The organism is Paenibacillus sp. FSL K6-3182 (assembly GCF_037976325.1).
Classification (GTDB): domain Bacteria; phylum Bacillota; class Bacilli; order Paenibacillales; family Paenibacillaceae; genus Pristimantibacillus.
The window spans coordinates 200,001-661,373 of record NZ_CP150265.1; the positions used below are offsets into that span (position 1 = coordinate 200,001).

Here is a 461,373-nt window from a genome sequence, read left to right on the forward strand (position 1 = left end):
TAAGGGGAGCGGTTAGGGGTAACCCGAAGCTGTGAACCGAAGCCCCAGTAAACGGCGGCCGTAACTATAACGGTCCTAAGGTAGCGAAATTCCTTGTCAGGTAAATTCTGACCCGCACGAATGGCGTAACGACTTGGGCGCTGTCTCAACGAGAGATCCGGTGAAATTTTAATACCTGTGAAGATGCAGGTTACCCGCGACAAGACGGAAAGACCCCATGGAGCTTTACTGTAACTTGATATTGAACTTTGGTACGATCTGTACAGGATAGGTGGGAGCCTTTGAAGCATGAGCGCCAGCTTGTGTGGAGGCAACGTTGGGATACCACCCTGATCGTATCGGAGTTCTAACCTAGAACCGTGAAACCGGTTCGGGGACCGTGTCAGGTGGACAGTTTGACTGGGGCGGTCGCCTCCTAAAATGTAACGGAGGCGCCCAAAGGTTCCCTCAGAATGGTTGGAAATCATTCGAAGAGTGCAAAGGCATAAGGGAGCTTGACTGCGAGACCTACAAGTCGAGCAGGTACGAAAGTAGGGCTTAGTGATCCGGTGGTACCGAATGGAAGGGCCATCGCTCAACGGATAAAAGCTACCCTGGGGATAACAGGCTTATCTCCCCCAAGAGTCCACATCGACGGGGAGGTTTGGCACCTCGATGTCGGCTCATCGCATCCTGGGGCTGAAGTAGGTCCCAAGGGTTGGGCTGTTCGCCCATTAAAGCGGTACGCGAGCTGGGTTCAGAACGTCGTGAGACAGTTCGGTCCCTATCTGTCGCGGGCGCAGGAAATTTGAGAGGAGCTGTCCTTAGTACGAGAGGACCGGGATGGACGTACCGCTGGTGTACCAGTTGTTCCGCCAGGAGCACCGCTGGGTAGCCAAGTACGGACGGGATAAGCGCTGAAAGCATCTAAGCGTGAAGCCCCCCTCAAGATGAGATTTCCCAGTATGTAAGACCCCTTGAAGACGACGAGGTTGATAGGTTCGGGGTGGAAGCACAGCAATGTGTGTAGCTGACGAATACTAATCGGTCGAGGGCTTATCCTAAACACGTTTACTGTGACCCATACATCCAGTAGACAGCAGCATAAAAGGCTTCAGCAAGCCTAATCTTTCGTATCCAGTTTTCAGGGCGTAATGTTCTGACTTTGCAAGCGTCCCCGAACGCTGCAATCGACAACTATTCGGGGGACAAGCGTGGCGGTGTAGCTCAGCTGGCTAGAGCGTACGGTTCATACCCGTGAGGTCGGGGGTTCGATCCCCTTCGCCGCTACCATTACCTTTTTTATTGTAACATCTGGAGGATTAGCTCAGCTGGGAGAGCATCTGCCTTACAAGCAGAGGGTCGGCGGTTCGATCCCGTCATCCTCCACCATATGTACTTATTCGGTTTTATGACCGGATCCACTTGGAGCTGTGGTGTAGTGGCCCAACATGCCTGCCTGTCACGCAGGAGACCGCGGGTTCGAATCCCGTCAGCTCCGCCATTTTTCTTTAAAGTAAGGCTCGGTAGCTCAGTCGGTAGAGCAGAGGACTGAAAATCCTCGTGTCGGCGGTTCGATTCCGTCCCGAGCCACCACTTTATTTTTCGTTGCGACGAGAAATAAGTAATAGTATGGAGGATTAGTGAAGTGGCTAAACACGGCAGACTGTAAATCTGCTCTCTCTGAGTTCGGTGGTTCGAATCCATCATCCTCCACCATTTCTTTTACAGCAAGAGCCATTAGCTCAGTTGGTAGAGCACCTGACTTTTAATCAGGGTGTCGTAGGTTCGAATCCTACATGGCTCACCATTTTTTTCTAAACAAACCTATACAACCGTAGATCTTAGGATCTACGGTTTTTTTGTTTGATTATATTCGAAATAAAAAAGAGTTTGCCCATCATTAAGATGAGCAAACTCTTTTTTTGCATAGTTAAAACCAGATAATGAATGAATCTTAGTTTTTACTCCGTAGATTCAATTCATAAGCAAGCTCGTTTACCGTTTCGTTTAGACGAAGTTTAAGTTCATCATTTAATTCAAATACTGGAGCTTCATTTGGCTCTTGTGAACGCTCGATTTGGGAATCAACGGCGTACACTCCGCTTACATATAATTTCGCGCCCATGGATGCGAGTACCGGCTTGAGGGAATAGTCAATAGAGAGTAGATGAGCGATGGTGCCGCCGATAAACAGAGGAGCAATGATTTTACCATCAAGTCCTTTCTGCGGCAGTAGATCTAGAAACGTTTTTAGAACGCCAGTATAAGATGCTTTGTAAACTGGGCTTGCAATAATAACAGCATCTGCATTCTCGACAAGCTGATTGGCTTCTATAATAGCAGGGCTGCCAAAACGAGCGTGAATTAGATCTTCGGCTGGCAAAGAAACCACGGTTATGGTTTCAACCGAAAGACTTTTTGTTATCAATTGTTGTTCTACGTACTGTGTTATGCCATTTAATCGGGATGAAGCATTTGGACTGCCTGAAATAATTACAATCTTGGACATGGGTGCACTCCTCTTTGTCAAATAAATAGTAGGATAAGTAATTACATTAATCCGATAAGTAAACTTTGAATAGATAGTACCATGGCAGATGTTATTTGGTCAAACAGGTTTGATTTGTTTCTTGTATTTTATCGATATAAGGGAACAATGTATACATATAGGAATGAAATAGAAAAAGGGGTAGTTGCAATGGTATACGGATTAGCGGTTTTAATTAGCTTCGCGATCGTATTTGCAAGCGTACCACCGCTTCGTGTATTTGCGCTGCGACTTGGTTTTGTCGATCGTCCTAATCAGAGAAAAATACATAACAAGCCGATCCCTCTCATGGGTGGCGCGGCTATTTTTGTTGGCTGTATCGTTACGATGTTTATTTTTATCGGGTTCACTCCGCTCACTTGGACCATAGTTACGGGTGGAACAGTGCTCGTAATTATTGGACTTCTTGATGATGCGTCAAAGGCAAAAGGGAAAGATTTTCCGATATGGCCGCGTGTCATCCTCTATATGGGTGCTGCGTCAATCCCAAGCTTATTTCATATCAAAATTGCGGGTATTACCAATCCGTTTACACATTTGTTTATTTCATTTCCCGATTGGGTATCGTGGCTGACAACGATGCTATGGGTTTTCGCGCTAATCAATATGATCAACTTTATTGATGGCGTAGATGGGCTGGCTTCAGGGGTATGCACGCTGTCAGCACTTACGCTATTGACGGTGGCGCTCGTCAAAGGTCAGCCAAGCACCGCTATTCTTGCCATTATTGTAGCCGGAGCATGCTTTGGTTTTTTGGTTCATAATTTTTATCCAGCTAGAATTTTTATGGGTGACGCAGGAGCGACCTTCCTAGGCTTTACGCTTGCTGTAATAGCTGTTGATGGAGCGTTTAAGAAAGCAACATTTATTACCTTGCTAGTTCCATTACTGGCGCTTGGATTGCCTATATTTGACACGGCTTATGTCATGCTGCGCAGGCTTATAAGCGGTAAAGGCTTGCATCATGCGGACAAGCTGCATACGCATCATCTTTTGATGAAATGGGGACTGAGCCAGGTTCAAACGGTTTCGTTTCTATATTTAATTGCTGCGTTATTCGCGCTCTTGTCAATCATTCTTTTACTGGTAATAGGCTGAATTAAGCAAGCTCTTGTGGTACAATGACGGGAAAAAGCGTTATTCCACATAAAGGTGCGAATAAACTTTTTTTACTTATTAATCCGCTTATATGGAGCTGCTAATCGCAATAGGTGTCCTCCCATAGGAGGAAGCACGCAGCCGCAAATGCTTGTGGAGATTGGAGATAGAGAAATGAGCACGACAGACTGGTTGAAGCCGCTGAAGCACATTTTGAACTGTCCGGTACATGCTGTTTCGAAATCTATAGCGGAGTGGAACGATTTAATTAGCAATGCTGATGTGGTGTGGTTAGGCGATCATATAGGATCTTCTCCTATAGAAGGCCAACGCGTAGAAAAAGACGAAAAAACGTGGATTGTCATTTCATCTGCGGAATATGAAGTGGATTTATTAGAAATTGATTGTCCATCGCTTCAGGCAATAGAGAAGGAATTGATAAGCTGGACTTTGCAGCTTAACCGCGGACATTTAATGGAGAAAAAAAATGCGGCGCTCTCTGAATCAGAGAGGCAAGCGCTTAAGCTTGGAGATTGGATTCAGAAGCAGCTGGAATCGGATGAGCCCGCATATTCTTTACCTGATCATTTAACCGTTGGCAGTCGCTTATTTAATGAAATGATACCTTTCTTACTCGTTACAGAGCAGTCTGGCACGAAGCATGCAACCTATTCTGAATTAGAAAAGCTTCTGCGTTCATTTATGTCCGACGATGTCTTGCTTATTCCGCTCAAGAGCCAAGAATGGCTCATATGGGGTTCGATGTCCTTGCTAAGAGATGAGGATTCCGATGCTTTCGATGAGCAGGAGGAAGAGACGATTGAGGATAGTCTAGCTTCGATTGGGCTTGGATTACATGAGATGCTTGCCAGTGAGTGGATTGGTGAATGCCATATCGCAGTCGCTCATCCTTCATCACCTGCAAAAGGTATGATTGAGACAACGATGCTGCTGCGGGAGACGATTAATCTCGGCCGAAAATTCCATGTAGGAACGAATATTTATTTGCCGTGGATGCTTCAGTTGGAACGTTTGTTGAATGCTATTCCGGAGGTTCATCGTGCGAGATATTTGGAGCAGTCGTTAAAAAGAGCGGATCTATTCGTTGAATCAGAAATGCTGAGTACATTGGAAACATTTTTTACGCTTGATTGCAACGTTAGTGAGACAGCGAAGAAATTATACATTCATAGAAATACATTATTATATCGTTTAGACAAGCTTAAACAAGAGACTGGTTTAGATGTTCGTCAATTTAGGGATGCCGTACTAGTCAAAATTATATTACTATTGTACAAAGTTACGAAAAGAAATTAGTTTTTTTGTAAAGTATGTGCATAGTCACAAGCTCCCCAGTGGGATAAGATATAGGCATAACGAAATTTCTTTCTAGGGGGAAAATTATCATGGCAGGCGTACGTTTAGAAGGCATTTACAAAAAATACCCGGGTACTGACAAAGCATCGGTTACTGACGTTAACTTAGATATTAAAGACAAAGAGTTTCTCGTATTGGTCGGACCATCTGGTTGCGGTAAATCGACAACTCTTCGTATGATTGCAGGCCTTGAAGAAATTTCCGAAGGCAAATTGTTCATCGGCGACCGCCTTGTGAACGATGTAGCTCCTAAAGACCGCGACATCGCGATGGTATTCCAATCCTACGCGTTGTACCCACACATGAACGTTTACCAAAACATGGCTTTCGGCCTTAAACTTCGTAAATTCAAAAAAGCAGACATCGACAAACGTGTTCGTGAAGCTGCTAAAATTCTAGATATCGAGCATTTGCTTGACCGTAAACCAAAAGCACTTTCCGGTGGTCAACGTCAACGTGTCGCTCTAGGACGCGCAATCGTTCGTGAGCCACAAGTATTCTTGATGGATGAGCCGCTTTCCAACTTGGACGCGAAACTTCGTGGACAAATGCGCGCGGAAATCAGCAAGCTTACAAAACGTCTTGAAACAACAACTATCTATGTAACGCATGACCAAATCGAGGCAATGACAATGGGTGACCGTATCGTTGTTATGAAAGACGGTTTCATTCAACAAACAGCTTCACCAGAAGAACTGTATAACCACCCGGTTAACATCTTCGTAGCTGGCTTTATCGGCGCTCCATCGATGAACTTTATCAGCGGTTCGCTTACAGAGCAAGGCGGCGCACTTCGCTTCAAAGCAAGCGGCGTTGATGTAGTTGTTCCAGAAGGCAAAGCAGCATCGCTTCGCTCGAAAGGTTACATCGGCAAAGAAGTGATTCTTGGCATTCGTCCAGAGGATCTTCACGAAGAGCCAGTATTCTTGGAAGCATCCCCACAAACAATCGTGAACGCAAATGTTGAGGTTGCTGAGAACCTTGGTCACGAGATGTACTTGTACCTGAACGGTATCGGCACTGACACAGTTATCGCTCGTGTTGATGGCCGCTCTGGTCTACGTGATGGCACAACTGTTAAGCTTGCGCTTGACATGAACAAAGTACACTTGTTCGACAAAACGACAGAACTTAACATTTTCGAAGCTTAATAAATAGTATGGAAGAAGAACGGTCGGATTATCCGATCGTTCTTTTTTTTATTTAAAAATAGAGGGCGTTTTTGTCGAATTGACTGTTGCGATTAAATAAATAGGAGTCAAACAAAACCATTTCCATGCTTCGGCTGTCTAATACAAAACAGGAATAATGTATAAGAAATGAGAGGCAGCCTGGGCAGGAGGGAAGAGGCATGAATAAGGATGAGTGGGCTGAAGCGGCTATACGGGGCGATGAAACGGCGCTGCTGCAGCGTATTGATCTAGATAAGCATCAAATGTATGGGATTGCTTATTCATATATGCGAAATGAGTCGGATGCATTAGAGGCTATACAAGAAACGGTTTGCCGGATATGGACGAAAAAGCACACATTAAGGGAGCCAAAATTTTTTACAACGTGGGCCATTCGTATTTTGATCCGTGTGTGTATGGATGCTAAGAAGAAGCAAACGAGGGAGCGTCCTACCGATTCGATAGCCGAGCAATATGATTTGAGGGAAAAGACAGTAGAGTACGATGAGACAGCAGCACGTCTTGATATGGCTGCGCAGATTCAACTGCTTCCGGTTAACTATCGTATGGTGATAACACTCAAATATTATCGAGATATGACGATTACGGAAATTGCCGAGCTATTGGAGAAGCCTGATGGAACCATTCGAACATGGCTGAACAAAGCATTAAAAGGACTAAGAGCAGATATGGCACATATGAAGGAGGAGATACGAAATGAGCGAGGCCAAGGAGACGCCGTTCAGGCAAGCCAATCAGGCGCTGCGAAGTGACATTGACCATGTGAATCAGGAGCTTGTTGTGATGCCGGAGCTGGCGCTGGATGCAGCAATACGAAGTGGGATTGAGCAGGGGCGGAAGCGATCCATACGTAGAAACAGAAAAAGATGGAGTGTGAGCATGATTGCTGCAGGGCTAAGTGTAATCCTACTTCTAACCGCGTTCGTTCGCGTATCTCCTGTGTTTGCTTCTATTGTGAAGGAAATTCCGGGTTTCAGCGGGTTTGTTGAGTTGATTCAGGGAGATAAGTCCTTGATTACAGCAATGGAAAATGATTTCATACAGCCTATAAAGCTCTCGGACGAGAAAAACGGCTACATTTTTACGGTTGATGGTATTATAGCCGATGATCAGCGTATGGCTATTCTGTATACGGTAGAGGGACCAGGAATTAACGGCAATACAGGATTTCTGGAGTATAAATTAAAAACGAGTGATGGTAAGGATTTGGTCGCTTCCATTGGTTCATCGCATTATCCGAATGATGATACCGAGGATTCAAGCGTTCCTGTGCATCAATATTTAGATATACTAATGGGCGAAGGTTCTAAAATGCCGGAGAGCTTACAATTCAGCCTATTGCTTGGCGGTCAGTGGCTAAAGGTTGATTTTCCAATTGAGCATAAAAGATTCGAGGGGATGCGTGAAGAAATCTCGATCGAGCAAAAGGTTGAGGTCGGAGGACAACGTTTTACGGTGAAAAATGCTGTCATAACACCGCTTCAAATAGCAGTGACAATCGAAGCAGATGCAAATAATGACAAACACGCAAATGGTTTTATAAATATAGCGCTTGTTGATGAGAAAGGCAGGCGATATGAGTCGAATTCTGCATTTGGCGATTCTAATACATCAATTACCCTTCACTTTAAGAGCAGTTATTTCGTTAAGCCCAAAAAGTTAACTTTAATTGCGGACGGTTTGTACTTGTCGGAAAACAATTTAAGCATCACAGTGGATACGGATAAAATAGAAACTTTATCATCACCGAATAATAGGCTTCTATTAGCCAGCAAAGAGCTGCTAAATGGTGAGTATGAAGTGAAGTTTGATTTGCTAAGTCAGGATGAGATCGATAAGAAGCCGGGGTATACATTATTTCCGCACGGCGGCACCTTTAAGGACGGTGCTGGTGAATCTTACCCTATTTCAGATAATCGGGGGGTGCAGTGGAATTCAAATGAAGATAAAGTGACCTATGTTTATCGAATTCCAGCAGCAGATTACAAGCAGCCGTTAACATTCAGTATTGAGCAGTACCCTGGTTATGTATTAAAACCGATAAGTATACCGATAAAATAAGTCGAAGGCGCTGAGCAGCGGAGGAAACGTTGCGTTCAGCGCCTTTTTCCTTTACGATGAAGACATTGGAAAATATCATACATATACACAATAGCAGTTGTCATATGAGGGAGGCCCTACGATGCCGAAAAAAGTGAAAGTATCTGAGCTCGTTAAACAATTTCAGCTTGAGATTATTGCGGGCGAGGATGGAATGAAGCGCGCCATTACAGTAGATGATTTGTATCGGCCTGGACTCGAAATGGCTGGATATTTCCACTACCATCCAAGTGAGCGGGTACAGCTGCTTGGAAGAACGGAAATCTCGTTCCTAAATATGCTGGACGGTGAAGAGCGCAAGGATCGTATGGTTCGTTTATGCAACGAGGATACACCTTGCATTATTTTGACAAGAGGGCTGGAAGCGCCTCAAGAGCTTGTAGATCAATGTAATGAGAAACAAATTCCGCTGCTCAGAAGCAATGTGGCTACAACCATTTTGTCCAGCAGAATTACGGACTTTTTGGAGAGAAAGCTAGCTCCGACAGCAACGATTCATGGCGTTCTTGTTGACGTATACGGCGTTGGAATGCTTATTACTGGAGGAAGCGGCATCGGTAAAAGCGAGACGGCGCTAGAGCTTGTCAAACGCGGACACCGGCTTGTCGCTGATGATGCAGTAGAAATTATGCAAACCTCCGATGCGCAGCTGCACGGCAGTGCGCCAGAGCTTATTCGTCACCTGCTAGAGATTAGAGGGCTGGGTATTATTAATGTAATGACACTTTTTGGCGCAGGGGCAGTTCGGACGCAGAAGCGTATCGGCCTTGTCATTAAGCTGGAAAACTGGCAGCAGGACAAGCAATATGATCGCCTTGGATTGGATGAAGAAACGACCCGTATTATCGAGACGGACATTCCGCTCGTAACTGTGCCAGTAAGACCCGGTCGTAACTTAGCGGTCATCATCGAGGTGGCAGCAATGAATTTCCGCTTGAAACGAATGGGTTACAATGCGGCGCTGCAGTTTACGAATAAGCTTACGGAAACGATCGCTGACGATATGGACGAATACGATTGAACCTAAAGGGGATATAACTAAATGAAGACATTGATATTAAACCCAATTGCCTTCACATTAGGCTCTATTGAAGTGCATTGGTATGGCATTATTCTGGGAACGGCGGCATTAGTGGGGCTGCTTCTCGCAGTGCAAGAAGGTAAACGATTCGGAATTAAGCCGGATTTTTTCATGGATTTGCTGCTGCTGGGCGTCCCTTCCGCCATTATTGGAGCGCGAATTTATTATGTAGCGTTCAAATGGGAAGATTATAAAGGCAACTTTGTAGATGTGTTCAAAATATGGAATGGCGGTATCGCGATATATGGTGCGATAATCGGAGCTTTTATTTGCGGGTTCTTCTATTTCCGCTATAAAGGTTATAACTTCTGGCGTTTGGTAGACATTTGTGTACCTGGACTGCTTGCAGGTCAAATGATTGGTCGTTGGGGAAATTTCATGAACCAAGAGGCGTATGGCGGTGTGGTTAGCGAGTCTTTCCTTCGCAATACACTTCATTTACCATCGTTTATCGTGGATCAAATGCTTATTCAAGGTGAATACCGTCACCCGGCTTTCTTGTATGAATCCGTATGGAGCTTGGTCGGTATTGCTATATTGTTCATCCTTCGCCGCCAAAAGTTTTTGCGCGCAGGAGAGCTGATGGCCAGCTATTTTATCTGGTATTCAATCGGCCGTTTCTTTATTGAAGCGCTTCGTACGGACAGTCTTGCATTTAGAGGACCATCGTGGCTGGCATCGTTTATTAATGGCCTCTGGACTCCAATGGAGGTTTTGTTCAAACAAGGCTACTTGGATCCTGCGTACGGCAACATAAGGATTTCACAAGTACTGGCGCTGCTCTTAATCGTTGGTGCGGTTGTACTTATTATCGTACGACGTAAGACGGGACTTGCCTCTGCTCATTACCTTGATCCAATTACGACTAGCAAGCCAGAGCGTAATGTGGGATCAGATTCTGAGAAAAAGGGTAAAGACCAACCTGCTGGCACTAAAAAAGATGATGAGGTTGGCAAGCGTTAAATGTAATTTAGGGAGGTTTATCGATGACGGGCAATATCAAAACGATGCTGTTCGATTTGGACGGCACGATTATCGACACCAATGAGCTTATCATCCGCTCGTTCATAGAGTCTTTACAAGGCGTAGCACCAGAAGGATTCGGAAGAGAGCATATTATTCCAAGCATGGGGCAGCCGCTTACGGATCAAATGAAGCTATTCTCGGGATTGGATGAAGTAACACATCTTGTGGCAGCGTATCGCGAAGTTAATCTGCGTTTGCATGATGAATATGTAAAACCATTTGATTACGTCATAGAAGTTATTGAGCGGATGCATAAGCAAGGTATTCAAATTGGCGTCGTTACGACAAAAATGCGTCTGACAACGGAACGCGGCTTGAAATACGTTGGGCTGTTCGACTTCGTGGATACCATTGTAACGATTGATGATGTTGTTCATGCTAAGCCGCATCCAGAACCAGTGAGCAAAGCAATCAGACTGCTCGGCGCAGATCCGGCAACGACCATTATGGTTGGAGACAGCACAGTGGATATCGAGTCGGCGATTGCAGCAGGTGCGATAGCAGTTGGTGTCGCTTGGTCGCTAAAAGGCGAGCAAATCCTTAAGGATGCCGGAGCCCATCATGTCATTCACGACATGCGCGATCTCTATTCCTTTGTCGGAATGGAGCGGGAAACATTTGCGTAAAGTTGAACGATATCCGGTGGAAGGGCCAAACGCGCTGTGGCAAGTATATTCAACGGTCAGCCGATTCAAATCGGTTCGTAATTTCATTTGCATCCAGCTAGCGCGCTATTGTCCGATTCTTCCGTTAAAAAATTGGATTTACCGCCGTTTGCTCGGCATGAAGGTCGGAGAACATACCGCTTTTGCACTTATGGTCATGGTCGATGTCTTTTTTCCCGAGCGTATAACGGTAGGCAATAATACAATTATCGGATATAATACAACCATTCTAACTCATGAATATTTGATCAAGGAGTATCGTCTCGGCGACGTCGTGATAGGCTCTCATGTTATGATAGGAGCAAATACGACGATATTGCCAGGTGTAACAATCGGTGATCATGCCATTGTAGCTGCTGGATCAGTTGTCCATAAGGATGTGCCTGCTTATGCATTTGTAGGAGGCAATCCGATGCGGGAAATTAGACGAAGCGAAATGGTCGTGCCAAGCGAATTTGATGAGAATGTGCGCAACATTTTAAACTAATGGGCTATGGAAAGCTTCGTCCGTGCGAGTTCGTCTCGCAGCCGGTCGAGGCTTTCTTTTTTGGCGTAAAACGGATCGATTTCAACTTGACGAAAATAAGCTTTTCATGCTAATATTACGACTAAACTCTTTAATTTGTTAGCATGGTAACATGGTATCGCTTTAAACCACTAAAGTAAACGAAGGTGATATTGGATGTCTAAACCAAAAGTATTTGAGAAGCCGATAGGCGTTAAAGATTATTTGCCAAGTGCAGTGGCTAAGCTGCGTCATATTGAACGTCAGGTTCTTGCCTGCATGCAGGGCTGGGGCTACGAACAAATTATAACTCCAACAATGGAATATTACGATACAGTAGGTGTAGCCAGCTCTACATCCGATCAGAAGTTATTCAAGCTGCTTAACAATCGTGGAACAACGCTGGTGCTGCGCTCTGATATGACGTCGCCAATCGCTCGTGTGGTGTCATCCTTATTGAAGCAAGCGGATTTTCCGCAGCGTCTGTCGTATCACTCTAATGTGTTTCGGGCGATAGAGGAAGAGGCGGGCCGCGAGGCAGAATTTTTCCAAACGGGCGTAGAGCTAGTTGGTGATTCTTCTGCAGAAGCGGATGCAGAGGTTGTTGCTCTTGCAATCGCGTCGCTTAAAGCTGCCGGTGTTGAACGTTTCAAGATCGCTATTGGGCATGTTGGGTTCCTAAACGGCTTGCTGGAGCAATCCTTGCCAGGTCGTGCAGAAGCGCAGGAGCAGTTGAAGAGCTGCTTGTTAGGCCGCGATTTTGTAGGTTACCGCGAGCAGCTTCGTGGATTATCCGTGGATGAATCTGTTCAGCAAGAGCTGGAAGGCGTTTTGCGTCTACGCGGCGGGCAAGAGATTTGTAATCAAGCGCTGCAGCTGAATGTAGATGATAAAGCGCGGGCGTCCATTCAACATTTGTGCGAAATATGGGATGTGCTGAAGGCGTACGGGGTTTGTGAGCATGTGCTTATCGATCTGACGATGATAGGTGACTTCTCCTATTACACAGGGATGACTTTCGAAGGGTATGCAGCTGATCTAGGCTTCCCGGTTGTAAGTGGAGGCCGTTATGACAACCTGCTGGCTCAGTTCGGCAGACCGGCTCCTGCAACGGGTTTTGCACTCAAGACGACGCGTATTCTGGAGCTGCTTGGCGATGGCGCTGAGAGTGAAACGGAACGCACACTGGTTATCTATGATACAGCTGGACGCAATGAAGCGCTTGTTAAAGCACAGGAACTGCGCGGACAGGGTACGAGCGTTGTAACAGAGCGGGTAGATGCGAATAGCGCACTTCTTGATGAGATTAAAAATAAGGCACAGCAGCAATCGTTTACTTATAAAGGCGTAGCCTACACAGCATTGCTGACATTTGACGGAAATGGAATTAAAGGAGGCAGCGCCACATGAGCGGAGCGACAAAAGATATTTTGAAAGTGGCGATGCCGAAGGGCCGCATTTATAAGGTAGCTTCCAAGCTGTTCCGAGAAGCGGGGCTTCCGATTCCTAGCGACTTTGATGATACGCGCAAGCTGATTATTGAGCTTCCAGAGGTAGGGATGGAGTTCATTATGGCAAAGCCTGTTGACGTACCGACTTATGTGGAATACGGCGTAGCGGACATCGGGATCGTGGGCAAAGACGTGCTCATGGAAGAAAACAAAGATGTTTACGAGCTCCTAGATCTTGGCATTGCCAAATGCCGGATGTCTGTTATCGGCATGCCGGATTGGAAGCCAACTATGAATCCGCGTGTAGCGACTAAATACCCGAATGTGGCTTCGGCGTATTTTCGTGAACTCGGGCAGCAGGTAGAGGTTATTAAGCTGAATGGCTCCATCGAGCTTGCGCCAATGATCGGATTGGCTGACCGTATCGTAGATATGGTGGAAACTGGCCAAACTCTTCGTGAGAATGGGCTTGTCGAGATGGAATCGATCTTCGGTATTACGAGCCGCTTAATTGCGAATCGAGTAAGCTACCGGATGAAGAATGAAGCGATTCAAGGACTGTGTGATCGCTTGCAGGAAGCGTTGGCTAAGCGGGGGTAGAAGAGAGAGCGGAAAGTAAGAAGAAAGCATGATCGGATAAAGCGAGCCCAGCAAGAGCGGGAGATGCATGGCGAGTGTCAACGAAGCAGGAGCAAACGCCAAGTAGGGCCTGCAGCATTTCATGTATAGACGAGGCATGATAAGTGAAGTGCATGCTGGACTGGACGGATAATTAGCCTTGTGAGTATTGGAAGGAGTGGATGATATGCGTATTATGCGAGCGGAGCAATTTGGTTTGAAGCGTGAGGTGGAGTATGGGACACCTGAGCAAAATGAGTCTGCTTTGAAGATCGTCGCAGACGTAAAGTCTGAGGGGGATGCAGCGCTGCTGAGGTATACGGAGCAGCATGACCGCGTTAAGCTGGACGCTGCGTCGCTGCGTGTGACGCAGGAGGAAATTCAGGCGGCGTATGAGCATGTTGACGCCGACTTTCTCACGGCTATTCGCGAAGCAGCCGTGAACATTCGGGTATTCCACGAGAAGCAAATGCGTACCTCGTGGATGGATTTGCAGCAGGACGGAACGCTGCTCGGGCAAATTATGCGACCGCTCAAGCGGGTCGGCGTATACGTGCCCGGAGGCAAGGCGGCTTATCCGTCGTCCGTGCTGATGAATGTTATACCGGCGCAGGTAGCTGGCGTGCCGGAAATTGTTATGGTGACGCCGCCGGCAACTGGCGGCAAGGAAGGCATCGACCCGTATATTCTGGTTGCCGCCGCGGAATCGGGCGTCAAGGAGATGTACCGGGTCGGCGGCGCACAGGCCATAGCCGCGCTTGCGTACGGCACGGCCACGATTGCTCCGGTCGATAAAATATGCGGACCGGGTAATATTTATGTGGCGCTTGCGAAGCGCGCCGTATTCGGTGCCGTCGATATCGACAGTATCGCCGGGCCAAGTGAAATCGTCGTGCTTGCTGACGATTCAGCTGATCCTGCGTATGTAGCCGCGGATTTGCTGTCGCAGGCGGAGCACGATGAGATGTCATCGGCGATCCTTGTAACGCCATCGCAGCAGCTTGCGGAAGCTGTCGCAGCGGAGGTGGAGCGTCAGCTGTCCACCCTGCCGCGCCAAGACATTGCACGCAGCTCCATCGACAACTATGGCGCTGTGCTGCTGGTCGATTCGCTTGAAGCGGGTATCGACGTTATTAATCAGATCGCGCCTGAACACTTAGAGGTGCTGACGGTTGACCCGATGCGTTTGCTCGGCTACATTCAGAACGCTGGCGCTATTTTCCTTGGGCCATACAGCTCGGAGCCGGTTGGGGATTATTTTGCTGGGCCAAACCACATCATTCCGACAAACGGCACAGCACGGTTCTCATCGCCAGTTAACGTTGATGATTTCTTGAAGAAATCGAGCCTGATTTACTATAGTAAAGAAGCGTTGATGGCTAATGGCGATAAAATCATGACGCTGGCTCGCCACGAAGGACTTGAAGGGCACGCTCGTGCAATCGAGGTTCGTCTTGAGAAGGAACGCGGGTAAACATTTTAACGTAAATAGATAAATTTGTTAGGCAAACAATTAAGTATAGGAGAGTTATTACCTAGGTAATAACTCTTATGCTCTTTAGCGGCATCTGCTGGAATTCCCCTATGCGGCAGGGCATTTGAGCTGAAGAAAACAAACATAATCATATAGGAAGAAGGAATGAAAGTGTCGGAAAATCGCGTACGTGAAGCATCGGTGGCACGCAAGACGAATGAAACGGATATTAAGCTTACTTTTGCAGTAGATGGAACAGGTGAAGCAAAGATTGATACAGATGTCCCTTTCTTTAACCATATGCTGGATCTATTTATTAAGCACGGCCAGTTTAATCTGGAATTAGAAGCACGCGGCGACATCGACATCGATGATCACCATACGGTAGAGGATATCGGAATTTGCATCGGTCAAACGCTTCGTGAAGCACTTGGCGACAAACGCGGCATTAAGCGTTATGCTAGTGTATTTGTACCAATGGATGAGGCGCTGGCTCAGGTTATTATTGATGTGAGCAACCGCCCACACTTTGAATACCGTGCCGAATACCCATCTACACAAGTAGGCAGCTTCTCGACAGAGCTTGTTCATGAGTTTTTGTGGAAGCTTGCACTTGAATCACGCATCACGCTTCATGTAATTGTACATTACGGCAAAAACACGCACCACATGATTGAAGCGGTGTTCAAAGCGCTTGGACGAGCGCTTGATGAAGCAACAAGCATTGATCCTCGCGTACAAGGAGTGCCTTCAACGAAAGGAGTGCTCTAGGATGATCGCGATTATTGATTATGGGATGGGCAACCTCCACAGCGTAAGCAAAGCGGTTGAGCGTCTTGGATACGAGGCGGTTATAACAGACGATCCCGAGAAGATTGCAGCTTCAGACGGAGCGATTCTTCCTGGCGTTGGTGCGTTTGGCGATGCTATGCAAAACCTGCGGGAAACGAAGATGGATGAAGTGACTAAAGCGTATGCAGCTTCTGGTAAGCCGCTGCTCGGCATTTGCCTTGGCATGCAGCTTCTCTTCACCGAAAGTGACGAATATGGAACGAATGAGGGATTGAATCTTCTTCCCGGCAAAGTTAGCCGTTTTACAGGTGATTACAAGATTCCGCATATGGGCTGGAACAAGCTGAATTTCCTTCAAGAGAAATCGCCCCTATTTAATGGGTTGACCGAAGGGCATGTTTATTTCGTACACTCGTTCCATGCGAAGCCGGAGGTAAGTTCCGACCTGCTCGCAACAACAGACTATTATCAGCAGGTAACAGCAATTGTTGGTCGCGGAAACGTATATGGCATGCAATTTCACCCCGAAAAAAGCGGAGAGCTTGGCATGCAGCTGCTGGGCAACTTTCTTGCACTAACTAAAATTAACGAAGCATAAAAAGCATTAATAGATAATCAAGCAAGTTAATTACTTAAACAATTAAATCGTTTAAGACTCGCTGCTTGGTAAAGATGCTTCTTCCTTAATCCAAGCAGTTTTATCAAAGTGATTCCAAGTAATCCTAAGTAATGCCGAGTGTTACCGGGTAGACAATTAAGCTCGATTACGGGCATAAAGGAGAGTGCAATATGCTGGCGAAACGTATCATTCCTTGTCTTGACGTGAAGGATGGCCGCGTTGTGAAGGGTGTTAATTTTGTGAACCTGCGCGATGCGGGAGACCCAGTCGAGCTGGCGGCCACTTATGACCAAGAGGGCGCAGATGAGCTTGTATTTCTAGATATATCGGCTTCCGTTGAAGGGCGTGCGACGATGATTGAAGTCGTCAAGCGGACCGCTGGGGAAATTACGATTCCGTTTACGGTAGGCGGCGGCATTTCTCATGTCGATGATATGAAGCGGCTGCTGCGCGCTGGCGCGGACAAAATCGGCATAAATACAGCTGCGGTTTTAAACAAGGCACTTATTCAAGAAGGGTCACGCAAGTTCGGATCACAGTGCATCGTGGTGGCGATTGATGCGAAGTTTAATGCTGAGTGGGGCGAATGGGAAGTTTACACGCACGGCGGACGCAAAACGACTGGCATTAAGGCGCTCGAATGGGCACGTGAAGTGGAGAAGCTAGGCGCGGGTGAAATTTTGCTGACCAGCATGGATGCCGATGGCACCAAAGATGGCTTCGACATCAAGCTTACGCAGGCGGTGTCTGATTCGCTTGGCATTCCTGTCATTGCTTCGGGCGGAGCGGGTAGAGTCGAGCATTTTAACGATGTATTCCAAATGGCACATGCGGATGCGGCTCTAGCTGCAACGATTTTTCACTATAAAGAAATGACGATTCGTGAAGTGAAGGACGACTTGCGCTTGAAGGGAGTAGAGGTACGATGACGGAAAATAATCATAATGAACTTATCTCAAAAATTAAATGGGACGATGCGGGGCTAGTACCAGCTATTGTTCAAGATGTGCAAAGCAAAGAAGTGCTTATGATGGCTTATATGAATAAGGAATCACTTCAGCTATCCGTTGAATCCGGCGTGACTTGGTATTGGAGCCGCTCGCGTAATGAGCTTTGGAACAAAGGAGCGACAAGCGGCAATACGCAGCGCATCGTCTCTTTGGCTTATGATTGCGACGGTGATACATTGCTCGTTAAGGTGGAGCAAAAAGGTCCAGCTTGCCACACAGGGCGCTATAGCTGCTTCTTTAATTCGGTTGAAGTAGCCGGGAACACAGATGCTTCTTCAGAGGCTGGACAATCCGCTGCAGACCGCTTCGCTACGCTTGGACAGCTGGAGAGCGTGATTGCCGAGCGTTACGCAGAGCGTCCTGAGGGCTCTTACACCTCATACCTGTTCGATAAAGGTGTAGATAAGATTTTGAAAAAAGTTGGCGAAGAAGCATCCGAGGTGATCATAGCAGCGAAAAATAAAGATAACGACGAGCTTCGCAGCGAGGTTGGCGATCTTATTTTTCACCTGATGGTATTGCTTCGTGAACGCGGATTGCCGCTAGATGATGTAATCAGCGAAATTAACAATCGTCACGGTAAGCCAACAACAAATAAAATGAGATAATGGAAGCTGAATGATAAATGACAGCAGAAAGGCCGGTACGCACATGTTTATCGATTACCATACGCATCATGCTCGCTGTGGTCATGCCGTCGGAGAGCTAGAGGAATATGTAAAGAAGGGCATAGAGATCGGACTCGTGCAGCTCGGCCTTTCCGATCATATGCCTCTGCTCCACGTTGACCCTGCGACTTATTATCCGGAAATGGCTATGCCGATGGATGAGCTTCCGCGTTATGTGGAGGAATGCCTTGCGCTTAAGGAAAAGTATAAGGGACAAATCGACATACGTGTTGGGCTTGAAGGCGATTATATCGAGGGCTGCGAGGAGCAGATCGCTGCGATCGTGAGCGCGTACCCTTGGGACTATGTGATTGGCTCTGTTCATTTTCTTGAGGAGTGGGACATCACCGATTTCCGGCAAACGGGAGGCTGGGAAGGCCGCAATCGTATGGCTGTATACGAACAGTACTACGCAGCCGTGGGCAAAGCAGCCGCAAGCGGGTTCTATGACTACATTGGACATATTGATGTCATCAAGCGTTTTGGCTTTCAGCCGGAGGAAAATGTTACCCATTTGGAGAACGCTGCACTAGAGGCAGTCAAGAAGCATGGACTTGCGATTGAGCTCAACGCATCGGGCCTTCGCACACCTGCAGCAGAGATGTTTCCGAGCCGTAGAATGCTGGAATATGCACTGGAACTAGGCATTCCGCTGACGGTTGGTTCGGATGCTCACCAGCCTGAAAGACTAGGCCAATATTTGGATCAAGCGTACGATTTGCTCAAAGAAGTTGGCTTTAAGCAGCTTGCGACATTTAATTGTCGAAAATTAGTGATGATTGATTTTTGAAATATCGTAAATTCCATGTATAATATAGATGATCAAATAAGCTTTGTCGAATGATCCGGCAAAGACGAGTACTTGTTCCGTCAAATTAATTGGTTTTAACGCTCAGGAGGGTATCATGTTAAGCGACAAGGTGCGTATTTTTTCGGGTTCGTCTAATCCGGTATTGGCTCAGAAAATTAGTGCAGAGCTTGGTCTGACGCTAGGTGCGATCAAGATGTCCCGTTTTAAAAGCGGAGAGATTTACGTACATTACGAGGAAACGATTCGGAATTGCGATGTATTTCTCGTACAATCATTCTCACATCCAATCAACGAGCATTTTGTCGAATTGCTTGTTATGATTGATGCGGCGAAGCGTGCTTCCGCAAGAACGGTCAACATCATCATGCCTTATTACGGTTATGCGCGTCAGGAGCGCAAAGCAGCACCTCGGGAGCCGATTTCAGCGAAAATGCTGGCGGATGTGCTCACGACAGTAGGAGCGAACCGAGTGATTACAATCGACCTACATGCTCCAGCTATTCAAGGCTTCTTCAACATTCCAGTCGATCATATGACTGCGCTAGATTTAATCAGCGATTATTTGAAGTCGAAAAACATCAAGAACCCGGTTGTTGTATCGCCGGATGCAGGACGTGCTTCAACTGCTGAGAAGCTAGCGAACTACTTGGATACATCGTTTGCGATTATGATCAAGAAACGCCCTGCGCATAATGAATCAGTTATCACACATGTTATCGGTGATGTCGAAGGTCAAACTCCGATTATTATCGAGGATCTCATCGATACGGGATCTACGATTGTTAACGTTGTGGAAAGCTTGAAGGAGCGCGGCGCTGAGGATGTATTTGTATGCGCAACGCATCCGTTATTCTCCGGCTCTGCCATTGAGCGTTTGGATCATCCCAATATTAGAGAAGTCATCGTAACAGACTCAATCAGCTTGCCGGAATCGACTCCTGAACGCTTCAAGGTGCTTTCCGTTGCGCCGCTTCTTGCTGAAGCAACACGCATTATTTTGGAGGGCGGCTCCATTAGCACATTGTTCAAAAGCAATGGTGTCTAAACGTTCAAATGGAATGCAGAACTAACGAAATGAATAGTAATGCCGTGGGAAATCGCGGGTGGTGTATTTGCCATCCGCGATTTTCCCACATATTCTTTCATGTTCTCAGGGGTATTGCTATGGTATAATCGTATAAAATCGGAAGTAACGGGAGGTGCCTTGCGGGTGAAAGAAAAGAAACGAGTTGCCGTAGATCAACAGACGAAAGTCATACCGGTTCAATGGGACGCTACGTTTTTTTTCGAACGTGCGGTTCGATCGCTTGATCGGCTCCATTATGACAAGGCACTTAAATATTTTCGTCGCGCCGTCGAATACGAGCCGGAGAATCCGGTAAACCATTGTAATATGGCCGGCATTCTTTCTGAAATGGGCAACTATGAGGAATCGAATAAAATCCTCGGTTGGATTGTAGATGAGCTTGATCCGACGATGACGGAGTGCCATTTCTATATGGCGAACAATTTTGCTAATTTAGAACAATATGAAGCAGCCGAGGGCTCGCTTATTCGATATTTGGAAGAGGACTCCGAAGGACAGTTTCTGGATGAAGCGGAAGATATGATGGATCTACTGCATTTTGAACTGGAGCGTCCTACTCGTCTAACCAACATTAAGTCTCGTGAAGGCATGGTCGAGCATGATTTGGCGCGCACGCTGCTGGAGGAAGGTAAATTCACTGAGGCTGTGCGCATTTTGGAGAAAATTATCGAAGGACAGCCAGATTTTTTAGCTGCTCGAAATAATTTGGCATTGGCCTACTACTATATGGGCATGTTCGATAAAGCGATGGATACGATCCATGAAGTGCTTGATCTTGAAGCGGGCAACCTGCATGCGCTGTGCAACCTTGCTATTTTTTATCAGCACAAGAACGATGAAAAAAGCTTGAAGCCGCTTGTTGAGCTGCTTGCGAAGACGGTACCGTTCCATCAAGAGCATGTGTTTAAACTGGCAACAACAATGGGCATCTTAGGAGAGCATGGTGCTGCTTATAAGCATTTCACCAGACTTCTCAAAGACTCAGAGCTCACTCAGGATCCAAGCCTGTATCATTACGCGGCTGTTGCAGCTTGCAATATCGGACGTTTGCAGGAAGCAGAGCGCCTATGGAAGCAGACAATCAAGCTCGATCCAAAATCAAGCATTCCTCTTTATTATATGGAGCAGCTTGAGCTAGTACGAAGCGGGCAGCAGACGGCTGCCATCAGCTATCACTATCATTTGCCGTTCGAAGAGCAGTTTAAGCTATGGGAGAAATCCTCCGATGGCATTCCCGATCATCTGAAGCGTGATCCTTTAGTACGGTCGTCGTTCTTCTGGGCGCTGCGTCATGGTGATCAGGACACGAAGCTGCAGGTTATTCAGGCTCTAGGGATGATCGCCGACAGCGAAGTGAAGGATGTTCTTCAGACGTTTTTGCTCGAGAAGGAAGAGGATGATTATCTAAAACGGATTGCCATCTTTGTACTCCGGACAATGGGCGTACAAGAGCCTTTACATGTGGTGCTGGAAGGCAAAGAAACGGTCATTGAGCCGAACAGGGTCCCTTCAAGTCTGCCTGTATGGGAAGATAAATGGCAGGCTGTTGCAGATATCGCTCTTGATCGCATGAGCAAGCAGTATGATTTGGTTCAGCAGCATGATTTGATGACCTTATGGGTGGAATTTTTGACGCGAGTATATCCAGATGCTCCGAAGCTTACGAAGCCGGAGAGCTGGGCGGCCGCATTAGAATATTTGACTGCAAAAATGCATCGTCGTGCTATCTCCTATCACGAAGTTTCCACCAGATACGGTACATCTATTGCGACAGTCAGCAAGAACGTCAAGATTATTGATGAAGTTTGCGGCATCAAAGAAAAGATGAAGTCGATGAGTTCCGTCTTCTTTACGCAAGAATTACAGGACGAATAAACTTTTACGAGGTGAAGCTTATGTACAAATCAATTATTATCGGTACTGGTCCTGCGGGGCTTACAGCAGCTATTTATTTGGCTCGCGCTAACATGAGCCCACTCATTATTGAAGGTCCAGAACCGGGCGGTCAATTGACGACAACAACAGAGGTTGAGAATTTCCCTGGTTTCCCGGAAGGGATTATGGGTCCTGAGCTGATGGAAAACATGCGTAAGCAAGCGGAGCGCTTTGGCGCCAAGTTTATTACGGGTTGGGTTAATAGCGTGGATATGTCAGAGCGTCCATTCAAGCTTCAAGTGGAGGGCCATGGCGAGCTTGTTGGGGAGAGCATCATTATTTCTACTGGTGCATCGGCTAGATACCTCGGCATTCCAGGCGAGAAAGAAAACGTTGGCCGTGGCGTAAGCACTTGCGCAACTTGCGATGGCTTCTTCTTCCGCGGTAAAAAAATTATCGTAGTAGGCGGCGGCGACTCTGCGATGGAGGAAGCAAACTTCCTTACTCGTTTTGCTTCAAATGTAGAGCTTGTTAACCGTCGTGATGAGCTTCGCGCATCAAAAATCATGCAGGATCGCGCTCGTGAGAACGAGAAAATCAGCTGGAGCTTAAACCGTACACCGGTTGAGGTTGTAGCAACGGGCATGGGTGTTACTGGGCTTAAAGTTCGTGACAATGAGACAGGTGAAGAGGATGTTATCGATACAGACGGAATCTTTATCGCTATCGGCCATACGCCAAACACGAAATTCCTAGCAGGCCAAATCGATACAGACGATCATGGTTACATTGTTGTGAAACCAGGTACATCTGAAACGAACGTACCGGGCGTGTTCGCTTGTGGAGATGTTCAAGACAGCAAATATCGTCAAGCAATTACAGCAGCAGGCAGCGGTTGTATGGCTGCGCTGGATTGTGAAAGATATTTGGAGGGTGCAATTACGCACGACTGGAGCAAATCGCTTTAATACTTGACGAGTTGCAACATAAGATAAAGAAGGGGCTATACCAGCAGAGCGACATGCTTGAAGGTATAGCTTTTTCATTAAATGCTGAAGGCATTTTTTCCAAGCCCAGAATGGTTGATTTGCCAGTATTCCTCTATCTTGACCAGAGGATGAAGGTCGCTTATAGTGTTACAAGAGAAGATTAACATATTGATGAGGTGGACTAGTGATGTCTGAGAAGATTTACGTTGGAGTCGATGTCGGCGGAACTGCTATTAAAGTAGGTATTTGTAATTCGGATGGGCAATTGCTCCAGACGTACGAGGGGCCGACGGAGGCGAGTAAAGGAACGGACACTATCCTTCAAAATATTGCGAAATATGCACAACAAATCGTAGTGGAATCGGACTATGATTGGGAGCAAGTTGACGGGGTAGGCGTTGGTATTGCTGGTTTCTTAGATATTCCAAACGGAATTGTGAAATTTGCACCAAACTTAAAAATCGAGAACGTCAATCTTAAGGCTTATTTGGAGCAAGAGCTGAATAAGACAGTTAAAGTTAATAATGATGCGAATGTTGCTGCACTAGGCGAAGCTTGGGGCGGAGCGGGCAAAGGCATCGCGCACTGCGTATGCTACACACTCGGCACAGGCGTAGGCGGCGGCATAATTATAGATGGTAAAATCGTTGAAGGTTCTATGGGTATGGCTGGCGAGCTTGGTCATATGGCTATCGTGCCTGATCTTGAAGCTATTGTATGCGGCTGCGGCAAAATTGGCTGCTTGGAAACGGTATCCTCTGCAACAGGTATTATCCGTATGGCAAAGGATGCGGTTGAACGCGGCGATCGTACATCGCTTTCACTTGTTGAGGATATTATGGCGAAGGATGTTCTTGATGCGGCTAAAGCAGGAGACGAAGTAGCAACTCGCATCGTAAACCGTGCTGCTTATTATTTGGGTAAATCAATGGCGATGATCGCTATTGTATTGAATCCGCAATATTTCATCATTGGCGGCGGCGTTTCGAAGGCTGGAGAATTTTTATTCGAGCAAATTCGTGAAGTATTCGACAAGTATACACAGGATCAAGCGAAAGAAAATGTGCAAATCGTAGCGGCAACACTAGGCAACAACGCTGGCGTTGTAGGCGCAGCTGGCCTTATTCTAAGAGGTTAATTTCATAGTTGTAAATGACGAAGAGACTTTGCATCTGCAAAGTCTTAGCTTATCCATAGGAAGTAGGTTTGCCTTAGCAAACCTTAAGCGTATCCTTACGAAGTGACTTTGCATTCGCAAAGTCTTTAGGAGGTTTATTCATGGAAACGACAGCAGCAGTAGCAAAGCTTGTCATTATAACCGGGATGTCTGGCGCGGGCAAGACCATTGCTGTCCAAAGCCTGGAGGATCTCGGTTTCTTCTGCGTAGATAATCTGCCGCCCGTTCTTATTCCTAAATTTGCAGAGTTGATCGATCAGTCGAACGGTAAAATCGGCAACGTTGCGCTTGTTATCGATTTGCGCGGGCGTGAATTTTTCACGGCGCTTTCGGAGTCGTTGGCCTATATCAAGGAGCATTATACGATTAGCTGTGAAATCTTATTTTTGGATGCAACTGATTCTGTCTTGGTTCAGCGCTATAAGGAAAGCCGACGTCGTCATCCGCTGGCGCCTGAGGGCATGCCGCTTGAGGGCATTCGCAACGAACGTCGCCTGCTTGAGGATTTAAAGGGCTGGGCATCACAGGTTATTGATACGAGTATTTTGAAACCAGCACAATTGAAGGGACGTATTATTTCTCATTTTACACACCTAGAGCAAAACAGCTTGTCGATAAATGTAACTTCCTTTGGCTTTAAATATGGCATTCCTATCGATGCGGATTTGATCTATGATGTTCGTTTCTTGCCTAATCCGCATTATGTCGAGCATCTACGCCCAAATACCGGTCAAAATCCCGATGTATATGAATACGTTATGAAATGGCCTGAAACTCAGCAATTTCTAACGAAGCTGCTGGATATGTTGCAATTCCTTATTCCGCTTTATCGTAAGGAAGGGAAAAGTCAGGTTGTTATCGGTATTGGCTGTACTGGCGGTAAGCATCGTTCCGTTGCTATAGCAGAATATTTGGGACGCATGCTCGGCAGCAGTGATACGGAACGTGTGCGTGTCAGCCATCGCGATGCCGAACGTGACAAGCATTGACGAGGTGAGAGAATGCAAAGTAGACACAAGATAATGAGACGGCCTAAAATCGTCGTAATTGGCGGCGGTACAGGTCTCTCTGTTATGCTGCGAGGTCTTAAGGAGAAACCGCTCGATATTACCGCGATCGTTACGGTTGCCGATGATGGCGGGAGCTCAGGCATTTTACGCAATGAGCTGCAAATTCCGCCTCCGGGTGACATTCGGAACGTACTTATGGCATTAGCGGATGCTGAGCCGCTGCTGACTGAGGTTCTTCAGTATCGTTTCAAAACGGTACCGGGACTTGCAGGCCACAGCCTTGGTAATCTTATGCTGGCAGCAATGACCGATATATCCGGCGACTTTGTAACGGGGATTCGTGAGCTGAGCCGTGTGTTAGCGGTTCGAGGACGGGTTCTGCCCGCAGCGAATCAGGCTATCGTACTTAAAGCGGAAATGGCTGATGGCAGCATTGTCACAGGGGAATCCATGATTCCGAAAGCTGGCAAGGTCATTAAACGAGTATTTTTGGAACCAGCCGATGTCGAACCGCTGCGAGAGGCGGTCGAGGCCATCGAACAGGCCGATGCTATTTTGATTGGACCGGGCAGCTTATATACAAGTATTATTCCAAACTTGCTAGTTCCTAAACTGGCAACTGCGATCGTGGAATCAGAAGCCGTAAAATTATTTGTATGTAATGTTATGACCCAGCCTGGGGAAACTGATAACTATTCGGTAGGCGATCACCTTGATGCCATTCATGCTCATATCGGTCAACATCTATTCGATTATGTCATTGTAAATGACGGCGAAATTCCGCCGCAAATCGAAAGCAGATATGCTGAGCTTGGCGCAAAGGCCGTCCATTTGGATTTAGATGCAGTTACGCAAAAGGGTTATGAAGTCATTGCGGATCGGCTAGTATTGTTTCGCACTTTTCTGCGGCATGATGCTGAACGCTTAAGCCATCATATTTATAAGTTGGTAGAGAACTGGATGTTACGAAAGAGGTGATACACAATGTCATTTGCGGCCCAAACAAAGAAAGAGCTGACATTAATTGAAGCGGACAGCTGCTGTGAGATAGCGGAGCTATCTGCACTCATACGGATGAATGGTTCGGTTAGCGTATCTAGCCGCAAAGTCGTTTTGGACATCTCAACGGAAAATGCCGCGATTGCCAGAAGGATTTATTCCCTGCTCAAAAAACATTATGATGTGCATGTAGAACTGCTTGTCCGTAAAAAGATGAGATTGAAAAAAAACAACGTGTATATTGTCCGTATACCGGCTAGAGTTCAGGAAATATTAAGCGAGCTCAAAATTGTATCGGAAGGCTTTATGTTCAATTTAGGCATCGATAAGGAAATCATTCGCAAGCCTTGCTGCAAACGCTCCTATCTACGGGGTGCGTTTCTTGCTGGCGGATCGGTTAACAATCCAGAAGGTTCATCTTATCATTTGGAAATCTCTTCGATGTACCAAGAGCATTGTGAGTCTTTAGTTGACCTTGCGAACAAATTTGATCTTAACGCGAGATGCATTGAACGAAAAAAGGGATTTATCTTCTACATCAAAGAGGGCGAGAAAATAATCGAGCTCCTCAATATTGTTGGTGCGCACCAAGCTCTGTTCAAGTTTGAAGATGTTCGAATCATGCGCGACATGCGCAATTCAGTAAACCGGATCGTAAACTGCGAAACGGCCAATCTAAATAAAACGATCGGTGCAGCTGTTCGTCAGATCGAGAACATTAAGCTGCTTCAACGTGAAGTAGGACTGGATAGCTTGCCTGATAAGCTGAAGGAAGTAGCTGAGATAAGGCTTCAGCATCCGGATATGAATTTGACAGAGGTCGGCGAAATGCTCGGAGGAAAGGTCAGTAAGTCAGGCGTAAACCATCGTTTGCGCAAAATCGACGCACTTGCGGAAAAAATCCGTGGTGTCTGAACTTTTATCCTAGTGCATCAGCTGGTATAATGATATAATAATTTAAAATGACGCAATTTTTAAAGATAAGAATAAGCAGCATTGATACTTACACATCTTATCTTTGTCCGGAAACGAGCTTTTGCAGCCAGAAGACGGCAAACAGAGCCGTATAAGCTTTTGCCGCATGCTAATGATTGAGAAAAATATAGGGGGTATGGTTTCCATGACAAGGCTTCCGGTTGTTGTTCGTCTTAAGACTGGACTACATGCAAGACCAGCAGCATTATTCGTACAAGAAGCGAACAAATTTTCCTCCGAAGTATTTGTAGAGAAAGACGACAAAAAAGTAAATGCTAAATCCATAATGGGTATTATGAGTTTGGCTATCAGTTCTGGCACTGAAGTATCCATTAGTGCCGAGGGTTCGGACGCAGAACAGGCTGTAAACGCTTTAGTCGCTTTGGTAAGCAAAGAAGAGCTGGAGAACCAATAATGAAGAAGGAGAGAAGTCACGCAGGTTCATTATGAGCTTGCGGCGGCAGCTCTTTTTTTATATGGAATGTACAATAATCTTACGAATGTGTTTGCAATAAAAAAGAGCAGGCTCGGATGAATCCGAACTTGCTCTTTTTTGCGTTCAAACCTATTACCTAGCGGAATGAATTATGCGAGTTTCTCAATTACTTTATCAACCAAGCCATATTCTTTAGCTTCTGCTGCACTCATGAAGTAATCGCGGTCTGTATCTTTCTCGATACGTTCAAGCGATTGTCCACTGCGCTCTGCCAAAATACCGTTCAGCTTGTCGCGCATGCCGATAATGCGTTTCGCACGAATGGCGATATCGCTTGCTTGACCTTCTGCACCGCCAAGTGGCTGATGGATCATGACTTCGCTGTTCGGAAGCGCATAACGTTTGCCAATTGCACCTGCAGTAAGCAAGAAAGCACCCATAGAAGCAGCCATACCTACACAAATCGTAGATACATCAGGTTTAATATATTGCATCGTATCGTAAATAGCCATGCCTGCCGTAATTGAGCCGCCCGGGCTGTTAATATAAAGAGAAATGTCCTTCTCAGGGTCGTCTGCCGCCAGGAATAACAATTGAGCGATGATGGAGTTTGCCACCACGTCATTTACACCTGATCCTAGAAAAATAATGCGATCTTTCAGTAGGCGAGAGTAAATGTCATACGCACGCTCACCCCGATTGTTTTGCTCAATAACCATAGGAACGAAATTCATATCCAACGTAAGCCCCCTCCTAAAAAACAATGAATGGTTAAATCGTATTCTCATAATAACGGATGAAAAGTCAAAAGTCAAAGATAGTCAAACAGGTCTGCAATTCCCTTGCTGCGTATACGAAAAAAATGGGTTTGAAGTGGATTGGATGAAATAAACAAGCGCAATTTGGAGTGTTTTCCATGAGGCATAGGTTGGATGTTATAGCGGGAGATTAATTACTTGGCCGTTGCTTAAAATAAAAAAAACGTTCCAGCGTATAGGAACGGTTCGTGTGTATCAATATAGAGTTTGAACTTGCGATAATAAAAAGTAATGGCGCGCCCGCAAGGAATCGAACCTAGATCTCAGCCTTCGGAGGGCTGCGTCATATCCATTGGACCACGGGCGCATAAGGAAAAGCTGCTGTTGCTGCTATCTGCTTTTGTAAGAAAATAGTCGCAAAAATGATTATATGATATTAAAGATTTTAAAGCAAGCGATGTTCAAAAATTAAATTTGTTAAAAATGCGTCGGAAACCGTTTCCAATTGATAATCGGCTATTGCTACAATCGGTTATTTCCGATAAACTAAAGGTGGGACTTGAAATGATACCGCGGGACATATTGAGTCCAACGTATTTGAAGAAGCGAATACGCTATAGGCCGATGGAGTGAAGGATGAGAAATGCGTCAGATCATTGAACTGCAGCAGCAGCTTGTGCCTGATCTGCTAGAGGTCATGAAGAAACGATATTCGATTTTGCATCAAGTAATGGTATCGGATTTAATCGGACGTCGAACGTTGGCTTCTGTATTATCGATGACGGAGCGTATGCTTCGGGCAGAGACCGATTTCCTAAAGACGCAGGGGCTGCTCGAGATTCATTCGGGAGGCATGCGGATTAGCGATTCAGGCAAGCTTCTTTTAGAGCAGCTTGAGCCATTCTACAAGACAATGTTCGGACTATCCGAACTGGAGGAAACGATTCGCAGCCACTACGGCCTATCGCAGGTCATTATAGTTGCTGGCGATTCGGAAGTCTCTGCCCAAACAAAGCGAGAGCTTGGTCGTGCGGGATGTCAGGTGCTTATCAAGGTAATGCAGCCTAACGACGTTGTAGCTGTAACAGGCGGAACGACGATTGCACAGCTGTCGAATCAACTGATTAGTTCTTCTCAGCTGAATACGAACTTGTTCGTACCGGCTAGAGGTGGTCTAGGGGAGAGCTTGGATTACCAAGCGAATACGATTGCTTCCATGATGGCTAAGCGTACAGGAGCGCAGTATAGACTTTTGCATGTGCCGGATCATCTGGGAGAGGAAGCTTTTGCATCTATTATGCAAGAGCCGAACATTCGAGAAATTGTGGATGTCATCCGCAGTGCTCGCATCGTTGTACATGGTATCGGAGATGCTATGGTTATGGCAAGACGCAGGCGGCTAGAGCGTGAAGTTATTGATGCTATGGAAGCTGAGGGTGCTTTGGCGGAGTCATTCGGGTTTTATTTTGACCGAAAAGGCGCTGTCGTGCACAAAATGCAAACGGTGGGGTTACGGCTCGAGGATATTGTTAAAACTGAAGTTGTTATAGGTGTTGCCGGCGGCAAGAGCAAAGGCGAGGCTATAGCGGCAGTGATGCGCTTTGGACACAATGATGTACTCGTAACGGATGAAGCAGCTGCACTCGAAATCGTAGCTTTGATCGATCAAGAGAAGCACAGTCAAGAAGAAGGCAATAAGGAATCATGACGCTTTGCTAATTGCTGTTAAGGCATGCCTGCAAAATGTCTTGAAATATATTCATAAATCTTTTAAAAACGCTTAGGAGGAAACAAAAATGGTTAAAGTTGGTATTAATGGTTTTGGTCGCATCGGCCGTAACGTATTCCGCGCAGCACTGAACAACCCTGATGTTCAAATCGTGGCAGTAAATGATCTTACGGATACTGCAACACTGGCACATCTTCTGAAATACGATACAACACACGGTCAACTTGACGGTACTGTTGAAGCTAAAGAAGGCGCGCTTATCGTAAATGGCCGCGAAATCAAAGTATTCGCAGAGCGCAACCCTGCAGACCTTCCTTGGGGTTCAGTAGGCGTTGAAATCGTAGTTGAATCAACTGGTATTTTCACAGCGAAAGAAAAAGCTGAGCTTCACTTGCAAGGCGGCGCTAAAAAAGTTATCATCTCCGCACCTGCAACGAACGAAGATATTACAGTAGTTATCGGCGTTAACGAAGATAAATACGACGCTGCGGCACACACCATTATTTCCAACGCTTCTTGCACAACGAACTGCCTAGCACCTTTCGCAAAAGTATTGAACGACAAATTCGGAATCGTTAAAGGTATGATGACTACAATTCACTCATACACAAATGACCAATCCGTTCTTGACGTTCCTCACAAAGACTTGCGTCGTGCTCGCGCAGCTGCTGAGAACATCATTCCTTCTTCAACTGGCGCAGCAAAAGCTGTTGCACTTGTTCTTCCTGAGCTTAAAGGCAAACTAAACGGTATGGCAATGCGCGTTCCTACGCCTAACGTATCTGTAACTGACCTTGTAGCTGAGCTTAAAGTTAACGTTACTGTAGAAGAAGTTAACGCAGCATTGAAAGAAGCTGCTGACGGTCCTCTTAAAGGCATCTTGAACTACAACGAATTGCCGCTTGTATCAAGCGACTACAATAGCGACCCTGCTTCTTCCACAATCGATGGTCTTTCGACTATGGTTGTTGAAGGCAACATGGTTAAAGTTATCTCATGGTACGACAACGAGTGGGGCTACTCGAACCGCGTAGTTGATCTTGCTGCTTACATTGCTAGCAAAGGTCTGTAAGCAAAGAAGACGGACTAAAGACCGCAGCATTCCGCGCATGCGGAGCTAAGGTTTTTGATTTGCGGCTTCTAGAGTCGTAAGTCATGGGGGCGTTTCTTCTTTGAAGGAACGCCCTTCTTTTTTTTGTATTCTACCGCTATACCTTTCCATAACACATTTTCGGGAGGCTTCATAGATGAATAAGAAAAGTGTACGTGATGTTGCAGAACTAGCTGGTAAACGAGTATTTGTTCGCGTTGATTTTAACGTGCCGCTTGAAGATGGAAAAATTACGGATGACAAACGTATTCGTGAAACGCTTCCTACAATCAACTTTTTGATCGAAAAAGGCGCAAAAGTTATTCTTGCAAGTCATCTTGGACGTCCAAACGGTCAAGTAGTAGAAGAGCTTCGCCACACAGCTTCCGCAGCACGTCTATCTGAGCTGCTAGGCAAGCAAGTAACGAAAGCGAACGAAGCTATTGGTGAAGCTGTCGAAGCGCAAGTTGCTGCACTAAACAACGGTGATGTGCTATTGCTTGAAAACGTACGTTTCTATGAAGGCGAAGAGAAAAACGATCCAGAACTAGCGAAAGCTTTTGCAAAACTTGCTGACCTGTTCGTAAACGATGCATTTGGCGCTGCTCACCGCGCTCACGCTTCGACAGAAGGCATTGCACACATTTTGCCAGCTGTATCAGGCCTTCTTATGGAGAGAGAGCTTGAAGTACTAGGCAAAGCGCTTAACAACCCAGAGCGTCCTTTCACAGCAATCGTTGGCGGTTCGAAAGTTAAAGACAAAATCGCTGTAATCGATAAAATGCTTGAAATTGCTGACAATGTCATCATTGGCGGCGGCTTGTCTTATACATTCTTTAAAGCACAAGGCCACGAAATCGGCAAATCGCTTGTAGACAACAGCAAGCTTGATTTGGCTCTTGAGTTCATAGAAAAAGCGAAAAAACTAGGCAAAAACTTCTTGATCCCAGTTGATATCGTTGTAACTGACGATTTCAGCGCTAACGCTAACACACAAATCGTTGACGTTGACAGCATCCCTGCTGATTGGGAAGGTATCGACATCGGTCCTAAAACACGTGAGCTTTATGCTGATGTAATCAAAAACTCCAAGTTGGTTGTATGGAACGGACCTATGGGCGTATTCGAAATCGAGCCATTCTCCCATGGTACACAAGCCGTTGCTCGCGCTTGCGCAGAAACAGCTGGCTATACTGTAATTGGCGGCGGCGATTCCGCAGCAGCAGCTGAGAAATTCCACCTAGCTGACAAAATGGACTTCATCTCGACAGGCGGCGGCGCTTCCCTAGAGTTTATGGAAGGCAAAGTGCTTCCAGGCGTAGTTGCCCTTAACGATAAATAATACATTTACCCAACTATATAGATTTGAGGAGGATTACGCATGAGCAACAGAACACCGATTATTGCAGGTAACTGGAAAATGTTCAAAACGGTATCCGAGGCTGTAACATTTTTCTCCGAAATTAAAGGTAAAGCTGAAGTTGCAGGTGTAGAGAGCGTGATCTGCGCGCCATACACAACACTTCCGGCACTTGTTGAAGCTGCGAAAGGTACGTCGATTGCTATTGGAGCACAAAACGTACATTTTGAAGACAACGGTGCATTCACAGGTGAAATCAGCGGCGTTATGCTGAAGGATCTTGGTGTGAAATACGTAATTATCGGTCACTCCGAGCGCCGCGCTTATTTCGCGGAATCAGATGAGATCGTAAATAAGAAGGTTCATGCTTCCTTTAAAAATGGCTTGCTTCCTATCGTTTGTGTAGGCGAGAAGCTGGAAGAGCGCGAAGCTGGACAAACAAAAGAAGTATGCAAAGTGCAAACAGAAGCAGCTTTTGTAGGCCTATCTGCAGCACAAGCAGCTGAAGTTGTTATCGCTTATGAGCCAATCTGGGCTATCGGTACTGGCAAATCTTCTACTTCCGAGGATGCACAAGATGTTATCGGTTATATCCGCAGCGTTGTTGCTGGTCTTTACGATCAAGCGACTGCTGATGCGGTTCGCATTCAATACGGCGGCAGCGTGAAGCCTAATAACGTAGCTGAGTACATGGGTCAAGCTGATATTGACGGTGCACTTGTTGGGGGCGCGAGCTTGGAGCCTGCATCCTACATTGCACTGGTCGAGGGGGCCAAGTAATATGGCTGCTCCGAAACCTGTAGCGCTTATTATTCTCGACGGCTTCGGTTTGCGCGATGATGTAACGGGCAACGCGGTTGCACAAGCAAACAAACCAAACTATGACCGTTACTGGTCAACTTATCCGCATACGACATTGACGGCATGCGGCGAAGCGGTTGGACTTCCTGAAGGTCAAATGGGCAACTCCGAGGTTGGCCACTTGAACATCGGAGCAGGCCGCATCGTTTATCAGGATTTGACTCGTATTAGTAAATCGATCCGCGATGGTGAATTTTACGAAAATGAGACGATCCTTGGTGCTGTTCGCCATGTAAAAACAAATAGCAAAAAGCTTCATCTATACGGCTTGCTGTCGGATGGAGGCGTTCATAGCCACATTGAGCATTTGTTCGCATTGCTCGATCTAGCGAAGAAGGAAGAGCTTGAAGAAGTATACATTCATGCTTTCCTTGATGGCCGCGACGTGTCCCCGGACAGTGCAAAGGGCTATCTAGAGCGTCTTCAAGCCAAAATCGAAGAGGTTGGCGTAGGCCGCATTGCGACGGTTCAAGGCCGTTACTATGCAATGGACCGCGACAAGCGTTGGGAGCGTACAGAGAAATCCTACCGCGCTATGGTATATGGCGAGGGCCCTCAATATTTCGATCCGATTCAAGCGGTAGTTGAATCCTACGAGAAATCGGTTTATGATGAATTCGTTATGCCAACGGTTATTGTAGACGGTGAAAACAAGCCAGTTGGCCTTGTTGAATCCGAGGACGCAGTGATTTTCTTCAACTTCCGTCCTGACCGTGCGATTCAATTGTCGCAAGTATTCACGAACGAGGACTTCCGCGGCTTTGACCGTGGCGAGAAGCGCCCTGTTAATCTGTATTTCGTCTGCTTGACGCTATTCAGTGAAACCGTTGGCGGATTCGTTGCGTATTCACCAAAGAACCTTGATAATACGCTTGGCGAAGTGCTCGTGCAAAACAACAAGACTCAATTACGTACTGCAGAAACAGAAAAATATCCGCACGTTACGTTTTTCTTCAGCGGCGGACGCGATCATGAGCTTCCTGGCGAAACTCGTGTGCTTATTAATTCCCCTAAGGTCGCAACGTACGATCTCAAACCGGAAATGAGCGCATATGAGCTAGCTGAGTCCACGGTACGCGAGATTGAATCTGACAAGCATGACGCAATCATTCTGAATTTCGCCAACCCTGATATGGTAGGCCACTCCGGCATGCTGGAGCCTACGATCAAAGCGGTTGAAGCGACGGATGAATGCCTTGGCAAAGTAGTGGAAGCAGTACTAGCCAAAGGCGGCGTCTGCATCATCACGGCTGACCATGGTAATGCTGACATGGTGTTCGACGAGAATGGCCGTCCGTTTACGGCACATACAACGAACCCGGTTCCGCTTATCGTAACGAAAGCAGGCGAGACTCTTCGTGACGGCGGTATTCTTGCAGATATCGCACCAACGGTTCTTGATCTGCTTGAGCTTGCTAAGCCAGCTGAAATGACGGGCATTACATTAATCAACAAAAAATAAAACTTTAAAAGGAGTGTTTTCTCTCATGTCAATTATCGTTGATGTATACGCACGCGAAGTGCTTGATTCCCGCGGGAATCCAACTGTAGAAGTAGAGGTTTCTCTTGAGTCTGGCGGCAAAGGCCGTGCAATCGTTCCATCCGGCGCTTCTACTGGCGCATACGAAGCTGTTGAGCTTCGTGACGGCGACAAATCCCGTTACCTTGGTAAAGGCGTTTTGAAAGCTGTTGAAAATGTTAACACTGAAATCGCTCCTGAAATTATTGGCCTTGACGCTCTTGATCAAGTAGCTATCGACCGCAAAATGATCGAGCTTGATGGTACTCCAAACAAAGCTAAGCTAGGCGCTAACGCGATTCTAGCTGTATCGATGGCAGTAGCTCGCGCAGCTGCTGACGCTCTTGATGTACCTCTTTACACTTACCTTGGCGGATTCAACGCTAAGACGCTTCCAGTTCCGATGATGAACATCATCAACGGTGGCGAGCACGCTGACAACAACATCGACGTTCAAGAATTTATGGTTCTTCCTGTTGGTGCTGAAAGCTTCAAAGAAGCGCTTCGTATCGGCGCTGAAATTTTCCACAACCTAAAAGCAGTATTGCATGATAAAGGCCTTAACACAGCTGTTGGCGACGAAGGCGGCTTTGCTCCTAACCTTGGTTCAAACGAAGAAGCAATTACAACAATTATCTCGGCTATCGAGCGCGCAGGCTACAAGCCAGGCGTTGACGTATTCCTAGGTATGGACGTTGCTTCCACTGAGTTCTTCAAAGACGGCAAATACGTGCTTGCAGGCGAAGGCAAATCATTTACACCTGCTGAGTTCGTTGACCTACTTGCTTCATGGGCTGACAAATACCCAATCCTTACAATTGAAGACGGCTGTTCTGAAGACGATTGGGATGGTTGGAAATTGCTTACTGAGAAGCTTGGCAAAAAAGTTCAACTCGTTGGTGACGATCTGTTCGTTACGAACACTGAGCGTCTATCCGATGGTATCGACAAAGGCGTAGGTAACTCTATCCTTGTAAAAGTTAACCAAATCGGTACGCTTACTGAAACTTTTGATGCAATCGAAATGGCTAAACGCGCTGGTTACACAGCAGTTATCTCTCACCGTTCAGGCGAGAGCGAAGACAGCACAATCGCTGACATCGCTGTAGCTACAAACGCAGGCCAAATCAAAACAGGCGCTCCTTCCCGTACGGACCGCGTTGCGAAATACAACCAATTGCTTCGCATTGAGGACCAACTTGGTTCGACAGCTCAATACGCTGGCAAATCAGCTTTCTACAACTTGAAACACGTAAAATAAGACGCATTTAGCGGCTTATATAGAAGGGTATGCCTCATCAGGCATATCCTTCTTTTTTTTTCGCTCATGCAGGACATAATAAGAGGGTAAAGCATCAACGATTAGGCGGTGTGTTTGATTGGCGAAACCTGTTATAGGCATTCAAATGTATTCTCTTCGTGATCAAACGGAGATCGATTTTTTGTCCACGCTGGAGAAGGTAGCCAAAATCGGCTATAAAGCGGTAGAATTCACAGGGTATTTCAAAATGCCGGCCAAAGAGTTGAAAAGCAAGATGGATGGACTCGGATTAATTGCCCCCTCCGTTCATGTACCTTTGAATTTTAGCGATACCAAGCAAATGGAGTCTGATTTTGAAGGACAAATTGAATATGCCATGGAGCTTGATGTGACTTATATTATTACGCCTTGGTCGCCGCTTCCTGAACTTCCGACAAAGGATAATGTGCAATATTTAGTTGATGTTTTCACAAAATGCGCAAAGCAGGTGAAGGCAACAGGTATGCAATACGGCTACCATAATCATGATTTTGAATTTAAGCTGGTGGAGAAGAAGCCTATTATCGATCAAATTTTGTCGGATGTTCCAGAGGAGCTCTTGCAGATGGAGTTTGATCTGGGCTGGATTTATATTGCGGGTTATAAACCGGCTGATTATTTGAAGAAATATAAGGGACGCGTTCCTTGCGTGCATTTGAAAGACTTTTTGAAAGGGCGGAAGGATGCAGAAATCGGCAAAGGCGAGGTAGGTTATGATGAGCTGTTAAAAGGGCTTGAGCCTGCAGGCGTTAAGTATATGTTTGTGGAGCAGGAGCAATTTAGCTCAAGCTCCCTTGATAGCGCAGCAAATAATTTTAACTATTTGAAAGAGCATGGCTTTGCGTGAACAGCGAGAATAAGGCCTGTCCTATTGTAATTTGTGCCCATCTATGGTACACTCGATTTATGTGTTTCTACGGAGCTCCTATGCTGGAGGTGGAATGAATGGATATCATATTGAAAATCGTGCTTGTTATATTTTCTGTCGGCCTTATTGCTGTCGTATTGTTGCAAAAAGGTAAGAGTGCAGGCTTGTCCGGAGCGATTACGGGTGGCGCTGAGCACCTTTTCGGAAAACAGAAAGCGCGCGGTTTGGATTTGTTCTTGCAACGTTTGACAGTTGCTCTTGCAGCTGGTTTCTTCATATTGGCGCTTGTTGTATCTTACTTCGTAAAACAATAACGAACACACACGCAGAAAGCGAGGATATTCCTCGCTTTTTTTGTATTTTCATCATATTCACGGATGCTGAGCATCCATTTCGTGTATACTACAAGTTATATGATAATCTATCAACCTGCTGCAAATGGCGCTAGAGCAATATGGCAGGTTTATGAGGAGAAAAACTAATAATGATTAATTACGAGCAGGAACTGCTTGATTTTATGAGAGAGACGGCGTATAAGCCGATGACGTACCAAGAGCTTGAGAAACATTTTGGTATCGTAGATGCAGTGGAGTTTAAGGAGTTCCTTAAGCTGCTGAACAAATTAGAGGATGAAGGCAAAATCATTCGTACGCCAAATGATCATTACGGCGTGCCGGAACGAATGAACTTATTGCGCGGCAAGTTGCAATCGCATGCCAAGGGCTTCGGTTTTCTAATCCCGGATGAGAAGGATCATGGAGATGTGTATTTGCACGCCAATGATTTGAAGAGCGCAATGAATGGAGACATCATTCTGGTTCGTGTCACTTCGAGAAGTGAGCATGGAGGCCGGATGGAGGGCGAGGTCGTCCGTATTGTAGAACGTGCCGTTACGCAAATCGTAGGAACGTTCGAGGATCACGAGGTTTATGCTTTTGTCGTGCCGGATGATAAACGGATCAATCGGGATATCTTTATTCCAAAAGGCGGCTATCAAGGCGCTGTCTCCGGACAGAAGGTTGTCGTTAAAATTGTTACCTACCCAGAAGGGCGTTCTGCAGCTGAAGGGGAAATTGTCGAAATTTTGGGACATAAAAATGATCCCGGCGTCGACATCCTGTCGATTATTCGCAAGCATCAGCTTCCTGAGGGCTTTCCTGATGAAGTGATGAGAGAAGCGGAAGCGGCACCTGATTCCATTACAGACGATGAGATTGTGCAGCAAGGCAGGCGAGATTTGCGCGATGAGGTCATCGTGACGATAGATGGCGAGGACGCAAAGGATCTAGATGATGCGGTGCATGTGAAGCGTCTGGAGAACGGCAATTATTTGTTAGGTGTACATATTGCCGATGTCGGCTATTACGTAAAAGAAAATTCAGAGCTCGATCAAGAAGCATACCTTAGAGGCTGCAGCGTATATTTGGTGGATCGCGTTATTCCGATGCTGCCGCATCGTTTGTCGAATGGCATATGCTCGCTCAACCCGCAGGTTGATCGTCTGACGCTTTCATGTGAAATGGAATTTGATGCGGCGACGCTTAATCGTGTACGTCATGATGTGTTTACGAGTGTGATTCGCACGAAAGAGCGTATGACCTATACGAATGTGAAAAAAATATTGACTGCAACGGAAGAAGAGCCGCAAACCGAGCTGAAAGAGCGTTACGCCAGCTTGCTTGATATGTTCGGTTTGATGGAGGATCTAGCGATGCGTCTTCGTTCGAAACGAATGAAGCGCGGTGCGATTGACTTCGACTTCCAAGAGTCTAAGGTTATCGTGGATGAGAACGGCAAAGCGGTTGATATTGTGAAGCGCGAGCGTTCGGTAGCGGAGCAAATCATCGAGGAATTTATGCTCGTGGCGAATGAAACGGTGGCCGAGCATTTTCACTGGCTTCGTGTGCCGTTCCTGTACCGGATTCATGAAGATCCGTCACAAGAGAAATTGCTTAACTTCGTTCAGTTTGCAGCAAACTTCGGTTATGTCGTGAAGGGCAAAGGCAATTCCATTCATCCAAAAGCATTGCAAACGCTGCTTGAGGACATTCGCGGAACGAAGGAAGCGACCGTTATTTCCACAGTGATGCTTCGTTCGATGAAGCAGGCGAAATACGATGCGGAGAGCTTGGGGCATTTTGGGCTTGCAGCTGAGTTTTATTCACACTTTACATCCCCAATTCGCCGCTATCCTGACTTGGTCATTCACCGTATCATTCGCGAGGTGCTTGATGGCAAAGGCCAATTGACGGAAGCAAGACATGAGTCGCTAACGGCAAGGATGCCGGAAATTGCGCAGCATTCCTCAGAACGTGAGCGTGTAGCGGTTGATGCAGAGCGTGACACAGAGCAGTTGAAAAAATGTGAATTCATGCTTGATAAAGTGGGCGAAGAGTTCGAAGGCATTATTAGCAGCGTAACGAGCTTCGGCATGTTTATCGAATTGGACAATTCGGTCGAAGGTTTAATTCGTTTGAGCGACATGTCTGATGATTACTATAACTTCCATGAGCAGCATATGATATTGGTCGGCGAGCGTACGTCCAAAGTGTACCGAATTGGCGATGAAGTTAAAATTCGCGTTACTCGGGTGAGCATGACGGAGCATACGATTGATTTCGAGCTTGTAGATATGAAGCCGCGCAGCGGCTATAAAGGCATTCCAAGCAGTGGTTTTGGCGGCGGCGAACGCGGCGGAAAAAAACGCGGTGGTTTCGGTGATCGCAATCGCGGCGGCAAAGGTCAAGGCGGTGCAGGTGAGGGCAACCGCGGAAGAGGCGAGCGCGGAGCGAGCGGTGCTGGTAAGGGCCAAGGTGGCGCAAGCGAAGTTTACCGTGGCAAAAACGAGCGTGGTGCAAGCGCGGCTGGCAAAGGCCAAGGCGGTGCAGCCGAAGGTTATCGTGGTAAAACGGATCGCGGTGCAAACGCGGGAGGTAAAGGTCAAGGCGGTGCAGCCGAGGGCGGCCGCGGCAAAGGTCGCGGAGGCAAAGGCGGACGCGGCGGATTTGGCGGCGGCGTCGATCGCAGCGTGGTTGGCATTGTCGAGCAGGCCAATCCGTGGCGCATCGATGCACCTGATAGCGGGCGCGGCAGCAAGCGGCGCGGACGTGGCGGCGAAGGCGCAGCCGGAGCTGGCGTGAACGACGGTGGAAATCCGGCGGAGCGTGGGCCGGGGCAAGAGGCGGATTTGTCGCCGGGCAACGGTAGAGATTCATCGCGCGTGAACAATGCGCGTACGGATATGTGGGGCCTGCCCATCCGCAATAGCGGCGGGCCAGGCGGAAATGGTCGTGGAGCCGGGCAGCGGCGGAACGATGGAAGTGGCGGCGGCGCGAAGCGGCGGCATACGCCGCAGGGCGGCGTGGTCGGTAGTGAGCGAGGCGCGGAATTGCCGAGCGTGGAAGGCAGCGGCGGCGATGCGGTGAAGAGCAAGCGGAAGAAAAAAAGCGGAGGCGGCGGTAACGCCACAGCTGCTTTTGTCCGGAAAAATCGCAAATAAATAAGGGCGGCGACTTCCGTTCTATGGCATAATTGGAAGTCGCCGCGATCTGGGCAATTTGGGAAAATATATTTAAGCTCGTCACTTGCATTTTAATTCTGGGTATAGTACACTCAAATCAATCGATAATATGAACCTGAATTCACATATTGAAAAGGGTATCATTATAGTCATGAAACCCTTTCCAATGTGTGAATTTTTTGTTTAAAGACAAACCAGGCGCATATTAATATTATTTTTTTGGAGGTTTTTACACATGCAACAAGGTACAGTTAAATGGTTTAACGCAGAAAAAGGTTTCGGCTTTATCGAAGTTGAAGGCGGCAACGATGTATTCGTACATTTCTCCGCAATCACTGGCGAAGGCTTCAAAACTCTTGAAGAAGGACAACGCGTAGAATTTAACGTTGTTCAAGGCAACCGTGGACCACAAGCAGAAAACGTTGTAAAGCTGTAGTAGCTTACGAACGTTGATAAAACCGCCTTTGACCTTTTAGGTTGAGGGCGGTTTTTTTGTGCATAAAATGAGCTTCTGTTTTGTTGCTTTATTGGAATTCATTAAGTAATTGACGGGCATGACGAACGAGCATTCCATCGATAGGAGAATCTGTTCCACCGGTTCTAACACCAGTTCCGAGATGAACGGCTTGTGCTCCGGTAGATTTTATAAAGGCAGGCAATGAAGGAACCGATAGACCGCTTCCTGGGAGTATGGTAACAGTATGTCCAATACTTTGTTTAACCAACCTATTAATTTGATCTGTTGCTTCAAGAACGCTCGGTTTACCGCCTGAGGTAAGTATCCATTTGATTTGAGGGTATTTTAGGAGTGTGGTTAACGCCTCTTCTTGGTCAGGTACCTCATCAAATGCTCGGTGGAAGGTAACAGGACGATCACCAGCGGCTTCCAATAAACTTTCTAAAGCATCCGTATTAATAGTTCCATCAAGCTGAAGTGTGCCTAAGACGAACGCATGAACGCCTAATGTACGCATTCTGATCATTTGAGCAGTCATTTCACTAAGATCTGCCTTATCGTAAACAAAGGAATTGCTATGAGGCCTAACCATCGCATGTACGGGATATACTTTAGCTATAGGGGTATGATTAGCTTGCTCGAGCCGTTTAAGCGCCTCAAGCACCGATAACGTAACGTCCTCTTGTGGAGTTAGTCCACCTTCTTCAAAGGCGGATATAAGCTCTACACGGTCCGCACCGTGCACTACAGCTGTAACCGCTTCATCTGCAGTTGTAGCAATGATTTCAAGCAGCATGGGAAATCTCCTTTTTGGGCAGGGCGACAGAGCGGGATGCTCCGTAGCCGCCTTGATTTTCGTTGTTAAAGTTGTTACAATGAACACCAGTATACGTGCAACCATTATTTTAGCTTAATTAAGTCGAGGTGACTAGCATGGGTAAGAAGAGTGACGGCAAGCAGCTCGCCCAGAATAAGAAAGCTTCCCATGACTATTTCATTGAGGAAACTTTCGAAGCTGGCATGGTGCTTTTGGGTACAGAAATTAAATCGCTGCGAACGGGTCGTGCAAATATAAGTGATGCATTTGCTACCATTCGCAACGGCGAAATTTTCATACACAATATGCACATTAGTCCGTTCGAGCAAGGGAATATTCACAACCCTACCGATCCAACGCGTGCTCGCAAGCTGTTGATGCACAAGATGCAAATTCATAAGCTTCTAGGCTTATCCAAGCAAGAAGGTTATGCTATTGTACCCTTGAAGATTTATGTGCGCAATGGTTACGCGAAGTTATTGATTGGTCTCGGTAAAGGTAAGAAGCAATACGACAAGCGCGATAGTGCAGCTAAACGTGATGCTCAGCGTGACATTCAGCGTGTGCTGCGTGAGAAACAGAAGGTTTCTAACTAAGGTGTAGATTTCCATGGCAGCAAGCGACCATGATTGCCAATAACAATTGTGCACGGAAGCAGCTGATTCGTGGTATACTAAGACAGTAGCAACGGCAAGACAATCAATAAATGCAAGTGCATTCGTGCTAGACAATCGGAACAGCCTGCTTGGTCAGATGCTGATCCTTAATCCTAAAGCTTCAATTGAGCTAAACGTTAGTGTGGATCTACTCTTCGGAGTAGTGTTAATCTGCAGCTAGCCGTTTATGCAAAATTGGGGGCGTTTATGGATTCGACGGGGATTGTACGAGCGCGGGTTGCGGGTAGCGGGGAGTCGTCCGCTTCATCAACGCTAAAGCCTATTAAACGGCAAACAACAAACAAACTACGCTTTCGCAGCCTAAGAAACTGTGTGCGTGCTTCTACCCAGCATCGTCCATGTGACTGGATTAGGGGCTAACAAGTAGTGGAATACGCTGTCTCATCTCCGCCTGCGGTGAGCTGAAGAAGACAATCAGGCTGACCTTAGCGAAAGCCGGTTACGGGGCGTTTGCTTGGGTGACATCAAAACTGTGACTACACCCGTAGAAGCCTGTGTGGCGTGATCTTCGGACAGGGGTTCAAATCCCCTCGCCTCCACCAATACCATGAAGAAACCCGACCTCGTGAGGTCGGGTTTTTTGATTTTTTAGTCATGTTAAGAGCATGTCTTTTATTAAAATAACGGGCAGATTAGTGGAAAAGTATCGAATATATAAGTCATAGTAAAGCGATCAAAAAGGAGAATATAAGATTTTCTCGAATATTCTGAAATGCTGATATTTTAGGTGTGTATACACTATATTCAAATGGGGGATTCAAATGTCTATTACTTTATATATTATGAGACATGGTGAAACGGATTGGAATAAAGAAAAGAGGCTCATGGGTCACTTTGATGTACCCATTAATGAGTTAGGATTACAACAAGCACATATATTGGTTAAAAAACTTTATAAAACTAAATTAGATTCAATTTATAGCTCAGATCTTCGAAGAGCTTTACAGACATCAGAAGTTCTCGCTGATCAGTTAGGGATTAGCAAAATAAAAAGCGATTATCGATTGCGAGAAGCGCAAGGTGGAGTTTGCGAAGGATTAACTTGGGATGAAATGCATCAAGCACATCCTGAGTGGTGGGAGCGTGACCAGAAAGACTGGTATTCCACTCCTTATCCAGGCGGAGAAAGTTTGCTCGATGTGGCTAACCGTGTTGAAGATATGTTGAACGAACTCGCTAAAAACCACGTCGGAAAGCATATTGGTGTGGTGACACACTGGGGAGTCATATGCGCTGTATTAATTTCTGTACTCAAAATAGATCAAGAACATATGAAAAGAGTACATATCGATAATTGTGGGTTAACAGTAGTACATTGGGGAGAAGAAAAGTCTTTATTACGACTAAATGCTTGAGAATATAATACGCTAACGAAAGCGTTAGATCAATGTTTCAAGGAAAGCGCCATTCCACAAAGGATGGCTATAAAACTTGTCGTTACAGACAGTGCGGAGAACCGTACCACAGGGTTACAGGTCAAGTCATTACGCTAACGGGCAGGATAATGTAATTAATTGTAGAATAATATGGTAAAACCTCAGAATGGAAAGAGGATCTAGCTATGCAAAGTATGAACAATCAACATCTGCAGACCGCTAATAACGTATACATTGAAGGAATTCAGTACACAGAGATCCCTGTTTTCGATTTGGAAAAGGCAGTTGATTGGTATTGTGGAAAACTGGGTGCAAAACTAGGACTACTTAACGATGAGCTTGCTTTTGTAGATTTCTCTATGGGTCCTAGTTTATTTTTAGTCAAGACAAATGATGATACTACAGCCACATTCAAGGTAAATGGTCAAGACCATTACACAATCGGATTTCGTGTTAAGGACATTAAAGGATTTCATAATTTTCTATTACAACTCGATACGAAAGTAAGTCCTATCGTTATTGAAGGACATGGAAGTTTCTTTACGTTTTACGATCCTTTTGGAAATATGTTTGACGTTTTTCAACCGCCACAATAAATCCGTAAGCATCCCTAAGGTTCTTTCTTACCTTAAATTAACAGGAACCATTTGCTTTATTGAAGTAACGGGCAACGATAGTTCAACAAGAGCAGTTTGCTACGGCAGCTGCTCTTTTCTTCATTAAGCTAACGGGTAGGATAGAGGAACAGACGGTAAGGTTGTTCTCGAACAGAAGAACAAATTAATGATATGATGTTGTAAATGGAACAGGCTAGTCGAGCCTATTTTCTATTTTCGTGAGGGAGTCGATAAATGGATATGGGAAGTACGAATCAATGGGATGCGGAATGGGAAGTATCAGAAGAATTGGCTCATAAATTAATAAGCAGTCAGTTTCCGCAGTTAGCTTCACAAAGCGTACAAAAACTAGGATACGGCTGGGATAACACTGTTTTTCTTGTCGGGGTCGAATATGTATTTCGCTTTCCAAGAAGAGAAGTTGCAATTAATCGTTTAAGGATGGAAGGAAAGATACTACCTAAGCTTAAAGATTATTGTTCCATTGCATATTCGTTACCGCTATTTTTTGGGGAAGGGGATTATAATTATCCTGCACCTTTCCTAGGCTACCCCTATTTATCAGGAGAGTTTCCAATCGGATTAACTGACAAGCAACGTGCGGTATCAGCAACAACGCTCGCGCAATTTTTAAAAAGCTTACATGCATTCCCTGTGCAAATTGCCCAAGAAAATGGAGTTCAACATGACCATAGAAATTTGATTGATATTGCAATGCGTAAAGAAAAGTTGCATAAATTCATTTCCGACCTTGCCCTTCATTTTAGTGAAGAAGAGTATCGTGAATTATCGAACTATTTGGAACAGCTTGGAACTGAAAAAGTGAAACCCAAAAACGTATTCCTCCATGGAGACCTTCATTTTAAAAATATGCTGGTAGACGAGAATGGAATAATTTCAGGGATTATCGACTGGGGAGATATCAATATCGGACATCCTGCTTGCGACTTGAATGTCGCGTATAGCTTTTTGCCTCCGGATGCGCGTTCAGACTTTTTCAAAGAATATGGGGATGTCGATGAAGAAACGAAGATATTAGCTCGATTGATAGCCATATACATTCCCATTTTGATCATGATGCAGGCAATTGATTATAAAGATGAAAAGTTGGTTGCTGAAGCAAAAGCGATCATAAAACGTGCTCTCGCTGATTAAGAAAGGTCATTCCGCTAACGGGAAACGATAGTTCAATAATAATGCCCCTCATTGCGAAGGCCTTCGTATATGACTGGGAATAATATTGGGGGCGTGGAAGTGAGCGATGATCTAGTAAAAAACAGAGTAGTTCAGATCCTCAATGACATGCTTAATGGGAAGATAAATATTATACTTGGATGCCTTGAACTGGATGGGTTATGGCATCAAGGCCATACCTTTATTGGAATAGATTTTGGAGAGCATTATCACAATTTGGCTCATATACCCTTACCTGCGCAATATCATTTGTGGAATCAAGAAGCGTTAAAGGAACGCATAAAAGAACTAGATGCATACAAGCCAAATATCTTATATACAGCGAGATTATTGTTAGACGAAATGAATATAGAACGTCGTTAGGCTAACGGGGAACGATAGTTCAATAAACACACGGAAGCAGCCGACCACAATGATCGGCTGCTTCATTACGCTAACGGGCAGTTATGCGCAAAGGACTCCGGACAGTAAACATTCATCAAAAAACTTAAAACAAAAATCTGCATGAAAAAAGCCGCAACAATGCGGCTTCTTAAGCAAATATGTTCTTATCATCCGATAACGACATCAAGCCGTGTCAAGACTAGCTGTTAATATCGCATTTATTTAAAATGAACGAGATTTGATTTTCAAGACGATTGATATCATCTTGTGTTGCCTGTTCTGTTGTTTGGCGATTCCGAATTGAATCGAGCTCCTGCTTAAGCTTATGCAAGTCATCACCAGCATTGGCACAATCATAATTGCTTTCAAGGTTTTCGAGCATGTTATCTCCTCCAGTCGTTAATGAAGTGTACTAGACTATTATGGTGGATTTTACTTTTTATATGCATCCTCTACATGGTTGCCGATGAAACCTAAATCGGAGACCGATGACATGCAAAATAAAAAAAATTTCCGTTGAATAGTGGAAGTAAGTAATGACCAATATGAAAAGGTTCGTAATTAACACCAAATGGAGGGAATCACATGGCTAAACCCGATAACCGTGCAGATAATAAGATCCATCTGCAGCAGCATATTGAAAACACGCAAGCTAATTTGCAGGAAGCGGAAAGCTATTTGGATGAGCATGCAAATGAAATTAGTGCCGATGAAAAAGGAATCAACGAAGCCAAGAATCAGCGGCGCAAAGAAAGCATTCAAGAATTCCAAGCCGAGAAGCAGGATGAAGCCGACCAATAAAAGTTTACTATATGGTTTCTAGACTCCAAATAAAGGCATCCGAATCCATTCGGATGCCTCTTTCATCTTGAGGTTATGGTTCTAGGAAGTATTTTACATTCTCGCCTCCGATCTCATCTCCCTCTCAGTCCTCGCTCATTGCCGTGACGAAAGATCTTGCTTGAGTTACGACTTCGTCAAAAGAAGCCCCATGACCACTTGACCATAACTCCGTAAATTTAGCTTTCAAATCCGCCCAATTCTGCTTGTCCTTCAAGGTATGGTATCCAACCAAAGCACGATAGTTTTTACATATATAGCCGGAAAATGCAATTATGCATCTATAACAGACTTAAATGGAAAGCCGATCAATATTACACCAAGTTCCTTCTATCAGGTAGCGACCGTAAAATTGGACCAATAAAAAATTATCCAAAGAAGCCAACTCAGCCCACACCCACTAAGTCTTCGAAAAATGTCGGGTGACCAGAACATTATCTCATTCCCGACAGAATAAACTAAGTGACCGAAATTCCTTATTAGCGTGGGTCTGTCAATGATGTTTCGGAATCCTATTCCGCTAACGGGCAGGATAGTTCAATCGCTTCTCGAATACATTTCGGGATGGAGTATTTACGAACTTCGTGAATATCACGATAAAAGAAATCCCCGCAATGAAAATAATAAAAACCAAAGGAGAGCTGTACCTATGACGAATAAATATTTTTGGAAAATAATAGATAATTCAAAAAAGAACGGTGCAGAACAAGTAGAATGGTTAACCCAAGAATTAGTAAAGAAAAGAACAGAAGAGGTCATTGAATTCGAAATTGAGTTTAGAAATAAGTTGGAACAATCTTATACATCGTCATTATGGGGCGCAGCTTTTGTGATAATGGGAGGATGTTCAGACGATGGATTTGATTACTTCAGAGGCTGGCTTATTTCTCGAGGAGAAGAAGTTTTCAATCAGGGAGTAAATAATCCTGAATTTCTAGCAGAATATTTCACTGAAGATAATTTACAAGAAGATGGATTTGCGCCTCAGTTGGAAGAGATTTTATCAGCAGCTTCAGATGCGTACACATATCAAAAAACAGGATCGTTTGAATATAACGATGATATTTATACAGAATTTTTAAATGAATTAGAAGCACGAGGTTATAAATTTGAACCAATTGATATTGAATTTGATTGGGAGGAAGAAGACCTAGAGGAAAGATTCCCTTTATTATGGGATAAGTTTGGAGAAGACCCACTGACTTAGGAATTTTCGATAATTATTAGATAAAGAACCTGCAATTAACGAAACTAACAGCGACGGAAACGGATGTAATGAATTTTCACCTGAAAGAATTCCAGAACACTTAAGATAATAATTTTGTACAAGTTGCCTGACAAGTACCTTCTCTTGATGTAAGGGTAAGGTAACCAAACCAAACAATCTTACGCTAACGGGGAACGTTAGTTCAACAAAATAGCCGCTAGCCTGAACTTAATTTCAGGTTTGGGCTAGCGGTTAATGCAGCTTAATGATTCAATCGAGAGGCAGTTGGCAGTTGTTAATTCATCAGATTCTCTATCCGATCTGCACGGATCCAGCACATTTCCTTGATATCTATGGTCGCTTTGAAGTCGTCTATCAAGGTAAAACGATCTTGAAGACTGACCAACGACTCAATACGGAACATATCTCGCAGTCTATCAAGTCCACCCGAATCGATGTTGAATAACGCAAAAGCATCCACGTCAAGACTCATAATAAGTTTCTTTACTTTGTCTTCCTTACTATGTTCCATATAGAATTCCTCAAGTATTTTAACCCTAAAAGCGTCTGAATCAGGGTTCAGATAGAGTAATTCAATAGCTTCTTCTTCAGGAAACCGTTCTTGTACATAATTCTGTAATTCAATTTCATCTTCCTCATACGAATAATCGAATGCAGATACAACTCTGCTTTGATGAAGGATGGTGAAACCCCAGCCGTGGTCTTCGAAATTATAAAAGTATAATAGAGGTACGCCAGCAGTCATTTTTATAATATCCTCAGGATAGGTGTCACTAACTTCTGTACCTTCCGTAAAAAACAAGCTCCATTTATCATTAAGCGGTTTTATAAAAATGGGATTGAAGTCTTCGATAGCTTTCCTATGTTTATTCAATACAAGACTGCCTGAAGTAAATTCACTCATTTGTTTACCCCCGTAATGTCATATCATCAATTAAGATTAATATTTCGCTGGATACCAGCTAATCACCTTCATTTTCCAAGAGTATTGCTATCGGTTTGTTAAGCTAACGGGCAGATTTCTCCAACAAAAGTCGGTACAGGCAATAGATTTTTCAAGTTCTTGTCAAAAGATATTGGAGAAAACAGCACATTTTATATTTACAAATCTATAAAAATAGATATAATAATCTGTATGGAACCATTACAGATTTATAAAGCTTTGTCTAACGAGACGCGTAGTCAAATTATGCTATGGTTAAAGAATCCAGAGGAATTCTTTGATGAAAAACCTTATCTACAACAAAATCTCAATTTTCAAATTGGTGTATGCGTGGGAGATATTCAGGCTAAAGCAGGACTTGCACAGTCTGTTATTTCGAGTTATTTGTTGACGATGCAAAAAGCTGGTTTGTTGGAATCTGAGCGAATTGGGAAGTGGACGTACTATCGTCGAAACGAAAAGACAATACAGGAATTTTCAGAGTACATCCAAAAGAAACTATAGACTGAAAGGAGGTCTTTTTTTTGTAATATACATCTATGAATCTATATATGTAAATATAAAAGGAGACTTACATTTAAAATGAAACAGGTTAACCCCTTGCTTATCATTATTTTGGCTTTAGGCGTATTCGGTATTATTACAACGGAAATGGGGATTATAGGTGTTTTACCCCAGGTAACTCAAAAATTTAATATATCGACCTCACAGGCTGGATGGCTTGTAAGTATATTTGCTCTCGTCGTTGCTATCTCAGGTCCATTCCTGACATTACTCGTATCCGGTATTAATCGTAAAGTCATTCTATTAACCACTTTGCTTATTTTTGCAATTTCGAATATGGTTTATGCTTATACGACCCAGTTCGATGTGATGCTAGTTTTTCGTTTTATCCCTGCTATTTTTCATCCCGTCTTTTTTTCGGTTGCCCTTGTGACCGCAGCCAAGCTTGTCCCTCCGGAAAAAAGCAGTAAAGCGGTCACAAAGGTTTTCGCCGGAATCACGGTGGGGTTTGCTTTTGGCGTGCCTTTGACATCGTATCTCGCGGAGAAGATTTCGTTAGAAGTCGCTTTCCTGTTCGGAGCTGTTGTAAGCATGATTGCCTTTGTAGGGATACAAGTTTGGCTTCCTTCCATGCCTGTTAAGGAAAAAATGTCTTATGGCAAGCAGCTTGGCATATTACGTAAACCTCAATTGTGGTTAAATATCGTGACCGTTATTTTTATCTTTGCAGCTATGTTTTCTGTGTACAGCTACTTTGCTGAATATCTTGTGCAAGTAACACATATGAACGGGTCAGGAATCAGCATCATGTTGATGGTCTTTGGTATCATCATGATTTTTGGGAATTTTTTATTTGGGGGCTTTGTTCATAAAAGCATTACAAAGACCGTCATCATGTTTCCTCTGCTATATGCGGTAATTTACTTATTCGCTTATTGTCTGGGATCTTATCTCATTCCGATGGTTGTTATCGTAATCATTTGGGGGGTAGTGCATTCCGGCGGGCTTATTGTCAGTCAAGCATGGTTAACGACCGAGGCGAAAGAAGCTCCCGAATTCGGCAACAGCTTGTTTGTCTCATTTTCCAATCTTGGAATTACTGTAGGGGCTTCTATCGGTGGTTGGTTTATTTCTCACTTGGGAATACATCAACTCATCTGGAGCGGAATTATGTTTACATTGCTTGCTTTCGTATTGATTATGGTAAAAATAAAAATTTCCAAATCGAATGCAGAGGAAGTAAACGTGCGTTAAACTAATGGGAAACGATAGTTGAAGACTAAAAGGGCTGCCACGTGGCAGCCCTTCGTAGTTATGCTAACGGGCAGGATAATGGAATATGTGGTACTTAAATTAAACACCACAAAGGAGTGTGTTATGTCGCATAATTTGGGGCTGAAAATTGATTCTGAAAATCGCTTTGATAAATTCGTTAAGAAGATAATAGAAACCCAGCTTGTGTGGGGTTTGAAATCCGAGGACGGTTGGTGTGTATCACCTTCGAACGAATTTGAAGAAACAGATGTAATGCCTTTCTGGTCGGAACGAGCCTTAGCAAAACAATGTGCAATTGAAGAGTGGGTACATTACAGTCCACATACGATACCGCTTGATGATTTTGCGAATACTTGGATTCCTGGGCTTGATAACGATAATTTATTAATTGGTACGAATTGGAACGCACATCTTTTAGGAAAAGAAATAGAACCGTTAGAATTATTGGCATGCCTGGTTCAGAAAGAACTTTGAATCATTTCGCTAACGGAGAACATTAGTTCAGTGAGCTATGCAGCAGTACTATATTTCTAACACGAGAATGCACTGAGAAAAAATTCTGTATATAAAGGGGGGGGCGATCCCCCTCGCCTCCACCATGTAATTCCACAACCGCAAGAGGTTGTGGATTTTTGCTGTTTGTAGAGAAACGAAGAGTAAGCTGTCCCTGACGAATGTGGAGATACAGGCCATGACTTTTATGGGATTGAACTAAGAAGCGTTTATTCAAGGTATTGGTAAACAATTTCCCGGAATGAATATCACACACGATATGTTTTATGTGATGAAGCTGTTGATGAAGTACAGGTCCATTTTTTTGTAATGAGGATTAGATCGGCGATTACTATTTTCAAAGTCTCAATCCATTCTTATTCCAATATTCCCAGATTGCTCCCCCTGTTGCATTCGCTGAAAGGCTTGAAGGGTGTCTTGTAAAGGATACACACTATCAATGATAGGACGTATCGAGTGGAGTTCCATAAATTGAAGCATAGCAATAAACTCTTCACTGCTTCCCATTGAGGTGCCGATGATACTGATTTGTGGGTAAAATATGGATCGTACTGCTATTTCCATTCGATCTCCTGAGCTTGCTCCAAAAGTAACGATACGGCCATTTGGCTTAATGATATCAAAGTACTGTTGGAACGTCGCTGGCCCGATACTGTCAAGAATGAGATCTACTGTTTCTCCCTTCATACTTTCCTTCCAATCACTATGACTGTCAAAGGCATGATCTGCTCCATGTGCAAGAGCAGCTTTCCTTTTTGTTTCACTGCGTGATGTGACACTGACTCGTGCACCCGCCGCTGAAGCCATAAGCATGGCATAAGTCGCCACACCGCCACCAATACCTGGAATAAGGATATGTTCACCTTGCTGTAAGCGACCTCTGGTGAATAAAGCCCGATAGGCCGTCAAGGCAGACAAGGGCAACACCCCAGCTTCTTCCCAAGACAAGTAAGCTGGTTTGCTGACGGCATTTTGTGCAGGGATGATGATAAACTCGGCGAATGTACCATCCGAAGGACCGCCCACTATTGCTGGAACGCTCGGGACATTTTGGGTGATCTCCCATCCGATACATGGATTAATGATTACATCGGTACCTACTGTAAGGTTTGTTACGCCTTCACCTACCACTTCAATTCTACCCGCGCCGTCAGAACCTATAATTAGGGGAGCATCCTTATTTGTTCGATCCGCCATGAGAAATAAGTCTCGATGATTCAACCCAGCAGCTTTCAGCCTTACTTTTACTTCGCCGAAGCCCGGCTGTTTGTCAATAACGTCTTCATATGTTAAGCCCTTCAAGCCGTTCATCCCAGCATGTACGATTGCTTTCATCCTAACTCCTCCAGTAATTCGTATTTCGATGAATCTATTTTGAATTGTACAGAGAGGGAGTCATACAGTAAAATGAACAAAACCGAATGTGAGTATCATAAATGATCATACCAAGCAGGTGACATAGAAATGGAAAGCGGAGATTTAAGAATATTTCAAGCTGTAGCTCGAGAGGGGAGCATAACCAAGGCTGCGCAAATGTTGAACTATGTACAGTCTAATGTGACGACCAGAATTCAGTATCTTGAGGCTCAGTTGCAAATCCCCCTTTTTCGGCGATCCAATCGAGGGATGGCGCTAACTCCGGCTGGCGAGAATTTGCTGGGATATGCGGATAAAATACTGACTCTGATGGATGAGGCTGTGAATTCCACACAATACTCGGACCAACCTGCAGGGCTTCTTCGGATAGGTTCCATTGAAACGACTGCGGTCATTCATCTGACTCCTCTATTGGCCGAATATCAATCACGATATCCGGATGTTAATTTATCGCTCACTACGGGTGTGACACATGCTCTCTTACAAAAGGTGTTGGCTTACGAGCTTGATGGAGCGTTCGTCTATGGTCCTGTTGACGATCCAGATATAGAACATGTCGCGGCTTTTGAAGAGGAGTTGGTGCTGATCTCTGAGCCGGGAAAAAGCGACATGTATGAGTTGCTCACGAAGCCGATGTTGTTCTTTGACGTTGGATGTACGCATCGGGCAAAAGCGGAGAGTTTTCTGAGAGGAACTGGTCTGACCACATATCAGATTATGGAATTTGGTACATTAGCAGTTATTCTAGATGGGGTTTCTTCTGGGCTCGGTGTGTCTATGCTACCACGATCATCGATTGCTAAGGCGGAAGAAAAGGGCATAATTGGTTCCCATCGCTTGCCTGAAGAGTACCGAGATTTGCATGTATGGTTTGTGCATAGACATGACTCGATTTACTCAAGCGCGTTGACAAGGTTAATACAATTAGTTAAAGCTAAGCAATAATAGTTAACCCGCAACGATCGATAGGGTCGAGTGTTAGTGCTAGACCATGTCATTAAACAATCTAAGCAACACGCGGAGGCGAATTGTGGATTTGCTCATCCACGGTTCGCCTCCACCAATACCATGAAGAAACCCGACCTCGTGAGGTCGGGTTTACTGGCATGAGATTGTGCCCAGGCTAGCAGTCTCATCTCGATCCTGCTTCGGCTTGAATCTGAGTAGAAAGATGCTATGCCGAATACGTTAAAAAAAGCCGACCATCTCGTGGTCGACCTCTAACTATTCTATTGCGCGGTCAAGATTTGTGGACCTTCAGCCGTGATGGCAATCGTATGCTCGTATTGGGCGGCGAGCTTGCGGTCCAGCGTCCGTGCGGTCCAGTTGTCCGAATCGATTGTCATGTGGTAGGTGCCTTCGGTGATCATTGGCTCGATCGTGAACACCATGCCTTCCTTGATGCGGAGGCCTTTGCCGGGCTTGCCGACATGTATATAGTTCGGCTCCTCGTGCAGATCCCGGCCAATGCCATGTGCGAGAAGGTCGCGCACGACGCCGAAGCCGTTCGATTCGGCATGCCGCTGGATGGCGCTCGTCACGTCGCCCAGCCGATTGCCGGGCTGCGCCTGCGAGATGCCGATGTCAAGGCATTCCTTCGTGACACGCATCAGCTTCTCGGCCGTCGGCGATATGTTCCCGACTGCATAGCTCCAGGCCGAATCGCCGAGCCAGCCGTCGAGCTCTGCGACCGTGTCGATCGTCACGATATCGCCCTCCTCAAGAGGCTTATCGCTAGGGAAGCCATGCGCGATCACGTCGTTGACAGATGCACAGGTCGCATATTGATAACCCTTGTAGCCCTTTGTGTAGGGCTTGGCGCCATGCTTCAAGATAATGTCCTCGAAGATGCGCTCAATCTCGTTCGTTGTAATTCCCGGTTTGATGAGCGAGGCGATCGTGCGATGGCATTCTGCCACCACTTGGCATGCCTTGCGGATGGCCTCGATTTCATGTTTGCTTTTTAAAATGACCATGTTCGTATCAGGACTCCTTCGTAATAGCTTGCATCGCGAGCTTGGCGATTCGATCGACGTCCAGCTCGGAAGTGCCCGCATAGTAGTGCAGCCCACAGCAGCCGACCAGCACGGCAAGCATATGGTCGACGCTGTCGTCTTCGCGCTGGGCGATCGATTGGAGCGGAACATACAGCCGTTCCATGAATCGTCTCTTTGTGGGGTGCTGATCCTTCGCAGGCAAACCTGTATAATGTTCCGCCGCCATTTTGTAGACAAGATATGCGCGGGCGTCCGACTGCCACAGCCGGAGCAGTGCCTTGCAATAAGTCAACAGCTGCCTATTATCCGGGCTGTCGACACAGGTGTTTGCCCATTCTGTCAGGGCTTGCTCGCATCGCTCGAAGCCGCTGCCGAGCACATCTTCTATTAATAAATGCCGGTTGGGGTAATAATGGTATACCGTGCCGTAACCGAGCTCGGCTTCACGGGCGACGTCGCGAATATCAAAGCTGCCACCCGTGTGGAAGTAGGTGCGCGCGGCGGCGTCCAGGATCTGTTCCTTGCGCTGCATGCGGATGAGCTCATTTTGTTCTTTGGTACGAGGGCACATGGGTGCGTGAACCTCCTTGTATAGACCTGCAAATTTGTCGATATAAATATAGTAACGCAATGGGCACTTATCCGCAACATTTTTATATTCATAACGTCCATGTACTTATAGTTAAAAACATTCGAGTTTTTTAATTTTTTTAGTCATGTTAAGGGCACGTCTTTTATTAAACTTATGGAAAGGTTAGCGCAACAAAAGAGATTTACAAGCCGTATACTTAGTGAGTCAGCGAAATGAGATTAAGAGGAAAGAAAAAATATTTCACTAAAGAATTGTACGTGAAATGCAGATAAGAGGATATATGGAGTATTGTAAAAGGATAAGGTGTGATGCGGATGACTGATTTTGCAATGATTAAAAAGCTGTTTCATATTACGAAACGAAATGGGTTTAGTCATGGCGAGATACAAATTATTAAAAATAATTTTGGTGAATTGCCTCAGGTGTTAATTGATTATTATTTGGAACTCGGTAAAGACGAGCGGCTGAATCATACGCAAGATCACTTGATCAAACCCGAGCAACTCCAATATTTCAAACATAGCGAATATTTAATTTTTTATTGCGAGAATCAACGTGTCTGTGTTTGGGGAATTCATAAGAAGGATTTATCCAGGTCCAATCCCCCTGTTTATATGAGTTACGATGAAAAGGTATGGCAAAAGGATTTTGAAACACTGACCGATTTTTTTCATGCGATGGCCTATTTGCAAAGCGTATTCGCACTTGAATATGGCTGTGAATCGTTCTATTCTATTGAACAAACAGACTTGGATTTTATTCGTGAACATTTTAATAATAAAGGTATTTCCTTTCGGCATTGGATTGGCATCGAGTTTTATGGGAATGACAATGACAGCATAATAACAGTGTTGAAAAATAACGATAGTTTTGATTTGATCTATGCTTCAAGCGATAAAGAACATTTTGATGAAATGGATCAGGTTCTCTCAAAACTGGCAGTAGAAAAATAATTTGTTGGGATTGTGATGAGGATATGGTTAAAGCAGTGGATCAAACCTCCTAAAACGAAAAAAGTAATCATTTTAGGAGGTTATAATAAATGAAATTCAATCCGATTGTCATTGATAACTGGAGTAGAAAACCCTATTTTGAGCATTATTTAAACAATGTCAGATGCACTTTTAGCATGACGGCAAATATCGACATTTCTCGGCTGCTGAAAGAACTTAAGAGTCGGGGGATAAAGCTGTATCCAGCACTAATCCACATGATAACTACGGTGGTAAACCGCCACGATGAATTTCGCACATGTTTTAATGCAGATGGGACATTAGGTTATTGGGATTGTTTATCTCCTAGCTTTACAATTTTCCATGATGATGATAAGACCTTTTCAAGCATATGGACTTTGTACAGTGAAGATTTTAATGATTTCTACAGTCGATATCTTGATGATCTGAATAAGTATGGAAGTGTTAAACAGTTTGCCGCTAAAACAAATGAACCACCGGGCACTTTCCCCATTTCCAGCATTCCTTGGGTTAGCTTCACTGGATTTAACCTGAACATCTATAATGAGGGAACCTATTTACTACCCATCTTTACGGTGGGGAAATATTTTCAGTACGACGAGAAAATACTGTTGCCATTATCAGGACAATTCCACCATGCCGTTTGTGACGGTTACCATGCCGGGATGCTGTATAATGAGCTGCAATTACGTGCGGATGCTTGCACGGAATGGTTACCAAACTATACTGCATTCAGCTAACGGAGAACTATAGCTTATTTTTTTACTTGCATGTGATGGTGGAAATATTCTGTATAAGAGGTATCCATTCCCCTCTCCTCCACCATGTAAACCCCGATCGCAAGAGGTCGGGGTTTTTGCTATCTTAGATATGCTATCGACTGTTCTAAGCTTGATTGGTTTATATAAGTTGATTACAAGGACTCTAATGCGAGTGAATGAATAATTTCCTCTTGGGTAAAAGGTTTTTTCCTACCCAGTTGTCTGATCTTTACCATAAAGGGGTTTTTAGGATTTTTCATATGGTAGAAGCCAGGTATACGCATGACTCTTGATAGATTTGTTATCATGGGATCAGAACTGAATTTTTTGGCCAATGCTTTTTGTATAGGAACGAATTTGTTTACGGATCCGCTTTGAAGGACCCAATAGATGTGATATCCGTTTTTCGTTTCGATTATCATCGAATCTTTAATTTGACTCCTGAATTTTTTTATAAACGCATTCTTCAATTTTGCTACTCTCTGTTTTTTTCGAAGTGCCAATAAATGATATTGACCTTGCTTATTTCTTTTAACTGTAATAGATTGAAGCAGTTCTGCAGGGTCGGATTGAATGGATTTAATCATCTGCTTGACTTGTTCTTTTGTGTCTAAATGTACTGATATCTTGTTTAGATCTACATCGATGAACTGTGCTCTGACTTTTTTGAAATCACTAGCCCTTGTTTCTCGGTAATTGATCTCCATAAATACGGCATAGCCTCTTTTATTTTGGCTGAGTACATGTATGAGTTTATTTTTCTTGGAAAAGAGTGTAATTTGAGGAGTAAGCCTTTCAAGTAGATTTAGAGGTTTATGGAGTGTCATCGCTGGGTGATTAGATGAAGAACTGAATCTCTTGTTTTTATTTTTAGCGTCATGGACTAAAATAAAATGGAGTTGTTCGTTTTGCTTGCAGCCTAGTTTTTTAATGAAATGGCGTGTGTGACTGGAGTACCTTTTCGAATTTCTGGAATATCTCATTGAACCACATCTCCTTTAAAGCATGCGTTACATTTTCGGTTCTTTTCTAAACAATCATATTCTGGCAAGAGTACACAAGTGTAAGTGGCAGTACCCATTTTTCAACATTAGATATGCTAACAAAATTGTCTGGAGCGTTTGCTCGAGTGACATCAGAACTGTGACTACCCCCTTAGAAGCCTATGTGGCGTGATTTTCGGACAGGGGTTCAAATCCCCTCGCCTCCATACCCACCATGGAAAAGACCGACCTCATTAGGTCGGTTTTTTTGATTTTTAGTCATGTTATGAGCAAGTCTTTTATTAAACTAACGGGCAGATTAGATTAATGTTAAAATCATTACACGTCTAAAAGGATTATTAGTGGTAGTTAAATACTTTTGCTGATTTAATAAAAGAATGAGGAGTTGTTTTTCATTAGATGAAACAGATTACTCTGTGCCAATCCCAAAATTCCGATGTTGAGACAATTGCTAATCTACGGGCAATTGTACTACGGAATGATTTAACTAGGTTAGGAAGGTTTGATGAAGAGAAGGTACGTCAACGCTTTCGTAATGCATTCGACTGTATTCATACTTGGATCATTGAGGTAGATTCTTCTTTCGTTGGCTGCATAGCTTTTAAACCGACACTTGAAGGGTATTTACTGGAACATTTTTATATTCATCCCAATTACCAAGGTAGAGGGATCGGCAGTCAAGTATTAAAAAAACTGCTTGAACAAAATGATGTAAAAGGAAAACGTATAACATTAAATGTCTTACAAGGTAGTTCTGCTAGACATCTTTATGAACGGTTTGGTTTTAAAGTTGATAGTGAGGATCTCATAGACGTTTACATGTCTATGGAAGTGGAAGGGGATTCCAGGACAGATGAATAACTTCAATTAGTGGTCTGTAACTTTAGGTCCCTTATTTATCGCTCTCCCTTAAACTTACGGGTAACGATAGCTTAACAATCATCAGAACGAGGCTGCCGGCATGAATCGGCAGCCTCGTTGAGCTAACGGGGAACTATAGCTTATTTTTATACTTACATATGATGGAGGAAATATTCTGTATATAAGAGGTATCCATTCCCCTCGCCTCCACCAATACCATGAAGAAACCCGACCTCGTGAGGTCGGGTTTTTTGATTTTTTAGTCATGTTAAGAGCATGTCTTTTATTAAAATAACGGGCAGGATTAATTATAACAGTTCTTTACATCATCACGTTTTGGTGCAAATGTTATACTAATCAGGAAATCACCGTCATCATAGTATTCTTTTTTGATGATCATGAATAAGAGAGGCATATTAAGATGAAGAAAGGGAAAATCGTATTTCTAAATGGTGTAACTAGTGCTGGGAAAACATCTATAGTAGATGCTATACAGTTAAAATCAGATGAATTTTTTTATGTTGTTGCAAATGACCTTTTTGAGAATACAATAGGCGATAACTATCTCCGTGAAGATTATTGGAAATATTTAAGTGATGCGATTATTATGATGTATCATACTGCTAAACTATTTTCTGACCATGGTAAGAATGTACTAATAGACGGAATTTTGGTTGAAAGACCCGAATTAAAACCGCATTATGAAAAAGTTAAGGATATATTTGCGGGGTATCCTTTCTATATTGTCGAAGTTTTTTGTCCTTTAGACATTTGTCGCCAAAGAAATATTGAACGTGGAGATAGAACCGAAGACCAATCTGAGTGGCAAAATAATATTATGGCCAAAGATATACAATACAATTGTACTGTCAATACACACATAAATTCCTCAGTAGAATGTGCAGATTCAATTATAAAGTATTTATTTGATAGGTCCGAGGTTTAAGCTATCGGGGAACGTTTGTTTTATAAAAAAACGGAAGCAGCCGACCACAATGATTGGCTGCTTCATTACACTAACGGGCAGGATTGTTCAATAACTTCGCGAATACTTCAAAATTGATAGTTTTCGTTAAGTTCGTAAATACACTGTTAGCTGAAAGATACGCAAAAATAAAATTATGAAAGGCGCATTCAATTGAAGCCAGGGATTATAGTTCTTCTTTTGACAGGGGAAAATTGAGTGGAAAAATACTACTAGACGCTTCAAACTAATAAAGACTGGAATCAATTTAGGAAACAGGACTTCTGTATACGGATGATTACCACCTGATATTATCTTGCACGGAAAGTCAGGCGACATAAACTACCGGATGATATGCTTCTTACGAAAGGAGGGATTGCCGTGGATTGGCTAGAGCGAATGAATCGAGCTGTCAGCTATATCGAAGACAACTTAGAACAAGATATTGATTACGACCAAATCGCTAAAATCGCCTTATGTTCAGTTTACCAATTTCAACGCATGTTTTCATTTGTACTTGATGTCCCATTGTCCGAATATATCAGGCGCAGAAGGCTGACGCTTGCTGCATTTGATTTAAAGAACAGAAAAAACACTGTGATGGATATTGCCTTGAAGTACAGATATGAAACACCTGAATCATTCTCACGAGCATTTCAAAATCTACATGGAATGACGCCTACATTAGCGCGAAATGCTGAAAGTGAGTTAAGAGCCTTTCCTCGCATCTCCTTTCAAATCATATTAAAGGGAGTTGTTGGAATGAATTATCGGATTGAAAAACGGGATGCTTTTCAAGTTTATGGGCTGGAGGATATCTATCATTACGACACTATTGCCAATGAGGAGGGCATATCGATCCCCGATGTTTGGCAAACCATCAGCAGTAATGGTGAGTTGGACCGTTTATGCCAGTCGGTTAGCGGGGATTGGAGAGACGAAGGCAGTTTCAGCAAGGAACTTGGAGCTGTCTTTTCATTCGATTCCTATAAATTCACAAACAATACGACGTTCCCTTATCTGATTGGGTGTTACAAAGCGGTCGATAGCAAGGTGAATGGTTATACAGTTGTTGATGTTCCACCATCTACGTGGGCAGTATTTTCAACTTTACATGATGGGAATGGCAGCGGCAAGTATGATTTGCGGTCTTTGAAGAATCGGATTTTTTCGGAATGGCTGCAAACATCAACATTTACGATTTTAGATGGCGGCAACTTCGAGATGTATGGTACAAGCGTAGATGGCTACGAATATTGTGAACTATGGTATAGGGTCGAGGGATAGAATGGAAAAACGCGGCTGCCGACATGACCGGTCACTGCATGTTCTTAACTCGAAGATTGCACAAGGATCATTTCAGCATGGTTCATTAAACTAACGGGAAACGATAGTTGAAGACTAAAAGGGCTGCCACGTGGCAGCCCTTCGTAGTTACGCTAACGGGCAGGATAATGGAATATGTGGTACTTAAATTAAACACCACAAAGGAGTGTGTTATGTCGCATAATTTGGGGCTGAAAATTGATTCTGAAAATCGCTTTGATAAATTCGTTAAGAAGATAATAGAAACCCAGCTTGTGTGGGGTTTGAAATCCGAGGACGGTTGGTGTGTATCACCTTCGAACGGATTTGAAGAAACAGATGTAATGCCTTTCTGGTCGGAACGAGCCTTAGCAAAACAATGTGCAATTGAAGAGTGGGTACATTACAGTCCACAGACGATACCGCTTGATGATTTTGCGAATACTTGGATTCCTGGGCTTGATAACGATAATTTATTGATTGGTACGAATTGGAACGCACATCTTTTAGGAAAAGAAATAGAACCGTTAGAATTATTGGCATGCCTGGTTCAGAAAGAACTTTGAATCATTTCGCTAACGGAGAACATTAGTTCAGTGAGCTATGCAGCAGTACTATATTTCTAACACGAGAATGCACTGAGAAAAAATTCTGTATATAAAGGGGTTCAAATCCCCTCGCTTCCACCAAACCATGAACAAAGAGCGCCGTGTTAGGCAATGTCTTTAAGTTAATCTTAGTATTCTTCTGCCCTTGGCGAATGGGTCGAATCGTCAAAATGTCAGGCATGAAATCCATTACCGTTCATTTCTATATAAAGCGATGTGATCTTGCCGGTAGACTTTTGAATATTATGTTAGAATTAATGGAAAAATAGAATACAAATCATCCAAGGAGGTAGTGACTATTATTGCTTCCCTATTAGTCGGAATTGTAGCGCTTGAGCACATCTATATTCTCATACTAGAAATGTTTCTATGGACGACCCCGCGCGGGATGAAAACGTTCGGCACGACGAAGGAAGAGGCAGCAGTCACAAAATCACTGGCCGCTAACCAAGGACTATACAATGGCTTTCTGGCGGCCGGGATTATCTGGGGTTTGGTGCATCCCAATGCTCAAACAGGCGAGTCTATTGTAATCTTCTTCTTGATTTGCGTTCTAATTGCGGCATTGTACGGAGGAGCGACAGCGAAACGGTCTATTTGGTTGGTCCAAGGCCTACCTGCTTTGATTGCATTGATTAGCGTACTTCTATAATGCCAGATGAATGAGTCGGTTCGTGACAAGCTGGCATATGGGGCCGATCCGTGGACATCAGACAGAGCATGTCGCTTGTTCTAGCAGCGAGGGAAGGTCTAGCGTAGCCACCTTTATTATCGTCTGGCAATAGCTTTCATTCGGCAGAAGCGGCAGTCTTCTCGAGGGATGGGGGGGCTGTGTAGTACCAGCAGCCTTTCCGGTCAGTTTTGCGGTAGTGAAGCTCTTGTTTTTGTGGACTTTGTCGCTATTTTCTGATTTTGAGAACGGAATGCTGTTCTAGCCCGCTGATCTGCATTTTACCAATGTGAATGGCATGCTCAACCAAGTGCTCGCTTGGAGCGGCGCATTAAAATCGTTGCGGTAATCGTAACCGACTACAGCGGGCCAAAAGCTCATTAGGTGAAATTTACCTAGTGGGCTTTTTAGGGTTCGAATTTTTAATAATAAAAAATAGTGTTTTATGCAATTTTTTGCTGCGGCAATATATGTTTTTACAACTTCATCTGCTAACATAAGAGAAGCATAACGAGAGAGTACATAAAGCACGGGGGCTAACATCTATGAGCTACAATTTATATTTATCAGCATTGCTGATGGCGGCTACCTGCTGCTCGCTAATGCTGTGTTATCTCTCTTGGAAAAGAAGAGAGCTGCCTATTTCAATTAGTTATGGGCTAGGCATGTTGACGGGTTCATTGTACACTTTCGGATATGCTTTTGAAATTGTTAGCACCGATTTAGAGCATATACGCTTCTGGCTTCGAATTGAATATCTAGGCATCCCATTTGGCACTATTCTATGGATTATAATGGTGCTGCAATATACGGGAAGGCAAGCGCTCGTTCGAAAATGGGTAGTAGCGCTGCTAATGATTGTTCCTTCCATTACATTTGTAGCTCATTATACGAACGATTGGCATCATTTATTTTATAAAAGCATGACTTTGAATTACTCAGAGGGCTTTCCGCTGGTAACGACGGAGAAAGGGCCTTTATACAAGCTGCATGTCTACTATTCCTATTCCTTCTTTGTAGTAGGCATGGCATTAATGGTTGAAATGTTTCTAAAAGCGACATCTCGCATGAAGAAACAAATCGCTTTTATGATCATTGGATCATGGGGGCCTTTTGGATTTACGCTTATTTATTTAAGCAATGTCATTTATATGCCCATTGATATCTCCCCATTTGGATTTATTTTCTCAGGAATCTTCTACATGTGGGGGATTTATCAATTTAACATGCTTAGACTAGCGCCCTTAGCGCTGCAAAAGGTGTTTGCATCCATGCAGGATGCGGTAATTATATTTGATTTGGAAAATACGCTAACTAGCTTCAACCAATCCAGCAAGCAGGTTATTAAAGGGATAAATAATAAGTGGATCGGTTTGCCGGCTGCGCAAGTCTTTTCGCAATATCCATTGCTGTTGGAGAAAATCGTGCAAGGGCCTTCTTTGAGCAGCAAGGTTCAAATTTCGGGTCAAGCGGATGAACCCTATTATAATGTGCATATGTCCTTGATTAGTGATAAGAACCAGAAGCCTGCCGGCAAAATGTTTTTGTTAAGCGATGTTACGGAAATGGTGCGTTCAGAGGAGCGGCTGCTTGATAATGCCCGACAGCTAAGCGAACTAAACATGTTCAAGGATCGAATGTTTAGCGTAGTTGCTCATGATATTCGTGATCCGCTGGCTGTGCTCATCAATTTGATGGAGCTCATGGAGGACGAGCTGCAAGGCTACGGCGGAGAGCATGAGGAAATCATCCATGAAATGGGACAGCAAATTGAAAATACTTTTGCACTGGTAGAGAGCTTGCTTGAATGGTTCCGAAGCCAACGCGAAGGCATGGTATTTAACCCAGTGGAGAGAGACATATATCATACCGTACAGGTCTGCATCCGGTTATTGACGGTTCGCTGCGAGAGTAAAAAAATCCAATTGATATCGGAAATACCGAAGGATACGTTTGTTCTAGCTGACAAAGAAATGCTGGATTTGATCGTCCGAAATTTATTGTCCAATGCCGTTAAATTTACCAACATCGGCGGCACGATCCGGTTAAAAGCAGAACATCATGCCGATAAACTAATTATTTCTGTAAGTGATTCTGGAGATGGTATACCGCCGCAACAAGCCAGCTCACTGCTACTAGAAGGTTATCCGGTGTCATCAACAGGAACAGCAGGAGAACGGGGCGTCGGTTTGGGACTTACGTTATGCAGGGAATTTGTTCGTTTAAATGGTGGAGACATTTGGTTCGATAGTTCTGAGCAAGGAAGTACCTTCTACTTCTCCGTTCCTACGCCATCTGCACATGCATTCAGACGAAGCAGCTTGGAGGCGAGCGCAGGTTGAAGGTTATCCTTATTGATGACGAGAAGGCGATGCATTTAATTATGAAACGGATGCTTGCAAAGACATCTGTGGAAGTGGAAATTACAGGCAGCTTCACGGAGACAGAAACAGCATTTTCTTACCTGATGAATCATGATGTAGACTTGGTGTTTCTGGATATAAGCATGCCGAGGGAAACTGGGCTAGAGCTTGCCGAACGGTTAAGAGAGGTTGGAAGAGAAATAAAGATCGTGTTCCTGACCTCCCACAAAGAATATGCTTTGCCTGCCTTTGATGTTTATGCCTTCGACTATATCGTAAAGCCGGTTGTGCTGGAACGACTTCAAAAAACGCTGCAAAGAGCGTTTGCTGAGTTGCGTAAAGAGCACTTGCGGCAAGGGGAGTGGGCGGCGCCTTTAAATGAGACGAGGTTTAACTGCTTAGGTGTTATAGATATTCAAAGCACGCAGGGTATAAGGGCGAAATGGAAATCAAGCAAAAGCGCAGAACTGTTTGGCTATTTGCTTATGCATAAAGGAAGGCTGATATCCAGAGCAAGACTGATCGAAGAGCTGTTTGGCGACATGCCACAAAAGAATGCTGAGGTTTATTTGAATACGACCGTCTATCAGCTGCGAAAGGTATTAGATCCATTTGGCCTGAGAGAGAATTTGCATTCTGACAGTAACCACTACGCTCTTAGTCTGAGTGAGGTGAGTGTAGACCTTTTAAGCTTTGAAGAAGGCTGTAGAAAAATGACAGTCGTGGATGAGACGAATCTGGAAGAGGCGATTGAACTAGAGCAGTTGTACGCAGGTGACTTATTTGGGGATCATGCTTTTGCATGGGCTTGGAACGAGATTGAGCGTCTTTCGTTGCTTTATACCTCCTTTACCCAGCGATTATGCATGGCTTTGTTAAATAAAGGCGAGACGAATGCTGCCATTAGGCTGTTAATGAAGCTTGTGTCGCGCAATGAACTAGATGAACAATCCTTTATGCTGCTTATGAAAGCTTATGCTTTGCAAGAGAACAAGGAAGTGTTGACCCGGCAATATAGGCAATACGAAGATACGCTGCATAGAGAGATCGGTATAAAGCCCTCCCGCGAGGCTGCTGATTTATATTTCAGTCTGCTGTCCGAGCTGGATAAATAAGAATGAGTAGATATGAAAGGCTCCTAAAATATTAGGGGCTTTTTTTGCTTTTGTCGAAGTTTGTCATTTTGCCGTCATTGGGCTTGGATATAATGGATCTAACTATAGAGATAAGGAGATAAGTTAACATGAAACGATTTTCAATACGCAATTTATTTTTAGTTTCGGTTTTAATTCTGAGTCTGTTAAGTGGATGTGTGATCAAAACAAGCCAAGTCACCATTATCTTTGGCTCGGAAAGACTAAGTGAGGCAGAGCATGCATACATCAGATATTCGAATGGCGATGTCGTTCAGGCACCCAACCTATTGCCGAACCAAAACAGCGTTACTGTTGATACGAATAGCACGCAATCCATTGTAGGTGGATACGTAAGCGACGGTGTAGTGAGCTGGGTTCCAAACATGAGTTATGGATTAGGTCAAGTTACTGTCAGTAATATTTCGGCAAGTAAACCCACTCTTCCCGTAAGCTATGTCGAGTTAAAAGAAATGGTTCTGAGTCAACCCGGGTATATAAACGTAACCTTTGCTGTTTATGATACCAATGGCGAGTTTGTGGATGATCGAACTGAAATTTTTGCACATTCCGCAGATACCGCTTTAACCTTCTATAACATAGACCCAAACGACCAGGGTAATGGTAGTATGTATACGAGGACGAATACGGTAGACGAGGGTTACTCGTGGTACACCGTTAACGGATTTATCACTTTCCAAATTAAATCGGGCATTAGTGAAATTTATAATGTACCTCTTTCTTTATATTCAGGTTCTCAATTCATAACGAATGAACCTTTTAACAAAAAATTTACACCTGTGGCAGCAACCAATGTAGGAAGCGCAGGGGATGCTTCTTCCTTACTTATTGGCGATACTTTGGCTATGCGCGCGGATATATTGCCAGTAGACGCCTCTTACAAAATGGTAAAATGGTCAGTTGAGAACGGAACAGGCTCAGCAACAATCAGCACTAGCGGTGTGTTGACTGGTATTTCGGCAGGTACGGTTACCGTTAAAGCTACGGCTAATGACGGCAGCAACGTTTATGGAACAAAAACGATTAAAATCCATGAACCTGTCATACCTGTTCAAAACATATCCGTAACAGCGGAAGATGAGGTTTTTACAATCGAATCAGGTAAGACTCTTCAAATGTATGCTGTTGTAGCTCCTAGCGATGCAACATACCGACAGGTTGCTTGGTCTGTTATTGATGGGACGGGTACAGCTGTAATTGACGAAGAAACGGGAGAGCTTACTGCAGGCAATCCAGGTACAGTAACGGTCCAAGCAACAGCTTCCGATGAAAGTGAAGTTGTTGGCAGTACTATTGTTACGATAACAGCCGCCCAAGTCCCTGTATCCTCAATTACGTTAACAGGGGATTCCAGCTTGCTAGTTGGCCAGACGTTAACCGTTGACGCGACCGTTGCTCCTGCAAATGCAACGGACAAATCGATCGAGTGGTCTGTTGAAAACGAAACAGGCACTGCGACAATCAGTACAAACGGTGTATTGACCGGTACTTCAGCAGGTACGGTAACCGTTATAGCAGCGGCTATTGACGGCAGTACCGTTTATGGAACCAAAACGATCGAAATTAAGGAGCCCACCATACCTGTTCAAACGATTTCCGTATCGGCGGATGGTGAAGTTGCTACAATCGAATCAGGTAAGAAGCTGCAAATGAATGCTGTGGCAGCTCCTAGCAACGCAACAAACAAAGCGGTCGCTTGGTCCGTAATAGATGGAACAGGTACGGCTGTTATTGATAAAACAACTGGCGAGCTTACTGTCGGCAATCCAGGCACAGTAACGGTCCAAGCAACAGCTACCGATGAGAGCGGAGTTGTAGGCAGCACGATTCTTACGATTACGGCTGTCCAAGTCCCTGTAGCTTCGATTGCGTTAACAGGTGATTCCAGCGTGCTGGTTGGCCAGACGTTAACCGTTGACGCGACCGTTGCTCCTGCTAATGCAACGGACAAATCAATCGAGTGGTCTGTTGAAAACGGAACAGGTACAGCAACAATCAGCAAAAGCGGAGTATTGACGGGTGTTTCAGCAGGTACAGTTACCGTTAAAGCAACGGCTGCTGACGGCAGTGCCGTTTATGGAACAAAGGCAGTTGAGGTTAAAGTAAGCTCTGGCGGCGGTGGAGATCATAGCAATCCGACACCTACTCCAGCGCCAACAACAAAGCCTGAAAAAACACCTGAACCAAAACCGACAGCACCGCCTGAAGTGAAATTTGATCAAAATGTGATTCAAGTGGAAAAAGTGATCTCCAGCTTAAACAAGAAAGTAGAGGAAGCGAAAGCTAATCCTACTGATGTTGAGTTCAAAGATACAAAATCTCACTGGGCTGGGGCAACCGTTCATATTTTCGTAAAATTGGGGATTGTAAACGGATATGAGGATGGTTCCTTCCATCCTAACGCAAGTATAACCCGCGCCGAATTTGCTACTATTATTGCAAAGGTATTTGACCTTTCTGCAACGGGTGATAAAAATAAGCTAAGTGACGTTTCCGATCACTGGGCTTCAGCATCAATTGCTGCTTTAATTGAAAGCGGCATTATCTCAGGGTACGAAGATGGCACATTTAAACCAAACAAAGAAATCAGCCGTGCAGAAATCATTTCCATTATTTCTAAAATCATTGACCTTAAAGCTGTAAACACAGCTTCAGCGCCTGCTTTCACAGATATTGATGAGGCGTGGAACAAAGAGCAAATCAAGCAAGCAGCAGTGGCAGGAATTATTAACGGAGCGGGTAATAGACAATTTGCGCCAAACAAACCATCATCTCGCGCTGAGGCATTAACGATTATTTTACACACGCTTCAAACCAATGCGGACCTAAAAGCAATATTGGAAGCATTAAAATAATTAACGCATAGTGCTTTCATACAAAAAGCCTGCCATATGGCAGGCTAAGGCTGTCGAGAAAGTCTCGACAGCTCTTTTTATGTTGAGTTAGTTTAACACGACACCGTTTTCGTTAAGTTAGTGACTGAAAGAAGGGTACAGAATTGTTTTATCTTCACGGAAAATTATCCTCTTTTTCATTGGCTTTCCATAGCTGCAGATCCAATCATATTTACATCAATTAAATCACTTTGCGCAATTCTTTTGGCTAGTGAACGCATCAAGGACCCCTAAAATTTATAGGAACCTCATCAACTAGAAAAATTAACATTTGATGGGTTTTCTGTCGATAGAATAGGAGGGTATTATATAATAATTTGGAGGAATGTATCATGGATAAAAGTCCTAAATCATTTGTAGCTGCATTACTATTTTGTTTTTTCTTGGGAGGGTTTTCCATCCATCGGTTTTATGTCGGGAAAATAGGCACGGCTATTTTGCAAATTATTACTTTAGGTGGATTGGGAATTTGGTTGCTGATTGACCTAATTATGATTATTGTAGGAAAGTTTACGGATAGTGAAGGCAGAAGAATCTCGGCATAATTTAATTACATAACAAAACTAGAGGGCTCCACCTGTTAAGGTAGAGCCTTTTTTTTTCACTCAGTCGTTTGGGTGAAATTGAATTTAAGAGGTATCCATTCCCCTCGCCACCGCGATCATTAACACCATCCGCATGAGGATGGTGTTTTTGTTAATTTTGATATGAGCTTCGCAATACATAACTGCAAATTCTTTCTCCCTATACACTTTACTCAAATGCGATGCGGCCATAATATATGTATTGTAGTTTCAATTGCAAGCTAAGCGGGGATGCTAACGCTATTGAGATTATCGTAAAATAGTGGTTAGTGATACCATAGAAGTAGATTGGGAATAAAGAGGACACAATTATAATAGGGGTAAAGACAGGAGATGATCGATTGAACGCTTCTTATTGGTTAACGAATGTAAGATTAGAACAGGGTTATGATATGGAAGATGGACAGGTCTCTGGTACGAAAACGAAAATTTGTCATTTACGAATTGAAAACGGTATTATTGCTGAAATTATAGGGACAGAACGGGATATTCAAAGTGAAACTGTTAAATATGATTGTAAAGAGTTATTGATGCTGCCTTCGTTCGAAGAGGCTCATATTCATTTGGATAAAACGTATTTCGATGGACCTTGGAAAGCGGTAAAGCCTGTATCGAGTATCTTCGAGAGGATTGAGGAAGAGAAACTATTATTGCCTAAGCTCCTTCCAATGGCAAGACAACAAGCCGAAAGCATCTTAACTCTTATACAGGGATATGGGGCTACTCATGTTCGCACCCATTGTAATATCGAGCCTACCAGTGGACTTCAACGGTTAGAGGCGACTAAGCAGGCGCTAGATACATTCTCAGGTAAAATTTCATCAGAAATTGTCGCTTTCCCCCAGCATGGGCTTCTGCTATCGGATTCTGTTCAACTCGTAAAGCAATCTTTGGCAGAGGGGGCAACTCATGTTGGCGGAGTAGATCCATTCTCAGTGGATGGAAATATAGAGAAGTCACTGCAGACCATCGTAGAACTAGCGGTTTTGAATAATGCTGGTATCGATATTCACTTACATGATAGAAACGAAGCGGGCAAGCAAGCTCTGATGCGTTTAGTCGATCTGACCGAAGAGGCTGGTTTGCAAGGAAAAGTAACGGTTAGTCATGCGTTCTGGTTTGCAGGTGCGCAGCCACAAGAGGCGGAGGAAGTTGCTAAACGGATGGGATCGCTTGGCATGTCCGTTGCTTCGACGGTTCCGATTGGCAAGATGACGATGCCGCTCCCGATGTTAACTAAAAATGGAGTAGCGGTAAAATTGGCAACGGATAGCCTTACAGATCACTGGTCTCCCTTCGGGAGTGGAGATCAATTAGATAAAGCAGGGCGATTCGCAGAATTGTATGGGTATAACGATGAATTATCACTATCTCAAGCCATCAGTTTCATTACTGGGGGGATAACGCCACTTGATTCAAAAGGTCAGCAGGTGTGGCCTAAGATCGGAGACGACGCGAGCTTTGTACTGTTGCACGCAAGCTGCACGGCTGAAGCGGTAGCGCGAAGAGCGGCGCGTCAAGCGGTATGGTACCAAGGGCGGCTTGTGAGTGGATCGTTGTAGGCATATTGTAGAGATATACAACGGCGAATTGTGGTTTTGCATAACCACGGTTTACCTCCACCAAGCAAACTCACAACCGCAACAGGTTGTGGGTTTTTGCTTTTTCTCAGATCGCTATGTGTCTGTGCAACACAGCGCTCTCCCCACAAGGAAGGATAAACCTGTAAAACAGCGAATATTGATTCATACTTGTTGTGAGGTGGTGGAGGTGGACGGCAATCGCTCTATGAAGTCTACAAGTAGGAAAATAAGCATCGTGTCTATGCTGCGCAATCGGTTTGTTTTCACCTCTCTTCGCAAACGAATCATGGTGTTTCTGACCGTTGGATTTGTAGGATATGCCATCTTAATGGCGTCTGTTTCCTATAATGCGATCTACACGATGCAGCGCGATAAAATCAAGACCTCTATGGCTTTTGATCTATATCAGCAAACGACAAAGTTGAATCAGATGTACAGTAACTTGCTACAAGTTACACAGCAGATGACACCGGAAGGTACGGTTGGCAACCTGATGGAGACGTATATCTCCACCGCGGACACGTATAGTCAGCGTCTTCTCTCACGCGATATCGCCTACAACATTGGATTAATTACTTTTTCGAATCCGGCTATGGAGCTGGTGATGTATTATAATCCCGCGAGCGGAAATGCTTCTTATTCGAATTTGCCGCTGCGCGGTGACTTTACGCTGCAATCTTTGCCGAGTGTCGCCGGTACCGGTGAGCTGAAATACCAGTCCCCGCATAAATCCCTATGCCGATTCAGCGATGATCTGGTTATGTCGGTGACAAGGGAGGTTGAATTTTCAAATGGAACGAAATTAGTTGTTTATGTTGAAGCAAAGTCGGATATCTCCACCGTTATGAATTCGCTTACAGAAAGCTTGAGTATGCCCTATATGCTTGTTTTCACCGATACGGCGGGCTTGGTGACCTATAGCAGCAATTCAACTGCTTTTAGTGCTGGCCAGCGTCTCAGTCTAAGCGGGCAATCGGGAGTGACGGGTGGGTATGTATGGAACCGAATGACAGGTGACTATGGCTACGGCATCACGTTGCTGCTTCCTGTCTCCTTCTACAATCACGAGCTCTATACGTGGAAAAATCATATGTACTGGATTCTCGCTATTGCTCTTCTAATGATGTTTATGCTCACACTATTATTGCGGAGGATCATTAACAAGCCATTTCGACTAATCGAGAAGGAAATGAGGACGTTTGGCAAGGGATATATGGGTACCAGCCAATATCATACGGGGATCGATGAATTCGATCGGCTACTCGATCAATTCAATATTATGAAGCGACAAATTCAGCAGCTAATTATGGACGTGGAGCAAAAGGAAAAGCGCCGTCATCAGCTGGAGATAGAGAAGCTAGCCTATCAAATCAACCCGCATTTTCTGATGAATACGCTCAATTCGGTACGGTGGCTGGCGGTTATGCATAAGCAGGCGGAGATTGAGAAGTTTGTTTCCTCGTTAATTTTTTTGCTGAACTATAACTTGGGTAAATCAGAGGATACGGCTACCTTCAGATCGGAAATAGAGGTCATGCGAACCTATCTGGAGCTGCAGCAGATGAGGCATGATTTTGAGGTGAAGCTGGATATTGCGGAAGGGGTTTATCTCGATAGTCCTGTCGCGAGGTTCATTCTGCAGCCCATTGTGGAAAATGCCGTCTGTCATGGCCTTGACGATAACGGCAAGCTGGAGATCAACATCTCGGCTGATGAAAAGGCGCAGATGGTGCGCATTATAATCCGTGATGATGGCAAAGGACTGAGTCTTGAGACGCTTGCTTTGCTGCAGCGCGACACGCCGGATCAGCAGCAGACGGGTTGGGGAATTGGACTTCGTTATGTCAGGTCTATGCTGGAATCATCTTATGGCTATAAAGCTCGTATGAGTATAGAAAGCACTCCAAATCAAGGCACAACGGTTACTTTAACCCTTCCTTTTCTCCATCATAGAAAGGAGAGAGCGATTTGATTCGTGTATTAATTGTTGATGATGACAAGCTAGCACGCAAAGGTTTGATTTCGATTATGCCTTGGTCCAATCACGATATGGTTGTTGTTGGAGAAGCGGCGAACGGCGCGAAGGCGCTGGAGTTTATGGAAAGTTATGAGGTGGACCTCATATTCGTAGATCTCTCGATGCCTGTCATGTCAGGTATGGAGCTGCTTCAAGTCACACGGCAAAGATTTCCGGACCTGCGTTCCGTTATTTTATCTTTTCACGAAGAGTTTGAGATTGTGCAAACGGCTTATCGCATGGGTGTGCTCGATTATATTTCCAAGGTGCGCCTGGAATCAGAGGATGATGAGCAAATATTGAAACGAATTCAGCAGAAAATGACAGGAGAAATGATACCTCTTTCTGCCAAGACTCCTGCGCAATCAGCGCCTAAACATGGCCCTGAGCAAAACCTGGAGGAAGAAGAGTGGTGCAGGCTGGAGCAGGAGTGGCGCTCACACTACTGGCTTTATAATGAATCGGTTTTTCAGCGGTTATGTAAACAGACTATAGAAGCTAAGGTTTCTTTTCGCCGTCTGGAAGGGTTATTTATGCGTGTGCTGTCACAAATTGAGCCCGTTATTCTACTCGCTGCAGAGCTCCGGTCTGATGCCGATGACGTCCGGTCTGCGGTTGAATGGATGCGCGATTACAGGAAACGTGTTTATGCGCAGGTTGCTTCATCCTCCGATTTTACCAATACGACAACCAGCATCCTAAAGGCTGTGTTATTCATTTGCGAGAAGGCTTCAAATACACTGCATGCCGAGGACGTCGCTGATCATGTACATATGAGCCGAAGTTATTTTAGCCAATGCTTTAAGAAGCTGACGGGTTCAACGTTTAATGAATACTTAAGACAAGAGCGGATAAGAGCGGCAGAGCGTCTGCTGTGCGAAACCAATCAGTCGATCGCCTGGGTTGCTCATGCCGTAGGCTATAACGACTCCAAATATTTCTCCCAGCTGTTCCATGAACAGACCCGTCTTTTACCCTCCGAATTTCGGGCCCAGTTCCACAAGGGGGATGAATGACTACAACGGATCGAACAAATATCTACCTTGGCCTTGTGTCTGGTGCAAAACACGGCACATCTGTCTGACTTTTTTTCCTAACTTCCAATGTACAATGAGAAGGCAAGAAACTAAGCAGTTGCTTACGAAGTAAGAATTGCTTGGCCATTCTTTTGAGGAGGGATTAGATGAAAAAGAATATGGCATTGATGCTTTCCGTCGTATTACTTGCTCTAAGTTTGACAGCATGCTCTTCTTCCAACAATTCATCGAATAATTTGAAAGCGTCTTCAAATCCAGACTCAAACTCTGCAAGCCCAGCACTATCGGGAGATGACCTGGCCTTCTCCAAATTTCCGAACCCTGTTGATGTCCACATCGGCATGGTGGTGGATCCGACAGACAAAACGCTGCCGGAAGGCGACAGTGTAAGCAACAACCAGTACACGCGTTACCTTAAGGAAAAGTACAACATCAATGTGATTGTGGATTGGACTGCGGCCACCGGCAACGATTTTAAGCAGAAGGTCAGCTTGACGATCGCATCGGGTAAGCTGCCAGACGGTATGGTCGTCGACGACCGCTCCTTCATGACCAAAGCGGCGAGTTCGGGACTGTTGTATGATATCACCGACATCTTCCAGCAATATCAATCTTCACAGGTGAAGGATATCATGGCAAGCACCGAAGGCCGTGCATTGGAGAATGCCAGCTACAAGGGCAAGATGGTTTCGCTCCCGAACATTACGGTGGATACCGACGGCGTTCATGTCTTATGGATTCGCAAGGACTGGCTTGATAAACTGCAGCTGCCGGTGCCGAAGACGGTGTCCGATGTCGAAAAGACGGCGAAAGCGTTTGTTGATAGCAAGCTAGGCGGGGACAAAATGATTGGTATTGCCGGTCCTTCCAAAAATACGTTCCCTTATTCTACCTTCCTCGTCTCCTCTAACAATATGGGAGGATTCGATCCGATTTTTGGCGCGATGGATGCGTATCCGGGCTACTGGCTTGACAATGGTGATGGATCGGTAACATACGGAACGACGACGGACAATACGAAAAAAACGTTGGCTTTGCTGGCTGACTGGTACAAAAAAGGGCTTATTGATCCTGAAGTAGGTACCCGTGACAACGTAGGGGATCCGATTAATGCCAATCAGGCGGGGATTTTCTTCGGCCCATGGTGGAATGGCGGCTATGGCAACGGGGACTCCTTCAAAAACGATCCGACGGCTAACTGGCAGGCCTATCCGGTCTATTCTGACGATAACAAATGGAATGTGCATATGAAAACGACGGGCAGCACCTACACTGTTATTAGCAAAAATGCCAAACCGGATGTCGTCAAAGCCATTATGATTATGAATAATGCGCTTGTACGTGATGAAGCGACCTTTGATTTGTCGGTTAATGTGGCTTGGTATCCGCTTCGCAACGTTATGGCCGCGGCCAATGAGACGGAATATGAGTATGCCGAGCTTCTGAAAGTACTGAAAGGCGAGACCAATCCAGAGGATTATAATAAGCCGAACAGCTTGTACAAGCTGATGTATGCGGATGCGAAAAAGGTAAAAGACGTCATTAAGCCTCCGTACGATGATCTAAATGTCAGCAACTTCAGTACAGCTAACTTCGGAGACTTCCAGCGCTTGTACTCCATCATGATTGGTGATCGTCCGTTCACAACAATTCCAATTGATAAAAAGGTCTTTAGCGTAACCTATAACCAAACTTCAACGATGGAAACGAAATGGGCTAACCTGAAGAAGATGGAGGATGAGACCGTTATGAAAATCATCCTTGGCCAAGCGTCCATCGACTCTTTCGATAAATTCGTGAAGGACTGGAAGTCTCAAGGCGGAGATGAGATTACAGCGGAAGTCGCCGAGCTCTTGAAGAAGTAACCGAGCATACTCTTGCAGAAGGCGCTGGCGGTTTTAAGTGCCTTTTGCAAGCTTTGTTATCCTGATAGGGAGACGGGAGGCTAGCCTTAGTGAGAAAATTAGGCCATCAGAAACACTATTATTTGATGCTGTTGCCGGGTATGGTCTGGCTTGTGATGTTCAGTATTGTGCCTATGTTTGGAATTCTGATGGCCTTTCAGGATTTCAATCCGGGAGCGGGGCTGCTTAAATCCGAGTGGGTGGGGCTCGAAAACTTCAAGTATATGTTTCAGCTTAATGACAGCAAGACGGTTATCGTTAATACCTTTATCATCGCAATCGGCAAAATCGTGCTTAATCTGCTCATTCCGCTCATCTTTGCCATATTGCTAAACGAGCTTCGCAGCATGCGCTACAAAAAGCTTGTGCAGACTGTCGTTTACCTGCCGCATTTTCTATCGTGGGTTATTATGTCAACGATTGTAATCGGAATTTTTGGCTATTATGGCGTTGTTAATACGGTTTTTGGAATGTTCGGCTTTGATCCTAAACTATTTATGGCGGATGCGGGGATATTCCGGCAGCTCATCATCGGTACTGATGTGTGGAAGGAATTTGGTTTTAACGCAATTATATATCTTGCGGCGTTAACAGGCATTAATCTCAATCTATATGAGGCGGCCGCCATTGACGGTGCCAATCGCTGGCAGTTGATTAGGCACGTCACGCTGCCTGCACTGTCAACCACGGTTGTCTTGCTGGGCGTCTTAAGTCTAGGCAACGTGCTGAACGCCGGATTCGATCAAGTGTATAACCTTTATAACCCGCTTGTGTATTCAACTGGAGATATTTTGGATACATGGGTGTACCGACTGGGCTTGCAAAATCTTCAATTCTCGCTCGCGACGGCGGCAGGTTTGTTCAAGTCGGTCATTAGCTTTGTGCTGATATTCATATCCTATCGTCTGGCGTATCGCTATGCCGATTACACGGTATTCTGAGGGAGGGCGCTGCATTGGTCAGAAATACAACGCTAGGCTCGCGGACGTTTGAAATTGCCAATATCGTCGTCCTCGGCCTTTTGCTTATTAGCTGTATTTACCCGCTTTGGTACACCTTCTGTGTATCGATTTCTGAGAAATCCGCTGCTAATGCAGGCTTGGTTACGCTTTATCCCATTGGCTTCTCCTTGACGCCGTATAAGGAAATTATTAATGACGCCCTCTTCTTTAACGCGTTCTGGATTTCCATTCAGCGCACCGTGCTCGGTACAGGTTTTGCTTTGCTGATGACGGTATTAATGGCTTACCCACTGGCAAGACCTAAGAGGGATTTTAAAATGCGCAATACCTTTATGTGGATTCTTGTCTTTTGCATGCTGTTTAACGGAGGATTGATTCCGTGGTATCTCACTATTCAAAACTATCATTTAATCGATACGATTTGGGCGTTAGTACTTGGCGGAGGAGTGCCGGTATTCGACGTGATCCTGATCATGAACTTCTTCCGCAATTTGCCGAAGGAGCTGAATGAGGCGGCAGTAGTCGACGGTGCTGGTCCTTGGTCAGTGCTGTTTCGGGTATATATTCCATGCTCCTTTCCTGTTCTTGCTGCAGTAGCGTTGTTCCTTAGCGTTTATCATTGGAACGAGTTCTTCAACGGATTAGTGCTAATGAACACTGCGGCTAAATATCCGCTTCAAACCTATATCCAGCAGCTTGTCGTAAACATTCCGGTTGGCACCAATCTGACCCCTGAACAATATAAGAAGCTGTCCGAGCTGTCTAATCGAACGCTGAATGCGGCCAAGGTTTTCATAGCTATGGTGCCAATGCTGATCGTATATCCTTTCCTGCAAAAGTACTTTGTTTCCGGTATTATGCTGGGCGCGGTGAAAGAGTAAGGCTGTGCCTGTGAGGAAGACGTGCCACTGGTCATTCCATTCAACGAACAGTATAAGCAGCACACTTCGGCGAATTATGGCTTTGCGCAGCCATGGTTCGCCACCAATACCATGAAAAAATCCGACCTTGTGAGGTCGGATTTTTTGATTTTTCTGTTCATGCTAGTAGGGCAAATCTGTTTTTATAAGCTCTGCTTGCGAAGCTTGAGCACGTGAAATCCGACGACCAAAAGCCACCCAAGGTAGGATGCGATTAAGAATCGTCCGAATAAACCTGCAAGTACGTCAGGAGTGAACTGTCCATCTTGCGGAATTTGAATTATAAATAGCGCCATTAAAACAAACATAATTCCGCTGCTGATTAACAGTCGTCCGCGAATGGGCCTCCAAGCTTCATTGCGTACCAATGCAAAGCTGATCAAGAGGGCGGCGACAGGCGAATAGTCGAGCGTGGCGCCAATGGCATGCATTTTACCGCTGAACGTTGCAGCATCAGGACTCAACGATATAGGGTCGGTCACAAAAATGCCTGCTATTAAGATACCTGAGACACTTAGTCCAAGAATAACGAGCCCGATATATCCCAAGACGCTACGAATCTGTGAGAAGATTGCAACTCCGGCACTTATGAGACTTACAGCGAGCAATATAAATGCAAAATGCATCATCCAGCCGAAGTTGCCTAATGCGTATTCGCTGATAAAACGCCAAGTCGGATCGAATTCAGGCTCTAAGAGGTGTAGGCAACCCAGGATCAAGATGAAAAGTAATCCAGAGACGATATACAATCGTGCGGCATTAGATGATATCGCGGATATAGGTTTTGCAATCAATAGTGGTTTAGCTAATTTCGTATTCTCTAATGGCAATAATCTCGTCATTTTTCTTCTCGGACGATGTCATAATCGACAATCGTCTTCACTAGAATGCTCGGAGCCATCACGACTGCCGAATGATCCTGTCCGGGCAGCGTTTGGGATTCAACAAAAGGCAGTAGTTCGGTAAGTGCTTTGGCTGACTCGTGAAAGAGCGGTTCGCTGTTCTCGCCTGTCATAATTAACGTGGGAACATTTACTTTCCATCGGTCGGTTGGAAGCGGTTTGCCGGATTGCGTGTCACCCATAATCATGCCATCATAGGCGATTGTGTGGGAAATGCTTTCCATCGCCTGCCAAGAAGGATCGGCTTTCATGTAGCCAATATATTCTTCCGGAATACCGAGAGCCTCCGACATGAAGTATTCGACCGCTTCGCTGCGTCTGCCTGCTTGATTTAGCGTGTTCAAATGGTGAACATATTCTGTAGGCAAGGGTTTACGGCTGCCATTAATAATGAACGGTGGTTCGTAAAGATACAGCTTCGACACCTGGTCTCCTAATCGACTCGCTGCTTCAAGAGCTAACACAGCGCCGGATGAGCTTCCAAACAGGCAAGCACTGCCGCCGGCCTTCTGGATTAGAGCCTCAATATCCTCGATTTCACGTTGGACGGAATAAGGCGCGACATCAGAGCTTTGACCGCGGCCACGGCGATCATAGTTGTAAACGGTGTAATGAGTTCCGAGCAGCTGGGCAAGCTGGGCTGCATCGCTATGGTCGGCAACAGCCGATGATATTAGGATAACGGCAGGACCATTTCCTAGCTTTTCATATGCGATCTTTGTTCCATCCTTTGAAGTAACTGTATCCATAAGTCCTCCCGTCGACGTTTCTAAGTATTCTTCAAGTCGGTCAAATGCATCATTGAAGCCTTCAATCATACCCATTGCTTCGGCATTTTCCAATTCCTCGGCACTTGCGAATCGTGTGACGATACTAAGCTTTGTGCCATTTGTTGTTTGCTCGAATTGAACAGTCGTTAGCATCTCGCTGTTCTCTACGACATTCCAGTCTTTGTCGGTAAACGAGTCGGTATATACTAGTGTAAAGGGTTCAGTAACCTCTTGATAAACAGCTTTGCAGAAAGCCTCTTCCCCGATAATGTCATCTGATTTGAGACTATAACGCCAAATACCGCCGGGTCTTACATCCATTTCAAAGACGGTGGTTGTCCATAATTTAGGGCCCCACCAACGCGTAATATGTTCCGGTTTTGTCCAACCTTCCCAAGCAAGCTTGGGAGGCAATGCTAATATCCGTTCGATGGTAAGCTCACGAAGTTCCCGGTTTTTATGGATTTTTGTTTTTGATCGCATCTTCATTCATCCTTTTTAGATCATTTTCTAGTGCGTCAAATCTATTATTCCAAATGGCTTGGTGATTTCGAACATTGCTGCGATAACGCTTGAGATAAAAGGCTAGTATTAATCCTCCTTTTTTTTGTAGTCGAGCATATAATCCTCAAAATAATCGAGACGCTCTTCCCAAAGGATACTAAATGAGTCAAACCACGCATCCAGATCCTGAAAGGGCTTTGCTTCGAGGCTATATATTCGTTGTTGTGCCTTGTTGCGGGAGCTCACCAACCCAGCCTCGCTCAAAATACGTAGATGGCGAGACACTTGGGGTTGACCGATATTGAGCGCTTGGACGATCTCACTCACCGATCGTGGTGCTTTTTTTAATAACTCAACAATGTTAAAGCGGTTCGGCTCGGCGAGTGTAAGTAATGTTAATTGCATAGTGTTTGTGTTCATACATTCAATATACACTTAAGTGTATATACGTGTCAACGTATATAATAAATTAAAAAAACTCATGCACTGGTTGATAAGTCGTAATACATGTCGAATAATTCAATCTACCGTTACACTATTGGAGATTCATATTGGAGGAGATAGCATTTTAACTGGAAGGATATTGAAGCTGTCAAAGCGAATTATTTAACGGTGCATGTTTTGAATTACGGCTTAAAAACAACTTATATACTCGTGCTAGGAGATATGAGTTTGCACCGCCCCTCCCAACTGAGATTTTAAAATAGGAGGTCGTTTGAAATAGCGGGTAGGTTAGCGGAGCAAATCGTAGTGCATTATTTCGTGGTAATTGTTTAAAGTGAGGTGTCTAAACAATGGAACTGGTAAATAAAATTGAAGTCGTAACGATGAAGAGTGAGTATTGTAAAGTTGAACATCATACTATCGTTATTGATGGTACTCCTCTGGATTTATTACTTCAGAATAATCTAACTATCTGACGAAAATATAGAAAAAGAGATCGTTTCTAAGGGGATTAGTATGTGCGAACAGAAGAAATGACGGTCAAGAAACTAGTATTAGTGGTAGTTGTCCTTAACATAATCGTGGGCATACTGAGTGGATGTGGCGATAGGCCCAATCCCCCTGAGAATATACAGAAGGCAGGAAAGCAAGTGGATATTTACGTTGATGGGAATGAAATTCTTATTACTAACAAACCTTTTATAGAGGGACGAAGATTGTATCTTCCTCTTGATTCGGTACTTACTGCCATGGGTTGGACTTATAATCACGAAAAAGATGGATCATTAGCTATCTCTTACAAGACATTAAATGGAAGTGGTACGACCTATATGCATGATGAGTGGGAAGATACGCTTCGATTAGTTGATGGGCATATTTATATTCACTCCAAACGATTAAGTGGTTTAACAGATTCAGAAATCGTTTTTAATGCTGGAACAGGTAAAGTTATGATTACGACATCTCCAAACCCTGGCGAGGTCACAGATGAAGACAGGGAGGAATTGCTCGCATGGCAAGCGAAGCAAGAAACTGTAGCAGAGAATACAATGAGTGCAGAAGAAAGTGAGCAGATCAATTACGGAAAATATTCTGATCTGGATATATTCAGCGACCTGTACTCCTTAGATAAGGAACTTGAAGAAGAAGGACTATCGTTATGGGATGAGCTCGGCTTTTACGGAGGTTATTACCAAAGTGAGTATGGGAATACTCCTTGGGATATCATTTCGTTTGGGTGGACGGGTGGAGATGGCGAACACTACGGCTTCTTAACGGAATTCGGATCTGTTCCGGATTTAAATAATGCCCCTATTGTAAGAGTTTCCCCAATGGGTGGGGATGAAGCTGGAGAAGTCATTGCCAACAATATTAGGGAGTTTTTGAGCGTAATTGCTATTGACAGTACTTTTATATATATGTCGTTTGAAAGTGATGAGGCCTACCAAAACTACTTACAAGAGGAAGAGGAAGCGCAATATGAATGGGCACCAACCGAGGAAGATCAAGCAAATCGCCGTAAGGTCATGTCCAGACTGGTAGATGCGCTAAACCTACCAAAAATCGATCATCCATATACATACCTTGATCGAGTGAAAGCAGCGAGGGAGAAACGAATCGTTGTCGCTACTCCTGATGGACTAGGGGTAACCAATGTACATCCTGGAGATAAAGGTCAGCAACACGAAACACTTCTGGTGGATGATGATTTGGAAGCTGAAGAATTGCAGGGTTATTTAAAGCGGGCTACCTATGCTGGCAAACTAGCGTTGATACGTACATTTAACGCAAAAGGCTTTCATAGCGAGGAAGTCGAAAAAGTAATGGTAGAAGAAATGACCAGACTGGGACTAACCGATGAAATTGCCAGAATGAACGCATCAGCTTGGTAGATGTTAAAAATACAATGTTAAGAGAAAGAACTTAGCCTTTAAATGATTTTTTTATTACGAGGGTGGGCAACGTTAGTTGAATAGAACATATTAATGAGCAGGCGCTGCGGAACCTGCTCTCATTTTATATGAAGCTTACTAGCAGGCTAATTAAAAGAACTGAAATAAGTTACTACGAAATGGGTTGATTCCGATATACCAATTTGTTATGAGAGGTAAACAGGGTTGTTTTATACAAATCTCTTTAGATGAAGTATTCGGGTTTCCGAATATGATAAGCCCTTTTGGTGGTTATGATGTAAGGGGAATCGCAGAAATTAAGAGCGGAAGCTATTACGTAAAGGGTGAGTTATGGTTTACAACTGGTGAAGTATTTGAGTTCTATAATCAGATAGTTAAATGTTGGGCGGAGTTAAAGGGAGTGGCAACATTTTGTTCTACTGAAGCAAACCTAGAGCTCAAAGTTAAATTTATTAATAGAAGGCAAATCTCAATAATAGGTTATTTCAAGGAATTTGCACATCAAGATAATGAGATGAAATTTGAAATCGAAAGTGAGCAAAGTTTTTTTGGAGAGACGGTCGAAGGACTAGAAGAAATAGTGAATCATCATGGTGGTTTAAAAGGGATACATCGTGAATGTTGAACCGAGTGGCAATAATGATTAAGTATGAAATATGATGACGTATTGATAAATCAACCAAAACAAAAGCTTAAAATTGTATTCGTTCGTAACATATCACTTACATTTTCGTCTAAAGGTTATACTGAATAGGGGTGAAAATGTTGAAAAAGTTAGTATTAGGAGTAGCCTTAGCAATTTTCGTATGTGGATTAGCTGGTTGCAGTTCCTCATCAGACGACAAAAAGGGGAATTACATTATTGCAAAAGAAGAGCAAAAAATTTTAGTAGCGAAGGATATCTCTTGGAAAGATGCAGAAAGTATGGACTTTGAAACATTTAAAAAGAATGATATTGAATTAATAAATTATATTGTTGAGGATACTCTGCTCTACAACGAGCTGGCGATAGGTGAATCAGTTAATGTAACTCCCAAAACGAATGATAAAGGTGAATATGTTGTAATGCAATCTTATCCCCCACAAATTATAGCTGGTAAAATAGAAAGGCAGAAGCACTAGGCAGGTTATAGGTCATTAAGTTTTTGCTATCTGTAGGATAAAATACGGGTAGAAATCTTTTATAATTATTTAGTAAATTGAAAATAGGCATTCTCGTTGGTAATATAGACAAATAAGCATGCGATAGGAGTGAATGGTGTCATGATTATTGTTGTTCTTAATCAGTTGAAAAAATAACTGAATATATGAGGTGTGGCTTAATTGGAGGTGATCGCAGTTATGATCTGCATACCTGCTATTTGGCTAAACTCGTACATTAAGAACAATAGCAATATCATACGCCCTTACTCTAACGCGACTTATGTGCGCGGTAATTGTATTCTTATATCAGGTATAATGAAATTCATTCCTGTGAATAGGGATCACTTAGGAGATTAGAGGCTGCAGATGAAGCTACGTTCATCTGTAGTCTTTTTGTCGTTCTCGGACGTCTTGTAGAGAGGTATCAAACGGTAGTAATTCGTGTTTTCATTCTATTATTTTGTGAATTTACAAGGAGGTATGGAGTATGCAATTAAACAATTGGTCTATGGATACCATTACTTATGATTTGTCGAAGGAATATTCTATTCGGATGGCGGAGCCAGAAGAATGGGGATTGTATTGTTCTGTATATTATAATATGCAATATAATGGTTTTTTTAGAGAAGAAAGCTATGCAGCATCGCGAAGAAATTCATATTGGATTTATGAGGGAGAGAATAAAATCGGTGGCGTAAGAATGGCGCCCAACGTAATCTACCATTTATTTTTTATTCCTCCTTTTAATGATGCATTCAAGATATTGAAGCTGCTTAAAAAAATAGTAATACATTGGTCTGACAGATCGCAGCCAATTAAGACTTTTGAGGTTCTTCCTGATCAAGTTCAATTATTTGCGAGGGCAGGCTTCTGGGCGGATGAATTCAGATGCCGTTGGATGCAGCGTCCTACAGATCATTTCGAAGTTATCTGGGATGATAATCTAATTATTGAAAGTCCCCAAATTGAAGAAAACGAGACGGGAGCTAAGCGATTCATCAATGAAGATGACATTGCTCATTGTGACTATGAAAGCTTTAAAGGCGGATTTGAAGCAGTAAGGAGAAAAAAGTTTTCTTTAGAAGATTTTATGCCAAATGAAGATCCTAATTATTCGAATGACATATTAGTTCAGGCCTCAACACTAATCTATGATAAGAACTCTGGTCAGCTCATTGCCAATTGTCGTCTTTGTCTACAAGATAACATGGCAGCAGTATATAGTATCGGTGTAATACCTGCTCATAGAGGAAGAGGGCTGGCTACACTTATGCTGCAAAGAGCGCTGAGTATGCTGAAAAATAAATATTCAATTCTACGATTGTATGTGATGGAAGGTAACGATGCAGAATCTGTTTATTTTAATCTCGGGTTCGTGCCCGGAGTACAGGAGATACAAAATATGTATATACCTGCGCAACCATAGCGGGGTGACCGTTTGATTGTTTCGATTTTTCTGATTTTTTAAAGTAAATACTTGAAATGTATGGTATGGTATTTTGTGGTGAATGTCATACCATAGGGGCTGTGTAAGAATGATAGGGGATACGACGGAAAAAGAGCGGACGATATTTGATCATGCTGGAAATACAATTAAGACAGAAGATCGAGAGATTCGTATTCTTGCCAAGTATGAGGAGCCATTGGTTGTCGTACTAGGAAATGTGCTTAGCGATGAGGAATGCGATGAGCTAATTAGACATTCTAGGGAACAATTGCAACGTTCAAAAATAAGTGGAGATCGTGCAGAGAACCAAATTAGAACGAGCAGTGGAGTATTTTGTGAGGAGAATGAGACGATTACAAAAATCGAAAAAAGATTCTCTCAAATTATGAATATTCCCATTGAGCATGGCGACGGCTTGCAAGTTTTGCTGTATACCCCTGGCCAAGAGTATCAGCCACATTATGATTTTTTCGCAGAAACAAATCGAGCAAGTGCTAACAATCGAATTAGTACGCTTATAATGTATTTGAATGATGTGGAGGAAGGCGGAGAAACGGCGTTCCCTCTGCTTAATATTTCAGTTTTTCCTAACAAAGGTATGGCTGTTTACTTTGAATATTTTTATAACAATAATGAAATAAATGATTTCACCTTGCATGCAGGTACACCGGTGATTAAAGGTGAAAAGTGGGTCGCGACGATGTGGATGAGAAGACAGGCGCTGCGCATTTCATAAAGAGTGATTTGGAAGCAATGAATATAAGGAATCATACTAATCCCAGCAATCAAATCATTGCGCTGAGGCCAATTGTCGTTGTACTTTGGCGCAGTTCGCTTCCACAATGTGAATCCCCGACCATAAGAGGTTGGGGTTTTTGCTTTTTCACTTATTAGGCAGCTGTTTTATTATTTAATTAATAGGTTGATTGCATCGTTTACTCCTCGTAAGTCCTCGTAAAGTACTTAAACAGACAGGTATTACAGCTTCAGCTTTCTAATGCCTCTAGGCAGCAGATCATTGCCTTCCCCTACTTATAAATCCAATAAAAAAGAGACCCTCAGGCGTCTCTTTTTTTCCATTTATAAATTCAAACGGATAAATTAGTAAGATTTAGGAGCTTGTTCGGTTATTCTCTGATAAAATTAAGCATAAGGAGTGTAATATCTACATTTTAACGATATAGCTGTGTTGATAACGATGCTTCTTAAAAAGTTGAATTGGAGTAAGTTACTGTAATAGCAGGGGGAAGTGTGAACGTTGGATAACGGGAGATTTTTGAAGCTGTTTGGGCTTATTGGCGGAGTTGCGATCCTGAATATTGTCGTGTTGTCACCTGGGCTTCTAGGTGTGGAAATAGGAGGTGAAAGTGTACTTGAAACGGCTTCAGGCGTAACGTTATTGGTTGTAAGCCTGCTTGTTATGTTATATGGGAGTTATAGTTTGCTTTTTAAACCGCCAGTTGCGCTGCCTGTAAAAAACATTTCAACGCGTGAGGATTATATCGCAGCGCTTCAACCGTATCGACATGCAAAAGATCTTAAAAATGATATTGCTCTTGCTTTGGATCAGCTGGAACGCATAGAAAAGAAGAAGACCGCCTTGACCGAGGTTCTTAGTCAGCGATTTGATCAGACGGAGTTAAGCTATAAGAAGTTCGATTCGGTTATTTATGAGGTTGAGAAGCTGTTCTATCTTAATATTAGAGGTATTCTCAATAAGCTTAGTGTATTCAATGCCTCTGGATACTCCAACTTTACAGGCCAACAGCAACCCGCGGGGCTATCTAACAAGCTAGTACAGGAAAAAACAAATTTATACAAGGAGTACTTATCCTACGTGACGGGTTATCTTCGTGCGAATGAGGAAATTTTGCTTAAGCTAGATAAATTATTATTGGAAATATCGCTTTTAAACAGTACCGACTACAGAGATGTTGAGGAAATGTCATGCATGAAGGAAATCGATATATTAATCAAGCAGACTAAATTATATAAGCATGGAGAGGGAGACGGATATGGCAGGTAAGGGGAAAGCTTTTGTAGTGATAGGAGCTATTGCAGTGTCTGTTTTTTTGCTTGTTTATTTAGGCATTAGCTTAACTTCAAATTTAGGTAAAACAAAGACGCAGATCACGACGGAAGATGCAGCGAAAAAGCTTGATAAATTATATAAAGATGTGTCTGTGAAAACGATACAGCCAATTAAGGGTCAAATCGATCTCGATCCCGCGTCAATCGGGGATTCCTTACCTGATATTTCGAAGTTTCCGGTTTCAGTAACAAATACAACCGATAGCTTTGTAGAGATTTTCTCTTCCACAGAGAAATCAGGAACGGGTGTTGATGGCTGGTTAAACGAGGTGGCTGAAGAATTCAATAAATCCAATACGACGGTAAATGGAAAGCCGGTTTCGGTCATGATCCGTAATATTGCTTCGGGAACTGCTGCCGATTATATCAGATCAGGCAAATATATACCGGATGCTTTTACTCCTTCCAACGAGCTGTGGGGAGAAATGGTGAAAGCGGATGGCATCCAAGCTGAGCTGGTCTCTAAGCGTCTTGTTGGTAATGTTACTGGCATTGTAGCAACCAAGGCGAAATATGATGAGCTTGTCGATAAATACGGTTCTCTGAATTTGAAAACAGTAACCGACGCTATCGCGGATAATGAGTTGGCTATGGGGTATACAGATCCATTTGCCAGTTCTACAGGGCTAAACTTTCTGGTGACTGCCCTCGGAACCTTTGACAGCTCCAATCTGCTTGGGGAGAAAGCGGTTCAAGGCTTTGAGAAGTTCCAGGCCAATGTACCTTTTATTGCTTCTACCACGTTGCAAATGCGTGAGGCAGCCAAGACGGGTATGCTTGATGCTTTTGTTCTTGAGTATCAAACCTTTGTGAACGCAACAGATTTCAAAGCAGGTTACGTGTTCACCCCTTTCGGTGTCAGACATGACAGCCCGCTTTATGCTTTAGGTGATTTGCCAAAGGATAAGCTCGACATTATTCAGAAGTTTGCCGATTTTGTGGAACAAGAAAAATATCAGAAATTAGCGGAGCAAAAGGGTTTTAATGGCCTGAATGACTATAAGTCAGAGCTTGAAGCGGTGGATGGCAGTATTTTGTCTGCTGCGCAGAAGCTGTGGAAGGAAAAGAAGAACGGGAGTAAACCGATTGCGGCTGTGTTTGTAGCAGACGTATCAGGGAGCATGGGCGGTGAACCCTTAAACCGATTGAAGGAATCGCTGCTGAAAGGACAAAAGTTTTTGGGACGGGACAACAGTATTGGATTCGTTTCTTACTCCAGTGATGTGGCCATTAATCTTCCTATAGGGAAGTATGACACGAATCAGCAGTCGATGTTCGTTGGGGCCATAGACAGCCTTCAGGCCAGTGGAGGAACAGCTACTTTTGACGGTATTGTGGTGGCGATGAAAATGCTTCAGGATGAGATGGCCTTAAATCCGGATGTGAAGCCGCTGATCTTTGTGCTCAGCGACGGGGAAACGAATGAAGGGCATTCACTTAAGGATATTAGAGGACTGATTGAGACGTACAAAATCCCGATCTACACGATAGGTTACAATGCGAATATCAAGGCGCTTCAAAGTATTTCGAGCATCAATGAGGCGGCCAGCATTAACGCAGATACAGAGGATGTTGTTTATAAAATCAGCAATTTGCTCAACGTTCAAATGTAAGGATTATCAATGAGGAGGGGCTTCAATGTCATTTTCTATGGAAGTGATTAGTGAGGAAAAATTGAAATCAGCAATGGAGGAGCAGGTTAAGCCCGAGCCAGAGGAATTAACGCAGCTGAAGGAGCTGGCTTTAAATAATGTTTCTACGATTTTGGCATTGGATATCGAGTCATTGGAGAAACGGAGGGCGGTCTTGCAATCCATCGATAGCTTTGGGATGAGCTCCATGCGGTCATCCTCGGAGAAAAATGCTCTTTTGCAGGTTTCTGTAGGGAACTTATCCAAAACAGGGGATGAAGGCGGGCAGGTAGCCAAGGGCTTGGCGGAGCTGCATCTTCAGTTAAAAGATCTAGATCCCAGCGTCATAGATTTTGCGAAAAGCGGGGTTTTAGGCATGTTGTTTAACCCTTTGCGGCGTTATTTTGTAAAGTACCAAAAAGCAGATGCTGTCATTTCGGACATCATAATATCTTTGGATAAGGGAAAAACGGTATTGAAAAATGATAATACAACCTTGGAAATTGAGCAGCATGCTCTCAGGGAGCTCACTAAAAAGCTTCAAAAGGAAATCCAACTGGGTGTGTTAATGGATTCGGAAATTGAATCGCAGATCGAAGCAGCTAAACTGCGTCAAGAATCTGAAGACAAAATCCTGTTCATTACAGAGGAAGTTTTGTTTCCTTTGCGCCAGCGTCTCATGGATTTGCAGCAAATGCTGGTCGTTAATCAACAGGGGATTATGGCAATTGAAGTTGTGATGAGAAATAATAAGGAGCTTATGAGAGGGGTAGACAGAGCAAGGAACGTTACCGTTTCTGCCTTGAAAATTTCAGTCACAGTAGCCAGCGCACTCTACAATCAAAGGATTGTACTAAAAAAGATTGAGCTTCTCAATCAAACCACGGACACTCTCATCAGCGGCACTTCAAAAATGCTGAAAGATCAAGGCGCAGCGATCCATAAGCAATCACTTGAAACAAATATTTCAGTCGACACGATGAAACAGGCTTTTGTTGATGTGCTGTCGGCGTTAGATTCAATTAGCACCTATAAGCAGGAGGCGCTTCCTCGCATGCGTGAAACCATTAGTCAGTTCAGAGAACTGGCAAATGAGGGAGAGAGCAGAATTTTGCGGCTGGAGAAGGGGCAAAAGTTAGGCTTGTAGATTGCACGATGAGGAGGGGTAAAGCCCCGCTAAAAAGAGTTAATATTCTAGTAAATGCATCAATTAATTTGCAAATACGTACAAACACCCCTGGCGATAACCGCCGGGGGTGTTTAACTATTTATTCTATTCAAAACTGACAGCAACGACTCCGCCGATTTGTTTCATTTCGGCTACGATTTCCTTCGGCTCCATGGTTCTTGGAACGACGATATCAAGCTTTACTTCCCAGCATAAAGGCATATCTAGCGATGGACGTATCCGCTGCAGCATCATTTTTTGCGTCATAATCGAGCGGCTGGCAAGCCTCTGGGTGACGATGTCCAGCAGCTCCTCTTCTGTCTCCGCCTGAATGGTAAGCTTTCTAACCTTCTTGCTCTTCAGAAAACGGTGCTCCACTTTATTGAAAACCCATAATGTTATGAACACAAGAATCGTTCCTGCCGCTGCGCTAAAATAAAAGCCAGCACCGATCTGCAGCCCAATGGCTGCGACGACCCATAAGGAAGCGGCTGTGGTCAGCCCTGTAATGGACTTGCCTGTGAATAAAATCGTGCCGGCTCCGAGAAAGCCGACGCCGGTAATGACAGCCGTTGCTAACCGCGCCGGGTCAATACGTACGTTGGGCTCTCCCGCAAATTCAGCGAAGCCGTAAATGGACAGCAGCATGATCATCGAAGAGCCGAGGCAAACCAGAATATGCGTGCGAAGCCCAGCCGGATGATTTTGCTGCTCCCGTTCGAAGCCGATGAGACCGCCAAGAAATACGGCCAGAGACAACCGGATTAGGATGGTGGCATGGTCAATAACCCACGGGTTATCCAAGGCGATCACCGACTAATTGGAACCATCAACCGTTCGCGTTTGCGGAATATGGCCCATTCTCGATACCCAATTTCATATAAATGGCTGCCGATGGCCGAGAAATGCTCGCCTACGCGTTCGGGTTGGTGCGCATCGGAGCCGAAGGTCACCTTAACCCCATAATGGAGCGCGCGTTCTAGGAAATAGCCATCCGGCACCCAATTGTTGTCGGAAGAATTGATTTCAATGACGACGTCACTAGCAGCGATTGCTTTCAACGTGACGTCGGCAGCTTCTGTGCGGAGCTCTGGATAACCGTAGAAGTAGCGGTTCAATGAATCTACATGACCTAAAATATCATATAATCCACATTTGGCGGACTGAGCGATATAATCATAAAATAAATTTTTTACTTCCAGTTTACGTGCTGCAGTCAAGCCTTCCCAATACTCTGAATCGTATATGCCGATACCGGCGAATTCATGCACGGAGCCAATGACATAGTCAAAAGGATAAGAAGCGATAACCGAGCGGTATAAATCCAGATGATCCGGTAAAAAATCAGCTTCGATGCCGAGCAGCACCTCTATTTTTTCTTCATAGTCTTTCTTTAGCTCCAAGACCTCTTTAATATAAGCTGGAAACTCGCTTTTTGCCATGCTGCCAGTTAAGGAAGGACGATCCTCAGCAATTGCGAAAAATGGTGTATGATCCGAGATGCCGATAATATCTAATCCCTGTGTTATTGCTGCTTCGATATATTCCTTGACGGAACCAACTGCGTGTCCGCAGCGTTCATGATGCGTATGATAGTCAAACTTCATGTAGTACCTCCGATGAATGCGTAATGAATACTAAATAATAAATTTAGCCTTTAGAGCCGGATACAACGATTCCTTGAATGAAATACTTTTGAGCAAAAAAGAAAATGAACAGCAGCGGCAAAATCGCGACCAGCGAAGCTGCCATCAACAGATGCCACGGTGTTGCTCCGTATGCAGCTGTAAAATTAGCGAGCCCGAGTGAAATCGGGTATTTCGTCATATCGTTCAAATAAATGAGCGGTCCGAATAGATCATTCCATCTCGATATCAGCTCCAAAATAGCCGCAGTTGCGAACGCAGGCATGGAGAGGGGAATCAGGATTCGGAAATACATCGTGAAATGGCTTCCTCCGTCGATTTTGACGGCTTCATCCAATTCTTTGGTAATGCCCAAATAAAATTGGCGCATTAGAAAAATGGTGAAGGAGCTTGCTGTAAAAGCTGGAATCACGAGCGGCAAATACGTGCCTGTCCAGTGCAGCTTTGTAAACAGCAAATATTGCGGAATCAAGGTGACTTGGGACGGAATCATCATCGTACTGAGGACAAGCCCGAATAAAAGCATACTTCCGCGCGCCCGCAATCTCGCAAAAGCGAAGGCGGCCATCGACGAGGAGAATACAACTGCACCTACCGTCACGGCTGAGTACCATACCGAGTTCCATAGGAAACGAGCCATAGGGGCATCGATGAAAATCTGCTTAAAGTTGATCCACTGCAAATGGGCTGGAAACCATGTCATCGGAACGCGATGAATTTCGCCGATGGTCTTAAGCGAAGTGGAGAGCATCCAAAACAGCGGAAATGCGAATAATAGAACGCCTCCGTATAGAAGGATGTAGATGATTGTTTTGTCCATCAGACGCAGATCGCCGTGATTGTACGATTTTTTTCGCTTCATAATAAAGGAACCTCCTTTACTTCGAGTCATATTCATAGTGGACGAATTTTTTGGAGCCCCACAGCGATACGAGAGTCAGCGCGAAAATAAGCAGGAATAATATCCATGCCTGAGCGGAGGCATACCCCATCCGGAACTGCTTGAATGCAGTATCAAATAAATAATACACGTAGAAATAGGAGTTCCAGTCCGGCCCTCCCTTCGTGATAACGTAGGCTTCCGTAAAGATTTGCAGTGATCCGATCATGCTAATGATGGTATTGAATAAAATGACAGGTGAAATAAGCGGAATCGTAATTTTACGGAACTTCGCGAAACCGCTCGCCCCTTCCATAGATGCGGCTTCAAACAGATCTGCCGGCAGCGATTGCAGCGCGGCAAGAAAGATCACCATCGTGCTGCCTGATGCCGTCAATTGCATGAGTACCATGGATGGAACGACCGTACCCGGGCTCGTAAACCAACCTGGTCCTTGAATGCCGAACCAATCATAAAGGACTGAGTTCACGACACCGAACTGCGGGTTAAGCAGCCATGACCACAAAAAGGAGACAGCTACACCAGATATGATGCTTGGTGCGTAATACAGCGTGCGTAGGAGCGATTGCCCCTTGATTTTTTGATTAAGCAGAACGGCAACAATCAAAGATGTCAGTATCGTAAACGGTACGGCCATAACGCTGTAATAGAGAGTCACGGACAATGACTTGTAAAACAGCCGGTCTCCGAACAGCGTGCTGTAATTGCTTGTTCCTGCAAATGTCGGGGACGAGATGACATTGTAATCAGTGAAGCTGAGCAGCAGCGAGACGAGAATCGGTCCCCCGGTGAAGCATATAAAACCGATAAACCAAGGGGCTATGAAAAACCAAAACGACCGTTCCTCGCGCTTCATGGCCAGCGAAAGCTTTCTCATGGGCTACCTCCGTTGGGCCGGCGGATGCCTTCTGATGAAGGGCATCCGCTCGGCTGAAATTTACTTAAAGCTCTGGCTGCTATTAATTCAAATTCAAGGATAGGAGGTTATCATTCAACACTTTCAAACCGTCGGCTATGTTCTTCTTGCCTCCCCATACCAGATAGAGCGATTGGTTCATCGTTTCTAGAACCGTATTGAATTTGACGATCAAATGGTTTTCAGCTTCCCGGCCATACTTGATCGAGCCTTCGTGAACCTGTTTGAATGCCTCAGGATCCATGCCGATTTCTGCACCCATTTTGTCATACCAAAGCTTAAATAAGCTCGCGTCTGCCGGCGTTCTCCCTACTTCATTCATGTAACGGTAGGCGCCGCCGCCTTCAGCTGGATTAGCTAAATGCCGGACAAATTCCCATGCCTCGTCGGGATGCTTGCTTGTTGCCGAGATGCTCCAAGGATCAACATAAAGGGTAACCTTGCGTCCTTCATGATAGGGAACAGCCGCAACGCCCCATTTGAAATCCGCTTGCTTGTAGGAGCCGAGTCCCCAGCCGCCGGAAATGTACATACCGACTTTGCCGGTAAGGAAAGGATCGCCCAGCTGCGCGGATGCGGCTACTGTCTCTGCGTCCGGTGCTACTTTGTATTTATTGATCAAATCCACATTGAACTGCAGTGCTTCGACGTTAATCGGCTTCATTAGATCAGGCTCACCCATTACGCCAGATGTATAAGCTTCGGGCTTGAATAGATCTCCTCCGAATAGCCATGTCATTGCATTTGCGCTTAATGCGCTGGAGAAGCCAAAAACCTGCTTGCGAGCGTCACCTACGTCATGAGACAACTTTTGTGCGGTTTCGAGCATCGCATCGAAATTCCAAGACTTATCATCCCAGTCGGTCGTCGGGTAAGAAAGGCCAGCAGCATCGAATAAGTCCTTGTTGTAATAAAGATAAGTAGCGTTGCTTACGAGCGGAACGCCGTAATTTTTACCGTTGATTTTATAAATATCGAGCAGGTTAGGGTCCATTGTATCGAGCTCGGGAGCCCCTTTCTCAATATAAGGAGTAAGGTCCTTCAATGCGCCCATCTTCATATAAGTAGCAAATCCGCTATCCGCCTGATTGGGATTCCAAACATCCGGTGCATTGCCGCTGGCAATCAAGGTAGTCAGCTTTTGATCGAATTGATCGTACGGGATATTCTCAAGCCGCACTTTAACATTCGGATGGCTTTCTTCGAAGGTCGAAACCATTGCGTCCTGCCATGCCTTTTTGTCCGGGTCTGCTGCCATTACCCAAACGATCTCAACCTTATCCTTGCCGTTGTTCTTTACCCCTTCGTTGCTGTTATTTTTTGACCCGGCTTCACCGCCGCAAGCAGACAACGTGGTAGAAAGGGAAAACAAAAGAAGTGCACTCATCACTAAACGATTTTTCGTTATTAGATTTTTCATGACAACCCCCGTATTCGTTTTTTTGAACCCACTTTTACAAAATGTTAATAAAACTAACTCGAATTATTGTTATTTCATTCCAAAAGCATGTTCTACTATGCATCACCCACTGTTGTTATGCCTTATTGCTAACCAATATAGCATATGATAATATGAATTATAAGCACATATCTTATCTAATTTATCATTTTTCTACGTATATTACTTTGAATATAAACTCATTACTTTACATGGTGGTGTAATGTTTATGGAGTCGAATTTTTATGAAGCTGCAAAGTTTGATATTAGTCGTGAGAGAAAAACTGACACAAGCATGCCATCACGTCATTATCATAATGGCTATGAAATCTTCTATCTCGTCTCTGGTGATATCAGCTACTTTATCGAAGATAAAAGCTATCAGGTGGTTGGCGGCGCGTTATTGATCATCAATGTGAATGAGATTCATAAGCTGGTCAATTCAAGCAGAGAATCTTTTGAGCGGATTACGCTGTTGTTTCAAGAGGAATTCCTTGAGGATATGTTTCCTTACAATGACAGCTTTCATGTGCTATCCAGCTTTTCAAGCGGCAAAAATTTCATGCCCTTAAACGGCCAAGAACAAAGCATGATCGAGAAGCTTTTCGATAAAATGATTGCGGAATTTATTAAGCAGCCTCCCGGCTATGAATATTATTTAAAAACACTGCTGTTCGAGCTGCTTATTTTCCTTTACCGCAAGACGTCAACGCTGCCTGCAGCTGAACATGACGGAAGCAATCCGATCAATAAAAAGATTTTTGAAATCGTTGATTATTTGAACCAGCATTATCATGAAAACCAAACGATTCAGGGCATATCCAGCAGGTTTTTCATCAGCTCCTCTTACTTTTGCAAAATGTTTCGGGAGAACACAGGCTTCACCTTCACAGAGTATTTGAACAATGTTCGAATCAAGGAGGCACGCCAGCTCTTAACGGGGAGCACCTTGAAAATAGCTGATATTGCTGAAAAGGTCGGCTTTGAGAGCATGACGCATTTTGGACGTATTTTCAAAGATATTACCGGCCATTCACCACTTAAATACCGTCAAGCTTATAAGTTCGAATTGAATTAACCAAATAAAAAAGCCAACTCCGACGCAAATCATGCGCGGTTGTTGGCTTTTTTAGATTAAGCTATTTATAGTTCAACCTTATTTCTGCGACTGCTCTACCTGTGCGATTAAGGCATCTACCGCTTCATCCACGAGGTCAGGTCCATAATTCCATTTATTACGGGATATGTTTAAGACACGATTATTTTTTACTGCGGGAATGGCTTTATAGAGAGGCTCTTGGAATAGTTTTGTCATCTCTTCCAGCTCATCATCCTTCATTTGTGTGAAGAAATAGTCGGCAGGCCGATCAGCCAACGATTCCATCGACAATGCAGCGCCGCCGTCCGCAAATTTCTCAAACTGCTCTGGCATTTGGAAGCCTAAATCCTCATAGATCAGCTTGCCCAAAGTACCGCCTTTGCCTCCCAATAGAACCTCGCCCTTATAAAGAATGAACGTGATGGCGGTTGTACCTTCTTTAATATTAATATTGATCTCATCTCGGATACGCTCAAGCTTCTCCTCGAATTTAGAAATCCATGCTTCCGCCTCTGGCTTCCGGTTCATGACATCGCCCATCGCTCGGAGCGTATTGATGACGTCTGGATCGCCGCCCCATGCTACAGCAACCGTTGGAGCTATTTTCTGATAAGTTTCGTAGATTTCAGCGCTATGATAGTCTGGCAGTATAATGATGTCTGGTTGTAGGGCAGATATAGCCTCTGCATTGCCAAGTCCATCACCGATGCTATCGGCCTCTGTCATGGTGTCTGGATATTGCTCAAGTGTACCTTGATCGACCCCAACTGGCTCTAGTCCTAGCGGCAGCAAATAACCACCGTATGTAATGACGACAGCCTTGCTCGGCTTAACGGGGATAGTCACTTCTCGCCCTAATGCATCCTTATAAACCCTAGTCTCTGCCGGCAATGTATCTGTACTTTCACTATGCTGCTTATTATTGCCCTCCGTAGACTGCTGCACATTTGAATCTGAACCACCACAAGCAGCAAGCAGCAACGATAGGCTAAACAATAGCGTTACAGCAATAGAAGGCTTAAAACCAAAACTCATTTCATCCACTCTCCAAGTATCTTGTTGATAATGATTATCACTGTTAACAATATAACCTTCTTCTAGGGAGGGAGCAATGAACGATTCGGGCATAAAATTTGTGCGAACTGAACTTTTTAAACCGAGGTTATGCATTTTAAACTGAGCTGGTGTCTCGCCAGTTTGCTTTTTGAAAAGGCGGCTAAAATAATACATATCTGCATATCCGACACTGTAGGCGATATCATGAATGGTCACCTCTGTTTCATTTAGCAAAAACTTAGCTTGATTCATACGTGTCTGAACGAGATACTCCATAGGGCTGCATCCATATTTTCGTTTAAACACTCTGGAGAGGTAGTGTGTACTGTAATGAAATATATTCGCGATCATCTCCATGGAGATCGTTTCGTGATAATGCGCATGAATATAATTAGCGATCTGTACAGCCAGATCTGGCGGGGCAGCTTCAGTATCAGCGATACGCAGCTGGCGGAACTGCTCATGCACGAATTGGTAGAAAAGGCCTGTCACCTGCAGTCGGTCCAGCTCTTCACTCAGCTTCCAATGCTGCTGCATAGACTCTAGCAGAGCAAGCAGAGATAAGGGGTGTTTTGCTTTAAAAGTATATTGCTGCCCAAATGGAGCATGCTGTTCAGCTTGTCTTTGCGTAGATTGAGTAGATAAGCCGCGCATAGGTTTATATAAAATAAGATAGTAGTCAAAAGGACGGCTCAGACAGCTGATATTCAACGTAGCGCCTTTGCCGCCGTGCAGCAGCAGGGAATTAGAAGATTCGACAGTCATTCCATCAAGACATATTTTAGCCTCACCTTGGTTAGTGAAGATAAAAGCATTTGCTGGAAGGCGGTAAGCTTGCAATTCCTCACCTGTCTTCATTGCCAAATGCCGAATATCAAGCACTTTAACCGGCGTTTGGCTCCATATTGTGATAGTCTCATGCCATTCCATAACCACACCCCGTGACGGATTACATAGAATTATTTTACTAGTGAGAATACATATCATTTATAATATATAATCATATCGTACCCCATTAAGCGCGTATAGAGAAAGCAGGTTTCTGAAAATGGAATTGCATGATCATTTGGTGTCATGGAATCATGCTTTTTGCACCATTTTTGATGTCCGTCACATCAATATGAAAGCCGAAGAATCGTTATCTGCCTACTCCGTACCTGCCAGCATATTTGTGATGTCTATTCAAGGAAGTGCGCAAGTTTGTCTGGATGGTGTGGATCACTATGCCAAACGATTCAAAATATTTCATACTGGCAAAGGATCGGTATTGAATATTCGCGCTGGTGCCGAGGGGTTTGAATATTATGTGATTTATTATAAAGCACGTATTCCATTGCCTGTTAGGCAGGAAATGATCGATCTGGTAGAACGCGCCCAACCTTTTCATGCCCAATACGGCTTTGTGCCTGCTTTTCCGGTAGCATTATATCGCAGCATGACAGACATGCATAAGGAATGGGGAAGAGCAGAACCGCTGGGGAGATTGCGTGTGAGGGCTTTGCTCCATCAATTTGTATATGATTTATTAAATCAAATGCAGGTACAGGGTGTGCGACCGGCAAAACGCGATTTGGCAGCTCAAATCATTTCGATTATTCATGAACGTTATGCAGAGTCCATTACTTTGGAATCCTTATCTGAAACTTTGAATTACAGTGTTCCCCATTTGTCTACTTATTTCAAAAGCCGGACAGGCCTCAGTCCGATCGATTATTTGATCAAGGTACGCATCGATAAGGCAGCAGAGCTGCTGCTCAGTACCGATGCCACGCTAAGAGAAATCGCTGTCGGTATTGGTTATCAGGACCCTTATTATTTAGGCAGAATGTTCAAAAAAAATAAAGGCTTGTCACCGACACAATATAAATTGAAGTACTCATCCAAGCACAAGGTAGAAGATTATCCTTCCATAAGCATGAGATCGTCCATTGTCTCCCCCAATCTACTCGGCTATACTGATTTAAATGATAATCATTATCAACGAAGTGGAGAGGGAGAAATACCAATGATTAAACCATTCAAACCGTCCATGGTGGCGGGATTGCTATTAAGTTTTATTTTATTATTGAGTGCCTGTGGGGTAGAAAGTGCAGTGGAGACGACTAATCCATCAACAGCGACAGCGTCGCCCCCTGCCGAGGAATCCCAGACCAAAACCATCTCTACGATTGCTGGTGATATAGAAGTTCCCGCGCATCCGAAACGAATCGTAGCTGGTGAATATTTAGGAAGCCTCATTGCGCTTGGTGTTGTCCCTATCGGTACTTCTAACCATCACATTAAAAACCCTTATTTCGGTGATGCTTTAAAGGGCGTTGAAGATATAGGAGACGGGAATGGCAATATCGAGAAAATTTTGGAGATGGAACCTGATCTTATAATTATGGATGATACCTACGCTGAAATGAATGAACAGCTGCCAAAAATCGCACCTACGGTTATCATACCTTATGCATCGTTAAAAACCGTTCATGAGGAAATTACCTATTTCGGCAAGCTGCTCGGTAAGGAACAGGAAGCAGAGAAGTGGCTCAATGATTATGATCGAAGAATAGCCGAAGCCAAGCAAAAAGTATTGCAGGTCGTTCCGGCTGACAGTACCTTCTCCATTCTAGAAATAATGGATAAAAACATTTCCGCGGTAGGCGCAAACTTTGGCAAGGGTGGGCAAGCCGTTTACGGAGGATTTGGCTTCAAGCCGCCAGCTGCCGTTGTTGATGAAATGAAAGATCCGGGCTGGGCATCGATATCCAATGAGGTATTACCGAAATATGTAGGGGACTATATAATACTGACTTCCGATTCGCATACCCTTGCTGATCTCAAGGCTGATCCGATTTGGAATACGCTTGATGCGGTCAAGAACGATAGGGTGTACATATGGGGAAGCGACCGGTCATGGTACTGGGACCCCATAGCGATCCTAATTCAAACTGAAGAAATAGCAGAATGGTTAGTTGGTAAGTGATTGTAGTTAATGTGAGTTGCCTGTGGAATAGGGTACAGCAATAATGAGTTATTCAAAAACGAAGATAACAGTGGATATGCAGCTGTTGTCTTCGTTTTTTTGATTTCGTTTGATTTAAACTCATGAGCTAAAAGTGCAGCCTGGCTAAAAAGCTATTGCATTCCTTCAAACGATAAGTTATGATCAATTCAGTTAGTGATTGATCAATTACTAACAAGTGAGCACTTAAAGGTGGAAGATACGATGGAAAAAAATACAGCAGCGTCCGTTAATCGCCGTACAGATATTATTGCTGCTGCGATTGAAGTATTCGCTGAAATTGGATATTATCGCGCGACAACCGCAAAGGTTGCTGAACGTGCTCAAATATCACAGCCGTATGTTTTTCGTTTTTTTGCAACGAAGGAAATTCTGTTGAAGGAAGCTTTGGAGGTTTCATGGACACGCATCGTAGTTGCATTTCGCAGCGTGATCGAGACAGCGGGACCTGATCAGCTTGAGAAGGAGCTTGTTGAAGCTTATATAGAAGTCATGAAATCGTATCAGAATGAAACGCTGCTGCTAATGCAGGCTCAGACGATAAAAGACGAAGCGATTGTCGAGGTTATGCGAAATGGATACCGTGAAGTGCAGCAGTTAGTATTAAACGCATTCCAGCAAGCTGGGCTTGAGAATCCGAAGGATAAAACGGTTATATTTTTGGCTAGAGGCATGCTGTGTAATGTCTCGATGGCGCTATCCTTGCCGGAGTTAATGTATTAGAGCTGAATTTTGGCTCTTTAACCTATTGATGTAATTGATCAATCAATAAATATTCTAGATCAATAAAATTACATTTAAAATACTTGGCATATTAGGGGCTACCGTGGCTATCTAGATACAGACAGTGATAGAAGCTTCCCAAAGTAATTGATTTGTTATTTGTTTTTGAAGTCAATGCATTGCCCGTACGCCAACATGTTAGTGATTGATCAATCACAAATTTGAGGAGTGAATAATAATGAAAAAAGCTATTGTATTAGGTGCTACCGGAGGTACTGGTGCTCCCATTGTTGAGGAACTTCTAAACAGAGGAATCGAGACTACAGCATTCGGGCGGTCTCATCAAAAGCTGAAACAGCTTGCAATGGATTTAGGTAATCCTAAGCATTTATCGCTTAAAGTCGGAGATGTTTTTAATACCAAAGAGCTGATATCAGCTTGCGAAGGTCATGAGGTTATTTTTAGCTGCGCGAATGTGCCGTACAATGACATGCATACGAAGCTGATCCCTATGGGAGAGGCAGTTATGGAGGCCGCTAATCAGCTTGGTGCAAAAATCGTCGTTGTGGATGGCATTTATCCTTATGGGAGAAAAACGACTAATCAGGCAACTGAGGATCACCCTAAAAATCCGCACACTAAAAAAGGAAAGGTTCGACTGCAGTACGAGCAAATGGTGTTTAGCCCACGGTGGATTAAGGCGCATAAAATGATTGTACGTTTACCAGACTATTATGGCCCATCTGCAAACCAAGCATCCTATTTGGGATCCACTTTAGAGGGAATTGCGGCCGGCAAACCTTCCGTATTTATTGGAACGATGAAGGTTGCCCGTGAGTTTGTTTATTTGCCGGATGCGGCAATTATGATCGTAGAGCTGGCCATTAGGGAGGATGCTTACGAGCAGAACTGGCATATTCCAGCGTCAGGTGTCATCTCTGGCCGCGATTTTGTAAAGATAGCCCAGAGGGCAGCAGGTACGTCAAAACCAGTCATACCGCTTGGCAAAATGGGCTTATCGCTGCTCGGTTTATTTTCCCCAGTTATGAAAGAAGTCGTTGAGATGCTGTATTTAACTGAGGAACCATTCGTAATAAGCGGTGAAAAATATAAGCGGCTTGTCGGACCGATCCCTGCCACTCCATACGAGATAGGGATTAAGGCTACAATTAATACACTTATGAAACGGAATGAAGTAAAAGAGGCAATATCGCGTTGAGGCTAAAAAAGTACGGATTGAAATACGGCGAATTGTGGTTTTATACAACCACAGTTCGCGGCATTTAGTTAAAAAACAGAAGGGATAGTGGGTTTGATTTAAAAAAGAGGGAAGATTAGTGGTAAATGAGGCGTGTTGCCATTTTGTAAGCTTTGACTACAGGCATATAAAAGGTGATGTATTGCTGAGGTTTATTACGGGATTTAACAGGAGTTGAAGTGAAAGCTACAGCTCTAAGGCTTCCTTTGTAATCTTTTGAATATCGACAGGACAATTGGAGCTTTCTTTCACGATGTCTGGTAAAATGTGCTCTAAAAAATAATCTACACAATGCAGCTTTATTTTTTTGATTTTGACGAGCGCTTCACGGTACATAACGACAAATTCCTTTTCGGTGTTGCCTCTTTGCAATTCCGTAAGCGCTTCGTAAACTTGATCAAGCTTATCGGCTACTTCAAGAATAAGGCCTTCGACGGATTCATCCTTGCCCTCGCGCAGTTGTCTGCGGAAAATAGGCTTAAATTCCTCAGGAATATTTTCCTCGATAAAAAGAGCGATCATGCCTTCCTCAACCTTTTGCAGCATGCCACGCAGTTCTAAGGAGTAATGTTTAACTGGTGTTTTAATGTCTCCAATAAATATTTCACCATAATCATGGCTGCTTGTAATTTCGTAAAGCTTCTTCCAGTCTATTGTGACGCCGTTCGTTTCTTCAATATCTGCTAATGTTTTGGCGTATTGAACAACCTTCCAAGAATGAGCGGATACACTGTGCTCTTCAAACTTAAATTTACCTGGGCAACGAATGATACGTTCGAGATCGTTAAGTGATTGAAAGTACGTATGAATTCCCATAGCATGCAATTCCTTTCTTTTTCCCAAAGATGATGTACAATGCGAGGCATTAGAGTTAGTATAAAGCTCATTTGTTAATGGACGATAAAATGAATCAGGTAATATATGTAATAACTAATAGGGCAAGCATTGATTTATTCTCTTGTCAGTATGACGTAATCCTGCTATTATCATAATGACTTATTAAAGATCTTTAATAAGTAGGCGTGAACCTTCTTAAACAAATGGATGACGAACACCAAGGAGATCAGATAACGATGGCAACGTTCTTTTTAATTATTATTTATTTAGCTTTTATTAGTTTAGGTTTGCCGGATTCCTTGCTCGGATCGGCATGGCCAGTGATGAGAATGGATTTGAATGCGTCATTAGGAACGGCTGGGAGCATCTCCATGGTTATTGCAGCAAGCACGATCGTTTCGAGCTTGATAAGTGGTACCGTACTGCACCGTTTTGGCACGGGGAAGGTAACGCTTGTGAGCTGCATCCTGACAGCAGGAGCTTTACTTGGTTTTGCATGGTCTCCTTCAATTATATGGTTAATTATTTTTGCGATTCCGTTAGGTATTGGCGCGGGCAGTGTAGATGCTGGATTAAACAACTATGTGGCTACCCATTACAAAGCTCATCATATGAGCTGGCTGCACTGTTTTTGGGGAGTAGGAGCTACGTTAGGTCCAATTATTATGGCTTCGTCTATCTCAGGTCAAAACCTTTGGAGAGATGGTTATCTCACGGTTGCAGCGATTCAGTTTATTTTAGTCGTCATTTTATTTATTTCTCTTCCTTTATGGGATAAAGTTGCAAAAAGCAGTCATGTTATAAATGCTGAAGCTCAAAATGAGCTGCATGATCAGAAGTTGGAGCAGGCCGCTGAAAATAAGAAGCCATGGCAAATAAAAGGGGTCAAATTAGCGATGCTAACCTTTTTATTTTACTGCGGCATTGAAGCGAGCATGGGATTATGGGGAAGCAGCTTTCTTGTAAATATTAAAGATTTGCCTGCTGCGACAGCAGCGCAATGGGTATCATGGTTCTTTGTCGGAATTACAGTTGGTCGAATGATTACTGGTTTTATAACATTTAAAATGAGCAGTCGCATGCTGATTAGGTATGGCCAGCTGATTGCATTAATCGGAACAGTAGTGCTAGTGCTGCCGTTTCCATCTATCGTCTCGCTTGTCGGATTTATGATTGTAGGGCTTGGATTAGCTCCGATATTTCCGTGTATGCTGCATGAAACACCTGCGCGATTCGGGAAAAAGAACGCACAGTCTATTATGGGTTTTCAGATGGCTGCTGCCTATACAGGCAGTACGCTAGTGCCCCCTTTTCTAGGATTGCTTGCAACCAATACAACGATTAGTATTTTCCCATGGTTTATTATTATATTTGCGATTGCTATGCTCTTGTGTACGGAAAAATTAAACAACTTTTTGAAAAGATTGCATGTAGGAATAGCAGCGAAATAAGTCCCTGCATTAGGTGAGGCTTAAAGGAAGAAAAGAATGAATAAATAAGAGAATAAACTTAGAAACCACAACCGTACCTTGTTGTGGTTTTTTTGGCATTTTGCGATATCAGCCAGCATTTTTCTATTATTATCGTTCTGCAACCGATTGTATTTAATGAAGCCATACTGTAATATCTTTATTAATTATATGGATTTTTATTACAATAATATGAGGCTATCATTTTAAATTATTGTTAGAACGGGCTAAAGGCGGGAGAAAATGAAGAGATTCATTCCGAATAAAATGTATATTCCGTTTACGTACAAAATGATGATTCCGTATCTTATTCTTGTTCTGCTGACTGACGCTGTGATCGGATACATCTCCTATACGATGCTCATTGAGTCGAGAACAGAGATGGCAGAAACGAATATTCGGACGGCTATGAAGCAGACGAGAAGCAATATTGAATATCAGCTGGATGAGATCCAGCGAATGTCCAGTACACTTTTCAGCAGCATTACTTTTCAGAACGCTCTTCAGTTTGAAGGGGACCAGCTCGATATGATGCTAAAAATGAGGGATGATATTATTCCGCAAATGAAGGCGCCTCTCCTGCTGTATGGAAACAATATTAGACTGGCGCTCTATACGGTAAACGAAAATATGCTTGAAGTTTCGGGCGATGATATGGCCACCCCGATTGGCAGGCGTGACTATTATGTGCTTTCTCATCACAGTATAGAGAATACGGATTGGTTTAAATCCATTTCCTCTACATTCCAGGACCATCTATGGATTCAGGTCGATTCGGACCAGAAACTAAACAACATCTCTCATTTCCGTAGATTAGTCACATCCAGCGGCATTTCGTCTACGATCGGTTATTTGCGCGTTACGGCTCGCTTCGATGAATTGTTAGGCAATTTCGATACATTCCCAATCGAAGAGGGCATCAGCCTGCGATTAATAGACATGGCTTCTGGGCTTAATCTGTATGAACGAGGAAGCATAGATGAGAAGGCTAGCATGAAATCATATTTGAGTGTGAGGGAAGAGATTCCAGGAACAAATTTTGTGATCGAGACGTTGGTTCCTCATTCCTATCTAAATAAAGATGCGACCAGAATGAAAAAAGCGATAAGTACCGTTTGCTTCATCAGTTTCTTGGTTATGGCGTTTATCGGAGTGATAGTTGCCCGTCTGTCAGGGAAAAAGATGAAACGTATTGTAACGCTCGTGCAATCGTTTCAAGAAGGGAATTTTTATAAGCGAATTGGTTTTACAGGAAATGATGAATTTGTTCATATTGCAGATTCTTTTAATCAGATGGCAACCAGCATTCAGGACCTCATCAAAAATGTATATGTGCAGGGCATTCAGAAAAAACAGGCAGAGCTTGATGTGCTCCAAGCGCAAATTAGCCCTCATTTTTTATACAACACACTCTCGACGATCGGAAGTCTGGCTAACTTAGGGGAAGTAGATAAAGTAACAAAGATGGTGCAGGCGCTGTCCAAGTTTTATCGGCTTACGCTAAACGGAGGCAATGTTTATATCACGCTTGAGAAAGAGCTTGAACAGGTGGAATCCTATCTAGACATTCAAAGAGTGAAGTATGCAGATACCTTCAAGGTGTATTTCGATATTGAGCCTGAAATTGCACATATCCCGGTAATTAAGCTGATTCTCCAGCCTTTTGTCGAAAATATTTTCAAACATGCTTGGTTTGGAGAGACGATTGCTATTCGTATTACAGGGAAACGTCTCGGGGGTCATATAGAGCTGAAAATTATTGATAACGGGATCGGTATGAGACCGGAAACGTTGAAAAGAATGCTGGCAAGCACGATCCACTCGGACCGATACGGTCTGAAAAATGTGGAGGAACGTATCAAGCTAAGATACGGTAAGGACTTTGGCATTCATATCGGCAGCATATATGGAGCAGGAACGACGGTGCAAATTATTCTTCCGATCGATGAAGAAATCATTGAAGATTTGGAACCGCTGTCATAATGATGCGCCAGAGGAGGAGAGTACCGACATGGATATCAGCATCCTATTGGTAGACGATGAAGCAATAGATTTGGAGTGGTTAAGGCGCCGGGTAGCGGGCAATGAACAGCTATCCCTCCAAGATGTAGGAACGGCAATCAGTGGATTTGCAGCTTTGAAGATAATGGAACAGAAGCGCATCGATCTTATTTTGTCCGACATTCGAATGCCGATCATGTCTGGAATGGAGTTTGCTCGCAAGGCAAAGGAAATTAATCCTCAGGTTCATATTATTTTTATAAGCGGACATCAGGATTTCAGTTATGCCAAAGAGGCCATTCAACTGAATGCCAGCGGTTATTTGCTTAAGCCTGTAGATGATAGTGAGCTCAATGACATGCTCATTCTCATTTGCTCTAAGATCGAGAACGAACGACAGCAGAATATGGCCTTGTCTGAAACCTTATCGCTAGTAAATCAGGAGCTGCTGCTTCGGTGGTTTAATGAAGCAACGCCAGGTCAGGTTGAAGCACATATTCATACGATTTTATCGCCTCTCCTGCAGCAGGGAGCTTCTGTCTCAATTATTGAGATTGATGATCTTGCATGGAGGCTTAAGGAGAAAAGTGAGGAAGAGCGGCGATTGTTTATGAATCAGATCACCCTCTTTATTCGCAATTTTGCCTTGGACAACAACTTGGGCAGTATGATGACAAGCTATGATTACCATTATGTTCTGCTGGCTGCTGTTCAAGAGGAATACATGACGGCGCTGCTGGAACAACTCGTTCGGCAATTTAATGAGACGTTCTCTTGCTCCATTACGATTGGAATGGGCATGTACACGAATGATATTGCTAAGCTTCATGACTCCTATCGGCAGGCGAAAGCAGGATTAAGCATCAAATGGATCATGGGCAAAAATCGAATCATTCAAGGCGCTTTCCAGTGGAGCCCCAAACAATCAGCCGCATCAAATTTTGAAGAGGTTGTTGATGTTATGCTTCGAGCGATGCTGGAGTATGACCTGACGACCATTGACGACTGTTTGCTTCAGCTCTTAAACGGTGAAAAACCGTTGACCCAGAAAAACGATATTTATGAACTCATTATTCGTATTACCTCCAAGCTTCATGCTGATTTGCAGCAAATGAATGAACATATGTACGAAATGCTGAAATGGGAATCTCATCATCCGATTATTTTATTTGAATTTGAAACGGTGCATGATATCCTCTCTTGGCTGAGGAGACGGTTCTTTGAACTATCTGAACTGCTGTATTTAAAGAAGCAGCGGCAGAAGCGCAAGCTGATTGATCAAATTACAGCCTATATCGAGCAGCGATTGGATCAGAAAATAACGCTCAATGAGGTTGCTGCCCACTTTGACTTCACACCAAATTATTTGGGACAGCTATTTAAAACAGAGACGAACATACTATTCAGCGATTATCTCAATCAATTGCGAATGGAGCGGGTGTGCGAGCTATTAAAGGACCCGGCAAAGAAGGTTTATGAAATTGCCGAGCAGGTCGGCTATAAAAATATTATTTATTTCAATAGACAATTCAAACAAGCGATGGGGCTGTCACCTGGAGAATATCGAAAAAAGCATAAAATCTAAAAAAAGTAGTGAAAGGCTCAAGTCGATAGCAGGCGTTGGGCTATTTTTTTTTGCAAAAGATATTCAAATCGTTGATTTAGTATTGGTTTTAGTTGTTTCACATAATTAATTTATTTACCGCTGCTTTTTATAATATGTGTACATAGAGAAGAGAGGGGCAGTGTTGATGATTCGACATCGATTTTGGAATGATCTGAACAAGTATAAAGTAATCCTTTTCATGCTGGCGCCTGCCGTTCTATTTTATCTCCTGTTTGCCTACATTCCGATGGTCGGCATCATTCTTGCTTTTAAGCATTATGATTATGCGGGCGGTGTGTTTGGAAGTCCGTGGAATGGCCTCGACAACATTCGCTTTTTCTTCGAATCGGGCGATGCTTGGCGGGTGACAAGAAACACGGCGTTGTACAACATAGCTTTTATAGTCGTAAACAACTTACTGCAAATGTTCGCGGCCATATTTTTGTTTGAGGTTGGCGGCAAATGGTTCCGTAAAATTACGCAAACGGTTATTTTTCTCCCATACTTCATCTCTTGGGTCGTAGTTGGAGCGATTGCCTACAATTTATTGAATAGTGACATTGGTACGGTGAACGTCCTGCTGAAGAGCTTTGGGATGGAGCCGGTCGACATTTATAATACACCTGAATATTGGCCGTTTATACTTGTATTTGTCTCCGCTTGGAAGATGCTTGGTTATGGAACAGTAATGTATTTGGCTGCCATTACGAGCATTGACACGGAAATGTATGAAGCTGCTGAAATTGATGGCGCTAATATTTTCCAAAGAATGATGCGAGTCACGATTCCGAACCTGTATCCGACCATTATTATTTTAGTCTTATTGGCAGTCGGCAACATTTTCCGCGGTGATTTCGGCATGTTCTACAACATGGTTGGCAATAACGGGGTGTTGTTCTCCTCCACAGATGTCATCGATACCTTCGTATTTAGGTCACTTATCACAACCAACGAGATCGGAATGTCAGCGGCGGCAGGCGTGTATCAGTCTATACTTGGCTTCACGACAATCATGCTAGTCAACTATGCTGTTCGTAAATATGATAAGGATCGCGCTTTATTCTGAATGGGGGTCAAGACATGAATGCATCCGGCTTGAGTTTAAATAAGAAAGCAGTCAAGGCTGCTAAAATAAAAAAAGTGGATCAACGGTTGTTTTATGCGATTGGCTATACCGCGCTAGTGATGCTGGCCTTGTTATGTATCGTTCCATTTATTTTGATTTTATCGTCATCCCTAACGGATGAGAGCAAAATTGTTGTGGACGGGTTTCAGCTATTCCCAAGCGAATTTTCATTGGAAGCTTACAAAATACTTTTCAAATACCCGGATCAAATGATTAATGCCTACATCGTAACAATAGCTGTTACCGCGATTGGCACGATAGCTGGTTTGTTTCTAACGTCGATGACTGCTTATTGTCTAAGTAGAAAGGATTTTAAATGGCGTAATCACTTTTCGTTTTATTTCTTCTTCACCACGTTGTTCAGCGGCGGACTTGTTCCTTGGTATCTGCTCATCGTCAACTATCTCCATATGAAGGATACCGCACTAGCTTTAATAGTCCCGCTGTTGTTCAATGTTTTCTACATTATCGTGATGAAGTCATTCATGAGCGGTATACCGGAAGCGATTACGGAGTCAGCAAAAATAGATGGCGCAGGCGATTTTCTAATCTTTATGCGACTTATTCTTCCACTGTCCAAGCCAGCTTTGGCTACAATAGGTTTGTTCTTGGCACTCGGATACTGGAATGATTGGTATAATGCGCTGTTATTTATTTCGAATGAGAAATTAATGCCGCTTCAGTACTATTTGTACAAAATGTTAGGGAATATGGACGGCATGCGCAAGGCGATGATGGGATCAGGCGCGGTTGTTACGACAAGCCTTCCGACAGAGGGTTTAAAGATGGCGATGACGATCGTAGCAAGCGGACCCATTCTAATCGCTTATCCATTCGTTCAAAAATATTTTGTTAGAGGATTAACGATTGGCGCTGTAAAAGGATAGTTCCAGGCAATCCTGGTTTATCAATATATGAATTGGGGGTCTCCAGCATGTTTAAGAAAAAATCGCTTTGGCTGGCATTTGTACTAACATTCGTTTTCATTTTAAGTGCATGCTCAGGCAACAGCAACAAAGAAGCCACATCTCCGAAACCAGCGAACGAAGGAACCGAGACCGCTACGGAACAGCCTGCTACTGAGCAGCCTGCCGCTGCAGAAGAGGGGATCGATACTTCCAAGGAAGTTAAGCTTAAAATGATTTTTGTAGGTCCGAAGCCGGTAGATTATGATACGGTGTTTGCTGAAATTAATAAGAAGCTGAAGGAAAAAATTAATGCGACAATTGATGGCGAATTTCTAGATTGGTCCGATTGGGCTCAAAAGTATCCATTGAAACTAGCAGCCAATGAAGAATTTGACTTAATTTATTCCGCGAACTGGGCTGGATATAATGATCAGGCGTTGAAGGGCGGATTTTTAGAGCTGACGGAAGAGATGTTGTCTAAATACATGCCGGAAACATGGGAAATCATGCCGAAATCCAACTGGGATCAAGCAAAGGTTGACGGCAAGCTATACATGGTACCACAGAACAGCGGAGAGTCCGTTGAGAAGCTCATCTTGTACCGTGAAGATTTGCGTGTGAAATATAATCTTCCTGCGATCGACAGTCCTGAAGCTTACGCGAATTACTTAAAGGCGGTTTCTGAAAATGAGAAGGGAATTGTACCCTTTACTCCAGAAACAGGGGATTGGAAGCTCCACAATTTAGATCGTATTTTGCTTAAGCAGCAAAGTGAGTGGAATATGCTTGATTTCGATCTTCCGATCGGATTTAAGCTGACAGATGAGACGGGCAAAATCTTTAATGTGTATGAAACAGAAGAGTTCAAGCAGCTGCTCTACTACTATAAGGATCTTGCAGATCATAATGCTTGGTCAAAAAACGTATTGAACAACAAAAACGATCACCAGCAGGATTTTAAAGAAGGCAAAACGGCTTCGATTACTCATAATATGGGTACGCTCGGTTCCTTGAAGGCGGCGATGGAAAGAGAAAACTCTCCATATAAAGCTGCGCTTGCTGATATTACGCCTGCTAAGAAAAAGTCTCAAGCCGTTGCTACGCAAAATGGAACATCGGTTCATGCGACTTCGAAAAATCCAGAACGTGCGCTCATGTTCATTAACTTGATGCAAAATGATAAAGAACTTCATAATCTCATGATGTACGGTATTGATGGCGTGAACTATGTAGCTGATGGCGACGATAAACTTAAGTCGACAGACAAGACTGCCAATTATACGGGCTTCTCCAACTGGAGCTTTAACTCGCCGCTCAATCGTACGGATGCAGCATTCCCAGAAGAGGCATCTGCCATGAGCAAAACATGGGAAGCAACGGTATATCATTACCCTCTTGAAACCTTTGTATTCGACAACAGCAAAGTGAAAACAGAAGTGGCTAATGTGAGCAACGTCATGCTTCGTTATGCGATTCCGCTCGAATACGGTGCGATTAAAGATGTAGATAAAGGCTTGGAAGATTTGCAGAAAAAAATTAAGGCTGCTGGAATTGATAAGATCATTGCAGAGGTACAAAGCCAAGTTGATGCATTCCTTGCAGCGCGGAAATAAGAAATTGAATTTTAAAAAAAGAAGCCGCCAGATCCCACTGGCGGCTTCTTTTATCATTTTGTTTTGGTTAATTTAACGTTACGGAACGTTTCTCGCGAAATAACATAAAAAATAGCATAGATGCCGTGACATAGAGTGCTCCAGTTATGCTGAACGTGATGGCGTATCCCCAGTAGTAGCCATAGGTAGCAATGAGATGAGAATGAATGGGTCCCATCGTAGCCCATCCAAGCATAAAAGCTGTCTGCATACAGGAGTTGGCTAGGCTTTGCTTTTTTGCAGAAACCCGGTCGATCAAAATAGCCGATTGCAGCGGATTGGCCGCATTCATAAGCGCTTGTCTGAATAGAAAGCTTATAGAAGCGACGAGTAACAGGTTCGTAAAACCTGTTAATAGCAGGAATGGCAGCGATAAGGTTTGAAAAATAACGATCGCTTTCACTTGTCCAACTCGATTGGCGAGCGACGGGCCAATGAGCATAGAGATAATGGTCATGACTTGACCTAATGAAAGCAATAAGCTCATCGCACTAAGTGATATCGAGAACCGATTGGTGAAATACAAATTCAAATAAGGAACAACAAGACCCGATCCGATACCAATCAAAAGCTGTATGGAGGCGAACTTCATAATAAATGACATTTCTTTATTAGGATGAGCTGTTTGGTTCGAAGCAGGCTGCTCGTTAGTTGCTTCAACACTTTCCTTCTGGCTGCGCGCAGATTCCCTAATGGCTTGCAAAGGTAGAAATGCTGCAATTGTCGCTATACTGCCTGCAAGTAAAACGATCTTGAAAGAGAGCAGCTTACTTAGTCCTGCCGCCTGCATAATATCTGCAATGACGCCTCCGCCAAGGCTGCCGCCGACCTGCGAGGCGAGTACAAATGCTGAAAAAATACTGAAAATGCGCAGTCGATCTGCTTTAGCTACGTTTGTGGCAAGAAAGGGAATGGCAAGCACCTGAAAGATGGCAGCAAATAAGCCGGTCAGAACGGCCATTGTAAGTAAGCTGCTTTCTGTTTCAAATAATGAGCGTCCAGCGAGTACCACACCGCTGCAAAGAGCGCCAATGACGAGTAATCGCTTGCGGCTGGCGCGATCGCCGAATAAGCCAATGGGAATGAAACATAACGCGGTTGCGAGTGATTGCATACTGACGATTTTTCCGCTCATGGCATCGGGGTAACCGAGCTCGTGAATGTACAAATTGTAGAGTACCGAGAACATGCCCGTACCGATTTGATATAACATGTTTGCTAGAAAAAATAAACGAATATTGCGGGACCAGCCCTGCCACTCTGTGGCGGTAGATTGAAAGAATTTCACGTAGATGCCTCCTGATGCTATACCAAACTACATTACTCCTCTGGCAACAGTAAATCAATCGGAAATTATTATGTAAGGAAAAATAAATAGAGTACTGTTGTCTAATAGGTTGAAACCTAGGAGAGCAATTCCCTCCCTCGATCAATCATGATATGCTAAATGTACGACTTGAAAGATGAGGTGGGAGTTTTCTATGCAAACATTTGTAATGCTCGGCAGTATTTTGATGGTGCTGGCGGTTGCTATTGGTGCGTTCGGCGCACACGCGCTGAAAAGCAAAATAACAGCAGATAAGCTAAAGGTATATGAAGTAGGCGTGCAGTACCATATTGCGCATGCATTAGGCTTGATATTAATTGGTCTGCTGGTAGGACAGTATCCGGATGTTCAGCTTATCGTTACCGGAGGCTGGTTTTTGGTAGCGGGCATTATTTTGTTCTCGGGAAGCTTATATGTGCTGAGTGTTGCCAAAGCCCGGTTTCTTGGTCCAATTACACCGCTAGGCGGACTTTCATTTATGATTGGCTGGGTGCTTGTCGTAGTGGGTGTTCTTTAGGAGCATTTCAAACGAAATTGGATTTTGAATGAGTAAAGAGAGAATATCAGAAGAGTTAGGATCAAAAAATGACACCAGCCCATTAGAGGGAAGGTGTCATTTTTTTATTTCTAAAACTAATTGCGAGAAGCAAGATAGGGGATTAATCCGTTTGCGATCACTTGATGACCACGATCATTGGGATGGATAGGCAGAGTACCGCTCAATGCATCTTCTAATCTGCCATTACGATAGCCATAAATTAGTGAGGCTTGTTTTCCTTCAAACCATCTATGAGCGGGAGCGATTTGTGCATGATAGCTTTGGGCAACCTCAATCGTCGTGTAATTTAATTGGTCGATAGCAGCAGCTGCTAGAGAACTATTCGGAAACGGATTATATTGCGTGCAGCAAATAATACGGGCGTCGCTTACGCTTTTTATATGAGCGAGAATGGCTCGTAAATTTTGCCTGTAGGGAGTTAAGATCGGTTTTATAGCTATTTGCTGTTGGTTCTTAATCGAAGATAATGCAGCGTTTGCTAAATCTACCCCTCCAATCCAAACAGAAACAACATCGGATTTGCTTATAGCAGCGGAACCCTTCCAGATGACTGCGTTTAATAGATCATGACTGGTCCAGCCCGGACGAGCTAATACATATCCAGCTGCCCTGCGGGAACGGGAGCGTGAATTTAAAGCGGCAACGGCTAGTTGGGGATACGCTTTTGCGAGTGAGGAGGCATTCTCCCCATAGGTAATAGAATCTCCAAGAGCTGTATAGAGCATAACGATATCACCCACCCTATTCTTAATCATATAGACAATGCAAATAGGCTAGTAAAGGTTTGACATTGACAATCAACAGTCGTTTATTCTTCTATTTCACTAGTGCATCTCTATAGTTATAGTATTGCAATGCTATGCTGTTTGCGTGGACATTTGTTCAGCAGCATGCAAATTGGATAAATTCATTAATAATTATTGACTTCATTTCAAATGATTTGTACGCTGTGCTGAGGAGCAAAGTCTATCAACATAGGAGTCGACAGAATGAAGCTTATAGAGGGTAACCGAATAATTAATCGTAAAAGCTTTCTGAAGTATCCATCATTTTATCGCAAAATGATTGTTTTTACGTTATTATCATCAATCATTCCTATCATTATCCTTGGGATCACCAGCTATATTTTAACTTCCAAAACGGCTAAAGATAATGCCAGCCAAGACATTACCCAGGTCTTAAGCTACGCTTCAGAGACCATCGATAATGGGCTTGAAAGAGTAGAGAATAACTTAATTCAGCTGGAGCTGAGCTCGTTCTTCACTTCAGACTTGAAGGAAATGAAACGTACCAATTATTCTGGTTTTTATTCGAGTATCTATCAGAACATGTTGGCTTTTATGAACGGAAACCCACTTGTTAAGGATATTTCGCTATATACATTGGACGAGAATTACTTGATTTCGTCTACTTACGGTGGCAAGAAAATGGAGTCAGCAGTGGAACGGGAAAAGTATGAGAAGCTGCTGGAAAACAATCAGCAATTAGTTTGGCAGGCTGGTTATTCCCAAGGCGGTCAAGTGTACGATTCTGGTATTACCTTAACGAGTACAATTCCTTTACATACAAAAGATCCGATCGGTATTATTCAAGTCATTATTGATAATAAAGCGTTTGAATCTCTAACTAAAAAATTTTTGAAATACAAGAACCAGCATATGTTTGTAATCGATGAAGGTGGCCAGCTCGTATTCCATATGAATGGATCTGAAGTGCCTAAAGATTTGTTTGAGTTGATAACGGTGGCACATGAGGGCAAGCAAGAGTTTTTATATCAATGGCAGGGCCGAGAGTACTTAGTTACTTCTATGGTATCTCCAATCAAGAAGCTGCTGTTTGTGGATATGATTCCAACAGCGGAGCTTTACAGCAGCGCAAGGAAGATTGCGGGTATAACGATTGGCATCGTGCTTGTTGTTCTTGCTGCGGGAATTGCGCTCGCGATGATCGGCACGAAAAGGGTATATAGTCCGATTCGGAAGCTGGTCTCTCATATTAGTGATAATCAACAAGCGGATATGGGAACAGACGAATTTAATTATGTGCAGCAGCGGTGGAAGGAAATTAACAGTAAGGCGAGTCAGCTGGAAGGCCAAATCAATCAGCAGTTTCCACTTATTCGGGAGTTGTTTGCTTTAAGGCTATTGGAAGGGCAATTTAGTCATGAACGACGTGAACATTTGCATGAGCTTCTGCGCAGATATGCTATTCCAGAGAAACAATGCGCAGCTGTCTTTATTATTTCATATGATCACCTATCGGACGCAGGCAAGTTTCAAGAGTCGGATAAGGATTTAATTTTGTTTATTATAAAAAATATGACGACAGAATTGCTGGAGCAGCAGCAGCTAGAAGGCATGGTCATTAATGGATTAAATGATCAAGTAGTGGTTTGGTTGTGGACAGAAAATGAAAAAATGAATGCATGGTCAAACAATCTGAAGTCTGGCATTGAAAAAATACGACAGCAGATCACTCATTTTCTGCAATCTCCAGCAACGATTGGGTTAAGCCGTGCAGCCTCGCAGGTAGAGGAACTGCCCGATTTATATCGTGAAGCGCAGCTTGCTATTTATTCGCGGATGATTAATGGCGGCAATCAGATTATTGAGAGCAAAGGGCTTGCGGTTTCAATGATGTATCGTTATCCAGCAGAGATCGAGAACCATCTTATCGATTCATTACAGGTCGGTGATCTCGCTGAAACGAAGCGTTTGCTTGATGCTTTTTCCGATAAAGTGCAATCTGCTGTGCATAATCCCGAGCTTATTAGGATGTCGTATGATCAATTGTTGTCTACGACTTTACGAACCGTATATTTAATGAACATGAGTCCAGAGCAGCTATTTGGAAGAACCGCTAGTGAGCTCAATTTTGATATGAGATCATGTGCAACGATTCATTCCATTAATGAGTGGCTGATAGATCGTATATTTGAACCGATTATGATGTCCGTGAGCGGCAAGCGGAATCAAGAGTATGAGCAGCTTATCGAAAAAGTTACAGACTACATTGCGGCAAATTATAATCTTGATATTTCTTTGGATCAGTGTGCACAGATTTGCAATCTAACTCCTCAATATTTAAGCAAGCTGTTTAAGCGAACGATGGACATCTCCTTTATTGAGTATCTCACACAAGTTCGTGTAGAGAAGGCTAAGGAGCTGCTGGAAGCAACAGATTTGATGGTGAATGAAATAGCAGAGCAGGTAGGCTACAACCCTAAAAATTTCATTCGTGTATTTAAGAAGCAGGTTGGATTGCCTCCGGGACAATATCGAGAAATGCATCGTAAGTAAATTGCCAAACAAAATTGAATAGGCTTATTTCAAAAAGGCTTTGCTAAGAGTGAGAGAATTGTAACCTCTCCATCTTGCAAGCTTTTTTTTGATTTTATGGGGTGCGAATTTATAATCTGGCAAGGGTTAAAGAGATTAATTAATGAGACTCGAAGCTTCCACAAACCCAGTAGCAGCAAGGGATTCTCAATTATTGCTCAGTTGTTCTGAGCGAATAAGAATTGGTCATTGCCCGGCGGAAGCTTCGGCTTGTAAGATGCAGACATGAAACCATATGAGCAGCCAAGTTTAAACAAAATTGTTGGAGGTGGTGAAACCCTTGCCGCAATCTAATCCTGAATTAGCGAACGCAAGTTTATCACAAGGACATGAACCTAAGTGGCAAAAAACGAGAGATTCAAAGTGGTCTCAATTTAAAGTCATTTTAGGCAGAGAAAAATATTTGTACGTTTTAGCACTTCCGGGTATTCTCTTCTTTCTTATTTTCAAGTACTTGCCCATATGGGGGCTGGCGTTAGCCTTTAAAAACTACTCCCCCTATTTAGGCTTTTGGCAAAGCGAGTGGGTCGGATTTAAATATTTTAATGAGTTTTTCTCGAATCCAGACTTCCTGCTTTTATTTAGAAATACGATGGCGATTAGTTTGCTGAACATCGTTTTCTTTTTCCCGATCCCCATCGTTCTCGCTATTCTCATTAATGAGGTTCACAATCGGGCTTTTAAGAAAACGATTCAAACGATTATTTATTTACCGCACTTTTTGTCTTGGGTCATTATTGCAGGGATTTGCTTTATAATCCTCGGACAAAGCGATGGTATTATTAACAAGATTATTGTCGAATTAGGCGGCAAGCCGATCGGTTTCTTGACGGAGCCGAATTACTTCTGGGGTTTGTTGACTGCACAGAGCATTTGGAAAGAAGCAGGCTGGGGCACAATTATTTTCCTCGCTGCCATTGCGGGCATTAATCAAGACTTGTATGAGGCGGCGCAAATTGATGGTGCAAACCGTTGGAAGCAAATTGTGAATGTTACGCTGCCATGCATAAAGAGCACAATTATTGTATTGCTCATTTTGCGGCTTGGACAAGTAATGGAGGTAGGGTTCGAACAAATTTACTTGATGATGAGTTCTCCCGTTTCACATGTGGCTGATGTATTTGATACGTATGTATACCGAACAGGCATTCAAAATGGTCGTTTCAGTTATGCGACGGTCGTGGGCATATTTAAATCGGTGGTTGGTCTTATCCTAGTCGTTACAGCCAATCGTTTAGCTAAAAAATTCGGTGAGGAGGGTCTTTACTAATGCATAAGTCCCTCGGTTATAAAGTGACAAACGGCTTTATTTATACGGCGCTTGGTCTAATTGGACTCATCACGCTGCTGCCTTTCCTGTATGTCATTGTTGTTTCCTTTACAGATCCTTCGGAGTATTTGAGAAAGTCGTTAATTATAATTCCAGAGAAGTGGAGCCTTTCCTCCTATAAGTACATTTTATCGACTCCGATGTTTATGCGTTCATTAGGGGTCAGCGGCTTCTTGGCTGTTGTGGGTTCGGCAATCGGTATTATCGTTACAAGCGCTTTAGCTTATGCCTTGTCGCGGAGACGGTTTTTCGGTAAAAAGTTTTTCCTCGTTGCGATTCTAATGACGATGCTGTTTAACCCGGGTATGATTCCGAACTTCCTTTTGGTTGAAAGCTTGGGGCTTATCGATACCGTGTGGTCGTTGATTTTGCCGGCTATTACGAGCGCTTGGTACGTATTTTTGATGAGAAATTTCTATCAGGAATTGCCGGAGGAGCTGGAGGAAGCAGCGAAGATTGATGGATGCAATGATATTGGGGTTTTCTTTCGAATTATGTTTCCAATCTCGATGCCAGCAGTCGCTGCGTTTGGGTTATTCTTTGCAGTAGGCTTCTGGAATACGTACTTCAACGGCGTATTGTACATTAACTCGGATGAACTTCGTCCGATGCAGGTTGTGCTGCAGATGATGCTGATTCAAGCTTCAACCAATATAGCTGACCCATCCGTAGCGGCAATGCTGCAGAGTGAGCAAATGCTCCCTCCAGAGACGATCAAGATGGCGGCAGTAGTCGTTGCGTCTCTGCCTATCATTATGGTTTATCCGTTCCTGCAGAAGTATTTTGTAAAAGGTATGCTGGTTGGTTCCGTAAAGGGTTAACGGACAAACGACCATTATATAGGGGTTTACTACAAATAAGGGAGGGTTTTAAAAATGAAAAAAAGAAACTTTGGCATGACGCTTTTGACACTCGTTCTTACGACAAGTTTAATTGGCTGTTCGAATGGTGGCGAAGCTAAATCGGCCGGCAATAAAGAGGGTAAACAAAAGCCGGTTGATATTAATATCGGCACGATGACTTATGGTGAATCTCCTAGCAGTGATCTCGAAAGTGTTCAGCAGCTCAATGAAAAACTAAATGTAAAGCTGAGCATCGATTTTTATCCGATTAATAGCTATAAAGAGAAGCTGAATGCTTTGCTTGCTTCCAAGAGCTTGCCTGATGTCATTCTTATCGAGGATATCAATGATCCTGCATTCTCAACCGCGATTGAGCAGGGTGCATTCTGGGATTTGACTCCGTTCTTGCAGGATTATCCGAACCTAGCAGGTTATCCGGAGAATGCCATTGAGAACATTAATTTCAAGGGCAAATCCTACGGTATTCCGCGTGTTCGCCCATTGGATGGACATGAATCTCTCATTATTCGTCAAGATTGGCTTGATAAAGTGGGATTGAATGCACCAACGACGATGGATGAGCTCTACAAAGTGTTAGAAGCTTTTACAAAAAATGATCCAGACGGCAACGGCAAAAACGATACCTTTGGTATGGTGCAAGCGAGTGTCAGCCCTTATATGATGACGATGTTTGGCGCAGGCACAGCGTGGAAGGAAACGGCTGAAGGCGGTCTTGAGCCTTATTGGCTGACGGCTGAAGCAAGAGAAGCGCTTGAATTCTGGAGCAAGGCGTATGGCGATGGTCTTATTACGCCGGACTTGCCAGTAATGAAGCCAAGCCAAGTAAAAGAAATGATGATTCAAGGCAAAGCGGGCATCTCTTTCGGCAATATTAACGAAGCGTTTATTTTCGGACAAGAGCTGCAAAAAATTAAGCCTGAAGCAGAATTGAAGGCGTATGAAATTCCAGCTGCCAAAGACGGCAAAAAGTACAATGAACAAGCATATGGCTACTATGGATTATTCCTAGTCAGCAAAAAGGTTAGCGAAGACAAGCTGAAGAAAATTCTTGAGGTTTATAACGAAACGGCGACTGAAGAAGGCTACAATCTCGTTACCTATGGTATTAAAGACAAGGATTATACCGTATCGGAAGATGGTTCAATCTTTCAAACCGATGAAGGCAAGAAAAAAGCTTATGGTACAGCGACGACTGCACAATGGATTTCCGGTTATTTCAACAAATACCAACGTGCTGAAGGACCTGGCATGCCAGCAGAAGTTAGAGATTACAACCGCCAGCTGGTAGATACCATCTCAGCATCTTCAATTAAAAATCCTGCTGCAGGGCTGCCAACGACTGAAGTATGGATGGAAAAAGGCGGCGATTGGCAGAAGAAGTTTGTTGATATGTACACAAACGTTGTCATCCGCAAAGCAAGCATGGAGGACTGGGACAAGTTTATTGGCGGGCTTAAAGCCGACGCCAGCTTCCAGCAGCATCTGAAAGAAACAAGTGATTCTTATAAATCGTTAGCAAGCAAGTAAGTAAATAAGCCCGGTAAGTTCGAATAGGTCAGTCGAGTTTACCGGGCTTATCTTTTTTATTAGATCATGTAGGGGGAATATGAAGTGGAAAAGTTAAATGGAGCTTTGCAGCTGGAAACGAGATGTATCAGTTCATTAATCAAAGTATTCGCCGATGAAGAACTGCTTACAGCTGCGGTAACTAGAGGCTCGGCACTGCTTGGTGAATCCTATTCGTTCCAGGTTGCATATCGGGCAGATGTACTTATGCGGCAGCTGCAGGTTCGGGTGGAGTCCGAGCTTGAGCAAGCATTGACCGTACGAACGGTAGAGCTGGTACCCGCCAATATGGTGAGCTATCATGATGCGGATGAAGATGTGCTGAGAAGCACGCCCGGCTTGTATCCAGATGCGTTAATCCCATTTGATGCAAACCGCGGTTTAACCGGTTATCCAAGCCAATGGCGTTCTCTATGGATAACTGTCGAGGTTCCGATAGATGCGAAAGCAGGTTTATTTGATATTCGTATATATCTCATCAATGATAGCGGCGAGCAAGTAGGTGAGGAAACATTTACGCTGGAGGTAATTGCGGCAGCACTGCCGGAGCAGTCGCTTATCCATACCGAATGGTTCCATGTTGACTGCTTGGCTACCTACTATAAGACGGACGTATTTAGCGAGTACCATTGGCATTTGATTGAGCAATACATCCAAACCGCTGTGAAACATGGAATGAATATGATTTTGACCCCTTTGTTTACCCCTCCGTTAGACACGGAAATTGGAGGAGACCGCCCAACCGTGCAGCTCGTTCAAGTTGAACGCGTGGGGGATGATTACAGATTTACTTTTGAAAAATTAAAGCGCTGGATTGCATTATGTGACCGCAGCGGCGTGAAATATTTTGAGTTCTCTCATCTCTTTACACAATGGGGTGCCAAGCATGCACCGAAGGTAGTCGCCACAGTTGATGGTCAGGAGAAGCAGCTGTTTGGCTGGGATACGGATTCCACGGATTCGGAGTACACCAAATTTCTTACGTTATTTTTGCACGAGTTAGTGTCATTTATAAAAGAAAACGGTTTAGAGAAGCGGGTTTATTTCCATCTGTCGGATGAGCCAAACCTTGCGGACATGGACACCTATCGCGCAGCGAGTGAGCTTATTGGACCGATTTTGGAAGGATTTCCGATCATTGATGCACTCTCAGAGTATGAATTTTATGAAAGTGGTCTAATTAAGCACCCCATTCCGGCTAGCAATGCGATTCAGCCGTTTCTTGAACACGGGGTAGAGGGATTATGGTCGTATTATTGCTGCGCCCAATACAAGCTTGTGTCTAATCGCTTTCTCCATATGCCGTCTTCGCGCAATCGTGTATTAGGCATGCAGCTGTATAAGATGAAGCTTGCAGGTTTCTTGCATTGGGGCTACAACTTCTGGTATGCGCAGTTCTCGAAGTATCCGATTAATCCGTTTCAAGTGACGGATGCAGGCGGCGGTTTTCCAGCGGGGGATGCATTTCTCGTATATCCAGGTGCTGAAGGGCCAATTGAGTCTATTAGGCTGGAGGTGCTTACAGAAGCTCTGCAGGATCTGCGAGCGCTTGAGCTTCTAGAGCGGAGTACCTCACGGGATGCGGTAATTGCTTTGCTCGAAGATGGCTTAGCGCAGGAACTATCCTTTGAAGCATATCCGCGTGAGGTGGAATGGTATATCCGCAAGCGTGAGGAAATTAACCGTCTAATTGGCGAGCATGCAAATTCGAAGTAGATATGGCAAGTCAAATACATCAAGTTCATGAGCAGAGGAGTAAATGACATGGCATCATTCAGAGTGCAAGGTAATCAATTTCTTTATGAGGATAAACCGATAACGATTTTGTCGGGGGCGATTCATTATTTCCGTGTTATTCCGGGGTATTGGAAGGATCGATTGCTTAAGCTAAAAGCTTGCGGTTTTAATACAGTTGAAACGTATGTCGCATGGAATATGCACGAGCCGCAGGAGGGTAAGTTCTGTTTCACGGGAATGGCGGATATTGTAGCGTTTATCGAGATAGCAGCAGAGCTGGAATTGCATGTCATTGTACGTCCAAGCCCTTACATTTGTGCGGAGTGGGAGTTCGGTGGCATGCCAGCTTGGCTGCTTGCTGAGGATGGAATGCGCTTACGCTGCTATGATGAGTTATTTTTATCAAAAGTAGATGCTTATTATGATGTGCTGCTGCCGATGCTAAAGCCTTTGTTATGTACAAACGGCGGTCCAATTATTGCAATGCAAATTGAGAATGAGTACGGCAGCTATGGCAATGATCTAAAATATCTTGAGCATATCAAGGAAAGCATGATTTCGCGCGGAATGGACGTTCTGCTGTTTACCTCAGATGGCCCGGAAGATTTTATGCTGCAGGGCGGGATGATTCCGGGTGTTCTTGAAACCGTAAACTTTGGTTCGAGAACAGAGGAAGCTTTTAACAGCTTAAAGCAAGTCCAGCCGGACAAGCCGCTCATGTGCATGGAGTATTGGAATGGTTGGTTCGATCACTGGAACAAGCCGCATCATACGCGAGATGCACAGGAAGCGGTGCAAGTGTTTGAGGATATGCTGAATGCTGGCGGATCGGTTAACTTCTATATGTTCCATGGAGGTACGAATTTCGGATTCTATAATGGAGCCAACAACCATGGGAAATATGAGCCGACGGTAACGAGCTACGACTATGATAGTCCACTAACCGAGTGGGGGGATATTACGGAGAAATACGTCCTGTTAAGAGAGCTAATCGCAAAACATTTTGGCACGGCGTTATTGCCGCTTCCGGAGCCTGTTCGCAAAATGGGATATGGCCATGTTCAAATGAAGCCGATTGCGCCGCTGTTCGATGTGCTGCCGCTGCTGTCGACACCCGTGCAGCGCACCTGCCCTGAACCGATGGAGAAGCTCGGACAAGATTATGGATTTATTTTATATACAACAAAGGTTTCGGGCCCAAGACTAAATTGTTCACTTGTTTTGCAGGAGGTTCACGATCGCGCGCTCGTATTTTTAGATGGTGAGTATAAGGGTGTTATCGAGCGCTGGGACCCACAGCCAATCGAGTTCGATGTGCCAGAGGGCGGAGCAGAGCTTCGTATTCTAGTCGAGAATATGGGCAGAACCAACTATGGGCCGTATTTGCGAGATTATAAAGGGATTACTGAAGGGGTGAGATTAGGTTTCCAATTTCTATTTGATTGGACGATTCATTCGCTGCCGCTTCATAATCTTGCTCAACTTGAGCAAGCGCCTGCTGCTGAAGAGCGAGTACAAGACATAAGTGGACCAACCTTCTACCAAGGCTCCCTCCACATTGAGCAGGAGTCGGATATTGCAGATACCTTCCTGGCACTTGAAGGCTGGACCAAAGGAATTGTGTTCGTAAATGGTTTCAACCTCGGACGTTACTGGGAAGCAGGGCCGCAGAAGACACTTTATGTTCCAGGTCCGCTGCTTCGTACCGGTGCAAATGAAATTGTAGTGTTCGAGCTGCATGGAGCGAAGACGCTGCAAGTGACGCTTCAAGATACACCTGATTTGGGGTAGTGCAAAGTATTGCAAAGTAATACCATCATGAACTGAAGATAGGAGAGGGTTCATTCATGAATATCAGGAAGAGGTCTATTTCAATTGTAGTGGTATGCTGTATGGCAGTTCAGTTTGTGTTTGCGGGGCTGCCTATACTCGGCGGTCAAGAGGTTGCGAGTGCAAATACAATGGTTAATTTGATTGCTAATGGCAGCTTTGAAGAAGGCAACTTAATCCCGGATAAAGGTTGGCAGGATGGAGGAAGACCAGCGGGCTGGGGTGTATGGCGAGCAATGGAAGGCAATCAGAATGTATCCGTTACGGAGGCTGTCTATCACACAGGAACACGATCGGTGCAAGTAAAGCACGATAAGCTTGCTAGAACAGACATCGTTCCTGATCCGCTCGTTCCGATTACACCAGGGCAGACCTATAAGCTGCAGGCTTGGATAATGACGGATCAAGTGCTGCCGGAAAATGTGAGTAAAGGCGTATATATTCGTACACAGTATTGCGGTGCTGATGGGAAAAAGATTGAAGACGGTCCTTATCTTCCTTATGTAAGAGGGACAACGGATTGGACCTCTTATGAACTGCTGCTGCAGGTTCCGGATAAGCCGCAAATTGCTAGCTTTAAAGTTGAAATATTTTTTGAAACGGGTACAGGGACTTTATGGATTGACGATGTAACGCTCATTCCATTCAAAGACATTACGTCCATCGCGCTTAGTCCACAAAACGTGAACATGGATAAGGAGCAAAAAGTCCAGCTGATTCCTACTGTGGCACCTGCGAATGCACCGATGGATGACCTGATTTGGAGCTCCTCCAATTCGCTAGTAGCAACGGTTCAAAATGGTGAAGTAACGGCTCATGATTACGGCACGGCGGTGATTACTGCTGCGACGAGCGATCGTAGAGTATCCGCACAAAGCTTCGTTACGGTAGAATCGGACGCACAGAAAAAAGCGTATGAAACGCTTCGCAAAAAATGGGCGGCAAAGCTGGTTGGCGGAGAAGGGATCGATATGAATGATCCTGAGCTTGCTGCAAATGTTGAAGCGTTAGTAAACCGAATGACGAATAAAGAAGGTACCGGAAGATGGGACAAGCTGAATAAAGCTGCTGATGCGGATGCATTATGGGAAGACGTCATCATCAAAACTCAAAATGATTCGTGGCGAATTTCCTGGGCGTACGGCATTATTCGAGATCTCTCGTTGGCTTATTCAATGAAAGGCTCCTCTCTTTTTCAAAATGAAGACTTAAAAAACGATATTATTCAGGCGATGGAATGGATGCTGAAGTATCAATACAATTCCAGCAAGAAGATTACAGGAAACTGGTGGGATTGGGAGATCGGAACACCGCAGGAAATTATGAATATCCTGTCGCTCATGTATGATGCAATGCCGCCAGATTTGATTGCGAAATATATTGAAGCGATTGATAAGTTCGTACCCGACCCCAAAAAACGTGTAGCGAACTCAGCGACGATTGAGACAGGAGCCAACCTGCTTGATAAAGCACTCGTTGTGACGCTGCGTGGCATTGTAGGTCAACATGCCGCTAAAGTCATGCAGGGACGCGATTCGATTGCGAATGAGTTCTTGTATGTGAAGAAGGGGGATGGACTTTATGAGGATGGTTCCCTCGTTCAACATACAAGCATCGCGTATACCGGCGGTTATGGTGCGGTATTGCTCGGACGTATGGCTGATTTATTTTATATTTTTGCAGATTCGGAGTGGGCGATTTCAGACCCGAGTGCAAGCAATGTTTATAACTGGGTAAAAGATTCTTTTGAACCGCTTTTATATAAAGGTGCGATTCTGGACTCGGTGAAAGGCCGCAGCATTTCTCGTGCTGCCGATTCTGATCATATTACAGGGCGCTCCATTATAATGACGCTTTTGCGACTGGCTCAGTCTGCCCCGCCAGCCATAGCAGAGGAAACCAAAAGTATGGTGAAGGAATGGGTGCGTTCTGACACGACATTTGAAAATTATTACGAGGGATTGCCATTATATGAACTTCATTTATTGAAGCAATTAATGCAGGATGACAGCGTTGCTCCTCGTGGAGAGCTGGTTCATACGCAAATGTTTGCGGGTATGGATCGGGCTGTTCAGCTTCGTCCAGACTTCGGTCTTTCTATCAGTATGTTCTCTGATCGCATTGCAGCATTTGAATATGGCAATGGTGAGAATAAAAAAGGCTGGTACACAGGAATCGGAATGACGAATGTATACAACAGCGACTTGAAGCAGTTTAGTGACCATTATTGGCCAACCATTGATAGCTACAGGTTGCCAGGAACAACGACAGACCATTCCTATAAAGACCCTGCAGAATGGGGCAGTTATATGAACGGCAAGGATTGGGTTGGCGGCTCAGTGATCGATGATTACTATGGAGCTGTGGGTATGGAGTTCTCGCTTGCAGGCAGTACAGGAAGTTCTTTGCAAGGGAAAAAATCATGGTTCTTGTTCGATGATGAAATGGTTGCAGTAGGTTCTGATATTGCTAACAACACGGCGAACATGACAGAAACGATCGTTGAGAATCGTCAGCTAACACAAGCGGGAGCCAATAAGCTTATTGTGAATGGTCATCAAATGCCAACGAGTTTAGGCTGGCAGGAACAAATGACGGATGTGAAATGGGCTCATATGGAGGGCAATGCTGTCGGTTCTGATATCGGATACGTATTCCCTTCGGGAGAAAAAGTGACAGGCAAACGTGAAGCGCGCGAGGGAGCATGGAGCGAAATTAATAAGGGTGGCCCAGCGGATGTAGTGAAGCGCAATTATTTAAGCCTTGCCATTGAGCATGGCATATTGCCGACAGATGGGACTTATGAATATGTGCTGCTTCCAGGCAAGACGCCGGAGCAAACTGCTGCATATGAAGTGAATCCCGACATTCAAGTACTGGCTAAAACGGAGAAGGTTCATGCTGTAAAAGAAACGAAGCAGCAGATTACAGGTTTGAATTTCTGGGAGGCGTCTGCTTTCCAGTATGTGAAGACCGATAAACCTATTTCCATGATGATGAAGGAGAAAGGCAGTGAGCTTACCCTTGCGATTGCTGAGCCTACACAGAAGCAGGGCATGGTAACGGTTGACCTCGGTAAAATAGGATTGCAGATCATTGCACAAGATCCAAGCATTCAGGTCGTACAAACTTTCCCGTATACTCGCTTGGCAATCCATACGCAAGGATCAGCAGGAAAAGTCCATACGATTACGTTGAAGGTTGATCCGAGCCAAACAATCGATATGGAAGCCATGCAGCCGGAAGAAGGTAAAACTTTTAAAGTTCCGGTGATGGAGGATACCTTCGTCCGTAGTGGAGCAAATCATGCCAATGTGAATAATGGCTCCAAAGATTATGTTGAAGTGCGTGAATATGGCGAGGGATATACACAACGATCCTTTATGAAGTTTGACCTCAGCAGCATCTCTGGTGATATGGAGTCTGTAAAGCTGAAGGTCTACGGAAAAATAAATGATGGCGATGCCAAATACGATTCTAATTTGATCGGTATTCACCGCGTTGAGGACGATTCTTGGAAAGAGACCGAGATGGTGTGGGGCAATCAACCGGCTTATGGTGATGCCATCTCCACAATTGCTTTCCAAAAGGTTGATAAATGGCGTGAATACGAGCTGGTAGACACCGTAAAAGTGGAATTGCTGCGTGATCAGCGTTTAAGTTTAGCATTGATCGAGCAGCCAGGCGTGAAAGGCTTGAATACACAGATCAAGAGTAAAGAAAACGCTGCGTTTGCGCCATATTTGGAAGTGAAGATGAAGGCATTTGAGGGGGCAAAGGTGACGGAAATTACCGTCACACCACCAGAAGCAACGCTAAAGCAGGGTAAGCAAGTGAAGCTTGAAGCGGCTGTGAAACCAGATCATGCCAAAAACAAACAAATCGTTTGGACGATGAGCGATGAGCATCGTGCCCTAGCAACGCTGCAAGTTAATAATGGACAAGCCGTTGTTACAGGCTTGCTGCCCGGCAAGGTGGAAATTATTGCAGCTTCTGTCGATGGAGGGTATCAAGCGACAGCGACTGTTGTAATTGAGGCGGCGGAAGTAAAACCAGATCCGGAGCCAACGCCAAAGCCTGATCCGACACCAACACCGACTCCTGATCCAACGCCGAGCCCGGCACCTGGAGGTTCAGGTTCAAATGAGATAACGATAAAAGAACGGGTTCAAGTCATACTTGGCGGCGAATTAAAAATGGTCAGTACAGACGAGCAATTGGCGGCTGGGCAGATTTTAATTTTAATACCGAATGGAGCCCAAAGCGTTCAGCTCTCATACGCTGCCATTTCGAAGCTGCTGGAGTGGAACCGCGAAGCTATGCTAATTTTGAGCGGGCCCAATATGTTTATTACTCTTCCACTAAAGCAGATGGATAATGTTGAAGTGGCCAATGGCTTGCGAATCGGAATGAAGCCTATTGCTGAAGACGCAGTTACAACGATTACAGACCATGCCAAAAAATTAGGTGCTTCACTCGTTCATATCGCTGACCAAGTTGTAGTGGAGGCGGGCTCCTTGCAGCGAATGTACGGCAGCTTGATTAATGCTGGAAAGCTAGAAATGAAATGGACGATAGAAACGAAAGCAAATCCGGCTCATTTGGCGGGGCTGCGTTATGACAAGGAGCGCAAAGCGCTTGTTCCAGTTCCAATGAAGCTAAAAGCGGCTGGGAGCGGTGTAGAAGCAACCTTTGACGGCCTGCCAGGAGAAACCTACCTGTTGGTTGAAGCAAACAAGACATTTGCCGATCTTGGGAAGCACTGGGTCAAGGATGATGCACAATACTTGGCATCTAAGTTTATTATGCAAGGAAGAAATGCAGATACTTTCGCACCTCAGGCGGAAATTACTCGCGCAGAGATGGCTGCTATAATCGCTCGTATGATGGATCTTGGTGTGAAAGGCTCAAATCTAACGTACACCGATGCAAGCGACATACAGGGCAGTTGGTATGAGAATGATATTATTCGAGTGCATGAGGCTGGACTGATGAACGGTTATGCAGACGGCTCGTTTAAGCCAGAGCAAACCATTACGCGCCAAGAATTGGCGGTGCTGATTGCTCGCGTCATGAGTAAGATTCAACCAGACTGGATGACCGGGGCAGATACTGCTCAACTTCATATTTTTACGGATTCCCAAAAAATTGCACCATGGAGTGTAAAGGAAGCAGCAGCAGCGGTAAATAATAGACTGCTGCAAGGGGACAAGCAGCAAAGATTTAACCCTGCGGCTTTAGCGACTCGTGCGGAAGCAGCCGCTATCGTGAAGAGAATGCTGGATCAGATAAATCGGTAGCTGAGAGGATGGAAGGACATGTGGAAATCGGCAATTGAAGATGCAATGGAGAAGACGAAAAAGAACATCCAGCGTTTTGGGGTTCGCTTCCCGCATGTCAGTGTCAACGACAAGTATAAACTCAATGACAATGAAGATTGGACAAACGGATTTTGGAGTGGAATGCTGTGGTTATGCTACGAATATTCCGGAGATGAAGCTTACCGTGATGCTGCTCGGCTCACGGTAAAGAGCTTCAAGCATCGTATGGAAGAGCATATTGTGCTTGATCATCATGACATCGGTTTCTTATACACCTTATCCTCGAAAGCACAGTGGATTTTGGAGCGGGATGAGGAAGCAAGAGAGCTGACATTACAGGCGGCAGATGTGCTTTTGCGCCGCTTTAGAGAAAAAGGGCAATACATTCAAGCTTGGGGACTGGCTGGAGACGAGAAGCATGGCGGGCGCATGATTATTGATTGCCTCTTAAATCTTCCATTGTTATTCTGGGCTTATCAACAAACGGGCGATGAGCGTTATTATAAGGTTGCCATTAAGCAGGCAGATCAAAGCCGCCGCTACCTTGTGCGAGGTGACGACAGCTCCTATCATACCTTCGTTTTTAATGAAGAAACCGGTGAGGCGCTAGGCGGCGCAACACATCAAGGGTACACCAACGGATCGACATGGGCTCGCGGCCAAGCATGGGGTATTTATGGCTTTGCACTTGCCTATCGCTACACCGGGAATAAGGCGTATTTAGATACAGCGAAACGGATGGCAGCCTATTTCCTTTCAAAGCTGCCAGAAGATAATGTAGCTTACTGGGACTTTGATGTTCAGGTCGAGAAAGGGACGTACCGTGACAGCTCTGCCTCTGCGATTACAGCCGCGGGCTTGCTGGAATTAATGAGCCATCTGGACGATAACGATCCAGATCGCGCTGAATTTGAACGGAAGCTGAATTTGTCGATGACCTCACTTGTTCGTCATTACTCCACGATGGGAGAAGAGGCAGAAGGGTTATTAAAGCATGGCTCTTATTATGTAAGAGGCAATACAGCGCCGGATGATTTTATGATCTGGGGAGACTACTTTTACCTTGAGGCACTTATGCGGATGGAAAAAGGAATAAAAGGTTACTGGTACGAGTAAATGGAGTAAGAGAGCAGGCTTTATTTTAATCGTCTTTAGTACGCTGCTCGGTAGTATAGTCCTGAAAGAGCAGCAGGGGAAAATGCGAATTGTGATGTCGATTGCGATTACCGCAGGAATTATTATCATAGGCAATCTTAGATTTTACAGAATTATAGGATATGGAAGGTGAATAACTATGAATAAAGGAAAAATTTCCGTTAAGCTGGAGCAAAATAACAGCTATTTTCCGATTGCGGTTGAAGAAGAGTACGACTGGCTTGCGATTCGCTTTACGTATGAGAAGGAAAACTCGTGGGGAAGATTGCATTTATTCGATGCAGAGAATAATATTCGATTCTGCTTCCTAGATGGTGGAAACGAGCGGCTGATCGTCGTTCATAAGCAGGTAGAATTTACGAGTCCCATAGCGATGCCGGGTCCCATCGTTCAAGGCATGTGGACGCTTGAGGTTTCAAATGAAGAGGGCAGAATGTTCGAAGCAGAATGGGAGTTTGGACATGGCGCTCTGCCGGCGGAATATGAATCGACTCAGCTGCAGGGCGAGCGCGAATATTGGAGCACTGGCAATTTGAATGCTGGCGTCACGATGGACAACTACGACTGGGCGAAGGTGTGGAAGACGGGGGGCCGCTACTACAAAGGTGATTTCCACACACATACCATATTGTCCGATGGCAAAATGACACAGCTTATGAACCGTGAGCAAGCGGTGAAGCAGGATCTGGATTTCTTTGTAGCGACGGATCACAATGTACTGTCTACATCATGGGCGAAAGGAGAGGCACTTGTTATTCCCGGCGTAGAAGTCACAGCTGGTGACGGGCACTGGAATGCACTTGGTCTAAGGAAATGGATCGATTGGAGAGCGACTGCACAAGACGGTGGCTTGACGACGCAGCGGGGAATGGACCGATTGATAAAGGAAGCAGCGGAGCTTGGAGCGGTCTGCTCCATAAATCATCCAATGCTGGCACCTTGGGCATGGCTATATGGGGAGACGCAGCTAAAGGGATTACACGCCATGGAAATATGGAATGATCCGACCTTTTCTCCGAACACTGTCGCTACGGAGAAGGCATTGCAGCTATGGACGGCAAGCTGGAATGAAGGTTATCGTATTACGGGAATTGGCGGTTCTGACTCTCACATGCTGCCTACAGATAAATATGAAGATAGCCCCATTCCTTCTTTAATTGGCGACCCTTCCACGTATGTATGGTGTGATGATTTGAGTGCAGACAACGTATTAGAAGGCGTGAAAAATGGGCATGTTTATGTGTCGCGCGGACCCGTGCTTGAAGCGTCGATTCAAGTCAGCGGCCACGATTACCGATTTGGCTGTGATTTGTCTGATGCGTTTAGTTCGGGGAAAAGCGAGGCTGCATCCCATGAAGTGAACTGCACATTAAGTGTAGCGAGTGATGTGTTCGCTCGAGTAACCTTCATTCACAACGGTATTGCTGAATCAGTGAAGGAAGTTACTGCGGCGGATGCGGAAGAAACGCCAGCGGCGCTGGAATGGAATATACCTTGGGAAGAAGGCGCGTATAACTGGTATCGCTTTGATATTCGCGATGAAGCGGGAATGCTGCTCGCCTTTACGAACCCATTCTATTACGGTTCTAAGGAGCCGCAGATTACAACTTACAATGAGCTCTTGGCAAGCGCTAATCTGACACAAGAGGATTAGGGCAGGCTTTCGTATACGCTGGAGCTTATACATTTCATAATAAACAAGCCCGTGACGGCGATGTTTGTGTAGTCATCATCCGTTCACGGGCTTTTAGTCTAATTATTCATTCAGTTCACTTAAAAAGGGTTCAAGACATGGAAGAAGACATTTGGCGATGCCATCCGATAATAATAGCTGCACCAGCCTACTCCTTTGTGGTTGAAGCGGTTTACTGTGCTGTACACCAACCGTTCCTGTTCAAGCTCTTCGATCCTCGCAATTCGTCCCTCCACATAGTCCATAATCCTAACGGACGCAGTATCCAAGCGACTAATAACTCCGCCATAACGAATGTCGATGACTTCCCAACCAAATGGTTTGAACATGCGCAGCCACTGCGAGCGATGTGCTATTCGAAGCTCACGTACTGCCTCTGCAATAGCTGTCAGCTCATTCATGGCTAGGTGCCTCAGTTTATCATCATCCTTTGAATCATAGGCTTGCTTAAGCGTAATCCCGATTTCGCTCTTTAGCTTCAATACGGTGCACAGCTTCTCAGGCATCTCGAATAAATAATCAAGCGCAGCATTCTTATCGCGTTTATTATGAATTTGCAGCTCTAAGTTGGCATAGTGACTGTCCAGATCCAGCCCTTCAATTTGCTTGTCGAACATCCCGAGCAGCACATCTTGGTATAGTAGAAACTTCGAAGGGTTGCTTTGCTTGCTGTTGTTTGGCTCCGACCCTGGAATTTCGTCGAGATCCTTCAACTGCATGAAAGCTTCTGCTTCTATTCCAGTACAAAACTTAACCCGTTCCGCCAGCTGTTCTTGCGTTGGTTTTTGTTCGGAGTAAGCATGCTCCGCATAAAGCTGCAGACCAAGCAACGCTGCGAAAGGATTTCCCTCATTGCCGTCGTCGCCCCACATGGTTGCATATACTTCGCGGATGCCTTGCTGTTTGCATACTTGCAGCGCAACATCTGAAGCGTTCAGCGATAAGCCGTAATTCACGCCGAATGTGTTGAAAATCCAAACGGCTCCTGCGAATACTAAATTACAGCCGAGCGGCCGATGATTAGCGATAACCCTCTCGTAATCCTCAGCTTCCAAATGTACATAATCCCAATACACCATATCGACATCTTTGGGAATGCGGCTTGCCATCTCCTCAGGAATGGAGGTATCTTTATCGTAATATTCATCGCCATTCCCGGAAGCGAGCTTGAGGAACATATCACTCCACATCATCGGTTTCAAACCGCGGCTGCGAGCGACCTCGAGTACTTTCTCCAAATGTGAAGTCATAATATTAAAGCGGCTTTCGTAGCCATTCAAGTCCAAATATTTGCCGCGGCCAAGTTCCTCTGCTTCGTCCATTCCGATATGAAGCTTGCGGCTGCGGAACGGCGAGCTGGCAGCATCAATCATTTTTTCGATTAGCTTATCTGTCCGTTCGTCACCGACGAGCAAGGCGCCTTTCGTATCGCGGTAATGCTTGATCGGCTCCCATTTTAGAAATTCCTCCAGATGCGCGAGTGTTTGTATGCTTGGGAAGGCTTCGATGCCGAATAGGTCGGCATAATCGTCAATTTCCTTCAGCTCCGCTTGCGTATAGCGGCCCCGCATGTAACCAAAATACGGTTCGCCTTCAATTTCGTATGTATCCTCCATGTACAGCATGACCGTGCTCATTCCCATTAAAGCCATCTTATTCAGCATGGATTTAAAGCCGTCTAAAGTAAGCACCGCGTTGCGGGAAAGATCAAACATAGGTCCAATTTGATCGAACTGCTGCTTCTCACGAATATGGAATGTGCTGCTCTTGCGGCTATGTTGAATGAGCAAGCCAAGTCCGCGGAAAAATTGATGTTTTTGTCCATAACGAATATAAGCCTTGTCCTGTTCAAGGCCAACTTCCAGTTCACCTTCGGATGCTTCGATGTGAACGGGCAGCCCGTCCTCTTGCAAGTCAATTCCCAGCTCCTTTATGAGCAGCTTTACACCAGGCATTAGCTCCGCATAATGCCCCTCGAAACGTAACTTCATATGATCTTCCTCCAGCATTTCGGATTTTGTGAAGATGATAACCACAAATAATTTAATGCTATTCCAACCATTTGATGAAAGCAATAAGGACTTCATTCGCACATTTGAGGTGCATCACGCTTTTATATGTTATGAACGATCTTTTAGAAGCAAGCCGTTTAACACGAGGGAAAGACTCTGCAAAGCCTTACTCAAGCCGTCCTCGGCGTTTTCGGCGTTTGCCAGCCAAAAAGCAGTATTAATTAGCGCTCCATTTAATAACCGCGCTAAAGCTTCGTGATCTGTCGTCTTTATAACTTGATCTATCATTAAACGATGAAGCATATCAGCCATCGTTGCGAGACATTGGGACTGAGATGATTGCGAATAAGCATTTCCGAGAGCAGAGGGTGCATCTCTAAGTACGATTCGCTGAATTTCCGGTTCAAGCGCCATGGCAAGATATGCGTGGCATCGACCAACGAACCCTTCCCAATTTCCTTCGGCTGTATCTGAAATTTCGGCTAATCTGCTATCCATTTCAGCATCTATTTCGTTGACAACTGCTTCTAATAACCCTTTTTTGTCGCCAAAATGATGATATAACGCACCGCGCGTTAACCCCGCGGAAGCTGTAAGCTCATCCATCGATGTGTTTGCATACCCAATCGTGCCAAATGCTTCTCTAGCGGCACTCACTAGTTTGATTCGTGTTTCTGCAATCATTTCTGATCTCGTTTTGCGAACCATGTTTCCTCCTGCTTGCATTCTTTTTTTAATCATTGACATACGCGCCGTATGTATTTATATTATTCACATACACGGCGTATGTCAATTCATATTTCGACGCCCAAATCAAACAGAGTCTAAATAAAAAGTTTTTCATATGAGGGGAGAAAAGGAATGAACAGTGTAGTACGAATCGTTTACTGCTTGGAGGTGCATCATGGCTAATTCGTACCGCGAGATATTCAAAGCTGCCGGAGCAAAAGGGTTTTCAGCTGCAGGTTTTGTTGCTCGTATGCCTATATCGATGATGGGCATTGGCATCGTGACCATGTTGTCGCAGCTGCGCGGCGAATACTGGCTAGCAGGTGCTGTAGCAGCTACCTTTGCTTTATCAACGGCTTTAATGGCTCCACAAATTTCCCGTATGGTAGATCGGTTGGGGCAATCCCGTATTCTGCTCCCATTTACAGGGATTAGTGTAGTATCTATCGTTTTCTTGCTGCTATGCACAAGATATGAAGCGCCGGATTGGACGCTATTCCTGTTTGCCTTAATTGCAGGCTGCATGCCTAGTATGCCGGCAATGGTTCGTGCGCGCTGGGCTGAGCTGTACCGGGGCTCCCCGAAGCTGCAAACGGCGTTTGCCTTTGAATCTGTAATGGATGAGCTTTGCTTTATCATTGGCCCAATCATTTCGGTCGGTTTAAGCGTTATGCTGTTTCCCGAAGCGGGTCCGCTTCTAGCCATCGTTTTTTTAGCCATAGGGGTCATCCTGTTTACGATGCAAAAGAGTACAGAACCTGCTGTGCGTCCCCTTCATTCAGATCATAAAGGTTCGGTTATTAAGATTGGCTCATTGCGGGTGTTGGTGTTTGCGCTCATTGCGTTAGGCACTATTTTTGGCACCGTGGATATTGTTAGTGTAGCTTTTGCAGAAAATCAAGGAAATACTGCAGCTGCCAGCATTGTGCTTTCCGTTTATGCTTTAGGTTCGTGCTTAGCTGGCTTGGTTTATGGTGCACTTAGGCTCAGAACTCCGCTTTATCGCCAGTTTTTGTGGGCTGCCGCGGTCACCATGGCAACGATGCTTCCGCTATTATTTGTAGATAATATAACGAAGCTAGCAGTAGCTGTATTTTTCGCTGGGATATCGGTAGCTCCTACTATTATTGTTACGATGGGCTTGGTGGAGAAAATTGTGCCCGAATCTAAAGTGACGGAAGGAATGACTTGGGCTATTACAGGCATGGGAATCGGGGTTGCTTTAGGATCATCCGCAGCTGGCTGGGTCGTGGATCACTTTGGTGCGCGAACGGGATTCGCGGTAGCAATAGCAGCAGGAATTCTCGCTCTGATTATTGTGGCTCTTGGTTATAAATCGCTGATGACAGCATATAATTACGCAATAAGGAGCTCTGAGCAGTAAGTATTAATATGCTAAGAGCTATAGTATGAATACTAACCCACGACCAAATAAGGTTGTGGGTTTTTGTTTGTACTGTAATAAAGACAGCCCGGCAGTAATAAACAGTTATAGTTATTTTCCATCTTTACCCATATAAAAATATGTGAGTAAATAGGTTGGTAACGAAAGGGGGAAGAATATGACCTTTATTAATAAGCTTCCTAAGGCGATAGAAGCACAACTTAGAGAGAAAACGCTGTTTCATGCCGTATCAGATTTAATGAATGATGGTCAGTTTGGGGAAGAATGGCTGGTACTGACTGAAAAGGAAGTATCGGTGTGGAGTTCGGATGGGATGTTGGTGACTAAACTCACATTTTCGGATATTACAGATGCCCGGGCTGTTGGCGGAGTAGGCGGCGGCTCATTGCTAGCGGATACCAAGAACGGTCCGATTATCCTTATACGCTACACAGCATCGCTTACTTCTATATTTGGATATGCATCTAAATTAATGGGTGCAGTGGCAAAAGGCGAAGAGCGGCCAACGGTTTCTGAGAAAGAATTCCCGAGAAATTGTCCAAAATGCCGCAATCCGCTGCCGGACGATTCTCAAGCTTGTCCCGTTTGTAAAAACAACGGCAAGGTTCTGTTTCGAATGCTGAGCTATGCGAAACCTTACAAGCTGCAAATGGTTGCGGCAGCGATTATGTTGATTTTCACAACATTGGTTGAGCTTATCCCGCCATTTTTGACCAAAATGATTGTGGATGATGTGCTGACTCCGAAGGATATGGGCTCCACGCTTTTGTGGATTGTTATCGGCCTTGCAGCGACCTCGCTGGTAGTCACCCTCATGCAGACCGTGCGCGGTATTATTGGCGTGTGGATCGGTTCCAAATTAATGGGCGATCTTCGGCACGATGTCTATAATGCCTTGATGAGATTGTCGTTATCCTTCTTTGACCGAAGGCAATCCTCGCAGTTCATTGGACGGGTAAACAATGATTCAGAGGCGATGCGGCAATTCATGACCGATGGTGTCATCTGGGTCTCGGGTGAGTCACTTCGTGTCATTGCGATTTTCATCATTATGTTTAGCTTTGATTGGAAATTAACGCTGCTCGCCATGCTGCCTATGCCGCTTATGATTATTTTGTCCAGTGTATTATGGCCGATGATCGGTCGGCGGTGGTATCAGCAGTGGAGGTCTATTTTCAGATTAAATGCTTTAGTTGGCGATTCTTTGCAAGGAATTCGTGTGGTTAAAGCGTTTGGTCAGGAAAAGACGGAAATGTCACGTTATACGGCAGCGAATAAGGAGCTCGTTCGGCATAATATTCGAATTGAAGGTTTGTGGCAGGGCATGTTCCCCGTCTTCGCTTTAGTCGCTGGAGCGGGTACTTTATTGATTTGGTATTTTGGCGGCAAAACCGTGCTTCAGGGCAATCTATCTATCGGTACCTTGATCGCTCTAGTTACCTATTTGGGCATGCTTCTTGGACCATTGCAGTGGGTAAGCCAAATGATCAACTGGGCAACGCATGCGATTTCGGCAGCTGACCGCGTATTTGAAATTATGGATACCCCGTCTGATGTGCCCGATACCGTAAACCCAGCACAGATTGGCCGTGTAAAAGGCGAGGTTGAATTCAAAAAGGTGACTTATGGATACGAAAAGCATCACCCTGTGCTCAAAAGTGTAGACTTAAAGGTAGCTGCAGGCGAGATGATTGGATTAGTCGGACATTCCGGTGCGGGAAAATCGACGTTTATTAACATGATTTGCCGATTTTATGATTCGGATGAGGGTACGATTACGATCGACGGCACGAACATCCGCAATATTAGCCAGAACGACCTGCGTAAGCAGATTGGCGTTGTACTGCAGGAGACGTTTCTGTTTGACGGGACGATAGCAGAAAATATTGCTTACTCTAAACCGGACGCTACAGAGCTGGAAATTATGCGCGCAGCCAAAATCGCTAATGCACATGATTTCATCGTTCAGCTGCCGGATGGCTACGACACGAGAGTAGGTGAACGTGGTCATAAGCTGTCTGGTGGAGAAAAGCAGCGGGTATCTATTGCTCGCGCCATTATTCATGATCCGCGAATTCTAATTCTGGACGAAGCAACGGCCTCCGTAGATACGGTGACGGAGCGTCAAATTCAAGAAGCAATATCGCGTCTGGTTAAAGGAAGAACAACGTTTGCGATTGCCCATCGATTGTCAACTTTGCGTAATGCAGACCGGCTTGTTGTGCTGGATCACGGCAAAATTGTTGAAGTAGGAACACATGAGGAGCTGCTGGCTTCCGAAGGTGCATACTACAAGCTGGTTGAGGCGCAAAAGGAAATGTCCAAGATCAAGGGGGTTGAAAATGCATGATTGATTCCAATGACATTAGTGTTGAAATAAACACGAAGGACCCTTTTGAGATTAATCTATTGGAACCAAACGCGGTCTCATTTTCCCGCAGCCAAGGCGGCGTTTTTCAAGGCGTTGTAGCAGGAAAGGCCTATGAAGAAATCATACTCTTTCGTATATTTCCTTTCCAATACACGACCCAGTATATTTCCGTCCGCGATGCAAAGGGTGAAGAGATCGGCGTTATTCAGGATATTGAGCAGCTGGATAAAGAAAGCCGATCCGAAATGGATAAAGAGCTGAAGCTTCGGTATTTCCTTCCGCTTGTAACTCATATTGATTCCATTAAGCAAAAAGCCGACATGTGGATTTGGGAGTTGCAAACCAATTTGGGACCGACCCGCATCGTCATGCGGAACTTGCATGAGCATATGCAATACCCGAGTGATAATCGAATTATTCTGACCGACATCAACGGCAAAAGATGTGAAGTTCGTGATTGGAAGAAGTTAGACGGCCACAGTCGCGGTCAGTTGAAGGATGTCTTATAAGGCAACGAATATCGTGCTGTCCCTCTTTTTCTAAATAAAAAGAGAGGGCGGCACTTTTGTATTGTCTTATGATGCTCGTGTAGAAAAAAAGTAGATTGCATGTGAAAATCATCGTAAGATAGATTGATATCCACTTTCAACCAGCATCCCAATGATCAATGGAAGGATCATGTGTAAATGAACAAAATAGTTAAAATAACGACAGGCACAATTATTATTGCGGCGTTCAGCTTGATGGTCTATCTTGGGTATAGCTATCTCAACAAACTCAAAACCGAATTATCGAGCATCGCCTTGTCGGAGCTCAGTACAGGGGAAGAAGTGGCGGTTGATTTTGCGGAGAAACCAACGGTTTTATCCATCTTTACTTCGTGGTGCCCTTACTGTAATGAGGATGCCCCAAAAATGGTCGCTTTGCATGAAAAGTATAAGGATAAAATTAATGTATACGGTATAAATGTTACGAATCGTGATGAATTATCAGAGGTAAAAAACTATGTGGAGCAGCATCAAATTACATACCCGGTCCTCCTGGATAAAACGGGGGATGTATACAAGTACTACGGCGGGGATGGCTTCCCAGCTCTGTGCTTTGTGAATACGGACGGGGAAATCATTGATTACATTATCGGATCGCTTGACCAAGATGAAATAGAAGCTTCGTTTAAGAAGCTTCTCGGCGAGACCTAAAGGAGAGATACTTTTGATTCAATACAAAAATGAACAGGTAACCGTGTTCCAAAGTGAGTTATATCAAACGACAGCGACGGTCATTCAGACGGAGGAAATGGTACTCATCGTAGATCCGAACTGGCTTGCGGGAGAAGTTGAGGCGATTAAAGAGTATGTAAATGAGATCAAAGGTGATCGAGCTTTGTATCTATTATTTACTCACGGAGATTTCGATCATATTATTGGTTATCAAGCGTTCCCTGATGCCACAACCATCGGCAGCATCGGGCTGCATCAGCATCCGCAAAAAGAAGAGAAGCTTGAAATGATTCGAGAGTTTGATCGTAAAAACTATATTGCAAGAAATTATCCTATCGCATTCCCAAGCCTTGATATCATAATTAAAGAGGATGGACAGCAGCTGCACGTAGGAGATACGACAATGACTTTCTATCTTGCGCCGGGTCATACGGAGGATGGATTAATAACGATCGTGGAGCCGTTAGGAATCATGATTGCAGGAGACTATTTATCCGATTTCGAGCTGCCTTTTATTTATCAAAGTGCGAAGGCGTATAATCATACCCTTGAGAAGGCTGGCCATATTTTTGCAACGCATTCCGTTCACTTGCTTATACCGGGTCACGGAAAAGCGACAGCCGACTCGTCAGAGATGAAGAGACGCGTGGCCATGGCATCGGATTACCTAAACCGCCTTTGTGAGGCAGTTGTGGCAAATAACGAGACTGCTCTTGCTGCGCTCTACCGTGAGCATGCCTTCTTATCCACCTTTACGGAATATTGCCACAAGGAAAATGTATCGATTATACAACGTGAATATCAGTAATATTATGATCAACGAACATTAAAACACCCTAACGAGGAGCCGCTTGCGTGCTGCGCGATAGGGTGTTTTTGGTTTATTTACGTTTAAACTTCCTTTTTCATAGTATATTATGGAAGTGACTGATGTTTACTATTCTATCAACTAATGGAGAACGCATATGAACTATGATTGCTTAATTGTGGATGACGAGACGGTTCTTGCAGAAACGACGAGTGAATATTTTAATATGTTTGAGGTCAAATCAGCATACGTGACAAGTGCGGAGGAATGTGAGCTCTTTTTACGGGAAAATGAAGCGTCGCTTATCCTGCTCGATATTAATCTTGGTCATACTTCCGGGTTTGATTTGTGCAAGAAGCTCAGACAAACGACACAAATTCCGATTCTGTTTATTAGCGCTCGGTCCAGTGATGACGATATTCTTATAGCCCTTAACATAGGCGGCGACGATTATATCCAGAAGCCTTATACGCTGAGTGTGCTGCTTGCGAAAGTGAAGGCTGTTCTCAAAAGATACGGGAATCAAAGCCCAACCGAAATGCTGGAGTTTGGAGAAGTGAAAATTGATTGCAATCTTTGCCGCGTTCGTGTGAACGGTGTAGATATGAAGCTCAAAACGATGGAATATAAATTGCTCTGTTACTTGGCGAAAAATAAAAACAGAGTCATTTCAAAAGAAGAGCTGTTTAACAAGGTGTGGGGTGACTCCTTTGCCGGAGATGGAACTCTTAATGTACATATTCGGCACTTGCGCGAGAAAGTCGAACCGAATCCCAACCAGCCGCAATATATTAAAACGGTATGGGGGACGGGATACGTCCTGGAAGATCACAAGTTATGAGAATAAAGTGGCTGTTCATCACTATCCTCTTTGTATTTGCAACAGGCAGTGCAGCTTCTTGGCTCGTTATGAATAGCAAGACGGATACCGAAGTGGATATGGTAGCTATAAATGAGGTGTTAAAAAAGCTTGAGAGCCACTGGGGTCAAATCGATCAAGCGAATTTCAGCACGATAAAGCAGTCATTCAGCGTTATCGATACTAATGGCCAAGTACGCTTTCAAACATTCGAGGGGCAATCTCCTACCATTAATGATGCAATTAAAAACAGAGATACGATAACAGATGTCGTGGTAGAGGGTACTTTAGTTGGCAAGCTTATTGTGCTAAACGATGATAAAAAAGTAATTCAGCAAATGAAACGGCAGCTTATTATCGTGCTCTTTATCACTTTTACTATGTTTGCGCTGCTAAGTATCATCTATGTTTTATTTTTAAATTATAAGGTTTTTAAACCATTTCATAAGCTGCAAAGCTTTGCAGTTAACGTGGCGAGAGGGAATCTGGATATTCCTTTGAAAATGGGTCAAAACAACCCGTTTGGCGCTTTTACAGAAAGCTTCGACATTATGCGCGAGGAACTGGCTCTAGCCAGGCAAAGTGAATATGAGGCAAACCGCAGCAAGAAGGAGCTTGTAGCCAGCTTAAGCCATGACATTAAGACACCAGTCGCCTCGATTAAAGCGGTGAGCGAATTGATGCTGCTTCGAGCTGACGATGAGAAAGTAACGAAGCAATTAACGACGATTTATTCAAAGGCAGAGCAGATTAACCTATTGGTGAGTGATATGTTTACGGCGACTTTAGAGGAGCTTAATGAGTTGAAAGTAACGGTGACGGAGGAAGAAAGCAGCGTTTTAAACGGTATTATCGCTAACGTGAATTATGATGATCAAATCAGCTTTGCGCCTGTTCCTGCATGTCTAATCTTAACGGATGTATCGCGTTTACAGCAGGTATTTGATAATATTTTGAGCAATTCTTATAAGTATGCGGGCACCTCAGTTACCATTTTATCCGCAATAAAACACACCTATTTAGAAATAAGCATTATGGATTATGGAAAAGGTATTCATCCGGACGAGTTGCCGCTCTTGTTCAATAAATTTTATCGAGGAAATAATGCAGAGGGACACAGTGGCTCAGGCCTTGGGCTATACATATCCGAGTACTTGATGCAAAGCATGCAGGGCGATATAACATGCCATAACCGTGAAGATGGTTTTAGCGTGACGTTAAAAATTAAGTTAGCTTAAAGAATTAAGAATTGGCTAAGGATTGAACAAAGCTTAACTAAGAATTGGTTTTGTATGATAGGACTGTAAGCTACATTACAGTCTTTTTTGCTTAGGGCTAGAGCGAAGCTATCATACAACTGCAGTATAAAGGAGATTTAATTTATGCCAAGCCAAATGTTAAGAACCGAAAAATTGTGCAAAACGTTCTCAAGCGGGGGAAATCAGCAGCATGTGCTAAAAAACCTCGACATTAGTTTAATGGAGGGTGACTTTACCGTTATTATGGGAAGCTCAGGATCGGGCAAATCGACCCTGCTTTATGCGCTTTCTGGAATGGATAAACCGACATTAGGCGAAATTTATTTTGAGGAGAAAAAGATTTCGAAGCTAAATAACGATCAGCTGGCGATTTTCCGAAGGAACAATTGCGGCTTTGTATTCCAAAAGGTTTATTTGCTCGACAATATGAGCGTGCTGGATAATGCGCTGGCAAGCGGTCTGCTCGTTAGCAAAAACAAGCGGGCTATCGTAGCCAAAGCAAAAAAACTGCTTGCCCAAGTGGGATTAAATGAAACCTCATGGGGCAAATTTCCGGAGCAGCTCTCCGGAGGAGAGGCGCAGCGTGCTGGCATCGTGCGCGCGTTGATCAATGATCCCAAAATTGTGTTTGCAGATGAACCAACCGGCGCGCTTAATTCCGCTGCTAGCGACAGTGTGTTGGATGTCATGACGGAGGTTAATAAGAGCGGACAAAGCATTGTTATGGTTACACATGATATGAAAACCGCATTAAGAGGGAATAGAATACTTTACCTGCGTGATGGCGTTATTTTTGGGGATTTGCAGCTTAGTCCGTTCCATGTGGAAAATAACCATAAACGGCATGAGCAGCTAAAAGCATTTTTGGCTGAAATGGGGTGGTGAGATGAACATCGTCAACCTAGCCTGGGCCAACATCAGAAAAGGCAAAAGCGCGGCATTTTCCCTTTTTATTTTGATATTTATCGCAGCGCTGCTGCTTAATGTGGGAATGACGGTTATTTTCAAAATTAATACGTTTTTTGATGATAAGGTGGCGGAACTACATGATCCCCACTTGAACATCATTATGGACAGTGCAAGCTATACGAATGCCAAGGGCGACTTTTTGAAAAACTATTCTGATGTGAGTGAGTTTGAGCTCGAAAACATGGTGTTGATGAGTTCAGCCAAATTTCGTTATGGGGATAGTGACATGAGCCATGCCGCTGTTATCCTTAATGCGGATACTGCTCGCACGATTGCACCATTAAAACTAATTGAGCAGATAGCCTTGAGCTCTGAGCCGGATATATACCTCCCTTACAGCTTTAAAGTAAGCGGCGGGTATAAGCTGGCTGACAGCTTCGTCTTTACCTATCAGGACAAGGAATATCGTTACCGGATTGCAGGTTTTTTTGAGACAACGATGCTTGGCACCACCAACATAACGTTGATGAAATATTTTTTGCCGGATACGGAATATGAGCAGCTGCTCGGCCAGCTCAGCCCCAAAGAGGAAGGCACCTTCATATCTGCCAAGTTGAAAAACAGCGAGCAGTCGATCCAACTGCTTAAAGATTACGAAGAGCAATTTCCCTTTTCCCATAATGAGGCTAGCTCTTTTTATTCTTCATTAGACGTCATGACGATGAAGGGCATAAGTACGATGACGATCAATCTGGTCGCTATGATTATGGTTGCTTTTGCAGCGGTTATTGTTGTGGTGTCATTGCTTGTTATTAAGTTCCGTGTCACTAATAGTATTGAGGATGGCCTTGTTAATATTGGTGTTCTGAAAGCAGTGGGCTATACGAGCCAGCAAATTATTTTATCTATTATGATGCAGTTTATGATCATTACCTTATTGGCAAGTATTATGGGGGTGGCGGTCACTTACACCGTTATGCCTGTATTCGGAGGCATTATTTCTACGCTGTCTGGACTGCTATGGAATCAAAGCTTTAATGCTGTAATTAATTTAGCCAGTATTCTAATTGTAGTTGTTCTGGTCGTAACCGTAACCCTTCTCGCTTCAATTCGTATTAGAAAGCTGCATCCAATAGCGGCGCTGCGGGGAGGCATTGTGACACATAACTTTAAGAAAAATCGCTTCCCCCTAGATCAAGCCAAGGGTGGATTAAGCTTTGTGCTTGCTTGCAAAACCATCGTGATGAACATCAGGCAGAACATTATGATCACTTTTATCGTTGCCGCCGTTACCTTTGCCTCTGTTTTTGCTATCGTTCTTTATTACAATATAGCAACAGATAAAACAGCCTTTATTCACCTCGTTGGTGCAGAAACCTCGAATGTCAATGTTCAGGCTAAAGAGGACGTAGATAGTGAGGCGCTGTTTGAATCCATTAAGCAAATGGATGGTGTTGAAAAAACGGTATTGCTGGACTATTTAATAGCGAAAGTTGACGATAAACCGTTTGCTATGACGATTTCGGATGATTACAGCGGGTTGGAAAACCAAATGGTGTATGAGGGACGATATCCGCAATATGATAATGAAATTGTCGTTTCGTGGGCAGTATCGCAGCTGCTTGAAAAAAAAATTGGCGATACGGTCAAAGTAGATATAGGGGAAGCCAGTCATTCTTTTTTAATTACCGGTCTGAGTCAGTCTATTAGCAATATGGGGCAAATATCATCTGTCACTTTGGAAGGTGTTCGGCACCTCATTCCAGATTATACGGGCAAGATGCTCAACGTTTACTTAAATGGTATCGATAATGCGAGCTTTATCAAAAATAGTAAAGTACAATACGGAAGCTCAGTAGAGGAATTTGTTGATGTAGATGAGACGATAAACAGCCAAAGCAGCGTCTATATTTCCGCGGTGTTTGCTGTTATGGCGCTTGTTCTCGCGATTACTATATTGGTGGTCGTTCTCATTCTTTATCTTGTTATTAAAACGATGATTCTCAAGCGCAAGAGGGAGCTCGGAATATTTAAAGCAACAGGATATACGACGAGCCAGCTAATGACGCAAATCATGCTAAGCTTTGTGCCAATTGTCATTATAGGGGTTGTTATTGGTGGCGTACTGGGCAGCCTGTATACCAATTCCATGCTGACCTTGCTGCTCTCTGGAGCGGGAATTCACAACGTTCAGTTCATTATTAAATTGCCTCTTGTTATTGCGCTTTGTTTCGGAATTGTTATGTTGTCTTACGTTGTTTCTATTCTTGTGTCGCGGCGGATCAAAGGAATTTCCGCTTATGAATTAATTACAGAGTGAGAATAAAGATATTGCTTTAATCAAAGCTTACGCAGGCGGCCTTTCGAGGTCGCTTTTTTGTGTTGTAATCATAACCGAATAAATGCAGTATCAGCTTTTACTTTCGTTATTTTTTTTGTTGTTGCAGGTGTCATTCGTATGCTACCATACGCTAAACGCCTACTTTAATAAATCGATTATATTTGAGAGGAATGAGTGTAAATGCCGTTAGTTGACATGCCGCTTGAGAAGTTAAAAGAGTACCAAGGAATTAATCCTCGTCCTGCTGATTTTGATGCTTATTGGGATCGTGCGATCGCTGAGATGCGTGCTGTAGATCCACAAATTAAGCTCGTACCAAGCTCATTTCAGACTCCGAACGCGGAATGCTTCGATCTCTACTTTACGGGCGTTCGCGGGGCTCGTATCCATGCAAAATATGTTCGGCCAAAACATATTGCAGAGCCGCATCCGGCAGTCGTATTATTCCATGGCTATACGGGAAATGCAGGCGATTGGAGTGACAAGCTGGCTTATGCCGCATTAGGCTTCTCCGTTCTAGCTATGGATTGCCGTGGTCAAGGCGGGGAGTCTGAGGATTCCGGCAATGTGAAGGGAAATACACATCAGGGTCATATTATTCGGGGATTAGATGACCATCCGGACAATCTGTTGTTCCGTCATATCTATTTGGATACTGCACAATTGGCGGGCATCGCACTGGACTTGCCTGAGGTTGATCCAGAACGTGTTTATGCAGCTGGCGGTTCGCAGGGCGGAGCGCTTACGATTGCTTGTGCGGCGCTTGAACCGAGAGTAAAGAAGCTTGCTCCTGTGTTCCCATTCCTTTGCGATTATAAACGCACGTGGGAGATGGATTTGGCGAAGGACGCGTATCAGGAGCTTCGCACCTTCTTCCGTTATTTTGATCCGCTGCATGAGCGCGAGGATGAAATTTTTGAGAAGCTGGGTTATATCGATCTTCAATTTCTTGCAAACCGCATTCGCGGCGAAGTATTGATGTTTGTTGGCCTCATGGATACCATTTGTCCGCCTTCCACACAGTTTGCAGCTTATAACAAAATAACTGCTCCTAAGCAGTTAGTCATCTATCCGGACTTTGGGCATGAGCATTTGCCTGGTTCATCGGATCGTACGATTCAATTTTTCTTGAACTAATATGAATGAAATAGAATTAAAAACTCTGACCTTATGGTCAGAGTTTTTTTTGGTTCCACTTTTAACAAAAGCCACGTATATTTTAAATCTAATCCTCGTTTTCGTCCTCCGCTAACTGCGATTTGGCCGGCAGTTTATTATAATCGCGGATAAGTGAGAAGTAGTGGTCAGCCCGTACAGCTTGATATTCAGGTCCGAGCGATTCTGTTATCGCCACAACATCAGAAGGTGTCATGCTCCATGCGAGCAGCCCGAGTGATACGAATAATGGTGATTTGCCATCCCATTTTGCTTTGGCTGCTGCCAAAATGTTTTTCCCGTCTTGTGCGGTACTTATGCCTTGAATCGTGGATACCGGCAGTGTACCGTTTATAATTTCGACACCATAATGATCTTCCCAGCTTAGGAATAGTCCTTTTGCCTTGTAAAACTTCTCATAGGCAGCTGCCTTTGATGCGCTGAGCGGAACATTCTCGCTGTTCACACGATTCAGCACATATGGAACGGTCATTCCTGTTTGCTTCATATACGTATAAGACTGCTTAAGGAAATCAGAGAATGTGGCTTCCGGCCATGCTTCCGGGTAGAAGTATCCTGACCCAGAAGGACCAGCAATGATGAGGTCATTCTCTGTTGCTGTCTTTTGAAAATAGTTCAAAATAGCGGGTGCGCCGTCATAAAGAAGCGGGCTTGATGTCCAGTTGATCGGTACTTTTCCGCGAGCAGGATCATCCCATAGGATACGCATTCTATGCTGGTTGTACTGGAAGTTGTCGCCCTCGCTGAAGGTATACGTGACGTAAATTTTATTTGCAAGCTTAGGTGCCTTAGGCGTTTTGGCTTTGACTGCCTTTGCCTTTGTACCCGAGAAAACCGTTAAGTTGCTGAACCAGTCGGCCGCAAGCACGTAGACACTGTAATTGGATGTAATTTCTACGGAGCTGAATTCGCCTTCAACGTCATTATTGAACCAGCCTAAGTAAGGGGTGCCTGGCTTGACGCCTGATAAGATTTTTTCGAAAAGTGCTTTCTGTTCCGGCACGTTGGAATCAAGCCAGAACACCATCGCTTTATTCGCAACTGCATAATCACGGAGGTAGCCGTAAGGCTCCTTCTGATCTGAGGTTGGCGGCTGGATATTGCCTGCCGATACCTTAAATTGATTCCACATAAGGACGGAGGCAGTTAACTGCTTTGTACCTGCAGGCGGCGTAAACTTATAGACAAAGTATCGGCCATTGTCTGCGAATCGGTGTCCGCCTTGACCTGTCGATACTTGAGAGCTTTGACGGTCGTACAGAAACGCCTCTTCCTCAGGCGTACCTGGAATGAACTGTGCGATTGTTTGCCCGTCTGCCTTCACGGTTACTTCATGAACGGCGGATCCCCAGCCATCCTGAGGGAAAGCGTCCTCGAAGCGAAGAAATACGGATTCTTTGCCCAAATTGCTCGTCAAATCCAGCTCATACGTATTTTTATTTTTGCCATCGCGCTCCTGCGTGGTGTCTTCTGCAATGGTCTTAAACGATTCAGGGAGTCCGGGAGGTATTCTTACGGATGTGTCAGGGCTTAATCCGACTAACATCCGATGTGTCGATTTGGCCCATAGATTCTCATATTGCCATGTGTAAGCATCCAAACGGTCTTTGAATTTGCCTTGTAGATCATCGAGCACTTTTAGATTAAATGGTGCTGCTTTCAACTGCGCGGCGAGAGCAGGGCTAGCGACAACGGCATCTTTTAACCCAGCAAGAGTAGTCGCTACATTGATAGTATCAGCAACCTTCGGATCGTAAACAATGATGCCTTTTACTTCTTTTTTATATTTTTTGACGATATCCCAGTAATCTGCATGCACATTGTAGGGAACCTTCAAATCTTTTAGCCAGGTCAGTTTGCCTTCTTCTTGGTTTTCCAGCAGATAGATGCGAGGCTCCTCACGGTTAACGATACCCTGCAGCGTTGCAAGCAGAAGCTTAATGTCCCCTGGCGCATCATAAATATCAGCTACATCTAGTTTTTTGGGGGTTGCAAAGGATGGAAGCGCTTGCTTGTTTGGCCAGCTAATAGAGCTTTTGCCGGATTTGGATTCCGCAGTTGCTGCAGCTGGTGCTGAAGCGCCAAGCGTTAAAGACAGCGTACATACGATAGCCAGACATGTGACAGTAAGTTTTCGAATCACGATCTTACACCTCGTCTCATCTGATTGGGTAATACCATCGTCATAGCGCCTTTTCCATTCCCTCCTTCTTAGGCGGCTTCGCTAATGCGCATACGGCAGTACCTAAACTATATATTAAATATATTTATGTTTAATACAATCGTTTCGACAAAGGTTCCAACAGAAGACAACTCGAGACCTAAAGTATAATAGCACAAAAGAGATAGACAGTAGTCCCTTTTACATAGCCAAATCATGAGTATTGCATACAGTAATTGTATATATTAAATATATATAATTGACGGAAAATAGGCATGCAGCATATACTTCACATAGTGGTCCCTTTATATCCAAAGGAATCGTATTGCAGGTATTTCATTCGAGTAGGTATAATATAAATTATGGAAATTCAATATTTAATTTGTAGAAAGCGGTGTTGAAATGGATCGTTCATTTTATGTGTTTGTCATTGCAATTGCTGCTCTCGTGCTGTGGAGACGAACAAGGAGCTTTTACCGCCCCATTCGAGGAGACGGCAAAAGGCTGTTGTACCCTATTCTATTTATGCTGCCGGGTCTACTATTGATATTTAATTCCAATGTCCATGCGCCGTTTTACGAATTTTTGATTGCTGCGGCTATAGGTATTATCCTCTCGATTCCTCTAATATGGACTACAAACTATGAAATTCGTGATGATCATCTTATATACGCTAAGAAGAACTGGGGATTCATCGTCGCTTTTCTCGTTGTCATTGCCATTCGTTTCGAGCTTCACCATTACATGTCCACAATCGAACCTCAAACGCTGGCTGCCTTGTTTATGATTTTAGCGTTCTTCTACGTCATTCCATGGCGAGTCGTTTCTTATATTAAATTTCGGAGACTATTGCAGCTTCAAACGGTACGAAAAGTATAATCGCTATTTTGGCATCCAAGGAGCCCTTTTAAAGGAGCTCTTTTTTTCTGTTTTCATGACACCTCATTAAAATACTATTTTTCTGAAATTTATACCATATTTTGTGGAATTGGCATTTTATAATCAACGTATAGGAATGAAACCATGGAGATGAGGGGGATTTGAAAATGAGGATGACCATGCTGGAAGTAATGGTTCATTCGTAGCTTCTATCTTTTTTGTATAAATGTAAGCGTTTGCTGTAATGTGCATTTTTCGAAAAGGAGTATGGATATGACATCGAAAGGAATGCGTCTCTTTATTTGGGGATTTGTGCTCTTGTGGGTCGCAGTCATGATCGTTTTTAGTTTTGCTGATTTGAGCTTGTCCAAAGCGCTATATAACGAGGAACACTCCTTGTTTGGACAGTTTTTTGAAAACTTCGGCGAGCATCCTGCATTTATTGTCCTATTTATCGCGGGCAGCATTCTCTTTAGTACGGCTAGGCATGAGAATCCTAATGCTGTATTCAGAGCTTAAGGCGTCTAAACATAGGTGTAATGAGAATCATAATAGAGGAGGATTTTAAATGAAAATTGATATTCAAGCGCTTATTGACCAAATGACTTTAGAAGAAAAAGCAGGTATGTGCTCGGGGCTCGATTTCTGGCATTTAAAGGGTGTTGAACGACTTCATATTCCTTCTGTAATGGTAACGGATGGACCTCATGGGCTGCGTAAGCAAAAAGGTTCTTCTGACCATGTAGGTATTTTTGATAGCGTTCCTGCTACCTGCTTTCCATCAGCGGCGGGGCTTGCCGGCTCTTGGGACCGTGAATTAGTTGGAAAGGTAGGCGTGGCTCTTGGCGAGGAATGCCAAGCGGAGGATGTGGCTGTTTTACTTGGGCCAGGCGCCAACATCAAGCGGACGCCGCTATGCGGACGGAATTTTGAATACTTTTCTGAAGATCCGTTCCTATCCTCGGAAATGGCGGCAAGCCATATTCAAGGGGTACAAAGCCAAGGTGTGGGCACTTCACTCAAGCATTTTGCACTCAACAATCAAGAACATCGCCGAATGTCAGTCGATGCGATTGTTGACGAGCGGACGATGCGTGAAATTTATTTGGCAAGCTTCGAGGGTGCGGTGAAAAAAGGGAAGCCATGGACGGTCATGAGCGCCTACAACAAAGTAAACGGAACGTATGCTTCGGAAAACGAATTTTTGTTAACGGATATTTTAAAGGAAGAATGGGGCCATGAAGGTTTTGTTGTCTCCGACTGGGGTGCGGTAGATGAGCGAGTAGATGCTCTTGCAGCGGGGCTTGAGCTAGAAATGCCTTCCAGCAATGGCAGTGGCGACAAAAAAATAATAGAGGCCGTTCAAAGCGGCAAGCTATCCGTGGAATTGCTCGATCAAGCTGTTGCAAGACTGCTTCGGATTATATTTATGAGTGTTGATCAGAAAAAAGAGAACGCCTCCTACAATGTGGGAGAGCATCATCAGCTAGCTCGCACGGTTGCTAGTGAATGTATGGTGCTTTTGAAAAATGAACAACAGCTGCTGCCGCTTAGCAAAGGAAAAAAAGTGGCGGTCATTGGCGCATTCGCTCAAAAACCTAGGTTTCAAGGCGGCGGCAGCTCGCATATCGTGCCGACTGCGCTCGATAATCCACTGCAGGAAATGAAGCAGCTGGCTGGAGACTCGTCATTCATTGTTTATGCTGAGGGTTACTCGCTAGATAACGATAATATTGATGATGCACTAGTGGAAGAAGCGAAGAAGGCCGCTAGCGAGGCCGATGTGGCCGTTGTATTTGCGGGTCTTCCCGACCGTTATGAATCTGAGGGGTACGATAGAAAACATCTAAATATGCCGGGTAATCAGAATCAATTGATTAAGGCTGTAGCGAGCGTGCAAAGCAACGTCGTTGTTGTCCTTATGAATGGTTCGGCTATCGAGATGCCTTGGGCTGACGAGGTGGGAGCCATTTTGGAGGCTTACTTAGGGGGGCAAGCGGTTGGTGGTGCTATTGCTGATCTGCTGTTCGGAGAAGCGAATCCATCCGGGAAGCTGGCAGAGACATTTCCTGCTAAGCTAAGCGACAATCCTTCATTTCTATTTTATCCAGGCGAGGCAGATTATGCGGAATATCGGGAAGGCATTTTTGTCGGATATCGCTACTATGACTCGAAGAGCGTTAAGCCGATGTTCCCGTTTGGGCATGGTCTGAGCTATACTACATTCGAGTACACAAACTTGTTGATAGACAGCAAGGAAATAAATGATACGGAAACGGTAAGCGTTCACGTCACGGTTAAGAACACAGGAACACGCACCGGCAAAGAAATCGTTCAGCTGTACGTTCAAGATGTCGAGAGCACCGTGATCCGGCCGGAGAAAGAGCTGAAAGGATTTGCCAAGGTGGAGCTGCAGCCTGGAGAGCAAAAGAAGATAACGTTTACGCTGGATAAACGATCTTTCGCTTATTACAATGTCGCTCTAAAAGACTGGCATGTCGAGAGCGGAGACTTTGCTGTTCTTATTGGGCGTTCATCGGAGGATATAGTCCTAGGCGAGACGCTGCGCGTTCAATCCACTGTCCCTCTGAAAGTTGTGTATCATCGCAATAGCCTTCTCGGTGACTTAATAAGCGATACGGAGAAGGGTCCAATCGTGCAAAGCATTATGCAGCAGGTTCAAGCAGGAATGGGAATCTTGATGTCTGAGGATAACGAAATGGCAGACATGATGGCCGCGATGATGAAGTTTATGCCTCTTCGCAGCTTGGTGTCCTTCAGCCAAGGGGCGTTTACAGACGAAATGTTAAACGGTTTGCTTCACCAATTAAACCATTCATAGTCGGAGCAAAATAGATTTTACAAAAGGACTGTCCTTCCACGTGACGGTTCTTTTTTTCTATTCAATTAATGCAAATCTTTTATATACCGATCCACAATTGAGCAGGGATGCGAGGTGCCTTTTACGGTCATAACCAGAATATAGACCTGTCAATGGAATAAAACATAAATTTACTCTAATAAAGTCTCAACTTATGTGAAATCTAGTGGTAAATGTGGTATGTTTATGTAAATTGCGTTTAACAGGAGCGGTTCATCAATGAAGGTTAGTATATTCGATGTTGCCAAGAAGTCAGGATTGTCGGTTGTAACGGTATCCCGAGTTCTTAATAAGTCGACATCCGTGCGCCAGAAAAATAAAGAAAAAGTGTTGCAGGCGATGAAGGACCTGGACTATCATCCGAACGCCTCAGCCCGCAGTCTTGCAAGCGGCAAAACCGGTATTATTGGTCTAACTTTGACGACATTGCATGATACTGTTCTTGACGCTGTAGTCAAAGAAATTAATGATAGCTTGGCAGAGCAGGGTTATTTTCTGGCACTCTCCATCTCGCAGGGGGACGAGGATTCATTCGATCGTTCGATGTTTCAAGAGGACCGTGTAGATGGAGTTATTTTGCTCTCGCCAATTAATGCAGATATATATGTGATGGAGCTGAAGAAGCGGAAAATTCCTTTTGTCATCCTTGATAACCAGCAGCGCAATCCGACGGTTCCTTCTGTTATTGTTAATAATTTCAAAGGCGGATATGATGCAACCAAACATCTCATCGACCTTGGACATACCGAAATCGCTCATATTAGCGGGCCAGATCCGTTTCTGAGCAGCCGTGAGCGTGAGAGAGGGTTTCTGTTCGCGCTCGAAGAAGCAGGTTTGCAGCCTTTTGAAGTGGAGCAAGGATCGTTTGATATTCCTTCAGGCTACGCCATTGCCAAGCGCTGGATCGATGCAGGCAAGCTGCCTACGGCGGTATTCGCAGCAGATGACTTTATGGCCTTAGGCGTAATGGACGCGTTCAAAAACGAAGGGGTTCGCATTCCTCAAGATGTATCCGTCGTAGGTTTCGATGATCAGATCTATGCGGAAGAATTCCATCCTGCGCTGACAACCATCCGTTTGCCATTTGAAAAAATTGGGCGGCAGGGTGTTGATATTTTGCTGAAGCTAATCAAGGATTCTCCAAAAAGAAATACGATTATGGAGTTTGATCCGGAGTTAATGGTGAGGAAATCGACGGGAGCGCCAAGAGGGCGTTAAGTTTAAGAATAACTAGCAAAAGAGCCAGCGCAATTACTATTTCTATAGTGATTGCGCTGGCTTTTTCTTTTTATCTTGGCTGAGTCGCTATTAATTCTAGTAGCAAGCCTGCTCAAGTGATTGAAGCGCGGTTATTAACTCCTGCTTTAATTGGGAATCGGTAATCATGCCTTCTTTATTTAGCTTCAAAGTAATATGCGGAATAATTAATGTCCCGCCCTCAACAATATCAGCATTAATCATTTTAAGGGTAAGCAAAAGTGAAGCATGAGCTTTGTCCCCGCCCATTGGAGTAGGTGAGGCACTAATTACCGCTGTAGGTTTATTCATAAACGCCGTTGTGGATACAAGCCAGTCCAACGCGTTTTTTAAAACGCCAGGCACACCGTTTCCATATTCGGGTGTACATATAAGCACGCCATCCGTTTCCTCAAGAAGTGCTCTCAGCTCTCTGACAGGCACCGGTCCTTCATCTATATCCATGTCAGGGTTGAAATGCGGAAGGTCGCCTAACCCGCCATAGATAGTAAATTCCATGTTTGCGGGGGCTAATCCGATGACAGCCTTCATTAGCGATGTATTTGAGGAGTTTTGACGAAGACTCCCCGAAATAGCCAAGATTTTAATTTCCTTATTCATCCCACTTCATCTCTTTTCTTCTATGATATTAAGCCCTCGATATGGAGTTGCCGTGTATTATGATAAACAGTCGCATTCATATTTATTATCTCATTTAAGCACGAGTTTTTAAATAACTTCTGTCTATATTAAAATAAAACCCGATAATTGAATAGCGCTTTCACATAATAAAGTTTAAACGTTTAAACAAAATATACGACAAAATTTACGTTTGATACTTATAAGAGACAAGTAAAGACAATAACAGAAACCGTACGTTTTTGTACTAAGTCAAGGGAATTTATAATCCATAATAAACAAAAAAAATATTAATTGACATATTTTGAATGTCGGTATAAACTCATGTTGAATATTAAAGCGGTTTAACTTTCGTGAATGAAAAGCAATAACAGAGAGAAAAAGAGGTGATTTGAAAAGCGATTTCGAAGAAATGCAGAAGCAAAGTAATGGTGGAAAAAAGGGGACATACAAGAGAGCGATTAAGAGTTTTTTAAATTTGCTTCTTTTAAGGCCAAAAGGAATAGGAAACCAAATGGAAGGGGGCGGTTTTACTGAAGAACAGCAAATTTCAGAGACGGGAAAACAAACACTTTTATTTATTTATTTCGCCATGGATTATTGGTTTTCTCATATTTGCTTTATATCCAGTAGGCGCATCATTGTACTACAGCTTCACAGACTACGATATTATTAACCCGCCTGTTTTCGTGGGATTAAACAATTTCAAAGAGCTCTTTCAGGATGAACAGTTTTATAATTCGATAATGGTTACGCTCAAGTACACGCTTATTAGTGTTCCTATTACGTTGTTTTTATCACTTATGTTTGCAATCTTGATTAATCAGAAAATTCCTTTTAACGGTTTTTTCCGAACAGCGATGTATTTTCCAAGTATGATTTCAGGCGTATCCATGGCCTTGTTATGGTTTTGGGTGTTTAATCCACAGGCGGGATTGTTCAACTATGGATTATCTTTTTTCGGAATTGACCCCATTCACTGGTTCCTGGATGAGAATTATGCTTTGTGGGCGCTCATCATTATGTCGTTCTGGGGACTCGGCGCAGGTATGCTTATTTTCCTAGCAGGGCTCCAAGGTGTGCCGGCTCATCTGCTGGAGGCAGCAAGGCTCGACGGTGCTGGCCGGTGGAAAACATTTTGGAACGTAACCTTTCCAATGATTTCGCCCGTTTTTCTGTTCCAGCTTATCATCGGTGTCATTGAATCCTTCCAAGTGTTTACACAGGCCTATACCATCACGCGTGGTGGACCGAACTACTCTACATGGTTTTACGTGTACAACATTTACATCAATGCGTTCAAAAATTTCCGCTACGGATACGCGTCTACCATGGCCTGGATCCTTCTCGTTGCAGTACTCGTTGTCACCTACTTTATCATGAGGACGTCGAAACGTTACGTTTACTACGAAGGAGGGGGCAGTAAATGAGTGAAGTGACCCATGACGCGAGCTCAAAGCGGATTATTGTCAAAAGAAAGCTAAAGCTTTCGCAAATTGTCGGATTTCTTATTTTATTAGCGGTAACAATTACGATGCTGTCACCGGTTTGGTTTATGCTCTCGACATCCCTGAAGACGACGAAAGAAATGCTTATGTTTCCCCCAACAATTATTCCAAAAGTGTTTGCGTGGGAAAATTTCCGTGAATTGTTTACCAATACCGAAATTAAATTCGGACAGCAATATAAGAACAGCTTGATTGTTGGCATATTCACAGTTATTGGAACGGTGCTTTCTTCATCATTCGTTGCCTTTGGATTTGCTAGATATAAGGGAAAAGGCAGCGGGCTTATGTTCATGCTAGTGCTCAGCACATTGATGCTTCCTTATCCAGCGATCATGATTCCGCAGTTCCTATTATTTATGAATCTTGGACTGCATGATTCGTTACTGCCGCTTATTCTGCCCGCTTTCTTTGGGTCAGCTTATATGATTTTTTTATTGCGTCAATTTTTCTCTACGCTGCCTGACGAGCTTTATAACGCCGGCCGGATTGACGGCTGCAGTGAGTTCAGACTGTACTGGAATATTACGCTGCCTTTAGCAGGACCAGCGCTCGCTACGGTTGCTATATTTTCATTCATTTGGAGTTGGAATGACCTGCTCACCCCTGTACTTTACTTAGACTCGCAGGAGAACTTCACGCTTCCAGTAGGGATGGCCGCTATGCTGTCATCGAAGTTTCGTTTAGCGCCTTGGAATTTACTGATGGCCGCTTCGATTCTTTCCGTACTGCCAATTATCGTGTTGTTTGCGGTAGCACAGAAGAGATTCGTTGAGGGAATCGTACTTACAGGCATTAAATAGATTTTTAAGCGTTTTAGCTTGCTTGTATGAAATCTAATAAAACCTAGGGGGAAATTAGAATGAAGAACAAGAAATGGTTATCCATTACCGCTATTCTCGCATTATCGATGTTTGCAACCGCTTGCTCAAACGGCGGAAACGAGGGTTCCGGTAAAGAAAAACAGGTAACGATCACGCATTATACGATTGACTCGCCGGACAGAACGTTTGTAGAGAAGCTGATTCCAGAGTTTGAAGCGAAACATCCGAACATCAAAGTAAAAGTGACTAAAGCACCTTATGAACAGTTTGATTCTAAGCTGCAATCGTCCATTGCTGCGAAAAATGCGCCGGACGTAACCTCTCACTGGGGCTATGGCGGTTTTATGGAATATTACAACAAAGATATGCTGATGGATATGACCCCTTATTTTGAAGACTTCAAAGCAGCGGACTACAATATTCCGGAAGATGTAATGAACATCTACAAGGTTGACGGTAAAACCTATGGTATTCCGTTAAATAGCTACGTGACCGTCATGCTGTACAACAAGGATCTTTTTGATAAAGCGGGACTTCCATACCCTCCAACTGATTACGAGGATAAAAGCTGGACATTCGACAAAATGGTCGAATATGCGAAGAAGCTGACCGTAGACTCTGAAAATTTGGAGGAAGCTCAATATGGCGTCGACTTTGGATTTGGTGAGCGCGACCAGCGTCCTCAATACTTCGGTGCGAATGTTTATTCCGATGATACATGGACAAATGGCGGCAAACCTACAGAGATCAATCTGACTAAGCCTGATGTAATTGATGCCTACAAAACACTTTATGGTCTCATTCATGATTTAAAAGTGTCGCCAACGCCAGCATTCTCCCAATCCGTATCCGGGCAATTCGGTGATCCGTTCCTATCGGGTAAAATCGCGATGTCTGTAGTTGGTTCATGGAGCCTTGCTGCCGCTGCAGATTTCAACTTTAAAGTAGGTGTTGCTGCGGTTCCAGTAAGTCCAAAAGGCGATGTACGAAGCGTGCTTTACGTGGATCCATTATTTGTACTTAAGGATTCGAAACATCCGAAGGAAGCTGCGGAGTGGATTAAGTTCTTGGTTACAACTGAAATTCAAGAGAAATCGATCGAGCTTAGCGGAGGCAATCCTCCGGTCAACCAAGCAGCTGCAGAAAAGTATTACAGCAACTTTGAAGGCATCGATCCAGCAGGCATTAAGCAAGTATTCGAAGGTGCTTATAAATATGGCTTCGAATCGTACAATCATCTGATTTCCAATTACTCTCAAATCAATGAGCTGTTCATCAATGAACTTTCTGGTGTAGAGAACGGAAAGCAGAAGGTTGAGGATGTGCTGCCAGTCATTGAACAGAAGCTGAAGGATCTTTTGGCAAGAGTGAATAAATAATGGGTCAAGGGGAGGGGCGATTTAGGCTGCTCCCCTCCATTTTATACAAAGCATGATTACTACTAGTCTGAGGAAGGCGTTCTTATGAAGGTAAGCATTGTGGACGTTGCCAAAAAATCAGGATTATCCATTGTGACGGTATCAAGGGTATTAAACAATTTGCCAAGTGTCAGAAAGAGCAACCGGGAGCGGGTTCTTCAGGCTATGAAGGAGCTTGATTATCACCCTAATGCGTCTGCAAGGAGTCTTGCAAGAGGAAAAACAGGCATAATCGGACTAGCGTTAACAACTTTACATGACTCGTTTCTCGATGCGGTCGTGAAGGAGGTTAATGATCGGCTTGCGGAAAACGGCTATTTTCTTGCATTATCGATTTCAACAGAAGAGGATGATCACATCCATCGATCATTGTTTCAGGAAGGCCGTGTCGATGGCGTCATCTTATTGTCGCCCATACGTGAGGATGAGTACGTACTAGAGCTTAAGAGAAACCGAATTCCATTTGTCATGCTCGATAATCAGCAGATGAATTCGCCAGCAACCTCTGTCATCGTAGACAACTTTTATGGTGGATATGAAGCAACCAAACATTTAATCGATTTGGGGCATAGGGATATCGCGCATATTAGTGGTCCAGAGCTGTTTCTGAGCAGTCGAGAGCGTGAACGAGGATACCATGCCGCATTGGAAGAAGCGGGCATAACACCCTTCTGTGTGGAGCGCGGAGATTTTGAAATATCTACGGGTTATCGAATTGCTCGAAGCTGGATGGACGCTGGCAGACTGCCGACTGCGGTATTTGCGTCCGATGATAATATGGCGCTCGGCGCTATGAATGCTTTTATAATTGAAGGAATTCGGATACCTCAGCAAATTTCGATCATTGGATTTGATGATCAGATTCTTGCCACGGAGTTTCACCCGAAGCTGACGACGATGCGCCAGCCGGCCGCGCAAATTGGAAGGATGGGGGTTGAACTGCTGCTGAAGAGCATAAGCGGTGCAGCCAAAAGAAATGTCACTGTTCAATTGAGCCCTGAGCTGGTTATTCGGGAGACAACTTCTTTGAGGCAATAACAAACATGAAATCAAGGGAGTGTATCCGTTGAAATATTACTTGGGTGTAGATGGCGGCGGCAGCAAGACGTACACGCTGATTACAGATGAGTCGGGCAGAATTGTAGGAAAAGGGAATAGCGGGAACGGCAATCATCAGGTTGATTATGAGGCGGCCAAACGCAACATACGCGAATCGGTTGAGATGGCATTACTCGAAGCTAATGTAGTCCACAGTGACATTCAGTTCGCTTATTTTGGATTGGCTGGTGCTGACAGGGAAGCGGATTATGAAATATTGAGACCTATGATCGCAGAACTGGGATTTGCAAATCATGAAGTGAATTGCGATACAGCGATAGCTCTTCGAGCGGGAACGGATCAGCCGTATGGCGTTGTACTGATTTGTGGTGCCGGAACGAACAGCGCGGGCGTTAACTCTCGGAATGAGTTTTATCAGTGCGGAGGCTTCTCTTATGCTTTCGGAGATTTCGGCGGTGGCAGCGATTTAGGCATTGAAGTTTTCCGCTCGGTTATCCGGGCTTGGGATGGGCGCGAGCGGCCGACTATATTGACGAACCTTCTGCTGCAGGACCAAGGCTACGACAGTGTGGAGAGCATGTTCAATGATTATTTGAATCACGATAAAACACCCCCGCTTAGAACAGTGAAGCTGCTGTTTCAAGCAGCAGAACAGGGAGATGAGGTTGCATTAACGATTTTGCGAGTGCAGGGGGAGGAGCTGGGCAAGTCGGCGCGGGCTGTCATTCAACGTCTGAGGATGGAGGCGGACAAGTTCGATGTTGTCCTTGCTGGCAGCGTACTTACTAGGGGAGAGGCAAGTTTTATTCACCCGTATATCGAACAAGCTGTCAAAAGCTGTGCTCCAGATGCATCATTAGTTAAGCTCGAGATTGAACCGGTTGTCGGAGCGGTGTGGCTTGCTTTTGAAGCTGAAGGGAATACGCTGCCGCGGGAAGTATACGATTGTTTAAGATCCGTGTCGGAATATAGTTATTAATTTTTTTGGAGGGCACCGTTGATGGTGCTCTTTTTTTATTTGGCCTTTTAAAACAAATGTTATGAACGTGGGATATGAAGATGCTATTCAAATCGACTAGATTGTTTAATATCGTCTCATGGTGACGTATAGGTAAGTCGAGTTATGCTGGAGTTAGCTAATCATTTGGTTAAGTTTATAAAATATAGGCTGGAGAGCGAGGAATAGATGAACATGATAAAAAATGAAGGTATTCCAGTAGAACGTGGACCTGTGAAGTTAACATCTCAAAATCCGATAATAACTACAATATATACGGCTGACCCTTCTGCTCATGTTTGGGAGGACGGCAAGGTTTATATTTATGCTTCACATGATATGGATCCGGCAAGAGGCTGTGATTTAATGGATCGATACCATGTGTACTCCTCTTCCGATATGGTGAATTGGTTGGATGAGGGTGAAATTCTTCGTTCAGACGATGTAGCATGGGGCAGGCCGGAAGGCGGCTTCATGTGGGCGCCCGATTGTGCCTACAAGAACGGAACCTATTATTTCTATTACCCGCATCCCAGCGGGTCAAATTGGAATGATACATGGAAAATCGGTGTGGCGACGAGTCAAAAACCGGGAAGCGGTTTTAAGGATCAAGGTTATATCTCGGGACTGGGCGGATTTGCACTCATTGATCCATGCGTGCTCGTTGATGATGATGGACGTGCTTATATGTATTATGGCGGGGGCAGCAGATGCGAGGGCGGCGAGCTGAACGACGATATGATGTCCATTAACGGCGAGATGCGCGAGATGGAAGGACTGGAGGATTTTCATGAGGCGGCTTGGGTTTTCAAAAGGGCAGACCTCTACTATCTGACCTACGCCGATAATTTAGATGGAAACAACCGCATGAGATATGCTACCAGCAAGCATCCGCTTGGACCATGGACATATAGAGGTATTTTTCTAGAGCCGACTGGATGCTCGACTACTCACGGTTCTGTGGCGGAGTTTAAGGGGCAGTGGTATTTGTTTTATCACAATCAGGAAATTTCGGGCCAAGGCAATTTAAGAAGCATGTGTATTGATTATTTGTATTTTAATGAAGATGGAACGATCCAGACCGTCGTTCAAACCAAAGAAGGCGTCAAGCCTGTAGGGGATGCTCCGGCTCCTAACACAAATCAGAAAACCTACTCTGCCAGCCGTGTGGACGGAGGAGCGGTTGTTGAAACAAACGAGCAAGGAGAAAGTGTCGTTAATCGTTTGGATATTGAGGGCTCTTATTGTGAGTTTCAAGCTATCAACGGAGAAAAAGGCGGAAGAGCGGCCATTTATATTCGTTATGCAACGGCAGAGCGACTCGCCAAACTAAACCTGACCGTGAATGGTCATGATTATTCCTTGCTTAATGCACTGTCGACAGGAAGTCTGCTGGACTATAGCGGCCTTGCCAGCATTACCGTTCAGCTAGAGCCAGGTGATGACAATATCATTAGGCTCACAGGCGGCAATGGCGAGATTAGTGTCAAAAGCATAACGGTTAGCCCGTTTCTGGATTGAGGGAATATGCAGCAGCCCCCGCGATAACAAATGGGTGCTGCTGCTTTTATTTTGAAGAAATAAACTTAACAGAAACAGTCCGGTGCTGAGGAAGATTGGTCTGCTTCCTTGCGTGATCGGTTGTCATCGTCTTCTTCAAATGAGATTAAGGCATGGGTCGCATGGCTGAGAATGGCGCCTGCTCTTGTGGATGCTGCAACCAAAACGGCCTCTAATATTTCCTCCCGCGTGCCTCCTAGCCCCTTGCATTTCTTCACATGCACATCAATGCAATAGGGGCATCCGGTCACATGAGCAACGGCTACAGCAATGAGCTCTTTCATTTTTGTCGGATTGTAAGATTCTAAGAAAGAGGGTTTGTTTTACATGACTATTGAAATTTCCCCAAAGATTATTATTAGTGGAAACGCAGTTGAAGAATTGAAGTCGGAATTGGAGATATCTAATATAATATATTAATAAATTCATTTAGTAACTTTTAATTACGGAGGAAATGATAATGGACAAACTAAGAGAGGGTTACTGGTCGATTGCAACACAAAAACACTAGAAAAACTATAAGCCAGATAGCCCCCATTTAGATGAATTCGATTCATTAAATGTAGCTGGGAAAGCTGAACGTTTACTAGGTGTCATTAGAGGAAACTCTGTTATTGCAAATGTTAAAAAGTTAAAAAAATGGTTTTATCCGTTGGTATTGGCAAGCAGGAACTACACAGAACTATTTTGCCAGAAATAGAGAGAGCTTCTTACCAACAAATTGAATTTAAAAAAATGCAGCTGGAGATTTTATAAGACTTGAAGAATATGTTCTAGCAAATAATCAAGTTCTTGGTATTACAGGTCAAGTGTATGAAAATTTAAATCCATCAGACATAGAACGAATTGCAGTTGAAACATTAGACCAAACAAAGAAAATTCCACTTCTGCAAAGTGAACTAACTAATTTGCTTGCGAGTCAAACGTTTTCAGAGGAAGATATTCAGTTAGCATGTTCTCTTCAAGAACAGTTTCGATTAATACAAAAGCTCAATAAGACTAAGGGCAAGGAACCTATTTATAGTAATGAATATGTTTGGGGACCGAAACATGAAAATATTGTAATGACTGTTTCTTCTTTGGCGCGACTACTCATGCCGCAGAGGCTCCAAGTCAAATCGTTCTATCATCGGAGCAAAATTCTGCTTACCCACGTAATAGAGCGAAGAGCCTTAAGTTTATTACACCTATTAAAATTATAAAAAGTAATAATAGATCGCAAAATAAAAAGCCTAGAATACACTAGACTTATTGACTTGATACTATTGTTAAACTGTATTTTTTTTGTTGTTATAAATAATAAAATACGCTCCACAACCTACTACTAATACGATATGAATGTAGTAAGGTAAGTATTGGAGTTGCTTGTTAGGAAGATGTAGGACTTGATCAATTATTAAGTAACTCCAAATCAAGTGATAAATTAAATTGATCACTAAAAAAGCAACATGAAGATTACTCCAGTCCTTAGAGCATAAAGCAATACCAATAAAAACACAAACGAAACTCCATACTAAGCTAACTGAGAGGTCGCTCATAGTTGAATCACTATTCCAAAGCCATTTCAATACACTAGGAATATAGAGTAAACCTGTCAAACATGTAAGGATTCCAATTATCCTTTTATAGTGACCAACTTTGATATGACTCACCACCTTACCCCTGTTTGTTTAGTATATATTATACCACATTTACAAAAATTATTAAGCCTGAAGACAAGTCTCCAGGCTTAAGATTATTATTTACTATTTTCTAGCTTCCAATATAATCCCATTGGAATTGTACCTTTAGCAACTTCAACTGAATACACATTCGAATCATCTACCAATTTTTCTAAAACTTCTTTACTTGCCACACCTTGTAATTGTATATAGCCTTTAAATTCATAACTTGTATCACTTTCTATTGCATCAAACACTGAATCAGACAGTAGTACTTGACCAATAGTTACACGTTCACTATTTGAGTTAATACCTCTTCCATACAATAATACACTCGAAATATCATCTAAATATTCTTTGACTTCTTCACTTGATAAAGGTCTGTTAAAAGTAATAATAAACTCTGAAAGTTCATTACCCTTAAGTTCTCTTATATTGTCATTCACCTCAGCTGCGAATTCATCCAATTGTATCTTGTTTTCGATAGCTGTATACTCTGGATTCTCTATCAAAGTTTTACTCTCAATTTGAGTTGTGTTCGTTTGAATTGAGTCAGTAGCTAAGGTAGTCGTTGTTGCTGTCCAACTTCCACTTGTAATGTCTGATGGGATATGAAAACCAGCTAATGAATCAAATGTATTACTTACTGTATTTAGTTCACATTGCCCAATCAAACATTCTGCAGTTGTAGGTTCTCTACTTTGAGATGAGTATGCTATTAAATATGGTTCTGTAGAAACATTATAAGAGCTAATATATTGCCATTCAGTACTTAATTGATATTCTGTTCCAGCTACAATATCATTTGGAGTCTTAGAAGCTGCCTCAATTTCACAAATGGCTGAAAATGTACTATATGAACAATTATCTGTATCTAGTTTAGCATCTGGCATAGTGGTACTATAATAAAGTCCTTGTAATTTAGGGTTTCCACTATCTAATTTTATCTCTACTGTTGGGTAATAATTAGTGTTTAACATATTTGTTTTTTGAGTGCTGTTGTATTTAAATTTGACATCAGCATGAACGTAATTTTTATTGGATGTTGTGTACTTATACGCATTGTAAGTGCCGGTGTATGGCTTATCCCAATTTGTATAAGTTGAGTTTGAAAAAGTTTTAGACTCTGCAAATACGAGTAGTGGCAAACTAAAGAGCATAGCCAAAGTTAGTATAACCATTAGAAATTTCCTTTTCATTTTACCTATCATTCCATTCAACACTCCCATATCATATTTTTTATAATACCAAAAATTATAATATATGTAATAAATATTTAAATTAGGGATTTTGGGCCTTAGTGTTTGCTGAAGAAGAAAAAAAGTCCTAAGTTCTAGTTTAGGTTTATACGAAAAATGTCGAAAATAGCATGACTTAGATGAAAAATAAACCATATCAAGCCGATACTATAAAAGAAGGTTCAGGTATGGCATCAGAAGCAAGATAAACGTCTTTTTCAAAAGCTAAAAAGGAACCTGCAGCCTGTGGAACGAGCTTAATCAACTCTGGAATCCGGCTTAAATTCGAACGATCGTAATAATGGGTCATCCTGTACCCTCCCGTTAAATAGGATTGATTCCTTATTAATTGTAGGGAAGAGCGATTCAAATCTCAGTGACATTGTCACAAATGCTGTTTTATTATACGGTTTAAGATGCCGCGATCCAATATGATGATTTTTCCTCTGCTTAATTCAATCGCTCCTTGCTCCGCAAAGCTTTTTAAAATGCGGGTAATGACCTCGCGTGATGTCCCAATTTCTATAGCTAGCTGTTCATGAGTAAGCCGCAAGCAATCACCCTTCACAAATTCTGAAATTAAATAGTCCGCAATGCGATAAGGGAGAGGCTGAAAAGCGATATTATCCAACAGCTTTGTCACATTCGTCATTCGATCAATAAATTGTTTATAAATATATTGCCGAATGGGTTTGATCGTGTTCATCCAGTCTCGAAATACGGAAACAGGCAGCAGCAACACGTCCGTCTCCTCCTCTATGGCAACCGATGCTTCATATTCAGTCTCACCTAGTATGCTTGCCATTATAAGGACGCAGCACTGACCGCTATGCACCCGGTATAAAGTGATCTCTCTGCCTGTTTGACTCAGCTTAAACACTCGAATTTGACCGCTGACAATAAACATTGCATGCTGTAAAATATGGCCTTCGCGAATGGAATGCGAGGTAGCCGGATTAATGGATAATAGCTGTGCAGCTTCCCAGCTCTCAGCAGGAAGATGGGCGAATGAGGGAAACATATGCTGAATTTGCTGTATTTTTTTGCGAGAAAGATGATTCATACACAAGCTCCTTAAGTGACGGATTGTGTACTATTTCTCTGTCTTTTTTGTTTTTCCTTTTATTAGAAGATTTACCCAACCTAAAAAAAGAAGTGCACTGGCCATCTCAGGCTCGCACACTTCAATTTTTTGATAATGGCTATCTTTTTTATTGCTTTCCTTCGCTTCTTGCAAGCTCCTTGCGTACAATGGGGGCGACCTTGGTGCCAAGCAGTTCAATGGCTCGCAGTACCTCGCGGTGCGGCATCGTACCTACATTCACATGCAGGAAGAATCGAGTGACGCCTAGATTTTTGCGTAGCAAAAGAATCTTCTCTGCAACATATTCAGAATCACCCACATATAGAGCGCCTCGAAGGCTGCGGGCAGAGTCATAAGCTGCACGGCTGTAATGCTGCCCCCAGCCGCGTTCACGTCCAATGACATTCATCTGTGCCTGAGTCGGCGGGAAAAATAAATCGGCTGCCTGCTCCGTTGTTTCGCCAACAAAACCGTGCGAATGTGTGGCGATTTGCAGCTTGCTAGGATCATGGCCAGCTTTTGCAGCTGCTTCCTTGTAAAGATCGACCAGCGGTGCGAAATTTTCAGGCATCCCGCCAATAATAGCGAAGGCGATAGGAAGGCCGAGCAAGCCTGCGCGAATCGCAGATTGTGCGTTGCCGCCGCTTGCGATCCAAACGGGAAGCGGGCTCTGAACTGGCCGCGGGTATACAGGTAGATTATGAATAGCAGGACGATGTCCACCGCGCCAATTGACCTTTTCGGAATCTCTGATAGCAAGAAGCAGCTCTAGCTTCTCTTCAAACAATTCATCATAATCTTCTAAGCTGTACCCAAATAGCGGGAAGGATTCAATAAATGATCCCCGCCCTGCCATAATCTCGGCTCTGCCGTTCGAGAGGCCATCGAGTGTGGAAAACTGTTGAAATACACGAACCGGGTCGTCTGAGGACAGAACGGTAACGGCGCTAGTGAGTCTAATATTTTTGGTCATAGGAGCTGCTGCTGCCAGTACAACCGCAGGCGCAGTGCCAGCGTAATCAGCACGGTGATGCTCTCCAATACCATAAACATCTAGTCCAACTTGATCTGCGAGCACAATCTCCTCAACCGCGTTGCGCAGACGTTCAGCATGGCTCATGATTACTCCTGTCACCGGGTCCGGTGTCGTTTCCAAAAAAGTACTAATTCCAATTTCCATGTTTGCTGCCAAATCGGCCATAAGCATACGCCTCCTTTATTACCTATAGTTTACTCAATTTTTTATGGTTTCTCAAATTTAGTAAGCAGATAATTTCGGTTGATTACTTCTCTAACGAATCGTAATATGCTTATTAGGCAGAAAACGGCATCTTTTAAATTTTAACGAACCTGATTAACGTTATGGCATGCTGTATGAGGGGTTAGGAGCTGTTTTTCTCAAAATAGCGACGCTGGAGTTCGTTACATATTTAATCCATTACGAATCGATTAAATAAGAGCTGCTAGGTTCGTTAGCGATAAATCCAATACAAATTCCGGGCAAAGGAGCACATAGTTAACAGCGATTCACTCAGGCATGCGTTTTGTCTAAGCCTCCATAAACATAACAAGGGCTGTTCCAAATGTAGATTTCTACTTTTGGGACAGCCCTTTCTGCTATATAGCAGAACGTTATTACTCGAATTAGACGTTACCCATATAGCTGCGTGTTAGATTTGGCATGATAAGCACATCGTTTTTGCTGTATTTTGCATACAGCTCGGAGAGGGATTGAATAAACGGTTCATATTGTTCATCAGTCTCTTTTGGCGCATAGGAACCGGATAAATTTCGTCCAATAAAACGGTCTAAATCAAACTCCAAATGGTATTCAAACACTTTGAATTCATGGCTCCCGTTCCGGAAAAACTGCTCATACACGTCAGGAGTCTTATCGATACCGCCGCTAAATCCTTTAAATGCAGGGCAATACTTTTGGCAGATCGCTGCGTTTTCAATAACGAGCTCGCTTGAAGCATCTCTGCTATTCCACACTAAGGCAACGTTAGCATCTGGTTTTAGTATTCTTTGGCACTCCAGCTTAAACTGCTCCTTGTCAAACCAATGAAAGGCTTGGGCAACCGTAATTAAATCAATGCTTTGGCCTTGCAGCGGCGTATGCTCAGCAGCACCATTTATGGAGGTAAACTTAGCATAATGATTTAATTCTTTTTCTGCGGTGGATCTCATATCCTCATTAGGCTCAATGGCAATGACCTTTAAATCTTGATCCAGCAGCTGCTTCGTAAGTATTCCAGTGCCGGAACCAATATCAGCTACAGTATGATCCGGTGATAGGTTATTGCTCTGAATAAGGTAGTTCATATAAGCCATTGGATAATTGGAACGGTATTCGGAGTAAATCGTGGCTTTGCCCGTAAAGTTATCTTTTGTCCCCAAAATAAATAGCCTCCCGTAAATGATTTATTTTGAATACAATAATTTTACTGATTTTCTTTAATTGTAGCGCTTGTCTTGCCATTAGTCGATGCAGGAAGATATGATGAAATAAATAACAAGTCTACGAACAGCGAGGGGTAGATAAAATGGTAGTTGACCACAAGCAATGGAAACCTGAAGTATTGGCGTATCTTGAACGAATAGGTTATAACGGCCCGATCGACAACAGTTTGGCAACACTCACGGAGCTCCAGAACTGCCATGTACATACCGTACCTTACGAAAACTTAGATATTATAAATCGGGTTCCGCTATCATTGGAAATTCCCGATCTGTTCAATAAAATCGTTACAAGGCATCGCGGCGGCTATTGCTTTGAGTTGAATGCACTGTTTGGTTGGTTGTTAGCCGAGCTCGGCTTTAACGTGACGAACTATTTTGCCCGGTTCTGGCGTGATGAGACACAGACGCCGCCAAAACGCAGGCATCATATTTTACAGGTATTAGCTGAAGGAAAGCCGTATCTATGCGATGTGGGAGTAGGCGGTATTGCACCACGAAACCCGATTCTTTTGGCTGAAAATGTCATCCATGAGCAAAAGGATGAAGCGTATCAGCTGGAGCGGGATGCCTTTTTTGGCTGGGTGCTGCTGGAGAGGAAGAAGGGGGAATGGAGCCGCCTTTATACCTTTACCGAGGAACCGCAGCTGCCGCAGGATTTCATTATGACTTCCTACTGGTGTGAGCATGCACAAGATTCGATATTTGTGAGCACGCCGATGGCGGCCATTCGGACAGCTGAAGGAAGAAATACGATCGCAGGCGAAGAGTTTCGTATATTTACGGCAGAGGGCGTTCAGGTAGTTACACCTTCTACACAAGAGGAATATGCGGAAGCATTACGTAAATATTTTGGAATTGTCATATCCGTATAGCATGCTAAGCAATCGGATCATCTTTTATATTTCTATCATACTAATGGGCTATCTCAAAAGTAGATTAATCTACTTTTGAGATAGCCCATTTTTTACGTATATGCTGACCGATTGTTGTCATATGACAAAAAAATGACAACTCTCACTATATAAAAGGGAGAATTTGGATTATACTGTTTATAGGTAATTAGTATCATGTAAATGATAGAAATGCTAAAGGTAAATAGATAATAGGAATTATTTTTGAGGTGAAAACAATGGCTGAGTATATCATGTTTCGAGAGATTTGGACGCCTTTCCGATTGGTAGGCATTCGACTATTCAAGGATGAACATACTAAATATTGGTATAAAATTGGGAGCAATCATCGAAAACGAATGTTTAAGTGAATGTAACGAGCAGACTTTCCATCGGATGGTCTGTTTTTTTATTCCAAGCACGAACGCGGTATTCATAGTAGATGAGCCAATGCTATAATGAAGTTAAATTTCTTCTGGGCTTCCTTTAATTGATTACCTATATTTAAATAATGAATTCTTTCCATATCTAGCAACTGGGGAGTGCGGCTTCTTGATTGAGATATCAGGTTATCAAATGATCGATGAAATAGGCAGTTATGATGATATAAACCTATATAGAATGATTCGCCAAGCGGATAACATTGCGGTTATCGCCAAAACCACATGTGACATCTATACAGGACCGAACGTGGTTGCTGCATTTCAGCATGAGTATGAGTTGCTCGTTAAGCTCGGCGGACGAGGAACGTTAGAAGCATACAGTCTGGAAATGTTAGCTGACAGACCTGTTCTGATTTTGCAGGATATCGGAGGCAGTACACTAGATCGGGTATTGCGCACGCGCGATAACCCTTTTATGCATGAAGCGTTGCTGGCTATCGCAGTATCGGCAGCAGATAGCCTGATGCAAATACATCGTGAAAAAATAATACTCAATGAAATAACCCCCTTTCATCTCATCGCAAATCCCGATACTTATGAAGTGAAGTTTATTGATATTCGAATGTGTTCAACTGAACTTAACAAGAGTCAGCTTCCCTTAACAACAGGCAGGCCTGACTTCATTTTGTCCTATATCTCTCCAGAACAGACGGGCAGAACGGGAATGATCCCCGATTACCGCTCTGATTTCTATTCGCTCGGCGTCACCTTATACGAATGGATGTCGGGAAGCCTTCCTTTTGAATCACAAGATGTAATGGATGTTATATATCGGCATATTGCCAGCACGCCTGAACCTCTGCATAAGAGGTATCCCTCTATACCCGAGATGGTATCTGCTATTGTAAGCAAGTGTATGGAGAAGATGCCTGATGCGAGGTATATCAGTGCATTCGGGTTGAAGTCGGACTTGGAAGAATGTCTGAATCAATTCCAGTTATCAGGAGAAGTAGAAGCCTTTGCACTGGCAAGCCGTGATATTTCCGATCTTTGGAGGACTTCAAGCCATTATTACGGCAGACGCTCCGAGCAGCAATGCTTGCAAGATGCACTGCAGCGAGCGTCGTTAAGCGCTGCGGAGGTTATCTGGGTTAGCGGCAACGGAGGAATAGGGAAAACGTCCTTTGTGAATGAAACGCTTAGAAAGTCGATGCCGCTTGAAGTTTATTTTGTTACGGGCAAATTCAATCCGCAACAAACGGCAAAACCTTACGACGTATGGATTCAAGCCATTGATGAACTGGTTAGCCTGATGCTCATGGAGAGCAAGCTGCAGGCAGAGGTTTGGAAGCTGCGCATTATAGATGCCCTAAATGGGTATGGACAGCTGTTGATTGAATTGGTTCCAAAGCTGGAGCTGCTGATTGGAGAGCAGCCAGCGGTACTTTCATTGCCGCCAGTGGAAGCACAGCGCCGTTTCCACCTTATTTTGAGCCGTTTTATTCATCTATTCCTTCACCGGGACTGCCCGTTGGTTTTGTTCTTTGATGATCTTCAATGGGCGGATGAAGAATCGCTTCAATATCTCGCTTATCTGCTAGAGGATAGGGACATCAATCATTTACTAGTCATCTTAGCTTATCGGGATGGAGAAATTACGCCGCTGCATCCGCTGAGCCGTTTGGAGAATCAATTTGAAGAGCACAACACAAAGAACAGCCGTATTCATCTGGAGGCTTTGGAAGCCGCTGATTTAACCAGCCTTCTAAGCGACACCATGGGCTGCGAAGCTGCTGAAACCGATGAGCTGGCTGCTATATTGCTCCATAAGACGGAAGGCAATCCTTTTTTTCTAAAGCAATTTATTCAGGATTTGGTTGATGATGAGCAAGTTATGTTTGATGAATCGAGCAGGCGCTGGCAGTGGGATTTGCAGCTAATTGCTGAAAGGAACGTTCCGGCCAATACGGCTGATTATATATCGGATAAGATGAAGCTTTTCCCAGATCAGATGGTTTATGTGCTTGGGCGGGCAGCTGTTCTTGGCACCAGCTTTGATGTAGATATGCTTGTTCCCATTACGAATCTACCCTTGCAGGAGCTTGAAGAAGTGCTGGAGAAAGCCGAGCGTGAACAATTATTGCAGCCAGTTAAGCTCGGGAACGGAAAAATTTATCAATTTCAGCATGATCGCATTCAGCAGGCTGCCTATCATCTTGTATCCGAGGATGAGCTTCCCGCATTGCATTGGAGAATCGGATCGCTGCTTGTGGACCGTGTAGCATTCACTGAAGATGCAAATGTATTCGAAGCCGTCAATCATTTCAATCAGGCATGGAAACAAATAGAACGTCTAGAGCAGAAGCTGGAACTCGCCGAGCTGAACTTAAAGGCGGCCTTGAAGGCCAAACAATCGACCGCATATGAGACATCACTAGGCTATTTGCGTCATGCTGCTGCCCTTATCGAAGAGGAATGTTGGAAAAACAGCTACTCGCTTGCCTTCCGAATATTCAGAGAACGCGCCGAGGCGGAATATTTATGCGGTCATTTTGCGAAAGCAGATGGTTTATTTAATTTGTTGATCAGCAAAGCGGAGACTAATTTAGATAAAGCGCTCGTTTGGACCATGAAAATTCAATTAGAGGCAACGAATGACAATTACGACGAGGTCCTTTCTTTGGGCCATCAAACGTTGGAGCTATTGGATATTTACCCTCGTTTTGAGCCAAGCACATTCGAATTGACTGTGCAGTGGTTAAAGCTCAGAAGGAAAATTAAGAAACATTCGATAGCATCGCTGCAGCAACTACCGCCAATGACAGATGAAGTACGGAAAGCGGCTATGACCGCGATGGTCTATACGAGTAATGCCAGTTTTTTTGTAAATCAAAAAGGCTGGCTTGCTACTACGTTTACCATGGTCGAAATGACACTGGATTACGGCATGGCCCCGGAGTCTTCAATCGGTTTTGTCGGTTATGCCATGTTCCTGAATTTTCAGTTTCGGCATTATAAAGAGGCATTCGAATGGGGTATGCTCGCCTGTGAATTATCGAAGCCGTACCCTATACTGCATGTTAAGACGCTTACTTCATTCACCCTTTGTTACGACAGCTGGCGCAAATTTGATCCGATGATGCTGAAGACCTTTACCGAGCATGCTGGGAAAGTTGGACTGGAATCGGGAGATCTGTGGCACAGCAATCAAAGTGTATTAATTAATTGTGCAACTCTACTGCAATATGGTCATCCGCTTAGTGATATTTATAACCGGTTAATTGCGCATTCAGGCGATTTTTTGCGCCATAATAATACGCTTCATTGGAAGCAAGCCGTTTTGCTTGCTAATCTCCTTGTCCGTTTAACGGGATATCGCGCGCCGAATGATCCATTTATGGAAACGGATATCTTTAGAGAGGATTTTGCCGGATCGGTGCACGGAGATCAATTTAATACGATTCAAGAGCTGGTTTGCACGCTTCATTATTTGCCTGGCTATTTTTTTGGTCAGTATCAGGAAGCAAATGAGGCTTTGAAGAGAGCAGCCGCAATTATTTCTTTGCGGAATGATAACTATGAGAGCACCGTACAATATTTTTATGAATCGTTAGTGCTGGCACAGCTTTATGAGGATGCTTCCGTACAGGAGCAAAAAGAATTTTTGACAACTATTAAGAAACATATGAAAAGAATGAAAGTGCTCACTTCGCGTTGTCCAGAAAACTATAAGCATAAATATTTGCTCATTAAAGCTGAAATGGCGCGGATTACACGAAAGAGCCGTCAAGCGGAGGAGCTGTTTGAGCAGTCGATTGAGGCAGCGCGTGCTTATGGATATATACATGATCTTGCAATAGCAGCGGAATGCCTTGCAAAATTTGCCCTTCGTCAAGGCAGGCAGCAGCTCGCGAAAATCTATATGACGGAAGCGTATGAAGCTTATATTGAATGGGGGGCGGCTGCAAAAGCGGCTGATCTGGAACAAAAATATGGGCATCTGCTCCACATTAGACGGGAGTCGGGCCTTGAAAGTGTGGATTATCTCTCAGCAGTCATGTCCGCGCAAGCATTATCGGGCGAAATGGAAATGAATCGTTTGCTCGATACGCTGATGCGTATCATGCTTCATAATGCTGGCGCGGAATATGGCGTACTTATTTTTGGTCACGAAGACAATTGGGTTGTTGAGGCGTATGGAACAGCAGAGGAGCTTCACATTGAAACCGTGCCCCTTGCGGAGGAATCGGAAATCGCCTCAGCGGCGATTATTGGCTATGCAGCACGAACAAAAGAGGAAGTTGTCCTGCATGATGCAGCCCATGAAGGGATGTTCGTCCGAAATCCGTATGTTAAAAATAATGGATTAAAGTCGGTTTTATGTCTGCCTATCATGCATCAGAATAAGCTGATTTGCTTGCTTTATATGGAGAATAAGCTATCGACGAGCGTCTTCACACCGCAGCGGCTTGATGTTCTGAAGCTGCTCGGCTCCCAGTGCGCCATTTCCATAGAAAACGCTAAGCTATATTCGGGGATACAATATCTTAAAAACAACTTAGAGGCACAAGTCGTCGAGCGGACCCGCAGTCTTGAGAGATCGATGCAAGAGACGTCTGCTGCGCTTGCCGAAGCTTCTGTTTATGAGGAACGGAGCCGCATTGCCCATGATATTCATGATATTGTCGGTCATTCACTTACCTCGACGATCCTTCAGATTGAAGCTGGGAAGCGTCTGCTGCACAAGGACATGGAGGGCGGCATGCAGCGGCTGAAAGAAGCACAGGATCTAGCAAGGCATAGCTTGAATGAGATCCGCGGCTCTGTCCATATGTTGAAGGAGGACAAGTTCGCTGACCTCGGACAAATGCTGAATCGGCTCATTCAGGATACAGAGCGCAATATGGAAGTAGAAGTTCATGCAGTGATTCAGCCTTTGCCGAAGCTGTCGACAGCGCATAAGAAGGCGATCTATCATGCGCTGCAAGAAGGCTTAACCAATGGCATCCGGCATGGGGGGAGCAAGGAATTCCGCTTTAGTTTGCAAACCGTCGGCACCTATTTGCAGTTCAGGCTTGAAGATTGCGGAATTGGAGCCCCCGAGATTGCGCTTGGATTTGGGTTAAAGGCGATGAAAGAGCGAGTGGAACAGCTGGGCGGAAGCCTCTCTATTGAATCATGGCCAAATCAAGGCTGTCTGTTAAAAATCGATTTGCCCTACAAGTTACGTTTGAATGGAGAGAGGGAATGAATAAGATAACGATAGTAATTGCCGATGATCAGATGCTGACACGGGAAGGACTTCGAACCATATTGGACTTGGAAGATGATTTCGAGATCGTTGGCGTAGCTAAAAATGGGGAAGAGGCGTGTGAAATGGCAGAGACGCTTCAGCCAGACCTTATGCTGCTGGACATTCAAATGCCGATTATGGATGGAATCACCGCTTTAAAACGAATTAAGCAGAGCTCGCCCAACATTTTTATTTTGTTTTTAACGACATTCATAGACGCGGATTATATTGTAGAGGGCATGGCGCATGGGGCAAGCGGCTATATGCTGAAGGATATGGACATCGATAAAATGATTGCCGCGATTCGTGATACGATATCCGGGCAGTTTATTCTTCCAGCCGCGGTTGCAGCCAAACTGGCTGAGAGGATGAACAGGTTTACAGAAGATCACGAGCAATGGCAAAATCCGAGCCAGCGCCACATCCAACTGACAGATCGCGAGAAAAAGTTGGCACAGCTTATTATACGCGGACTGAACAATCGAGAAATTGCTGATGCGTTGTTCATAGCCGAAGGTACAGCACGCAACTACATCAGCAATCTCTATAGCAAACTGGAAGTTGTTGATCGCGCACAGGCGATTATTCGCCTGCAAGGCTTGATTTGATTCATGGCTTTAAGTGATGCCTGTATCCGCTGGGACAAGACGTTTTTGCATGCGCTGCTCATTTAGCAGCTCCATCATCCATGTTTCAATTTCTTTCGTATGCTGCGTGGCATAGGCTGGATTCGCAAGATTGCGATTTTCTAGAGGATCTTCGGTTAAGTTGTACAGCTCAAATTCCTCAGGAGCCGGCTCCGTTTTCACTTGTGTCACCCACAGCGGGAACTGTTCACCTTTCGCAGCATCAGCTTGCAAAAAGGTTACATCTTGTACGCCTGGTTGGCTCCAAAATTGCACGTTGTCATAGTAACGGGAGTATTTCCACAAATGTTTCTTGCCATCGGTAATGATCGTCATGAGGACAGACTCAATGTGATTAGGCTGAACAACGGATGCATAGGTTTCCCCGAGTGGATTTACTTGGTGCTGGCCGCGTGTCACGTCGTCATCTGTCATGAAATATACAGGACTATCGCCGGTTACCGCCGGTTTTTGTTCCAAAATGATAGGAGTGAGGTCGCGCCCAACAAAAGGGCGGGCTTCGCTGAATCTCTTTTGCAAGCAGCATTGAATGGTATGGATGTCCACATTCGCAAGTCCAAGCATAGTAGGCAGCAAATCAACATGGCTTGTAAGGGTATCCACATTTTTATTATGCGGAAAAAGATGCTTATTATGAATAAGGAATGGCACATGCAGAAACTCTTCATAGGCACAGTACCATTTTTGATGAAGATTTCCGTGAGATCCGAGCAAATCTCCATGGTCTGAGGTGAAAATAACGATCGTATTGTCATAAAATGATGAGCGAGCAAGCGACTCGTATACTTTTAACATTTGCTGATCGGCATTTTTTTGCAGCTGGTAATAAAGCTGACGGTAAAATGGATTGTCGATGATCGGCTGCAGCGCCTTAGGGTAAGTATCGCGATAGCTTGCTTGGCAGCTTGGTTTCGTAAGCAGCGACTCGTTCATCGTTGGCGCCGGGGAAACCGATGGTACCGTAGGCTCCACTTCGAAACGGAAGGCGGGCAGATGCGCGGTGAGCGCACCGTACAAAACAATATCATGCGGGTTAACAAAGGAAGCAATGACTAACCATGGCTTGGCATTTTTATCGTTGCTTTTTTGACGATCAAGGTTTTCAAGCAGCATCACGGTTTCCTCACCATAAACCACATCGCGTCCGCTGATTCCAAAACCTGCAGAGGAGGCGGAATTACGCGGATTTTTTCCATTTGGCTCCGGACCAATCCAGTCAGAGAAGCCGAAGTCATCTAAGCGATTAGCTTGGTAATATAAGTCGGTTCGCTCTCTGTCAGGTATGCCTGTCAAAGGATCAAAGCTTGGTATGCTGTTGTGGGTGCCAGGGACGATAATATCTGCATTGGTTATATGCCATTTCCCTTTGTAGTGCGTCTGATAGCCTGCTTCGCGGAAATAGTCGCCCATCGTAGGAACGGTGTTTTTATCCAGCCAATGCACATCGGAATCGAAAGACTCTTTGGCGATTCCAACCGTTTGGCTGACGCCGTGGAGCGACGGGTAATGTCCGGTAAACAAGGTTGCCCGGCTTGGGCAGCATGCGGAGCTCCCGATGTAGTGCCTATGGAACTCCATAGAGTTTTCTTTCAACAGCTCCTGTGCGATTAGATTTTTTTTGCGCCATTTTTTTATTTCGGCGTTCTCATATACAGGGGGATAACGTTCCTCATCCACCAAAATTACAAGGAAATTAGGCTTATCGAGCTTTCGGGAAGCTTGCTGATTACGTTTCATGGCATACACACATCCTTGGCTAAGACTTCACTTTAAATTATGCTGTAAAGCTTAGAAACAGTAATTTTCTACCGTTAGATGCTTAAGCAAATGCGAAAAAGGAAACAAGCTCACCTCATGAAGGAGGTGAGCTTGTTTCTTTTTTTATAGGTTTTACTTCTCTGCTTTCCATTCAGCGATTTGCTGTTTGTATTGTACAAGAAGCTCGCTCAGTGATTGCTTAATAGCAGCAGCATCTTCAGCTTGAACCGCTTGTGCCAGCTTAATCTCTGCTCTAATAAACGCCATGTCAGCGCTGTCCGCTTCGCTAATAGTCGCTTCAGTCATTTGCACTGCCGTTCCTGTATTCTTATCAAGCTGAACGACATCAGCTGGTGCAATATTTAGTTTATTGGAATCTGAGATTTTCACTGCAGCAGTGCTCATTGATAAAGTTCCGACATTCTCCGATTTAGAAATAGAGATCGTTTCCTTGCCAGCTGAAATTGCTGGTATTGCTTCAACAGATGAAATGAGGTTTTTCATCGTGCTGCCGATCGTTTTCTCATATTGATCTAATGTACCCTGCCAGTCCGCTAGTGTGTCAGGTGCATACTTTTTGGCTAAGTCGAGCGGATTAGTAAAGCTGTTGACCACAGCTACACCAGTCGTTGCATCTGCGGAGATAGATGCGCTTGTTGTTACTTTTTGCAGCATTGAAAATTTTTCTGGTTCTGGCGATTTAGAAGCTGCATTGGAGATGGCAGGGCCTGCAACAGCGGACATTAATAAAGCAGATGAAAGGACAACTCTGGAAATAATCAACTTGTGGTTCATGGTTTCACGCTCCTAATGGGTTTGTCTTACTCGTCTTACTCTACAAGAAGGCTGTGTCAGAACATTGGTGTATTTGTGGAAAAACGATGGCACGACCCCATTGCGATTGTGGGCTTGGTATACTTATAGAAGAAATGTTCAGGGGGTTAGTGAAGGTGAACAGCAATTATCGCATCGCCGTTGTGGATGATGACTTTCATATACGTAATTTAGTCGAGATTTATTTGCAGAAGGAAAATTACCAGACAATCGGTTTGGAAAATGCAGAGGACGCATGGGAGCTGTGGCAAACCAATCCTCCGGATCTGTGGGTGCTCGATATTATGCTGCCGGGAATGGATGGCTATGAGCTATGCAGGCGAATTCGGAATGAGGCAGAAGTTCCCATTATTATGATTTCAGCCAAAGATACAGAGGTTGATAAAATATTAGGCTTGGAGCTTGGGAGCGACGATTATTTAGTTAAGCCGTTTAGTCCTCGCGAGCTGATGGCGCGCATAAAGCGGCAGCTCCAACGCTGGTATAAAATTAACCAAGCCGAAGAAAACACGGCGAATGCTGCAACGCCATTGTCACGGCTGGAGCTCGGTGAGCTTCAATTGATGCTGGAGGAAAGACGTGTATTCTGGCAAGGCGAGGAAGTGGACATGACGAGCAAGGAATTCACGATGCTCAAGGTGTTTATTGAGCAGCCGAATCGTGCTTTTGCTAGAGCTGATCTGCTCACACTCGTCTGGGGCGACGATTATTTCGGCAGCGATCGTGCAGTCGATCATCTTATTAAACGAATACGAAAAAAAATAGAGCATTTACCTATAGAGTCGGTATGGGGTCATGGCTATCGAATGAGAACGGATCGGGGTGTGTATTAATATGAAGCTCGTTCATCAAATTAATCTCGCATTTGGCATCGCGCTTGTGCTTGTTTTATCAATCACTGCGCTATTAATTCATTATGTATTATTAGATCATTTTATGGTTGCGCAGAAGGAAGAATTGAAGATGGCAAGCGCAACGCTGTCCGCTACTATGAAGACGGATATGGTGACCCAATCAGCGAAGGATAGCCGGGTGACTCTTTCTGCCAGTGCATTATCAATTAACTCATCCATTGAAGCCGTCGTGACGGATGCCCAAGGAAATATTATGCAAGAGGTATTGCCGATACAAACCTTGCAGGCCGGCAAAGCGTCGAGCACGGAGACAGCAGCCATTGCGAGCGTTGGTAAGGTAGTGAACGGTACGGATAAAGGGTTTCTTGTTGAAGTGAACGCCATTCCGCAGGGTACGCTGACGGTCTTTACGCCAGTTAGCAAAGTTAAAGAAATAGAGCAGGCGCTGCTGAAACGTTTGCTTCTTGTATTTGGTGTAGGCGGAATGCTCATGCTGGTGCTTAGCCATTTGATCACAAGGAAGCTAATCAAGCCGCTCATGAAATTGAAGGAAGAATTGACAAAGGTGAAGAGCCGCCAGTTTTCCAAGGTGAAACGCGTAAAGGCAGGGGGGGAGATTGGTTCTGTTGCACAGGTCGTTTTTGAAATGGCTGACGAGCTTAATCGATTTAACCGTGCGCAAAAGCAGTTTTTCCAAAATGCTTCGCATGAGCTGAAATCACCTTTAATGTCCATTGCGGGTTATGCGGAAGGCATTAGAGACGGAGTGTTTGAAGGTGAAGGTGTTTATAAAGGCTTGGACATTATTTTGAGTGAAAGTGACAGGCTAAAAAATCTGGTGACCGAAATGACGTTGTTAGCGAAGCTCGACAGCGAGGAGGATATTTATCAGCCCTCGTTGGTGTGTTTAAAGGATTTGCTCGCGGAGACGATTGAACGTGTAAACCCTATGCTCGTCAAAAAAGAAATTACACTGCATCCAAGCTATGATGAACATGAACAGCTGATTGTACGAGCAGACCAAGACAAGCTTCTTCAGGCGATGCTTAATGTTGTGACAAACGCGATTCGACATGCGGACAAAAATATTTATATTCATGCTTCGGCTAAGAAAGGCCGCATAGAAATATCGGTGTCCGATGATGGCGGCGGCATTCCGGATGAGCTGCTTCCTTATTTATTTCATCGTTTTGTGAAAGGCAAGGACGGGGAGTCTGGCCTCGGCCTAGCTATATCGCGAGCGATTGTGGAACGATGCGGGGGCCTCATTACAGCAGGCAACCGCAAGGGCGGTGGTGCTATATTTTCTCTTGGATTTCCAATTGCCGCATGAGTAAGAGTAAGCTATAAGGGAGAAGCTTTCAAAACCACAATAGGAGTGGGATTGAAGGCTTCTTTTTATATCCAGTAAGACACGCGGAGTATCTTTTAGTCGCTTTTTGTCGATCCTTGGAATGAATATTTTAAATCCATAGACAGAAACGAGATAGGATGATTCCTTTTGTTTTCGTACATGAAGTTTTTTAGAGGAAACCGAAAATCAAAATATCGGATACCGACTAATAGTGCCTCATCTCTTCAAGATCCTCCCATTAGCAAAAATATGTCAACTAATATTGTTTACCTCAAACAGCTGTTCACGTTAACACCAGATTTGATTATCAGACAAATCCAAACGGATCAGGAAGGTAACTCTACGACACTTGTATATCTGGAGGGATTAGTAAATAAGGAATATATACATAACAATATTTTGCATGAGTTAATTAATGGTTCTCCTGAACAATATAATCGCTTACCCGAAGTAAGTGTAGGAAAGATTCGTATCGGATGGTCTTGGGATGAAATAGAAAATGCTATTTTGCAAGGGAATAGTGTGCTTTTTGTCGAAGGACAGGCCAAGGTCTACATTTATGATACGAAAGGCTGGCCGCAAAGAGCGGTTGAAGACTCTCGTATTGAAGCGTCACTTCGTGGAGCACACCAAAGCTTCGTAGAAACAGGTAGTCAAAATATTGCTTTGATTCGCAGATATATTCCTAATCGTGAACTGAAGATCAAGGAGCTGATTGTAGGACAACGCGGGAAATTAAAGCTCTCCATTATATACTTGGCTGATGTGGCTAATCCGGAGCTACTCAAAGAGCTTGAAAAGCGAATCAATCTTATTGATATTGATGCCATTATGAATACAGGAGAGTTAGCTGAATTCATTGAGGATAATCCGTTTTCGCCGTTCCCGCAGGTTATTTTGACGGAGAAACCAGATACGACCGCATCACATATTCTCCAAGGAAGATTTGCCGTTATCGTGGATCGATCGCCCACTGTGTTGATTGCTCCCGTAAATTTTATTACCTTCTTTCAAAGCGTTGATGATTACAATAGCCGCTGGTTGAGTGCTTCCTTTATTCGGCTTCTTCGTTTCTTTGCTTTATTTATTGCATTGTTTTTACCCTCTGCTTATATAGCGTTCATTTCATTTAATTACGAGGTCATTCCGGTACAGCTCATTCTATCAATTGCGGAGACCAGATCACGGGTGCCATTTCCACCTATTATAGAAGCTATTTTGATGGAAATCGTACTTGAAATGATGAGAGAAGCAGGAATTCGTCTGCCTGCAATGATCGGTCAAACGATTGGTATTGTTGGAGGCATCATTATTGGGCAGGCGGCTGTTCAGGCAGGAATTGTAAGCAATTTTATGGTCATCGTCGTATCCTCTACTGCAATAGCCTCGTTTATCATTCCGAACTATGATATGGGGGCTTCAATAAGGCTGCTAAGGTTCCCGATGATGATACTGGCCTCGATGTTTGGCATAGTGGGAATTGTCACCGGAGCGATTGTTTTAGTTGCTCATTTCGTTTCTTTGGAATCGCTGGGAACTCCCTACGGAAGCCCGTTAGCTCCTTGGAGATATGCTGAAATGAAGGATGTTTTTGTTCGTTTTCCTTTATGGTCTATGCTCAAGCGACCCAAAAGCACGATGCCCTTACAATCCATCAGACAGAAAAATCATCGGGAGGATGAGGGTTCTTGAAGAAACATGGACTAAACCAAATTACATTCATGCAGTTTATTTTTATCATCCAAGGGTGTCAGGTGGGAACTGGGGTGTTTTCTCTCCCCAGAGAGCTTGCTTTGAAAGCAGGGACCGACGGATGGATAACACTCATCTTGGGATATTTCTTAAATCTGATTGCAAGTATTATTATCGTAAAGGTTTTAGAGAAATACCCGGATGACACCATTTTTGATTTGTTGATCCGTCTTTTTGGCAAGTTTGTGGGGAAGGCAATGGCCCTTCCTATTATTTTGTATTTCGCTTTTTTCACTTGGACGATACTGTCATTAACGATGTTATTTATCAAGCATTGGTTTTTGCAAATAACCCCGGATTATATTGTAGTTTGTTTAATCATTGCTCCTGGATTTCTTATTGTTGGAAAAGGTCTGCATGTTTTGGGAAGATACTCTGAGCTTGTTTTTTATATGACGATTTGGATGTTTTTTCTCTTACTGTTTTCACTGAAAGACGCTCGATGGATTCATCTCCTTCCGATCATCAAGGAAGGTTGGAAACCTATTTTTGATGGGGTAGAGTCATCAGTTTTCTCATTTCTCGGTTTTGAGATTGTGTTGGTGTTATATCCTTTTTTGAAAACAAAGCATTTGGCTGTTCGCGGAATCGTCATAGCTAATTCGATTACTTTCTTTGTTTATCTAGGAGTTACCTTGATTTGCTTCGCCTACTTTAGTCCAGACGGGATTACAGACTATAATCAGCCACTATTTAATTTATTGAAGATGATTGAATTTCATTTTTTAGAGCGTTTTGATATGATTTTTTTGGCACTCTATTTGTTTGTTATTTCAACGGCGTGGCTTCCTTACATGTTCGGAGCAGCCTTTGGCGCTAATTTCCTATTTGGTACAAAAAATGCAGCTCCGTTCGGAACTGTCCTTCTATTGTCGTTCGTTGTGCTCACTGTTTTTCTTCATCCTTCATGGAATGAGACGGGTCAATGGACGGAATTCATTAGTAAAGTAGGAATATGGTTCGTATATGTGTGTCCTATCTTCCTTTACCTATATATCCGTATATATAATCGATTTCAACGGAGTGATAGCTAATGAGAGTCATTTACTTATTTGGTCTTCTGTTATCACTGTCCGTTCTTTCGGGATGTGCGGATCGGATCGACATTGAAGATATTTCACTCGGTCTGATGATTGGAATCGATCTAGATGAGGATGGAAATCTTGTTATTTCTTCATCTAGCCCGGTGTTTAATAAAGAAGCGAAGGACAAGGAAGAGAACATGACCGTTAAGGCCATTACGATTAGAGAATCGATAGAACAATTGGATGCTACAATCACTGCATTGTCAAGAAGAGGTAAGGTTCAAGTGATTCTCATTGGTAAACGTGTTGTTCAGCATAAACACTGGTTCAGAGTTATGGATACAATGTACAGGGATGGAAAGAACACAACCGTGTCTCGGGTCGTCTTGGTAGATGGAGCCGTTTCAGAAATCGCCATGTCTACGCCTAAAGATAAGCCCCGTCTTCCTCTGTATTTATTGAAATTGATAGATACCGCATACCAACGCAATATTACAGTTAAAACGACAGTTCAAGAGCTTCATCGTCAATTCACAGAAAAAGGGACAACTCCTTTTATGACAGAGATGAAAAAAGATGGTCAAATAACAGTAACGGGTACGGCACTTTTGGATCATTCGGGTAAATATAAACTAACCTTGGATATTAACGAAACAAAATTATTAAAAATATTGCAAGGTGAAAAGGGTGGCGTATTTTCATTTTCACTCAAGCTTCCTCAGCAGCCGGACGAGGGCTTGTCTCAAGAGAATAAAGCCAGTTTTTACCCTACATTTATTCAAGTGAAGACAAAAGCTGGTTTTATCGATAATCATTTCAAATTTAATATTGGGGTGAAGATGGGCATTGTTATGACAGAACGTCTTTTTGATTTTGATGTCGAGAAGAATGCCCCCGAGTTAGAAAAACAAATAGAAGAAGAGTTTCATAAACAAGTGCGAAACATAATTAAGAAGACGCAAAAGGCCAAAATCGATCCATTTGGATTAGGTTTACATGCAAGAGCTTATGAATACAAGCATTGGAAGGAGGTAAAGGAGAACTGGGGCGAAGCATTTTCTCGGGCGGAAATAAATGTTAAAATAAAAATAAAAATCCAAGCAATGGGCTCGAACAGATGATGAAAGGTGGGGATTTGGATGCCGCTAGCACCAGTCTTCGCCTAATATGCTCACAACGGAAATAGGTTGTGGGCTTTTTTTGTTGATTAGAAAACCGAGTCAATGTAGAGTTGGATATCTGTATTTGCAAAAGAGTAAAATACCTAAATTCTGTATTCAGCATATAGTTAGGGTCATGTATAATAGTTAAGTTAAATGAAGAATATGGCTTTTAAACTATAGATAAGCTAGGTGATCATGTGTCGGTTCTTACCATTAATGAGTTAGAGAGATATACCGAAAACGTACTCGTATTTCCTGCCTTTCATATCGAAATTGCATGTCATGAAGTGGTCGCGCTTTATTCGAGCATGAATGTCCGAAATGCGTTATTAGCGATGCTGACAGGAAAACTGCCGATTTCCAGTGGGGAAATTAAAGTGAATGAGCTGTCATTTGCAAACAACAGGAAGGGTTTTCTTAGTAGGATAGGTCTTCTGCTGTTGCAAGATGGCTCTTATGAACGGCTGACGGTCAAAGAAAACTTTAGTTTCTTTAAACAGCTATACGGTTCAAGCCTATCCATCGATGAAGCTGTCCGCATCGTCAAGCTCGATCTGAAAGCCAATAAGCGCCTAACGAAGCTGAGCCTGTCAGAGAAAAGGCGGGTTCAGTTTGCACGCTTATTATTTCAAGATCCTGCCCTTTACATTTTTGAGGAGCCGGATCAGAATGTCGACCTCGAAACGAAGCTTGTTTTTCATAAAATGGTGCATACACTCGGGGAGAGCGGCAAAGCGATTCTCGTGCTCACGGGGAATATGGAAACAGCGCTTAGTGTGACAAGCCGTGTCTATCGTCTGGATGAGAAGGGACTCAAAGCTTTTGATGTTCAAGATACAGAAGAGGAACCGAAATTAGTATCTCCAGAAGATGCGGATAAAAAGGAAGAACCTGTGCTATCTAATACAGATAGTGTTGAGGAGCTTGAAAATGATGAGCCTATCGTTCAGCACGTCAGATTTGAGAAAATTCCGACACGAATGAATGACAAAATTATATTGTTTAATCCTCCGGAAATTGATTATATCGAAAGCAGTGAAGGACAAACGAATCTCTATATTAAAGGGGAGATGTATCCAACATCCTTCAAAATTAATGAGCTGGAAGAAAGACTGCAGACGTATGGTTTCTTTCGTTGTCATCGTTCTTACATCGTTAATTTGCAAAAGGTAAGAGAAGTCATTACCTTCACACGCAATAGCTATAGCTTGGTGCTTGATGATCATTTAAAGACTAACGTACCGCTGTCAAAAACAAAAATGGCTGAGTTAAAGGAAATGATCGGGCTTAAATAAGCGCCACTCACCGAAACCGCTGCTCCAAACCACGTGATTATTGCGCTATTCAGCCCGTAATAAGCATCATTCACCCCTTAGTATGCTCCATTCAATGCGATTATAATGCGTCTCTCCCTGCTCTCGCCTAAGATGAAGGTAGATCGGATAATACAACGGAGGTTGAGAGCGGCATGCAAAATATAATTGAAGTGACTTCATTAGAGAAATCATTTTCGAATTCCAGGGCGTTAAAGAATGTTTCCTTTAACGTAAGGAAGGGTGAGATTTTCGGATTTCTAGGACCAAGCGGATCGGGCAAAACAACAACCATCAAAATATTAACAGCACAGTCGAAGCCGACCTCGGGGAGTGCCTATGTATTTGGAGTTCCCACGAGTAAATTGCGAGAAGAGAAGTATCGCAAAAAAATTGGAATCATTACAGACAATACGTCTTTGTATGCTCGCTTGTCTGTTTACGATAATTTGAAGTTTTTTTGTGATTTATACGATGTGCCCGAAGACCGGATTCATGTCGTGCTGCAGATGGTGAATTTGGAGCAAGAGAGCAAGAAGATGGTATCTAAATTATCCAAGGGCATGCTTCAACGGGTCATTCTCGCTCGGGCTTTCCTGCATGAACCAGAGCTCTTGTTTCTGGATGAGCCCACATCAGCGCTTGACCCTGTAAATACGAAGCATATTTATGAAGGCTTGTTGCAATTGAAAGCAAAGGGTACAACCATTTTTTTAACGACACATGATATGAATGAAGCCGAAACTTTATGTGACCGCGTTGCTTTCCTAAACAATGGAACGATTCAATTGCTCGATGAACCAAAGAAGCTGCGTGAGCAGCATAGCGATGCAACCATTACAGTGGAGCTAATTGATGGGTCAACGGTTATTGTACCAAAGGGATCTGAAGGGGCGCAGAAGGTATTTGACTATATGAGCAAAAACCAAGTAGCATCCATTCAATCGAACTTTCCAACATTAGGCGATATTTTTGTAGAAGTGACTGGGAGGAAACTATCATGACATTTTCAATGAAGCGAGTAAGGGCCATTTTGCAAAAAGACTATAAAGACGTATCTCGAAACATGTATATAACCACGACATTGATCCTTCCTTTAATCCTTGCTGCTTTTTTTGGGCGCATTGGCGGGAATACCATTGATGTACATTATTTGATCATCAATATGGCCTTAATTTTAGTAGCTACTTATGTGCAGTCGGCCTTGGTAGCTGAAGAGAAAGAAAAAAACACATTGCGCGGACTCATGCTGTCACCGGCGAGTATTTTCGAAATTTTTTGCGGCAAAAGCTTGCTAAGCTTTATTGCGAGCACGGTTATTATTATACTCTCTGCTTTACTTACCGATTATCATCCGAAAAACCTATTGGTCATTATCATCGCAATATTTTTATCTTCCGTTTTTTACTTGGGCTTAGGCACGTTCATCGGTTTGCTAACCAAATCGGTGATGGAAGCCTCCGTTGCGATCATGCCGGCTTTTGTCATTTTTGCTTTTGGGTCATTGATTACACCGTTGATGGATCAGTATCCAATCCTGACCATTGCCAATTACATGCCAAACCTGCAGCTGATTGAGCTAGCGAAGCAAGTAGAGGCAGGTGCAGGGCTGGCAGACGTATTGTCCCATTTAGCTATTATTTTTGTGTGGATTATTGCGATGTATGCTGTATGCTTGTACGTATACAAAAAACGTATGGTGGACGAATAAAGAAAAGTAGTATATGAAATGGTGGACGGAGCAGCATGATTTTGCTGCCGCTTAAGCCAAGAGAACCCGAGCCGCTTGCGGCCGGGTTTTTCGACATTTTCCTGAATCAAAGAATTGTAAGCTGGTGTATTCTCATGCATAATTGGAGTATATTGTTACGGCTCGTATATTGGCATTTACAGACTGGAGAGGCTTCGATGTATAAAGTAATTATTGTCGATGATGAAGCGGTTGTCCGAATCGGATTAAAAAATACAATCAATTGGAATGAGCATGGCTTCGAATTGATTGGTGATTACGCTAACGGTCGAGAAGCGTGGGATGCCGTAGAATTGGATAGGCCGGAGCTCGTTATTTCAGACATCAGTATGCCGTTTATGGACGGATTAGAGCTTGCTGGTTTAATTTCCGCTCAATTCCCGTATATAAAAATGATTATATTAACAGGCTATGACGAATTTGAGTATGCGCAGCAGGCGATTCGGCTTAAAATTTCTGATTTCATTCTGAAACCGATTACAGCGCAAGAGATACGCCAGCTCCTGGATCGAATTAAAGCAGAGATGGATGAAGAGAAGCAACGTCGTGAAGATCTGGGCAGGCTAAACAACCAGCTGGAGCACAGTCTTCCGCTGCTTAAAGAGCGATTTCTAGAGCGTTTAGTTGCGGTTGGTTTAGGAAAAGGGGAAATCGCAGAACGTTTTGCTTATTTCAATCTGCCGCCGATATCACCGCTATATTTGGTCATGGTCGTAGATATCGACGATTTTGGCGACCGGGAACTGTCCTCCTATGAGCATGATGTCGAATTTTTACGATTCGCTGCTTATGATATTTTTAATGAAACGCTGGACCGAGAGCATGTGCTGACCTTCCGAACCCGTGAGGAGCGAATGGTTGCCATCATTTTTGGACATGACAGTGAAAGCCTCTTGTATGAACAAGGATTTTCGCTTGCTGAGGAGGTCCGCTATCATATTGAGAAATATTTGAAGTTTACAGTGACGATAGGAATCGGACGAACATGTACGCTTGCTGAACAGCTGCCGTTATCTTACAAGAGTGCGTTGTCGGTGCTGGACTATCGTTTTCTGCTAGGTAAGAATAGAGTGCTAAGCATTATTGATATAGAAGGAAAACCTTCCGGATACATGCCGCTGAGTCATGACCTCGACCGCAAGCTGGCTGCTGCTGTTAAGACAGGCGCCATTCAAGAAGCCTACCAATTAATTGAACAAGGGGTAGCGGAGCTGAAAACATCTCTTGTTCCAGTAGAAGCCTGTATGCTGCAAATGCAAAAGGTTGTTCTCTCGCTGATGAACTCTGTACAGGAGCTAGCTGTTCGAGAGCAGGAATCACCGTTCGAGCAGCAAATGAAGCTGATGAATGTGTTCAAATTCAAGACGCTGGATGAGGTTGAGATTTGGCTAAAGGACATGGTAAGCTCCGTTATTTCTACTATAGCGGATAACCGTAATTATTTGACCAACATGCAAATTCATCGCGCGGTGGAGTATATCGATACAAACTATGCCAATGAAAAGATGTCGTTGCAGGACTTATGCCGTCATGTGCTCATGAGCTCAAGCTACTTCAGTCTCGTGTTCAAACAGCATACAGGAGAGACGTTTATTGAGTATTTGACCGGTGTAAGGGTGGCCAAGGCGAAGGAACTGCTTCACAATTCGGCGATGAAGCTGTATGAAATTGCGGAGCAGGTGGGCTACAAGGACCCGAATTATTTTAGCATTTTATTTAAGAAGCACACAGGTATAACGCCAAAGGATTACAGAGAGAAACAAATAAAGGGGAGCGGAGCCTAACATGCTCAAAGATCGGTTCTTTCCTTTATTTCCGCTAAAAAGCATTCAATCCAATATATCTTTAGCTTTTTCTATGTTGATTTTGGCTGCTATCGTATTAACAAGTCTAGTAAGCTATCAAGTTTCCGTAGCGGCGGTTGAGCGAAATTCGAAAGGCTACATTGAGGAAATTATTAAGCAGGTCAACCTAAATATTCAATCGTATGTCGACAATATGGAAAATATTTCACTGCTCGCCTTAACGAATAAAGACGTCAAGTATTACATATCAGACAATAACTTCATCAGCGCAGAGAACCGCCGCACGTACGAGAAGCAAATTTCCGACTTGTTCCAGGCGATCTTGTATACTCGCAAGGACATTGCATCCATTATGGTGTTTGGATACAATGGACGATTTGTTTCTGACCGCCGAATTACTACCTTAAATCCAAATACAAAGACAGAGGATCAAGAGTGGTATCAGCTGGCAAAAGCGGCAGGCGGCAGGTCCGTCGTTTCTGCTCCTCATGTACAAAGCTTAATTGAAAACGAATACCGCTGGGTTGTTTCTCTGAGTCGAGAGCTTAAGAGCACAGATGGAATTAAGGCGGATGGCGTACTTCTCGTTGATCTAAACTTAAGTGTCATTAATGACATTTGCGAAAATATTAACCTCGGCAAAAAAGGTTATCTCTTCATCGTGGATAACGAAGGTCATATCGTCTATCATCCGCAGCAGCAGCTCATCGATAGCAAATTGCGTACAGAGCGTATTGAAGAAGTTTTGCAGGCTCCAAGTGGTCAATCCTTCGTCGTGAACGAGGGTGGAGACAAACGTATTTACTCCGTGCAGGACACAAACTTTGGTTGGAGAATTGCAGGGGTGGCTTATTCAGATGATTTAATTGCAAACAAAGAGGGTCTGCGTAATTCCATTATTTTTTATTCCTTATGCGGCTTAGCCATTACGCTGTTGATTTCTATAGGATTGTCACATCGCTTATCCAAGCCTATTAAAGTATTGCAATCCGACATGAAGCAAGTAGAGAAGGGCAACTTCAATATTCAGACGGAAATTGGTCAAATGAATGAAATTGGACAGCTGGGACGATCTTTTAACTTAATGGTCAGCCGAACCAAGTTTCTAATGGAGGAAACGATTTTAAATCAGGAAAATAAGCGAAAGAGCGAGCTGCTGCTGCTTCAATCGCAAATCAATCCTCATTTTTTATACAACACTCTCGATTCGATTGTGTGGATGGCTGAGCAGAAGCAGCATGAGGAGGTCGTTCTGATGACATCCGCTTTAGCTAAGCTGTTCCGCGCAAGCATTACGAAGGAAAAAGAGCTGGTTCCGATTCGAGTGGAAATTGAGCATATTACGAACTACTTGCTTATACAGAAAATGCGCTATAACGATGAGCTTAATTATGTCATTGATATGGATGAATCGATTCTTGATTATAAAACGTTAAAAATATTGCTACAGCCTTTTGTAGAAAATGCGATCTATCATGGCATCCGGAACATGTATGGCATGGATGATGGATTAATTACGATACGCGGAAGGCAGGCAGGCGATCAAATTATTTTTGAGGTAGAGGATAACGGCCAAGGGATGTCAGCGGAACAGCTAGGGAAGCTTCTCTACAGCAATTTGGAGGAAAATGCCAACCAGGGCATCGGGATACGCAATGTAAACGAGCGAATCAAGCTTTATTTTGGGCATGAGTATGGCATTCAAATTCGCAGCGAAATTGAAGAGGGCACCTGTATTACGATCGTAATACCGAAGCTTGATTAAGGGGGAAGCAAAATAATGCGAAAGCATCGATTTACGCTGCTGCTAGTCGTGGCAATTGCGATGATTGCCATCTATTTTGTATTCAACTTTAATCTGCTTTTTGGTGTTAACCATGAAGAGAAAAATGTTACGGTCATTTTGAAATCCTTAAATATTCGACTTGATTTCTGGCAGGCAGTCAATCAAGGTGCGGAAGCAGCAGCTAAGGAAACAGGGCTGAACCTGAGTGTAGAAGGCCCGCTTATTGAAGGCGATTCCAATGCTCAAATTCAAATTCTGGAGGATGCGATCGCACGGAAGCCGCAGGCGATTGTCATTGATATGGTAATGGATAATCGAATGCCAGCTATTCTTGCCAAGGCGCGCGCTGCAGGAATCAAGCTGGTCATTATTAATCATTCTCCGAGTATGAAGCCTTCTCCTATTGTTGTTTCAAGCAACCATAAAGAAGCAGGGCAACTAGCAGGACAAACCTCCATTCAGGAAACGGACGGTGATCCGAATATTGCCGTTATAAGTGATTACGCGAGCTCGATTATTTCGCAAGAGAGGCTGGAGGGAATGCGCCTTGCATTGAAGGGCTACAAAGCGAGTGCAATGGAAACCTATTATGCAGATGATTCCGAGGATCAAGCCTATGAAATTGCCAAGCGGCTGCTTCGAAGTGATTCCGGCATTAATACATTTATTACGCTCAATCAATCCGCGTCACAGGGGGTTGCAAGGCTGTTGAAGGAGTATAACGAGACAGGTGCTATTAATCTTATTGGATTTGATAGCACCAGTGATGAGGTTCAATTGCTGGAGTCGGGCATTATGACAGCTTCTATTGTACAAAAGCCATTTAATATGGGTTATCTTGGCGTGAAAGCGGCGCTAAAGCTAATTGATGGAGAAAAAACCGAGCCTATCACCTATATCGAATCCAATGTCATCACGAAAGAAAATATGTATACAACGGAAAATCAGAAGCTGCTATTCCCATTTATAACGAGTAAGTAGATTCCTATTTGGAAGGATAATATAACCCTATGCAGCGAAAACGTTATGGAACTAAGCCTCTTATGGTTGCTATCAGCCTTTTGTTAATTACAGTAGTTTCCTCATCGTGCATGAACGAGAACCCAGAGCCAGTTGCAGCTCCGAAGGAGGAGCGGGCGTTGATTCGGTTTGTCGCCTCTGAATACAGTACGGAAACGAAGCCGCTGCTTGAGAAGCTGGTAAAAGAGTTTGAGAGGAAAAACCCTCTCATTGATGTAGAGCTGCAAGTAGCCAACTGGGATATACTCGATGGAATCTATACGACAATGATTAGCAAAAACCAGCCTCCCGATCTTCTGAATACGAATGTGTATGCCCATTACGCCAAGGATGGCTTGTTGAATAATATGGACGATATTATATCGCCTGAACTAGCGAATCGGCTGTATCCGAACTTAGTAGATATGGATCAGATAGATGGGGTGCAATACGCAATTCCATACGTAGCCACTACACGGAATTTATACTACAACAAGGAGCTGTTCCGCAAAGCGGGCATTGCCGCCCCTCCGACAACATGGTCGGAGCTGGAGCAGGCCGCAATGAAAATTAAAGCGCTTGGCGCAGCAGACGGCTTCGGAATTGACCTGTCGGACAATGAGACTCAGGCGACTTTGTCTTATATATTTTTTGGCTCGGGCGGAGATTGGATTAAGAATGGGAAATGGGCCATTAATTCACCGACCAATGTGGAAGGATTGTCTTTTTTTAAAGAGCTGTTTGATAAAGGCTTGACTGAGCCAGAGCCAAACATAACGACTCGCGACGAGAAGCAGCGAATTATGGGCGGAGGCAATCTTGCTATGATGATATCCGGCAATTATTTCTCGGCAGTCGTCCCCAAAGAGTTTCCGGAGCTGGAATGGGGAAAGGGTCCGATTCCAGTAAAGGATGGTACATCGCCAATTACGTTTGGTGTACATGATCTGCTCGTTTCCTTCAAAACTGATCATACCAACAAAGAAGCGTTGTCCAAGTTTCTTGACTTCCTCTATGAAGACCGAGCTTATGAAGAAATGATTAAACGCGAAGGGTTTCTTCCCGTTACAACGACGGTGGGCGCCAAGCTGTCGGAGAAGAGCGAAGTGATTAAAAGCGATTTGGAAGCGTTAAGCAAAGCGAGGTTTTATCCGGCGAAGGAGCCTGCTTGGCAAGCGGTGCTTGATTATACCCGTAAGCTCGGTGAAGCTGTTCTATATGAGCAAATGACGCCAAAAGCGGCATTAGATGAATTGCAGTCTTTTGCAGAAAACAAGAGCAATCAGCAAAAATAAGCGCTATCTTAGCGAAATTACTCGAAAAATAGCTTTATATGCACGGAAGAGAAGATAATAAAGAATATATGGAAGATATTCAATAGAGATTATAGCCCTCCCAATTTATGATGAAATTACACGATGGAGCAGCAAGATGAGCCCCTAAGTACAGTGTAAAAAACATCATTTTTGGGAGGGTTTGCTTTAATGATTATGAAGAAAAAGATTGCAGCGCTTGGTATCGCCGTTATTTTGGCTGCCGTATCGTTAGTTGGATGTGGCTCGAATAGCAATAATGGTGGAGCAGCTACTAATGCACCTACAAAGGAGCCGGCTGCTGAAGCGACGGACGCACCTGCTGCTACCGACACGACGGTTAAGCTAACAGGCGATTTCGAAATTCAATATTTTGTGGGCGGGTATGGCGATAAATGGTGGAAAAAAGTTATTGCTGATTTCCAAGCTGCAAATCCGGAGCTTAACATTAAAGAATCCGCAGGACCTAAAATTAACGATCAAAATAGACCGCGCTGGATCGGCGGCAACCCGCCAGATTTCGTATACATCGATGGTCCGGTATTGAACGATCGCCAAATGGTTGAAGACGGCCAGTTGGAAGATTTGACGGATTGGCTGAAAGATGCCAAAAACGTTGACGGTGATCTAATCAGCGACATTTTAGCTCAACCTGCTCAACAATTTGACGGTAAAGTATACAACATTCCACTCGTATTGAACTCATGGGGTGTTTTCTGGAACAAAGCGCTCTTCAAGGAAAAAGGCTGGGCTGAGCCAACTGACTTCCCATCGTTCCTTGCTGTAAGCGAAAAAATCAAAGCAGACGGCATTACGCCGTTCATTCACACAGGTAAATACCCGTACTATATCAATGGCTCGTTCCTGTATCCGGCTATCGTATCAGCAAACAACAATGATTTCTCTATTCTTCAAGATATGGCTGCTAACAAAGTAGAAGCTTTTGAAAGCCCTGCTGTTCTAGCTGCATTGAATAAAATCGTAGAAATGCGCGATAAGGATTACATCGACAAAGCTTCCATCCAAATCAATCACACTGATTCACAAATGCTGTTCCTGCAAAATAAAGATGCTTTCATTGTGAATGGCCTTTGGCTGCCTAATGAAATGGCTAAAGACGTTCCTGCTGGCTTTGACTTTGGTTTCATTCCTTCCATTACGCAAGAAGCAGGCGGTAAAGTGGTTGCGAATACATCCACAGCTACTGTTGCCATCGCGAAAAAAGCGAAAAATAAAGAAGCAGCTAAAGCGTTCTTGCAATTCATTTTCTCGAAAGATCAAGCTTCACAATGGGCTGAGCTAAGCGGCGCTCCTTCCAACATTAAAGGCGACATCAGCAGCTCCAATGCGCCAAGCCATGTTAAAGATGCTGCTAAATATTTGACAGATCCTAACACGGTTGTTATCCCAACAATCACTTACAACGCAGACGTTGATAAAGCGATGATGGATGCAACAGATGCACTGACGATTAGCAAAATTACGCCTGAAGAGTGGGTTAAGCGGGTAACTGACGTGGTGAAAAAGGTTAGCAAATAATAAGCCTTCAAAAGATTGACGGCAGAGATTGATCGAGGCACAACGCCTCGATCACTTTCTGTGAATTTACTCGGAGGGATGGAAGGTATGAACTCAGGGACAGTAAAATGGCAGAGAAATATATTTATCGCATCATTCATCATCCCAACTCTTTTATTTTTCGGCGTATTTACAATCTATCCGGTAGTGCAAAGCTTGTATTATTCATTTTTTGACTGGTCCGGCATGTCGGAGACAAAAACGTTTGTTGGTTTTGATAATTTCAAAGAGATGTTCCATGATCCCATTGTGTGGAGAGCGATCGGCAACGACTATTTTCTTGTTGCTGGCAAAGTAATCGGAATTATGCTTCTCGCGACGTTTTTTGCAGTAGCACTCACTAGGTTTGGCTTTAAGCTGGCTGGATTTTTTCGGTCGATTTTCTTCATTCCGAATGTAATTTCCGTCGTTGTTATTGGCGTATTGTGGAATTTCATATATAATCCGCAAATTGGCTTCTTGAATGCATTTTTGTCATTATTCACGAGTGAAAAAGTATCGATAACGTGGCTAGGTTTTTCAGATCATACGATTTGGATGCTTCTGCCTCCGGCTATTTGGGCGGGTATCGGCTTTTATATGATTCTTCTCATTGCAGCTATTCAAAGCATTCCTGCTTCCTATTTTGAAGCGGCAAGTATTGAGGGCGCAGGGGAATGGAAACAGTTTTGGAGCATCACGCTTCCGCTCGTTTGGGAGCAGATGAAAGTGTCCATTCTTAACATCATGATGACTACGCTTAACGGTTCCTTCGTAATCGTATGGATTATGACAGAAGGCGGACCGGATAACAGTACACAGGTTATGGGCTCCTACTTGTATCAAATGGCATTCCGGCAATTCCACTTTGGGTATGGTGCTTCGATAGGGTTTATCATCCTGGTCCTGTCCTTAATTACGACAATCGTACTTCAACGGCTTATGCGTCATGATCCCGTTGAGATGAGCTAAGGGGGATAAAGAGATGAATATACAGATTAAAAATCCGATCGCCAAGCTAATCATCTATGCCATTTTGATCCTATGGGGCATATCGGTGTTGTACCCGCTCATTTGGACCTTGCTTGATTCTCTAAAAAATAATGAACAATTTTTCTTAAATGCACCGTGGGCTTTGCCGGAGATTCCGCTTATTTGGTCCAACTTCTCGTATGTGTGGAGCAAATACCACTTTGATACTTATTTCGTGAATTCCCTTGTCATTACGACGGGATCGACGATATTGGCGCTGCTGCTATCCGCAACGACAGCGTATGTGCTGGCGAGATATAAATTTAGAGGAAGCAATGCGTTGTTTCTGCTTTATATTTCCTCAATGATGGTACCGTTTGTACTAGCACTCATTCCGTTGTTTTTCTTAATGAATTCACTCGGCCTAATTAATACGAAGCTCGGATTGATATTTGTTTATACGTCCAGCTTGCTGGCCTTCGGCATCTTTGTGCTCGTCGGTTTTTTCAAGTCGCTGCCGAAGGAGCTCGAGGAAGCAGCGATCGTGGATGGCGCTTCTTATTACGGGACATTTTTCCGAGTTATGCTTCCGCTGGCGCAGCCAGGCTTGATCACGGTTGGCATCGTCAATATCTTGAACATCTGGAACGAATATATCGTGGGTACGATACTTATTAATGATCCGACCCAGTATACGCTGCCGGTGGAAATTGGCGTTATGCAAGCCGAGATGCAGTATCGTACAGAGTGGGGTCCGTTGTTCGCAGCGCTGTTGATCACCATTATTCCCGTTCTAATTATTTATATTATTTTTCAAAGGCAAATCGCAAGCGGGATTACAGCTGGTGCGGTTAAATAAGCTAATATTTGAATAATCCAATAGCAGCTGGCAGCTCTTTTCTCTTCCGAGGAAGGAGCTGTTCGTTTAGGGAATACGTGCTCGAGTGCGGGCATTCCTATTTTTCAAACAAATATCATATGAGCATGCATTCATTTGTTTTTATTTATGATATGATGACTTTTGAGTTGAACCCTGTGCTTGGAGTTGATCATATTGTACATTTATTTGTTTGAAACGCTGCTTTATTTGTCCTTTGCTTTGACCGGTGGTTATCTATTGATTCAATTCATTCCAGAGAAGTCCAAGCCACAATTAAAGAATATCACTGATTTATTTCAATATGCTTTATTGGCAATCCCGCTTTTTTCATTTATGTCGATTCTTCGATCAGCGCTCGTTTTACGCGATTTTGCGCAGGACATGCCCTTCATTCAAGTTTTATTAATTGTTGTAAAAGATTATTCGTACGGCAATGCTTGGGTTTGGAATCTCATTATATGTACCGTGATGTACATGATCACACAGTTTAAAGGCTTGCAGGGTAAAATGACCAAATGGGTTCTAGCAACCTTATGGTGTGCCAGTATTCTAGCTCATGGCTGGGCCAGCCATCCGGCAGGCTTCTCGCCTTTCTGGGGCGTGCTTTCACAATCCGTTCATGTCGCTGCAGTTTCTCTTTGGCTCGGCACGCTTCTTATTGTTGCTTGGTTTACAAATGGGGAATGGAACTGGAAGGCGTTTGTACGATGGTTTACGCCAATGTCGATCAGCAGCATCGTCCTAATTGTAGCGGCTGGTATAATGATGATGTTTCTCCTAGTCGATGGTTATGTCAACTCATGGGGAATCAATTATGGACAAGCGCTTCTACTTAAGCATCTTGTTTTCTTGCCGCTTGTTCTTCTAGGCTTTATGAATGGGTTTCTATCAAAGATTACAGATAATGGTCGACATAAAAGTAGATTGCAATGGTGGCTTCGAGCGGAAACGTTTATTGCACTTGTCATTCTCATCACAACCGCCTACATGGGTGTACAGGAGCCGCCTCATGAAGGGGAGTTCGAGCAGCCTTCTCCATCTCCGTTATTTACTTTTTTGCATGGCGATTTGCAAGACTTGTCACTGCAGTGGAACTGGAGTTTGGTATATATCAGTATGATTGTTATTGGAATTGCAGCACTGGCCTTATTATTTCCCAGCTATAAAAAAGAGAAACGCAGCATGTTTGCTGCCTTTGCCTGCATAGCTGTCTTATTCCCGTTTTTTGGCATACTCTTATCTGTTCAATAGTGCAGATAGAAGGAAACTCGTTTTTGCTTTTTAAGCAGGACGAGTTTTTTTTGTAAGACAGTAGGATTGTATTAGATAAGGAGAGGAGAGTATTGGAACATTTTTTTATTCTCAACTATAATACAGGAAACTAACGAGAGAATAGGGGTTGCCTTATGACAATTGAAGCGTTTTGGAAGGGAAATAACGACCAGCCGATATGTGCATTTACGTTTGATGACGGGCCTTCACATCTATCACTTGAACTTTGGCTTTCTGTTCTAGAGGAAGAAGAAGCGATTGGCACCTTCTTTTTTACGGGCGAGTGGATAGATAGATATCCAGATAAAGCTAGAGAAATACTTTCACGCGGTCATGTGCTTGCTCCGCATACGTACCATCATCGCCGAATGGCAGAGGTGCCTAAGGCTGTATTTTTGGAGCAGCTTAAGCTGACCGAGCTGGCTTATCAGGATGCGACAGGCCTTGCTTGCCCAACTTTTATGCGTTTTCCTTATTGTTCTTTCCGTGAGGAAAACTTGGATTGGCTCGATGAATGGGGCGGCTACCGGGACATTGAAGGCGTCGATTCAGGAGATTGGAGGGGCGTTTCTTCGGAAGATATAATTGCAAAGGTCGAACCCGTTCTAGATAAAGGGACGATTGTCGTCATGCATAGCAATGATATTGCGACAGGCACTCCGGAGGCTTTAAGAGCACTTATCCAAACCGCTAAGCAAAGAGGATTACGATGCGTTGGTATTCCCGAAATGCTGGAGTCAGCAGGGTTAGAAGTAGGCTACAAGCCTTGGAAAATAACGGTTGAGGTTCCGTCTGAGCTGGATTATCCTTCGGAGGGCTGGGCTCCCTTGGCAAATAAAGAGGAGCTGTCTGCGCTAGCTGCTCAGACCATAGCATGGAACGTTTCACAATACACGCTTCAATTCAATTCTGAGCTGGAATGGCTTGAGCATTTGGAGAATCCAATTCATGAATTCGGCGTTATAGAGAATCGTGAGCTGTTCCACATATGGCAGTTTGAAGGCTCCTATTGGGGTTTCGTACGCGCTGGTGTCGTAGAAGATACGCTTGTACTACTCGACTTTGCGGCTAAGGAAGCGCAAGCGGATACGCTCGTGTATTTGCTTCGATGGGCTGCTAAGCATGCAATGGAATTAGGGTTAACCCGCATTGAAGCAAGACGGGATATTCGCAATATGCATGAGATGTGCAGGCAGCTCGACTGGCAATCGGAGATTAAGGAAGAGCTGTAGAGAGAAGGTACGTACCCGGTGAAGTCATTAGCAACCTATTATTTTTTATGGTATCTAGCCATTTCTGTCGTTATGCCTTACACCAGTCTATATTTCAGTGATCGCGGCTTTAGCCATACAACGGTTGGTCTCATCCTGTCTTTATGGGCTCTGGTCAGCGTCATTGCCCAGCCCGTGATGGGCATGATTAATGACCGAATCAACAATCCGCGCAAAATTATCATGATCTGCGTCATCATTGCTCCGATCCTCGGGCTTGGATTTCAGCTTATGGAGGGACTTCCGGGGATTCTTTTCTTGTCTATTTTCTTTGCATGGTTTCAATCCTCTGGCGGACCGATAGGCGACGCGATGTCAGTAGAAATTGCCAGCAAAAAAGGTTTTTCCTTTGGCAGCGTCAGGTTATGGGGAGCTTTAAGTTATGCGATAGGTACCTTTGCTACAGGCATTTTATACGAAAAATACGGCTACAACGATATCTTTATTTATTATCTTATTGTGAGTATAACCGTCTGCTTGGCGCTCATGCTGCTTCCAGCAACGAAGGTTACTCGTAGAAATGTGACGTTATTCGGCCAAATGGGCGAGGTTGTTCGCAATAAGCCGTTTATGATCTTTGTCGCTACAAGCATGCTGATGATGATGTCTGCATCGATTAATATGAATTTTTTGCCATTATACTTTAAGGAAATGGGTTTTGATAAGAGCTGGATCGGCAGTGCATTTGCGATAGCCGCTATTATTGAGGTGCCGATGTTCTGGGTGGCGACGAAGCTAAGCAAGCGAATAGGCAGATACCAGCTGCTGTGCGTCGCGGCTTTGATCTATGGCATCCAATATTTCGCGATGTTTTTCTTCGACAACGTTTCATTGACGCTGGCGGTTCAACTGTTAAATGGGATCGCGTTCGCTTTTGTCGCGGGCACAGCTGTTGAAATCGTACAAAGCTATGCGACTGAGGGCACGAAAGCAACTCTGCAAACGGTATATGCGGCTGTAACCTGGGGACTTGGCGGCATTGTCGGTAATGCGATGGGCGGCGCGGTGGTCGATTACTTTGGAGCGCCATTTCTTTATTTGATTCTGTTTTGTTTATGTCTGACGGCTTCAGTGCTGTTCTTCGCAAACAAGCATCATGAGCGCGGAAGCCAAACGAACTCTATTGTTTAATGGTTGCTCGCTGAAATACATCTAGAAAATAGTCTTATTATCATCGGATGAGCTCATTTTGCTGAAATAGAACTAGAAAGTAGTCTTATTTTTGCCGAGAAGCGACCGGATGGCGCAGTATGCGTGGTTCAGGTGAAAATAGCACTAGAAACTAGTCTTATTATCATCGGATGAGCTCATTTTGCTGAAATAGACCTAGAAAGTAGTCTTATTTTTGCTGAGAAGCGACCGGATGGCGCAGTATCGTGTTTTAAGTGAAAATAAAACTAGAAAATAGTCTTATTATCTTCAAATGAGCTCATTTTGCTGAAATAGATCTAGAAAGTAGTCTTATTTTTGCTGAGAGGCTGCCGAATGGCACTTTAAACTTACATTTACTAAAAAAGGGGCAGTCCCTCATGGTCTGAAATGACCGGAGGGACTGCCCTTTTCCTATGTTTAGAGCGCAATTAACCGAGAATCGGCGGCTCGTGATCTGTCATATATTTTTCAGTCAGTATGGACAGCAACTGAATGCCGACCTCATTGTGTCCGCCTTCGGGAATGATTAGATCGGCATATTTTTTGGATGGCTCGATAAAAGCCTCGTGCATCGGCTTGACCGTCTTCAAGTACTGGTCATGAACGGACTGGATCGTCCGGCCGCGCTCCTCAATATCCCGAAGCACACGACGGAGAATACGTACATCGGGATCCGTATCGACGAATACTTTGATGTCGAGCAGCTTCCGAATGCTCTCTTCCGCGAGCACATGAAGTCCTTCCAATATTACGATATTGTTCGGCTTAAGCTCTACCGTTTCTGTTGTGGATGGAGCATAAGCGGCAAAGTCATAGACTGGCGCGTAAACGGTTTTCCCTTCTTTTAGAAGCAGCAGATCTTGAGCGAGCAGCTCGATATCAAAAGAGAGAGGGTGATCATAATTGATCAATTCACGTTCAGCCATGCTGAGATGCGAATAGGTTTTATAGTAGTTATCCTGAGATATGAAAGTTACTTTTTCTGATCCAAGACGTTCAATGACAGAGCGTGCAACCGTAGTTTTTCCCGAGCCGGTGCCGCCAGCGATACCAATAATAAGCATGGTGATTCAGTAAACCTCCCTAATAAAATTGCCATAGCAATTTCAGTATTGTAGCACAGAATACGGGAGCATGCTATTTCTTACTCATGGTTTAAAATGTTAAAATGAAAAGGACAGGCTACATCATTTAGAAGGAGTGTTGATCTTGAAGTATAGAAGACTCGGAAGCACAGAACTAAATGTGTCGGTAATCGGCATCGGAACCTGGCAGTTTGGAGGAGAATGGGGCCAGGAGTATTCGCAGAACGAAGTCGATTTGATTCTCGATAAAGGGCGTGAGCTTGGCATCAATCTGATTGATACCGCAGAATGTTACGGTGATCACCTCTCAGAGTCACTCATTGGAGATTATATCAGCCGCCGCAACCGCGAGGATTGGATCATAGCAACAAAGTTTGGCCATCATTTCCACGAGCGCTTCACGCGTACCGACGTATTTGACGCCGAAGGTGTTGTAGCTCAGCTTGATGCTTCACTGAAGGCGCTACAGACGGACTATATTGACCTGTACCAGTTCCACTCAGGACCAGACCAAGCATTTGATAATGATGTGCTGTGGACCACTCTGGATAAGCAAATTGCAGCCGGTAAAATCCGTTTTCTTGGGACGTCTATCGGCAGCAATGACAATCTGCATCAGACAGAAGCATCCACAAAGGTGAATTCTCGCGTCATTCAGGTCGTATATAATCGACTCGACCGTCAGCCGGAGGAAAGAGTATTTCCAGCATGCGAGCAGCAGGATTTGGGCGTGCTTGCACGTGTTCCACTGGCGAGTGGCTATTTGAGCGGCAAATATAAGCCGGGGGCCGTGTTCGGTGATACCGATGTACGCCACAGGCATGATAAAGAGAACACGCGGCTTAAGCTGCTGGAAGTAGAACACATTCAGCGTGAAGAGGTGCCGCAAGGTGTCGATATGGCGAGCTGGGCGCTTGCTTGGTGCTTGAAGCACCCAGCCGTAACGGCTGTCATTCCGGGCTGCAAGGACCCGGCTCAGGTTGAAGCGAACGCAAAGGCGGCAATGCTTGCAGTCGAGCCTCACCCGCAGGATCGCAGCAATTAGTCTGTCAATATCTACGAGCAGGTGCTGTCTCATAAAGGATCGCAGTGATAAAAGAGTATAGAATAGCTAAGTCGGCTGGTGAGTGATCATCAGTCTTTTTTATGTCAATTCAATAACTGATTTCGGCAGGCTTGACATACAGGTTGCGAGTGGTTTACAACCATATACAGAGGCAAGAGGAAATTACTATATGCATTTGGAAAATGAAGTAAGCGCAGGAGGAGCAAGCTTGACGACCTTATATCAATTAAATACGATTTTTATTAGCATGGTGATGGAAGCTATTCCGTTTGTCTTAGTCGGTGTTCTTATATCCGGATTGATTCAAACTTTTGTGAAGGAAGGATGGCTCACACGCATCATGCCGCGCAACCGTTATCTGGCTACCGTATTTGGTTGCGGAATCGGTATCTTTTTTCCTTCCTGTGAATGCGGGATTGTCCCCATTACGCGAAGATTAATAAACAAGGGCATGCCGCTGCATGCCGGAATTGCATTTATGCTTACTGGACCAATTATTAATCCCATTGTTTTATTCTCCACCTATATCGCTTTTGGTAATGACTGGGAGATGGTTGGCGTTCGGGCTGGGCTTGCTATCGCGGTAGCGTTCTCTGTATCGATTATCCTGTCGTTTATGTTCAAGCAGCTTCCGTTCCGCATTCAAGACGAACAAGCTGCCGCGGCCATGGAGCCTGGCTTGGAAATACCTGCTGCTTCCCGCGTTTCATCCGGTAAGAAACTTTATGAGGTAGTCGTGCACGCGATTGAAGAGTTTTTCTCCGTCGGCAAATATTTAGTGCTTGGTGCATTTATCGCTGCATGCATGCAGACATTTGTACCGACCTCTTATTTACTTCATTTAGGCAGCAATCCGGTCACTTCTTCATTAGTGATGATTGCTCTAGCTTTCCTTATTTCACTTTGTTCGGAGGCGGATGCCTTCATCGCAGCTTCCTTCAGAAGTACATTTACGGTAGGCTCACTATCGGCTTTTCTTGTTTTTGGACCGATGATCGATATTAAAAACACGCTCATGCTTCTCGGAACATACCGCAGTAAATTTGTCGTTGTTTTAATTGTACTTGTAACGTTGTTTACGCTGGTAGGATCGTTGCTTGTAGGGAGGTTTTTCGGGTGATTCGTTTCGTTATATTGTTCGGATTTTCTTTTATGTTTTTTATGCTGCATTATACGGGAGATATTAATAAATATATCAATATGAAATATGCTTACCTATCTATCAGTGCCGTCGTTATTATGGGTCTGTTAAGCATCTTTGAATTTGTTCGCGTCTCACGCCAGCAGATTGCCGAGGAAAAAAAGGAGGCGGCGCTTGCCGCAGGGGGACATGCAGAAGAGTTGGAATGCCGTCATGAAGCACATGATGATCACACTCATCATCATGATCATGGCCACACCCATGGCAACGATACGAGGCTAAAACGATTTATCAGCTACTTCATTTTATTTGTGCCAATCTTTACAGGGCTGTTCCTGCCTGCTTATGCGCTTGATTCAAGCTTCGTAAAGGCAAAAGGCTTTTCCTTCCCGAGCTTTGACGAAAACATCCAAAACAATCCTGGCGCCCACCAGTTCCTGAAGCCGGATTCTAGCGTTTTTTACGCCAAGGACGATTATGTTAATGTCAAAAATAAAGAACTAGAGCAATTTATAAATCGGGATGAAGTCATTTTGACGGACGCAGATTATTTGAAAGGCATGGAAGTCATCTACAATACCCCAGAGGCATTTATGGGCAAATCAATCGGGTTCGATGGGTTCGCCTACAAAGGACAACAGGTGGACGGCAACCATTATTTTGTTTTCCGGTTTGGCTTCATTCATTGTGTGGCGGATTCAGGCGTTTTTGGCATGCTTGTCGAATTTCCGAAAAACACGCAAATTAAAGATGATGATTGGGTGCATGTAAACGGGAAACTGACGTGGGAGCTTTATCAGCCCTTTAAGCAAACGATTCCTGTTCTAAAGGTGACCGACTGGAAGCCAATCGAGACTCCCAAAGATCCATATGTCTATCGTTCCACTTAACGGGGAAGCAGTAAGAAGCCGATACGTTCAGAAGAGCATTAAAAAAGTCGTTGTCTTGTTGCATTTAGCGACAAAACGACGACTTTTTCAGTATTAGCTCAAAAGGTTTTTAATTAACCTTTTAAACAACTATTATAGCTTAAAGCACCGTTACTTCATTTCGGTACCTTTCAAAATCAGATACCCGGCATTCCAGCTTCATTCGTGTGCCTTCTGCTTCGTAGTCCGTTGCATGCACATGCGCATGCTCGTTAAAGTAAGCAACCAAGCGCCCTTGGTTGAACGGAATCAACAGCTCGCATTCCATATAGTCGTCGAAGACATGATCGCGAATAAGCTGAATAAGCTCATTTAGTCCAATATTCTTTTTGGCGGATAGGTAGACGTTGTTATCACGTACTTCCGGATAATGATGCTCCGTCAGATCACATTTATTGTAAGCATAAATCGTTGGGAGATTGTAAGCCCCCAGCTCCTTTAACGTTTCATTCGTAACCGCAACAAGCTGCTCATAATCGTCATGGGCGTAGTCGACGACATGTACGAGCAAATCAGCTTCAGTTACTTCCTCTAAAGTTGAGCGGAAGGCCTTCACCAGGTGATGGGGAAGCTGGCTTACGAAGCCGACCGTATCTGTGAGCAAAAATGATTTGTTGTCAGGCAAATCAATACTGCGAACCGAGGTCTCCAGCGTTGCAAAAAGCATATCCTTGGCAAATACCTGCTTGGTTGTCTCTGGATTGTATTTCTCAAGCAAAGCATTCATCAAGCTGGATTTCCCCGTATTCGTATAACCGACGAGACAGACGACAGGCACCTCGTTCTTCTGCCGCTGCTTCCGCTGAATTTGACGCCGGGCTACCAGCTTCTCAAGCTCGGCTTGCAAAGCAGTGATCCGCTCTTCGATACGTCTGCGATCCAGCTCCAGCTTCGTTTCACCGGCGCCTCTGTTCTTGAGACCAGCTCCGCCGCCTTGCCGCCCCAAGGATGCGCGAAGTCCGACAAGCCTAGGAAGCATATATTGAAGCCGAGCAACTTCGACTTGCAGCTGGGCTTCTCTTGTTTTGGCGCGCTCCGCAAAAATATCCAGAATGAGAATCGTTCGGTCAATGACCGTCCGCTCCAAAGCGGCTTCCAAATTACGAATTTGAGAGTGGGAGAGCTCATCATTGAAAATAACGACATGCGCGTCATGCGCTTCGAGCAGGGCAAGCAGCTCTTGAATCTTTCCAGTCCCAATATAGTGAGACGGGTTAATGCGTGCTGCCTTTTGGCTTAGCTCATCAACGACCTCGATATAACAAGCGGAAGCTAGATTGCGAAGCTCCTCCATGGAGTATTCAAAGTCGGTTTGATTTTGAAGCTGAACTCCGACGATAATCGCCTTTTGTTTTGGTTGTTCCATTATTCATCATCCTTTTAACGGTTATTTAAAAAATAAAAAACACAGGCAGCTCTGCCTGTGTTCACCGTTATAGGTAAGCGGGTATCAGTAAAAATATCCATAAGGAATCCAATATCCCTTATCAATATGGATTGATGGTCTTCCATATACGCTGAAATAAACGTATGGAAATTCCGCTCTAAAGGCGAATACGCGAGTCGGGATGCTCCCTACAATAGTCGACGTATTCTGTTTATATGGGTTACCTTCAAAATGGGCAGACCTATCCTGAGTCCCCTGCACACAGGCAGAGCTTTGGCGCTATTCAATTAGCAGCTGCGCAAAGACCTAACTCGGATATAGTCTATCACACGTAACCCTCCGTTCATTTAAATTAGCATCAGTGTAGCACAAAGGGCTATTTCACGGCAAGTCAAAAGGAAAAGAGTCCCTTATGAATCGCTCCAATCCTGACGCAAAGTGAAGAGCTCCTTCAGCTCATCGGTTGATAGCTCCGTGATCCAGCCCTCAGAGCTGGAGATGACATTTTCACTGAGCTGCTGCTTATTTTCGAGCATCTCATCGATGCGTTCCTCTAGCGTGCCAAGCGAGATAAATTTATGAACCTGAACGTCGCGCGTTTGCCCCATTCGGTACGCCCGATCGGTTGCTTGATTCTCCACAGCAGGATTCCACCAACGGTCAAAATGAAATACATGGTTAGCAGCGGTCAGGTTAAGCCCAACTCCGCCAGCCTTAATCGACAGAATGAACACATTAGGCTGCTCTTCCGGCGGCAATTGTTGCGACTGGAACCGCTCAATCATGCGGTCACGCGCCAGCTTGGAGGTGCTGCCATTCAAATATAATATCGGCTCCTGCAGCTCCTGCTGCAGCACGCTTTGAAGCATTTCCCCCATACCGAGGTATTGCGTGAAAATAAGGCAGCGTTCGCCTTCATCTCGCAGTTCTCTCACCATGGCGAGCAGCCGCTCAAGCTTAGCCGATCGGCTTATAATCCGCTCTGTATCCATTTGCTCGCCAGCGGGCGCAGAGCTGTCCACCAAAGGTTCTTTCGTTAGCAGCATCGGATGATCGCATAGCTGCTTCAACTGCATAATGGACGATAAAATGGCGCCTTTACGTTCGATGCCTTCAAGCTTTTGCATGCGATCCATAAGCTGATTAACGGTTTGATTATAAAGCGCGCCTTGCTCGGCTGTGAGATGGATATACGTTTTCATTTCATTTTTGTCTGGCAAATCAAGCTGGATCGCAGGGTCCTTTTTCTTGCGCCGCAGCATGAATGGCTTAACGAGCTTCTGCAAATCTGCGGTGCGCTGAACATTGCGTTCCTTCTCAATGGGATTGCTGAAGCGCTGCTGGAAACCATGTGCACTCCCCAGAAACCCCGGATTCATGAAATCATAGATGGACCACAGCTCCGATAAACGATTCTCGATCGGCGTGCCCGTCAAAGCGATACGATGCTTCGCAGTAAAGCTACGAACGGCTGCGGATTGTTTCGTTTGAGCGTTCTTTATATTTTGTGCCTCATCCAAGCAAATCGCTGTAAAAGTAATGTCCTTCAGCATGTCCTGATCAAGAGTAGCGGTTGCGAATGAAGTTAGTATGACATCGGCGCTTCGAATCTCCTCAAGGAAATATTCTCCTCCGAGGCGTCTGCTTCCGTAATGAAGCATGACGCGCAGCGAGGGTGCAAAGCGGCTAATCTCCTTCTGCCAATTGCCCAGTACAGAGGTTGGGCAGATGATGAGCGATGGCATGTGTTGCTCCGACTCTGCTGTGCTCTCCTTGAGATTGAGCAAATAGGCGATAAGCTGAACCGTTTTGCCAAGACCCATGTCGTCAGCCAAGCATGCGCCAAGTCCGAATCGACGTAAGAAGGACAACCAAGCGTAACCTTCCTGCTGATAAGGTCGAAGCTCGGCACGCAGCCCGGCAGGGACAGCAAGCATAGGCCATTCGGTTCGTTGATTTAGCTGGCTGACCAGCGTCATCAAATGCTCGTTCAGTTCAACTTCCAGCTGAATACGATGCTCTTGCTCTGCTTCGTTTTCTTGCTCAGGCTGATCATCCCCTTGCTCGTTGCCGCTTCCCAAAAGATGCAGCTGAAGAACATCTTGAAACGATAAACCTTCGGCGCGGTCAATGCCCGACATCGCTTTGCGAATTTGCGCGAGCAAGGCGGGATCAAGCGATACCCACTGTCCTCGGAAGCGAACGAGCCGCTCATTCCGGGCAACAAGCTCATTAAACTCGGATTCAGTCAGGTCGGTGTCTCCAATGGCAATGCGCCAATCGAATTCGATTAGTGTATCCAGTCCAAATAAAGATTCACCGGAGCCCTCTTCTCGTTTACTTGTGCTGATCTTAGCGCGAAGGCGTGGTTTCTTACGGCTGGCGGTCTCCCACCAAGCGGGAAGCAGTACCTGCCAGCCCGCGTCTAATAAACGGGGGCTATCTACGGCAAGGAACCGCCACGCGGCATCATTTTTCAAGGGGACGTTTAAAATATCGTCACGCTTGCCCGCAAGCAGGTTTGTCGGCAGGCAAGCACGCAGACGCTCCAACCAGCCTGAGGAACGCTCACGAATAGAGGGAGACCAAGAAGCAGGCCATGAGCCGTAAGCTTCGCCTGTAGCAGACAATTTAACAGGTACAATAACCGCTTGATCGAGCTTGTCCTGCAAAATAAGCTTAAGCTGCCACGGGTCATCCACATCAACGGGCTCGATAAGCTGAAGCATTGGCCGAAATGGAGCTTGATCGGCTTTCCAGCCAATGGCGATCAGCCATGCCTGAGCATCAAGTCCGGCGGTTATGCCATCCTTGGCAAAGAGGAGCGGGTATTCCCTGCGCAAATCAGCAGCAGTCGTTTCTGTGCCATAATAAGCGTCAAATACAGCAGCAGAAAAAGCAGCAAGCAATCCCGTCTTAAAGCTATCGTCTGTTTGAGTTTTTCTGATCATGCTCTGAATTTGTTCGTTTATTGCAGCACTATCCCAGCTCCATTGGAGCTTTCCTGTACGGAAGGCTGAGAAGCTTGGTATAAAGCGATGTGCAGTTATTTCAGCTGCTAACAAGGGGGCGAGCGCAACAAGCATTCCAGCTTGCTCTTCCCATATCCATTCCACGTGCTCAAGGACCGTGTTTTCCGCAAAAAAAGGAATAACCTGCTCGGCTGGAAGCAATACAAGCTCTAGTCCTTCAACCTGCTGTACTTCGAGTTCTGTGCCGTAAAAGGAAAGCATATGCCAGGCGAACAAGCTGTGCTTCAAGCTGACGCCGGGCAGGAAGTCGCTCATGCCGCTCATTCCGTATAGGAGAGCATCGCCATGTGTCGTTAAACTAGCGTATACCGTAATTGTTTTTGTAAACTTGCTCATGGTATAAGTTTTCCCCTCCGAAGCTCTTCCTGAAGCGCACGAAGGCGGCTATGGCTAGAAGCGAACGCTGCAATAAACGTTTCCCAGCGCTCCTCGTCTTTCCTTTTCTTGTACAGCTTAGCCAGCCGTTTGAGCAGCTTCACAGCAGTTTTGTAGCCAGGTCTATTTTTGAGCAGCACATATCTTTCTACAGCCTGATGATAAAAGGGCAGCAGCAGCTCCGGCGCATGTTTCTCAATAGGGGCGAACACCCCAACGCGATAGTCAAGCGGCTCGGTTCCCGTGCTGAGCTGATAATCGATCCATTGCTGCCATTTGGCATGACGGAGCAGTTTTCCTTCGTAAATAGAACTAGCATAGGGAAGCGATTGAATGAGAGGCGCCCACATCAGCTGCTCCGCATCTGGAATATGTTCAATTACCCCGTCCCAGTAGCTATAAAAGATTTCCAAGGCGTTAATTCGGCTTTTCTCTACATACGGCTTCGTTTCCACTAACCAATTCGATAACCGCTGCCACTGCTCTTTTTCAGACATCGTGGTTAAGACATGAAATAAGTCACCTGGACGAAGCTCGTTACCGCTGCTTATTTCATTTAGTTTGCTCCACGCCTCTTCGTCGCGTTGTAAGAAGAAGTTCATCCACACCTCGGCAAGCAGCAAAGGGTAGCGGGAGAGCGCTGAGCCGGGCTTTAAAGATGCGGCATTCAATTGCTGCAGCTCTTCTAGACATAGGCTCATATCGTTCTGGTTAGGGATAATCCAGTATTGCCATAACCAAAAATAAGGATCGGAGAAATACGTCTTTGATCCTGATTCCGCCAGCATGAGCCTGCGCAAGAAGGTTAATGTTTCTTCTAGGCACTGCCTATAGTCGGGCCCATCGGTAGGATTGGATTTTTTTTGCATGAGCTCAGCAATAGCAAGCTGTACATCAGAAATAGCAGCATGTGTATGGAAGCCGATAAAGGAGCCGGAATGTCCCTTTTGATCGGGAATAAGATTAAGCAGCAGCATCAGAATATGAAGATGAGCATGCAGCTCGAATAGATTATTTTGTGCAGAAGAAAGCTTAGGCTTTATCTGATTAATAGCTGTAATTGCACTGCGTACATATGCGGCATTTCGAGTAAGGTCAGACAGAGACTCGGTACGAGATTTAAACAGTGCGTGCCACTCTGCGACGTTCATTTGTTCAATTGGTTTCATGACGAAGTGGTCTCCCTAACGAATAAAATCATTTTACGAATCAGCTAATTATACCATTTATTTCGCTTATGGCTTGGAGTATAAAATGCATGTACGCTTCAGTTTGTCTTTCCTAAAGCACCAAAACATTTTACAATATAAATACGGCAACAAATGAACGACTGTCTTTATCGGCAGAAAGGAAAGATGACAGATGGCAATTCAAGAAATCCAAGAAGAAGACTGGCTAAAGCTTAATCGGATAGGGAATGGTAAGGATGCGCTGCTTTTTTCATCACCGTTTTGCGGAACCTGTAAGGTCGCCGAACGAATGCTGGAAATTGTGGAAGCCGCGGAGGTTCCAACGACCTTGTATAAAATAAATATAAATTACGCCCCCCAGCTGCGAAATGCTTGGAAAATTACGAGTGTGCCTTGCCTTGTTTTATTGAAGAACGGAGAACCTTATCAGTTTGAATATGCGATGCGTTCGGTTGATTATTTGTATAAACTTATGAAGAACATGGATTAACGGGGATGATTTCTCCGTAGAACCGCCGAAATATATTTTTATTTACTATAAAATTTTTATCAGGTGAAGATTATAGTGCTGTTCGTGTTATAATTGAGAGGTGCAGTCAATAAAGACCATTGACTATGATAAAGGAGTCGGAAATATGCAGGTAGTATTTGAAGACTGGGATCAAAAAGTAAAAAAAACATTTAACGCAACGAGCAAGCAGGTTGTATTAACCGTTACCGAGGCCGGTGACCTGTTAGGCCTGACTAAGGACCAGATGAAGGTTTATGTGCTTAAGCATAACCTCACTAAGGTTGCGATTAATCGCAGCGTACACAGATATCTATTACTGAAAAGCGAAATAGATGAGATCCTAGGTAAAGCCTAATAATTGCGATAAACCACAGCCAAATATGGGCTGTGGTTTTTTGTTGTGATTATATCGCATCTGAGGAGATGTGGACGTTATATGGAGGATATGGCAGGATGTTTTCGAATGACTGCTGCTCGTTTCCGCTCAGTCCGCCTTAGTCAGCATTATTAGAAATAACGCCACTGGTTGCTGTTTTTCAATAGGAGTCGTATTCGTTATACTTAAAACGACCGATTGGAAAACATTATCTGGAGGGTGATTTTACTTGACTTATATGGACATGTTAGGACGTCGGAGCATCATTTTGAAGCGGAATATCGGCAATTTAATTATTAAAGACAACAAGCAGGGACTCAGCACGCAGGAAAGTCATTTTTACCAAAGCATGCTCAAGGAATGGCATCAAAATGCCAATGAATTGAATTCAGCTAGAAAACATTCTTAGTTGATCGGTAATTATTGAAATTACATTACTTGCAAAAAAAGCCGGGTGTCATTCTGACATTCGGTTTGCTGTGAGTAATTTTTTCATATAGCTATAAATGAAATTCTTTTAGGAATGATGAGTAAATGAACAGGAATGCTTATGGTATACTACATAGATGATAAAGGTTGGCAGCAATAATTAAACGGGGGTTTCTTGCTATGTTGGCGGTTGAAAAAGCGGTGTGCCTCACGATAGATGAAGGTCCTGCTGAAGATTTTATGCAAAAGGTCAATTTTCTAAACGCAAAAGAGATTCGGGCGATTTGGTTTTGTATGGGCGAAGCATTGGAAAGCTGTTCTGAGGAAGCGATAGCTGCGATTAAAGCAGGCCATATCATTGGGAATCGCGGTTATGATCATGCAGATTTCTCTGTTATCGGATTACAAGACGTAAAAAGGCAGATCGAGCGAACCGACCGTATTATAGATGAGCTGTACGATAAAGCAGAAACGATAAGGCCTTCTAAGCTGTTTCGTTTTCCATTTATGCAGCATTTGTTAGATGAAATGAATGATGACCATTTCGAAGGTATTCAACGTGTACTGGATGAGCTGGGCTATCAGCAGCCATTCTTCGAGAATGGCAGCCCAAAAACCGGATTGCATGTGGATTGTACTTGGGATACGTTCGATTTTGAGCCGGCGGACGTTCTGGACCAACATCATGATTTACAAGCAACAAGCGGACAAATTATAATGATTCACGACTGGATCTCGGTTACTCCTTTTCAAGCATTAATGGAAAAGCTGCTTGCAAAAAATGTAGTTTTTCAGCTCCCTAAGGAAACGACTCTTCAAACCGCATCCATTTAGCAAGCAATCGCATGATCAAAAAGGAGTACAGCTCGTCTCTATGGTTTCATAGCAGCGGCGAACGGTACTCCTTTTTTTTGCTGCAAGCAGTTATTGCTGAATACATGCTGAACAAACAAGAATGAACGAAACAAAGTAAGCGCTTCATGCGTTTAAGTAAAAAAGAACATTTATACAAGAGGGGGCGATGGTTGATGCACTGGATTCCCGCTAACAGAAGCGGCAGGTGGTGGCTACTAGCTGGAGCATCCTCCTTGCTTGTTAGTCTGTTATTATGGTTGATTCGTTTTGTTATATTGGGCCAGCCTTTCACAGGCATGCACGCTTTCCGATTTATGCTGCTCGCAGCCATATTATCTTTTTTATTCGGTTTTATCGGCTGGCTTGGAGCGAGAAAGCTATGGCTGTTCTCCAATCTTGGGATGCTAATAGGTCTTATACTGATGGCTATGTATTCCAAAGGTTTGACTGGATGGGAGGACCTAATTAGTTTCCTCGTATTTTTAGAAGCAGTAGCAGGAGGTTTTATGGCAGGGCTGATTGTTGAGGGTGTTTATTTCTTTAGACGGATATCGAAGAAATAATAGGCTGCCATAAAAATGTTGCAACTGGCTGTTGCTTTTTCCCGTCATACAGAGTGAAATGGAATAATGAGGTAAAAATTATTCTAATTTGTTTGGTGACGGAGCTGATCTTATGTGCCAAGAGGCAATGATAAGTTTGGAAATAGAAGAAAAAATGAAGTTGAATGGTGTTCCGGGATTAGGAATTGCCGTTCTTCAGCATGGACAAATGGTGTGGCAAGGAAGCTATGGCGTACTTGAAGCGAGCATGCAGCAGAAGGTGACAGAGGAAACTTTGTTTCCTGCTTGCTCCATCAGCAAGATGGTAACAGCTATTGGTGTGCTTCGTTTAGTCCAAGAGGGCGTACTTAGCTTGGAGGAGGATGTTAATCGTTACTTAGTTTCCTGGCAGGTGCCCGAAAACCAGTTCACTCAGCAAAGGAAAGTAACGCTGCGCAGTTTACTGGCACATCAATCGGGAATTGTGGATGCACGGGGGAGCTATGAACCTTATCAGAAGCAAGACCCTTTCCCTACGCCAAAAGAGCTTCTCTTAGGAGCAACGAAATATCATTCCAAACTAGTTGAAGTTGCTCACCTGCCAGAGAGTCGATTCTCTTACTCGGATGCAGGTTATTCTGTTTTGGAGCAAATCCTTGAGGATGTATCAGGAGAAGCCTTTTCGGCTGCTATGGAGCGGCTTGTTATGAAGCCGCTTGGCTTAAAACAAACTATTTTCTGGGATGGTATCGCAAACGTGGCAGTGAACACATCCATGGGTCATGATAAACGGGGACAGGTGGTTGAGGGGAAGAGAGCGCACTATCCCAATTTATCCGGAGCAGGCTTGTGGACAACGCCTTCTGAATTGCTAGTATTGGCACGCGAGGTCGTGAAAGCTTGGAATGGCGATCCTAATGGTATTTTGCGGCCAGCGATGGCTAGAATAATGCTTACGGGTTATGCGAGCGATAAAGGTGCAGGCTTAGGCGTATTTCTTCCTGATGCTGGAGAACAGCTCTGCTTCGTTTCTCAAGGCTGGGGAGTTGGTTCTCAATGCAAGCTGGTTGGATACCCGCGCCAAGAAAGCGGTATAGCAGTGATGATGAATGCAGAGCCAGGTAAACCTCAAAACGAGTCGTTGATCGGTGAGGTCATTCGGGAGTTGTGCAAACATTATGAACTGCCGATAGTGTAGGCTGCTTATTCGAGAATCATATATCAAATTTTATAATTTGATTGAAAGGTGAATATGGAGAATATTTCAGGTCATATCATACACGTCTTTTTACATTTTGTTGTAGGCGCCAGCTTTGCCTATTTATTTTGCGGGAAAGCGGCTGCATCCACTGTGAATCGCAAGGTTCTCTTCATTTTCGGCGGTGCAGCTGCTATTTCTCCTGATATTTCGAAGCTTTACGGAGACCTGCTTGGTCACTCCATTTGGCTCGTACCTGTGATTGGTTTGTTTTTTGCTGCATGTTATCATGCATTCCAGAAGAAAATTTCGTTTAAGAAGGCTTGGCTGATATTATCTATCTGTGTTTTTAGCCATTTATTTATAGATTTCATCGGCAATGGCGTAGCTCCCTTTTATCCTTTTATTAAAACGGAGTCTGATTTCTTTATTGTAAATAGAAACGACACTGTTCTTTTAATTACGCTGACCACTGCTCTCATTATCGGGGCATCTACTCGGAGAAGAAGGCGTATTTTTTTATCAGGACTAATCCTTGTTGCTTTGTATCTTGGAGGGTTGTCGTTCTCGAAGCTGCAATTGCAGCATGCATTAGAAAAAAAGTATAAGAACGAAAACATCTATGTCATGCTCACCTTTCCAAGAGAGGGCTTTAAGTGGTCATTCATGGTGAGGACGGATGAAACAAGTGTAGACGGCTATTCGCCTATAGCAGGCTTGGACATACATATTGAACAAGAAATGAACAAATCAGGAGAGTGGATCAATGTTGATAAACAGTGAAGAGGATATTATACAGCTTGTGTATAGAGATGAGTGGATGATGAACATCTTACGAGAGGTTAGCACGCTCCAGCTTCCAGATTGGTGGGTATGTGCAGGTTTCGTTCGCAGCAAAATTTGGGATACCCTTCACGGATTTACGGAAAGAACGCCGCTGGCCGATGTTGATGTCGTTTATTTCGATCCTTCCAACCTAGACGAGAAGATAGAGAAACAGCTGGAAAACACATTAAATCAGATGAACCCTCACGTATCTTGGTCCGTTAAGAACCAATCTCGAATGCATGTAATCAATAACAATCCTCCGTATTCCAGCTCCACAGATGCCATTTCCAAATTTCCAGAGACCGTAACCGCTCTAGGCTTGAAAATAGATCAGCATGACAAACTCGTGTTAACTGCTCCTTGTGGAATAGAAGATGTTCTAGAAATGATTGTTAGACCATCACCTTTTTACTTGGAATACGAGGATCGAATCGCCATTTATGAGAAACGGCTTGAGCAAAAGAGGTTTCAAGAGCGCTGGCCTAAAGTACGCCAATGAAAGCACGGTATTATTTGCAAAGAGGAGGGTACTCCATCAAAAGCAGCTCTACCTAAATGTTAGGAGGAGAACGCTGTGAAACCGTCAAAAAGATGGGTATTGATCATCGTAATCATGTTATGGCTTGCGGTTGGCTGCGAGAATAGTGTGCAGCAAGCAAATGAACCAAAGCCTATTCTCCCTATTCTCGATCAGGTTCAATCGGTTACCGTTACAAGTATCAATGGTTTGTCAGAAGGGCTTTCTCTGCTTGAACAACAGGCGGATATAGCCCTTTTGCTGCAGGGCTTGATGGATGCCCATCCGTCTTATATTGATGATCCGGAACCATCTGGTCTGATGTATGAGGTGGAAATGAAGAGTGACAAGCAAGCTCAAACCTATACCGTCAATGATCTGCGCACAACTGACTCGCTTGATACGGGTGTGAAAATCTATACAAAGGACAACGACGGTCAAAGCCATGCATGGACCCTTCCGAGTGAATGGATTCGGTTGCTGTTCGGTATAAATGCTGTTGATCTTGAGGAGCCGATCCTGTCCATCAGTGCGAATGAGGACAGCAGCAGCGTTATTGTGTTATCGAATCGCAATATGAAACGTGAAACCGTCCGCGATGCGATTGCAAATACGCTTGCATTCAGCGGGATGGCAGCGAATGAGCAGCCGAAGTATGACATATATTGGAGTGACTCTCAACGATTTGTTGTCCGGTTTACGAACCTAACAGCAAAGAGTGCTGTGCAATTTCAGCTAGATGCTGTGCAAGCGGAGACGGGGGAGTCGTTTGTAAATAAGACTCAGAAAAACCGGAATCATGCGACTTTGAAGGGTAGATGATGATGCTAAGGACTTCGATAACGCAAGAAGAAAGTTGTCTCTGACATAATGAAAAGCTTTTGTCCGTTTATCCTATTGCCTGTTTGGGTAAGCATAAAATAGCAGTGCTGGGATTGAAAGCAGGCAATAGTGGAATGGTAATGGTAAATAAAATGTTGCGGGGGAGAAAATGGAGCCTAAAGCAGAACGTCAGAGTTTTATGCAGCTTATAAAGAAAGGGAATAAATCTTCCGCTGTAGCGATGATCGGCAATGCGTTCATCGCCGCCATAAAAGGGTTCGCAGCGGCCTTCAGCGGCAGCGGCGCGATGTTTGCTTCCGCCATGCATTCATTGGCAGATGCGATAAACCAAGGGTTTGTTTTTGCGGGAAGCATTCTTGCCGAGAAAAAACCGACGCCGAGGTTTCCGACCGGCTTTGGGCGTGTCATCAATATTTTTTGTATGATTGCCGTCATCGTCGTTACTATTATGGCTTATGAAACGATTCGTGAAGGCTGGCATCTCATTTTGCATCCAGTTGCAAGTGAAGGTTTTTGGCTAAACATTGGGGTTCTGGTTGTTAATTTAGTTATTGACGGGCTTATATTAGTCAAAGCAATGAAGGAAATTATACACGAAGCGGGAGCGGAGGGGAAAGGTCTCGGTATTTTCTCCGCTGCCTTCAAAAATGTAGGGCGTTCCGCTCCTGCTACACGATTAGTTTTCTATGAGGATCTTGTCGCCGTTTCGGGAGCTGCCTTGGCGATGATCGCGGTCATCATTGCTGCATTTACCTCGTTTAAAACGGTTGATGGTGTTGCAACCCTGTTGATTGGTCTGTTAATGGTTGGTGTTGCTTATCGTGTCGGCTACGACAATATGATCGGACTCATTGGTGTTTCTGCCCCTAAGGAAGTAGCAGACAAGGTGTCCCGTATTATTTTTTCCGAACAGAGCGTAACCGATATTTATCAAATGCGCATTCTACAAGAAGGCCGCTATTACCACGTTGAGGGGTACTTGGAGCTGCAGCCTGGTTTAACGCTTGCGGTAGCCGATGATATTAAGTTTCTCGTTCGCGCCAAGCTGCTTGAGGACAAGGATATTGCAGATGTGACATTAGGGATTTTAGAGGATGACGGCAAAAGAAGCTGGAATCCAATTGAATCCAAATAGAAAAACTGCACCTCCAATGTTAGATGGTGTCTAACAAAGGGGGTGCAGTTCATAGGAGCTGGCTTTTGCTATTTACGTGCATTGCAGCTGCCCTACAACAACGATCCGTTCACGGAGTATATCAAGGTATTTCCTCTTATTGACTCAGCATGGGAAACAACTGCTTCAGCTCCGTATCACTCGGTCTTCTGCCATAATCTGCAATCTCGAATGGCTCTGCATACTTTGTTTTTTCTGACTTCCCTTCTTCGTATAGTCGATCCAGCGTCGGAAGCATCTCCGATGAAACCTCAATAAAGCTGCTCCAATATTGCAAAATATAATCCTTCCTTGCATCCCACGTCTGTGGAACCTGATCTAGCAGATTACGCTGCCATGGCGCAAACTCATAGAATTGGGAAGCGTGCGCATCACAGCCAAGCAGCTTCTTCTCAATAACAGAACCAATATCGACGACCAGATCGGGTGAGTAAGCATGCCTCTTTCCGTAGTCCGGCATAAGCAAGAAAAGAGGGGATTGCTCTAAATATGGGGCATCTGGCACAGAATTAGGTACCTTCGCTATAAAATCCGCAGCATCTCTCACAATTCTTCCTGCATTGCGATTATCTACATGTCCTGCACCTTCAGGATGGAAGGTAATGACGACATCAGCCTTCCAATTTCGAATTTGGCGAATAACTTCTTCTCTCACTTCAAAGCTATTCGTCAGACGGCCATCAGATATATTCAATATGCTATAGTCAAGAACACCCAATCGTCTAGCAGCCTCATATGCCTCCTGCGTTCTTCTATCCACGAGCTCTTGTCCGCTAATTGAGTAGTGTCCGCAATCTCCATTGGTTAAGGAAACGAATTTAACTCGGTGTCCCATTTCTGCGAATAAAGCAGAGGTTCCTCCCGCATAAATTTCCGGTTCATCCGGATGTGCAGCAATGACAATTATATTTTTTTGTTGTTGTGTAGACATCTTTTTTCTCTCCTCCTGTATGGTAACCCAAAACCATTATCCCTTTACTGCACCTGCTGTCAGCCCTTTAATAACCGTTTCTTGTGAGAACATGTACAAAACAAGTAGTGGTACGATTGAAATCGTGATGGCTGCCATCATAGCGCCATAATCTGTACCATACGCATTCGATACGAGCGACAAGAGGACAGATATAGGCTGCATCTCTCTTATTGGCAGGTAGACGAGTGGTAACAAAAGCTCGTTGTATGACCAAAGAAAGACCATAATAGACACCGTTGCAAAAATAGGGAAGCAAAGTGGCAGCGTTATTTTATAATATATTTTCCAAATGGTTGCCCCATCCATGACCGCCGCTTCCTCTAGTTCTCCAGGCAAAGAAGCCATGAAGCCTGTTATCATTAGAATAGCAAAGCTCAAATTGCCAGCTACTTGTGGGAGAATAACGGATAAATAGGTTCCATTCAAACCCAGCTTCTCGATGATAACGAAATTCGGAATAATAACAGCGAACTGCGGCAGCAGCATACAGATAACAAATATAGACGTGAAATACCCTTTAAATGAAAATTGAAATCTCGCTAGTACAAAAGAAGCCAACCCGCCAAAAAGGGAAACACCTAATACAACGGATCCCGAAATGATCATACTGTTCATAAAGCCTTTAACGACGTTAATGTTGCCATATTCGTTCAACTTCAAAAAGTTAAATAAAGAGTAGCTTTGTGGTAGAGCGAATGATTGCGTTAAAATTTCTTCGGACGTTTTGAAGCTATTGAGCAGCACCCATAATAGCGGGACGATCGTTGTGCATGCCCATAAAATCAGGAGTGCATATACGCCGAACTTGACCGCACCAGGCTTTACTAGTCTGTTAACCATCTAAAATATCACCTTCTCAATTGGGCTGTTTGTTGTCTATCATCAGTAGCTGACAGCCTCTTTTTTAACTAATTTATTTAACACAACGGTTATGACAATACCGAGTATCATCATCGCAATGACGATTGTGCTGGCATAACCTGCGTTTTGCCCATTGAATGCCTTCGTGTACATGTAAGTACTGAGCAGCTCACTGGAATTCAATGGACCACCCTTGGTCACGATATATACGACATCAAATACCTTCAATGCTCCAGCCGTGGCGAGCGTAAGACAAGAAGCAATGACATCTCGTAATAATGGAAGTGTAATATAGATGGATTTTCTTATTCCTGTAATACCGTCCAGCATAGCTGATTCATAAATATCCTCTGGAATCTTTGACATCCCGGTCAGGAATATAACAAAATAAAATCCAACATACTGCCATAGAATCGGTATGAGTACCAAATAGATCGCGCTTTTCTCCGTTAGCCATATTTGCTCAGACAGACCGAGACCTCTCATAATGGCATTTAAGAGTCCATAGTCGTAGTTGTAAATGAGCGAGAACATGAGGCCAATCGCCGTACCTGAGATAACAATCGGAAAGAAAAAGACCGTTCTAAAAAATTTAAATCCTCGTTTGATGCTGTCGGTTAGCAGCGCAAGGACCAAACCTCCTCCAGCCTGCAGGAATACGGCACCGATCACCAATATAAACGTGTTTTTTAGCGCTATCCAAACAACAGGGTCATGAATGAGCTGGTTGTAATTGCCGAATCCTATGAACGTCTTCGTATTTGAGAAGTTATACCATTCGGTGAAGCTATAATAAACGGATTGTACGAGTGGATATAAAAGAAAGGTGAATAATAATAGCATCGTTGGCGCCAGGAAAAGCACAATGTATCTCTTGTCCCTGAATATCACAACTGAACGCCTCCTCTTCATAAGCAATAGCTTGGATTCCATACTGCCATTTGCCCGGGAGCCGGCAATCCGATATCCCGGGGCTTGTTGAAAAAAACTACTTGTTTCTGTTGTTTAATTTTGTGGCTTCATCTAGAATTTCCTCGGCTGTTTTTCTTCCTGCTGACACATAAGCAATACCTTTTAAGAACTCGGTATACGATTCCCTAGATACGTAAGAATCGATTGGCATAACGAAATCCTTTGCCTCACTCACCATCTTGTTGCCGTCAATCAGGAGCTGTGCGGTGCTGCTGGATTGTTGTGTATCGACTGCATAAGTTCCGCCTATTGCTGCAAATTTGCCAGCCGTTTCAGGAGATGTCATGAATTTCACAAAAGCTAGAGCTGCATCATATTTAGCTTGATCGGTATTTTTCTTCATATACCAACCAGAACCAAATCCAGATACAATCATATTCTCGCCTTTACCGCCCGGTACGAGCGGGAATGGTGTAATTTGAAAAGCAGGATTTGTACTCAGACCAGCAGCTGTCCATGAACCGTTGAACATCATTCCCGCTTTCCCGCCTGCAAATAAAGATTGCGCTTTCTCATCATCCAGCGTGAGTGCATCTTTAGGAAACGCTTTCTTATCGTTCAACTCTTTGAAGATCGCAAGAGCTGGTGCCCATGATGGATCATAAGCCTTTTGTTGTCCCTCTGGCCCAACCTGTGAAAGAACCAAAGCCTCTTGCAGATATGGAGTTGTGAGCGATGTAGCGAATGGTACAATATTATTAGCTGCAAACGTATCTATCGCTTTTATAAAAGCATCGTAGGTTGTTGGAGCTTCGAGTTGATACTGGTCGAATAACTCTTTATTCCAGAACAAGCCTTCATAGAAGCCGATATATGGAAGAGAATAGAGTTTGCCTTCATACTTGACCTTCTCGATGATCCCGCTATTGAATTGCTTCGCCCAATCTGGATCTTTAGCAAATTCATCTTCCCAGGAAACAATTTCTTTCGATTCGGTTAGAATAGCTGTCTCGCTGCCATTGAAATAAAACATTACATCGGCTAGATTGCCAGTTGCTGCATCCGCTTTCACTTTCGTACGCAATGCTTCTTGATTGACCGGCGTTGACTCATCTGTAATTTTGATGCCCTTGTTTTCTTCTTGGAACTGTTTAATAGCTTCCGTCCAAGCTGGAACCCATGGATCAGAACCAGCGAATGATGTCGCTACCCGAAGTGTTATCTCTTTTGTTTTGCTCTCGGATGCTCCATTCTCTTCTTGTTTGGATCCCCCGCATGCTGCCATCAGTGCTGCAAATACTACGAAGATAAGTACTAGTGCAGTTGTCTTGCTTGCCACCTTTTTCCTCATTACTCAACTCTCCTTTTAAAATGAATTCATATATTGAAACTTGAACGCGTTCATTTATAACGTCCAAGGAACAATCTAATTTATCATTGATTAATAAACTTAATTAACTAATTGAAGGGATAGGAGGCTTTAAGCCTCCTGCTCCTCCAGCAGTTCACTGAACATAGTCTCCAATCCAATGGCAATCCCGCCAATCAAAACAGCTTTCGTCTTGAGCGCCGTATCCACGATAGCCGTATTTCCTAACCCTAAACGCCTAACTTCATCCCGTATTGTATCGGTGTAAGCCGAACCGAGGGTGACGAACCCACCACCCAATATAACGGTGTCCAAATCAAGTAAAAATAGCATGTTTGCTACGAAGGCAGCCATAATCTTTGCACAGCGCTTCACATGCTTAATGCTAAGGGCATCTCCTTCTAATGTCGCCTTTATAATGTCATTAAAATCGACCTTAGCAATGTCGCCATTCACAGCTTTAAGCAGTCTGCTTTCGCCCCCAGCCTCCAGCTCTGCTCTAACCGATCTGACCAAAGCTTCTATTGTAACCAAATCGCGCAACCGAGAGCTCTCAAATAAACCATCCTGTCGTTCCGTATTCTCTGATTCTACGTTCACGATGTAATGTTCTATTTCACCTGCCAGATGAAATTTCCCCGGATACAACGATCCTCCAAGCACGATACCAAGACCCACACCCACGTCAACGCTTACAAACACAGCATTTGCGTGTCCCTGTGCAGCTCCAAATTTTATTTCACCTAGAACAGCAGAATTGATATCCTTTTGTACCAGTACTCGAACACCGAATTTATTTAGAAGCGGTTCTCTGAAATTCACAGTGCCGAGTCGCTCCAGATACGATCCGCACTTTACGATACCTAAATCATTATCCACTTGACCTGGTATAGAGATAGATATAGCAAGCAATTGATTTACTAATACATTGCTTTTAACAAGAAGTTCATCAATCTTGCTTATTATTAGCTCCATTAACTGGTTAATGTCATATTGTTCAATATCGAATTTCACTTCTTGAATAATGATTGGATTGAGATTCGAAATGCCAACCGTAATACAAGGATTGCTTAGATCAACGGAGATGATATAGCCAAAGTTATCATTCAACCGCAAACGGCTTGCTTTTCTTCCCACACCTGTGAAGCCATCCTCTGTTTCCCTTAGAATGCCTAACCTAACCAATTGATCTGCGTTCGTGCAAACGCTAGGTACACTCAGCTTCAACAGCTTTGACAGCTCACTTCTTGTAGCGCTTTCATCTCTTCTAATCGCATCTATGATTAAATTTTGATTCATGATTCTTACATGTTTCTGCTTTGCTGATACTTTGGACAAACGACAACCTCTCTTCTAAAATTGATTAATAAATAAACTTAATTAAATAATATGATTTGCCATTATGATTGTCAATAACTATTATTTACATATTCACAAACACGATGGCGAGCAAGCCAATGCCTATTCCGATGATGCCGCCACGAGACATTTTCTCTTTAAATAAAACAGCGGAGAGGATCGTTAGAAGCACAATCATACTTCCATTGACGAGCGGAAACAAATGAAGACCTGACATTCGTCCTGACAAATACGTTATTATCGCATTACCAATACCGGTTGATCCTGCTATGGCTACAATGTACAGGGTTAAAATACGAAGCTGTCGTACGGTAGGAATTGGCTTGCTTTGTCTTTGGAAACCCCCAGTGAAAAGAATACCGCTAAGTGAAAATAAGAGCGCCGAACCAAATCCTACACACATAAAGGGAATCAGCTCATGCCCCTCAAGTAACGTCTGCTGCCATTTCATGATGATTGGCAAGGTACCATTTAAAATAAAGGCAAGAAGACAATAAACTAACCATTTCATTCCTGCTGCTTCATGCCCTTTGCTTCCAAACACATTGATGAAATAGAAGGATAGGATAAAAAGAGCAATACCCATAAATTTCATGCCGGTCATCGGTTCATTCCAAAGTACAACACTTGCAACAACAGGCAGAAGCAGGCTTGCTGAGAAATAAAAAGCAGAGTAAGATAACGGTCCCGTATTCATAGCGCAGGAATAAAACAAAACAGTAAGTACAAAAACAAGCCCATAAAACACTCCAAGCACAAGCGTAGCGGTATGGATGCCATTCAAATCTGACATGAGCCATGATACAAAAAAGCCAATAGCAATTATCGCCGTATAAGCCGAACTTCGTTTGAAAAAGGAGGATAATCCCTCACTTTTATTCGTGCTTCTCATTTGTTTCAAAGCTAGCGTCTGAATAATGAACATCAGAACAGCGCAAAAGGCCAACAATATATTCAATAGATTCCATCCTTTTTATTCATCTACCATAAACAATCTCCAGCTTATGGCTGCCTTCTTCACTATCAAACAGTCACAGCCCACGTATGGGCATTTCATCATATTTATTAATAAAAACCTCAATAATCTCAGGAATGTATGAGGAACCGCCTCCAATAACCGCTATTTTCAACCCTTTTTTTCTGCTCCGTCATGGTTTGGACTCCCTAAATGGTTGTAACACTAAAACATACACATCACTAATCTATATCTGTTTTTTGGTTCACACTCCTATTCAAATCAAAAAGATATTGGCAAGCGCATGATCTTCATCCCGCTTAGCCTTACTTCTATTGTAAAATAAAAAAAATCGTTCTTCTTATGATAAAGAACGATTTTATAATACTATCTTACTGTATGTAGTCCATAGGGAAGGTTCCAACCGTTAGGACAAACAATGCGCGAAATCGAGATGGACTCTCTTAATATAACTATTAATTTTCCAATTATGGTAATATAAATTTGAAAGGCAATTTAGCTTTTTTGGAGGGATCATTCATGACCGTTCACGAAATTGAATTGGCGCAAGGCTCCCTAATTGGCTCGTTTACAACAGAAGTGACTCCGCTGCTTACGATCGAATCAGGTGATTCCATTCGTTTTCAAACGCTGGATGCAGGCTGGGGTACGGGTACAAGCAATCAAGATAGATATAAACCTTTTTCAAGAAGACAGGATATCGATAGTGGTCATGCTTTAATTGGCCCCTTATTTATCAAAGAAGCAAAAAAAGGAATGACCCTTGAGATTAGATTTAATGATATCATTCCAGGATCATACGGCTTTACAGCAGCAGGCCAATATCCAAATTGGCAAAATCAAAAGCTAAAGCTAACCGAATATAAAGAGATTTCCCTCGATTGGAAACTAGACAAGGAATGGATGAGGGGAACCTGTCTCATTAATGACAAATCGTTTACGGTAGAGCTACAACCCTTTATGGGCGTGATTGGGATGCCCCCTGATAGGCTAGGTATTCATTCCACTTTTCCTCCTCGCTCCTGCGGAGGGAATATAGATTGCAAGGAGCTAGTTAAAGGAAGCACATTATATTTGCCGATTTCTGTAGACGGAGGTTATTTATCCATAGGAGATGGCCACGCTCGCCAAGGCGATGGGGAGATTAGTTGTCAGGCGATTGAGTCTCCAATGGATTTGGTTGACGTAACGATAACGGTGAAGGAAGACATCGTTTTGACGAATCCTAGAGCGAATACGCCTTCAGGCTGGATTACGTTTGGCTTTCATGAAGATTTAAATGAAGCCACCGTAGCGGCGCTGGATGGGATGCTAGATCTTATGGGTGAGTTATATGGTTTAAACCGAGTGGAAGCGATCGCACTAGGAAGCTCGGTTGTTGACTTAAAGATTACTCAAATTGTGAATGGCATTAAAGGCGTTCACGCTTGCTTGCCGCATGGCGTGTTCAAGTCATCGATATAGCTGAGATCAAAAAACAGTCTGGAACATGTAGCTATGTTTCAGACTGTTTTTTTGCTTATGAACGGCAAGTTATTTGCAAAGCTGCTGCTCCATCACTATTGCTCCCCCAAAAGTTAACGTTGACGTTAACTGTCACTAAGAGTATGCTTATTGTAGAAAATTCGGAGGTGCTCGACATTGGATTTGCTAAAAATTGAAGAAGTAGCTAAGCGTACTGGATTAACGAAACGCGCCATTCGGTATTATGAGGATTTTGGCTTAATCTCTGCACCGGAGCGGACGCAAGGCGGTATTCGGTTATATTCAGAGGAAAATATAGAGAAAATCAACAAAATACTGCTCGTAAAAGAGGTGCTCGGCTTCTCTCTTGCAGAGCTTCAGCAGTATATGGAGTTTCAATCGCTCATTGAGCAGCAGAAAAGTGAATATCGTACGAGTGAGGATCGCGAAGCGCGAAAATTGAAGCTTTTCGAAATATCACAGGTGCTCCATAAGGAAAAAACGATGATCGACATGAAAATTAAACGTATGGAGCAGTTTAAAGAAGAACTTACCGAAACAGAGAAGCGTGTACAGAAGGCTTTAGATCAATTACAGGAATAGGAGCATGAATGTGGATACCTCGCAAAAAGCAGCTTCGTCATTTTGGACCATTATGATTGCCGTTTTTTTCGGTAACTTCATGGCCTCTTTGAGTACAACTACGATAAATGTGGCATTGCCTATCTTTATGGATGATTTTCATGCCAGTTTAAACACGGTGCAATGGATGTTATCCGGTTTTATGATGGCAACAGGTATTATTGCTCCGATTATCGGTTTTATGGGTGATAAATGGAGCTACAAAAAATTATATGTAATTGCACTAGCCGGTTTTACTTTAACGTCTGCGCTTTGTACCTTCGCTTGGAGTATTGAATCTCTTATTGCGTTTCGGATTTTGCAAGGATTCTTCAGCGGAATTATTATGCCCACAACGATGACAATCATTTACCAGACCATTGAGAAATCAAAACAGGCTGTAGCTGTCAGCTTCTGGAGCGTATCAGCGATGCTTGCTCCTGCGCTTGGGCCGACGATAGGCGGATGGCTTGCTGAAATTTACGGATGGAAATCATTATTTCTAATGAACATTCCGATTGGCATTATTGCTGTGCTTATAGCCGCCAAGTACATTCCTAATTACCGATTAAGCACCGGGATTAAGCTGGATTGGATTGGGTTTGGCGCAGTTCTCATCGGAACAAGCGCGTTGCTGGTCGCATTTAGCGAGGCGCATAATTGGGGCTGGGCGGGCTGGCAAACACTTGGAATGATTGCTGCTGGTTTAGTCGTGCTTGCTTATTTTGTGGTGCGGACACTGCGAGTCAGCAATCCTTTATTAAATTTGCGAGTACTGAAAATACCGAGGTTTACTTACGGAGTCATACTAAACTGCTGTATAACGATTTCCTTATATGCAGGCACGTTACTCGTTCCGATCTTCATGCAAAATATTAAAGGGGAGTCGAGCTTTACTACCGGCATGGTTATGCTTCCAGGTACACTTGCGATGGTATTAATCTCGCTTGCAGTAGGCAGGCTTTATGGCAAAATAGGACCATCGAGGCTAATCTTCATCGGTTTGCTGCTAATGGGATTAGCCACATGGGAGCTTAGCCATGCAAATGTGGCGACAAGCGCGGCATTTATTACGGTATGGGTGGCTATTCGTTATATGGGGATTGGCTTCAGCAACATGCCCGTGACGAACGCTGCGATGTCTGCTGTACCAAGCGTGAATTCAGGTCATGCCTCTGCGGTGATGAATTGGATCAGGCAGGGGACATCAGCGCTATCGATTAGTTTGTTCAGCACGATCCTCTCAGCACAGACGATTGCTCATTTGGAGGACGGAGTATCGTCCAAAACCATTGCGCTGTCGCTTAGCGTTCAGGATGTTTTCCATCTGGGGACGATTATTATTATTTGTTCTATCCCACTTACACTATTGCTGCGGAAACGAAAGGCAGCTGCAGTACAATAAGAAAGAGCGCCGATTGCGGCGCTCTTTCTTATTTCATGTAAGTTAAAATACATGTGCGCCTTCCAAGGCGACCTTAATTTTGCCGTTTGTCTCCAGCACCTTCACCTTTACTTTACGGCCAGGCTGATACTGAGGAATATTAACCATATAAATGGCGGTTTTAATGATGGCGCGATAGGGATCTGCATGCTCTCTTGGAATCGTTAATCCGATAAAAACCTCAGGATGACCGTTAATCTCCGTATTGGTTTTTTGAATGGAGCTCACAGTCGCGTCAAAGGATTCGCCATGTTTCAAAATAAATTTAGTTTCCCGAGTATCCTTAAACGATTGCCGAATGACGATGAAGGCAAGCAGGAAAAGCGGCACGGAAATGAGGGTAATGACAACTAAGGTGATACTTTCATTTGTACTCACGAATCACCAACTTTCATGGATCATGAACGGTATAGCTTCATGCTGACTCTAAGCTTTTATAATCCTAGAAGAAGCATAACACAACCAATTCAACATGAAAATATTTCCAAAGCCTTATTAAGGAATAGGTACTTTAGCAGCTGTCAAAGTCGTAAACAGTTTATTTTGTACGATAAAAAAAGGCTGTTTCATGAGGTCATTTGACCCGAAACAGCCTTTCTGCTCCTATTCTAGTAATATTTCTATAGGAATGGCGTCTTTTTTACAAAGCTTTGTGCGAGATGGTCAGCATGTAGATCTTTGTCGTTTTTCTTATAGTTTTCAAGAACGTCGATCAAATAATCGTCTTCTGGGTTGTTGGAGCGGAAAATAAACTGCTCTTCATTCTCGATATGTACATCATGTCCGCATTGTTTCAGGACTTCTTGATAATCTTGAACAGTTGGTTTTGTGTTTTCTTCTAGGTACATGAGTCCGGTTAGCGTCTTGGTTGCCGAGCCATGCATAATTTTGAAATGAACGGTATGTTCTTTTTTCATACCCATTCCCTCCTAAGTGTAGAAACGATGTGTTGTTATTATTATAATATGCTCCAAAAGGCATAGGAAAGCATGTCATTTGTGAAAGCTTCATGAAAGTATCGTTATGTTGAGTCGTTCGGGCTGCATTTATATGAGTAAAAAGCTGCATCGTCCTCGGACGGCGCAGCTTTTTGATATCATGCCATTTTTGGCGAAATAATTACTTATACTTGTGCTACTTTGATAAGATTGGTTGCCCCTGCTTGGCCGATTGGCACGCCAGCGGAAAGCACGATAATATCGCCTGTATCAATAAGCCCAGTCAGCTTGGCATTGCGGATAGCGGACTCGAACATTTCGTCTGTTGTTGTTACTGCATCGCCTTTAACCGGAATAACGCCGGAGAGCAAGCAAATTTTTGGAAGCACATGATCATGCTGCGTAATCGCGATAATTGGTGACATCGGACGGTACTTGGATACCATGCGAGCAGTAAAGCCGCTTTCCGTTGAAGTAAGGATTGCTTTGGCGCTCAGCTCAAGCGAGGAGCTAACGACACCTTGGCTAATTACCTCCGTAATGTTCGTGCTTTGCTGCGATCTCTTTTTATCGAATTGCTCTTTATAATCGATCATGGATTCCGCTTTTCTTGCGATGGAAGCCATTGTCCGTACGGATGGGATGGGGTATTTTCCAGCAGCTGTCTCGCCGGAGAGCATCACGACGTCAGCGCCTTGAATAACCGCATTGGCTACGTCGCTTACTTCAGCCCGAGTTGGACGCGGGTTAACCTGCATCGATTCGAGCATATGTGTAGCAACAATAACCGGCTTGCCTACAAGATTACATTTGTTGATCATCTCACGCTGCATCATCGGCACGTCTTCGATCGGTACCTCAACGCCTAGATCACCACGAGCGACCATAATGCCATCGGATGCTTCGATAATTGCATCAAGGTTTTGCATGCCCTCAGCGTTCTCAATTTTGGAAATGATTTGTACATGGCTTGCATTTGCTTCTTCAAGAATGTTGCGGATTTCCAAGATGTCCTCTGCTTTTCTTACGAAGGAAGCAGCAATGATCTCAACATTATGTTTGATGCCAAAGTGAATATGCACCACATCGCGCTCCGTTACGCCTGGCAGCGTCGTTTTGATGCCTGGCAGGTTAACGCCTTTGCGAGGTTTCAATATGCCGCCGCTCACGATTTTGCAACGAATATCGTTACCTTCCACCGACAGTACCGTCAGATCAACAAGTCCATCATCAATGAGAATCTGGTCGCCTGTTTTTACGACAAGCGGAAGCTCGGAATAGTTTACAGGAAGACGAGTCGCATCGCCGAGTACATCCTCCGTCGTGAGAATCAATTCTTCACCGATAACCAGCTCGCAAGACGCTTCCTTCAGCTTGCCGATCCGCACCTCAGGACCTTTAATATCCATCATAATGGGAACAAAAGTGTTCAGCTCGCGTGCAGCCTGCCGTATATTGTTCATTCGCATAACGTGATCTTCTAATTCGCCGTGAGCCATATTCAGTCTACCAACGGTCATCCCTGCTTGGATCATTTCTTTAATCGTCGAAACGGAGTCGCAAGCGGGCCCCATTGTACAAATAATTTTTGTTTTTAGCATGTTGTAGGCCTCCTTATTTTTTTCATTGTAACGTGAAAAGTCGAAAGGAGATAAGAACTATAGTACAATGAATGTACAATAGTACGGTTCTAAGGAGCGTTCATTATGCTGGCAATTATGGATGTGCATCAGGACAACGGGGCGGATTGGTACGAGGAAGGTGAGGGGCGCATGTTATCCTTTCATCTCTCGTTAGTGACTTATGGGAAATGTGTATATTGGGTGAACGAGGAGAAGGTGATTTTGGAAAAAGGAGATTTGCTCCTTATACCGGGGCATATTCCATACTATGGTAAAAGCGTTCCAACGGTCGTCCACACGAAGTATGTGGTCAATTTTTGCAAAATCGCTTCCGAGTGCAGCCTTCCTCTGCTTCAGCTGGAAGAGCCGTTAAAGCAACGGCTCGGGCGCTTTGAAGTTATACAAGAGAGGCTGCGGGGAGTTTGGACACAATACAAAGAGAAACCGCCTTACTATGAACTCATGGCAGAGGCGCTGCTTACGGAAGCACTGGTCTATCTCAATCAAGAGAAGGATCGCGGAATGATTTCCTCGGACAAGCATCGGCGTGTTGACAGCATGAAGCAATATATTTCGACGCATTATCGCGAGAGGGTGACGAAGGAGGAGCTGGGGGATGTCATTAATACGACACCGAATTATGCGGCTACTTTGTTTAAGGCGGTTACGAACCAGACGATCAGCGAATATGTACACAATCAGCGAATGAAGACGGCGATCTACATGCTGACCGAATCGCAGCTGATGATTAGTGAAATCGCCGACTATTTAGGATATAACGATGTTTCGTATTTTTACCGTATATTCAAGCGCATTGTTGGCAGCTCGCCATCTGATTTCCTGCATGAGCGCTCTTCAACCGTTTAATTGATTTTTATCAAATTTAAAAAACTTCACTGACGGAGGATGTCAGTGAAGTTTTTTTATAATAGGGGTATTCAGATATTACAAAAGGAGTGTTTATTATGCAGACAAAAAAAGTATATCTTTATGTTTTTGATACGATGGCAGATTGGGAAGTAGGTTATTTAACTGCTGAACTTAACTCGGGGAGGTATTTTAAAAAAGAGGTAGCACCTTTAGAAGTTATTACAGTCGGCGTGGATAAAAATCCTGCTACTACAATGGGCGGATTGAAAATATTGCCTGCTATTTCTATTGAAGAGTGTAGTTTGGAAAGTACGGATGTACTCGTTCTTCCAGGCGGAGATACTTGGATGGAAGCCATTCACGAGCCTATTTTGAAAAAAGCATCAAAAGCATTAGAAGGAGGAACAGTAGTTGCAGCGATTTGTGGCGCTACAATGGGACTTGCAAAGATGGGAGCGCTCGACTCAAGAAGACATACAAGTAACGATCTCGATTATTTGAAAATGATTTGTCCTAATTATACGGGAGAAAAATATTATGAAACGGAGCCTGCAGTAACAGATGGAAACTTAATTACTGCATCAGGTATAGCCCCGCTGGAATTTACGATGCATGTACTGCAGCTGTTGGATGTTTTTGCGCCAAAAACATTACAGGCTTGGTTCAAGCTTTATCAGACTCATGAATCAAAATATTTCTTCGAATTAATGGATTCTGTATCGTAATGAATCCCGGCGCCGCCGGTTCAGGAATACCAAAGACAACGCAATGAGCGTGAGGATAATTCCAAGCACGTGAAATCCCTCGAAGCTGAACGTATCGCCCATAACGATACCTATCAGCAATGAGGAGAGGATGGTTCCAAAGTATCTGGATGTATTAAATAATCCGGATGCTACACCGATTATTTCTTTTGGAGAGCTTTGGAACAAGGATGCTTGCATCCCAACATTGTTCAGCCCGTTGCTAATGCCGAATGCAGCCAAAGCGAGACATACGCTGATAACCGGTGAATTTTGATTCAATGTGACGAGCCACACTGACCCAAGTGTCATGAGAATGGCAGATACCAGCAATGCTGGTCTTGGTCCTGATTTATCGATCCATCGTCCTGCGATTGGAGAAGTAACTAGCGAGCATAAGCCTAAGCTTAGCATGAGAATCCCGGTTTGGAACTCACTGACATGGCGCACCATTTGCAAGTAGGATGGTAGCCCGAAAAAGAGCGAGTAGTATAGTACGTTAACGAGCATGAATTCTACATTAACCCAAGTCATCGCAGGATATTTGGCGAATGTGCGCAGTGGAATAAAAGGTGACGCCGCTTTTAACTCATGTCGTACGAATGCCCCCAGCGCAGCAAGGCCGATCAGCAAGAAAATACCATTTCCGAATGAGAGATGTCCAGATGATTTGGCTGAGAGCAATGAAGCGAGCAGGGCAACCAGACCTACTGTAAAGAGCAAGATTCCTGACGCATCTATCAAATCCAACCACATACGAAAAGACATGTTCTTGGCAACGTGCACTCGCGGTTCATCCTTAGGGATAGTTCTCCAAGCTAATAGAAAGCTAGCCACCGCAAATGGAATATTGACGAAAAAGATAGCCGTCCAATCCCACGAATGAGTCAAGATCCCCCCAATAAAGGGGCCTATGGCTGCCGCTCCCGATAGAAAGATGGACAAAACAGACAGCGCAGTCGCTTGTTTCTCCGTAATATGAATGCGTACAATAGCCATTCCAACGGCAACCATCATGCTTGTTCCAATGGCTTGCACAACGCGGAACACTATGAGCCATCCGAAGTTTGGTGATAGCGGAGCTAGTAATGATGCAACGAAGGCTACAACAAGGCCGGCAAGGAAGATTTTCCTGCGCCCGAATAAATCGCTGGCCTTTCCCATAATAGGCTGAGCGATGCTGCTTGCAATGTAAAAGGAAAAAATAATCCAAGAAACACTTGTAAAATCAAGTTGGAATACATGCTGCAGACGTGGAATAGCAACTGAAACCATCGAAGAATTTAATGGGTTCAATAGTATCCCTAGACCAACGGAGATCATTAACCACCTGCTGCGAACACTCATTTTTGAATCGCCCCCAAATCGTATTAATGTCATCGTACTTGAAATCATTTATTCATTCCAACGCATTTGATGCTATAATCTCATTGACTTGAGGGAATGAATGGGGGCGCAAAATGGAACTTCTTCAACTGCAATATTTTCTTACGGTAGCTCGTTTGGAGCATATGACCGAAGCTGCACGCAATCTGCACGTTACTCAGTCTTCACTAAGCAAAACGATTGGGCGCTTGGAGGAGGATTTAGGGGTTCCCTTATTCGATCGAATAGGGAGAAATTTGCGATTGAATGAGTATGGCAGCCTATTCCTCCGCCGTGCAGAAAGGGCTTTGTTTGAATTGGAGCAGGGGAAGCAGGAGCTTAGCGATTTATCCAGCCTGGAACATAGCACGCTCAAATTAGCAGTGACCACTGCAAGCAAATTGCCCAATATCCTTCGTGAGTTTCGGAAAAAACGTCCTGATATTCAATTTCATGTGCAAATGCTCGCCACACAGGAAATGGTTACGCTTCTTGATAGAGGAGAAGTGGATTTTTGCTTGTCCTCGCCTCCTATAGAAGGGGATGATATCGAATGTCAAATCGTGTTTATCGACCCGATCCTTGTAGCTGTTCCAAAGGGGCATCGGCTGGCAGATCGAAGCAGCGTATCTTTGGCAGAGCTAAGGGATGAATGGTTTGTCGGAGTGAAAAGAGGTTACGGTACGCGCGATTTAGTTGACTCTTTATGCGAATCGATTGGATTTGTACCAAAATATGTGTATGAGGGGGATGAACCTGCAAGGCTTAGCATGCTTGTAGAGGCCGATATAGGTATAGCCTTCTTACCCAGCACGGCAAGGAATTCGCGGGAACAAATCCATTATCTCCAAATAGAGAATCGCGAATTAGTACGGGAGATAGCACTATTATGGCATAGGAATCGGTACATTTCGCGAGCTGCTCTGGAATTTCGTGAGGTCGTTGTAGCGTATTTTGAAGCGTTATCCAAACAAAGCATTTAATCGTGCTTCTCCACTAATTCATCATAAAAGGCTGCCGGCGACGGCAGCCTTCTTGTTTGCATGATCTGGCTTTTCCAAGCTAATCAGAAATATTTCGGGTATAGTATTCGATGATATCTTTACGGCGAATAATACCAAGAAAGACGCGATCGGTGTCTACGACGGGAACGAAGTTCTGATCGGCCGCCAGCGCCAGCATATCGTCCAAATCGGCGTTGATCGCGACACATTCGACTTTCATCCGTTTTTTGATAGAGACGACAGGAATTTCGTGCATCGTATCGAAGGTGAGGCCGGGTGTGGCTTTCAACTTCCATAATAAATCCCCTTCGGAAAGTGTTCCGAAATATAAGCCATTGTCGTCCAAGATCGGAATGGCTGTATAGTGGCTAGCCTCTAATTTATCTATGGCTTCTTTCATATTAGAGGATGTCATGAGGTATGAGACCTCGTTTTTTGGAAATAAAAACGATTTGATGTCCATTGAATCACGCTCCTTTGGTATATTAAAGCATATTTTGTCCGATGGTGCATGTGGAAGTGACTGGGCACGTCTAAAATGATCGAATAAAAATGCTAAAAATTATGCTTATTTCCATGAATACTTGGCTGCAGTTGACTTATTAGAACATTCGAATTACAATTTAGCCATAAATAGGCATTGACCAAAGACAAGATTACCTTATACGAGCTGTCCAGAGAGAGAGGCTAAGGCTGAGAGCTTCTCCAGCAACCGAATGTGTAATTACCCCTTTGCAGCCGTGTTATTGAACCCGCTGTTTGCATAAAGCGATTGTAAATAACACCGATTCATCCTCGTTACCGGGTGCTCAATAAGGATCTTGCTGTAACTTTAAGTCTGGCGGATAGCCAGTCATATAAAGCAGCAGATCGAATGAGGGTGGAACCACGAGCTGAACGCACTCGTCCCTTGGTGGGAGAGATGTGTTTTTTTTGCGTTCAACTACATTCGATCGGAGGCTGCATGATGAGTATTGCAATTACATTACCGAATGGAACAGTTAAGGAGTATCCACAGGGGACAACCGCCGCGCAATTGGCGGAATCAATCAGTACTGGCCTTGGCAAAAATGCAGTCGCGGGAAAAGTCGATGGCAGGCTCGTCGATCTGAACGAGCCCATCCAAGCAAGCAGCAGCGTTGAAATTATTACGCTCGATGGTGCTGATGGTTTAGCGATTTACCGTCACAGTACAGCACATGTTATGGCACAAGCTATAAAACGTATTTACGGGGAAAAGGCAGTGAAGCTCGGGATTGGTCCTGTTATTGAGGATGGTTTCTACTATGACATTGATATCGAGAAGCCGTTGTCTACAGATGATCTTGCTGCGATAGAAGCGGAGATGAGCAAGGTTATTCAAGAAAACCTGCCTATTACGCGTCGTGAAGTGAGTCGCGAGGAAGCGACAGCTTTATTCGCACAGGAGGAAGAACCGCTCAAACTGGAGTTAATTCGTGATTTGCCGGACGATTCCATTATTTCGCTGTATGAGCAAGGCGAGTTTGTTGACCTTTGCCGCGGTCCGCATTTACCTTCCACAGGACGCATCAAGGCGTTCAAGCTGCTAAGTGTAGCAGGCGCTTACTGGCGTGGCAATTCGGACAACAAAATGCTGCAGCGGATATATGGCACGTCCTTCCCGAAAAAGGCTCAGCTTGATGAGCATTTGCACCTGCTGGAGGAAGCGAAGAAGCGTGATCACCGCAAGCTTGGCAAGGAATTGGAGCTGTTCATGTTCTCAGAAGAGGCGCCGGGCATGCCGTTCTACCTTCCGAACGGCATGACAATTCGTACGGAGCTGGAGAGCCTGATTCGCGAGAAGCAGCGGCAGCGGGATTATGAGGAAGTACGCACGCCATTTATGATGAACCAGCGGATGTGGGAGCAATCGGGTCACTGGGATCATTATAAGGACAATATGTATTTTACAAATGTGGATGACACGGCTTATGCGCTAAAACCGATGAACTGCCCGGGGCATATGTTGATTTTCAAAAACAGTCTGCATTCGTATAGAGAGCTTCCGATTCGGATGTCGGAATTTGGCCAGGTTCATCGCCATGAGTACTCGGGGGCTCTGAACGGCATGATGCGGGTGCGTACGTTTTGCCAGGATGATGCACATATATTCGTGCGGCCTGATCAGATTGAAGCAGAGATTAGCCATGCAATCGCATTGATCGACCATATCTACGGCGTATTCGGTTTTGATTTCAAAATTGAGCTGTCGACTAGACCAGAGGACTCAATGGGTTCCGAGGAGCTATGGGATCAAGCGGAGCAATCGCTGCGCAGCGTACTGGACAGCCGCAATATTCAATATCGCGTAAATGAGGGCGACGGTGCATTTTATGGGCCGAAAATCGACTTTCATATCCTCGATGCTTTGAAGCGGAGCTGGCAATGCGGCACGATTCAGCTTGATTTCCAAATGCCTGAGAAATTTGATTTATCCTATATTGGCGAAGACAACCAGAAGCATCGCCCTGTCGTTATTCATCGTGCGGTATATGGATCGATTGATCGTTTTATCGGTATATTGACAGAGCATTATTCAGGAGCATTCCCATTATGGCTCGCACCTGTTCAGGTTAAGCTGCTGCCTGTCTCGGAGAAATATATCGATTATGCCTTGCAGGTGAAGGAAGCACTCGCTGAAGCGGGCATTCGCACTAAAGTGGATACTCGGAATGAGAAGCTGGGTTATAAAATTCGCGAGGCTGGCCTTGAAAAGGTGCCTTACACATTTGTACTCGGTGAGAGTGAGAAAAATGCGGGCAGCGTTGCTATTAGAAAAAGAGGCGAAGGTGATCTCGGATCACTAGCGATTGCTGAGGTTGTACAGCGGATTAAGGATGAGGTGCTGGCTAAATCGTAAGATGGCTAACGCGGCTGCAGCATGGTGCAATAAAGGAGCGACAGCTGTTCCACGTTGGAATTGGTCATCCATGGAAGAGCTAGCGCTTGAATGACAAATAAAATCGTTGACAGAAGCAATATATATAATCTATAGTAAGCTCATCGGAATTATAAGGAATTGAGCTGATTAGACGACTAAAAGCTCTTATTTCACGGAACGGCGCAAACAGCCGGCATCGTGGAATAAGAGCTTTTCTGTTTTTCTAGACATGTAATCAGCTTGAAAAACAAATAGGAAGCAGGGGAGATCATATGAAACAAAAGCTCGTATTGATTATGCTGACACTGGTATTAACCGCTGTGCTTGCCGCGTGCGGCAACAAATCAGAATCCAAAGGTGCAGAGGGAGAAGGAGAGAAAGCAAAGCTTAAGGTAGGCATTTCGGCAGGCGTTGAGGAAGAGATTTGGAAGCAGGTGCAGGAAGTTGCGGCTAAGGATAACCTTGATATTGAGCTTGTTGTATTCAATGACTATGTACAGCCGAATAAAGTGCTGGCGGAAGGCGAGCTTGATGCGAATGCATTCCAGCATGAGCCGTATCTCGATCAATTCAAGAAGGATAACAACCTTGATTTGGTGAAGATCGCGAACACGCTTAATTTTCCAATCGGCTTCTACTCCAAAAAAATCAAAGACGTTTCTGAAATAAAGGAAGGCGATGTTATCGGCCTGCCTAATGATCCGACGAATGGCGCACGCGCGTTGATCCTATTTGAAAATGCTGGACTGATCAAATTAAAAGAAGGCGTTGGCATTAAAGCGACTGTTCGTGACATCGCAGAAAACAAGCTCAAATTGAAATTTGAGGAGCTGGATGCAGCATTCATTCCGAAAGCGCTTGGCGATCTGACGGCGGCAGTAATCAACACCAACTATGCGGTAGAAGCGGGTTTTGTGCCAACGAAGGATGCCATTTTTATTGAGCCAAAGGATTCTCCTTGGGTAAATATTATTGCAGTAAGAACCGAGGACAAGGATAAGCCGGTATTCCAAAGATTGATTAAGGCTTATCATTCCGACCAAGTCAAGAAATTCGTAGAAGAAAAATACGGCACGTACATTGTCGCTTCTTGGTAGCTCGAAAATAGACCTTGGTCTCTTCTTAGATGAAGAGACCTTTTTAACATTTTAGCAGAGGCGGGGTTGTACAGTGATCTGGATCGAAAATGTCAGCAAAACGTATCAACAGGGCAAACAGAACATCCATGCAATTAAGGACGCGAATCTGCATATTCGTAAAGGGGAAATTTTCGGCATTATCGGCTACAGCGGAGCAGGCAAAAGTACGCTTCTGCGCTGCATCAACTATTTGGAGCGGCCGACTGCTGGCAGTATACGTATAAACAACACGGATCTGGCATCGCTTAGCGAGCAGGAACTGCGCATTATGCGGCGGAAAATCGGGATGATTTTTCAAAACTTCAACTTGCTTATGTCGAGTACCGTCTATGAGAATATAGCCGCTCCGCTCGTGCTTGCAGGTGCCCCCAAAAAACAAATTGAAGCAAGGGTAAACGAATTGCTGAAGCTTGTGGATCTTGCGGATAAAAGTGACAGCTACCCCGCTCAATTGTCTGGAGGGCAGAAGCAGCGTGTGGCGATCGCAAGGGCACTTGCCAACGAGCCGGAAATCTTGTTATGCGATGAAGCGACATCAGCACTTGATCCGCAGACGACCGATTCAATCCTGCATTTGCTGCTCGACATTCATCGTTCCTATGGAATTACGATTGTGTTGATTACCCATGAGATGTATGTATTGAAAAAGATATGCGATCGAGCAGCCGTTATGGAGAACGGCATCATTGTAGAGCAGGGCTCTATTTTGGAGCTGTTTACGAAACCGCAAACGGATACGACCAAAAAATTTACGAAAAGCGTGTTTGATGCGGATTTGCCGCAGGAGCTGCTTTACAAAGCCAACCACCCTGCAGAGCCAAAACATCTGCTTCGCATCTCCTTCATTGGCGATACGGTAAGCGAGCCTATACTCGCAGATTTGACGCTGCGCTATCAGCTTCGGCCAAGCATTTTGTACGGAAATATAACGAAAATTAAAGATACCGTATTTGGTTTTCTCTTAATTAGTCTGCCGGGCGAATCGACTGCCATAGAAGAAGGAATTGCATACATGGTACAAAACGGAATGCAGGTGGAGGTGCTTAAGCATGCTGGATAGCTTCTTCAGAAGCCTCGCCGAGAACCATGATCTATACACAGAAGCGCTAGGGGAAACGGCGGCGATGGTTGTCTATTCCTTGTTTTTCTCCACTATTATTGGCTTGTTTCTGGGCATTTGCCTAGTCGTGCTGCGCCCAAATCATATTTATGAGAACAAGGTGCTCTATCATCTGTTAAACGCAGTCATCAATGTGCTGCGGTCTGTCCCGTTCATCATTATTTTAATAGCGATCATTCCCATTACGAAATGGATTGTGCATACGACAATCGGGGTGAGAGGAGCAATCGTTCCGCTTGTCTTTTATACTGCGCCTTATATTGCGAGGCTTATCGAATCGGCTTTGCTGGAGGTAAATCCCGGTGTGATTGAAGCATTTCAAGCGATGGGAGCTTCGCGCCGGCAAATCATTTGGCGGGTTATTTTGAAGGAAGCAAGACCTGGAATCGTGCTTGGTTTAACCATCGCAACGATTGGATTAATCGGCGCAACAGCGATGGCGGGTGTACTTGGCGCAGGCGGTTTAGGGGATGTGGCGATTAGGTACGGCTACCAGCGCTGGGAGCCCGACGTGATGTACGTTTGCGTCATTATTCTTATTTTGCTCGTGCAGCTGATGCAGTCAGCGGGAAATCGCATATCGAAGAAGCTGCGCAAGCATTAGTTGAGACGTTTTAGCGGCCTGCCCACATTCTGCGAATGAACTCCTGAAATAATCGGGAGTTTTTTTTTCGTTTATCCATCCTGCGATTGCAAACCATTTCGCAGCTTTAACGGCTTTTTTATAAGCTGCTTGTATGGTACTATCGATGGGCAATAAAAGAAAGCGCTTCATTATAGCTTGCGTTAAAATAGAAATGAGGACAACTGGGGAACGAGGGGATACGGTGTTCAGATCGCTTGATAAGAAAATGAAAATTATTTTGCTATCGGTCATTGTTTTATATGTAATCTTGTCCAGCATGCTCGTATTTCGGACCATGGAGAACAGAAGCTCGGAAATGCAGCGTCAGCTTTCCCTTCAATATACAGGCCAGCAGCACAAAAACGCCCAGCTGTTTATGAAATGGATGGAGGAAATGGCTAGTTTGGTGACAAACAATACAGCCGTTCATGCTTCCCTCTCAAGCAGCGAATATGACAATACCATTCCGCCGATATTGGACGGCATGATTTCATCCAACCTCTATATTTTAGATATGGTGATGTACGGGAATAGCGGCAGCGTGTACGCATCAAGCAATGTATCGGCGATACGCTCGTTCCAGGAGACCCAGAAGCTTCCCGAATATACGAAGTTTTTAAGCTCAGATTTAACGTCCGAATGGATTGTACAAGCTTCGAGCTCGCTCGTGTACAAGAACACAGATCCACGCAGAAAGCTGGTTTATGTGGCCAAAATCATCGATACAAACGAGAAGATAACGGGTCTGCTTCTCATGAATGTGGATTTGAAAAAGATGAGCAGCTTCTATCATGCCGACGATCCTGAATTGTATGGCCGTCATCCTACCTATATTATTACGCATGATCATGCGATTTTGAATGCAAATGGCTTGCAGGAAGAGCCTAACGATGTGATTTGGGAAACGCTGCAGGAGGATACACAAGAAGAAGCGAATGAGGAAATGACGATCAATCAGACGGCAGAGGGCATTGTTTTGTTATATCGCTTGTATCATTCCGATGATCGAATCGCGATTCTAATCTCAGGCGAGCCGATCAAAAGCGAACTCCGACTGCTAAGAAATACGCTGATCGGAGTTGGCGCTTTTATTTTGGCACTATTTTTTATACTGATTAAGCGGCTGTCTCGCAGCATTCTAGATCCATTAAAGGATTTGTACAAAAAAATGCGCAGACATCATGAGATTTGATCTAAGCTGAGGCGAATCCGAATAAGGGCAGTCGTTCCTTTTCCGGGTTCGCTCGTTATCGTGAGTCCCGATTCCTTGCCGTATTCGAGCTTAATCCTCTCGTCAACGTTTCTCAGGCCGTAACCGCTTTGAAACAACACATTTTTGTCGGTGCTTTGAATGTTGGATTTGCTTTTAAACCCTACCCCGTCGTCCTTAATTTCAAAATAAAGATAGGTCTCGTCTCGCCAGCTTTTAACCTCGACTAATCCTTTTCCTTGTTTCTCACTCATGCCATGTTTAATGGCGTTCTCCACTAATGGCTGAAGAATAAGCTTCAAGATGCGAATTTTCCGAAGCGGCTCCGGGATATCGTAGGTGACATCATATTTGTCTGGAAAACGCATCAGCTCAACGGTTACAAAGCTTTTTACCAGCCGAATCTCTTCCTCAACGGGAATATGCTTGTCCCCTTTATGCAGGCTGATTCGGAAGAAGGTTGCTAACGCAGAAATCATTCTCTCGATTTCAGGTTGTTTTTTCAGCCTGGCCGTCCAAGTGATCGCATCGAGCGTATTGTACAAAAAATGCGGATTGATTTGCGATTGCAAAGCGGTTAGCTCCATCACTCGCTGCTTTTCCTTTTCCTCATTGTTCTCGTGAATGAGGTTGTTAATTCGGTCGATCATCGTGTAATAGCTGTTTTCAAGCTCACTAATTTCATCGCTCGGTTTATTTCGATCATTCATGAGCTGCAGCCCGGACTTTCCTATCGCACCCAGCTTCTTTGTCAAATTGAAGACAGGCTCGGTAATTTTGGACGCCAAATAAAAAGACAGAGCTAAGAGACCAACAAAAACGAGCAAAGCGAAAAACAGCGCATTTCGGTTTCCTTCCGTAATCGCGGCAAACAATTGTGGCCGCGATACAACGGAAACAAGCTTCCAGCTGACGCCGAATCGGTTCAGGCGGTCGCTCAGCGGATATGTGCTCAAAACATAGTTTTCATGCCCCGATGATACGTTGCGATAACCTGCCGTTTCGCCGGGATGGAACGAATCCGATTCCAGAAGAGTATTGCCGACCACCCGTTTATCGGGATGTGAAATCACTTCATTAGTGACCGAGGCAATATAGGAATAGCCTAGCCCCTCAAACGCTGGCTTATAAAGATTAAACAGCGAAGATTCCTTCACATAGACGAGAATGGTTCCGATGTTTTGGCCTGTATTGAAATTGCGATATTTTTGTCCGAAAACGATATAGGCGTCACCTTTAGCGTTATGCTTCACCTTACCGATAACAGGTAAAATAGATTCCTCGATTTTGGATAGCAGCAGGTCATCCGGATCTTCAAAAATTTCCGTATCGGCGACATATCGGTAACGGGTGCCTTCCTTTGTAATGATCACCACGTCGCCGATCAGCTCGTTCTTGGCGACGATGCCTTCCATCAGCGAACGAATACGCGTTTTTTTCTCATCCTCTGCAATGGACGAGTCGCCGATCAGGCGGTAAATGTCCGTATTGACGAGGAAACGGAGTGAAAGCATTTGGATATCATCGACGATCAGCTCTAAGCTGAGTCCAATCTCTTTTTGAATATTGCCAATGTGATTGTACAAATTGTTTTTGAGATACGTGTGCGCGTAAATGTTGAACACACCCAGCATCAAAGTGAGATGCAGCGTCAATCCGGCGATGATGACAAAGACGATTCGGGTTCTAATGTTCATTTTACGCAAAATAGAGGACGACTTGTCGCTGCGATCCTGCTTATTGTTGATATTTGGCATATTCGCTAGGAGACATCCCGGTCATTTTGCGGAAAATTTGGCTGAAATATTTGGAATCGCCGAAGCCAACATGCAGACCGACCTCATAAACCCGGTAGGAGGAGTAGCGCAGCAAACGCTTAGCCTCATCGATGCGATATTCCGTCAGGCATTCATAAAACGTTTTGTTCAGATCCTTCCTAAACAAATGCATCAGATGAGTTGGGCTGACATGAACCTTCTCGGCAACCATGTCGGCTGTAATGTTATCTGCATAATGAAGTCTAATATAGGCGAGTGCGTCCCGAACCTCGCGTCTTGAGCCTGAACGTTCATTTTCTGATTCGAATAAAACGCCGCCTAATCCAGAGATGGATTTGCGTGCCGCCTCGCGTGCTTTCACAAACGCAGTGTGTATGCCCGCATAGCGGTCAGCTGCTTCAGTGAAGCCAACCGTCAGTTGGAAGCCGGCGGAGTCTTTTATTTCATTAATGACAGCGTAACCAAAAGTGTACATGGTGGAAGCAAAATCGGTGATTGGCAGGCTCGAAGCTGCGATGACTGTCCATTCTGTCGGTGCACTTTGCAAAACAGCTATAGTGCTCACTGAATGGTTGTTTAAGATCTGGCGAATTTGCTGTTCAATTGCTGACCATTTGGATTGATCAACAAAATCTATCGCTGTAACGGTGTCTGGAATGATAGAGATGACAGCAGCAATCAGCTTATTCTCAGGCGCAATCGCGATACTCAGCCAATCATATTTCTCCTGAATCAAATTGGTGTCAGAGAGTCGCCCGTAAAATAAATCAAGCCAAAATTGCGAGGAGATGGCGCTCTCTTCTTTTTTATATTTTTGAAATTGCATCCGATTTGCTCGTTTTTCAATCGTTTGCCGCCCAATTTGCTGGACCGTTTCTGCCAGCTCATCGATATTTACCGGCTTAAGCAGATAACTGGCTGCGCCATGGCGAAGCGCCTCCTGGGCATACTGAAACTCATCGTATCCACTGAGCACAATAACGCCGCAATGCAGATTATGCTCTTTTATTTTCTCCAAAAACTCCAGCCCGTTCATATAAGGCATACGCACATCAGTCACAATGACATCCGGCTGATGAAGCAGTGCGAGCTCCAGCCCTTCCACGCCATTGCTTGCATCTCCAATAATCTCTACCCCATATTCGGCCCAATCGATGGTCTCGCGGATTCCTGTGCGAACTAAATATTCGTCGTCGACGATAAGCGCTTTCAACATGGTGTCCGACTCCCCCATAACCCATTGTTGTCGATCCATTTTATTATAATATATCGTCCTTATTTCGTCAGTGCCATGGAAGGTTCCGACAGAATAATCCACCCTTTCGCAGGATAACAACCTACTGGCAAATCTTTTTACTGTGCTACCATGAGCTAAAGCAGCGATTGTCATGAAGAAGGGAGAACAACGTTAGCAGCAATCGGCGCTTATATTTCACACCATGTCAAACCATTTCGCAGGGTTGAAGGATGTCGCTCTTCGCAAGGAAGCGTTATCATTTTAATTAAATACATCATTTAGGAAAGGAAGCCAACATGAGCGTAAACGCCGGTACACCCACGTATACTCCTAAGCAGAAAAAATCGACTTTTTTTATGTATTGGATGAAGGAATGGTCCTCGTGGCTTTTAATTATTCCTACGCTGCTTTTTTTCTTTTTCTTTTCATGGCAGCCGTTATTGTCAGGCATTTGGTTATCCTTTTTTAAGACAAAGGGATTTAAAGCGGAGTCATTTGTCGGGCTGCAAAATTATATCGATGTCATTACCAATTCGGTATTCCAGCAAACCTTGATCAATACGTTTATGTACGTTTTTTGGTCTCTTGTTATTGGATTCGTCATTCCGATCGTCGTTGCTGTCATGATTAATGAAATGCGGCATTGGAGCTCTTTTTTCCGGTTTTCGGCTTTTTTCCCAAGCATGATTCCGGGAATTGCAGCATCGATGCTGTGGATGTTCCTCTTTGAGCCAAGCGAGAACGGTTTGGTCAATAAAATAATAGGCATGTTCGGTATTCACCCGCAGGGGTGGCTGCAGGACCCAAGCTTGACGATTATTACAATTGTGCTCACGATCACATGGAGAAGCTTCGGGGCAACAACGCTTCTATTTCTAGCCAGTTTACAGGGTGTGAATAGTGAGTTGTATGAGGCGGCTTCAATTGATGGAGCCGGCATATGGCGAAAATTTTGGAACATTACGCTACCGCAAATTTCACCTTTAATCGGTTTAACGCTGATTTTGCAAATTAGCGGCGTATTCCAAATTTTCAATGAGCCTCTCGTTTTGACAGAGGGCGGCCCTAATAATGCGTCTATGACTTTGCAGCTGCAAAGCTACTTCTATGCCTTCCGTTATTTCGAGGCGGGTCATTCGGTGGCACTGGGCGTCATTACCTTTATGATTTTGATGGTTATGACCGTCTACTATTTCAAATTGCAGAAAAAATGGGACAAGGAGTAAGGAGTGAGTAAATGAAAACGGCTAAATCATCAGGAATTATTGGGGATCTGGAATACAAAATACCTAAGGTTAAAATTATGTATTGGCTATTTTTTGCGATCATGTTGATCATTTCACTCGTATGCCTTCTGCCTCCTGTCTGGGTTATTTTGTCCAGCTTCAAGGATGTGAAGGAGTTTTACGAAATTCCGCCTACCATTATTCCGCGGTCGTTTCACATCGAGAAGCTTTGGGACACATGGAATGAGTTCAAGTTTATGCGTTATTATTTGAATACGTCCTATGTGACAATCGGAACGCTTGTATTTACGGTGTTGTTTAATGGATTGGCAGGTTACTTTTTCTCTAAGCTGAAGCCAAAAGGAAGCGCCTTTTTCTTTTTGCTCATTCTTTGGACAGTGCTACTGCCGAGTACAGTCGGAATTGTTCCTTTGTTCGGCAATATTGTCGATTTTCCACTGTTTCATATTAACTTTACGAATACGTATTGGCCTTTATGGTTTTTGGCGGCGGTCAATCCCGTTGTCATTCTTATTTTCAAAAACTTTTTCGATACGATTCCAGCTTCCTTGGTCGAATCAGCTCATATTGACGGTGCTTCCAAGCTAAGCATTTTTTTGCGAATTATTTTGCCTTTGAGTGGACCCGTGCTCATCACGATCTCGATTTTAACGATCAACGGCGTATGGAATGAATTTTTCTGGCCGTATATGATTCTGAAAGACCAGTCGCAGTGGACGGTCATCGTCGCTATTTTCAACTTAAAAGCTACGCTGCCTGCAGATATCCAGTTCCTTGGATTAACGTTTGCCATCGTCCCGCCGGTTCTACTATTTCTAGTCTTCCAGCGCTATATTATGCAGGGCTATTCGATTGCCGGAAGCATCAAAGGTTAAGGAAGCGCGCAGAATATTAAACTGTTTCGCAGATTTGTGCCCTACTGAATGCGATAATGAGTATGATAGCATTTAGTTGCCGGCAAATAAGAAAGCGCTTCAAAAGTTCGTAATGTCATCATTCCAAATAGAAGGCTGGGGGATTACAAATGAATTTGAAAAAAAGAAACACTTGGCAGCTTACGTTTATTATGTTGTGCGTGTTTGTTCTCGTTATCGCAGGCTGCGGCAAAAATAGCGGCAATAATGCTGTGGAGCCGACGGCAAGCAGCAATAGCGGCGAAAATAATCCAGCAACGGAAGCGCCTTCCGAAGCGAAGCCTATAACGATCAAGGTCAGCAACTGGCCGAAGCCGAATGAGGAAGCTCAGGTCAAAATTTACGCCGATTATGTTGCCAAAATGAAAGAGAAATATCCGCTTATTACAGTGGATAAGGATGAATGGGGCTATGATGTAAGCTCGTTCCTTCCGAAAGCAGCAAGCGGTGAGCTTCCTACCGTGTATGAAACCTTTTTTACTGAAGCAGACAAAATTATCAAGGCTAATTATGCCGCTGATATTACGGATATTATGACTAAAAATGAGTTCGACAAAGCGCTTAATCCAGATTTGCTTAAGCTGGTGCAAAAAGACGGCAAATATTACGGCATTCCAAAAGACGGATACGTGATGGGCCTTATGTACAACGTAAACCTGTTCAAGCAAGCAGGTCTTGTAGATGACAAAGGGGTGCCAAATTTCCCGAAAACCTATGAGGAGCTTGCGCAAACCGCTAAAACGATCAAAGAGAAAACAGGAAAGTCCGGCTTTTTCTTCCCAACCAAAAACAATCAAGGCGGCTGGATGTTCATGAATATCGCATGGGCATATGGCGCTGACTTTGAACAGCAGGTAGATGGCAAATGGAAAGCTGTATTTAATTCCCCAGAGGCTGCTGAAGCGCTTCAATACGTAAAGGATTTAAAATGGAAATATGACGTGCTTCCTGCAAACAACCTAGTCGATGTAGGTACTGATTTATTCCAAATGTTCGGAACAGAGCAAGTGGCGATGAGCTTTGGCATATCCGATTGGGGTAATGCAATCGTTCAAAATATGAAAATGCCAAAGGATAATCTGGCTATGTCTGCACTGCCGACAGGACCCAAAGGAAATGCGACGCTTCTAGGAGGCGGACTATACATGTTTGCGCCGGATGCGACACCTGAGCAATTAGATTCAGCCTTCAAATGGCTGGATGTAAAAGGCTTCTCGCCGCAAACGAGTGAAGAATCGCTGCTTGGACTTGAAACGCAATCCAAAACAGCTAACGAGCAAGGTTTAATCGTGGGCCCGCACGGACTTCGCGTATGGGTGAACGAGGATCGTATTAAAGCAGAGCAAGCTATTCTTGATAAATACACCAATGTAAATATGGATATGTTCAATGATTACATGACGAATGGTTCGGCTGGTCTTCGCCCTGAGGTGCCAGTCAATGCGCAAGAGCTTTACAAAACGCTTGATGTGGCCATCCAAGCTGTATTAACGAACAAGAATGCAGATCCGAAAGCACTGCTTGAGAAAGCAGCTGCCGATTTCCAAAAGGACTATCTCGATAAAGTGCAATAAGCATCGAAAGTTTTCGGTGAACTCTAAATCCCCAAGGGCAGTCAGCCTTGGGGATTTACAATCAATAGGGCAGCGGCGGAGCCTCTGCGAATGGCAAAGGACAACAGGTGGTTGGAAGGAGAATGGATGTCGTGAGGAAGCAGAAGGATCAAACGATAAAGGGGCTGCGTGCGAAACAAAAGCAGTTTTTCATTTTATTTTTATTGATAACGCTTACAGCGGTTTTCTTCTTGGTCGGCGCTTCGCAAAAACGATCGAGCATTGCATCCGAACCCTTAATCGTTAACGGCCATGCAGCTTCAGCAGAACAATTCGGAATGTATTTAGGGTTGAAAAAAGCACTCGTAGCTGATTATTTCAAGCAAACCTATGGAGCTGAATATATGGATCAGTTCTGGACGACTTCCTACTCCGGCGAAATGCCTTTGCAGAGGTTAATTGAGGAAGCTAAAGCGGAGCTGACGAAAACGATAGCTTTGCAGCAGCTGGCGAAGAAAAGTGGGATTGCTGTGGATGGCAGCTATGAATCGTTTCTTAGCGGGATGGAAGCTGAGAATAGCAGGCGCAGCAAGGCTGAAGCAGACGGTGAAATCGTATATGGACCCACTTCCTTCGAAATCGAAGCTTATTACAGTTATTACATGAGCAATTTGGAAAGCGCGACACTTGAAGCACTGCAAAAAAGCGGCAAGCTCTCTGTTTCGGATGACAAAGTAAAACAGGCATATGAAACGGATAAGCAGACGAAGTATTCGCTCCCGGGGCATGTAAAGCTTAAATGGGCGGTGCTGCCTTATGGAGATGGAGCCTCTTTAATTAATAAGAACGAGGCTCTCCACGTTATGGAACAGTTGAAAAAAGCAGCCGTAGACCAAGCAAGCTTCATCGATTCTGCCAAGCAGCTTGGGATAGAGGTAATGGATGCAAGCTTAACGAGTGCAACTCGTCGTACCGCGGCTCTAGAGAGTCCAATAGCGGTGCAGCAAGCAGAGCGTATCCAGGCAGATCAATTGAGCGGTATTTTCGAAGAGAACGGGGAGCTGCATCTACTGTATTGCATTTCTAAAGGCGAACCAATTCTCCAATCCTATGAGAAAGTGAAAGACGCGATCGCAAGCCAGTTGTTGTCTGAACAATTTCGCGAAGTCGCTCAGCAGGAAACAAGTCTAGCGATGGTTGAATGGGATAGCGAGCGTGCAGCACGCCTTGCACGAAGCTGGTTAGGCATAACGAAATTATAGCTTTTCACTAATAAATGAATTTCTATTATTTTTTAAGAAGGAGCCATGAAAAATGTTGAAGAAGTGGATGAATGCGATGCTGATCCTCACGCTGCTCAGCATGCTGGCATTGCCAGCGGCGAGCGTATCTGCGCATGATGCAGTATCGATTGAAGATGCGTTAACGGATAACTCCAAGATGTTTGCGAGTTCGCCAAACTGGACATTTGACAATACGAATCCGCATTTTTTTGGAGGCGATGAATCTAGGGCGGTTAGAACGTCAACGACGACGGAGTATGCTGTATATAAGCTGGATGGCATTCAGTCCTTTGCCTTGCAAGCTTATTATTTCTCCGGATCAACTGCGGTCGTTACGTTTTATGGCTCAGCGGACGGTTTGGCTTGGACAGAAATTCCTTCTCAATATTCAGATCCTGTAGGAAAAGGCTCCGGCTGGTATGGAACGGAATACAGCTCCTCGGGAGCACTGCCAAGCGGAATCGATTATTTGAAAATTGAACTGAGCGGAGATATCGATACTTGGCTCATGCAGCTTGGATCGATTACGGTTTCCAATCTGTCAACGGCACCTCAGACGATTGACGATAAGCTTGATGACATTTCCAAGCTTGCTTCGTTTACGGCTAATTGGTCAATAGACAACACGAATCCAGCTTTTTTTGGCGGGGATGCTTCTAGAATTGTGAGAACGGCCGTATCGGATGAGTCAGTCGTTTATCATCTGCATGGCATTAAGCATTTTGCGGCAAGACTTCACTCCTTCGCAGGTTCAACGGGTGTTATTACGTTTTATGGCTCGCCGGATGGCGCGGTGTGGACAGAGCTTGCTGCTGTACATGATACGCCTGAATCGACCGGGGACGGGGCTTGGTCAGGGGCTACATATACGCCGGCTGATCCGCTCCCCGCAGACATTAATTATTTGAAAGTAGAATTATCTGGCGATCTGGCGAATTGGCTCATGCAGCTGGGCTCTGTAACGCTTGCGAATGTGGTGCCTGGAAACGGCGGCGGCACAGGAGGCGATGGCGATTATTTCGTAGATGCCGAGGCTGGCAGCGACAGCAATGACGGCAAATCGCAAAGCACGGCATGGAAATCGTTTGCCAACGTCAATAACACGACTTTTGCAGCGGGTGACCGCATTTTGCTCAAAAAAGGCAGCGTATGGAACGAGCGGCTGTATCCCAAGGGTAGCGGGACAGCGGAAGCGCCGATAACAATTACGTCTTACGGCAGTGGCAGCAAACCAATCATTAACGGCGGCGGCATGGCCGGGGGCGCTGTATATCTTCGCAATTCTTCTAACGTTGTTATCCAAAATTTGGAGGTAACCAACTACGCCGCTGAACGCGGAACGACGTACCGAGAGGGCATTCTTGTTGAAAATGCAAACGCGGGTACGCTGACAAACATTCAGATTTTGGATAACTATGTGCATGACGTATCAAGCAGCTTCAGATATCCGACTGAAACAGGAGCAGAGGGCGGACCACATGCCTTTGGGGGCATTTCCGTATATGTAGGCGGCACCACCGTAACGGATAAGTTCGATCAAGTGCTCATTCAAGGAAATACGGTGGAGCGTATTGGACGAACGGGCATTGTCGTATGGGATCAGCGCTGGAATGGGCAGGATTTTGCTTCAACTGGTGTGAAAATCCGTCAAAACTATGTGAAGCAAGCCGATAGCGACGGCATTCTTACTTTCGGCGTAGATGGTGCGTTAATTGAACATAATGTGGCAGAAGGCGGCGGCAATTACTCTGAGGTTGGTGAGTTTAACGGTTCAGCTGCAATTTGGCCGACTCGAGGCAAAAACAATGTGGTGCAGTTTAATGAATCCTTTAATACGAATAAGCCAGAAGGTGACGGTCAAGGCTTCAATTTGGATATTGATACGAACAACAGCGTCGTTCAATACAACTACAGCCACGACAATAAAGGCGGCTTTATTCTCTTTGTGGATGCGCGCTTAACACCGGGCGTACTGATCGGCTCTTCAAACAATGTGGTTAGATACAACATCAGCCAAAACGATCTGACTCATACGTTTAACTTTGCGGGCGGAGTTTCGCCTAATACGCAAATTTACAACAACAGCATTTATATCGGAACGGGTCAAAATACAAAAATTATGGATCATGAGTGGAATGAAGCAGGGGATCTGCAGGCGGCTTTTTCATTCAAAAACAATCTTATCTATAATCTTGGAACAGGCGATTATCATGTGCCGGGCATGAATGGCGTTTTTGACCATAACTTGTTTTACGGCAACCATCCGATAAACGAGCCTGCTGACCCGAATAAAGTTACGGCTAACCCGATGCTCGTTTATCAAGGCGGCGGCAGCAAAGGCTGGAATACGGTTGATGGTTACAAGCTAAGAGCTGGCTCTCCTGCTTTGGGTGCGGGTACGCTCATTGCCGACAATGGCGGTCTTGATTATTGGGGGAATTCGGTATCGGGCACGGAAGCTCCGAATATTGGCGCTTATAATGGAGCAGGCCTAGATCCGGCGACGCTGCCGGAGCCGCCTGTCGATGATTTGAGACTGTATTTCCAAGGCTTGAAGGTCATACCTAGTATTACCGACGATGATAGCGGCAGCAAGTCGCTCCGTCTTCAGTTCGTAAACAGCTCTGAAAAAGACAGCTTAACGGTTGGAAAGATCGCTTGGGAGGTCGGCAAAGGTTCGGGTCTTGGCACAATCAGCGGCACGGATACGAAAGTCCCTGTCGTCGCGCCAAGCGGGCAATCGACGTATGTTATTCCTTTGCCAGGCTTGGCTGAAGGGGTTAAATATCCGCTTGATTTGAAGGTTGAAATTGCCGGATATGAGAACATTCATATGACAAGAGAGATTGATTTTAACCGCATATTGCATGAAACGGACAGCCGCCAGCCTATAACGATTGATTTGGCGAATGGCAGCAATGTGATCACAGGTTTTCAAGGCGACGATGACTTAAGCGGTACAGCCAAGCTGCGCTGGGATGAAGGTTTTTTCTACCTCTCAGCAAGCATTAAAGATGATGTGTTTAACCATGCAGCCTCAGGCAGCTCGATTTGGCAAAACGATGGTATTCAGTTCAGCGTAGCGCCTGGTGTTCCCGGCGAGAGCCAGTCCTGGTATGAATACGGCATTTCGCAGACGCCGGACGGGCCGCAAATTTATCGCTGGCTTACGATGCAAGGCAAAGCAACAGGTTCAGTAACGAACGGAACGCTTAACGTAACGCGAAATGAAGAGACGAAGATAACTTCCTATGAGCTGAAGCTTCCTTGGAGCGAGCTTTATCCGATCCAAGCCGCTGCGAATCAAGCATTAAGCTTCTCGATGCTGGTCAACGATAATGATGGTGCAGGCCGCAAAGGATATATCGAGTGGGGCTCGGGAATTGGCGGAGTGAAGGACCCGGCGCTATTCCGTACCTTCCAGCTGCTGGCTAAAGCAACGGTCACTCCACCGACACCAGGGGGAAGCACCGGCGGCAACGGCAACAATGACAGCTTGAACACGATTGACAAGGGCATTATTACAGCAAAAGGAGCTAGTATCGACAAGGGGATTGCTCAAATCAATATTTCCAACGAGGAGCTTAACAAAGCACTCGAAGGGGCGAAAGACGGACAACTGGTCATTTATGTGGTACCGTCTGGAGCAGATGCGAAGGGTGCTGCCATTCACATTTCCGCAGCAGCGCTAAAGGATGGGAACGATAAAGCGAAAACCATAATCGTCACCGCAAATGGTGCATCGCTTTCCATTCCAGTAGAAGCTCTCTTAGGTAGCCTTCCAGCTGGCTCGAAGCAGTTGGAGATCTTAATTGTCCAGCAAGGAGATGCCTCGCTTCCGCAAAGCTTACAGCAAAAATGGAAAGGCAATCCGATTTACGATTTCTTCGTTAAGGCTGATGGAGCAGCGGTTGGCAAGTTTGATTCGAAGTCGCCTATGACGGCGACAATGAAATACGAGCTGAAGCCAGAAGAGCAGGCTCATCAGGTTGTTGTATATACGATTCTAGAAGATGGCCATGTAGAAGCGGTGAAACAAGTAAAATACGATTCCGTTAGGGGGACGGTAACTTTCCAGACTAATCTTTCTAGCCGTTACGCAGCAGCCTATGCGAATGTACATTTTACAGACGTCAACGCTGTATCGCGGACGATTATTGAAGCTTTAGCAGCTCGTGAAATTGTAAAAGGTGTGGGGGAGAGCAGGTTTGAGCCTAACCGTTCCATTACCCGCGGCGAGTTTGTTCAGCTTCTCGTCAATGCCCTCGATTTGGCACCTGCTGCTGCGGGATCTAGCAGCTTTACGGATGTCCGTAAGGAAGCATGGTATTATGCTGCGGTTTCCACGGCTCAGGCGCTGGGTATTGTAAACGGAAAAGGGGACGGCTCGTTTGGCGTATCGGATGTCATTACCCGTGAGGAAATGGCTGTCATTGCTTTCCGCGCAATAGAGGCGGTTGTGAAGCTGCCAAAAGCAGCTGGTGAATCGGATATTTTTAAGGACCAGAGCCAAATAAGCGGTTACGCTTTGGAGGGAATTATTGCTTTGCAGCAGGCGGGATTCATCAAAGGGTACGAGGATGGATCATACAAACCAAAAGGCTTGTCTACCCGCGCGGAAGCAGCAGCAGTTATTTACCGTTTAATGGGGTTATAGGTTTGTTGAAAGGACTGCACTCTTGTTGAAAAACAGGAGGGCGGTCCTTTTTTCTATTTTATAATCGGCTGGTTGCTGGTAATTTGCAAGGAGCACAAGGATTTTGTAGGAAATTAAGCAAAAAAGGAAGCCTACTAAACCATTTCGCAGGGTTGTCGGATGTCATCCTACGATATAAAGCGCTATCATAAGATGAAAATGGCAGGCCAAATCAACATTAGCCAACTACTCGGAGGTCGTTTCCATGAACTATTTGTCTTATGTTAATCCGCTGCAAGGAACGGATTCTGTGTATACGTTCTCGAACGGAAATACGCTCCCGCTCGTTTCAAGACCTTGGGGTACTGCTTCATGGAGTCCGCAATCCCATGAGGACGGAGCGGGGTGGTTTTACCATCTCTCCCACCGCAGATTTCAAGGCCTGCGGCTAACGCATCAGCCTAGCCCGTGGATAATGGATTACGGGCATCTTGTTCTCATGCCGCAGAGCGGACCTATTTATTTAGATGCGGATTCCCGTGCTTCCTCCTATAGATCAGATGAAATGGTCGTGCAGCCGCATTATTTTCGAATTCGGCTACCTCGTTACGAAGCATCGCTGGAGCTGGTTCCGGGAATGAGGAGTGCGCGCCTTAAATTTACTTTCGACAGGAAAGAGGACTGCAGAGTTATCGTGTCTCCTTTTGAAGGGGAGTCCTCGATTTCAATTGATAGCGCCAATCGCCGCGTGACGGGCTTTACTCGTGCTCATCACGGGGAAGTACATGAGAATTTTGCGATGTACTTTGTTATGGACTTTGATTGCGGTTTGCAGGAAGAGCAAAGCGGTACATTTAATGGGGATTTTACTGCGCGCGAGCAGCTGGCAGGAGCGGGAGAACGAGTAGGCGCATTCGCTGGACTTGCTGTCCCTGCGTCTGGAATCGTCAATGTTCGCTTGGGCACTTCCTTCATCAGCCATGAGCAGGCGCTTTGGAATATGCAGCAGGAGCTGGGCGATTTAAGCTTTGCGCAATTGCAGGAACAAGCTGCACAGGATTGGGAACAACGACTGAGCACAATAAAGGTGGAAAGTGAAAATAAGGATGAGATGAGCACCTTCTATACATGCTTATATCGCACCTGTCTATTTCCTCGTACATGGCATGAATACAGCCCTGCTGGGGAACAAGTGCATTTTAGTGCTTATGATGGTAACGTTCATAAAGGCCCTATGTATATGGATATTGGTTTTTGGGATATCTATCGTACGAGCCTTCCGCTGTACAGCCTTTTATTCCCCTCCTTGCTTGGTGAAATGACAGAAGCATGGGTTCATATTTATAAGGAAAGCGGCTGGATGCCCAAGTGGATTTCGCCTGCGGAACGAAGTGCCATGCCGGGTACATTAATCGATGCTGCAATAGCGGATGCTTATGTGAAGGGCATTCAAGGGTTTGATGTGCAAGCGGCTTACGAGGGACTGCGCAAGCATGCCACACTCGCATCAAGTGATGGAAAGCATGGACGAAAAGGTCTGGCAGCTTATATGGAATATGGCTATCTGCCGGATAATCTTTTCCACGAAAGCGTGAGCAACGCCTTGGATTATTATTACGGTGACTTCTGCATTGCTCAGATGGCGAAAGGCCTCGGCAAAGAGGAGGATTATCGTTTCTTTATGGAGAGAGCGGCGAACTATAACAAGCTGTTTGATGCTGACGAGGGTTTCATGAAAGGCCGCAATGAGCAAGGGCAGTGGCAGGAGCACTTCGATCCTTTGCAATGGGGCAACCCGTTTTGCGAAGGCGGGGCTTGGCAGTGCAGCTGGTCCGTACCGCATGATATAGCTGGGTTAGCAAGGCTGATGGGCGGAAATGATGCTTTTGCGAAAAAGCTCGATGAACTGATGACGATGCCTCCTCTGTTCAAAACGGGCACGTACGGCACGGAAATTCATGAAATGTCGGAAATGGCTGCGATAGATTTCGGCCAGTTTGCCATTAGCAATCAGCCTAGCTTCCATATTCCCTATATTTATACCGTAATCGGCAAGCCGTCTCGAACGCAATATTGGGTGAGAAAAGCGATGAAGGAGCTATTCAGCAGCAGGCCTGATGGACTGCCTGGCGATGAGGATAATGGGAGCTTGAGCTCGTGGTATATATGGGGTGCGCTTGGGATGTATCCATTCTGTCCCGGAACTCCGGAATATGTCATGGGCAGCCCCTTGTTCCGTAAAGTGACCATTCAATTGGAGAACGGCAAGGAGCTTGTCATTGAAGCGGTGAACAACGGCGCTGAAAATGTATATTGGGATAAACTGAGTGTAAACGGCGAACCGTGGCATAAATTGTCGATCAATCATGATCAGCTGGCGGCTGGAGCGGAGCTTCAATTTCATATGGTGGACGCGCCTTCTGGGTCGGTAACACTAAGTAATTCTTTGCCATACTCAATGAAAAATGAGGCTGCTTATGAGCTCAAATAATTTGATTTTTGCTCCTGGTCGTTATGTACCTATTAGCCCGTTTACTAGTCTTGACGGTACCTCGTCGTTCGCAGATATAAAGGTGAACCCGAAGCTTTTAGCAGCTCTTACGGAAAGCGAAGCAACGATTAAAGCGGCTCGTTATACGAATAAAAAGGTTGATTATTTGGAAGTAGAGCAGGTGGATATGGATTGCGGGGTAGTTCGCATACCATCAGTGACAGCGGGTAGTTATACCATTGTCACAGAAAAGCTGTATAATGATTTTCCGATTGTGACGAATTGGAATGCCGTATTAAATGGCGGCAGAGGCGCTCCACAGGCAGGCGGTACCGATGGAATCGGCGTTCTTCGACTGCATGAGGAAACGGGCGAACGTGAAGTCGAACTTCCGCTGCAGGACAATGATATCGCTAGTCCTTATTATTACCGGACGGATGCTTATGCTTTGTTCGCAGGGGAAAGGGACGGCGAGCATCAAAGGACGCCAGCCTTTGAACGCTATATTGGCGAGACGTATAGCGTGGTTCGTGTGACGGATGAAGTAGCTTTGAAGCTATCGGATGAAGTGATGAACCTTACGGGTTATCCTGTCATTTTCCGCAATCCGGGTACAGCGCTTAACAAATTAGAGGGAGTGCCTGCCTTTCAGCTTGTGCATGGACGTATTGCAGGTCAAGGCGAGCATCGCAGTATGGTTAGCTACATCCTTCCTCCGGAGTGGTCTAGTACACCTGAAGTACGGTATCCTGCTTTATTCAGCGGGTTTTATGATCAGAATGAAAATGTGTTTGCAAACGTTGGGCCAGCTCTTCTAAACGTGCTTGGCCAGACGTTATTGGACACAGGGAAAGGTGCAGTCGGAATCATATGGAACGGCGGAGGTTCGTTCGGTACAAGAACGATGCATGGCTCCGTGTATGAGAACTTGGACGATCTGTTCCTGACCGCTATCGAGCAGTTCGCCGTGGATGGGAATGCTGTTGTGACGGTTGGCGGCTCACGCGGAGGCATAACAAGCTTAATTGTGGCGGGTAATCCGAATAGCAGTGTGTACTCCGTTCGTTATGCCATCTGCTATAATGTGCCGCTCGCTTTTGGAGAACCTTTTAAGGAAATGCTTAATCCTACCTGTCCGGTATGCTGGCGCGCGGTTTGTGAGGATACGGGTTATAAATACGCGTGGCAGCCTGGATGGCAGGATGCGGACGGCCGCAGCGCAGTTGATCTATTCTTCACAACGCTGCTTGGTACTGATGATATGGAGCTTATTGCGAGTGAGCGAAGCCCTGCGTCGAATCAAATCATACATGCCTTGAAGTCCAAAGGGACTAAGGTTTGGCTGACACACGGAACGCATGACGCGTATACCTCAAGCTGGCTGTCCTTTGAGTGGGCTGATCGCGCCCGCAAGCATGGCGTGGACGTTAGGCATGAAATCGGCTACCGCTACGGACATAACAATTGTACAGATCCATTCCAAAGCGCAAAAACCTGCTTAACAGCTCTTCTAAATCAAGTGGATTTGCCGATAGATGGGACATGGCATTATCGCAGGGCTAGCGAAGTGCAGGAAGAGTGGGAGCGATCGGAGCTATTCGAGCCGACACATCAGCCTGTATTTGTGGAAGCGCCCAAAATTGCTGTTGTGGGACTGCCTATTCTACTTATCGTCTATGGCGAGCCGGGCATGGAATACGAATTGATTTTGCATCCTTCGAGCGAGGTGGAACGGGCGGAGCCTGTTGTTCTCATGGCAGGTACGATGAGCCAATTGGAAGGCTATCGCATGACATTTTCCTTTGAGAAAACCGTTCAAATCGTGTCAGAGCAGATGAAGCCGGGGTTGTATGAATACCGTTTGCTTTTTAGAAGAAATGGCTCGGAGCAGTGGGAGAACACGGCTGTACATTGCCCGCATCCCGGCTTTGAAGGACAGTCGACGCTTACGGTAACAAAGGACATTCCAAACTTCGCAAGCAATGAGTGGCTTGAACAGACGACAAAACATGCAATCGGGTGGGGACTGAGCGATGCTTAATGATAAGGGGATGCTCCTTAAGTAGACTTTTCTACTTGAGGAGCATCCCTTTTTTATAGGCTTGAATAACGCCTAAAAGTAGGCATACGGGACATAAACACAAAGAGAAGCAGCTTCATATGATGAAGAGTATAGCCCGAGTAAAGGATGCGCGTAGGAGGAAATAGGAGTCGTGGGAGGGATTGCAAATGGCGTTGTATCACAATATCCACGCACTAATTGGCAATACGCCGCTAGTTGAGCTTACAGGTTTTGCGCTGCCGGAAGGTGTAACGCTTTATGCGAAGCTTGAGTATAAAAATCCGGGAGGAAGCGTCAAGGATCGGCTTGGCGTCGAGCTGTTGAATGCCGCATTCGCAAACGGACAGCTGAAGCCCGGAGGAACCGTTATCGAAGCGACAGCAGGCAATACGGGAATAGGTCTGGCATTGGCGGCGATCGGACGGGGAGTATCGACGATCTTTGTTGTCCCCCACAAATTCAGCATAGAGAAGCAGCAATTGATGAGGGCGCTTGGCGCACAAGTTGTAAATACGCCAACAGAGCTTGGCATAGCAGGTGCGGTGCAGAAGGCGGAAGAGCTGATGAAGGAAATACCCGGTTTCTATTCGCCAAGGCAATTTTCTAATGCAGCAAATCCGTTAACCTATTACAAAACGTTAGGCCCCGAGCTATGGCATGATTTGAATGGTGCGGTTGATGTTTTTGTTGCCGGAGCGGGAACAGGGGGCACCTTCATGGGAACAGCGCAGTATTTGAAGGAGCAGAGCCCAAAGGTGAAGACGGTTATTGTTGAGCCGGAAGGCTCCATACTTGGCGGCGGAGCACTAGGGCCGCACAGGATAGAGGGAATTGGTGTGGAGAAGCTGGCTCCATTTATGGATAGCAGCTATTTCGATGCCATTCATACGATAAAGGATGAGGATGCTTTTACAAGGGTGAAGGAGCTGGCGCAGCTCGAAGGAATGCTTGTCGGCAGCTCATCGGGCGCCGCTCTGCATGCTGCGCTGCTTGAAGCGGAAGCAGCTGCGCCCGGCAGCCGAATCGTTACTATTTTTCCAGATGGCAGTGAGCGGTACTTAAGCAAACAAATTTACAACGGAGGTGCTTAAGCTGAGGCGAAAAACAAAGCTCATTCATGGAGGAAGCCCTTTTGACCCTTTTACAGGTGCGGTCAGCGTTCCCATTTACCAAGTGAGCACCTATAAACAGGACGACATCGGCGTTCATAAAGGCTATGAATACTCACGTACGGGCAATCCAACGCGTCATGCACTGGAGCAGTATATTGCTGATTTAGAGGAAGGTGCAAGAGGTTTTGCTTTTAGCTCAGGCATGGCAGCAATTAACGCTGTGTTTTCGCTACTGAGCGCTGGCGATCATATTATTTTGACGGATGATGTGTACGGGGGAACGTATCGCATTGTGACGAAGGTGCTGAGCCGACTGGGGATTGAAGCGACCTTTGCGGATACGACGAGCCTAGAAGATATGGAGAAGGCGCTTCAGCTGAATACAAAAGCATTGTTTGTGGAAACACCGACGAATCCGCTGCTTAAAGTAACGGACATTGCAGGTGTAGCCGCTTGGGCCAAAGCAAGGCAGCTGCTTTTCATTGTGGACAATACGTTTAGCACGCCATATTGGCAAACCCCGATAACACTAGGCGCTGATATCGTGCTTCATTCTGCTACCAAATATATTGGCGGGCATAGCGACGTTGTCGCTGGTCTTGCTGTTGTGAGCAACGATAAGCTGGGGGAAGAGCTGCATTTTGTGCAAAATGCGACGGGAGGCGTGCTTGGTCCTCAGGATTCGTGGCTGCTCATCCGCGGGTTGAAGACACTTGGCCTGCGCATGGAAGCTCATGAAGAGAATGCTGAGGCAATTGTCGCTTATTTATCGCGTTTGGAAACCATTCAAAACATCTATTACCCGGGGCTGCCGAGCCATCCGCAGCATGAGCTTGCGAAGAGGCAGGCACGCGGCTTTGGCGGCATTATATCATTTGACGTAGGCAGCGCGGAGAAAGCGTCTGCGATGATCAAAAAGTTGAAATATTTTACGCTTGCCGAGAGCTTAGGTGCTGTAGAGAGTCTTATTTCCGTTCCCGCGAGAATGACGCATGCATCTATACCAAGCGAGCGGCGGAAGCAGCTTGGCATTACGGATGGTTTAGTGCGAATATCAGTTGGGATTGAAGATAGCGAGGATTTGCTTGAAGATCTGGAGCAGAGTCTTAAGTCATAAAAAAATTAGCCATATGCAACTTATATTCATCTTTGTTCGTTAGTTTGGGTACGCACCAAAAGACTAACAACAAAGGATGGTAGACAAATGGCCTTTAAACAATTGTTAAATAAAAACCTCATGATAGCATCTCTTTCGTCCGCTTTATTTCTTAGTGCAGCAGCTAGCGGAGCAACCGCTTATGGCGCTTCAGCCGTTTCACCTGCTCCTCTTCAATTTCAAATAGGAAGCACCAAATCGATTGATTACCGCGGAGAGCATAAGCTTGCGGTGGCGCCTTATTTACAGAACGGCATTGCGATGGTCCCTGTCAGAGCGCTGGCTGAGGGATTGCAAGCAAACATTCAATTGGATGCGGCAGCGAAACAAATTATTTTAACCCGTGCTGGACTTGCAGTGACTCTCACTCAGAATAGTGATGCGGTAGTTGGGAGCTTCATTAAGAACGTGAAGCTGCCTGCCAAAGTTGTTGTTATTAAAGGCACGACCTTCATACCAGCAAAAATGGTAGCACAGCTGTTAGGAGCAAAAACGAGCTGGGACGCGAAGCAGAAAAAAGTTACCGTGCAAACGAGTGAGGCTGCGCTATCGCTTCATTATAACTTTGACCAAGGCGAGGAAGGCTGGAAGGGAGCTTTTGCCGATCTGCCCGTAGACTACAATCCGGATATTTATGAGCTGCAATATGCTAGAGAACTACTTCCTCTTGCGAATAACAAGACCAATTACGCACTGAAGCTTAAAGGGATGAATCGCAGCGATGATTTGTTCATGTTCGCGACGAAGAAGATCGATGGGCTGAAGCCAAATACGGTATATCAAGCATCATTATCCTTTAAGCTGTATACGGATCAATCGGGCGGTATGATGGGGGTTGGCGGAGCTCCTGGAGAGGCTGTCAGCATTAAAGCAGGCTTTGTAAGCAAGGAGCCTCAAGCTGTCAAGGTTGATAGCGGTGGCGATCATTACTATCGAATGAATTTGGATAAAGGCAATCAGAAGACCGAAGGTAAAGATATGAAGATCGTTGGAAACATGGTGCAGCCGGATGATTCGCTGAAAGGCTTTCAGCCAGTCGCCATGGATTATACGGCAACATTGCAAACCAACGAGAAGGGTGAGCTTTATGTCATTGTGGGCAGCGACTCCGGCTATGAGGGTCTGACAACTTTGTACCTCGACGACATGAAAATTGAGCTTTCGCCAAAGGGCTAATCATAACATTGCATAACATTGAAAAAAAGCGATTTCTTAATGGTTTTTAACTATTAAGCATCGCTTTTTTTTATTTTAGGATTGATTTGGTGCAAATTTCGAACGAAGGAATGTCGTTTTTTGGGGTCTCGACGCTGATTTTGGAGATTATTGTAGATAATAAGTGATTTTTAATGAATTTGGGAAGGAATATGCCAGGTTAAACTAGAATATTGGATAATGTCCAACAAAATGGAAGCTAGCTGTCCTGGAAAGGTTAATTGGTATACCATATGATAAATAACGATTTAATCATAGAATCACATCGAAAATGCGAGCGGTATGGACTTAATCGTGATGAACTGCCTATATTTACCCAGCGGTTTACGGATGCGGAGCTTAAAGCTCAGCAGGGCCATTATAAAGAAACGATTGAAGTTATCAGCGTGTTTGTTGAAAAATTTTTATCGACCGTTGCAGATGACCCTTTTTTCCTTGCCATATCAGACAATGAGGGGTATATCCTTGAGTTCAGAGGCAATGCTTCTATTATTAATCAGGTGCGCCAGCTAGGTATTGTTGAAGGCGTGCGATACTGTGAAGAGATCGGTACGAGCTCGGTTGATCTATGTTTGCGTGAACAGCTGCCTATTCAGCTCGTAGGCGAAGATCATTATCAGAAAGTACTGCATCAGTTAGCTTGTTATACAGCTCCTTTTTTTATGGAGGACAGCGGTCAGCTGCTTGGTTCGATTTCGATCATGACGGAAATTCAGTTTGCCCATCCTCATTTGCTTGCACTTTTATGCACAATCGTTGATTCTATCGAGCGAGAGCTGCTGCTCCGTAAACACAATACACAGCTTCAAATCTTAAATCAGGTTCTTCTGGAAACGGATTATTATGGTGTCATTATTGCCGATGCGCAGGGTGCAATTGTAGAAATAAACAAATACTGCGCTGCGATATTGAACAATTCGGATCATGAAACAAATGGCTGCTTAGGCACAAGTGTATTTGAAGTCGGCATCATTGGTACTTATTTTGAACGAGTTATGAAACGCAGTGAGTCCTGTGTAGGAATCGAGCTATCTATTCTGGTTGAAGAGAAGCTGCGCTACTACATGCTGGATGTGGTTCCTATCTACGACAGCGAGCGCCAGCTTACGCGGGTTGTCGGCAGCTTGCGGGATATTACGGAAATGAAGATCGCGGAAGAACTGCTTCGCAATAGTGAGAAGCTTGTGTTTGCAGGCCAGCTGGCTGTCAGCATCGCACATGAGATTCGCAATCCTATGACTACAGTAAAAGGCATGCTTCAATTGTCCAGCAAAACGACGAACCCCCATCATTACAACTTGATGATGTCAGAGCTGGAGCGGATGAATGCGATTGTGGGCGAATATTTAATATTGGGAAGGCCGCAAGCGATTCAGTATAAAGAAGAAGATTGTGATGTTATTTTGCAAGAGGTCATATCGGTGTTCGAGCTTCAATTTGAGATGAACGGCATTCAAATACGGAGCGCAAAAGTAGGCGAGACAAAAATTCTATGCGACCGTGACCAAGTCAAACAGGTATTTTTAAATATTTTAAAAAATTGTATGGAAGCTCTGCCCTTCGGCGGAGAAGTTAACATTAAGCTCGATGTGGTGGACAATTATCAACGCATTCAATTTATCGATAACGGCGTAGGTATGACTGATGAAGTGATGCGGCGTATTGGACAACCGTTCCATACGACAAGACGGGACGGGAACGGCTTAGGCATGATGATTGTAGATAAAATAGTATCGTCGCATGGGGGACGATTATCGTTGTCCAGCGAGCTTGGTGTAGGTACTATTGTTGAGGTATGGCTCCCTACTGTATAAAGATGACGAATCATAGATGGAAGCGCGTTTCGGATGCCGAGACGCGCTTTTTTGCTGTGCTGTACTTACTTGATAGCTGCTATTTGCGCGTCGACTTTAGCTATAATGCTCATCGTCTGCTGCTCATAGTTGTATGTTTTTTGTTTCTGCTCGTTAATTTGCTTTGTGTAAGCGAGCATGCGAGTAAAAGAGCTTGACGTTGCTGTTGAATCGCCTTTTTTCAACACTTGATTCAAAATGGATGTCTCCGTCGTGAACTGTTTCTTTATACTGCTGATGGTGCTCTTGGATGCTTTAATTTTCACCTTAAGCGGGTCGATGCCGCTCAGCAGCTCTCGCAAATCTTTAATCGTTTTGGCGGTGCTCGCTTTGGCTGTTCTAAGCGCCGTTTCTTTGCTGCGTATATCCAGCTTGGCGAGCTGAACGGCAGCTTTAGTCGTTTCGACCTGCGGCTTCAGCGCATTCGTAAGCCATTTATCTTTGAACGATTTGGCGAGGCTCAGCTGTTGATTCAAGGAATCATAAAGATTGAATAGGGCTTCGTACTTTTTTTTGGTTTGCACGACAGCTGCCTCTAGCTGAACCAGCTTCTCCGCACCAACTTCCTTAATCCGCTTGCGAGTAGCGAGAACGGTCTCCGCGTTTTGGTAATGGAGCTTGTCTATCCGCACATCCCAATCAAGGGTCAGCTTCTGAATTTCTTGCAATTCCGTGTATTGAGACGTTAACTTGGCAGAGGTACCTTTATCCGCAGTTCCTTTCATTTTGTCAAAAGCTGTTTTGGCAGTAACGCTGAATTCAAACGGTGCGGCAGCAATAGTAGCTGGACTGAGAAACGCAAGCAAGAGCGCAAACAAAACTACGGTTAATTTGGAAGCAGATGGCATGATCGATAAAACCTCCTTTGGTTTTGGGCAAACAACGCAAAAAAAGCACCTGCAAGATAGGCGGTATACGCCTGCTCTTACGGGTGCTTCCATCGTAAGCCGTGCTTATTTTATTGATTTTTATAAATATACAGGATCATTCAAGCCTCAGTCAAATTGGCTAAGCAGCAGGCAAACTACAAAGCTTGTCGCTTTGCATATTCATCAGGCGTTTTCCCAATAATGGATTTAAAGTCCTTAATAAAATGTGATTGATCATAATAGCCAAGCTCGGCTGAGAGCTTAAGTGAATCATAATGAGTGCTCTTATCGATCGCTTCTGCCGCATTTTGCAGCCGGTACAGCTTAATCACCCACTTTGGCGTTATTCCGACATATTGACTGAAGAGGCGCTGCAGCTTCCTTTTGTTAATATCGAAGGTTTCGCATAGCTGCTCTACCTTGGTCATCTCTTGATCCTCGTGTATTCGTGAAATGATTTGATTGACGAGTGTAATCGACTCATCCGGCTGCGGGAGTTGACCTAGAAGTAAGGCCTCGGTAAGTGCGATCATGCCGGCAGGATCTGCTGCCAACCTTAGCTGCTGCTCGTACACGCTAGCTTCCGTCCCAAAAACAGCTTGAATCGACAACGCTTGATCCGTAAGCTCTGCTAAAGGCGAGTTTAGAAAAGGATAAAAACCGCCAGGCTGAAACTTAATGCCGAATACTCGTCCTTTGCCTTCAATTTTTTTCGTATACATTTGACTGGCAACGCCATAAATGCCGCTTTGGTGGTCTTCGATAACGAGATTGACGCAGGGATTCGGGACGACATCCTGAAAATAAGGAGCATGGCCTTCTAAATCCCAGTTTATTATCCAGTAATGCTTAATGAATGGAAGGAGAGGTTCGGAAGGAGCGTAACGGGAAAGCTGAAATTTTTTCTCGCTCTCACTCCGCTGTAAAATACCCAAACTGCGTTTTTGGTCGATAGTGTTCATTACTATATCACTCCTATTGATCAATTTGTCGCGTTTTTACAATACGATCCTAGCAGATAGTTTTATACTACGAGTAGAAAACGTCAACCATTTTAAATAGAAAAAGGAGTGCAACACATGGACTTTAAATATGAGTTTTATATTGGTGCAGTGCCCGAGAAGGTATGGGATGCATTCGTATCGCCTGAGGGAACGCGTCAAACGTTTTTTGGCTGTATTATTGAATCAACTTTCGAAGTAGGCTCATCGCTTAAATATGTTGGGCCAGGTACGGAAGGTGATGAAACCGTTCATATCTATGGTACTATTTTAGCATATGAGCCAAGCAAAATACTTAGCTTTTTGGAGCATCCAGGTCCTTCTTATCGATCAAATCATGCAGAGCTGGAGTCAAGGATCACTTTTACGCTAGAAGAGGTTGGAGCTACGACGAAGCTAACTTTGGTTAATGACCAATTTACTGAAGACCATCCTTCGATTCCAACGACGGATAGTCAGTGGTGGATGATTCTAAGCAATTTGAAAACCTTTGTTGAGACGGGCAAGGGACTGGATTATGGTTGGTAACGATATTAAAAATTTAGTAGCATCAGCACCCGCTGGTGCTATTTTTTTGTTGAATTCGTTAAACGCTTGTCGAAACTCTTAACAACAATAAGGTCAACGGACATGAGATGCGTTATTTTGCGGAATTCCCCTCTAATTGCTTAGCTTACGGACATACAGGCCCTTATTTGGGTTAAAAAGCGCATTTAACACCCCAATCTGCCCGTTTAGCGTATCGTATGTCCGTTACCCCACCACTTTTACCTATATTTCATGAAATAGCGAAACCTATGTCCGTTAGATGATAAGTGCCATGCTGCATGCTGCGCGCTGTGAGGCAAGGCTTTTAATGGCGGGTAGAGCTTGCAAAATAAGGCGAAAGATTTCTTTTCATGGCTTAATTCTTTATACTGTATAAAAAGGACAGGCGTCATACGTCTGCGACTACGGATAGGAGAGAACAGAGAATGGGGTATAAAATCGTTTTTTTTGATATCGATGGCACGCTGATTAATGAGCATAAGGAAATTCCGGCAGATACGATCAAGGCTATTGCGGAGCTGAAGGAAAGTGGAGTGGAGCCGGTTATTGCAACAGGCAGAGCGCCTTACTTTATAAAGCCGCTTGCTGAGCAGCTCGGCATCGAGTCATTCGTATGTCTAAACGGCGGATACGTTGTGTACAAAGGAACTCCGCTATATAGACGAGAGATCGAAAAAGGCCGTTTGGAGCGACTTGTAAAGGTTGCAGCTGAGCATAATCATGGACTCGTATTTGAAGGGGAGCATAACTTTTTTGCGGACAAAGAGGATCATCCCTTTATTATAGATTCGGTAAATTCATTAAAGGTAGATCTGCCAGGCTATAATCCGGAATTTTGGAAAACGGACGATATCTTCCAAGTGTTTTTACACTGTGAGAGCCACGACGAGCATCTGTATGATGGATTGCATGACGAGCTGAAGCTTATTCGCTGGCACCCTCAAGCGATTGATGTTCTTCCCGCAGGCGGCTCCAAGGCTCAAGGGATTGAGGCATTGCTCGAGAAACTCGGCTATACGACTGCCGATGCGGTCGCTTTTGGCGATGGCTTGAATGATGTTGAAATGCTGGAAACAGTAGGCCTAGGCATCGCAATGGGCAACTCGCATCCAGACCTGCTGCCATTCGCAGATTATGTGACAACGCATGTGGATGATCAGGGGATTCGCAACGGATTAATCAAGGCTGGTTTGTTAAAGGGATAAGACTGGATTTGTGTGATTATATGCAAAAATAGCAGTAAACAAAAAAAGCTGGCGCGTACTTATAGCGTTAGCTTTTTCTTATTAGTAGCCGCTTGAATCTACATCCTCAGATAGAAACGGTGGAATCCTTTCGCTTCCTTTTTAGCCCCTTACCCGTTATAACCTTTAAAAAACGCTTTCTGTGCTAAGCGGCTATAACTGTTCTTTACCTTGCCACCAGTCCTCTCCTCATTTTAAGATAAATATGAAATATATGGATGGTGTGTTTGGAGGCAATAGAAAATGAATATCCCCATTAAACAATATTGGAGACTGTTAAGCACTTATTTAAAGCATGAGCGGCACAAGCTCGTTCTGCTCTCTATACTGCTGCTTGCCAGCATTGGTTTGCAGCTTTGGAATCCGCAAATCATACGGCATTTTATTGATAGCGCGCTGCAGCCTGGCATTCAGATTAATGAACTTATCGGCAGCGCTTTGCTGTTCATTACAGTTGCGCTACTGCATCAGCTCGCTAGCGTTTCCTCAGGCTATATTGGAGAACAAGTCGGCTGGACAGCAACGAATGAGCTAAGAGGTGATTTGGCGAAGCATTGCTTGCACCTCGACCAGAGCTTTCATAAGGAGAGAACGAGCGGTGAATTAATTCAGCGGATCGATGGCGACGTGAATGAGCTGTCGCATTTTTTCTCCAATTTCATATTTGTGCTGGTTGCGAATCTGCTGCTCATAGCAGGTGTACTCGTGTTAATGTTTCGCGAGGATTGGCGCTTAGGGGCAGGCATGACGGTGTTCGTTGTATTGACGATATTCGTGCTTCAACGAATACGAACGGCTTTTTCGCCATTTTGGGTGAAATCAAGCGAAGTGCAAGCGGAGTTTTATGGGTTTGTTGGCGAGCATTTGGCGGGAACAGAGGATACACGCGCAAATGGAGCAAGCGAATTTGTGATGAGGCGATTTCATGGACTGCTCCGCAAAATATTTCCGATTACGCTGAAAGCAAGCATAGGCGGATATTCGATGTGGGTATCCACTATTTTTGTATTTACGCTTGGCCGATCACTTGCGTTATTATATTGCGCATATTTGTGGACAACGGATTCGATGAGCCTCGGCACGATTTATTTGGTCTTTACGTATACCGAGCTGCTCAATCATCCGCTTGAGCAAATCCGTACACAAATTCAAGATTTACAACGGGCGGATGCTAGTATTGTAAGGGTTAGCGGGCTATTCGCTACGGAATCGAAGCTAAAAGAGAAAGAGATAGCGGCTGATATGCCTGAAGGCGCGCTTTCAGTAAACTTTTCGAATGTCGCATTCGCTTACACAGGTGAGGACGGGGATGGGGAGCGAGTGCTCCACGATGTCGATTTTAATCTTCAGCCCGGTCGAGTGCTCGGTTTGCTTGGTCGAACGGGGAGCGGTAAAAGTACGTTGGCCAGACTGCTTGTTCGCTTCTACGATGTGAAAGCAGGGTCTATTGAGCTGGGCGGTACAGATATTAGGGATTATACGCTAGCTGACCTGAGAGGCCGAATCGCGATGGTATCTCAAAATATTCAGTTGTTTCAAGCGACCGTGCGAGATAATCTCACGCTTTACGATCCAACAATTTCGGATGAGCGGTTGCATGATGTATTAGAAGATTTAGGGCTGGGCGCCTGGTTAGCTTCGCTTGGCGAAGGGCTTGATACTCAGCTGGCCTCAGGAGGAAGCGGTTTGTCGGCAGGAGAAGCGCAGCTGCTTGCATTTGCCCGTGCTTTTCTCTCTAATCCGGGTCTCGTCATTCTTGATGAGGCGACTTCAAGGCTCGATCCTGCTACGGAAGCGCATATTGAGAGAGCGATCGATAAGCTCCTTGAAGGGCGCACTGCCATTATTATTGCCCACCGGCTTGCAACAATTAAACGAGCGGATGACATCCTTATTTTAGATGCTGGAACGCCTGTGGAATCCGGCAATAGATCGCAATTAGCGGCTGATCCAAGCTCAAGGCTATACCAATTACTGCAAACCGGCGCTGTGGAGGTGCTTGTATGAACAGCAAAGAAATGACAACGGTGCAAGCCATGTGGCGGCTTATTTGCTATCGCCCGGTTCTCTATTCTGCCAATGCTATCCTTTGGGCGACCATTCATCTATTCCCATTGCTGCCCGGCTTAATCATTCAGCAATTTTTTGATTCGCTCACAGGTCATGCCAGCTGGTCGCTTAGCGCATCAAATCTAGCCATCTTGTTAATGGCTGTAGCTGTCGCGAGAATCGTTACGATTTATGCGGGTGCTTTGACAGATACGATCCACCGCTTTAGTATGGGCTCTTTGCTTCGGTGGAACATGCTGCGCTGGATTTTGCGTCAGCCGGCAGCGGCGGCCATTCCAATCTCGCCAGGCGAGGCCGTTACACAATTTCGCGACGATGCCAATCAAGCAGAGGATGCCATCAGCTGGACGCTTGATTTCATTGGCAAATTGTTATTTGCGGCAGCGGCAATTTTCATTTTACTGCGGGTTAACGTCAGCATTACTTGTTATGTATTTCTGCCGCTTATACTCGTTGTATCAGTCACCCAGCTTGCTTCCAAGCGCCTGCAGGCCTACCGTGCCACCAGCCGCGATGCTACGGGCAAAGTTACGGGTATGGTCGGTGAAATGTTCAGCTCGGTGCAGGCCATTCAACTTGCTGGCGCGGAGAAACGGTTTATCGACAGACTTCGCTTATTGAATGGGCAGCGCAGGCAGGCTGCGCTTAAGGATCGATTATTCACCTCTATACTTGATTCGGTATTTTCTAATATCGTGAATATAGGAACAGGATTTATTTTGCTGCTGGGCGCTTCTGCTATGCAGCGCTCGGAGCTGAGCGTTGGTGACTTTGCATTATTCGTCTATTATTTAACGTTTGTGACCGATTTCACTGCGTTTTTTGGCAGATTTTTAGCTACTCTGCAGCAAACAGGCATTTCGTTTAAGCGAATGGTGCAGCTGCTGCAAGGCGCATCAACCGAAAAGCTTACCGAGCATACCCAATTGCAGCTGGGCGGTGCATTTCCTGAAAACCATCGCGCTTCAAAGGAGCAGGAGGAGGCTCCATTTCGTACGCTTTCAGTACGGGGACTCAGCTATCGGTATAAGGATTCCGGCAGAGGAATTGAAGATATAAGCATGGAGCTGACAAGAGGCAGCTTCACCGTTGTAACGGGGCGGATAGGTTCTGGTAAAACAACGCTGCTCCGCTCTGTACTTGGGCTGCTGCCTCCTCAGGCGGGAGAAATTTGGTGGAATGACGAGCGCGTAGCAGATCCGGATTCATTTTTTGTTCCGCCGCGCAGCGCCTATACCTCGCAGGTTCCTAATTTGTTTAGCGAAACGCTTGAAACGAATATTTTGCTTGGTATGCCAGATATACCAAGCCGCACGCAGAAAGCCATTCACACCGCTGTGCTGGACAAAGATATTCTGCAGCTTGAGCATGGACTCGAAACGATGATTGGACAACGCGGCGTGAAGCTGTCTGGCGGTCAAGCACAACGTACAGCGGCTGCACGCATGTTCGTTCGTGAGCCGGAGCTGCTCGTATTTGACGACTTATCGAGTGCGCTGGATGTGACGACAGAGAAGCTGCTTTGGGAACGAGTGGAACAGACGCCGCATGCGGCATGCCTGATTGTTTCCCACCGCAAAGCCGCTTTGCAACGTGCCGATCATATTATCGTCATGAAAAATGGGAAAGTAGAAGCGCAAGGCAGTCTACAGCATTTGCTTGCGGTTTCAGCGGAAATGAGATTGTTATGGGAAGAAGAAAATATGGAAGCAGCAGAAGAGTAAGGGGATGATCGAATTGCGTGAAGACATGCAAATAAGAGCGATGGAAAGTAATGATGTCAATGTCATTTTTCATGCGATTGAACATCAAGATATTAGTAAGCGATTAGATTATATTGCAAGATGCTGGGAAGAAAATAAAACGGGACAGCGCGTCACCCTTGTCGCTTTCTACAAGGGTCAGTTCGCTGGATGGCTGCATCTGCTGTCACAATCGTATTATCCCTATTTTCAGCAAAACAACATTCCTGAAATAAACAATTTTGATGTGATCCCAGCCTTGCGGCGCAAGGGGATTGGAAATGCTTTGATGGATGGCATTGAGCAGATCGCATTTGAAAAATACGGAATTGTCGGCATCGGAGTAGGGCTCTACTCTAGCTATGGCAGTGCACAGCGCATTTACGCTCGCAGAGGCTATATTCCTGACGGTAGAGGGATTTCGTACGAGAATGTTATTGTGAAGCCCGGCAGCATGGTTCGTGTCGACGATGAACTAGTGTTATACATGGTGAAGGAAGCGCCTAATTCCTCTTCGGAAAATAGTTAATAGATTGCCCATACGATTCATTGTTCCTCTATCGGGGTAAGAAGTAGTAGACCGATAGCTTGACCATAAGAAGCTATAACTAACAGCTTTCTAGGAGGTGCAGGCAACAATGGATACAGATAGAGACTTGTATGGCGAAGTAGAAGAGGAAATATTGGCACAAAAGCAAGGCAACAGCTACGTTCTGACAACAACCAAAGGAACGATCGGTAAGATCACTTACACGATGGTCGACGTAGACACCTGGGTCATTGACCACACGTATGTGGATGGCGACTATCGCGGCCAGCATTTGGGGCGGCAGCTGCTTGATTTTGTAGTAGAAGAGGCTAGGGAGAAGGGGAGACGGATTATTCCTTCTTGCTCCTATGCGTTAGCCGAGTTCAAGCGGAATCCAGCATATGAGGATGTATGGGATAAAACAAACACGGAATATTCCGATTCGTACAGCTCCAGCGGAGCGGGTGCAGCAAGCGGCGGATTGTCCAACTAATAAGCAACAAAAAAAGAGCTGTCTACCTACAAAGGTAGATGGCTCTTTTGCTGCCTATAACGATTACTTCGCAGTAGTTACTCTAGCTTGTTCATTCAGCTTAAGCAGGTTTGAAAATTGAAGAGGTTTGCGGTCGGTTTTATTGTTTGCATTTATTCTTGGTGGATACATGTAAAGACCTCCTTTAATAATAGAATATATTCACAGTAACATATGGAATAAAGTGGCGTCAATTGTCATTTTTTGTTCGATTTAAGTAGTGAAGAAGTTGGTTGAAATCAGTGGAATAGGCATTTTCTATTTCATGGTACCCATCTCTTTGTCCTACTATAGTCGCAAATTTGGAATAAAGTCTGTTCAGATAGGCATGGCTTGCAAGCGCGTGAAATTCAAATGTCCTGACCTTCGGATTCTCAGCGGCGATATGGTTTGCTAGAAAACGAAAGCCGTTAATGAACAATCGGCCGCTTCGATAGGCGTCGTTTATAATGACGGAATCTACGAAAGCAATTTCCCCTTCGCGAACAGGCTCATATTCCGTAGACAAATATCTATAATGCGCCCATCCAATCGTGTCGCCCTCCAGGCTTAGGATTAGCATTACTTTGGATTGCTGTAGAGACTGTAAAATATGATATAAGGTATCCGGAAGCGAAAACTTGCTGCTGAAATCGGTGCGATGCCTGATGAAATATAGGGCATACTGTGCTAAGTCAGCATCATTCTTACAAACGCGGTACTGCGCAAGCATCGATAAGCAACCTCCTTCTATTTTCGTTCCTTCAGCGTTTGCCTGACTCGGTTATTGATTTCAGGATGTTTAGATAACACGTAATGAAGCCCTTTCCGCTGCAAGGTAAGGAACACGCAAGGCGTAATGGCTGTGATATCGGCTGTACGCGGCACATTGTTAAGCAAAGCAATTTCACCAAAATGGTCTCCGTCCTCTAATATGGCAAGTCGAAGCTTTCCATCAATCGCATTTGCGTCCTTGCGTGATACTTCAACCCGGCCGCGTGCAATTAAGTAAAATTTCTCACCCTGATCTCCGGCATGAATGACAGGTTGGCCTGCGCTAAATGTCTCTGTGTTGAACAGGCTTCGAATTTCTTTCAGTACCTCGTTATCAATACCTTGAAAGAAAGGAAGCTTTGCAAGCCTTTCCTCATCAATATCAGCTTCCTGCCCGCTATTTGAAATCAGCATACCATTCTGCTTTTCCCATAATTCTTTATAATAGCCTTCGCGTGCAAGCATTTCCTCGTGAGTCCCAATGTCGACCAGCTCACCCTTATCAAACACAAAAATGCAATCTGCACCTGTTATAGAAGATAAACGATGCGTAACGGTTATTACGGTTCGATTGCGTGACAAATCCCTAAATGTACGGTTAATAGATGCCTCAGCTATCGGGTCTAGCGCAGAGGTAGCTTCATCCAACAATAATAGTTGGGGATCTTTTAATATCGCGCGAGCAATGGCGAGCCGCTGCCGCTGCCCTCCAGACAAATTAGACCCATCATCCAGCACCAGCGTATCGTAACCATTTGGCAGCGTCATGATGAACACATGAATTTCAGCTTGTTTGGCAGCTTCTATGATTTCTTCCTTCGTTGCCGTTGGTTTGCTGATGCGAATATTGTCCATAATGGAACCTCGAAAGAGAAAGTTATCTTGAAATACAACGCCGAGCTGATCTCGGTAAGAGCTTCGACTTAGTTCCTGCATGGGAATACTATTGATTTCGAGTTGACCTGCACTTGGGTCATAGAAGCCCAGCACCAGCTGTACGAGCGTGCTCTTGCCAGAGCCGCTAGAGCCTACGAATGCAGCTGTGGTTCCAGCTTTAATATGTAAATTTATCTTTTTAAGTGCTTCCTGCTCCTCGTTATAGCGAAAGGAAACGTCTGAAAAACGAATATCCGGCAAATGATTTAGGGGGCTCGTCATAAGTGCTTTACCTGTTGTTTCCTTAGGCGCTTGCAACAGCTTGTTCATTCGCTCAATGCTGACGGAAGCATCCGTAAAGACTGGAATCGTTGCGGTTAAATTAAAAACGGAATTCCCCATTGAAGTATACATCGTAAAAAAGGCAACCAAAGCCCCGATCGTAATATGCCCGTGAAGTGCGAGATAAGAGCCAAGCCCAATAATGGATAAATTGATCAGGAGTAAGCTGATCAGCGGAATTCGCTCCAGCTGAGCGTTAATCACATTTTTTCGATAGTGAATGAGATACATCGTTTGCAGTCTGCCCACAAATTTATGTGTCATCGCCTGCTGGAGATTAAAACCTTTGACTACTTTTTGCGCTCTAATGTTTTCCTGTATGTCGCCTGTTAAATGATCGAGTTGCTCCTTATGAGCGACGTTGATGGCCTGTGCGCGAGCGCCCAGCAAGTAAGGACCGGCAAAAATAAGGGCTGCCCCAAACAATATGGCTAGTGCCATACTCCACTGCAAATAAAACAAAACGGCGGTGCTAATGACTACAACGGAAAAAGATTGTATTCCTACCGTCAGAATTGCATTCATTGCTCGCTCAATGGCAGGAAGATCGACTGTGAAATAGGAGAGCAGCTCACTTGAGCGCGTCTTCTGGAAGAAAGCGAGGTTCACTTGCTGCATATGCTCAAATAATTGCTTGCGCAAATCCTGCTGCACCCTTGCACTCAGCTTGGCAAGAGCATAATCGCTGAAAACGCCAGCGCTGAGGCAGAAGATGCCGCTAGCCGCCAGAATGATGATGATAAGAGAAAAGGCATGCAGGTCCTTAGGAAGGATGGCTTTGTCGATTAGAAATTGAAAGCTCAATGGTGCTAATGAAATGAAGATGAGATCCAAAAATAGCGTAACGAAAAAAAATATAGCCAGAGGCTTGTAGGCACGCATATAGCCTGCTAAGTGCTTAAGAACAATAAATACCATGACGGATTGTGCTCCTTCTGAGCTTAAAAATAAATTTCATGAGGGTATTTCATTACATCATCGTGCCATTGGGTGAAATCCATAACATACTCTTCAATAACGCCATGATCCGTATCCTGAACCGCCACTTTCCTGGCTGATTTCGCGCAAAGGCGCTGAAGCTTCGGCTTTGCGGGTATCCAGAACCGAAGCTCTGTAACAGGCTGTTTCAACTGGGCTAAGTATTGAGCGAGAAACTGTGAAGCCTGGAGAAACAATCGGGTGCTTCGATAGCTTTCCTTAATAAAAACCGTCTGAATCTGAACGATATGCTCATTTTCATAGTTTTGATCTCCGGTGCCGTGTATGTACCCTATTGCGCCTATGATTTCATCATCGGGATTGCGAAATAGAATAGATTCTTTCTCCATAAACAGAGGGCTTGAAAGGTAGCTGAGAGAGACAGGAAAGGAATAGGGCAGGTTTAGCTGCACGAAATGTTCCAGCAAAAAAGTGATGTAGGCCTCTTGATACTTGGCAGTAGAGCAAATGTTGAAATAATAGCTCATAGGCTAAATTACCTTCTTTCAAGATAATGACCAAATTATACCATGATCTGACAATGAACAGAAGATTGATTGTGTATTCGACAACATTTGCAGCGTCCCTATTCCGCATCCATACTCACATTTTTTTAATTTACACGTACAATAACCTAATCGATTTGGAATGAAATGGAGGAAAACTAAGGTGATACTTGTTGCGGGTAGTCCTACGTTTTCGATTAATCCTTTGACGTTATCGGAGATTGAACGAAAAATACTGCAGGAGAAGCAGAAAAGCCAGGTTGTCTATCGCTATCCATCGGTTGATGCGCTCGAATTTGAGCTGAAAACGCGCATGCATACGGTTGAAGCAGCCAAAGCGCTTTATGCCAGTGGAGTGAGCTTTGCGACCTTCGCAGGGTCAAAATGCAATGAGCAATACTGGACGCGTACAGAAAACGGCGGCTTTCAGCTAAAGGGAGGCGTACTGCCTTCGGTTGGCATTAACGATATTTTTGAAAATGGACATTTGTACGGTTTTGAATGTGCAGGCGCCATTATTATTATCTTTTATAAGGCAGTGCTTGATACGGTTGGCGATGCCGTGTTCAACGCTTATTTTAAAAACCTGTTTTTAAGAGACTGGCAATACGACCGTGATTTAAGCTTAATAACTACCTATGATAAAAATGAAGCCTATCCCGGCGACGCGCTCTACTTCAAGAACCCTCACCATGATCCGGATACACCGGAATGGCAAGGTGAGAATGTCATCATGCTGGATGATGATTTGTATTTCGGCCATGGCATCGGTATTGAATCCGGCCAAGACATCATTAATGCGCTGAATCGCATGCGCTATGAGAATGCCTCTATATCTGCGTACTTGCAGGATATTGTGGTCCATCCCGATTATGAATATTTGCGAGGCTTAAACGTTAGGGACGTTTGGTGGGATGGGGGAAGCGGTTCCGAACAGCTCGGCATTGCGGCAAGAATAGGCACGGGCTCGGCTAGATATTAAAATGATTCGTATCCTTGAAATTTATGAAAAGGCACCTGTAGGAGATGCGTTTGCTGCTCTCGAATACAGGTGTTTTCGCTTGGCGTGCATGAAGGAGTATAATGAAAACAGCAATGATAAATATGATCATTTGTAGGGAGCAAGCCAATGAGAATGCATGTGTTAATTGTAGATGATGATCCTTCTATTCGGGAGCTTTTACGTTTTGTTTTGGGAAAAGACGGCTATGTCGTTCTTGAAGCGGAAAATGGACAAGCAGCGTCCATCCTGCTTGAGAACGAGCAGGTACATCTTGCTGTCGTCGATATTATGATGCCCGGTAAAAATGGGTACGAGCTATGCCGCGAAATCAGAGAGCATTATGACATTCCTGTTATGATGCTGACTGCAAGAGCGGAGATGGAGGACAAGGAGCAAGGGTTTGACTCCGGGACGGACGATTATTTAGTTAAGCCGTTTGAGCCAAAGGAGCTTTTGTTTCGTATAAAAGCGCTGCTGCGCCGCTATCGCCTTGTATCCTCTGAGGTTATCAAGCTCGGGAACGTCTCCATTGATCGAAGAGGCTATGAAATTAAAATAGGCGATGAAGTTATAACTCTGCCGCTGCGGGAATTCGAGCTGCTGTCACAGCTTGCAAGCCACCCGGGCCGCATTTATACACGGGAACAGCTTATTCAGCTCATCTGGAGCGCTGATTTTAAAGGAGACAGCCGCACGGTTGATGTTCATATCAAACGGCTGCGCGAGCGCTTCACGGATTGTCAGGACGATTTCACGATAACAACGATCAGGGGTCTCGGCTATAAGCTGGAGGTGCATGAGGGATGAAGTCGCTGTATGTTCGAATTGTGTTCACGTTTGTGATGGTCGCTATGATTAGCCTCATTCTAGGCTTGCTATTTACGGGGCTTTACTACCAGAATAATCAGCAATCCAGCAATGAGCATAAAATGATCGCAATCGCACAAAACATCAGCACCCAATATGAGCAAAATCCGCAAATGGATCTGGATAGCTATCTGACACATATTGCAGCACTTGGCTTTCAAATTTATTTGGTTCATGACAATTTGCAAGGACAAGCCTACGGCTCGCCGTTTAAGCATGGAACGCTAAGCGAGCAGCAAATGCATTCGGTGCTTGACGGAGCTATTTATCGGGGGCTGGAGGAGCAGAAGGGACGGCTGGAGCTGTTCTCTTATTTCAAAAATAGTGTTTTGAACACAGCAGGTATGAGAGTTCAGACGCAGGATGGGTATGCAGCGCTGTTTATCCGCCCTGACTTGCAGCAGCAAATTGGCGAGATACGTATTATTGCAGCGATATTGATCGGTGCTACCTTCGTCATCAGCTTGCTGTTAATTGTGTTCTTATCGCGCCTTATTGTGAAACCGGTCAACGAGCTTACGAGAGCAACGAAAAAGATTGTTGCAGGTGATTTTGAAGCAGGGCTGCAGCTCTCGCGCAAGGATGAGATCGGCGAGCTGGCACGCAACTTCTCGGTGATGTCGGTGGCGATTAAGCAGCTGGACCAGATGCGGCAAGAATTTGTGGCGAATGTCTCGCATGAATTTCAGACGCCGCTTACGTCCATGCAGGGATTGGCTCGGGCAGTGCTCGATAAGGAAACGACGCCGGAGCAGACGGACAGCTATATGGCCATTATAGAAAAAGAAAGCAAGCGTCTATCCCGTATGAGCAAGCAGCTTCTAACACTTGCTGCGCTCGACAAGGATAATAAGCCGCTCCATAAGACAAGCTTTCGCTTAGACGAACAGCTGCGCCAGCTGTTAATTACACTCGAGTGGCAATGGTCGGAGAAAAATTTGCATTTGGAGCTTGAACTGCCGGATACGACGATCCATGCTGATCAAGAATTGCTCTATGAGGTGTGGTTAAACCTGATTGCCAATAGCATTAAGTTTTCGGATGCAGGCAAGCCGATCAGCATTAAAATAGTGGAGAGCGACGTCATTACTGTTGTCATCGAAGATCAGGGAACAGGCATATCAGAGGATGATCTCCCATTCATTTTTGACCGTTTCTATAAGGCGGACAAAGCTCGCAATGATGCTACTTCAGGCAGCGGGCTTGGACTCTCTATCGTGCAGAAATTGGTGGCTTTGCATCAAGGCAGTATCGAGATTCAAAGCAAGCGTGCAGTTGGAACAACGGTTACCGTTACCCTTCCACGAGCATAAGTTTTTATGTAATTATCGTTGTCAATATAGAAAATGCCTCATTCCTTTAAAAATAAGGGGAATGAGGTATTTTTATTTTGTAAATATGTATCTTTTATGTGAGGTTATTCGGTTGCAAATCTTGTAACATGAATAAAAAAAGGTTTTTAATTGTTTAATCTTATGTTAGTTTTATGTCATTTACATGCTTTGTGAAGCTCATTTTCATGCCGAGGAGTGGTTTTTATGACAGAGTTGTTAAATATGGATATTCCGAAAGAAAAGCTCATATTGGCTAAGCATTATCCCATTCAAGTATTGGAAACGATAGGCGTCAATGCGACCTATCAGAAGCTTCATTGGCATGATGTGCTTGAAATCAATTTAATTAAATCAGGAACCGGCTATTACATCATTAACGGGCAAACGTTTGAGTTTCAAGAGGGTGATATCTTGCTTATTAACTCGAATGATTTGCACTGCGCTTACGAAACCAAGGATTTGGTCATGCAAGTGATCTGCTTTGATGCTTCTTGGCTGCTAAATATTGTCCGTTATGATTCAGAAATTTTGCATCCCTATAAGGAAATGGGGGTCCATTTCACTAATTTGCTGGACCGCAATGAGCCTCATATGAACGAGCTTAGAAGCCTGCTTCTTGAAATTCAGGATGAACATGATCAGGAGCAAACCTCTTACGGTTCTTTGGTTTATTCAAATTTAATCCGCTTTCATGCATGCGTAAATCGTTACTTCCGCAGAGAGGGGTTAAATCGGGGAAAGGATAGCATCGGTGCAAGGCAGCTGGACAAAATGCGCAAGGTCATTTACGACATGCAAAAAAACTTTGCATATCCATGGACGCTTGAGGAACTCGCAGGACTTGTTTACTTAAGCCCCTCCCGTTTTAGCGATATTTTCCGGCGTACAGTAGGGACGCCTCCGCTGCTTTATTTGATTCATATTCGCTTAGAGCATGCCGTCATGCTGCTCGAAACCAGCGATATGAAAATTACAGAAATCGCACTGGAATGCGGTTTTCGCAGCTTATCTAATTTCAACCGTTTATTTAAGAAGCACATTGGCTCCTGCCCGAAAATCGCAAGAGGCTAAATCATTTGGAAACAGTAAGATAGTGTTAGTTATCAATCGTTTAAGAGGAGAATCAACACAGCGGAAAAGATAAAATAAACACATGACGAATGGATAACGCATTTATGTTACTTTAACTAACATTAGAAAAAAAGGGGGGGAGCATGCTGCAAACAGATCTACAAACCAAACAGCATGTGTACAAGCAGCCCGGGCAGACGAAACGCTTTATCAAACAATGGGATATTCAGCTCATGGTTATACCAGCGTTGCTCTTCATTTTTGTCTTTAACTACATTCCCATGTATGGGGTGCTGATGTCTTTTCAGGATTACAGCATTTTCAAAGGGTTCATGCACAGTCCGTGGGTAGGGTTTAAACATTTTGAAATGTTTTTTAATGCTCCCGAGTTTTGGGTGGTTATGCGAAATACACTCGTCATCAGTTTGCTGAAGCTGGGCATTGGATTTCCAGCGCCAATCGTATTGGCACTGATGCTGAATGAGATTAATAACCGTACGTTTAAACGAATTATTCAGACGGTTAGCTATTTGCCTCATTTCTTGTCATGGGTTATCGTATCGGGCTTCGTTATATCGATGTTATCCACCGATAACGGAAGCTTAAATATGCTGCTGGAATCCGTGAATCTCATTAAAGAGCCAATCAATTTCTTATCCTTGCCGGAGTATTTCTGGGCGATCCTTGTCACAACCGGTGTTTGGAAGGAAATTGGCTTTGCTTCTATCGTTTATTTAGCTGCTATTGCAGGCATTAACCCGCACTTGTATGAAGCGGCTTCAATTGATGGAGCCAGCAGAGTGAGACAAATAGTTACGATTACGATTCCATCGATTATGCCCGTTGTTGTTGTGTTCTCGATATTAGCAATTGGCAACCTGTTGAATGCCGGATTTGAAGATATTTTGCTGCTAGCTGGGAACCCTGTGCTGCGCGATGTAAGTGATGTTATCGACACTTATGTGTATAGGCTGGGTATTCAAAATTCCCGTTTCTCTTATGCAACGGCTGCCGGTCTATTCAAAGCGATTATTAGCGTCGGTTTATTAGCAGGAGCAAACTATTTGGCTCGCCGGTCAGGCAACAGCTTGTGGTAAAGAGAGAAAGGGCGGCGAAACGATGAAATTATCCTTTGGCGACAAAACATTTATGGCAGTCAACTATTTTCTATTGTTTGTGTTAGGCTTCACAGCCTTCTATCCATTCTGGAATGCTGCAGTGATTTCCTTTAATGCGGGAACCGATACGATGCTCGGTGGAATTACATTTTGGCCGCGCGTCTTCTCGCTAGACAATTATGAGGTCGTTTTCAAGGACAAACGACTTATAGATGGATTTATTATTTCTATTCTTCGTACGGTCATAGGTACGCTCCTATCCATTGCAGCAACAGCGATTTTTGCTTACGGAATGAGTAAGCGAAATTTAGTTGGACGAAAGTATTACATGATCTTTTGCGTGTTGACCATGTACTTTAGCGGCGGATTAATTCCGAGCTACCTGCTCATACGTGAGCTTCATTTGATGAATTCGTTCTGGGTTATGATCATACCGGGAATTATCAGCGTATGGAACATGATCATTTTCCGAACCTTCTTTCTTGGCATACCGAATGGACTCGAGGAATCGGCACAAATTGACGGCTCCAGCAACTGGGGTATTTTATTTCGCATTGTTCTTCCTCTATCGGGGCCTGTCATTGCAACGCTTTCGTTGTTCACGGCGGTGTATCACTGGAATGATTGGTTTTCACCGAGTCTTTATATTTCAGATATTAACCTATTGCCGATTCAAACGAAGCTGCAGCAAATATTGAACTCCAATATTATGCTGGAGCAAATGTCCCAAATGGATTCAGCGGCACAAGGCCGAATGAGTGCAATGAAGGCGGTAACTTCAAAGTCGTTATCCATGGCAACCATGATGGTGGCGACTGTTCCGATTTTATGTGTGTATCCTTTTGTACAAAAGTATTTCGTGAAGGGCGTTCTCGTTGGTTCTTTGAAGGAATAACCAAGGGTTTAAAGCGTCAGCTTTAACCATAGATAGACAAGCAGAAGGGAGTTTAAGCGATGGCTAAATTCAGTAAAGCTTTTCATGCAGCATTGTCAATCACACTTGTCGTTGTACTTGCACTAACAGGATGTTCAAGCAATAATGGGGCGAATTCCGGGGTAAAGGAAGGAACCGACAACAAGCCGGATTCAAGCAAAGCTGCGTTTGTGCTGGGGGATCAACCGCTCGAGTTTTCTTTTTACGGCCATTATGATTGGTATACGATGCCTCCTTGGGGCGACGATTTATCGACGAAATGGATTAAGGAGAATAAGAAAGTAAATGTGGTGCCAATCAGCTCAGGAGGCAATGCGAAACAAAAGTTCAACACGATGATTGTAGCGGGAGAACTGCCTGATGTGATCTGGATGGAGCGCAACGCAGACGTAGAGAAGCTGCGCTCGGAAGGAATGCTCGTTGCTTTTGACGATTACTTAGATAAATATCCGAATTTAAAGAAATGGGCTGGTGAGGCTACGCTTGATATGCTTCGCTCATCCGACGGCAAGCTGTATCAGTTTCCAAACTGGTATACGACGCAGCCTAATGGCAATGCAGGTTATTTGGTAAACAAGAAGATCCATGATGAGCTTGGCAAGCCGAGCTTGGAAACAACGGACGATCTTTATGCTTACTTGAAGCTGGTGAAAGAGAAATATCCGGATGTAGTCCCTCTGGAAGTAGGACAAAGCGCTTCGGGTATCGATATTATGGCATCCGCTTTTGCTGAAAATCGTCCTTATACGTACAATGCAATGATGGCTGTACCGTCAGGCGATAAACTGGTATCGATCTTTACAGATCCTGTCTACCGGGAATCGATTCAATACGCAAGCAGATTATACCGTGAAAGACTGATTTCGCAGGATAGCTTTACGCAAAAGGCAGAGCAGGTCGAGCAGAAGATTGTAACGGGGAAAATAGCGGTTTACGCGGCTTCCAGCCCGACGGAGTATGGTGCGAAGGGGAATGCGCTATTAGCGGCAAAGGACCCAAGTGCGGGGTATTTCATCACATGGCCGGTTCATAAAGCGGGACTTGATAAAAACAAAATATTCCCTGGCGATTACAAGCAGCTAGGCTGGAACGTCAGTGTCATTACGAAAGCGGCCAAAAACCCAGAAGCGATCTTCGCATTTTTGGATTGGTTCACGGGTCCAGAAGGACAGCGCCTTAGTATGTGGGGACCGGAGGGGATTTATTGGGATGGAGTGGATGCTGATGAAGCGCCATTGTTCACCGATAAGTTTGTAAATGACGTGGAAGAGCGCGAGGCATTAATGGCTTCAATCGTTAACTTTCAATGGGTAGGAAATACGGTATATGTAGACAACTCGAAGATGAAGTTTGAATCCACGCTGCCTGTGGAGAAACGGAGCTGGGAAACGTACTGGCAATCGGAAATTACGTGGAAAACGCAGCTCGATACGACAGAGTTCGTTAACTTGGACCCTGCTGGAGATACAGATGAGGGCATCGTTGGTTCAAGCGTATTCTCAATCTATGAGAAGTCGAGAGCGAAAGCGATTATGAATGCATCCTCCGATGCAGAAGTTAATCAAATTTTGGATAAGGCTGAAGCCGATGCACAGCAAGCTGGTTATGAGAAGCTTTTGAAATACAAGACAGAGAAGTGGCAAGAAAACGTAAGCAAATTAAAAAAATAGTGGTTTTAATTACAGGCTAGCTGGCTACAACTGCAGCAGTGGGATTGGAGGCTATATTCTCTATTGTTCATGCTTAAGCGATTAGTTTGCATGCATGGCGAGAAGAGAATAGCCTTCAAAACCAAGTATTCACATGGGAGAGAATATAATTGACATATTATTTGGGTGTGGATGGTGGAGGCAGTAAAACGATCGCTGTTGTATGTGACGGAATGGGGAGGGTTGTGGGCGCTAGTGAGAGCGGCTGCGGCAATCATCAATTAGGAGTAGAGCTTGCTAGAAGCAATATTCAGGCAGCTGTTATCCATGCCATGATGCATGCAAAGGTAACACAGGAGCAAATTGCGTACGCGGTATTTGGTTTGGCGGGAGCAGATCGCGAGGCTGACTTTCAAATATTAAGGCCGATGATCGCGAAGCTTGGGTTTGAAAACTACGAGATCGTTTGCGATACGGTAATCGGTCTGAGAGCCGGTACGAAGCAGCCGGATGGGGTTGTTGTCATATGCGGCAGCGGGACAAACAGCTTTGGCGTTAATCGCCATGGCGAGAGCTTGCAATGCGGCGGATTCGGTTATGCTTTCGGTGATTTTGGCGGAGGAAGCTTGCTGGCAGTGGAAGTTTTTCGTTCAGTTATACGCTCATGGGAGGGGAGAGGGCAAACTACCTTGCTTACGGATCTGACCCTTGAACAACTAGGCTACGACACCGTTGAAAATATGTTCCACGACTACTTGAATCAGGGCAGGATGATTCCTCACCAGCTTGCGAAGCTGCTGTTTGAAGCGGCGGAGCAAAAGGATGAGGTAGCTTGCAGCATTCTGCAGAGGCAGGGTGAGGAGCTTGGCATGACGGCGAGTGCTGTCATTTCGAAGCTGAATATGAATCATGATGTATTTGATCTCGTTATGGTTGGCAGTGTGCTAACCCGCGGCGACAGCCGCTACGTTGCGCCTTATTTGGAGGAGCATGTGAAACGGGCAGCTCCAAATTGCAGCTTGACCGTGTTGACGATGGAGCCTGTGGCAGGCGCGATTTTATTAGCTATGGATAAAACGACTTCTTCTATTGAAGAGTCTGTATATGCTTGTTTACAACAATGTTTATCAGTGAAGGAGGCGCAAGCAGAATGGGTGATCGATTAAAGGTAGTCGTTATTGGCGGAGGATCTTCTTATACGCCAGAGTTGATTGAAGGTTTTATATTAAATTATGCGACCTTTCCTGTGACGGAAATTGTGCTGGTAGACATACCGGAGGGACGGAATAAGCTGGCTATTGTCGGTCAGCTTGCCAAACGCATGATTGAGAAATCAGGCTTGCCTATTAAGCTGGATTTGACGCTGGATCGACGCTCGGTGCTGGCGGATGCTGACTTTGTAACGACGCAAATGCGTGTCGGCCGATTGGAAGCGCGCGGCTGGGATGAGTCTATCCCGCTCAAATACAATATGATTGGGCAGGAGACGACGGGTGCAGGCGGGATGATGAAGGCTTTGCGCACCATTCCTGTTCTTCTTGAAATCTGCAAGGATATGGAGGAGCTTTGCCCAGATGCATGGCTGCTTAATTTCACGAACCCGGCCGGCATGGTTACAGAGGCTATCCATAAGCATTCACGCATCAAATCGATTGGGCTATGCAACTCTCCAATAGCAGCATATAAATGGCTGTCATCATTGTACCAAGTACCGGTAGAGCAAATCCAATGTGAATTCGCTGGGCTTAATCACCTGCACTGGATTAGCTCCATTACAGTTAATGGTGAATCCAAGCTGGATGAGCTGCTGAATGACCAAGACGGGTATTCCGCCAAAAACGTACCTCAATACGCTTGGAATGGCAGTCTGCTTCGTTCATTGCGAGCAATCCCGTCCTATTATTTAAAATATTTTTATTTGCAGCGCGAAATCTTGGCCGAGCAGCAAACAGCGGCTGCCAAAGGTGAAACGCGGGCGGAGACGGTTCAGCGGCTTGAGGATGAGCTGTTCGAAATTTACAAGGATCCGAATCTGTCGGAGAAACCAAAGCAGCTTGAACAGCGTGGCGGTGCTTATTATTCGGAGGCGGCTGTAAAGCTGATGAACTCGCTGTATAACGACAGCGGTGATATTCAAACGTTAAACGTGCCAAATCAAGGGATGCTGGACTTTCTGCCGGATGATGCTTGTATTGAAGTAAACTGTCTCGTTACGAAGGAAGGTCCAATTCCGCAGCCTGTAGCTATTGTGCCAGCGGCAGCGAAAGGACTCATTCATGCTGTGAAAGTGTATGAGCAGCTGGCTATTGAGGCTGCTGTATCCGGCAATAGGGATACGGCATTGCTGGCACTCGCGCATCACCCGCTCGTTGATTCAACGAATGACGCGCAGCGTATGCTGGATGAAATGCTGGAGCAGAACAAAGCGTATTTGCCGCAGTTTTTTGCAGAGTAAGCAGAATATGAATGAACGAAGACGTCTTCGCCGAATAGGGTGAGAGACGTCTTTTTTTGCGCTTAGTAAGCTCAGTCGCAATCGCCCGCAATAACTGTTACATTAGAATTAAATATGAGTTAGGCATAGGTTCCGTATAATTTCAGCTTGTTTATAAGCCTATATAATGGAGGGTTGCGTATATGTCATCTTTTAAAGCGCTTGTGATTAACAAAGTAGAAAATGAGATTATCGCAAACACGCAGCAGTTGGACTTAAACGATTTGCCGCAGGGTGAATTGCTTATTAAGGTTGCGTATTCCAGTGTGAATTACAAAGATGCGTTAGCTTGTTTGCCTAATGGCGGTATTGTAAAAAGCTATCCTTTTGTACCGGGCATTGATTTGGCGGGCACGGTTGTATCAAGTGAAGATGAGAGATTCCAAGAGGGCGACGAAATTGTGGTCACGGGATATGGGCTCGGTGTCAATCATTTCGGCGGTTTTAGTGAATATGCCCGTGTGCCTGCGGAATGGGCAATCAAGCTGCCGCAAGGTTTGTCGATGAAGGAAGCCATGATACTGGGGACGGCAGGTTTTACTGCGGCATTGTCCGTATATGAGCTTGTGCAAAATGGCATTCGGCCTGAGGATGGTCCTATTCTCGTTACTGGTGCAACTGGAGGAGTAGGCAGTATTGCTGCTGCAATTGCGGCTAAGCTTGGGTATGAGGTGGCAGCGAGCACGGGGAAACTGGATAAGCAGCAGTATTTGCTTGATTTAGGCGTGAAGCGAATTCTGCCTAGAGAAGAGCTTCTATCTGGTTCCAAGCAGCCTCTGGACAAGCAGATATGGGCAGGAGCTATTGATTGTGTGGGCGGGGAGACATTAACCGCGGTGCTGTCTCAATTAAAATATGGCGGCACCGTAGCGGCGAGCGGTTTGACAGGCGGAGCGGGCCTTTCGATGACCGTATACCCATTCATCATAAGAGGAGTACGGCTGATCGGTATTGATTCTGTCATGGCAGGGATGGAGATTCGCAGCAAAATATGGGCGCTATTGGCTGATGCCTATAAGCCAAGTATGCTGGGCGAACTATTCTCGGAAATTAGTCTGGAACAGGTGAGCGACCAGGTAGCTACTCTCTTGAATGGGCAAGCCAAAGGCAGAACCATTGTAAAGCTATAACGATACAAAAGAGCAATTGCCCTCATGCGGGCAATTGCTCTTTTGTGTCAAAACTAACCTCGCTTTAATCGCCGTGCGCGGAATTGCTTGTATTGAAAATAGATTGTGCAGCCGATGCAAAAGCCAAGAATGGCGGCTAGCGCAGCAGCTCCCATCATTCCAGCAAATATATAACCAGCTGCAGACCAGCCGAGCATAAAGCTAAGCAGCGAGAAGGTGAGGAAACCTACACCTAGGGAGTTGTTGAAGCGCTGCAGCTCAGCTGCTTCTGTTTGTGCGGAAGAAATTCGACCGTTTAGGAAAGGGCGAGCCGCAATAATGAATAAATTAGCTTTGGGACCGAAAATAAGTCCAATTATTTGAATAATCCATAGTGCTGCAATAAGCCAAGGCAACTGCAGGCCTATCGCAAGAAGAAGTACGGAAACGATACCGACTTGGTTACTTCGAACAAATGGAATGGGAATCTCCTTCATTATAAAAACCAACTTTCCTTATTGGATTTATATAATTTAATAGTAGATAATTTAAGCTCTTTTGGCAATAACCAAATGATTAATCGATCAAAAATATTATTAAATGACAACTTTCGATAACTACCAATTTTTTTCAATATTCATATATAATAGATTAATAATACTAAAGAACTAATTTCTTTGATAAGAGGTAGATAGATTAGTGAAGCTCACAGGTATCGATATGTTTAAAGGGCTCTCTAATGTAGAGCTTGCGAAGCTGCTGGGGATGCTTGATAAACAACAGATTCCTGCGGGAACGAGGTTGTTCCATCAAGGCGAGCATGGCGATCAAATGTTCATCATAGAAAGCGGCACGATTGAGCTATTCTCAAAAACGGATGACAGCGTTCGGCGTTCGCTTGCCGTGCTTGGGCCAGGCGAGGTTTTTGGTGAAATGGCTCTGCTTACTGGGGAAGCGCGGTCTGCTGAGGCCGTAGCTGCGGAGGATGCTGTACTGCATATCATTGACAGCAGGATGTTTGATCGCCTTGTTGCTGAGAATGCAATTTTCTCATCCTATTTCATCAAGCTGCTTTCGCAACGATTGATCGCAACGAATGCGAAGCTTCAAGCATCTAAGAAAACGGAATCCGAGCGAATTGCGTATGAGCTTGGACAATTGCGCGAGCTATCGGCTCGGTTTCTGCAGTGGTGCGCACATGTTCCTCTTATTAGCAGAGGGCTTGTGGAGCATACCTATGGCATGACAATGCAAAGGGAGCTTTCAGACAATCTCTTCCTTCGGGAGTGCTTTCAAGATGATCCATTAACATCGGAATGGTTAACTCTTGCAAGCGGTATTAAGCCGGTTCTTAATGATATAAGCAAGGAACGTTATGGGTACGAGGAGATGGCTGGTTGGCTGGAAAAAGCGACCTCGTGGTATGTTTCTCAAGGCAACTGGGTGGCATTCATCATGATCCAAGCGGATAAAGGGAACTGGCCAGCAGCGCTAGACACGTATGCTCGCATAGAAGGAGAGGTTACGGATCATCAGCGCGCAGAACTTTTTCGTACCATTAGCCGCTGTCCTAGAGATATACTCGCAGGAAATTACACGGTGCTGCAAACCTATCTTCCTTACTGTGAGGAAAATGCGCCGGAAATTGGGCTTGCTGTTATAGAAGCCTCTTTAAATCAGCCTAACAAATTTCAATCGCATGAGCTTTTGTTTTTGTACGAGTGCGGAACGGAGCTTAGCAGACGTGTTGGCAGAAACAATCAAGCGTTGGATTACTTGAAGCTGGCGGATGCATTAGCAAGCACTTTATCCTTCAATAAAGTTGAATTGCCGGATGCTGATCGGGCGTATGGATTAGCCAAACAAAAGCTGGCTAGAAAACGCAGCGAGGTGCTCGTGAAAGGCGCCGGACGTTTGTTGAAGGGGAATCGTGCTGCAGAAGCAGGGGCTGTCATGGCGGCGCTGCTCTGCATCATACTTTCTTTCCTATTAGATCCTATTGGCGGTTTATCTGAGGCGGGCATGCGGTTTATCGGAATTGCGCTAGCCGCAGTCATTATGTGGATTGTTCCGATTATGCCGGATTACATTGTGGCGCTTGGCATGATTATGCTGTGGGTGCTGGGGGGCGTTGCCTCTCCGGAAACGGCACTCTCGGGATTTGCGTCAAGCTCGTGGCTCTTCATGATTTCTATTATGGCGATAAGTGCGGTAATAACAAAATCAGGAATTTCTTATCGCTTTGCGCTCCATGCTTTAAAAAGATTTCCTGCCCATTACCGCGGACAGCTTTGGGGCATTATTGCAGGCGGGGTCCTGCTTAATCCGCTGCTTCCTTCATCCTCTGCCAAGGTATCGCTTGGCGTTCCGATGGCACAGACGCTCGCGGAATCGCTCGGCTTTGAAGAGAGGAGCAAGGGAGCCGCTGGCCTTGGGCTGATTGCTATGATTTTCTTTGGCTTTACCGCGCCTTTTGTTATGACAGGCTCATATACCAATATTATGGCTTATGGCCTTGCTTCTACAGAGCAATCGGTATCGTGGCTGCAATGGTTATTGTATGCGCTGCCGGGGTTTGTTATTTTTGGCACTGTGTTGATTATCGTATTGCTCTTTATGTTCCGTAAGATCGAGCCTGCCAAAGTTGTCACAAGCGAAGTGCTGAGTGAACAGCTAAAGCTTCTTGGCCCGCTAACAAAGGATGAGCGAGTATCGGTCTGGACGATTATATGCTGCATTGGGCTTATGGTGCTTCAACCGCTTCACGGGATTGAGAGTACATGGATTATGTTGATGGGTTTTGCGGTTTTGGTTATTAGCGGCGTGCTCGATAAACAGACGATTTCTACCGGAATAGATTGGACTTTTTTATTGTTTCTAGGGGCTGCATTTAGCTTTGCGGGCGTCGCCGAGCAGCTAGGAATTGCTGAGCTGTTATCCTCCTTTCTTGGAGAGCATATGTCTGTTTTTGTCAGCACGCCTGCCTTATTCCTTGTTGCAGTCATTCTCGTTTCCTTTATCGTTACGCTAGTCATTCGAGATGATCCAGCTGTTATTTTACTTATAACCGCTATTGTTCCTTTAGGAGAAACAGTAGGCATTCATCCTTGGGTGCTCGTGTTTGTCATATTGCTTGCAACAGATCCGTTTTTCTTTGCCTATCAGTCCCCTACCTATTTAACTGCCTATTACAGCTCGGAGGGGAAAGCGTTTACCCATCGTCAAGCCGGGAAGCTTGCACTCGGTTATGCGTTTGCAGTGCTGCTTATAGCTGTGCTCTGTGTTCCATATTGGAAGTGGCTTCATCTCATTTGACGGAAAAGAAGGGAAAGGAGGATATTATGAAAATAAAGCTTATACATATTATGGGCCTGCTTGCTGTGCTGGCTATTTTCTTCCTGTATAGAGGAACATTTGATCGAATGGACTATTTTTTCCAAGATCGTTTTATGCAAAAGGAAAGCCCTGTCGAAACTCAAATTGCCATTATCGCTATTGACGATGAAAGTGTGAGTGAATTTGGGAGCTGGCCTTGGAATCGAAATGTTCATGCTCAATTGGTCGATATGCTCTCCGAAGGAAAACCGGCAGTTATTGCGTTTGACGTCACTTTTCCTGCACCGTCGGCAGATGATCCATCATCGGATGAAGCGCTAATCAGCGCAGTGAAAAATGCGGGCAATGTCGTTTTTCCCGTATATGGAACATTTGAAGCTTCAGCCAAGCAGGGCGCAATTGATGCACTTGAAATATCCGAGCCGTTTCCGGCACTTAAGGAAGCGGCAGCGGCGGTTGGACATATCAACACGATACCGGACCGCGACCACGTTGTACGCAACTCTTTATATCGTTTTATGTATGAAGGCGAGCAGGTTGAAAGCTTTTCTTGGACAATTTATAAAATGTACATGGAGCGCCAAGGCAAAAGTGTAAGTGCGGATATGCTTCCGCTTGATGCATTTGGACAGTTTCATATTCCCTATACGGAGCGGCCGGGGCAATATGAAGCGATTCCTTACGCTGCTGTACTGAATGGGGATGTACCTGCGGAGTATTTTCAGGATCGCATTGTGCTTATTGGACCGTATGCCACGGGCTTTAAGGATGAGTACCTGACGCCATTGCAGGTGAAAAAAATGATGTACGGGGTGGAAATACACGCAAACATTATACAGGCTCTGCTCGAAAATGATCTTAAGCATGAGCTTAATTGGAAATGGAATGCGTTGATTTTGCTCCTTGCGGCTTCGCTTGCCTACTTTTTATTCCGGAAGTGGAATATGCTTATCTCGTTTTTGGCGGTTGCGGTTATTCTTGTTGCGTTTGTAGTAGGAAGCAGCTACTTGTACGGTCAGGGAATCATCATATCAATCGGCTATGTGGTGCCGCTGCTGATTATTAGTTGCATCATTGTCGTTGGGTTCCATTACGTAGAGGAATTGCTGGAGCGGCGCAGAGTGACGGATATATTCGGCAGATACGTGGCGCCTGAGGTCGTTAACCAGATTTTAAAAAATGGTGAAGAGGGCCTAAAGCTGGGCGGAACGCGCCGTGAGTTAACTGTGCTTTTTGTCGATATTCGCGGCTTTACGCCTCTCTCAGAGAAGGCGGAGCCGGAGGAAATCGTTGAAATATTAAATGAATACTTGGATCTTGCCGCTAACTGCATCTTTAAATTCGAAGGTACGCTGGATAAGTTTATCGGCGATGCAGCCATGGCAATTTTCAATGCGCCGCTGCTTCTTGAAGACCATCCAATGCGAGCGGTGGAAGCGGCGTGGGCAATGAAAGAGGGCTCAGCCGCATTGGAGCGCAAGTTAATTGAACGATTTGGCTTTGGTGTGAAGTTTGGTCTTGGCATTCATACGGGGCCAGCCGTCTTCGGCAACATAGGTTCCAAGAGCAGGATGGACTACACCGCTATTGGAGACACGGTTAATACGACAGCTAGGCTGGAGAGCAATGCAAAGCCCGGACAAATAATTATGAGCGATGCGGTCTATCAGGTGGTTAAAGATCGTGTTATTGCGAACGCTCTTGGCGAGATCAAGGTAAAAGGAAAAGAACAGGGCATCTCAATCTATGAATTGGAGGGACTAAAATGAAGACGTTAAAGCTAGTTTTTGTGACTTTGCTAGTCATGGCCATTATTATGCCGACATCTGTTTTTGCGAAGGATACGGAAAAGGCGGGGAAAATAACGACCATTTCAGGCAAAGCGGAAGTGAAAAAGAGCGGCGGGTCCAAGAAATTTAATGCTTTTAAAGGAATGGCTATAACAAAAGGCGATACGATACTAACCGGCAGTGATGGGAAAGTAACGATGGACCTGGACAGCGATAAAGAAGTCACGATTGGCACGGATACCACGCTTGTTGTGAGTGAGCTGGTCAAAAGCGCAAAGGCACTGGGCGGCAAAACTAGCCTAAGCCTGCTAAAGGGAAAGGTTCTTGTCACGATTAAGAAGAAGCTTGACGGCGATTCTAGGTTTGAGATCGAGACACCAACTGCCATTATGGGCGTTATGGGGACGCAGTTTACCGTTACGTATGAGAATAACGAGAGCTACTTGGGTGTATTTGAAGGCGCAGTAAAAACGAAGCATGGTCCAGGGCTAACGGATGAGACGACGGTTAATCCGAATGAACAGCTGCCACTGAATAAAGATGGGGCAGGAGTAAAGGAAAAGCTGAATTATCTCGATCTTCCGTTGGTCGGCCTGGAGCATTATCTTCTGCTGCTTCAAAAGGACGCCAAAGCGGATAAGGCATTAATTGAGCAAGTTAAAGCACTAATTGAAAAGAAAAAACAAGAGGCGGCGGCAGCTGCAGGCGGTAGTGGAGGTTCACAATCCAACTCTACTATTGTATATGAGGACAATGCGGGAACAGGCGGCAGCAGCGGTGGAGGCGGCAACCCAGTCGTGACGCCAACGCCAACGGCGTCACCAACGCCAACGGCGTCACCAACGCCAACGCCAACGCCAACGGCATCACCGACGCCAACGCCAACACCAACGCCAGAACCTGTGCCGCCAACGCTAGATTTAACGATGTTTTATAATCATTTAGAATTGTATATGAAAAATGATAAAACGTTTATTTTGCCATTTACGACAGCACTTGCTCTTAATGATTCTAGTGCAAATATCGTCAAATTTGAGGTGCGTCAGGATGACGCTGGTGAATTTGAAAGTCTAGATATCGTTGAGACGGTTGATATACATCCATCTGAACCTAATCAGCTGGTGATTAAATTAAAAGAAGCTGTGCAATACGGCTCTATAATTCGTATAACGGTCTATGAAAATAAATTAAAAAATTCGGAAACCAATGATGTGCAGACGAATGAACAAGTTACAGCAAGAGGAGAAATGGAACAAGGGTTTCAATTTATAAATAACAGTGAATACCCGCCAATTGAATTTATTTTAGGGAAAACCGATTACAACACAACTATATCCTTTAGAACTTTTGGTTATGGAATGCCTGAATGGCCTTCTGAGGGGAACTCCCCGTACATCAGAATAACTAGAGTTTGCCCAATTGAAGAAACGGAGGAGTGTTACCCGTTTTTTGAATATAACCTTAGCGGTGCCTTACTATTTAGCATGACTGGTCCTGATACGGCAATGGTTATGTTAAAAGGAAATTATTTTGCCAAAGGCAATTTACGGCCTGGAGCATATCGCTTAAGTATTTCTTTAATGAATGGCAGTAATGGTCAGGTTGAAAACTTTCTAGAGCTTGATATTACAGTACGGGTAGCTAATCCTCCGGAGGCTTTAACCTATGCGGCATTTATGGAGGATGAGTATACGTTAGTGCTTCCATTTACTACGGGCCTTGCTTTTGGGAATTATTTTCCAAAAGATGGTTTGATAATTTATAAATGCGACGCGGTAGAGCTTCCAGAGGGTAGAACATGTAGAAATGCGGAGCTGCCCCTCCTCAACATAACGGATATTGAGAGTGTTGCTGTTGACCAAGATAATCAAACGCAGCTCATTGTAAAGCTTAAAGATCCCATTGCATACAACTCAAATATTGATGTGTATGTAAAACCGAATGCTTGGAAGAACCCAGTTAATGGTGATTTTCAAGAAAACGAGCAGCATTTCTCTTTAGATAGCAAAGTAACTGCCTCTCCTAGATTCGTAGATTTTGAGAACAGACCCGCTATAGTGAAGGATAAGGAGCTTTTCATCTACACACACGGTTATGAACTGGGAGAGATAATAATTAATGGATATTTTTGTGCGGAAGAGCCATCTTGCTTTGGGTTTGAAAATATGCCGCTAGATAGCGATGCATATGAGCTCGAGAATGATGGTGAGTATACAAAACTCATACTTAAAGGATCCTATTTCAGTATGGAACTAGCAAGAGGCGAGGGAAATATTACAATACCCATTATGAAAAAAGAGGAACAAATTGATGAGATAATTATACCCTTCCATATTATAAGGCCAATAACTATAGATTAAATATCGAAAGGAGCAATTCTATGAAAAGCAATATTAAATGGCTAGCAGCAAGCACGGCGCTTGCGACGATGCTAGTTTCGTTTCATGCAACAGCATTCGCGGCGAATGAACAGCCAGTAGAAATAAGAGAGACGGAGAACGTCGCTAAAGTTGCCAATGTCATCGAGAAAGCAAGCCAACCTTGGGGGCTGGCTTCTGCCCCTGACGGCAGCATCATTGTTGTAGGCTCGGGCAGCAATCAGATTAGCAAATGGCAAAATGAGAAGCTTACTCCTGTTACGACAAAGACGGAAGCGGGCTATTTCGATGGGACGATTGCCAATTCAACGTTCAATCAACCGTCTTCTACTGTAGTGAACAGCAAGGGTGTCATTTATGTAAGTGACACCGACAATCACGTTGTGCGCAGAATTGTAAACGATCGAGTATACACGGCTGCGGGAAATGGCAAGCCAGGAAATAAAGACGGCAAATTTGGCGATGCGCAGTTTAACTCCCCAACGGGATTAGCGATAGACAGCAAAGACAATGTTTATGTAGCAGACTCCCTAAACCATGTCATTCGTGTCATCACTCCCGAAGGCGTAACATCTACCTTTGCTGGAGTTGCTGGCGAAACAGGCGGTTACAAGGACGGAAGCGCAGCGCAAGCTTTATTTAATGAACCGATGGGGCTTGTATTCGATGATAAGGGCGGTTTATATGTAGCTGACAGCGGCAATCATCTTATTCGTTATATTTATGATGGAAAGGTCAAGACGGTAGCTGGAAAACCGACAGCTGTCGATGCGCTTACCGGTTATATGGCAGGCGGCTATGGGAATGGCATAAGCGCTGAAGCGCGGTTTAATCGGCCGCGCGGGCTGGCATTTGCCGATGGGGTTTTGTTTGTTGCAGACAGCTTGAATAACCGAATTCGTGCTCTGCAAGCGGATGGAAAAGTCATTTCAATTGCAGGCCAAGGCGCGCCTGGCGATAAAGTTGGAGAGGTTGAACAAGCGCAGTTCAATCAACCGTCTTCCTTGCTGTATTTGAGCGGAAAACTGTACGTAGCCGACACGTTAAACAATAGCGTTAAGGTGCTGGCGGTGAACCCTAAGGCTCTCAATCCTATTCGTACGAAAGAAGAACTGATTGCAGGTACGGAGCTGCTGCCAGCGAGCAAAGATATTCAAGTATGGCTGGATAATAAGCAAGTGAAGTTCACTGCTTTGCAAAAGCCTTTTAAGAGCGGAGAAAAAACATATCTTCCTGTGAGAGCTGTCTTTGGTGCATGGGGGGCGAACATAAAGTGGAATGCTGCGGCCAAGGAAGTGCAGCTGACCAAAAACAACTGGAAGCTTTCACTAAAAGTAAATGCGAAGCATACGGTTATTGTTGAAAAAGGCACTTTATACGTAGATGCACAATATTTAGCTGATGCCGCTTCATTTTTGTTTGCTTTTGATAGTGAATACAATGCTATTATTATGAGTAGTGAGTAATAAGTAGCAAAATTCCCTATCGCTGGAATGGAGGCTGTACAATGACTTTGGAAAACCGCTCGCAAAATAATGTAGACCGTTTCTCAGGCTTTCAAAACGATTACGACCAGCATCGTCCGAAAGCTCCTGCCGCAGTTGTAAATATTTTGACAAGTTATTTGGGAAGAGTGCCAAGCGTTGTGGCGGATGTTGGATGCGGAACGGGGCTGTCCTCCTTTATATGGCTCGGGAATGCGGAGCGAATTGTAGGTTTTGAGCCAAATGACGATATGAGAAGCAAAGCGCTGGCTCATTTGTCTAAGCTCCCCGAGGACCAATCAATTTCCTTCATCAAAGGGTATTCTGACCAGCTTAATTTAGATGCGGACAGTGTTGATATTGTAACCTGCTCGCAGTCATTTCATTGGATGGAGCCCGTCAGCACGCTCTCTGAATTTGCCCGCGTTCTGAAGCCGGAAGGTGTGTTTGCCGCCTATGATTGCGATTGGCCTCCAACGCTGCACTGGGCTGTCGAATTAGAATATAAGCAGCTTATGGATCGTTCTGAGGAGATTATTGCTGCTCATATCCCAGAGAAGGATCAAGCGAGCAAACGAGATAAGGAACAGCATTTAACACAAATTCATAACAGTGGTCTCTTCCGTTTCTCCAAAGAAATCGTGTTCCATAACATGGAGCGCTGCGACGCAGAGCGTTATATTGGTCTGGCTATTAGCCAAGGCGGCATTCAAGCGGTCTTCAAGCTTGGCTCGAAGGCGCTGGAAGAGCAATTGCAAAGCTATCGCAGCAGTGTCGAGCGTTATTTTGCGGGAAGAACACTTGATATCATGTTCAGCTACCGCATGCGGATAGGTGTAAAATAGAGCATTATTAGCGTTTAAATGGTGCAGAAGACAGTCTTGTCGTGAGGACAAGGTTGTCTTCTTTTTTATTGCTAAAATGACCGCAAAACGTATTTGCATGTATAATGCAGGTTAAGTGTGATTTATTGTAAGGAGGACTTAGCTTGTCACCTAGAAATGTAGAAAAAGATAAAATGATGCGTGAAAAAAAGATGCAGCATATTCTCGACTGTGCGCTGAAGGTTATGGCGATTAATGGTTTTCAATTAACGAGCATTCAAGATATAGCGAAAGAAGCAAAGGTTAGTGTGGGTAATGTCTATCACTACTATGCTTCGAAAGAAGAGATATTCAGCGAGGTGCTGCGCTCGGGGCAGACGAATTATGGGAAGTATGTAACCGATTTAGCGGCCATGGATATGGAACCGATCGCTAAGCTTAGGGTAATGCTTGCCTCTTGGCTCTCATTGGAGACAAACTGGGCGTTCACGATTCTCATGCATACGGCAAGGTTATCCGAGTCTACTCCGCCAGACATTAAGAAGGCGATCACGGACCGTTTTACAGTAAACCTAGGCCCTGTCGCTGATATTATGAGTGACGGCATACGTAGGGGAATCATCATTGATGAAGATCCCTTGCAGCTTGCTTTTTATTTTGTAAGCCTTATACAAGGCCTGACACTCCAGCGTCCGCCCGATTATGAGGTGAAGGTGGAGATGAATGTTGAGGCGATTATTCGATTATTTGAGATCAAAAAATAGCTTTTTTAGGCATGCGAAAAAAAAGTTGACAAAGTTGAAATGATAACGCAAAATAAGCAACATAACAAACCGAATGAACATTCAAATTGTAGATTGGTTTGACATATGGGCGAATCGACCAGACCACTGGAGATTTAACGTTAGTTATTATACGCGTTAAGTCTTTTTATTTTACCATAATACCAAGTAATCGGGTGTTAATAATGAAATATCGAATAGGAGGGGCAGCTTATGGCGGCGGAGATGCTCGTAGTACATGAACTTAATAAGACATTTGCAACACCCTCGGGAGATGTCATTGCGCTTGATCGCATTGGGCTTCAGGTGAAACAAGGGGAATTTATTACGATTATTGGACCGAGCGGCTGCGGCAAAAGCACATTGCTCAAAATTGTAGCAGGGCTCGATACCGGTTATGAAGGAACGGTATTGCTGAATGGAAAACCGATTGAAGGACCGAGCATAGAAAAAGGATTTATTTTTCAAGAACCGAGGCTGTTCCCTTGGTTGACGGTGGAGAAAAATATAGCCGCAAATTTATCGCTTCGCAAGCCGGAGGTTCGTAAGCGAGTAGATGAGCTCATCGAGCTTGTAAGGCTGAAGGGCTTCGAACAGTCTTATCCTCGCGAGTTATCTGGAGGCATGGCGCAGCGTGTAGCTATTGCAAGAGCGCTGCTTCGCAGTCCTGATATATTGCTGCTGGATGAGCCGTTTGGCGCATTGGATGCTTTTACTCGGTCGCATATGCAAGAGGTGCTGCTTGATATTTGGCAGAAAAACAAAACGACGATGTTGTTTGTGACACATGATTTGGATGAGGCGGTTTTTCTGGGCGAGCGAGTCGTCATTATGAATCCGCGTCCGGGTCATATTCGAAAAATATTGCCGATTGATTTGCTGTATCCTCGGAAACGAGCAGGCCATGCTTTTCAAGAGATGCGGCACAAGGTGCTGGGTGAGTTTGAGAAGGTTGAGGGACCGGAAATCGATCAAGGCGCGGATATTTAATTAACTATTTTTCACCAAAAATAAAGATCGTCGGGGAGAGAATGAAGATGAACAGATTACGCCTTCTTACGGCAGCAATTATTGTATTAGCGGTATTTATTAGCGGCTGCGCGGCTTCTGGCAATGGAAATTCAGACAAGAAAGAAACGGGCAACGCGGGCAACAAAGCAGCAAAGAGCTATGACGGAGTTACTGTAAAGATCGGATATCAGGGCAGCGGCGGCTTAATGGGCAAAGCGATTGAGGAGAAATGGTTTGAAGATGAATTTGGCAAGCTTGGCGTGAAAGTGGAGTACGCGGAATTTCAGAGCGGCCCTCCAATGACAGAGGCAATTGCTTCTAACCGTCTTGATTTCGCTGGACTTGGCAATATGCCGATCATTGCAGCACAAGCTGCGGACATTAAATTTACTGTCATTTCTCAGGCGCTCGAAGGCAAAAACAATGTCGCGATCATCGTGCCTAAAGATAGCCCGTTTCAAACGGTTGCTGACTTAAAAGGCAAGAAGGTAGCTGTTGCCAAGGGGAGCAACGCATTTAACTTCCTTTACCGCGGCCTTGAAGGTGCGGGGCTTAAAGCATCGGATTTGGAAATTATTCAACTGCAGCCGGATGAAGCGCAACCTGCTTTTGAGACGGGGAAGGTTGATGCATGGGCGACATGGGAGCCGAATATTACGCTGAACACACTGCAGGATAAAGCGAAGGTGCTTGCGGACGGCGAACAGCTGGGCGTGCTTTCTCCTTCCTTCAACATTGTTAGAAAACAATTTGCTGATGATTATCCTGAGCTCGTTACCCTGTATCTGAAAGTATGGAACAAAGCGCTTGCTTGGGAAAATGATAATCGTGCCGAATCCACCGAGCGTTATGCGGCAGAGCGTAAAGTGCCTGCGGCATTAATTGAAGCAATCTTCAATCGCTCCAGGACGATTAATATCCCTGTATCGGACGAAATTATTGCAGAGCAGCAAAAGACGGCGGACTTCCAGTTCGACATTAAAGTCATTCGCAAGAAAATCGACGTGTCCACCGTATTTGATAACAAATTTATTGAAGAAGCGTTGAAATAATACACTGAACAAGAGGAATGGGGCGTTTCTTATGGTTGGAGCTGGCTCAGAAAGCGCATTGCATAAGCCCATCAAAGTAATGAAGAGGCGGCAGAGGAGCCGTCTCTCTATTCAAACGGTTAATCTGCTGCTCAGTTTGCTGCTTCCAGTCGGCTTATTGGCCATCTGGCAAATTGCTGGAATGATGGGGAAGCTCAATCCAACGCTGCTGCCAACACCAGGCTTAATTGTGGAGGAATTCGTTCATTTAACTTTATCTGGTGAGCTGGTTTATCATCTCGGTATTTCAGCTCGTCGTGCGCTGCTTGGATTTTTGCTGGGCGGAGGATTAGGTTTAGTTGTGGGATTATGGGTAGGGTTCTCCTATAAGACGGAAAGGCTCATTGATCCTTCCTTGCAAATGCTTCGTACTTTGCCCCATTTGGCAGTAGCTCCGTTGTTTATTTTGTGGTTTGGCTTTGATGAGACATCTAAAGTGTTATTGATTGCAAAAGGTGCTTTTTTCCCACTGTACGTCAATACCTTTCTTGGTATTCGTTCCGTAGATGGCAAATTGTTTGACGTTGCTCGTGTGCTGCAGTTTAGCCGCTGGCAAATGATTGCGAAGCTTGTTCTTCCAGCATCGCTTCCTAATATCTTTCTTGGCGTGCGACTTTCTATCGGCGTGGCATGGCTTGGGCTTGTTGTGGCGGAAATGATGGGTTCGAGCTCAGGAATTGGTTTTCTGATTAATGATGCGCGTTATCTCATGATTACTTCGGTTGTATTTGTAGGCATTATTATTTTTGCTGCAGTCGGTAAGCTGACGGATTCGCTTGTTAAGCTGCTTGAGAAGAGGCTGCTAAATTGGCAGGACAGCTACAAAGGAGGCAGCAAGTAATGAGCGAACGAACCGCTTCGCGTGAAATGGGCGTTAAGGCAGCTGGTCGGGACTGGTTAAGCGTTATTCCGAAGCCGCTTCATGGCTGGATTGTTCCGGCTTTAATTGTGATTGTCTGGCAGGCGGTCAGCGGGCTTGGTTTGTTGTCTGAAACACTGCTGCCGGCCCCGTCAAATATTGTGAAGAGCTTTGTGTCATTGTGTGAATCGGGAGAGATGGGGAAGCATCTCGGTATTAGCATGTACCGCGCTGGTTTTGGGTTTCTTCTTGGCGGAGCGCTCGGGCTGCTGCTTGGTTTATCTGCGGGTCTTGGCAAAGTGATGGAGAGGACGCTTGATCCTTCGCTGCAAATGCTGAGAACGGTGCCGCTGCTTTCCGTTATTCCGTTGTTTATTTTGTGGTTCGGGATCGGAGAATTTTCAAAGGTGCTGCTTATTGGACTTGGCGCTTTTTTCCCGGTTTATGTAAACACATTTCTTGGTATTCGAAATACGGATGTGAAGCTGTATGAGGTTTCGCGTATTTTCCAATACACGAAGCTTCAGCAGGTAACAAAGCTTATTATACCAGCGGCCTTGCCGAATATTTTATTGGGCGTACGGCTATCGCTTGGCGCTTCGTGGCTGCTGCTTGTTGTTGCAGAAATGATGGGGACGAGTGCAGGTATCGGTTATATGATTCAGGATGCAAGAGCATACTCGCAAACGGAAATTGTTTTTGTAGGCATTATTTTGTTCGCTGTATTTGGCAAGTTGTCGGATTCGGCCATTCGGCTGCTGGAAACCAAATGGCTTCGCTGGCGAGATACGTATAAAGGATGACAAAATGAATCGTTTGGAGAGGCGGTTAACGGATTATGGGGAAACGGCAGGAGCAGCTCCATCTCGGAGCATTTATTTATTATACAGGCCATCATCATGCAGGCTGGCGTCATCCGGAGTCGGGTGTTGAAGGAATGTTTGATGTGAAATTTTATCAGAAGCTTGCGCAAACCGCGGAGCGCGGCAAGTTCGACATGCTCTTCTTCGCGGATCTGCTGTATGCCACTAATGTGGGGCAAGCGGTAGCAGGCATGCTGGAGCCTCTTACGCTATTGTCCGCATTATCGGCTGTTACGGAGAAGATCGGGCTGACTGCAACCGTCTCAACCACATACAACACCCCTTTTAATGTCGCGCGAAAGTTTTCTTCGCTTGATCATATTAGCGGCGGGCGGGCAGGCTGGAATATTGTAACCTCGCAGCTTGATCTGGAAGCTCATAATTACGGGCAGCCCAAACATCCCGAGCACGGCCTGCGTTATAAGATGGCTCGTGAATTTGTGGATGCCACAACCCGCTTATGGGATAGCTGGGAGGATGGCGCGCTTGTGCTTGACCGGGTGTCGGGTCAGTTTGCCGATGAGTCTAAAGTAAGGCCAGTTGATTACAGCGGAGAATGGTACTCCACGAAAGGACCGCTGAATGTGCCGAGATCTCCTCAAGGTTATCCGGTGCTAATTCAGGCAGGCTCATCAGGTCCAGGTCAAGACTTTGCGGCCAGCATTGGCGAAGTTATATTTACGGCGCAGCAATCGCTGGAAGCGGCAAAAATCTTTTATGAGAGTGTGAACAGCAAGCTTGGAGATTATGGAAGGGAACGCGGCAGTCTAAAAATCATGCCAGGCCTCTCCCCGATTCTTGGTGCGACGGAAGAGGAAGCGAAGCGGCGTTATCAAGAGCTGCAGGAGCTCATTCCTGCCGCCCATATTGTCGGCTTCTTATCAGGATTCCTCGGCGTAGATCTAAGCAGCTATTCGCTTGATGATCAGCTGCCGGATATTCCTGATCCTGTTGAAGCATCCAACGGCATGAAGAGCCGTGTTCAGCTTATTATGGATATGGCGCGCAAAGATAAGCTGTCGATGCGGGAGCTTGGAAGCAGAATGCTTGGAGCGAGGGGACATTTGCAGTTTGTTGGTACGCCCGTACAGCTGGCTGACCTTATCGAGCTGTGGTTTGAGGACTATGGCTGCGATGGCTTCAATATCATGGCTCCGGTTCTTCCTGGAGGGCTCGACGACTTCGTTCATTATGTCGTGCCGATTTTGCAGCAGCGTGGACTGTTTCGTGAAGATTACACGGGAGATACCCTTCGTGACCATCTTGGACTTGAACGCCCAAGCGAAGGGCATTTCCGCAACAAACGTCCTGTGGTACAAGAACAAGCGTAACAAGAGCTGAGCGGCAATAGTGAAAAAAACGCAAAGAAGCAAGCAGCTGGCGCTATGATTAGGCGACGGCTGCTTGCTTCTTTGCCGTTGTTGCAGAGAAGGGGGGACTAAGGTTTTGTGAATATTCCGCTCTTTAATAAACACCATCGATTATAAGTAAAATATTTCATGGCAAACCTCCACCTTAAAAATAAGTGATAACGGTTCCAAGACAGCAGCCTCTATTTTATGAAAAATGAATAGGTGACATAGCCGATAGCGATAGCTACCAAACCAAATGCTGCCGTGGAGGAAAGGATACGGAAAAATATTTCCCACTTATCTCTTTTTGTGTTTCGAATGTCCTTGTCCTCATTCCCCTGCGTCTCATGATGTTCTAGATTATCTTGACGAGGCTTAATGATGGGATCACCCGCTTTCTTTATTCCTTCTCTTTGCTTTGCTTATAAACGACAAGTATAGTGCTGCGCTGATAAGTGTTGCCTGAAGTGGCTGTTTTGATCATGGAGCCGTAGCAAATATTAATGACTTGATCGTCGCTCAGTTCTGCCAAAAACTCATTTGCTCTTTTTTCAGCAAAAACAGAATCCGTATCAATAAATTCTTTTACTTGAATCATATTCGTTGTGTCCTCCCTTACCAAATAAATATACAGATAGGCACCCCGCGTCGATAGCAGAATGCCTTCTGACGTCCACCATAGCATTGCGTACTATAAGTGTCAACAGGGAGATTTAATGATCCATTTTAGACAAAAAAAATAGGGGCAGCTTCGCTAAAATAACGAAGCTGCCCCTATTCGGCTGCATTGGTTGTTTAGCTTTTTTTCCAGACGCCTCCATTTAAATATCTGCTTGCCGCTCTTCAGCGTGACCTTGCTCCAGCGTGTGCTGGATTGTTCGAATAGCTCTTTGTAAGAAACTGTTTTATAGAATCCTTTTTTATACTGAGCATTAATCTAGTAATCTCGTTAATTCATGTAAATAAAACTAACATATGTTTTCTTTAATTTAGTAAGGATATAAGCATGAATGAGTGAAAAATAGAGTTAAAGCTCGATGGTTACGCTTTTTTATCCACTTTAATGATTTGTTAACTTATATAACATGAAATAGACTGATGTAGAAGAAAGAGAGAATTATATCGCATAGGAGGAGTTAAACATGACACAAGTTGTAAAGAGCGAGATAGCGAAAAAGATTTTAATTCCACTGCTTGTACTTTCATTGCTTGCAGCGATGGTAGGGGTACTGACAAAAACGGATTTTGTACGCGCGGAGGAAGCGCCGCAGCTGCCGACATTTGATATTCCGGCCCTATCAGCTGAACATCAAGCTTCAAGTCTTCCTAATGTTATTGTTGTTGCAACAGGAGGAACGATTGCGGGTAAGGCAAGCAATAATGATCCTACTAACTTCCAGAGCTATGCGGCTGGTACTTATAAAATGGCAGATATGGTTGCTCAGCTGCCTGGGAAAAATAAAATAGCTGATGTCTCTACCTATCAATTCGGCAACAAGGGTTCGAGTGGCTATAGTATTAGAGATCTTTATGATCTATCGCTTGCGGTAGACGAAGCTCTTAAGATTTATGATAGTGCAGTTGTAACGACGGGTACGGATACGATGGAAGAAATCGCGTATTTCCTCGATCTAACCGTTCGCAGTGAAAAACCGGTTGTTGTTACAGGCTCTATGCGTCCATGGGATGTTATTGGAACGGATGCGCCTGCCAATCTCTATCAAGCTATTAAACTAGCTGGGAGCGGTAAAACAAAATGGTTTGGCACAGTGGTCATGTTGAATGATGTCATTTATGCGGCACGTGAAGTTACGAAGTCAAATTCACACCGTACCGATACTTTTGATGCTCCGATGTTTGGTGCACTAGGTTATGTGGATGACCCGGCTGTTCGTATTTACCGTGCTCCTGCTAGAGCGGCAAAAGCAGGCACACCAGCATGGGCTTCACCATTCGATTTGAAAACCATCTCCAAAGATAGTCTTCCGATAGTAGAAATCGTATACAGCTATCAAGAAGCAGGCGGCGGCGCTATTCGCGGCTTGGTGGAAGATGGCGCGAAGGGAATTGTAACCGCAGGAACAGGCGCTGGCGGTATTTCGTCGAAGCTAAGTGCTGCGCGTTCCGCGGCCATTAAGGATAAAGGTGTCGTATTTGTATCGACAACAAGAACAGGCTCAGGCTCTATCTATGATAGCGGCAGCGGAAGTGTTATTGGCGGAGACAACTTGAACGCGGCGCATGCTCGTATGATGTTGTTGCTGTCCCTAGCATTTACAAACGATGTAAACAAGATTAGAAACTGGTTCACGACTTTTGGCACACAGGATGTAGAAATTTCAGTTGATGAAAATACGGTACTAAGCACGACAGTTGAAGAACCAATCGAAGAGCCTGTTGTGACGGAACCGGTCGTAGTTGTTCCTACACCGGAAGCAGAAGTTCCTGCTGCTTCAGAAGTGCCAGTTCAGCCCACTGCAACAGAAACAACGCCTGAAACAGCACCAGTGACGCCATAATTAGGGGGAGGAGTACGGTTATGACCATAAGAAGTGAATCATCTACAGCAAAGAAAGTTTTCATTCCCCTCCTCATTATGGCTCTCCTCAGTACGATACTGACTGGTTATGCCAGCTCAGTTCGTGCCGAGACTGCAGCACCTCAGCTGCCTACCTTTGATATTCCGGCATTGTCCGAGGAGCATAAAGCTTCTCCATTGCCAAATGTCATTGTAGTGGCGACTGGCGGGACGATTGCTGGTAAAGCGAGTAATAATGATCCTACTAATTTCCAAAGCTATGCTGCAGGAACGTATAAAATGGCGGATATGGTAGCTCAGCTGCCTGGGAAAAATAAAATAGCGGATGTCTCTACTTATCAATTCGGCAACAAGGGCTCGAGCGGCTACAGTATGAAGGACCTGTATGATCTCTCCCTTGCGGTGGATGCTGCGCTTGAAATTTATGATAGTGCAGTTGTTACGACAGGTACGGACACGATGGAGGAAATTGCTTATTTTCTCGATCTAACTGTTCAAAGCGAGAAGCCGGTAGTTGTTACGGGTTCAATGCGGCCTTGGGATGTCATTGGAACGGATGCTCCAGCCAACCTGTATCAAGCAATTAAGGTGGCGGGGAGCGGCAAAACAAAGTGGTTCGGCACGGTCGTTATGCTTAACGATGTCATTCATGCGGCACGCGAAGTAACAAAGAGCAATTCGCACCGGACGGATACGTTTGAGACACCGATGTTCGGCGTGCTTGGTTACGTTGATGATGCAGCGGTACGTATGTATCGTCTGAATGCTAGGGCGCTCAAAGCTGGACAAGCGGATTGGAAAACGCCGTTTGCATTGAAAAATATTTCGAAGGACAATTTGCCTATCGTTGAAATCGTTTATAGCTACCAAGAAGCCGGCGGCGGTGCCATTCGTGCTTTAGTAGCTGATGGAGCCAAAGGGATTGTAACAGCCGGCACTGGGGCGGCTGGTATTTCGTCGAAGATGAGTGCGGCGCGGTCCGCAGCAATTAAGGATCATGGCGTTACATTCGTATCGACGACTAGAACGGGTTCTGGAACGATCACTGGCGGCGGAAACGGCATTATTGCTGGAGATAATTTAAACCCGCAGCATGCACGCATCATGCTTATGCTTTCGCTGGCATTCTCGAATGATTTTGCTACAGTGAAGAACTTGTTTGAAACAGTAGGGACACAAGATATTAAGATTGATGTGCCTGAAACGCCTGTAACTCCCACACCTACACCGACTCCAACTCCAACTCCAACTCCTCCAGTAGAAGGCGGTACGGGTGGATCGGGTGGGAATGTATCAAATAAAGGACAGGTTTCGATTGGTGCAGGCAGCGCAGGTACGCTTGGCTTGGATGATAGCGTTACTGTATCTATTCCAGCAGGTGCGACGAAGGAGCAAATGCTGCTTTCTATTGAGAAACTGACTGAAACGGGCGGCATTGTTGAGCCATCGAGCAAGCGAGTGTCTTCTATTTTTGAAATACTCAAGTCGATATCAGCTGATTTCTTTGTTCCAGTCACGCTGACCTTTAAGCTTGATGCCTCTTTGATCAAGAGTGGTCAGACGGCGTCCGTATTCTATTACGATGAGGTGAAGAAGCAATGGGTAGAGATGGGTGGTACGGTAAAGGATAACTTTATTACTGTACAATCTGATCATTTTACTAAGTTTGCTGTATTCGCTGTAGACAAGAAAGTTGAAGAAGTGCCTTCTTTTACAGATATATCAAGGCACTGGGCAGAGGCTGCTATTAAAGAGGCGGTCGCATCCGGTATTGTGAAGGGATATGAAGACGGTACTTTTAAACCGAATAAAACCGTAACACGTGCGGAATTTTCCGTTATGCTGATGGGTGCGTTGAAAGCGGATGGTGCAGGCTCGGTGCTTGCCTTTGCTGATAATGACAAAATTGCAGCTTGGGCAAAGGAAGCTGTTGCACAAGCGGTCAAAGCGGACATTATTAGCGGCTATCCAGATGGAACCTTCCGTCCGGGCGCAAACATTTTGCGTATGGAAATGGTATCAATGATTGCAAGCGGTGCTGGATTAACGTTAGATCCGAATGCGACAACCAGCTTTGCTGATAACAAGGATATCCCGGCATGGGCGAAGGGTGCGGTTAGAGCAGTTAGTGATAAAGGCATCATTCAGGGGCGTACGGGCAATATCTTTGCGCCAAAAGCTACGGCAACGCGGGCAGACGCGATTACGGTTATTATGAATATGCTTAAGAGCAAGTAGTGGTTTGGACGGAAAAAAGGGCGTTTTTTAAAGGTCGAATAGGACCTTTAAGAGCCGCCTTTTTTTCATACCATGCAACTTTAAACTAGAGCCCCGCTTGAAATAATAGGCGCGCTGTTTCAGATGGATGAGAAAGGGGGAAGTGGTGACCGCGTGCTAGAAGCTGAGTGGGAACTGCGCTGTAAGTTTTCGGTATCGTATACACACGGTCCTGTGAGCCCCAAATGATACTGACCCGTTTCTCACCCCATTGTTCGGGTTGTTGTCGGAAATGCTCATCCTTCGTTAACTGGGCGAGTGTGTCAGCCAGAGTGGCTCTAACGCGCGGGGAGCTGAGCTCGTTCAAAACATATTCCAAATAGTCCTTAGGGATTTGACCGATCCTCTCGAAGCATCCCTGCAATACAAGCTCCTTGCGCAAGGTTGCTAAGGATATATGGGGCAAAAGCATACGATTGACGATTCTACTCCTATATCTGCTGTTCGCATGGTGGAGCGCTGGCTGCAATAAATGCACGGCTTGGATACGCTCTGGCATACGCTCCATGACCTTGGCTGCGAGCAATGCTCCATAGGAATGACCGATTAAAGTAACGGTTTCCGGTTGTGATGTAATAGCGGACATAATAGCCTCGACATGCCCATTTACTACGTTTACCGGATGATGGTGATAGGGTGATCGCCCGAAGCCTGGTAAATCAGCAATCCATATCTGACGATGCCGCAGTTCTGAAGCTAGCGGTATAAGACAGTCTGCACCGCTGAAGGTACCGGGCAGCAAAATAATCGGGTTGCCGCTTCCAGTTTTTTCTAGCGTGGCAAGTGGACCGCGTTTGCTGCGTACGAAATTAGGATGACTTGTCGGCCTATGGGATAAACGATAATCCAAATCGGCAATCACATGCGGGAGAACCGATAAATCTACAGTGGCAGGAAGCGAATATTTTTGCTGAATATGCTGTGTAGATTGTAGAGGGAATGCTTGATTGACAATAAAGCTGAGCGATTCTTGGGGAATGCCTAGTTTGCTTCCCATACGGGAGCTTAAAATCTTGCTCAAAAGGGATACAGGGATAAAACCGATTGGAGACGGGACTCTAAGTTCCTTATTTATGAGTGTTATTAGCTGGCTCATGTTAAGGCTTGCTGCTTGTTCTTCAAGTAAATAATAGGTGTTGCTTAGAGGTTGTTGCTCGTTCGCAAGGGCAGCAATGAAAGCTGCCGTATGATCGAGATGGACGAGCGGGAGCCAGTGTTTTTTGCCTCCTGGAACAGTGCCCATAAGTTTTTTTCTCGCCGCTGCTATCAAAATGCCTAACCCTCCGGTTTGCTCCGTGTTGCCGGTAGTAGAATCACCGATGACTACGCTTGGGTTAACGACGGAAAGAGGATAGCCAGTTTGTTTAGCATGCTGGCGGATATGAACGTCTGCGTTTATTTTCATTCGCTCATAAGGAGCTTCGTGCTCCAAAAGCTGCATAATGGCTGTTGCATCGTTTAAGTTCGAATCGGTCACAGGACTTTTGAAACCAACGACATGAATGAAATGCAGGGGATTTCCATTCTCGTAAAGCTCAGCAGCAAGTGAAGTTAAATGGTTAGCTGCATCAAGGAAAACCCTCTTTGCTTGTTGTTCAGTTAAAAGAATATCCATTGGTCCGCCAGCGTGTATAATGACATCCACGTTTTGTATCGCAAGGCGATCGCTTGAAGATAAGCCCAGTCCTTGCTTTGTCAAATCTCCGATTACGGCTGATAGGAGACCGGACTCCTCGTGGTTTGTTTGCTCAATAAGTTCCGCTATTCGGCTATGTGAACGCGCTAAAGCAGTAATGCGATGACCGTCGGCAGCTAGCCGTTTAATAATTTGGGAGCCGACAAAACCTGTTCCGCCCGTCATGAATACATGTGCCATTAGTAAACACTCCTCTGAAATCATTTATAGTACTAATCAGTACTAAAGTTTTTAAAAAAATTACTTTAGCATAGAAGCTAAAGCATGAAGCGATTGCTGTAGTATGGTTGGGTCTTGCTGAGCATGCTGCAGGAACAATCCGCCCTCGATCGTGGACAAAATTAAGGAGGCCATTGGTTGAGGGGGCAGTTTGCTGTTCATTTCATTTCTAGCAATGCCCTCTGTAATAAGCTGCTCGAGGATCGTTAATTGTTTTTTGAAAAATGCGCTTATCTGTTCCCGAATGGCAGTTGCCTCCATTGGTGTTTGCGTGTATAGCGTTAAAAAAGGACACCCTCCGAGGCAGTCGATATCCTGCAGAGTGAGCGTCTGCATAAGTTTCGTCAGCCTTTCCATAACAGGCAGCTCGGTTTGATTGGCAATATGAGCTATAAGTGCTTCATATTGATCAGTCATCCGCTCAATGATCGTGGACAATATCTCCTCTTTACTCTTGAAATAGTAATAAATATTAGTTTTGGATACTTTGCTCGCTGCAACAATATCATCCATGCTTGTGACGAGATAACCTTTGCTCAAAAACAAGTTGGACGCTGTCTGTAGCGCAATTTCGCGATTAGATGTTTTGGAGGTCGTTTTCATAATTAGTACTATACAGTACTAATTATGGGATTGTCAATTAAGCAAATTTGCGAGACGAGCTTATCATCTGACAAGTTGCTTAGCACATAAAGATCCAAATAAAGATTAACTCCACAGAATGCCATCTTTATCATAAAACAAATTTGGATCGACTACGTTTGGATGCACTGCCGCGTCGTACAACGTTCCATCCTCGCTCAAATCATTCCACATGCCCGATTTGAGAATCATGCCCTTATTTTTATAAGGCCCTTCAACTTGATCGGCAACCGCATAACCAAGCACCGACCGAGGAGAGTCTCCTTTGCACATGCTGTAATACATATAAAATTTGCCGTCCGGCAATTGGATGACATCGCCTGCCCAGAACGTATCAGTCTCGGCCCGAGCTAGCTCCTCGCTCATCTCTGTCAGTACATCCGGTATGATGGGATTCTCTTCATAGACACTGGAGTTCAGCTGCTCCCAGGCCATGAGATCCTTCGACTTCGCCGCAGCGAGATGCGAGCCGAAAATATAGAAGGTATCACGAACTTTGAAAATCGACGGATCATGAACGGAGGTGTTAGTGAATAGAGGCTCCTCCGCTGTAACCGCTTCCGTTTTTAGCTGGTTTGATGCGCCATTAGCTGAGGATGGCTGATTGCTCTCCGCTGGTGGAACTGTATTTCCGGCGTTATTTCTGCTGCAAGCGCTCATAAATGTCATTATGCATACCGTTAACAAAATGATGGTTTGTTTTCTCAAGCAGAAATCCTCCTAGGTTAACATTGGGTCATTACTGTAAATATTAATTGATTAATGAATGTATTATATCCTAGGCAATAAAAAAAGAGAAGGGCTCAGCCCTTCTCTTATTTCGTCTTAACTGGTTCTTCGAACGTCATGCCAAGCGTATCTACAGTTACTTTTTTCATCGAAATTGGCGTTTCCGGCTTATCGCCTGGGCCGACCTTCTGATTGGCAACCTCATCGACCGCCTCGATGCCTTCGGTTACTTTTCCGAAAGCTGCGTATTCATTATCGAGAGATGGGTAATCAGCATGCATGATGAAAAATTGCGAGCCCCCAGAATCTGGATCATTCGTACGAGCCATGGAGATAACACCGCGACTATGCTTCAGCTTGTTCTCGAAACCATTGCTGTTAAATTCGCCTGGAATGCTGTATCCAGGGCCACCGGTGCCAGTACCTTCTGGATCTCCGCCTTGAATCATAAACCCTGGAATTACGCGGTGGAAAATAACGCCATCATAGAAGCCTTTATTAATAAGAGAAATAAAGTTGTTTACGGTATTAGGTGCAACCTCTGGGTAAAGCTCAAGCTTAATGATTTTGTCATTGCTAAGTTCAATCGTTACAACAGGATGCTTGTCCGAGCCGAGAAGCTCAGGACCTTCCTCAGCAGGTGCTTCAGTAGGGGGAGTTGTGCTTGTGTTGCCACTGCCTGATCCTGTTTTCTCATTACTCCCGTTTGCGCCGCAGCCTGATGCTACAATGAGCAGGGTCAGTGCAAGAAGAAGCATGATCCCAAGACGTTTGTTCTTAAACAGCATTTCAATATCCTCCTTAAATTTGCGAATGCAAATGACCTTGAGACGATCAGGTTTGCGCAGCATTCACCTTTTATATCCAACTTGTATAATATCATATTGCGTGATTTAAATGCGAATTCATCGCTTTATCATTGTATTGAATGTCTCTAATAAGTTAAGGTCTTGCGCGACAAGCGCTGATTCGCTATAATCACATTAATTCAGTCGAAGGGATTGGGTCTTATGTACACATTCCAATTGAATCAGCTTCATCATTTCACCAAGCGTTAGCACCCCTGATCAACATTCAGGGTGGGCTAGCGCTTCTCGCGTTGGCCTCCCTGCAGCATACGATGCGCGCAGGACCAAGAGGTCCTGCGCGTTTTTTTTATTCCAATAATGCAGTGAGAGGAATGATCGTGATGCAAAATGTAAAGGGAACCTATGATTATTACGGCAGGGAGCAAGCGCTTAGAAGAAAGATTCAGGAGACTCTGCGGGAAAAGTTTGAGCTATATGACTTTGATGAGATGGTGTCTACCGAGCTGACTGATCTTGCTTTCTTGACATCCAAATATGCAGGCGGCGATGAGATTGTTAAGGAAATGTACCAGCTTACAGATCAGCGAAAACGACGATTAGGCTTGCGCTATGATTTGACGATCCCTTTTGCCAAGGTGATGGCATTAAATCCGAGTATTGAATTGCCTTTCAAGCGATATGAAATGGGGAAGGTGTTCCGTGACGGTCCCGTTAAACGCGGGCGGCTGCGAGAATTTTTGCAATGTGATGTGGATGTTGTTGGGGTGAAGGGGCCGGAAGCTGAGGTGGAATTGATGCAGCTGGCTGTCGATGTGTTTCGCACCCTGGAGCTGGATATCCAATTAAAATGGAATAATAGGCGGTTTCTTGGCGAAATGCTTGCAGCAATTGGCGTCAAGGGGGCTGATTCGTTGTCGGTTATGCTGACTTTGGATAAGCTCGCAAAAATCGGAATAGACAGTGTGAAGGCGGAGCTTGCTGAGAAGGGTTTGGCTGGCGGGGTCATTGCTGCGATTTTAGAGTTGATTGAGCTGGAGGAGCCTACACTAGAGACGTTGATAGATAAATATGACCTGCAATATAGTGCTGGGGCGCAGGAAGTAATCGAGGTTCGTGATATTTTGCGCAAGCTTGGATTAGAGTCTGTTTGTGTGTTTGACCCTTTTCTCTCACGCGGGTTATCTTTCTACACAGGTACGGTTTATGAAATATTTGATGCTTCGAACGGCTTCGCATCGAGCCTTGGCGGCGGCGGTCGGTATGATGCCATTATTGGACAGCTTATAGGCAGGGATGATGCTGAGTACGCAGCGGTCGGCTTGTCGTTTGGAATGGAATCAATTATGGCTTTGCTTGAAGAACGTTACGCAGCTGCAGCGAAGGCGTCGGTTAACGTAGTGCTCATTCCCGTAAGCGTAACGGCGGCAGAACTGCTGCAAACCGCAGCGGATTTGCGTGCGAGCGGCATTCGAGTGAAGCTCGATTCTAGCGGACGAAAGCTGAAAAATATACTTGCATCGGTAGCGAACAGCGGCATACGTTACGCTCTTCTGGTGGGAGAGGCGGAATGGAAGGCGGGCTTAGTGCGCTTGAAGGATATGGAGGAGCGGGTCGAAAGGGAAATGAGTGTCGACGAAGCTATTTATATTTTAGAAAAGGTAAGTGGATAAGGATCAATAAGATAAAAATTTTATATTGGAGCAGCCAAGTTGTACTCGTCTTCTTTAACTTGGCTGCCCGTCATGAGACATTACGAGAGCTAGAGGATTAGTCGTTATAGGAAAGGGAATAGGATGCTGATCAGCTTGCGTCGTTTGGTGCGATCCTTTGCTGGGAGCGATGCGGCGGCGATATGCTGCTCGGGGTATTGCAGTGCGTCCATGCTTGCGGTTAGCTGAGTCAGAACGAGCCTAAGCTCATCGAGCTCCTGCCGGTGGCTCAGCAGCTGGTAAGTGACGACTTCATCCGCTTTCTGGGATAGGGAAGCTTCCAAACGGCTCAGTCGATGGAGCAGTTCCTCGTGATCCTCGTATACAGGTGCGGATGCCTGCAGATCTTGCGGAACGGGAGAAAGATTAATGTCTTGCAGGCTGACCCCTTCCTCCAATTCTTGCTTAATCAGCTGCAGGTTGTGAAGAGCCGTCTCATCAAAGGTATAGTGACCGAGCGTATCCTTGCCGAAAGAAGAGGGGAACTGGGATATCCAACGTCTGACTGTTGTTTCACTGACAGCAAGAAGCTGAGCGGCTTCTTTGGTTTTTAACAACGCCATTGTCATCACCTCGCTTATTAATTACTAGAGTTATTCGTGCCGAAAACATGCTCTCCTGCACGGATGACAAAGGTAGTGGTTAATCGCTAAAAGAAGTGATCATCCGATTGTTTTTTCATGCTCGCAGCAGTAACGCGAATATTGCGGCAATTAAAAAAGAAGCTTTCTTATCCACGCTCTGAGTGGGGAAGAAGGCTTCTTTATTTGCGGGATATATTAACTGAAGCGGTTAAGACCTAAACAGAACTTTACAGCAGCTTCTGTACATATCGTTCGATTTTCTCAGGCGTATCCTTTGATCCGAAGCGCTTTAATACCTTGCCGTTCTGGTCGACAAGAAATTTGGTGAAATTCCATTTGATCGACCTTGTGCCGAGGAAGCCGCGTGCTTCATTCGTCAGGTGCTGGAATAAAGGGTGCGCAGTGCTGCCGTTTACATCCACTTTGGAGAATAAAGGGAACGATACTCCGAAATTGATTTCGCACGCTTCTGCAACCTTGCTGTCGTCGCTAAGCTCTTGATTGGCGAATTGCGATGAGGGGAAGCCTAGTACAGAAAAGCCTTGTTTATTGTAGGTGTCATGAAGTTTTTGAAGACCTTTGAATTGCGGGGCGAAGCCGCATTTGGTAGCTGTATTCACGATGAGCATGACCTTGCCTTTATAAGGGGCTAAAGTCTGATTTTCGCCTCTAATGGTCTTTACTTCAATATTGTATAAGGACATAGGAACAACCTCCATCAACCGTTTTATATTTTTTATAATTTAATTGTACTCAATCTATATAGAGGTGTCAAATGAAATAAATAGAGGTGAGTTAGCTTGTGGCCAGAGGCTGTTTTTATTGGTCTGTAAATGAATAAGAGGCCGCCCCTATTTGCTAGGGACAGCCTCTGGCTTGCTTTTAATAAAGAACTTTATATGCACCCGACTGAAGTAGCGAGGCTCCTGCTGCGGCTTCGTTATCAGTGTCAGCCACTAGCAAGTAGTAGCCTTGATCGATAGCTTCTTTGCACGGTTCGATGAATTTGTCTTCTATGCCAATATCATGGAGCACGTCTTTAGTATCAGGCTCATTATCAAGCTTCACGGCGCCTGCGGCTATGCCGGTAGGGCCGCCGTTTAGGCCAGTGCTTCCGACGGTATAACCTGAACCTGCTGCAAATGGTGCGGCACTAAGCGGAGTAATTGTTCCGGCTTGGTTCACCTCTTGCGCTTCTCGAATTTCATAAACTTCCTCAATAGGGATGCTTGAATCGGAAACAAGAAGCGGAGCCGATTCCTTGTTCTTCAGAACGATTCTAAGATTATGTCTATTTGTTCTCGCTGCTTGAAAACGTTTGATCGCTTCCAAGACACCTTCTTCTTTGTCAAATACTCCAATGGCTGTCGTCATAGGGGAGTTCTCCTCTCGTATCTAAGCTAGAATGAGGTTACATCTACTTATACCCTGCATTCCTTGCTTTGAATCGAGAGGCTGGATTAGCGAGCTGCAAGTGCTGAAGCTTCACTAATTTCGTTAATTTCATCTATTGTCAGCTTAAAACGCATAGCTTTCACGTTTTGCTCGGCGTGGTGAATTTTTGATGCTCTGGGAATTGCGAATACAGTATCTCCATGAGCATGGATGAGCCAATTTAATGCGATTTGTGTTGCGGTAGCCTCATAACGAGCAGCTACCTGCTCAAGCGATTCAATAAGCGGCTTAGAGCGTTTTAGGCCGTTTGTTTGAAAAGCGGAGCTCCATTTGCGCGGGCCGCTAATGGCTTTGATCAGAGAAGGATCATGATGAAACTTCCCGCTTAATATACCCTGTTCAAGCGGAGAATAAGCAATGATTGCACATCCGAGTTCTTGCGCCGTCTCGAGAATACCATTTTTCTCGATGCGGCGGTCAAGCAGGCTGTATTTTACTTGGTTGGAGGCGAGCTGCAAGCCATGCTCTCGCAGAACGCGATCGGCCTCGCGCATTTGTTTAGCGGAGAAATTGCTTACACCTATATTTTTGATTTTTCCGGCAGCGGCCAGCTTCGCCATTTCCTTCATCTCACTACTCACTGAAGAGAAGGAGAAGGGCTGATGCACCTGATAGAGGTCGATTGTACGCCCCTCAAGCAGTTTAATTCTTACATCAATTGTACGGTCAATGTTGCTGGCGGTACGCATTGCCGGCCACCACTTGGTCGCAATATAGACCTTATCTTCTGCTGGCAGGGCTTCACGCAAAGCGCTGGCGAGCAGTTGCTCGGATTGGCCGTTTCCGTAAATTTCAGCGGTGTCAAACCAGTTAATGCCGCCTTCGTAGCTTGTTTTTACGATATCATTAATGATTTCGCCACTCAGAGCGGGCCAAAACTTTCCGACGATCCCTTTGCCATTGCTGAATTGCCAGCAGCCAAGGCCAAGCGGAGATAACTGCAAACTCGTTTGGCCAAATGGCCTAACCGTAGATGATGTCATGGCTTGCTCCCTTCAGAACTTCAGAATAAGTAATGGGCAGCTGTCTTTTTCCGTTATGCTCTAGCTGATCCTTGCTGTATTCGGTCTAGGAACTGATGCATTTGTTCCAGCAATGCAGCACCTTCTTCAGGTGTGCCGTCAAGCTTGCATGCGAGCTGATGAGGAATATCGACGGCTTGTTCCTTTAATGCTCGGCCTTGCGCTGTGAGTTCCACGAGTACGCTGCGTTCATCGTTGCGGTCACGCGTACGCGTAATATGTCCTGCAGCTTCCAGCTTCTTAAGAAGCGGGGTCAACGTGCCTGAGTCCAGATAAAGCTTATTGCCAAGCGCGGTTACCGTGACATGGTCCTGCTCCCATAGGGCGAGCATTGTAACGTATTGCGTGTAGGTAAGGTCGATCTTCTCGAGCATTGGGCGATAAAGCTTAGTAATCTCGCGAGAGCAGGCATAAAAAGCGAAGCATATTTGATTGTCCAGTTTTAAAATTTCGTTGCTGTCCATGTTGTTGTCCTCCGTGGGAAGGTGAATTTGTTTGTTTAAAAGGCAATGAGCTAAAGTTCTAAGTTTAACAAAATTAAATTGTGATAAATATAATATAGAGGAATGGACAATACACTGTCAATGCGCACAGCTGCTCCTTATATTGTAGTGGGAGGACGAAGTGTGCTATAGTTACAGCGTTTATTTAATGAAGGAGTGATAGCGATGTCTTATACTGCTAATGAGGTTGCAGAATGGATGCTGAACGAATTGAAGGAAAAAGGGATTTTGCATCAAAGCGCCGCAGTTGAGCATATAAAAAGCCATTTTGGCGAATCGTTTATATATGTGAATGAGCACGGCAACGCTTCAATCGACAAAGAAGTGAAAAAAGTGTTCCGTAAGCTCCATAAGGGAAAGGCCGCTTGGGAGAGAGACGGTTTCTTCTGGGGCTGGAGCTAAACCGCATATTATTGTAGTGGGAAGCTGGGCGTTAAAGCCAAAACGTCCATTTCTCATGAACAACTTGACAAAGGTAACTGTAATTATTAAACTTACAGTATGGAAGTCACCAATAGGACGTAGCTTAATCATAAAAGAAGCGTCTACTTTTTTAAAGCAAGTGTACCAAAAAAAGTTACAGTTAACGAGGTATTCTTACTATTAGGGATAGGTGGTGTTTGGAGATGAAATTCAACATAAGCGATTGGGTACAAGGTAAAACAAAAGATGGCGAGCTCATTCATGGTTTTGTCGAAACCATCGATATTTTGCAAGGATTTGTAACCGTGAGCGTTGTAAAGTCGGATAACGTAGAGGTTATAGGGAAAACCGTAGCCGTTCGTTCATCATGGCTCAAAAACGTATCCGAAATTACTATAAATGATGCGCAGGTTTTTCAAAATGCAATTGACTTAGCTTTAGATACATGGGATGAGGCTTGGTTTATGGAGCTGACCAATGCGAAGAAAGCTAGCGAAGAAGCGGCTGAGGCTGGAGAACGTTCGAAGGTATATTCATTTCCAGTCAATCGACTTGGTCAATCTGCTTAATCGGAGCAGGTTTGCCTCCTATCACATCATAGCACCAACGAAAAAAAGGATGATGCCATGCGTGCCGCTGGTGTCATCCTTTTTTTGTATACCCGAGAAGCGGCATATAGCCATTTTTCCACTGGGAGCATTACTTAAGCTGTAGTCCGATTCCAAACGCTTGCGCTCGCTGGACGAAATAATCGGCTATCGCCATATCAAACACAGCCATGCCCATCGGACAAAATAATATGGGCTCCGAATCGGAGGTGCTGGCAAGCGCTTCGCGGCATATCACATCGGTTAGGGAGGTGGTTTGTGCTTCTGTTAAGCCGCTCTCAAGATGCAGCAGCTCAATGTCAGTATTTTCGCGGCAAACCTCATTCCAATCGTCGACGATAATCGCGTTAATGCCGCTTATAGCTGCTGCTGTATAATCCCGTAAAGAAACATCGAGCAGAAGAGTGCCTTCAGCGGGAGGAGTATCGATATAACGCTGAGAGCTTACTGTGCAATTAATAATGAGATTGCATTCGTTATATAACTGCTGCCAGCTGCTGGCGAGACGCGTACGGTGGCGCAGTGCAGCGTCCACAGCAGCAAGGTCAGGGTTATCCAGCTCGCATCCGCGTATATCATACACTTGTATATCCTCTAAATGCTCTCCGAATAAGCGGCAGCACATATCGTAATGAAGCCGGCCTACAGGCCCGAAGCCGATGATTCCAACCTTTAAGCTTTTTGATGCGGTGCGTGTTTTTAGATAATGGCGGATGAATAAACCGCTGACTGCAGCTGTCCGGGCAGCACTCGGCAGCGGGGTGCCCAGCATGGCGTAAGGAATGCCTGTTTCTGCGTTGTTGAGCAGTGTGACGCTGTGTGCCCTTGGCAAACCGGCGTCGATATTGCCTGGGAAGCTAGCGATCCACTTCATACCGGCAGTCTTTACCGATCCGCCGATGTATGCAGGCATAGCTATGATGCGATTAGCTGGATTGCGATAACGCAGGTAGGGCTTTATCGGCTGTGCATAATCGCCGGAATCGATAATTTGCACCGCAACCTCTATGCTGTCAACAAGCTCTTCCCAGTGCAATCCGATAGTGCGAATATGTTCATCGCCGAGATATAGCACGGTCATGTTCCTCTCGTTTTTGGATTAGGGAGTGTGCTAAATTTCGGAGCGAATTCAGCCGAACTGCTGCTTTACCCACTCATCGTTGAATACGGTATCCATGTATCTCTCTCCGCGATCATGTATAATAACGACGCATATGGCATCATCGGGGAGTTCGTGCTCGATCGATTTTAAGGCATGGATAATCGCGCCAGAGGAAGGTCCTGCCAAAATCGATTCCTGCGCAACGAGCAGTCTGCAGCCATCGACCATATCTTTATCGGCTACCATTATAGCTTGATCCATAAACCTCGTCTGGGCAAAGGGCGGTATGATACCTGTTCCAAGTCCCGGGAAGCGGCGGTTGCCGTTCACTCCTCCGAAAATAACGCTGCCTGCCGCATCGACAGCTACCACTTTCGTGGATAGCTTATGCTCGCGCACATATTGCGAGCAGCCTAACATGGTGCCGCAGGTGCTGACTCCGCCGACAATAAAATCGACGTGGCCCAGCTCTTCAACAATTTCGTGCATCGTACCCTCATAGTGAGACAAATAGTTGTTTTTATTCGAATATTGATTCGGCCAGAAGCTATTGGGAATGCGCTCTAATAATTGCTGTACTCGATTTAATCTTGCGGGCAGAAACTCACCTGTCTCAATGTCAGGCTCTTCAACCAGTTCGATCTCTGCGCCATAAGCACGCATGATGCGGATATTTTGCTGCGTCGCCTTCGGATCAATGACGCTTACGAATTTCATGCCGAGATAGGAGCTGATGGCAGCGAGACTAATTGCCATATTCCCTGAGCTGGACTCAATGATGACGGAGCCGGGCCCGATCAAGCCTTCATCCCATGCTTTATTAATAATACGGGCGGCGGAGCGGTCTTTCGCGCTGCCTCCCGGGTTTAGCAATTCAAGCTTTGCGAATACCTTAATGCCGCGATCGTTCGCAAACAGCTTCGAGAGCTGGACGAGCGGCGTATTCCCGATGATGGACAACAAATTTCTCTCCAAAGGCTAACACCCCTTAAAAATAAATTTTTTTGGATTTCACCGTCCCGCGTTCAAGTTGTTCATTTTCCGCTGCGCGTGTTACCGAAATGCCCTCAAGCATGCGATTTTGAATCATTTGTCCAATGTCCCCAATTTTATGCTCGATAGCATGCTTGATATGGACAAGCATTTCATCTTTCAGCGATTTGCTTTGAATATGAACAAGCAGCTTATTCTCATGGAGTCTTACTCGAAGCTGTGCGTCATGGATGTATTGGTGTACGACACTTTCGATATCGTATAGGCTGATTTTTTCCCCATGCTTCAAATCCGTGCCGATTCGTTTGGAGATACAGCTGAAGCATTGCCGCTGCTTGCCGTCGATGCAAATGGTTTGAAAATCACGCGCGACGTCGTAGGTGACATACCTCATGGCTGGGAACAATGAACGTACAAAAGAGGTCAATACGAGAACGGCTTCGTTCTCTTTCAGTGGTTCAAAGCTGTCGTCGATTTGCTCCGCCGGTATTGCCTCGGCATAAATGCCATCAGCGATGACATATAGCCCAAGCTCATGTGAATAGGAGGCGATCGCTCCAACTTCAATCGAGCCATACGTGTCTAAAATATGCTGCGGCTCGATTCCGAACCGTTCGGCCATGTTGTGCTGCCACTGGAGCGGGGCGATTTCGCCGACTAATATTATTTTTTTGATGCCAAATTGCTTTGGTTCCTCTGCGTGAGAGACGATAGCATCCAAAATCGACGGCATCGTATAAAGAAGCTCTGGACGATAGGATTCCAGCCTCGCAATATGCTCTTCAATCGGGAGCGAGAACGACAGGGAGTCTGCTTCCAAGCCAAGCCGGTCAAAGATGGTCAGCGCAGTATTTGCTGCATGCCCTGTACCCATGTCGGCAAATGCTCTGCGAATAGGGACGGGAGGCTCAGCGGCAGTGCTGGCGGTCATCCAATCCTGAAAGCAGGCTGTTTTTGCATCGATATAATTCTCGTCATCTTCCTTTGAATAATAAATCGCCTTGCGAACGCCTGATGAAGTGCCTGAGGTTTTGTAAACGGACAAACCTTCCTCTTCTCGAGCTCTCCCCGTAAAATAATGCTGCTCCAAAATGTCCGACGTGATGAGCGGAAGATCAGACAACTGGCAAGCTTGCGGATCTATTCCATCCTGTTGAAGAAGGGTGTTGTACCAGGGGTGATGCTGGACGATTCGCTTGATATGCGGATGAAGCAGAGCTAATGGTGACATTTGGTGTTGAGCCTCCTGTAGGACAAATATCTCGAATGAATGCGTTAATTAAGCATATGTCGTTTGCGCCTCTAGGTTCTGATTATGGGGACAAACGCCTACATCCATTTCGTTCAAGCTTCGTATGCTAATAAGAGTGAATCATGAGGCAGTAGTATATTGTGAGAGAGAGGGTGACTGCTATATCGTTTATGAAGAAACATCGTCGTACGGTTGCGGATAAGTGGGCCAAATCGGAAGTGATGAGACGTGACTCGGTGTTAAAGAATCATTTGCCGGAAGCGGAGATGATGACAAGGAAGAGCCTGCGTAAAATGTTGAAACAGTGGGGGATGGTGTATGTAAAGCCGATCAGAGGTGGACAGGGGAGAGGTGTGATGAGGGTAGAGCTTGACGAGGAGGGCTTTCGGCCCTATTCGTACCAGCTTGGAGAAAAAAAGTTGGCTTTTTTCACCTATAAAGCGGCTTATCGGTCTATTTTGAGAGATTCGAAAAGGAAGGCTTACCTAGTGCAAAAAGGGATTCGCTTGCTGCGGCATAAGGGGCGTCCGTTTGATATAAGGCTCGTGGTGCAGCAGTCGCCGCATGGGGTTTGGGAGGCGACGGGAACTTTGGGCAGAGTAGCTCATCCTCGAAAAATTGTAACGAATGGCAGTCAGGGAGGAACGATTTATCCAACAGGGTATTTGCTGAGGCGTTATATGAGTGCGCCAGTGAGGCGGCGTATGTTGAATGGGATGGATAAGCTTGGCGTTCTCACCGCAATGAAGCTCCACCAGACGTATCCCGGCATTAAGGAATTAGGTGTTGATCTTGCGCTTGATCGCGAGCTTAAGCCATGGATACTTGAAGTTAATACGCTGCCTGATCCATGCCCGTTCTTACTGCTTGATGACCAATCGATGCTTCGTAAAATCGTACGCTACGGCAAGGCATACGGAAAAACCTACAAGCTGAACTGTAAAAAGGCGAAGCGCGGGGTTAGGTAGAGCGGAGCGGGTGGGCAAGCTCGACTAACCGCTTTAAGAGTGCAGATGCTCAACCAGCGCCAAAGAGTTAGCACCTAATAAGCACATATATATGCTTATTAGGTGCAATTGGCATATGAGCCAGCTCGAAATTTTGCTGGTAAACACAAATATGCCCTTGCAGCGTGGAAAGTAATGCTAGTCGAGTGCTCAAGTCTGCACTTAGTCTGTCATGAACATCAACTGCATCGAAAATGCGGTACGGAAGCGAAGGCTCTCCACGGGATCTCGCAAATCGCGGCCGGTGAGCCTTTCGCATTTTTCGAGGCGATAGGTGACGGTGTTGCGATGCACGAACAGCTGCTTTGCCGTTTCGGCAAGCTGACAATGCGTATCGTAGAAGGTGCTGAGCGTCTTCATTAAATCGCTGCGCTCCTTGCCTTCAATGCTTAATAAATCCTTGAACGTCTCCTCGTAATATTCCTTGAGCTCCTCCTTTGGGATCATCCGCAGCAAGTTGCTGAAATCTTTGGCGCGGTAAGGTTGGACAAACTGCTTCTTTCGCGCGTCGTAGCCTGTTTGCAGCGCTTCGATTGCTTCCTTATAGGATAAAGGGACTTGTGTAAGCTGTGATACCGGATTCCCGATGCCAATCGAGATGGGGATGCCGTGCTGCTCGCTTAGGCAAAGCACCATTTGCTTCAGCTGCCCTAAAAACTTATCTTCGGTGCCTTTGGCAGCATCTTGATTTGCCTTAAGCGCGATAAGGAAGCAGAAGTATTCGTTTTTTGTAAAAAGTACAAAACGCAAATCAAGCTTCGAAAACTCGCTTTTCAGCACATTGTAATGGCGGTCGCGCTCGGATATAAAGCGGCCATCAGATTCGAGTGCGCTTGGCGGACGAAAAGAATCAAAAGAGGTGTCGCGCTTAGCGACAATGCTGACGTAAACGGGATGATTCAACAAATCATAGTTTTTGCTGCGATGAATAAGCTCTTGCTCAGAGGTGATGAGGCCATCAACAAAGCCGGAGAAAAACTCATTTTTATAACGCCGCGACCGCTCTTTGACCGCTTGCTTCTTGATAAGCTCGAGTCCGATGACGTTGGCGGCTTGTTCCATTGCATGTTTCGTTAAGTTGCTGAAGTGTTTGCTGCTGTCGCTCGTCAAAGCGACCAACAATCCTTCTAGCTGAAAGGTAACAATCGGGTACAGCTCAACAGCTGTAAAAGGTGCGCCAATGAAAGTTGGAGAAGTGAATGGAATGCTGTAAGAGCTGTGCAGCGAGGGTGAGATCAGCTCTGCTTGAAGATCGGACGACAATGCAAGATACAAATCCGTTGTCATAGCGTTTGAACGATGTAGAAGTCCGCCTTGTGGATTGATCAGCATAACCGGGGAGTCGATGAGAAGCGACAATGCTTCAATGACGTCGATTGTGCTTTTGCCCTGCATGATCATTTGTGAAAACTGTTTATGTGTCGTCAAAGCATAATGCAGCTCATCCGTGCGCTTCTCCAAAATATGGCTAAGCGAGTCGTTGCATATATCACCCAGCGAATGCGCCAGAGACAGCTCGATAATCGGAAAATGCAGCTTTTCCGCACACTGAAGCACATCGCTTGGCACCTCCTGCAAAAAACGTTTGGTCTTAATCGCTAGACCGGCACATCCGAATTCAGCCATACTTTTGACGAGTGAGAGCAGAGCCTCTGGTTGATCCTTCATCGCATAACCGGTCGTGAGAAGCAATTCCTGCGGTTTCAAATAGTTAATAATATCTGGAGCGTCCATGATGTTGACCGATTGGACGCTATTTGTCATGCCGTCATGTCCGGCAAGTATTTTTGCATTCGCATATACCGGGAGAGATAAGAGTTCTTTTAGGAGCATAACCACACCGCCAATGCTTTTTATGTTAGATTATATGACACAATATATCATCTATGCAGCGGGGTGTAAATATATGATTGTGCGGATTATGCAAGGAATATGGGATATTTTTAGCTACTATGCACAATGACAATGACATGGATTCGGATTATGATGTAGCTACAAAACAATTTTGTGTTATATAACCTGACAACAACAAGGGATTGGGGTTGGTACAAATGAAATTAGTGGTGAATCAGGTTGGGAAAAGCTTTGGAAGCAGAACGATTTTGAAAAATGTAGATCTTACAGTTAACTCGCATGAGTTTATTTGCATACTTGGCCATAGCGGATGCGGCAAATCGACGCTGTTAAATATGATTGCGGGTTACCTTCTGCCTGATGATGGTGCGATTACCGTAGATGGAGAAGAAATTAAGGGTCCTTCCAAGTCAAGAGGAATGGTATTTCAGGATCATGCCTTATTCCCTTGGATGACCATAAAGGACAACATTGCCTTCGGTCCAGAAGTGCAGAAGATGCCAAAAGCACAGGCGAAGGAAACCGCAATGGAGTTTCTGAAGCTGGTAGGGCTGGAACAATACGCCGGACATTATCCTGGTGAATTGTCGGGGGGCATGAAACAGCGGGTAGGCATTGCAAGGGCGCTTGCGAGCAAGCCGGACATTTTGCTAATGGATGAGCCGTTTGGCGCACTGGACGTACTGACGCGTGAGACGATGCGAGTAGAGCTGCAAAAGATTTGCAGTCAGCTCAAACCAACAATCCTGTTCGTGACACACAGCATAAGCGAAGCGGTTTATCTCGCGGATCGTGTTGTCGTGATGAAGCATGGTGAAATTGCAGAAATTTTTGAGGTCGGAATTAAACATCCGCGATCTTCCCATTCTGCTGGTTTTGGCGAAATGATGAGCCGCATTGAACGGGTTCTTATGGATGAGGAGCATCTGGAGCTAGCGCAAGCAAAGGTGGGGTCATAATGAACGGAGCCAAATTATCTACCGTGAAGGACACAGGAAGCATGCAGGCTTCACGGACGGGGACGACAGTAATAAGCAAGCAGGCGCGTGGCAAACGGCCATCGGCAATAAATCAGTTTTTTCAGAAATATAACATTCTCCCATCCATAATGTTTTTCGTTTTTTGGGAGCTGTTCTCTAGAGTGAATGAAACGGCAAAGTTTTTTAATCCTAACTTTCTTCCTGCACCGACCGTGCTGCTATCGGAGGGCTGGGAGCTCGCGAAGACTGGGATTATTACAGACAGCTTGATCTCTAGTACGATTCGAATTGCGCTTGGGTTTGTTATCGGAAGTGCGGTGGCGGTAGGGGTTGGCGTCATCATGAGCAAGTTCAAAACGGTTGAACGATGGTTTTCGCCCATTCTCAACTTAGTTGGCCCGATTCCGACCTTGGCGCTGCTGCCCTTGTTTATTATCTGGTTCGGGATCGGTGAGTTTCCGAAGGTGCTGCTTATTGCGTGGACGACGTTTATCCCGGTGCTGGTGTACACGCTGGACGGCTTTAAGTCGGTGCCTTCCACGCTGATCCGATCTGCGCTCAGCTTGGGTGCGACGGAGCGGCAAATTTTCACGAGAGTGATGCTGCCGTCGGCTATTCCGAATTTTCTTGTTGGCGCGCAGGTGAGTCTAGGCTTATCCTTCTCGGCGCTCATCGTCTCCGAGATGATGGGGGCCAAATCAGGGCTTGGCTACATCATCGTAGATGCGAGAAATTATTTTAAAATATCGAATATGTTCATTGCCATCATTCTGATTGGCTTGGAATATAGTTTGTTCTCTTACCTGCTGAAGCTGGTTGAGAAGAGGGTAATGGCTTGGCGTAAAGGCGGACTTCGAGATGCCATCGAGAAGTAACGCTACATACGAAGCTGAAGCAGTACAACTAAAAAGAGATAAGTGGAGGGAATACCAATGAAAAAATCGGGAAAATGGTTTAAATCTGCAATTGTCCTTACGTCGTTAACTTTTGTGCTTGCTGCGTGCGGCGGCAACGAGAAGGCGCCAGCAAATGCAAATGCAAATGCAAATGCACCGGCATCCACAGAGCTTGAGATGAAAGACCTAACGCTAGTTGGTGTTCGTGATGCACAAATCTCATCGCAGCAAATTATTGCCGACAAGCTTGGTTACTTCAAGGAAGAAGGACTTAATGTAACGAGTCAACTGATCGAGAGCGGACCGGATATCGGACCGATGGTTGCCGGCGGCAGCGCACCTGTAAGTATTCAAACGAACTTTATGGATATTATTTTGAAATCAACAGACATTCCGGTCAAAATCATTGCGCCGCTCGCACAAATTGCTGGCACGCAAGCGGTTGTAGGTTCAAGCAAGCTTGAGCTGAAGAGCGCGAAGGATCTTGAAGGCAAAACGATTGGTATTCCAAGCGGAGCTGACGTTACGATTGCAATCAATAACATGGCTAAAGAGCTTGGTGTAGACGCAAGCAAAATCAAATATGTAAATCTTGCACCGAGCGACGCGGTTGTCGCTTTGGAGAAGGGTGACATCGATGCGCTGGCTGCTTGGGAGCCGTTCATTACGAAGGCGATCCAAGGCGGCGGCAAGTTCCTCTTCAGCGGTACGAAGAGCGAGCTTCCTGACAAGCAAGGTGATGTGAATTGGATGAGCGTGCACACGACGATCCAAGTTTCAGATGATTTCCTTAAGAAAAACCCGAACACTTTAAAAGCTGTCCTGCGTGCTTTGAAGAAAGCGACGGATTATATCAATGACAACCGTGAGGAAGCGATTAAAACATTAGCGCCTGAGCTGCACCTTAGTGAGGAAGAGCTGACTCAAATTATGTCACGGAATGTGTATTCGATGGAAGTTGGCGATACCTACGTGAATGGAAGCAACGGACCTGCTGTCGGCGAGTATCTGAAATCAGTTGGCAACATCAAATCGATTCCTGCTCCAGCTTCCTATCATGATCTGAGCCTGCTGAAAGAGGTAGATGCAAGCTTGATAGTTACGGAACTGAAATAGAAATAGAGCTGAAATAGTAATAGAGTGCGGCTAAAACATGCTCATCTCCTGAAGATGATTAGTTTTACACAAATAGGTAGTTAATAGGGCCGCGGACCTCGTTGTCCGCGGCCCTATTTCATTAGCAGCGCAGCTGCTACGCGATTTGGCAGATTCGGCTCATAAACGGCATAAAAGTGACTGAGCAATGAAAGGCGGAGGGTGAGATGGTCGGTCGAGAGAAACTGGATATATTGATCAAAAACGGCAGCGTCGTATTGAAGGATGAAGTGCGAATGCTGGGCATAGGAATCAAAGCGGGACGTATTGTTGTGCTTGGCGAGAATCTCGATGATATAGAGGCGAATTCGGTAGTGGATGCGGCGGGCTTAACGATTATGGCTGGCATGATTGATGTACACGTCCATTTGAATGAGCCGGGATTGGGAGGGTGGGAAGGGTTTGAGACGGGGTCCGCTGCTCTCGCGGCTGGCGGCTGTACCACCTATATTGATATGCCGCTAAATGGCATTCCACCTACAGTCACTGTGGATGCTATGCACCAAAAGCTGGCGGCTGCAGATGGGCGGTCTTATGTGGATTATGCCATCTGGGGCGGTTTGGTGCCAGGCAAGCTGCATGAGCTTGCGCCTTTGGATGAAGCCGGAGTGGTTGGTTTTAAAGCATTCATGTCATCGACGGGTGATCCGAGTGAGGATGCGTTTCGAGAGGTAGATGATTATACGCTGCTCGAAGGCATGAAGATCATCGCGGGTCTAGGCAAGGTACTAGCTCTTCATGCCGAAAGCGAGCCGATTGTTGCTAAGCTTGGTCAAGCGATGCGGGCGGAAGGACGATTGACGCCTGCTGACTATGTGGCATCGCGGCCTATTATTGCTGAGCTGGAGGCTATCAATCGGGCACTATTTTATGCGGAGCAAACGGGCTGTGCGCTTCACTTTGTTCATATTAGCAGCGAGGCGGGCATTAATTTGATTACGGCTGCGCGTGAGCGCGGAATGAACGTTACGGTTGAAACCTGTCCGCATTATTTAGCTTTAACAGCGGCTGATTTGGACCGTAAGGGAGCGGTGGCGAAATGCTCTCCGCCGCTGCGAGATGCCAAGGAGCGGGCGAAGCTGTGGAATGCCGTTGCCGAAGGGCAAGTGGATATGATTTCGTCGGATCATTCGCCTTGTCCAGCCTCGATGAAGGAGGCGGACAACTTTTTTGATGCTTGGGGCGGTATCGCCGGAGCGCAAAGCTCGGTAGAGCTCATTGTAGGAGAAGGCCATGTGAAGCGGGGGCTGCCGCTCACGCTGATCAGCAAGCTGCTGGCAAGCGGGCCGGCAAGACGATTTGGACTGCAAGATTCGAAGGGTGAAATACGCATCGGTGCAGACGCTGACCTTGTGCTGATTGACTTGAACAAGTCTTATACGCTGGAAGCGGAGCAGCTGTATCAACGTCATAAGCATAGCCCATATGTCGGTGAAGAGCTTCATTGCAAAATAAAGGCTACCTACGTAAGGGGTCGCCTTGTCTATGAAGAATCGGAAGGGTTAAGCGAGAGTATGCAAGGCGAGTGGGTTAGGCACTAGGTTTAAGTTAAGGAAGGAGGAGCAGCTATGATGCGAAGTGTACTTTCCCATCCGAGAGAGAAGGAACGGCTATTATCGTATTTCGAGACGCAGGTTATGCAAGTATTAAATTGGCTGGCAACATATAGCCCGGATGAAGAAGGCGGCATAACGCGGCTGCTTTATACCGAGGGATGGCTGGAGACGCAGCAAGCGCTTGCGCTCAAAATGGAGAGCTGCGGTCTAACGACGGAGTTTGATAACGTTGGCAACTTATTCGGAAAATTACAAGGCGATGATCGAGACGCGCCTTCTATTATAACAGGCTCACATATTGATACGGTTATTCAAGGCGGGCATTATGACGGAGCCTACGGCATTGCGGCGGGTTTGCTGGCGCTTGATTATTTGCAAAAGCAATTCGGCAAGCCGAAGCGAACGCTGGAGCTTGTATCCCTATGCGAAGAGGAAGGCAGCCGATTTCCGATGGCTTACTGGGGATCGGGCAGCATCGCCGGCAAACGAAACTTTGAGCAAATTGTCCATTTGCAGGATGCTCAAGATGTATTTTTTGCGGATGCGATGCAGCAATGCGGCTTTGGCGAAGGAACGGGCAGGGATAGCCGCCGACATGATATTGGCGCGTTTATTGAGATCCATATCGAGCAAGGGGCGGTGCTGGAGCAGGATGGCGTCGCTATCGGTGTAGTGGAAACAATTGCTGGCCAGCGTAGACTGAAGTTTGAAGTCATTGGCGAATCGAATCATGCGGGAACAACTCCGATGCATATGCGCAAGGATGCGCTTGAAGGGGTTAGTGCGATGATTGGGGCGCTGCGTCAAGAGGCTATGCGGCTTGGATCGCCATTAGTGGCGACTGCTGGCAGGCTGCAGGTGTTTCCGAATGTACCGAATGTCGTTCCGGGAAAGGTTGTATTTACTGTAGATGCGCGTCATGCCAATGAACAGGCTCTCGATAGCTTTTGCCGCTGGGTCGTACAGCGATTTACAGCATTGGCCGGTGAGAGGCAACTGCAGATTCAAGGGACGGAGTGGTTTAGGGAAGAACCGGTTCCGATGAATGAGGTGCTTAAACGGCATATGGATCATATTTGTGGTGAAATGGGCATTTCTTCGAAACGAATGGTTAGCGGAGCGGGGCATGATGCACAAATGTTTGAGCATATTTGTCCGACTGCGATGTTATTTGTTCCAAGTAGACGAGGCATATCGCATTCACCGGAGGAGTATACAGAGCCGCGGGAGCTTGCGGTTGGTGTACTCGTGCTGACAGAGCTGCTGTATCGACTAGGCTATGAGGGGGAAGAGTTATGAAGCTATACAAAGATTTGGCGCCATCACCGCGTACGATTATGACACCAGGTCCAGTCGAGGTGGATCCACGGGTGCTGCGGGCGATGTCGTATCCGATATTGGGACAATTTGACCCAGAATTTACGGCATTAATGAATGAAACAATGGAGATGCTGCGCCAATTATTTAAGACCGATAATGAATGGGCATTCCCTGTGGATGGGACGTCGAGGTCGGGGATAGAGGCTGTTCTTGTAGGCTTGATCGAGCCTGGCGATAAGGTGCTTGTGCCGATTTATGGACGCTTCGGCCATTTGCTGACCGAGATTGCGAAGCGCTGCGGTGCTGAGGTTGTAACGCTGGAGAAAGATTGGGGCAGTGTATTTTTAACGGAGGAAATAGTTAATGCCATAAAGGAGCATCAGCCTGATGTCGTAGCTCTTGTGCATGGCGAGACATCAACGGGAAGAATGCAGCCGCTCGAAGGCATTGGGCAAGCGTGCAGGGAAGTGAATGCGCTCTTCGTTGTGGACGCTGTTGCGACAATTGGCGGTATTGAGGTAGCGACTGATCGGCTGCTCATCGATGCGGTAATTGGCGGCACGCAGAAGTGTTTATCCGTACCGGCAGGCATGGCGCCGATTACGTACAATAAACGTGCAGAGATGAAGCTGCTCAGCCGCAAAAAGGTTGAAAGAGGGCTGCTTCTTGCTGACGACGAGGATGACCCGCTGCTGCGTCCGATTCAAAGCAACTACTTGGATTTGAGTCAGCTGCAGGATTATTGGAGTTCGGCTCGGCTCAATCATCATACGGAAGCGACGTCCATGCTTTATGCGCTTCGTGAAGGGCTGCGGCTCGTGCTGGAAGAGGGGCTGGAGGCGCGTTTTGCACGGCATCGTGAGCATGAAGGGGCATTGATTGCTGGTTTGGAGGCAATGGGCTTGCGTCTCTACGGCGACCCCGCCTGCAAAATGACCGTCGTTACTTGTATTGAAATTCCGGCTGGCATAGACGGAGAATCTGTACGTTCGATGCTGCTTGATCATTACGGCATCGAGATCGCCAGCTCCTTCGGTCCCTTGAAGGGGAAAATATGGCGCATCGGCACGATGGGCTACAGCTGCAGCAAGCGCAACGTGTTGCTTACGCTCGGCGCGCTGGAAGCCGTTCTGCTGCGACATGGTCATCAGTTGGAAGCAGGCCTGGCACTGCAGGCGGCTATGGATGTTTATGGGATGTAGATCAAACGGCTTGCTCCCTTGTATAAGGTGAGAGCGGGCTGTTTGTTTTGGATCAAAAGCAATATGATTTGTAGCTTTAATTTTAGTTGGGTGGGCTTTAGGTTTTGGCACTTTGGTCTTTAGGTTTTGATGTCTTTGCTCGTTAGGGAGCCGGCTGGCACTGCAGGCAGCTATGGATTTATATAAGATGTAGATTAATTAGCATGCTTCTTTATTGAAGGTGAGTACGAGCTGCTAGATTTGAACTAAAAAGGAATGATTTATAGATTTTTATTGGGTGAGTTTATGCTTTTGGACTTTGGTCCTTAGTTTTAAATGAATTTTCTCACTATCCCGTACCGTGATTGTTGCTCAAAGTTGCTGACGGTTGATGACTATAGTCTATTTGGCTAACTAGTTGTATTGATGCGGCTATCCTGCACATTTGCAGTAACTTACACTAATTTAGAAGTAAAACCTCTCTATCCTGTATTTCTGCAGGAACTAGCTCGTAATTCGGTATTGCAAGCTTGTAAATGAGATGCTATATGGTATAAATACAACATAGATGCTCCGAATTGAGCTAATCCAGCCGCTATCCTGCATTTCTACAGGATAGCTTAATTCACAAGGGTGATTAAATAGCACGATCACTAGCGCGATGTACTGTTGCAGTTAACTAGCATAATTAACTAGCGCAATCACTAACATAATTCACAATTCTGATTAGCTGTTTACTAGTGAAATGCAATGCTGATCATGATTCCCTCACTACGCTATATTAGAATAAGAGCTCAAGAGTGTCTTTTTTTAGCTCATAATATCTGATGGTTCTACCTTTGGATACGGATTGGAGCCAACCTTTGTCAGCTAGTCCAGCAAGGAGCTTGCGGGCTGTGCGGAAGTTGAGCTTCCACGCGTTGCAAACATCAATTGGACGAATAGGGCGACCGAGCTGCCATGCGAGTAGGAGCAAATCTTTTTCAATTTTTGAAACAGGATTTATATTTACTTTATGCAATAAATAAGGTCCGATAACGAGCTGAAGTAAGGAGCGGCATATTTCTGGTCGATCTTTAATATCGTCAAAAGAAAAATGGATCATTTTCCAGCCTAATGCAGTTAAGAAAGTGTCACGATTAAGTGAGTAGCTGAATTTCTCGCGATCCATATCTTTGACATGAGACTGAAACCCGTCGCATTCTATATCAAAACGCCCAAAAGGCGGGAGAAATGCAAAATCAAGAAAATATGATTTGCGGTTCCGATCATAGACTTCATATTCTGGGTGCAGGTAATCAAAATTGCCGAATACCGGCCACCATACATTTTGAAGAAGGAGCTTCTCGCCATAGCTGTGTCCTCTTAATAATCTCGCTTTGCGCTCACCGCTTCTGTTTTCTACATGTTTTTCAATAAAAAGCGTGTGCATATGTTCAAAAGTGTGCATGTTGTGTTCCCTCCTTATATTTGGACAAAAAAAGAACGTCCCTTTGCCATGAGCAGAAGGACGTTCTTCGTCTTTTTTCGTATCGTATGAAATTGGCCTCTTAACTAGTTATTGATATAACGCTCAAAAATAGCGCCAAAATCCTTGATGCGATATTGCTTATGCGTATTTACAAGCCAGTTGAACGCGGATTTGTTCAGTCCGTCGAACTGTTCGACGACATTGAAGTCGCCTTTATGGATTTGCTGCAACGTTGTGGACGCGAGATCCAGACTGCGTCTTGCATATTCAAGCGAGATTTCATTCTCGCGTGTAATTTCTGAGATTTTGATAAGTGCTTTATAAAGGTCTTTCAGCTCTTCGATATGCTTCTTATTTACATCAATTGAAAAGGGGATTGAGCCAATCGAGAACTTGATTTCAACGTCAAGGTCGACCGTGCCTGCCGTTTCCAATGCAACCTGTGAAATTTGGTTCGCGCTATAGGAGTAACGCTTCAATGTCCGTTTTTTGCTTAGTGCACTTTTGCCGTCCAAATGAATGAGTGCAAGGTTTGTGAAGCAATACTCGTCGGTTTTTGACTTAATGAGAAAATAAATTTTCTCGTTATCCTCATGCATGACGTAATCGTCAGAATCGGCTTTACTGAAATCTGCGGGCTTGATGATCGCGCCAATATCACTTATTCCAAGGGCATCTGCTGCTAATTTACCAAACATTTTACCATTCCTCTCATCATTGCGTGGAATTCACACCTACTCATTATATATTAAAAAATGGAAATTATGATAGTCCATTTGTCGTATTTTAGCGTTGTGTGATACTGGATAATTATCTATTTTATTAGCGGCTTATTCACAAACTTTTGCTGCTTTTATATAGAGAGGCTTATCTTACTATTTTTCAATCAATTGTTTTACTAAACTTTTTATCGGATGGATAAAATACGGAGAATTCAACAAACTGATGAGATGGAAAGGAGGAACATGATGATGAGTGAGCAACGAGAGGATTCGAACACGCTGCGCAGAGGTTTGAAGGCTCGGCATATGACCATGATATCGCTTGGAGGTTCTATTGGTACGGGTTTGTTTCTTGCGAGTGGCGGTGCCATTCACTCTGCTGGGCCGGGAGGAGCGGTGCTTGCTTATACGCTGATTGGCATAATGGTATATTTTCTGATGACAAGCTTAGGGGAAATGGCTACCTATATGCCTGTGTCTGGAACGTTCAGCACCTATGCAGCACGTTTTGTTGATCCTTCGCTTGGTTTTGCACTTGGCTGGAACTATTGGTACAACTGGGCGATAACGATTGCGGCGGAGTTGTCTGCAGCCACGCTTATTATGAAGTTTTGGTTTCCGAACAGTCCGTCTATTTTGTGGAGCGGTCTATTTCTATTGTTAATGCTTAGCCTTAACCTTCTGTCTGTTAAGGGTTACGGCGAATCGGAATACTGGTTTGCCATGATCAAAATTGTAACGGTAATCGTGTTTATCGCTATCGGCTTGATGATGGTGATTGGCATTTGGAATGGGAAAGCAGTTGGCATAAGCAATCTGACGGACAATCCGTTTCCTGCTGGTTTTTTAGCTACGTTAGGCGTGTTTATGGCTGCGGGCTTCTCTTTTCAAGGAACGGAGCTAATTGGAGTAACGGCTGGAGAAAGTGAGAATCCTCGCGAGAATATCCCGCGTGCCATCCGTTCTATTTTTTGGAGAATCCTCTTGTTCTACATATTGGCGATATTGCTAATTGGCATGTTGATCCCTTATTCAAACGCGCAGCTCGCGAGCGGGGACATTTCAACGAGTCCATTTACGATCATTTTCGAGAGAGCAGGTCTTGCCGTAGCGGCTTCAATTATGAATGCGGTCATTTTGACCTCGGTATTGTCAGCAGGCAATTCCGGTATGTATGCCTCTACGCGGATGCTTTGGGTGCTGGCGAAGGAGGGGAAAGCCCCTCGTTTTCTGGCTAAGCTGAACGTGCGCGGGGTTCCTGTAGCGGCGCTCCTTGCGACGGGGGCTCTTGGCATGCTCGCTTTCTTAGCTTCCTTCTTCGGTGACGGCGTCGTCTACGTGTGGCTGCTGAATGCTTCGGGGATGTCTGGCTTTATCGTTTGGCTTGGCATTGCAATTAGCCATTATCGCTTTCGCAGAGCTTATGTATCACAAGGCCACAAGCTTGAGGATCTGGCCTATTTGGCGAAATGGTTTCCGATTGGTCCGATCCTAGCTATGCTGCTCTGTATTGTTGTGATTGGCGGTCAGTTTATCGGCGCGCTCAAGGATGGCCGTATTGATTGGGCTTATATCTTCGCCTCCTACATCGGCATTCCCCTTTTCCTTGCCATCTTTATCGGACACAAATGGAAGTATCGTACTCGAATGCTGACGCTGGCAGAATGTAAGTTAGATCCGGAGGATTAGTATGAAAAAAAGCTCCCAACCGTTATGCGCTGAGGCATTAGGCTGGAAGCTTTTTTTAATAAAATTTATAAAAAAATTAGTCGAGTACAGCTGTAATATGAGCTTTAGTAATCGACCAGTGGGACGTCGTCCACACTTTTTCTTTTTTCTCGATAAAAATAATTTGCGGGGACTCATGCTTAACGGAAGTATCTTCAGCGATTTGGTTGGAAACCGGACGCGATTCGATAACTTTTACAAGCACGTATTCCACATCTTCTCTTGGTTTCCCATCAAGATATTGATTGAACTCTTGGTAAGCGTTAGCGCTGACCGGGCAAGTTGTGCTGTGCTTGAATATAACGAGTGGACGAGTAGCTGAAGCTTCATAGACGTTATTCCATTCTTCAATGGACGTGATTTCTTTGTATGACATAAGGGGAACACTCCTTTTAATCTGCTGTGCAGAAATTAATTAAAACCGTACATATAGTATAGCGCTTTTTGACGAGTAAAGTCATTTTTTTGTCGTTATGCCCTGAGCCATATTGCTATTGTATGAATCGGGTATTGCAATCGGAATTGGAGCGTGCTATGATAACGGAAGTCGAAATGACCATTTTAGTTTTTTGGTCAGTTTTTAAAGTGATAAAGGATTGAAATGCTCGGAGGTGAAGGAATGGCCATTGATCGACGACAGCAGATTGTGAATGCTGCGGGGAAGTCGTTCGCGTTGTTTGGGTATAAGGCGACGACCATGGATCAGGTAGCGAAAATTGCGAATGTGGGCAAAGGGACGATCTACACGTTCTTTACGAATAAAGAAGAGTTGTTCCACGAAATTATGAAGAAGCTTATTATTGAAATGAAGCAGGTTGCAGAAAAGGTTGTTGATCCTAATCAATTATTCTTCGATAATTTGAACGCTGCGCTCGAGCAGCTGCTCGATTTTCGCGAGGAACATGAGCTTGCACTTAAGCTATCGCATGAGGTACGCGAGATTGGTACGCCCATGGCGCTGGAGGGTATACAGCAAATAGAGAAAGCAGTCGTTGGTTATATTCAACATCAAATCCAGCTGGCGATCGATAAGGGCGAGATTAAGCCTTGTGATCCAGAAATGACTGCGTTTGTTATGCTCCGCTTGTATATGGCGCTTACGGTAGAATGGAAAAAAACGCATGAACCGCTGGACAAACAGCAAGTAGCGGAAAAATTGCGATTCTATATGCAAGTAGGATTGGCTCCGGAATAACCTGGATGCCTTTTTTTACACAAAGAAATGACCGAATGAGAGAAATGGTCAATCAGTAACTGGGAGAGTGGACGATTTGAAGTTCAAAGGTTTAAAGCAGTTTGGTAAAGAATTGTCCGGAATCGGCCGCAACAAAATGTTGTTGATATCGGTAATTGGCGTGCTGATGATTCCCGTTATGTACTCATCGATGTTTCTAGGGGCGTTTTGGGACCCGTACGGAAATTTGGATAAGATGCCGGTAGCTGTCGTTAATGCGGATAAAGGGTATGAATTTAACGGCGAGATGATGCATATTGGCGATGATTTTGAGGCAGAGCTAAAGGAAAATGAAAAATTTGAATGGCATTTCGTAAGTAAAGGGGAAGCCGAGGCGGGAATGGAAGATCATAGCTACTATTTGGCCATTGAGATTCCTTCTGATTTCTCGGAGAAAACAACCACTTTAACTTCAGATAAGCCAACGCCGGCTAAGCTTACGTATTTAGCTAATGAGAGCTATAACTTTTTAGCTTCTCAGATTGGCAGCAAAGCAGTCGACACCATGAAAATGGAGCTTAACAAAGAAGTGACGTCGGCTTATACGCGCACTGTGTTTGAGCAAATGGAGGAGCTCGTGGACGGCATAAGCAAAGCGAGCGACGGTGCAGGTGAAATTGCTGATGGGACGACGAAGGCGAAGGACGGAGCTGTACTCATCGAGAAAAACTTAGCGAAGCTGGTCAGCGGATCGCTTACGCTCAAAGAGGGAGTTGCTAAGCTGAACGATGGCGGCAAGGCGCTTGGCAAAGGCAGTGCCGAGCTTAGCACGGGCACGAATGACTTGGCTAGCGGCCTGGCGCAGCTGCTGGCAGCGCAGAAGGAGCTTGGCGCGGGAGCGGCATCGCTTGGTGAAGGCGCTGGCTCGCTCGGAGCCGGAGCGGTGAAGCTTAGCGACGGCTTGTCGCAATTAGCCGGAGCGAGCGGACAGCTGGCGGGAGGCGCGTCGGACGCGCAGCAGGCTGCGGGGCAGCTGGCGGGCGGTCTTAAGGAATCAGCTGAAGGCGAGGAGCAGCTGAAGGCAGGAGCGTCGCAGCTGGCGAATGGGCTGGCGCAGCTGGGCCAGGCGAATCCCGAGCTGGCGGAGAGCGAAAGCTTTGCGTCTTTGCTCAAAGCGAGCCGAGAGCTTGCGGCGGGTCTGGAGAAGTCTTCAGAAGGACAGAAGCAGCTAAGAGACGGGGCGTCTAAGCTGAGCGACGGCCTAGTCAAAGTATCTGATGGACTTGGAACCTTCGATAAGAAGGTCGAGGAAGCTGCGGCCGGCGGCAAGCAGCTTGGTGCAGGGGCAGAGCAAGTAGTCGCTGGTGCGAAGAAATTTTCAACCGGCATGAATCAGTTTGGCTCGAAGCTTGCTGAAGCAAGTGCCGGCGGATCAAAACTTGCAGCAGGTGCCAAACAGCTGAACAGCGGGGCAGCAACGCTTACGTCTGGACTTTCACAGTTGTCCTCAAGCATTACGCCATTCGTTAATGGTTCGGTAGAGCTGGAGGATGGTGCGCAGCAAGTAGCTTCAGGTTTGTTGAAATTGGAGGATGGCACTCAGGAGTTGTCTGGCAAGCTGAATGAAGCGTCGGATAAGACGTCTGATCTAAAGCTGACCGATACGATGGTGGATATGTTCTCCGATCCAGTGAAGCTTGATGTAGAGAAAGTAACGAAGGTAGATAACTACGGTACGGGTCTTGCGCCGTATTTCCTATCGCTTGGATTATATGTCGGAGCTATGTTATTAACGATTGTATATTCGGTTCGTGAACCGGCTGTTCGTCCAGTTAACGGCTGGAGCTGGTTTTTGAGTAAAGCACTCACTTTAGCGCTAATCGGTACCATTCAGGCATTGATTGCGGATGCTGCTCTTATTTATGTGCTGAAGCTGGAAGTGCAAAGCATGGGCTTGTTCGTCATGTACTCCATACTAACCAGCATTACGTTTATGATGATTATTCAATTCCTAGTTGCTTCAATGGGCAATCCGGGACGATTTATCGCAGTTATTTTGCTTATCTTCCAATTAACGAGCTCTGCGGGCACATTCCCTATCGAGCTTGTACCTGGATGGTTGCAAAAAGTATCGCCGTTCCTGCCAATGACTTACTCGGTTAAAGGCTTTAGAGATATTATCTCAAGCGGAGATTTCAGCTCGATGGCTGGATATGTTGCAATTATGGCGGGCATTGCTATTCTGTTCGCAGTGCTTTCTTATCTGTACTTTACTTTGTCCCATCGGAAAACGAAGGACGATCAGTTGGAACCAGCAGTTCCGGCATCTGTTTAATTTAAAAAAAGGGCTAGTCTCGGATAATCCGTGGTACAGCCTAATATGCAAAGACGCTCTCAAACGCGATGAAAAGTGGATGAGAGCGTCTTTTTCTGTATGCAAATGTAGCGCAAGGAAGTGAGGTGAGCCGGACTAACTCCGCACAGTCATATACAAAAACGGCTGACCATTTTGGAAGGGATCATTTAAGATGATCTCTGCTCATTCGGCCAGCCGTTAATTATCTACTATTCGTGAATTTCAGTGAGCAATTGACCAAGCGTCTCGAGCGCTTGCTCTTCCTGTTCGCCGTCAATTTCCAAAGTCACTTCTTCATTCATCGCGATACCAAGTGTCAGCATGCTAAGCGAGCTTTTGCCGTTTACTTTTTTGCCTTTGGCAATGACGCTGATTTTACAAGGAAAGGTGTTTGCTGTTTGGACGAAGGTTTTAGTTGGGCGTACATGAAAGCCCGTCGGATTGATGATAGTGTAAGTTTTGCTAATCATGATGAATCACTCCGTTTCTTGTGCGTTCTACGAATTGTGTAATTTCCTGAGTGCTCCGCATAGTCAGTGCTTGATTGGCATGAACTGACCATTCGGACTGGTCGAGCTGTCCAATCAGCTCTCTTGCTTGCAGAATCGAACCTGCGCTCATGCTGAATTCATGCAGGCCAAGGCCAAGCAGTAAAGGGATTGCCGTATGATCGCCTGCCATCTCGCCGCACATGCCCACCCATTTGCCTTCCTTCTCTGCCGCTTGAATGACGAAGCTGATGAGGCGAAGCAAGGATGGATGCCATGGCTGGTACAGGTACGATACTGTTTCGTTCATACGGTCTGCCGCCATTGTATATTGAATCAAATCATTAGTGCCGATGCTGAAGAAATCAACTTCAGGAGCAAAAAGATCGGCAGCGACTGCCGCGGCTGGAATTTCGACCATCATGCCAATTTCGATATGCTCGGCAAGCTGTACACCTTCGGCGATTAGCTTCTGCTTTTCTTCCTCAAGCAGTTTCTTTGCCTCGAGGAGCTCCTCTAATACGGCAATCATCGGGAACATGATTTTCAAATTGCCGTAGCGGCTGGCGCGGAGAAGCGCTCGCAGTTGCGTACGGAACAAGTCTTGTCTATCGAGACATAGGCGCAGCGCGCGCTGTCCTAAGAATGGGTTGCTTTCCTTTGGCAGCTCCATGTAGGGGAGCTCCTTGTCTCCACCTATATCAAGCGTCCTGATGACGACTGGCTTAGAGTTCATTTTCTCAAGTGCATATTTGTAGCTGGTGAACTGCTCCTCCTCCGTTGGGAGGGAGCTGCGCCCCATATATAGGAATTCGGTACGAAAAAGTCCAATTCCTTCGGCGCCGTTGTCGATTGCCCGCTGAATATCTTCCAAGCTGCCGATGTTGGCTGCCAGCTCTACTTGCTTGCCATCCTTGGATAAAGTGAGCTTATCCTTCAGCTTGCTTAATTCCGCTCTGCGCAGATCATCCTTTTGTTTCTTTTCTTGATAGGCTGCCAGCTCTTCTTCCGTAGGCTCAATTAGGACAATGCCTTCAGCCGCATCAACGATAATAACGGCTTGCTCTTTCATATCGTGAACCGCTTGGCCGATCCCTACGATTGCTGGTATTTCCAATGACCGCGCCATAATGGCAGAATGCGAGGTGCGGCTGCCTATTTCTGTGACAAAACCGCGTACGAAGTTCAAATTAAGCTGAGCAGTATCTGAAGGCGTCAGATTGCGCGCAACGATAATACACTCCTCCGACAGATTGGCTAGGTCAGTATGCGGAACGCCGCGCAAATGACTCATGATGCGTCCGGATACGTCCTCAATATCAACGGCGCGTCCTCTTAGCAGTTCATCAGCCATCGATTGCAGAAGGTCGATAAAATGTTTAGATATCTCATGGAGCGCAAATTGAGCATCTATGGATTCTTCGGCTATTTTTTGCTCAATCGCTTCAATGAAATCAGGATCTTCCAAAATCATCAGATGACCTTCGAATATTTCGGCCTTGTCTGCTCCGAGGCGCTCCTCTGTTTTTGCACGAATCGCTTCAACCTCTTCACGGGTGCTTGCAACAGCACGGCGGAACGTTTCTATTTCCTGCACACTGTCTTGCACAGATTGCTCAGTCGGTATGAAACGCTCGGATGCGAGATGGAAGACCGGGGCAATGGCGATACCCGGTGATGCTGCTATCCCTTTAAGTGTTAATGTCATTAACTTCAGACTCCTTTCGCCGCAGATTGAAGTGATTGCTCCAGCTTGCGGTAATGCTCTGCCGCTTGTATATGAAGCGGATGCTGCTCATCTAAACCTGTATATTTTGTTATCGTAGAATGAAGGCCTATTTCCTTAATGGAAGCTTGCAGCTCGGCAGCCTCGGGATCATCTGCAGCATTAAAATGTAAAGCCGCTGCCATAGCCGTGGTCAAATGAATGGCAGGCATGCCAAATTTATAAGCTAATGAGGCCGGTCTAACTAGACGGTCATTAGGAGAAATCTTGCGAATAGGCGAGCGGCCGATTCGAACAACCTCGTCTACCAAGTAAGGATTAACAAAGCGCTCCAAAATTTGCTCAACATAAAGCGCATGCTCTTTTTCATCGAATTGATACGTTTTGATAAGCGCAGCTCCTGATTCCTGCAATGCGCCTCGTACCTCTGCCAATACCTCTTTGTTGTTCATCGCTTCTTGAATCGTCTCGCAGCCTTTAAGGAAACCGTGATACGCTGCAACGCAATGCCCTGTATTAACAGTGAACAGCTTGCGCTCGATATACGGCTCCAGTTGATCAACGTAGTGTACTCCGTCAATTTCCTTAAGCGAATTAAGCAATGGGGAACGCTCTACAGTCCACTCATAGAAAGGCTCGACCATAACTTCAAGTGGGTCTTCATTTTGCTGCAGCGGAACGATACGGTCAACGGCGGCGTCAGGGAAAACGATATGCTGATCGGCCTTCGCCTGTACATCCTCAGATAGATGGCCATATACGAACTGCTTCAAAATCGTGCTGCCGCCAAGGGCATTCTCGCACGCTATAACCGGAAGAGCGGCTTTGCCGCTCTCGATTCTAAGCTCAATTCCTTTAGCAACCGCAGCGGCAATATGCTTCAGTACCGATACGCCAACAGCGGTTGTGACGATATCCGCTTCTGCGATAGTCTTAGCGACTAAATCTATATTTTTACCGTCAATAGCAGTTATATGGTCAACAAGATACGTGTCGCCTTGCTCGTTTGCAATCTTAACCGCATATTGCCCTTTTTCCTGCAGCTGCAAGACAAGCGTATCATTTACATCAACAAAACATACCTCGTAGCCCGCGTTATGCAGCAGCAAACCGATAAAACCTCTGCCTATGTTGCCTGCGCCGAAGTGAACGGCCTTCATGATTCCATCCCCGATTCAAAGATAGAAATCAATTCTTGCTCCGATGAAGCGTTCAAGATGCGCTGCATATCTTCTTCCTCAGACACGAGCACAGCAACATTGGTCAAAATATCAAGGTGATCGTCGCCGACAGCCGCTAGGCCGATAATTAATTGTGCAGGCTCTTCGCCGCCGAAGTCTACGCCTGCCGGTACGGTAATGATGGCCATGCCTGTGGATTTAATAAGTGCTTTCGATTCGTTCGTGCCATGAGGCATAGCAAGCCCTCCGCCAATATAGGTGGATAGAGACTCCTCGCGCTCAATCATTTTGTCGATATACGACTGCGGAGCATGCCCTGCGTCAACAAGCATTTGTCCAACCATGCGGATCGCTTCGTATTTGTCCTTAAGGTTAACGTTTAATTTTACTTTCTCTGTAGATAGAATGGTCATGATTATTCTCTCCAATCCAATTTGGTTTTTATATATTGTTCCAGCTTCTTTGAAATAAACAACTTAATGCTTGCCGCATCACCATGCGCTAATAAAGCAAGCAGATCCGGCAGCAGCAGCATTGCGCTAATTTCGCTTAACAGCTCAAGGCTATAGGAATCAAGCTTGAGAGGGCCGAGCATCATCAACAGGTGCTTGGCCTGCGCATCTTCATCCTCGCCCAGCTGCAATGTTCGATCATAACGATATAAAGCAAGCAGCGGCTCTTTAATCCATTCACTGCGTGTATGAAGCAGGGCAAGCTCGGTATCTGGTATGACCAGGCTTCCCTGCAGCTCTCTTGCGAGCAGCTGATCGGCTATATTTTCGCGATTTGCATCGATATATGGCTTTCCAATTAAGGAAAGCATGTTCGGCAGCTGGTGATCCAATCGATTTTGATCTGGCAACAGCGTAAGATCATGCACATGGAAGCCGTCAAGCAGCTGAAGAACGATGCCGGAATACAGCTGAAGCTGCAGCAAACGATCCAGAGGAGACTGGCCTGCCGTATCTTCGTTTGCTGATAGGGAGGGTGTCGCCTTCTTTAAGGTTGTGCCCTCTATATAGCTGCGAAGCTTATTGGTTTCTTCGGGCGTGAGCAGGGGACTCAGCTTAATATAGCGGTCGGGCTCTAACGGCAAATCAACTGTTGAAATGATCAAATCATAGCGGCTCGGCGGAAGCCTTGTCGCTTCATACCATGAATAATGACCGATCAGGTCGATTTGCGGCAGTACGTTAGCAATTTTGACAGCTAAAAGCTTGGATGAACCGATGCCGCTCGTGCAAACGAGAACAGCTCTTATTTTTCTTGGAAAAGGCTTTAACCGCTCAAGGGAAGCACCAAAATGCATAACGATATAACCGATCTCCTCGTCAGGCACTTGTAGAAGCGGATAAACCTGTTGTACAGCGCTTTGAACAATGGAAAACAATATAGCGTAATCTTTTTTGATCGGCACTAACATCGGATTGCGGATAGCGATGCCATCCTTAATGCGCTGAAAGGCTGGTTTTATATGCTGAATAAGTCCTTCTTCCAGCGACCGATCCTCCATGAGCGACATGTTTAGCTGATCCTCTACATAAAGGATGAGCAGCCTGACGCCTTCAATGGTCGGCATATCTTCATGATGAATCAACAGGCCGTTATCTAGAAAAGCTTCGCTATTTAGCAGTTGTGAAAGATACGTTTTTTCTTCTATTGGGAGCTGTAGATTGAGCACACCCAGCAAGCTTCGCAGCAATGGAATGATTTCATCAGAATGACGATATTCGCTTGCTGTGACAAAGCAGTTGTTCGCTATTCGGGTTAACGCAACCGACAGCTTAATAAGCAATCTTGTATAGTTAGATTCGGACAACGTGTGTGGCCATTCGTCATTTAGTTCCCATAGCGCATGCTCGAGCCGCTTAAAGTTTTCTTTGCCGATCATGTCGAGCAGCTGAGCTGTAATCGGGTTTGAGACTGTAAGGTTCTTGAATTGACCGAATAGATCGGAATCGTCGAGATGATTTATGGCAAGCAAACTAATGGAATGACGCTTATCTTCTTCAGATCCAATAATTTCAACGCCATACCCTCTTCTGCGAACAAGGGTCATCCCGTGTTTATTGATCAATTCCTCCAGCTCATCGAGATCATGGCTGATGGTCGGCATCGTTACGCGCAGCTCATGCGCGAGTGCAAACAGCTTTATCGGCTCGTCATGCTCAAGCAACCTGCAGAGAATAACGATTTTTCGTTCTTCAGCCGAATATTCAAAGTAATCAGACGGCTCAAACGATTGTTTGAATCGCTCAAGAGTATCGGTGTCTGCTTCTACTTGAATACCAAGCCCTGCTATTTTGTGAAGAACAATGCCGTTTGCGGCAAGTAACGATTCGATATCGACAAGCTCGCGATGGATCGTCCTTGTGCTCGTACCGACAATGGACGCGATATCGGCTGCGGTAATTTCTTGTTTTTGACTCAGCAGCAGTTCGATAATTCGACGTTGCCTAGTTGAGGCTTTGATAGGCTATCCTCCTTAGCAGAAGAATGGACTTAACGCCGACAGTAAACTGTCAGCGTTAAGTATGAATTCATGAACTTAGTCTTTGTACGAGCAAGTCATACTCTGGACTTTTAAGGAAATTATCAATGGAAATATGCTCTGCGTTAGGCGCCTTTAGGCGTGCGCGGTCAGTCAATGTTTTATGGGTGATAACGATGTCGGCATCGCCTGGAATATCGTTGATCGCCGTGTTGATAACAGTAATCGGCAGCTCAGCTGCATTTATTTTTTTGCGCAATATGGAAGCGCCCATCGCGCTTGAGCCCATACCCGCATCGCAAGAAAATACAATTTTGTTCACTTGCTCTTTCGTTAGCTTTACTTGTTCTGCGGAAGGAGAAGCGGCATTGCCTTTGGACTCAGCTTTCATTTGCTGAACTTTTTGTGCGGCGAGCTCAAGCTCGTTGTCGTTATCTCCTGCCTGCTTGCTTGTTTTAAGAAGAACAGCAGACACAAGGAATGAAACGATTGTTGCGACGACTACACCGCTTAGCATTGCTAGTAGTCCGCCTTTTGGCGTCATGGTGATATAGGCGATAATGCTGCCCGGTGATGGCGCGGCAACAAGACCAGCTCCGAAGATGGAGAAGGTGAATGTACCGGCGACACCCCCAGCGATAGCTGCGATAATCAAACGCGGATTCATTAGAATATACGGGAAGTAAATCTCGTGAATACCGCCGAAGAAATGAATGACAACAGCGCCTGGCGCCGATTGCTTAACCATTCCTTTTCCGAATACCCAATAAGCAAGCAGAATGCCAAGACCAGGTCCTGGGTTGGATTCCAGCATGTAAATGATGGATTTGCCGGCTTGTGATGCTTGATCCAGCGCGAGCGGACCTAGTATGCCGTGGTTAATCGCGTTGTTGAGAAACAGTACTTTAGCTGGCTCGATCAAAATGTTCGCAAGCGGCAGGAAACCTGTGTTGATCAGCCACTCTACACCTGAAGCAAGTACTTTGCTTAATGCGGCTACGACAGGTCCGATTCCTTTGAAGGCAATCAGTGCAAGACCGCCGCCAATAATGCCGGACGAGAAATTGTTGATGAGCATTTCAAAGCCCGAAGGAATCTTTCCTTCAATAGATTGATCGAATTTCTTCAGCACCCATGCGGCTAGCGGGCCAACGATCATGGCTCCGAGGAACATTGGAATGTCCGCCCCTGCAATAACGCCGAGTGTGACGATTGCGCCGACTACGCCTCCGCGTACGCCGTGAATCATTTGACCACCGGTATAGCCGATGAGTATAGGGAGCAAGTAGGTAATCATCGGTCCAACAAGTGTTGCTAGGCTTTCGTTCGGAAACCAGCCTGTTGGAATAAATAGTGCCGTAATGAGTCCCCATGCAATAAAAGCGCCAATATTCGGCATGACCATGCCGCTTAGGAAACGACCAAATCGTTGTACGGAAACTTTAACTCCACCGGATACCGGTTGCTCGGATGTCAGTTTACTCATGCTTAAACCTCCAATTTATAATAATGTTCACTAACTGAACCTGAATTAATCGTAATGTATAGCGCTTTCATATTCAATGAATTGAAAAACAGGTTGCGTCATGAGCATTGTTGACATCATTTTTCCTTTTAGTATTGCTGATTTTCGGGGATGCTGTATAATCACTATTGTTTCTTCTAAAACTGCAAAGGGGAATGCGATATGCAAGACCAAACGATTATTCGTTTTGAACATGTGACGAAACAATATGCTCATAATGCTGCTGCTGTCCTCAAAGATGTCAGCTTTACAATAGAGCGAGGCAAATTTTATACGCTGCTTGGTCCGTCCGGCTGCGGCAAGACGACGGTGCTCCGGCTAATAGCTGGCTTCACTGAGCCCTCAGAGGGTCAAATCTATTTCCATAATAAAGTGATAAACCGGGTTCCTGCGAATGAACGTCAAGTGAATACGGTTTTCCAGGATTACGCTCTTTTTCCTCATCTTAATGTGTTCGAGAATGTTGCCTTTGGCCTGCGAATCAAGAAGATGAAAAATGCGGACGTGACGAATAAAGTGAAGGATGCGCTTCGTTTCGTCAACTTGGACGGTTACGAATCACGGGAGATTTCGGAGATGTCCGGCGGTCAGCGGCAGCGTGTTGCCATTGCGCGGGCAATCGTGAACGAACCGGAAATTATTTTGCTGGACGAGCCGTTATCCGCACTTGACCTTAAACTTCGTACGGAAATGCAGTACGAGCTGCGCGAGCTGCAGCGCCGACTTGGCATCACATTTATATTTGTTACGCATGACCAAGAGGAAGCGCTCGCGATGTCTGATGAAATATTTGTTATTAATGAAGGAAAAATTCAACAAAGCGGAACGCCAACAGATATTTACGATGAGCCGATCAATCGCTTTGTTGCGGATTTTATTGGTGAATCCAATATTGTGCCCGGCCGAATGGCACGCGACTTCGAGGTGGAGTTCGCTGGTCGTTCATTTGAATGCGTCGATCAAGGGCTCACGCCAAATGAGGCTGTTGATATTGTAATCAGGCCAGAGGATTTGGAAATAACTTCTTCAGAGAACGGTAAGCTGCAAGTACGAGTAGATTCACAATTGTTCCGCGGCGTACATTACGAGATTTGCTGTTACGATGAATCAGGAAATGAGTGGCTTGTCCATTCCACTCGCAAAGCTACAGTAGGGGAGCAGATCGGATTAACCTTTGACCCAGAAGCCATCCATGTTATGAGACTAGGTGAAACGGAAGAAGAATTCGATAAGCGTCTTGAAGCATACAGCGAGGCCGCAGATGTCGAATAAATCACGTAGTTTTTATCTCATACCGTATATGGCTTGGATTGTGTTATTTGTTATAGCGCCGATCGTGTTAATTGCCTATTACTCCTTCTTTGATGTAGAGGGCAACTTCACACTGGACAATTATGTGAAGTTCTTTACGCCGGTTTACATGAAAATGACGCTTAGCTCCTTCTGGTATGCGTTTCTTATAACCGCAATATCATTGCTTGTCGCGTATCCGGCTGCTTATTTATTGACAAAAACTAAGCATAAACAGCTCTGGCTGCTGCTTATTATACTGCCTAGCTGGATCAATTTGCTGCTAAAGGCTTATGCGTTTATTGGCTTGTTCGGTACATACGGCTTTGCAAATTCCGTACTGGAAGCGATCGGCATTCCGAAACAGCAAATTTTGTTTACGGACTTTAGCTTTATCTTTGTATCTGTTTATATCTTTATTCCTTTTATGATTTTGCCGATCTTCAATGCATTGGAGGAAATGAACCCGACGCTTGTGTATGCGGCGCGTGATCTTGGCGCATCCGCATGGACGACGTTCCGGCGTGTTATTTTTCCGCTAACGATCAGTGGAGTGAAGTCCGGCTGTATGGCTGTATTTATTCCTGCATTATCTTTGTTCATGATTACGAGGCTTATTGCCGGCAATCGGGTTATTACGCTAGGTACAGCAATCGAGCAGCATTTTCTCGTGACGCAGGACTGGGGTATGGGTTCGACGATTGCTGTGTTCTTGATTCTAGCAATGGCGGCGATGATGCTGTTAACTGGCAATCGAAAGCGAGGTGCGGCAGATGCGCGGAAAAAATAAATGGTCGAACATCTATCTCGTACTCGTGTTTGCAGTACTCTATGCGCCTATTTTCTATTTAATGTTTTATTCGTTCAATAGCGGCGGCTCGATGCGTAATTTCGAGAGCTTCACGCTTGATTATTACAAAGAGGTTTTCGCGGATACGCGTTTGCTCATCATTGTCCTGAACACGTTCGTTATTGCGCTGCTGTCCGCTGCAATTTCGACGATTCTTGGTGTTATTGGTGCGATAGCTATTCATCACATTCGCAGCAATCGACCGAAACAATCGCTTTTGACGCTCAATAATGTATTGATCGTAAGTCCCGATGTTATTATCGGTGCGTCCTTTCTGATCCTATTTACGATGATTGGAATCAAGCTGGGCTTTGTGTCCGTCTTGCTGTCGCATATTGCGTTCAGTGTACCGATTGTCGTTATTATGGTGCTGCCGAAGCTGCAGGAAATGAGCTCAACGTTGATTGATGCGGCGCATGATCTTGGTGCCAGCTCGTGGCAGGTGCTGACGCGCGTCGTGCTTCCATTCATCAGACCGGGCATATTCGCAGGGTTCTTCATGGCGCTGACGTATTCGCTAGATGACTTTGCGGTAACGTTTTTTGTAACCGGCAACGGCTTCTCGACGCTGTCTGTTGAGATCTACTCACGGGCGCGCCAAGGTGTGTCGCTATCGATCAATGCGTTGTCTACACTTATTTTCTTATTTACGATCATTCTGGTCGTTGGTTATTACTTCATTAATCAACGAAATATGAAGCCGTCAAGCAAGGAGGGGCACTAATGACACAGCTGGTGCGTATGTTCGTTATCGTGTTTGTTGTTTCATTTGGCCTCATCTACCTGACTTCGTATTTGAATGATAGTGAAGGCTACAGCGGAAGCAATACACTGACGATTTACAACTGGGGCGATTATGTTGATCCCGAGCTGCTTGACCGCTTTGAAGATGAGACAGGCATTAAGGTCATTTACCAAACCTTCGATTCGAATGAAGCGATGATGACTAAGATTGGACAAGGCGGTACGACGTTTGATGTGAGCATTCCCTCTGAGTATGCGATTAGCAAGATGAAAGAGGATGGTTTGCTCTTAAAACTCGATCATTCGAAACTTCCAAATTTAAAATATATCGATCCGCGTTTCATGAATTTATCATTTGATCAAGGCAACGCGTATTCCATTCCTTATTTTTGGGGGACTGTCGGAATTGTGTTCAATCCAGAGCTAGTCGGGGACCTGACCTTCTCCAGTTGGAATGATCTATGGGATAAAAGTCTGCGCAACCAGATCCTGCTGCTGGACGGTGCTCGCGAGGTTATGGGCATGGGGCTTAACTCTTTAGGTTATTCGCTGAATGATACGGAAGAGGTTCATTTGCAGGAGGCGAAAGCGAAGCTGCTCCAAATGACGCCTAACGTGAAGGCGATCGTCGGTGACGAAATCAAGATGCTGCTTGCAAATGAAGAAGCGGCAGTCGGTCTTGTTTGGTCGGGTGATGCATCGGAAATTATGGATGAGAACGATAAGCTTGATTATATCGTGCCAGAGGAAGGCTCAAATCTTTGGTTTGATAATATGGTTATTCCGAAGACGGCCAAAAATATCGAAGGTGCGCATCAATTTATCAACTTCATGCTGGACCCTGAAGTGGCTGCTCAGAACGCGGAATATGTTGGTTACTCGACTCCGAATGAAGCGGCGCTGGCGCTGCTGCCTGAGGAGATTGCGACCGATGAGCGTTTTTACCCGGATGAAGAGCTGACCGAAAGGCTTGAGGTTTACGACAACCTCGGCAAAAGAATGCTGGCTCACTATAACGAGTTGTTCCTCGAGTTTAAAATGCATAAGAAATAAACCAAAGAGATAGCATTTTTCTAATGATTCCCATGTTATGCTGGATGAGATATTTCCAGATGAGGCGGCAAATGTGAATAGATGGGGCGGAGAGCATGAATAGCAGATGGATGAATTACGGCGGTCTTATACTAATCGCTGTTGTGTGGGGAGCGAACTTCGGCATATCGCGATTAGCTATGGAGTCGTTTAATCCCATCGTTTTCTCGTTTTTGAGATTTGGATTGGCTATTCCGTTTTTCTTTCTCATTCTTAAGCTAAAAGAGGGCAGTGTGGGCATCCCGTGGCGAATCGTACCGAAGCTTGCTCTCATTGGGTTGGTTGGCATTACGCTGCTCGAAATTACGGTGATGTACTCGATTAAATATACGACCTTAGCCAATGCGTCGCTGCTGAACGTAGCGCCGTGGCCGATCTTCGCTGCATTGTTTGCTCCTTTATTCATGCGCGAAACCATCACGAAGAGACTCATTGTTGGCGGAGCGATATCCATCGTTGGAGTATGTTTCGTCATACTGGGCGGCGGTGAAAGCTTCAGTCTCTCATCTGATAATATGATCGGCAACTTGATGGCGCTTGGAGTCAGCATTGTCGGTCCGTTATTTAATCTAAGCTCCATGTCGCTTATGAAGCAATACTCTGCTCTGCGTGTAAGCACATGGACGATAGCATTTGGGTCGTTGTTTATGCTGCCGCTCACCTTTGGGGCTTGGGGGCAAACGGACTGGTCGGCTCTTCAGGCGGGGCATTATTTATCCATTGGCTATAATGTATTGATTTGCACCGTTGTCGCTTTTGTTGTTTGGAATGCATGTATGTTCAAGGTTGGCGCAACGCGCTCTAACTTTTTCCGTTATGCAGTTCCGGCGGCGGCTGTTGTAGCTGGGTATGTGATGTTCGATGAGAAGATCGCGCTGCTGCAAATGTGCGGCGCGGGCTGTATGGCCGCAGGACTGATATGGATCAGCATTGAGAGCAAACCGCGGAGCAAATCGTCAGTGAAGACGGTAGAGACGAATGGTTAATTTTTGTGATTCATAATTGTGGTTGCTAGTTTATGAGATCGAATTCTAATTGTATAAAAATGTATCATGTGAGGGTTTCGTACTAAGTTAGACTAACTTAGTGCGAAACCCTTTTATTTTTTACATAAAAAGGATTATTAAAGAACAGTGTGTGTTATGGTAACTCCCATCATGTGAAACCTAACATGACAATGGATAAAAATGTAGAATTTTTGCACTAAATAACGAAATTTTTCTTTTAAAATAGTGATGAAAAAGGTAAAATCAAAAAAGCGGCTAATCCATGGAATGGGAGTCGGACTCTACGAAGAAGGACTGAACTTAAAATGACAGTGAGTATAGTAGAAGAAACGTTAAATCCGTACCAAATCGCACAACAGCAAATCGATACTGCAGCGGCCCATCTACAATTGCCTAAGCATGTTACAGACATCTTGAAGCAGCCGAAGCGCGTGCTGTCGGTTAACTTCCCAGTTCGTATGGATGATGGCTCAATTCGAGTGTTCGAAGGTTACCGTTCCCAACATAATGACGCGATTGGACCGACTAAGGGCGGCATTCGCTTTCACCCCGATGTAACGCTAGATGAAGTAAAAGCACTTTCCATGTGGATGAGCTTTAAATGCGGCGTTGTTGGCCTTCCATACGGCGGCGGCAAGGGCGGAGTTATTTGTGATCCACATCTTCTTAGCAAAGGCGAGCTAGAGCGTGTTAGCCGTGCTTTCATGGAAGCTATCGCTGATTTTGTAGGTCCTGACAAAGATATCCCTGCACCGGACGTATACACGACTCCACAAATCATGGGTTGGATGATGGATACGTACAGCAGACTAAAAGGCGTTAACTCACCTGGCGTTATTACAGGTAAACCGCTTATTCTAGGCGGATCCCAAGGCCGTAATGAAGCAACAGCACAAGGCTGTGTGTACACAATCTTGGCAGCACTTCAAGATAAGAATATTCCTATTGAAAATGCTACTGCAGCGATTCAAGGTTACGGCAACGCTGGTCGCATTGCTGCTCGTTTGCTTAGCGAAGCAGGCATTAAAGTTGTAGCAGTTAGCGACTCCAGAGGCGGAATTTACGATCCGAATGGATTGGATATCGAACAGATCTCCATACTAAAGGATACGACTTCCATCCGTGAGTATGGCGAGAAGTACTATATTTCTAATGAAGATTTGCTTGAGCTTGATGTTGATGTTTTGGTGCCAGCTGCTCTAGAAAACGTAATTACAGCTAAAAATGCAGATCGCATTAAAGCAAAAATCGTTGCAGAAGCTGCAAACGGACCAACAACACCAGAAGCGGATCGCGTACTTTGGAGCCACGGCATCACAGTTATTCCGGACGTACTTGCAAATGCAGGCGGCGTTACGGTTTCGTACTTCGAGTGGGTACAAAACTTGGCTAACTACTACTGGAGCGAAGCAGAGGTTCTTGAGAAGCTTGAGACGAATATGATTCTTTCTTACGTAGCTGTTCGTGATCTTGCTAAGGAACATGACACTGACCTTCGTACAGCTGCTTATATGATTTCGATCAAACGGATCGCAGCAGCAATGGAAGCTAGAGGCTGGATCTAATACTTTTATAAAACAAGAAGAGGTGGCGGCGTCATGACAGAACAGATTCGCATCGGTATTGTTGGTTACGGCAATCTTGGACGCGGCGTAGAGCTTGCAATTAGACAAAGTGCGGATATGAGATTGGATGCGATATTTACTCGCAGAGACCCAGCATCTATTCCGTCTGAAACAAAAGCATATAAAATTGAAGATGCTGAGCGCTTTGTCGATGATATCGACGTTATGATTCTTTGCGGCGGTTCAGCAACGGATTTGCCAGAGCAGGTTCCTGCTTTTGCCCGCTTGTTCCATACGGTTGACAGCTTCGATACGCATGCGCGTATTCCTGAATTTTTTGATCAGGTAGATGCAGTTGCCAAAACGAGCAATAAAGTAAGTGTAATATCCACAGGCTGGGACCCAGGCTTGTTCTCATTGAATCGTTTGCTTGCTGAGGCAATATTGCCAGAAGGCAAGGAATATACATTCTGGGGCAAAGGTGTAAGCCAAGGCCATTCAGATGCCATTCGCCGCGTGAAAGGTGTGAAGAACGGCGTTCAATACACCATTCCTAGTGAAGAGGCGGTAGCGCGAGTTCGTAACGGTGAAAATCCAGAGCTTACAACGCGTGAGAAGCACGTCCGCGACTGCTACATCGTAGCAGAAGAGGGTGCTGATCAAGACGCAATTGCTGAGGAAATCCGTACGATGCCGAACTATTTCTCTGATTATAATACGACTGTTCATTTCATTGATGAAGCAACATTGAAAGCCGAACATTCCACAATGCCTCACGGTGGTATGGTGCTTCGCAGTGGCAAAACAGGCGAGAACAGCACTCAAATTATCGAGTTCGGTTTGAAGCTTGACAGCAACCCTGAATTCACGGCTAGCGTGCTTGTTGCTTATGCTAGAGCAGCTTATAAATTTGCTCGTGAAGGACAGTCTGGAGCCAAAACCGTATTCGACATTCCATACGGCTACCTTTCACCAAAATCCGCAGCAGAACTGCGTAAAGAGCTTCTATAGCTCTGAAACTTTTCTGAACATTCCCCTCCATTTTACATTTTTTTACTTACACTTTTGGAAATAGTAGGATATAATGAAAAAGTGAGAGTAATTACTGTCGAATTATAGGGAGAAGTGCTGAAAGATCCATTTTCCTATGGTAGAATAGGTTCAAACCTACCTAACAGGTAATTTCTACTAGGAAGTGAACTCAGCATGATAGACATCCATACGCATATTTTACCTGGATTGGATGATGGTGCGGCAAGTTTCGATGATACTCTGAATATGGCCCGGGCAGCTGTTTCAGAGGGAATTACAACAATCATCGCCACTCCGCACCATGCCAATGGAACCTATACCAATACAGCAATCGACGTAGCTAAGCACACTCTCTCTATTAACGATCAGTTAATAGCTGCGGGTGTGCCTATTGCTATACATACAGGTCAAGAAATTCGCGTTCATGATGATCTGCTCGATGCTTGGTATAGAAAAGAATTGCTTCCCTTAGCCGGCTCTAGTTATGTATTGATTGAGATGCCATCCTCCCGTATTCCGAAGGCGATGATTGAGCTCGTGCATGAGCTTAATGTATTGAAGTTGAAACCGATTATCGCTCACCCAGAAAGAAATGCAGAAGTTGTGAAGCACCCCGATCGATTAGCTGAGCTTATTGAAGCAGGCGCATTCGCACAGGTTACGACCCACTCACTGCTTGGGGGATTTGGTAAGCGCATTGAACAGTCCGCATGGTCATTATTGAAGGCGGGCCATATTCATTTTGTATCTTCCGATGCTCATCATATTGAGCGCCGTGGTTTTCGTCTGGGCGAAGCCTACGCGTCCATTGAGAGGCGGATGGGAGAACAGTGGGTTACCTATTTGCAATCCAACGCTCAGTCTGTGTTAGACGACAAACCTATACATAACCAGCCTATTACTATAGTTTCTTCAGACGGGGTTTTGCGTCGTTTTATTTCCTATTTCTACAAAAAATAGTGCGCGCTAGAATGATTGGAAGTTGAAGAAAGCGCATACTAAAAATGATTTTATTGGCGTTATTAGTCATTCATCTATTAGATGAGTGCAACTATTATCATATAATTAGGAGTGAAGAAAGTGACATTAAGAAAAAAATTAGCAGTTTCTACAATTGCGGCAAGCGTAGCCCTTACGGCTTTCGCTGGCATTCCGCTAAGTAGCAAAGGTTTGGCAGAGAAGCTTGGAGTAAATGGGGTTGTTTATGCATCTTCGTCATTGGCGGATTCCGCTCTTGTTATTGAAGCGAAGAAACTAGATGCCGCACTTAAAGCGACAAACGGTTGGGCTAATGTAAGAGCGCTGCAAGATGCACTTAGTTCTTTAGATATTCATAAGCAAGGCGATATCGTAAATCCGATCGTAAATAAAATTATTGTATCGGATGAAGAAGAAACAGAATTGGAACAACTTTTCTTGGATGCAATAGATTGGTCTTACGGTCCAACGGTAGCAGGACTTGAGGAATTGCATACAAAGTATAGCACGCTGCTTCAAACCTTTGCTGATCGTGGAAAGGTGTCCGATCTTTCAATCGATGACATTGCGCTGTACTTCTTCGATATTCAGAAAGAATTGGTTAAGCAAGTAGGTGCCAAGGACTTTGATGGTTTGCTCGCTCTTTTGACTGATAAAGACAGTGTTAAGCAATTAATGCAAAGCGTTCTGAACGAATTGTCGACTAAACAATATAAAGCACAAGTGTTGCTTACAAATTTTGGCATCACTAAAGATGATGTAATTGGCGTGTTGTCACGTGCAAGAGAGGCTGTAGACAAAGATGCTACATTCGTTGCTGCGGCAGGATCTTTGTTCAAAGCTTATCAATATTTGAATCCGACTACACCTCCAATCACTCCTGGTGGTCCAGGCGGCACAGTAACACCAGCTATACCGCTTCCTGAATCAACGGATAAACTGCTTAACGATTTGAAAGCAGCGCTTGATAAAGCAACTGATGCTGAGAAAGCTGCTATTATTACTAAATTTGTTGCTGATGCAAAAGCAGAAATTGCTAAGCTAGCAGCAATCAGCGCAGCTTCAAGTGTTACTACAGTAAATGGACAAGCTGTTCTTCAATTGGATGAGAAGAGTGTATTGTCAGCAGTTGCTGGTATTAACACGGTTGCATCCAAGGTGAAAGAACTAGCACCAGCTTCCGCACTTGCGAAGACTGCTTTGCAAATCACTCTTGGTGAAGTAGCACAAAAGGATGTAGTTCTAAACCTTTCCGATGCAGTGGTTAAAGCTGCGGCAGCTGGAAATGTATCTGGTGCAACATTCACGATCGGCAAATTTGAAGTAACTGTTCCTGTAGGCGGTTCATTCTCTTCTGCAATTGGTCTTACTATTAAGAAGAGCGATGTATCTGCTGACGTTGTAGGCACACTGAAATCAGTGTCTGAAGTTTATGACTTCAACCTAACGGTTGGCGGTACTGCAAAAACTTCATTCGATCAACCGATCGTAATCAGCATTCCACTGGGCGATACAACTGGTCTTGATAAAGAGCTTCTTTCCGTAGCGAAAATCGTTGATGGCAAGCTAGTATTCCACGGTGGACGTGTATCGGGCAACTCTATTATCGAATCTCGTGATTCGTTCTCCTCTTATGTTGTTGTAGAAAACAAAGTTTCGTTCAAAGACATTGCTTCTGTAGAAGCATGGGCTGGCCGCGAAATTAGCGTTGTAGCTGCAAAAGGCGCAATCGAAGGTAAATCAGAAGGTCAATTTGCACCGAAGGACAAAGTAACTCGCGCTGAATTCGCGAAAATGCTTATCCGTGCTCTTGATCTTGAGAATGGCTCAGCTACAGAAGGTTTTGCTGATGTCGATTCAGCTGCTTGGTACGCACCATACGTGGCTGCTGCAGCACAACTCAAAATCATTAACGGCCGTTCAGATACTAAATTTGATCCAAATGCAACGATTACTCGTGCTGAGATGGCAACGATGATCGTTCGCGCATTGAAAGTATCGCAAGGCGCTTCTAACGTAGCTGATGTAAATGCTGCACTAAAAGACTTTGCGGACGCTGGAAAAATTAATGCGTCATTAAAAGATGGCGTTGCATTTGCGGCAACTCACAAAATCGTAGTTGGAAATGCAGGCAAGTTCTTGCCAAATAACAATGCGACTCGTGCAGAGGCAGCAGTAATTATTTACCGTGCACTAAACTTCGACAATTAAGTAAAAATATATACAAAATCTTCCTCTCATGTGGATGAGAGGAAGATTTTTTTCGGGAATGTATAAGATAATGTAAGATTATAGATTATTATGTAGTAAGGTATAGTTCTTGAGGATTATATTCTCATTCTAAATAACTATATCCCATGGAGGAATATGCATGTCTAACGAACTAGACTTACGACAGTATATGGCAATCATAAAGAAGAGATTGGCGCTAATATTAGTATTTGTTTTCCTCTGTACAGCAGCTGCGGCCGTTATAAGTATGTTTTTTAAAGACCCGGTCTATGAGGCATCTACTAAAATAATCGTAAATCAAACGACGACACAAATGGCAACCGGCCAGCTTGATCTTAATCAAATCAACTCCAATATTAAAATGATCGATACGTACAAAGAGATTATTAAAACACCAGCTATATTGGATAAAGTGGCTGAGCAATATCCACAGCTTGGGTTAACTGCGACTGAGCTATCACGTAAAATCCAGGTTAGCTCTGTAAATAATACACAGGTCATGACATTAGTTGTGCAAGATGTGGATTATAAGCAAGCAGCACAGGTTGTCAATGCGGTGTCGAATGTTTTCCGCGAAGAAATCCAGCATATTTTTAAAGTAGAGAATGTATCGATTCTGAATGAAGCTGTTGTCGATGCGCAGCCAAGTCCGGTTTCACCAAACGTTCCTCTTAATGTCGCGATCGCGTTTATCGTATCTTTAATGATTGCTGTAGGTATTACATTCTTACTTGAGTATATGGATGACACGATTAAAACCGAAGCAGATGTGCTGCAGTTTTTGGGTCAGCCCACGCTTGCTATGATCTCAAGAATGAATACGGAGGATGCTAATTCTAGCCAAACCAGCAAAACAACTCAAACTTACAAGGCAGGTGAATTAGAGGGTGTCTCGATTGAAAAATAAGCGTCAGATCATTACGCTAACGAATCCTCGTTCTCCCATATCAGAATCCTATCGCGCTCTGAGGACGAACATAGAGTTCTCATCAATAGATGAGAAATTACAGGTGCTAATGGTCTCTTCAGCAGGCCCTGGTGAGGGGAAGTCAACAACGATAACGAATCTGGCTGTCACTTTCGCGCAATCCGAGAAGAAAGTTGTTCTTATTGATGCCGATCTTCGTAAGCCTACTGCCCATCATACATTCTCTATCTCTAATCGTTACGGGTTGTCGTCGATTATTTCACAGCAGTGCTCGCTCGAGGAAGGAATACAAGTTACAGACATTCCTAATCTAGATGTGATTACATCAGGCGCCATACCGCCAAACCCGGCAGAGATGATGGGTTCAAAGCGGATGACGGCAACAATTGAGCAGCTTAGACAAATGTATGACATTGTGCTCATTGATACGCCGCCGCTGCTTGCAGTAACCGATGCACAGATTGTATCTACGAAAAGTGATGGTGTAATTCTTGTCGTTGATCAAGGAAAAGTAAAGCGGGATATTGCCAGCAAAGCTGTAAAAAACCTTGAGAGTGTAAATGCACGCATCTTGGGAGTAGTGCTGAATAATGTGAAGCGTAAGGCAAATGAAGAGGCTTACTACTATTATTATGGTGTTCAAGAGAAATGAAAAAATACAAGTAGATGTCTTTTGGCGGAGGGATGAGTTAGTTGAGTAATAGAAATAGAATGCTGGTCATACTTGTGGTAGATATTTGTATTATATGGATAGCGATTGGGGTATCCTATCTCTTTCGTTTTAACGGAAACATCCCTCCCATCTACGTGAGACAAATGCTTGAATTCGCATGTTTAACCACCATTATATGCGGCAGCAGCTTAGCCTTTTTTCGAATGTATAGACGAATGTGGCAATATGCCAGTATTGGTGAAATTATTGAGCTAGCCAAAGCCATAGTGATTGGACTTGTTTTATCGTACGGAGCAACCTATGCATTAAATGGGGAACGAGTCCCTATCTCCATTAGCTCTCGAACACTTGAACTCATGCTGCTATTAATGGGAGGCTCGCGGTTCCTCTGGCGCTTAATCCGAGTAAACAGAACCAAAAAGACCGCTTTGACAAACAATGTACTTGTTGTTGGCGCTGGAGATTGTGGGGCGTTAATTGCAAAGGAAATCATGACAAGCAACAGCTTTTTAGGAAATCGTATAGTAGGGTTTATTGATGATGATCCACATAAACGCAATATGCAGGTAGTCGGTTTATCAGTTCTGGGAACTAGGGTGAACATTGAAGAGATCGTACATAAACATCACATCCATGACATTATTATCGCGATGCCTTCTGCAAAGCGAGTGCATATAACGGAAATTATTAATATTTGCAAGCTGACCGGAGCAAAGGTCAAGATTATCCCTTCTATTAATGATTTTATCAAAGGGCGTCTCGCGGTAAAGGCTTTACGCAATGTTGAAGTAGAAGATTTGCTAGGTAGAGAACCTGTTATGACAGATTTAGAGGGTATAGCCAATTATGTATCGGATAAAGTTGTTCTAGTAACAGGTGCTGGAGGATCGATTGGTTCAGAGCTATGCAGGCAGATTTCTTCATTTAGACCTAAGACCTTGCTTCTGCTTGGACACGGTGAGAATAGTATCTATACGATTGAGATGGAGCTTAAGACGAAGTTCCCAAATGTGCATTTGGAAACGGTAATAGCGGACATTCAAGATCGAAGCCGTTTAGATGATGTATTTCGCAGGTTTAGGCCGCAGGTTGTATTCCATGCAGCAGCCCATAAGCATGTGCCGCTTATGGAACGAAATCCATCGGAGGCAGTTAAGAACAATGTATTCGGTACGAGGAACGTGGCTGATTGTGCGGATAAATATAAAGCAGAACGGTTCGTAATGATCTCCTCCGACAAAGCCGTTAATCCTTCCAGCATTATGGGAGCGACCAAGAGAATTGCAGAGATGTACATACAAAGTATTAATACAATAAGCGAGACCCAGTTCGTGGCAGTACGTTTCGGTAATGTACTAGGAAGCCGTGGAAGCGTTATTCCAAGGTTCAAGCAGCAAATTGCTGCAGGCGGTCCGGTTACTGTTACACATCCCGACATGGTCAGATATTTCATGACGATTCCTGAAGCAGTGCAGCTCGTTATTCAAGCGGGATCATTTGCCAAAGGTGGAGAGATATTTGTTCTAGATATGGGAGAACCGGTTCGTATTCTTGATCTAGCGCAGGATCTGATTCGGTTATCAGGTTATGAACCAAATATAGATATCGAAATAAACTTTAGCGGTATGCGCGAAGGCGAGAAGCTGTTCGAGGAGCTGCTAACGGATGAAGAAGCAGTGTCATCCACACAACATGAGCGAATTTACATAGGCAAGCCAACACAAATCAATAGAGTAGAACTCGAGCTTCAATTCAAACGAATCGAGAAAGCTATTGGAGATAATCAAACGACAATTAAAGATGTTATCGAGCATCTTGTTCCTTTTTATTCACATGTATCTTAGCAGACAAACTAACATAACGGAGGAGATTGAACATGCGTAAGAAAAAGTGGAAGAAGATTTTAATTTGGGTCGCATCAATCATTGTCATACTAGGAGTAGGGGGCTTATTTGCAGCTAATTATGCTGTGGATAAGCTTATTTCTACGTTGGCTGCTGACCTTGAGGGTGATTTGTTGAATGAAGTGACAACTCCCGAGACGAAGACAGATGAGAATGGTACGGATACGACGGGGAAAGATGATCCATCTTCAACAGTTGATAATGATGAAACGACAGATAGTTCAAATGGAACCAAAGATAAGCCAACGACAGATAATACAAAGAATAGCGGATCTAATGATTCAAACGTATCTAAAGAAGAAGATAAGCCTAAAAACGGTTATAGCGGTGAGGTTTCTATAGACAAAGCTAAAGATCTTCAGGAAAAAATAACGGTATCTGAGAAGGCACAAGTTTCAACTGTATTGCTCAAAGAGCTTAGTATGTCTGATATAAAAGAACTGCAGGCACTAGCAAGTGGCGGAATGAATTTGGAAGAGAAAAAGAAGGCACGCAGTATTATTCTCGGTAAGTTATCGCCAGAGCAATACGATGAGCTTATTCAGATTGCTAAGAAGTATGGGATGAGTCAGGGTAAGTCATATATTGAAGTTAATAAAGATAAATAAATTTAGATCTTTTTAGACCTGCATGATATTTATTCTTCTAATGAGATAACTAGATGCAAAATAATAAGTTTAAAAATGAAAACTCTAGCTTAGGATGTGAAAGTATGCTTTACATAAGCTTTGGTAAAAGATCTCTTGATTTAACACTATCGTTAATTGGTTTATTACTTCTTTCGCCTTTGATGATCATTATTATTATTTTTATTAAGTTAGATTCTAAAGGGCCTATTGTTTTTAAACAACGTAGAATAGGTGTGAATAAGAAGGAATTTGAAATTTTAAAATTCCGTACGATGAAAATTGAAACGCCTACAAATACCCCAACTCATTTACTGAAAAATACTGATTACTATATCACAAATGTTGGTCGCATATTACGCAAATCAAGTCTTGATGAACTACCACAGATTGTGAATATCTTAAAAGGAGATATGAGTATTGTTGGACCGCGACCTGCACTCTGGAATCAAAGTGATTTAATAGAAGAAAGAGATAAAGTTGGAGCTAATGATATACTTCCAGGTTTGACAGGGTGGGCACAAATAAATGGAAGAGATGAATTACCGATCAATATAAAATCGAAATTAGATGGTAATTACTCAAAAAACATTAGATTTTCATTCGATATCAAGATTATTTTTCTGACTCTCTTTAAAGTGTTAAAATCTGATGGTGTTCGTGAAGGAGTTTCAAATGCTAAATAGTATTTGAAAGAAGATTTTACAGTTGTTCATAATTATAGTATAGGGCGAGGAAACCATGAACAAGAAAGTCAGTGTAATAATACCTACATATAGACGTCAAGCCTCACTTAGCAAAGCAATAACTTCGTTGCTCAACCAATCTTATGGCAATTTAGAAATAATAGTAATTGATGATAACGGCTTTAACGATTATAATCTATCGGTTTATGATTTAATAACTAACTTGCAAAAAAACAATGATAATATTGTTTATATTAAGAATGAGATTAATAAAGGTTCTGCAGAAAGTAGAAATATCGGTATCAGGGCTGCTACAGGTGACTTTATCACGTTCTTGGATGATGATGATATTTATAAACCTGATAAAGTGAAATTACAATTGGAGTATATGTTATTACATAATTTAGATGTTTGCTTTACAGATCTAATATTAAAAAATGAGAATGATCAAATTGTTGATATTAGGACCAGAGAAAATATTAGCTCTTTTGATAAGGTATCTTTGATTAAGTATCACTTAATGTTCCATATTACTGGAACAGATACATTAATGTATAGACAAGAAATTTTGAAGGGAATAGGTGGTTTCGACCCTATAGATGTAGGGGATGAATTTTATCTAATGATGAAAACCATACAGAGTGGCGCGAAAATAGGCTATTTACCAGGCAGCGAAGTAATTGCATATGTTCACAATAATCAAGGTGGTTTGTCGACCGGAGAAACTAAGATAATCGGAGAGAACGCATTATTCAGTTTTAAAAAAAAATATTTTGATACATTATCAGCGAAAGAAATTAGATATATTAAATATAGGCATTATGCAGTATTGGCGTTTGCTAACTATAAAAGAAAAAAATATTTATTAATATTTGTGTATAGTGCTATCTCTTTTATAATCTCTCCTCTGTCTTTGATGAGGAACGTAAAAGATGTTTGCAAATTATTTTTACGTAGAAATGAAAAAAGGTGATAAGTTTGACTATAGAAGTATTGGTATCAACAATGAATCAAAAGAATTTAGATTTTGTGACTAGTATGAATATAAAAACAAATGCAACAATAATAAATCAATGTGACAATTATAATTATATTGAGTCAGAACAAAAAGAAAGTATATTGAAAATGTTCTCATTTAATGAGAGAGGTGTAGGTAGAAGTAGAAATAACGCTCTAATGAGAGCGAATGCTGATATCTGTTTACTTTCTGATGATGACGTTATATATAATGACGATTATATTAATTTAATTGAAAATGCATTTGTGGAATATCCTCAAGCAGATGTTATCGTGTTTAATGTTCCTAGTACGAATCTTAATAGACCGACAGCTAATATTTTGAAGAATAAAAGAATTAATTATTTTAGTTTTATGAGGTATGGTGCTGTAAACATAGCTTTTAGAAGAGAAAAGATACAAAAGGCAAATATATATTTCTCACTATTATTTGGTGGTGGGGCTCGCTATAGCGCTGGAGAAGATAGTATGTTTTTATATGATTGTCTTAAAAAAGGTCTTTGTATTTATTCAAACACATCAATTATAGCTTATGTAAATCAAGATGATTCAACATGGTTTAACGGATATAATGAGAAGTACTTTTTTGATAAAGGAGTATTCTTTTCAGCACTATCGAGAAAAGCATCTTCTCTATTAGTAATTCAATTTGCGATTAGAAAATATAAAGCATATAGAAAAGATATATCATTTTTTAATGCTTGTAAATTTATGCTCCAAGGAATAAAGCACTTTAATGAAAAATAATAAGGAGAATAAGTCATGAAATTATTAAGAAAAGCTTCGAAAATTCATATAACTGACCTACTTTCCTTGTTTATATTATTGTTAGCATATCCAATTGGTAAAATAATAAAATTAGTTTATAATGATGTTTGGTTAATATCAGAGAGACCTAATGATGCGAGAGACAATGGATATCATTTATTTAAATACTTACGTGAAAATCACTCGAATAGAAAAGTTTATTATGCCATTAATACAATGTCTAGTGACTATGAAAAAGTTAAATCATATAAGAATATAATTGAGTTTAGTAGCTTTAAACATTACATATATTATTTTGCAGCAAGCAAAAATATTAGCACTCAAATAGGATCAGGCGAGCCGAATGATAAACTATGTTTAAACTTAGAAATATTGGGAATTGTGAGGAATAAAAAAATTTTTTTGCAGCATGGTATTATTAAAGATGTAATTAACTTTGCACTGTACAAAAATTGTAAAGTGCAACTTTTCATCTGTGGTGCAAAGCCAGAATTCGATTTTGTTTCGGAAAATTTCGGATATCCAGAAGGATCAGTGAAATATTTAGGGCTCTGCAGATTCGATAGCTTACAAAGTTTCAAAAATAATAAAAGGCAAATATTATTAATGCCAACATGGAGGCAATGGCTGAATAATATTGATGAAAAGTTTATAGAATCAAATTTTTTTGAAAAATATAGTGAACTTATTAATAACAGAGCTCTTATTAAATTTCTTGCTGAGCATGAAATTACATTATTTTTTTATTTACACGATAACTTACAAAAATATTCTTCTTTATTTCAATCAACTAGCGAATATATAAAAATAGCTCATAAAGCAAACTATGATATTCAGACTCTAATAAAAGAATCTGCATTATTAGTTACAGATTATTCAAGTGTGTTCTTTGATTTTGCCTATATGAGGAAACCAACAATATATTATCAATTTGATATTGCAGAATATAGAAAAGGTCATTACAAAGAAGGATATTTTGTATATGAGAAAGATTCATTCGGACCTATTTGTTATGATTGTGATCAATTTGTTATAGAATTGACCAAGTTATATGAAAATAAATTTAATTTAAGTGAAATATACTTACAAAAAATTGATTTATATTTCCCTTTGTATGATAGCGAAAATTGCAAGAGAACATTTGAGGCGATAGATAAGTTATAGATTTTAATGAATGGAGATTATTAATGAGTTTTAAAACAAAAGTATTTACGCTGTTGATTTGCTTGATGCCGATATTACATGCGTATGCCACTCCTATTCCAAATGTTACTTTAGGGGAGATTGGTCTATTATTTTTATTACCGATTGGTATTATTGACTATTTTCGTTTAAATGATAAGTTAAGAATAACACCCTATTTTTTATTTATATTTGTAATGACTATAACATCGTTAGTTACAATGATACTACAATCTTCATATGATTATATGGCAGTTGCAAAATTATTTGGAAGATTATATTTTTATTTTTGTATAATATGTATACTAGGGAAGGTTTATTTTAATTTTCCATATGCAATTAAAATATATAAGATTTTGTGCATATTTGTATCATTATATTTAGTAACTCAAACAATTTGTTATTATGCATTTCAATTAATACTTCCGGCAACTGTAGAGGGAATCCCTCTTTATAATAATGAAACATATTATGCAATTGATTTTCAGGCAGTATATGCAAGGCTCTTCAGGCCCCAATCTATATTTTTAGAACCAGGTGTATTTGCTCAATATCTCTTACCATGTTTATTATTATGTCTATTTAAAGTTAACAAATTCGAAAATAATGTTAATATTAAACTGGCCTTATTTATAAGTGGGTCATTAATACTGTCATTGTCAGCGCAAGCAATAATTTTGACTGCAATTATATGGGTTATATGGTTTGGGATATCGCTTAAAAAAATGAATGCAACTAAGAAAATAATACTTTTCTATATGGGTACTTTAGGAGTGTGTTTGTTTTTTGTCGCAGTAACATTGATTGAACCTTTAAGAGAGGCTATTATTGGAAGATTTATTGAGGGCACTTCATACGATTCTACTAATGTTAGGATTGTTAGGGGATTTCAAGTGTATGAACAACTAGGGTTGATTTTTCAATTTGTTGGTGTTGGTTTTGGGAATATAACAACCTTTGTTATAACTCATGGTATTACTACTGAAAATGATCTTTATGGTTCAAACATAAACGGCGTGATCCAACACAATTATGAATATATGAATGCTATAGCTTATGTTCTTGTTACTGGTGGTTTTATCAGTTTTTTATTTTTCTTTAATTTATTTTATAGTTTGTTTAAGGTTTCAAGAGGTTTTTCGAGAATGTGCGTAGTTATTTTGTTGTTACTTTCTTTAGTGGGTGGGACTCTGATATCGACTACTTGGATAGTGTTTATGTTATTTATTTATAAGGGTATTGAAAATTATGAAGTTAAAGACCTGCATAAAGTGAGAAAGTGAATTAATACTTGCTTGAATATTTGAGGTGGCAATATGCGAACATCATATTCTATTAAAAACTTATCTATAACTTTGATTGGTCAGATTGTGGCTATGGGGATTGCTTTTCCTGCCAGATTCGTATTTGTAAAATTTCTTGGAACTGAATACCTTGGAATTAATGGTCTTTTCACTAATATTGTTTCAGTGTTATCTTTTGTGGAATTAGGTATTGGAAGTGCAATTATTTTCAGTTTATATAAACCTATTGCAGAAAATAATAGTTACCAAATAAAAGCATTAATGAATTTTTACAAAATGGCATACCAAGTAATTGGTATTGTTGTTTTAGTACTCGGATTGTTATTATTGCCATTTCTAGATTTAATAGTCCAGGATTCAGCATTACAGTATAACCTATACATTATCTACTTACTATTTCTTCTTAATTCGGTTATCTCTTATTTTTATGCATATAAGCGTTCTATTATTATCGCAAATCAAAAAAACTACATCGTTAATAGCATACGTTATATATCCTTAATTTCTCTTAATGTTATTCAAATGGTAATACTTATAACAACTAAAAATTTCATTCTATTTTTAATTGTACAAATTTGTCTTACGATTATTGAGAATCTAATTGTATCTAGAGTAGCTAATAAGTTGTATCCTTTTCTTAAACATTCTTGTAACACGAAATTAGATGTTAATGATAAAAAAGGAATTTATAAAAATGTTCGTGCATTAATGTATCATAAATTTGGAAGCACTGTAAAGCTAAGTACTGATAGCATTGTTATATCTACATTTATCGGTATTAATTGGGTTGGTTTGTATTCAAATTATTATTTAATTACTAATGCAATAAATTCAATATTAAATCAAGTGTTTAATTCAATCACTGCAAGCGTCGGCAATCTAATAGTTAGTGAAAATGAAAATAATAAGTATAGAGTTTTTGAAAATATTTACTTTGCAAATTTCTGGATAGGTGGTATTTCAGCAATTTGTATATTTCAGCTTTTGAATCCCTTCGTTACACTATGGTTAGGAAAAAATTATCTATTGTCCGAGAATATAGTATTGTTAATTTCAATCACTTTTTTTGTTACTGTAATGAGGAATTCTGTACTAACTTTTAAAAATGCAGGTGGTCTATTTACACAAGATAAATTCAAACCAATTATTGAAGCAATCTTGAATCTGGTGTTGTCAATATATTTAGCAGGGAAGTTTGGGATCTCCGGTGTATTGATGGGTTCTCTTTTAAGCACCGTATTTACAAGTTTTTGGATTGAACCATATATTGTATATAAATATATATTCAAAAAGACTGTAACAGCATATTTCATCAAATATATTAAATATGTTGGAATATTAATTATTTCAACTATGGTTTCAGTCAGGTTTTCAAATTTAAATATACAATCGGAGCTCTATCTATTTTTGTATAAATTATTTATATCTTTAATTATTCCGAATTTAATCTTTTATTTTTTATTTAAAAGAACAATAGAATATATATATTTTTCAAAATTAATATCGTCCTTTATTAATAAATTTAAAAAGGTGATTAAGAAATGAAAAAATTAGTTTTTTTAGTTAAAAATATTTACAACCAAGCTGGAGATACAAGAGCAGTACTGCTAGTAGCTAATCAGTTAATGAAAACAGGGTTATACAAGATTGATATATTATCATTATTCAAAACAAATGAAATTCCTTTATTTTCTATTGATAATAAAATTACAGTACACAACTTATTCGATAGTCCATTCAACTTGAAAAAAAACTATTTTAAAGTTCTGCGCGCATTTGATGGGTTTATTAAGAAAAATGAAATTGATATAGTTTTTATTGAAGCGATTGGATTTAATTGTTTTACATTTCCCATTCTTAAAAAATATAAAGAAATAAAAACAATAGCTGTAGAACATGCAAGTTACTTTGACGGTGGGAAAATATTAGGTATGGCATGGTTCGGCAGAATTATAGCATGCAAATTTACTGACTGTGTCGTGGTTTTAACTAAAAAAGACAAGCTAGATTATTGTAATAATATGGGCAAGATTAAAAGGATTGAACAGATATACAATCCTTTAGATCCAGAATTAAAAAAAATGGAATACAGTGAAACTTCAAAAAAAATAATATCTTGTGGTCGCCTTGTGGAAGTGAAAGGTTATGATCTTTTACTTGAAGTAGCAAGTAAGGTCTTTAAAAAACATCCAACATGGCAATGGCACATTTATGGTGATGGTCCAGAAAGAAAAAGGCTTGAAAATAGAATAGCAGAACTAAATTTAGAAGAAAATGTAACTTTAAAAGGGGAAGTAAATAATATTTATGATCTTTATAATGATTATTCGATTTATGGCTTAACTTCGCGGTCAGAGTCTTTTGGTTTGGTGCTTTTAGAAGCACTAAAGGTAGGTATACCAGTTGTTAGTTTTAATTGTAATAATGGGCCAAGTGAAATTATTAAAGATAAAGAGAATGGATACTTAATACCTTTTAATGACCTAGATGCTATGTCTCAAAAAATTTGTTACTTAATAGAAAACGCTTCCTTAAGAAAAGAATTTTCGAATAATACTGAAAAGTATCTTAATGAATTTAATATAAGAAATGTTACTGATCAATGGGAGAATATAATAAATACAATATGAAAATCAATGTTTTTAATATCAAGAAGCTCATATTAAAGGAATCAAAATATAATTTTTCGAAACATTATGTATTTTATGAAAGGGGATCAAAAAATGAAGGTAAGGAAGGCTGTTATTCCTGCTGCAGGTCTAGGTACCAGATTCTTACCTGCTACTAAGGCCCAACCAAAAGAGATGCTCCCTATTGTAGATAAACCTACGCTGCAGTACATAATTGAAGAGGCAGTAGAGTCGGGCATAGAAGAAGTTTTAATTATTACAGGTAGAAATAAAAAGTCGATTGAAGACCATTTTGATAAATCAATTGAATTAGAGTTAGAGTTGGAAGCAAAAGGTAAAAAAATGTTGTTGGAAGAAATAAGGGAAATCTCGGATATGATAAACATTCATTATATTCGTCAAAAAGAACCAAAAGGGCTAGGACATGCAATATATTGTGCAAAGAGTTTTATTGGTAATGAACCCTTTGCAGTACTGCTAGGGGACGATATTGTATACTCTAAACAGCCTTGTTTAAGGCAATTAATTGACATTTATGATGTTTATAGAACTTCGGTATTAGGTGTGCAAGAAGTAGCTATTTCTGATGTTAGTAAATACGGTATCGTAAAAGGACTGCACATAGAAAATGGTGTATACAAGGTACAGGGTTTAATAGAGAAACCGAGAATTGAAGACTCACCTTCGAATGTTGCAATATTAGGTAGATATATAATCAATCCTTCTATATTTGAAATCCTTGAGGATACTGAGCCCGGAATAGGTGGGGAGGTACAACTTACAGATGCATTAAGGGTACTTTCGCAAAAAGAAGCTATGTATGCTTATAAGTTTGAAGGAAAAAGATACGATGTTGGTGATAAGCAAGGTTTTTTGGAAGCGACTGTTGAGTATGCGCTTAGGAGAGAGGATTTAAGAGAAGCTTTCTTAAATTATATATTAGAGATAGCCTCTAATGAGCGGGAAGCTCAATTGGAAAATAGTTTACTTGAATGACCCATAGTGTGGATTAATGATTAACGTTCGATATAATGATAATACAAAAGAATCAATAAAGCTCCTTTTAACTTTAGTTATTTAATCAATTAACTAATAACACAATATTAATAAATATGAAAGGAAGAGAGAGTGGATTAACATATAGAGGTGATGGAAATAAAAAAACGATACTTAGAATTAGATTTTATTAAAGGGATCTCTATTATTGCTGTTATATTAATTCATACTACAGCCATACTCATTAGTCAAGAAACTGATGAATTTTCCCAAATAACTGGAATAATTATTAATCAAATCAGTAGGTTTTGTGTACCAGCATTTCTTTTTGTTGCGGGAATACTAGCATATAATAGTCTGTTGAAAATTTCCTTTATTTCATTTATGAAAAAAAGAATAGTTGAAATTATTATTCCTTTTATATTCTGGAGTACAATTGGTTTGTTAGTATGGGGAGATATTTCTATTCGTAATGTCATTATAACTTTTATTTTTGGTTTTGGGCCATTTCATCAGTTATACTATATACCTGCTTTATTTCAAATGTATTTAATTTCTCCGTTTAGGAGCAAAATACTAAAAAGTAATTTTAGTATAATAGTATTATTTATACTTACGATTTTATTATTTTCTTTTTATCAGATAAGTTCATTAAATCTATTTGGACTAAAAGAAAGTAGTACAATTAACTTGGTATTTTTAACAGCTTTCTTTAGTTGGATATTTTATTTTTCACTTGGATTAGCTGTGGGGAAAAATTATCAAAAAGTAAGAGATGTTATAAGCGGTTTCTCTTTTAGGAAAATTATTATTTTTCTAATAATTTCAATTTCCCTTGTTTTATTAGATAGTTATTATAATTGGTCTTTTACAGGTGAAATAAAAAGTTCATTATTGAGTTATTTTCGTCCGGTTGTCTTAATTTATTCAATTTCGGTTATTTTATTTTTGTTGAAATTAGGTATACTGAAAAATCAAAAAATTATCATATCTATTAACGATAAGTCATTTGGTATTTATTTAACTCATATATTTGTTTTAAATATATTTCAATTGGTCACTAATGGTATTTTCTTTAGAAACTTATTAGGAACAATTTTCTCTTCTTTAATAATTTTAGTTTTATCATTTTATTTATGCTTATTACTCGAAAAACTACCGTTTAGGAGTATAACATTAGGTCGTTCCATGATTAAAAAAAAGGTTCTTAAAGAGGGGGGGATATAATAAAAAGATATTATTCTACTTTAAGTCCTTGAGATGATAGTTGTGGGAAAAAAGTAAGAATGAAATCGCACTTGGAAAACAACAGATCTTATTTAAGGTAGTCGTGAGCATACGCTCCAACTATAGGATGTACAGATGCTTAGTAAATTATATTTATATATATTCTTTAACTCCTTACTTCTGATCTATTGCTCTCTAAGTTATAGTGAGGATAATAATACTTCTTTTTTTTTTTGTTTAACGGAATAAATGTAAACAATGAATGAAATGGATAGGCGTAGAAATAATGAGAGTATACTCTTTTTGTCAGTATTATTACAGGATTTAGATGATTGATTTACTCTATGAAATCAAAGGAAGATAAGATGAGTTCATAGAGGCTGGATTTAACTACCTAGAATTCCTTGGCACATCATTACAGGAGTTTCTTACCTATATCGGAAAAATATATTAAATAATGTTATTTGTTTGAATACTAAGTGAATAACTCTACACTTCCAAAAAACTTTGTTACCATACCATTAAACAAAACAACCGCATAACCCACACGATAAAGGCAAAACCATTGAAAAGTGGTGACGCAAAGCTAAAGGGGCTTATCTTTTAAAAGACTGCCAGCCAGCTACCGAATATCGTGCCTCCCGTCGTGGTTTATGTGAAAATGGAGGTTATTATTATGTTCATGCGCGCAAACGTTGTACGTGAATGGCATCAGCTCTGTATGGGATTCAATGAATTGCTGTGGGAAGATTGCTTAGATGAGAAAAAGCGCATGGAGATTTATTTGAGGATTGTTTATCACAAAAATAAACTAGCAGCTGTCTCATGAACTAGCACGAAGGGCGTCGTTAATAGATCTGAAAACGCTATATCCGCAAGCTGACGCCCCGTCACTATGAAGCGTCAGCTTTTTTATTTTAAAAATCTAAGAAGGAGATTCATATGCAATCATTGCTTCTTTAGTGGATCATATGAAACCAAAACAATGAAAAAAACGAACAAAACACTAATGATTATCGCAGGTGCTCTCGTTGTTATCGGTATTGTCATTTATGGAAGCATGAGTCTCTATTCGAAGTTAAATCAGGTAGATGAACTGAATGGGCGTATTGAAGAAGCTGCAGATAGTAATACAGGACAAGAGTCGCCGAATATTACGGAGCAGCCAGATGAACAACCTTCTAATCAGACAGATCAGACTTCAGAACCTGATGCTACTCCATCACAAGAGCCTGATCTAGTTCCAACGACGCAGCCAGATGAAGTCCTTAAACCTAGTCCGAGCGCAACTTTGCCGCCAGATGAAGCGTCTAATATTGTAGACAAGGGACAAAAGCCGGATAAGGGATCTACAAACTCCGAAAATAAGTCCCAGAAGAAAAAAGAGATTGATGCATCGGTTACAGCAAAGCTGGAAAAGCTGAAATCTTCGTGTCAAGCAACCAGCAATAGCTTGGTTAAGCAGATTGCGAAAGAGCTTAGCGGGGATGAAGAAGCCACACTTGCTACTATTCAAAGTAAATACCTGAATAAGGTATTTTCTGCGGAAGCCGATTGTGATGCCAGGTTTAATCAATTAATAAGCAATGCCAAGAGCGAGTATAAAGCAGCCGATCTAGGTGAGCAAAGCTTTCCGGATTGGAGCGCGCAATACGAGAGTGCGAAGGCTGGTGCTAGAGCCAATGCGCTTGCAGTAATTGCAAACTCGCTAAACAAGTAAGCTTTACTATTCTGAGGAGGCTCTATGAAAAAGTCACGTATTCTATCTATTTTTCTGGTTGTAATGATGTTGTCATCCATACTTGCAACCGCTGCATCCGCAGCAACCGAAACAATTAAGACAAAGACACAGCCCATTAAGCTGCAATTTGATGGACAAGCGCTTAAACTGCCCGATGGACAATACTCATTTATTCATCAAGGAAGTACATACGTACCGATTCGTTATATTTCTTACGCATTGCTAAAAACAGTGAATTGGGATGGGGCTAAAGCGACGATCTCCGAGCCAACAGAGAAAGAACTTGCAGCGCTGAAGAAGCAATTGCAGAGTGCTGCTACGGGCAGCCAGAAGCCACAAACGAGTGTTACGATTGCGATACAGCCAGTGAAAGCAACTCTTGTATTCAATGGAAAAACAAAAGCGTTGCCAGCTGGTCAATCCCTCTATGCCTATAAAGGCTCGATCTATGTGCCCATTCGTTTCTTGTCAGAATCAGTAGGCACGCAGATTAGCTACGATCCGGTGACGAAAACAGTTAGCGGTGAGTCAGCAGCATACCGAGCTGAGCAAGGCGGCGGTGGAGTCGTTCTTCCAGGCACGGGTGGCGGAACTGGAGGCTCTGGTGGTACAGGCGGTACGGGTAATACCGGCGGTGGTGGCGTACCAGTTAAACCGACGTATGAGCAAATTACGGCAGAAGCAGAGAGCAAGCTTAATGCGCTGAAAGAAAGCTGTAAGGTAACTCTTATGGATATTGGATTGCAGTATGTAGCGACAACGGATAAGACGGTTCAAGCCCAGCTTAAAGCTAAGGGACTTCAAGAAGTAGACAATTGCTCTGCAAAATTTGAAGTTATCATGACAGATACGAAAGCTAAGCTGACGACGAATGGGTATAGCACAGACGTTCTTGCTTCCTACAGAGAAGCCTTTAACAAAGAGCTTGAAGCAGGAAGAGCTATTGCAGAAGGTTTGATGTAGCATTACTTCTATACGGATATAGTTTTAATTAGCCTAAAAGAACAGAAAAGAGGCAGTAGTGAAGTCTAATTGACTTCTCTACTGCCTCTTTAGTTTGTGTTATTGACCCGTGTAAATGCGGTAGATAAGTGCTGCCGCTTCCGCTTTGGTCGTGGTTTGGTTCGGCTTATAAGTACCGTCTTGGTAGCCTGTTACTAGCTTCTGCTGCTTAAGAAGTGCAACGCCATCTTTTGCCCAGCTGGCAATAGATGAGCTGTCCTTGAAGCCTTTAAGCTGTTCAGTGCTTGCGCTAGTTAGTTTCTTGCTGTTGAAAGTTGTAAGTGCTCTGGATAAGAGTGTAGCAATTTCTTGACGTGTAATTTCTGCTTTTGGTTCAAAAGCAGTTGCCGATTTACCTTGAATTAGGCCTTGTTCGTAAGCCACAGCGATTTCATCGTAATACTCGCTATCCTTAGCTACGTCTTTGAATGGGAGGCTCAGGCCGGTTCCATCAAGACCGTAAGAGCGAACGAGCCATGCAGCGAATTGCTCGCGTGTTACTTTTTTGCTTGGACTAAATGTAGTCGTTTGATCAAGTACACCTTTGTTAAGAAGGCTATTTACAGCTGTCGCTGCCCAGTGTGTTGTTGCGATATCCGTGAACGTTTGGCCAGCCTTCATAACTGTGTATTTACTGAAATGTCCACGATTTACGTTAACGGTTTTTGTAATCGGATCATAAAGACCGCCTACAGGCTCCCAAGTTAACGTTTTTTCATTCAACAAGTAAACGGTAAGGTTAGCTAGATCCGCTTCCGAGTATTTAGTCGTATCAATATTGGATACATCAAATGATACTGGAATTGGTTTGTTGAATGCTTCTACCTTCTTGCCATCTACCGATGCATTAAACTCCATAACAGGTATGTTTGCTACTTGCTTGGCTGAAGTTGGAGCAGTTACGGTTAAATTATGCACGACTTCTGCTGCTAGTGAGATCGTTTGGCCGCTAGCTACGTTTCCGAATGTTTCTGGTTCAACAGTGAAGCCGACGTTGCCCATTGAGAGCTTAAGTCCAGCAAGACCGCTATCCTTCACAGCTTGGTAAATCTCAGAAGGCAGATCAGCAGCGAGTTTAGTGACGTTCTCGCTTTGTTTTGGAATATTAATGGTTAAAACTGGGTTGATGCTCGTTGCTTTGTCTGCTCCGACTGCACCTGTAAGGTCTCTCATCGTTTCATCCAAAGCTTTTTTTGTTGTTTCTAGCTGTTGTCCGATTTTCTTCGCATCAAGCGATGTCGTAAGCGCATTGCCATCTACTTTGACATCCTTGTTGTCCAGAGTGACGGTTGCAGCTTTTTCTACTGCTTTTTTACTAAGTGAAACAAGCGAATCTTTAAGTGCATCGATCTGTGCTGCATCTATGTTACCTAGGTTTTTCAGAACAGAAGCAGTGTCCTTGATGATAGCTTTAGCTAGTTCGATCGCTTTCGGACCATTCTCAACTTGTTCAAAAGCATATTTAGTATTGTTAACCATCTCTGTAATAGTTGCCGCTACTTTAGCTTTCTCACTAGCTGTTTGCATAGATTCAAGCAGTTTAGATGCCGAAGCAAGGGTTGCTGATACATTCTGAACAGACTTTTCAGCTTCTTTGCTATCCTTAACATCCTTGACTGAGTTAACAAGACCGTTAATGAGATCCGCTGCTTTGTCAGCTTTGTCTTTATCGGACTTGCTGTTCTCTAGCAGATCTTGTAAACCTTTATCTACATTTATTGGTGTTGGAGACGGTGTTGGGATAACTCCTGGTCCAGTTCCCGGTCCAGGTCCAGTGTCTGGAGTCGGTGTTGGTTTCGTTTCCGGTTCTGTAACTTCTTCACCAACAGTGCTCACTTTAATTTTTTTATCTAAGGTGAAGGTTCTACCTTCTAGTGTAACGGATGCGGTTACCGTATATTCGCCGTCCTCTTCAATATAAATCCATTCAGGAAGGTTTCTAGAATCTGAGTTGTCAAAAATAACTATTCCTCTGCTATTTTTAACAACAATTTTTGATTTCTCTGGTAAAATATCCTTTGAACCTAAGCTCGAGCCATTATTAAATATAATGAATTCAGGAATACTGTACCGTTGAATCTCATCACCTTTATCATTAACCAATCCTATTTTTAGAAATCTTTGGTTGTCGGTGACCGTTAACTTACCTGTACTGTCTAGCCCGAATATATCAATTCCTTTAAGAGTAGATGTTGTAATTTCCGTTTTGGAACCAGCTTTCAGCTCTTCCTTTTTAAGATGCACTTCATATTGATATTGCTTTGAGCCGTCAAAGCCGTTTATAGTGATATTGACGTTGCCGGGTGTCAAATTAATTGTGTTATTGTTAATGCTGGAGTATGCATAGCTTCTCAGCTTGCTTTGTTTTTCTGTAATATAGTCAACATATTCAATGGTAGCATCTCCAAGGACTTTTACTTGAGCAAGCGTGCTTGAGTCGTATGGAACGTCAAGAGTATTCACATCTTGATCAAACACAACATTTTCTAAATAAATGATGTTGCCTTCGTAGGTTCTTGCTACTACGTTATAAGTACTCTTTGTTGCATAGAAACGGTTCTGTCCTTCCTGGTTATTGTCGATAACAGAAGGAATATATGAGACACCAGGAATTTCCTTACGTGCGATGATCACTTCGTCCATTTGCTTAGTTAGATTTACAGTAGATACCTGTTGCATAGGAATCCTTGCATCAAGTACAACATTAAAGTCTTTGCCTGGTTCGGTCTTCACGGAGCCGAGCATATAATAACCAAATGGTGAGCCACTATTGTTGCTATGCATGTTCACTCGGCGGACAAAATCCAAGCTTACAACAGACGGAGCGGAAACGATCATATAGCTGACTGTTTCATTTTCAAATAGATAATCCTGTTGCTGGTAAACGCTGTCGCCAGTCTGAATACTTGCAAATACGTGAGCGTTCTTCATAGGTACTCCACCAGCTACATTAATCTTGTCGCTTGTTTCAGGCTTATCTAGCCCAGAAACACGTATGATTGCTTGATTTTTAGGATCTATGGCCATTAGATCAACTGTTTTATCTAAATAACCAGTCTTGCTAAACGTTAGTTCATTATGTGAACCTAAATAAAGGTTTGATAAGACTATGAGACCATTGGGATCTGACTTACTTGAATGCTCTTCACCATATAGAAACAGTGAAACACCTTCAACAGGTGTGCCTACCTCGCCTGATTTGTGTTCGCGTACAGTAAAGGACAACTTTTCTACTTCTTGAGTTGTGATATAAGGCTTGTTGACCATATCTACAAGTTCGCCGTTCTGGTCGCGAATTTCCACACTAAACTCGTGCTTTGGCATTACAGTAATCGTATTGCTGCTAAGCTCATTCCATGTTGATTGATTACTTCTTTGCATAATTTTTATCGAATAGTTTCCTGTTTCTGTTGGAAGAAACTCGGTTTTATAGAGTCTAGTTAGTTTTCCGCCTTGCAGTTCGTGAGACCAATTCAGATAATTATATTCAAGATATGTTTTATCATCTTTTAAGATTATTGTCTTGATTTCACTGTATGGGTCAACGATATGACCATTCTCGTCCTTTAAGTATGCAATGAGTTTGAAAGTTTCACCTAGAATAAGATCAGTACGATCTTCTAAAACTCCTCTCTTTTCTATGCCAGCATTTACTTTTGCGGCAATGCTTTTACCGGATTTGAACGAATAAATATTATCCGTCGGTGTAAAGTAGGAATCAAGAATAACCTCGTCATTATTACTGTTAATCCCAGCGTTTAGCTTGTAAATTTGTTTATTCTTCTCTACATATAGCTGATTGTTGCTCGCTAAATTAAAGGTTTTCTCTTGAAAATTGTATTTGTTGTTTAAATAGGCAATTCGAAGAGAAACTTTGTCATCAGCGGTTTTATGCTCAGCCGCGATATTAATTGCAGAGAAAGCTTCTTTTTGCAGTTGATCTGAAAACGTATGAGTAGCTTGATCTGTGTCTAAAACATTATTTACAACTGCTTTATCACCGTTAGGAAGATTAAGGACAGCAATAAATTGATAGGCTTTTCCCTTGGCTACATATATTGAATCTATATTAGAGAGAGATTGTGAGTAATATCGATTAAGTTGTTTGAACCCGCTATTATTCACGAGGCTCAACGATTCTATTGCTACCGGCTGATTGTCCCAGCTATAAGCAAAAGATTGTTTGCTGTAATCAGCAGCATTGAGGATGATTATTTTGCGTTGCTCCTCTGAAGCAGTAATGAGCTCGTCGCTGCTTAAGCTGTACAAATAGGCATCATTATTGGAATTGGACTGAACGTGGGCCTGGAAATTTCCGAATTTTCCATTTGTTAAATAAACGGAAACGCCTTGAACTTGAAACTGTACTATATTACCACCTTGGCTATCATTAAATAATCCGTACACGTAGTTTTCTTGAAGAAGCTTACTATTCTTATCCAAGAAACGAAGCTCGGCTACTTTGTAGTTCGGATAGCGATTATCTAGCACGTCTTGAAGATAGACGGTACCAACTGTGTAGGAATCTTTATTTTGATCGACCTGTAAGAAGAGTACTGGGTTGAAATAATTTGGTTGGATAATTGAGGATCCGATTAAAGGGAACTGCCCCTCACCATTCGTTGTATGGGTAGCATGGTTAAGGATGCTAACTTGCTTCCCGGCAACCGGCTTACCATATTCGTCAAGCAGCGTTACCATTACTTTATCGTCATCCGAACGAATTGTGTCATTGATGGCAATAGTGGATTTGGTATCGCCTTTTGGCGTGCGCTCAATCTTGAAGCTGTAGCTCGAAGGTAAAATGTTTACGGTTTGCTCCCATGCAAGCGGCTTTACATTACTGTGGAAAGCGGCTTTTAGTGTATAGGATGCGCCAGGCTTCAGACTGGAAAATTCCAGTCCAGAGAAGGGGATGGAATACGTCGACCCAGAAACCGTAACCTCATTCTCCTGGATTTGTTTTGTGATAGCACTACCGACTTTCTTATCCTCGGCATCGATCAACGTAAACTCGATGGATTTTCCGCCCATCATTGCTCCGAAATCTTCTTTCTCAACATCGATTGTACTATTTAGTACGACATTTTTGGTGCCGTCCTGCTGTGTAGTCGTCGAGATGATTTCTACAGAGCTTGCTGCCATAACGGTAAAAGCATTACCCAAAGCAAGCAGCATTGTCATCAGCAGCAGAAAGCCGCTTTTGAACATCTTGTTTTGCATGTTTTTTGTCTCCCCTTACAAGAATTTGTTGTAAAATGTAAAAAAATGACTCATTTCACTAGCAAAGCCACTACCATAGTACTAAAATTTGCATTACACTAGCATTACAGACTAACCTAAAATCATACAGTAGTGGTAATGTAGGGGGACTATGGACATATTTAATTTGTTCTACCAATTCAATCAGTGCACTTCTGATCCTGATGCTGAAGTTGTAGTACTCTTACACGGTCTAGGTCTAAATGCTCGTGTGTGGGAGCCGCTAGCTGCTGTGCTAACTGAACGGTATCATGTTGTACGGTATGATTTGCGCGGGCATGGGGAGCGATCACATGACGGTTCTCAGTTAACATGGGAGCTGCTTTGCAATGATCTTGATGAAATTTTCCACTTATATAGCATAACGGATGCACATTTGGTCGGTCATGGACTTGGCGGTAATCTTGCTGCAAGGTATGGAATGAGCCGCCCGGAGCGAGTGAAGTCGTTTGTTCTTATTTCGACGATTGGGTTTTATCCTCCTGAGGCAATGGAGCGTTCGGTTGAGCTGCGCCGGAGCTATGCTGAGAACGGTGTGGCAGATGCACTGGCGGAGCAGATGGCTAGTTTAGTGACCTGTCTGCCTCAGGATAGGGAAGAGACAAGATGGGTAAAAGAGGCGTACTTGCAGTGCGACATGGATGTGTACTTTAAATTAATTGAGCTCTTTGCAGCCGAGAATCCTTTGGATGACTTATCCGCAATTAATAAGCCTTGCCTCGTTATGGCGGGGGACAAAGATACGATATATCCATCCTATATGTCGAAGATTACGGCGCAGTTTATTCCGAATGCGTTCTCGGTAACGGTGCCTGATGCAGCTAGCTTGGTGTTTATAGATAATCAGCCCTATGCTGCTCAGAAGATATTAGATTTCCTCTCCAACCCTTTAAGTGGCACGGAGAGTACTCATGTCGGTGATCCGCTGCTTGGGTTAATGAGGATCGATGCGATTAAAATGTTTGGCGATGCCTATAAGAGTACTCCAAGCAAGGAAGTGCTGCTCGAGGTCAAGCTAATTGGGGCGTTTCGTGTATTTATTAATGGACAGGAAATACCGAGTGGCTGGCAGCAGCGTAATGCGAAGAGATTGCTTGTTTATTTAATGTTTTACCCAAATCCGACCAGAGAACAGTTATGCGATGCGTTATGGCCACTTGCAGAGATTAGCAAAGCAAGTAATTTGCTGCGAGTTAGTCTTTCTCATTTAAAAGGATTGTTCGATTCGGCGGGGACGAATCCGATTGTTGCTAATCGCAGCCATGTTAAGCTGAACGCGGTTATAGCCTGTGACTTGCTGAAATGGATTCAGTCGCTTGAAGAGGCTCATATGGAGAAAAGAGCATTAAGGAAATTTATTCTTATTAAAGAATTGCTTGTCTATCCTGTAGAAGAAATGCTCGCAGGCTTGTACGATAACTGGGCGGTTCAGGAACGAAGCAGGCTGGAATACATGCTGCTGGGCCTTGTTGAGTCACTCGCGGATAGCTATAAAAAAGATGGCGATTATGCAGCGGCTAGTCAAGTGATGAGAAGGATAAGCAATATGTATAGCGAGGAACTAAATGGTGATACCGTTCGTAATACGCATGCTCAGGGAGAGGTGAGGGACCATTAATAGAAATACTGTTCTACACAAAATAAAGCTAGAGCAGACGATTGAGCTGCTGCGGCAGGAAATGATCGATAAGCTATTAGTGTGCCAGTCTTATCAAGCTGATGAGGTGTTGGGAGCAAGCAGGGCGCTTGATCTTGTTCTTAATTGCTATGATTGCGTAAGATTTGAGAGAGGCTGCATGAATGAGGAAAATTGTGCATCACTTACATTATTAGATGACGATAGCTCTATTTAAAAATACGTTTACGTTTATTTTGTTTGTATTTATACCAGTAGCTGCCGTTCTCATCCTTGAAAATCCGAATTCCAAACCATTTCAATGGCGTTGATAGCTCAGTAAACATTAAATAACTAGACATGTCTATCGCCCTCATTTCACTTCTTTTTAGTTATAATACCAAACTTTAGGCTTATTGACTATATTGAAATAGGACTTTTATATCATTTATATTGATAATTGATGGATTATATTTCTTTATTTCTCAGTTAAAAATTTCAGTGCCGCCGGCTGCTTCACTTTTGCGAGCAAGCCGTTTTTTGGCATGCCTAATTTAGCACTCCTATGCTCGCATTTTGTTTGATTGTTTTTTTCAAGTATGATAGAGGGATAATAAATTGGAAGCTGGTTGCTTTACAGGAGGTGCAATTGAATATGTATAGACCTGCTAGATGGAAGCCGACTATTCTGTGGGGGCTATTATTAGTAGGGTGGCTCGGGCTTTTATTCCTATTTTCATCCCAAACCTATGAACAACAAAGTATTCAGCCGTTTTTGCGCAGTCACTTTACATACGATCAGCTAGTTAGATGGCTGCCGGATGTTACCCTTACCTATCGAACGAGCATCGTTAATTCACATGATCGGCCTTATAGCTTTATCGAATTTTTGTTTCGAAAGGGCGCACATTTGTTTGTGTATGCGACTTTTGCTGCGTTGATGTTTATGTTTCTGCGAGCATTGACCCGCGGACGCTGGTTCCTTTCCATTACACTTACACTGATGGTTGCTATTGCTGTCCCGGCTATGGATGAATGGAATCAATTAGGCTCTGACGAGCGTACGGGTAACGCGACTGATGTCGTTCTTGATTTTGTAGGTGGATGCGCGGGACTACTTATCTGCTTGTGTATTTTAGGATTGGTTAAGCTGTGGCGTTCAAGGTCACGGAATCGATCTCAATACCGCTTGTAGGTGTATTCCTTTAATGAAGGAGTACATATGCAAAACAATGCTTAACCTATCGACATGCCACCTTAATAGCTGGCGTTCAATATTGATGATAGAAGTTATTCTAATTAATCATTTTTAGCTTGCGGTCGGTGTGCGAAAATAGTTGCGGACAAAGCAGGCTGCTATCCATTATAATCGTCTTTGACATTATATAGATTCGGTAAATGTGGGGGAATTGCAGCTTGCAGCGCTATGAGGAATTAGATTCACTTAGGGGATTGGCGGCATTAGCCGTAATGATTGGTCATTTCTTATTGGTATTTGCACCAATTGCGCAAAATACGTCGGATCTCAGCTTTTTTGATTACCCGCTTAACCTGTTTAAATACACACCGCTGCATGCGATTTGGGGCGGTCATGAAGCGGTCATTATGTTTTTTCTGCTCAGCGGGTTTGTACTTTCCTTGCCGTTTTTCAGCAACCGCCAGCAATCCTATTCAAAATATGTAATTAAGCGGATTTGCCGTATTTACATTCCTTTTCTCGTCGCATTACTGATCGCCATATTAATGAGGGAAATCGTCTATGTATCGAAGCTGACGAATTTGACGAGCTATTATAACAATCTGTGGGTGATCCCCCCTAATGTGTCCTCAATCATTCATCATTTGCTGTTTGTAGGAAACTACAATACGACGAGGTATGATCCGATTTTGTGGACGCTCGTTCATGAAATGCGCATCTCGTTGTTGTTCCCGTTTATTATGTTCATCATTGTAAAAAGCAGCTGGAAGGTAGGGCTGCCGCTGGCACTTGTCTTATCCATTGGTGCTGAAATTATGCTTGAAAATTTTGAAACGAAATATATGACGAACTTTGTGATTTCGCTGCATTATGCCTCTTTCTTCATTATAGGGGCGCTGCTGGCCAAATATCAGAAAGAGCTGAAGTCAGCATTTTCACGGTTGCATGGTTGGCGGATCATGCTGATGCTGATTATCGGATTGTGCTTCTATTCGTTCAAATGGATCGGTTATGGCGAGGATTTCCATGACATGCTCATGCCGCACAGCGGTGATTGGATGACGGCTATCGGCGCTTCGATCTTTATTATTACAGCGCTATCATCCGTTCGTTTATCGAGGCAGCTGCAGCGAAAGCCGTTATTGTTTTTGGGGAAAATCTCATACAGTCTCTATTTGTATCATATGATTATCCTGCTGTCGCTCATCCATCTGCTGAATGGCGAGCTGGAAACAACGTTTATTGTGATACTCGCCTTTGTTGCTTCATTCGGAGCCGGGGCGCTAAGCTACTATTTCATAGAGCTGCCATCCATTCGGTTAGGCAAGTGGCTTACAGGCTGGGGCAAGAAGCAAAGTACAGCTGCTGTAAGCGGTAGTGATGTATCATCCGGTGCTTGATCAATAGGGCTTTAGGAAGGAACGGTTCCCTTAGTGGGAGCCGTTCCTTTTTTATGAGCAAGCAGGCAAGTGGACTGATGTCGAAGGGAAAGTCTGATATTCGGTGTAATGTTTTGGCGGGAATGCCCCCATCCTTACCCATGAGAAAATCGTTGTCTATATTTGCGCGGCGATATGCTCTCGTATTTGGCAAAACAAGAGGTGAAATAGGCAGCGTGATTAAAGCCGACCTGTTCTCCAATTCGGGCGATAGGCAGATCCGTTTGAAGCAGCAGCAGCTTTGCTTGTTCAATCCGGAAACGCATGAGGTAATCGAATGGCGCGCAGCCAAACTCTTTCTGCATGCATCTTGCGATATAAACGGGATGAAAGTTAATGCTGTCTCCCAGCTCCTGCGCGGTTATGCTATCACGATAATGCTCTCGCAAATAGGAAGCTGCCTGCTCTGCGCACAAAATAGAGGGAGAAGGCCCATCGGCTTCCATCGATGCGGATAAATGCTCGATAACCTCTTGGAATACAAGCTGCTGCTTCCATTTTACGCTGGGGATATGATCATTCATATTAAGCTGAACCAACTGGCGCAGCAGACTGTCCATCTTGGAGGGCTGCAGCAGTTTAGCAAACTGGGGAAGCTGTTTGGCAAAGGTTTGTGCCGTATAAATGTTGGTGTTGAGTATTCTAGATTTGGAACTGTCAGGCGGTACCTCAGGCATGGATTGATCTGTTATACTCCACATCCCAGTCGTCTGAAAATGAATCCAGTAATAAGCGGTCTGCTCCTCGCATGCACGCGTTGCGTAATGATGGGCATCCGGCCTGAGAATAAGCGCGTGCCCAGCGCTTACTTCATAATGCTGATCTTCTTCTCCCATGTATAAGCAGCCCCGCGTTACGACAAGCAAATCAAACACATTAATGTTGCATCTGCTTGGATGCTTGCGGCCAGAAGGGGCAACCGTATAACCCCCAATGATATAATGCGGAAGCGGTGGAATCGTCATATGAATGATGGTCATGTTAGGATTTTCTCCTTCAAAAATTGAAGTTTGAATCGTTATAGTTTCAGTTGTAAAAGTGATACATCAAGCTCAGTATAGCATCTATAATTTGATATGACGATTGATGATATGACAACGGATATGGCCGCTATTAGGCAGCCGATGCAGGAGGACAACAGGATGGCTTTATCTAACAAAAAGATTTCGCTCTGGATGCTGGCGTGGCCAATATTCATAGAGCTGTTTTTACAATTTTTGCTCGGTGCGGCGGACACGCTGATGGTGAGCCGGATATCGGATGATGCAGTAGCGGTAGTAGGCTTCTCTAACCAGCTGTTTCAAGCGTTGACGACTTTATTTATAACAGTCGCGAGTGGAGCGGGCATACTCATTGCACAAAAAATAGGCTCTAAAAATGGCGAGGATGCTCGCACAATCGCGATAATGGCGGTGAAAGTAAGTGCCATCATTGGGCTTTTGCTTAGCGGGCTGCTCATCCTCATTCCAGGCGAGATCGCTGCGGTGCTGCAGCTTCCAGAAAATTTGATTCCACTGGCAAAGACGTATATTTCGATAGTCGGCGGCGGAATGGTATTGATTGCATTGATGTCGGCGCTTAGCACATCGATTCGGAATACGGGAAATACAAAGGGACCTATGTATACAGCAATTGGTATGAACGTTGTGCATGTTTTTTTCAACTATGCGTTCATCTTCGGGGCATTCGGCTTTCCAAAATGGGGCTTGATGGGCGTAGCCATATCAACCGTGTTATGCCGCTTGCTCGCTACGATTGTGCTGTTCATCATGTTCCTTAGCTCTTTTGAACGTACGATTGCTCTTCGTGACTTTAATGTATTTAATCGTAAGCTGTTTGGCGAAATTCTTCGTATTGGATGGCCGCTTGGCGTGAATATGTCTTGCTGGGTGTTTACGCAGCTGCTTATTTTCACCTTTTTGGCTATTCTCGGCTCGAATGAGCTGGCGGCACGGACGTATATGAATACGTTGGAGTCCTTTTGCTTCATGCTTGGTTATTCGATTGCACTGGCAGTACAAATTCAGATTGCCCATCTATTTGGAGCAGGCAAGGTGAAAGAGGCGTACCATATCGCTTTCCGAGCGATGTGGATTGGACTTGCGGTGGTAACGGTTAACGCGTTTCTTATTTATTTGTTTGGCAAGCAGCTGCTAGGCATGTTTACTGAGAACAAAGAAATCGTAGCGCTAGGCGTGTCTCTGCTGGGGATGAATCTACTGCTGCAGCCGGGCAAAATGATCAATATGGCGCTCGGCAATTCATTAAATGCGGTAGGCGATACCCGGTTTACGATGTGGACTTCGGTATTCTCGATGTGGCTGATTGCGACGGGATTAGCTTATTTTGTGGGAATTCAACTTGGCTGGGGCTTGATCGGGATATATGCCTGCATGATCTTAGATGAGTACATCCGCGGAATATTGTCTTTAATTCGCTGGAGAGGCCAAAAGTTTCTGCGCAGAGCAGAGCGGGATGAAGCCGAAGCGAAGCGAAGTGCAGAGAGCGGCATTAGTGGAAAAACACATAAACAAACCGCGCTGGATATCTAATAAAAGCGTATAATAGAGGAAGGAATAGACAGCGGCTTCGCAAGTGAAGGCTGCTGTTTTCCGTATTCATGGCAAGGGAGCGATTAACGGATATGGCATCGATGGTTATTATGAATGAAAAAATACGCGCCTCCGAGGTGCACTTGACTGGTTTGCGAGGCGAGGATTTAGGCATTGTCTCGCGTGATGAAGCGCTGGCAAAAGCAAAGGAATTGAAAGTGGATTTGGTCTGCACCTCGCTTATGAGCAGCCCTCCGCCATGCAAGCTGGTAGCCAAAGGGCAAGCGAAGAAACAGGCTGACCAAGAGAAGCGCGGGGCAAAGGTAAAGGAGCAGCCTAGCAAAATAAAAGAGCTCCGCTTGACCGCGCATATAGAGGATCATGATTATGATACGAAGCTGCGGCAGGCAGCGAAGCTTCTTGGCTCAGGCAACGGCGTGCAGCTCGTTGTAAAAATTCAAGGCAAGGAAGGTCCCAAAGCGAAGGAGCTGCTGGAGCGTATGCTGAAGGATCTGGAGGGTAGCGGGAAGAAACAATCCGGTATACAAGTAAGCGGGAAGCAAGCAGCGGTGCAGGTGCTGCCTTTATAAAGGTATGTTGAAGGTGACAGGTAAGCAGCTATAAAGCCTTTCTGATGGCGGTGACAACAGGGGTTAACAGGAGGAGGCAACAGCTTTCTCCTAAAGCTGCATATAGGTTAGCTGATAGGGTGATTGATGTGAAGGCTTCTCGGTTTGCATCTATTTTCAAATATAAAATGTATGCGCTTACTCATTTGTGGTAGCTTAGTAAGTAGAATGGCAATCGTTCCATAATGATCATTAACGGGGTGAATCATTAATGAAGAAAACATTGCATACAGGACCGATCAAGCTGCCGAGGCTGCCAGACCCTAAGCTGTGGGTGAGCAAAGCACCTTTTGGGCTAGGACGCATTAAGCCGCATCATATTCGTGATACGCTCAAGGTAGCGTGGGATAACCGAGACAGCTTGCCGTATGCATATCGGATTTTGACGCAGGGTGTATGTGATGGCTGTGCGCTTGGCGTGTCCGGTTTATATGATCAGACGCTGGATGGCCCTCATATTTGTACGACGAGATTGAACGTCCTGCGGCTAAATACGATGCCTGCTATCAAAGCAGATGTGCTGCATGGCGATATTGAGGAGCTGCGAAAGCTCGATAGCACGCAATTGCGCAAGCTGGGAAGGCTGCCTCACCCCCTTATAAGAAGCAAGGGAGAAAGAAGCTTTCGCAGAATTTCGTGGGATGAGGCGCTGGACCGCATCGCTGCCAAAGCGAGGGTTATAGACCCGAAGCAAATGGCGTTTTATTTAACTGCGCGCGGGATAACGAATGAATCTTATTATGTGGCTGCAAAGGCGGCTCGGCTCATTGGGACAAATAATATTGACAACGCCTCCCGCATTTGCCATTCCCCATCCAAAACAGCGATGAAGCGCTCTATTGGGGTAGGTGCCTCTACCTGCAATTATAAGGACTGGATTGGTACGGATGTGCTCGTTTTTTGGGGCAGTGTGGCAGCGAACAATCAGCCTGTATCGACCAAGTATATGTACGCAGCTAAGCGCAAGGGTACCAAAATCATCGTGATCAACCCCTATCGCGAGCCGGCAATGGAGGGCTACTGGATACCTTCTATACCGGAATCAGCTCTCTTTGGCACGAAGCTGGCAGACGATTTCTATCAGGTGAATATCGGCGGAGACATTGCTTTCATGCACGGCGTCATGAAATGCTGGTTTGAGATGGAGGAGGAGCAGCCAGGCTCAGCGATTGATCATGCTTTTGTAAGCGCGCATACGAAGGGGTACGAGGAGCTGAGGGCTCATATTCAGCAGCAGGACTGGGAGCTGTTGGAGAAATCATCGGGGCTGACGAGAGAGCGGATGCAGGCTTTCGCTGCTTTGCTTGCCGAGGCGAAGTCAGGCGTATTCGTATGGAGCATGGGGCTGACGCAGCATCGATTCGGAACGGACAATATTTCGCAGGTTGCCAATCTTGCGCTGCTCCGAGGTTTTCTCGGGCGGGAGCATTGCGGCTTGATGCCGATTCGCGGCCATAGCGGCGTTCAAGGCTCAGGCGAAATGGGGGCTGACCCCTTTAGTCTGCCTGGCGGTGAGTTCAAAGGTGCGGATATCCGCCGTTTAGAGGAGCTTTGGGGCTTCAATCTGCCGGATTGGCAAGGGGACATTGTAGGCGTGTCGCTTGAAAATGCAATGTTGAAGGAGCATGCCGATCGTAAGCTGAAGCTGTTCTATACATCAGGCGGCAATTTTATCGAGACGATGCCTGATCCTGATTTTGTGAAGCGCTGCTTAGAGAGCGTCGAATTGCGGGTGCATCAGGATATCGTGCTGAACAGCTCGACACTTGTAGATGCGCAGGAGGAGGTTATCGTACTGCCTGCCATGACAAGGTATGAACAGCCAGGCGGAGGTACGTCAACCTCGACGGAGCGAATGGTTTATTTTTCGCCAACTATTGAAGGGCCGAGGATCGAAGAAGCGCGTGCGGAGTGGCAAATCTATGCGGATTTAGCTGCACGCATTAGGCCGGAGCTCAAAGCGGCTATCACGTTCAAAGATGCTGCTGCCGTGAGGGAAGAGATTGCGATGGCTTCACCTAACTATGAGGGCGTAGAGCTGCTGCGGAACCAAGGTGATGTATTCCAATGGGGCGGGGCATGGCTGTGCGAGGGTGGTTTTTGTCCAACTTCTGACGGGAAGGGCAGCCTGCTGCCCATTGAATTGCCAGAGCTGCGTATACCGGAAGGGCATTTCTATGCAACGACAAGGCGCGGAAAGCAGTTTAACTCTATGATTTATGGCGAGAAGGATGCTTTTAACGATGCAGGGCGTTACGACGTGCTGATGAATGAAGCGAATTTATCGGAGCTTGCGATCGCCGAAGGTGATGCGATTGTTGTATATAACCGAAGCGGGAGCTTCCATGGCAGGGCGAAACCAGCGGATATTGCGCCAGGCAATATCGAGTTGTATTGGCCCGAAGGAAATAGTCTATTTCCAAAAGGTGTATATGAGCCGTTTGCAGGCATACCAGAGTATAATGCTTCCGTTATCGTGGAAAAGGCTGAAACCTATCATGCCTTTAAGGATACCAAGTATATGGAGAAGCGGATTGTGGAGCTGGAAATCGAGCCGCCGGCGTAGAACTGCTGAGGTCATAATGATGCATAAGCAAGCTGAGTGTGGAAGGGGAGTATTCGAATGGATCTTTCGAACACGACAAAATGGCGCATACTCAAATACGATAGCAGTGGCCACTGGGAGAAGGATGACGATATCGCTGCGGAATATCCGCTAACTCTGAAGCTAGGCGGTGAGGAATTTGCTACGATGGTATGCTCGCCATCACATTTGCAGGAGCTGGTCATTGGTTTCCTCGCTTCCGAAGGGGTTATACGTGCTGCCGGTCAGGTGAAGTCGCTGCGGATCGAAGAGGATACGGGTTTTGCTTATGTTGAGCTAGAGCATAAGCATACGTTAAGTCAGGATCATTACGCGAAACGTTTTATCGGATCATGCTGCGGCAAGAGTCGTCAGTTTTATTTTCACAATGATATGCTGACGGCCAAAACGATCATGACCCGCACCAAAATATCGGCTGAGCAATGTATTCGCTTTATGCGCGAGCTTCAAGAGGCATCCTCGGAATTTCGCAGCACGGGCGGTGTTCATAATGCAGCCATTGGAACGCCATCGGAGCTGCTTGCTGTAAGAACGGATATTGGGCGCCACAATGCGCTTGATAAGCTGTTCGGCTATTGTTTGCTGCACCGTGTTCGGACTTCGGATAAAGTGATTGCATTCAGCGGCAGGCTCTCCTCGGAGGCGGTGCTGAAAGCGGCCAAAATCGGCTGCGGCATCATGCTCAGCAAGTCGGCGCCTACTGATCTTGCTCTTCGTTTGGCTGAGGATTTAGGCATTACCTGCGTCGGTTTTATTAGAGGCGGGGAGATGAATGTATACACCCATCATGACCGAATCGATTTCGGCGATGGATTGACAGCATGGTAGTGATTGTATATCATTTTAAATGAAAATGATTATCACCATGTGACAAGAAGGAGTTTATGATGCTTTTACGCTTTTTTTCCTACTACAAGCCTTACAAGAAGCTTTTTCTGCTTGATTTCTGTTGTGCAGTAGTGCTGGCGATTCTTGAGCTGTGCTTTCCATTGGCAGTCAGCTATGTAATAGATACGCTGTTGCCTGACGAGAACTGGGGGCTTATCGTTACTGCCTGTGCGATCTTGCTTCTGATTTATATTATTAATACGATTTTGTCCTATGTAGTCACCTATTGGGGACATATGCTTGGTATTAATATTGAGACGGACATGCGGAAGAAGCTGTTCGACCACGTACAGAAGCTGTCCTTCCGTTTCTTCGATAATACGAAGACCGGTCATCTGATCTCGCGTCTGACGAATGATTTATTTGAGATTGGCGAGGTTGCGCATCATGGTCCAGAGGATATGTTCATTGCTGCGATGACGCTCGTCGGAGCGTTCGGCATTATGGCGTATATTAATTTGGAGTTAGCCATTCTTACTTTTGTTATTGTGCCAATCATTATCTGGCTCGTTCTGATGTTCAACGGTAAAATGACGAAAGCTGCGAATCGGTTGTTCTCGGATATGGCCGATTTTAATGCTCGAGTAGAGGATACGGTTGGCGGGATTCGTGTTGTTCAAGCTTTCTCGAACGAAAGCCATGAGAAAAAGCTATTCAAGGTGAACAACCTGCGTTTCCGTGAAGCGAAGCTCATTTCTTACAAAATCATTGGTTTGAACTCTTCGATTACCTACATGCTGATGAGACTTGTATCTGTATTCGTATTGATTGCAGGCACTTGGTTCGTTATTAAAGGTGATCTGAAGTACGGCGAATTTATTAGTTTTGTTTTGCTTACGAACATCTTCTTTAAACCGATTGAAAAAATCAATGCAGTTATCGAAAGTTACCCAAAAGGCATTGCCGGCTTTAAACGTTATGTGCAGCTGCTGGAAACAGCACCTGATGTTGAGGATAAACCCAATGCGAGAGAGGTTAATCGTTTAAACGGGAATATTGAATATCGAAATGTTACGTTTGGTTATGAAGGCGAAGCGAAGGTGCTTCAAAATATCGATCTTACTATACGTGCAGGTGAGACAATTGCGTTCGTTGGACCTTCCGGCGCCGGCAAAACGACGCTTTGCAGCTTGCTGCCGCGATTCTATGAAATTGAAGGCGGAAGCATCTCCGTCGATGGCTATGATACTCGCGATTTGAAGCTGGATTCGCTCCGGAAGCAGATCGGTATCGTACAGCAGGATGTATTCCTGTTCGCAGGTACGATTAGAGAAAACATTAGTTACGGCAAGCTTGGCGCATCAGATACAGATATTTGGGAAGCCGCGCGCAGAGCGAAGCTGGAGGAATTCATCCACGCGCAGCCGGACGGACTGGAAACGGTAGTAGGCGAACGCGGCGTTAAGCTGTCTGGCGGACAGAAGCAGCGGCTTGCGATTGCGCGGATGTTCCTCAAAAACCCGCCTATCCTTATTCTCGATGAGGCGACTTCGGCACTCGACACTGAAACGGAAGCAGCAATCCAGCAGTCGCTGGCAGAGCTGTCCGTAGGCCGCACAACGCTTGTTATTGCACATCGCCTCGCTACGATCAAAAATGCGGATCGCATTGTTGTCGTAACGGAGCAAGGAATTACCGAGCAAGGCCGTCATGAAGAGCTTGTATCGGCGGGTGGCATTTACAGCCGCTTGCATAATGCACAGTTTGGCAATAGATAATCTGAATTTGAATGAAGGCTGCCGATATCGATGAATCGGCAGCCTTTTTTTTACTAACAATGCAGCCGAGGCTGTTTATCGCTAGCAACTAGAGTGAAATTGACAGGCACTACTAGGCATTAAATTCACCCATCACAAGCCCACTATCAACCCCACCCATCAACCCCACCCATTAAACCGAAGCATCCATTACAACTTACTCCGCTCCATGCTAAAGGAACTAATGGTTCGGTCTTGTTTAAATGGTATTCGCAGCGCCCGACAATACTTCTTGTTTCTCTTTCTCTGCTCCTGTTTTCCTTCTCTTATAAAACGACAAGAAGGCCGATGTAACGGCAATCGATAAAGCAGAGTACAATCCGCTTTTAATCGAAAATACGGATAGGCTAGTAAGGACAACTAGAAAATCGAAGGCGAAGTTGGTAATGCCAGCGTTGACGCCATGCTTTTTGTGCAAATAGATGGCTAGTATTGTCGCGCCGCCGAGTGAAGCACCGTTGCGGAACAAGGCAGTGATGCCCGCTCCGATGAATAATCCTCCGACGATCGCTCCGATTAGCGGCGGAATCGTAAAGGCAGGCAAGATATCGTTTATTGCACTTAATGAGGAGAGCAGCGCGATCGCACCAATAGTTTTGAAGGTAAAGGATTTGCCCATGTAAAAGTAGGAGAAAATTAGAAATGGAAGATTGAGCAATAAAAACAAATAGTGGAATGAGACTTGCAGCTGGGGTGATAAGCTTAAAGAGAGTCCCGCTGTTCCTCCAGTGACGATATGAGAATGCTTTAAAATAACTAATCCGCCGGCAGTAACGAAGCAGCCCGCTGCAATATGGAGCCATTTTCTGATATTTCCCTTCATTTTGTAATCCAATATGCGTAACATCTCACATGCACCGCCTGCTTAAGTTTGTTACTATAAGAATACAAAACAGCATCGATCGTATATATGATAAACAGAATGAAATTGATGTGAATTTATATAACATTGAACGAATTTTTGTTGTTTTTCCTGCAAAATGAAGGAGGTTGTGATCATGGATCAATTGGATCGAATGCTTCTCCAATTACTGCAGGAGGATGGCCGAATAACGGTGAGTGAGCTGTCCAAACGATTGTCTCTCAGCCGCCCCAGCATATCTGAGCGTCTGCTGCGTTTGCAGGAGAAAGGCATCATTACTGGATTCGGTGCTCGAGTATCGCCTGCTGCTATCGGCAGAAACATACAGGTCATTATTCAAATGAGCGAATTGAAAGTATTTCCGATGGAGTTTGAGAAGCGCATCATGAATGATGATGAGATTATAGAATGCCACCGGGTAACAGGAACGGTCAGCTATGTTCTGAAAGCAGCGATAACGGGGATGGATGATCTAAGCGAGCTTGTAGAGAGGCTTATGCCTTTCGGCAATGTCAATACTTCGGTCATTCTTTCCTCGCCTGTTATGAACAAAACCATACTGCCTAAGGAATAAACGATTAACGGAGTAAAGGGGACTTATAGGATGGAACAGACGAAGACATTAATTAAAGCGTACAATCAAGCCAGCTATCCGTTAATTGGTCATGGAAAGCGGAATGTACAAGTTCTGAAAGAAGCACTAGAACAGTGGGACGCAGAGCAGGATAGCGATATGTATGGCAATGGTGCGATTATTGAGAATTTTGAGGAAAAGATGGCTAAACAGCTAGGCAAAGAATCGGCTGTATTTTTCCCCAGCGGTACAATGGCTCAGCAAATTGCCCTTCGTATATGGTGTGACGAGAAAGGAAATAAGAAGGTCGGTTATCATCCTTTAAGCCATCTGGAGATTCACGAGAAAGACGGCATGAAAGAGCTGCATCATCTTGAAGCTGTGCTGCTGGCGGATGTAGAAAGGCCCGTCCTCCTTCATGATTTGATTGGTCTAGAGGAAAAAATCGCTTGTTTGCTGCTGGAGCTGCCGCAGCGCGAAATTGGCGGACAGTTGCCGGAATTTGCAGAGCTCAAGGCTATGTCGGCATTTTGCCGGGAGAGAGGAATTAAGCTTCATCTGGATGGTGCGAGGCTGTTCGAGATACTTCCGTATTATGAAAAGTCTGCTCAAGAGGTTTGCGCGCTCTTCGACAGTGTATATATTTCGTTCTATAAAGGAATTGGCGGTATTGCAGGAGCGATATTAGCCGGCGACCGCAGCTTTATAGAGGAATCGAAGATTTGGAAAAGACGCCACGGCGGTGATCTGATTAGCTTATATCCCTATATTATTGCTGCAGACTTTTACATGGAGCGGCGACTTCCGCATATGAAGAAGTACTACAAGGAAGCACAGGAGCTTGCGGCATTATATAACGGGAGCGAGGGCATGAAGACTATCCCGGAGGTGCCTATTTCCAATATGTTTCATGTTCACTCGACAGCACAGAAGGAGCAGCTTGAAACAATCCTAATCGATATCGCAGCGAAAACAGGCATAGGCTTGTCGCAGTCTGTGCGTGATAAAGGCGAGGATGGCTCCTATTTTGAGGTTAATATTGGCGATCGGTATGATGCGGCTCCTAAAGAAACGCTTTTTGAAGCATTTCGATTGCTGGACAATAAGCTGCAACAGAAAGGGGAGAGGGAATAGCATTAACACTTTTAACTCGATTATGTCTGCACAACATGCTAAGTTATAAATGGTGGAAAATGAGATAATATTTGATAAAACGTGGCAATCCATGATGTTAGCACATAATGTGAAATGACGCTAAAGAAGGAGTGATCCATTCTGAAAAAAATCATTTTACTAATTGTTTGCTGTTTCCTCGTATTTGGTGGTTCTTATGTCTACTCGAAAGCGAAGCCGCCTTTAACAGCACAGGCGTTCTCTTCAACAAACGATAGACAAATTGTTTTAGTGATAGTCGGCAATAAAAGTGTAGTTGGATCTATTGATATTAATGAGGTATTAATAAATGATGGCGCCGTGCCTGAGCGAGTCAAAATACAAGTTAGCAGCCCTGCTAAAGGTTTTATTGTAACCGACCGCTTCGATGAGACGGAAGAACAGGATTACTCATTTAAGGATCTGAATGAAGTGACCATTCCAACAGGAACATCCCCGCAGGCACAGACGGCCAAAGAGAATAAAGGCAAGGTCACAGATGCGGATCATACCTATGCTCTAACAATAGGGGATAAGCAAACGATTGAATCGATCACGATCAAATACAACCACCTCGGGATTTCGCATAAAATAACGATTTCGACGATAAAGGTTCAATGAGCTATACTACGTACAGCATAAAGAATGATTAACGAGGTTAGTTTTTGATGAGGCTAAACGATGGATAGCAATAGGGGTTCCAATTTATAAAATTGTATAGAGGAGGTATGTATTCATATGAAATATTCCTTTTGTGCAGGGGCGGCATCTGTGGGATGTATCATGTTGAGCTGCCTTTTATTGTTTTGGAACCCTTACACGGAAATACCGGTGAGTGATAAAACGATTCTTATCGTGTTTATGATGATGATCCTTCCAGCTTGCATAGGAATTTTAGCTGCCATTTTGAGAAACCGAATGTTAATGCTAGTGGTACTCATCTGGTCGCTGCCGTATGGCATTTATTTATCTGTAGCATCTATACCGAGTATTTGGAATCTCTATGCAGCGGTTCTCATTATATATGTCATTTCCCTAATAAGGAAAGAAACCGCATATAAAGGGGCATTATAAAGCAAAAAAAGACATGAAAGGACGAGACGAAACAATGGAGAAAGCAAATCAAAAAATTAAAACATTTTTTATGTTTGAAGGCAGAGCGGAGGAGGCTATGAACTTCTACACTTCATTATTCGATCAATCCGAAATCATAAGCATCCAGCGATACGGAGCAAATGAGACAGGCCCTGAAGGAACCGTAATGAAAGCTACATTTTCTCTAAAAGGACAACAGTTTATGTGTATCGATAGCGGCGTCAACCATGGCTTTACGTTTACACCTTCAATATCTTTGTTCGTTACCTGCGATACGGAAGAGGAAATAGATCAGGTTTTTGAAAGCCTATCACTTGAGGGCAGCATACTCATGCCGCTGGCCGCTTATCCGTTTAGTGAGAAGTTTGGCTGGGTTTCAGATAAGTTCGGCGTTTCATGGCAATTAAGTCTTGAGAAAAGCTGAAGCAGGCAAGAGAGATTCGAAGAGTGTAGAGCTGAAATTCAACCTATTCTGTACCCTGAACGATACATATGTGCACATTTTAATTCTGAAGTCATGTTTACTTTTGATTCACAGCTATTTAAATGAACATGGCATATTAACAGCCCTAAAGCGCTCGCTTTGGAGATTTACCACTTCGCAAATCCCAAATTCCCCGAAGATGTTGATGTTTTCATTCCAACTCATGAATAGTGCTGATGCAGAAGATAGTGGACATATTCCACCGTCTTCTGCATCTCGCTAGCGCAGCTTCAAGTTTGAAGCAGCTATAGCATCTCAACCTTTAGGTCAGGGAAACGACCTTGCAGATCTGCTAAACGATCTATTAGTGCTGCCTTATCAAATGGATATTTAAAAATGTCCGGATTCGGCTTAAAGGTAATGCTTGTGCCTGTTTCCTTCGTCATGCCTAAGACAAGCAGTTCACTTTGCGGTATGCCATGTTTAAAGTCTTGACGAAATACTTTTCCTTCACGGCGAACCTCTACAGAAAGCTGTTCAGACAAAGCGTTAACTACAGGCATGTTTATGCCTTTTAACCCTTCGGAAGCTACAACGGATGCGCTTTTATTGTAATGCCCAAGCTCCGTAAGCACGGTTTGTACTGGAGTTGTCTTCGACTGAGGGAAGGCTTGAATCGGAATGCCTCGACCATTATCAGAGACGGTAATACTTGTATCGCTGTGAAGTACGATACATAGCTCCGTACTATAGCCTGCTTGGTGCTCTAACACCGAGTTATCAATGACGGACCATAAAAGATGATTCGGATCGTACCCCTCTTTATTTTCGCCTAAATACTCTTCAACGTTATTTCTAGCCTCAGTAAGCTCCATATAATGGCTCGTATCGAGCAGATCAGTAATAGCGGTCAACAAAAGCAGCAGCGGAAGCGTTCGATGAGCAGGCAGAGAATACTTGCCACCACGTTCCTCTTGAACCAAAAGGTCAGCCCCGAGTAAGGCTTTGGTATGGTGGTAAAGCTGCCCCGTCGTTCCGAGGTTTAGTCGTTCTACGATATCTGAGCCGGAGAGAGGCTCCAGCAATACAGCAAGCAGGATGTCGAGCCTCTGCTTATTCCCGAGTGCTGCCAAAACTTTTGCTGCTTTATCGGTGTCAAGACCAAGTAAGTGATGGACTTCTTGCTGCCTAGGGTCCCACCTGAAGCCATTGTGCCCGCGATATTGCCCGGAATAAAAGAGGCTGCCTAAATCATGTGGGGCTTCATCATTTAATGAGTTCTCATTTACATTCATGGTTAATGCTTGTTTTGGAGAAGGACGAGTATTAATGAACTGAGTTAACATTTGTTTGAGCTCGTTCATCTCTTTGGTAAGTAAATCAAGCTCAGTACCGTAGTCTCTAGAAGCTGACAAATAGCATCACCTCTTAATATTATTGTTTTACGTAATTACGTTATACGATAAATTTAACATAAGTTCAGTCAATTGTAAACATAGCCCAAAAACTTTGTGGTACGATGAAGAAATATTTTAATAGCAGGCCTAACACTTAAGGGGGTAAGGGATTGTTTTCGAAAAAGAGGCATGTGAGGATAGATTGGGAATGCTCCATTGAGGACGAAACAGATGCTCGCGTCAGTGTTTATGTCACATTTCCAGATTACTCCCGGTGGGTAGCTAATTTTTATACGGTAAAATGTATCGAATCCATCCGCAACGATCATTTAAGCAGCAGGGACAATACGTTCGTCTGGTCAGAAGAAAATTTGATTATTGTCGATAAAGTAAGTCGAGCACATATTGAGAAAATTATTGATGAGAGTCTTGAACAGAATACATTCGAGTATTTATTTAAATATTTTGGCTGGGTTCATGCACCGAATGTTAGACAATATCCTGACGGTTTCTTCGAAAACGAGCCAATGACTAACTCTGATATCGTAATGCGTCAAGCAGGAAGACTATACGAAATGCTGGAGCATGCCAGCGACGAATTGAAGGACAATATAAAGCGTTTTTTGTTTGATGATCGTAAGGTGCGGATTGAGCATCTTGAGTTGATACCCAAACTTGAAGTTAAGTCTATGATTGTGGCTCAGGCAGAGCTTGAGGGTCGTGACATGAAGCGCGAGTGGGAGGACGTTTTTGCAGAGGGTTTGGATGCTCAAGATAAGACGAACATTTATATGGAACAATATTTATGGCATGTTTTCAGCTATGCAAAAATACCATGCTTAAGCGATGAACAAGCGGTCGAAGCATTCCGTAATGAGCCTAAAAAGGCATGTTATGTCTTCTATCAGCAGCATGATTTAGTGTTGCTGATAGAAGATGCAGCGCGTTTAATGCCTGAGGATGTGGAAGGCGAGCAGGACATCTATATTGTAGATGAGCATTTTAAGTGGACCTATGTGATAACCCATGAGTCTGAATTAGGGCCTTATTTTGTTAAGGCACAGTATACTCGCTAATCGTTACTCCAGGATTGGAGCCGTATTTCATGGTTTCGCCAGAGATCGAAATTTCCTTTACTTCATTGCCCAGTTCATCTACTAATACATGCCTAATGCCTCGCACAGGTCGAGGACTGGAGGTTTTATAGATACCATTTTCCGGAATATTAATGACTTCATATCCTTTTTTCTTAGAGATAGGCGGAGAGCTTGAATCGCCAAAATGAATGACAACAGTGCCGTGAAAGCTTTGCGGAATGTGATGGATAACTGGTCTGCTTTTCTCAACCTCTGAGACCAGCATGTTGATCGGCAGGTATATGATTACAAGTGAAGCAAGCAAGAAAATGAGATATCCCTTCTCTTTTATAGCAATAAGAGAACCTACAGAGAATACGATTGCAGAGCTGGCAAATAGTAAAATAAACAGTCCGAACTCAGGAGAAAAGAGATTCTGTATTCCCCATATTCCTAAGCCCATCATAACGGTAACGGAAGCTGCGGCAATGATACTTAGAACAATTAGCAGGGCAGTGCGCAGAAAAATAGCCGACTTTCTCCATCGGAACATCAGGGTGTAAAACGGGAGAATAAGGAATAGATACGAAGGAAGCGTCCAGCCGATAAGCTTGCTCGAATCACTTCCGAGGGTCTGATCGTACACGAGCGCCAAATAACCTAAATAAGCGAGTATGCCTGCAAAATAGCTGGCTATAGCAACTAAAACGTAAAACAGCTTTTGTTTCATGGGGACAACACCTCTTCTGTGAGTATGGAAGCTCTGTACCCCTAAAGCATAACGTTATACCGAATATCGCAATAGTTCTATCTTTTGTAGTACCGACCTCACGAAGCGCTTGTAGCAAGTACATCTCCAATAATTATTAGCCGCAAATAAGGAGGAAGTAACATGAAACGTATCCTTTCAGGAATAAAACCAAGTGGGGAGCTTAATATAGGCGGTTATGGAGGTGCCTTGCATCAATTTGTGAAAATGCAGCATGACTTTGAGTGCTTTTTCTTTGTACCGGATCTTCATGCGGTGACTGTTCCTCAGGACCCGAAAGAATTGTTTCAGCGTTCAAAGGACATTGCGGCATTTTATATTGCTGCAGGAATTGATCCTAAAAAGGCGACGATTTTTATACAATCGCATGTGCCTGCTCATGTCGAGCTGGGATGGATAATGGAGACTCAGGTTCACTTTGGAGAGCTGAGCAGAATGACGCAGTTCAAAGAGAAATCAGATGGGAAAGATTCTGTCAGCTCTGCTTTGTTTACGTACCCTGCCTTGATGGCAGCGGACATTCTCCTCTATCAAGCGACTCATGTTCCTGTCGGGGAGGATCAGAAGCAGCATTTAGAGATGACTAGAGATTTAGCTGCGCGATTTAATAGTCGTTTTGAAAAAACATTTGTAATTCCTGAACCAATCATCCCCACTATTGGCTCCCGTATTATGGGGCTTGATGATCCAACTAAAAAAATGAGTAAGAGTAACCCCAATAAAAATAGCTACGTGCTGCTACTTGACTCGCCAGCTGATATTCGTAAAAAACTCGCAAGAGCTGTTACCGATTCAGAAATGTCTGTGCGATATGATTGGGACAATAAACCTGCGGTCAGTAATTTGATCGAGATCTATGCGGTGTTCTCAGGAGAGTCCACCGAGACGATTGAAAGGCGTTACGAGGGCCAAGGATATGGCGGGTTTAAGAAGGATTTAGCCGAGGTTGTCGTCGAGAAGCTAGTACCTATACAAGAGAGATATAGAGATATTATCGATTCAGATGAGCTGATCCGTATCCTTAAAGAAGGAGCGATGAGAGCCTCGGAAACGGCTCAAATAACGCTTGTTCAAGCGAAACGTGCCATGGGATTCGTAACTTTTTAACAGAGCAGGCTGGGATTACTGATAGAAATCATAATGAACAGGAAAATCTCCAGCTAATTTTGCGATTATGCCCGTATATTCTGAATTAGAAGGAATTTGTACCGTTAAATCAATGGAAATGGGCAGTTTCCTAAAATATTGCCTAGATTAGCGGGAGAATTTCCTGTTAACTTGGTTTTTATCTGAGAAGAGGGAATTATAGCAGGAGAAATTCCGGTTAGATTGTTTCTCTAGGAGCCTATAAGGCAGGATGCCGTCAAGAATGAGTGGATTGGGATGAGTGAGTCACCAATACAGTAATAAAAAACGGTCAATCCCGCCTCTGCAGTGGGATTGACCGTTTTTTCATTTGTATCTGAGCGGCTTACACTTCTTTGCGAGTGAAATAAAGTAGGCCAATTGCAAAGAACAAAACAAAGCTGCTCGTTATCGTAATGAGCAAGTTTTCTAAAGGGAGCGCAAAGGCGCCGAAATTGTCGCCTTCGAAGCTTAGCATCGCGAGCATTGGTTGTGCCCATGGGTAGAAGGGCGCGAAGCGTTCAGAATTAACGATAAGCATATTAGGCAGCGTAAGCATCACATTAATGACGAGTGGAGCGGCAAAGCTGCTCCAGCTTACAGATACGAGCAGTTGCAGCGCGGCAAGCGGGAGACAGGCAAGCCAGCCGCTGCCAACTCCTTTCAGGAGCATTGCCCACGGAAGCGGGCCGTCGATGCCTTGATAGGTCGCTGCAATAATAACTGCTCCTAGAAACAAAAGCTGCGTTATGGCAAGGAGAACAGCAACTACACTGAATTTGGCGAAGTAGAGTCCGATTCTAGACACAGGCAGCGTAAGCAGCTGCTTCCAGCCTCCTCCTACATGCTCGTATCTGCATACGAAAGCGGACAGAATGCCCGTTAATATTGGTAAGAACAGCATAGCATGGAACGAAGCCATCGAAGCAATGAGTAAGGCATATTGTGCGGACGCATCCGGCGAATCAAACGATATTAACATGCCAAGAGCAAGTGACAGCAGCGAGCTGAGCGGGATGAGTATCCAAATAAACGTTTTGAATAACTTAATCCGTTCCGCAGCGACTAAACGCAGGAAACCAATCATTTCAATTCACATCCTTTTTGATGAAATGAAAGGCGCCAACAAGTAGAAGGATGCACCCGAGCAGAAAGCCTCCACCAACGAATAGCTCTCGCTGCGGATCCATATAACCTAGCATCGGCCAGTTTAACGGCAGCAGCTTTGACCAATTCTTTGAAATCAGACCTGTGAATATGGAGCTGATCGCGATCAACACGCCAAACGTAATAGGAATGGCTTGATTTTTCATGGTCATGCAAAGCCATACAAACAGCGCAAGCGCCGGGAGCGATGCGATAAACGGCAGGAAGCATAGCCGCAAAATATCGATTACTGGCATCTCTTTAAGCCCGAATCGCAACGATAAACCAAGCGCAGCGGTTCCTATAGCCAGCAAAACACATGATGAGAGCAGCAACAGGAAGCTTAATGCGAATTTGGAGCGGAACACGGCACCCTTGGAAATCGGAAGGGCGAGCAGCTGCTTCCATGCGTTTGTGTTATGTTCGATATTTGCTAACAGGGAAGAGACAAGTGTCACTCCAAGAAATAGCGAGATTGGAACAAATATTTGGATGTCCTGAAGCAAGACCTCCCAGAGTCTCCCTGCATATCTGTTCGTTAAATAATCATAACGAAGTCCGTAATTAAGAGCTTGCATAGCGATCAATCCGATAGGGCCAATAAAGATAAGAAACCATAGCCCCTTGCCGCGTATTTTCAAAAAATCAGCTGAAAGTGCTTTGAGCATCATAGCTTACCCTCCCCGACAATTTGCAGGAAGAGATCCTCCAGTGATTTACGTTTCTCCTCGACTCGGTAAATAGAGTGGTCTCGCTCTACGAGATTTTTGACAATGCGTGCAAGGGCAGGGTTATCGGTATGCTCCAGCATAATGGCGGAGCCATTTTGTACAGCGCCCACACCTTGCCGCTGCAAGGCAGCAAGTGCTAGCTCTGGCTCGGACACGACCAGCGATATTGTACCTTGTGCCTGTTCATGCAAATGGCTAATCGTATCTTGGAAGACGAGCTCCCCCTGACGAATAATACCGACGGTTCCTGCTGTAAGCTCAACCTCGCTTAACAAATGACTGGATATAAGGACGGTAATGCCGTGCTGCTTAGGCATTTCTTTAATTAATTCACGAATTTCCAATATGCCGGATGGATCTAGTCCATTTGTCGGCTCGTCGAGCAGCAGCAGCTCCGGGCTGCCCAGCAATGCGCTTGCGATACCTAGTCGCTGCTTCATTCCAAGCGAGAAGCCTTTCACTGGACGCCTCGCTTCCTTGGCCAGTCCAACGATGTCGAGCACTTCAGCAATTTTGGATACAGGAGCACCGAGTATACGGCGAATAGCTTCTAGGTTGTCGACGGCGCTTAAATGGCCATAGTACGAAGGGTATTCAACGAGCGAGCCGACTCGGCGCAATATAGATAACCTTTCCTTGTTCAAAGATTTCCCGAAAATATGAACCGATCCTCCCGAGGGCTGGATTAACCCGAGCAGCATGCGGATTGTCGTCGTTTTACCAGCGCCGTTCGGTCCAAGGAAGCCATAAATATCACCTTTTGCAATTTTTAAATTCAGATTGGACACCGCATAACGCCCTTTATAACGTTTGCTTAGCCCTTTCGTTTCGATTACCCATTCATTCACGTTAATCACCTCATTACTTACATTAACGGGTGAAGGTTAAACGAAGAGCTCCCCAAGTTTAAATTTTGTTTAAAAAAATTAAATTCAATTTGAATAAATATAAATGGTTGTTCCGCTAGCTTGAGTATCCCTATGCCATTCGAGCTTCATCTCTTTCAGAAGATAATCGACAATAGCTAGCCCAATTCCTGCACCTTTGCCCTGAGCAGCCTCTAGCCCGTTGCCATTATCGCGAATAACGAGCGCTGATTGGCCTTGGTAGCTCTCTATGGAAATGCCGATGTATTTGCCTCCGCTCGCATGCCTCGTCACATTTTGAAATAAATTATCAAGCACGCGGCGGAAACCTGCCTTATCGACAACACTAAGCATAGCGCCATCAGGCAGCTCCACATCAGCGACGATACCTTCCTGTTCCCAAAGTGGATACCAAGATGCGGCGCTTTCACGAACTAATCGCAGCAGATCCAGTGGCTCCAGCTTAAGCGGATAGCGGCCGCTTGTCATGAGCGTGTAGGAAAGCAAATTTTCAATGAGGCTGTCTAAGCTGGTTATTTTTTGCTCCATTTGCTTCACAGCTGCTTGCGCATTCAAGCTTAACGGTTCTTTATGCAACGAATACAGATGGCTGTTCATGACAGTTAATGGCGTCCTCAGATCATGCGACAGGCTGGCGATGAGCTGCTTGCGAAGCTCCTCCTCTGCACGCTCGCGCTCCTTGCTTTCCTTAAGCTGTTCAACCATCTGATTAAAAGCTGTCTCCAGCTGCCCAATCTCATCATTTTTCTTAATAAGGATTGGCATTGGAAGACCGTTGTCGCCATGCAGCGTCATCGCTGATTGCAGACTGAGCAGACGTTTGCGAATATGCCGGAAGAAGAGCAGGGATATCAAGAAGAAAAAGGCGAACATAATAAACAGAAACGCCAAATAAAAGGGTGTTCCTGAACCGACCGGCTTATCGATCTGAATGATGGAGCGCTGCAGCTGCATCACCATGAATCCAGACTCCTTATGGTCTGCGCCAAGGAAGGACACGACCGTAAAGGGATCGCTGTCGATGCTTGCTTTCATAAATTGAATGGAACTTGCAGGCGTCCACCTGCTTGGTAGTTGCTCTTGTACAGGAAGCTGCAGCCTTGTTGATCCTGCAGAGTCAACCCAGAAGAGGGAAGCCTCGGGGTAAGTTTGTTTTAGCTCATGCAATCTTTTGTCGATTTGAGTGGGATCTTTCTCCGTTAACTCGGCGGCCTGCTTATGCCAAATTGTAGTTAATTCTTTCCCGCTGCCATACTTTAAATAGTCCATATTAGCGGTTTGCGTATTTTCTTGAATAAGCATATAAAGAATAGAAGCTACCGGAAATATGATCGGAATAAACAGAAAAGCAAACAAAATGATAAGCAGGTAGCGAGACAATAAGGTTTGTCGAAACTTCATGCCTCCAGCGTGTGGTTTGGGCTTCTTCATGCGCGCACCCGATAGCCGATGCCGCGTACCGTCTCAATAATTTCAGGAGCAGCGGGGTTTCGTTCGATTTTTTCCCTCAAATAACGGATATGAACCATTAACGTTTTATCTCCATCAATAAAAGATTCTCCCCATACGGCCTCATAGATTTGTTCTTTCGTAAGCAGTTGTCCCAAATGGCGCAGCAGATAGCTGAAAATGTGAAACTGCTTGCCTGTCAGCATAATTTCTTCCCCGGTCTCGCGGTTCTCCACCCGGTTTTGCTGCTCGTAGACTAATAGATGCTTAATAGCCAAAGGCTCAGCAAGGCGTGCGCCTGACCTGCGAAGGAGCACTTCGATGCGAGCGGTCAGCTCGTCGGGATGGAAAGGCTTAGTGAGGTAGTCGTCAGCGAACTGCAGCCCTTGCAGCTTATCATCGATGGAGGTGCGCGCTGAAAGCATAAGAATCGGGACGTCCGGCGCTGCTTTTTTCAGACGTTGTCCAATAGTAAAGCCATCGAGTCCTGGCAGCATGACGTCTAGGATGACGAGTCTGCAGCCTGTAGCGGCCTCGAGCGCATGCTCGCCGTTTTTTAACCATTCAACCTTATAGCCTTGCTCTTGCAAATGTTGTGAGACAAAGCTTCCGATTTCGATATCATCTTCAATATATAGCAGTGATGCAGTCATTTTTATAAATTTCCTTTCGTTCATTCATTTTGATCCCTTATTTTAGCTGTTCTGCTTCGATTATACGGCAGAGCTTGGCGGAATGCATACCATAAAGCAACGTTTGATGTGAATCAGCAATAGGAATTTATTTGAAAATGAAGAAAGGGACCTAGCCGACAACGGCTAGGTCCCTTTATATTCATTGCTTGGTCAGCCCTTGCTTCCAGGCTCCCGTGCTTTCTTTCCTTTTTCCCACCTAAATACTTTGTTTAACACTTTGAATACCCACTTTGATTCCTTAGTTAGAAGTGGTCCCAATATCGCCAGAATGAGTACATACAAGGCAGCGAATGGCTGCAGGAGCTCAAGCAAGCCGCCTGCTTTGCCGAGGTTCGCCATAATGATGGAGAACTCGCCGCGAGATACGATGGTCAAACCTATATTAGCCGATGCCTTCGGCGTTAAGCCAGCACTTTTACCGGCTAACATGCCTGCCAAGAAGTTACCGAATAGTGTAACGGCAACCGCACCAAGTGACAGCCATACGGCTCCGCCAAGTGCGAATGGGTCGATGGTCAGTCCGAAGCTGAAGAAAAATAAAGCGCCGAAGAAGTCACGGAAAGGCAAAATCATATGCTCAATTCGCTTCATGTGAACAGTCTCAGCTAGTACTAAGCCTACAAGCAAAGCGCCGATCGCTTCAGCTACGTGAATCGTTTCAGAGAAGCCTGCTACGAGGAACAAGAAGCCGAATACGAGCAGCAGAAAAAGCTCATTCGAGCGAATATTGAGAATTTTGTTCAGAAGCGGTGCAGCCTTCCTGCCGATAATCAAGAAGAGCAGCATGAATCCTAATGCATAGGAAGCAGACAGGAGTACTCCGCCTAAAGATGACGAATCACTGAGCACGAGTCCGGAGAGCACGGAAATATATACAGCAAGGAAGATATCCTCGAACATAATGATGCCGAGAATCATTTCTGTCTCCGGGTTGGCAGTCCTCTTTAAATCGACGAGCACCTTCGCGACGATAGCGCTCGATGAGATCGTTGTAATGCCGGCGATGACCATGGTTTCCGCTACTGGGAAGTCGTTGATCCAGCCAAATAATAAGCCAAGTGAAAAGTTGATCAGAATATAGATCGTTCCGCCTACCGCTATTGAGCGACCCGATTTCATTAATCGACCCACAGAAAATTCCAGACCTAAATAGAACAGGAGGAACAGCACACCTAGCCGCCCCATGAATTCAATTAGTTCTGCACTATGAATAAACCTAAAGTCCAGTATGCCTACGTGCGGAGCATGTGGACCTACGGCCATGCCGATTAAAATATAAAACGGGATGACGGAAAACCGAATTTTTGCAGCTAACAGCCCGACTAAGGCGATGAGTATAACAGCAAGACCGATCTCCAGCACCATGTGATCCATAATTAACGGCTCCCATTTTGCAGCATCAGCTTAAGTAGCTTCAGATGCTGGCGTTCACCTGCAACAATGAGGGTAGTATCTGCTTTGAATATATAGTCGGGGCCGGGATTAATATGTTTTGCTTCCTTCTCAACCGCAGCGATAATGGTCGCTCCAGTCGTTTGGCGAATATCGGCCTGGCCGATTGTTCTGCCAATGCATGCGGCGTTTGGTTCAATCTTGTACCACTCAATCGTTAGATCATCGAGTGCGACTTCAATCGTTTCAAGCGCTTTCGGCTTGTAAGTCATACCGCCAATGATGGCAGCGACTTGTCTTGCTTCTTCATCCTCTAGGGTAACCATGGAAATGCTATCATCTGGATCCTCATAGTCAAAGTGATACATCTCACGGCGTCCGTCATCATGAATAATAATGACAAACTTATCGCCGCTCCTCGTCATAACTTGGTACTTTCGGCCAATGCCGGGCAGATCGGATTCTCTAATATTCATTGTGTATGCCTCCTCATTTGTTGTTAGTATACGAACAAAATGAGAGGATTAACCAACGAAATGGGAAGTGAATTTAATCGGAGTCATGAGCAGATCGCGCAATCTCTGTCGATAAGTAGTGACGAGTGCGGATAGGGTTGTGGAACGCCAATAAATAAGCATGAGAGCATGCATATAGGCGGCAACGAGTGCGTTTTCAGGTAAAAATGTTGTGGCAGTGGTGCTCTGTTTGCGTACGGTTGACGTCGCATATTTGGCTGCCGTAGTAATGCGGCTTGCACCAGCTGTTAACTCAAACATATTGCCTGCTTGGTAGGCGAACAGCGCTGCGAGCAGCAGCGGAACAATAAGGAACAAGTTCATTAAATGCTTGCGGCTAATAGGGCTGAAATCATGTATGCCATTGTTCATCTGTCCACCTCCAAAAGATTTCGTTAATATAAGTATAACTTATAAATAGAAAATTAAAAAGGCGATGTTACATATTAACAAAGAAAAATTGATTATTGCCCTCTATTCCCAGCTGTTTAATAAATTGACGATAGACCCTAAGCGTTATAAAATAAGTAAACGATTTTTTTAAGGCGAATAGAACGAAAAAGAGAGAAAGAAGGTTGAAATGGATGGGAGCAGAAGTGAAACAATTGTCACCGCTCGTACAAACGCTTGGTTTGAAGGAGCATATCGAGGGCGGCTGGTACAAGGAAATTTGGAAGGCTGGTTTCACAATACCGCAGGAGGTGCTTGGAGCTCCTTATTCAGGACCACGCTTCGCAGCATCATCAATTTATTTTATGCTTCATCCAGGTGAGTTTTCAGATTGGCATAAGGTTTATTCAGACGAGCTGTGGATGTGGCATTCGGGCAGTCCATTAATGCTTACGCTTGGCGGTACCGAAGATGCGCCGGAAACCAGAAAAGAAATTATTGTTGGACCTGATGTGCTGGCAGGTCATCAGCCGCAAGCATTAGTGCCGGCTAACGAATGGCAAATGTCCCACCTGCTAGGGGACGAGCCTGTACTTGTTTCATGTGTCGTTGCTCCGGGTTTTCATTATGATGATTTCCAGCTCATTAAGCGATAATTACGATCATTAAATAAATGTTGAAGAGCCATCCGAGGAGTGAAGTTTCTTTCCCGGATGGCTCTTATTTTGCAATTAAGAAACTTCGTACGTGGCCTGCTATGACCAAAGGAACGAGGCTGGTTAAAAGATTCTGTGGCTCCAGCCGTTAAGCTTGGCGAATGCCTCTACGAAGTAGTAGTCTCCGTATATAAGCGATACGTTGATGTTGGCGTTTTCAGGCTTATGTCCGGTGCCTTGGAGAAGAATTGCTTCATGGTCCGGATTGTCCCAGGTTGCATAATTCACGCTCAGTGAATACAGGATTCTCTCAGCAGCCGCGTTATAGATCCGACGTTCCGCGAATGGAACCAGCTCAGCAAGTTCGAGCAGACCGGATGCTGCGATGGCGGCAGCGGAAGTATCGCGCGGCTCGTTTTCTATGTTTTCTACGCGGAAATCCCAATACGGCACACGGTCTTCCGGCAGGGCGGCGACAAAGTAATGCGCAACCCGCTTCGCCGCGTGCAAATAACGCTCAAGTCCGGTGCATCGGTAAGCAATCGCGAGGCCATAAAGCGCCCAGGCATTGCCTCGGCTCCACGCTGAAGAGCCGGAAAAGCCTTGACCGCCCAGCGGTTCTATAAACGCGCCCGTCTCCGGATCAAAAGATAAAATATGACATACCGAGCCGTCCTCGCGAATGGCGTAACGGAGGAAGGTGTCCGCGTGACGTATCGCGATATGCTTGTAACGCGGGTCGCCAGTCGTGCGGCTTGCCCAGAACAATAGGGGGATATTCATCATGCAATCAACAATGGCCCAGCCGAGGGCCTCTTGCCCGTTCCACGCACGAATAAACTCGCCATTCACGTTGAATCGGCCCGCTAGGAAGTTTGCCGCCTCCAAACCGATTCGCAGACCTTCCTGATCGCCCGTTAATTCGTATTTGATGACAGCAGTCGGCAGAAACTGAAAGCCGACATCGTGATGCAATTGTACCGGATGCTCGCAGAAGCAGCGCTCCAGCTTGGCGTCCCATTCCCAAGCAGCTGCCTTGAATGACTCTTTCCCTGTTGCATCATGCATAACCCAGAGTATGCCGGGCCAGAAGCCGGACGTCCACCAGTTATCGTCTGTGTCGTCATAGATGCCGTTGGTTTTTGCCACATGAGGCGTTTTATCTCCAATTTGGTTTATCATGTGCTCTACCTTTTCGGTTAATTGCACCAATATTTTTTCTTTGTATGCCTGATTCATTTTGTAGTAAGCCTCCTCGTTGACCCATGATTGTGGTTAAGCTGCTTGCTATCATTATAGTCTCTGACAAATGGACAAAGTTACGCTACAATGGTTAAAAATGTTGTTCTGTTGACTTGTTGAAATGAAGGGGTGCAGTCAGTGAAGGGGACGCTGTTTCAGGAAATGGACTACGGGGGACTATCTTTTCTTTGGTCATACCGCAACTGGTCGCAGCAAGATTTTGAGGGGTATTACCACTTTCATAGGGGTTTCGAGGTGTTGGCTGTGCATCAGGGACACGGCTCGGTTACCGTCAATCAGAAGACATACGAGCTTAAGCCAGGGATGTTGTTTTATTTCGAGCCCTATCAGCTGCATAATGTTTATGTGGAGGTGGATGAAAGCCGGCCATATGAACGCAGCGTCTTTCATTTCGACCCTGTATTTATGAAGGGCTATTTAAGAGCGTTTCCGGCTCTTTATGACGTCTATAAACGAATGCTTCAAGGGCTTATCGCTTTGCAGGGCATAGATATGATCGATTGCAATGAAGAGTTGAATACCGCATGCTCCGCATTTCAGAATAGCCTGCTAGCTTCCTCCGCCAGCAGCAACGAAGAGCAGAGCGCGCTTTATTTGTTAAAGGTGTTGTCGTTAATTAAACGAAAGGTTATTCCGGGGCCCAAGCAGGAGGAACATATGAAGCCGATTCGACAATCGGAACGTGTTATGGCATGGATTGAAAATCATTACGGAGAGCCCTTCCAGCTGGAGCTGCTTGCGGACGAACTCCATATGTCAAAATCTTATTTGTCCCGGCTGTTTCGGCAAGAGACGGGTAGCAGCATTACCGGTTATTTGACAGCCCGCAGAATGCAGCAGGCTTGCAGTCTGCTTCAAACGACAAACAAATCCATAGAAATGATCGGCGAGCAGGTAGGGTTTACGAGCACCTCTTATTTTATTAGCCTGTTCAAACGGATTATGGGCGTGTCTCCGCATCAATACCGCCTAAGGCTGTAGCGGGGAGCAGCGGTAATATAATAGATGCTTCGTTCCAAGTTAAGGATTCTCTACCATGCGAAGCTGGTTCCGAACGCGGTATTTGCTGGGACTGGTGTGAAAATGATTCCGGAAGGCGCGGCTGAAATAAGGATAGCTGCGAAACCCGGAGGCTTCGGCGATATCTTCCAGTTTCATGTCGCTGTATAGAATTCTCTCCGAGGCGATAGACAGCCTGATCTCAATGACATATCGCATTGGAGATTGCCCGAACGCTTGCTTAAACAAGTGGGAGGCTGTCGATACGCTGATGCCATAACGTTCGGCGATATGGGTCAGCGTCAGAGGATCGGTAGCATGCTTCTCCAAATACTGCTTCATTTTGTAAGGAATGTTGAGCTCAGGCCTGGAGGCCGCCACCGTCTGCTTCCTAACATACCTCTCGATAGTTAGACATAAAACTTTGATCAAAGCGTCCATCATTTCCGCATTATCCCCATGAATATTCCGCTTCTCATACATCAGTTTTCTCCACATTGCCAAGAAGTCTTCCGCCGTATCCAGATGAACCTTGCTTGGAAAATTATTTCTGCTGCACCACTGCTGAGTCCATACTCCGCTGCAGGATAAGTAGTAATCGGCACTCTCAATGGGCTGAGAGGCTTCAGCGTCTTTATCGGCCTCAACCACTAACCGGTAGTATTCCCCTGGCTTGCGGATGATCAGATCACCGGGTTGCACAACAAATGTCTCGTCATTAATCTCGACACGGCATGTCCCTTTTACCTGGAAGCGCAGGAGCAAGCGATTGTCGGCTGTACCCTTTTGTAAGGAGCCGGTGAATGGAGAAGTATGATGAGAATAACCGATCAACAGGCAATCGATCCACGATGCGTCCATCATTTGCTGCCACCTCCAAGTGAGTAAACTATTTCTACTATCATAAATGTTGCAAAATAAGTCAACAAGCAGAGAATCGGATATTCACTTCTAAATCAGTTGTCACTATACTGGGGATTAATGAATTGAAGGGAGATGGTAGTTTGTTAATGGATAAGATTGCGGTTCAATTGTATACGCTTCGCGAGGAGTGCCTTGCAGATTTCCCGGGAGTTCTTCGTAAAATAAGTCAAATTGGCTATGGCGGCGTACAGTTTGCGGGCTTTCAAGGCTATGACCCGCAGGAACTCAAAGCGGTTTTGGACGAAGTTGGATTGAAGACCGCAGGCATGCATGTTGGTTTCCATGACATTGTAGCGAACATAGGCAAAGTGGTCTCGGACGCTAGGCTGTTTGGCACACGGGATATTATTTGCCCGAGTATTCCCGCTGAGCTGCGAAATGAAGGTGGATACAAACAACTGAAGAAAGATTTGAATGGTATTGCGAAGCATCTGAAGGGTCAAGGCTTCCGAATCAGCTATCACAATCATGCTTTTGAATTTGAAACGGTGATAGAGGGGCAGGATGCGCTTTCGTACTTGCTTGAGGCTGGTGCAGACAATGAAATCCTTGCAGAGCTTGATGTATATTGGCTTCAGAAGGGTGGTTTTGAGCCTGCATCATTCTTCAAGCCCTATGCGGACAGGATGCCGATTATCCATATGAAGGATATGACCGCGGACGGTGAGCAGGCCTTTGCGGAAATCGGTACAGGATTGATTGAATTCGAACCGATTATTCGCTGGGGAGAGGAGAACGGAGTCGAGTGGTACGTAGTAGAACAGGATGTTTGCAGAACAGCACCGATGGGCTGCGTGCAAACTAGCTTTACCAATCTATATCATTTAATGTCAAATTTGCAACCGACTCTGTTCGGTGAAGCCTGAGAACGCGACTGCGGAAAAGGCGGACCTCAGTGAGCCGCGAATCGAACAACCGGTATAGCAGCTCGTCCGAACATCAAACGATAACGGCGCTTCTCAGCTGAAGCGCCGGATGGTTTGCCCGTTATGGAAAGGGCCGGCAATACGAATATGCTCGCAAGGCTCGCCATTGTTGGCGAGGCGCCACAGCATTTTGTCAGCCGCTTTATATCCGGTCTCCCTGATCAGAAGCTGAGGGCGGCTTAAATGCGGTATCGCCGCCACCGGTCCGTTGGCCAAGCCGACTAGGGAGATGTCCTCCGGGATGCGATAACCGAGGGAGGTAAGGCTGTCGTACAACCTTACGATATCTTCATCGATGCCGGCAATGATTGCTGTTGGTTGGCTGCTGCGCAGCTTGTCGATCAGCATGCACTCGTCCCAAACGTCTGTTATTTGCAGTTCTGCGTCATGATCCAACTGAAGCTCACCCATCATTTCCTCAAACGCCTGCCATCTTCTTGTATACCCCCGCTGGCTGTGAATATCTCCTACGTACATAATACGGGTATGGCCAAGCTGCGCGAGTCGGTCCACGGCCATGCAGACGGCTTCGAACACATCCCAGATCACGCTGTCGATTCGGGAAAGCGGTCTCGGATAATTAATCAGCACCTTGGGTAAAGGCAGCTCGAACAGCTTGCGCTCCGTGGAGTCCGAGAGCAGCCGGGGCGCGATGAACAGACCGTCCGCCGTCGGCAAATTACGCTGCTCCATCCAGTCCGAGAATGCGTGATCTGGCACATCCTCATCCAGCACATAGCTTTCCAGTCGATGCTCCAATTGATCGAGCCTCTCTCTTAACCCCTCTGTCAACAATACGTTGTAATTCATAGATTGCCGGGATTGTATCAATACAAATCGAAACTGGAAGGCAGGATAAGGCGCGATGCCGCGGCTGACCATCTCACGTGCCTGAGATACAGTCAAATAGCCGCGTACGAAGGCTGTTCGAATAATGCGGCTCCGCGTTTCCTCGGACATGCCGGCTTGTCCGCTCAGCGCCTTGGATATGGTCTGAATCGAAAGACCAAGTTCTTTGGAAAGATCGTGCAGAGTAATCGATTTACGAGTTCCCAATTTCAAAACCGCCTTCCACTTTTCTTCGTTTGGTTAGGGGATGCGAACGTAAAGCTATCGTCCACGCTAACGCTTGATTGCTCTATTTTAAACTAAACTTAAACTACTTTAGAAGTCCCCCCAGCTCCTATAATGAAAGTACTTTCAGAGGAGGGGTTAAGCATGAGAAAAATAGAGACGGATATTGTGGTATGCGGCGGAGGGCCGGCGGGCATCAATGCGGCGCTGGCAGCTGGAAGAAGCGGGGCGCGAACGCTGCTGATTGAACGATACGGTTTTCTTGGCGGCATGTCGACTGCTGCTCTAGTCTATCCATGGATGACCTTTCACACGATGGATGGCAAGCAGGTCATTGCCGGAACGGCGCAGGAAATTGTAGATCGCTTGATGGCCGAGGGAGCTTCGCCCGGTCACGTTCGCGATACGGTAGGCTTTGTAAAGACGATCACCCCTTATGATCCTGAAGTGTATAAGGTGTTAATTATCGATATGCTGCGCGAGGCGGGCGTGAAGGTGCTGCTGCACAGCTTCATGGACGAAGTGCAGACCAGGGAAGGCCTCATTGAAACGGTACGACTCGCTACCAAGTCCGGGAAGTACGAAATTTCAGCGAAGCAGTTCATCGATGCGACAGGGGACGCCGATCTAGCCTATCTCTCAGGCGCGCCGTGCTTGCAAGGACGCGACAGCGACAATTTGACGCAGCCGATGACGATGAAGTTCCGAATGAGAGGCGTTGACCTGGCGAGAGTTAAACGGTATATGATCGACCATCCGGACGAGTTTTACAAGAAGACGCCTTTCGATGAGCTGGAGGAACTGCCATTGTCCGGCGTATTGGGTTACTTCAAGCATTGGAAGGAGGCTGACCTGCCCATTAACAGAGACCAGGTCCTTTTCTTCACAGGTCCGGGACCGGACGAAGTGCTTGTCAATACGACTCGTGTTCAAGGGCTGGACGGAACTGAACTGGAGGATTTGACGGAAGGAGAGGTGCAGGGCAGGAAGCAGGTGCGCATGGTCGCTGATTTCATGACCCGCTGCTTGCCAGGCTTCGAGAACGCTTCCATCTCTTCGGTCGGAGCGCAAATCGGCATACGCGAGAGCCGCAGAATAGACGGCTGCTATTCACTCCAGGTACAGGATGTTGTAGATGGACGCGCTTTCGACGATTGCATTGCACGAAGCGGCTATCCCATCGACATTCACGATCCATCCGGCAAGGGCGTACAGGCCGCATGGGTCCAGGGAGACGGGGCATACGATATTCCTTACCGCTGTTTGCTGCCGAAGCGGATTGACAATCTGCTTGTGGCAGGCCGCTGCATCTCGACGACGCATGAGGCGCTGGCAACGACGCGTCTGACACCTAGCTGCATGGCGACGGGACAGGCTGCGGGTACGGCGGCAGCAATGGCATGGGAGCAGGGTATATCACCGGGAAAAATCGACATTGGACAGCTGCAGGAGCGGCTCATTCATAACGGCGCGCTGCTGCGCAGTGGTCAGACTGTATAGCGCGCATCCGCCAGCAAGATTACGGCCAAATTCAATTGAAGTAATAATTGGGACATGGTAGACTTTTTCATAAGGTCGCCTCGTATCGGAAGTTTGTTGGAAAACAAACATTCTACCGGATGAGCGGCCTTTTTTACCATGTGATAGTACCTGCTTAAGTTTAGAATCTGTCAGGAGGAATCGGTGAAATGAAGCGGTATATTTCGATACGAGCCAAATTTATTACCATGTTCGTTCTGCTTATCACCATTCCATTCCTGATAAGCGGAATCAGCACTTACAATAAATTTGCGGAGGAAACCGAAAAAAACTCCAGGGCGTACTCCATGCAAATTATGAATCAAGTGAAAATTAATTTGGAAAATACGATAAAAGACGCAGACAGAATAACTGTGGCTCCCTTGTATAACGAAGACGTGCTGCGGATTTTGGAGAAGCACAGTTATGAAGAACCAGGCGAGGAGAAGCTTATTCCGTCGGCGGAAATTACCAAAATGGCAAGAGTAGCGGCTTCGCTCACATTGGATCAGCCCGGAATTGAACGAATGATCTTTTTCACCCGCGACGGCATTATGTTCAGCGTCCAAGAAAAACTGACGCAGCGTTATTGGAACGAGAAAGGGAATAGCTGGATGCAGGAGGTGCTGGATGCGGAAGGTAGGCTTGTCATTATTGAACCTCACGAGACGACTTATTACAAACGATCGGAACGGGTTATTTCCGCTGCCAGAGCATTGAATCACCCTGCAACGGGCCAAAGCATTGGGGTCGTCAAAATTGATTTTAACATGAAAGAGCTCGAAGCGTTATTGTCAGAAGTATGGCTCAGCGAAAACAGCCAGTTTTACTTGACAAAGGATAACGGCGAGCTGTTATTTCCGGATGAACCGGTTAATTTCCCGGATATTGGTCCGGGGGACGGAACGATAGATTGGAACGGCCAGACTTATCTGTACACAACCATGCACTCCAAATCAACGAAAGTGAATATTCACGGACTTATCCCGATAGCCGATTTGCAACGGGGCGGCAAGGAAATCGTCGGATTTACGATCCTCATTTCAGTCATATCGCTTATCATTGCCTATTTGCTTGCGATTTTCACGTCAGAGCGGCTGGTTAGGCCGATCCGTTATCTTCAGTCGCGCATGCGGCGGGTAAAGGACGGGGCTTTCAGCGAACGGGCAGATTTGAGCTTGATGAATCGCGATGAAATCGGGCAATTGGCTGAGGGTTTCAATCTGATGGTGACGGAAGTGGAGCGGCTGGTCAAGGAGGTATATGAAACGAAACTGCGCGAACGCGAAGCCGAGCTGTCGGCTCTGCAAAGCCAGATTAATCCGCATTTTCTGTACAACACGTTGGAATTGGTAAGCATGCAGGCGCTGAAGGAGAGAAATCTCGAAATCAGCGATATTGTTGCCAGTTTGGGGAAAATGCTGAGATACACGGTTGACAAGCAGGAACGACCGGTGCAATTGAAGGAGGAGATACGGTTCGTTAACGCTTATTTGCAAATTCAGTTATCCAGGCATGGCGAGAAGCTGAATTCGGAAATGTATGTGGATCCGTCCTTCGAATCTTGTCTTGTACCAAAGCTGCTGCTTCAGCCGCTGGTTGAGAATGCATTGGAGCACGGAATGGGCAATAGCGGATTAACGATAACGATCAGGGCATCCGTGCTGGAACAGGATTTGCTCCTGACTGTACAGGATAATGGGGTGGGGATGCCGCCGCAACGTTTATTGGAGGTTCGCCATCAGATGTTGTGCAAGCCGGAGCGGGACGGCAGCCGTCCAAAGTTTGGAGATACGCTGAAAGGTTATGCCATCAAAAATATTCACCATCGCATTCAACTGCTTTATGGTGTGGAATACGGCTTAAGCGTGGAGAGCGATGAGGCCTCCGGAACACAATGGAGAATCCGGCTGCCATTACGATAGGGGGAATTGGAATGTACAATGTAATGCTGGTAGAAGACGAGAAGAAAATTCAGGAAGGGTTAAAGATAATGATCGAGGAAGTGATCGGCAGTTACAGGGTAACCGCGGAAGCGGAGCACGGTATCGCTGCGCTGGAGCTTCTCAGAATGCAATCGGTAGATTTGCTGATTACGGATATCCGTATGCCCCAGATGAACGGAATCGAGTTATTGCGGCATGTCCGGGGGTTGTATCCGAGCCTTCCTGTATTAATCATCAGCGGGCATGAAGATTTCACTTATGCCAAGGCGGCGATGCGTCACAATGCGTCGGATTACATCCTGAAGCCGGTGGACCGGATTGAGCTTTCCCATTTTCTATTGAATTTGAAAGCGCGGCTGGACCGCGAGCGGGCGGTAGAGACGCCTAACGCCGAAGCAGCCCATGAAGATCTGACGATTCGAAGAGTGAAGGAACTGGTCGTCTCTTGTCTGGATCAGGATGTTTCACTTCCATTCATTGCGGAGCAGGTGCATTTGAATCATCAATATTTATCCACATTGTTTAAGGTGAAAACCGGACAAAACTATTCTGATTATGTGACGGCCTGCCGGATGAGTAAAGCCAAGGAGCTGCTGACCCATACACATCTGAAAATATACGAGGTCGCCAACCTTTGCGGCTATGCCAGCGCCAATCACTTTATGGCCGTGTTTCGGCAGCATTGTGGAGCGAAGCCTACTGAATATAGAAAAAGGCCGCTGAGTTGAGGCCGGTCAGATCTTTGAGCACCAAACAAAACAGATGCTATGAATATCGTAGTTTTTCTCGAAAATACGTTGTTTTTCACTGACAGGCTGACTTGTATACTTATTGTTAAGCGCTTTCAATTGGTGCAGAGACTTCATGTATTGCGACAGAAGGATTACATTCGGATATTCGGGAGGTGTAAGCGGAAGCTTGGGCTGGGTTTAGTTGGAAGCGCTTACAGAAAAACTGTAAGAGAAGAACTAATGAAATGACATGAAAGAAAGGATGTGGTGGATAATGACTAGTCTTGCAAAAAGATCTACAGCGTTATTATTAATCCTGAGTATGCTGTTCACGGGTTTGATGGGCTCGAGCCGCGTGCAGGCCGAAGCCGATGCGGAGTCTGCCAACCAAATCGTATTCGAGGATTTCGAGAACGGCGCCCCGGACGATTACAGTGTTGCGCCGGAACCGCCATTCGATGTTCACGTCATGGAGACGACGAGCGCAACCCCGCTGACGATCGCGGGTTATAGGGCCAGCGGCAGCGATTCCAATATTCCGGAATATGCCATTGACGGGGATATTCAGACAAGGTGGTCGGCGTATGATGACGGGCAATGGATTGAGCTGGATCTGGGCTCGGAACAGCTGGTTTCTTATCTGGGAGTCGCTTTCTACCGGGGAGACAATCGCAGCAAGACTATTGATATCGAGGTTTCTAACGACCAGACCAACTGGACCCGCATATACAGCGGCGATAGCAGCGGCACTACGATCCAGGTTGAGGCCTTTGGTTTTGAAGCCGTCACCGCCCGTTATGTACGGGTTGTCGGGCGCGGAGCAAGCGAATGGACAAGCATTTCAGAAATTCAGATTTACCCTCCCCATGTGGACGGGTTTATATTAAGGGATGTGGAGATTCCGCCAACGGGACCGGATCCGGATTCCCCAATTCCGACAAAAGCAGGTCTCTATTATGCGGATGGCGCACCGCATGTGCCGCATGAGGCTCAGACAGTGACCGGCACTACGTATAATGTCCTGGACTTCGGCGCCGATCCTGCCGACAACGGAATAGATGACGCTCAAGCTATCCGGGCTGCACTGGCTGCAGCGACGCTTGGGGACGAAGTGTATATTCCGAACGGACACTATCAATTAACGAGCACAGATAGGGACGGAGTTACCCATTTCATTATGAAATCCGGCGTGCAGATGCGCGGCGAGAGCCAGGATGGCGTTCTGCTGGTTTCCGACCATGCTAATGAACAGGGAGAATATGCTACGGTTGAAGGCATCGTATTCCGCATGGCCGGACAAAACAATATTAAGATCAGCAACATGACAATTACGTCCAGCTGGGACTTGAATTATTCAACGAATACGTCGGTTGCGAATCCGGATCGGGGTGGACCTAAGCAGGTGATCATGATTACCGCCGCTTCCGGCAAACCGTCCTATAACATTACACTGGATGGACTGACGATCGAGAAGTTTCAACGGATCGGCGTTGTCATTACGAACAGTCATGATGTTATTGTGGAAAATTCGCTTTTTCGCAATGCGACGAACTTAGCCGAGGGCGGAAACGGTTATGGCGTTTCCATCGAAGGCAAGTCCAAGGAAAGCCGGCTCGGCAGAAATGACGACTCTCGTTTCAATGTTGTTCGCAACAACGAGTTTATCGGTCCCTATCTTCGTCACGGAACGATGGCGCATTCTTACACCCATAACAATCTCATTGAAAAAAACTACTACTTGAACTCGGCATTAGACGCTATCGATTTCCACGGAGAAGACGAGTATATGAATGAAGTAAGAGACAATCATATCGTTGGCGGCGGCGAAGCGGCTGTCGGCGTCGGCAATCCGGGCGCTACGCATGATGCCGCTGGACCAGGCAATTACATTCATAACAATTTAATCGAGAATGTGAAACGGTATGGGGTACAGGTGTACTTAGGATCTCCTGATACGATTATCGAGAATAATATCATTACCGGATTCACGAACGCGGGGAGCCAGGGAATACGTCTGAAAAATGCGCCCGGAACGATTGTGAAGGGCAATCAGATCGTGAACAATACGGCTCCCGACTTCTGGGGTATAATTGCAATGAAAGACGACGGCGATCCGACCAACGCCGGGAACGGCGCAGGCATACCCGAGAATATTGTCATTCAGGACAATCATGTTACAGGAAATACGAATGGCGTTATGATCTCACACGGCACGAATATTCGTCTCTTCGGCAATGAGATCAGTGGAAATACCGGGACGGATTATGAGAATAAAGTGGCGGTTTCCGAACGGATACCGGCGACCAGGGCGGCAAGCGTACAGAAAAATGCTCAGAACGCCACGGTTGCGAATCTCTTACAGATTAAAGGCGGAGATGATAGCGAATCGGTGAGAAGCTATCAGCAATTCGATCTGAATTCCATTGAAGGCAAGCTGGCTACCGCATGGCTCTATGTGTATGGACAAGCGCTAGAGAGCCCTGCTGGAGAGACGGGGGCTGCAACTTCTCTCTATGCAGTGGATAGCAATGACTGGGACAGCGATACCATGCAATGGAATACGTACCAGTCTCCGCCAGAGCTTGGTCAGAAGCTCTCGACTGTGCAGCTGAATAATAAAGGCGAGTACGCCTGGTATGTATTCGATGCGACTGTGCTCGTGCAAGAACGTCTGGATGGCGATCGGACGATATCGCTTGCTTATGCCCAGAATGCCAATCAAACCGGTTACTTGACGCATTTATACAATGGATCCGACTCCAGCTTTAGGCCTTACCTGCGGGTTGAAACTTACCCTCCCGTTGAACTTGCGGCCGTAGCGGTAACGGCGGATCGTTCGCAGCTGGTGCCGGGCATGACTACCCAACTGCATGTGACCGGCACATACAATACAGGATCGGACGTTTCGTTGGAAAATGCGGACATATCTTTTATAAGTCTGACGCCGGATATAGTGACTGTTAATCATACGGGCGTGGTTACCGCGCTTCACGCTGGAGAAGCAGCATTGCAAGCAACTGTTCTCTTGGATGGCGTTGCTCGCACTGGAGAGTTCATTCTTAATGTAACCAATAATCTGGCGATTACTGCGCAGTTGTCGGTCGATTCAACGCTGGGTACAAATACAAAAGATAGAGTACTTGACGGAAACTTGGAAACCCGGTGGATATCAAACGGCTCCCAAATACCTTATCTGATGCTGGGCTGGACAACGGAGCAAACGATCAACCAAGTGAAGCTGTGGAGCGGACATGTACCGGTTATAGGCTCGGCCAACTGGCATGTCAGAGATTTTGATCTGCAGATCTTGGAAGACGGAGAATGGAAGACGATAGCCGAAGTCCGAAATAATGATCAGGACGCTTTTTTGGGTCAGTATACGACGTTGAATTTGGAAAACCCCGTCGTGACGACTGCCTTGCGCTTCCATTTTGTCCGTCCGTCATGGGGCAACGGCAATTTGAACGATATGATGGCCAGAATCAATGAGGTGTTTGTCGGCTTCGTCAACGATTAGGAACCTTCTCGGCCTAAGTCCTTGTTACGCGGGCTTAGGCCGATGTTCTGTTATTCAACTGGTTCTATTAAAGTACTCGAATTTACATAGTTTTTCTCGATTTCGTGTTATTTTTTCTGGAAGCCATCAGATTTATACTAGTGATAGAAAGCGATTACAAACGTAGAGAGGGGCATAAAAATGAAGAAATATGGGTTTGTCTTGCTGTCTGTTGTATTGCTGCTCGGATTGCTGAGCGCATGTGGAGGAAAAGGAAATAACAATAATGGCGCCGCAATGGCAAACAAGGAAAAAGCGAACAATACGCCGAGTACGGAAGTGGCTGCTGAGTCAAAAGATCCTATAGAGCTTGAAATGTCCGTTTGGGGCAGTGATGCCCAGGTGGCGTTGTATGACGAGCTTGCTGAGGAATACAAGAAGCTCCATCCGAATGTGACAGTCAAAACTTCCGTGATTCCGTGGGCGGACTACCAGCAGAAACTGGCGATCATGGCAGCGACCAAAACCTCGCCAGATATCGTATGGATCTCAGAGCGCATGATTCCACAATTTATGAATGGGGGCCAGCTGCTTGATATTTCGTCCGTGAAAGAGGACACGGCTTATGCGTTCGATGATATAATACCATCCACGCTCACTGCATTTGAAAAGGGCGGCAAACTCTACGGCATTCCATTCTCTACGCCGCCTCAGGTCGTTTTCTACAATAAAAAACTGTTTGAAGCGAATGGATTGAAGTCGCCAATGGAGCTTTATGAAGAGGGCAACTGGACTTACGATGAGATGGTCAAAGCGTCCGAAGCGATCTCCAAACCGCAAGAAGGGGTATACGGCGTGAAGTTCATACAAAGTTCCTCCAACTGGTCCGACAATCTAATTCCATTGATTTGGGCGATGGGTGGCGAAATCTTCAACGAAGACACAACGCAATTCGCTATGAACACGCCGGAGACGGCCAAAGCGATCAATCTCTTTAAAGGGCTGCTCGATAAGAAAGCGCATCCAAGCATCGGTGAGCAGTTAACTTTCGATACAGGTAAGCTTGGTATGGCGTTTGAGAACGTTACCCGTACAAGCGCTTATCGTGACAAAGTCGATTTCGAATGGGATATTGCTCCGCTTCCGAAAGGCGACCATGGCGTCACGGTGCCTATCGGCTTTGGAGGCTATTCGATCTTCAAAGACGCAGAGTATCCGGAAGAAGCATTGGAATATTTAAAATTTATTAGTAATAAGGAAAATGCAGCTAAAGTAGCCCAGTTTTTTGTGCCGCAGAGAAAGTCTGTCCTGTACTCCGATGAGTATCTCAACAAGTTCCCGTTCCCGACCGTTGAAACGATGAAAGTGGCTGCGTACGACCGGTTGGCCGAAGGTAAAATCAGGCCTTCCCATCCGAACTGGGTCAAGATTGACGAGCAGGTGACATTAAACATGGATGCGATATTGCTCGGTTCCACGACAACCGAGCAAGCGTTGAAAATTATGGAAGACAGCATTAATCCTCTATTGAAATAACCTTCCAGAACGATGGAGCATTGCGAGATCGCCATATGAACAATAGGGCGATCTCGTAAATTATAGGGAGGGTTGCGTCATATTGACAACAGGGGGTAGGCGCGAATGGCCGGAGGTAAGTCTGCAGGTTTAGCATCTTTGAAATCAAAAGAAATGTGGATGGGGTATTTATTTATACTGCCTATTGTGGCGGGATATATAATCTTTCTGTTTGGCCCGATCGTTTACGCTTTCGTGATGAGCTTTACGAATTGGTCGTTATTTGGAAATACAGCATATATAGGTTTAGAAAACTATATTTACGCCATGCGCGATGATCCTGTCTTCTGGGATACGGTCGTGAATACCGTATATTTCTCTGCGGGCTTGGTCCCGCTGAACATTGTTTTATCGCTTTTATTGGCCATGCTATTGAAACGGAAAATATGGGGCATCGGCTTGTTTCGGACCGCGATCTTTACGCCTGTAGTCGTTTCCCTCGTGGTTTGGGGGATCGTATGGAAGTTTATTTTCTCTACGGACGGCGGATTAGTCAATCTGCTGATCCGAACGTTTGGTGGAACGGAGATTGCCTGGCTTTTCTCGGAAACGTGGACGATGCCTACCGTTATAGTGGTCAGTGCACTGAAAGGCGTGGGCATGAACATGGTCATCTTCCTGGCCGCTCTGCACGATGTGCCGAAGGATTATTACGAGGCTTCCAAAATTGACGGTGCTTCGCGCTGGGAAACCTTTAAATCCATTACATTGCCAATGATTACGCCAGCCGTATTCATGATAACGATCATAACCGTTATCGGTTCTCTTAAAGTGTTCGGACAAATCTATGTGATGACAGGCGGAGGGCCGGGAACTAGCACGTACGTGATGGTCTTCTACATTTTCAAACAAGCGTTCCGCTCCTACGAATTCGGTTATGCATCGGCACTGGCATTTATTTTGTTCAGCATTATCCTGGTTCTGACCTTGATACAGTGGAAACTGAGAAAGAGATGGGTACATTATGAACAATAAAAAGATAACATCCAACCTTGCATCCTATCTGGTTCTAACAATCGTTTCCTTCATCGTGTTGTTCCCTTTTTTTTGGATGGTCAGCACATCCTTGAAGACGGATTCCGAGGTGTTTCTATTTCCGCCCCAATGGATACCAGAGGCTTGGGAATGGTTCAATTATATTCGCGTGTTTACGGAAATGCCGTTTCATCTCTACTTTTTTAATAGTATATATATCGCGGTGCTCGTCACGGCAGGCACATGTTTCTTGTCCGCATTGGCAGGCTATGCGTTTGCCAGATTGCACTTTCCATTCAAAAATGTGATCTTTCTGTTCCTGCTTAGCGGGATGATGATTCCTACGGAAGTTACGGCCATTCCTTTATTCAACTGGATGTCAAAGCTCGGATTCATCGATACGCATATTCCTCTAATTCTTCCGCCAATGCTTGGAGCGGGAGGGATGTTCGGCGTATTTCTCGTACGTCAGTTTCTAATTACAGTTCCTATTGAACTGGATGAAGCAGCCAAAGTAGACGGGTGTTCGCCGTGGCGCACATTCAGGTCGATTATGCTCCCGATTGCTACGCCCGCATTGGCAACCGTAAGCATCTTTACATTCATGAATAGCTGGAACGAGTTTTTTGAACCTCTTATTTATTTAAATACGAAGGAATTGTTCACGCTGCCGATCGGCTTATCGCTGCTTACTACGGATACCGGCGTGGACTGGCCGCTGCTGCTTGCCGCTTCGACCATAGCAACTGTCCCGATTCTGGTTGTTTTCTTCCTGGCTCAAAATAAGTTTATTGAAGGCATTGCCAATACGGGCTTGAAATAATATTCACATACAAACGTCAGCCCAACAATGGACTGACGTTTGTTTTTTGCAGCTACTTCGAAATGAAAAAAAGTCATATGTTAAAAGAGTAATTCTTTACGTCGATAACATGGTATTATAAATAAACTGGTGAGCTAGAAGAGTAATGATAAGGCTCCTTTTGGAGCTTTTTTTAATAGGTTCTGTCAAATATTATTCCAAACAGAACTCTTTCCCTAATATAATAGATGGAGCTTGATTTGATCAAACTCTTCGTCGGTCAGCTTGCCTTCTTTGAATAAAACATCGTCACGAACAACAATTTTGCTGATATCATGTAGGAGTGCCATTTTGTGCAGAAGATCAATTTGCCATTATAGGAAATATAGGCACGACTATTAGCAACAAGAGAGGAATTAATAAGGTGAAGGAATCACTCTGGACCAAACCGTTTGTTTTGTTGATTTTATCTAATTTATTTTTGTTCTTATCACTGGAGATGCTGCTGCCTACACTTCCGATGTTTGCGGCAAATAAAGGCGGCTCGGATGCTGAGATCGGACTTATTATTGGTTTATTTACTTTTTCAGCTGTTATTTTAAGACCTTTTGTTGGTATGGCTTCTGATAAATTTGGCAAAAAGCTGCTGCTTCTCGTCGGCGTAGCCATTTGTTTAATCGGTACGGCCAGCTATTACGCCGCAGTGACGATTACGATGATGCTTATGCTGCGTATCGTGCATGGTGTAGGCTTCGGTATTTCAACGACCTTGTACGGAACGGTTGCTTCGGACATTATACCTGCTTCTCGCAGAGGAGAGGGCATGGGGTTTTTCGGTACAGGAAATGCTGTAGCCATTTCGCTTGGGCCCTTCCTTGGCATATGGTTGATGGAGGAGTTTGGTTTCTCCGTATTGTTCATTGTTGGGGCATGTATACTGCTGATTGCGATGGTTTGTACGGCCTTCGTCAAAGGTGACACCAAAGAAGAGAGGGCAAAGGCGCAAATAGCGTCCACCAAGGAAACCTCATTCATGCTGCGGTTTATTGAGCCGAAAGCACTTATGCCTTCTTTATTAGGACTGCTTGTAGGTTTGTCACTAGGCGGTGTTATCAGCTTTATCACATTGTTCGGCAAAGAAACAGGCGTGCAAAATATAGGGTTTTTCTTCCTTGTCCTTGCTATAAGCGAATTTTTAATACGTTTTATCAGCGGTCGGATTTTCGATTCGAAGGGGAGATTCTGGGTACTGTTTCCTGCAGCAATATCTTGTATCGTGGGCTGCATAATCCTTTATATGACCAAATCAACTGGAACATTGCTGCTTGCAGCGGTGTTTTATGGAGCGGGCTTCGGGGCTATTTTCCCGGGCTTGCAGGCTTGGGTAATTGACAGGGTGGAGCCGCAGCGAAGAGGGGTAGCGACTGCAACTTTTTATAATGCATTCGATATCGGAATCGGAAGCGGAGCCATGCTGCTTGGCCTAGTCGCGACATGGTCGAATTATGCGACGATGTATCTCGTATCCAGTCTGTTCTTCGTCATTTACTTAGTTGTATATTTCGTGTATGAGAAGCAGCTTAAGCAAGCGAGTATGGCGGAAATAGCAAAACGATCGTAGCCGAGAAAAACAGCAGCGACGATCGCGTGGAATTAGTGTGATATGTATCGATCTTTTCCTTCGCGCTTCGCCTGATAAAGCGCTTTGTCCGCATAGGTAAACAGCTCTTCTTGCTTAGCGGAGCAGCCCGGCTTCCACGTCGCTGAACCCAAGCTTATCGTGACATGGGGACAGCCCGATAGTTCTGCATGCGGTATTTTTAATTGCCTGACCGCTTCCAGAAGTCTAGATGCAATATTGGCGGCGCGTTCTTCACTCGTTTGAGGTAAAATAAATCCAAATTCCTCGCCCCCATAGCGGGCGACAATATCAAGCGGACGCTTCAGGGCGCTCCGCAATGCGGCGGCGATTTGTCTGAGACATTCGTCGCCTTTTTGATGCCCGAACGTATCATTGAATAATTTGAAGTTGTCGATATCGCCCAGCATGAGCGTGATCGGCATATGGTGATGCTGCGCTTCCAGCCATTCCTTGTTCCAAGACTCATCAAACACTCGCCGATTTGCAATATTGGTCAACTCATCCACATGCGAGAGCTTATGCAATAATTGATACTTCTTAATCATTTTCAACTCATTTTCTTTGCGAGGGGTTACGTCTCTGGAGACAGAAACGATCGTCTGCGTGCGATCACCATCATGATAAATGACTCGGGAGGTCGTTTCGAGCCAGCGATAAATGCCTTCCTTGCGGCGCATGCGATAAGTAATGGTATTGGCTTCAACGTTGCTGTAAATGAGCTCCTGATTTTCGAGCATTCTCCCTCTGTCATCAGGATGATACAAAACAAACGGTGACGATCCAATCAGCTCATCGTCACGAAAGCCTAGCAGCGTATAGCAAGCAGGGGATACATAAGTAAATAACCCATCTCGATCATGCTTGGAGATCATGTCGCTTGAATTCTCAGCTAGCAGCCGGAAGCTCTTCTCGCTCTCCAGCAGCTTGTCAGCGATTCGCTTTCGCTCTGTAATTTGGCGAAAATGAACGGAGAGCCCAAATTCGGACGGGTATAAATTCGACTCAAACCAATTATTAAGCCGTGGAATAAATTGCTCGTACATGCGGTACTGATTGGTTTCCATAGACAATCTATATTCTAGATGGCTTATGGACTCTGCGAGCCAAGGGAATAGCTCCCATATGCTATAACCAATCAATTGTTCCTTGTTTCGCTTAAATAGTTCCTGAGTCGCATTGTTCGTATAGATAAACTTAAATTCATGATCCAGTGAGAAAAATGCATCTGAGATACTCTCCAAAATAGTGGAGATACGCATCGTAAGCTGCCTGACTTCCGACACCGCTTGCGTCTTCTCTGTAATGTCCATCATTTGCGATATAAAATGACGGGGGGCGCCATGCCTGTCATATACAAGGGATACGGAAAGAAGCACGGTTACAATGTCGCCGGTCTTTTTGAAGTATCTTTTCTCCATTTGAAAGGTGTCGATTTCGCCCTCGAGCAGCTGGTTCACGTAGCGGTAATCCTGTTCCAAGTCATCCGGATGGGTAATTTGGGCAAACGTAAGATTGACAAGCTCTTTCTCCTCATAACCCAGCATCGTTTGAGCGTAAGGGTTGACTACGATAAAACGACCATCTAAATCTACTAATGCCATGCCTATTGAGGCATAATGAAAAGCGCTGCCGAATAAATCAGCTTCGCGCTTTGATTTCGAAAACAAGGTCAAGCTGCGCACCTCTCTGCGGTTCAGACTGGATAAGTTTGTTAGTACATAGTAAAGAATAGAACACAACCATCCGTTTGTCCACATGACTTCTGTAGGAAAGATCGTCTGCAAAAAAGTAAGCATGTGGTATTTTCGGCGCTATATTATTGTTGTTTTGAACAAAGCTTCGTATAATGAAACGTATCATGCGTATCTCGCCCATTCGTTTGGATAGGATAGGGATGAGGCGTACCGGCAGAGCAATGTTTGGAGCAATCAAAATGATAGAGGAGGAGCAGCAAAATGAGCAACGATATGAATTTATCGCCGGCGGACATAGCGGCGATGATCGATCATACAATACTTAAAGCTGATGCAACAAAGGATGAGGTACTTCAAATTTGCCGCGAGGCTAAGCAGTATCAATTTGCAACGGTTTGCGTAAATGCAGGCTGGGTAGCAACAGCTGCTGAAGAACTAAAGGGATCGGGAGTAGGCATAACGACAGTCGTTGGTTTCCCATTAGGAGCGACGATGACGGCATCTAAGGCAGCAGAAGCGAGGTTTGCTATTGAAGCTGGAGCAACGGAAGTAGATATGGTTTTAAACATCGGCTTGATGAAATCAGGCGATCTTGAAGGCGTGAAGCGTGATGTTGAGGGTGTAGCTGCGGCGGTTAAAGGACAAGCCCTGCTTAAAGTTATTCTTGAAACGGGACTTCTAACGGATGAAGAAAAGGTTGTCGCATGTGAAATTTGCAAACAGGCTGGCGCAGATTTCGTGAAGACATCGACGGGCTTTGGCAAGGGAGGCGCTACGGTAGAGGATATCGCGCTGATGCGCCGTACGGTAGGTCCTGACCTCGGTGTGAAAGCATCCGGCGGCGTACGCGACCGGGAAACTGCCTTGCAAATGTTCGCAGCGGGCGCTACACGTATTGGAGCAAGCTCTGGCATCGCTATCGTTACAGGCGGTCAAGGCGAAGGCTATTAGTTCGTTGCTCATAAAAAAGCAAAGAGGGAGCCTTGCACCATGGACCGAACCCATGGCTTGCAAGGCTTCCCTCTCTTTTTTTGCTTAATGGCTGAATCGTTCGTCCAAAGAGGCGGGACTTAACGTTCGCAGCTAATCGTCATGTTGGCATGCAGCTCTTCGCCAGCGTTCAGCATGACAAGCTCCTCTTGACGGTTAAGCTCACCATTTTCAGCCATCCATGGCTCTACACATACGAAAGGACGATCCTTAACGGACCAAAGCACCATATATTTGAAAATGTCATCGTAAGTTAGGCGAACGCGAGCGCCTTGCAAAGCGACGAAGGAGATTTCGCTCTTCTTCGCATCGAGCAGGCATACGGATTCCACAAGTCCTTCCAAGTCGATAACACCATCAAATGGTTTCTCTACATTATCGTTATAATCGACATAGCGGGTAGCATCGCTTTCATATGCGATCTTCTTACCCGAATCAATGGCGAAATAAGGATGGAAGCCAGCATAAAAAGGCATCGCAGCAGCTTCGCTTAGATTGCGGTACAGCTGACGCGTATGTAATTGACCATCCTGCAGTACATAGGTAAACAACAATTCGAATGCAAAAGGGTAGGAGCGCAGCGTCTCTTCATTGCTTTGCAGGCGGATTGTAATCGAAGCCTCACCATCCGTTTTTGTACTGACAACATCCCATACAGCAGTACGGGCAACGCCGTGGTTAGCCATCGTGTACGATTGACCGTTCCACTCATAAGTTTGGTTAGCAAGCTGCCCGCTAATTGGGAACAGGATCGGATTGCCTCCGCGGATATTGGCTGTGGGGTTCTCAAACGTCGCTTTGTCCAAATAAAAGAGCTCTAGTCCATGCAGCTGGCAGCCGATAACGATACCGCCGCGCTCTGGACATACGATGATGCGGGATTGCGTGCTTTCTTCCGTTAATTCATACAAGGTATACGTATCCTTATAGCTGCGTACTTCGTAGTTGCTCACTTGTTTCCCTCCAATAATAGATACATGACATATTTCACCATCATATCATATTCGCAATACACGCTACCTCACTATTTATGTCCTAAATAACACCTACAGAGTCATTTCGCCCTCCCCGTCATCCGTACGACTATCCCTAACCGATCGATTGCCTGTTTTAAAATGGTCGAATCTAGTAAAACAATCATCTACGCCAATTGATAGTCATAGAATAATATATATTAACTTCAGAAGAATGACATAAAATTGAAGAGGCTCATCTGTCCTTCTGAAGCCAAAGCCTCCTTGAAGCCCATCCCTCCGGGTGAAAGGGGGGCTTTTTATTGTGAAAAAAGGACTGTGCCCACAGGTTATAAATAACCTATGAAGCACAGTCCCTTTAAAGAAAGCATTAGCTATTATTCAGCTTTTGGAGCGTCAGTAGCTGCTGGAGTCAGTGTGTTCGTGATTTTTGCTTTTGCACGAATTTCTGTCATCCAAGCTTCGGATAGCTCATTTGCTTCAGTAGCAACAAGCTGGTTCTTAATTTCTTCTTTTTTCTCTTCGAACGTTGGAACAACAGCAGCTTGCTCAGCTGTTTTCTTAATAATGTGGAAGCCGTTTTCGGTTTGAACAACACCGCTGATCTCATTAATTTTCAATGCAAAAGCAGCAGCTTCGAACTCAGGAACCATTTTTCCTTTTCCGAATAGGCCAAGATCTCCGCCATTATCTTTCGAACCTGGGTCGATCGATTTCGCTTTGGCAATTGCAGCGAAGTCGCCGCCTTGCTTAAGCTCAGCTAGAATAGCATCAGCTTCTTCTTTTGTTGCTACCAAAATGTGTGAAGCTTGAATTTGCTCAGGCGTGCCAAGCGCAGCTTTGTTCGTATCATAGAACTGTTGAATTTCTTCCGCAGTTACGTCTGTTTTTGGCTCCAAAACTTTACGAATCGTTAGATTGATTTTTGTATCGCTTTTCAAGTTTTCAAGCGTCATGTTGTACTGAGCAAGTGCAGCATTGAACTGCTCGTCCGTACCGAAGCTCTTCTTGATAAGCGCAATTTCAGCATCTACGTCAGCGTCTGTAACCTTGACGTTATTTGCTTCTGCTTCTTGGACGATCAGCTCTTGTGTAATGATGTTCTCAAGTGTAGCCGGACCGCCTGCTTTAACTAGCTCATCGTAAAGTCTGTCTTTCCCTATGTTGACACCGTTGACAGTTGCCACGGTTTCATTGCTTGATCCAAATGGCGGTTTAATTAATACGACGATCAGCAAAATAGCTAGTACTGCTGAGACGATCAACCATGCTTTGCCGCTTCCGCCTTTGGGAGCCTGATGAACGCTCTCCGAATTTAGGGCAGCAGCACGAACCTCGTCGTTTGATGCTTCAGGAAGCTCTTCGTTTAATTCTTGTTGAAGCTCCTCTTCGATAGCTGTATCTTGATCCGAAAGCTTGTCCTGCTCATCTGTCTGTTCGAGCTCGTAACGTTCTTCCTTCGCAGTCAATTCGTTTTCTGCGTCTTTGTTTGGCTGCGATTCCTTGTTATTCATTCCATAAACTCCCTTCAATTTACCTGTCTTCAACTACTATAACAAAACAAGATTGAAAAAACCTTAATCTAAAATAAAAATATATGTTGTCGGTTTGAATTATCCGTATTTCCGCGAAATTTCACTATTTATAGGTTGACTGCGTGATGATATGATAGTAAAAGACGAATATCCAACATTATCCTACAAGTTTCATGTTGGTTTTTGATGAAACTTTACATTTTGCGCCTCCCACAGGCGGTATGTTTACCAGCAAATACATATAAAGAACGACATCTAGGAGGAATAAGCTTGCGCAAAAATATGTGGGTATACACACGTTTAGTTTTATTAATGCTTTTGCCATTGGCAGGCTATTTCGCGCTGCGAGGTTCGGAGCTTGATAAGAGCATTAACGCACCTCAAGAGCATTTTTATATCGTCAGTCTCGTAGCCATGATCTCGCTGATCCTTGCTATTGCTGTAGGATTCGTCGCGATTACCCTTCGCAATATTAAGATTAGTTTTCTATCGTTATCTTATGTATCATTATCTGCATTGTTTGTTCTGCATGGCTTATCTACCCCTGGTTTTTTAACGCATCACTCAAGTACTGCAGGCAGCACTGCTCAGCTTAGCGTTATACTGGCCGTTGTATGGTTGTGGTTGTCCTCTATATCTGTAGATCGTCCTCTCATCAAATGGTTTGCGCAGTTGCAGCGAATGCTTTTGCCCTTATGGATATCCTTGCTTCTTGCCCTTTGCACCATCCTTTGGTTTTACCCGAATCTTATTCTATTTCTACATTTTAAGGATTTGCCAATGAAATGGGCCGCAAGCCTATTTACGATCGCTTTGAATGGCTGGACAATATATCGGTATTTGCAAGCGTACATATCTTCTCGTTTTCCATTGCAGCTCGCCATCGTGTACAGCTCAGGCTGGATGATTATTGCACAGCTGATTATCGTGAGTGGCGAAGCTTGGAATATAAGCTGGTGGCTTTACCATTTCCTATTGCTTGCTTCGGTTATTGTTATGGTTTGGGGTATTGTGAATCAATATGTCAGCTCCAAATCCATTACAGCCTCTATTAAGCTGATGTTCCGCGCCAATCCGCGCGATTGGATTAACACCTATATGTCTTCAAGCGTTCGAGAGCTGGTGATGACAACGGAAGCACGTGATTCTTACACAGCAGGCCATAACTATCGGGTAGCCCTTTATGCTTTGAAGCTGGGAGAGGAGCTTTCACTCAGCTCAGCTGAATTAAGGGCGATTGCGCAAGGCGGATTAGTTCATGATGTCGGCAAATTGCGAATACCGGATACGATTTTGAACAAGCCAGGCAAGCTTACACCTGAGGAACGTGAAATTATTGAGGTGCATCCTATATCGGGCTACGATTTGTGCAAAAGATTAGGTTTTATGCCGGAGGAGCTTTCTGTTATAAGGTCTCATCATGAGAAGTGGGACGGCAGCGGCTATCCTGATCAGCTTGCAGGTGAACAGATACCGCTGCTTGCACGGGTCACTGCCGTAGCGGATGTTTATGATGCTTTGACCTCGTCACGTTCTTACCGAAAGGCGATGTCGCATGAGGCGGCTATGGAAATTATCCTAAAGGAGAGCGGGAGACATTTCGACCCCGTGTGCGTTCAGGCATGGGAGCGCCTTGTACGGGAGCAAACGAGCTTTTTCGAGGAAACCGTCCGCAACAGTCCGCATTTGAAGCTGGAGAAAAGGCTGATCAAATAAACGCATTTCCATTTGGTTCGCAGCAGTTGTACAATAAACGGGAAGCAGCTTGTTGTTGATTAATAAGCACAATAAGTGATTCCAATAACGGTTTGGGGGAATATTGAACATGACTTATTTAGCGGCTAATAATCGGTATGAGAGCATGAAGTATAACCGTGTCGGACGAAGCGGCTTAAAGCTGCCGGCAATTTCCTTAGGATTGTGGCATAATTTCGGCGGCATTGACCGTCATGAGAATGGGCGTGCCATGGTACGCCGTGCATTTGATTTAGGCATTACGCACTTCGATCTTGCGAATAACTATGGACCGCCTGCTGGCTCAGCAGAAGAAATGTTTGGCCAAATACTTAAACAAGATTTTGCAGCATATCGTGATGAGCTTATTATATCAACCAAAGCTGGCTACTATATGTGGGAAGGTCCTTATGGCGAATGGGGCTCACGCAAATATTTGGTTTCCAGCTTGGATCAGAGCCTAAAGCGGATGAACCTTGATTATGTCGATATTTTTTATCACCATCGTCCAGATCCGGATACACCGCTTGAAGAAACAATGGGGGCTCTTGATCATATTGTGCGCCAAGGAAAAGCGCTGTATGTCGGCGTTTCGAATTACAATCCAGAGCAAACAGCTAAAGCGGCCGCTATTCTGAAGGATCTAGGTACGCCTTTCCTTATTCATCAGCCATCCTATTCGATGTTCAATCGCTGGATCGAGAACGGCTTGCAGGATGTTTTGGACGAAGAAGGCATAGGCTCGATCGTATTTTCTCCGCTTGCTGGAGGCTTGCTGACGAATCGTTATTTGAATGGTGTTCCTGCCGATTCACGCGCTGGAGGACCAAGTGTATTTCTGAAGGCAGATCATATTACAGACAGCACATTGAATAAGATTAAGCAGTTGAATGAGATTGCACAGCATCGTGGACAATCGCTTGCCCAAATGTCTCTTGCTTGGGTACTCCGAGGCGGAAGAGTGACTTCGGCTTTGATCGGAGCAAGTCGTGTCGAACAAATTGATGATAATGTTGCAGCACTACGCCGTCTAGATTTCAGCGACGAGGAGCTTAGCCGTATTGAAGCGGTGCTTGCAGCTGAATAGATTTGTATAAATAGAATGATACGCTAGAGCAGCTAACCGCAGTGTTGCGGCATGCAGGCTCTAGCGTTTTTTTATTATCCAAATAATAGTTGAAAGAGATATAATAGTGTCAAAGTCAGGCAGATTTGGCTCATGCGTAGCGGAAGGTGGAAGTGATTTTGAAAAAAATGTCGTTGCGTACAAAAGGATTAATCCTGATTGTTCTCATTTCTTTCTTCCCATTGTTGATTGCTGGAGTGGGCAACTATTCTGCGGTCAAGGATGCGATGCTTAAATCCGAAATCGAGAAAACAAGCAGCATGCAAAACAAGCGTGCAAACGAATTAGCGTCATGGATGGCTATCCGCAAAGCGGAGGTTATTGTGATGAGCCGAACAGAGGTTGTCCGTTTTGGTACAGATGAAGAGCGTCTTCATTATTTTGGACGTGAGCTTGTTCGTGGGGGCTTTATCTATCACTCGATTGGGTATATAGATGAATCGGGCATAAGCATGCGTACCGATGGCATGAGACGGGATATGAGTATGGAGTCATTTTTTCAGGCTGCGATTACAGGCAGAGTGGTCATTACGGACCCTTTTAAGCCTTCTTTTTCTGATGCTACGCAATCGTTTATTGTGGTGCCTGTATATGGAGGTACGAATGAAATCAAAGGAGTTGTGTATGCCTCTATTGCCATGGCTACACTTCGGCCATTCATTGAGTTCACAGGCGATCAAACGATTATACGCTTGTTCAATGATGAAGGCGGCATCATCTATAGCTCTGATAACCAAGAAATCATTAGCAAGGGCTTATTTCATGAGAAGTCTTCCTTGTCTCCGATTGCGGAGAAAATGCTTGGCTCCTATGAGGGTGTTTCGAAAATTAACATAGCGGGAAGAGCGTACGCGGTTTTTCATACGAAGGTGAGTGAAACACCTTGGCGTTTTGCATTGCAAGAGCCAATGTCCAAGCTGGAAGAAGAGGTAAAGCCGATATTTTGGCGTATTTTCACGACGATTGCTGTCTCGGAAGTGATCATTGTAATCTTTTTCTTTCTCTACTTCGAACGTATTGTGAAACGGTTAGAACGTATTTTGGGCGTGACGGAGCAGGCTGCAGCGGGGAGCTTCGAGGCAGAGCATCTTGAGGTTGAGCCATATGACGAGATCGGTCAGCTTGGTCATTCTGTGAACGGCATGATGGAGCATTTGCAAGAAATGTTCGATCGCCTTGAGGCAATCATTAATCAAAATCAATATGCATTTATCGTGCTCGACGATCAGTATAAGGTCACCTATTTGAATAAAACAGCTGAAGAGATGCTGGGCTATAAGACTTCGGAGCTGGCTGGAAGCGCTACACCGCTGTTGTTCATGGATCTAGATGAGGTTCGCTTGGAAGCTGAGAAGCTTACCGAACAGCTTGGCAGAACGGTTCAGCCTGGTCTTGAAGTATTCAAGGAGCTCCGCAGCGCGAGCTTCTCCTATGAGAGGGAATGGACCTTTATTCATAAAAACGGAACAAGAATTCCAACGCTGCACAGCTCGAATGGTTTGCGTGACCGCAATGGGCGGTTCTCTGGCGTTGTAGGCATGGTGCTCGATATTTCCGACCGCAAGCATGTAGAGAAAGCACGCAACCGTTTGCTCGACATCGTTGAATCAGCTAAGGATTTAATAGCTTCAGTCAGCTCAAGAGGCAAGCTCGTCTATATGAATGGGGCAGGCAGAGAAATGCTGGGCTTGCAAAGCAATGCGGATCAGGTGCATATGGTAGAGGAATATTCTCATCCAGAAATGTATTCGGAGCTTGTGAGAGGAGCAGCGCTCGCCAAAGAGTTTGGTTACTGGGAAAGCGACGCGCAGTTGATGAAGCGAAATGGCGAGCCGCTGTACGTTTCCATGGTCATCGTGCCGCATAAGGATGAAGATACGGGTGAGCTGTTTTTCTCTTGTATAGCCAGAGATATTTCGGAGCAGAGGATGGTGCAGGAGAAGCTTGTTCGCGCCACACTCGAAGCGGAGGAAGCGAATCAAGCGAAGAGTCGATTCCTGGCGCTCATGAGCCATGAGATACGCACGCCGCTTAATGGCATTATCGGCTTGACGCAATTAATGCGCAAGACAGGGCTTTCTTCGTCACAGAAGGATTATATGGACAAGATGAATACCTCCTCGGAGACGCTGCTGCGAATTATTAATGATATTTTGGATTTCTCCAAAATTGAAGCAGGCAAGGTCGACATCGAACGTCAGCCGTTCCAGCCTGAGGAGCTGATGCACCGGATCACTGATCAATTAAGCGTATTTATGGGCGGTAAAGAGCAGTTTGAATTCATTATTGATACGCCAGAGGAATTGCCGCAAACGATTATTGGCGATGCGCTGCGTCTTGAGCAGGTGCTGCTCAATTTGTGCATGAATGCGATCAAATTCACGAATAGAGGAAAAGTAAGGCTGAAGCTGGAGATAGTGGAGCAGACGGATAAAGGGGTAGACGTGAAGTTTATCATCTCGGATACGGGGATTGGGATGAGCGAGGCTCAGGTCCAGAAGCTCTTTAAACCGTTTACGCAAGCGGATGGATCAACAACACGGAAGTTTGGTGGAACGGGACTTGGCCTTGTCATATCCAAATCATTTGTTGAATTAATGGGAGGCAAGCTGATGGTTTCCAGCAAAGCGCTTGTTGGAAGCGAGTTTTACTTTACGCTGCCATTCACTATTATTCATAAGTATACCGAACCGCGTTTGCAGGTTCATCAGGATTTATTGGAGCAGCCCGTGTGGATCGTAGAGGATGATGACGAGATGCGGGAGCACTGGAGCGATATTGTCGAATCGTTTGGCTTGACGCCTATTCCATTTCACTCTTGGAAAATGGCTAGAGATCGCCTGCGCCGCATTGGAGCTGGCGCTCTGCCGAAGCTTATCGTACTGGATATGGAGATGCCGGATATGTACGGTGCAGAAACCTGGCTTGAATTCCATCGTGATGCGGAACTAGCTGGTGTCAAAACCATTGCTATGACGACCTCTTATGGACGCGACGAAATGATGCAGCTTCCTGCTGAGCAAAGACCGGTAACATTGTTAATTAAGCCTATCATGAGAACGGCTATGCTTCGTGCAATTGAAAGTGTTCTGGATCATAAGGGCACGAATGGGAAGGAACAAGAAATCGAGTCGCTCGTAGCAACGATTCAACAAAATATGACAAATACGCGGATTTTGTTAGCAGAAGACAATAAAATTAATCAGCTGGTAGCAATCGAAATTTTGAAGGAGCGGGGCTACGAGGTCGGCTTAGCTGAGAATGGCGAAGAAGTGCTGATGAAGCTGGGCGAAGAGCGCTGGGATCTTATATTAATGGATATTCATATGCCGATAATGGATGGATCGGAAGCGGTTCGCATCATTCGCACACAAGCTAAATATGATCATATTCCGATTATTGCCGTGACGGCAAACGTGCTTCGCAATGATCACGAGCGTTATTTGAAGCTGGGGATGAACGATGTGGTAACGAAGCCTATTTCCTCCGAACGAATTCATAATGTCATTTCCTATTGGTTGAAGGAAATCAGCGGTTCGGCTATTCAGCCGGTCGTCAAATCTGGCCTAAATGATCGTTCACGTGCATTAGAACCAGCAAATATAGATAGTTTGCCGTCTATTGACGGCATGGACGTTGAAAGCGCACTGGCAAGAGTGAATGGAAAACTGCCGATCTTGCTGCATATGATGGAGCAATTTATGTTTGATTACGATTCATTTGCAGACCAGCTGCGAATGATGATTAAGCAATCGGAGCTAACAATTGTCAAACGAATGGCTCACACACTTAAGGGGGCTGCCGGTTATTTATCTGCTTACGAATTGTTAGAGGCGGCTTGTGAGGTTGAGCGAATCGTGAAGCTGCCGGAGCTTGAATCGGACAATTTGCAAAAAGCTATTATTCAGTTAGAGGTGACGTTAAAGCGGCTTTTGGATGGGCTTCGGAAAGCGAAAGATATATTCGACAATAAAACCTAACAAATTTCTAACAACTTGTTGTTCCTTTAATAACGTTAAGGTATAGTAGAGATACAAAAAATATTCGACAGAAATCTTCAATCCTCAAAAAGGGTGACGACAATGTATAAGGTTTTAGTTATTGAAGATGACGTCATGATGAGTGATATGCTGTCTATGTATTTATCCGAGGAAGGCTATTCTGTCATGCAAGCTTATAGAGCGGATGATGGATTAAGACTCGCATCAGAGTTTAATCCGGACTTGGTGCTGCTTGATTTAATCTTGCCCGATCTGGACGGAATGGAAGTGTGTGCGCTAATTAGAAAGCGCTCTAACGTACCGATTATGATTCTATCCATGAAGAGTGAAGTGTCAGAAAGAGTTCAGGCTTTAAAGGCTGGAGCGGATGATTACATGTGCAAACCATTCAGCATGCACGAAATGACAGCTAGGGTAGAGGCGTTAATTCGTCGATCGAATACGATGCAGACAGAGACAGCGCAGCAGGTTTCAGCAGCAGTGGAAGCGACCGAAGAGGGGGAGCTCATTCAGCTTGATTTTGAGAGACGCCTATTGCTGGTTCGCGGGAAGTTAGTTGAAACAACCTTCTCGGAATATGAGCTGATGAAATTATTTCTTGCACATCCGGGCAAGGTGTTTAGCAGGGAAGAACTTATAAATACGATCCGCGGCTTTGATTCCTTCGTAACAGACCGTGCCATAGACGTACATATCGTCAACCTTCGCAAGAAGATTGAACAGAACCCGAAGGAACCGCGGCTCATTCGAACGGTATGGGGATTCGGCTATAAGTATACCGCTCAGCATACGAGCAAGAATCAAAGCTGAATAAGCTATTATGTAAGAAGAATCACTCTATAACATGGAGTGATTCTTTTTTTTTACCCATTTGCCCAGCAATACTTTGAATATTCGCTGCCATTCTCTTAATTGTAAGGTTGTTAGAACGGGTATTAAATTATCTAACAATGTTCTAAATATTGCTCATTAATTTTTCTAATAGTTGTATGACAAAATGAGTGTATATAACTGAAATGGAAAAGGATGGTGGTCGAACAACATGGATGCGTTGACCGGTTTGCCTTGTCGCAAGGAGGCTTTTGCACAGCTGGAATTGGCCGTAAATGTCGTACGTGCAGCAGGCAAGCGGATGGTGGTGGCGTTGGTGGATTTGGATAAATTTTATCGCTTAAACGAAACCAAAGGAACAGAGTTTGGCAACCATGTACTCCTCATGATGGGGCAGCGTCTGGCTGAGGCTAGAAAGGCTGCTACAACGGTGAGTAGAGTTGGTGGAAACAGATTTATGGTAGCTATGCCTGTAGAACATGATGAATGTCAAAGCATGCAAGCTGTGGAGGCTATCAAAAATGCGATTGAGCGTCCCATCGATATTAACGGAGCGGAGCTATATTTGACCTCGAGTATTGGGGCAACGATATACCCGAAGGATGGACGAACAAGCGAACAGCTCATATGCCGAGCGGAGTCTGCCCTATACCAATCAAAAGAGCAGGGCGGCAATCGAGCAAGATTTTATAATTTGGAAGATACGAATAAGCTTAACCGACGCATCGCTATTGAAGCGGCGTTAAGACCGGCCTTATATTTACAGCAATTTCACCTCAGCTATCAACCAATCTATCGCATGGAGGACGGTAAGCTTAAAGGATTTGAAGCGCTGCTGCGCTGGCAGCATCCTGAGCTTGGCGATATTTCACCTACAGAATTTATACCTATAGCTGAGCATAGCGGTCTCATTGTACCTATTGGAGAATGGGTGCTTAGAGAATCGTGCAAAACGCTCGCGAACATGAGCAAATATGGTTTGAATAGTCTTAATATGTCAATTAATATATCTTCTCTTCAGCTGCAAGATCCGACCTTTTCACAAACGGTGCTGCATGTGTTAAAGGAGTATGAGCTTGCGCCCTCCTCATTTGAGCTTGAAATAACGGAAAGCTGTATGCTTCATACTTCAACTACAGCCATATCTACACTTAGCTGGCTTCGAGCAGCTGGCGTTCGAATCATACTAGACGATTTTGGAACAGGCTTCTCATCCCTCACCAACTTGAATCAATTGCCGATTCATTGCCTTAAGATCGATAAGTCATTCATTAGAAACATTGATCTGCAAAGCGCGGATCGCATTATCGTTGAAGGCATCATTAATCTCGTTCATAAGCTTGGTCTTGAAGTGATTGCCAAGGGTGTAGAGTACAAGGAACAATACGAATTATTAGGCGAATGGGGCTGCAATTATGTACAGGGATTCCTTCTGGGCAAACCACAGGAACCTGACGTGCTTGATATATCCATGATACGACGTTCGGAATACACAGCAAAGAAGATGACTAAAGGAGAACTGTAAAGTGAGTCTATTAAGCAAGCTAAAAAATCTTCGATCGATCAAACCTACGATTCGTATAAAGCTAATGGCGTTATGCTTGTCGCTTCTTTTAATTCCTAGCATTCTAGTTAGTACTTTAAGTTACAATACTGCTGTTAGCGAACTGGACAACGGCGGCGAGAAGCTGCTTCAAAATAGCGTTAGAAGCACCATTGGTTTAATTGCATTGCTCGATACACAGGTGAAAGCAGGAGCGATTGACCGCGCCAAAGCAGAGGAGTTCGTCAAAGTCACTATGCTTGGGCCAAAGAATGAGGCAGGCAAACGGCCTATCAATAAAAGCATTGATCTCGGCGAAAACGGTTATGTTTTTGCATTAGACAAAGACTCACTCACGATTGCCCATCCCACGATGGAGGGCAGCAGTCTTGCTGGACTTAAGTACAGCGATGGAGAACCAGTGCTCGATTCTGAATGGGGTCTCCCTGTTTCGGATGCCTTCATGAAGAAAGCGGAGTCGGGGGGCGGTTTTGTTTATTATACTTGGGCGCTTCCGGGTACAGAGAATGAACTGGCATCGAAAATTACTTACTTAGAGAAGGACCCTCACTGGGGCTGGATTATTGCCTCTGGTACATATATGCAGGATTTTAATAAAGGCGCTGAACAGATTGTGACGGTGACAATCGTTACCTTATTAATTACGATAGCTGTCGGTATGGCAGCGACAATACTCTTTACGATCCGCATGACACGGCCAATCAAGCAGGTTTCTGCGCTTTCGATGGAGGTTGCAAAAGGCAATCTTCAAATAGAACCAATTATTTGCCATTACCGAGATGAGACAGGTGTACTTGCTGTAAGCTTTAATGAAATGGTAAAGCAGCTTAAAACGCTTGTGCACGAGGTGGGGAGCAGCGTCGATCAGGTAGCCGCTTCCTCGGAGGAGCTTATGGCTAGCGGAGAACAAACCAGTCATGCAAGCGAACATATCGCATATACGATTCAGAAGGTAGCAGATGGGGCAGAGAAGCAATCGGCGAGTGCTGAGCAGAGTTTTCAGGTTATACATGAAATGTCGGCAAGCGTTCAGCAAATTGCGGTCAGCACGGAGCAAGCGTCACATGCAGCCAAAAAAACTTCCCGCCAGGCAACAGAAGGAAACGAGACGCTGCAGCAGGCAGTTGTTCAAATGGAATCGATACAGCTATCTTTTAATAGTTTGGCTGCAGCCGTACAAGGACTTGGGAATCGATCCACAGAAATCGTTAGAATGGTGCAGGTTATATCAGACATTTCTGCTCAGACGAATCTGCTTGCACTGAACGCTTCAATAGAAGCGGCGAGGGCGGGCGAGCATGGCAAAGGCTTCGCAGTTGTAGCTGGCGAGGTTCGCAAGCTGGCAGAGCAAACGAAGGAATCAAGCGATCATATTACGAAAATTGTTATGGCTGTTGGCACGGAGACGGAACGTGTGGTGCTGGCGATGAATGATGCGGGCACTGTCGTATCCGGCGGCATCCAAGCAGTTGAAGGAGCAGGCCGCATGTTCGGCTCTATACGGGACGAGGTTATGCAGGTTGCTGAGCAAATTGATGAGGTTTCGCAAGCAGCAAATGGCATTGCAGCAGGTACGGAGCAGGTGATGCTGACCATTAAAGAGGTCGTTGATATCGCGGTTGAAGGGGCTTCTGGTACGCAATCTGTAGCTGCAGCGGCGCAGCAGCAGACGGCCTCGATGGAAGAAATTGCAGCGGCATCAGCTATGCTTGCCAATATGGCAGAGCATTTACAGAAGGAAATTATGAAATTTAAGGTTTAGCTTAAAGGAGAATGAATAATGCCCTAGCAGCGATATGAAGTGCCCCCTTTATAGTAGACATTGGAAAAACCCATATGGGGAACCGATGATACTTTAGGGGGTATTTTTTATGAGGAAGAAAGAACAACCATATAAATCGTATACAAAGGAAATAAAGCAGGAAGCCGTACGGTTACATGAGGATGAGAAGTGGACATATAGGCAAATTACTGAGAAGTATGGGATACAAGATAAAGATAGGGTTCGTAAATGGGTCTATAAGTTTAGAAAACAAGGTGAATATGGATTATTGGATAATAGAGGCCGAAGGGTAGATCGATCAGGACCTATACACCCAGCAGCTTAAACGGGAGAATGCGGTGTTAAAAAAGTGCTTAGAAATCTGGAAACGGGAGGTGTAAAGGGCAAGTATGCCATTATCGAGGAGATGTCCGGAATGTATTCGGTGACTCTTCTTTGTGAATTACTTGATGTATGGCGGAGTGCTTACTATCGCTACCTTAAGCGTAAAATGGATGATCCAGACGGCGAAATCAAGAAGTGGATTAAAGATATTTACCTCCAGCGAGATCGAAAGTATGGCTACAGGAGGATTCAAGGTGAACTGGAGCGTCAATACGGAGATACAGTGAACCACAAGAAAGTGTTACGTCTCATGCAGGAAATGGGTATTCGATCTATCATTCGTGCCAAACGTCCTTACTTCAACACGTATCAAGCCGCGCAGTCAGACGGCAGAATTGCTCCAAATCTGCTGAATCGTGAATTCATGGCAACAAAACCAAATCAGAAGTGGGTTACGGACATCACACAGTACCGTGTAGGCGATCAGCGCCTATATCTTTCTGCTATAATGGATTTGTATGGGAAAGACATCGTAGCCTTTCATATGAGCACTAGAAACGACAATGAGCTGGTATTAGACACCTTTAGCAAGGCTTTTGAAGAACACAAAGACGCTGCAGGTAAGATAGTCGATCTAATCGTCCATAGCGATCAGGGCTCCCAATATACGTCTCATGTTTACCACGATCTACTGCCTACGGTAGGAGTCCAAATCAGCATGTCACGTCGGGGCAATTGTATAGACAACGCAGCAATGGAGAGTTTTTTCTCTCATCTGAAAACGGAAGCACTCTATCCATATGATATTAGTTCAATTAGTGAGGCTCAACAACGAATTGAGGAGTTCATTCGATTTTACAATAATGATCGGATTCAAATTAAATTAAACAAACAGACACCAATTGAGTATCGACTAAAATTTACAGCATGATCGTTAGACAAAATTCAAATGTTAGACTGCAATTCATTAAGCTAACAGGCAGGATAGCAAAAAATAGGAAGAAATCCTCTTGTGCATCATGTATCAATAATTAGTAAAATTGGTACATGGATATAGAGAAGGGAGCAAGCCGAATGATTGACATGCAATATATAAACGATCTTGAGGCAGAGATGGATGTAATGAAGCTTGTAGATAATTATTATGAAATAAAATCAATCTTGCAGCAGTACCCTCAGGAACAGTGGTCATATGAAATGATTTTAGCATATGCTAGGGCATTGAATTATCTGCAAGATTATTCTGACCAGACCAATCCATTTGAACAAGCATACAGGCTGCTGCAAACTGTTTCTGATAAGGGAATTACGGACGCTGAATGGCATTTAATAATGGCTTCTGTTAGTTTTAATCTACAACTTTACGCTGGGGCAGTAAAACATGCTGAACAAGCAAATACGATCATAGCTGGCTGTGCTGATGATATGCTTGAACTGTACTCACAATATGACTAATTATTGCACCGCAATCAACAGTATTTTGTTACGCTAACGGGTAACGATAGTTCAATCAATGAAAGGCAGACCAGAATTTGGTCTGCCGCTTTGTCATTTAACAGTTCATTTTAAAGGGCTTTTTCATTGTCTACAATATTGGGGCTTGACCAATATGCTGTTGGGGCATTTTTTGTAGGTGAATGGGGATGATGAAAGCACAAAAAGACCTGACGGGCACTTTGCCTGCAGGTCTTTCTTTACGAGTTATCTAACATACTTCAAGGTAGAGCTTTGTGCCGTCGTTATACTGGAAAATAGCGACATCACGCACCATTTCAACCGATTTGATTCTTCTCCACTTTTTGCGGAAGTCAAAATCAAGTTCTAATTCGTACAATTTATGATGAAGCAGATCTATGGATGCCGATTGTTCATTAGGGTAATAGACTGGGACAGAACGACTTTTAAAGGTAACGATTTTCATCATTTCCTATAACACCTCCGATCAATTTCCTCCATTCTAACGTAAATATTTTAGCCCCTTATGAATATGTGGTCAGAATTTTGTTTACTTTATTTACACTTTTCTAACATGTTCGACAATGATTGCACATGCATAAGTGGTGTAGCAGCTGTAATCTCATGTATGAAAGCCATAGAAAAACTGGCGGAATGATCAACTGAATGATAGCTTGCAAAATATTTCCTTAAAGCTTTCGCTGCTGGTTGCATAATAAACGATTGCGATGAGCGTTAAATGAAGCGGATAAAAGCTGCGCCAGACGAAGCGCGGTACTTTGATGGTTTCGAGGCTGCGCATGAAATCAGGCACATAGACCATGAGAATAGTAGCAAATATGCTAAAGGGCTGTATGAACCATTCCTTTATAAAGATGCTTACCACTTCCAAGGAGAAGTGAAACACAACAAAGGATTGATTTTGAGCATAACGATAAATGAGTACGAGCAGTGCAGCATATACGCCATAGCTGAAGGGCATAAACTCGAGAAGTCCAGCGAGTGAAAGGCAAAGCAGAACTTGCAGAAGCGGCTTTCCGTTCCATTTGTCTAGAAGGCGCAAAAGCAGCAGGCAGACGAATAAAGTGCCTACCGTATTGACTTCAAGCCGGTAAAAAGCAAATTGATAGGGCAGCTGCGATAAAAGCGCGATCCATGCTACCCGTTTCAGATAACGATCGAGATTGCTCGTTCGGTAATAACCGAGGACAATCGCGAGCGCATAGAAAGGGAGTGCCAGCCGTCCAATGATTCTCCAAATGACGTTCTCAGGGAACCACAACAAACCAATATGATCAATAAGCATAGTAAGCATAGCCAAAACTTGAATCGCAATCACCTTCGTTCCCTCGCCTTTTGTTTAGTATAGCATAGGAAAACGAGGGAATAGGAGCAGGAAGACCTCCAAGCCGCTTTGCGCGCATGAGGAGGTCTCCCTTGAATCATGACTTGATTATAGTCCGGCGTTTTTCTGCAGCCGACGGGCAATTTCAATAAAATCCTCTTGCGAGATGCCTGGCGCAAACTCTTCTGGAAGCTCGCTTAAATCAGGCATAGGTGCGCCTTGCGGTGCGCCTTGAATGACCTCAAGCTCAGCGCCGGTAAGCGGATTTTGTCCATTCCAAATGAGGACAATATCCTTGTAGTCGTTCTGACTGAATGTGTACAGCTTGTTGCCAAGCCCCATTGCTTCGTATTTTCGAGCCGTTTCGAAGCTGTTGTTGCTAAGGTCGGGAATAGGGATAAGCTTCTTCACATCAACACCCGTTGCGATTTCGAGCGCTTTGGCATAGGCAAGTACATGGACACCGCCGCGAACGAGCAAATATCCAATCATTGCCCTTGCTGTAGGGTGATCCGTCATCTCAAATACTCGCATTTTATGCGTTCGTGCTCCGCACTCCAAGAAGAAATTATGCAGAAGATCAAGCACTAGATTGCCGCTGCTAAATACATTATCACCAGTCCATGCGCGTCCCATCGAATCACCTGGCAGCGAGGTTTGACCGGTTTGTATAAAAAAATAGCTGTTGCGCTTATTTACGCCTTCTCTTAGTGGAGCAGAGTTAGGATCACCGGGACTTGTTGTCCCTGTTAACACCATATTAATAGCTGTCGAAACAAGCTCCACATGGCCAAATTCCTCTGCTGTTATGCTGGATACTAGGTCGTAGAACGGTTTAAGCTTCTTTTTCTCACGGAAATTAAAGGACTGATACATGTAGTTGTTTAAGGTGGACATTTCACCAAATTTTCCTCCAAGCAGCTCCTGCACCGCTGCAGCGGCGTTCGCATCCGCGTAAGGTGATGGCGGGAGTTCTATCTGAAGCCGATTTATCCGTTCAATCATGAGTCTACTCCCCTCATTTCATCGACGTTTCATTCTATGCATATGTATGACAGCTTTCGCAGTCATAGACCGTCGATGTCAAAAGGGACATGCTTTTGTCGAATGTATCAAAGCCTAACTTGATACTTAGAGCAGTGTGATGACAAGAAGCTCATACAGAACGAGTGGCAGCACCGCATTGTACGGGTTCATGAAAGCGCGAGGGTCACGCATCGTACATTGCAAATAAAGAATGCAGTGATCGATATGCATAAGCTTGCCTTCAAATACATGTCCATCGATGGTCTGGACGCAAACGTATTTATGCATATGACCGCCGCACATATTCATAATCCTATCGCGTACCTCCATCACCATTGCCGTGTGCTGCGCTTCGGCTTCATAGATCACTGGAGCGGGCTTCTCCATGCCTGCCATATTGCTCATATTGGGCATGCCGCCCATACTGCCGACGTGTGGCATATTGCCCATGTTGCTCATATTGGGCATGCCGCCCATACTGCCGACGTTTGGCATATTGCCCATGTTGCTCATATTGGGCATGCTGCCCATATTGCCTGCATTCGGCATACCGCTCATGGTGTTCATGTTAGGCATGCTGCCCGAGTTCCCTGCGTTCGGCATATTGCTCATGCTCCCCATGTTGCCGGGGTTTGGCACATTGCCCATATTGCCGATATTGCCCATGCTCATCATATTTTCTGCCAAGCCAAAGACCTCCATTCGTATGGTATGTCATATAGGTATGCAGGAAGCGAGCGGGTCATACAAAAATGGAAGGTTAAATTCAACACATGAAGGGCGATACTCGTCCATGCAACTCTCTTAAATTTACATAGAATAGAGTATGTTCGAGAGGGAGGTGGAGTAATATGTCTGCTAAATCAATACTGAAAGTTAGCAATGTGAAAGCGGCTCGTAAAACAAGTAAAACAAATAGCCGAGCTCGGATCTCTTCTGAGTGCATAAGCCCAGTGGAGCAAAAAAGCTGCGGACGCAGAGAAGACCCGGCGGTTGAAGCGATGCAAGAAGCAGGAGCTGAGTTAAGCGATATTTTTAAACAGCTGAAGGATGAGCGCACTGCTGCAAAACTTGTGAGAGCGATACGATGTCGTGATGCAAGAGCCGTTCAAAGCTTGATCGATTGCCATTGCCGTGTAGTTAACTTCTTCAGCACGCGTGACAAGGACTGTGTAAGAATTTTCTGTGCGTTCGGAAGAAATCAAGATGTAACTGTCTCATTTGATATTTGCGTCAAAAGAGAAGTAGATGAATGCCGTCGTCAATTCTGGTAGTTTCAATTTAATAGGAAGGGCTGTCAAGAATTTATGTTGGCAGTCCTTTTTGTTATTTAAAAAGGAGGTATATCACAGGAGGTGTATGGGCCGCATACGCTATAGGAGTGAGAGACGAGAATCATGTATAAGTTTGGAGGGAAAGAGGATGCCGCGAATACCTAATTTTCCGCAAGCGTTGTTGGATGAGCACCGCGTATGGCATCATACGAATCATTTGGTTCCGGGAACGATACCGCCGCCGGGTTATGGCGATCGATTTCTGCGATTTCATCGAGATTTTATTAATAGGGTATACAATTGGCATGATTCGATGGGCTATGACCGCAGCTGGATTGCTGGCTGGAACCAAGTGCCTGAGGAAATCAGGCGTTCCTCCTGCTTTAATCCAGGTGCAGAGCAGCGAGTACAAAACAATCCGCGTTCATTCGCTACAGCCGATCAGCTGGGCAGCTTTATTGAGTACAATCTTCACGGGTGTTTTCATGAAATGGCGGCGAGGCTGTACAATCAGCCTGAGCTGAATGATTTTGACCTAGCGCCGCGCCATACTGAATTTTATAATATCCATGGTTTAATTGACCAGTGGTATAGCAATTGGGAGCGAACAATGGGTGTTCGCGATCCAACTAGCAAAAGCAAGGCATCCCTTAAGTACAACCGCGCAGAGACTGAAGTACGCTCGTATAATAAGAAAACTCGCGAGGCACGAATTGCTTCGCCGAAACGGAGCGCTGGACAATCGTCAGCTGCTCGTTCTGATCTCCGAGCTCAACACCTGAAGCAGAAACCGCAGATAAAGAGCCTTCAAACAATGCAATCAGCTCATCTAGATCAGCCTCATAAACGCCGGCCACTTCTTCAGGCTGCAGCAGAAGTTCTGTCAAAGGCAGCTCGCACACAAGGCCAAAAACGTCACTGACTTCACGGTCGATAAAGGGTTTTCCATTTACTTCACCGCTAACATTTTCCCTGATTTGCCCGAGTGGTATGAGCTGTTCAAATGAGGCGGAAACCCCTAGTTCTTCCTCAAGCTCACGAATGGCCTCGCGTATCGTTTCGCCCGCACTCAAATGACCGGCCGCCGTGATATCGTAGCAGCCCGGATTTGTATCCTTGCCTGCCTGACGCAGCTGAAACCGCACGAACCTGCGGTTTCCTTCGCGGCGCGTCAGCCAGCAATGGAAGCTGCGGTGCCAATAACCTTTCGCATGCGTCTCTGCCCGCGTTGCTGTGCCCAGCGGCCGAAGCTGCTCGTCATAAATATCAAAGAGCTCATCAGCCATGTGCAGCAGCCTCTAGCTGGGATGTGCAGTGCTTGCAGCGCGTAGCCTTCACAGGAATTTTGGACAAGCAGTATGGGCAATCCTTCTCGGTCACTTCAACAGGTGGAGCTTCCTTCTTCTCATTGCGACGAAGCACATTGATTACTTTTACAAGCAGAAAGATACAGAATGCAACGATGATAAAGTCCAGCATAACGTTTATGAATTGGCCATAATTGATGGTAGGCAGCAAGGTTTCATCAATTTTGCCTCCGTTGCTTGCGGTGACACTGGCGGCGTGTTCTTTGCTATAAAGCGGGATTTTTAAATCCTTAAAATCGACGCCTCCCAAAACTACACCGATCGGCGGCATAATCACATCGTTAACCAGAGAAGTTACAATTTTACCAAAAGCTCCTCCGATAATGACCCCGACCGCTAAATCGATGACATTGCCTCTCATTGCAAACTCTTTAAACTCTTTAATGATTTTCATTGCTTTTCCTCCTACACATTTTAAGAAGCGGTAATAATGTCTGACGTAAGCCTCGTGCTATTACGAAGCGAAATGATCAAATCTAGCAATCCTATTAGACTATTATCGCCTGTTTCTACTAAGGTCATTCTAACATAATAGCCGAAGATGAGCAGAAGAGAAACTCACTCTCGATTTCTTACAAAAAATTGAAATATTGCCGGGACAAAGAGAGGTTTTTAAAGGATATTGTCGAATTTTACTATTTGAAAGCAAATTAATGGTTATTTAAGGAGTTCTATGAGCGACCTCGTTATACATGGAAATGGATTCTATTTGGTCTTATCGCTCTTCATCATGTGTTTTGCCTCCTATACGATGCTGAAAATGATTGAAAAGCCTCTGCAAAATGAATTTACACACGGCTTCAATTGGATCATTGGCGGCGCTGCCGTATTTGGACTTGGTCTATGGACGATGCATGTTGTTTTGATGCTTGCATCCCATTATAGATTGGTCATGAATTGGAGCATGCTCCCTATAGTATTCGCATGTGTCATTATCATTTATGTCTCATTAGTTGTTATGCAAAAGAAAAATCTCTCATCGGTACGCTTCTTAGTTGGAGCCCTATTAATGGCTCTGGGAGCTACTATGCTTCATTACTTGTCGATGCTTTCTGAATCGGTCGTTATACTAAAAATGGATTGGCCGCTTTATTGGATCTCCTTTGGAGTCAACTTTATTGGTGCATATTTGGCTTTTTATTGGTTGGAAACAAAGGGGTCAGGGTATAAGTTAAAAAGCTGCTTTTCACTCGGATTGTCTAATATAGTCGTTCATCAAGTTGGTATGCACGCGCTGCAGATTGATTATAGCGATGTTTTATCTACAGATCTTCTAAACCAATATTTGTTGATTCTTGCATCTTTACTTGGTTTATCTACTTTATTTATCCTCAGCTTCAGTCTTACCACCTGGTTTGCATCCAACCAATATACTCAAATGAATGAGCGTTATAAACTTCTAGTGGAGAACTCCATAGATACGATTGCTTTAATAAGCGACGGCAAATGGGAATTTATGAACCGTGCTGGTTTGCGTTTATTCGAAGTGCATTCAGCGGATAAACTAATCGGTTCAAATGTTTATAATTTATTGGCCGAACCCTATCATAATGAACTGGAAGCATGGCTCACGGCAGGTCAAGCAGGAGATGATGCGTCCAATAAGCCAATCGAGCTGCAATGGATGTCCATGCAAGGGACGCTGCTTCATACAGAAATGGTACGGGTGAGTTCTACCTTCTCGGGTAAACAAATTGAACAAGTCATTATTCGGGATATTTCTGAGAGAAAGAAGAATGAGGAGCTGCTCATTAATTCTGAGAAGCTTTATGTTGCAGGTCAATTAGCGGCGGGCATTGCACATGAAATCCGAAATCCGCTTACCTCGTTAAAAGGATTTCTGCAGCTGCTTTCATCGGGTCGGGGCAATATCAACCATTTTTACGACATTATGAAAACAGAGCTCATCCGTATCGAGTCAATCGTCAGCGAACTACTGATGCTCTCCAAGCCACAGGTTTATGAATTTGTGCACAAAGATTGCCGTCAATTAATGGCGGACACGGTTAATTTACTGGAGACACAAGCTATTTTGCACAATGTGATCATTGAATTCCATTCTGACTATCGCCCATTGTGGGTATACGGCGTTGAGAATCAATTAAAGCAAGCGTTTATTAACGTGCTTAAAAATGCGATAGAAGCGATGCATAATGGTGGCATCGTCACGATTAATATGTCCCTTGATCTTGACCGCGGAGTAATGATACGCATTAAAGATGAAGGAGCAGGCATGCCTGCGGAGCAGCTGTCGAAGATGGGTCAACCCTTTTATACAACAAAGGATAAAGGGACCGGACTTGGATTAATGGTCACTTTCAAAATTATTAATAACCATCAGGGACAAATTACGGCCGAAAGCAAGCTAGGAGTCGGGACGACCTTCATCATCCAATTGCCGTATATGGAGCAGCCGAATTTGCCGATGGATCAGAAGCAGAGCGAGCGGGGCCAATAAGATGATTCAGACCATTAGAGACGGAATCCCACCATTTATAATCAACAATTTTCCACACGCCAACGGATGACTTTTTGAATTTGAAACTTAATTTTCAAGACATCGTAATACGGTTATGCAGTTCGGAATGAAGATAATTTGAGTGGAGGTCGGTTTGATGTTTAATCGTTTTTTGGCAAGCATCGGTATTGGCTCAGCAAAGATTGATACACTATTAGAAAAAGCACGTTATGCGCCAGGTGAAGAGGTTCGAGGTATCGTCAAAATGCAAGGCGGCAACGTAGAGCAGCGAATTGAAACGATACAGCTATCGGTCATGACAGAATATATACGTGAGAGCAATGACAGTAAAATAACGCAGCAGGGAGTGGTGGGACGCTATCACGTGAGCGCTCCCTTCACATTGCAGGCAAATGAAAGTCGCGAGGTGCCTTTCTCCTTCCAGCTGCCCCATCAAACACCGCTTACAATTGGCCGCGCGCCAGTATGGGTGAAGACGGAGTTAGACGTTCGCGGAGGCGTCGATCCAGGTGATAATGACCGAATCGAAGTGGTTCCGACACACGCCATGAACACGGTGCTGGAGGCGCTGAATGTGCTCGGCTTCCGTTTGCGTAAGGCAGAATGCGAGTACTCTTCCCGTCTTGGCGGCAAAATGCCATTTATTCAAGAGCTGGAATTTGTGCCGACCTCGCAGTTCCGAGGCCAGCTCGACGAGCTGGAAGTGATGTTCTATCCATCGGATCGCGAGCTTGAGCTGGTGCTCCAAATCGACCGGCGCGCACGCGGATTATCATCCTTTTTTGCAGAGGCTATGGATATGGATGAGACATTTGTTCGGGCTCGCTTCACGAATGAGCAGCTCTCAGCAGGGCCAAACGCGATTGCGCAGCAATTGTCTGGAATCATAGCGCGCTATATTTAATTTTTATAAATAAAACAAGCTCGGGAGCGCTCCTGCAGGGGCGTTTCGGAGCTTTTTTGCTGCTTGCAGCGCCGTTATAAATGAATAACGGATGCAAGTAGTGATCGAATCGGTTTTTTCGGTATAATAACTGGAGGAGGGGATTAATTTGGCAGAACCGCTTAAGGCTATGTACGATGGATTATTTTTGGAGAAATTTGCGGGTTTGCTGAAGTCAGCATGGAGTCCTTTTGACGCCGTTCTTTTCGCAGAGCGAGTAAGGGATGGTGACTGGGAGCAATTAGAGTTAAAGGCTCGAACTCGAAAAATAACAGAAGCGCTGGGTGCTGCATTACCGCAGGCATATGATGAAGCGCTGGCTGTTTTATATCAAATAGATGAAAAATGCACAGGGCTGCCTTTTATCATATTTCCAGACTTCGTCGAGGTGTTTGGACTGGAGCCGCAAAACTGGGAGCTGTCACTGGACGCGCTGGAGCGCTTTACGAAATATTCGACCTCAGAATTTGCAATAAGAGCATTCATTCTTGCTGACCCACAGCGTATGGCTCAGCAAATGCTTATATGGGCAGATCATCCGAATGAGCACGTAAGGCGGCTCGCGAGCGAAGGCATAAGACCGCGCCTGCCATGGGCGCAGGCGCTGCCGCTCTTTAAGCGAGACCCATCGCCGATTGTTCCGATTTTGGAGAAGCTGAAATGTGATGATTCACTTTATGTGCGCAAGAGCGTAGCTAACAACTTGAATGATATTGCGAAAGATCATCCCGAACTCGTCATATCGCTTGCGCAGGCCTGGATCGGCAATGATGCGAAGACGGATTGGATCATTCGTCATGGCTGCCGTACGCTGATAAAGCAATCAAGCCCGCAGATCATGGAATTGTTTGGGTACGCGAAGCATGCGTCTGCAGAAGAAGAGGAACAACCGCTTGTTGCTTTTGCTGCAATCGAGGTAGATCCAGAGACGGTTGCTATTGGCGGTGAGGTATCTATACGCTATCGTGTACAGCTGCGTGAGGGTCAGCCGGCCAAGCTGCGTATCGAATATGGAATTGCATTCGTGAAGTCTGGAGGCAAGACTTCATTGAAACGTTTCCTGCTATCGGATCGCGAGTATGCTGGAGGAGCGTCAGCGTCAAGTGTTCGCACTCATCGTTTTGCTGATTTAACGACGCGCAAGCATTATAGCGGGCTTCATCTTGTAACGCTTTGGGTAAATGGAAGAGAGGTGGCTTCAGCCGAACTTCTGGTGACGGAGGCAGAATCAACATGACGATTGGTGCAAGGGTTTTAAAAACGGGGATGGCTGTTGCATTAGCGATTTATTTGAGCAGCTTGTTCGGCTTTGCTTCCCCGCTTATTGCTGCCGTGGCAGCTATATTTACGATTCAGCCTTCTATTTACCGCTCATGGCAGCGTGTAGCGGATCAAGTGCAAACGAATCTGCTGGGTGCTGTAATGGCGATTGTAGCCGTTCGGCTATTCGGTCATACGCCGATTGCGGCAGGTCTTGTATGTATTCTTGTCATTCTCATTAGCATTCGCTTGAAGATGGAGAGCACGATTAGTCTGACGCTGGTTACGGTCGTTGCCATTATGGAAGCGAATGGACAAGGCTGGGACGTGGCAATTGGAAGATTTTTAATGGTGCTAACGGGTATCGGGGCTTCATTTGCTGTTAACGTGCTCGTATTTCCTCCACGGCCAAGGAAGCAATTTACCGAACAGGTTCATCATGCCTATTCACAGCTTTCTCTGCTGCTTCGCACAGCCATTTCGAATGAGATGAAGGAGCAAGTTTTCCGCCAAGAGAAGGACAAGCTTCACGATACGCTGCATAAGCTGGAGGAACGCCACACCGTATTCGAAGAGGAGCGCAAAGTGCTTGCGAAGACGAAGACAAGCCATGCCCGTCAGCTGCTTGTATCGAAACAAATGATTAAGTCTCTGCAAAAAGGGGCTGATCTGCTCGATGTGGTGGAGGAGCATTATTTTTCCTCCCAAAGTGCCAGTGAGTGGGCGCTGCGCTTCGATCGGCAAATTGAGGATTTATCGAAGTATCACGAGCACATTTTGTTGAAAGCCGAAGGGAAAATGAAGCCTAATGCGCTGATTGAGCCTGAGGAAGAACGAGAAGCGCGGTTTGTGAAGGAATTGACAGCGTACATTTTGGAAGATCCGGATGAGCATAAGCGACTCGTCTTTGTCGCTTCGGCATTGTTCGAATACGCCTACCATTTGCGGCGACTGGAGAAGCTGCTCGATCAGGTGACGCAGCGCGAGGAAAACGCGAAGCGCTGTGCTGAAGAGGCCGAGAATGGATCGAAGTCATCATAAACAGATTAAGCTGGTTAATGTAGCAAATAAAACAAAAACAGCAGGTTAGAACGCCGCTTAAGAGCGTTCTTGCCTGCTGTTTTTCTGCTTATATTACAGCATGCTCAATGTTTACTGATCATCGTCAGTTTTGTTGCTGCCTTCATGACGCCTTGGATGCTGCATATGAGCCTCTGGGTTATTATCATCATCATGCGGCACCAGCCTCGGATCAGTATGCCCCTCATGATGATTATTGAAGAAGAGCTCAACGAGCTGCCACTCGGTTGTTCCGAGCATCGGATCTGCTGGGAATACGTCTCCTCGTTCCAGCTGCTCTTCACGTCCCCATTCATTGCGGTAGGTGCCTTTTACTTCAACAGGCTCACCAGATAGGGGATTCATCTCATTATGGTTATTATCATTGCTCATATGGTGTCAACCAACCTTCCTGTCCTTATAATCCGTGCTTCGGCACAGCTGAACGATCGGCATCTGACTGCAGTTCGCTCGCTGACGATTTGCTGGCTAGATTGCGGTCTGCTCGGGATTGCGCCTTGCTTGCTGCCTTCTGTTGATCGGATGGCTGTTTGCCTGACATGTGGTCACCCTCCTCGAGAATCTTATTGTTTTTTCATTTTCTTATCTTCAGAAGAAGATCCTCAACAGTGTGCCACAAAAGGATGAAATGTATGAGTACTAGGTGGAAGAACAGGAGCAATCTATAATAACTGGAGTCCGCATGAGGGGCAAACCGAATCACGTTCAGTGACGATCTCATCGCAAGCGGGACAGGGTTCGGAAAAGGGTGCTTTAGCAGCAGCAGCATGTATGAGCTCGCCTTTGCCTTCTTTTATGGCGGAGGATTGTTCGGGATTCGGACGGAGATGGGCAGGCGTTCCGAAGATCGTCTCCACCATCTCTTTAATGTCCTTAAATTTATCTGAGTCATCTGTAACAATTCGAATGAACATAAACATGCCAGCGAGCAAAGCAAATGCAATGACCAGCACGATCGTCGTTGCCAAAGCATCAAACCATGTGAGGAGAGGGAGAGGCGTATGTACAGGCAAACTAGCCAAGATGGTCCATGAAAACATACTCCATCACCTCACCCATTCAGCTGATAGCGGGATTCGAGACGTTTGCCCCCGAACCACATGACCAGAACAGCAGTAATCGAGACGAATATACGCCAAGGCTCATTGACTAAATTGCCAATATCGAAGCTAATCAAGGAAATGCAAAATATCATAACTGCCTTCCCAAGCAGTGTAGCGAGCATAAAAGTAGGAAATGGCACCTTGCTAAGCCCGGATACGACAGTTATGACAACTGAAGGAGTAAAAGGGAAGCAAGCCAGCAAGAATAGCGGCGTGAAGCCGCGGCGTTCAACCCAATTGAAGAACCGCTGCGACTTTGGAAATCTTCGCTCTAGTTTCCCTTTCACATTGCGTCCGAGCTTTCGACTGATCCAAAATACGCAGAAGGCACCAGCGCTTACACCGATCCATGAAAAAAGAAATCCAAAGCCGAGGCCGTAAATGTTGGCATTAGCCGCAATGATAAGAATTAATGGGAGGAAAGGGAGAAACGATTCAAGCATGGGAAGCAAAATGCCGGGAAAAGGCCCCCATTGCGAATAGCTTTCCAATGTCCATTGGATTGAATCGAGATCCAAGTGTTTTAAGTATTCAAGCCAGTTGCGCCAATCATCCATAGATCTAACCCCGTTCTACTTGTTTGTAGCTTTTTCATTTGTAGCGATTGCCGGAAATGGGAACCATAAATAAAATAAACCAATCAATCCAAAGAGGATTGCGCTTGTCCAAAAAACGGATGCTTCTCCGTTCCAAGCAGCGATTAAGCCGCCAGCAGCTGGACCGATCATAACGCCAATGCCTTCAAAAGTGGATAATACGCCCCAGCCAAGCCCTTCTTGATTAGGTGGAACATAGGCAGCGAGCAGCGCATTCCAAACAGGCAAAATAGCAGAATAGGATAATCCAAGAGCAGCCGCTATTAGTAAACAATACCAGAACGAAAGTCCTGATGCCAGCATATATAAACCAAATGCAAACGCTCCAAATCCAGTCACGAGAAACCATTTTTTATTAACCAGCTTATCGGCAAGTTTCCCCATGGGGATGAGTCCACCTGCAGCAAAAAGTCCTCCGGCCGTTAAAAGAATGGAGTACTGCGTACCTGAGATACCCAGCTCCTGATTCGCAAAGCTTGGTAAAATGGGAACGAGCATGCTTGCGCCTGTCGTCTGCAATATCATCCCCGGCAGAAGCATCTTCATATGGCCGAGTCGTTCCTTCAGAATGACGAGCTGCTTTCGAAATGGCATGCGGTTTGATGCAGCAGCCCTTTCTTTGCTCATGAAAAGCGTTAATACGCATGCAGCCACAGACATGCTGACAAGCAGCTTGTACGTAAAAGATACGCTGTAATCGAGCAGAATATTACATACGATCGGGCCGCTTCCTAGTCCCACCATCCAAATGGTGTATAGTGTTCCCATTTGGGTTGCACGCTGCTGATCGGTTACTTTCGTTAAGCATACGATCCAGATCGGTGACATTCCGATGCCATATAGTGCGGCTGCACCAATGAACATCCATGGCAGCTCGGAGAATTGCAGCAAATATATGCCGATCAGCGAAATAATTAAACCTGCTTGAACGACGATACGAGTTGAGAAACGATCGAGCAAATAACCAATAGCCATTTTGAGCAGCGTATCGGTTAAATAGTGAGCTGAAATCGCAGCGCCGATAACATCAGGTGATAGGCCTAATGTTTTTGCCCCAAAAATAGGCAGCAAACTAACAAGAACAGCACCTCTTACAAACTCCACAACAAACAAAATAACGGAGATAAGCCGCATCTCCGCTCCAAACCAACTTTTCTGATTTGTAATCACGGGCAAGCCCCTTATCCATTATAAAGTGATTGCTTTCTCCATTATACGCAAGTTGGATAAAATATCCAAAACGATGCTGTCGGCTGCGGTTTGTGAGGCTTGAAGCTGTTTAGTGGATTGTCTGCTATTAGTAAGACGTAATGGATCATGAACGAGTTTCAAAATTTGTTCCGTCAGCTCATTCACCTCATAGGCAACGACAGCTGCGCCTTTGGACTTAAGATACAATGCATTTTGTTTTTCTTGTCCAGGAACTGGCTTGTAGATGAATATGGGCAGCTCGGCAGCGATCGCTTCTGATAATGTAACGCCGCCTGGCTTAGTGATGAGGCAATTAGATATAGCCATAAGCTCGTGAATAGACTCAATAAACCCGTACACCTGCAGGCGAGAAGCTCCTTCATGTGCTTGAAATTGTTGCTCAATAATATTTTTCATAAACAGATTATGTCCACATACGAGCGCGACCTGAACCTCAGCGTTTTGCAGCAAGCTGCTGCAAATTTGCGATACATCAGGCAAAACGCCCTGCGCTCCCGCCATGATTAGGACGATAGGTTGATTAGGATTTAGTTTATATCTATCGTAGAGCTCGCTTGAGGCGACTGTTGCACAGAATCCGCGTTTGAGCGGAATGCCGCTCACTTGAATTGCCCTCTCCGGTATTCCCAGCGATGAAAGCTCTAATCGGAGATCCTCAGTAGCGACATAATAGCGGTCGACGCTTGGATGAACCCAGCGCCTGTGAAGATCAAAATCGGTAATGACAGCATAGGAGGGAGGATGAACGCTTTTACGTTTCTTAAGCTTCGGCAGAGCAAAGCTGGGGAAAGTATGCACGACGATATCCGGCTGCTCGACTGCAAGAATACGCCTAATTTTTTCTGTACCAAAGGAATGAAGAAGCCCGCCAAATAATGAATCATGCTTCATTAGCCTTGTGAAATCATACACCCAGCCATATAGCGAGGGCATATGCGTATAGCTCTTTAAGTAAAAGCGCTTGGCAAACTCATTTATCCAAGGGTGAGATTCCGCCATGAGATCGACCATTACCGTGCGATAATTGCCGTGCTCCTCCCAAGCGCTCTTAATCGCGCGAGCAACCTGAAGATGGCCTTCTCCATATGAAGCGTACAAAATTAACAATTTCGGCTGCGGTTTTTCCTCGAAACGTATCATAGACACACCTCCTGCCGTTAGTGTAACGAACATTTGTTATGCGATTGTGAACGGTGTTTGGTTACTTTGTGTATTTTTAGTATAATGAATACGCAATCCATCCTATTTCAAAATTGAAGGAGCGATGATTAGAGTGCAATACACGAAACTAGGAAGATCTGGACTTCGAGTCAGCCGTTTATGTCTGGGCACAATGAATTTTGGCGTGGACACAGACGAGAAGGAATCATTTCGTATATTAGACGCAGCTCTAGATGCAGGCATTAATTTTATCGATACCGCTAACATTTACGGTTGGGGCGAGAACGCAGGCCGTACAGAAGAAATAATTGGAAAATGGTTCAAGCAGGGCGACGGACGCCGTGAACGTACGGTGCTGGCTACAAAAGTATACGGCGACATGCATGATAATCATGACGGTCCGAACCGTGAAGCGGGACTATCCGCATATAAAATTCGCAGACATTTGGAAGGTTCGCTTAAGCGTCTTCAAACGGATCATATCGAGCTGTACCAAATGCATCATGTGGATCGCAGTGCAAATTGGAATGAGCTTTGGGGAGCATTCGAAACAGCAGTAAACCAAGGCAAGGTTGGCTACATAGGCTCAAGTAATTTTGCCGGCTGGGATATTGCAGTTGCGCAAGGCGAAGCGAAGGCAAGAGGATCGATCGGTCTTGTATCTGAGCAGCACAAATATAATTTGTTATGCCGTTTGCCGGAACTGGAAGTCTTGCCAGCTTCGAAGGAATTAGGACTTGGCGTTATTCCGTGGAGTCCGCTTGACGGCGGCTTGCTTGCAGGCAATCATCGTCGTAAAGACGGAGGCCGCCGCAGCGGAGATTCGAAACGATTGGAGCAGCATCGTGATCAATTAGATGCCTATGCTGCATTTTGTGACGAGCTTGGCGAGCCTGAGGATCTGGTTTCACTCGCATGGCTGCTTGCGAATCCGGCAGTAACGGCTCCGATTATCGGTGTCCGCACGCTGGATCAATTCGAGCGCTCGCTTCGCGCAGTTGAAATCTCTTTAGATGAATCTGCACTAAAACGTATTGATGGAATATTCCCTGGTCCTGGCGGAGATGCACCGCGCGCCTACGCCTGGTAATGACAAACGCCCCGTATCCATTCATGGATACGGGGCGTATCTTATTCACATCTTGCCGATCAAATCAACAAGTTAAACAAAACAGGGTCCTTGTTCAGCTCAAGAAATTGAAAGCCCTTCTTGCTCATGCGAGCAACGAGCGGATCGTAATCCTCACGGTGCGTAAGCTCGATGCCGACGAGTGCGGGTCCGTTGTCTTTGTTTGATTTTTTGGTGTACTCGAATCGTGTAATATCATCATTAGGACCAAGCACGCTGTCGAGAAATTCACGTAGCGCTCCTGCGCGCTGCGGGAAGCTGACCATAAAGTAATGCTTGTAGCCCTCATAGATGAGAGAACGTTCTTTGATTTCCTGCATCCGATCGACATCATTATTGCCGCCGCTAACGACACAGACGACCGTCTTGCCTTGAATTTGATCGCGATATGCTTCTAGCGCAGCGATGGGCAGTGCGCCAGCCGGCTCGGCTACGATGGCATTCTCATTATACAAATCGAGCATCGTCGTACACACTTTTCCTTCAGGCACGGAAATA

At 44.6% G+C, this 461,373-nt stretch carries 389 protein-coding genes, 7 tRNA genes, 1 rRNA gene, 1 other RNA gene, 2 pseudogenes and 1 riboswitch (2 of these 401 running past the window's edge); of the genes and pseudogenes, 287 read left to right on the plus strand and 113 right to left on the minus strand.

What is annotated here, in order from left to right; genetic code table 11:
• From MHH56_RS00965 to MHH56_RS00995, 7 genes are all read left to right on the plus strand, one after another.
• A 23S ribosomal RNA gene (locus MHH56_RS00965) occupies positions 1 to 1,043 on the plus strand (it extends 1,889 nt beyond the left edge of the window).
• A 152-nt stretch (positions 1,044 to 1,195) separates the two neighbouring features.
• Positions 1,196 to 1,272 (plus strand) — tRNA-Met (locus tag MHH56_RS00970).
• A gap of 23 nt (positions 1,273 to 1,295) precedes the next feature.
• Positions 1,296 to 1,371 (plus strand) — tRNA-Val (locus MHH56_RS00975).
• A gap of 35 nt (positions 1,372 to 1,406) precedes the next feature.
• A tRNA-Asp gene (locus tag MHH56_RS00980) sits at positions 1,407 to 1,483 on the plus strand.
• Positions 1,484 to 1,499: 16 nt separating this feature from the next.
• Positions 1,500 to 1,575, plus strand: a tRNA-Phe gene (locus MHH56_RS00985).
• Positions 1,576 to 1,613: 38 nt separating this feature from the next.
• Positions 1,614 to 1,698, plus strand: a tRNA-Tyr gene (locus MHH56_RS00990).
• A gap of 15 nt (positions 1,699 to 1,713) precedes the next feature.
• Positions 1,714 to 1,789 (plus strand) — tRNA-Lys (locus tag MHH56_RS00995).
• Positions 1,790 to 1,936: 147 nt separating this feature from the next.
• Here the strand turns inward: MHH56_RS00995 and ssuE are convergent.
• Complete coding sequence (ssuE, locus tag MHH56_RS01000) at positions 1,937 to 2,491, minus strand: NADPH-dependent FMN reductase (RefSeq protein ID WP_339206002.1); 555 nt, start codon at positions 2,489 to 2,491, stop codon at positions 1,937 to 1,939.
• 189 nt (positions 2,492 to 2,680) lie between these two features.
• On the opposite strand from ssuE, the gene MHH56_RS01005 reads away from it, so the two are divergent.
• The 25 genes from MHH56_RS01005 to MHH56_RS01125 all read left to right on the plus strand — a co-directional run bounded on the left by MHH56_RS01005 (position 2,681) and on the right by MHH56_RS01125 (position 27,545).
• Complete coding sequence (locus MHH56_RS01005; protein ID WP_076270766.1) at positions 2,681 to 3,628, plus strand: MraY family glycosyltransferase; 948 nt, start codon at positions 2,681 to 2,683, stop codon at positions 3,626 to 3,628.
• A 174-nt stretch (positions 3,629 to 3,802) separates the two neighbouring features.
• Positions 3,803 to 4,945 carry a helix-turn-helix domain-containing protein gene (locus tag MHH56_RS01010; protein WP_339206003.1) on the plus strand — a complete coding sequence of 381 codons (1,143 nt, stop codon included), beginning with the start codon at positions 3,803 to 3,805 and terminating at the stop codon, positions 4,943 to 4,945.
• An 89-nt stretch (positions 4,946 to 5,034) separates the two neighbouring features.
• A complete protein-coding gene (ugpC, locus tag MHH56_RS01015) occupies positions 5,035 to 6,156 on the plus strand; it encodes a sn-glycerol-3-phosphate ABC transporter ATP-binding protein UgpC (RefSeq protein ID WP_076270765.1) in 1,122 nt (373 codons plus the stop codon).
• A gap of 200 nt (positions 6,157 to 6,356) precedes the next feature.
• Positions 6,357 to 6,950, plus strand: a complete 594-nt coding sequence (locus MHH56_RS01020) for a sigma-70 family RNA polymerase sigma factor (protein WP_339206004.1) — start codon at positions 6,357 to 6,359, stop codon at positions 6,948 to 6,950.
• Positions 6,895 to 8,259 (plus strand): DUF4179 domain-containing protein, encoded by a 1,365-nt coding sequence (locus MHH56_RS01025; RefSeq protein WP_339206006.1) that lies wholly within the window; start codon positions 6,895 to 6,897, stop codon positions 8,257 to 8,259. The genes MHH56_RS01020 and MHH56_RS01025 overlap by 56 nt, the downstream gene beginning before the upstream one ends.
• Before the next feature lie 121 nt (positions 8,260 to 8,380).
• Positions 8,381 to 9,319: an HPr(Ser) kinase/phosphatase gene (hprK, locus tag MHH56_RS01030; RefSeq protein WP_076270762.1), complete on the plus strand. Its 939-nt coding sequence runs from the start codon at positions 8,381 to 8,383 to the stop codon at positions 9,317 to 9,319.
• 21 nt (positions 9,320 to 9,340) lie between these two features.
• The gene (lgt, locus tag MHH56_RS01035; RefSeq protein ID WP_339206007.1) at positions 9,341 to 10,342 is read left to right on the plus strand and encodes a prolipoprotein diacylglyceryl transferase; all 1,002 of its coding nucleotides are present in this window, start codon (positions 9,341 to 9,343) and stop codon (positions 10,340 to 10,342) included.
• Positions 10,343 to 10,365: 23 nt separating this feature from the next.
• Positions 10,366 to 11,031 carry a pyrophosphatase PpaX gene (ppaX, locus tag MHH56_RS01040; RefSeq protein ID WP_339206008.1) on the plus strand — a complete coding sequence of 222 codons (666 nt, stop codon included), beginning with the start codon at positions 10,366 to 10,368 and terminating at the stop codon, positions 11,029 to 11,031.
• Entirely contained in the window at positions 11,024 to 11,557 is a 534-nt protein-coding gene (locus MHH56_RS01045) for an acyltransferase (RefSeq protein WP_179089910.1), read from the plus strand. The genes ppaX and MHH56_RS01045 overlap by 8 nt, the downstream gene beginning before the upstream one ends.
• A 195-nt stretch (positions 11,558 to 11,752) precedes the next feature.
• On the plus strand, positions 11,753 to 12,985 hold the full coding sequence (locus MHH56_RS01050) for an ATP phosphoribosyltransferase regulatory subunit (RefSeq protein ID WP_339206009.1): 1,233 nt from the start codon (positions 11,753 to 11,755) through the stop codon (positions 12,983 to 12,985).
• On the plus strand, positions 12,982 to 13,626 hold the full coding sequence (gene hisG, locus MHH56_RS01055) for an ATP phosphoribosyltransferase (protein ID WP_076270758.1): 645 nt from the start codon (positions 12,982 to 12,984) through the stop codon (positions 13,624 to 13,626). Before MHH56_RS01050 ends, hisG begins: the two co-directional genes overlap by 4 nt.
• A 205-nt stretch (positions 13,627 to 13,831) precedes the next feature.
• Positions 13,832 to 15,118, plus strand: coding sequence for a histidinol dehydrogenase (gene hisD / locus MHH56_RS01060; RefSeq protein WP_339206010.1), 1,287 nt, complete (start codon positions 13,832 to 13,834; stop codon positions 15,116 to 15,118).
• Between the two features lie 165 nt (positions 15,119 to 15,283).
• Entirely contained in the window at positions 15,284 to 15,889 is a 606-nt protein-coding gene (gene hisB / locus MHH56_RS01065; RefSeq protein ID WP_076270756.1) for an imidazoleglycerol-phosphate dehydratase HisB, read from the plus strand.
• Between the two features lies 1 nt (position 15,890).
• A complete protein-coding gene (gene hisH / locus MHH56_RS01070) occupies positions 15,891 to 16,508 on the plus strand; it encodes an imidazole glycerol phosphate synthase subunit HisH (RefSeq protein ID WP_339206012.1) in 618 nt (205 codons plus the stop codon).
• Between the two features lie 191 nt (positions 16,509 to 16,699).
• Complete coding sequence (gene hisF / locus MHH56_RS01075; RefSeq protein WP_339206014.1) at positions 16,700 to 17,458, plus strand: imidazole glycerol phosphate synthase subunit HisF; 759 nt, start codon at positions 16,700 to 16,702, stop codon at positions 17,456 to 17,458.
• A complete protein-coding gene (gene hisIE / locus MHH56_RS01080) occupies positions 17,455 to 18,147 on the plus strand; it encodes a bifunctional phosphoribosyl-AMP cyclohydrolase/phosphoribosyl-ATP diphosphatase HisIE (RefSeq protein WP_339206016.1) in 693 nt (230 codons plus the stop codon). Before hisF ends, hisIE begins: the two co-directional genes overlap by 4 nt.
• Positions 18,148 to 18,190: 43 nt before the next feature.
• Positions 18,191 to 18,997: a histidinol-phosphatase HisJ gene (gene hisJ / locus MHH56_RS01085; RefSeq protein WP_339209452.1), complete on the plus strand. Its 807-nt coding sequence runs from the start codon at positions 18,191 to 18,193 to the stop codon at positions 18,995 to 18,997.
• A 115-nt stretch (positions 18,998 to 19,112) separates the two neighbouring features.
• Positions 19,113 to 20,063 (plus strand): ribose-phosphate pyrophosphokinase, encoded by a 951-nt coding sequence (locus tag MHH56_RS01090; protein ID WP_076270752.1) that lies wholly within the window; start codon positions 19,113 to 19,115, stop codon positions 20,061 to 20,063.
• A 165-nt stretch (positions 20,064 to 20,228) separates the two neighbouring features.
• Positions 20,229 to 21,980, plus strand: a complete 1,752-nt coding sequence (locus MHH56_RS01095) for a tetratricopeptide repeat protein (RefSeq protein WP_339206018.1) — start codon at positions 20,229 to 20,231, stop codon at positions 21,978 to 21,980.
• A 20-nt stretch (positions 21,981 to 22,000) separates the two neighbouring features.
• Positions 22,001 to 22,948 (plus strand): thioredoxin-disulfide reductase, encoded by a 948-nt coding sequence (gene trxB / locus MHH56_RS01100; RefSeq protein WP_339206019.1) that lies wholly within the window; start codon positions 22,001 to 22,003, stop codon positions 22,946 to 22,948.
• Between the two features lie 208 nt (positions 22,949 to 23,156).
• Positions 23,157 to 24,107, plus strand: coding sequence for an ROK family glucokinase (locus tag MHH56_RS01105; RefSeq protein WP_339206020.1), 951 nt, complete (start codon positions 23,157 to 23,159; stop codon positions 24,105 to 24,107).
• A 140-nt stretch (positions 24,108 to 24,247) separates the two neighbouring features.
• Positions 24,248 to 25,135 (plus strand): RNase adapter RapZ, encoded by an 888-nt coding sequence (rapZ, locus tag MHH56_RS01110; RefSeq protein ID WP_339206021.1) that lies wholly within the window; start codon positions 24,248 to 24,250, stop codon positions 25,133 to 25,135.
• Positions 25,136 to 25,168: 33 nt separating this feature from the next.
• Entirely contained in the window at positions 25,169 to 26,134 is a 966-nt protein-coding gene (locus MHH56_RS01115) for a YvcK family protein (protein ID WP_339206022.1), read from the plus strand.
• A 6-nt stretch (positions 26,135 to 26,140) separates the two neighbouring features.
• Complete coding sequence (gene whiA / locus MHH56_RS01120) at positions 26,141 to 27,070, plus strand: DNA-binding protein WhiA (RefSeq protein WP_339206023.1); 930 nt, start codon at positions 26,141 to 26,143, stop codon at positions 27,068 to 27,070.
• 205 nt (positions 27,071 to 27,275) lie between these two features.
• Positions 27,276 to 27,545, plus strand: coding sequence for an HPr family phosphocarrier protein (locus MHH56_RS01125; protein WP_028609180.1), 270 nt, complete (start codon positions 27,276 to 27,278; stop codon positions 27,543 to 27,545).
• A 170-nt stretch (positions 27,546 to 27,715) separates the two neighbouring features.
• On the opposite strand, the gene clpP is transcribed toward MHH56_RS01125, so the two are convergent.
• Both clpP and MHH56_RS01135 read right to left on the minus strand, forming a co-directional pair.
• Positions 27,716 to 28,300 (minus strand): ATP-dependent Clp endopeptidase proteolytic subunit ClpP, encoded by a 585-nt coding sequence (gene clpP, locus MHH56_RS01130; protein ID WP_169091151.1) that lies wholly within the window; start codon positions 28,298 to 28,300, stop codon positions 27,716 to 27,718.
• A 316-nt stretch (positions 28,301 to 28,616) separates the two neighbouring features.
• Positions 28,617 to 28,691 (minus strand) — tRNA-Arg (locus tag MHH56_RS01135).
• 276 nt (positions 28,692 to 28,967) lie between these two features.
• On the opposite strand from MHH56_RS01135, the gene MHH56_RS01140 reads away from it, so the two are divergent.
• The 10 genes from MHH56_RS01140 (at position 28,968) to MHH56_RS01185 (ending at position 41,007) form a co-directional block, all read left to right on the plus strand.
• Positions 28,968 to 30,032 carry a sugar-binding domain-containing protein gene (locus MHH56_RS01140; protein WP_339206024.1) on the plus strand — a complete coding sequence of 355 codons (1,065 nt, stop codon included), beginning with the start codon at positions 28,968 to 28,970 and terminating at the stop codon, positions 30,030 to 30,032.
• A gap of 88 nt (positions 30,033 to 30,120) precedes the next feature.
• On the plus strand, positions 30,121 to 31,125 hold the full coding sequence (gene gap / locus MHH56_RS01145; RefSeq protein ID WP_076270744.1) for a type I glyceraldehyde-3-phosphate dehydrogenase: 1,005 nt from the start codon (positions 30,121 to 30,123) through the stop codon (positions 31,123 to 31,125).
• Positions 31,126 to 31,300: 175 nt separating this feature from the next.
• Positions 31,301 to 32,485 (plus strand): phosphoglycerate kinase, encoded by a 1,185-nt coding sequence (locus MHH56_RS01150; RefSeq protein ID WP_339206027.1) that lies wholly within the window; start codon positions 31,301 to 31,303, stop codon positions 32,483 to 32,485.
• 39 nt (positions 32,486 to 32,524) lie between these two features.
• Complete coding sequence (tpiA, locus tag MHH56_RS01155; RefSeq protein WP_076270742.1) at positions 32,525 to 33,283, plus strand: triose-phosphate isomerase; 759 nt, start codon at positions 32,525 to 32,527, stop codon at positions 33,281 to 33,283.
• A 1-nt stretch (position 33,284) separates the two neighbouring features.
• Positions 33,285 to 34,826 carry a 2,3-bisphosphoglycerate-independent phosphoglycerate mutase gene (gene gpmI, locus MHH56_RS01160; RefSeq protein WP_339206029.1) on the plus strand — a complete coding sequence of 514 codons (1,542 nt, stop codon included), beginning with the start codon at positions 33,285 to 33,287 and terminating at the stop codon, positions 34,824 to 34,826.
• A 25-nt stretch (positions 34,827 to 34,851) separates the two neighbouring features.
• A complete protein-coding gene (gene eno / locus MHH56_RS01165; RefSeq protein ID WP_076270740.1) occupies positions 34,852 to 36,144 on the plus strand; it encodes a phosphopyruvate hydratase in 1,293 nt (430 codons plus the stop codon).
• Between the two features lie 118 nt (positions 36,145 to 36,262).
• Complete coding sequence (locus MHH56_RS01170; protein WP_339206031.1) at positions 36,263 to 37,030, plus strand: sugar phosphate isomerase/epimerase; 768 nt, start codon at positions 36,263 to 36,265, stop codon at positions 37,028 to 37,030.
• A gap of 98 nt (positions 37,031 to 37,128) precedes the next feature.
• The gene (secG, locus tag MHH56_RS01175; protein WP_054025946.1) at positions 37,129 to 37,365 is read left to right on the plus strand and encodes a preprotein translocase subunit SecG; all 237 of its coding nucleotides are present in this window, start codon (positions 37,129 to 37,131) and stop codon (positions 37,363 to 37,365) included.
• Between the two features lie 170 nt (positions 37,366 to 37,535).
• Entirely contained in the window at positions 37,536 to 40,550 is a 3,015-nt protein-coding gene (gene rnr, locus MHH56_RS01180; protein ID WP_339206034.1) for a ribonuclease R, read from the plus strand.
• 256 nt (positions 40,551 to 40,806) lie between these two features.
• Positions 40,807 to 41,007 (plus strand): cold-shock protein, encoded by a 201-nt coding sequence (locus tag MHH56_RS01185; protein WP_028609190.1) that lies wholly within the window; start codon positions 40,807 to 40,809, stop codon positions 41,005 to 41,007.
• An 88-nt stretch (positions 41,008 to 41,095) separates the two neighbouring features.
• Here MHH56_RS01185 and MHH56_RS01190 read toward each other — a convergent pair whose 3' ends face one another.
• Positions 41,096 to 41,824: a copper homeostasis protein CutC gene (locus MHH56_RS01190; protein WP_339206036.1), complete on the minus strand. Its 729-nt coding sequence runs from the start codon at positions 41,822 to 41,824 to the stop codon at positions 41,096 to 41,098.
• Between the two features lie 137 nt (positions 41,825 to 41,961).
• On the opposite strand from MHH56_RS01190, the gene smpB reads away from it, so the two are divergent.
• The 6 genes from smpB to MHH56_RS01220 all read left to right on the plus strand — a co-directional run bounded on the left by smpB (position 41,962) and on the right by MHH56_RS01220 (position 46,072).
• On the plus strand, positions 41,962 to 42,441 hold the full coding sequence (gene smpB, locus MHH56_RS01195; RefSeq protein ID WP_076270736.1) for an SsrA-binding protein SmpB: 480 nt from the start codon (positions 41,962 to 41,964) through the stop codon (positions 42,439 to 42,441).
• A gap of 257 nt (positions 42,442 to 42,698) precedes the next feature.
• Positions 42,699 to 43,064: a transfer-messenger RNA gene (gene ssrA, locus MHH56_RS01200) on the plus strand.
• 219 nt (positions 43,065 to 43,283) lie between these two features.
• Entirely contained in the window at positions 43,284 to 43,877 is a 594-nt protein-coding gene (locus tag MHH56_RS01205) for a histidine phosphatase family protein (RefSeq protein ID WP_339206039.1), read from the plus strand.
• Between the two features lie 206 nt (positions 43,878 to 44,083).
• Complete coding sequence (locus MHH56_RS01210; RefSeq protein ID WP_339206040.1) at positions 44,084 to 44,494, plus strand: VOC family protein; 411 nt, start codon at positions 44,084 to 44,086, stop codon at positions 44,492 to 44,494.
• Between the two features lie 261 nt (positions 44,495 to 44,755).
• The gene (locus MHH56_RS01215) at positions 44,756 to 45,670 is read left to right on the plus strand and encodes a phosphotransferase (RefSeq protein ID WP_339209454.1); all 915 of its coding nucleotides are present in this window, start codon (positions 44,756 to 44,758) and stop codon (positions 45,668 to 45,670) included.
• Between the two features lie 99 nt (positions 45,671 to 45,769).
• Positions 45,770 to 46,072: a hypothetical protein gene (locus MHH56_RS01220; protein ID WP_339206041.1), complete on the plus strand. Its 303-nt coding sequence runs from the start codon at positions 45,770 to 45,772 to the stop codon at positions 46,070 to 46,072.
• 220 nt (positions 46,073 to 46,292) lie between these two features.
• Here MHH56_RS01220 and MHH56_RS01225 read toward each other — a convergent pair whose 3' ends face one another.
• Complete coding sequence (locus MHH56_RS01225) at positions 46,293 to 46,475, minus strand: DUF2524 domain-containing protein (protein ID WP_339206042.1); 183 nt, start codon at positions 46,473 to 46,475, stop codon at positions 46,293 to 46,295.
• Between the two features lie 203 nt (positions 46,476 to 46,678).
• Between MHH56_RS01225 and MHH56_RS01230 the strand changes: the two genes are divergently transcribed.
• Together MHH56_RS01230 and MHH56_RS01235 are read left to right on the plus strand one after the other, a co-directional pair.
• Positions 46,679 to 46,894: a small acid-soluble spore protein Tlp gene (locus MHH56_RS01230; RefSeq protein WP_339206044.1), complete on the plus strand. Its 216-nt coding sequence runs from the start codon at positions 46,679 to 46,681 to the stop codon at positions 46,892 to 46,894.
• 688 nt (positions 46,895 to 47,582) lie between these two features.
• Entirely contained in the window at positions 47,583 to 48,140 is a 558-nt protein-coding gene (locus MHH56_RS01235; protein WP_339206045.1) for a DUF4240 domain-containing protein, read from the plus strand.
• 295 nt (positions 48,141 to 48,435) lie between these two features.
• Here the strand turns inward: MHH56_RS01235 and MHH56_RS01240 are convergent, their stop codons facing one another.
• A complete protein-coding gene (locus MHH56_RS01240) occupies positions 48,436 to 49,065 on the minus strand; it encodes a hypothetical protein (RefSeq protein ID WP_339206047.1) in 630 nt (209 codons plus the stop codon).
• Between the two features lie 231 nt (positions 49,066 to 49,296).
• Here MHH56_RS01240 and MHH56_RS01245 point away from each other — a divergent pair, with 231 nt between their 5' ends.
• From MHH56_RS01245 to MHH56_RS01255, 3 genes are all read left to right on the plus strand, one after another.
• Positions 49,297 to 49,608, plus strand: coding sequence for an ArsR family transcriptional regulator (locus tag MHH56_RS01245; RefSeq protein ID WP_339209456.1), 312 nt, complete (start codon positions 49,297 to 49,299; stop codon positions 49,606 to 49,608).
• A gap of 78 nt (positions 49,609 to 49,686) precedes the next feature.
• Positions 49,687 to 50,862: an MFS transporter gene (locus MHH56_RS01250; RefSeq protein WP_339206048.1), complete on the plus strand. Its 1,176-nt coding sequence runs from the start codon at positions 49,687 to 49,689 to the stop codon at positions 50,860 to 50,862.
• A gap of 123 nt (positions 50,863 to 50,985) precedes the next feature.
• Positions 50,986 to 51,357, plus strand: a complete 372-nt coding sequence (locus MHH56_RS01255; RefSeq protein ID WP_339206050.1) for a DUF2750 domain-containing protein — start codon at positions 50,986 to 50,988, stop codon at positions 51,355 to 51,357.
• Between the two features lie 384 nt (positions 51,358 to 51,741).
• Here MHH56_RS01255 and MHH56_RS01260 read toward each other — a convergent pair whose 3' ends face one another.
• A complete protein-coding gene (locus MHH56_RS01260) occupies positions 51,742 to 52,731 on the minus strand; it encodes a zinc-binding dehydrogenase (RefSeq protein ID WP_339206051.1) in 990 nt (329 codons plus the stop codon).
• 129 nt (positions 52,732 to 52,860) lie between these two features.
• Between MHH56_RS01260 and MHH56_RS01265 the strand changes: the two genes are divergently transcribed.
• Positions 52,861 to 53,718, plus strand: a complete 858-nt coding sequence (locus tag MHH56_RS01265) for a LysR family transcriptional regulator (RefSeq protein WP_339206053.1) — start codon at positions 52,861 to 52,863, stop codon at positions 53,716 to 53,718.
• 284 nt (positions 53,719 to 54,002) lie between these two features.
• On the opposite strand, the gene map is transcribed toward MHH56_RS01265, so the two are convergent.
• Together map and MHH56_RS01275 are read right to left on the minus strand one after the other, a co-directional pair.
• Positions 54,003 to 54,749, minus strand: a complete 747-nt coding sequence (map, locus tag MHH56_RS01270) for a type I methionyl aminopeptidase (RefSeq protein ID WP_339206054.1) — start codon at positions 54,747 to 54,749, stop codon at positions 54,003 to 54,005.
• Positions 54,750 to 54,756: 7 nt separating this feature from the next.
• Positions 54,757 to 55,341, minus strand: a complete 585-nt coding sequence (locus MHH56_RS01275; RefSeq protein WP_339206055.1) for a TetR/AcrR family transcriptional regulator — start codon at positions 55,339 to 55,341, stop codon at positions 54,757 to 54,759.
• Positions 55,342 to 55,676: 335 nt separating this feature from the next.
• Here MHH56_RS01275 and MHH56_RS01280 point away from each other — a divergent pair, with 335 nt between their 5' ends.
• Together MHH56_RS01280 and catA are read left to right on the plus strand one after the other, a co-directional pair.
• Positions 55,677 to 56,315 (plus strand): hypothetical protein, encoded by a 639-nt coding sequence (locus MHH56_RS01280; RefSeq protein WP_339206057.1) that lies wholly within the window; start codon positions 55,677 to 55,679, stop codon positions 56,313 to 56,315.
• Positions 56,316 to 56,404: 89 nt separating this feature from the next.
• Positions 56,405 to 57,076, plus strand: coding sequence for a type A chloramphenicol O-acetyltransferase (catA, locus tag MHH56_RS01285; protein ID WP_339206058.1), 672 nt, complete (start codon positions 56,405 to 56,407; stop codon positions 57,074 to 57,076).
• Positions 57,077 to 57,249: 173 nt separating this feature from the next.
• Here the strand turns inward: catA and MHH56_RS01290 are convergent, their stop codons facing one another.
• On the minus strand, positions 57,250 to 58,080 hold the full coding sequence (locus tag MHH56_RS01290; protein WP_339206059.1) for a hypothetical protein: 831 nt from the start codon (positions 58,078 to 58,080) through the stop codon (positions 57,250 to 57,252).
• Positions 58,081 to 58,500: 420 nt separating this feature from the next.
• On the opposite strand from MHH56_RS01290, the gene MHH56_RS01295 reads away from it, so the two are divergent.
• The 16 genes and pseudogenes from MHH56_RS01295 to MHH56_RS01370 all read left to right on the plus strand — a co-directional run bounded on the left by MHH56_RS01295 (position 58,501) and on the right by MHH56_RS01370 (position 77,888).
• A complete protein-coding gene (locus MHH56_RS01295) occupies positions 58,501 to 58,962 on the plus strand; it encodes a GNAT family N-acetyltransferase (RefSeq protein ID WP_339206061.1) in 462 nt (153 codons plus the stop codon).
• A 421-nt stretch (positions 58,963 to 59,383) separates the two neighbouring features.
• Positions 59,384 to 59,908, plus strand: a complete 525-nt coding sequence (locus MHH56_RS01300) for an AAA family ATPase (RefSeq protein ID WP_339206063.1) — start codon at positions 59,384 to 59,386, stop codon at positions 59,906 to 59,908.
• Between the two features lie 399 nt (positions 59,909 to 60,307).
• Positions 60,308 to 61,213, plus strand: a complete 906-nt coding sequence (locus tag MHH56_RS01305) for a helix-turn-helix domain-containing protein (RefSeq protein ID WP_339206065.1) — start codon at positions 60,308 to 60,310, stop codon at positions 61,211 to 61,213.
• Between the two features lie 212 nt (positions 61,214 to 61,425).
• Positions 61,426 to 61,797, plus strand: coding sequence for a DUF2750 domain-containing protein (locus tag MHH56_RS01310; RefSeq protein ID WP_339206066.1), 372 nt, complete (start codon positions 61,426 to 61,428; stop codon positions 61,795 to 61,797).
• 334 nt (positions 61,798 to 62,131) lie between these two features.
• Entirely contained in the window at positions 62,132 to 62,491 is a 360-nt protein-coding gene (locus tag MHH56_RS01315; protein ID WP_076270727.1) for a DUF1304 domain-containing protein, read from the plus strand.
• Between the two features lie 241 nt (positions 62,492 to 62,732).
• Positions 62,733 to 62,858: pseudogene (locus MHH56_RS01320) on the plus strand (NADPH-dependent oxidoreductase); the annotation flags it as partial.
• A gap of 196 nt (positions 62,859 to 63,054) precedes the next feature.
• Positions 63,055 to 64,851, plus strand: coding sequence for a histidine kinase N-terminal 7TM domain-containing protein (locus MHH56_RS01325; protein ID WP_339206067.1), 1,797 nt, complete (start codon positions 63,055 to 63,057; stop codon positions 64,849 to 64,851).
• Entirely contained in the window at positions 64,848 to 65,987 is a 1,140-nt protein-coding gene (locus MHH56_RS01330) for a response regulator (RefSeq protein WP_339206068.1), read from the plus strand. Before MHH56_RS01325 ends, MHH56_RS01330 begins: the two co-directional genes overlap by 4 nt.
• Positions 65,988 to 66,115: 128 nt before the next feature.
• Positions 66,116 to 68,881 carry an Ig-like domain-containing protein gene (locus tag MHH56_RS01335; protein ID WP_339206069.1) on the plus strand — a complete coding sequence of 922 codons (2,766 nt, stop codon included), beginning with the start codon at positions 66,116 to 66,118 and terminating at the stop codon, positions 68,879 to 68,881.
• Between the two features lie 371 nt (positions 68,882 to 69,252).
• Positions 69,253 to 69,465, plus strand: coding sequence for a TM2 domain-containing protein (locus MHH56_RS01340; RefSeq protein ID WP_339206070.1), 213 nt, complete (start codon positions 69,253 to 69,255; stop codon positions 69,463 to 69,465).
• Between the two features lie 380 nt (positions 69,466 to 69,845).
• Complete coding sequence (locus MHH56_RS01345) at positions 69,846 to 71,066, plus strand: amidohydrolase (protein WP_339206071.1); 1,221 nt, start codon at positions 69,846 to 69,848, stop codon at positions 71,064 to 71,066.
• A gap of 226 nt (positions 71,067 to 71,292) precedes the next feature.
• Positions 71,293 to 73,059, plus strand: a complete 1,767-nt coding sequence (locus MHH56_RS01350; protein WP_339206072.1) for a histidine kinase — start codon at positions 71,293 to 71,295, stop codon at positions 73,057 to 73,059.
• A complete protein-coding gene (locus MHH56_RS01355) occupies positions 73,056 to 74,120 on the plus strand; it encodes a response regulator (RefSeq protein ID WP_339206074.1) in 1,065 nt (354 codons plus the stop codon). Before MHH56_RS01350 ends, MHH56_RS01355 begins: the two co-directional genes overlap by 4 nt.
• Positions 74,121 to 74,287: 167 nt before the next feature.
• The gene (locus MHH56_RS01360; protein WP_339206076.1) at positions 74,288 to 76,006 is read left to right on the plus strand and encodes an extracellular solute-binding protein; all 1,719 of its coding nucleotides are present in this window, start codon (positions 74,288 to 74,290) and stop codon (positions 76,004 to 76,006) included.
• Between the two features lie 125 nt (positions 76,007 to 76,131).
• Positions 76,132 to 76,986, plus strand: coding sequence for an ABC transporter permease subunit (locus tag MHH56_RS01365; RefSeq protein ID WP_179089911.1), 855 nt, complete (start codon positions 76,132 to 76,134; stop codon positions 76,984 to 76,986).
• 14 nt (positions 76,987 to 77,000) lie between these two features.
• The gene (locus tag MHH56_RS01370; protein ID WP_339206077.1) at positions 77,001 to 77,888 is read left to right on the plus strand and encodes a carbohydrate ABC transporter permease; all 888 of its coding nucleotides are present in this window, start codon (positions 77,001 to 77,003) and stop codon (positions 77,886 to 77,888) included.
• 182 nt (positions 77,889 to 78,070) lie between these two features.
• Here the strand turns inward: MHH56_RS01370 and MHH56_RS01375 are convergent, their stop codons facing one another.
• The 3 genes from MHH56_RS01375 to MHH56_RS01385 form a co-directional block, all read right to left on the minus strand.
• The gene (locus MHH56_RS01375; protein ID WP_339206079.1) at positions 78,071 to 78,769 is read right to left on the minus strand and encodes a DUF998 domain-containing protein; all 699 of its coding nucleotides are present in this window, start codon (positions 78,767 to 78,769) and stop codon (positions 78,071 to 78,073) included.
• Positions 78,766 to 80,082, minus strand: coding sequence for an alpha/beta fold hydrolase (locus tag MHH56_RS01380; protein WP_339206080.1), 1,317 nt, complete (start codon positions 80,080 to 80,082; stop codon positions 78,766 to 78,768). The genes MHH56_RS01375 and MHH56_RS01380 overlap by 4 nt, the downstream gene beginning before the upstream one ends.
• Before the next feature lie 108 nt (positions 80,083 to 80,190).
• Positions 80,191 to 80,508 (minus strand): metalloregulator ArsR/SmtB family transcription factor, encoded by a 318-nt coding sequence (locus MHH56_RS01385; RefSeq protein ID WP_339206083.1) that lies wholly within the window; start codon positions 80,506 to 80,508, stop codon positions 80,191 to 80,193.
• 557 nt (positions 80,509 to 81,065) lie between these two features.
• Here MHH56_RS01385 and MHH56_RS01390 point away from each other — a divergent pair.
• The 8 genes from MHH56_RS01390 (at position 81,066) to MHH56_RS01425 (ending at position 89,919) form a co-directional block, all read left to right on the plus strand.
• Positions 81,066 to 82,439: a hypothetical protein gene (locus MHH56_RS01390; protein WP_339206085.1), complete on the plus strand. Its 1,374-nt coding sequence runs from the start codon at positions 81,066 to 81,068 to the stop codon at positions 82,437 to 82,439.
• Positions 82,440 to 82,647: 208 nt separating this feature from the next.
• On the plus strand, positions 82,648 to 83,085 hold the full coding sequence (locus tag MHH56_RS01395; RefSeq protein WP_339206087.1) for a hypothetical protein: 438 nt from the start codon (positions 82,648 to 82,650) through the stop codon (positions 83,083 to 83,085).
• Between the two features lie 137 nt (positions 83,086 to 83,222).
• A complete protein-coding gene (locus MHH56_RS01400) occupies positions 83,223 to 83,582 on the plus strand; it encodes a DUF3221 domain-containing protein (protein ID WP_339206089.1) in 360 nt (119 codons plus the stop codon).
• A gap of 508 nt (positions 83,583 to 84,090) precedes the next feature.
• Entirely contained in the window at positions 84,091 to 85,029 is a 939-nt protein-coding gene (locus MHH56_RS01405; RefSeq protein WP_339206092.1) for a GNAT family N-acetyltransferase, read from the plus strand.
• Positions 85,030 to 85,138: 109 nt separating this feature from the next.
• The gene (locus tag MHH56_RS01410; protein ID WP_339206093.1) at positions 85,139 to 85,786 is read left to right on the plus strand and encodes a 2OG-Fe(II) oxygenase; all 648 of its coding nucleotides are present in this window, start codon (positions 85,139 to 85,141) and stop codon (positions 85,784 to 85,786) included.
• A 522-nt stretch (positions 85,787 to 86,308) separates the two neighbouring features.
• On the plus strand, positions 86,309 to 87,076 hold the full coding sequence (locus MHH56_RS01415) for a hypothetical protein (RefSeq protein ID WP_339206095.1): 768 nt from the start codon (positions 86,309 to 86,311) through the stop codon (positions 87,074 to 87,076).
• A complete protein-coding gene (locus tag MHH56_RS01420) occupies positions 87,066 to 88,754 on the plus strand; it encodes a VWA domain-containing protein (RefSeq protein WP_339206097.1) in 1,689 nt (562 codons plus the stop codon). Before MHH56_RS01415 ends, MHH56_RS01420 begins: the two co-directional genes overlap by 11 nt.
• Positions 88,755 to 88,779: 25 nt before the next feature.
• Positions 88,780 to 89,919, plus strand: coding sequence for a toxic anion resistance protein (locus MHH56_RS01425; RefSeq protein ID WP_339206099.1), 1,140 nt, complete (start codon positions 88,780 to 88,782; stop codon positions 89,917 to 89,919).
• Positions 89,920 to 90,045: 126 nt separating this feature from the next.
• Here MHH56_RS01425 and MHH56_RS01430 read toward each other — a convergent pair whose 3' ends face one another.
• The 5 genes from MHH56_RS01430 to MHH56_RS01450 all read right to left on the minus strand — a co-directional run bounded on the left by MHH56_RS01430 (position 90,046) and on the right by MHH56_RS01450 (position 94,823).
• Positions 90,046 to 90,744, minus strand: coding sequence for an MgtC/SapB family protein (locus MHH56_RS01430; protein WP_076270708.1), 699 nt, complete (start codon positions 90,742 to 90,744; stop codon positions 90,046 to 90,048).
• A gap of 5 nt (positions 90,745 to 90,749) precedes the next feature.
• Positions 90,750 to 91,547 (minus strand): histidinol-phosphatase, encoded by a 798-nt coding sequence (locus MHH56_RS01435; protein WP_339206100.1) that lies wholly within the window; start codon positions 91,545 to 91,547, stop codon positions 90,750 to 90,752.
• A 43-nt stretch (positions 91,548 to 91,590) separates the two neighbouring features.
• On the minus strand, positions 91,591 to 92,448 hold the full coding sequence (locus tag MHH56_RS01440) for a carbohydrate ABC transporter permease (protein WP_076270706.1): 858 nt from the start codon (positions 92,446 to 92,448) through the stop codon (positions 91,591 to 91,593).
• A 16-nt stretch (positions 92,449 to 92,464) separates the two neighbouring features.
• A complete protein-coding gene (locus MHH56_RS01445; protein ID WP_076270705.1) occupies positions 92,465 to 93,364 on the minus strand; it encodes a sugar ABC transporter permease in 900 nt (299 codons plus the stop codon).
• Positions 93,365 to 93,446: 82 nt separating this feature from the next.
• A complete protein-coding gene (locus tag MHH56_RS01450) occupies positions 93,447 to 94,823 on the minus strand; it encodes a sugar ABC transporter substrate-binding protein (RefSeq protein WP_339206101.1) in 1,377 nt (458 codons plus the stop codon).
• 247 nt (positions 94,824 to 95,070) lie between these two features.
• On the opposite strand from MHH56_RS01450, the gene MHH56_RS01455 reads away from it, so the two are divergent.
• A complete protein-coding gene (locus MHH56_RS01455; RefSeq protein ID WP_339206102.1) occupies positions 95,071 to 95,919 on the plus strand; it encodes an AraC family transcriptional regulator in 849 nt (282 codons plus the stop codon).
• 78 nt (positions 95,920 to 95,997) lie between these two features.
• On the opposite strand, the gene MHH56_RS01460 is transcribed toward MHH56_RS01455, so the two are convergent.
• Positions 95,998 to 97,926, minus strand: coding sequence for an ABC transporter substrate-binding protein (locus MHH56_RS01460; RefSeq protein ID WP_339206103.1), 1,929 nt, complete (start codon positions 97,924 to 97,926; stop codon positions 95,998 to 96,000).
• A 118-nt stretch (positions 97,927 to 98,044) separates the two neighbouring features.
• Here MHH56_RS01460 and MHH56_RS01465 point away from each other — a divergent pair, with 118 nt between their 5' ends.
• From MHH56_RS01465 to MHH56_RS01475, 3 genes are all read left to right on the plus strand, one after another.
• Entirely contained in the window at positions 98,045 to 99,964 is a 1,920-nt protein-coding gene (locus MHH56_RS01465; RefSeq protein ID WP_339206104.1) for an AraC family transcriptional regulator, read from the plus strand.
• A 243-nt stretch (positions 99,965 to 100,207) separates the two neighbouring features.
• Positions 100,208 to 100,726, plus strand: a complete 519-nt coding sequence (locus tag MHH56_RS01470) for a TetR/AcrR family transcriptional regulator (protein WP_339206105.1) — start codon at positions 100,208 to 100,210, stop codon at positions 100,724 to 100,726.
• 238 nt (positions 100,727 to 100,964) lie between these two features.
• Positions 100,965 to 101,945 (plus strand): NAD(P)H-binding protein, encoded by a 981-nt coding sequence (locus MHH56_RS01475; protein WP_339206106.1) that lies wholly within the window; start codon positions 100,965 to 100,967, stop codon positions 101,943 to 101,945.
• A gap of 225 nt (positions 101,946 to 102,170) precedes the next feature.
• On the opposite strand, the gene MHH56_RS01480 is transcribed toward MHH56_RS01475, so the two are convergent.
• Complete coding sequence (locus tag MHH56_RS01480; protein WP_339206107.1) at positions 102,171 to 102,800, minus strand: YfbR-like 5'-deoxynucleotidase; 630 nt, start codon at positions 102,798 to 102,800, stop codon at positions 102,171 to 102,173.
• Positions 102,801 to 103,057: 257 nt separating this feature from the next.
• Here MHH56_RS01480 and MHH56_RS01485 point away from each other — a divergent pair, with 257 nt between their 5' ends.
• The 6 genes from MHH56_RS01485 to MHH56_RS01510 all read left to right on the plus strand — a co-directional run bounded on the left by MHH56_RS01485 (position 103,058) and on the right by MHH56_RS01510 (position 111,544).
• A complete protein-coding gene (locus MHH56_RS01485; RefSeq protein ID WP_339206108.1) occupies positions 103,058 to 104,272 on the plus strand; it encodes an MFS transporter in 1,215 nt (404 codons plus the stop codon).
• A 261-nt stretch (positions 104,273 to 104,533) separates the two neighbouring features.
• Positions 104,534 to 106,273 (plus strand): sensor histidine kinase, encoded by a 1,740-nt coding sequence (locus MHH56_RS01490; protein ID WP_339206109.1) that lies wholly within the window; start codon positions 104,534 to 104,536, stop codon positions 106,271 to 106,273.
• Entirely contained in the window at positions 106,236 to 107,876 is a 1,641-nt protein-coding gene (locus MHH56_RS01495; protein ID WP_339206110.1) for a response regulator, read from the plus strand. The genes MHH56_RS01490 and MHH56_RS01495 overlap by 38 nt, the downstream gene beginning before the upstream one ends.
• A gap of 166 nt (positions 107,877 to 108,042) precedes the next feature.
• A complete protein-coding gene (locus MHH56_RS01500; RefSeq protein WP_339206112.1) occupies positions 108,043 to 108,963 on the plus strand; it encodes an ABC transporter permease subunit in 921 nt (306 codons plus the stop codon).
• 119 nt (positions 108,964 to 109,082) lie between these two features.
• Entirely contained in the window at positions 109,083 to 109,910 is an 828-nt protein-coding gene (locus tag MHH56_RS01505; RefSeq protein WP_256711045.1) for a carbohydrate ABC transporter permease, read from the plus strand.
• A gap of 47 nt (positions 109,911 to 109,957) precedes the next feature.
• Positions 109,958 to 111,544, plus strand: a complete 1,587-nt coding sequence (locus tag MHH56_RS01510; RefSeq protein WP_339206114.1) for an ABC transporter substrate-binding protein — start codon at positions 109,958 to 109,960, stop codon at positions 111,542 to 111,544.
• A gap of 67 nt (positions 111,545 to 111,611) precedes the next feature.
• Here MHH56_RS01510 and MHH56_RS01515 read toward each other — a convergent pair whose 3' ends face one another.
• Positions 111,612 to 112,871, minus strand: coding sequence for an MFS transporter (locus MHH56_RS01515; protein WP_339206117.1), 1,260 nt, complete (start codon positions 112,869 to 112,871; stop codon positions 111,612 to 111,614).
• Between the two features lie 193 nt (positions 112,872 to 113,064).
• On the opposite strand from MHH56_RS01515, the gene MHH56_RS01520 reads away from it, so the two are divergent.
• The gene (locus MHH56_RS01520) at positions 113,065 to 113,427 is read left to right on the plus strand and encodes a DUF423 domain-containing protein (RefSeq protein ID WP_339206118.1); all 363 of its coding nucleotides are present in this window, start codon (positions 113,065 to 113,067) and stop codon (positions 113,425 to 113,427) included.
• A 116-nt stretch (positions 113,428 to 113,543) separates the two neighbouring features.
• Here the strand turns inward: MHH56_RS01520 and MHH56_RS01525 are convergent, their stop codons facing one another.
• On the minus strand, positions 113,544 to 114,224 hold the full coding sequence (locus MHH56_RS01525; RefSeq protein WP_339206119.1) for a GDSL-type esterase/lipase family protein: 681 nt from the start codon (positions 114,222 to 114,224) through the stop codon (positions 113,544 to 113,546).
• Positions 114,225 to 114,458: 234 nt separating this feature from the next.
• Here MHH56_RS01525 and MHH56_RS01530 point away from each other — a divergent pair, with 234 nt between their 5' ends.
• The 9 genes from MHH56_RS01530 to MHH56_RS01570 all read left to right on the plus strand — a co-directional run bounded on the left by MHH56_RS01530 (position 114,459) and on the right by MHH56_RS01570 (position 132,263).
• Complete coding sequence (locus MHH56_RS01530) at positions 114,459 to 116,768, plus strand: helix-turn-helix domain-containing protein (protein ID WP_339206121.1); 2,310 nt, start codon at positions 114,459 to 114,461, stop codon at positions 116,766 to 116,768.
• A gap of 319 nt (positions 116,769 to 117,087) precedes the next feature.
• Positions 117,088 to 118,077, plus strand: a complete 990-nt coding sequence (locus tag MHH56_RS01535) for a sugar ABC transporter permease (protein ID WP_339206122.1) — start codon at positions 117,088 to 117,090, stop codon at positions 118,075 to 118,077.
• The gene (locus MHH56_RS01540) at positions 118,077 to 118,958 is read left to right on the plus strand and encodes a carbohydrate ABC transporter permease (RefSeq protein ID WP_339206124.1); all 882 of its coding nucleotides are present in this window, start codon (positions 118,077 to 118,079) and stop codon (positions 118,956 to 118,958) included. The genes MHH56_RS01535 and MHH56_RS01540 overlap by 1 nt, the downstream gene beginning before the upstream one ends.
• Positions 118,959 to 119,012: 54 nt before the next feature.
• A complete protein-coding gene (locus MHH56_RS01545) occupies positions 119,013 to 120,527 on the plus strand; it encodes an extracellular solute-binding protein (protein ID WP_339206126.1) in 1,515 nt (504 codons plus the stop codon).
• Between the two features lie 84 nt (positions 120,528 to 120,611).
• The gene (locus MHH56_RS01550; protein ID WP_339206128.1) at positions 120,612 to 122,282 is read left to right on the plus strand and encodes a DUF4091 domain-containing protein; all 1,671 of its coding nucleotides are present in this window, start codon (positions 120,612 to 120,614) and stop codon (positions 122,280 to 122,282) included.
• Between the two features lie 48 nt (positions 122,283 to 122,330).
• Entirely contained in the window at positions 122,331 to 124,094 is a 1,764-nt protein-coding gene (locus MHH56_RS01555) for a beta-galactosidase family protein (protein ID WP_339206130.1), read from the plus strand.
• Between the two features lie 56 nt (positions 124,095 to 124,150).
• Positions 124,151 to 129,433, plus strand: coding sequence for a polysaccharide lyase family 8 super-sandwich domain-containing protein (locus tag MHH56_RS01560; RefSeq protein ID WP_339206131.1), 5,283 nt, complete (start codon positions 124,151 to 124,153; stop codon positions 129,431 to 129,433).
• 18 nt (positions 129,434 to 129,451) lie between these two features.
• The gene (locus MHH56_RS01565) at positions 129,452 to 130,570 is read left to right on the plus strand and encodes a glycoside hydrolase family 88 protein (protein ID WP_339206132.1); all 1,119 of its coding nucleotides are present in this window, start codon (positions 129,452 to 129,454) and stop codon (positions 130,568 to 130,570) included.
• A gap of 178 nt (positions 130,571 to 130,748) precedes the next feature.
• Entirely contained in the window at positions 130,749 to 132,263 is a 1,515-nt protein-coding gene (locus MHH56_RS01570) for a CehA/McbA family metallohydrolase (RefSeq protein WP_339206133.1), read from the plus strand.
• A gap of 119 nt (positions 132,264 to 132,382) precedes the next feature.
• On the opposite strand, the gene MHH56_RS01575 is transcribed toward MHH56_RS01570, so the two are convergent.
• The gene (locus MHH56_RS01575; protein WP_339206134.1) at positions 132,383 to 134,293 is read right to left on the minus strand and encodes a beta-N-acetylhexosaminidase; all 1,911 of its coding nucleotides are present in this window, start codon (positions 134,291 to 134,293) and stop codon (positions 132,383 to 132,385) included.
• A 129-nt stretch (positions 134,294 to 134,422) separates the two neighbouring features.
• Positions 134,423 to 135,022, minus strand: coding sequence for a TetR/AcrR family transcriptional regulator (locus tag MHH56_RS01580; protein ID WP_339209459.1), 600 nt, complete (start codon positions 135,020 to 135,022; stop codon positions 134,423 to 134,425).
• A gap of 196 nt (positions 135,023 to 135,218) precedes the next feature.
• Here MHH56_RS01580 and MHH56_RS01585 point away from each other — a divergent pair, with 196 nt between their 5' ends.
• The 10 genes from MHH56_RS01585 (at position 135,219) to MHH56_RS01630 (ending at position 147,352) form a co-directional block, all read left to right on the plus strand.
• Positions 135,219 to 136,427, plus strand: a complete 1,209-nt coding sequence (locus MHH56_RS01585) for an MFS transporter (protein ID WP_339206135.1) — start codon at positions 135,219 to 135,221, stop codon at positions 136,425 to 136,427.
• Positions 136,428 to 136,605: 178 nt separating this feature from the next.
• Positions 136,606 to 138,798 (plus strand): ABC transporter ATP-binding protein, encoded by a 2,193-nt coding sequence (locus MHH56_RS01590; RefSeq protein WP_339206136.1) that lies wholly within the window; start codon positions 136,606 to 136,608, stop codon positions 138,796 to 138,798.
• Positions 138,795 to 139,328 carry a DUF1854 domain-containing protein gene (locus MHH56_RS01595; protein ID WP_339206138.1) on the plus strand — a complete coding sequence of 178 codons (534 nt, stop codon included), beginning with the start codon at positions 138,795 to 138,797 and terminating at the stop codon, positions 139,326 to 139,328. The genes MHH56_RS01590 and MHH56_RS01595 overlap by 4 nt, the downstream gene beginning before the upstream one ends.
• 177 nt (positions 139,329 to 139,505) lie before the next feature.
• Positions 139,506 to 140,018, plus strand: coding sequence for a TlpA disulfide reductase family protein (locus tag MHH56_RS01600; RefSeq protein WP_339206140.1), 513 nt, complete (start codon positions 139,506 to 139,508; stop codon positions 140,016 to 140,018).
• A gap of 13 nt (positions 140,019 to 140,031) precedes the next feature.
• Positions 140,032 to 140,847, plus strand: coding sequence for an MBL fold metallo-hydrolase (locus MHH56_RS01605; protein WP_339206141.1), 816 nt, complete (start codon positions 140,032 to 140,034; stop codon positions 140,845 to 140,847).
• 157 nt (positions 140,848 to 141,004) lie between these two features.
• Positions 141,005 to 141,688, plus strand: a complete 684-nt coding sequence (locus tag MHH56_RS01610) for a response regulator transcription factor (RefSeq protein WP_339206143.1) — start codon at positions 141,005 to 141,007, stop codon at positions 141,686 to 141,688.
• Entirely contained in the window at positions 141,685 to 142,944 is a 1,260-nt protein-coding gene (locus tag MHH56_RS01615) for a HAMP domain-containing sensor histidine kinase (protein WP_339206144.1), read from the plus strand. Before MHH56_RS01610 ends, MHH56_RS01615 begins: the two co-directional genes overlap by 4 nt.
• A gap of 144 nt (positions 142,945 to 143,088) precedes the next feature.
• Positions 143,089 to 143,850 carry an ABC transporter ATP-binding protein gene (locus MHH56_RS01620; RefSeq protein WP_076270674.1) on the plus strand — a complete coding sequence of 254 codons (762 nt, stop codon included), beginning with the start codon at positions 143,089 to 143,091 and terminating at the stop codon, positions 143,848 to 143,850.
• A gap of 1 nt (position 143,851) precedes the next feature.
• Entirely contained in the window at positions 143,852 to 146,194 is a 2,343-nt protein-coding gene (locus tag MHH56_RS01625; protein ID WP_339206145.1) for an FtsX-like permease family protein, read from the plus strand.
• 201 nt (positions 146,195 to 146,395) lie between these two features.
• Positions 146,396 to 147,352: an alpha/beta fold hydrolase gene (locus MHH56_RS01630; protein WP_339206146.1), complete on the plus strand. Its 957-nt coding sequence runs from the start codon at positions 146,396 to 146,398 to the stop codon at positions 147,350 to 147,352.
• Positions 147,353 to 147,440: 88 nt separating this feature from the next.
• Here the strand turns inward: MHH56_RS01630 and MHH56_RS01635 are convergent, their stop codons facing one another.
• Positions 147,441 to 149,534 carry a GxGYxYP domain-containing protein gene (locus MHH56_RS01635; protein ID WP_339206147.1) on the minus strand — a complete coding sequence of 698 codons (2,094 nt, stop codon included), beginning with the start codon at positions 149,532 to 149,534 and terminating at the stop codon, positions 147,441 to 147,443.
• A 420-nt stretch (positions 149,535 to 149,954) separates the two neighbouring features.
• On the opposite strand from MHH56_RS01635, the gene MHH56_RS01640 reads away from it, so the two are divergent.
• The 4 genes from MHH56_RS01640 (at position 149,955) to MHH56_RS01655 (ending at position 154,530) form a co-directional block, all read left to right on the plus strand.
• Positions 149,955 to 150,431: a cytochrome c biogenesis protein CcdC gene (locus MHH56_RS01640; RefSeq protein WP_339206150.1), complete on the plus strand. Its 477-nt coding sequence runs from the start codon at positions 149,955 to 149,957 to the stop codon at positions 150,429 to 150,431.
• A gap of 273 nt (positions 150,432 to 150,704) precedes the next feature.
• Entirely contained in the window at positions 150,705 to 150,950 is a 246-nt protein-coding gene (locus tag MHH56_RS01645; RefSeq protein ID WP_339206152.1) for a hypothetical protein, read from the plus strand.
• A 49-nt stretch (positions 150,951 to 150,999) separates the two neighbouring features.
• Positions 151,000 to 153,273: a glycoside hydrolase family 3 C-terminal domain-containing protein gene (locus tag MHH56_RS01650; protein ID WP_339206154.1), complete on the plus strand. Its 2,274-nt coding sequence runs from the start codon at positions 151,000 to 151,002 to the stop codon at positions 153,271 to 153,273.
• 258 nt (positions 153,274 to 153,531) lie between these two features.
• Entirely contained in the window at positions 153,532 to 154,530 is a 999-nt protein-coding gene (locus MHH56_RS01655; RefSeq protein ID WP_339206155.1) for a LacI family DNA-binding transcriptional regulator, read from the plus strand.
• Between the two features lie 96 nt (positions 154,531 to 154,626).
• Here MHH56_RS01655 and MHH56_RS01660 read toward each other — a convergent pair whose 3' ends face one another.
• On the minus strand, positions 154,627 to 155,169 hold the full coding sequence (locus MHH56_RS01660; RefSeq protein ID WP_339206157.1) for an NADPH-dependent FMN reductase: 543 nt from the start codon (positions 155,167 to 155,169) through the stop codon (positions 154,627 to 154,629).
• 430 nt (positions 155,170 to 155,599) lie between these two features.
• Between MHH56_RS01660 and MHH56_RS01665 the strand changes: the two genes are divergently transcribed.
• The 7 genes from MHH56_RS01665 to MHH56_RS01695 all read left to right on the plus strand — a co-directional run bounded on the left by MHH56_RS01665 (position 155,600) and on the right by MHH56_RS01695 (position 162,511).
• The gene (locus MHH56_RS01665; RefSeq protein ID WP_339206158.1) at positions 155,600 to 155,863 is read left to right on the plus strand and encodes a hypothetical protein; all 264 of its coding nucleotides are present in this window, start codon (positions 155,600 to 155,602) and stop codon (positions 155,861 to 155,863) included.
• Between the two features lie 13 nt (positions 155,864 to 155,876).
• On the plus strand, positions 155,877 to 156,617 hold the full coding sequence (locus tag MHH56_RS01670; protein ID WP_339206160.1) for a sugar ABC transporter permease: 741 nt from the start codon (positions 155,877 to 155,879) through the stop codon (positions 156,615 to 156,617).
• Entirely contained in the window at positions 156,614 to 157,495 is an 882-nt protein-coding gene (locus MHH56_RS01675) for a carbohydrate ABC transporter permease (protein WP_076268609.1), read from the plus strand. Before MHH56_RS01670 ends, MHH56_RS01675 begins: the two co-directional genes overlap by 4 nt.
• Before the next feature lie 59 nt (positions 157,496 to 157,554).
• On the plus strand, positions 157,555 to 158,895 hold the full coding sequence (locus tag MHH56_RS01680) for a sugar ABC transporter substrate-binding protein (protein WP_339206163.1): 1,341 nt from the start codon (positions 157,555 to 157,557) through the stop codon (positions 158,893 to 158,895).
• An 84-nt stretch (positions 158,896 to 158,979) separates the two neighbouring features.
• Entirely contained in the window at positions 158,980 to 159,972 is a 993-nt protein-coding gene (locus tag MHH56_RS01685) for a LacI family DNA-binding transcriptional regulator (RefSeq protein WP_339206164.1), read from the plus strand.
• A 28-nt stretch (positions 159,973 to 160,000) separates the two neighbouring features.
• The gene (locus MHH56_RS01690) at positions 160,001 to 160,972 is read left to right on the plus strand and encodes a BadF/BadG/BcrA/BcrD ATPase family protein (RefSeq protein ID WP_339206166.1); all 972 of its coding nucleotides are present in this window, start codon (positions 160,001 to 160,003) and stop codon (positions 160,970 to 160,972) included.
• Positions 160,973 to 161,179: 207 nt separating this feature from the next.
• Entirely contained in the window at positions 161,180 to 162,511 is a 1,332-nt protein-coding gene (locus tag MHH56_RS01695) for a family 43 glycosylhydrolase (RefSeq protein ID WP_339206167.1), read from the plus strand.
• A 65-nt stretch (positions 162,512 to 162,576) separates the two neighbouring features.
• Here MHH56_RS01695 and MHH56_RS01700 read toward each other — a convergent pair whose 3' ends face one another.
• From MHH56_RS01700 to MHH56_RS01725, 6 genes are all read right to left on the minus strand, one after another.
• Positions 162,577 to 162,834 carry a carboxymuconolactone decarboxylase family protein gene (locus tag MHH56_RS01700; protein ID WP_339206168.1) on the minus strand — a complete coding sequence of 86 codons (258 nt, stop codon included), beginning with the start codon at positions 162,832 to 162,834 and terminating at the stop codon, positions 162,577 to 162,579.
• A gap of 1,454 nt (positions 162,835 to 164,288) precedes the next feature.
• A complete protein-coding gene (locus tag MHH56_RS01705; RefSeq protein WP_339206169.1) occupies positions 164,289 to 165,422 on the minus strand; it encodes a hypothetical protein in 1,134 nt (377 codons plus the stop codon).
• A gap of 184 nt (positions 165,423 to 165,606) precedes the next feature.
• Positions 165,607 to 165,759, minus strand: coding sequence for a hypothetical protein (locus MHH56_RS01710; protein WP_339206171.1), 153 nt, complete (start codon positions 165,757 to 165,759; stop codon positions 165,607 to 165,609).
• Positions 165,760 to 165,834: 75 nt separating this feature from the next.
• On the minus strand, positions 165,835 to 166,512 hold the full coding sequence (locus MHH56_RS01715; protein ID WP_339206172.1) for a Crp/Fnr family transcriptional regulator: 678 nt from the start codon (positions 166,510 to 166,512) through the stop codon (positions 165,835 to 165,837).
• A gap of 148 nt (positions 166,513 to 166,660) precedes the next feature.
• Positions 166,661 to 167,734 (minus strand): LLM class flavin-dependent oxidoreductase, encoded by a 1,074-nt coding sequence (locus MHH56_RS01720; protein WP_339206173.1) that lies wholly within the window; start codon positions 167,732 to 167,734, stop codon positions 166,661 to 166,663.
• Between the two features lie 443 nt (positions 167,735 to 168,177).
• Positions 168,178 to 168,933, minus strand: coding sequence for a class I SAM-dependent methyltransferase (locus MHH56_RS01725; protein ID WP_339206174.1), 756 nt, complete (start codon positions 168,931 to 168,933; stop codon positions 168,178 to 168,180).
• Positions 168,934 to 169,079: 146 nt separating this feature from the next.
• Here MHH56_RS01725 and MHH56_RS01730 point away from each other — a divergent pair, with 146 nt between their 5' ends.
• From MHH56_RS01730 to MHH56_RS01740, 3 genes are all read left to right on the plus strand, one after another.
• The gene (locus MHH56_RS01730) at positions 169,080 to 169,868 is read left to right on the plus strand and encodes an arylamine N-acetyltransferase (protein WP_339206175.1); all 789 of its coding nucleotides are present in this window, start codon (positions 169,080 to 169,082) and stop codon (positions 169,866 to 169,868) included.
• 570 nt (positions 169,869 to 170,438) lie between these two features.
• Entirely contained in the window at positions 170,439 to 175,520 is a 5,082-nt protein-coding gene (locus MHH56_RS01735) for an AAA family ATPase (protein WP_339206177.1), read from the plus strand.
• Positions 175,517 to 176,170 carry a response regulator transcription factor gene (locus MHH56_RS01740; RefSeq protein ID WP_339206179.1) on the plus strand — a complete coding sequence of 218 codons (654 nt, stop codon included), beginning with the start codon at positions 175,517 to 175,519 and terminating at the stop codon, positions 176,168 to 176,170. The genes MHH56_RS01735 and MHH56_RS01740 overlap by 4 nt, the downstream gene beginning before the upstream one ends.
• 9 nt (positions 176,171 to 176,179) lie before the next feature.
• On the opposite strand, the gene MHH56_RS01745 is transcribed toward MHH56_RS01740, so the two are convergent.
• The gene (locus MHH56_RS01745; protein ID WP_339206181.1) at positions 176,180 to 177,946 is read right to left on the minus strand and encodes a sulfatase-like hydrolase/transferase; all 1,767 of its coding nucleotides are present in this window, start codon (positions 177,944 to 177,946) and stop codon (positions 176,180 to 176,182) included.
• A 153-nt stretch (positions 177,947 to 178,099) separates the two neighbouring features.
• Positions 178,100 to 178,762, minus strand: coding sequence for a hypothetical protein (locus MHH56_RS01750; RefSeq protein WP_339206183.1), 663 nt, complete (start codon positions 178,760 to 178,762; stop codon positions 178,100 to 178,102).
• 155 nt (positions 178,763 to 178,917) lie between these two features.
• Here MHH56_RS01750 and MHH56_RS01755 point away from each other — a divergent pair, with 155 nt between their 5' ends.
• The 18 genes from MHH56_RS01755 to MHH56_RS01840 all read left to right on the plus strand — a co-directional run bounded on the left by MHH56_RS01755 (position 178,918) and on the right by MHH56_RS01840 (position 200,998).
• Complete coding sequence (locus MHH56_RS01755) at positions 178,918 to 179,634, plus strand: response regulator transcription factor (protein WP_339206184.1); 717 nt, start codon at positions 178,918 to 178,920, stop codon at positions 179,632 to 179,634.
• A gap of 1 nt (position 179,635) precedes the next feature.
• Positions 179,636 to 180,988 (plus strand): ATP-binding protein, encoded by a 1,353-nt coding sequence (locus MHH56_RS01760; protein ID WP_339206187.1) that lies wholly within the window; start codon positions 179,636 to 179,638, stop codon positions 180,986 to 180,988.
• A gap of 180 nt (positions 180,989 to 181,168) precedes the next feature.
• Positions 181,169 to 182,701, plus strand: coding sequence for a spore germination protein (locus tag MHH56_RS01765; protein ID WP_339206189.1), 1,533 nt, complete (start codon positions 181,169 to 181,171; stop codon positions 182,699 to 182,701).
• Positions 182,698 to 183,795, plus strand: a complete 1,098-nt coding sequence (locus tag MHH56_RS01770; protein WP_339206191.1) for an endospore germination permease — start codon at positions 182,698 to 182,700, stop codon at positions 183,793 to 183,795. The genes MHH56_RS01765 and MHH56_RS01770 overlap by 4 nt, the downstream gene beginning before the upstream one ends.
• Positions 183,795 to 184,907, plus strand: a complete 1,113-nt coding sequence (locus MHH56_RS01775; protein ID WP_339206192.1) for a Ger(x)C family spore germination protein — start codon at positions 183,795 to 183,797, stop codon at positions 184,905 to 184,907. Before MHH56_RS01770 ends, MHH56_RS01775 begins: the two co-directional genes overlap by 1 nt.
• Before the next feature lie 239 nt (positions 184,908 to 185,146).
• A complete protein-coding gene (locus MHH56_RS01780; RefSeq protein ID WP_339206193.1) occupies positions 185,147 to 186,244 on the plus strand; it encodes a LytTR family transcriptional regulator DNA-binding domain-containing protein in 1,098 nt (365 codons plus the stop codon).
• A 173-nt stretch (positions 186,245 to 186,417) separates the two neighbouring features.
• Positions 186,418 to 187,266 (plus strand): ABC transporter ATP-binding protein, encoded by an 849-nt coding sequence (locus tag MHH56_RS01785; RefSeq protein WP_339206194.1) that lies wholly within the window; start codon positions 186,418 to 186,420, stop codon positions 187,264 to 187,266.
• Positions 187,263 to 187,973 carry an ABC transporter permease gene (locus tag MHH56_RS01790; RefSeq protein WP_339206195.1) on the plus strand — a complete coding sequence of 237 codons (711 nt, stop codon included), beginning with the start codon at positions 187,263 to 187,265 and terminating at the stop codon, positions 187,971 to 187,973. The genes MHH56_RS01785 and MHH56_RS01790 overlap by 4 nt, the downstream gene beginning before the upstream one ends.
• A gap of 197 nt (positions 187,974 to 188,170) precedes the next feature.
• Positions 188,171 to 189,796: a response regulator gene (locus MHH56_RS01795; RefSeq protein ID WP_339206196.1), complete on the plus strand. Its 1,626-nt coding sequence runs from the start codon at positions 188,171 to 188,173 to the stop codon at positions 189,794 to 189,796.
• Between the two features lies 1 nt (position 189,797).
• Positions 189,798 to 191,582 (plus strand): sensor histidine kinase, encoded by a 1,785-nt coding sequence (locus tag MHH56_RS01800; protein ID WP_339206197.1) that lies wholly within the window; start codon positions 189,798 to 189,800, stop codon positions 191,580 to 191,582.
• A 15-nt stretch (positions 191,583 to 191,597) separates the two neighbouring features.
• Positions 191,598 to 192,584 carry a substrate-binding domain-containing protein gene (locus tag MHH56_RS01805; RefSeq protein ID WP_339206199.1) on the plus strand — a complete coding sequence of 329 codons (987 nt, stop codon included), beginning with the start codon at positions 191,598 to 191,600 and terminating at the stop codon, positions 192,582 to 192,584.
• Between the two features lie 29 nt (positions 192,585 to 192,613).
• Positions 192,614 to 193,897 carry an extracellular solute-binding protein gene (locus MHH56_RS01810; protein WP_339206200.1) on the plus strand — a complete coding sequence of 428 codons (1,284 nt, stop codon included), beginning with the start codon at positions 192,614 to 192,616 and terminating at the stop codon, positions 193,895 to 193,897.
• Positions 193,898 to 194,086: 189 nt separating this feature from the next.
• The gene (locus MHH56_RS01815; RefSeq protein ID WP_083682071.1) at positions 194,087 to 195,454 is read left to right on the plus strand and encodes an extracellular solute-binding protein; all 1,368 of its coding nucleotides are present in this window, start codon (positions 194,087 to 194,089) and stop codon (positions 195,452 to 195,454) included.
• Between the two features lie 87 nt (positions 195,455 to 195,541).
• Entirely contained in the window at positions 195,542 to 196,444 is a 903-nt protein-coding gene (locus tag MHH56_RS01820; RefSeq protein ID WP_054026051.1) for a sugar ABC transporter permease, read from the plus strand.
• Between the two features lie 13 nt (positions 196,445 to 196,457).
• Positions 196,458 to 197,303 (plus strand): carbohydrate ABC transporter permease, encoded by an 846-nt coding sequence (locus MHH56_RS01825; RefSeq protein ID WP_076268588.1) that lies wholly within the window; start codon positions 196,458 to 196,460, stop codon positions 197,301 to 197,303.
• 195 nt (positions 197,304 to 197,498) lie between these two features.
• The gene (locus tag MHH56_RS01830) at positions 197,499 to 198,575 is read left to right on the plus strand and encodes a CopD family protein (protein ID WP_339206203.1); all 1,077 of its coding nucleotides are present in this window, start codon (positions 197,499 to 197,501) and stop codon (positions 198,573 to 198,575) included.
• Positions 198,576 to 198,730: 155 nt separating this feature from the next.
• Positions 198,731 to 199,828 carry a polysaccharide deacetylase family protein gene (locus MHH56_RS01835; protein ID WP_339206205.1) on the plus strand — a complete coding sequence of 366 codons (1,098 nt, stop codon included), beginning with the start codon at positions 198,731 to 198,733 and terminating at the stop codon, positions 199,826 to 199,828.
• An 18-nt stretch (positions 199,829 to 199,846) separates the two neighbouring features.
• A complete protein-coding gene (locus tag MHH56_RS01840) occupies positions 199,847 to 200,998 on the plus strand; it encodes an MFS transporter (protein ID WP_339206206.1) in 1,152 nt (383 codons plus the stop codon).
• 449 nt (positions 200,999 to 201,447) lie between these two features.
• Here the strand turns inward: MHH56_RS01840 and udk are convergent, their stop codons facing one another.
• A complete protein-coding gene (gene udk / locus MHH56_RS01845; protein ID WP_076268584.1) occupies positions 201,448 to 202,083 on the minus strand; it encodes a uridine kinase in 636 nt (211 codons plus the stop codon).
• A gap of 145 nt (positions 202,084 to 202,228) precedes the next feature.
• On the opposite strand from udk, the gene MHH56_RS01850 reads away from it, so the two are divergent.
• The 3 genes from MHH56_RS01850 (at position 202,229) to MHH56_RS01860 (ending at position 205,201) form a co-directional block, all read left to right on the plus strand.
• Positions 202,229 to 203,149 (plus strand): aldo/keto reductase, encoded by a 921-nt coding sequence (locus tag MHH56_RS01850; protein WP_339206208.1) that lies wholly within the window; start codon positions 202,229 to 202,231, stop codon positions 203,147 to 203,149.
• A 190-nt stretch (positions 203,150 to 203,339) separates the two neighbouring features.
• A complete protein-coding gene (locus MHH56_RS01855) occupies positions 203,340 to 204,290 on the plus strand; it encodes a permease (RefSeq protein ID WP_339206210.1) in 951 nt (316 codons plus the stop codon).
• Entirely contained in the window at positions 204,287 to 205,201 is a 915-nt protein-coding gene (locus MHH56_RS01860; protein ID WP_339206211.1) for a TIGR03943 family protein, read from the plus strand. The genes MHH56_RS01855 and MHH56_RS01860 overlap by 4 nt, the downstream gene beginning before the upstream one ends.
• 139 nt (positions 205,202 to 205,340) lie before the next feature.
• Here MHH56_RS01860 and hflX read toward each other — a convergent pair whose 3' ends face one another.
• The 3 genes from hflX to MHH56_RS01875 form a co-directional block, all read right to left on the minus strand.
• Positions 205,341 to 206,606 (minus strand): GTPase HflX, encoded by a 1,266-nt coding sequence (gene hflX, locus MHH56_RS01865; protein WP_339206212.1) that lies wholly within the window; start codon positions 206,604 to 206,606, stop codon positions 205,341 to 205,343.
• Positions 206,607 to 207,037: 431 nt separating this feature from the next.
• Complete coding sequence (locus MHH56_RS01870) at positions 207,038 to 209,995, minus strand: DEAD/DEAH box helicase (RefSeq protein ID WP_339206214.1); 2,958 nt, start codon at positions 209,993 to 209,995, stop codon at positions 207,038 to 207,040.
• A complete protein-coding gene (locus tag MHH56_RS01875) occupies positions 209,992 to 211,203 on the minus strand; it encodes a hypothetical protein (RefSeq protein ID WP_339206216.1) in 1,212 nt (403 codons plus the stop codon). The genes MHH56_RS01870 and MHH56_RS01875 overlap by 4 nt, the downstream gene beginning before the upstream one ends.
• A gap of 193 nt (positions 211,204 to 211,396) precedes the next feature.
• Here MHH56_RS01875 and MHH56_RS01880 point away from each other — a divergent pair, with 193 nt between their 5' ends.
• The 10 genes from MHH56_RS01880 to MHH56_RS01925 all read left to right on the plus strand — a co-directional run bounded on the left by MHH56_RS01880 (position 211,397) and on the right by MHH56_RS01925 (position 218,458).
• Complete coding sequence (locus MHH56_RS01880; RefSeq protein ID WP_083682069.1) at positions 211,397 to 211,714, plus strand: thioredoxin family protein; 318 nt, start codon at positions 211,397 to 211,399, stop codon at positions 211,712 to 211,714.
• Positions 211,715 to 211,859: 145 nt separating this feature from the next.
• Positions 211,860 to 212,090, plus strand: a complete 231-nt coding sequence (locus MHH56_RS01885) for a hypothetical protein (RefSeq protein ID WP_053373130.1) — start codon at positions 211,860 to 211,862, stop codon at positions 212,088 to 212,090.
• 250 nt (positions 212,091 to 212,340) lie between these two features.
• A complete protein-coding gene (locus tag MHH56_RS01890; protein ID WP_076268579.1) occupies positions 212,341 to 212,520 on the plus strand; it encodes a hypothetical protein in 180 nt (59 codons plus the stop codon).
• A gap of 167 nt (positions 212,521 to 212,687) precedes the next feature.
• Positions 212,688 to 213,374 carry a polysaccharide deacetylase family protein gene (locus MHH56_RS01895; protein ID WP_339206220.1) on the plus strand — a complete coding sequence of 229 codons (687 nt, stop codon included), beginning with the start codon at positions 212,688 to 212,690 and terminating at the stop codon, positions 213,372 to 213,374.
• Positions 213,375 to 213,565: 191 nt separating this feature from the next.
• Positions 213,566 to 213,958 carry a hypothetical protein gene (locus tag MHH56_RS01900; RefSeq protein WP_339206221.1) on the plus strand — a complete coding sequence of 131 codons (393 nt, stop codon included), beginning with the start codon at positions 213,566 to 213,568 and terminating at the stop codon, positions 213,956 to 213,958.
• A 127-nt stretch (positions 213,959 to 214,085) separates the two neighbouring features.
• Entirely contained in the window at positions 214,086 to 215,135 is a 1,050-nt protein-coding gene (locus tag MHH56_RS01905; RefSeq protein ID WP_339206222.1) for a serine hydrolase domain-containing protein, read from the plus strand.
• Between the two features lie 54 nt (positions 215,136 to 215,189).
• Positions 215,190 to 215,918 carry a metal-dependent hydrolase gene (locus MHH56_RS01910; RefSeq protein ID WP_339206224.1) on the plus strand — a complete coding sequence of 243 codons (729 nt, stop codon included), beginning with the start codon at positions 215,190 to 215,192 and terminating at the stop codon, positions 215,916 to 215,918.
• On the plus strand, positions 215,902 to 216,462 hold the full coding sequence (locus MHH56_RS01915; RefSeq protein ID WP_339206225.1) for a nucleotidyltransferase family protein: 561 nt from the start codon (positions 215,902 to 215,904) through the stop codon (positions 216,460 to 216,462). Before MHH56_RS01910 ends, MHH56_RS01915 begins: the two co-directional genes overlap by 17 nt.
• 75 nt (positions 216,463 to 216,537) lie before the next feature.
• Positions 216,538 to 217,302 carry a hypothetical protein gene (locus tag MHH56_RS01920; RefSeq protein WP_339206226.1) on the plus strand — a complete coding sequence of 255 codons (765 nt, stop codon included), beginning with the start codon at positions 216,538 to 216,540 and terminating at the stop codon, positions 217,300 to 217,302.
• Between the two features lie 169 nt (positions 217,303 to 217,471).
• Positions 217,472 to 218,458, plus strand: a complete 987-nt coding sequence (locus MHH56_RS01925) for a cation diffusion facilitator family transporter (protein ID WP_339206227.1) — start codon at positions 217,472 to 217,474, stop codon at positions 218,456 to 218,458.
• Positions 218,459 to 218,594: 136 nt separating this feature from the next.
• Here the strand turns inward: MHH56_RS01925 and MHH56_RS01930 are convergent, their stop codons facing one another.
• From MHH56_RS01930 to MHH56_RS01960, 7 genes and pseudogenes are all read right to left on the minus strand, one after another.
• Positions 218,595 to 219,428 carry a PIG-L deacetylase family protein gene (locus MHH56_RS01930; RefSeq protein ID WP_339206229.1) on the minus strand — a complete coding sequence of 278 codons (834 nt, stop codon included), beginning with the start codon at positions 219,426 to 219,428 and terminating at the stop codon, positions 218,595 to 218,597.
• 36 nt (positions 219,429 to 219,464) lie between these two features.
• Positions 219,465 to 220,310 carry a carbohydrate ABC transporter permease gene (locus MHH56_RS01935; protein WP_339206230.1) on the minus strand — a complete coding sequence of 282 codons (846 nt, stop codon included), beginning with the start codon at positions 220,308 to 220,310 and terminating at the stop codon, positions 219,465 to 219,467.
• A gap of 42 nt (positions 220,311 to 220,352) precedes the next feature.
• Positions 220,353 to 221,174 (minus strand): sugar ABC transporter permease, encoded by an 822-nt coding sequence (locus MHH56_RS01940; RefSeq protein ID WP_339206232.1) that lies wholly within the window; start codon positions 221,172 to 221,174, stop codon positions 220,353 to 220,355.
• 145 nt (positions 221,175 to 221,319) lie between these two features.
• A complete protein-coding gene (locus tag MHH56_RS01945) occupies positions 221,320 to 222,594 on the minus strand; it encodes an extracellular solute-binding protein (RefSeq protein ID WP_339206233.1) in 1,275 nt (424 codons plus the stop codon).
• A gap of 129 nt (positions 222,595 to 222,723) precedes the next feature.
• On the minus strand, positions 222,724 to 223,950 hold the full coding sequence (locus tag MHH56_RS01950; RefSeq protein ID WP_339206235.1) for an ROK family protein: 1,227 nt from the start codon (positions 223,948 to 223,950) through the stop codon (positions 222,724 to 222,726).
• Between the two features lie 85 nt (positions 223,951 to 224,035).
• Positions 224,036 to 224,929, minus strand: a complete 894-nt coding sequence (locus MHH56_RS01955) for a hypothetical protein (RefSeq protein ID WP_339206237.1) — start codon at positions 224,927 to 224,929, stop codon at positions 224,036 to 224,038.
• 22 nt (positions 224,930 to 224,951) lie between these two features.
• Positions 224,952 to 225,101: pseudogene (locus MHH56_RS01960) on the minus strand (6-phospho-beta-glucosidase); the annotation flags it as partial.
• A gap of 365 nt (positions 225,102 to 225,466) precedes the next feature.
• On the opposite strand from MHH56_RS01960, the gene MHH56_RS01965 reads away from it, so the two are divergent.
• The 3 genes from MHH56_RS01965 to MHH56_RS01975 all read left to right on the plus strand — a co-directional run bounded on the left by MHH56_RS01965 (position 225,467) and on the right by MHH56_RS01975 (position 228,437).
• Positions 225,467 to 226,411, plus strand: a complete 945-nt coding sequence (locus MHH56_RS01965) for an acetamidase/formamidase family protein (RefSeq protein WP_339206238.1) — start codon at positions 225,467 to 225,469, stop codon at positions 226,409 to 226,411.
• Positions 226,412 to 226,588: 177 nt separating this feature from the next.
• A complete protein-coding gene (locus tag MHH56_RS01970) occupies positions 226,589 to 227,014 on the plus strand; it encodes a MerR family transcriptional regulator (RefSeq protein ID WP_339206240.1) in 426 nt (141 codons plus the stop codon).
• A gap of 4 nt (positions 227,015 to 227,018) precedes the next feature.
• Complete coding sequence (locus tag MHH56_RS01975; protein WP_339206242.1) at positions 227,019 to 228,437, plus strand: MDR family MFS transporter; 1,419 nt, start codon at positions 227,019 to 227,021, stop codon at positions 228,435 to 228,437.
• 42 nt (positions 228,438 to 228,479) lie between these two features.
• Here MHH56_RS01975 and MHH56_RS01980 read toward each other — a convergent pair whose 3' ends face one another.
• The 3 genes from MHH56_RS01980 to pyk all read right to left on the minus strand — a co-directional run bounded on the left by MHH56_RS01980 (position 228,480) and on the right by pyk (position 231,015).
• Positions 228,480 to 228,854 carry a hypothetical protein gene (locus MHH56_RS01980; RefSeq protein WP_076268564.1) on the minus strand — a complete coding sequence of 125 codons (375 nt, stop codon included), beginning with the start codon at positions 228,852 to 228,854 and terminating at the stop codon, positions 228,480 to 228,482.
• 242 nt (positions 228,855 to 229,096) lie between these two features.
• Complete coding sequence (locus MHH56_RS01985) at positions 229,097 to 229,393, minus strand: hypothetical protein (RefSeq protein WP_339206244.1); 297 nt, start codon at positions 229,391 to 229,393, stop codon at positions 229,097 to 229,099.
• 206 nt (positions 229,394 to 229,599) lie between these two features.
• A complete protein-coding gene (gene pyk, locus MHH56_RS01990; RefSeq protein WP_339206246.1) occupies positions 229,600 to 231,015 on the minus strand; it encodes a pyruvate kinase in 1,416 nt (471 codons plus the stop codon).
• A 105-nt stretch (positions 231,016 to 231,120) separates the two neighbouring features.
• Between pyk and MHH56_RS01995 the strand changes: the two genes are divergently transcribed.
• Complete coding sequence (locus MHH56_RS01995; protein WP_339206248.1) at positions 231,121 to 231,903, plus strand: AraC family transcriptional regulator; 783 nt, start codon at positions 231,121 to 231,123, stop codon at positions 231,901 to 231,903.
• 98 nt (positions 231,904 to 232,001) lie between these two features.
• Positions 232,002 to 232,631 carry a type 1 glutamine amidotransferase family protein gene (locus MHH56_RS02000; RefSeq protein ID WP_339206250.1) on the plus strand — a complete coding sequence of 210 codons (630 nt, stop codon included), beginning with the start codon at positions 232,002 to 232,004 and terminating at the stop codon, positions 232,629 to 232,631.
• Here the strand turns inward: MHH56_RS02000 and MHH56_RS02005 are convergent.
• Complete coding sequence (locus MHH56_RS02005; protein ID WP_339209462.1) at positions 232,611 to 233,996, minus strand: MFS transporter; 1,386 nt, start codon at positions 233,994 to 233,996, stop codon at positions 232,611 to 232,613. The two genes, MHH56_RS02000 and MHH56_RS02005, sit on opposite strands and share 21 nt — an antisense overlap.
• A gap of 113 nt (positions 233,997 to 234,109) precedes the next feature.
• On the opposite strand from MHH56_RS02005, the gene MHH56_RS02010 reads away from it, so the two are divergent.
• Positions 234,110 to 234,997 (plus strand): LysR substrate-binding domain-containing protein, encoded by an 888-nt coding sequence (locus tag MHH56_RS02010; protein ID WP_339206252.1) that lies wholly within the window; start codon positions 234,110 to 234,112, stop codon positions 234,995 to 234,997.
• A 79-nt stretch (positions 234,998 to 235,076) separates the two neighbouring features.
• Here the strand turns inward: MHH56_RS02010 and MHH56_RS02015 are convergent, their stop codons facing one another.
• The gene (locus MHH56_RS02015) at positions 235,077 to 235,481 is read right to left on the minus strand and encodes a CBS domain-containing protein (protein ID WP_076268557.1); all 405 of its coding nucleotides are present in this window, start codon (positions 235,479 to 235,481) and stop codon (positions 235,077 to 235,079) included.
• 504 nt (positions 235,482 to 235,985) lie between these two features.
• Between MHH56_RS02015 and thrS the strand changes: the two genes are divergently transcribed.
• The 5 genes from thrS to MHH56_RS02040 all read left to right on the plus strand — a co-directional run bounded on the left by thrS (position 235,986) and on the right by MHH56_RS02040 (position 241,996).
• Positions 235,986 to 237,899, plus strand: a complete 1,914-nt coding sequence (gene thrS / locus MHH56_RS02020; protein ID WP_339209463.1) for a threonine--tRNA ligase — start codon at positions 235,986 to 235,988, stop codon at positions 237,897 to 237,899.
• Between the two features lie 293 nt (positions 237,900 to 238,192).
• Positions 238,193 to 239,017: a MetQ/NlpA family ABC transporter substrate-binding protein gene (locus MHH56_RS02025; RefSeq protein WP_339206254.1), complete on the plus strand. Its 825-nt coding sequence runs from the start codon at positions 238,193 to 238,195 to the stop codon at positions 239,015 to 239,017.
• 73 nt (positions 239,018 to 239,090) lie between these two features.
• Positions 239,091 to 240,119 carry a methionine ABC transporter ATP-binding protein gene (locus tag MHH56_RS02030; RefSeq protein WP_339206255.1) on the plus strand — a complete coding sequence of 343 codons (1,029 nt, stop codon included), beginning with the start codon at positions 239,091 to 239,093 and terminating at the stop codon, positions 240,117 to 240,119.
• Positions 240,109 to 240,783: a methionine ABC transporter permease gene (locus MHH56_RS02035; protein ID WP_339206257.1), complete on the plus strand. Its 675-nt coding sequence runs from the start codon at positions 240,109 to 240,111 to the stop codon at positions 240,781 to 240,783. The genes MHH56_RS02030 and MHH56_RS02035 overlap by 11 nt, the downstream gene beginning before the upstream one ends.
• A gap of 193 nt (positions 240,784 to 240,976) precedes the next feature.
• Complete coding sequence (locus tag MHH56_RS02040; RefSeq protein WP_339206258.1) at positions 240,977 to 241,996, plus strand: cache domain-containing protein; 1,020 nt, start codon at positions 240,977 to 240,979, stop codon at positions 241,994 to 241,996.
• On the opposite strand, the gene MHH56_RS02045 is transcribed toward MHH56_RS02040, so the two are convergent.
• Together MHH56_RS02045 and MHH56_RS02050 are read right to left on the minus strand one after the other, a co-directional pair.
• Positions 241,984 to 243,771: a sensor histidine kinase gene (locus MHH56_RS02045; protein ID WP_339206261.1), complete on the minus strand. Its 1,788-nt coding sequence runs from the start codon at positions 243,769 to 243,771 to the stop codon at positions 241,984 to 241,986. The two genes, MHH56_RS02040 and MHH56_RS02045, sit on opposite strands and share 13 nt — an antisense overlap.
• The gene (locus MHH56_RS02050) at positions 243,752 to 245,047 is read right to left on the minus strand and encodes a response regulator (protein WP_339206263.1); all 1,296 of its coding nucleotides are present in this window, start codon (positions 245,045 to 245,047) and stop codon (positions 243,752 to 243,754) included. Before MHH56_RS02050 ends, MHH56_RS02045 begins: the two co-directional genes overlap by 20 nt.
• A 278-nt stretch (positions 245,048 to 245,325) precedes the next feature.
• Here MHH56_RS02050 and MHH56_RS02055 point away from each other — a divergent pair, with 278 nt between their 5' ends.
• From MHH56_RS02055 to MHH56_RS02105, 11 genes are all read left to right on the plus strand, one after another.
• A complete protein-coding gene (locus tag MHH56_RS02055; RefSeq protein WP_339206265.1) occupies positions 245,326 to 246,255 on the plus strand; it encodes a sugar ABC transporter permease in 930 nt (309 codons plus the stop codon).
• Between the two features lie 11 nt (positions 246,256 to 246,266).
• Entirely contained in the window at positions 246,267 to 247,151 is an 885-nt protein-coding gene (locus MHH56_RS02060; protein WP_339206266.1) for a carbohydrate ABC transporter permease, read from the plus strand.
• A 149-nt stretch (positions 247,152 to 247,300) separates the two neighbouring features.
• Entirely contained in the window at positions 247,301 to 248,764 is a 1,464-nt protein-coding gene (locus MHH56_RS02065) for a hypothetical protein (protein WP_339206267.1), read from the plus strand.
• A gap of 131 nt (positions 248,765 to 248,895) precedes the next feature.
• Positions 248,896 to 250,005 carry a hypothetical protein gene (locus MHH56_RS02070; protein ID WP_339206269.1) on the plus strand — a complete coding sequence of 370 codons (1,110 nt, stop codon included), beginning with the start codon at positions 248,896 to 248,898 and terminating at the stop codon, positions 250,003 to 250,005.
• Between the two features lie 52 nt (positions 250,006 to 250,057).
• The gene (locus tag MHH56_RS02075; RefSeq protein WP_339206271.1) at positions 250,058 to 254,683 is read left to right on the plus strand and encodes an S-layer homology domain-containing protein; all 4,626 of its coding nucleotides are present in this window, start codon (positions 250,058 to 250,060) and stop codon (positions 254,681 to 254,683) included.
• A gap of 244 nt (positions 254,684 to 254,927) precedes the next feature.
• Positions 254,928 to 257,153 carry a GH92 family glycosyl hydrolase gene (locus MHH56_RS02080; protein ID WP_339206272.1) on the plus strand — a complete coding sequence of 742 codons (2,226 nt, stop codon included), beginning with the start codon at positions 254,928 to 254,930 and terminating at the stop codon, positions 257,151 to 257,153.
• A complete protein-coding gene (locus MHH56_RS02085; protein ID WP_339206273.1) occupies positions 257,140 to 259,194 on the plus strand; it encodes a hypothetical protein in 2,055 nt (684 codons plus the stop codon). Before MHH56_RS02080 ends, MHH56_RS02085 begins: the two co-directional genes overlap by 14 nt.
• 188 nt (positions 259,195 to 259,382) lie before the next feature.
• Positions 259,383 to 260,306, plus strand: a complete 924-nt coding sequence (locus MHH56_RS02090; RefSeq protein ID WP_339206275.1) for a cysteine synthase family protein — start codon at positions 259,383 to 259,385, stop codon at positions 260,304 to 260,306.
• A gap of 1 nt (position 260,307) precedes the next feature.
• Entirely contained in the window at positions 260,308 to 261,444 is a 1,137-nt protein-coding gene (locus MHH56_RS02095; RefSeq protein WP_339209464.1) for a bifunctional cystathionine gamma-lyase/homocysteine desulfhydrase, read from the plus strand.
• Positions 261,445 to 261,531: 87 nt separating this feature from the next.
• Positions 261,532 to 262,659, plus strand: a complete 1,128-nt coding sequence (locus tag MHH56_RS02100; RefSeq protein WP_339206277.1) for a copper amine oxidase N-terminal domain-containing protein — start codon at positions 261,532 to 261,534, stop codon at positions 262,657 to 262,659.
• Between the two features lie 272 nt (positions 262,660 to 262,931).
• Positions 262,932 to 264,512: an ATP-binding protein gene (locus MHH56_RS02105; protein WP_339206279.1), complete on the plus strand. Its 1,581-nt coding sequence runs from the start codon at positions 262,932 to 262,934 to the stop codon at positions 264,510 to 264,512.
• Between the two features lie 65 nt (positions 264,513 to 264,577).
• On the opposite strand, the gene MHH56_RS02110 is transcribed toward MHH56_RS02105, so the two are convergent.
• Both MHH56_RS02110 and MHH56_RS02115 read right to left on the minus strand, forming a co-directional pair.
• Positions 264,578 to 265,399 carry a hypothetical protein gene (locus tag MHH56_RS02110; protein ID WP_339206281.1) on the minus strand — a complete coding sequence of 274 codons (822 nt, stop codon included), beginning with the start codon at positions 265,397 to 265,399 and terminating at the stop codon, positions 264,578 to 264,580.
• Between the two features lie 176 nt (positions 265,400 to 265,575).
• Positions 265,576 to 266,382, minus strand: coding sequence for a helix-turn-helix domain-containing protein (locus MHH56_RS02115; protein WP_339206283.1), 807 nt, complete (start codon positions 266,380 to 266,382; stop codon positions 265,576 to 265,578).
• Between the two features lie 117 nt (positions 266,383 to 266,499).
• On the opposite strand from MHH56_RS02115, the gene MHH56_RS02120 reads away from it, so the two are divergent.
• From MHH56_RS02120 to MHH56_RS02145, 6 genes are all read left to right on the plus strand, one after another.
• Complete coding sequence (locus MHH56_RS02120; RefSeq protein WP_339206285.1) at positions 266,500 to 266,949, plus strand: SRPBCC family protein; 450 nt, start codon at positions 266,500 to 266,502, stop codon at positions 266,947 to 266,949.
• A gap of 446 nt (positions 266,950 to 267,395) precedes the next feature.
• On the plus strand, positions 267,396 to 268,175 hold the full coding sequence (locus MHH56_RS02125) for a Cof-type HAD-IIB family hydrolase (protein WP_339206288.1): 780 nt from the start codon (positions 267,396 to 267,398) through the stop codon (positions 268,173 to 268,175).
• A gap of 282 nt (positions 268,176 to 268,457) precedes the next feature.
• The gene (locus MHH56_RS02130) at positions 268,458 to 270,221 is read left to right on the plus strand and encodes an ABC transporter ATP-binding protein (RefSeq protein ID WP_339206290.1); all 1,764 of its coding nucleotides are present in this window, start codon (positions 268,458 to 268,460) and stop codon (positions 270,219 to 270,221) included.
• Positions 270,218 to 272,008 carry an ABC transporter ATP-binding protein gene (locus MHH56_RS02135; protein WP_339206292.1) on the plus strand — a complete coding sequence of 597 codons (1,791 nt, stop codon included), beginning with the start codon at positions 270,218 to 270,220 and terminating at the stop codon, positions 272,006 to 272,008. Before MHH56_RS02130 ends, MHH56_RS02135 begins: the two co-directional genes overlap by 4 nt.
• A 4-nt stretch (positions 272,009 to 272,012) precedes the next feature.
• Positions 272,013 to 272,555 (plus strand): GNAT family N-acetyltransferase, encoded by a 543-nt coding sequence (locus MHH56_RS02140; RefSeq protein WP_339206294.1) that lies wholly within the window; start codon positions 272,013 to 272,015, stop codon positions 272,553 to 272,555.
• Between the two features lie 109 nt (positions 272,556 to 272,664).
• A complete protein-coding gene (locus tag MHH56_RS02145) occupies positions 272,665 to 273,048 on the plus strand; it encodes a GNAT family N-acetyltransferase (RefSeq protein ID WP_076268532.1) in 384 nt (127 codons plus the stop codon).
• Positions 273,049 to 273,277: 229 nt separating this feature from the next.
• Here the strand turns inward: MHH56_RS02145 and MHH56_RS02150 are convergent, their stop codons facing one another.
• Genes MHH56_RS02150 through MHH56_RS02160 form a run of 3 tightly spaced genes read right to left on the minus strand, consistent with a single transcriptional unit; the run spans position 273,278 to position 276,524 of the window.
• Complete coding sequence (locus MHH56_RS02150) at positions 273,278 to 273,799, minus strand: GNAT family N-acetyltransferase (RefSeq protein WP_339206296.1); 522 nt, start codon at positions 273,797 to 273,799, stop codon at positions 273,278 to 273,280.
• Between the two features lie 17 nt (positions 273,800 to 273,816).
• On the minus strand, positions 273,817 to 275,976 hold the full coding sequence (locus MHH56_RS02155; RefSeq protein WP_339206298.1) for an ABC transporter transmembrane domain-containing protein: 2,160 nt from the start codon (positions 275,974 to 275,976) through the stop codon (positions 273,817 to 273,819).
• Between the two features lie 23 nt (positions 275,977 to 275,999).
• Entirely contained in the window at positions 276,000 to 276,524 is a 525-nt protein-coding gene (locus MHH56_RS02160; RefSeq protein WP_339206299.1) for a hypothetical protein, read from the minus strand.
• A gap of 181 nt (positions 276,525 to 276,705) precedes the next feature.
• Between MHH56_RS02160 and MHH56_RS02165 the strand changes: the two genes are divergently transcribed.
• From MHH56_RS02165 to MHH56_RS02210, 10 genes are all read left to right on the plus strand, one after another.
• Complete coding sequence (locus tag MHH56_RS02165) at positions 276,706 to 277,524, plus strand: protein-glutamine gamma-glutamyltransferase (protein WP_339206301.1); 819 nt, start codon at positions 276,706 to 276,708, stop codon at positions 277,522 to 277,524.
• Between the two features lie 147 nt (positions 277,525 to 277,671).
• The gene (locus tag MHH56_RS02170; protein WP_339206303.1) at positions 277,672 to 278,352 is read left to right on the plus strand and encodes a response regulator transcription factor; all 681 of its coding nucleotides are present in this window, start codon (positions 277,672 to 277,674) and stop codon (positions 278,350 to 278,352) included.
• A complete protein-coding gene (locus tag MHH56_RS02175) occupies positions 278,349 to 279,725 on the plus strand; it encodes a HAMP domain-containing sensor histidine kinase (protein ID WP_339206304.1) in 1,377 nt (458 codons plus the stop codon). Before MHH56_RS02170 ends, MHH56_RS02175 begins: the two co-directional genes overlap by 4 nt.
• 225 nt (positions 279,726 to 279,950) lie before the next feature.
• On the plus strand, positions 279,951 to 280,817 hold the full coding sequence (locus MHH56_RS02180; protein ID WP_076268526.1) for an AraC family transcriptional regulator: 867 nt from the start codon (positions 279,951 to 279,953) through the stop codon (positions 280,815 to 280,817).
• A gap of 143 nt (positions 280,818 to 280,960) precedes the next feature.
• Positions 280,961 to 281,914: an ABC transporter permease subunit gene (locus MHH56_RS02185; RefSeq protein ID WP_339206306.1), complete on the plus strand. Its 954-nt coding sequence runs from the start codon at positions 280,961 to 280,963 to the stop codon at positions 281,912 to 281,914.
• 22 nt (positions 281,915 to 281,936) lie between these two features.
• On the plus strand, positions 281,937 to 282,830 hold the full coding sequence (locus MHH56_RS02190; RefSeq protein WP_076268524.1) for a carbohydrate ABC transporter permease: 894 nt from the start codon (positions 281,937 to 281,939) through the stop codon (positions 282,828 to 282,830).
• 59 nt (positions 282,831 to 282,889) lie between these two features.
• Entirely contained in the window at positions 282,890 to 284,539 is a 1,650-nt protein-coding gene (locus MHH56_RS02195) for an extracellular solute-binding protein (protein ID WP_339206308.1), read from the plus strand.
• A gap of 149 nt (positions 284,540 to 284,688) precedes the next feature.
• Positions 284,689 to 285,684, plus strand: a complete 996-nt coding sequence (locus MHH56_RS02200) for a BadF/BadG/BcrA/BcrD ATPase family protein (RefSeq protein WP_339206310.1) — start codon at positions 284,689 to 284,691, stop codon at positions 285,682 to 285,684.
• Positions 285,669 to 286,973: a 6-phospho-beta-glucosidase gene (locus MHH56_RS02205; RefSeq protein WP_339206311.1), complete on the plus strand. Its 1,305-nt coding sequence runs from the start codon at positions 285,669 to 285,671 to the stop codon at positions 286,971 to 286,973. The genes MHH56_RS02200 and MHH56_RS02205 overlap by 16 nt, the downstream gene beginning before the upstream one ends.
• 182 nt (positions 286,974 to 287,155) lie before the next feature.
• Positions 287,156 to 288,142 (plus strand): oxidoreductase, encoded by a 987-nt coding sequence (locus tag MHH56_RS02210; protein WP_339206312.1) that lies wholly within the window; start codon positions 287,156 to 287,158, stop codon positions 288,140 to 288,142.
• A 53-nt stretch (positions 288,143 to 288,195) separates the two neighbouring features.
• Here MHH56_RS02210 and MHH56_RS02215 read toward each other — a convergent pair whose 3' ends face one another.
• A complete protein-coding gene (locus tag MHH56_RS02215; protein ID WP_339206314.1) occupies positions 288,196 to 288,618 on the minus strand; it encodes a DUF4395 domain-containing protein in 423 nt (140 codons plus the stop codon).
• A 202-nt stretch (positions 288,619 to 288,820) separates the two neighbouring features.
• Here MHH56_RS02215 and MHH56_RS02220 point away from each other — a divergent pair, with 202 nt between their 5' ends.
• From MHH56_RS02220 to MHH56_RS02270, 11 genes are all read left to right on the plus strand, one after another.
• On the plus strand, positions 288,821 to 291,436 hold the full coding sequence (locus MHH56_RS02220; protein WP_339206316.1) for an SLC13 family permease: 2,616 nt from the start codon (positions 288,821 to 288,823) through the stop codon (positions 291,434 to 291,436).
• 26 nt (positions 291,437 to 291,462) lie between these two features.
• Complete coding sequence (locus MHH56_RS02225) at positions 291,463 to 293,226, plus strand: adenylate/guanylate cyclase domain-containing protein (RefSeq protein WP_339206318.1); 1,764 nt, start codon at positions 291,463 to 291,465, stop codon at positions 293,224 to 293,226.
• Positions 293,223 to 295,607 carry a FecR family protein gene (locus tag MHH56_RS02230; protein WP_339206320.1) on the plus strand — a complete coding sequence of 795 codons (2,385 nt, stop codon included), beginning with the start codon at positions 293,223 to 293,225 and terminating at the stop codon, positions 295,605 to 295,607. The genes MHH56_RS02225 and MHH56_RS02230 overlap by 4 nt, the downstream gene beginning before the upstream one ends.
• A 20-nt stretch (positions 295,608 to 295,627) precedes the next feature.
• Positions 295,628 to 297,091 carry a stalk domain-containing protein gene (locus MHH56_RS02235; RefSeq protein ID WP_339206322.1) on the plus strand — a complete coding sequence of 488 codons (1,464 nt, stop codon included), beginning with the start codon at positions 295,628 to 295,630 and terminating at the stop codon, positions 297,089 to 297,091.
• Positions 297,092 to 297,132: 41 nt separating this feature from the next.
• Entirely contained in the window at positions 297,133 to 297,954 is an 822-nt protein-coding gene (locus MHH56_RS02240) for a class I SAM-dependent methyltransferase (protein ID WP_339206325.1), read from the plus strand.
• 143 nt (positions 297,955 to 298,097) lie between these two features.
• A complete protein-coding gene (locus tag MHH56_RS02245; RefSeq protein WP_339206327.1) occupies positions 298,098 to 298,697 on the plus strand; it encodes a TetR/AcrR family transcriptional regulator in 600 nt (199 codons plus the stop codon).
• Positions 298,698 to 298,928: 231 nt separating this feature from the next.
• Positions 298,929 to 299,705 carry an ABC transporter ATP-binding protein gene (locus MHH56_RS02250; RefSeq protein WP_339206328.1) on the plus strand — a complete coding sequence of 259 codons (777 nt, stop codon included), beginning with the start codon at positions 298,929 to 298,931 and terminating at the stop codon, positions 299,703 to 299,705.
• A 41-nt stretch (positions 299,706 to 299,746) separates the two neighbouring features.
• On the plus strand, positions 299,747 to 300,778 hold the full coding sequence (locus tag MHH56_RS02255; protein ID WP_339206329.1) for an aliphatic sulfonate ABC transporter substrate-binding protein: 1,032 nt from the start codon (positions 299,747 to 299,749) through the stop codon (positions 300,776 to 300,778).
• Positions 300,779 to 300,857: 79 nt separating this feature from the next.
• Positions 300,858 to 301,658, plus strand: a complete 801-nt coding sequence (locus MHH56_RS02260) for an ABC transporter permease (RefSeq protein WP_339209466.1) — start codon at positions 300,858 to 300,860, stop codon at positions 301,656 to 301,658.
• Positions 301,659 to 301,684: 26 nt separating this feature from the next.
• Positions 301,685 to 302,479 carry an ABC transporter permease gene (locus MHH56_RS02265; RefSeq protein ID WP_339209469.1) on the plus strand — a complete coding sequence of 265 codons (795 nt, stop codon included), beginning with the start codon at positions 301,685 to 301,687 and terminating at the stop codon, positions 302,477 to 302,479.
• A gap of 35 nt (positions 302,480 to 302,514) precedes the next feature.
• Positions 302,515 to 303,870, plus strand: a complete 1,356-nt coding sequence (locus tag MHH56_RS02270) for an LLM class flavin-dependent oxidoreductase (RefSeq protein ID WP_339206330.1) — start codon at positions 302,515 to 302,517, stop codon at positions 303,868 to 303,870.
• 421 nt (positions 303,871 to 304,291) lie between these two features.
• On the opposite strand, the gene MHH56_RS02275 is transcribed toward MHH56_RS02270, so the two are convergent.
• On the minus strand, positions 304,292 to 304,489 hold the full coding sequence (locus MHH56_RS02275; protein WP_076268509.1) for a sporulation protein Cse60: 198 nt from the start codon (positions 304,487 to 304,489) through the stop codon (positions 304,292 to 304,294).
• A gap of 544 nt (positions 304,490 to 305,033) precedes the next feature.
• Between MHH56_RS02275 and MHH56_RS02280 the strand changes: the two genes are divergently transcribed.
• Entirely contained in the window at positions 305,034 to 306,410 is a 1,377-nt protein-coding gene (locus MHH56_RS02280; RefSeq protein ID WP_339206331.1) for an asparaginase, read from the plus strand.
• 20 nt (positions 306,411 to 306,430) lie between these two features.
• The gene (locus MHH56_RS02285) at positions 306,431 to 308,668 is read left to right on the plus strand and encodes an asparaginase domain-containing protein (RefSeq protein ID WP_339206332.1); all 2,238 of its coding nucleotides are present in this window, start codon (positions 306,431 to 306,433) and stop codon (positions 308,666 to 308,668) included.
• A gap of 85 nt (positions 308,669 to 308,753) precedes the next feature.
• Here the strand turns inward: MHH56_RS02285 and MHH56_RS02290 are convergent, their stop codons facing one another.
• The 4 genes from MHH56_RS02290 to MHH56_RS02305 form a co-directional block, all read right to left on the minus strand.
• Positions 308,754 to 310,583 (minus strand): alpha/beta fold hydrolase, encoded by a 1,830-nt coding sequence (locus tag MHH56_RS02290; protein ID WP_339206333.1) that lies wholly within the window; start codon positions 310,581 to 310,583, stop codon positions 308,754 to 308,756.
• 60 nt (positions 310,584 to 310,643) lie between these two features.
• Positions 310,644 to 311,225 (minus strand): TetR/AcrR family transcriptional regulator, encoded by a 582-nt coding sequence (locus MHH56_RS02295; RefSeq protein WP_339206334.1) that lies wholly within the window; start codon positions 311,223 to 311,225, stop codon positions 310,644 to 310,646.
• 105 nt (positions 311,226 to 311,330) lie between these two features.
• Positions 311,331 to 311,972: a family 43 glycosylhydrolase gene (locus MHH56_RS02300; protein ID WP_339206336.1), complete on the minus strand. Its 642-nt coding sequence runs from the start codon at positions 311,970 to 311,972 to the stop codon at positions 311,331 to 311,333.
• A 107-nt stretch (positions 311,973 to 312,079) separates the two neighbouring features.
• Positions 312,080 to 312,781, minus strand: coding sequence for a peptidylprolyl isomerase (locus tag MHH56_RS02305; RefSeq protein ID WP_339206338.1), 702 nt, complete (start codon positions 312,779 to 312,781; stop codon positions 312,080 to 312,082).
• Positions 312,782 to 313,182: 401 nt separating this feature from the next.
• Between MHH56_RS02305 and hisS the strand changes: the two genes are divergently transcribed.
• Positions 313,183 to 314,472, plus strand: coding sequence for a histidine--tRNA ligase (gene hisS, locus MHH56_RS02310; protein WP_339209471.1), 1,290 nt, complete (start codon positions 313,183 to 313,185; stop codon positions 314,470 to 314,472).
• Positions 314,473 to 314,576: 104 nt separating this feature from the next.
• On the opposite strand, the gene MHH56_RS02315 is transcribed toward hisS, so the two are convergent.
• From MHH56_RS02315 to MHH56_RS02335, 5 genes are all read right to left on the minus strand, one after another.
• Positions 314,577 to 315,074, minus strand: coding sequence for a MerR family transcriptional regulator (locus tag MHH56_RS02315; protein ID WP_339206339.1), 498 nt, complete (start codon positions 315,072 to 315,074; stop codon positions 314,577 to 314,579).
• Positions 315,075 to 315,322: 248 nt separating this feature from the next.
• Entirely contained in the window at positions 315,323 to 315,799 is a 477-nt protein-coding gene (locus MHH56_RS02320) for a glutathione peroxidase (protein WP_339206340.1), read from the minus strand.
• Positions 315,800 to 315,977: 178 nt separating this feature from the next.
• Positions 315,978 to 316,469 (minus strand): hypothetical protein, encoded by a 492-nt coding sequence (locus tag MHH56_RS02325; RefSeq protein ID WP_339206341.1) that lies wholly within the window; start codon positions 316,467 to 316,469, stop codon positions 315,978 to 315,980.
• Between the two features lie 86 nt (positions 316,470 to 316,555).
• Positions 316,556 to 317,533, minus strand: a complete 978-nt coding sequence (locus MHH56_RS02330) for an aldo/keto reductase (RefSeq protein WP_339206343.1) — start codon at positions 317,531 to 317,533, stop codon at positions 316,556 to 316,558.
• Positions 317,534 to 317,586: 53 nt separating this feature from the next.
• Positions 317,587 to 318,036 carry a MarR family transcriptional regulator gene (locus MHH56_RS02335; RefSeq protein ID WP_339206344.1) on the minus strand — a complete coding sequence of 150 codons (450 nt, stop codon included), beginning with the start codon at positions 318,034 to 318,036 and terminating at the stop codon, positions 317,587 to 317,589.
• 204 nt (positions 318,037 to 318,240) lie between these two features.
• On the opposite strand from MHH56_RS02335, the gene MHH56_RS02340 reads away from it, so the two are divergent.
• Both MHH56_RS02340 and MHH56_RS02345 read left to right on the plus strand, forming a co-directional pair.
• Entirely contained in the window at positions 318,241 to 318,477 is a 237-nt protein-coding gene (locus MHH56_RS02340; protein WP_339206346.1) for a hypothetical protein, read from the plus strand.
• 224 nt (positions 318,478 to 318,701) lie between these two features.
• Positions 318,702 to 319,067 (plus strand): IDEAL domain-containing protein, encoded by a 366-nt coding sequence (locus MHH56_RS02345; RefSeq protein WP_076268500.1) that lies wholly within the window; start codon positions 318,702 to 318,704, stop codon positions 319,065 to 319,067.
• 130 nt (positions 319,068 to 319,197) lie between these two features.
• Here MHH56_RS02345 and MHH56_RS02350 read toward each other — a convergent pair whose 3' ends face one another.
• From MHH56_RS02350 to MHH56_RS02360, 3 genes are read right to left on the minus strand one after another with little or no spacing between them, the layout of a single operon-like run.
• Positions 319,198 to 320,187: a 2,3-diaminopropionate biosynthesis protein SbnB gene (locus MHH56_RS02350; protein ID WP_339206348.1), complete on the minus strand. Its 990-nt coding sequence runs from the start codon at positions 320,185 to 320,187 to the stop codon at positions 319,198 to 319,200.
• A gap of 48 nt (positions 320,188 to 320,235) precedes the next feature.
• Positions 320,236 to 321,183 carry a 2,3-diaminopropionate biosynthesis protein SbnA gene (sbnA, locus tag MHH56_RS02355; RefSeq protein ID WP_339206349.1) on the minus strand — a complete coding sequence of 316 codons (948 nt, stop codon included), beginning with the start codon at positions 321,181 to 321,183 and terminating at the stop codon, positions 320,236 to 320,238.
• Positions 321,184 to 321,196: 13 nt separating this feature from the next.
• Positions 321,197 to 322,432 (minus strand): hypothetical protein, encoded by a 1,236-nt coding sequence (locus MHH56_RS02360; RefSeq protein ID WP_339206350.1) that lies wholly within the window; start codon positions 322,430 to 322,432, stop codon positions 321,197 to 321,199.
• Positions 322,433 to 322,623: 191 nt separating this feature from the next.
• On the opposite strand from MHH56_RS02360, the gene MHH56_RS02365 reads away from it, so the two are divergent.
• Positions 322,624 to 323,421: a YheC/YheD family protein gene (locus MHH56_RS02365; protein ID WP_339206351.1), complete on the plus strand. Its 798-nt coding sequence runs from the start codon at positions 322,624 to 322,626 to the stop codon at positions 323,419 to 323,421.
• A gap of 201 nt (positions 323,422 to 323,622) precedes the next feature.
• On the opposite strand, the gene MHH56_RS02370 is transcribed toward MHH56_RS02365, so the two are convergent.
• Entirely contained in the window at positions 323,623 to 325,293 is a 1,671-nt protein-coding gene (locus MHH56_RS02370; RefSeq protein WP_339206352.1) for a PucR family transcriptional regulator ligand-binding domain-containing protein, read from the minus strand.
• A 218-nt stretch (positions 325,294 to 325,511) separates the two neighbouring features.
• Here MHH56_RS02370 and MHH56_RS02375 point away from each other — a divergent pair, with 218 nt between their 5' ends.
• The 6 genes from MHH56_RS02375 (at position 325,512) to MHH56_RS02400 (ending at position 332,423) form a co-directional block, all read left to right on the plus strand.
• A complete protein-coding gene (locus tag MHH56_RS02375; RefSeq protein ID WP_339206353.1) occupies positions 325,512 to 326,273 on the plus strand; it encodes an ABC transporter ATP-binding protein in 762 nt (253 codons plus the stop codon).
• Positions 326,273 to 327,169 carry an ABC transporter permease gene (locus tag MHH56_RS02380; RefSeq protein ID WP_339206354.1) on the plus strand — a complete coding sequence of 299 codons (897 nt, stop codon included), beginning with the start codon at positions 326,273 to 326,275 and terminating at the stop codon, positions 327,167 to 327,169. Before MHH56_RS02375 ends, MHH56_RS02380 begins: the two co-directional genes overlap by 1 nt.
• 57 nt (positions 327,170 to 327,226) lie before the next feature.
• Positions 327,227 to 328,306 (plus strand): ABC transporter substrate-binding protein, encoded by a 1,080-nt coding sequence (locus MHH56_RS02385; protein ID WP_339206355.1) that lies wholly within the window; start codon positions 327,227 to 327,229, stop codon positions 328,304 to 328,306.
• 206 nt (positions 328,307 to 328,512) lie between these two features.
• Positions 328,513 to 329,886 carry an allantoinase gene (locus tag MHH56_RS02390; RefSeq protein WP_339206357.1) on the plus strand — a complete coding sequence of 458 codons (1,374 nt, stop codon included), beginning with the start codon at positions 328,513 to 328,515 and terminating at the stop codon, positions 329,884 to 329,886.
• Between the two features lie 27 nt (positions 329,887 to 329,913).
• Positions 329,914 to 331,200, plus strand: coding sequence for an allantoate deiminase (allC, locus tag MHH56_RS02395; protein WP_339206359.1), 1,287 nt, complete (start codon positions 329,914 to 329,916; stop codon positions 331,198 to 331,200).
• Positions 331,197 to 332,423 (plus strand): alanine--glyoxylate aminotransferase family protein, encoded by a 1,227-nt coding sequence (locus tag MHH56_RS02400; RefSeq protein WP_339206360.1) that lies wholly within the window; start codon positions 331,197 to 331,199, stop codon positions 332,421 to 332,423. Before allC ends, MHH56_RS02400 begins: the two co-directional genes overlap by 4 nt.
• Before the next feature lie 760 nt (positions 332,424 to 333,183).
• Here the strand turns inward: MHH56_RS02400 and MHH56_RS02405 are convergent.
• On the minus strand, positions 333,184 to 333,852 hold the full coding sequence (locus MHH56_RS02405) for a hypothetical protein (RefSeq protein WP_339206362.1): 669 nt from the start codon (positions 333,850 to 333,852) through the stop codon (positions 333,184 to 333,186).
• A 104-nt stretch (positions 333,853 to 333,956) separates the two neighbouring features.
• Positions 333,957 to 334,571, minus strand: a complete 615-nt coding sequence (locus MHH56_RS02410) for a PH domain-containing protein (protein ID WP_339206364.1) — start codon at positions 334,569 to 334,571, stop codon at positions 333,957 to 333,959.
• Positions 334,572 to 334,844: 273 nt separating this feature from the next.
• On the opposite strand from MHH56_RS02410, the gene MHH56_RS02415 reads away from it, so the two are divergent.
• On the plus strand, positions 334,845 to 336,284 hold the full coding sequence (locus tag MHH56_RS02415; RefSeq protein WP_339206365.1) for an amino acid permease: 1,440 nt from the start codon (positions 334,845 to 334,847) through the stop codon (positions 336,282 to 336,284).
• A 76-nt stretch (positions 336,285 to 336,360) separates the two neighbouring features.
• Here MHH56_RS02415 and ytxJ read toward each other — a convergent pair whose 3' ends face one another.
• Complete coding sequence (ytxJ, locus tag MHH56_RS02420; RefSeq protein WP_076268487.1) at positions 336,361 to 336,699, minus strand: bacillithiol system redox-active protein YtxJ; 339 nt, start codon at positions 336,697 to 336,699, stop codon at positions 336,361 to 336,363.
• A gap of 243 nt (positions 336,700 to 336,942) precedes the next feature.
• Here ytxJ and MHH56_RS02425 point away from each other — a divergent pair, with 243 nt between their 5' ends.
• Positions 336,943 to 337,518, plus strand: coding sequence for a TetR/AcrR family transcriptional regulator (locus MHH56_RS02425; RefSeq protein WP_339206366.1), 576 nt, complete (start codon positions 336,943 to 336,945; stop codon positions 337,516 to 337,518).
• A 76-nt stretch (positions 337,519 to 337,594) separates the two neighbouring features.
• Positions 337,595 to 339,832 (plus strand): YhgE/Pip domain-containing protein, encoded by a 2,238-nt coding sequence (locus MHH56_RS02430; RefSeq protein WP_339206369.1) that lies wholly within the window; start codon positions 337,595 to 337,597, stop codon positions 339,830 to 339,832.
• 230 nt (positions 339,833 to 340,062) lie between these two features.
• Here MHH56_RS02430 and MHH56_RS02435 read toward each other — a convergent pair whose 3' ends face one another.
• From MHH56_RS02435 to MHH56_RS02460, 6 genes are all read right to left on the minus strand, one after another.
• Positions 340,063 to 340,323: an HPr family phosphocarrier protein gene (locus MHH56_RS02435; protein WP_339206371.1), complete on the minus strand. Its 261-nt coding sequence runs from the start codon at positions 340,321 to 340,323 to the stop codon at positions 340,063 to 340,065.
• The gene (ptsP, locus tag MHH56_RS02440; protein ID WP_339206373.1) at positions 340,316 to 342,049 is read right to left on the minus strand and encodes a phosphoenolpyruvate--protein phosphotransferase; all 1,734 of its coding nucleotides are present in this window, start codon (positions 342,047 to 342,049) and stop codon (positions 340,316 to 340,318) included. Before ptsP ends, MHH56_RS02435 begins: the two co-directional genes overlap by 8 nt.
• Before the next feature lie 5 nt (positions 342,050 to 342,054).
• Complete coding sequence (locus MHH56_RS02445; protein WP_339206375.1) at positions 342,055 to 343,227, minus strand: mannitol-1-phosphate 5-dehydrogenase; 1,173 nt, start codon at positions 343,225 to 343,227, stop codon at positions 342,055 to 342,057.
• Positions 343,224 to 343,661, minus strand: coding sequence for a PTS sugar transporter subunit IIA (locus MHH56_RS02450; protein ID WP_339206377.1), 438 nt, complete (start codon positions 343,659 to 343,661; stop codon positions 343,224 to 343,226). The genes MHH56_RS02445 and MHH56_RS02450 overlap by 4 nt, the downstream gene beginning before the upstream one ends.
• Positions 343,662 to 343,663: 2 nt before the next feature.
• A complete protein-coding gene (locus MHH56_RS02455) occupies positions 343,664 to 345,424 on the minus strand; it encodes a BglG family transcription antiterminator (protein WP_339206379.1) in 1,761 nt (586 codons plus the stop codon).
• Positions 345,425 to 345,788: 364 nt separating this feature from the next.
• Complete coding sequence (locus MHH56_RS02460) at positions 345,789 to 347,225, minus strand: PTS mannitol transporter subunit IICBA (RefSeq protein WP_339206380.1); 1,437 nt, start codon at positions 347,223 to 347,225, stop codon at positions 345,789 to 345,791.
• 201 nt (positions 347,226 to 347,426) lie between these two features.
• Between MHH56_RS02460 and MHH56_RS02465 the strand changes: the two genes are divergently transcribed.
• From MHH56_RS02465 to MHH56_RS02580, 24 genes are all read left to right on the plus strand, one after another.
• Positions 347,427 to 348,536 (plus strand): ABC transporter ATP-binding protein, encoded by a 1,110-nt coding sequence (locus MHH56_RS02465; RefSeq protein ID WP_076268479.1) that lies wholly within the window; start codon positions 347,427 to 347,429, stop codon positions 348,534 to 348,536.
• Positions 348,526 to 349,344: an ABC transporter permease gene (locus MHH56_RS02470; protein WP_076268478.1), complete on the plus strand. Its 819-nt coding sequence runs from the start codon at positions 348,526 to 348,528 to the stop codon at positions 349,342 to 349,344. The genes MHH56_RS02465 and MHH56_RS02470 overlap by 11 nt, the downstream gene beginning before the upstream one ends.
• Positions 349,328 to 350,128 carry an ABC transporter permease gene (locus tag MHH56_RS02475; RefSeq protein ID WP_076268477.1) on the plus strand — a complete coding sequence of 267 codons (801 nt, stop codon included), beginning with the start codon at positions 349,328 to 349,330 and terminating at the stop codon, positions 350,126 to 350,128. The genes MHH56_RS02470 and MHH56_RS02475 overlap by 17 nt, the downstream gene beginning before the upstream one ends.
• A complete protein-coding gene (locus MHH56_RS02480; protein WP_339206382.1) occupies positions 350,128 to 351,201 on the plus strand; it encodes an ABC transporter substrate-binding protein in 1,074 nt (357 codons plus the stop codon). The genes MHH56_RS02475 and MHH56_RS02480 overlap by 1 nt, the downstream gene beginning before the upstream one ends.
• Positions 351,202 to 351,296: 95 nt before the next feature.
• On the plus strand, positions 351,297 to 352,226 hold the full coding sequence (locus tag MHH56_RS02485) for a DMT family transporter (protein ID WP_339206383.1): 930 nt from the start codon (positions 351,297 to 351,299) through the stop codon (positions 352,224 to 352,226).
• A gap of 326 nt (positions 352,227 to 352,552) precedes the next feature.
• The gene (locus tag MHH56_RS02490) at positions 352,553 to 353,812 is read left to right on the plus strand and encodes a Glu/Leu/Phe/Val dehydrogenase (protein WP_339206385.1); all 1,260 of its coding nucleotides are present in this window, start codon (positions 352,553 to 352,555) and stop codon (positions 353,810 to 353,812) included.
• Between the two features lie 33 nt (positions 353,813 to 353,845).
• The gene (locus MHH56_RS02495) at positions 353,846 to 354,823 is read left to right on the plus strand and encodes a diaminopimelate dehydrogenase (RefSeq protein ID WP_076268473.1); all 978 of its coding nucleotides are present in this window, start codon (positions 353,846 to 353,848) and stop codon (positions 354,821 to 354,823) included.
• Between the two features lie 195 nt (positions 354,824 to 355,018).
• Entirely contained in the window at positions 355,019 to 355,804 is a 786-nt protein-coding gene (locus MHH56_RS02500; RefSeq protein ID WP_339206387.1) for a CpsB/CapC family capsule biosynthesis tyrosine phosphatase, read from the plus strand.
• Between the two features lie 120 nt (positions 355,805 to 355,924).
• Positions 355,925 to 358,033 (plus strand): S-layer homology domain-containing protein, encoded by a 2,109-nt coding sequence (locus MHH56_RS02505; RefSeq protein WP_339206389.1) that lies wholly within the window; start codon positions 355,925 to 355,927, stop codon positions 358,031 to 358,033.
• 160 nt (positions 358,034 to 358,193) lie between these two features.
• A complete protein-coding gene (locus MHH56_RS02510) occupies positions 358,194 to 358,961 on the plus strand; it encodes a Wzz/FepE/Etk N-terminal domain-containing protein (protein ID WP_339206390.1) in 768 nt (255 codons plus the stop codon).
• Positions 358,942 to 359,634, plus strand: a complete 693-nt coding sequence (locus MHH56_RS02515; RefSeq protein WP_339206392.1) for a CpsD/CapB family tyrosine-protein kinase — start codon at positions 358,942 to 358,944, stop codon at positions 359,632 to 359,634. The genes MHH56_RS02510 and MHH56_RS02515 overlap by 20 nt, the downstream gene beginning before the upstream one ends.
• Positions 359,635 to 359,675: 41 nt before the next feature.
• The gene (locus tag MHH56_RS02520) at positions 359,676 to 361,499 is read left to right on the plus strand and encodes a nucleoside-diphosphate sugar epimerase/dehydratase (protein WP_076268468.1); all 1,824 of its coding nucleotides are present in this window, start codon (positions 359,676 to 359,678) and stop codon (positions 361,497 to 361,499) included.
• Positions 361,500 to 361,531: 32 nt separating this feature from the next.
• Positions 361,532 to 362,167 (plus strand): hypothetical protein, encoded by a 636-nt coding sequence (locus MHH56_RS02525; protein ID WP_339206395.1) that lies wholly within the window; start codon positions 361,532 to 361,534, stop codon positions 362,165 to 362,167.
• Between the two features lie 104 nt (positions 362,168 to 362,271).
• Positions 362,272 to 362,871 carry a sugar transferase gene (locus MHH56_RS02530; protein WP_339209472.1) on the plus strand — a complete coding sequence of 200 codons (600 nt, stop codon included), beginning with the start codon at positions 362,272 to 362,274 and terminating at the stop codon, positions 362,869 to 362,871.
• 55 nt (positions 362,872 to 362,926) lie between these two features.
• Positions 362,927 to 363,844, plus strand: a complete 918-nt coding sequence (locus MHH56_RS02535; protein ID WP_339206396.1) for a glycosyltransferase family 2 protein — start codon at positions 362,927 to 362,929, stop codon at positions 363,842 to 363,844.
• Positions 363,845 to 363,876: 32 nt separating this feature from the next.
• Entirely contained in the window at positions 363,877 to 364,635 is a 759-nt protein-coding gene (locus tag MHH56_RS02540) for a glycosyltransferase family A protein (RefSeq protein ID WP_339206398.1), read from the plus strand.
• Positions 364,636 to 364,650: 15 nt separating this feature from the next.
• A complete protein-coding gene (locus tag MHH56_RS02545; protein WP_339206400.1) occupies positions 364,651 to 365,820 on the plus strand; it encodes a CDP-glycerol glycerophosphotransferase family protein in 1,170 nt (389 codons plus the stop codon).
• Between the two features lie 23 nt (positions 365,821 to 365,843).
• Positions 365,844 to 367,121, plus strand: coding sequence for a hypothetical protein (locus MHH56_RS02550; RefSeq protein WP_339206402.1), 1,278 nt, complete (start codon positions 365,844 to 365,846; stop codon positions 367,119 to 367,121).
• Between the two features lie 33 nt (positions 367,122 to 367,154).
• Positions 367,155 to 368,687 carry an oligosaccharide flippase family protein gene (locus tag MHH56_RS02555; protein ID WP_339206404.1) on the plus strand — a complete coding sequence of 511 codons (1,533 nt, stop codon included), beginning with the start codon at positions 367,155 to 367,157 and terminating at the stop codon, positions 368,685 to 368,687.
• A complete protein-coding gene (locus MHH56_RS02560; protein ID WP_339206406.1) occupies positions 368,684 to 369,772 on the plus strand; it encodes a glycosyltransferase family 4 protein in 1,089 nt (362 codons plus the stop codon). Before MHH56_RS02555 ends, MHH56_RS02560 begins: the two co-directional genes overlap by 4 nt.
• Before the next feature lie 93 nt (positions 369,773 to 369,865).
• The gene (gene galU, locus MHH56_RS02565) at positions 369,866 to 370,768 is read left to right on the plus strand and encodes a UTP--glucose-1-phosphate uridylyltransferase GalU (protein ID WP_339206408.1); all 903 of its coding nucleotides are present in this window, start codon (positions 369,866 to 369,868) and stop codon (positions 370,766 to 370,768) included.
• Between the two features lie 153 nt (positions 370,769 to 370,921).
• Positions 370,922 to 371,995 carry an acyltransferase gene (locus MHH56_RS02570; protein ID WP_339206410.1) on the plus strand — a complete coding sequence of 358 codons (1,074 nt, stop codon included), beginning with the start codon at positions 370,922 to 370,924 and terminating at the stop codon, positions 371,993 to 371,995.
• Positions 371,996 to 372,540: 545 nt separating this feature from the next.
• A riboswitch (cyclic di-GMP riboswitch) is annotated at positions 372,541 to 372,625 on the plus strand.
• A gap of 355 nt (positions 372,626 to 372,980) precedes the next feature.
• Positions 372,981 to 373,715 (plus strand): hypothetical protein, encoded by a 735-nt coding sequence (locus MHH56_RS02575; protein WP_339206412.1) that lies wholly within the window; start codon positions 372,981 to 372,983, stop codon positions 373,713 to 373,715.
• Between the two features lie 24 nt (positions 373,716 to 373,739).
• On the plus strand, positions 373,740 to 374,699 hold the full coding sequence (locus tag MHH56_RS02580) for a copper amine oxidase N-terminal domain-containing protein (protein WP_339206413.1): 960 nt from the start codon (positions 373,740 to 373,742) through the stop codon (positions 374,697 to 374,699).
• A gap of 99 nt (positions 374,700 to 374,798) precedes the next feature.
• On the opposite strand, the gene MHH56_RS02585 is transcribed toward MHH56_RS02580, so the two are convergent.
• Positions 374,799 to 379,961, minus strand: coding sequence for an S-layer homology domain-containing protein (locus MHH56_RS02585; RefSeq protein ID WP_339206415.1), 5,163 nt, complete (start codon positions 379,959 to 379,961; stop codon positions 374,799 to 374,801).
• Between the two features lie 151 nt (positions 379,962 to 380,112).
• Here MHH56_RS02585 and MHH56_RS02590 point away from each other — a divergent pair, with 151 nt between their 5' ends.
• From MHH56_RS02590 to MHH56_RS02600, 3 genes are all read left to right on the plus strand, one after another.
• Positions 380,113 to 381,618 (plus strand): alpha/beta fold hydrolase, encoded by a 1,506-nt coding sequence (locus MHH56_RS02590; protein ID WP_339206418.1) that lies wholly within the window; start codon positions 380,113 to 380,115, stop codon positions 381,616 to 381,618.
• A 652-nt stretch (positions 381,619 to 382,270) separates the two neighbouring features.
• Positions 382,271 to 382,810: a VanZ family protein gene (locus MHH56_RS02595; RefSeq protein WP_339206420.1), complete on the plus strand. Its 540-nt coding sequence runs from the start codon at positions 382,271 to 382,273 to the stop codon at positions 382,808 to 382,810.
• A gap of 221 nt (positions 382,811 to 383,031) precedes the next feature.
• A complete protein-coding gene (locus tag MHH56_RS02600) occupies positions 383,032 to 384,213 on the plus strand; it encodes an acyltransferase (protein ID WP_339206422.1) in 1,182 nt (393 codons plus the stop codon).
• Positions 384,214 to 384,347: 134 nt separating this feature from the next.
• Here the strand turns inward: MHH56_RS02600 and MHH56_RS02605 are convergent, their stop codons facing one another.
• Entirely contained in the window at positions 384,348 to 385,232 is an 885-nt protein-coding gene (locus tag MHH56_RS02605) for a helix-turn-helix domain-containing protein (RefSeq protein WP_339206425.1), read from the minus strand.
• A gap of 162 nt (positions 385,233 to 385,394) precedes the next feature.
• On the opposite strand from MHH56_RS02605, the gene MHH56_RS02610 reads away from it, so the two are divergent.
• The 5 genes from MHH56_RS02610 to MHH56_RS02630 all read left to right on the plus strand — a co-directional run bounded on the left by MHH56_RS02610 (position 385,395) and on the right by MHH56_RS02630 (position 392,644).
• A complete protein-coding gene (locus MHH56_RS02610; protein WP_076268448.1) occupies positions 385,395 to 386,804 on the plus strand; it encodes an MATE family efflux transporter in 1,410 nt (469 codons plus the stop codon).
• 101 nt (positions 386,805 to 386,905) lie between these two features.
• Positions 386,906 to 387,394 (plus strand): translation initiation factor IF-3, encoded by a 489-nt coding sequence (infC, locus tag MHH56_RS02615; RefSeq protein WP_339209473.1) that lies wholly within the window; start codon positions 386,906 to 386,908, stop codon positions 387,392 to 387,394.
• A 250-nt stretch (positions 387,395 to 387,644) separates the two neighbouring features.
• Positions 387,645 to 389,999 (plus strand): FdhF/YdeP family oxidoreductase, encoded by a 2,355-nt coding sequence (locus MHH56_RS02620; protein WP_339206428.1) that lies wholly within the window; start codon positions 387,645 to 387,647, stop codon positions 389,997 to 389,999.
• 57 nt (positions 390,000 to 390,056) lie between these two features.
• Positions 390,057 to 390,866 carry a formate dehydrogenase accessory sulfurtransferase FdhD gene (gene fdhD, locus MHH56_RS02625; RefSeq protein WP_339206430.1) on the plus strand — a complete coding sequence of 270 codons (810 nt, stop codon included), beginning with the start codon at positions 390,057 to 390,059 and terminating at the stop codon, positions 390,864 to 390,866.
• Between the two features lie 59 nt (positions 390,867 to 390,925).
• Positions 390,926 to 392,644, plus strand: coding sequence for an ABC transporter ATP-binding protein (locus tag MHH56_RS02630; RefSeq protein ID WP_339209474.1), 1,719 nt, complete (start codon positions 390,926 to 390,928; stop codon positions 392,642 to 392,644).
• Positions 392,645 to 392,882: 238 nt separating this feature from the next.
• Here the strand turns inward: MHH56_RS02630 and MHH56_RS02635 are convergent, their stop codons facing one another.
• Complete coding sequence (locus tag MHH56_RS02635) at positions 392,883 to 393,530, minus strand: YitT family protein (protein WP_339206432.1); 648 nt, start codon at positions 393,528 to 393,530, stop codon at positions 392,883 to 392,885.
• Between the two features lie 151 nt (positions 393,531 to 393,681).
• Between MHH56_RS02635 and MHH56_RS02640 the strand changes: the two genes are divergently transcribed.
• The 5 genes from MHH56_RS02640 (at position 393,682) to MHH56_RS02660 (ending at position 396,790) form a co-directional block, all read left to right on the plus strand.
• Complete coding sequence (locus MHH56_RS02640; RefSeq protein ID WP_339206433.1) at positions 393,682 to 394,119, plus strand: Lrp/AsnC family transcriptional regulator; 438 nt, start codon at positions 393,682 to 393,684, stop codon at positions 394,117 to 394,119.
• Positions 394,120 to 394,149: 30 nt separating this feature from the next.
• Positions 394,150 to 395,253, plus strand: a complete 1,104-nt coding sequence (locus MHH56_RS02645) for a beta-eliminating lyase-related protein (RefSeq protein ID WP_339206435.1) — start codon at positions 394,150 to 394,152, stop codon at positions 395,251 to 395,253.
• 270 nt (positions 395,254 to 395,523) lie between these two features.
• On the plus strand, positions 395,524 to 395,892 hold the full coding sequence (locus MHH56_RS02650) for a hypothetical protein (protein WP_339206436.1): 369 nt from the start codon (positions 395,524 to 395,526) through the stop codon (positions 395,890 to 395,892).
• A 117-nt stretch (positions 395,893 to 396,009) separates the two neighbouring features.
• Complete coding sequence (locus tag MHH56_RS02655) at positions 396,010 to 396,345, plus strand: hypothetical protein (protein WP_339206438.1); 336 nt, start codon at positions 396,010 to 396,012, stop codon at positions 396,343 to 396,345.
• A 34-nt stretch (positions 396,346 to 396,379) separates the two neighbouring features.
• Positions 396,380 to 396,790 (plus strand): VOC family protein, encoded by a 411-nt coding sequence (locus MHH56_RS02660; protein WP_339206440.1) that lies wholly within the window; start codon positions 396,380 to 396,382, stop codon positions 396,788 to 396,790.
• A gap of 305 nt (positions 396,791 to 397,095) precedes the next feature.
• Here the strand turns inward: MHH56_RS02660 and MHH56_RS02665 are convergent, their stop codons facing one another.
• Positions 397,096 to 398,205 carry an ATP-binding protein gene (locus tag MHH56_RS02665; RefSeq protein WP_339206442.1) on the minus strand — a complete coding sequence of 370 codons (1,110 nt, stop codon included), beginning with the start codon at positions 398,203 to 398,205 and terminating at the stop codon, positions 397,096 to 397,098.
• A gap of 152 nt (positions 398,206 to 398,357) precedes the next feature.
• On the opposite strand from MHH56_RS02665, the gene MHH56_RS02670 reads away from it, so the two are divergent.
• Positions 398,358 to 399,263, plus strand: coding sequence for a DUF4275 family protein (locus MHH56_RS02670; RefSeq protein WP_339206444.1), 906 nt, complete (start codon positions 398,358 to 398,360; stop codon positions 399,261 to 399,263).
• Here MHH56_RS02670 and MHH56_RS02675 read toward each other — a convergent pair.
• Positions 399,241 to 399,993, minus strand: a complete 753-nt coding sequence (locus MHH56_RS02675; RefSeq protein WP_339206446.1) for a hypothetical protein — start codon at positions 399,991 to 399,993, stop codon at positions 399,241 to 399,243. The genes MHH56_RS02670 and MHH56_RS02675 overlap by 23 nt on opposite strands.
• A gap of 162 nt (positions 399,994 to 400,155) precedes the next feature.
• On the opposite strand from MHH56_RS02675, the gene trpS reads away from it, so the two are divergent.
• Positions 400,156 to 401,139, plus strand: coding sequence for a tryptophan--tRNA ligase (trpS, locus tag MHH56_RS02680; RefSeq protein ID WP_339206448.1), 984 nt, complete (start codon positions 400,156 to 400,158; stop codon positions 401,137 to 401,139).
• Positions 401,140 to 401,503: 364 nt separating this feature from the next.
• Here the strand turns inward: trpS and MHH56_RS02685 are convergent, their stop codons facing one another.
• From MHH56_RS02685 to MHH56_RS02720, 8 genes are all read right to left on the minus strand, one after another.
• Positions 401,504 to 402,244: an ABC transporter permease gene (locus MHH56_RS02685; RefSeq protein WP_339206449.1), complete on the minus strand. Its 741-nt coding sequence runs from the start codon at positions 402,242 to 402,244 to the stop codon at positions 401,504 to 401,506.
• A 1-nt stretch (position 402,245) separates the two neighbouring features.
• On the minus strand, positions 402,246 to 402,974 hold the full coding sequence (locus MHH56_RS02690) for an ABC transporter permease (RefSeq protein WP_339206450.1): 729 nt from the start codon (positions 402,972 to 402,974) through the stop codon (positions 402,246 to 402,248).
• A complete protein-coding gene (locus tag MHH56_RS02695) occupies positions 402,971 to 403,882 on the minus strand; it encodes an ATP-binding cassette domain-containing protein (protein ID WP_339206451.1) in 912 nt (303 codons plus the stop codon). Before MHH56_RS02695 ends, MHH56_RS02690 begins: the two co-directional genes overlap by 4 nt.
• 84 nt (positions 403,883 to 403,966) lie before the next feature.
• The gene (locus MHH56_RS02700; RefSeq protein WP_339206452.1) at positions 403,967 to 405,322 is read right to left on the minus strand and encodes a HAMP domain-containing sensor histidine kinase; all 1,356 of its coding nucleotides are present in this window, start codon (positions 405,320 to 405,322) and stop codon (positions 403,967 to 403,969) included.
• Between the two features lie 26 nt (positions 405,323 to 405,348).
• Complete coding sequence (locus tag MHH56_RS02705; protein WP_339209475.1) at positions 405,349 to 406,023, minus strand: response regulator transcription factor; 675 nt, start codon at positions 406,021 to 406,023, stop codon at positions 405,349 to 405,351.
• A gap of 192 nt (positions 406,024 to 406,215) precedes the next feature.
• Positions 406,216 to 407,439: a cation:proton antiporter gene (locus tag MHH56_RS02710; protein ID WP_076268433.1), complete on the minus strand. Its 1,224-nt coding sequence runs from the start codon at positions 407,437 to 407,439 to the stop codon at positions 406,216 to 406,218.
• 2 nt (positions 407,440 to 407,441) lie between these two features.
• The gene (locus tag MHH56_RS02715; protein ID WP_339206454.1) at positions 407,442 to 407,933 is read right to left on the minus strand and encodes a cation:proton antiporter regulatory subunit; all 492 of its coding nucleotides are present in this window, start codon (positions 407,931 to 407,933) and stop codon (positions 407,442 to 407,444) included.
• A gap of 48 nt (positions 407,934 to 407,981) precedes the next feature.
• Complete coding sequence (locus MHH56_RS02720; RefSeq protein ID WP_339206456.1) at positions 407,982 to 408,344, minus strand: hypothetical protein; 363 nt, start codon at positions 408,342 to 408,344, stop codon at positions 407,982 to 407,984.
• 212 nt (positions 408,345 to 408,556) lie between these two features.
• Between MHH56_RS02720 and MHH56_RS02725 the strand changes: the two genes are divergently transcribed.
• On the plus strand, positions 408,557 to 409,018 hold the full coding sequence (locus tag MHH56_RS02725) for a cupin domain-containing protein (protein WP_076268430.1): 462 nt from the start codon (positions 408,557 to 408,559) through the stop codon (positions 409,016 to 409,018).
• A 123-nt stretch (positions 409,019 to 409,141) separates the two neighbouring features.
• Here the strand turns inward: MHH56_RS02725 and MHH56_RS02730 are convergent, their stop codons facing one another.
• Positions 409,142 to 410,257: a glycoside hydrolase family 88 protein gene (locus MHH56_RS02730; protein ID WP_339206458.1), complete on the minus strand. Its 1,116-nt coding sequence runs from the start codon at positions 410,255 to 410,257 to the stop codon at positions 409,142 to 409,144.
• A 141-nt stretch (positions 410,258 to 410,398) separates the two neighbouring features.
• Between MHH56_RS02730 and MHH56_RS02735 the strand changes: the two genes are divergently transcribed.
• A complete protein-coding gene (locus tag MHH56_RS02735; RefSeq protein WP_339206459.1) occupies positions 410,399 to 411,262 on the plus strand; it encodes an AraC family transcriptional regulator in 864 nt (287 codons plus the stop codon).
• A 39-nt stretch (positions 411,263 to 411,301) separates the two neighbouring features.
• Here the strand turns inward: MHH56_RS02735 and MHH56_RS02740 are convergent, their stop codons facing one another.
• A complete protein-coding gene (locus tag MHH56_RS02740) occupies positions 411,302 to 412,144 on the minus strand; it encodes an AraC family transcriptional regulator (RefSeq protein WP_339206461.1) in 843 nt (280 codons plus the stop codon).
• 146 nt (positions 412,145 to 412,290) lie between these two features.
• Here MHH56_RS02740 and MHH56_RS02745 point away from each other — a divergent pair, with 146 nt between their 5' ends.
• Positions 412,291 to 413,070 (plus strand): sugar phosphate isomerase/epimerase, encoded by a 780-nt coding sequence (locus tag MHH56_RS02745; RefSeq protein WP_339206462.1) that lies wholly within the window; start codon positions 412,291 to 412,293, stop codon positions 413,068 to 413,070.
• 93 nt (positions 413,071 to 413,163) lie between these two features.
• Here the strand turns inward: MHH56_RS02745 and MHH56_RS02750 are convergent, their stop codons facing one another.
• Positions 413,164 to 414,186, minus strand: a complete 1,023-nt coding sequence (locus MHH56_RS02750; RefSeq protein WP_339206464.1) for a LacI family DNA-binding transcriptional regulator — start codon at positions 414,184 to 414,186, stop codon at positions 413,164 to 413,166.
• Between the two features lie 162 nt (positions 414,187 to 414,348).
• Between MHH56_RS02750 and MHH56_RS02755 the strand changes: the two genes are divergently transcribed.
• From MHH56_RS02755 to MHH56_RS02790, 8 genes are all read left to right on the plus strand, one after another.
• A complete protein-coding gene (locus tag MHH56_RS02755; protein WP_339206465.1) occupies positions 414,349 to 415,704 on the plus strand; it encodes an FAD-dependent oxidoreductase in 1,356 nt (451 codons plus the stop codon).
• Positions 415,705 to 415,892: 188 nt separating this feature from the next.
• A complete protein-coding gene (locus MHH56_RS02760; RefSeq protein ID WP_339206466.1) occupies positions 415,893 to 417,647 on the plus strand; it encodes a sensor histidine kinase in 1,755 nt (584 codons plus the stop codon).
• Between the two features lie 11 nt (positions 417,648 to 417,658).
• Entirely contained in the window at positions 417,659 to 418,396 is a 738-nt protein-coding gene (locus MHH56_RS02765; RefSeq protein ID WP_339206467.1) for a response regulator, read from the plus strand.
• Positions 418,397 to 418,673: 277 nt separating this feature from the next.
• Positions 418,674 to 421,916: a discoidin domain-containing protein gene (locus MHH56_RS02770; RefSeq protein WP_339206468.1), complete on the plus strand. Its 3,243-nt coding sequence runs from the start codon at positions 418,674 to 418,676 to the stop codon at positions 421,914 to 421,916.
• A gap of 180 nt (positions 421,917 to 422,096) precedes the next feature.
• Positions 422,097 to 423,431, plus strand: a complete 1,335-nt coding sequence (locus MHH56_RS02775; RefSeq protein WP_339206470.1) for a sugar ABC transporter substrate-binding protein — start codon at positions 422,097 to 422,099, stop codon at positions 423,429 to 423,431.
• Between the two features lie 105 nt (positions 423,432 to 423,536).
• Complete coding sequence (locus tag MHH56_RS02780; RefSeq protein WP_339206472.1) at positions 423,537 to 424,445, plus strand: sugar ABC transporter permease; 909 nt, start codon at positions 423,537 to 423,539, stop codon at positions 424,443 to 424,445.
• Positions 424,435 to 425,268 carry a carbohydrate ABC transporter permease gene (locus MHH56_RS02785; protein WP_339206473.1) on the plus strand — a complete coding sequence of 278 codons (834 nt, stop codon included), beginning with the start codon at positions 424,435 to 424,437 and terminating at the stop codon, positions 425,266 to 425,268. The genes MHH56_RS02780 and MHH56_RS02785 overlap by 11 nt, the downstream gene beginning before the upstream one ends.
• A gap of 403 nt (positions 425,269 to 425,671) precedes the next feature.
• Positions 425,672 to 426,868 (plus strand): MFS transporter, encoded by a 1,197-nt coding sequence (locus MHH56_RS02790; RefSeq protein WP_339206475.1) that lies wholly within the window; start codon positions 425,672 to 425,674, stop codon positions 426,866 to 426,868.
• 32 nt (positions 426,869 to 426,900) lie between these two features.
• Here the strand turns inward: MHH56_RS02790 and MHH56_RS02795 are convergent, their stop codons facing one another.
• Positions 426,901 to 428,685, minus strand: a complete 1,785-nt coding sequence (locus MHH56_RS02795; protein ID WP_339206477.1) for a PAS domain S-box protein — start codon at positions 428,683 to 428,685, stop codon at positions 426,901 to 426,903.
• Between the two features lie 50 nt (positions 428,686 to 428,735).
• Between MHH56_RS02795 and MHH56_RS02800 the strand changes: the two genes are divergently transcribed.
• Positions 428,736 to 428,909: a hypothetical protein gene (locus MHH56_RS02800; protein ID WP_339206478.1), complete on the plus strand. Its 174-nt coding sequence runs from the start codon at positions 428,736 to 428,738 to the stop codon at positions 428,907 to 428,909.
• On the plus strand, positions 428,845 to 429,534 hold the full coding sequence (gene deoC / locus MHH56_RS02805; protein WP_339206480.1) for a deoxyribose-phosphate aldolase: 690 nt from the start codon (positions 428,845 to 428,847) through the stop codon (positions 429,532 to 429,534). The genes MHH56_RS02800 and deoC overlap by 65 nt, the downstream gene beginning before the upstream one ends.
• Positions 429,535 to 429,653: 119 nt before the next feature.
• Here the strand turns inward: deoC and MHH56_RS02810 are convergent, their stop codons facing one another.
• Positions 429,654 to 430,526, minus strand: coding sequence for an aldose epimerase (locus tag MHH56_RS02810; protein ID WP_339206481.1), 873 nt, complete (start codon positions 430,524 to 430,526; stop codon positions 429,654 to 429,656).
• A 398-nt stretch (positions 430,527 to 430,924) separates the two neighbouring features.
• Positions 430,925 to 432,061, minus strand: coding sequence for a peptidylprolyl isomerase (locus MHH56_RS02815; protein ID WP_339206483.1), 1,137 nt, complete (start codon positions 432,059 to 432,061; stop codon positions 430,925 to 430,927).
• Positions 432,062 to 432,352: 291 nt separating this feature from the next.
• Here MHH56_RS02815 and MHH56_RS02820 point away from each other — a divergent pair, with 291 nt between their 5' ends.
• From MHH56_RS02820 to MHH56_RS02860, 9 genes are all read left to right on the plus strand, one after another.
• Complete coding sequence (locus MHH56_RS02820) at positions 432,353 to 433,798, plus strand: HD-GYP domain-containing protein (protein ID WP_339206485.1); 1,446 nt, start codon at positions 432,353 to 432,355, stop codon at positions 433,796 to 433,798.
• 109 nt (positions 433,799 to 433,907) lie between these two features.
• The gene (gene mgrA, locus MHH56_RS02825; RefSeq protein WP_339206486.1) at positions 433,908 to 434,903 is read left to right on the plus strand and encodes an L-glyceraldehyde 3-phosphate reductase; all 996 of its coding nucleotides are present in this window, start codon (positions 433,908 to 433,910) and stop codon (positions 434,901 to 434,903) included.
• A gap of 167 nt (positions 434,904 to 435,070) precedes the next feature.
• A complete protein-coding gene (locus MHH56_RS02830) occupies positions 435,071 to 438,922 on the plus strand; it encodes a response regulator (RefSeq protein WP_339209477.1) in 3,852 nt (1,283 codons plus the stop codon).
• A 102-nt stretch (positions 438,923 to 439,024) separates the two neighbouring features.
• Positions 439,025 to 439,753, plus strand: coding sequence for a response regulator transcription factor (locus MHH56_RS02835; RefSeq protein ID WP_076268413.1), 729 nt, complete (start codon positions 439,025 to 439,027; stop codon positions 439,751 to 439,753).
• Between the two features lie 232 nt (positions 439,754 to 439,985).
• A complete protein-coding gene (locus tag MHH56_RS02840) occupies positions 439,986 to 441,299 on the plus strand; it encodes a bifunctional diguanylate cyclase/phosphodiesterase (protein ID WP_339206488.1) in 1,314 nt (437 codons plus the stop codon).
• A 1-nt stretch (position 441,300) separates the two neighbouring features.
• A complete protein-coding gene (locus tag MHH56_RS02845; protein ID WP_339206490.1) occupies positions 441,301 to 443,100 on the plus strand; it encodes a methyl-accepting chemotaxis protein in 1,800 nt (599 codons plus the stop codon).
• 109 nt (positions 443,101 to 443,209) lie between these two features.
• Complete coding sequence (locus MHH56_RS02850) at positions 443,210 to 443,446, plus strand: transposase (RefSeq protein WP_339206491.1); 237 nt, start codon at positions 443,210 to 443,212, stop codon at positions 443,444 to 443,446.
• Between the two features lie 24 nt (positions 443,447 to 443,470).
• Complete coding sequence (locus tag MHH56_RS02855; protein ID WP_339206492.1) at positions 443,471 to 444,376, plus strand: IS3 family transposase; 906 nt, start codon at positions 443,471 to 443,473, stop codon at positions 444,374 to 444,376.
• A 143-nt stretch (positions 444,377 to 444,519) separates the two neighbouring features.
• Positions 444,520 to 444,900 carry a hypothetical protein gene (locus MHH56_RS02860; RefSeq protein WP_108994996.1) on the plus strand — a complete coding sequence of 127 codons (381 nt, stop codon included), beginning with the start codon at positions 444,520 to 444,522 and terminating at the stop codon, positions 444,898 to 444,900.
• Between the two features lie 250 nt (positions 444,901 to 445,150).
• Here MHH56_RS02860 and MHH56_RS02865 read toward each other — a convergent pair whose 3' ends face one another.
• From MHH56_RS02865 to MHH56_RS02880, 4 genes are all read right to left on the minus strand, one after another.
• Positions 445,151 to 445,369, minus strand: coding sequence for a hypothetical protein (locus tag MHH56_RS02865; protein ID WP_076268411.1), 219 nt, complete (start codon positions 445,367 to 445,369; stop codon positions 445,151 to 445,153).
• Between the two features lie 189 nt (positions 445,370 to 445,558).
• Entirely contained in the window at positions 445,559 to 446,239 is a 681-nt protein-coding gene (locus MHH56_RS02870; RefSeq protein ID WP_339206494.1) for a TraX family protein, read from the minus strand.
• Positions 446,240 to 446,353: 114 nt separating this feature from the next.
• Positions 446,354 to 447,250, minus strand: a complete 897-nt coding sequence (locus tag MHH56_RS02875; protein ID WP_339206495.1) for a manganese catalase family protein — start codon at positions 447,248 to 447,250, stop codon at positions 446,354 to 446,356.
• A 126-nt stretch (positions 447,251 to 447,376) separates the two neighbouring features.
• On the minus strand, positions 447,377 to 447,958 hold the full coding sequence (locus MHH56_RS02880) for a hypothetical protein (RefSeq protein ID WP_339206497.1): 582 nt from the start codon (positions 447,956 to 447,958) through the stop codon (positions 447,377 to 447,379).
• 164 nt (positions 447,959 to 448,122) lie between these two features.
• Between MHH56_RS02880 and MHH56_RS02885 the strand changes: the two genes are divergently transcribed.
• Positions 448,123 to 448,545: a hypothetical protein gene (locus MHH56_RS02885; RefSeq protein WP_339206499.1), complete on the plus strand. Its 423-nt coding sequence runs from the start codon at positions 448,123 to 448,125 to the stop codon at positions 448,543 to 448,545.
• A gap of 185 nt (positions 448,546 to 448,730) precedes the next feature.
• Positions 448,731 to 449,069, plus strand: a complete 339-nt coding sequence (locus MHH56_RS02890) for a hypothetical protein (RefSeq protein WP_339206500.1) — start codon at positions 448,731 to 448,733, stop codon at positions 449,067 to 449,069.
• Positions 449,070 to 449,195: 126 nt separating this feature from the next.
• On the opposite strand, the gene MHH56_RS02895 is transcribed toward MHH56_RS02890, so the two are convergent.
• The gene (locus tag MHH56_RS02895; RefSeq protein ID WP_339206501.1) at positions 449,196 to 449,831 is read right to left on the minus strand and encodes an NUDIX domain-containing protein; all 636 of its coding nucleotides are present in this window, start codon (positions 449,829 to 449,831) and stop codon (positions 449,196 to 449,198) included.
• The gene (mscL, locus tag MHH56_RS02900; RefSeq protein WP_339206503.1) at positions 449,824 to 450,306 is read right to left on the minus strand and encodes a large-conductance mechanosensitive channel protein MscL; all 483 of its coding nucleotides are present in this window, start codon (positions 450,304 to 450,306) and stop codon (positions 449,824 to 449,826) included. The genes MHH56_RS02895 and mscL overlap by 8 nt, the downstream gene beginning before the upstream one ends.
• A 279-nt stretch (positions 450,307 to 450,585) precedes the next feature.
• Between mscL and MHH56_RS02905 the strand changes: the two genes are divergently transcribed.
• The 4 genes from MHH56_RS02905 to MHH56_RS02920 all read left to right on the plus strand — a co-directional run bounded on the left by MHH56_RS02905 (position 450,586) and on the right by MHH56_RS02920 (position 455,635).
• Complete coding sequence (locus MHH56_RS02905) at positions 450,586 to 452,370, plus strand: ATP-binding protein (protein ID WP_339206504.1); 1,785 nt, start codon at positions 450,586 to 450,588, stop codon at positions 452,368 to 452,370.
• A 157-nt stretch (positions 452,371 to 452,527) separates the two neighbouring features.
• Positions 452,528 to 453,295 carry a sporulation protein gene (locus MHH56_RS02910; RefSeq protein WP_339206505.1) on the plus strand — a complete coding sequence of 256 codons (768 nt, stop codon included), beginning with the start codon at positions 452,528 to 452,530 and terminating at the stop codon, positions 453,293 to 453,295.
• Between the two features lie 148 nt (positions 453,296 to 453,443).
• Positions 453,444 to 454,571: a DNA alkylation repair protein gene (locus MHH56_RS02915; RefSeq protein WP_339206506.1), complete on the plus strand. Its 1,128-nt coding sequence runs from the start codon at positions 453,444 to 453,446 to the stop codon at positions 454,569 to 454,571.
• Positions 454,568 to 455,635 carry an aromatic acid exporter family protein gene (locus MHH56_RS02920; protein WP_339206507.1) on the plus strand — a complete coding sequence of 356 codons (1,068 nt, stop codon included), beginning with the start codon at positions 454,568 to 454,570 and terminating at the stop codon, positions 455,633 to 455,635. The genes MHH56_RS02915 and MHH56_RS02920 overlap by 4 nt, the downstream gene beginning before the upstream one ends.
• Positions 455,636 to 455,746: 111 nt before the next feature.
• Here the strand turns inward: MHH56_RS02920 and MHH56_RS02925 are convergent, their stop codons facing one another.
• The 6 genes from MHH56_RS02925 to MHH56_RS02950 all read right to left on the minus strand — a co-directional run bounded on the left by MHH56_RS02925 (position 455,747) and on the right by MHH56_RS02950 (position 459,725).
• The gene (locus MHH56_RS02925; RefSeq protein ID WP_339206509.1) at positions 455,747 to 456,046 is read right to left on the minus strand and encodes a transposase; all 300 of its coding nucleotides are present in this window, start codon (positions 456,044 to 456,046) and stop codon (positions 455,747 to 455,749) included.
• A 25-nt stretch (positions 456,047 to 456,071) separates the two neighbouring features.
• Entirely contained in the window at positions 456,072 to 456,215 is a 144-nt protein-coding gene (locus tag MHH56_RS02930) for a hypothetical protein (protein WP_179089810.1), read from the minus strand.
• A 121-nt stretch (positions 456,216 to 456,336) separates the two neighbouring features.
• Positions 456,337 to 456,714 carry a zinc ribbon domain-containing protein gene (locus MHH56_RS02935; protein ID WP_339206511.1) on the minus strand — a complete coding sequence of 126 codons (378 nt, stop codon included), beginning with the start codon at positions 456,712 to 456,714 and terminating at the stop codon, positions 456,337 to 456,339.
• 11 nt (positions 456,715 to 456,725) lie between these two features.
• Positions 456,726 to 457,334 (minus strand): TVP38/TMEM64 family protein, encoded by a 609-nt coding sequence (locus tag MHH56_RS02940; RefSeq protein WP_076268400.1) that lies wholly within the window; start codon positions 457,332 to 457,334, stop codon positions 456,726 to 456,728.
• Positions 457,335 to 457,349: 15 nt separating this feature from the next.
• Positions 457,350 to 458,543 (minus strand): MFS transporter, encoded by a 1,194-nt coding sequence (locus MHH56_RS02945; RefSeq protein ID WP_339206514.1) that lies wholly within the window; start codon positions 458,541 to 458,543, stop codon positions 457,350 to 457,352.
• Positions 458,544 to 458,561: 18 nt separating this feature from the next.
• Positions 458,562 to 459,725: a glycosyltransferase gene (locus MHH56_RS02950; protein ID WP_339206516.1), complete on the minus strand. Its 1,164-nt coding sequence runs from the start codon at positions 459,723 to 459,725 to the stop codon at positions 458,562 to 458,564.
• A 133-nt stretch (positions 459,726 to 459,858) separates the two neighbouring features.
• Between MHH56_RS02950 and MHH56_RS02955 the strand changes: the two genes are divergently transcribed.
• Positions 459,859 to 460,836: an aldo/keto reductase gene (locus MHH56_RS02955; protein WP_339206518.1), complete on the plus strand. Its 978-nt coding sequence runs from the start codon at positions 459,859 to 459,861 to the stop codon at positions 460,834 to 460,836.
• A gap of 59 nt (positions 460,837 to 460,895) precedes the next feature.
• Here the strand turns inward: MHH56_RS02955 and ilvA are convergent, their stop codons facing one another.
• On the minus strand, positions 460,896 to 461,373 hold the final stretch of the coding sequence (gene ilvA, locus MHH56_RS02960) for a threonine ammonia-lyase IlvA (protein ID WP_339206519.1). Its footprint extends 791 nt past the window's final position; only the last 478 of its 1,269 coding nucleotides appear in the window; its start codon lies off the right edge, out of view; its stop codon occupies positions 460,896 to 460,898.

Coding starts and splice junctions, on each gene's coding strand:
- MHH56_RS01500 (WP_339206112.1), top strand. CDS start 108,043: ATGATTCGACATCGATTTTGGAATGATCTGAACAAGTATAAAGTAATC.
- MHH56_RS02260 (WP_339209466.1), top strand. CDS start 300,858: ATGAAGAGGCGGCAGAGGAGCCGTCTCTCTATTCAAACGGTTAATCTG.
- MHH56_RS01695 (WP_339206167.1), top strand. CDS start 161,180: ATGAACATGATAAAAAATGAAGGTATTCCAGTAGAACGTGGACCTGTG.
- hisB (WP_076270756.1), top strand. CDS start 15,284: ATGAAAGTGTCGGAAAATCGCGTACGTGAAGCATCGGTGGCACGCAAG.
- hisD (WP_339206010.1), top strand. CDS start 13,832: ATGCGTATTATGCGAGCGGAGCAATTTGGTTTGAAGCGTGAGGTGGAG.
- MHH56_RS01600 (WP_339206140.1), top strand. CDS start 139,506: ATGAACAAAATAGTTAAAATAACGACAGGCACAATTATTATTGCGGCG.
- pyk (WP_339206246.1), bottom strand. CDS start 231,015: ATGCTAAAAACAAAAATTATTTGTACAATGGGGCCCGCTTGCGACTCC.
- MHH56_RS02605 (WP_339206425.1), bottom strand. CDS start 385,232: ATGACCATCATTCATATGACGATTCCACCGCTTCCGCATTATATCATT.
- MHH56_RS01245 (WP_339209456.1), top strand. CDS start 49,297: ATGGAACCATTACAGATTTATAAAGCTTTGTCTAACGAGACGCGTAGT.
- MHH56_RS01530 (WP_339206121.1), top strand. CDS start 114,459: ATGAAGCTTATAGAGGGTAACCGAATAATTAATCGTAAAAGCTTTCTG.
- MHH56_RS02205 (WP_339206311.1), top strand. CDS start 285,669: ATGGGTGATCGATTAAAGGTAGTCGTTATTGGCGGAGGATCTTCTTAT.
- MHH56_RS02725 (WP_076268430.1), top strand. CDS start 408,557: ATGGGAGCAGAAGTGAAACAATTGTCACCGCTCGTACAAACGCTTGGT.
- MHH56_RS02405 (WP_339206362.1), bottom strand. CDS start 333,852: ATGCACACTTTTGAACATATGCACACGCTTTTTATTGAAAAACATGTA.
- MHH56_RS01575 (WP_339206134.1), bottom strand. CDS start 134,293: ATGAAGTTACGTTTCGAGGGGCATTATGCGGAGCTAATGCCTGGTGTA.
- MHH56_RS01715 (WP_339206172.1), bottom strand. CDS start 166,512: ATGAATCATCTTTCTCGCAAAAAAATACAGCAAATTCAGCATATGTTT.
- MHH56_RS01580 (WP_339209459.1), bottom strand. CDS start 135,022: ATGGTTCGCAAAACGAGATCAGAAATGATTGCAGAAACACGAATCAAA.
- hflX (WP_339206212.1), bottom strand. CDS start 206,606: ATGGAACAACCAAAACAAAAGGCGATTATCGTCGGAGTTCAGCTTCAA.
- MHH56_RS01435 (WP_339206100.1), bottom strand. CDS start 91,547: ATGAAGTTTGACTATCATACGCATCATGAACGCTGCGGACACGCAGTT.
- eno (WP_076270740.1), top strand. CDS start 34,852: ATGTCAATTATCGTTGATGTATACGCACGCGAAGTGCTTGATTCCCGC.
- MHH56_RS01335 (WP_339206069.1), top strand. CDS start 66,116: ATGAAACGATTTTCAATACGCAATTTATTTTTAGTTTCGGTTTTAATT.
- MHH56_RS02170 (WP_339206303.1), top strand. CDS start 277,672: ATGAGAATGCATGTGTTAATTGTAGATGATGATCCTTCTATTCGGGAG.
- MHH56_RS02865 (WP_076268411.1), bottom strand. CDS start 445,369: ATGATGAAAATCGTTACCTTTAAAAGTCGTTCTGTCCCAGTCTATTAC.
- MHH56_RS02160 (WP_339206299.1), bottom strand. CDS start 276,524: ATGAGCTATTATTTCAACATTTGCTCTACTGCCAAGTATCAAGAGGCC.
- MHH56_RS02225 (WP_339206318.1), top strand. CDS start 291,463: ATGAAAATAAAGCTTATACATATTATGGGCCTGCTTGCTGTGCTGGCT.
- MHH56_RS02930 (WP_179089810.1), bottom strand. CDS start 456,215: ATGTCAGGCAAACAGCCATCCGATCAACAGAAGGCAGCAAGCAAGGCG.
- MHH56_RS02935 (WP_339206511.1), bottom strand. CDS start 456,714: ATGTTTTCATGGACCATCTTGGCTAGTTTGCCTGTACATACGCCTCTC.
- MHH56_RS02775 (WP_339206470.1), top strand. CDS start 422,097: ATGAAGAAATATGGGTTTGTCTTGCTGTCTGTTGTATTGCTGCTCGGA.
- MHH56_RS01105 (WP_339206020.1), top strand. CDS start 23,157: ATGTCTGAGAAGATTTACGTTGGAGTCGATGTCGGCGGAACTGCTATT.
- MHH56_RS02390 (WP_339206357.1), top strand. CDS start 328,513: ATGGTCGGTCGAGAGAAACTGGATATATTGATCAAAAACGGCAGCGTC.
- MHH56_RS02445 (WP_339206375.1), bottom strand. CDS start 343,227: ATGAAGGCCGTTCACTTCGGCGCAGGCAACATAGGCAGAGGTTTTATC.
- MHH56_RS02705 (WP_339209475.1), bottom strand. CDS start 406,023: ATGACTGCATCACTGCTATATATTGAAGATGATATCGAAATCGGAAGC.
- mgrA (WP_339206486.1), top strand. CDS start 433,908: ATGACTTATTTAGCGGCTAATAATCGGTATGAGAGCATGAAGTATAAC.
- MHH56_RS02415 (WP_339206365.1), top strand. CDS start 334,845: ATGAGTGAGCAACGAGAGGATTCGAACACGCTGCGCAGAGGTTTGAAG.
- MHH56_RS02730 (WP_339206458.1), bottom strand. CDS start 410,257: ATGAATCAGGCATACAAAGAAAAAATATTGGTGCAATTAACCGAAAAG.
- MHH56_RS01470 (WP_339206105.1), top strand. CDS start 100,208: ATGGAAAAAAATACAGCAGCGTCCGTTAATCGCCGTACAGATATTATT.
- tpiA (WP_076270742.1), top strand. CDS start 32,525: ATGAGCAACAGAACACCGATTATTGCAGGTAACTGGAAAATGTTCAAA.
- MHH56_RS01965 (WP_339206238.1), top strand. CDS start 225,467: ATGACCGTTCACGAAATTGAATTGGCGCAAGGCTCCCTAATTGGCTCG.
- MHH56_RS01630 (WP_339206146.1), top strand. CDS start 146,396: ATGCCGTTAGTTGACATGCCGCTTGAGAAGTTAAAAGAGTACCAAGGA.
- MHH56_RS01720 (WP_339206173.1), bottom strand. CDS start 167,734: ATGGCCGATTTGGCAGCAAACATGGAAATTGGAATTAGTACTTTTTTG.
- MHH56_RS01685 (WP_339206164.1), top strand. CDS start 158,980: ATGAAGGTAAGCATTGTGGACGTTGCCAAAAAATCAGGATTATCCATT.
- MHH56_RS02580 (WP_339206413.1), top strand. CDS start 373,740: ATGAAAAAGTCACGTATTCTATCTATTTTTCTGGTTGTAATGATGTTG.
- deoC (WP_339206480.1), top strand. CDS start 428,845: ATGAGCAACGATATGAATTTATCGCCGGCGGACATAGCGGCGATGATC.
- MHH56_RS01640 (WP_339206150.1), top strand. CDS start 149,955: ATGGATCGTTCATTTTATGTGTTTGTCATTGCAATTGCTGCTCTCGTG.
- MHH56_RS01590 (WP_339206136.1), top strand. CDS start 136,606: ATGACCTTTATTAATAAGCTTCCTAAGGCGATAGAAGCACAACTTAGA.
- MHH56_RS02620 (WP_339206428.1), top strand. CDS start 387,645: ATGAAGAAAACATTGCATACAGGACCGATCAAGCTGCCGAGGCTGCCA.
- MHH56_RS02285 (WP_339206332.1), top strand. CDS start 306,431: ATGACCATAAGAAGTGAATCATCTACAGCAAAGAAAGTTTTCATTCCC.
- MHH56_RS01555 (WP_339206130.1), top strand. CDS start 122,331: ATGGCATCATTCAGAGTGCAAGGTAATCAATTTCTTTATGAGGATAAA.
- MHH56_RS01240 (WP_339206047.1), bottom strand. CDS start 49,065: ATGAGTGAATTTACTTCAGGCAGTCTTGTATTGAATAAACATAGGAAA.
- MHH56_RS02450 (WP_339206377.1), bottom strand. CDS start 343,661: ATGACCATTCTATCTACAGAGAAAGTAAAATTAAACGTTAACCTTAAG.
- MHH56_RS01230 (WP_339206044.1), top strand. CDS start 46,679: ATGGCTAAACCCGATAACCGTGCAGATAATAAGATCCATCTGCAGCAG.
- MHH56_RS01750 (WP_339206183.1), bottom strand. CDS start 178,762: ATGAACCACAAGTTGATTATTTCCAGAGTTGTCCTTTCATCTGCTTTA.
- MHH56_RS02830 (WP_339209477.1), top strand. CDS start 435,071: ATGTCGTTGCGTACAAAAGGATTAATCCTGATTGTTCTCATTTCTTTC.
- clpP (WP_169091151.1), bottom strand. CDS start 28,300: ATGAATTTCGTTCCTATGGTTATTGAGCAAAACAATCGGGGTGAGCGT.
- MHH56_RS02050 (WP_339206263.1), bottom strand. CDS start 245,047: ATGGATCGACAACAATGGGTTATGGGGGAGTCGGACACCATGTTGAAA.
- ytxJ (WP_076268487.1), bottom strand. CDS start 336,699: ATGTCATACAAAGAAATCACGTCCATTGAAGAATGGAATAACGTCTAT.
- MHH56_RS01705 (WP_339206169.1), bottom strand. CDS start 165,422: ATGATAGGTAAAATGAAAAGGAAATTTCTAATGGTTATACTAACTTTG.
- MHH56_RS01560 (WP_339206131.1), top strand. CDS start 124,151: ATGAATATCAGGAAGAGGTCTATTTCAATTGTAGTGGTATGCTGTATG.
- MHH56_RS02335 (WP_339206344.1), bottom strand. CDS start 318,036: ATGGACAGCAACGAAATTTTAAAACTGGACAATCAAATATGCTTCGCT.
- MHH56_RS02720 (WP_339206456.1), bottom strand. CDS start 408,344: ATGAACAATGGCATACATGATTTCAGCCCTATTAGCCGCAAGCATTTA.
- udk (WP_076268584.1), bottom strand. CDS start 202,083: ATGCTTATTATTGGTATCGCTGGCGGCACCGGCTCGGGAAAAACTACG.
- MHH56_RS02530 (WP_339209472.1), top strand. CDS start 362,272: ATGCTTTACATAAGCTTTGGTAAAAGATCTCTTGATTTAACACTATCG.
- MHH56_RS02780 (WP_339206472.1), top strand. CDS start 423,537: ATGGCCGGAGGTAAGTCTGCAGGTTTAGCATCTTTGAAATCAAAAGAA.
- MHH56_RS02815 (WP_339206483.1), bottom strand. CDS start 432,061: ATGAATAACAAGGAATCGCAGCCAAACAAAGACGCAGAAAACGAATTG.
- fdhD (WP_339206430.1), top strand. CDS start 390,057: ATGGATCTTTCGAACACGACAAAATGGCGCATACTCAAATACGATAGC.
- MHH56_RS01275 (WP_339206055.1), bottom strand. CDS start 55,341: ATGTGCCCTCGTACCAAAGAACAAAATGAGCTCATCCGCATGCAGCGC.
- MHH56_RS01625 (WP_339206145.1), top strand. CDS start 143,852: ATGAACATCGTCAACCTAGCCTGGGCCAACATCAGAAAAGGCAAAAGC.
- MHH56_RS02145 (WP_076268532.1), top strand. CDS start 272,665: ATGGATACAGATAGAGACTTGTATGGCGAAGTAGAAGAGGAAATATTG.
- MHH56_RS01700 (WP_339206168.1), bottom strand. CDS start 162,834: ATGAAAGAGCTCATTGCTGTAGCCGTTGCTCATGTGACCGGATGCCCC.
- MHH56_RS02485 (WP_339206383.1), top strand. CDS start 351,297: ATGAATAGCAGATGGATGAATTACGGCGGTCTTATACTAATCGCTGTT.
- MHH56_RS01940 (WP_339206232.1), bottom strand. CDS start 221,174: ATGCTATTATTATTCACCTTTCTTTTATATCCACTCGTACAATCCGTT.
- infC (WP_339209473.1), top strand. CDS start 386,906: ATGGTTATTATGAATGAAAAAATACGCGCCTCCGAGGTGCACTTGACT.
- MHH56_RS02010 (WP_339206252.1), top strand. CDS start 234,110: ATGGAACTTCTTCAACTGCAATATTTTCTTACGGTAGCTCGTTTGGAG.
- MHH56_RS01325 (WP_339206067.1), top strand. CDS start 63,055: ATGAGCTACAATTTATATTTATCAGCATTGCTGATGGCGGCTACCTGC.
- MHH56_RS01675 (WP_076268609.1), top strand. CDS start 156,614: ATGAGTGAAGTGACCCATGACGCGAGCTCAAAGCGGATTATTGTCAAA.
- MHH56_RS01050 (WP_339206009.1), top strand. CDS start 11,753: ATGTCTAAACCAAAAGTATTTGAGAAGCCGATAGGCGTTAAAGATTAT.
- MHH56_RS02240 (WP_339206325.1), top strand. CDS start 297,133: ATGACTTTGGAAAACCGCTCGCAAAATAATGTAGACCGTTTCTCAGGC.
- MHH56_RS01915 (WP_339206225.1), top strand. CDS start 215,902: ATGTTGATAAACAGTGAAGAGGATATTATACAGCTTGTGTATAGAGAT.
- MHH56_RS01795 (WP_339206196.1), top strand. CDS start 188,171: ATGTATAAAGTAATTATTGTCGATGATGAAGCGGTTGTCCGAATCGGA.
- MHH56_RS02035 (WP_339206257.1), top strand. CDS start 240,109: ATGCTGGATAGCTTCTTCAGAAGCCTCGCCGAGAACCATGATCTATAC.
- MHH56_RS02235 (WP_339206322.1), top strand. CDS start 295,628: ATGAAAAGCAATATTAAATGGCTAGCAGCAAGCACGGCGCTTGCGACG.
- MHH56_RS01150 (WP_339206027.1), top strand. CDS start 31,301: ATGAATAAGAAAAGTGTACGTGATGTTGCAGAACTAGCTGGTAAACGA.
- MHH56_RS02250 (WP_339206328.1), top strand. CDS start 298,929: ATGGCGGCGGAGATGCTCGTAGTACATGAACTTAATAAGACATTTGCA.
- MHH56_RS01935 (WP_339206230.1), bottom strand. CDS start 220,310: ATGGTTAACAGACTAGTAAAGCCTGGTGCGGTCAAGTTCGGCGTATAT.
- thrS (WP_339209463.1), top strand. CDS start 235,986: ATGAGTATTGCAATTACATTACCGAATGGAACAGTTAAGGAGTATCCA.
- MHH56_RS01205 (WP_339206039.1), top strand. CDS start 43,284: ATGTCTATTACTTTATATATTATGAGACATGGTGAAACGGATTGGAAT.
- MHH56_RS01760 (WP_339206187.1), top strand. CDS start 179,636: ATGAAGCTCGTTCATCAAATTAATCTCGCATTTGGCATCGCGCTTGTG.
- MHH56_RS01215 (WP_339209454.1), top strand. CDS start 44,756: ATGGGAAGTACGAATCAATGGGATGCGGAATGGGAAGTATCAGAAGAA.
- hisH (WP_339206012.1), top strand. CDS start 15,891: ATGATCGCGATTATTGATTATGGGATGGGCAACCTCCACAGCGTAAGC.
- MHH56_RS02675 (WP_339206446.1), bottom strand. CDS start 399,993: ATGAAACAAAAGCTGTTTTACGTTTTAGTTGCTATAGCCAGCTATTTT.
- MHH56_RS01425 (WP_339206099.1), top strand. CDS start 88,780: ATGTCATTTTCTATGGAAGTGATTAGTGAGGAAAAATTGAAATCAGCA.
- MHH56_RS01295 (WP_339206061.1), top strand. CDS start 58,501: ATGAAACAGATTACTCTGTGCCAATCCCAAAATTCCGATGTTGAGACA.
- MHH56_RS02590 (WP_339206418.1), top strand. CDS start 380,113: ATGGACATATTTAATTTGTTCTACCAATTCAATCAGTGCACTTCTGAT.
- hisJ (WP_339209452.1), top strand. CDS start 18,191: ATGTTTATCGATTACCATACGCATCATGCTCGCTGTGGTCATGCCGTC.
- MHH56_RS01375 (WP_339206079.1), bottom strand. CDS start 78,769: ATGACGAGATTATTGCCATTAGAGAATACGAAATTAGCTAAACCACTA.
- MHH56_RS01480 (WP_339206107.1), bottom strand. CDS start 102,800: ATGGGAATTCATACGTACTTTCAATCACTTAACGATCTCGAACGTATC.
- MHH56_RS02770 (WP_339206468.1), top strand. CDS start 418,674: ATGACTAGTCTTGCAAAAAGATCTACAGCGTTATTATTAATCCTGAGT.
- MHH56_RS01540 (WP_339206124.1), top strand. CDS start 118,077: ATGCATAAGTCCCTCGGTTATAAAGTGACAAACGGCTTTATTTATACG.
- ugpC (WP_076270765.1), top strand. CDS start 5,035: ATGGCAGGCGTACGTTTAGAAGGCATTTACAAAAAATACCCGGGTACT.
- gpmI (WP_339206029.1), top strand. CDS start 33,285: ATGGCTGCTCCGAAACCTGTAGCGCTTATTATTCTCGACGGCTTCGGT.
- MHH56_RS02155 (WP_339206298.1), bottom strand. CDS start 275,976: ATGGTATTTATTGTTCTTAAGCACTTAGCAGGCTATATGCGTGCCTAC.
- MHH56_RS02295 (WP_339206334.1), bottom strand. CDS start 311,225: ATGAAAACGACCTCCAAAACATCTAATCGCGAAATTGCGCTACAGACA.
- MHH56_RS01365 (WP_179089911.1), top strand. CDS start 76,132: ATGCTGTTGCCGGGTATGGTCTGGCTTGTGATGTTCAGTATTGTGCCT.
- MHH56_RS01010 (WP_339206003.1), top strand. CDS start 3,803: ATGAGCACGACAGACTGGTTGAAGCCGCTGAAGCACATTTTGAACTGT.
- MHH56_RS01290 (WP_339206059.1), bottom strand. CDS start 58,080: ATGAGATATTCCAGAAATTCGAAAAGGTACTCCAGTCACACACGCCAT.
- MHH56_RS01810 (WP_339206200.1), top strand. CDS start 192,614: ATGCAGCGAAAACGTTATGGAACTAAGCCTCTTATGGTTGCTATCAGC.
- MHH56_RS02905 (WP_339206504.1), top strand. CDS start 450,586: ATGAGCGACCTCGTTATACATGGAAATGGATTCTATTTGGTCTTATCG.
- MHH56_RS02885 (WP_339206499.1), top strand. CDS start 448,123: ATGTCTGCTAAATCAATACTGAAAGTTAGCAATGTGAAAGCGGCTCGT.
- MHH56_RS01930 (WP_339206229.1), bottom strand. CDS start 219,428: ATGTCTACACAACAACAAAAAAATATAATTGTCATTGCTGCACATCCG.
- MHH56_RS01505 (WP_256711045.1), top strand. CDS start 109,083: ATGCTGGCCTTGTTATGTATCGTTCCATTTATTTTGATTTTATCGTCA.
- MHH56_RS01185 (WP_028609190.1), top strand. CDS start 40,807: ATGCAACAAGGTACAGTTAAATGGTTTAACGCAGAAAAAGGTTTCGGC.
- MHH56_RS02195 (WP_339206308.1), top strand. CDS start 282,890: ATGGCTAAATTCAGTAAAGCTTTTCATGCAGCATTGTCAATCACACTT.
- MHH56_RS01680 (WP_339206163.1), top strand. CDS start 157,555: ATGAAGAACAAGAAATGGTTATCCATTACCGCTATTCTCGCATTATCG.
- MHH56_RS01740 (WP_339206179.1), top strand. CDS start 175,517: ATGAATAAGATAACGATAGTAATTGCCGATGATCAGATGCTGACACGG.
- MHH56_RS01885 (WP_053373130.1), top strand. CDS start 211,860: ATGCAGGTAGTATTTGAAGACTGGGATCAAAAAGTAAAAAAAACATTT.
- MHH56_RS02280 (WP_339206331.1), top strand. CDS start 305,034: ATGACACAAGTTGTAAAGAGCGAGATAGCGAAAAAGATTTTAATTCCA.
- MHH56_RS01005 (WP_076270766.1), top strand. CDS start 2,681: ATGGTATACGGATTAGCGGTTTTAATTAGCTTCGCGATCGTATTTGCA.
- MHH56_RS02760 (WP_339206466.1), top strand. CDS start 415,893: ATGAAGCGGTATATTTCGATACGAGCCAAATTTATTACCATGTTCGTT.
- whiA (WP_339206023.1), top strand. CDS start 26,141: ATGTCATTTGCGGCCCAAACAAAGAAAGAGCTGACATTAATTGAAGCG.
- MHH56_RS02380 (WP_339206354.1), top strand. CDS start 326,273: ATGAACGGAGCCAAATTATCTACCGTGAAGGACACAGGAAGCATGCAG.
- MHH56_RS02340 (WP_339206346.1), top strand. CDS start 318,241: ATGTCTTATACTGCTAATGAGGTTGCAGAATGGATGCTGAACGAATTG.
- MHH56_RS02795 (WP_339206477.1), bottom strand. CDS start 428,685: ATGCTTACTTTTTTGCAGACGATCTTTCCTACAGAAGTCATGTGGACA.
- MHH56_RS02385 (WP_339206355.1), top strand. CDS start 327,227: ATGAAAAAATCGGGAAAATGGTTTAAATCTGCAATTGTCCTTACGTCG.
- MHH56_RS01450 (WP_339206101.1), bottom strand. CDS start 94,823: ATGAAAAATCTAATAACGAAAAATCGTTTAGTGATGAGTGCACTTCTT.
- MHH56_RS01645 (WP_339206152.1), top strand. CDS start 150,705: ATGACATCGAAAGGAATGCGTCTCTTTATTTGGGGATTTGTGCTCTTG.
- MHH56_RS02090 (WP_339206275.1), top strand. CDS start 259,383: ATGGCGTTGTATCACAATATCCACGCACTAATTGGCAATACGCCGCTA.
- hisF (WP_339206014.1), top strand. CDS start 16,700: ATGCTGGCGAAACGTATCATTCCTTGTCTTGACGTGAAGGATGGCCGC.
- MHH56_RS02950 (WP_339206516.1), bottom strand. CDS start 459,725: ATGATACGTTTCGAGGAAAAACCGCAGCCGAAATTGTTAATTTTGTAC.
- MHH56_RS02510 (WP_339206390.1), top strand. CDS start 358,194: ATGTCTAACGAACTAGACTTACGACAGTATATGGCAATCATAAAGAAG.
- MHH56_RS01465 (WP_339206104.1), top strand. CDS start 98,045: ATGGAATTGCATGATCATTTGGTGTCATGGAATCATGCTTTTTGCACC.
- MHH56_RS01775 (WP_339206192.1), top strand. CDS start 183,795: ATGAGAGTCATTTACTTATTTGGTCTTCTGTTATCACTGTCCGTTCTT.
- catA (WP_339206058.1), top strand. CDS start 56,405: ATGAAATTCAATCCGATTGTCATTGATAACTGGAGTAGAAAACCCTAT.
- MHH56_RS01460 (WP_339206103.1), bottom strand. CDS start 97,926: ATGGAATGGCATGAGACTATCACAATATGGAGCCAAACGCCGGTTAAA.
- MHH56_RS01510 (WP_339206114.1), top strand. CDS start 109,958: ATGTTTAAGAAAAAATCGCTTTGGCTGGCATTTGTACTAACATTCGTT.
- MHH56_RS02055 (WP_339206265.1), top strand. CDS start 245,326: ATGAGCGTAAACGCCGGTACACCCACGTATACTCCTAAGCAGAAAAAA.
- MHH56_RS02215 (WP_339206314.1), bottom strand. CDS start 288,618: ATGAAGGAGATTCCCATTCCATTTGTTCGAAGTAACCAAGTCGGTATC.
- allC (WP_339206359.1), top strand. CDS start 329,914: ATGATGCGAAGTGTACTTTCCCATCCGAGAGAGAAGGAACGGCTATTA.
- trxB (WP_339206019.1), top strand. CDS start 22,001: ATGTACAAATCAATTATTATCGGTACTGGTCCTGCGGGGCTTACAGCA.
- MHH56_RS01855 (WP_339206210.1), top strand. CDS start 203,340: ATGCATTTGGAAAATGAAGTAAGCGCAGGAGGAGCAAGCTTGACGACC.
- MHH56_RS02555 (WP_339206404.1), top strand. CDS start 367,155: ATGCGAACATCATATTCTATTAAAAACTTATCTATAACTTTGATTGGT.
- MHH56_RS02140 (WP_339206294.1), top strand. CDS start 272,013: ATGATCGAATTGCGTGAAGACATGCAAATAAGAGCGATGGAAAGTAAT.
- MHH56_RS01875 (WP_339206216.1), bottom strand. CDS start 211,203: ATGAAACCAATTGAACAAATGAACGTCGCAGAGTGGCACGCACTGTTT.
- MHH56_RS02465 (WP_076268479.1), top strand. CDS start 347,427: ATGCAAGACCAAACGATTATTCGTTTTGAACATGTGACGAAACAATAT.
- MHH56_RS02330 (WP_339206343.1), bottom strand. CDS start 317,533: ATGACATCATCTACGGTTAGGCCATTTGGCCAAACGAGTTTGCAGTTA.
- MHH56_RS02015 (WP_076268557.1), bottom strand. CDS start 235,481: ATGGACATCAAATCGTTTTTATTTCCAAAAAACGAGGTCTCATACCTC.
- MHH56_RS01125 (WP_028609180.1), top strand. CDS start 27,276: ATGACAAGGCTTCCGGTTGTTGTTCGTCTTAAGACTGGACTACATGCA.
- MHH56_RS02755 (WP_339206465.1), top strand. CDS start 414,349: ATGAGAAAAATAGAGACGGATATTGTGGTATGCGGCGGAGGGCCGGCG.
- MHH56_RS01090 (WP_076270752.1), top strand. CDS start 19,113: ATGTTAAGCGACAAGGTGCGTATTTTTTCGGGTTCGTCTAATCCGGTA.
- ppaX (WP_339206008.1), top strand. CDS start 10,366: ATGACGGGCAATATCAAAACGATGCTGTTCGATTTGGACGGCACGATT.
- MHH56_RS01660 (WP_339206157.1), bottom strand. CDS start 155,169: ATGAATAAGGAAATTAAAATCTTGGCTATTTCGGGGAGTCTTCGTCAA.
- MHH56_RS02715 (WP_339206454.1), bottom strand. CDS start 407,933: ATGAATATTAGAGAATCCGATCTGCCCGGCATTGGCCGAAAGTACCAA.
- MHH56_RS01255 (WP_339206050.1), top strand. CDS start 50,986: ATGTCGCATAATTTGGGGCTGAAAATTGATTCTGAAAATCGCTTTGAT.
- MHH56_RS01905 (WP_339206222.1), top strand. CDS start 214,086: ATGATAAGTTTGGAAATAGAAGAAAAAATGAAGTTGAATGGTGTTCCG.
- MHH56_RS01225 (WP_339206042.1), bottom strand. CDS start 46,475: ATGCTCGAAAACCTTGAAAGCAATTATGATTGTGCCAATGCTGGTGAT.
- MHH56_RS02130 (WP_339206290.1), top strand. CDS start 268,458: ATGAATATCCCCATTAAACAATATTGGAGACTGTTAAGCACTTATTTA.
- MHH56_RS02040 (WP_339206258.1), top strand. CDS start 240,977: ATGAGGACAACTGGGGAACGAGGGGATACGGTGTTCAGATCGCTTGAT.
- MHH56_RS01265 (WP_339206053.1), top strand. CDS start 52,861: ATGGAAAGCGGAGATTTAAGAATATTTCAAGCTGTAGCTCGAGAGGGG.
- MHH56_RS02910 (WP_339206505.1), top strand. CDS start 452,528: ATGTTTAATCGTTTTTTGGCAAGCATCGGTATTGGCTCAGCAAAGATT.
- MHH56_RS02185 (WP_339206306.1), top strand. CDS start 280,961: ATGCTGCAAACAGATCTACAAACCAAACAGCATGTGTACAAGCAGCCC.
- map (WP_339206054.1), bottom strand. CDS start 54,749: ATGGTCATTTTAAAAAGCAAACATGAAATCGAGGCCATCCGCAAGGCA.
- MHH56_RS02365 (WP_339206351.1), top strand. CDS start 322,624: ATGAAGAAACATCGTCGTACGGTTGCGGATAAGTGGGCCAAATCGGAA.
- MHH56_RS02230 (WP_339206320.1), top strand. CDS start 293,223: ATGAAGACGTTAAAGCTAGTTTTTGTGACTTTGCTAGTCATGGCCATT.
- MHH56_RS01025 (WP_339206006.1), top strand. CDS start 6,895: ATGAGCGAGGCCAAGGAGACGCCGTTCAGGCAAGCCAATCAGGCGCTG.
- MHH56_RS02080 (WP_339206272.1), top strand. CDS start 254,928: ATGAACTATTTGTCTTATGTTAATCCGCTGCAAGGAACGGATTCTGTG.
- MHH56_RS02890 (WP_339206500.1), top strand. CDS start 448,731: ATGAGCACCGCGTATGGCATCATACGAATCATTTGGTTCCGGGAACGA.
- MHH56_RS01310 (WP_339206066.1), top strand. CDS start 61,426: ATGTCGCATAATTTGGGGCTGAAAATTGATTCTGAAAATCGCTTTGAT.
- MHH56_RS01350 (WP_339206072.1), top strand. CDS start 71,293: ATGAAGTCTACAAGTAGGAAAATAAGCATCGTGTCTATGCTGCGCAAT.
- MHH56_RS01420 (WP_339206097.1), top strand. CDS start 87,066: ATGGCAGGTAAGGGGAAAGCTTTTGTAGTGATAGGAGCTATTGCAGTG.
- smpB (WP_076270736.1), top strand. CDS start 41,962: ATGGGTAAGAAGAGTGACGGCAAGCAGCTCGCCCAGAATAAGAAAGCT.
- MHH56_RS02545 (WP_339206400.1), top strand. CDS start 364,651: ATGAAATTATTAAGAAAAGCTTCGAAAATTCATATAACTGACCTACTT.
- MHH56_RS01485 (WP_339206108.1), top strand. CDS start 103,058: ATGGCAACGTTCTTTTTAATTATTATTTATTTAGCTTTTATTAGTTTA.
- MHH56_RS02660 (WP_339206440.1), top strand. CDS start 396,380: ATGGAGAAAGCAAATCAAAAAATTAAAACATTTTTTATGTTTGAAGGC.
- MHH56_RS01020 (WP_339206004.1), top strand. CDS start 6,357: ATGAATAAGGATGAGTGGGCTGAAGCGGCTATACGGGGCGATGAAACG.
- MHH56_RS02920 (WP_339206507.1), top strand. CDS start 454,568: ATGACGATTGGTGCAAGGGTTTTAAAAACGGGGATGGCTGTTGCATTA.
- MHH56_RS01545 (WP_339206126.1), top strand. CDS start 119,013: ATGAAAAAAAGAAACTTTGGCATGACGCTTTTGACACTCGTTCTTACG.
- MHH56_RS02115 (WP_339206283.1), bottom strand. CDS start 266,382: ATGAACACTATCGACCAAAAACGCAGTTTGGGTATTTTACAGCGGAGT.
- MHH56_RS01710 (WP_339206171.1), bottom strand. CDS start 165,759: ATGACCCATTATTACGATCGTTCGAATTTAAGCCGGATTCCAGAGTTG.
- MHH56_RS01250 (WP_339206048.1), top strand. CDS start 49,687: ATGAAACAGGTTAACCCCTTGCTTATCATTATTTTGGCTTTAGGCGTA.
- MHH56_RS02800 (WP_339206478.1), top strand. CDS start 428,736: ATGAAACGTATCATGCGTATCTCGCCCATTCGTTTGGATAGGATAGGG.
- MHH56_RS01785 (WP_339206194.1), top strand. CDS start 186,418: ATGCAAAATATAATTGAAGTGACTTCATTAGAGAAATCATTTTCGAAT.
- MHH56_RS01490 (WP_339206109.1), top strand. CDS start 104,534: ATGAAGAGATTCATTCCGAATAAAATGTATATTCCGTTTACGTACAAA.
- rapZ (WP_339206021.1), top strand. CDS start 24,248: ATGGAAACGACAGCAGCAGTAGCAAAGCTTGTCATTATAACCGGGATG.
- MHH56_RS01870 (WP_339206214.1), bottom strand. CDS start 209,995: ATGAGCAAGTTTACAAAAACAATTACGGTATACGCTAGTTTAACGACA.
- MHH56_RS01985 (WP_339206244.1), bottom strand. CDS start 229,393: ATGAAAAAAGAACATACCGTTCATTTCAAAATTATGCATGGCTCGGCA.
- MHH56_RS01395 (WP_339206087.1), top strand. CDS start 82,648: ATGAGAGGTAAACAGGGTTGTTTTATACAAATCTCTTTAGATGAAGTA.
- MHH56_RS02275 (WP_076268509.1), bottom strand. CDS start 304,489: ATGATTCAAGTAAAAGAATTTATTGATACGGATTCTGTTTTTGCTGAA.
- MHH56_RS02060 (WP_339206266.1), top strand. CDS start 246,267: ATGAAAACGGCTAAATCATCAGGAATTATTGGGGATCTGGAATACAAA.
- MHH56_RS01620 (WP_076270674.1), top strand. CDS start 143,089: ATGCCAAGCCAAATGTTAAGAACCGAAAAATTGTGCAAAACGTTCTCA.
- MHH56_RS02370 (WP_339206352.1), bottom strand. CDS start 325,293: ATGCTCCTAAAAGAACTCTTATCTCTCCCGGTATATGCGAATGCAAAA.
- MHH56_RS02180 (WP_076268526.1), top strand. CDS start 279,951: ATGACAGAGTTGTTAAATATGGATATTCCGAAAGAAAAGCTCATATTG.
- MHH56_RS01410 (WP_339206093.1), top strand. CDS start 85,139: ATGATAGGGGATACGACGGAAAAAGAGCGGACGATATTTGATCATGCT.
- MHH56_RS01910 (WP_339206224.1), top strand. CDS start 215,190: ATGGAGAATATTTCAGGTCATATCATACACGTCTTTTTACATTTTGTT.
- MHH56_RS02685 (WP_339206449.1), bottom strand. CDS start 402,244: ATGATTGGTTTCCTGCGTTTAGTCGCTGCGGAACGGATTAAGTTATTC.
- MHH56_RS02475 (WP_076268477.1), top strand. CDS start 349,328: ATGCGCGGAAAAAATAAATGGTCGAACATCTATCTCGTACTCGTGTTT.
- MHH56_RS02045 (WP_339206261.1), bottom strand. CDS start 243,771: ATGCCAAATATCAACAATAAGCAGGATCGCAGCGACAAGTCGTCCTCT.
- MHH56_RS01360 (WP_339206076.1), top strand. CDS start 74,288: ATGAAAAAGAATATGGCATTGATGCTTTCCGTCGTATTACTTGCTCTA.
- MHH56_RS02500 (WP_339206387.1), top strand. CDS start 355,019: ATGATAGACATCCATACGCATATTTTACCTGGATTGGATGATGGTGCG.
- MHH56_RS02470 (WP_076268478.1), top strand. CDS start 348,526: ATGTCGAATAAATCACGTAGTTTTTATCTCATACCGTATATGGCTTGG.
- ptsP (WP_339206373.1), bottom strand. CDS start 342,049: ATGACATTAACACTTAAAGGGATAGCAGCATCACCGGGTATCGCCATT.
- MHH56_RS02135 (WP_339206292.1), top strand. CDS start 270,218: ATGAACAGCAAAGAAATGACAACGGTGCAAGCCATGTGGCGGCTTATT.
- MHH56_RS02000 (WP_339206250.1), top strand. CDS start 232,002: ATGCAGACAAAAAAAGTATATCTTTATGTTTTTGATACGATGGCAGAT.
- MHH56_RS01615 (WP_339206144.1), top strand. CDS start 141,685: ATGAGAATAAAGTGGCTGTTCATCACTATCCTCTTTGTATTTGCAACA.
- MHH56_RS02490 (WP_339206385.1), top strand. CDS start 352,553: ATGACAGTGAGTATAGTAGAAGAAACGTTAAATCCGTACCAAATCGCA.
- MHH56_RS01405 (WP_339206092.1), top strand. CDS start 84,091: ATGCAATTAAACAATTGGTCTATGGATACCATTACTTATGATTTGTCG.
- MHH56_RS01665 (WP_339206158.1), top strand. CDS start 155,600: ATGCAGAAGCAAAGTAATGGTGGAAAAAAGGGGACATACAAGAGAGCG.
- MHH56_RS01565 (WP_339206132.1), top strand. CDS start 129,452: ATGTGGAAATCGGCAATTGAAGATGCAATGGAGAAGACGAAAAAGAAC.
- MHH56_RS02025 (WP_339206254.1), top strand. CDS start 238,193: ATGAAACAAAAGCTCGTATTGATTATGCTGACACTGGTATTAACCGCT.
- mscL (WP_339206503.1), bottom strand. CDS start 450,306: ATGAAAATCATTAAAGAGTTTAAAGAGTTTGCAATGAGAGGCAATGTC.
- MHH56_RS02540 (WP_339206398.1), top strand. CDS start 363,877: ATGAATCAAAAGAATTTAGATTTTGTGACTAGTATGAATATAAAAACA.
- MHH56_RS02595 (WP_339206420.1), top strand. CDS start 382,271: ATGTATAGACCTGCTAGATGGAAGCCGACTATTCTGTGGGGGCTATTA.
- MHH56_RS01475 (WP_339206106.1), top strand. CDS start 100,965: ATGAAAAAAGCTATTGTATTAGGTGCTACCGGAGGTACTGGTGCTCCC.
- MHH56_RS02350 (WP_339206348.1), bottom strand. CDS start 320,187: ATGACCGTGCTATATCTCGGCGATGAACATATTCGCACTATCGGATTG.
- MHH56_RS01945 (WP_339206233.1), bottom strand. CDS start 222,594: ATGAGGAAAAAGGTGGCAAGCAAGACAACTGCACTAGTACTTATCTTC.
- MHH56_RS02925 (WP_339206509.1), bottom strand. CDS start 456,046: ATGAGCAATGATAATAACCATAATGAGATGAATCCCCTATCTGGTGAG.
- gap (WP_076270744.1), top strand. CDS start 30,121: ATGGTTAAAGTTGGTATTAATGGTTTTGGTCGCATCGGCCGTAACGTA.
- MHH56_RS01655 (WP_339206155.1), top strand. CDS start 153,532: ATGAAGGTTAGTATATTCGATGTTGCCAAGAAGTCAGGATTGTCGGTT.
- MHH56_RS02895 (WP_339206501.1), bottom strand. CDS start 449,831: ATGGCTGATGAGCTCTTTGATATTTATGACGAGCAGCTTCGGCCGCTG.
- MHH56_RS02210 (WP_339206312.1), top strand. CDS start 287,156: ATGTCATCTTTTAAAGCGCTTGTGATTAACAAAGTAGAAAATGAGATT.
- MHH56_RS02085 (WP_339206273.1), top strand. CDS start 257,140: ATGAGCTCAAATAATTTGATTTTTGCTCCTGGTCGTTATGTACCTATT.
- MHH56_RS01190 (WP_339206036.1), bottom strand. CDS start 41,824: ATGCTGCTTGAAATCATTGCTACAACTGCAGATGAAGCGGTTACAGCT.
- MHH56_RS02125 (WP_339206288.1), top strand. CDS start 267,396: ATGGGGTATAAAATCGTTTTTTTTGATATCGATGGCACGCTGATTAAT.
- trpS (WP_339206448.1), top strand. CDS start 400,156: ATGAAACGTATCCTTTCAGGAATAAAACCAAGTGGGGAGCTTAATATA.
- MHH56_RS01820 (WP_054026051.1), top strand. CDS start 195,542: ATGAACTCAGGGACAGTAAAATGGCAGAGAAATATATTTATCGCATCA.
- MHH56_RS02525 (WP_339206395.1), top strand. CDS start 361,532: ATGCGTAAGAAAAAGTGGAAGAAGATTTTAATTTGGGTCGCATCAATC.
- MHH56_RS02375 (WP_339206353.1), top strand. CDS start 325,512: ATGAAATTAGTGGTGAATCAGGTTGGGAAAAGCTTTGGAAGCAGAACG.
- MHH56_RS01730 (WP_339206175.1), top strand. CDS start 169,080: ATGGTAGTTGACCACAAGCAATGGAAACCTGAAGTATTGGCGTATCTT.
- MHH56_RS01115 (WP_339206022.1), top strand. CDS start 25,169: ATGAGACGGCCTAAAATCGTCGTAATTGGCGGCGGTACAGGTCTCTCT.
- MHH56_RS01800 (WP_339206197.1), top strand. CDS start 189,798: ATGCTCAAAGATCGGTTCTTTCCTTTATTTCCGCTAAAAAGCATTCAA.
- MHH56_RS02460 (WP_339206380.1), bottom strand. CDS start 347,225: ATGAGTAAACTGACATCCGAGCAACCGGTATCCGGTGGAGTTAAAGTT.
- MHH56_RS01880 (WP_083682069.1), top strand. CDS start 211,397: ATGGCAATTCAAGAAATCCAAGAAGAAGACTGGCTAAAGCTTAATCGG.
- MHH56_RS02765 (WP_339206467.1), top strand. CDS start 417,659: ATGTACAATGTAATGCTGGTAGAAGACGAGAAGAAAATTCAGGAAGGG.
- MHH56_RS01340 (WP_339206070.1), top strand. CDS start 69,253: ATGGATAAAAGTCCTAAATCATTTGTAGCTGCATTACTATTTTGTTTT.
- MHH56_RS01650 (WP_339206154.1), top strand. CDS start 151,000: ATGAAAATTGATATTCAAGCGCTTATTGACCAAATGACTTTAGAAGAA.
- MHH56_RS02320 (WP_339206340.1), bottom strand. CDS start 315,799: ATGTCCTTATACAATATTGAAGTAAAGACCATTAGAGGCGAAAATCAG.
- MHH56_RS01260 (WP_339206051.1), bottom strand. CDS start 52,731: ATGAAAGCAATCGTACATGCTGGGATGAACGGCTTGAAGGGCTTAACA.
- MHH56_RS02105 (WP_339206279.1), top strand. CDS start 262,932: ATGATAAATAACGATTTAATCATAGAATCACATCGAAAATGCGAGCGG.
- MHH56_RS01495 (WP_339206110.1), top strand. CDS start 106,236: ATGAAGAAATCATTGAAGATTTGGAACCGCTGTCATAATGATGCGCCA.
- MHH56_RS01525 (WP_339206119.1), bottom strand. CDS start 114,224: ATGATTAAGAATAGGGTGGGTGATATCGTTATGCTCTATACAGCTCTT.
- MHH56_RS02255 (WP_339206329.1), top strand. CDS start 299,747: ATGAAGATGAACAGATTACGCCTTCTTACGGCAGCAATTATTGTATTA.
- MHH56_RS01300 (WP_339206063.1), top strand. CDS start 59,384: ATGAAGAAAGGGAAAATCGTATTTCTAAATGGTGTAACTAGTGCTGGG.
- MHH56_RS02860 (WP_108994996.1), top strand. CDS start 444,520: ATGATTGACATGCAATATATAAACGATCTTGAGGCAGAGATGGATGTA.
- MHH56_RS02710 (WP_076268433.1), bottom strand. CDS start 407,439: ATGGATCACATGGTGCTGGAGATCGGTCTTGCTGTTATACTCATCGCC.
- MHH56_RS02120 (WP_339206285.1), top strand. CDS start 266,500: ATGGACTTTAAATATGAGTTTTATATTGGTGCAGTGCCCGAGAAGGTA.
- MHH56_RS02100 (WP_339206277.1), top strand. CDS start 261,532: ATGGCCTTTAAACAATTGTTAAATAAAAACCTCATGATAGCATCTCTT.
- MHH56_RS02940 (WP_076268400.1), bottom strand. CDS start 457,334: ATGGATGATTGGCGCAACTGGCTTGAATACTTAAAACACTTGGATCTC.
- MHH56_RS02360 (WP_339206350.1), bottom strand. CDS start 322,432: ATGTCACCATTAGCTCTGCTTCATCCGCATATCAAGCGAATCGTCCAG.
- MHH56_RS02270 (WP_339206330.1), top strand. CDS start 302,515: ATGGGGAAACGGCAGGAGCAGCTCCATCTCGGAGCATTTATTTATTAT.
- MHH56_RS02835 (WP_076268413.1), top strand. CDS start 439,025: ATGTATAAGGTTTTAGTTATTGAAGATGACGTCATGATGAGTGATATG.
- MHH56_RS02740 (WP_339206461.1), bottom strand. CDS start 412,144: ATGATGGACGCATCGTGGATCGATTGCCTGTTGATCGGTTATTCTCAT.
- MHH56_RS01385 (WP_339206083.1), bottom strand. CDS start 80,508: ATGCAATTAACATTACTTACACTCGCCGAGCCGAACCGCTTTAACATT.
- MHH56_RS02265 (WP_339209469.1), top strand. CDS start 301,685: ATGGGCGTTAAGGCAGCTGGTCGGGACTGGTTAAGCGTTATTCCGAAG.
- MHH56_RS02305 (WP_339206338.1), bottom strand. CDS start 312,781: ATGCTGTTTAAGAACAAACGTCTTGGGATCATGCTTCTTCTTGCACTG.
- MHH56_RS01805 (WP_339206199.1), top strand. CDS start 191,598: ATGCGAAAGCATCGATTTACGCTGCTGCTAGTCGTGGCAATTGCGATG.
- MHH56_RS02610 (WP_076268448.1), top strand. CDS start 385,395: ATGGCTTTATCTAACAAAAAGATTTCGCTCTGGATGCTGGCGTGGCCA.
- MHH56_RS02645 (WP_339206435.1), top strand. CDS start 394,150: ATGGAACAGACGAAGACATTAATTAAAGCGTACAATCAAGCCAGCTAT.
- MHH56_RS01835 (WP_339206205.1), top strand. CDS start 198,731: ATGACAATTGAAGCGTTTTGGAAGGGAAATAACGACCAGCCGATATGT.
- MHH56_RS02575 (WP_339206412.1), top strand. CDS start 372,981: ATGAAAAAAACGAACAAAACACTAATGATTATCGCAGGTGCTCTCGTT.
- MHH56_RS01210 (WP_339206040.1), top strand. CDS start 44,084: ATGCAAAGTATGAACAATCAACATCTGCAGACCGCTAATAACGTATAC.
- rnr (WP_339206034.1), top strand. CDS start 37,536: ATGATTAATTACGAGCAGGAACTGCTTGATTTTATGAGAGAGACGGCG.
- MHH56_RS02075 (WP_339206271.1), top strand. CDS start 250,058: ATGTTGAAGAAGTGGATGAATGCGATGCTGATCCTCACGCTGCTCAGC.
- MHH56_RS01440 (WP_076270706.1), bottom strand. CDS start 92,448: ATGAAGCGAAAAAAATCGTACAATCACGGCGATCTGCGTCTGATGGAC.
- ssuE (WP_339206002.1), bottom strand. CDS start 2,491: ATGTCCAAGATTGTAATTATTTCAGGCAGTCCAAATGCTTCATCCCGA.
- MHH56_RS01995 (WP_339206248.1), top strand. CDS start 231,121: ATGCTGGCAATTATGGATGTGCATCAGGACAACGGGGCGGATTGGTAC.
- hprK (WP_076270762.1), top strand. CDS start 8,381: ATGCCGAAAAAAGTGAAAGTATCTGAGCTCGTTAAACAATTTCAGCTT.
- MHH56_RS02585 (WP_339206415.1), bottom strand. CDS start 379,961: ATGCAAAACAAGATGTTCAAAAGCGGCTTTCTGCTGCTGATGACAATG.
- galU (WP_339206408.1), top strand. CDS start 369,866: ATGAAGGTAAGGAAGGCTGTTATTCCTGCTGCAGGTCTAGGTACCAGA.
- MHH56_RS01595 (WP_339206138.1), top strand. CDS start 138,795: ATGATTGATTCCAATGACATTAGTGTTGAAATAAACACGAAGGACCCT.
- MHH56_RS02480 (WP_339206382.1), top strand. CDS start 350,128: ATGACACAGCTGGTGCGTATGTTCGTTATCGTGTTTGTTGTTTCATTT.
- hisS (WP_339209471.1), top strand. CDS start 313,183: ATGCAAAATGTAAAGGGAACCTATGATTATTACGGCAGGGAGCAAGCG.
- MHH56_RS02640 (WP_339206433.1), top strand. CDS start 393,682: ATGGATCAATTGGATCGAATGCTTCTCCAATTACTGCAGGAGGATGGC.
- MHH56_RS02785 (WP_339206473.1), top strand. CDS start 424,435: ATGAACAATAAAAAGATAACATCCAACCTTGCATCCTATCTGGTTCTA.
- MHH56_RS02690 (WP_339206450.1), bottom strand. CDS start 402,974: ATGATGCTCAAAGCACTTTCAGCTGATTTTTTGAAAATACGCGGCAAG.
- MHH56_RS02700 (WP_339206452.1), bottom strand. CDS start 405,322: ATGAAGTTTCGACAAACCTTATTGTCTCGCTACCTGCTTATCATTTTG.
- MHH56_RS02425 (WP_339206366.1), top strand. CDS start 336,943: ATGGCCATTGATCGACGACAGCAGATTGTGAATGCTGCGGGGAAGTCG.
- MHH56_RS02410 (WP_339206364.1), bottom strand. CDS start 334,571: ATGTTTGGTAAATTAGCAGCAGATGCCCTTGGAATAAGTGATATTGGC.
- MHH56_RS02110 (WP_339206281.1), bottom strand. CDS start 265,399: ATGCCATCTGCTTCCAAATTAACCGTAGTTTTGTTTGCGCTCTTGCTT.
- MHH56_RS01400 (WP_339206089.1), top strand. CDS start 83,223: ATGTTGAAAAAGTTAGTATTAGGAGTAGCCTTAGCAATTTTCGTATGT.
- MHH56_RS02850 (WP_339206491.1), top strand. CDS start 443,210: ATGAGGAAGAAAGAACAACCATATAAATCGTATACAAAGGAAATAAAG.
- MHH56_RS01140 (WP_339206024.1), top strand. CDS start 28,968: ATGCGTCAGATCATTGAACTGCAGCAGCAGCTTGTGCCTGATCTGCTA.
- MHH56_RS01745 (WP_339206181.1), bottom strand. CDS start 177,946: ATGAAACGTAATCAGCAAGCTTCCCGAAAGCTCGATAAGCCTAATTTC.
- MHH56_RS01585 (WP_339206135.1), top strand. CDS start 135,219: ATGGCTAATTCGTACCGCGAGATATTCAAAGCTGCCGGAGCAAAAGGG.
- MHH56_RS02535 (WP_339206396.1), top strand. CDS start 362,927: ATGAACAAGAAAGTCAGTGTAATAATACCTACATATAGACGTCAAGCC.
- MHH56_RS02290 (WP_339206333.1), bottom strand. CDS start 310,583: ATGGCACATGTATTCATGACGGGCGGAACAGGTTTTGTCGGCTCCCAA.
- MHH56_RS02570 (WP_339206410.1), top strand. CDS start 370,922: ATGGAAATAAAAAAACGATACTTAGAATTAGATTTTATTAAAGGGATC.
- hisG (WP_076270758.1), top strand. CDS start 12,982: ATGAGCGGAGCGACAAAAGATATTTTGAAAGTGGCGATGCCGAAGGGC.
- MHH56_RS02345 (WP_076268500.1), top strand. CDS start 318,702: ATGAAATTCAACATAAGCGATTGGGTACAAGGTAAAACAAAAGATGGC.
- lgt (WP_339206007.1), top strand. CDS start 9,341: ATGAAGACATTGATATTAAACCCAATTGCCTTCACATTAGGCTCTATT.
- MHH56_RS01610 (WP_339206143.1), top strand. CDS start 141,005: ATGAACTATGATTGCTTAATTGTGGATGACGAGACGGTTCTTGCAGAA.
- MHH56_RS02435 (WP_339206371.1), bottom strand. CDS start 340,323: ATGATTAGCAAAACTTACACTATCATCAATCCGACGGGCTTTCATGTA.
- hisIE (WP_339206016.1), top strand. CDS start 17,455: ATGACGGAAAATAATCATAATGAACTTATCTCAAAAATTAAATGGGAC.
- MHH56_RS02635 (WP_339206432.1), bottom strand. CDS start 393,530: ATGTTACGCATATTGGATTACAAAATGAAGGGAAATATCAGAAAATGG.
- MHH56_RS02560 (WP_339206406.1), top strand. CDS start 368,684: ATGAAAAAATTAGTTTTTTTAGTTAAAAATATTTACAACCAAGCTGGA.
- secG (WP_054025946.1), top strand. CDS start 37,129: ATGGATATCATATTGAAAATCGTGCTTGTTATATTTTCTGTCGGCCTT.
- MHH56_RS01445 (WP_076270705.1), bottom strand. CDS start 93,364: ATGAGAAAGCTTTCGCTGGCCATGAAGCGCGAGGAACGGTCGTTTTGG.
- MHH56_RS02630 (WP_339209474.1), top strand. CDS start 390,926: ATGCTTTTACGCTTTTTTTCCTACTACAAGCCTTACAAGAAGCTTTTT.
- MHH56_RS01570 (WP_339206133.1), top strand. CDS start 130,749: ATGAATAAAGGAAAAATTTCCGTTAAGCTGGAGCAAAATAACAGCTAT.
- MHH56_RS02400 (WP_339206360.1), top strand. CDS start 331,197: ATGAAGCTATACAAAGATTTGGCGCCATCACCGCGTACGATTATGACA.
- MHH56_RS02190 (WP_076268524.1), top strand. CDS start 281,937: ATGAAATTATCCTTTGGCGACAAAACATTTATGGCAGTCAACTATTTT.
- MHH56_RS02745 (WP_339206462.1), top strand. CDS start 412,291: ATGGATAAGATTGCGGTTCAATTGTATACGCTTCGCGAGGAGTGCCTT.
- MHH56_RS02005 (WP_339209462.1), bottom strand. CDS start 233,996: ATGAGTGTTCGCAGCAGGTGGTTAATGATCTCCGTTGGTCTAGGGATA.
- MHH56_RS01455 (WP_339206102.1), top strand. CDS start 95,071: ATGGAGTCGAATTTTTATGAAGCTGCAAAGTTTGATATTAGTCGTGAG.
- MHH56_RS02325 (WP_339206341.1), bottom strand. CDS start 316,469: ATGACGACAGCCATTGGAGTATTTGACAAAGAAGAAGGTGTCTTGGAA.
- MHH56_RS01520 (WP_339206118.1), top strand. CDS start 113,065: ATGCAAACATTTGTAATGCTCGGCAGTATTTTGATGGTGCTGGCGGTT.
- MHH56_RS02840 (WP_339206488.1), top strand. CDS start 439,986: ATGGATGCGTTGACCGGTTTGCCTTGTCGCAAGGAGGCTTTTGCACAG.
- MHH56_RS01815 (WP_083682071.1), top strand. CDS start 194,087: ATGATTATGAAGAAAAAGATTGCAGCGCTTGGTATCGCCGTTATTTTG.
- MHH56_RS02150 (WP_339206296.1), bottom strand. CDS start 273,799: ATGCTTGCGCAGTACCGCGTTTGTAAGAATGATGCTGACTTAGCACAG.
- MHH56_RS02175 (WP_339206304.1), top strand. CDS start 278,349: ATGAAGTCGCTGTATGTTCGAATTGTGTTCACGTTTGTGATGGTCGCT.
- MHH56_RS02065 (WP_339206267.1), top strand. CDS start 247,301: ATGAATTTGAAAAAAAGAAACACTTGGCAGCTTACGTTTATTATGTTG.
- MHH56_RS01825 (WP_076268588.1), top strand. CDS start 196,458: ATGAATATACAGATTAAAAATCCGATCGCCAAGCTAATCATCTATGCC.
- MHH56_RS02875 (WP_339206495.1), bottom strand. CDS start 447,250: ATGATTGAACGGATAAATCGGCTTCAGATAGAACTCCCGCCATCACCT.
- MHH56_RS02495 (WP_076268473.1), top strand. CDS start 353,846: ATGACAGAACAGATTCGCATCGGTATTGTTGGTTACGGCAATCTTGGA.
- MHH56_RS01280 (WP_339206057.1), top strand. CDS start 55,677: ATGACTGATTTTGCAATGATTAAAAAGCTGTTTCATATTACGAAACGA.
- MHH56_RS01765 (WP_339206189.1), top strand. CDS start 181,169: ATGAAGTTTTTTAGAGGAAACCGAAAATCAAAATATCGGATACCGACT.
- MHH56_RS01975 (WP_339206242.1), top strand. CDS start 227,019: ATGAATGTGGATACCTCGCAAAAAGCAGCTTCGTCATTTTGGACCATT.
- MHH56_RS02550 (WP_339206402.1), top strand. CDS start 365,844: ATGAGTTTTAAAACAAAAGTATTTACGCTGTTGATTTGCTTGATGCCG.
- MHH56_RS02315 (WP_339206339.1), bottom strand. CDS start 315,074: ATGGCGTTGTTAAAAACCAAAGAAGCCGCTCAGCTTCTTGCTGTCAGT.
- MHH56_RS01235 (WP_339206045.1), top strand. CDS start 47,583: ATGACGAATAAATATTTTTGGAAAATAATAGATAATTCAAAAAAGAAC.
- MHH56_RS02655 (WP_339206438.1), top strand. CDS start 396,010: ATGAAATATTCCTTTTGTGCAGGGGCGGCATCTGTGGGATGTATCATG.
- MHH56_RS01925 (WP_339206227.1), top strand. CDS start 217,472: ATGGAGCCTAAAGCAGAACGTCAGAGTTTTATGCAGCTTATAAAGAAA.
- MHH56_RS01790 (WP_339206195.1), top strand. CDS start 187,263: ATGACATTTTCAATGAAGCGAGTAAGGGCCATTTTGCAAAAAGACTAT.
- MHH56_RS01380 (WP_339206080.1), bottom strand. CDS start 80,082: ATGCGATCAAAAACAAAAATCCATAAAAACCGGGAACTTCGTGAGCTT.